This is a genomic window from Catenuloplanes sp. NPDC051500 (assembly GCF_044454585.1).
Taxonomy (GTDB): Bacteria; Actinomycetota; Actinomycetes; order Mycobacteriales; family Micromonosporaceae; genus Catenuloplanes.
Genome location: NZ_JBITDX010000004.1, coordinates 171,542 through 529,150 on the forward strand (window position 1 = coordinate 171,542; position 357,609 = coordinate 529,150).

The 357,609-nt window shown below is 70.6% G+C and carries 321 protein-coding genes, 5 tRNA genes, 4 pseudogenes and 1 riboswitch (1 of these 331 running past the window's edge); of the genes and pseudogenes, 181 read left to right on the top strand and 149 right to left on the bottom strand.

From position 1 onward, the window contains the following. On the top strand, positions 1-517 hold the final stretch of the coding sequence (locus ACIA8K_RS10055; RefSeq protein WP_396057009.1) for a LuxR C-terminal-related transcriptional regulator. Its footprint begins 2,003 nt before the window's first position; 517 of the gene's 2,520 nt are visible here — the last part of the coding sequence; its start codon lies off the left edge, out of view; its stop codon occupies positions 515-517. After that, entirely contained in the window at positions 514-1,626 is a 1,113-nt protein-coding gene (locus ACIA8K_RS10060) for a sensor histidine kinase (RefSeq protein WP_396057011.1), read from the top strand. Before ACIA8K_RS10055 ends, ACIA8K_RS10060 begins: the two co-directional genes overlap by 4 nt. 2 nt (positions 1,627-1,628) lie before the next feature. Here ACIA8K_RS10060 and ACIA8K_RS10065 read toward each other — a convergent pair whose 3' ends face one another. Beyond that, positions 1,629-2,087, bottom strand: coding sequence for a hypothetical protein (locus tag ACIA8K_RS10065; RefSeq protein WP_396057013.1), 459 nt, complete (start codon positions 2,085-2,087; stop codon positions 1,629-1,631). On the opposite strand from ACIA8K_RS10065, the gene ACIA8K_RS10070 reads away from it, so the two are divergent. After that, complete coding sequence (locus ACIA8K_RS10070; RefSeq protein WP_396057015.1) at positions 2,086-2,439, top strand: VOC family protein; 354 nt, start codon at positions 2,086-2,088, stop codon at positions 2,437-2,439. The genes ACIA8K_RS10065 and ACIA8K_RS10070 overlap by 2 nt on opposite strands. Positions 2,440-2,525: 86 nt before the next feature. On the opposite strand, the gene ACIA8K_RS10075 is transcribed toward ACIA8K_RS10070, so the two are convergent. Further along, positions 2,526-3,083 carry a GrpB family protein gene (locus tag ACIA8K_RS10075; RefSeq protein WP_396057017.1) on the bottom strand — a complete coding sequence of 186 codons (558 nt, stop codon included), beginning with the start codon at positions 3,081-3,083 and terminating at the stop codon, positions 2,526-2,528. A 68-nt stretch (positions 3,084-3,151) separates the two neighbouring features. Between ACIA8K_RS10075 and ACIA8K_RS10080 the strand changes: the two genes are divergently transcribed. Further along, the gene (locus ACIA8K_RS10080; protein ID WP_396057019.1) at positions 3,152-3,568 is read left to right on the top strand and encodes a hypothetical protein; all 417 of its coding nucleotides are present in this window, start codon (positions 3,152-3,154) and stop codon (positions 3,566-3,568) included. A gap of 128 nt (positions 3,569-3,696) precedes the next feature. Here the strand turns inward: ACIA8K_RS10080 and ACIA8K_RS10085 are convergent, their stop codons facing one another. From ACIA8K_RS10085 to ACIA8K_RS10095, 3 genes are read right to left on the bottom strand one after another with little or no spacing between them, the layout of a single operon-like run. Continuing rightward, positions 3,697-4,077, bottom strand: a complete 381-nt coding sequence (locus ACIA8K_RS10085) for a RidA family protein (protein WP_396057021.1) — start codon at positions 4,075-4,077, stop codon at positions 3,697-3,699. 32 nt (positions 4,078-4,109) lie between these two features. Then, positions 4,110-5,366: an amidohydrolase/deacetylase family metallohydrolase gene (locus ACIA8K_RS10090; RefSeq protein ID WP_396057023.1), complete on the bottom strand. Its 1,257-nt coding sequence runs from the start codon at positions 5,364-5,366 to the stop codon at positions 4,110-4,112. After that, positions 5,363-6,643, bottom strand: a complete 1,281-nt coding sequence (locus ACIA8K_RS10095; protein ID WP_396057628.1) for a transcriptional regulator — start codon at positions 6,641-6,643, stop codon at positions 5,363-5,365. Before ACIA8K_RS10095 ends, ACIA8K_RS10090 begins: the two co-directional genes overlap by 4 nt. 135 nt (positions 6,644-6,778) lie before the next feature. Here ACIA8K_RS10095 and ACIA8K_RS10100 point away from each other — a divergent pair, with 135 nt between their 5' ends. From ACIA8K_RS10100 to ACIA8K_RS10125, 6 genes are all read left to right on the top strand, one after another. After that, the gene (locus ACIA8K_RS10100) at positions 6,779-7,960 is read left to right on the top strand and encodes an alanine racemase (protein WP_396057025.1); all 1,182 of its coding nucleotides are present in this window, start codon (positions 6,779-6,781) and stop codon (positions 7,958-7,960) included. 108 nt (positions 7,961-8,068) lie between these two features. Further along, positions 8,069-9,325 carry an extracellular solute-binding protein gene (locus ACIA8K_RS10105; RefSeq protein ID WP_396057027.1) on the top strand — a complete coding sequence of 419 codons (1,257 nt, stop codon included), beginning with the start codon at positions 8,069-8,071 and terminating at the stop codon, positions 9,323-9,325. Further along, a complete protein-coding gene (locus ACIA8K_RS10110) occupies positions 9,322-9,864 on the top strand; it encodes a carbohydrate ABC transporter permease (protein ID WP_396057029.1) in 543 nt (180 codons plus the stop codon). The genes ACIA8K_RS10105 and ACIA8K_RS10110 overlap by 4 nt, the downstream gene beginning before the upstream one ends. Then, the gene (locus tag ACIA8K_RS10115) at positions 9,843-10,232 is read left to right on the top strand and encodes a carbohydrate ABC transporter permease (protein WP_396057031.1); all 390 of its coding nucleotides are present in this window, start codon (positions 9,843-9,845) and stop codon (positions 10,230-10,232) included. The genes ACIA8K_RS10110 and ACIA8K_RS10115 overlap by 22 nt, the downstream gene beginning before the upstream one ends. Continuing rightward, entirely contained in the window at positions 10,229-11,047 is an 819-nt protein-coding gene (locus tag ACIA8K_RS10120; RefSeq protein ID WP_396057033.1) for a carbohydrate ABC transporter permease, read from the top strand. The genes ACIA8K_RS10115 and ACIA8K_RS10120 overlap by 4 nt, the downstream gene beginning before the upstream one ends. Continuing rightward, complete coding sequence (locus ACIA8K_RS10125) at positions 11,047-12,654, top strand: beta-N-acetylhexosaminidase (RefSeq protein ID WP_396057035.1); 1,608 nt, start codon at positions 11,047-11,049, stop codon at positions 12,652-12,654. Before ACIA8K_RS10120 ends, ACIA8K_RS10125 begins: the two co-directional genes overlap by 1 nt. On the opposite strand, the gene ACIA8K_RS10130 is transcribed toward ACIA8K_RS10125, so the two are convergent. Next, on the bottom strand, positions 12,651-13,136 hold the full coding sequence (locus ACIA8K_RS10130; protein WP_396057037.1) for a MarR family winged helix-turn-helix transcriptional regulator: 486 nt from the start codon (positions 13,134-13,136) through the stop codon (positions 12,651-12,653). The genes ACIA8K_RS10125 and ACIA8K_RS10130 overlap by 4 nt on opposite strands. Positions 13,137-13,256: 120 nt before the next feature. On the opposite strand from ACIA8K_RS10130, the gene ACIA8K_RS10135 reads away from it, so the two are divergent. The 3 genes from ACIA8K_RS10135 to ACIA8K_RS10145 all read left to right on the top strand — a co-directional run bounded on the left by ACIA8K_RS10135 (position 13,257) and on the right by ACIA8K_RS10145 (position 16,732). Then, on the top strand, positions 13,257-14,201 hold the full coding sequence (locus tag ACIA8K_RS10135) for an NmrA/HSCARG family protein (RefSeq protein ID WP_396057039.1): 945 nt from the start codon (positions 13,257-13,259) through the stop codon (positions 14,199-14,201). A 1,360-nt stretch (positions 14,202-15,561) separates the two neighbouring features. Continuing rightward, positions 15,562-16,359 (top strand): discoidin domain-containing protein, encoded by a 798-nt coding sequence (locus ACIA8K_RS10140; RefSeq protein WP_396057041.1) that lies wholly within the window; start codon positions 15,562-15,564, stop codon positions 16,357-16,359. Positions 16,360-16,417: 58 nt separating this feature from the next. Continuing rightward, entirely contained in the window at positions 16,418-16,732 is a 315-nt protein-coding gene (locus ACIA8K_RS10145) for a hypothetical protein (RefSeq protein WP_396057043.1), read from the top strand. Positions 16,733-16,892: 160 nt separating this feature from the next. Here the strand turns inward: ACIA8K_RS10145 and ACIA8K_RS10150 are convergent, their stop codons facing one another. Then, the gene (locus ACIA8K_RS10150; RefSeq protein WP_396057045.1) at positions 16,893-17,465 is read right to left on the bottom strand and encodes a TetR/AcrR family transcriptional regulator; all 573 of its coding nucleotides are present in this window, start codon (positions 17,463-17,465) and stop codon (positions 16,893-16,895) included. Positions 17,466-17,559: 94 nt separating this feature from the next. Between ACIA8K_RS10150 and ACIA8K_RS10155 the strand changes: the two genes are divergently transcribed. Then, positions 17,560-18,417: an alpha/beta hydrolase family protein gene (locus ACIA8K_RS10155; protein WP_396057047.1), complete on the top strand. Its 858-nt coding sequence runs from the start codon at positions 17,560-17,562 to the stop codon at positions 18,415-18,417. Positions 18,418-18,424: 7 nt separating this feature from the next. Here ACIA8K_RS10155 and ACIA8K_RS10160 read toward each other — a convergent pair whose 3' ends face one another. Continuing rightward, a complete protein-coding gene (locus ACIA8K_RS10160; protein ID WP_396057049.1) occupies positions 18,425-19,300 on the bottom strand; it encodes an AraC family transcriptional regulator in 876 nt (291 codons plus the stop codon). A gap of 78 nt (positions 19,301-19,378) precedes the next feature. Here ACIA8K_RS10160 and ACIA8K_RS10165 point away from each other — a divergent pair, with 78 nt between their 5' ends. Next, on the top strand, positions 19,379-20,290 hold the full coding sequence (locus tag ACIA8K_RS10165; RefSeq protein ID WP_396057051.1) for an NAD(P)/FAD-dependent oxidoreductase: 912 nt from the start codon (positions 19,379-19,381) through the stop codon (positions 20,288-20,290). 62 nt (positions 20,291-20,352) lie between these two features. Here the strand turns inward: ACIA8K_RS10165 and ACIA8K_RS10170 are convergent, their stop codons facing one another. Next, positions 20,353-20,874, bottom strand: coding sequence for a CGNR zinc finger domain-containing protein (locus ACIA8K_RS10170; protein ID WP_396057053.1), 522 nt, complete (start codon positions 20,872-20,874; stop codon positions 20,353-20,355). A gap of 26 nt (positions 20,875-20,900) precedes the next feature. Between ACIA8K_RS10170 and ACIA8K_RS10175 the strand changes: the two genes are divergently transcribed. The 9 genes from ACIA8K_RS10175 to ACIA8K_RS10215 all read left to right on the top strand — a co-directional run bounded on the left by ACIA8K_RS10175 (position 20,901) and on the right by ACIA8K_RS10215 (position 31,010). Beyond that, complete coding sequence (locus ACIA8K_RS10175) at positions 20,901-21,152, top strand: hypothetical protein (protein ID WP_396057668.1); 252 nt, start codon at positions 20,901-20,903, stop codon at positions 21,150-21,152. A gap of 180 nt (positions 21,153-21,332) precedes the next feature. After that, a complete protein-coding gene (locus ACIA8K_RS10180; protein ID WP_396057055.1) occupies positions 21,333-21,965 on the top strand; it encodes a TetR/AcrR family transcriptional regulator in 633 nt (210 codons plus the stop codon). 244 nt (positions 21,966-22,209) lie between these two features. After that, a complete protein-coding gene (locus ACIA8K_RS10185; RefSeq protein WP_396057057.1) occupies positions 22,210-23,052 on the top strand; it encodes a glycosyltransferase family 2 protein in 843 nt (280 codons plus the stop codon). Continuing rightward, positions 23,049-24,041 (top strand): glycosyltransferase family 2 protein, encoded by a 993-nt coding sequence (locus ACIA8K_RS10190; protein ID WP_396057059.1) that lies wholly within the window; start codon positions 23,049-23,051, stop codon positions 24,039-24,041. Before ACIA8K_RS10185 ends, ACIA8K_RS10190 begins: the two co-directional genes overlap by 4 nt. Positions 24,042-24,063: 22 nt before the next feature. Continuing rightward, the gene (locus ACIA8K_RS10195) at positions 24,064-25,089 is read left to right on the top strand and encodes a polysaccharide pyruvyl transferase family protein (protein WP_396057061.1); all 1,026 of its coding nucleotides are present in this window, start codon (positions 24,064-24,066) and stop codon (positions 25,087-25,089) included. Continuing rightward, positions 25,086-26,351, top strand: a complete 1,266-nt coding sequence (locus ACIA8K_RS10200) for a glycosyltransferase family 2 protein (protein ID WP_396057063.1) — start codon at positions 25,086-25,088, stop codon at positions 26,349-26,351. Before ACIA8K_RS10195 ends, ACIA8K_RS10200 begins: the two co-directional genes overlap by 4 nt. Beyond that, a complete protein-coding gene (locus tag ACIA8K_RS10205; protein WP_396057065.1) occupies positions 26,348-28,357 on the top strand; it encodes a hypothetical protein in 2,010 nt (669 codons plus the stop codon). Before ACIA8K_RS10200 ends, ACIA8K_RS10205 begins: the two co-directional genes overlap by 4 nt. Then, entirely contained in the window at positions 28,354-30,063 is a 1,710-nt protein-coding gene (locus ACIA8K_RS10210; protein WP_396057067.1) for an oligosaccharide flippase family protein, read from the top strand. Before ACIA8K_RS10205 ends, ACIA8K_RS10210 begins: the two co-directional genes overlap by 4 nt. Continuing rightward, positions 30,060-31,010 carry a beta-1,6-N-acetylglucosaminyltransferase gene (locus tag ACIA8K_RS10215; RefSeq protein WP_396057069.1) on the top strand — a complete coding sequence of 317 codons (951 nt, stop codon included), beginning with the start codon at positions 30,060-30,062 and terminating at the stop codon, positions 31,008-31,010. Before ACIA8K_RS10210 ends, ACIA8K_RS10215 begins: the two co-directional genes overlap by 4 nt. 1,415 nt (positions 31,011-32,425) lie before the next feature. Here the strand turns inward: ACIA8K_RS10215 and ACIA8K_RS10220 are convergent. Next, complete coding sequence (locus tag ACIA8K_RS10220; protein WP_396057071.1) at positions 32,426-33,877, bottom strand: family 16 glycosylhydrolase; 1,452 nt, start codon at positions 33,875-33,877, stop codon at positions 32,426-32,428. Positions 33,878-34,206: 329 nt separating this feature from the next. Between ACIA8K_RS10220 and ACIA8K_RS10225 the strand changes: the two genes are divergently transcribed. The 3 genes from ACIA8K_RS10225 to ACIA8K_RS10235 are packed head-to-tail and all read left to right on the top strand — an operon-like array spanning position 34,207 to position 40,522. Beyond that, positions 34,207-37,197 (top strand): PAS domain-containing methyl-accepting chemotaxis protein, encoded by a 2,991-nt coding sequence (locus ACIA8K_RS10225; protein WP_396057073.1) that lies wholly within the window; start codon positions 34,207-34,209, stop codon positions 37,195-37,197. Beyond that, positions 37,194-38,765: a chemotaxis protein CheW gene (locus tag ACIA8K_RS10230; protein WP_396057075.1), complete on the top strand. Its 1,572-nt coding sequence runs from the start codon at positions 37,194-37,196 to the stop codon at positions 38,763-38,765. The genes ACIA8K_RS10225 and ACIA8K_RS10230 overlap by 4 nt, the downstream gene beginning before the upstream one ends. 23 nt (positions 38,766-38,788) lie before the next feature. Beyond that, on the top strand, positions 38,789-40,522 hold the full coding sequence (locus ACIA8K_RS10235) for an ATP-binding protein (protein WP_396057077.1): 1,734 nt from the start codon (positions 38,789-38,791) through the stop codon (positions 40,520-40,522). A 28-nt stretch (positions 40,523-40,550) separates the two neighbouring features. On the opposite strand, the gene ACIA8K_RS10240 is transcribed toward ACIA8K_RS10235, so the two are convergent. Continuing rightward, complete coding sequence (locus ACIA8K_RS10240) at positions 40,551-41,039, bottom strand: CAP domain-containing protein (RefSeq protein WP_396057079.1); 489 nt, start codon at positions 41,037-41,039, stop codon at positions 40,551-40,553. Positions 41,040-41,500: 461 nt separating this feature from the next. On the opposite strand from ACIA8K_RS10240, the gene ACIA8K_RS10245 reads away from it, so the two are divergent. Continuing rightward, positions 41,501-42,118: a DUF3455 domain-containing protein gene (locus tag ACIA8K_RS10245; RefSeq protein WP_396057081.1), complete on the top strand. Its 618-nt coding sequence runs from the start codon at positions 41,501-41,503 to the stop codon at positions 42,116-42,118. Between the two features lie 80 nt (positions 42,119-42,198). Here the strand turns inward: ACIA8K_RS10245 and ACIA8K_RS10250 are convergent, their stop codons facing one another. Together ACIA8K_RS10250 and ACIA8K_RS10255 are read right to left on the bottom strand one after the other, a co-directional pair. After that, a complete protein-coding gene (locus tag ACIA8K_RS10250; protein ID WP_396057083.1) occupies positions 42,199-42,660 on the bottom strand; it encodes an SLATT domain-containing protein in 462 nt (153 codons plus the stop codon). After that, positions 42,653-43,084: a DUF4231 domain-containing protein gene (locus tag ACIA8K_RS10255; RefSeq protein WP_396057085.1), complete on the bottom strand. Its 432-nt coding sequence runs from the start codon at positions 43,082-43,084 to the stop codon at positions 42,653-42,655. The genes ACIA8K_RS10250 and ACIA8K_RS10255 overlap by 8 nt, the downstream gene beginning before the upstream one ends. A 207-nt stretch (positions 43,085-43,291) precedes the next feature. On the opposite strand from ACIA8K_RS10255, the gene ACIA8K_RS10260 reads away from it, so the two are divergent. Further along, complete coding sequence (locus tag ACIA8K_RS10260; RefSeq protein WP_396057087.1) at positions 43,292-44,464, top strand: acyl-CoA dehydrogenase family protein; 1,173 nt, start codon at positions 43,292-43,294, stop codon at positions 44,462-44,464. Positions 44,465-44,556: 92 nt separating this feature from the next. Further along, positions 44,557-45,360: a hypothetical protein gene (locus ACIA8K_RS10265; protein ID WP_396057089.1), complete on the top strand. Its 804-nt coding sequence runs from the start codon at positions 44,557-44,559 to the stop codon at positions 45,358-45,360. Between the two features lie 117 nt (positions 45,361-45,477). Here the strand turns inward: ACIA8K_RS10265 and ACIA8K_RS10270 are convergent, their stop codons facing one another. After that, positions 45,478-47,610, bottom strand: a complete 2,133-nt coding sequence (locus tag ACIA8K_RS10270; protein WP_396057091.1) for a DEAD/DEAH box helicase — start codon at positions 47,608-47,610, stop codon at positions 45,478-45,480. Positions 47,611-47,656: 46 nt separating this feature from the next. Here ACIA8K_RS10270 and ACIA8K_RS10275 point away from each other — a divergent pair, with 46 nt between their 5' ends. Next, positions 47,657-48,556 (top strand): SMP-30/gluconolactonase/LRE family protein, encoded by a 900-nt coding sequence (locus ACIA8K_RS10275; RefSeq protein ID WP_396057093.1) that lies wholly within the window; start codon positions 47,657-47,659, stop codon positions 48,554-48,556. A 19-nt stretch (positions 48,557-48,575) separates the two neighbouring features. Here the strand turns inward: ACIA8K_RS10275 and ACIA8K_RS10280 are convergent, their stop codons facing one another. Next, a complete protein-coding gene (locus ACIA8K_RS10280) occupies positions 48,576-49,595 on the bottom strand; it encodes a GlxA family transcriptional regulator (RefSeq protein WP_396057095.1) in 1,020 nt (339 codons plus the stop codon). A 53-nt stretch (positions 49,596-49,648) separates the two neighbouring features. On the opposite strand from ACIA8K_RS10280, the gene ACIA8K_RS10285 reads away from it, so the two are divergent. Next, entirely contained in the window at positions 49,649-50,974 is a 1,326-nt protein-coding gene (locus ACIA8K_RS10285; protein WP_396057098.1) for an MFS transporter, read from the top strand. Positions 50,975-51,051: 77 nt separating this feature from the next. Then, a complete protein-coding gene (locus ACIA8K_RS10290; RefSeq protein ID WP_396057100.1) occupies positions 51,052-51,441 on the top strand; it encodes a cupin domain-containing protein in 390 nt (129 codons plus the stop codon). 16 nt (positions 51,442-51,457) lie between these two features. On the opposite strand, the gene ACIA8K_RS10295 is transcribed toward ACIA8K_RS10290, so the two are convergent. Continuing rightward, positions 51,458-51,997: a hypothetical protein gene (locus tag ACIA8K_RS10295; protein WP_396057102.1), complete on the bottom strand. Its 540-nt coding sequence runs from the start codon at positions 51,995-51,997 to the stop codon at positions 51,458-51,460. A gap of 190 nt (positions 51,998-52,187) precedes the next feature. Beyond that, a complete protein-coding gene (locus ACIA8K_RS10300; RefSeq protein WP_396057104.1) occupies positions 52,188-52,916 on the bottom strand; it encodes a hypothetical protein in 729 nt (242 codons plus the stop codon). A gap of 187 nt (positions 52,917-53,103) precedes the next feature. On the opposite strand from ACIA8K_RS10300, the gene ACIA8K_RS10305 reads away from it, so the two are divergent. From ACIA8K_RS10305 to ACIA8K_RS10315, 3 genes are all read left to right on the top strand, one after another. Further along, the gene (locus tag ACIA8K_RS10305; protein WP_396057106.1) at positions 53,104-53,370 is read left to right on the top strand and encodes a hypothetical protein; all 267 of its coding nucleotides are present in this window, start codon (positions 53,104-53,106) and stop codon (positions 53,368-53,370) included. A gap of 106 nt (positions 53,371-53,476) precedes the next feature. After that, positions 53,477-54,319: a helix-turn-helix transcriptional regulator gene (locus ACIA8K_RS10310; protein ID WP_396057108.1), complete on the top strand. Its 843-nt coding sequence runs from the start codon at positions 53,477-53,479 to the stop codon at positions 54,317-54,319. A gap of 68 nt (positions 54,320-54,387) precedes the next feature. After that, positions 54,388-55,134, top strand: coding sequence for an SDR family oxidoreductase (locus ACIA8K_RS10315; protein ID WP_396057110.1), 747 nt, complete (start codon positions 54,388-54,390; stop codon positions 55,132-55,134). A gap of 19 nt (positions 55,135-55,153) precedes the next feature. Here the strand turns inward: ACIA8K_RS10315 and ACIA8K_RS10320 are convergent, their stop codons facing one another. From ACIA8K_RS10320 to ACIA8K_RS10330, 3 genes are all read right to left on the bottom strand, one after another. Beyond that, the gene (locus ACIA8K_RS10320; protein ID WP_396057112.1) at positions 55,154-55,996 is read right to left on the bottom strand and encodes a glycosyltransferase family 2 protein; all 843 of its coding nucleotides are present in this window, start codon (positions 55,994-55,996) and stop codon (positions 55,154-55,156) included. Positions 55,997-56,168: 172 nt separating this feature from the next. Then, a complete protein-coding gene (locus ACIA8K_RS10325) occupies positions 56,169-57,323 on the bottom strand; it encodes a cellulose binding domain-containing protein (protein ID WP_396057114.1) in 1,155 nt (384 codons plus the stop codon). A gap of 247 nt (positions 57,324-57,570) precedes the next feature. After that, complete coding sequence (locus ACIA8K_RS10330; RefSeq protein ID WP_396057116.1) at positions 57,571-58,332, bottom strand: IclR family transcriptional regulator; 762 nt, start codon at positions 58,330-58,332, stop codon at positions 57,571-57,573. 78 nt (positions 58,333-58,410) lie between these two features. Between ACIA8K_RS10330 and eda the strand changes: the two genes are divergently transcribed. From eda to mptB, 6 genes are all read left to right on the top strand, one after another. Next, complete coding sequence (gene eda / locus ACIA8K_RS10335; RefSeq protein WP_396057118.1) at positions 58,411-59,049, top strand: bifunctional 4-hydroxy-2-oxoglutarate aldolase/2-dehydro-3-deoxy-phosphogluconate aldolase; 639 nt, start codon at positions 58,411-58,413, stop codon at positions 59,047-59,049. After that, positions 59,043-60,131: a sugar kinase gene (locus ACIA8K_RS10340; protein WP_396057120.1), complete on the top strand. Its 1,089-nt coding sequence runs from the start codon at positions 59,043-59,045 to the stop codon at positions 60,129-60,131. Before eda ends, ACIA8K_RS10340 begins: the two co-directional genes overlap by 7 nt. Before the next feature lie 168 nt (positions 60,132-60,299). Next, positions 60,300-61,421: an FAD-dependent monooxygenase gene (locus tag ACIA8K_RS10345; protein ID WP_396057122.1), complete on the top strand. Its 1,122-nt coding sequence runs from the start codon at positions 60,300-60,302 to the stop codon at positions 61,419-61,421. Between the two features lie 151 nt (positions 61,422-61,572). Continuing rightward, on the top strand, positions 61,573-63,327 hold the full coding sequence (gene ctaD, locus ACIA8K_RS10350) for a cytochrome c oxidase subunit I (protein ID WP_396057124.1): 1,755 nt from the start codon (positions 61,573-61,575) through the stop codon (positions 63,325-63,327). Positions 63,328-63,525: 198 nt separating this feature from the next. Continuing rightward, the gene (locus tag ACIA8K_RS10355; protein ID WP_396057126.1) at positions 63,526-64,815 is read left to right on the top strand and encodes an aspartate aminotransferase family protein; all 1,290 of its coding nucleotides are present in this window, start codon (positions 63,526-63,528) and stop codon (positions 64,813-64,815) included. 127 nt (positions 64,816-64,942) lie between these two features. Next, the gene (mptB, locus tag ACIA8K_RS10360; RefSeq protein WP_396057128.1) at positions 64,943-66,475 is read left to right on the top strand and encodes a polyprenol phosphomannose-dependent alpha 1,6 mannosyltransferase MptB; all 1,533 of its coding nucleotides are present in this window, start codon (positions 64,943-64,945) and stop codon (positions 66,473-66,475) included. An 8-nt stretch (positions 66,476-66,483) separates the two neighbouring features. Here mptB and ACIA8K_RS10365 read toward each other — a convergent pair whose 3' ends face one another. From ACIA8K_RS10365 to ACIA8K_RS10380, 4 genes are read right to left on the bottom strand one after another with little or no spacing between them, the layout of a single operon-like run. Beyond that, positions 66,484-67,719 carry an MFS transporter gene (locus tag ACIA8K_RS10365; protein WP_396057130.1) on the bottom strand — a complete coding sequence of 412 codons (1,236 nt, stop codon included), beginning with the start codon at positions 67,717-67,719 and terminating at the stop codon, positions 66,484-66,486. Between the two features lie 30 nt (positions 67,720-67,749). Then, positions 67,750-68,325, bottom strand: a complete 576-nt coding sequence (locus ACIA8K_RS10370; protein WP_396057132.1) for an isochorismatase family protein — start codon at positions 68,323-68,325, stop codon at positions 67,750-67,752. Between the two features lie 10 nt (positions 68,326-68,335). Continuing rightward, positions 68,336-69,619 (bottom strand): nicotinate phosphoribosyltransferase, encoded by a 1,284-nt coding sequence (locus tag ACIA8K_RS10375; RefSeq protein ID WP_396057134.1) that lies wholly within the window; start codon positions 69,617-69,619, stop codon positions 68,336-68,338. A 50-nt stretch (positions 69,620-69,669) separates the two neighbouring features. Then, positions 69,670-72,321 (bottom strand): LuxR C-terminal-related transcriptional regulator, encoded by a 2,652-nt coding sequence (locus ACIA8K_RS10380; RefSeq protein WP_396057136.1) that lies wholly within the window; start codon positions 72,319-72,321, stop codon positions 69,670-69,672. Between the two features lie 188 nt (positions 72,322-72,509). Between ACIA8K_RS10380 and ACIA8K_RS10385 the strand changes: the two genes are divergently transcribed. The 6 genes and pseudogenes from ACIA8K_RS10385 to ACIA8K_RS10410 all read left to right on the top strand — a co-directional run bounded on the left by ACIA8K_RS10385 (position 72,510) and on the right by ACIA8K_RS10410 (position 76,941). After that, positions 72,510-74,027, top strand: coding sequence for a hypothetical protein (locus ACIA8K_RS10385; RefSeq protein ID WP_396057138.1), 1,518 nt, complete (start codon positions 72,510-72,512; stop codon positions 74,025-74,027). 56 nt (positions 74,028-74,083) lie between these two features. Further along, positions 74,084-74,374, top strand: a complete 291-nt coding sequence (gene clpS, locus ACIA8K_RS10390) for an ATP-dependent Clp protease adapter ClpS (protein ID WP_396057140.1) — start codon at positions 74,084-74,086, stop codon at positions 74,372-74,374. A 109-nt stretch (positions 74,375-74,483) separates the two neighbouring features. Then, the gene (locus ACIA8K_RS10395; RefSeq protein WP_396057142.1) at positions 74,484-74,981 is read left to right on the top strand and encodes a DUF2017 domain-containing protein; all 498 of its coding nucleotides are present in this window, start codon (positions 74,484-74,486) and stop codon (positions 74,979-74,981) included. A gap of 52 nt (positions 74,982-75,033) precedes the next feature. Next, positions 75,034-75,550 (top strand): annotated as a pseudogene (locus ACIA8K_RS10400) (Mov34/MPN/PAD-1 family protein). Between the two features lie 75 nt (positions 75,551-75,625). Continuing rightward, positions 75,626-75,949, top strand: a complete 324-nt coding sequence (locus ACIA8K_RS10405) for a MoaD/ThiS family protein (RefSeq protein ID WP_396057144.1) — start codon at positions 75,626-75,628, stop codon at positions 75,947-75,949. Between the two features lie 26 nt (positions 75,950-75,975). Further along, positions 75,976-76,941 (top strand): PLP-dependent cysteine synthase family protein, encoded by a 966-nt coding sequence (locus ACIA8K_RS10410; protein ID WP_396057146.1) that lies wholly within the window; start codon positions 75,976-75,978, stop codon positions 76,939-76,941. A gap of 178 nt (positions 76,942-77,119) precedes the next feature. Here the strand turns inward: ACIA8K_RS10410 and ACIA8K_RS10415 are convergent, their stop codons facing one another. Further along, entirely contained in the window at positions 77,120-77,515 is a 396-nt protein-coding gene (locus ACIA8K_RS10415; protein WP_396057148.1) for a hypothetical protein, read from the bottom strand. Between the two features lie 283 nt (positions 77,516-77,798). Between ACIA8K_RS10415 and ACIA8K_RS10420 the strand changes: the two genes are divergently transcribed. From ACIA8K_RS10420 to sthA, 6 genes are all read left to right on the top strand, one after another. After that, complete coding sequence (locus ACIA8K_RS10420; protein ID WP_396057150.1) at positions 77,799-78,545, top strand: MBL fold metallo-hydrolase; 747 nt, start codon at positions 77,799-77,801, stop codon at positions 78,543-78,545. A 125-nt stretch (positions 78,546-78,670) separates the two neighbouring features. Beyond that, positions 78,671-79,816, top strand: a complete 1,146-nt coding sequence (locus ACIA8K_RS10425) for a glycosyltransferase family 4 protein (protein WP_396057152.1) — start codon at positions 78,671-78,673, stop codon at positions 79,814-79,816. Positions 79,817-79,919: 103 nt separating this feature from the next. Further along, entirely contained in the window at positions 79,920-81,056 is a 1,137-nt protein-coding gene (locus tag ACIA8K_RS10430) for a glycosyltransferase (protein ID WP_396057630.1), read from the top strand. Between the two features lie 10 nt (positions 81,057-81,066). Further along, positions 81,067-81,798: a ribonuclease PH gene (gene rph, locus ACIA8K_RS10435; protein ID WP_396057154.1), complete on the top strand. Its 732-nt coding sequence runs from the start codon at positions 81,067-81,069 to the stop codon at positions 81,796-81,798. Continuing rightward, positions 81,795-82,403: an RdgB/HAM1 family non-canonical purine NTP pyrophosphatase gene (gene rdgB / locus ACIA8K_RS10440; protein ID WP_396057156.1), complete on the top strand. Its 609-nt coding sequence runs from the start codon at positions 81,795-81,797 to the stop codon at positions 82,401-82,403. The genes rph and rdgB overlap by 4 nt, the downstream gene beginning before the upstream one ends. Positions 82,404-82,457: 54 nt before the next feature. After that, on the top strand, positions 82,458-83,870 hold the full coding sequence (sthA, locus tag ACIA8K_RS10445; RefSeq protein WP_396057157.1) for a Si-specific NAD(P)(+) transhydrogenase: 1,413 nt from the start codon (positions 82,458-82,460) through the stop codon (positions 83,868-83,870). Positions 83,871-84,689: 819 nt separating this feature from the next. Here sthA and ACIA8K_RS10450 read toward each other — a convergent pair. Beyond that, complete coding sequence (locus tag ACIA8K_RS10450) at positions 84,690-85,334, bottom strand: TetR/AcrR family transcriptional regulator (RefSeq protein WP_396057160.1); 645 nt, start codon at positions 85,332-85,334, stop codon at positions 84,690-84,692. A 128-nt stretch (positions 85,335-85,462) separates the two neighbouring features. Here ACIA8K_RS10450 and ACIA8K_RS10455 point away from each other — a divergent pair, with 128 nt between their 5' ends. Further along, positions 85,463-86,827, top strand: coding sequence for an MFS transporter (locus ACIA8K_RS10455; RefSeq protein ID WP_396057162.1), 1,365 nt, complete (start codon positions 85,463-85,465; stop codon positions 86,825-86,827). A gap of 144 nt (positions 86,828-86,971) precedes the next feature. After that, entirely contained in the window at positions 86,972-87,727 is a 756-nt protein-coding gene (locus ACIA8K_RS10460; RefSeq protein WP_396057164.1) for an NPCBM/NEW2 domain-containing protein, read from the top strand. Here the strand turns inward: ACIA8K_RS10460 and ACIA8K_RS10465 are convergent. Genes ACIA8K_RS10465 through ACIA8K_RS10495 form a run of 7 tightly spaced genes read right to left on the bottom strand, consistent with a single transcriptional unit; the run spans position 87,724 to position 96,073 of the window. After that, complete coding sequence (locus tag ACIA8K_RS10465) at positions 87,724-88,356, bottom strand: histone deacetylase (RefSeq protein WP_396057166.1); 633 nt, start codon at positions 88,354-88,356, stop codon at positions 87,724-87,726. The two genes, ACIA8K_RS10460 and ACIA8K_RS10465, sit on opposite strands and share 4 nt — an antisense overlap. A gap of 31 nt (positions 88,357-88,387) precedes the next feature. Beyond that, the gene (gene hutH / locus ACIA8K_RS10470; protein WP_396057168.1) at positions 88,388-89,923 is read right to left on the bottom strand and encodes a histidine ammonia-lyase; all 1,536 of its coding nucleotides are present in this window, start codon (positions 89,921-89,923) and stop codon (positions 88,388-88,390) included. Then, entirely contained in the window at positions 89,920-91,065 is a 1,146-nt protein-coding gene (gene hutI / locus ACIA8K_RS10475) for an imidazolonepropionase (protein WP_396057170.1), read from the bottom strand. The genes hutH and hutI overlap by 4 nt, the downstream gene beginning before the upstream one ends. Continuing rightward, entirely contained in the window at positions 91,053-92,369 is a 1,317-nt protein-coding gene (locus ACIA8K_RS10480) for a formimidoylglutamate deiminase (protein ID WP_396057173.1), read from the bottom strand. The genes hutI and ACIA8K_RS10480 overlap by 13 nt, the downstream gene beginning before the upstream one ends. Next, on the bottom strand, positions 92,360-93,559 hold the full coding sequence (locus ACIA8K_RS10485; RefSeq protein ID WP_396057175.1) for an allantoate amidohydrolase: 1,200 nt from the start codon (positions 93,557-93,559) through the stop codon (positions 92,360-92,362). Before ACIA8K_RS10485 ends, ACIA8K_RS10480 begins: the two co-directional genes overlap by 10 nt. Beyond that, a complete protein-coding gene (gene hutU, locus ACIA8K_RS10490; protein ID WP_396057177.1) occupies positions 93,556-95,178 on the bottom strand; it encodes a urocanate hydratase in 1,623 nt (540 codons plus the stop codon). Before hutU ends, ACIA8K_RS10485 begins: the two co-directional genes overlap by 4 nt. A 52-nt stretch (positions 95,179-95,230) precedes the next feature. Next, a complete protein-coding gene (locus tag ACIA8K_RS10495) occupies positions 95,231-96,073 on the bottom strand; it encodes a MurR/RpiR family transcriptional regulator (protein WP_396057179.1) in 843 nt (280 codons plus the stop codon). A gap of 136 nt (positions 96,074-96,209) precedes the next feature. On the opposite strand from ACIA8K_RS10495, the gene ACIA8K_RS10500 reads away from it, so the two are divergent. Further along, positions 96,210-97,193 (top strand): expansin EXLX1 family cellulose-binding protein, encoded by a 984-nt coding sequence (locus ACIA8K_RS10500; protein ID WP_396057181.1) that lies wholly within the window; start codon positions 96,210-96,212, stop codon positions 97,191-97,193. A gap of 43 nt (positions 97,194-97,236) precedes the next feature. On the opposite strand, the gene ACIA8K_RS10505 is transcribed toward ACIA8K_RS10500, so the two are convergent. Next, on the bottom strand, positions 97,237-97,755 hold the full coding sequence (locus tag ACIA8K_RS10505; RefSeq protein WP_396057183.1) for a GNAT family N-acetyltransferase: 519 nt from the start codon (positions 97,753-97,755) through the stop codon (positions 97,237-97,239). Positions 97,756-97,864: 109 nt separating this feature from the next. Between ACIA8K_RS10505 and ACIA8K_RS10510 the strand changes: the two genes are divergently transcribed. The 5 genes from ACIA8K_RS10510 (at position 97,865) to ACIA8K_RS10530 (ending at position 107,105) form a co-directional block, all read left to right on the top strand. Beyond that, positions 97,865-98,698 carry a hypothetical protein gene (locus ACIA8K_RS10510; RefSeq protein ID WP_396057185.1) on the top strand — a complete coding sequence of 278 codons (834 nt, stop codon included), beginning with the start codon at positions 97,865-97,867 and terminating at the stop codon, positions 98,696-98,698. 8 nt (positions 98,699-98,706) lie between these two features. Continuing rightward, positions 98,707-99,447 (top strand): hypothetical protein, encoded by a 741-nt coding sequence (locus ACIA8K_RS10515; RefSeq protein WP_396057187.1) that lies wholly within the window; start codon positions 98,707-98,709, stop codon positions 99,445-99,447. A gap of 78 nt (positions 99,448-99,525) precedes the next feature. Further along, positions 99,526-100,173 (top strand): hypothetical protein, encoded by a 648-nt coding sequence (locus ACIA8K_RS10520; protein ID WP_396057189.1) that lies wholly within the window; start codon positions 99,526-99,528, stop codon positions 100,171-100,173. 45 nt (positions 100,174-100,218) lie between these two features. Then, positions 100,219-102,231 (top strand): SPFH domain-containing protein, encoded by a 2,013-nt coding sequence (locus tag ACIA8K_RS10525; protein ID WP_396057191.1) that lies wholly within the window; start codon positions 100,219-100,221, stop codon positions 102,229-102,231. Then, on the top strand, positions 102,228-107,105 hold the full coding sequence (locus tag ACIA8K_RS10530; protein ID WP_396057193.1) for a DNA repair ATPase: 4,878 nt from the start codon (positions 102,228-102,230) through the stop codon (positions 107,103-107,105). Before ACIA8K_RS10525 ends, ACIA8K_RS10530 begins: the two co-directional genes overlap by 4 nt. 58 nt (positions 107,106-107,163) lie before the next feature. Here the strand turns inward: ACIA8K_RS10530 and ACIA8K_RS10535 are convergent, their stop codons facing one another. Next, positions 107,164-107,403: a hypothetical protein gene (locus ACIA8K_RS10535; protein WP_396057195.1), complete on the bottom strand. Its 240-nt coding sequence runs from the start codon at positions 107,401-107,403 to the stop codon at positions 107,164-107,166. A 210-nt stretch (positions 107,404-107,613) separates the two neighbouring features. Here ACIA8K_RS10535 and ACIA8K_RS10540 point away from each other — a divergent pair, with 210 nt between their 5' ends. Beyond that, on the top strand, positions 107,614-108,345 hold the full coding sequence (locus ACIA8K_RS10540) for a winged helix-turn-helix domain-containing protein (protein WP_396057197.1): 732 nt from the start codon (positions 107,614-107,616) through the stop codon (positions 108,343-108,345). 85 nt (positions 108,346-108,430) lie between these two features. Here ACIA8K_RS10540 and ACIA8K_RS10545 read toward each other — a convergent pair whose 3' ends face one another. Beyond that, positions 108,431-108,796, bottom strand: coding sequence for a DUF6069 family protein (locus ACIA8K_RS10545; protein ID WP_396057199.1), 366 nt, complete (start codon positions 108,794-108,796; stop codon positions 108,431-108,433). A gap of 109 nt (positions 108,797-108,905) precedes the next feature. Here ACIA8K_RS10545 and ACIA8K_RS10550 point away from each other — a divergent pair, with 109 nt between their 5' ends. Then, the gene (locus tag ACIA8K_RS10550; RefSeq protein ID WP_396057201.1) at positions 108,906-109,985 is read left to right on the top strand and encodes a sensor histidine kinase; all 1,080 of its coding nucleotides are present in this window, start codon (positions 108,906-108,908) and stop codon (positions 109,983-109,985) included. After that, entirely contained in the window at positions 109,982-110,632 is a 651-nt protein-coding gene (locus tag ACIA8K_RS10555) for a response regulator (protein ID WP_396057203.1), read from the top strand. The genes ACIA8K_RS10550 and ACIA8K_RS10555 overlap by 4 nt, the downstream gene beginning before the upstream one ends. 463 nt (positions 110,633-111,095) lie before the next feature. On the opposite strand, the gene ACIA8K_RS10560 is transcribed toward ACIA8K_RS10555, so the two are convergent. Together ACIA8K_RS10560 and ACIA8K_RS10565 are read right to left on the bottom strand one after the other, a co-directional pair. Next, positions 111,096-112,325: an RNA polymerase sigma factor gene (locus tag ACIA8K_RS10560; RefSeq protein ID WP_396057206.1), complete on the bottom strand. Its 1,230-nt coding sequence runs from the start codon at positions 112,323-112,325 to the stop codon at positions 111,096-111,098. Next, positions 112,322-112,678: a YciI family protein gene (locus ACIA8K_RS10565; protein ID WP_396057208.1), complete on the bottom strand. Its 357-nt coding sequence runs from the start codon at positions 112,676-112,678 to the stop codon at positions 112,322-112,324. Before ACIA8K_RS10565 ends, ACIA8K_RS10560 begins: the two co-directional genes overlap by 4 nt. A gap of 140 nt (positions 112,679-112,818) precedes the next feature. Between ACIA8K_RS10565 and ACIA8K_RS10570 the strand changes: the two genes are divergently transcribed. Together ACIA8K_RS10570 and ACIA8K_RS10575 are read left to right on the top strand one after the other, a co-directional pair. Then, positions 112,819-114,006 (top strand): sensor histidine kinase, encoded by a 1,188-nt coding sequence (locus tag ACIA8K_RS10570; RefSeq protein ID WP_396057210.1) that lies wholly within the window; start codon positions 112,819-112,821, stop codon positions 114,004-114,006. Then, positions 113,999-114,649, top strand: a complete 651-nt coding sequence (locus ACIA8K_RS10575) for a response regulator (protein ID WP_396057212.1) — start codon at positions 113,999-114,001, stop codon at positions 114,647-114,649. The genes ACIA8K_RS10570 and ACIA8K_RS10575 overlap by 8 nt, the downstream gene beginning before the upstream one ends. A gap of 22 nt (positions 114,650-114,671) precedes the next feature. Here the strand turns inward: ACIA8K_RS10575 and ACIA8K_RS10580 are convergent, their stop codons facing one another. The 6 genes from ACIA8K_RS10580 to ACIA8K_RS10605 all read right to left on the bottom strand — a co-directional run bounded on the left by ACIA8K_RS10580 (position 114,672) and on the right by ACIA8K_RS10605 (position 121,103). Then, positions 114,672-116,120, bottom strand: coding sequence for an alpha/beta hydrolase (locus ACIA8K_RS10580; RefSeq protein ID WP_396057214.1), 1,449 nt, complete (start codon positions 116,118-116,120; stop codon positions 114,672-114,674). 80 nt (positions 116,121-116,200) lie between these two features. Then, positions 116,201-117,499: a nucleotide disphospho-sugar-binding domain-containing protein gene (locus ACIA8K_RS10585; protein ID WP_396057216.1), complete on the bottom strand. Its 1,299-nt coding sequence runs from the start codon at positions 117,497-117,499 to the stop codon at positions 116,201-116,203. Further along, positions 117,496-119,583 carry a glycosyltransferase gene (locus ACIA8K_RS10590; protein WP_396057218.1) on the bottom strand — a complete coding sequence of 696 codons (2,088 nt, stop codon included), beginning with the start codon at positions 119,581-119,583 and terminating at the stop codon, positions 117,496-117,498. The genes ACIA8K_RS10585 and ACIA8K_RS10590 overlap by 4 nt, the downstream gene beginning before the upstream one ends. A gap of 303 nt (positions 119,584-119,886) precedes the next feature. Then, positions 119,887-120,453 (bottom strand): PIN domain-containing protein, encoded by a 567-nt coding sequence (locus ACIA8K_RS10595; protein ID WP_396057220.1) that lies wholly within the window; start codon positions 120,451-120,453, stop codon positions 119,887-119,889. Between the two features lie 9 nt (positions 120,454-120,462). Next, a complete protein-coding gene (locus tag ACIA8K_RS10600) occupies positions 120,463-120,933 on the bottom strand; it encodes a helix-turn-helix domain-containing protein (protein WP_229071596.1) in 471 nt (156 codons plus the stop codon). A 38-nt stretch (positions 120,934-120,971) separates the two neighbouring features. Continuing rightward, positions 120,972-121,103 (bottom strand): hypothetical protein, encoded by a 132-nt coding sequence (locus ACIA8K_RS10605; RefSeq protein WP_396057222.1) that lies wholly within the window; start codon positions 121,101-121,103, stop codon positions 120,972-120,974. A 246-nt stretch (positions 121,104-121,349) separates the two neighbouring features. Between ACIA8K_RS10605 and ACIA8K_RS10610 the strand changes: the two genes are divergently transcribed. Together ACIA8K_RS10610 and ACIA8K_RS10615 are read left to right on the top strand one after the other, a co-directional pair. Continuing rightward, positions 121,350-121,607, top strand: a complete 258-nt coding sequence (locus ACIA8K_RS10610; protein WP_130511265.1) for a type II toxin-antitoxin system Phd/YefM family antitoxin — start codon at positions 121,350-121,352, stop codon at positions 121,605-121,607. Further along, positions 121,604-121,864, top strand: coding sequence for a Txe/YoeB family addiction module toxin (locus ACIA8K_RS10615; protein ID WP_396057225.1), 261 nt, complete (start codon positions 121,604-121,606; stop codon positions 121,862-121,864). Before ACIA8K_RS10610 ends, ACIA8K_RS10615 begins: the two co-directional genes overlap by 4 nt. Positions 121,865-121,885: 21 nt before the next feature. On the opposite strand, the gene ACIA8K_RS10620 is transcribed toward ACIA8K_RS10615, so the two are convergent. Continuing rightward, on the bottom strand, positions 121,886-122,326 hold the full coding sequence (locus ACIA8K_RS10620; RefSeq protein ID WP_396057227.1) for a hypothetical protein: 441 nt from the start codon (positions 122,324-122,326) through the stop codon (positions 121,886-121,888). Between ACIA8K_RS10620 and ACIA8K_RS10625 the strand changes: the two genes are divergently transcribed. Further along, complete coding sequence (locus tag ACIA8K_RS10625; protein WP_396057230.1) at positions 122,319-123,038, top strand: hypothetical protein; 720 nt, start codon at positions 122,319-122,321, stop codon at positions 123,036-123,038. The genes ACIA8K_RS10620 and ACIA8K_RS10625 overlap by 8 nt on opposite strands. Before the next feature lie 42 nt (positions 123,039-123,080). Here ACIA8K_RS10625 and ACIA8K_RS10630 read toward each other — a convergent pair whose 3' ends face one another. The 3 genes from ACIA8K_RS10630 to bcp form a co-directional block, all read right to left on the bottom strand. After that, the gene (locus ACIA8K_RS10630) at positions 123,081-124,220 is read right to left on the bottom strand and encodes a hypothetical protein (RefSeq protein WP_396057232.1); all 1,140 of its coding nucleotides are present in this window, start codon (positions 124,218-124,220) and stop codon (positions 123,081-123,083) included. A gap of 190 nt (positions 124,221-124,410) precedes the next feature. Then, positions 124,411-124,485, bottom strand: a tRNA-Leu gene (locus ACIA8K_RS10635). 130 nt (positions 124,486-124,615) lie between these two features. Continuing rightward, entirely contained in the window at positions 124,616-125,092 is a 477-nt protein-coding gene (bcp, locus tag ACIA8K_RS10640) for a thioredoxin-dependent thiol peroxidase (RefSeq protein ID WP_396057234.1), read from the bottom strand. A gap of 105 nt (positions 125,093-125,197) precedes the next feature. On the opposite strand from bcp, the gene ACIA8K_RS10645 reads away from it, so the two are divergent. From ACIA8K_RS10645 to ACIA8K_RS10660, 4 genes and pseudogenes are all read left to right on the top strand, one after another. Continuing rightward, complete coding sequence (locus tag ACIA8K_RS10645; protein WP_396057236.1) at positions 125,198-125,890, top strand: energy-coupling factor ABC transporter permease; 693 nt, start codon at positions 125,198-125,200, stop codon at positions 125,888-125,890. After that, positions 125,887-126,204, top strand: a pseudogene (locus ACIA8K_RS10650) (PDGLE domain-containing protein); the annotation flags it as partial. The gene ACIA8K_RS10645 and the pseudogene ACIA8K_RS10650, both read left to right, overlap by 4 nt. 11 nt (positions 126,205-126,215) lie before the next feature. Beyond that, positions 126,216-126,956, top strand: a complete 741-nt coding sequence (cbiQ, locus tag ACIA8K_RS10655; RefSeq protein ID WP_396057238.1) for a cobalt ECF transporter T component CbiQ — start codon at positions 126,216-126,218, stop codon at positions 126,954-126,956. After that, positions 126,953-127,702 (top strand): energy-coupling factor ABC transporter ATP-binding protein, encoded by a 750-nt coding sequence (locus ACIA8K_RS10660; protein WP_396057240.1) that lies wholly within the window; start codon positions 126,953-126,955, stop codon positions 127,700-127,702. Before cbiQ ends, ACIA8K_RS10660 begins: the two co-directional genes overlap by 4 nt. A gap of 112 nt (positions 127,703-127,814) precedes the next feature. On the opposite strand, the gene ACIA8K_RS10665 is transcribed toward ACIA8K_RS10660, so the two are convergent. From ACIA8K_RS10665 to ACIA8K_RS10675, 3 genes are read right to left on the bottom strand one after another with little or no spacing between them, the layout of a single operon-like run. After that, a complete protein-coding gene (locus tag ACIA8K_RS10665) occupies positions 127,815-128,891 on the bottom strand; it encodes a hypothetical protein (protein WP_396057242.1) in 1,077 nt (358 codons plus the stop codon). A gap of 29 nt (positions 128,892-128,920) precedes the next feature. Then, positions 128,921-129,637, bottom strand: a complete 717-nt coding sequence (locus ACIA8K_RS10670) for a DsbA family protein (RefSeq protein ID WP_396057244.1) — start codon at positions 129,635-129,637, stop codon at positions 128,921-128,923. A gap of 13 nt (positions 129,638-129,650) precedes the next feature. After that, on the bottom strand, positions 129,651-130,124 hold the full coding sequence (locus ACIA8K_RS10675) for a MauE/DoxX family redox-associated membrane protein (RefSeq protein ID WP_396057246.1): 474 nt from the start codon (positions 130,122-130,124) through the stop codon (positions 129,651-129,653). A 256-nt stretch (positions 130,125-130,380) separates the two neighbouring features. Between ACIA8K_RS10675 and ACIA8K_RS10680 the strand changes: the two genes are divergently transcribed. The 5 genes from ACIA8K_RS10680 to ACIA8K_RS10700 all read left to right on the top strand — a co-directional run bounded on the left by ACIA8K_RS10680 (position 130,381) and on the right by ACIA8K_RS10700 (position 135,749). Then, positions 130,381-132,039 carry a copper resistance CopC/CopD family protein gene (locus tag ACIA8K_RS10680; RefSeq protein ID WP_396057248.1) on the top strand — a complete coding sequence of 553 codons (1,659 nt, stop codon included), beginning with the start codon at positions 130,381-130,383 and terminating at the stop codon, positions 132,037-132,039. A 15-nt stretch (positions 132,040-132,054) separates the two neighbouring features. Next, positions 132,055-132,798, top strand: coding sequence for a YcnI family protein (locus ACIA8K_RS10685; RefSeq protein WP_396057250.1), 744 nt, complete (start codon positions 132,055-132,057; stop codon positions 132,796-132,798). Between the two features lie 130 nt (positions 132,799-132,928). Further along, on the top strand, positions 132,929-134,767 hold the full coding sequence (locus ACIA8K_RS10690) for a hypothetical protein (RefSeq protein WP_396057252.1): 1,839 nt from the start codon (positions 132,929-132,931) through the stop codon (positions 134,765-134,767). A gap of 230 nt (positions 134,768-134,997) precedes the next feature. Then, positions 134,998-135,588 (top strand): oligoribonuclease, encoded by a 591-nt coding sequence (gene orn, locus ACIA8K_RS10695; protein WP_396057254.1) that lies wholly within the window; start codon positions 134,998-135,000, stop codon positions 135,586-135,588. A gap of 85 nt (positions 135,589-135,673) precedes the next feature. Then, positions 135,674-135,749 (top strand) — tRNA-His (locus tag ACIA8K_RS10700). 110 nt (positions 135,750-135,859) lie between these two features. Here the strand turns inward: ACIA8K_RS10700 and ACIA8K_RS10705 are convergent. Together ACIA8K_RS10705 and ACIA8K_RS10710 are read right to left on the bottom strand one after the other, a co-directional pair. Then, positions 135,860-137,110: an Ig-like domain-containing protein gene (locus ACIA8K_RS10705; RefSeq protein WP_396057256.1), complete on the bottom strand. Its 1,251-nt coding sequence runs from the start codon at positions 137,108-137,110 to the stop codon at positions 135,860-135,862. A 270-nt stretch (positions 137,111-137,380) separates the two neighbouring features. Continuing rightward, positions 137,381-138,646 carry an Ig-like domain-containing protein gene (locus tag ACIA8K_RS10710; RefSeq protein WP_396057258.1) on the bottom strand — a complete coding sequence of 422 codons (1,266 nt, stop codon included), beginning with the start codon at positions 138,644-138,646 and terminating at the stop codon, positions 137,381-137,383. Positions 138,647-138,862: 216 nt separating this feature from the next. Here ACIA8K_RS10710 and ACIA8K_RS10715 point away from each other — a divergent pair. Continuing rightward, a tRNA-Lys gene (locus ACIA8K_RS10715) sits at positions 138,863-138,935 on the top strand. Between the two features lie 149 nt (positions 138,936-139,084). Further along, positions 139,085-139,157 (top strand) — tRNA-Lys (locus ACIA8K_RS10720). A 154-nt stretch (positions 139,158-139,311) separates the two neighbouring features. On the opposite strand, the gene ACIA8K_RS10725 is transcribed toward ACIA8K_RS10720, so the two are convergent. From ACIA8K_RS10725 to ACIA8K_RS10740, 4 genes are all read right to left on the bottom strand, one after another. After that, positions 139,312-139,533: a hypothetical protein gene (locus ACIA8K_RS10725; RefSeq protein ID WP_396057260.1), complete on the bottom strand. Its 222-nt coding sequence runs from the start codon at positions 139,531-139,533 to the stop codon at positions 139,312-139,314. Positions 139,534-139,595: 62 nt separating this feature from the next. Then, a complete protein-coding gene (locus ACIA8K_RS10730; protein ID WP_396057262.1) occupies positions 139,596-140,843 on the bottom strand; it encodes a serine hydrolase domain-containing protein in 1,248 nt (415 codons plus the stop codon). Between the two features lie 16 nt (positions 140,844-140,859). Next, positions 140,860-142,710, bottom strand: coding sequence for a hypothetical protein (locus ACIA8K_RS10735; protein ID WP_396057264.1), 1,851 nt, complete (start codon positions 142,708-142,710; stop codon positions 140,860-140,862). Between the two features lie 145 nt (positions 142,711-142,855). Next, positions 142,856-143,932, bottom strand: a complete 1,077-nt coding sequence (locus tag ACIA8K_RS10740) for a M20/M25/M40 family metallo-hydrolase (RefSeq protein ID WP_396057266.1) — start codon at positions 143,930-143,932, stop codon at positions 142,856-142,858. A gap of 89 nt (positions 143,933-144,021) precedes the next feature. On the opposite strand from ACIA8K_RS10740, the gene ACIA8K_RS10745 reads away from it, so the two are divergent. Continuing rightward, complete coding sequence (locus tag ACIA8K_RS10745) at positions 144,022-144,783, top strand: GntR family transcriptional regulator (RefSeq protein WP_396057268.1); 762 nt, start codon at positions 144,022-144,024, stop codon at positions 144,781-144,783. A gap of 38 nt (positions 144,784-144,821) precedes the next feature. Here the strand turns inward: ACIA8K_RS10745 and ACIA8K_RS10750 are convergent, their stop codons facing one another. Next, positions 144,822-146,558: a protein kinase gene (locus tag ACIA8K_RS10750; RefSeq protein WP_396057270.1), complete on the bottom strand. Its 1,737-nt coding sequence runs from the start codon at positions 146,556-146,558 to the stop codon at positions 144,822-144,824. A 102-nt stretch (positions 146,559-146,660) separates the two neighbouring features. Further along, the gene (locus ACIA8K_RS10755) at positions 146,661-151,310 is read right to left on the bottom strand and encodes a diguanylate cyclase (RefSeq protein ID WP_396057272.1); all 4,650 of its coding nucleotides are present in this window, start codon (positions 151,308-151,310) and stop codon (positions 146,661-146,663) included. 183 nt (positions 151,311-151,493) lie between these two features. Between ACIA8K_RS10755 and ACIA8K_RS10760 the strand changes: the two genes are divergently transcribed. Then, the gene (locus tag ACIA8K_RS10760) at positions 151,494-151,745 is read left to right on the top strand and encodes a hypothetical protein (protein ID WP_033344409.1); all 252 of its coding nucleotides are present in this window, start codon (positions 151,494-151,496) and stop codon (positions 151,743-151,745) included. Between the two features lie 53 nt (positions 151,746-151,798). Continuing rightward, positions 151,799-152,617, top strand: coding sequence for a class I SAM-dependent methyltransferase (locus tag ACIA8K_RS10765; RefSeq protein ID WP_396057275.1), 819 nt, complete (start codon positions 151,799-151,801; stop codon positions 152,615-152,617). On the opposite strand, the gene ACIA8K_RS10770 is transcribed toward ACIA8K_RS10765, so the two are convergent. The 4 genes from ACIA8K_RS10770 to ACIA8K_RS10785 form a co-directional block, all read right to left on the bottom strand. Further along, the gene (locus tag ACIA8K_RS10770) at positions 152,577-153,050 is read right to left on the bottom strand and encodes a nucleoside deaminase (protein ID WP_396057277.1); all 474 of its coding nucleotides are present in this window, start codon (positions 153,048-153,050) and stop codon (positions 152,577-152,579) included. The two genes, ACIA8K_RS10765 and ACIA8K_RS10770, sit on opposite strands and share 41 nt — an antisense overlap. Continuing rightward, positions 153,047-155,848 (bottom strand): molybdopterin-dependent oxidoreductase, encoded by a 2,802-nt coding sequence (locus ACIA8K_RS10775; protein WP_396057279.1) that lies wholly within the window; start codon positions 155,846-155,848, stop codon positions 153,047-153,049. Before ACIA8K_RS10775 ends, ACIA8K_RS10770 begins: the two co-directional genes overlap by 4 nt. Further along, complete coding sequence (locus ACIA8K_RS10780; RefSeq protein WP_396057281.1) at positions 155,845-156,645, bottom strand: FAD binding domain-containing protein; 801 nt, start codon at positions 156,643-156,645, stop codon at positions 155,845-155,847. Before ACIA8K_RS10780 ends, ACIA8K_RS10775 begins: the two co-directional genes overlap by 4 nt. A gap of 162 nt (positions 156,646-156,807) precedes the next feature. Continuing rightward, positions 156,808-157,044 carry a hypothetical protein gene (locus ACIA8K_RS10785; protein ID WP_396057283.1) on the bottom strand — a complete coding sequence of 79 codons (237 nt, stop codon included), beginning with the start codon at positions 157,042-157,044 and terminating at the stop codon, positions 156,808-156,810. Between the two features lie 493 nt (positions 157,045-157,537). Here ACIA8K_RS10785 and ACIA8K_RS10790 point away from each other — a divergent pair, with 493 nt between their 5' ends. The 18 genes and pseudogenes from ACIA8K_RS10790 (at position 157,538) to ACIA8K_RS10875 (ending at position 176,319) form a co-directional block, all read left to right on the top strand. Further along, positions 157,538-159,319: a glycoside hydrolase family 6 protein gene (locus ACIA8K_RS10790; RefSeq protein ID WP_396057285.1), complete on the top strand. Its 1,782-nt coding sequence runs from the start codon at positions 157,538-157,540 to the stop codon at positions 159,317-159,319. A 250-nt stretch (positions 159,320-159,569) separates the two neighbouring features. After that, complete coding sequence (locus ACIA8K_RS10795; protein ID WP_396057632.1) at positions 159,570-160,577, top strand: LacI family DNA-binding transcriptional regulator; 1,008 nt, start codon at positions 159,570-159,572, stop codon at positions 160,575-160,577. Positions 160,578-160,595: 18 nt separating this feature from the next. Continuing rightward, positions 160,596-162,269, top strand: coding sequence for a ribulokinase (gene araB / locus ACIA8K_RS10800; protein WP_396057287.1), 1,674 nt, complete (start codon positions 160,596-160,598; stop codon positions 162,267-162,269). Beyond that, positions 162,266-162,952, top strand: a complete 687-nt coding sequence (locus ACIA8K_RS10805; RefSeq protein WP_396057289.1) for an L-ribulose-5-phosphate 4-epimerase — start codon at positions 162,266-162,268, stop codon at positions 162,950-162,952. The genes araB and ACIA8K_RS10805 overlap by 4 nt, the downstream gene beginning before the upstream one ends. Positions 162,953-163,127: 175 nt before the next feature. Further along, on the top strand, positions 163,128-164,705 hold the full coding sequence (locus ACIA8K_RS10810; RefSeq protein WP_396057291.1) for a methyl-accepting chemotaxis protein: 1,578 nt from the start codon (positions 163,128-163,130) through the stop codon (positions 164,703-164,705). Between the two features lie 76 nt (positions 164,706-164,781). Beyond that, positions 164,782-165,756 (top strand): DNA polymerase ligase N-terminal domain-containing protein, encoded by a 975-nt coding sequence (locus ACIA8K_RS10815; protein ID WP_396057293.1) that lies wholly within the window; start codon positions 164,782-164,784, stop codon positions 165,754-165,756. Between the two features lie 739 nt (positions 165,757-166,495). Beyond that, positions 166,496-167,068: a hypothetical protein gene (locus ACIA8K_RS10820; protein WP_396057295.1), complete on the top strand. Its 573-nt coding sequence runs from the start codon at positions 166,496-166,498 to the stop codon at positions 167,066-167,068. Further along, positions 167,062-167,973, top strand: a complete 912-nt coding sequence (locus ACIA8K_RS10825) for a hypothetical protein (RefSeq protein ID WP_396057297.1) — start codon at positions 167,062-167,064, stop codon at positions 167,971-167,973. Before ACIA8K_RS10820 ends, ACIA8K_RS10825 begins: the two co-directional genes overlap by 7 nt. Further along, positions 167,970-168,644 carry an SAF domain-containing protein gene (locus ACIA8K_RS10830; protein WP_396057299.1) on the top strand — a complete coding sequence of 225 codons (675 nt, stop codon included), beginning with the start codon at positions 167,970-167,972 and terminating at the stop codon, positions 168,642-168,644. The genes ACIA8K_RS10825 and ACIA8K_RS10830 overlap by 4 nt, the downstream gene beginning before the upstream one ends. A 2-nt stretch (positions 168,645-168,646) precedes the next feature. Then, positions 168,647-169,447, top strand: a pseudogene (locus ACIA8K_RS10835) (ParA family protein); the annotation flags it as partial. 529 nt (positions 169,448-169,976) lie between these two features. Next, positions 169,977-171,527 (top strand): CpaF family protein, encoded by a 1,551-nt coding sequence (locus tag ACIA8K_RS10840; protein WP_396057301.1) that lies wholly within the window; start codon positions 169,977-169,979, stop codon positions 171,525-171,527. A gap of 25 nt (positions 171,528-171,552) precedes the next feature. Then, the gene (locus ACIA8K_RS10845; protein ID WP_396057303.1) at positions 171,553-172,461 is read left to right on the top strand and encodes a type II secretion system F family protein; all 909 of its coding nucleotides are present in this window, start codon (positions 171,553-171,555) and stop codon (positions 172,459-172,461) included. 14 nt (positions 172,462-172,475) lie between these two features. After that, on the top strand, positions 172,476-173,348 hold the full coding sequence (locus ACIA8K_RS10850; protein WP_396057634.1) for a type II secretion system F family protein: 873 nt from the start codon (positions 172,476-172,478) through the stop codon (positions 173,346-173,348). A gap of 27 nt (positions 173,349-173,375) precedes the next feature. Next, positions 173,376-173,591, top strand: a complete 216-nt coding sequence (locus ACIA8K_RS10855) for a hypothetical protein (RefSeq protein WP_396057305.1) — start codon at positions 173,376-173,378, stop codon at positions 173,589-173,591. A gap of 9 nt (positions 173,592-173,600) precedes the next feature. After that, positions 173,601-174,044, top strand: coding sequence for a TadE family protein (locus ACIA8K_RS10860; RefSeq protein WP_396057307.1), 444 nt, complete (start codon positions 173,601-173,603; stop codon positions 174,042-174,044). After that, positions 174,041-174,484, top strand: coding sequence for a TadE/TadG family type IV pilus assembly protein (locus ACIA8K_RS10865; protein WP_396057309.1), 444 nt, complete (start codon positions 174,041-174,043; stop codon positions 174,482-174,484). The genes ACIA8K_RS10860 and ACIA8K_RS10865 overlap by 4 nt, the downstream gene beginning before the upstream one ends. After that, entirely contained in the window at positions 174,481-174,912 is a 432-nt protein-coding gene (locus tag ACIA8K_RS10870; RefSeq protein ID WP_396057311.1) for a pilus assembly protein TadG-related protein, read from the top strand. Before ACIA8K_RS10865 ends, ACIA8K_RS10870 begins: the two co-directional genes overlap by 4 nt. A gap of 30 nt (positions 174,913-174,942) precedes the next feature. Next, a complete protein-coding gene (locus ACIA8K_RS10875; protein WP_396057313.1) occupies positions 174,943-176,319 on the top strand; it encodes a LysM peptidoglycan-binding domain-containing protein in 1,377 nt (458 codons plus the stop codon). A gap of 343 nt (positions 176,320-176,662) precedes the next feature. Here the strand turns inward: ACIA8K_RS10875 and ACIA8K_RS10880 are convergent, their stop codons facing one another. Next, complete coding sequence (locus ACIA8K_RS10880) at positions 176,663-178,432, bottom strand: hypothetical protein (RefSeq protein ID WP_396057315.1); 1,770 nt, start codon at positions 178,430-178,432, stop codon at positions 176,663-176,665. Positions 178,433-178,444: 12 nt separating this feature from the next. After that, positions 178,445-179,041: a hypothetical protein gene (locus ACIA8K_RS10885; protein WP_396057316.1), complete on the bottom strand. Its 597-nt coding sequence runs from the start codon at positions 179,039-179,041 to the stop codon at positions 178,445-178,447. A gap of 293 nt (positions 179,042-179,334) precedes the next feature. On the opposite strand from ACIA8K_RS10885, the gene ACIA8K_RS10890 reads away from it, so the two are divergent. From ACIA8K_RS10890 to ACIA8K_RS10905, 4 genes are read left to right on the top strand one after another with little or no spacing between them, the layout of a single operon-like run. Beyond that, positions 179,335-181,938: a nitrate- and nitrite sensing domain-containing protein gene (locus ACIA8K_RS10890; RefSeq protein WP_396057318.1), complete on the top strand. Its 2,604-nt coding sequence runs from the start codon at positions 179,335-179,337 to the stop codon at positions 181,936-181,938. Between the two features lie 12 nt (positions 181,939-181,950). Further along, positions 181,951-182,361: a roadblock/LC7 domain-containing protein gene (locus tag ACIA8K_RS10895; protein WP_396057636.1), complete on the top strand. Its 411-nt coding sequence runs from the start codon at positions 181,951-181,953 to the stop codon at positions 182,359-182,361. Beyond that, positions 182,351-182,755 (top strand): DUF742 domain-containing protein, encoded by a 405-nt coding sequence (locus ACIA8K_RS10900; protein ID WP_396057320.1) that lies wholly within the window; start codon positions 182,351-182,353, stop codon positions 182,753-182,755. Before ACIA8K_RS10895 ends, ACIA8K_RS10900 begins: the two co-directional genes overlap by 11 nt. Then, a complete protein-coding gene (locus ACIA8K_RS10905) occupies positions 182,736-183,338 on the top strand; it encodes a GTP-binding protein (protein ID WP_396057322.1) in 603 nt (200 codons plus the stop codon). Before ACIA8K_RS10900 ends, ACIA8K_RS10905 begins: the two co-directional genes overlap by 20 nt. 89 nt (positions 183,339-183,427) lie before the next feature. Here ACIA8K_RS10905 and ACIA8K_RS10910 read toward each other — a convergent pair whose 3' ends face one another. The 4 genes from ACIA8K_RS10910 to ACIA8K_RS10925 are packed head-to-tail and all read right to left on the bottom strand — an operon-like array spanning position 183,428 to position 186,810. Beyond that, positions 183,428-184,042 carry a lactate utilization protein C gene (locus ACIA8K_RS10910; RefSeq protein WP_396057324.1) on the bottom strand — a complete coding sequence of 205 codons (615 nt, stop codon included), beginning with the start codon at positions 184,040-184,042 and terminating at the stop codon, positions 183,428-183,430. Next, positions 184,039-185,439 carry a LutB/LldF family L-lactate oxidation iron-sulfur protein gene (locus tag ACIA8K_RS10915; protein WP_396057326.1) on the bottom strand — a complete coding sequence of 467 codons (1,401 nt, stop codon included), beginning with the start codon at positions 185,437-185,439 and terminating at the stop codon, positions 184,039-184,041. Before ACIA8K_RS10915 ends, ACIA8K_RS10910 begins: the two co-directional genes overlap by 4 nt. Continuing rightward, entirely contained in the window at positions 185,436-186,170 is a 735-nt protein-coding gene (locus ACIA8K_RS10920; RefSeq protein WP_396057328.1) for a (Fe-S)-binding protein, read from the bottom strand. The genes ACIA8K_RS10915 and ACIA8K_RS10920 overlap by 4 nt, the downstream gene beginning before the upstream one ends. Before the next feature lie 4 nt (positions 186,171-186,174). After that, positions 186,175-186,810: a GntR family transcriptional regulator gene (locus ACIA8K_RS10925; RefSeq protein ID WP_396057330.1), complete on the bottom strand. Its 636-nt coding sequence runs from the start codon at positions 186,808-186,810 to the stop codon at positions 186,175-186,177. Positions 186,811-186,882: 72 nt separating this feature from the next. Here ACIA8K_RS10925 and ACIA8K_RS10930 point away from each other — a divergent pair, with 72 nt between their 5' ends. The 4 genes from ACIA8K_RS10930 (at position 186,883) to ACIA8K_RS10945 (ending at position 192,644) form a co-directional block, all read left to right on the top strand. Further along, positions 186,883-187,920, top strand: a complete 1,038-nt coding sequence (locus ACIA8K_RS10930; RefSeq protein WP_396057331.1) for an aldo/keto reductase — start codon at positions 186,883-186,885, stop codon at positions 187,918-187,920. Next, positions 187,917-188,975 (top strand): lactonase family protein, encoded by a 1,059-nt coding sequence (locus ACIA8K_RS10935; RefSeq protein ID WP_396057333.1) that lies wholly within the window; start codon positions 187,917-187,919, stop codon positions 188,973-188,975. Before ACIA8K_RS10930 ends, ACIA8K_RS10935 begins: the two co-directional genes overlap by 4 nt. Positions 188,976-189,269: 294 nt before the next feature. Further along, complete coding sequence (locus ACIA8K_RS10940) at positions 189,270-190,976, top strand: VWA domain-containing protein (RefSeq protein WP_396057335.1); 1,707 nt, start codon at positions 189,270-189,272, stop codon at positions 190,974-190,976. Between the two features lie 183 nt (positions 190,977-191,159). Next, positions 191,160-192,644, top strand: a complete 1,485-nt coding sequence (locus ACIA8K_RS10945) for a sugar transferase (RefSeq protein WP_396057337.1) — start codon at positions 191,160-191,162, stop codon at positions 192,642-192,644. Between the two features lie 1,544 nt (positions 192,645-194,188). Here ACIA8K_RS10945 and ACIA8K_RS10950 read toward each other — a convergent pair. Continuing rightward, entirely contained in the window at positions 194,189-194,701 is a 513-nt protein-coding gene (locus ACIA8K_RS10950; protein WP_396057339.1) for a MarR family winged helix-turn-helix transcriptional regulator, read from the bottom strand. A 38-nt stretch (positions 194,702-194,739) separates the two neighbouring features. Next, the gene (locus ACIA8K_RS10955; protein WP_396057341.1) at positions 194,740-195,951 is read right to left on the bottom strand and encodes an ROK family protein; all 1,212 of its coding nucleotides are present in this window, start codon (positions 195,949-195,951) and stop codon (positions 194,740-194,742) included. Positions 195,952-196,026: 75 nt separating this feature from the next. Here ACIA8K_RS10955 and xylA point away from each other — a divergent pair, with 75 nt between their 5' ends. After that, entirely contained in the window at positions 196,027-197,211 is a 1,185-nt protein-coding gene (xylA, locus tag ACIA8K_RS10960) for a xylose isomerase (protein WP_396057343.1), read from the top strand. 7 nt (positions 197,212-197,218) lie between these two features. Next, on the top strand, positions 197,219-198,610 hold the full coding sequence (gene xylB / locus ACIA8K_RS10965; protein ID WP_396057345.1) for a xylulokinase: 1,392 nt from the start codon (positions 197,219-197,221) through the stop codon (positions 198,608-198,610). 49 nt (positions 198,611-198,659) lie between these two features. Here xylB and ACIA8K_RS10970 read toward each other — a convergent pair whose 3' ends face one another. Together ACIA8K_RS10970 and ACIA8K_RS10975 are read right to left on the bottom strand one after the other, a co-directional pair. Then, positions 198,660-198,860, bottom strand: coding sequence for a DUF397 domain-containing protein (locus ACIA8K_RS10970; protein ID WP_396057347.1), 201 nt, complete (start codon positions 198,858-198,860; stop codon positions 198,660-198,662). Between the two features lie 89 nt (positions 198,861-198,949). After that, on the bottom strand, positions 198,950-199,807 hold the full coding sequence (locus ACIA8K_RS10975; protein WP_396057349.1) for a helix-turn-helix domain-containing protein: 858 nt from the start codon (positions 199,805-199,807) through the stop codon (positions 198,950-198,952). 192 nt (positions 199,808-199,999) lie between these two features. Here ACIA8K_RS10975 and ACIA8K_RS10980 point away from each other — a divergent pair, with 192 nt between their 5' ends. Then, entirely contained in the window at positions 200,000-200,563 is a 564-nt protein-coding gene (locus ACIA8K_RS10980) for a GNAT family N-acetyltransferase (protein WP_396057351.1), read from the top strand. A gap of 109 nt (positions 200,564-200,672) precedes the next feature. Further along, a complete protein-coding gene (locus tag ACIA8K_RS10985; protein WP_396057353.1) occupies positions 200,673-202,100 on the top strand; it encodes an MFS transporter in 1,428 nt (475 codons plus the stop codon). Positions 202,101-202,152: 52 nt separating this feature from the next. Here ACIA8K_RS10985 and ACIA8K_RS10990 read toward each other — a convergent pair whose 3' ends face one another. The 5 genes from ACIA8K_RS10990 to ACIA8K_RS11010 form a co-directional block, all read right to left on the bottom strand. Next, a complete protein-coding gene (locus ACIA8K_RS10990) occupies positions 202,153-203,802 on the bottom strand; it encodes a glycoside hydrolase family 13 protein (protein ID WP_396057638.1) in 1,650 nt (549 codons plus the stop codon). Beyond that, complete coding sequence (locus tag ACIA8K_RS10995; RefSeq protein ID WP_396057355.1) at positions 203,799-204,842, bottom strand: LacI family DNA-binding transcriptional regulator; 1,044 nt, start codon at positions 204,840-204,842, stop codon at positions 203,799-203,801. Before ACIA8K_RS10995 ends, ACIA8K_RS10990 begins: the two co-directional genes overlap by 4 nt. 81 nt (positions 204,843-204,923) lie before the next feature. Beyond that, the gene (locus ACIA8K_RS11000; protein ID WP_396057357.1) at positions 204,924-205,892 is read right to left on the bottom strand and encodes a carbohydrate ABC transporter permease; all 969 of its coding nucleotides are present in this window, start codon (positions 205,890-205,892) and stop codon (positions 204,924-204,926) included. A 1-nt stretch (position 205,893) separates the two neighbouring features. Continuing rightward, positions 205,894-206,955 (bottom strand): carbohydrate ABC transporter permease, encoded by a 1,062-nt coding sequence (locus ACIA8K_RS11005; protein ID WP_396057359.1) that lies wholly within the window; start codon positions 206,953-206,955, stop codon positions 205,894-205,896. 101 nt (positions 206,956-207,056) lie between these two features. Then, on the bottom strand, positions 207,057-208,397 hold the full coding sequence (locus tag ACIA8K_RS11010; protein WP_396057361.1) for an ABC transporter substrate-binding protein: 1,341 nt from the start codon (positions 208,395-208,397) through the stop codon (positions 207,057-207,059). A gap of 264 nt (positions 208,398-208,661) precedes the next feature. Here ACIA8K_RS11010 and ACIA8K_RS11015 point away from each other — a divergent pair, with 264 nt between their 5' ends. Beyond that, a complete protein-coding gene (locus ACIA8K_RS11015; protein WP_396057363.1) occupies positions 208,662-209,393 on the top strand; it encodes an HD domain-containing protein in 732 nt (243 codons plus the stop codon). Between the two features lie 28 nt (positions 209,394-209,421). Further along, positions 209,422-209,916 (top strand): TspO/MBR family protein, encoded by a 495-nt coding sequence (locus ACIA8K_RS11020; protein ID WP_396057365.1) that lies wholly within the window; start codon positions 209,422-209,424, stop codon positions 209,914-209,916. A gap of 1,036 nt (positions 209,917-210,952) precedes the next feature. Here the strand turns inward: ACIA8K_RS11020 and ACIA8K_RS11025 are convergent. The 6 genes from ACIA8K_RS11025 to ACIA8K_RS11050 all read right to left on the bottom strand — a co-directional run bounded on the left by ACIA8K_RS11025 (position 210,953) and on the right by ACIA8K_RS11050 (position 214,879). Further along, a complete protein-coding gene (locus ACIA8K_RS11025; protein WP_396057367.1) occupies positions 210,953-211,858 on the bottom strand; it encodes an MHYT domain-containing protein in 906 nt (301 codons plus the stop codon). Positions 211,859-212,128: 270 nt separating this feature from the next. Beyond that, on the bottom strand, positions 212,129-212,281 hold the full coding sequence (locus tag ACIA8K_RS11030; protein WP_396057370.1) for a GPGG-motif small membrane protein: 153 nt from the start codon (positions 212,279-212,281) through the stop codon (positions 212,129-212,131). Between the two features lie 93 nt (positions 212,282-212,374). After that, entirely contained in the window at positions 212,375-213,136 is a 762-nt protein-coding gene (locus ACIA8K_RS11035; protein ID WP_396057372.1) for a metallophosphoesterase, read from the bottom strand. Beyond that, positions 213,133-213,399, bottom strand: a complete 267-nt coding sequence (locus ACIA8K_RS11040; protein WP_396057374.1) for a hypothetical protein — start codon at positions 213,397-213,399, stop codon at positions 213,133-213,135. Before ACIA8K_RS11040 ends, ACIA8K_RS11035 begins: the two co-directional genes overlap by 4 nt. A 15-nt stretch (positions 213,400-213,414) precedes the next feature. Then, positions 213,415-214,029 carry a nucleotidyltransferase family protein gene (locus ACIA8K_RS11045; protein ID WP_396057376.1) on the bottom strand — a complete coding sequence of 205 codons (615 nt, stop codon included), beginning with the start codon at positions 214,027-214,029 and terminating at the stop codon, positions 213,415-213,417. An 88-nt stretch (positions 214,030-214,117) separates the two neighbouring features. Further along, complete coding sequence (locus tag ACIA8K_RS11050; protein WP_396057379.1) at positions 214,118-214,879, bottom strand: SigB/SigF/SigG family RNA polymerase sigma factor; 762 nt, start codon at positions 214,877-214,879, stop codon at positions 214,118-214,120. Between the two features lie 195 nt (positions 214,880-215,074). Between ACIA8K_RS11050 and ACIA8K_RS11055 the strand changes: the two genes are divergently transcribed. The 4 genes from ACIA8K_RS11055 (at position 215,075) to ACIA8K_RS11070 (ending at position 219,058) form a co-directional block, all read left to right on the top strand. Continuing rightward, on the top strand, positions 215,075-215,770 hold the full coding sequence (locus tag ACIA8K_RS11055) for a dTMP kinase (protein ID WP_396057381.1): 696 nt from the start codon (positions 215,075-215,077) through the stop codon (positions 215,768-215,770). Between the two features lie 144 nt (positions 215,771-215,914). After that, positions 215,915-216,814 carry a MurR/RpiR family transcriptional regulator gene (locus ACIA8K_RS11060; RefSeq protein ID WP_396057383.1) on the top strand — a complete coding sequence of 300 codons (900 nt, stop codon included), beginning with the start codon at positions 215,915-215,917 and terminating at the stop codon, positions 216,812-216,814. Between the two features lie 492 nt (positions 216,815-217,306). Next, the gene (locus ACIA8K_RS11065) at positions 217,307-218,248 is read left to right on the top strand and encodes an RNA polymerase sigma factor RpoD/SigA (protein ID WP_396057640.1); all 942 of its coding nucleotides are present in this window, start codon (positions 217,307-217,309) and stop codon (positions 218,246-218,248) included. 189 nt (positions 218,249-218,437) lie between these two features. Next, a complete protein-coding gene (locus ACIA8K_RS11070; RefSeq protein WP_396057385.1) occupies positions 218,438-219,058 on the top strand; it encodes a DUF6642 family protein in 621 nt (206 codons plus the stop codon). A 57-nt stretch (positions 219,059-219,115) separates the two neighbouring features. On the opposite strand, the gene ACIA8K_RS11075 is transcribed toward ACIA8K_RS11070, so the two are convergent. Further along, positions 219,116-220,150: an NlpC/P60 family protein gene (locus ACIA8K_RS11075; protein WP_396057387.1), complete on the bottom strand. Its 1,035-nt coding sequence runs from the start codon at positions 220,148-220,150 to the stop codon at positions 219,116-219,118. 9 nt (positions 220,151-220,159) lie between these two features. Further along, a riboswitch (cyclic di-AMP (ydaO/yuaA leader) is annotated at positions 220,160-220,299 on the bottom strand. A gap of 818 nt (positions 220,300-221,117) precedes the next feature. Between ACIA8K_RS11075 and ACIA8K_RS11080 the strand changes: the two genes are divergently transcribed. Next, positions 221,118-221,552 carry a DUF6232 family protein gene (locus ACIA8K_RS11080; RefSeq protein WP_396057389.1) on the top strand — a complete coding sequence of 145 codons (435 nt, stop codon included), beginning with the start codon at positions 221,118-221,120 and terminating at the stop codon, positions 221,550-221,552. A 134-nt stretch (positions 221,553-221,686) separates the two neighbouring features. Here ACIA8K_RS11080 and ACIA8K_RS11085 read toward each other — a convergent pair whose 3' ends face one another. Then, positions 221,687-222,511 carry a helix-turn-helix domain-containing protein gene (locus ACIA8K_RS11085; RefSeq protein WP_396057390.1) on the bottom strand — a complete coding sequence of 275 codons (825 nt, stop codon included), beginning with the start codon at positions 222,509-222,511 and terminating at the stop codon, positions 221,687-221,689. A gap of 107 nt (positions 222,512-222,618) precedes the next feature. Next, positions 222,619-223,485, bottom strand: coding sequence for a helix-turn-helix transcriptional regulator (locus ACIA8K_RS11090; RefSeq protein WP_396057392.1), 867 nt, complete (start codon positions 223,483-223,485; stop codon positions 222,619-222,621). Between the two features lie 643 nt (positions 223,486-224,128). Here ACIA8K_RS11090 and ACIA8K_RS11095 point away from each other — a divergent pair. Beyond that, complete coding sequence (locus ACIA8K_RS11095; protein WP_396057394.1) at positions 224,129-224,326, top strand: DUF397 domain-containing protein; 198 nt, start codon at positions 224,129-224,131, stop codon at positions 224,324-224,326. A 67-nt stretch (positions 224,327-224,393) separates the two neighbouring features. Here the strand turns inward: ACIA8K_RS11095 and ACIA8K_RS11100 are convergent, their stop codons facing one another. Continuing rightward, complete coding sequence (locus ACIA8K_RS11100; RefSeq protein WP_396057396.1) at positions 224,394-224,711, bottom strand: DUF3817 domain-containing protein; 318 nt, start codon at positions 224,709-224,711, stop codon at positions 224,394-224,396. Positions 224,712-224,750: 39 nt separating this feature from the next. Next, entirely contained in the window at positions 224,751-225,104 is a 354-nt protein-coding gene (locus ACIA8K_RS11105) for a hypothetical protein (RefSeq protein ID WP_396057398.1), read from the bottom strand. 97 nt (positions 225,105-225,201) lie between these two features. On the opposite strand from ACIA8K_RS11105, the gene ACIA8K_RS11110 reads away from it, so the two are divergent. The 4 genes from ACIA8K_RS11110 to ACIA8K_RS11125 all read left to right on the top strand — a co-directional run bounded on the left by ACIA8K_RS11110 (position 225,202) and on the right by ACIA8K_RS11125 (position 227,937). Next, positions 225,202-225,945: a MerR family transcriptional regulator gene (locus tag ACIA8K_RS11110; RefSeq protein WP_396057400.1), complete on the top strand. Its 744-nt coding sequence runs from the start codon at positions 225,202-225,204 to the stop codon at positions 225,943-225,945. A 154-nt stretch (positions 225,946-226,099) separates the two neighbouring features. After that, complete coding sequence (locus ACIA8K_RS11115; RefSeq protein ID WP_396057642.1) at positions 226,100-226,375, top strand: DUF6158 family protein; 276 nt, start codon at positions 226,100-226,102, stop codon at positions 226,373-226,375. Positions 226,376-226,729: 354 nt separating this feature from the next. Next, on the top strand, positions 226,730-227,023 hold the full coding sequence (locus ACIA8K_RS11120; protein WP_396057402.1) for an STAS domain-containing protein: 294 nt from the start codon (positions 226,730-226,732) through the stop codon (positions 227,021-227,023). Continuing rightward, positions 227,023-227,937, top strand: coding sequence for an anti-sigma factor RsbA family regulatory protein (locus ACIA8K_RS11125; RefSeq protein ID WP_396057404.1), 915 nt, complete (start codon positions 227,023-227,025; stop codon positions 227,935-227,937). Before ACIA8K_RS11120 ends, ACIA8K_RS11125 begins: the two co-directional genes overlap by 1 nt. A 66-nt stretch (positions 227,938-228,003) precedes the next feature. On the opposite strand, the gene ACIA8K_RS11130 is transcribed toward ACIA8K_RS11125, so the two are convergent. After that, positions 228,004-229,080 (bottom strand): 3-deoxy-7-phosphoheptulonate synthase, encoded by a 1,077-nt coding sequence (locus ACIA8K_RS11130; protein WP_396057406.1) that lies wholly within the window; start codon positions 229,078-229,080, stop codon positions 228,004-228,006. Positions 229,081-229,365: 285 nt separating this feature from the next. Here ACIA8K_RS11130 and ACIA8K_RS11135 point away from each other — a divergent pair, with 285 nt between their 5' ends. Beyond that, positions 229,366-229,563, top strand: a complete 198-nt coding sequence (locus ACIA8K_RS11135; protein ID WP_396057408.1) for a hypothetical protein — start codon at positions 229,366-229,368, stop codon at positions 229,561-229,563. Positions 229,564-230,054: 491 nt separating this feature from the next. On the opposite strand, the gene ACIA8K_RS11140 is transcribed toward ACIA8K_RS11135, so the two are convergent. Continuing rightward, the gene (locus ACIA8K_RS11140; RefSeq protein WP_396057410.1) at positions 230,055-230,684 is read right to left on the bottom strand and encodes an MBL fold metallo-hydrolase; all 630 of its coding nucleotides are present in this window, start codon (positions 230,682-230,684) and stop codon (positions 230,055-230,057) included. Then, complete coding sequence (locus tag ACIA8K_RS11145) at positions 230,684-231,772, bottom strand: S-(hydroxymethyl)mycothiol dehydrogenase (protein ID WP_396057412.1); 1,089 nt, start codon at positions 231,770-231,772, stop codon at positions 230,684-230,686. The genes ACIA8K_RS11140 and ACIA8K_RS11145 overlap by 1 nt, the downstream gene beginning before the upstream one ends. Before the next feature lie 157 nt (positions 231,773-231,929). On the opposite strand from ACIA8K_RS11145, the gene ACIA8K_RS11150 reads away from it, so the two are divergent. Continuing rightward, positions 231,930-232,667, top strand: coding sequence for a GAF and ANTAR domain-containing protein (locus ACIA8K_RS11150; protein ID WP_396057414.1), 738 nt, complete (start codon positions 231,930-231,932; stop codon positions 232,665-232,667). A 65-nt stretch (positions 232,668-232,732) separates the two neighbouring features. Here ACIA8K_RS11150 and ACIA8K_RS11155 read toward each other — a convergent pair whose 3' ends face one another. The 8 genes from ACIA8K_RS11155 to ACIA8K_RS11190 form a co-directional block, all read right to left on the bottom strand. Next, entirely contained in the window at positions 232,733-233,029 is a 297-nt protein-coding gene (locus tag ACIA8K_RS11155) for an antibiotic biosynthesis monooxygenase family protein (RefSeq protein WP_396057416.1), read from the bottom strand. Between the two features lie 313 nt (positions 233,030-233,342). Beyond that, complete coding sequence (locus ACIA8K_RS11160; RefSeq protein ID WP_396057418.1) at positions 233,343-235,004, bottom strand: MDR family MFS transporter; 1,662 nt, start codon at positions 235,002-235,004, stop codon at positions 233,343-233,345. A gap of 102 nt (positions 235,005-235,106) precedes the next feature. Continuing rightward, a complete protein-coding gene (locus ACIA8K_RS11165) occupies positions 235,107-235,973 on the bottom strand; it encodes a sigma-70 family RNA polymerase sigma factor (protein WP_396057420.1) in 867 nt (288 codons plus the stop codon). 936 nt (positions 235,974-236,909) lie between these two features. After that, positions 236,910-237,503 (bottom strand): class I SAM-dependent methyltransferase, encoded by a 594-nt coding sequence (locus ACIA8K_RS11170; protein ID WP_396057422.1) that lies wholly within the window; start codon positions 237,501-237,503, stop codon positions 236,910-236,912. A 65-nt stretch (positions 237,504-237,568) separates the two neighbouring features. Further along, positions 237,569-239,035: an MFS transporter gene (locus ACIA8K_RS11175; protein WP_396057424.1), complete on the bottom strand. Its 1,467-nt coding sequence runs from the start codon at positions 239,033-239,035 to the stop codon at positions 237,569-237,571. 11 nt (positions 239,036-239,046) lie between these two features. Beyond that, entirely contained in the window at positions 239,047-239,751 is a 705-nt protein-coding gene (locus ACIA8K_RS11180; protein WP_396057426.1) for a hypothetical protein, read from the bottom strand. Positions 239,752-239,888: 137 nt separating this feature from the next. Further along, on the bottom strand, positions 239,889-240,800 hold the full coding sequence (locus tag ACIA8K_RS11185) for an NAD-dependent epimerase/dehydratase family protein (protein ID WP_396057429.1): 912 nt from the start codon (positions 240,798-240,800) through the stop codon (positions 239,889-239,891). A 78-nt stretch (positions 240,801-240,878) separates the two neighbouring features. Then, entirely contained in the window at positions 240,879-241,730 is an 852-nt protein-coding gene (locus tag ACIA8K_RS11190; protein ID WP_396057431.1) for an alpha/beta hydrolase, read from the bottom strand. 73 nt (positions 241,731-241,803) lie between these two features. Here ACIA8K_RS11190 and ACIA8K_RS11195 point away from each other — a divergent pair, with 73 nt between their 5' ends. Continuing rightward, positions 241,804-242,124 (top strand): winged helix-turn-helix transcriptional regulator, encoded by a 321-nt coding sequence (locus ACIA8K_RS11195; RefSeq protein ID WP_396057433.1) that lies wholly within the window; start codon positions 241,804-241,806, stop codon positions 242,122-242,124. On the opposite strand, the gene ACIA8K_RS11200 is transcribed toward ACIA8K_RS11195, so the two are convergent. From ACIA8K_RS11200 to ACIA8K_RS11210, 3 genes are read right to left on the bottom strand one after another with little or no spacing between them, the layout of a single operon-like run. Then, positions 242,121-243,896, bottom strand: coding sequence for a DEAD/DEAH box helicase family protein (locus ACIA8K_RS11200; protein ID WP_396057435.1), 1,776 nt, complete (start codon positions 243,894-243,896; stop codon positions 242,121-242,123). The two genes, ACIA8K_RS11195 and ACIA8K_RS11200, sit on opposite strands and share 4 nt — an antisense overlap. After that, positions 243,897-245,777 (bottom strand): site-specific DNA-methyltransferase, encoded by a 1,881-nt coding sequence (locus ACIA8K_RS11205; protein WP_396057437.1) that lies wholly within the window; start codon positions 245,775-245,777, stop codon positions 243,897-243,899. It lies immediately after the preceding gene. A gap of 29 nt (positions 245,778-245,806) precedes the next feature. Further along, a complete protein-coding gene (locus tag ACIA8K_RS11210; RefSeq protein WP_396057439.1) occupies positions 245,807-246,973 on the bottom strand; it encodes a serine hydrolase domain-containing protein in 1,167 nt (388 codons plus the stop codon). A 191-nt stretch (positions 246,974-247,164) separates the two neighbouring features. On the opposite strand from ACIA8K_RS11210, the gene ACIA8K_RS11215 reads away from it, so the two are divergent. After that, the gene (locus tag ACIA8K_RS11215) at positions 247,165-247,443 is read left to right on the top strand and encodes an SCO0607 family lipoprotein (RefSeq protein WP_396057441.1); all 279 of its coding nucleotides are present in this window, start codon (positions 247,165-247,167) and stop codon (positions 247,441-247,443) included. Positions 247,444-247,580: 137 nt separating this feature from the next. Here the strand turns inward: ACIA8K_RS11215 and ACIA8K_RS11220 are convergent, their stop codons facing one another. Beyond that, positions 247,581-248,453, bottom strand: coding sequence for an AraC family transcriptional regulator (locus ACIA8K_RS11220; RefSeq protein ID WP_396057644.1), 873 nt, complete (start codon positions 248,451-248,453; stop codon positions 247,581-247,583). A 95-nt stretch (positions 248,454-248,548) separates the two neighbouring features. Between ACIA8K_RS11220 and ACIA8K_RS11225 the strand changes: the two genes are divergently transcribed. Next, positions 248,549-249,397: an alpha/beta fold hydrolase gene (locus ACIA8K_RS11225; protein WP_396057443.1), complete on the top strand. Its 849-nt coding sequence runs from the start codon at positions 248,549-248,551 to the stop codon at positions 249,395-249,397. A gap of 479 nt (positions 249,398-249,876) precedes the next feature. Here the strand turns inward: ACIA8K_RS11225 and ACIA8K_RS11230 are convergent, their stop codons facing one another. From ACIA8K_RS11230 to ssb, 3 genes are all read right to left on the bottom strand, one after another. Next, entirely contained in the window at positions 249,877-251,427 is a 1,551-nt protein-coding gene (locus tag ACIA8K_RS11230; protein ID WP_396057445.1) for a cobyric acid synthase, read from the bottom strand. 208 nt (positions 251,428-251,635) lie between these two features. Continuing rightward, positions 251,636-252,718, bottom strand: a complete 1,083-nt coding sequence (locus tag ACIA8K_RS11235; protein ID WP_396057646.1) for a cobalamin biosynthesis protein — start codon at positions 252,716-252,718, stop codon at positions 251,636-251,638. 275 nt (positions 252,719-252,993) lie between these two features. After that, positions 252,994-253,593, bottom strand: coding sequence for a single-stranded DNA-binding protein (gene ssb, locus ACIA8K_RS11240; protein WP_396057447.1), 600 nt, complete (start codon positions 253,591-253,593; stop codon positions 252,994-252,996). 138 nt (positions 253,594-253,731) lie between these two features. Between ssb and ACIA8K_RS11245 the strand changes: the two genes are divergently transcribed. Together ACIA8K_RS11245 and ACIA8K_RS11250 are read left to right on the top strand one after the other, a co-directional pair. After that, positions 253,732-254,790, top strand: coding sequence for an alpha/beta hydrolase (locus tag ACIA8K_RS11245; protein WP_396057449.1), 1,059 nt, complete (start codon positions 253,732-253,734; stop codon positions 254,788-254,790). Positions 254,791-255,347: 557 nt separating this feature from the next. Beyond that, positions 255,348-255,424: transfer RNA gene (locus ACIA8K_RS11250), tRNA-Arg, on the top strand. Between the two features lie 21 nt (positions 255,425-255,445). Here ACIA8K_RS11250 and ACIA8K_RS11255 read toward each other — a convergent pair. Further along, entirely contained in the window at positions 255,446-256,108 is a 663-nt protein-coding gene (locus ACIA8K_RS11255) for a hypothetical protein (protein WP_396057451.1), read from the bottom strand. 139 nt (positions 256,109-256,247) lie between these two features. On the opposite strand from ACIA8K_RS11255, the gene ACIA8K_RS11260 reads away from it, so the two are divergent. Further along, positions 256,248-257,468, top strand: coding sequence for an alpha/beta fold hydrolase (locus ACIA8K_RS11260; RefSeq protein WP_396057453.1), 1,221 nt, complete (start codon positions 256,248-256,250; stop codon positions 257,466-257,468). 92 nt (positions 257,469-257,560) lie between these two features. Here the strand turns inward: ACIA8K_RS11260 and ACIA8K_RS11265 are convergent, their stop codons facing one another. Continuing rightward, positions 257,561-258,478: a DMT family transporter gene (locus tag ACIA8K_RS11265; protein WP_396057455.1), complete on the bottom strand. Its 918-nt coding sequence runs from the start codon at positions 258,476-258,478 to the stop codon at positions 257,561-257,563. Positions 258,479-258,558: 80 nt separating this feature from the next. Between ACIA8K_RS11265 and ACIA8K_RS11270 the strand changes: the two genes are divergently transcribed. Further along, on the top strand, positions 258,559-259,500 hold the full coding sequence (locus ACIA8K_RS11270) for a LysR family transcriptional regulator (RefSeq protein WP_396057457.1): 942 nt from the start codon (positions 258,559-258,561) through the stop codon (positions 259,498-259,500). A 22-nt stretch (positions 259,501-259,522) separates the two neighbouring features. Here ACIA8K_RS11270 and ACIA8K_RS11275 read toward each other — a convergent pair whose 3' ends face one another. Beyond that, positions 259,523-261,109, bottom strand: a complete 1,587-nt coding sequence (locus ACIA8K_RS11275) for a methyl-accepting chemotaxis protein (protein WP_396057459.1) — start codon at positions 261,107-261,109, stop codon at positions 259,523-259,525. A 589-nt stretch (positions 261,110-261,698) separates the two neighbouring features. Between ACIA8K_RS11275 and ACIA8K_RS11280 the strand changes: the two genes are divergently transcribed. From ACIA8K_RS11280 to ACIA8K_RS11300, 5 genes are all read left to right on the top strand, one after another. Beyond that, positions 261,699-262,331 carry a YceI family protein gene (locus ACIA8K_RS11280; RefSeq protein ID WP_396057461.1) on the top strand — a complete coding sequence of 211 codons (633 nt, stop codon included), beginning with the start codon at positions 261,699-261,701 and terminating at the stop codon, positions 262,329-262,331. A gap of 110 nt (positions 262,332-262,441) precedes the next feature. Then, on the top strand, positions 262,442-263,554 hold the full coding sequence (locus ACIA8K_RS11285) for a M48 family metallopeptidase (protein ID WP_396057463.1): 1,113 nt from the start codon (positions 262,442-262,444) through the stop codon (positions 263,552-263,554). 126 nt (positions 263,555-263,680) lie between these two features. Then, positions 263,681-265,045, top strand: coding sequence for a dipeptidase (locus ACIA8K_RS11290; RefSeq protein ID WP_396057465.1), 1,365 nt, complete (start codon positions 263,681-263,683; stop codon positions 265,043-265,045). Between the two features lie 18 nt (positions 265,046-265,063). Beyond that, on the top strand, positions 265,064-265,273 hold the full coding sequence (locus tag ACIA8K_RS11295; protein ID WP_396057468.1) for a hypothetical protein: 210 nt from the start codon (positions 265,064-265,066) through the stop codon (positions 265,271-265,273). A gap of 29 nt (positions 265,274-265,302) precedes the next feature. Further along, positions 265,303-266,829, top strand: coding sequence for an ATP-dependent DNA ligase (locus ACIA8K_RS11300; protein WP_396057470.1), 1,527 nt, complete (start codon positions 265,303-265,305; stop codon positions 266,827-266,829). Positions 266,830-266,838: 9 nt separating this feature from the next. Here ACIA8K_RS11300 and ACIA8K_RS11305 read toward each other — a convergent pair whose 3' ends face one another. Then, complete coding sequence (locus ACIA8K_RS11305) at positions 266,839-267,660, bottom strand: SURF1 family protein (RefSeq protein WP_396057472.1); 822 nt, start codon at positions 267,658-267,660, stop codon at positions 266,839-266,841. Between the two features lie 153 nt (positions 267,661-267,813). Between ACIA8K_RS11305 and ACIA8K_RS11310 the strand changes: the two genes are divergently transcribed. Next, complete coding sequence (locus ACIA8K_RS11310) at positions 267,814-268,383, top strand: GNAT family N-acetyltransferase (protein ID WP_396057474.1); 570 nt, start codon at positions 267,814-267,816, stop codon at positions 268,381-268,383. A gap of 1,530 nt (positions 268,384-269,913) precedes the next feature. On the opposite strand, the gene ACIA8K_RS11315 is transcribed toward ACIA8K_RS11310, so the two are convergent. Further along, on the bottom strand, positions 269,914-272,115 hold the full coding sequence (locus ACIA8K_RS11315) for a transglycosylase domain-containing protein (RefSeq protein ID WP_396057476.1): 2,202 nt from the start codon (positions 272,113-272,115) through the stop codon (positions 269,914-269,916). Positions 272,116-272,259: 144 nt separating this feature from the next. Here ACIA8K_RS11315 and cobC point away from each other — a divergent pair, with 144 nt between their 5' ends. The 3 genes from cobC to cobA are packed head-to-tail and all read left to right on the top strand — an operon-like array spanning position 272,260 to position 275,744. Next, positions 272,260-273,303: an Rv2231c family pyridoxal phosphate-dependent protein CobC gene (gene cobC / locus ACIA8K_RS11320; RefSeq protein ID WP_396057478.1), complete on the top strand. Its 1,044-nt coding sequence runs from the start codon at positions 272,260-272,262 to the stop codon at positions 273,301-273,303. A 54-nt stretch (positions 273,304-273,357) separates the two neighbouring features. Continuing rightward, positions 273,358-274,488, top strand: a complete 1,131-nt coding sequence (locus tag ACIA8K_RS11325; RefSeq protein WP_396057648.1) for a nicotinate-nucleotide--dimethylbenzimidazole phosphoribosyltransferase — start codon at positions 273,358-273,360, stop codon at positions 274,486-274,488. Then, positions 274,485-275,744, top strand: a complete 1,260-nt coding sequence (gene cobA / locus ACIA8K_RS11330) for a uroporphyrinogen-III C-methyltransferase (protein ID WP_396057480.1) — start codon at positions 274,485-274,487, stop codon at positions 275,742-275,744. Before ACIA8K_RS11325 ends, cobA begins: the two co-directional genes overlap by 4 nt. Before the next feature lie 151 nt (positions 275,745-275,895). Here cobA and otsB read toward each other — a convergent pair whose 3' ends face one another. The 4 genes from otsB to ACIA8K_RS11350 all read right to left on the bottom strand — a co-directional run bounded on the left by otsB (position 275,896) and on the right by ACIA8K_RS11350 (position 280,727). Beyond that, the gene (otsB, locus tag ACIA8K_RS11335; protein ID WP_396057482.1) at positions 275,896-278,502 is read right to left on the bottom strand and encodes a trehalose-phosphatase; all 2,607 of its coding nucleotides are present in this window, start codon (positions 278,500-278,502) and stop codon (positions 275,896-275,898) included. Next, positions 278,499-279,893 (bottom strand): trehalose-6-phosphate synthase, encoded by a 1,395-nt coding sequence (locus ACIA8K_RS11340; protein WP_396057484.1) that lies wholly within the window; start codon positions 279,891-279,893, stop codon positions 278,499-278,501. Before ACIA8K_RS11340 ends, otsB begins: the two co-directional genes overlap by 4 nt. Before the next feature lie 160 nt (positions 279,894-280,053). After that, the gene (locus ACIA8K_RS11345) at positions 280,054-280,455 is read right to left on the bottom strand and encodes a hypothetical protein (RefSeq protein WP_396057486.1); all 402 of its coding nucleotides are present in this window, start codon (positions 280,453-280,455) and stop codon (positions 280,054-280,056) included. Then, positions 280,452-280,727: a hypothetical protein gene (locus tag ACIA8K_RS11350; RefSeq protein WP_396057489.1), complete on the bottom strand. Its 276-nt coding sequence runs from the start codon at positions 280,725-280,727 to the stop codon at positions 280,452-280,454. Before ACIA8K_RS11350 ends, ACIA8K_RS11345 begins: the two co-directional genes overlap by 4 nt. Positions 280,728-280,910: 183 nt before the next feature. On the opposite strand from ACIA8K_RS11350, the gene ettA reads away from it, so the two are divergent. The 4 genes from ettA to ACIA8K_RS11370 all read left to right on the top strand — a co-directional run bounded on the left by ettA (position 280,911) and on the right by ACIA8K_RS11370 (position 284,499). Then, positions 280,911-282,587: an energy-dependent translational throttle protein EttA gene (gene ettA, locus ACIA8K_RS11355; RefSeq protein WP_396057491.1), complete on the top strand. Its 1,677-nt coding sequence runs from the start codon at positions 280,911-280,913 to the stop codon at positions 282,585-282,587. Between the two features lie 102 nt (positions 282,588-282,689). Continuing rightward, positions 282,690-283,109, top strand: a complete 420-nt coding sequence (locus ACIA8K_RS11360; protein ID WP_396057650.1) for an acyl-CoA thioesterase — start codon at positions 282,690-282,692, stop codon at positions 283,107-283,109. Positions 283,110-283,117: 8 nt separating this feature from the next. Next, positions 283,118-283,789 carry a hypothetical protein gene (locus ACIA8K_RS11365; RefSeq protein WP_396057652.1) on the top strand — a complete coding sequence of 224 codons (672 nt, stop codon included), beginning with the start codon at positions 283,118-283,120 and terminating at the stop codon, positions 283,787-283,789. Positions 283,790-283,920: 131 nt separating this feature from the next. After that, complete coding sequence (locus tag ACIA8K_RS11370; RefSeq protein ID WP_396057493.1) at positions 283,921-284,499, top strand: YbjN domain-containing protein; 579 nt, start codon at positions 283,921-283,923, stop codon at positions 284,497-284,499. 412 nt (positions 284,500-284,911) lie between these two features. On the opposite strand, the gene ACIA8K_RS11375 is transcribed toward ACIA8K_RS11370, so the two are convergent. From ACIA8K_RS11375 to ACIA8K_RS11390, 4 genes are all read right to left on the bottom strand, one after another. Further along, positions 284,912-286,168, bottom strand: a complete 1,257-nt coding sequence (locus ACIA8K_RS11375) for a PKD domain containing protein (RefSeq protein WP_396057495.1) — start codon at positions 286,166-286,168, stop codon at positions 284,912-284,914. A 102-nt stretch (positions 286,169-286,270) separates the two neighbouring features. Then, positions 286,271-286,660 (bottom strand): globin, encoded by a 390-nt coding sequence (locus ACIA8K_RS11380; RefSeq protein WP_396057497.1) that lies wholly within the window; start codon positions 286,658-286,660, stop codon positions 286,271-286,273. 298 nt (positions 286,661-286,958) lie between these two features. Next, the gene (locus ACIA8K_RS11385; protein WP_396057499.1) at positions 286,959-288,233 is read right to left on the bottom strand and encodes an MFS transporter; all 1,275 of its coding nucleotides are present in this window, start codon (positions 288,231-288,233) and stop codon (positions 286,959-286,961) included. Positions 288,234-288,436: 203 nt separating this feature from the next. Then, positions 288,437-289,501 carry a mechanosensitive ion channel family protein gene (locus tag ACIA8K_RS11390; RefSeq protein ID WP_396057501.1) on the bottom strand — a complete coding sequence of 355 codons (1,065 nt, stop codon included), beginning with the start codon at positions 289,499-289,501 and terminating at the stop codon, positions 288,437-288,439. Between the two features lie 276 nt (positions 289,502-289,777). Here ACIA8K_RS11390 and ACIA8K_RS11395 point away from each other — a divergent pair, with 276 nt between their 5' ends. Then, positions 289,778-290,323 (top strand): HNH endonuclease, encoded by a 546-nt coding sequence (locus ACIA8K_RS11395; RefSeq protein ID WP_396057503.1) that lies wholly within the window; start codon positions 289,778-289,780, stop codon positions 290,321-290,323. Here ACIA8K_RS11395 and ACIA8K_RS11400 read toward each other — a convergent pair. Continuing rightward, entirely contained in the window at positions 290,320-291,072 is a 753-nt protein-coding gene (locus ACIA8K_RS11400) for a class F sortase (RefSeq protein ID WP_396057505.1), read from the bottom strand. The genes ACIA8K_RS11395 and ACIA8K_RS11400 overlap by 4 nt on opposite strands. A 3-nt stretch (positions 291,073-291,075) precedes the next feature. Beyond that, positions 291,076-291,564, bottom strand: coding sequence for a hypothetical protein (locus ACIA8K_RS11405; RefSeq protein ID WP_396057507.1), 489 nt, complete (start codon positions 291,562-291,564; stop codon positions 291,076-291,078). Positions 291,565-291,760: 196 nt separating this feature from the next. Here ACIA8K_RS11405 and ACIA8K_RS11410 point away from each other — a divergent pair, with 196 nt between their 5' ends. Next, positions 291,761-292,030 (top strand): hypothetical protein, encoded by a 270-nt coding sequence (locus ACIA8K_RS11410; protein WP_396057509.1) that lies wholly within the window; start codon positions 291,761-291,763, stop codon positions 292,028-292,030. Positions 292,031-292,037: 7 nt separating this feature from the next. Beyond that, positions 292,038-292,460, top strand: a complete 423-nt coding sequence (locus ACIA8K_RS11415; RefSeq protein ID WP_396057654.1) for a DUF5130 family protein — start codon at positions 292,038-292,040, stop codon at positions 292,458-292,460. A 989-nt stretch (positions 292,461-293,449) separates the two neighbouring features. Here the strand turns inward: ACIA8K_RS11415 and pepN are convergent. After that, entirely contained in the window at positions 293,450-295,975 is a 2,526-nt protein-coding gene (gene pepN, locus ACIA8K_RS11420) for an aminopeptidase N (protein WP_396057656.1), read from the bottom strand. Between the two features lie 364 nt (positions 295,976-296,339). Between pepN and ACIA8K_RS11425 the strand changes: the two genes are divergently transcribed. From ACIA8K_RS11425 to ACIA8K_RS11435, 3 genes are all read left to right on the top strand, one after another. Further along, the gene (locus ACIA8K_RS11425; protein WP_396057511.1) at positions 296,340-296,507 is read left to right on the top strand and encodes a hypothetical protein; all 168 of its coding nucleotides are present in this window, start codon (positions 296,340-296,342) and stop codon (positions 296,505-296,507) included. Positions 296,508-296,592: 85 nt separating this feature from the next. Continuing rightward, the gene (locus tag ACIA8K_RS11430; RefSeq protein ID WP_396057513.1) at positions 296,593-297,780 is read left to right on the top strand and encodes a DUF1015 family protein; all 1,188 of its coding nucleotides are present in this window, start codon (positions 296,593-296,595) and stop codon (positions 297,778-297,780) included. A gap of 77 nt (positions 297,781-297,857) precedes the next feature. After that, a complete protein-coding gene (locus tag ACIA8K_RS11435) occupies positions 297,858-298,325 on the top strand; it encodes a ribose-5-phosphate isomerase (RefSeq protein ID WP_396057515.1) in 468 nt (155 codons plus the stop codon). Here ACIA8K_RS11435 and ACIA8K_RS11440 read toward each other — a convergent pair. Further along, positions 298,322-298,681 (bottom strand): hypothetical protein, encoded by a 360-nt coding sequence (locus ACIA8K_RS11440; RefSeq protein ID WP_396057658.1) that lies wholly within the window; start codon positions 298,679-298,681, stop codon positions 298,322-298,324. The genes ACIA8K_RS11435 and ACIA8K_RS11440 overlap by 4 nt on opposite strands. Positions 298,682-299,149: 468 nt before the next feature. After that, a complete protein-coding gene (locus tag ACIA8K_RS11445) occupies positions 299,150-300,376 on the bottom strand; it encodes a GNAT family N-acetyltransferase (RefSeq protein WP_396057517.1) in 1,227 nt (408 codons plus the stop codon). Positions 300,377-300,467: 91 nt separating this feature from the next. Here ACIA8K_RS11445 and ACIA8K_RS11450 point away from each other — a divergent pair, with 91 nt between their 5' ends. Continuing rightward, positions 300,468-301,061: a hypothetical protein gene (locus ACIA8K_RS11450; protein ID WP_396057519.1), complete on the top strand. Its 594-nt coding sequence runs from the start codon at positions 300,468-300,470 to the stop codon at positions 301,059-301,061. A 57-nt stretch (positions 301,062-301,118) separates the two neighbouring features. Here the strand turns inward: ACIA8K_RS11450 and ACIA8K_RS11455 are convergent, their stop codons facing one another. Both ACIA8K_RS11455 and hppD read right to left on the bottom strand, forming a co-directional pair. Further along, the gene (locus tag ACIA8K_RS11455) at positions 301,119-305,600 is read right to left on the bottom strand and encodes a hypothetical protein (RefSeq protein WP_396057521.1); all 4,482 of its coding nucleotides are present in this window, start codon (positions 305,598-305,600) and stop codon (positions 301,119-301,121) included. A gap of 203 nt (positions 305,601-305,803) precedes the next feature. Then, complete coding sequence (gene hppD / locus ACIA8K_RS11460; RefSeq protein ID WP_396057523.1) at positions 305,804-307,006, bottom strand: 4-hydroxyphenylpyruvate dioxygenase; 1,203 nt, start codon at positions 307,004-307,006, stop codon at positions 305,804-305,806. Positions 307,007-307,122: 116 nt separating this feature from the next. Between hppD and ACIA8K_RS11465 the strand changes: the two genes are divergently transcribed. Then, a complete protein-coding gene (locus ACIA8K_RS11465) occupies positions 307,123-307,590 on the top strand; it encodes an Lrp/AsnC family transcriptional regulator (protein ID WP_396057525.1) in 468 nt (155 codons plus the stop codon). Here ACIA8K_RS11465 and ACIA8K_RS11470 read toward each other — a convergent pair. Both ACIA8K_RS11470 and gndA read right to left on the bottom strand, forming a co-directional pair. Further along, positions 307,568-308,755, bottom strand: a complete 1,188-nt coding sequence (locus ACIA8K_RS11470; RefSeq protein WP_396057660.1) for a zinc-dependent alcohol dehydrogenase — start codon at positions 308,753-308,755, stop codon at positions 307,568-307,570. The genes ACIA8K_RS11465 and ACIA8K_RS11470 overlap by 23 nt on opposite strands. Positions 308,756-308,814: 59 nt before the next feature. Further along, positions 308,815-310,263: an NADP-dependent phosphogluconate dehydrogenase gene (gndA, locus tag ACIA8K_RS11475; RefSeq protein ID WP_396057527.1), complete on the bottom strand. Its 1,449-nt coding sequence runs from the start codon at positions 310,261-310,263 to the stop codon at positions 308,815-308,817. 397 nt (positions 310,264-310,660) lie between these two features. Here gndA and nhaA point away from each other — a divergent pair, with 397 nt between their 5' ends. Further along, positions 310,661-312,259, top strand: coding sequence for a Na+/H+ antiporter NhaA (gene nhaA, locus ACIA8K_RS11480; protein ID WP_396057529.1), 1,599 nt, complete (start codon positions 310,661-310,663; stop codon positions 312,257-312,259). A gap of 274 nt (positions 312,260-312,533) precedes the next feature. On the opposite strand, the gene ACIA8K_RS11485 is transcribed toward nhaA, so the two are convergent. After that, the gene (locus ACIA8K_RS11485) at positions 312,534-313,001 is read right to left on the bottom strand and encodes an Lrp/AsnC family transcriptional regulator (RefSeq protein ID WP_396057531.1); all 468 of its coding nucleotides are present in this window, start codon (positions 312,999-313,001) and stop codon (positions 312,534-312,536) included. A gap of 80 nt (positions 313,002-313,081) precedes the next feature. Here ACIA8K_RS11485 and ACIA8K_RS11490 point away from each other — a divergent pair, with 80 nt between their 5' ends. Further along, the gene (locus ACIA8K_RS11490) at positions 313,082-314,536 is read left to right on the top strand and encodes an APC family permease (protein WP_396057533.1); all 1,455 of its coding nucleotides are present in this window, start codon (positions 313,082-313,084) and stop codon (positions 314,534-314,536) included. Between the two features lie 1,748 nt (positions 314,537-316,284). On the opposite strand, the gene ACIA8K_RS11495 is transcribed toward ACIA8K_RS11490, so the two are convergent. Genes ACIA8K_RS11495 through ACIA8K_RS11520 form a run of 6 tightly spaced genes read right to left on the bottom strand, consistent with a single transcriptional unit; the run spans position 316,285 to position 323,912 of the window. Continuing rightward, positions 316,285-316,788 carry a DinB family protein gene (locus tag ACIA8K_RS11495; RefSeq protein ID WP_396057535.1) on the bottom strand — a complete coding sequence of 168 codons (504 nt, stop codon included), beginning with the start codon at positions 316,786-316,788 and terminating at the stop codon, positions 316,285-316,287. Then, complete coding sequence (locus ACIA8K_RS11500; RefSeq protein ID WP_396057537.1) at positions 316,785-317,282, bottom strand: DsbA family protein; 498 nt, start codon at positions 317,280-317,282, stop codon at positions 316,785-316,787. The genes ACIA8K_RS11495 and ACIA8K_RS11500 overlap by 4 nt, the downstream gene beginning before the upstream one ends. 14 nt (positions 317,283-317,296) lie before the next feature. Then, entirely contained in the window at positions 317,297-317,635 is a 339-nt protein-coding gene (gene nirD, locus ACIA8K_RS11505) for a nitrite reductase small subunit NirD (RefSeq protein ID WP_396057539.1), read from the bottom strand. Next, positions 317,632-320,163, bottom strand: coding sequence for a nitrite reductase large subunit NirB (nirB, locus tag ACIA8K_RS11510; RefSeq protein WP_396057541.1), 2,532 nt, complete (start codon positions 320,161-320,163; stop codon positions 317,632-317,634). Before nirB ends, nirD begins: the two co-directional genes overlap by 4 nt. Then, positions 320,160-321,896 (bottom strand): FAD-dependent oxidoreductase, encoded by a 1,737-nt coding sequence (locus tag ACIA8K_RS11515; protein WP_396057543.1) that lies wholly within the window; start codon positions 321,894-321,896, stop codon positions 320,160-320,162. Before ACIA8K_RS11515 ends, nirB begins: the two co-directional genes overlap by 4 nt. 3 nt (positions 321,897-321,899) lie before the next feature. Beyond that, on the bottom strand, positions 321,900-323,912 hold the full coding sequence (locus ACIA8K_RS11520; protein WP_396057662.1) for a molybdopterin oxidoreductase family protein: 2,013 nt from the start codon (positions 323,910-323,912) through the stop codon (positions 321,900-321,902). A 282-nt stretch (positions 323,913-324,194) separates the two neighbouring features. On the opposite strand from ACIA8K_RS11520, the gene ACIA8K_RS11525 reads away from it, so the two are divergent. Beyond that, positions 324,195-325,565, top strand: a complete 1,371-nt coding sequence (locus ACIA8K_RS11525) for a nitrate/nitrite transporter (protein WP_396057545.1) — start codon at positions 324,195-324,197, stop codon at positions 325,563-325,565. Positions 325,566-325,832: 267 nt separating this feature from the next. On the opposite strand, the gene ACIA8K_RS11530 is transcribed toward ACIA8K_RS11525, so the two are convergent. Beyond that, positions 325,833-325,985: a hypothetical protein gene (locus ACIA8K_RS11530; protein WP_396057547.1), complete on the bottom strand. Its 153-nt coding sequence runs from the start codon at positions 325,983-325,985 to the stop codon at positions 325,833-325,835. Positions 325,986-326,044: 59 nt separating this feature from the next. On the opposite strand from ACIA8K_RS11530, the gene ACIA8K_RS11535 reads away from it, so the two are divergent. Next, positions 326,045-326,872 carry an alpha/beta fold hydrolase gene (locus ACIA8K_RS11535; protein WP_396057549.1) on the top strand — a complete coding sequence of 276 codons (828 nt, stop codon included), beginning with the start codon at positions 326,045-326,047 and terminating at the stop codon, positions 326,870-326,872. Between the two features lie 83 nt (positions 326,873-326,955). Here ACIA8K_RS11535 and ACIA8K_RS11540 read toward each other — a convergent pair whose 3' ends face one another. Continuing rightward, a complete protein-coding gene (locus ACIA8K_RS11540; RefSeq protein WP_396057551.1) occupies positions 326,956-327,780 on the bottom strand; it encodes a hypothetical protein in 825 nt (274 codons plus the stop codon). A gap of 125 nt (positions 327,781-327,905) precedes the next feature. Here ACIA8K_RS11540 and lon point away from each other — a divergent pair, with 125 nt between their 5' ends. From lon to ACIA8K_RS11560, 4 genes are all read left to right on the top strand, one after another. After that, a complete protein-coding gene (lon, locus tag ACIA8K_RS11545; protein WP_396057553.1) occupies positions 327,906-330,197 on the top strand; it encodes an endopeptidase La in 2,292 nt (763 codons plus the stop codon). Between the two features lie 111 nt (positions 330,198-330,308). After that, a complete protein-coding gene (locus tag ACIA8K_RS11550) occupies positions 330,309-331,118 on the top strand; it encodes a hypothetical protein (RefSeq protein ID WP_396057555.1) in 810 nt (269 codons plus the stop codon). A gap of 14 nt (positions 331,119-331,132) precedes the next feature. Beyond that, positions 331,133-331,996, top strand: a complete 864-nt coding sequence (locus ACIA8K_RS11555) for an NAD(+)/NADH kinase (protein WP_396057557.1) — start codon at positions 331,133-331,135, stop codon at positions 331,994-331,996. Positions 331,997-332,151: 155 nt separating this feature from the next. Next, the gene (locus ACIA8K_RS11560) at positions 332,152-333,318 is read left to right on the top strand and encodes a trans-sulfuration enzyme family protein (RefSeq protein WP_396057559.1); all 1,167 of its coding nucleotides are present in this window, start codon (positions 332,152-332,154) and stop codon (positions 333,316-333,318) included. An 11-nt stretch (positions 333,319-333,329) separates the two neighbouring features. Here ACIA8K_RS11560 and ACIA8K_RS11565 read toward each other — a convergent pair whose 3' ends face one another. Beyond that, complete coding sequence (locus tag ACIA8K_RS11565) at positions 333,330-334,868, bottom strand: chitinase (RefSeq protein WP_396057664.1); 1,539 nt, start codon at positions 334,866-334,868, stop codon at positions 333,330-333,332. 178 nt (positions 334,869-335,046) lie between these two features. On the opposite strand from ACIA8K_RS11565, the gene ACIA8K_RS11570 reads away from it, so the two are divergent. The 7 genes from ACIA8K_RS11570 (at position 335,047) to ACIA8K_RS11600 (ending at position 341,894) form a co-directional block, all read left to right on the top strand. Beyond that, the gene (locus ACIA8K_RS11570; protein ID WP_396057561.1) at positions 335,047-337,029 is read left to right on the top strand and encodes a diguanylate cyclase domain-containing protein; all 1,983 of its coding nucleotides are present in this window, start codon (positions 335,047-335,049) and stop codon (positions 337,027-337,029) included. An 81-nt stretch (positions 337,030-337,110) separates the two neighbouring features. After that, a complete protein-coding gene (locus tag ACIA8K_RS11575) occupies positions 337,111-339,240 on the top strand; it encodes a glycosyltransferase (RefSeq protein ID WP_396057563.1) in 2,130 nt (709 codons plus the stop codon). Positions 339,241-339,296: 56 nt separating this feature from the next. Further along, complete coding sequence (locus ACIA8K_RS11580; RefSeq protein ID WP_396057565.1) at positions 339,297-339,776, top strand: restriction endonuclease; 480 nt, start codon at positions 339,297-339,299, stop codon at positions 339,774-339,776. An 81-nt stretch (positions 339,777-339,857) separates the two neighbouring features. Further along, a complete protein-coding gene (locus tag ACIA8K_RS11585; RefSeq protein WP_396057567.1) occupies positions 339,858-340,373 on the top strand; it encodes a restriction endonuclease in 516 nt (171 codons plus the stop codon). A 106-nt stretch (positions 340,374-340,479) separates the two neighbouring features. Then, on the top strand, positions 340,480-340,965 hold the full coding sequence (locus ACIA8K_RS11590; protein WP_396057569.1) for a restriction endonuclease: 486 nt from the start codon (positions 340,480-340,482) through the stop codon (positions 340,963-340,965). 132 nt (positions 340,966-341,097) lie between these two features. Next, complete coding sequence (locus ACIA8K_RS11595; RefSeq protein ID WP_396057571.1) at positions 341,098-341,562, top strand: hypothetical protein; 465 nt, start codon at positions 341,098-341,100, stop codon at positions 341,560-341,562. After that, complete coding sequence (locus ACIA8K_RS11600; protein ID WP_396057573.1) at positions 341,559-341,894, top strand: hypothetical protein; 336 nt, start codon at positions 341,559-341,561, stop codon at positions 341,892-341,894. The genes ACIA8K_RS11595 and ACIA8K_RS11600 overlap by 4 nt, the downstream gene beginning before the upstream one ends. Positions 341,895-342,093: 199 nt before the next feature. Here the strand turns inward: ACIA8K_RS11600 and ACIA8K_RS11605 are convergent, their stop codons facing one another. Beyond that, a complete protein-coding gene (locus tag ACIA8K_RS11605) occupies positions 342,094-343,329 on the bottom strand; it encodes an MFS transporter (RefSeq protein WP_396057575.1) in 1,236 nt (411 codons plus the stop codon). Positions 343,330-343,431: 102 nt separating this feature from the next. Between ACIA8K_RS11605 and ACIA8K_RS11610 the strand changes: the two genes are divergently transcribed. Continuing rightward, positions 343,432-344,316 (top strand): LysR family transcriptional regulator, encoded by an 885-nt coding sequence (locus ACIA8K_RS11610; RefSeq protein WP_396057577.1) that lies wholly within the window; start codon positions 343,432-343,434, stop codon positions 344,314-344,316. On the opposite strand, the gene ACIA8K_RS11615 is transcribed toward ACIA8K_RS11610, so the two are convergent. Continuing rightward, on the bottom strand, positions 344,303-344,851 hold the full coding sequence (locus ACIA8K_RS11615) for a flavoprotein (protein ID WP_396057579.1): 549 nt from the start codon (positions 344,849-344,851) through the stop codon (positions 344,303-344,305). The two genes, ACIA8K_RS11610 and ACIA8K_RS11615, sit on opposite strands and share 14 nt — an antisense overlap. Positions 344,852-344,942: 91 nt before the next feature. Between ACIA8K_RS11615 and ACIA8K_RS11620 the strand changes: the two genes are divergently transcribed. Together ACIA8K_RS11620 and ACIA8K_RS11625 are read left to right on the top strand one after the other, a co-directional pair. Beyond that, positions 344,943-345,236, top strand: coding sequence for a hypothetical protein (locus tag ACIA8K_RS11620; protein ID WP_396057581.1), 294 nt, complete (start codon positions 344,943-344,945; stop codon positions 345,234-345,236). A gap of 63 nt (positions 345,237-345,299) precedes the next feature. Continuing rightward, positions 345,300-346,526 (top strand): hypothetical protein, encoded by a 1,227-nt coding sequence (locus tag ACIA8K_RS11625; RefSeq protein ID WP_396057583.1) that lies wholly within the window; start codon positions 345,300-345,302, stop codon positions 346,524-346,526. A gap of 214 nt (positions 346,527-346,740) precedes the next feature. Here ACIA8K_RS11625 and ACIA8K_RS11630 read toward each other — a convergent pair whose 3' ends face one another. Next, positions 346,741-347,283 (bottom strand): hypothetical protein, encoded by a 543-nt coding sequence (locus tag ACIA8K_RS11630; RefSeq protein ID WP_396057585.1) that lies wholly within the window; start codon positions 347,281-347,283, stop codon positions 346,741-346,743. Between the two features lie 154 nt (positions 347,284-347,437). On the opposite strand from ACIA8K_RS11630, the gene ACIA8K_RS11635 reads away from it, so the two are divergent. Continuing rightward, positions 347,438-347,695, top strand: coding sequence for a type II toxin-antitoxin system Phd/YefM family antitoxin (locus ACIA8K_RS11635; protein WP_396057587.1), 258 nt, complete (start codon positions 347,438-347,440; stop codon positions 347,693-347,695). After that, positions 347,680-348,078, top strand: a complete 399-nt coding sequence (locus tag ACIA8K_RS11640) for a type II toxin-antitoxin system VapC family toxin (protein ID WP_396057589.1) — start codon at positions 347,680-347,682, stop codon at positions 348,076-348,078. Before ACIA8K_RS11635 ends, ACIA8K_RS11640 begins: the two co-directional genes overlap by 16 nt. Positions 348,079-348,593: 515 nt before the next feature. On the opposite strand, the gene ACIA8K_RS11645 is transcribed toward ACIA8K_RS11640, so the two are convergent. Then, positions 348,594-349,298, bottom strand: coding sequence for a hypothetical protein (locus ACIA8K_RS11645; RefSeq protein ID WP_396057591.1), 705 nt, complete (start codon positions 349,296-349,298; stop codon positions 348,594-348,596). Positions 349,299-349,605: 307 nt separating this feature from the next. Between ACIA8K_RS11645 and ACIA8K_RS11650 the strand changes: the two genes are divergently transcribed. Beyond that, positions 349,606-350,748, top strand: a complete 1,143-nt coding sequence (locus ACIA8K_RS11650; protein ID WP_396057593.1) for a hypothetical protein — start codon at positions 349,606-349,608, stop codon at positions 350,746-350,748. 284 nt (positions 350,749-351,032) lie between these two features. Here the strand turns inward: ACIA8K_RS11650 and ACIA8K_RS11655 are convergent, their stop codons facing one another. Genes ACIA8K_RS11655 through ACIA8K_RS11670 form a run of 4 tightly spaced genes read right to left on the bottom strand, consistent with a single transcriptional unit; the run spans position 351,033 to position 353,445 of the window. Beyond that, positions 351,033-351,902 (bottom strand): hypothetical protein, encoded by an 870-nt coding sequence (locus tag ACIA8K_RS11655; RefSeq protein WP_396057595.1) that lies wholly within the window; start codon positions 351,900-351,902, stop codon positions 351,033-351,035. A 44-nt stretch (positions 351,903-351,946) separates the two neighbouring features. Then, positions 351,947-352,414 (bottom strand): NUDIX domain-containing protein, encoded by a 468-nt coding sequence (locus ACIA8K_RS11660; RefSeq protein ID WP_396057597.1) that lies wholly within the window; start codon positions 352,412-352,414, stop codon positions 351,947-351,949. A 24-nt stretch (positions 352,415-352,438) separates the two neighbouring features. Next, entirely contained in the window at positions 352,439-352,618 is a 180-nt protein-coding gene (locus tag ACIA8K_RS11665) for a DUF397 domain-containing protein (protein ID WP_396057599.1), read from the bottom strand. Further along, on the bottom strand, positions 352,606-353,445 hold the full coding sequence (locus ACIA8K_RS11670) for a Scr1 family TA system antitoxin-like transcriptional regulator (RefSeq protein WP_396057601.1): 840 nt from the start codon (positions 353,443-353,445) through the stop codon (positions 352,606-352,608). Before ACIA8K_RS11670 ends, ACIA8K_RS11665 begins: the two co-directional genes overlap by 13 nt. 286 nt (positions 353,446-353,731) lie before the next feature. On the opposite strand from ACIA8K_RS11670, the gene ACIA8K_RS11675 reads away from it, so the two are divergent. Further along, positions 353,732-353,980, top strand: coding sequence for a hypothetical protein (locus ACIA8K_RS11675; protein WP_396057603.1), 249 nt, complete (start codon positions 353,732-353,734; stop codon positions 353,978-353,980). Between the two features lie 73 nt (positions 353,981-354,053). On the opposite strand, the gene ACIA8K_RS11680 is transcribed toward ACIA8K_RS11675, so the two are convergent. Both ACIA8K_RS11680 and ACIA8K_RS11685 read right to left on the bottom strand, forming a co-directional pair. Beyond that, entirely contained in the window at positions 354,054-354,722 is a 669-nt protein-coding gene (locus ACIA8K_RS11680) for a YdcF family protein (RefSeq protein ID WP_396057605.1), read from the bottom strand. Positions 354,723-354,745: 23 nt separating this feature from the next. Further along, the gene (locus ACIA8K_RS11685) at positions 354,746-355,513 is read right to left on the bottom strand and encodes a GntR family transcriptional regulator (protein WP_396057607.1); all 768 of its coding nucleotides are present in this window, start codon (positions 355,511-355,513) and stop codon (positions 354,746-354,748) included. A 524-nt stretch (positions 355,514-356,037) separates the two neighbouring features. On the opposite strand from ACIA8K_RS11685, the gene ACIA8K_RS11690 reads away from it, so the two are divergent. From ACIA8K_RS11690 to ACIA8K_RS11700, 3 genes and pseudogenes are all read left to right on the top strand, one after another. Beyond that, on the top strand, positions 356,038-356,262 hold the full coding sequence (locus ACIA8K_RS11690) for a hypothetical protein (RefSeq protein ID WP_396057609.1): 225 nt from the start codon (positions 356,038-356,040) through the stop codon (positions 356,260-356,262). A 355-nt stretch (positions 356,263-356,617) separates the two neighbouring features. Beyond that, positions 356,618-357,346, top strand: a complete 729-nt coding sequence (locus ACIA8K_RS11695) for a GntR family transcriptional regulator (RefSeq protein ID WP_396057611.1) — start codon at positions 356,618-356,620, stop codon at positions 357,344-357,346. 72 nt (positions 357,347-357,418) lie between these two features. Continuing rightward, a pseudogene (locus ACIA8K_RS11700) lies at positions 357,419-357,609 on the top strand (hypothetical protein); the annotation flags it as partial.

Below are 357,609 nucleotides of genomic sequence, written 5' to 3' on the forward strand. Positions count from 1 at the left end.
CGCCGGGGCGACCGCGCACACCGCGATTCTGGCGGCCGCGGCCACCAGCTGGCGCCGCCTGCTCACCGGCGACATCGACCCGGACGAGGTCGTCCAGCACGCCCGCGACCTGCACCGCACCGGCCTCTCCTGGGACGCGGCGCGGCTCGCCGGGCAGGCCGCGGCCCGCACCGCAGACCGGCGCGCCATGGTCACGCTCCTCGACACCGCCCGGCTTCTACAGGGCCGCCAGCCCGGACCGCGCGCGGACAACACCGACAAACCGGCCGGTCCCACGCCCAGCGGGCAGCTCTCCGACCGGGAGCAGGAGGTCGCGGAGCTGATCCTGGCGGGACTCACCTACAAGGAGATCGGCGACCGGCTCTTCATCACGCCAAAGACAGTCGAACACCACGTGGCCCGCATGCGCGCCCGCCTCGGCGCACCGAACCGCGCGGAACTGCTCGCCCGGCTGCGCGCCACCAGCCCGCAGCCTCCCGCGCCGCGCGGCACCGTCTCCTGGAAGGCGCCGGAATGAAGAACTTCGCCCTGGTCATCCTGATCCCCGCCGGTGCCGGCATGATCGCCTACGCCGGCGGCAACGCGATAGCGCGCGCCGGCAGCGGTGAGATGCCGCTGACCGTCCCGATCGTGCTCGCCGCGGTGCTCGGGCTGCTCGTGCTCGCGGCAAGCGCGGTCGTCGTCTGGCTCGCCCGGCAGGTGCGCGCCGCCCACGCGTACGCGGAGGACCTCGCGGCCGTGCGCATCCCCGACCTGACCCGCCGCGTCCGCGCCGGTGAGCCCGTCGACCCCGCGACCGCGCTGCCACCACCCATGGGCGGGCCGTTCGCGCCGCTCGGCAACGCGGTGCGCGCGATCGCCTGCCACGCCGTCGACGCGGTCGCGGCCGAGACGATCAGCCGCGACGCCCAGCAGCTCGCACTGCGCGTCGGCCGGGACAACCAGACCCTCCTGCACCGCCAGCTGTCCATGCTGGACGAGGTGGAGAGCCGGGAGACCGACCCGGACGAGCTGGCCCGGCTGTTCACAATCGACCACCTCGCCGCCCGCATGCGCCGCAACGTCGAAAAGCACCTCACGCTCTCCGGCAGTACGCCGGCCCGCCGCTGGCGCAAGCCGGTGCCGATGCTCGACGTGCTGCGCGCCGCCGCCGCGGAGGCCGACGACTACCACCGGGTCGAGGTCGTCCCGGTCAGCGGCCCGATCCTGCTCGGCCGCGCGCTCATCGACGTCACCCACCTCCTCGCCGAACTTGTCGACAACGCGCTCGCGGCCGCGCCCGGCCGGCCGGTCCGGGTGGTCTGCACGCCGATGCGCGGCGAATGCCTGATCACCGTTCGCGACGTCGGCCGCGGCATCGACCCGGACACGCTCGACGCCGCGAACGAACTGTTGCGCGCGCCGGCCGCCGCCACCGCCGAACAGCGCGGGCACGGCCTGCACGTCGCCGCCCGCCTCGCCCAGCGCCGCGGCATCACGATCACGCTGCAGACCGGCCCGCAGGGCAGCACCGCCACCGTCCTGCTCCCGGCGGACCTGCTTGTCGAGGCCACCGGGCCGGCCGCCAACCGCGCGGCCACCTCCGGCCCGGCCCGGCCCCGCCGAGGCGCAGAAGCAATCCGATGACATTACGGGTATGGCGCCGACCGTACCCAGTAGAAGATCGTCATACTGTCGCCGTGGAGACGGCACGTTTCGATGCGGCGGCGGTTCGGCTCGCGGAGGACCGTGGCGACTTCGCCGCGGCGATCGCGTTGGTAAGCCCGTTCGCCGAGTGCTTCAGCGACGACCTGGACCGGCATGAGGCGCACCTGTTGCACGTCGAGCTGCTCGGCCGCGCCGGCCGCCTGGCCGAGCTTGAGGAGCTGAGCCGCACCGACGAGCACGCGCGCCGCCGCCTGAACCGGCTCCTCTACCGCAAAGGCCGCACCGCGGCACTGCGCCGCCGCGCGATGAACGGCGACCGGCTGGCGTTCTACCTGCTCGTAGGCCTGCACTACGCGCGCGGCCGGCACGCCGAGGCCCGCCGCACCATCATGGAGATCGACCCCACCGGCCGGTACGCGATCGAGGCAGATCGGCGTCATGAACCATCACACCATCGACTACATCGAGTTCACGGTGACCGACCTGGACGCGGCGAAGCGTTTCTACACCGCGGCCTTCGGCTGGCGGTTCACCGACTACGGGCCAGGCTACGCCGGCATCCGCGGTGCGACCGACGACGCACCCGAGGTCGGTGGCCTGCGCCTCGACGATCAGGTCAGCCCGGGCGGCCCGCTCGTCCTGCTCTACTCCGACGCCCTCGACAGCACGGCCGACGCGGTCCGCGCCGCTGGCGGCACCGTCGTCAACGGGCCCTACGACTTTCCCGGCGGCCGCCGCTTCCACTTCACCGACCCCAGCGGCAACGAACTCGGCGTCTGGTCGAAGAGCTGACGCCTGAATCGACGTGGCATGCCGAGCTGCGGCAGGCCGGAACCGGCCTGTGAGCGGGCCGTGCCACCTGTTCGGTGAGGGTCCGGTTACGGCGTCCAGCCCGTGGCTGCCGCCCACTCCTCGGCCGCCACGATGATCACGTCGATCACCGGGTCCTTGAGGTCGGTGTAGACGTAGATGTCGGCGACGGCGGTGCCGAGCTGCTGTTTGAAGCGGGCGTAGGCCGGGACCGCGGCCGGGTGGGCGCGGAACCAGTCGCGGAACAGCAGGGCCAGGCGCTCGTTCGGGGAGCCGGCGAGGCGGCAGTGCAGGTTGATCTGGTCCTCGCCGGGGACGCGCCGGTTCCAGTAGCGCTTGGCCCACTGCTCCTGCGGGTCGTCCCGGCCGGCCGGGACGTGGTCAAAGGTGTAGGCGCGCCGCTCGAAGCCGAATTCGGTCAAGGTCTCCCCGAAGGCGGCGGTCGCGATGTCCAGGTCGGACACGCTCACCTGCAGGTCGTAGATCGGCTTCGCGGCCATGCCCGGCACCGATGTGCTGCCGATGTGCGCGACGCGCAGCGCAAGGGGTCCCAGTGCCGCCTGAAGCGAGTCGGCGAGGGTGAGCCCGCGTTCCGCCCACACCGGGTCGTAGGGGGTGACGAACATGGAAGCCCACCCTTCCACCTGGCCGGTTCCGCGAGCATACCGCCGGACGTGGCGGCTATGGTGGCCCGATGCCGCTGACCGACGACGACCTCGCGTTTCTCGCCACGGTCACCGTCGCGGTCGCGCCCGGCCGCAGCCTGGATCTGGTCTTGCTGGTGCGCGCCTGGCGGGCACATCTGGCGAAGTTCGAGGCGGATCTGTTCGCGGCGCCGGACGACCTGTCGATCTGGGGTGCGCACGACTACATCGCGGCGCTCTGTTTCCGGGACTGGATCGCGCAGGCGACCGCGCTGCTCCCGCTCGACCTGCGCCGCGCTGTGGACAGCGTGGTCGCCGAGATCGACCGCCGCTTCCTCGCCTTCACTCAGCCCGACGTCGACAACCGTGTCGAACACGCGGCCGACGACCACGACCCCACCCACGACTGGTGGTGGCACCGCCTCCCCCGCTCCGGCCCGATCCACGACGAGCTGATGAAGGTGTGACACGGCCATATCGGCCTGCGCGACCGTCAGGCGGCCTGCTGCCAGTTTGCTGCCAGTTGTTGCCAAACTGGCAGCAAACTGGCAGGGGTGTGGCGCCGCCCCGGTGCTCAGGGACGGCACCGGGACCACTACTTGCCGGTGTAGAGGACTGCGTCGATTTCGATCTGGAAGCCTTCGAGGGCGACCGGGAGTGTGGTGCGGGCCGGGAGGTTCTCGGTGCCGAGGAACTCGACGTAGATCTCGTTCATGGCCGGGAAGTCGGCGAAGTCACGGAGGTAGACGCCGACCCGGACGGCCTGGGAGAGGGAGGCGCCGGCGGCCTCGGCGACCGCGGCGAGGTTGGCGAAGGACTGGCGGGCCGCGGCTTTGAAGTCGTCGCGGATCCAGGTGCCGTCGGGGAGGACGGGGCAGGCGCCGGCCAGGTAGACGAAGTCGCCGGCCACGACGGCCTGCGAGTACGGGCCGCCGGGCGGGGCGGCCTTGTCGGTGACGATGATGCGCTTGGGCACGGGAACGCCTTTCTGGACGGACAACCAGTCAACTAGACGGAGTAACGGGGGAACTGTTCGGACAGGCCGTCCGCGCCGACAAGCGGCTCGCGCAGCAGCGCCCGCAACGCGTTCGTGCGGTCGTGCAGCGCCTGGCGCTGGGCGGGGGTCAGCGGGATCCAGGCCGGAGGCGGCTCGGGCAGGCGCGGGGTGAGCAGCCGGCCGCCGACGTAGGTGGCGTCGTTGACCAGCCGATGCGGCGCGATCCGGCGTTGCTGGTGCGCGTCGACCACCTCGAACGGGCCGTCGCGAAGCGTGAACACGGCGAGGTCCGCGGGTGCGCCGACGGTGAGCGTGCCGGCCGGTAGACCGAGCACGCGCGCGGGGTGCACGGTGGCGCGTGCGATCACGTCCTCAAGGCTCAGGCCGAGCGCGAGCAGCTTCGTCAGTGTGGTCGGCAGGTCGAACACCGGGCCGTAGACGCTGCGCGCGTGCAGGTCGGAGCTGAGCGTGTGCGGGATCAGCCCGAGCGCGAGCTGCGCGTCAAGCACGTCGAAGGCGAAACCCCCGGAGCCATGACCGAGATCAAACAGAACGCCTCGGCGGTACGCGTCGACAAGCGCCGGATGCGCGGGCGAGGAGCCGGCCGCGATCGCGCTCGCACAGTGCGTCACCAGGTCGCCGGGGCGCAGCAGCGACACCACGTCCGTCAGCTCCGGGGGCGACGTTCCGATGTGGACCATAAGTGGCACGCCGCAGGCCTCTGCGACGGTGAGCCCCCGGCGCAGCGGCTCCAGGCCGTTGTCGCCGACGGTCTCCCGGTCCATCCGCACCTTCACGCCGCGGACCAGGTCCCGGTTCGCGACGATCGTCGAGACGGCCAGGTCCACGTCGCAGTGCGCCAGGTCGCGGGCCTCGCCGGTCCGCCCGGACAGGCCGACCGCGGAGATGTTGAGGAACGCGGCGATGCGTACCCGCCCGCGCGCCGCGGCTGCCCGGAACGCGCCGAGCGTGTAGGCGCCGGCCGATCCCGCGTCGACCCAGGTGGTGACGCCGGTGCACCAGGCGATCGGGTCCGGGTCGATGCCCCAGTAGCCGCCTCCCGCGTGCACGTGGGTGTGCAGATCGACCAGGCCGGGCGTGACGATGCGGCCGCGTACGTCGACGACCTCGCGGGCGGCGGAGACGTCAAGTGCGGGCGCGACCGCGGCGATCTTTCCGTGCCGTACGCCGACGTCGAATGCCCCGACGTGGCCACCGCCGACGTCGACGACGTGCCCGCCGGTCAGCACCAGGTCCAGTGGGGTCACGGGGCCGGCACCGCGGATGTGATCGCCAGCCGGTACAGCCGGGTCGGGCGTCCCTTGCGGCTCACCTGCGCGCTGCCCTCGTCCACCACCAGGCCGCGTTCGCTCAGCTTGCGGATCAGCCGACGTCCGCTCGGGTCGGTGATCCCAAGCGACGCGGCCAGCTCGCCCGGCGACACGGCCCGGCCGGCCAGCCCGCGTTCGATCGCGGCCAGCCGGGACAGTGTGCCCGCGCTCAGCCCGACCTCCGCGGCCAGGCCCTCAAGGCCCTCGTCGTGTGAGCGGTAGGTGAACGTCAGCGCGGTGCCGCCCGCGCCCATCGGGCCGATGACCAGCCCGGAGTCCTCGATCAGGTACGCACCCGGCACCGGTTCCTGCTCGGCGCGGGCGGCGGCGCGCTCGGCCAGCGCGACGCAGGTGCGGGCGGAGGAGCCGATGCCGAAGCCGGCGACCACCCGTACCCCAAGTGTCTCCTGTGCTCTGGCCAGCACGTTCAGGTCGACCCAGCGGTGCGTGACGGCCTCGAACAGTGCGCGGTGCGCGAAGACGACGACGCCGCGCCGGTCGCGGTTCTCGATCCAGCAGTCGGCGAACTCGGGCGTGTTGAGCAGCAGGTTCATCAGGCCGATCCGGGCGCGGTCCGGGTCGGGGGAGTTCGGCGCGACAAGGAACACGCCGGCCGCGAACCGCAGCTCGTCGGCCTGCTTGGATTTGACCCGCAGCGCGAGCTGGTGCAGTTCCGCGCGGATGGTGGCGATCTCCGGCTGCGCGCTGACCACTGTCGCGCCCTCGACGCCTGCTGCGATCACGCCGGTGCGCACGCTGATCACCAGCGGCGCGGCAGCCCGGCGGTGGAACGCGACGATGTCATCCACTGTCTGCGCCTCGTCGAACGGCCACGCGTCGATGAGCGCCCGGTCCAGGCCGAGCGCGTCCGCGACCTCGTCCACCGTGTCCTGGCCGAACGTGTCGATGCTTACCGGTACGGCCGGGCCGCCGTCCGCGAGCGCGCGGCCCCAGGCGAGCGCCAGGTCGAGCGGGGCCGGGCGGGTGACTGTGACAGGCAGGTCGGCCGGGATGACCTCGCGGGCCCGGGCGTAGGGGACCGGGCCGAGCAGCAGGCCGTCGACGCGCTTGCGCCGCAGCAGGTCACCGACGAGCGGGCGGATCTCCGGCTCGTGTTCGTAGGTGACCCACTCCAGCGAGGCGCCGGTCAGCGTGCGCGACGCCGCGTCGAACCGCGGCCGGTGGCTCGCGTGGACCACCAGCCCGATGACCATCGCCACGACAGGCCGCTCCTCACCTAGGATCGGAACCGATATTCGAGCAGGTTCGAAAATAGTGCGCTAAAGCTCGACTAAGAGTGGGGCTTCGGCCCGCGCGGGTCAAGCCCGCCCCGCGAGAAGGGTGTCACAGTGACAGCGATCGACTGGCGTACCAAGGGGTTCTTCAACCCTGGGCCGCCCATCCCGGACGAGGACTTCATCGCCGCAGGCCACGGCCTGTTCGACGGTGCTTTCACCTATCCGCTGATGATCGCCCGGCAGGCCGCGCTCGACGCGAACGTGGCCACCATGGCCGCGTTCTGCGCACGCCACGGCCTCACGTTCGCGCCGCACATCAAGACCCACATGAGCCCTTCGCTGGTACGGGCGCAGCTCGCCGCCGGAGCCTGGGGCGTCACTGTCGCGACCGCGAACCAGGCGCTTGCCGCACACGCGATGGGCGCGACCCGAATCCTGATCGCCAACCAGGTCCTCGACCCGACGGCGTTGCGCTGGGCCGCCGCCCACCAGGTGATGATCACTGTCGACTCGGTAGCCGGCGCGGAGGCGGCCGGGCGGGCGGGGCCGACCGTCCCGGTGCTTGTCGAGCTCGGCCACGCGAACGGCCGGACGGGCACCCGTACCCTCGATGAACTGCTTGTGGTGGCCGCCGCGGTCCATGATCACGCGACGTTGCGGCTGGCCGGCGTGACAGGTTACGAGGGCGGCCTGCCGGACGCGGGGGCGGTCGCGGCCTTCCTCGACCGGCTGCGTGAGGCGGCCGGCGCAGTGGCCCATCTGATCGACGGCGACCTGATCGTCTCCGCGGGTGGGAGCGCCTGGTTCGACGTGGTCGCGGACCGGCTGCCCGGCGCGCTGCCGGACGGCCGCCCGGTCACCGCGCTGCTCCGTTCCGGCGCCTACGTCTCGCACGATGACGGCTTCTACCGCGAGCGCACGCCGTTCAACCGGCTCGCGGACCAGGGAGTTCTGCAGGCCGCGCTCGGTGTGTGGGCGCAGGTGCTCTCCACGCCCGAGCCGGGCCTGGCGCTGATCGGCATGGGCAAACGCGACGCCCCCTACGACGAGGGACTGCCCGAGCCGCAGCGGGTACGGCGGTCCGGCGGCGCTCTTGAGGACGCCATCGGCATGCGTGTGACCAGGATGAACGACCACCACACCTATCTGTCGACAGGGGGCATGCGGCTCGTACCCGGGGATCTCGTGCTGTTCGGGATCTCGCACCCGTGCACCGCGTTCGACAAGTGGCGGGCCATTCCGGTCGTTGATCATGACGGGCGGGTTTCCGGCGTGCTGCGGCCGCATTTGTGACCGCCGGGGTCTTGACGTGCTGACCGGGGCGAGCCCACTCTAGGTGCCACTGAGATCAACGAACTATTTACGAACCATGCACGAAATAATTCCTTGACCGGAGGCCCGATGAAGAAGCGGATTGCGGGGATCGCCGTCGCCGCCGCGTTGCTGACCGGCTGTGCCCCCTCCACAAGCGCGCCGGCCACGTCCGGCACCGACGAGACGACAGGCACGCTGCGCGTCTGGCTCTTCGACGAGCCGAACCGCGCCCCGAAGGAAGCGGTGATCAAGGCCGCCGTCGACGAGTTCCAGGCCGCGCACCAGGGCGTGACCGTCGACGTGCAGTACATCGCGGTCGAGACGCGCGCCGAGCGGTTCAAGGGCGCGTTCAACGACCCGGCCAGCGCGCCCGACGTGGTGGAGTTCGGCAACACCGACCTCGCCGAGTACGTCAACGCGGGCGGCCTCGCCGACATCACCGCGGACCTGGACGGCTGGTCCGAGGGTGCGGACCTCGCGGCCGACCTGCGCTCCAGCGCCACAGTCGACGGCAAGGCGTACGGCCTGCCCTGGTGGGTCGGTGTCCGCGCGCTGCACTACCGCACTGACGTCTTCACCGAGCTCGGCCTCACGCCACCGGCCACGCTTGCGGAGCTGACCGCCACCGCGAAGACCATCCGGCAGCGCAAGCCGGAGCTGTTCGGCGTCGCGGTCGGCGGCAAGTACACGTTCGGCGCGCTGCCCTTCGTCTGGGCCAACGGCGGCGACATCACGGCGCTGAACTCGGCGCAGTCCCGGGCCGGCGTCACCGCCTACACGGACCTGCTCAAGGACGACAACTGCCCGCCGCAGCAGTGCGCGGACCTGACCGGCGGCAAGACCGTCGAGCTGTTCGCGAGCGGCAAGGCCGGCATGGCGATCCTCGGCAACTTCAACCGCACCGCGGTCGAGGCCGGCGCGGTCAAGGGTAAGTACGCGGTCGTGCCGCTGCCGGGCGTCACGGCCGGGAGCATCGCGCCCGCGTTCGCCGGTGGCAACAATCTGGGCGTCATGAAGAACACGCCGCGTCGCACGCTCGCCGCGGACTTCCTGGAGTTGCTCGGCAGCAAGAGCTACCAGCTGAAGATGTTCGACGCGATGGGCAACCTGCCAACGCTCACCTCGGCCCGTACCGAGATCGCGGCCAAGGATCCCACGCTCAAGCCGTTCCTGGACACGATCGCGGCCGGCACCACGTTCGTCCCGGTCGATCCGGGCTGGGGCACGATCGACAGTCAGGCCGTCATTCCGACAATGCTTCAGAACATCGTGACCGGCCGATCGACTGTGGACGCCGCGACCGACGAGGCCGCCGCCGCGGTCAGCGCGGCCCTGAACAAGTGACAACTGTGAACGCGGGCCCGGCCGTGAAGGGCCGGGCCCGCGATCTCACGCCGCTGTGGCTGCTGATCCCGGCCGCTGCGGTGCTGCTCCCGCTCTTCGCCTACCCGATCTACCAGCTCGGCCTGCTCTCCGTGCTCGACTTCCGGCAGGCCCAGGTCAGCGGCGGCCAGCCGACCCGGTTCGTCGGGCTGGGCAACTACATCGACCTGATGTCCGCACCGAAGTTCTGGTCGGTGCTCTGGGCGACGGTGCTGTTCGCGGCCGCGCTCGTGCTTGTCACGCTCGCGGTCGGGGCCGCGCTCGCGGTGCTGCTCACCAAGGTCAGCCGGTGGGCCGCCTATGCGCTGTCGCTCGCCGCGATGGCCGCCTGGGCCGCACCCGCGATGACCGGATCCACAGTCTGGATGTTCCTCTTCGACACCAACCTGGGGCTTGTCAACCGGCTGCTCGGCTGGGAGGGGCACAACTGGACCTACCAGCGCTTCTCCGCTTTCGCCCTGGTCGGTGCCGTGGTCGTGTGGCACTCGTCCCGTTCGTGATGGTCACGCTCTACGCCGGGATCAAGGCGCTGCCCGAACAGGTGCTTGAGGCCGCCCAACTGGACGGCGCGAACCCGTGGCAGTCCTTCTGGCGGGTCACCGTGCCGATGCTGCGCCCGATCATCGCGATCGTGGTCATCCAGTCGATCATCTGGGACTTCAAGATCTTCACCCAGATCTACGTGATGACCAACGGCGGCGGCATCGCCGGCCAGAACCTCACCCTCAACGTGTACGCGTACCAGCAGGCGTTCGCCTCGTCCGAGTACGGCCTCGGCTCCGCGATCGGCGTGGTCATGATGCTGATCCTGCTCGCCGTCACGCTTGTCTACCTGCGCCTGCTGCGCCGCTCCGGGGAGCCGCTGTGACCCGCCGCCTGATTCCGAACACCGTCGCGCTCCTGGTGGCGCTGGTCGTCGCCTTCCCGATCTACTGGATGGTGCTGTCCGCGCTGAAACCGGCCGGGGAGATCCAGTCCGCCTCGCCGGTGCCGTGGACGCTCGCGCCGTCGCTCGACAGCTTTCAGCGCGTGCTCCAGGTCAACGGCTTCGGCAGGTACTTCCTGAACAGCCTGATCGTGGCGCTCGCGGTGGTCGTGCTGTCCGGGCTTGTCGCGTTCCTGGCCGCGGTCGCGCTGACCCGCTTCCGCTTCCGGTTCCGGAGCACGCTGCTGGTGCTGTTCCTGATCGCGCAGATGGTGCCGATCGAGGCGTTGACAATCCCGCTGTTCTTCCTGGTGCGGGATCTGGGGGCGCTCAACACGCTGTTCTCGCTGATCCTTGTGCACTTCGCGTTCACGCTGCCGCTCGCGGTCTGGATGCTGCGCGGTTTCGTCGCCGCGATCCCGGACGAGATCGAGGAGGCCGCGCAGCTCGACGGCGCGTCCCGCTGGCAGATCCTGTGGCGCATCCTCTTCCCGCTTGTCGCGCCCGGCCTGGCCGCCACAAGCGTGTTCTCCTTCATCACGGCGTGGAACGACTTCCTGTTCGCCCGCACGTTCATCATCAGTGCGACGGAGAATCAGACGCTGCCGATGGCGCTGCTCGTCTTCTTCAAGCCGGACGAGAACGACTGGGGCGGGATCATGGCGGCTTCGGTGCTGATGACCGTACCCGTGCTGATCTTCTTCCTGCTCGTTCAGCGGCGCCTGGTGTCCGGCCTGGCCGGGGCGGTGAAGGACTGATGATCCCGCGCCCCGCGTCGGTTCTCCTCGCCGAGGGTACGTTCGTGCTGCGACCGGACACGGTGCTTGACGCGCCCGGCTCGCTCGCCACCGAGGCGCACCTGCTGCGCGCCACGCTCGGCCCGCCGACCGGCTGTTTCCTGCCGCCCACCGCGGCAGGTCCTGCCGGTCTCTCCGCAGATGAGCGGGCTCCCGGTGGGGCGATCGTGCTCCGTCTCGACGAGGCTATGCCGCCGGAGGCCTACCGCGTCAGCGTCACTGCCGAATCGGTCACGGTGACCGGCGGCGGCCGGGCGGGCGTCCACTACGGACTTCAGACGCTGCGGCAGTCGCTGCCACCGGCCGCGCTCCGCCGCGCCGCGACCGGCGCCGGGCCGTGGACGGTGCCGGTGGGCGAGATCGCCGACGCACCCCGGTTCCGCTGGCGGGGCTGCCTGCTCGACGTGGCCCGGCACTTCATGCCGGTCGCGGGCGTGTTGCGGCTGATCGACCTGCTCGCGCTGCACAAGCTCAACGTGCTCCACCTGCACCTGACGGACGACCAGGGCTGGCGGCTGGAGATCCCGGGTTATCCGCGCCTGACGGAGGTGGGGGCGTGGCGGCCGCGCAGCATGCGGGGGTCACGGGTGCACGGCGAGTTCGACGAGCGGCCGCACGGCGGGTTCTACACGGCGGACGACGTCCGGGAGATCGTCGCCTACGCGGCGGCCCGGCACGTCACTGTGGTTCCGGAGATCGACCTGCCCGGCCATGTGCAGGCGGTGCTCGCGGCGTACCCCCGGCTGGGCAATGGCTCTGGTGAGCCCTCGGTGATGGAGGCGTGGGGCGTCTCCACGCACACGCTCTCGGTGTCGGACGAGGCGCTTGAGTTCTGCCGGACCGTGCTGCACACCGTCTGTGACCTGTTTCCGTCGCCGGTGGTCGGTATCGGCGGCGACGAATGCGACCGCACGGAGTGGCGTACCAGTCCCGCGGCGATCGCGCTTGGCGTCGACGACGTGCAAGCCTGGTACGTGGCCCGGCTGGCGGGCTTCCTCGCCGAGCGCGGGCGGCGACCCTTCGGGTGGGACGAGATCCTGGAGGGCGGCGCTCCGGCGGATGTGCTGATCGCCGCGTGGCGCGGCCCGGAGTCCGCGGTGCGCGCGGCGAACGCGGGCCACGACGTGGTCTCCTGCCCGGACATGCACGTCTACCTGGACTATCGCCAGTCCGATGACCCCGGCGAGCCGGTTCCGGTCGGGAGTCGGCTGACGGTCTCCGACGTGTACGCGTTCGACCCCGTGCCCGCGGGCGTGGCCGACCCCGCACGCATCATCGGCGCCCAGGCCAACATCTGGACCGAGCACATGCCGGACGCGCGGGCCGTGGACTACATGGCGTTTCCGCGGTTGTGCGCGTTCGCCGAGGTGGTCTGGTCCTCCGGCGCGCGTGATCCCGTCGACTTCGAACACCGTCTGAACAGCCACTACGCCCGGCTGGACGCGCTCGGCGTCGAGTACCGGCGCCCGTCCGGCCCCCGGCCCTGGCAGTCACGGCCGGCGGCGCGCGGCAATCCGCTCACCCATGGGCAGCGCCGCGCCCTCATCGCCGAGATGCTGGCCCGCTAGACCGCCTGACGCTCCTCCGTGCAGAGCGGCGTCGCCTCGTCCAGCCGGGCGGTGACCTTGTCGCACAACTCCGCGAACGTGGTCAGCTCCGCCGGCGTCAGCGCGTCCACGAACCAGGTCCGGACGTGCGCCACGTGCATCGGCGCGGCCCCCTCGATCGCGGCCCGCCCGTCCGGCGTGATCACCACGTCCGAGTAGCGCAGATCGTCCGCCCGCAGTTCGCGCGTGATCAGGCCGCGCTTCTCCATCCGGGTCAGGTGGTGGGAGAGGCGGCTCTTCTCCCAGCAGGTGCGCTCGATCAGGTCGGTCGAGCGCATCCGCCCGGCCGGCGCCTCGGACAGGTGCACAAGCACCTCGTAGTCCGGCACCGACAGCTTGCCCTCGGCCTGCATGTGGGCCGCGATCTGGGCCATCAGCCGGCCCTGCATCTCGACGAAGCGGCGCCAATCGCGTTGCTCGTCATCCGTCAGCCAGTCAGTCACCTTCCCGATGGTACGCGTCACAGGTTGATGCGTCATCGATCGGGAATCTTCGATGGAGTCGTCAGGTTGATGCGTCATTAGAAGGGCCGGAAAGGCCCGGACGAGGATGCGGAGAGTGTCATGAACAAGATCATCGCGGTCGTCGGCGCCACCGGAGCCCAGGGCAACGGCCTGGTCCGCGCGATCCTCGACGACCCCGACGGCGGCTTCACGGTGCGCGCGCTCACCCGCGACGCCACCTCCGAGAAGGCGCAGGAACTCGTCAAGCTCGGGGCGGAGGTGATCCAAGCCGACAACTACGACGAGGAGAGCCTGGTCAAGGCGTTCACCGGGGCCTACGGCGCGTACCTGGTCACCAACTTCTGGGCCCACATGTCCGCCACCCGCGAGCAGGAGGAGGCGGCCAACCTCGCCCGCGCGGCCAAGACCGCAGGCGTCGCGCACGTCGTCTGGTCCACGCTCGAGGACACCCGCGACCACATCCCCGCCTCCGACCCCCGGCTGCCCACGCTTCAGGACGCCTACACGGTCCCGCACTTCGACGCGAAGGCCGAGGCGGACAGCCTCTTCACCTCGCTCGGCGTGCCCACCACATTCCTGCGCACCACCGCCTACTTCGACAACTTCATCGGCTTCGGCTGGGAGCCGGTCCGGGACGCGGACGGCACGCTCGTCCTGAACCTGCCGATGGGAGAGGCCAGACTGGCCGGCATCGCGGCCGAGGACATCGGGCGGACCGCCTACGGCGTCTTCAAGGGCGGGCCGGGGTACGCCGGGCAGACCGTGCACATCGCCGGTGAGCACCTGACCGGTGAGGAGATGGCGGCGCAGCTGAGCCGCACGCTCGGCGAGACCGTGGTCTACCGGCCGCTCAGCCACGACGCGTACCGCGCGCTCGGCTTCCCGGGCGCCGACGAGATCGGCAACATGTTCCAGTACTACACCGAGCACGCCGACTACTTCACCGGCGTCCGCGACCTCGACCAGGTCCGCCGCCTCAACCCTGGGCTGCAGACCTTCGCCGAGTGGCTCTCCCGCAACGGCGACTCGATCCCGCGCCACTGAACCAGGTTTCGAGTCTTGAGCTGATCGCATCACCCCGGGACGGCCTTCGCGGATCTCCGTGAAGGCCGTTCCGCACGTCCGGCCTCCGGGATGCCGGGGCGACTCGGACCCATCGACGGCCTCCGGTTAACCTCCTCCGGCGTAGGCGTTGCACTTGTAGGGAGCCGACATGGAGAAGCCCGAGCGGCAGCCGGATGCGGATCCGGCCGGCGGCCATGGCGGCCCGGAGGCGTCCGGTCCGGCCGAGAAGGCTGGTGGGGCGGCTTCCTCGGAGCAACCCGGCCCGGCCCTGTCCGTGCCGCGGCCGGCAGGGCCTGTCGTGACGCCGGTGTCACCGACGCGTGAGTCCACATCGGATAGCGTGCCCGCCGAGTCGGCCCCGGCCGCTTTTGTTCCGGCGGATTCGTCTTCGGCGGCGGATGTGCCCTCGGTTGCCGCGGATGCGCCTTCGGCGGCTGCGGAAACGCCGCAGAAGCTCGGGGCCCCCACAGTTGTGACGCCGCCTGTTTCGGACGGGTCGGCTTCGGGCGTGGCTACCGGGACGGATCCGCAACCCCCGGCCGCGGTCATGCCGTCATTGCCGCAGGTGGCGAAGTCTGAGCCCGCATCGGTCTCGGCTGCGTCACCCCGCCTGAGTCCTGAGCCGGCTTCTGCCGACGCTCCGCCGTCGTCGCAGACGCCCACGACGACACCCGAGCCGAAGCCCGCTTCCGCTGGTCCTGCTTCTGCTGGTCCTGCTTCCGCCGGGCAGGCGGAGGCAGGTGGTGAGGTATCGGGTGGATCGCCGCCGGCCCCGGGTGCGCTGTCGAGTGCGCGGGAGCGGTCGAAGTCGCCGATCCCGCAGCGAGCGATTGCCCTGCGGGGCCTGCCGATGACCGGCCGACCGGCGGTGTCTGCCAGCCCTGCTGCAGGCGGCGACACCCACGCCGGGGTACGTCACCCCGGCGAGGCGGGTGTGGCGAGCGCGGGTGAGCCGACCGCTCCACATGTGGGCCAGGCCGCGGCGGCGGTTCCGGATGGGGCAATGACGCAGGCCGCGCAGCCTGCCCCGGCCGCCACGTCTTCCGCGTTCGGTCCGGTATCCCCGCAGCGCACATCTTCCGCTGAGTCCAGCTCGCCCACCGCCACGGCGCCGTCAACCTTCGCCTCCCTGCCCACGACGCAGACTTTCGCCGCCCAGCCCACAACTCCCGCCGATGCTGGGCCGGGCGGTTCTGGGTTAGGCGGTGCTGCGTCGAGCGATTCTGCGTCTGCCGGTTCTGCGTCTGCCGGTTCTGCGTCGGGCACCGCTGGGCTGGGCGGTGCTGCGTCCGGCGCTGGGGCTCACACCACACCGCCTTCCGGCTCCGGGAGCCGCAGCGTGACGCCCCCGACGGGCGACGCTCCCGCCGGCTCCGACCTGGTCCTGGCCACCACCATCGCACCGCCGGCCGACCCGCCCACCGTCCCCTCCCGGCGCGTCCGCCCATGGCTGGTCGGGGTCGCGGTCGTCGCCGTGGTCGGTCTTGTCGCGGTGCTCGTGCCACTGCTTCAGGGATCCGACGAGAAGCCGGACCTCGCGGTCGCCTCAAGCGCTCCCGCCGAGCTTCCCTGGAACATCGGCTATCCGTCCGGCCCGTCGACTGTGGATGCGGCCGGTGTGACGCCGTCGCCGTCCAGTACGGCTGCCGCGTCCGTCTCGCCGACGCCCGGCCGGACCTCAGCGGCCTCGGCCAAGCCCTCGCCGAGCAAGACACCCTCGCCGAAGGCGACCGGGCCGAGGGCCAACCCGTCCGGCGCCAACATCGCGCTCGGCAAGCCGGTGTTCGCGTCGACGGAGTCGGCCGAGGTGAGCGCGGCCAAGGCGGTCGACGGCGACATGTCGACGCGGTGGAGCAGCGCCTACTCCGCACCCGAGTGGATCATGGTTGACCTGGGCGAGACCTGGAAGATCAGCAGCGTCACGCTGTTCTGGGAGACCGCCTACGGCCGTAGCTACCGGGTCGAGGTCTCGGCCGACGGCAAGACCTGGAAGTCGATTTACAGCACCACGTCCGGCGAGGGCGGCACCGTGAAGGCCGCCGCCCGCAGTGGCACCACCGGCCGATACGTCCGCCTCTACGGCACCGAGGTCGCCACCATCTGGGGCTTCAGCATCTTCGAAATGGAAGTCCGCTAGCCGATCTTGACAGCGCGTGCGACAACGGACCTGTCCGCCTCGTAGTGACAGGAGCCGCATGCGCAGTTCGACCGACTCGATCGTGATCCCGCTGGACGTGGAGACGGCCAGGCGTGCCGTTCATGCCGCCCTTACCGGCCTGCCGCGGGTGACGAGTGTCTACGTCGGGGTGAGCGTGGTCGAGGCGCGGACCCGCATGAACCTGTGGTCCTGGGGCGAGGCGATCCACTGCCGGCTGTGGCCCGAGAACGGCGGCACCCGGGTCGACGTCGAGAGCCGTTCCATCGTGCCGATGACGATCGTGGACTACGGCACGAATCGCGACAACGTCCGCCTGCTGATGACCGTGCTCGGCGGCGCCCTGATCCGCTAGCTCCGCACGCCGGCCCGGAAGCAGGGTTCGACGGTCCGGGACCGGCGTCGGGGTTTCCCGGCCACGGCGGGGCCGGTGCCCGCGGGAGCGTGCGGGCCGGACCACCCACAGAGTGGGAAAAGGGAATGTCCGGGCTTGATCTTTCGTCGCCGTGTCGTGGTCAGTTTGTTCGCAGGCCCTTGATGACCAGTTCGACCATGTGGCGGGCGTCGTAGCGCGAATCGTTCTCGGCGCCGATGCAGAGGTTGCCGACGCCGCGGAGAAGGGTGAGCGGTTCCGTGCCGGGGGCGATCTCGCCGGAGCGGGTGGCGGCGTCGAGGAGGTGGGCGCAGACCGGGAGCAGGCGGTCGAGGAAGTAGGCGTGGAGGGTGTGGAAGGCGGCGTCGTCGGACTGCAGCGCGCCGGCCAGGCCGTGCTTGGTGACCAGGAAGTCGACGAACATCCTGATCCAGCTGCCGAGGGCGGCGTGCGGGGACGGGGCGGTGGCGAGCAGCGCGGGGCCGGCCTCGGCGCACGCCTCGACCTGGTGGCGGTAGACGGCGACGATCAGGTCGGCGCGGGTGGGGAAGTGCCGGTAGATCGTGCCGACGCCGACGCCCGCGCGGGTGGCGATGTCCCGGACCGCGACCTCGACGCCGGATGCGACGAACGCAGCGGCGGCCGCGTCAAGCAGGGCCAGCTTGTTGCGCTCGGCGTCGGCCCGCTTGCGCGGTGCGGGGGTGTCAGAGGCCACTACATCACTCCGCTTGGCAAACGGAACCAGGTTCCGTATCGTTGGGTGCGGAACAAGGTTCCGCTTTGTTGAGTCTGCCAGAACAGAGGACCCCATGACACCAATCGTCTCGATGCACCCGGTGATCCTGCCCGCTCCGGAGCGCGGCGACGACCTGCGGGTACGCATCTCCGCACCCGCCACGACCGACACCCTGCCGGTCGTCATCCTCTCGCACGGCTTCGGCGAGTCCGCAAGCGGCTACGCGCCGCTTGTCGATGCGTGGACCGCGGCCGGGTTCGCGGTCCTCCAGCCCACCCACCTCGACTCGCGGACGCTTGCGCTGCCCCAGGACGACCCGCGTCAGCCGGAGATCTGGCGGATCCGGATTGACGACGTGCGCCGCGTCCTCGACAACCTCGACGTGCTTGAGGCGCTCATCCCGGGACGGCTGGACCGGGAGCGCGTCGCGGTGGCGGGGCACTCCTGGGGCGCGCAGACCGTGAGCACGCTGCTCGGCGCACGGGTGATCGGCTTCGACGGCGTGCCCGAGCGTGACCCACGGGTCTCGGCCGGCGTGCTGCTCGCGCTGACCGGCACCGGCGGTGCGGATCTGAGCCCGTTCGCGGCCGAGCACTTCCCGTTCATGAGCCCGGACTTCTCGGAGATGACCACGCCGGCGCTGCTGGTGGCCGGCGACAAGGACCAGTCGATGCTCAGCACGCGCGGGCCGGAGTGGTTCACCGACGGGTTCTACCTCAGCCCGTCGCCGAAGGAGCTGCTCACGCTGCCCGGCGGCGAGCACTCGCTCGGTGGCATCACCGGGTACGGCGTCACCGAGACCACTGACGAGGACCCGGCGCGGGTGGCAGTGGTGCAGCGCGCGACCACGGCGTACCTCCGGAGCGCTCTGGGCATCGACGACGCCGGGTGGGCCGCGGTCAGGGCGGAGGCCGGGATCGCGTCGAAATGACGTCAGGTCACGCCGTCTCGCTGACGCCGGTCCGGGCCGCCTGCCGGAAGCGGCCCGGCGCGACGCCGTACTCACGCCGGAACGCGCCGGCGAACGAGAACTCCGTCGCGTAACCGACCTGCCGGGCGATCGAGGCCAGCGGCGCCTCGGTCTCGCGCAGCAACCGCGCACCCTGATCGAGGCGGGCGGCGATCAGATATGCCATCGGCGACCGCCCGGCCGCGGCCGTGAACCGCCTGGTGAACGCGGCCCGGGACAGGCCCGCGGCCCGGCTCAGCTCCGGCACCGTCCACCGGGTCTGCGGGCTGTCGTGGATCCTGCTCAACAGCGACGTGATCGCCGGATCCGGCGTCGGTGGCCGGTCCGCCGAGGCCAGCCAGTGGGTCAGCGCATGCGTGAGCATCAGGTCCAGCAGCGCGGGCCGGACCGTGTCCGCGCCCGGCCCGGCGGGCTGCGACTCGTGCGCGTCAAGCAGCGCGACGAGTGGCGGCGCCGCGGGCACCACGATCAGGCCGGGCAGCGCGGCCAGGTACGGGTGCACGCGCCCGTGGTCCAGCCGGTAGGCGCCGCACAGGAACTCGAAGTCGGCCGGCCCCGGATCCGTACCGGCCGTGCCCAGCGCCACCGGCGGCAGCCCGCGCAGCGGCCGCGGATCCGAGCCGAGCCCGTGGTCCGCACCGGCCGTGATCAGCACGACGTCGCCCGCGCGCAGCTCTACAGGCGCGTCCGTGGACAGCAGCCAGCCGCGGCCGTGAAGCACCACGTGGAAGCCGCTGCCGGGCAGGCCGGAGAAGCGCAGTCCCCACGCGCCGGACTGCCGGAACCGCCGGACCGTCCCCCGCCCGACCCGCAACGCCGACATCGCCTGGCTGATCGGATCCACCCGCCGGATGCTATCCGCGTATGCGCGTGAGCCGCACGCGCATGTCCGCCCGGTCGCGCCACTGGTGGAGTGGGACGCATGAACGACAGCATCGTCATCGGCGCGGGCGCCGCAGGTCTCAGCGCCGGGCTCACGCTCGCCCGGGCCCGCCGCGACACCCTGATCATCGACGCCGGCGCGCAGAGCAACCTGGCCGCGACCGGGATCGGCGGGCTGCTCGGGCACGACCGCCGCCCGCCCGCGGAGTACTACGCGGCGGGCCGGGCGGAGCTCGCGGCGTACCCGTCGATCGAGATCCGCCACGGCGAAGCCGTAAGCGTCACCCGCGGCGAGGACGACGTCTTCACTGTCGCGCTCGCGGACGGCCGCCACGAGCGCGCACGGACGCTGATCCTTGCGACAGGCATGGAATACCGCCACCCACGCCTGCCCGGCCTCGGCGAACGCTGGGGCACGTCCGTGTTCCACTGCCCGTTCTGTCACGGCTGGGAGATGCGCGACCGGCCGATGGGCGTGCTGGCAACCAGCGCGGTGGGCGTGCACGGCGCACTCAACCTGCGCGCCTGGACGCGCACGATCACACTCCTGACAAACGGCGCGGAGCTGACCGGCGCCCAGCGAGATCTGCTGTCCGCCGGGGGAGTGGCGTGGGATCCGCGCCCGATCGCCGCGCTCGACGGCCCCGGCACATCCCTGGAGACCGTCACGTTCCACGACGGCGATCCGCTCCCGGTCACGGCGCTGCTGGTCAAGGCCGTGCTGTACCAGCGGTCACCACTCGCCACCGGTCTCGGCGTCACGCTCACCCCGCCGGACGAGATGCTCAGCGTCGAGGCGATCACGGTCGACCCGATGTGCCGTACCGCGATCCCCGGACTCTTCGCCGCCGGCGACGCCGCCACCTCGGTGCCGCCGTCGATGGCCGCAGCCGTCGCCTCCGGCTATCTGGCGGGCGCGAGCGCGGCCGTCCGGATCGCGGCCGGGTACTGACCGACCCTGGTCCGCCCATTGATACAGAGTGTTGCAACAGACTGTATCAACGTGCCCAACTGTCAGGCGGCGGCGCGGGCGCGGTGGCGGCGGACGGCGTCGCGGTTGGCGCAGGTGGTGGAGCAGTAGCGCTGGCGGCCGGTGCGGGACATGTCGGCGAAGGGGGCGGCGCAGCCGGGTTCGGCGCAGCGGCCGAGGCGGTGCATGCCGCGGCCGGCCAGGTGCAGGGCGGTGCCGACGCTGATCAAGGTGCGGAGCAGCCAGGCGAGGGGCAGGTTTGCGCCGCGGTAGTGGATGTGCCAGCCGTCGTCGGCGTGGTTGGAGAGGCGGGGGTGGGCGGAGGAGCCGGCCAGCAGGCGGTTGAGGCGCTCGGCGCGGGTGTCGAAGTCGGTGGCGTCGACGACCTCCAGCCATGACTCCAGGAACTCGCGGGTGGCGTGCAGGTCGCCGTCGGTGACCGGCTGCTCGATCATCAGCTCGACGGCGCGGCAGCGGGCCTCCAGCTCGGCGGCGGTGGCCGGTGGGTGGCGCAACAGTTCTATGGCGAACAGGACCGCGTCCTCGCCGTAAGGGTTGATGTGCACAAGGGCATTACATCACCGTTGTGGGCATGACGGAACAGCACACCTGGCGGACCGTTTCCAGCCACCACACCAGCACCGGCCCGATCCGCTACGAGCGCTGCCACTGCGGCGCCTGGCGCCTGGCGTCGCTGGTACCCGGCGGATCGGCCGTGAACGGCGCATCGGCTGTGGACGGCGCACCGGCTGTGAACGGCGCATCGGCCGGGATCAGCGCGGCGGGCGGCGGCCGGACGTGGATCACGTCCAGCCTGGAGACGGCCCGAGTGAGCACCACATAGAGCCGGTTCAGGCCGCGCCGCGCCGGTCTCGACGCGGTAGGCCGCGGTGTCACGCATGCGGGCCAGCGCCGCATGCACCTCATCCAGGAACGCGAGCTCGTCGCCGGGCACAGACATGCAAAAAGCTTAACCGAGTAAAGAAAATAACCAAGTAAAATATTTGCCTGGTACGCTTCCCGCGTGACGGAGATCGGTGTCGGCCTGCGCGAGCGCAAAAAGCAGCGCACCCGGGACGCGATCTCAGCCGCCGCGATCGGGTTGTTCCTAGAGCGCGGCTACGACCGCGTCTCGGTCGCCGAGGTCGCCGCCGCCGCCGAGGTCTCCAAGCCGACGCTGTTCAAGTACTTCGCCTCGAAGGAAGACCTGGCACTGCACCGCATCGCCGACCATGCCGGCGAGTTGGCCCGGGTGGTCCTGGGGCGGTCGTCGGGCACGTCCCCGCTGGCCGCGCTGCACGCCCACTTCAAGCACGGGCTGGCCGGGCGCGACCCGGTGACCGGGCTCAACGATCATCCGCAGGTGCTGGCGTACCACCGTCTGATCTTCGAGACTCCCGCGCTGGCCGGCCGGGTGGCCGCGCACGCCGCCGCGGATGAGGACTCGCTGGCCGCCGCGCTGAGTGATGACATTCCCGCCCCTGCCGACTTCGTGGCGGCCGGCCAGATCGTGGCGGTCCGCCGCATCCTGGCCCGGGAGAACTGGCGACACCTGGCCGCCGGGGTCAGTGCGGATGCCCGTCACCCCGCCGCGCTCGCCGCGGCCGACGACGCATTCGCCCTGCTGGGCGGCGGTCTGGCCGCCCGCTACAGCTGACCGGAAATATCGGCCGCCGCAGGTGTGATTTGCCCTACCAAGGGTAATTGAGCCGGTTTATCGCTTGGGTCCACTTCGCCGGGACCGCGATACCTTGCGGGCATTACCTGTGATTCGTGTGCTCTCCACCGAGGCGCCCCGCCTACTCTGTAACGGTCACGGCACACAGCGTGACGGCATGCACCTACAACACCGGTGGTTTGGAGATGTCATGCAATATCACCATCACGCGCCGCCTCCTACGGTGAGCGTGATCGTTCCGGCGCTGAACGAGGCCCGGAACCTGCCGCACGTGCTCGGCGCGATGCCCGACGTGGATGAGGTCATCCTCGTCGACGGCGGCTCGGAGGACGACACGGTCGAGACCGCGCGGCGTCTGATGCCCGGCATTCGGGTCGTCCAGCAGAACCGCAAGGGGAAAGGAAACGCTCTGGCCTGCGGATTCGCGGCCGCGACGGGCGACATCATCGTCATGATCGACGCTGACGGTTCCACCGATCCCGGTGAGATCCCGCGCTTCGTCGAGGCGTTGCAGCGCGGCGCCGACTTCGCCAAGGGAACCCGGTTCGTAGCCAGCGGGGGCAGCGCGGACATCACGGGAATCCGGCGACTCGGCAACAAGGCGCTAAGCGTCTTCGTCAACATGCTGTTCCGGACGAGCTACAGCGATCTCTGCTACGGCTACAACGCGTTCTGGGCCGCCCACCTGCCGATCTTCGGGCTCGACCACACCACGCCGCGGCCCGCGTCCGGCGAGTGGCTGTGGGGCGACGGCTTCGAGATCGAGACGCTGCTCAACCTGCGCGTCGCCCGCGCCGGCCTGCGCATCGAGGAGGTCGCCAGCTACGAACACGCCCGCATCCACGGCGTCAGCAACCTCAACGCGGTCACCGACGGGTTCCGCGTGCTGCGCACGATCATGCGCGAATGGCCCCGCAGGCCGATTCCGCACCTGGCGGTCGAGCTGACCGCGGCGGCCGCGACGGTGGCCGGCCGCCGGCACCGGGTGTCCGCGCCGATGCGCACCCGCGCCACCGCCACGTCCGGCCGCAAACACGCCCGCGCGGGCGCGAGAGGGGTCTCGTGACCCTGCTGGCTCCGGAAGAACAAGCACAGACCGGCGAGGGTACGGGCACGCCCGCGATCAGCGTCGTCATCTGCACCTACCACGAGCGGCGGTTCGGCGAGCTCGTCGCCGCCTGCGCCTCGGTTCTCGCGCAGCTCGCACCGTACGACGAGCTGATCGTGGTCGTCGACCACAACCCCGAGCTGCTGTCCCGGGTGGACCGGGAGATCGCCGGCGTCCATCCGGTCGCCAGCGCCGGGCCCCGCGGACTCTCCGGCGCCCGCAACACAGGCGTCCGGCTCAGCCACTGCCCGATCGTCGCGTTCCTCGACGATGACGCCACCGCCGCGGACGGCTGGCTGGACCGGGTTCGCGCCGGGTTCGGCGACCCGGCCGTCCAGGTCGTCGGCACCGCGGTCGCGCCGCGCTGGGCGGGAGGATCCGCACCGCGCTGGTTCCCGCCCGAGTTCGGCTGGGTGGTCGGCTGCGGATACCGCGGCCTGCCCACCGAGCCGGCGCCGGTCCGCAACCCGATCGGCGCCTCGATGGCGATTCGCAGGGCCTGCTTCTCCGAGGTCGGCGGCTTCTCCGAGGTGGTCGGCCGGGTCGGCACGCTGCCGGTCGGCTGCGAGGAGACGGAGTTCTGCATCCGCCTGGCGCGGCGGCACACGCACGCGGCGGTGGTCTTCGACCCGCGGGCCAGGGTGGACCACCTGGTGCCCGCGGAACGGCAGCGCTTCGGCTACTTCCTGCGCCGCTGCTACCACGAGGGCCGCTCGAAGCGGGCTGTGGCGGAGTTGACCGGCCCGGGCGACGCGCTCGCGGCCGAGCGGCGGTACGTCCGCCTGGTCCTGCCGCTCGGCGTGGCCCACGGTCTGGCCGGCGCGCTCCGCAGGCCGAGCGGTCTGCTCCGGTCCGGCGCGATCCTCGCCGGGCTGACCGTGACTGTGCTCGGATATCTGGCCGCCACGCCGCCCGCCCGCTCCGGTGACCGGAGAGCCGTTCGATGAGACGCGTTTGGAGAGTCACACAGTGACCGACGCCCGGCTTGACGATCCCGTCCGCGCCCTGACCGCGCGGACGGGAGCGATCCTGCAGGACCTGCTGCCCGGCGGCCCGCACGTGGCGCTGCTCGACTTCCCCGCTCACGACAATGCCGGCGACTCGCTGATCCATCTTGGACAGATGGCCCATCTGCGGCGGCTCGGCCTCGTGGTGCGGTATCTCGCCGATGACCGGACCTACAGTCCCACCGTACTGCGCAGACGACACCCCGATGGGCCGATCCTCATTCAGGGCGGGGGAAATCTGGGCGACCTCTGGCCGCTGCGCCAGGACTTCCGGGAGCGCCTGCTGCGTGACCTGCCGGACCGGCCGATCGTCCAGCTGCCACAGTCCATGGACTTTCGGGACCGGGGGCGGCAGACCCGGGCGTGCGCCGCGTTCCACGCCCACCCGGACCTGACGCTGCTGCTCCGCGACGAGATCAGCCTGGGCCGGGCCCGCGACGCGTTTCCGGGCGTCCGCGCCGAGTTCTGCCCCGACCTGGCGCCGGGGGCGGGGCCGCAGCAGCGCATCGGACCGGTCACCCACGACGTGGTGCAGCTGATGCGCACGGACGGTGAGCAGACCGGCGAGCACCGGATCGCGGTGCCGCGCGGCGCCACCATGCTGCGCACCGACTGGGGGTTCCGGGGCGCGGACCGGCTGCGCTGGGACCTGCTGCGTGTGCCGTCCGCGGTCGCCCGGCACGCGCCGGCGCTGCGCGGGCCGTTGCAGGCCACTGTGGAGCGCACGTTCACCGCGATCGCGGCGCACAACGTGGACCGGGCCCGGGCGGTGCTGTCCCGCGGGCGCGTCGTCGTCACCGACCGGCTGCACGCGGCGGTGCTTGCCGCGCTGATGAGCATCCCGGTCGTCGCGCTTGACAACTGCTCCGGGAAGATCTCCGCGGCGTACGACGCGTACCTGCACGCACTGCCCGGACTCACCTTCGCCCGCACCGCGGACGAGGCCGCCGCCCAGTTGGACACGCTGCTCGCCGGGGCCGCGCGATGACGCTCACGGTGTCCGCGCGCGGCACCGGCGTCTGGTGCTGCGAGCTGGAACTCTCCGGATCGGGCGGACCCGCCGCGGTGGTGCCGCCCCGTGACGAGCCGGCCATGCGTGTGCTTGTCCGGCTGCACGGCGAGCCGCTCGGCTACCTCACCCGCCCGGCCGGTACGCCGGTGGACGGACTTGTCGAGGGCGCGTGGCGGACGTTCGGGCCGAAGGCGCTCGAGCATCTCGCGGCCGAGGGTGCGCCGCCGGCCGTGGGGGAGCGGCCCGGTCCGGCCACCGCGTCCTGCCCGAACCGGGTGGCCGAGGACGCACACGTGTCGGTGGTCGTCTGCACCCGGGACCGCGCCGAGCAGCTCGGCGCCTGTCTCGATCGTCTGGCGCGCGTCGCGTACCCCCGGCTGGAGTTCGTGATCGTCGACAATGCGCCGTCCGACGACTCGACGAAACGGCTCGTCACGGCGCTGGCTGAGCGGGACGAGCGGTTCCGGTACGTGTGCGAGCCGCGCCCCGGGCTGTCACCGGCGCGGAACAAGGGGCTGGAGGTGGCGCGCGGGACCTACGTCGCCTACACCGACGACGACGTCTCGGTGGACCCCGGCTGGGTGCACGGGCTGGTCCGTGGCTTCGCGACCCGCGCGGACGTGGCCTGTGTGACAGGCCTGGTCTGCACGGCCTCGATCGGCAACGAGGCGGAGGCGTATTTCGACGCGCGCAACTCCGGCTGGTCGGGCCGGATCGCCGCGAAGCTCTTCGACCTGCGCACCGACGGCGGGCCGCTCTACCCCTACTCGGCAGGGATCTTCGGTACCGGTGCGAACGTGGCGTTCCACCGCGACCGGACTGTGGCGCTCGGCGGGTTCGACGAGGCGCTCGGCGCGGGCTCGCCGACCCGGGGCGGCGAGGACCTGGACGCGTTCGTGCGGGTGCTCCGCGCCGGGCACGCGATCGCCTACCAGCCGGCCGCGGTCGTCTGGCACCACCACCGCGCCGACCATGACTCACTGCTGCGCCAGATGTACGGGTACGGCACCGGCCTCACCGCCTACCTCACCAAGCTGGCGCTCACCCGGGACACCCGCCGTGACCTGCTGCGACGCATTCCGTCCGGGTTGGTGCGGCTGGCCCGGATCCGCACGGACACGCACCGGAGGCTGGACGGCGTGGCCGCGCCCCGGGCCGCGCTGCGCCGCGAGTTCGCAGGCTACCTGGCCGGTCCGTTCCTCTACCTGCGTGCCCGCCGCGCCGGGGGCACGCCGTGACCGCACTGAGGACCACCCGCACCGCCGATCCGGACGTCACCACGCGGCTCGCGCTCTCGGCGGGCAGCCTGATTCTGCTCCCGCTGGCCGGGTTGCTTCAGCTCTGCGGCGCGCCCGGCCCGCGCAGCGCCGCGTTGCTCGGGTTCGCGCTGTGCGGGCTCGGATCGGCGCCGTGGGCACTCGTCACAGGTCTGGCCTGTGGCACCCGGCTGGCGCTCACCGCGCTGACCGGGCTCGTCCTGCCGATCGCGGCCGGCGCCGGGTTGCTGTTCACCGGCCGGTGGCATCCGGTAGTGCTGTTCGTGCTGCTCAGCGTGGCCGCGACGGTGGTGCACGGGCTCGCGCTGTACCGGGAGAAACCGGTGCTGCCGGCCGTGGACGGGCTGGTCGCGGTGCTCGGCGGCGCGCTCTGCCTGGTCGCGGCGCTCACCCACCGGCACCTCGACCCGGGGCTGTGGGGCTTTCTGACCCAGATCGGGCCGGTCTGGTACGCCGGGCTCGCGCTCATCCTGATCGGCCTGGTCACCGCGCGCGGCGGAGGGCAGGGCGGGCTCGCGATCGCGGTGCTTGTGCTGGCGCTCGCGCTGACGGTGACGCCCGCGCTTGTGTACGACGGGCCGCGCTCGCAGTCCGCGAACAAGCACGTCGAGCTGGTGCAGCAGATCCGGGCGACGGGTGTTCTTGAGTCGTCGGTCAGCGCGTACAACGCGTGGCCCGGGTTCTTCGCGGCGGTCGCCTGGCTCTGTGACGCGGCCGGGCTGCGCGATCCGATGTGCCTGGCGATCGCCTGGCCGCCGCTGCTCGCGGTGTTCCGGGTGATCGCGTTGCGGCATCTCGCGGGGCGGGTGCTGAGCTCGCCGTATCAGGCGTGGGTGGCGGTGGCGCTGGCGGTGCTGGCGGACCCGATCGGGGCTGACTACTTCTCGCCACAGTCGCTCGGGTTCGTGCTTGGGCTGCTGGCTTTCGGCATTGCTTTGTCCGATTTAAAGCGAAAAATCATTCTACTAACCATGATTGGCGGCGCGCTCGCGGTCACCCACCAACTCAGTCCGTACCTCACCGGCGGCATCCTCATCGTGCTCGTCGCATTCCGCCAGATCCGCCCGTGGTGGACGCCCGCCACCGTGCTGCTGCCCGCGGTCGTCTGGACGCTCGCCCACTTCTCCGCGGTTGCCGCCTTCGTCAGCCTCGGCGGCGTCGGCAACGCCACGAACTTCAGGCCGCCGCGCACCACCGCGGCCGACGACCTGGAACGACTTCCGATCGTCACGGTAAGCGTGGTCGCGCTTTGCGCCGGGATCGTGCTGCTCGGCCTGGTCGCGGCCGGCGTGCTGCTCACCCGGCTGCGGGACGAGCGCGCCTGGGCGATGGCGGTCTGCCCGGCCGTCGGCCTGATCATCATCGCCGGGAACGCGTACGGCAACGAAGGCATCTTCCGCGCCGCGCTCTTCGGCATCCCGTGGCTGGCGATGCTTGCCGCGGGCGCGTTCACCGAGCGGCGGCGGCCGTACCTGCTGGCGTTGACCGCGACGCTGACCGCCACCTTCGTCACGGCCGCGTTCAGCATGGACGCCACAAACGTCAGCAGGCCCACGGACCGGGCGGCATTCCAGTACTTCCTGTCCCAGCCACGCGGCAGCTGGATGCTCATCCTCGGCGCCGGCGACCTGCCGAGCGTGCCACCCACCCGGGAGCGCACGCACGTCTCCGTCTACCGGCCGAACCTCGATCCGGTCGCGGACCGGCCGGCCGGCGAGACCCCCGCACAGGCCGTCCCACGACTCACCACACTGCTGCAGGGGTACGCCAACCAGCAGGCCAACTGGGAGCACGACCACTTCTACGCGCTCTGGTCGCCTGTCACCTCCTACTACGGCTGGGAGTACGGACTGCACACCAGGGACGACTTCGCCGCGCTCCGGGACGCGTTCGCGACCACGCCCGGCTGGACGGTCGCGTTCCGCTCCGGCGAGACCGTGGTCTTCGCGTACCGGCAGAGCGCATGAGCGTCGACGCCCACGTCTCCCGGCTGTTCGGGCGGGACTCGCTGTACATGGTGCTGTGGGCGGTGCAACTCGGCTGTGCCGCGCTGCTCACCCCGGTGCTCACCCGGTTCCTCGGCACCGGCGAGTTCGGCACGGTCGCGGCCGCGAACACGGTCATGCAGGTGCTGTTCGTGGTCGGCGGCTTCGGCCTGCAGACCGCGATCCAGCGCGCCTACGCCCGCAACGGCCCCGCGGACGCCCGCCGGATCGTCGCGCTCGCGATCGTGCTCGCGTGCGCGGTCACCGCGCTCGCGCTTGTCACCGCGAGCGGCTGGGCCCGCCCGCTCGGGCTCACGGGCGAACTGCCCGCGCTACGACTCGCGATCGTCTGGGCCGGCCTCTCCGCCGTCACCAACGCGTCGCTCGGACTCCTCCGCAGCCAGGACCGGCTCGCCGCGTTCGCGCTTGTCAGCCTGGCCCAGTCGGCCGTGGCCGAGGCCGCCAGCCTCGGGCTCGTCGCGCTGGTACGGCCGACCGCGGAGAACTTCCTGCTCGGCCAGGCGCTGCTGCAGGTGGTGGCCGCGCTGATCGGGCTGGCGCTCGCGCCACCACACCGGCTGCGGCTCGCGGACGCGCCGATGCTCCGCGCCGCGCTCACCTACGCGTTGCCGCTGGTCCCGGCCGTGCTCGGGCTGCTCATCCTCTCCACCGCGGACCGGTTGATGATCCAGGCCGCGCTTGGGGCGGACGCGGTCGCGCGCTACCAGGTCGCGTACAACGTCGCGTCCGGGCCGATCCTGCTCCTGGGCGTGCTCAACACCGCGTGGATGCCGCGGTTCTTCGCGCTCGCGGAGGACGGCGAGCGGGCGGCAGTACTCGCGGCCAGCCGAGACCTGCTCTACCGGCTGCTGGTGCCGCTCGTGGCCGGCGTCGCGATCGGCGCGCCGTTCGTGCTGCGGGTGTGGGCGCCCCCGTCGTACCGGCCGGAGGATCTGTACTGGGTGTTCTCCCTGGTCGTGGTCGCAGCCGTGCCGTTCGCGGCGCAGCTGGCACTGCACCGGGCCCTGGTCGCGGCCGGGCACACAGGCGTCGTCGCGGTCGCGGTCTGCGCCGCCGCAGCCGCGAACCTGCTGCTGAACCGGTTACTACTGCCGCCGCTCGGGCTGGCCGGGGCCGCGCTGGCCACCACGCTCGCCTACGGCCTGCTCTACCTGGGGCTGCGCCGGGGAGCTGCGGCCACCGCACCGGTACCGCCGCCGCCCGGCCGGCTGCGGGTGTTGATTGCGGCCTCGGTGGTGGTGAGCCTCGCGGTCGCGGCGGTGCCGGACATCCCGGTGCTGTTGGGGGTGCGTGCCGCGCTGGTCCTCGGCACGATGATCTGGTTCTTCCGGGTGCTGGCCGGCCTGCGCCGCCTGAGCGTCCCCCGGACACCGCATGCCGCCCCGTCACCGTCCGGGAACAGTTCGCCTGGGGTCGGTGCTGGGGCCGGTGTGCCCGTGGCCGGTGCTTCTGTGAGCGACGCGCCACAGGCCCGCGTGCCCGGAGAGGCGCGGTGCGCCTGCGCCCACGCGGACACCTGTACCTCGCGGACCGCCTGCGCTTCGGTAGCCGCCTGTACCTCGGGGGACGCCTGCGCTTCGGCAGACGCCTGCACCTCGCCGGACGCCGGTGTCCCGTCCGGCGTCTGCGTTCCATCGGACGCCTGTGTCTGCCGGGCCGTCTCATGACCGAGCCGCTCGCCGTCGTGCTCCTCGCTCACGCCGACCCCGCCCAGGTCCGCCGCCTGATCGACACACTCGGCGACGTCCCGATCTTCCTGCACTGCGACGCCCGCACCCCGCCCACGGTCTACCGCGCGATGACCGCCGGCCTGCCGTCGCGGGTCACCGTCGTCGACCGGGTGCGGACGGCGCTGGCCAGCTGGTCGCTCGTGCAGGCGGAGCTGACCGGGCTGCGCGCGGCCGTGCGCGGTTCCCGGGCCCGCCACATCGCGGTACTCTCCGGCGCCTGCTACCCGCTGACCGGCGTCGACGAGCTGGTCCGGGAACTCGCGGTCTGGCAGGGCCGGTCGTGGATCACGAACCTGCCGCTTCCGCTGGACCGGTGGAGCACGCCCCGGCACCCGGACGGCGGCCTGTGGCGACTCAACCGCCGCTACCTGACCCGCCGCGACCGGGTGCTGCACCTCGGCGGCGTGCCGTTGCGCTGGCCGTGGCCGCGCGAGATCCCGGCCGACTTGTCGCTGCGGGCCGGCGGCCACTGGAAGATCTACTCGGACACGCACGCGCGCCTGCTGCTCGACCTGATCGACTCCCGGCCTGACCTGATGCGCTTCTGGCGTACCACCCTGATCCCGGAAGAGACGTTCGTCCCGACCATGCTGGCCAGCCCGGCGCTGGCCGGCGGAGACGCGCTGCCCGGCTGCGAGACCGGCGCCTGGTACATCGACTGGGCCGGCAGCCCGGACGGCCACCACCCGCCGTGGCTGACCGGAACGGCCTTCGACCGGCTCGCCGCGGCCCGCTGGGCGCCGCCGCTGAACCCGTCCTCGCCGCCCGCTTCACCCGACACCCGGCGCCTCTTCGCCCGCAAGTTCCGATCATCCGACCCGGCCGTCCTCGACCGCATCGACGCCGAACTCCACACCTCACGATCAAGTTCAAGATCTAATTGATTTTCCCGCTCTGCGGGTGGTCGCGACCCGCACGCTCCCGCGGGCTCACCTTCCGCGCGTGGCCGGGAAAAGACCCGCACGGGTGTCCACCCGCCCCCACAGCGGAACCGGCCCCTAGCGCCGTGCAGCAGACCGAGCCCCGGATCGCCGCACGTCGCTATGTGCGGATCGCCGCCCATAGCGACGTGCGTAGCGCGTGTGGAGTGGGCCCGCGCCGACGTGCGTAGCGCGCGAGGAGCGACGCCCGTAGCGACGTGCGTAGCCCGCGTGGAGCGACGACCGTAGCCGACCTGCGAGCCCTTGCGCGGAGCGAGGCCCGTAGCGACGTGCGTAACCCCGCGCGGAGCGAGGCCCGTAGCCGACCCGCGAGGCCCTGCGCGAAGCGAGACCCGTAGCGACGTGCGTAGCGCGTGTGGAGCGTGGCCCGGAGCGCGTAGCTATGTGCGGAGCGCCGGCCGTAGCTATAGCCATGGGCCGAGGGACGGGCGCTCCGCGCCCGAAATTTCAGCTTTTATTGGTCTGGGTGGTGTTGGTGGCGGTTCTTTTGCCTCCGGCGGCCCTCCGGGAGGAGCGCTCCGGCTCCGGGGCAACCGGAAGCGCAGGTCAGCTTCGCTGGTAGAGCTTTGTCGGTGGCTGGGTTTGGTGTGGCCTGTCTGCCCCGTCTGTCATCGACTCGGGCAGAGCCGAGCAGATCATCGGCAGGACCGCCAGCCTGAGTGGTGATGGCGCCGGTTCGGCGGTACCTCACGAGTCTGCTGGTCACGTTGGGTGCGCCGGGCTGCGGTTTCGTGGGTGGGCGCGTGCCGTTGGTCGCGTTGGGTGGTGTTGGTGCGGTTCGTTGGTGGCGGCCCTGCCGATGATCTGCTCCCCGTTGGGCGGGTCGATGGCAGACGGGGCAGCCAGGCGGTCACTTTTGTGTGCTCCGCACACCGCGGGGGCAGGTCAAGAGCGGGGGTGCACCGCGCGAGTGAGGAAGTAATCCGCTGCGTCCTCGGATGTGCGCTGGTTGTTGCGGTCGAGGTGCCCGGCGCGGTCTTGCTGATCGACGGATACGTGCGGGCTGATGAATGCGCTTCGGCCGCCTGCACGCAAATCTGGGTCATCGGTAGAGCAGCAAGTTCCGCCGCCAGTGAGATCTTGGAACCCACGTAGGCCTGCCGCGAGCAAAAATCGGTGAGTGGAACGAAAAATAGATCAACTTCGCTAGTTGACCTACGTTTCGTTCCACTCACCGATTGTTTGCGCGCGGAGGTTGGGTGGGGTGGGTGCTTGTGGTGTGCGTTATGGCGATATGTCGGACAGAAGGACTGGACTGACCGGAGCGGGACGAGCGGGCGGGCGGCGAAAGGGAAGCAGGAGGGCGGGGAGATGACGCCCCCGGCGCAGCGGGCTGCGCCGGGGGTGTGGTCGAGGGGTTAGAAGGGGGTGCCGCCCTCGTGGATGGTGATGTCGCCGACGGTCATGGTCTTGGGGAATGTCGCGGTCACCGGGTTGGCGCCGTTTGAGACGGCTACGTTGAGGACGAGGAACTGGTCGCCGCCGAAGGGCCAGGTGCGGCCGGCGGAGATGGCGTCGCCGGCCCATACGGTCAGCGTCGGCTTGCGGTCGATGTAGAAGCGGACCACGTTGCGGTCGAAGTAGACGCCGTAGCGGTGCGGGCGGGCGTCGAGTGACTCGCCGACGTTCGTGGTGGCGCCGGGCTCGCCCCAGCCGTAGGGCAGGTCCGTCTTGGGGGCGCCGGCCTTGGCCATGTGCATGGCGCTGTGTGCGACGGCGGGGGTGGCGCCCCAGCCTTCCATGATGTCCAGCTCGCCGGCGGCCGGCCAGCCCTGGGTGCGGGTGTTCACGCCGACCGTCCAGAACGCGGGCCAGACGCCGGCGCCGACCGGGGCGGTGATCTCCGCCTCGACGTAGGAGCCGGCCTCCACCGTCACCTTGCCCTCCGTGGTCAGGCGGGCGCTTGTGTAGTCGCGGGTGATGCCGTCCGCGCCGCGCAGGGTCTGGCGGCGGGCCGTGATCGCGAGCTTGCCGGCGCCGGTCAGCGACGCGTTGCCGGTGCCGGACGTGTAGGTCTGGAGTTCCTCGTTGCCCCAGCCGTTGCCGCCGGTCTCGAAGTTCCACTGCGCGGCGGCGGGTACGGTGCCGGCCTTGCCGGTGAACGAGACGACCTTCTCCGGGAGCGTGTCGGTCTTGGCGGGCAGCGCGGCGGCGTACTCCTTGACGCTCACGCCGGTGACCTCGAACGCGAATGCGCCGGTGGCGGGCAGGCTCAGGTAGACAGTGGTGTCCGACCAGCCGGCCGAGGTCGCCACGAACGTCCGGGTGATCATGTGCCAGCCGGCGTCGGTGTACTTGCCGTAGACCGCGGCCTCGCTGGGCCGGTGCCCGTAGTTGTTGTTGGCAAGCAGCATGCCGATCGACCCGCCGGACATCTTCGTGTCCCGGACCCAGGCCTCCATCCGGTAGACCTTGCCGGCCGCGAAGAACGTCTGCGGGTTGCGCAGCGGCACCTGGGCGAGTGCCCAGCCGCCGGAGCCGGAGCCGGCCGCGGTACGGGTCAGCCCCATCGCGGTCTTCGCGGTGAACGGGCCGGACACGCCGGTGACCCGGCGCAGCGTGACCGGTCCCGCGCTGGACGCGGCGGTCCAGCCCGGCGCCGAGGTGGTGCCGGAGCCGTCGACGACGCCCTCGGCGCTGGCCGCGTCCGGGGCGGCGGAGGTGACAGTGATGGCGCGGGCGCTGTACGGCTTCGGCGTGGGCTGCACGGTGGCTATCGCGCCGACGGCGGCGACGGAGAGGGTGACGGCGGCGAGCGCGACGACGGTGACCGTACGTCGAGTCCCGCGCCGGGTGATATGGGCGCGCATGGCTATGGAGACCTTTGATAGGGGGGGAATGCGAGGGGGATGGCGACGAGCCCTATCGGGGAGCGCGGGTGTGCCCTGAGCGCGGCACCGAACGGCAACCGGCGGACACCGCGATTACTCGCGGTGCACCGGACACCCCGGACTTTTCAGGATTCGCCCCGGTGTGCGACCGGCCCGACCTACCCTGCGGAGAGCCGGACGGCCGGACGGCCGGACAGCCGGGGAGTCAACATCTGAACGGTTGCGGCCCGGTTGTCTCAAGGTTGTCTTTCGGGTGCCGATGAGGCGTCTGGAAGCAGGGCGGAACCGCGCCGAAAGGGAGCAACACAGTGGCTGATTCCGGTTCGCTGATCAACGCCGAGAGCGGCGCGATGCTCGAGGGCGCGGCGTTGCGCCTGTTGCTGCAGGAACGCCTGGTACTGACGCTGCACGCCAAGTCCGGCTCGATCCTGGCGGTGAATCAGCGCGTGCTTGACGTCGCCGACATGCCGATCAACAAGGTGGTCGGGATCAAGCTTGAACACCTCTGGAAGATGCCCGGCCCGCTTGTCGACCGGATGCTTGAGACGGCCGCGCGCGGCGAGTTCATCGAGCAGGTCACGTCGATCTCCGACGGCAACAACCGGCAGCGCTGGCTGCGGCTCAACTGCGGGCCGGTGTCCGCCACCGCCACGCCCACGGTGGTGAAGGCCGCGCCCGCCAAGGCCGCCGGTACGACCGCCGCTTCGGCAGCGGCCGCCGCGCGGGAGGCGGCCGGTGCGACAAGCGCGTCCTCGGCCTCGGCGGCGCCGGTCGAGGTCCCGCAGGAGGCGAAGCTGTCCGACACGGTGCTGGTGACCGCGTACGACATCACCGAGGACCGGCGTCAGATCGGCGAGTTGAAGGGCAAGTACGCCGCGATCGACCGTGCCCAGGCCGTGATCGAGTTCGACCTGACCGGCACGATCCTGCACGCGAACGACAACTTCCTGAGCCTGGTCGGCTACTCGCTCGGCGAGGTGGTCGGCAAGCAGCACCGGATGCTCGTGGAGGAGAGCTACGCGAACAGCCCGGAGTACGAGAAGCTCTGGGATCGGCTGCGGGCCGGCGAGTTCGAGTCCGGTGAGTTCAAGCGGGTCGGCAAGGGCGGCAGGGAGCTGTGGATCCGGGCGTCGTACAACCCGATCTTCGATCTGGACGGGCGCCCATTCAAGATCGTCAAGTACGCGATGGACGTCACCGAGACGAAGCTGCACACGGCCGAGTTCGAGGGCAAGGTCAACGCGATCTCCCGTGCGCAGGCCGTGATCGAGTTTGACCTGTCCGGCGTGATCCTGGATGCGAACCAGAACTTCCTGAACACCACCGGGTACGAGCTGAACGAGGTCGTCGGCCAGCATCACAAGATGTTCGTCGAGGAGGAGGAGGCCCGCAGCGCCGCCTACCGCAACTTCTGGCAGGCGCTGGCCCGCGGCGAGTTCGAGTCCGGTGAGTACAAGCGGGTCGGCAAGGGCGGCAAGGAGATCTGGCTCCAGGCCACGTACAACCCGATCTTCGATCTGAACAACCGCCCGTTCAAGGTGGTCAAGTACGCGACGGACATCACGGACGTGAAGATCCGGAACGCGGAGTTCGAGGGCAAGGTCGCCGCGATCGACCGTTCCCAGGCCGTGATCGAGTTCGATCTCAAGGGCAACGTGCTGCGCGCCAACCAGCTCTTCCAGGAGACGATGGGCTACTCCGAGTCGGAGATCACCGGCAAGAACCACCGGATGTTCGTCGACGCCGGCACCTCCTCCAGCGGCGAGTACCGCGAGTTCTGGCAGCGTCTCGGCCGCGGCGAGTTCGAGTCCGGTGAGTACAAGCGGGTCGGCAAGGGCGGCAAGGAGGTGTGGCTGCAGGCCAGCTACAACCCGATCTTCGACATGGCCGGGCACCCGTTCAAGGTGGTCAAGTACGCGAGCGACGTCACCGACCAGAAGATCCGCAACGTCGAGTTCGAGGGCAAGGTCAACGCGATCTCCCGCGCGCAGGCCGTGATCGAGTTCGACCTGCAGGGCCGGGTGCTCGCCGCCAACCAGAACTTCCTCGACCTGCTCGGCTACTCGCTCGAGGAGGTGCGCGGCAAGCATCACCGGATGTTCGTCGACGAGGATGAGGCGAAGTCGTCCGAGTACGCCGCGTTCTGGGAGAAGTTGTCCCGGGGCGACTTCGACGCGGGCGAGTACCGGCGCCGTACCAAGGGTGGCCGGGACGTCTACATCCAGGCCACCTACAACCCGATCTTCGACCTGGACAACCGGCCGTACAAGATCGTCAAGTACGCGGTGGACATCACGGATGCGAAGATCCGCAACGCGGAGTTCGTCGGCAAGGACCGGGCGATCAACCGTGCGCAGGCCGTCATCGAGTTCGACCTGGAAGGCACGATCCTCGCGGCGAACGAGAACTTCCAGCGTGCGCTCGGCTACTCGCTGCGCGAACTGGTCGGCCAGCACCACAGCATGCTCTGCGACAGCGACTACATCACCTCGGCCGAGTATCGCGACTTCTGGCTGCGCCTGCGCAAGGGCGAGTACCTGTCCGGCCGCTTCCACCGGGTCGGCAAGTACGGCCGCAACGTGTGGATCCAGGCCAGCTACAACCCGATCTTCGACATGCGCGGCGTACCGATCAAGGTGGTCAAGTACGCGCACGACATCACCGAGCAGGTCGAACTGGAGCAGCGCCTGACCACCAAGACCAGGGACATGGCCGTCTCGATCAAGGCGCTGGCCGACTCGATCGACGAGATCGTGGCCAACGCGCAGCAGGCCAGCGGCCTCGCCGGGGAGACGCAGAGCAACGCGGAGCAGGGCTTCGAGGAGCTGCGCAAGTCCATCGAGGCGATCGATCTGATCGAGAAGTCCTCCGACCAGATCGCCGCGATCGTCAAGGTGATCAGCGAGATCGCCGGCCAGACAAACCTGCTCGCGTTCAACGCGTCGATCGAGGCGGCCCGCGCCGGCGAGCACGGCGTCGGCTTCTCAGTCGTCGCAGGTGAGGTCCGCAAGCTCGCCGAACGTTCCTCGGAGGCGGCCCGCGAGATCAGCAACCTGATCCACGAGTCCGCGGCCCGCGTGGGCCAGGGCTCCCAGGTCTCGCACCGTGCCCAGGCCGCGTTCGCCGACATCCTGAAGAGCGTCGCGTCCACCGGCGAGTCGATCCGGCGCATCGCCGACTCCACCCAGAAGCAGCAGTCCGCGTCGATCACGGTCAGCAACCTGATCAACGAGCTCACCGGGCCCGGCACCCAGCGCGAGATGGGGGAGCAGATGCTCCAGTCGAGCGGCCAGTCATGACCGCCACCATGTTCGACGCGCAGCTCGGCGAGGCCGTCCTGCACGCGAGCGCGGACACGCTCTTCGGCGTCTTCCGGATCTCCCGGATCCGGGTCGCGCTGCCGCTCACCGAGCTGCGCGAGGTCATTCCGTGCCCGCCCGCGTTCAGCCCGCTGCCGGCCCGCGCGCCGGGCCTGGTCGGCGCCGTCAACCTGCGGCACCTGGTCATCCCGGTTCTCGACCTGCGTCAGCTCACAGGCATCGAGGACACCGCGGACGACCAGGTCATCGTGATCGTCGCCCAGCAGGGCCGGGTCTTCGGCCTGATCGCGGACGAGATCGAGGGCGTCAGCCGGGTCTCCGGTGACGCGCTAATGCGGATGAGCGTCGGCGGCGAGCTGCCCTCGCTCTTCTCGCACAGCTTCGAGCGGCCGGACGACGGCGCCGTGGTCTCGCTTCTCGACGCGGAGGCGATCGCGGCACTGCCCGGCATGCCTGTGGTCCAGGACACCGGGCCGCGGGGCGTGCCGGTCGAGGCGGAGGGCGTGGTCGCGGACGCGTCCCGCCGAACCGTGATGCTCATAACCTGTGGCGAGATCGGCCTCGCGATGGAGGTCAACGACGTCCACTCGGTCATCCCGACGCTTACCGTCCGCTCGTCGCCGCTTGACGGGCCGGCCTGCCGCGGCGTCGTCCACCTGCACGGCCACGCGGTGCCCGCGGTCGACCCGCTCGGGCTGCTCGGCCTCGGCGCGATGAGCGAGGACGGCACGCTGCGCGGTGTGGTGCTCGCGCTGCCCCGTGGCCTGATCGTGCTCACAGTCAACGACGTCGCACACATCGCCTCGGTGCCGAACGCCGACGTGCTGCCGCTGCCCCCGCTCGGCATGCCGAAGTCCGAGTTCCTCTCCGGCGTCCTGCAGTACGACGGCGCCCAGCAGTACGTGATGGTCGACGGCGCCGCCATGCGCCGGGACGCGGAGCTGGACGCGCTCGCCGCGCTCGGCCTGCCGCTCGACCCGCGAAAGGCCGCGGCTGCCACCGCGCTGGCCAACGGCGTCACGCCCACGCCCGAGGTGGAGGAGAGGCCGCACCCGGTCGGTGAGCAGCGCGCCGGTGGAGGCCGGCACGTGGTGCAGAGCATCCGGAAGTTCCTCACCTACAACGTGGGTGTGGAGGCGGCGACGCTGCTGTCCCAGATCGGGGAGATCCTGCCGTACCCGCGGGAGATCATCCCGCTCGACTTCGGTGGCGCGATCAAGGGCGTCTTCACCCACAGGCGTACCTCCGTGCCGCTGCTCTGCCTGCCCACGCTTCTCGGCCGGTACGAGGAGATCCATCCGGAGACGTCCCGCGTGCTGCTGGTGGCCGTGGAGCGGGAGGACGGCTCCAGCAGCGCGGTCGGCTTCGTCGTCCCGGCGCTGCACGCCATCGAGGACTCTGTCTGGGAGGAGTCCGGCGGCGAGAACGAGTACAGCGGCCTGTCCCTCAGCAACAGCCCGCTCGTCAAGATCGGCACCGAGGATCAGGGCCGGATGATGCCGCACATCGACCTCCATCGCATCGCGGCGGCCGAGCTTTCCTATTAGCAGTCCGAGGGGGTACGGCGCGGGTGTTGAACCGATTCGTCAGGTCCGAGTGGCGTCATCTCGTACTGCCGCTTGCCGTGTGGTTCGTGCTCTGCGCGCTCGGCACCTGGGGCGTTATCTGGGTGGAGCAACGCGGCGAACGCGAGATGCGGGACCGCTTCGACGGCCGGGTGGCGCTCACCGCCGACGCGGTCGCGGAGCTGGCCACCAGCGGCGACGGGCCGACCAGCCCGCTCGGCGGGTACCTCAGGCACGCCATCTCGATAAGCAGGTCGCAAGTTTTTCTGCTCAACTCGGACGGCACGCTGGCCGGCAGCAGCGACGAGATGCCCGCCTGGTCGCTCCCCCTGGCCAGCCACGACCCGCTGCTCGCCGAGGCGATGAACGGCGCGACCACCGGCTTCTACGGCCCGGTGGAGGACGAGCGGTACTTCATCGTGCAACCTGTCGGACAGCGCTGGCGGCTGGTCGCGTCCGTCCCGGTCGACGGTCTCTACGGCCCGATCCTGGACGCGAACGCCGTGCTTCAGTCGACCGCCGGCGGGCTGGCCGTGCTGAGCCTGCTCGCGGTCTTCACCGCCGCCCGCTCCGCCCGGAACCGCGCCGCGCTGCGCGCAAGCGAGGCCGAGTTCCGCGGCCTGTTCGACAACTCCATGCTCGGCATGGTCGTCACCCGCCCGGACGGCGAGATCGAGCGGGTCAACCACGCGTTCGGCACGCTGCTCGGGCACCCGCCGGAGACGGCGCCGGAGGGCGGCTGGGCGGAGATACTGCATCCGGACGACGCGCCGGGCCTGTCCGCGCTGGCAGCCCGGGCGCTTGCCAACGAGATCCCCGGCTTCACCGCCACGGTCCGGCTGCGGCACACCGCCGGCCGCCTGGTGCCGGTCGAGGTGACAAGCACACTGATCCGGGACGAGCTCGGCGAACCGGTGCACTTCAGCACGCAGCTGCTTGACGTCTCCGAGCGGACGCGGCGGCAGGAGGAGCAGCGCGCGTACCGCGAGGAGCTGGCCGCGCGGGCCCGTGACCTGCAGTCCGCCAACGCCGGTCTGCAGGCGGCGAACCAGCGGGTGGCCGACATGGTCGCGATGCTCACCCACGACGTCCGGCAGCCGATCGCCACCATCGCCGGCTACTGCGAGCTGCTCACCGAGATGTGGGACGACACGGACGACCGGGCCAAACGGCGTGACGTGGACCGGATCGCCGCCACCGCCGCAAGCATGAGCGGGTACGTCGAGGAGATCCTCACGCTCACCCAGGTCGATGCGGACACGCTGTTCGCCCGTCCGGCGCCGCTCACCGTGTCGGACGTGATCACGGAGGCGCTGGCCCACCTGACCGCGGCGGAACGGGCCGGCGTGAGCGTCACGCTTGACGAGCAGCTGCGTGTCTTCGCCGACCCTCGCCAGCTGCACCAGATGCTTGTCAACCTGATCGGCAACGGCCTGAAGTACGGCGAGCCGCCGCTCGCGGTCCGCGCCCGAGCCGTCGGTGGCAGCGTGGAGATCGAGGTCAGCGACTCCGGCGAGGGCGTGCCCGAGGACTTCGTGCCGCACCTGTTCGACAGGTTCGCCAGGGCCAGCAGCGGCGTGGCGCCGACGAAGAAGGGGACCGGGCTCGGGCTCTACATCGTCCGGCAGTTGGCGCTCGCGAACGACGGCGTCGTCGAGTACCGGCCGCACCGGCCGTCCGGCGCCAGCTTCGTGCTCACACTGCCGACCGTCAAGGCCGAGCTGCACGCGGCGGTGTGAGGGGGCCCGCGCCCCCTCACACCCACCCCTACTTGCCGAACTCCTGCGTCCAGTAGAGGACGCCGTCCGAGTTGCGGACCGCGCCCACGCCGATCAGCGTCGACCGGCAGTTGAGCATGTTCCGGCGATGGCCGGGACTCCGCAGCCAGCCGCGCGTGACGCCCTCGGCGTTCTTGTAGCCCCAGGCGATGTTCTCGCCCATCGGCTGCGCGGTGAACCCGGCCCGCTTGGTGCGCTGGGTGAAGCGGCTGCCGTTGGCCCCGGTGTGGCTGAAGAAGTCCCGGCGGGCCATCTCCGCGCTGTGCGCCTCGGCCGCCTTGGCCAGCGACCGGCTGACCCGCAGCTTCTCGCAGCCGGCCCGGACTCGGGCGGCGTTGGTCTGCGACACGACCTGCGCCTCGAACACGGCGGTCCGGATCGAGACGTGCCCTGATGAGGATGATGCGGAGGCCGAGGACGCCCCGGCGAGGGTCAGGCCGGCAGCGGCGGCGGGGGCGAGAACGGCAAGGGCGCCCATGCGAACGATTGCGCGCAAGAGTGTGTCACCTCTCGGTCGGTGTCGCTTACACCTGTTCATTCGACGGTGCCGTACGGGCGCCGTCGAATCACCCGGATGCAGTGCCATGAGCCTTCGGTTCACGCCCGGATGTCGCGACAATTCAGTACAGACAGCAGACACTTTTTCCCGGCTGTCCGGACACTTTTTCGCCATTTTCCGGACAGGGCGACCTGCGTGTGCTGCGGCGGACACGCAGCGTTAAATGCGTCCGCCGATGTGTCGGCGTACCGATGAATGGTTGCCCGTAATGGCGTGGGCCAATTCCGGACTGAGACGTGAACATCATTCACTGCTCAAAAAACTTCTGATTTATCTCGCCCGCGGGTGAACCGCGGCGGGCCCTTCATCCGTGTTCGGTGGCGGTGGTGTTCTCCGGAGCTCCGCCGCAATTGACCCGGAACTTGTCCCCTGGAGGACACGTGAACAAGACCACGTCGCGCACGATCAAGATCGGTGCCGCTGTGGCGGTCGCCGCGGCGCTCGTCGGCGGCACACTCGCCTCCGCGAACGCGGCGGAGCAGGCCCCGGCCACCTCCGACCTCGCTGCCACAGGCGTCACCGCCGCTGACGTCTCCGCTGCCGACGCCGCCGCCCGGGGGCGTGGCCCGAAGATCCCGACGGAGATCGCGGTCCCGGCCGGCAACAAGCTGATCGGCGTCATGCAGGCCCGCGGCCAGCAGGTCTACACCTGCACCGCCGGCGCCTGGGTCTTCACCGAGCCGGTCGCCTCGCTGGCCGGCCTGGTCAACGGCCGCCCGGCCACCGCCATCCACTTCAAGGGCCCGAGCTGGGAGTCCGTCGAGGACGGCTCGCTCGTGACCGCGGTCGGCGACGGCACCTCGGCCGTGGCCGGCTCGATCGCGCAGCTGCGGCTCAAGGCCACGCCGGCCGCCGGGTCCACAGGCGTCTTCGGCAAGGTCACCTACATCCAGCGGCTCGCCACGAGCGGCGGCGCGGCCCCGGCCGGCGCCTGCACCGACGGCACCCGGCTGGGCGTCGCCTACCGCGCGGAGTACCGCTTCTACGCGGCCGGCTGACGCCGCCGAAGACCTGCCGCACGCGCCAAGGGGGAGAGGGGCGCCCGCGTACACCGCGGGCGCCCCTCCGCGCGTTAACCTCAGGCGCGGCGCAGGTCCGGCGGGTCCTCGATCAGCTCCTCCCACCGCACGTGCTCCTGGGCGAGCACGCTCTCCACCGCGGTCACGTACGCCTCGACCACGGCCGGATCGGCCTCGGACGGGTCCGGTTCCACCGCGCGCAACGCGTACAGGCGGTCCGCGGTGTTCTGGTACAGCCCGCCGATCGACTCGAAGCCGAGCAGCGCGTCATAGCCGGTGAGGAACGCGGCCGCGCCGGCGAACGCCACCGCGAGAACACCCCAGCCGGACCGGAACGCCCACACGTCCGCCGCGCCCAGCACGCCGCACGCGCCGGCGGCCAGCAGCAGCACGGTGCTCGCCACCACTGCCTGGCCGTGGGCGGACGCGTACTCGTCCGCGCGGCTCTCGTAGTAGGCGCACTGGTCCGCGTACCGATGCTGCAGGTAGGCCCGCAGCGCCTGCGCGTCCCGGTCACCCATGCGAGGCCGCCCGCGCCCGCGCGATCGCGGAGATCAAGGCGGCCCGGCCGGAGGCGCCCCCGGGCGGTGGGCCGGTCAGGAACCGGAAGTAGACGGTACGCAGCGCCTCCGCCTCCCGCCGGCACCGCTGGAACTCCGGAAGTGACCGGCGGCGGAACGCGTACCCGGTGAAGACCGTGGCGGCGGCCGCGGCCAGGCCGGTCACGACGCCGGGCCACAGTGACGACTCCCACGCGGCCTGCGCGGCGCCGCCCACCGCGGTCAGCATCGTCAGCGCCAGCATCGCCGCCTGCTGACGGCGGTGCCGCCGCTGATGGCGCTCGGCAGCCCGCTGTACACGCAGCAGCGCGGGCACCAGCTCGCCGCGCAGCAACGCCAGCTCCGCGGCGAGCGCCGGATAGCCCGACTCCTCCTCTGTGGACATCGGCGGGCACGGCGGATCCGCCCGGCCCCACGGCAGTCTGCGAAGCAGTGCCGGTCTCCGCCGGCTTCCGGAAACCCAGGTCACGCACGGCAGCGTAGCGGTTACCCGCATCCACGACCGGGGTCGTTCGATCGACCGATGGCATCTCAGCCCGAAAAACCACGCCGTGTCCCCCCGAAAGCGTTCGCAATCGTCTAATTTGGCGCGGTGAAGGCTGGACGCCCGCCGACCCCCGAACAACGGGAGGCCGAGCACCGGATCTGGGTGACCCGCGCGGAGCGGGTCGCCGAGTTGATCGACGGCCACACCCGGCGCACCGCCGACCGTGAGCCCGCCCCGCCGGTCGCCGAGGCGGAACTGTTGCGCCAGCATGGTCTGCTGACGCTGCTGACTCCGGCCGCGCACGGTGGCGCGGGACTGACCTGGCGCACCGCGCTCGCGGCGGTCCGCGTCCTGGCCCGCGCGGACGGCCGGATCGGCTACCTGCTCGGCGACCATTACGTCAGCAACGCCTCGATCTGGCTGGCCGGCGGCCCGCGCGTGCAGCAGCTGCTCGGCCGCCCTTCGGCCGAACGCCAATGGCTGTGGAGCGACGTCGTGGTGCCCGGCGCGACGCCGCTCGACCTCACCGCGGACGGCGACGGCTACCGGCTCTCCGGCACCCGGCTGGCCCCGATCGGCGTGGCCGTGGCGGACATGACAGTGGTCGCGGCCGCGGTGGCGGACAGTGCGGAACCATTGCTGGTCGGTGTGCCGCGGGACAGCAAGGGCGTGACGTTCACGTCCGGGCCGGAGAGCACCGTGCCCCGGCCGGACGGCATCACCGTCCGCTACGACCGGGTCTGGATCCCGTCCGAGCACGTCGTCTGCTCGCTCGACCCGGACCGCGCCACGCCCCGCGCGTCGCTGCTCGGCCTCGCGGTGCAGGCGGTCTCCGGCCACCTCTGCCTCGGCATCGCGGAGGGCGCGATGGGCTACTGCCGCACCGGCCGGCCCGCGGACTCGATGCCCGGTACCCGGGCCCTCGCCGGTTACGGCACCTGGGTCGCCGCGCTGGACGCGGCCGGCGGGCTGGCCGACCGGATCGCCGAGCGGCTGGGCGACGCCGCGCTGCGGCCCTCGCTCACCTGGCCGGAGCGGGCCGAACTCGCCGTACGCGTCTCCCGGCTGCCGATCCTCGCCGCGGACCTGGCCACCGAGGTCACCTTCGGCCTGTACGAGACGACAAGCGACTGGCCGACCGCGGCGCAGCAGGGCTTCGACCGATTCTGGCGGGACGCCCGGGCCTACACCGCCGGCATGGCGATCGACAAACGCCGCCGCGAGGTCGCGCAGCACTACCTGACCGGCGCCGAGCCGGCCCGGACCGATCTCGCCTGACACGATCCACCCCAGACCGAAGAACTCATCAATGGGTACGAAGAGGAGCTGATCGGGCACCGGCCGCGTCGCCGGCACTAGGGTCGGCAGCCATGAGACCCGCGATCGACGCAGCTCCGGGCGGTTCGTGGCGGTCCGGCGCCAAGGTGCGGCTCGGCCAGGCCGCGTTCCTGCTGCTCGATCCGGTAACCGTCGAGCCCGCGCCGGACCACTGCCACGAGGTGCGCCGCGCCCGTGCCCGCCAGCTCACCCCGGTCGCCCGGGACGTGTGGCTGATCCAGGCCCACTCGTTCCGGCCCACACCGGGGGCGGAGCGCGCGCTCGGCGACCTGACCGCGCAGGGCCTCCTGATGGAACGGCTGCGGATCCTGCCCGGCCTGCCGCGCCTGATCGACACCGTGCCCGCGCCCGGCAGCGTCACGCTGATCGTGGCGCTCCCGGCCGCCGGCACGCTGCCGGAGGTGCTGGGCGCCGTGCCGTACCCCCGGCAGGTCCTTGACCTGCTCTGGCACGGGATGCCAGCGCTCTGCGCAGCACTTGAGGCGCTGCACGCCCGCGGCTTCGCACACGGCGCGCTGGAGGCGGACGCGCTGCTGATCACGGTGGACGGCCGGATCCTGCCGCGCGACCTCGGCCGGGCCGCGTTCCAGGACCCGGCCGCATTTCCGGGGCCGGCCGCGGACGTGCGCGACCTGGCCGCACTGCTTTACGAGGCGGTCACCGGCGTGCTCCCGGGCACGCCGCCGATCCCGCCCGGCATGCTTCGCCCGGACGCCGCCGAGCTCGACGATGTGCTGCTCCCGGCGCTGGACCCGGATCCGCACGCCCGCCCGCCGCTGGCCCGGCTCTCCCGTCGCCTGCGCACGCTCGCGGTGCGCCGGGCGGCGGTCCTGTAGAACTGTGTGGTCTTCCCGGCCACCGCGGGACCGGTGCCCGCGGGAGCGTGCGGGCAGCACCACCCGCAGAGCGGGAAACGCTTCTAGATCTTGATCTTCAGGGCTTGGTGCGGCGCCCTAGACCGCCAGCCGGCGCTGTTCCTCCGCGATCACGGCCTTGGCCAGGTCGACGTCCACCGCGTCCGGGCTGGACCGCGCGACCTCGCTGTGCCTGGCGTACTCGTCGAAGATCTGCCGCTTCTGTTGCAGGATGTCGAGGATTCGCTGGTCCGGGCCGTCCTCGGTGAGCAGTCGGTGCACCTGTACGGATCGCACCTGGCCCATCCGGTGCGCGCGGGCCACGGCCTGGTCCTCGATCGTCGGCTTGATCTGCGGCTCACAGATGATCACCACGGAGGCGGCCTGGATGTTAAGTCCCACGCCGCCGGCCTGGATCTGGCTCATCAGCACGGAGTGGCCGGGGACCGCGCTGAACGCGTCCACGAGCTTCTGCCGTTCCTCGACCGGTGTGGAACCGGTCAGCGGCCCGAACGCGGACGGGCCCAGCAGCTCCGTCACCTGGGCCAGCACCGAGCGGAAGTTTGAGAAGATCACCACCTTGCGGCCGTTCTCCTTGGCCTCGGTGACCAGCTCCTTCAGCCGGTTCAGCTTGCCGCCCTTCGGGTCTGCGGTGAACGCGATCTGCCGCATCGCCATGAAGTTCCCGGCCGCGACCGCCTCCCGGTAGTCAAGCAGTTCCGCCCGGCTGAACCGTGACCATTCCTCGGCCTTGACCAGCTCGGGCAGCTCCTTGAGCACGTCCTCCTGGTTGCGCCGCAGGTAGACCGGGGCGACGGCGCGCCGGAAGGACACCGGGCCGGCCGCGGTCTCGGACAGGTCCAGCCCGTCCGACACCCGCGGTTGCAGGTACTCGATCAGGTTGCGGAACTCGTCAAGTTTGTTCTCCATCGGCGTGCCGGACAGGAAGATCACCCGTGGCACCCGGGCCGTCCACTCGCGGACCGCCTTCGACCGGCGGGTGTCCGGGTTCTTCACGTAGTGCGCCTCGTCGACGACCATCAGCGCCACCCGTGCGCGCTCCGGCACGTCAAGCGTGTGCAGCGAGTCCACTGTGGCCACGCCGACGCCGCCGTCCTCAAGCCAGGTCCGCAGGTTCGGGCCGCGCTGGCCGCCGTGCAGCAGGTAGGCGTTCAGCTTGCTTCGCTCGGCGACCTCACGCGTCCAGTTGACCATCACGCTGGCCGGGCAGACCACCAGGAAATGCGTCTCGCCCCGGGCCCGCAGGTGCGCCATCGCGGCTATCGACTGGACCGTCTTGCCGAGGCCCATCTCGTCCCCGATGATCACCCGGCCCTGGGCCAGCGCGAACCGGGCGCCGAAGGATTGGTAGCCGCGCAGCGTCACGGTCCGGAACGTGTCGTCGAGTTCCTGGCGGCGTACCCGCCCGGTGATGTCGGTCGGCAGGAAGCCCTGGGCCGAGTCCAGGTCCGGCTGCTCCGCGCCAAGCTCGCCGAAGGCCGTGTAGTACTCCGCGGACCGCTTCTCGAAGTCCTTCCACACCGTGCGCGGCGTGGCCGGGCGCTCGCGGATCGCCCGCTCCGCCTTGGCAAGTGCGGCAGGCAGCTTCTCCCGGTCCGCGTCCTGGACCATCCGCCGCAGCTGCTCGACCGCGGCGCCGGCCCGCTCCCGCCCGGCCCGGCCGGCGAACAGGCTCCGCAGCAGGCTGCCCGCGACCGTCGCGGACCGCAGCGCGGACTCCAACTCGTCCACGAGCCGCCGGGCCGGGCCACGCGCCGGCGCCACCGCGGGCTCGGCCCGCAGCACCCGGTGAGTAGCCGTGAGCAGCGCGGTCGCGGCCCGGTCCTTCTTGTCGACGTTGACGCGCACCGCAAGCGACCGCTCGGCCGCCTCGGCGACCTGTTCGGCGGTCTCCTTGAGTTGCCGCGCGCTCGCCGCGCTCAGCCCGGGGATCTGCGCCAGCTCAGCCTCGGACCGGCTCCGGACCGCGCCGACAGTGGTCAGCCCGGCCTTCTCAAGCGGCCCGGTCCGGACCTTCGCGCCGCCCGCGTCGCGGAGCGCCGAGATCGGCAGCGTCTCCAGCTGCGCGGCCAGCAACTGGTCGCGTTCCTGCAGGTAGGCGTCGCGTGCCTCGCCCCTGATGTGCCGATCGCCGTCCGCGACCCGCTCGGCGGCGTCCCGCAGCCGGCGTCCCGCGGCCAGCACCTGCCGCGCTTGCGCCCGCTCTACCACGCGGTACAGGTTACGTGCCCCGCGCATCTGCTCTTAATCTGCTGGGATGACGGAGTTGGTCAAGGCACGATTCGAGGTCCTGGACGACAGGTTCGCGCGCATCAACGGCGACGAGTGGATGCAGCGACTGCACACCGGCTGCCGTTGGACGGAGGGCCCGGCGTACTTCCCGGCCGGCCGTTACCTGATCTTCAGCGACATCCCCAACGAGCGGATCCTGCGGTACGACGAGACCACAGGCGTGGTCGGCGTGTTCCGGGAGCCGTCCGGCTACGCGAACGGCCACACCGTCGACCGTTCCGGCCGCCTGGTCAGCTGCGAGCACGGCAACCGGCGCGTCACCCGTACCGAGCATGACGGCAGCCTCACAGTGATCGCGGACCGCTGGGAGGGCAAGCGCCTGAACAGCCCGAACGACGTGGTCGTGCAGTCCGGCGGCGCGATCTGGTTCACCGACCCGAGCTACGGCATCGACAGCGACTACGAGGGTCACCGGTCGCCGAGCGAGATCGGCGCCTGCCACGTCTACCGCGCCGATCCGGACACCGGCGAGGTGCACCGGGTCGCGGACGACTTCGCGAAGCCGAACGGCCTGGCCTTCTCCCTCGACGAGACCCGGCTCTACATTGCGGACACCGCCCGCCGGCACCTTCGCCGCTTCGACGTCACCCCGGAGGGCACGCTGACCGGCGGCGACGTGTTCGCCACCTGCGACAGCGGCAGCTTCGACGGCCTGCGCCTGGACGCCGACGGCCGGGTCTGGGTCGCGGCCGGCGACGGCCTGCACTGCTTCGACCCGGACGGCACGCTTATCGGCAAGCTGCACGTCCCGGAGACCGTCTCCAACTTCACGTTCGGCGGCCTGAAACGCAACCAGCTCTACATCACGGCGACGTCATCGCTCTACGGCCTCCGCCTCACCATCAACGGCGCGAAGCCGCTCTGATTCGCGCGACCGGCATCGATCAGGCCACCTCGGTACGGCGGAAGGCGCGGCGGTAGGCGCTGGGGGCCACGCCGATCGCGGTGTGCAGGTGTTGGCGGAGGGAGGATGCGGTGCCGAGGCCGCAGCGGCGGGCGATCTGGTCGACGTTGAGCGTGGTGGTCTCCAGGAGTTGGCGGGCCAGGTCGAGACGGCGTTGGAGGAGCCAGCGGTTGGGGCTGACGCCGGTCTCCTCCCGGAAGCGGCGGGTGAACGTGCGCACGCTCATCCGGGCGTGGCCGGCCAGGTCCGGCAGGGTGAGCGGGTCGGCGAGATGTTCCAGCGCCCAGCGGCGGGTCGCGGCCGTGTCCGCGCCGGCCGGGGAGGTGGGGACCGGGCGCTCGATGTACTGGGCCTGGCCGCCCTCACGCCAGGACGGGACCACGCAGCGGCGGGCGGCCCGGTTGGCGACCTCGCTGCCGTGGTCGGTGCGGATGATGTGCAGGCAGAGGTCGATGCCGGCCGCGACGCCGGCCGAGGTGAGCACCTCGCCGTCGTCCACGAACAGCACCTCCGGGTCCAGCTTGACCTGCGGGTAGAGCCGCCGGAACGTGTCCACCCAGCCCCAGTGCGTGGTGGCGGGGCGGTCGTCGAGCAGCCCGGCGGCGGCAAGCACCATCGAGGCGGTGCATATCGACACGATGCGGGCGCCGCGCGCGTGTGCGGTGCGCAGCGCGAGGTGGACGGCCGGGTCCAGCGTGCCGTCCGTGACAGGTGGCCCGGAGTCCACGCCCGGCACCACGATCGTGTCGGCCACCGCCAGCAGGCTCAGGTCGGCGCCGTCCTCCGGGCCGATCAGGATGCCCGCGCCGGCCGTGATCGGGCGCCCGTCCGGCGTACACACGCGGGTCTTGTAGAGGCGCCGTTCGGTTGTGTCGCGGGCGGAGCGGAACAGCTGGACGGCCGTGCCGAGGTCGAACGGCACGACGCCGGGCAGCGCGAGCACGGCCACGATGTGCCGGGCGTCGCGCTCGCCGGTCGGGGGCCGGTGCTGAGAATGCATGGCCCAATTCTTGCGCACACTGGCCTGTGGGCCACTAGTAGTAACGGCCGGTCATGAAGAAACTCGTTACCGTGCGGAACTACCGAATCCATCCCGCCTGGTTCGTCGCCGTGGTCGCGTTTGTCGCGCTGATCGGCGCCGCCGGCTTCCGGGCCACGCCCGGTGTCATGCTGCACCCGCTGCACGCGGAGTTCGGCTGGCCGCTCGCCGTGATCTCCGCGGCCGTCAGCGTGAACCTGCTGCTCTACGGCTTGACCGCGCCGTTCGCGGCCGCGCTGATGGACAGGTTCGGCATCCGGCGGGTCGCGGCAGTGGCGCTGCTGCTCGTCGCGACCGGCAGCGGGCTGACCGTGTTCATGAACGCGAGCTGGCAGCTGCTGCTCTGCTGGGGCGTGCTGGTCGGGCTCGGCACCGGCTCGATGGCGCTGTCGTTCGTGGCGACAGTTACCGGGCGCTGGTTCGTGAAGCGCCGCGGCCTGGTCACCGGCGTGCTGACCGCGGGCGGCGCGGCCGGCCAACTGATCTTCCTGCCGGTCCTGGCCGTGCTTGTCCGCGACAACGGCTGGCGCACCGCGTCGCTCACCGTCACCGTGGCCGCGCTCCTCGTCGTACCGCTGATCTGGTTCTTCCTCCGCGACCACCCGCGCGATCTGGGCGTGACCGCTTACGGCGCCTCGGCCGAGGGGGAGCAGGTGCCACAACCCCAGGGCAACGCGGCGGTACGGGCGGTGCGCGCACTGCGCCCGGCCGCGCGGACGCGTGCGTTCTGGCTGCTCGCGGGCGGCTTCGCGATCTGCGGTGCTACCACGAACGGACTGGTCGGCACGCACTTCATCCCGGCCGCGCACGACCACGGGATGACCGAGGCCGCGGCCGCGAGCCTGCTGGCGCTGATCGGCGTGTTCGACATCGTCGGCACCATCGCGTCCGGCTGGCTGACCGACCGCTTCGACAGCCGGATCCTGCTCGGCGCGTACTACGGGCTGCGCGGCCTGTCGCTGATGGTGCTGCCGCTGCTGTTCGCGCGGGAGACCGGCCCGAGCATGCTGGTCTTCATCCTGTTCTACGGCCTGGACTGGGTGGCCACTGTCCCGCCGACCGTGGCGCTGTGCCGGCAGTACTTCGGCGCGGACGGCGCGGTCGTGTTCGGCTGGGTCTTCGCCTCGCACCAGGTGGGCGCCGCGATCGCGGCCACCGCGGCCGGCCTGGTCCGTGACCGGCTGGGCGAGTACACGCTGGCCTGGTACGTCGCGGGCGGTCTCGCACTCGGCGCGGCCGTGCTGTCACTGCTGCTGTTCCGCGTCCGCCGCCACGACCGGGTGACGCCGCCGGTGACGGGCCTCGCGGAGCCGGGCCGCTGGTCCCTCAAGACCACGTGACGTCCGGCGGGCGTGATGTCGGAGACGGGGCCGAAAGACCCGAATGGCGGGGCGGAGACCGGGGTAGAACAGAGGTCATGGAGCACTACACGATCGCCACCGTAGCAGAGCAGTACTCGGATTTCCGTCGCGTCCTCTGGACCGGCAAGCACACCCAGGTCGTGATCATGACGATCCCGACCGGCGGCGAGATCGGTGAGGAGGTCCACGAGGTGGACCAGATCCTCACGTTCGTCAGCGGTGTCGGCCAGGCCAAGGTCAGCGGCCAGACGCGCAAGGTCACCCAGGGCGACATGGTCATCGTCCCGGCCGGTGCCAAGCACAACTTCACCAACGAGGGCCCGAACCCGCTGGTGCTCTACACGGTCTACGGGCCGGCCGAGCACGCGGACGGCGCGGTGCACGCCACCAAGGAGGAGGCGGACGCGCTCGAGGAGGCCGGCAAGGACGAGCCGCCGACCTCCTGAGACGCGTAGCGCCTGATCAGCTGAGGATGTCGGTGTCGCCGGCGACCGCGCACTGCATGAGCGCGGCGCTGGCGGCCAGCTCGCGCGAGGCCGCGGACGCCAGATCGAGCTCCCGCTCGGCACCGCTGACGTGAAGTGCGCCGTACAGGGCGACGGCCACGTCCGCGGTGCCGCCCGTGCTCAGGTGGGTCAGCAGCAGGTCGCTGATGTACTGGTCGCTGATCTGGCCCGGGCCCGGGTGCCGGTAAGCGATGAGCCGCCGCCACAGGTTGCCGGTCTCGCCGACGAACGTGCGGTGCCCGCAGATCGGGTCGACCCAGGTGAAGCGGTAGAGACCGGGCCGGTCCGGCAGTACCGGGAAGGCGAGCCGTCCCAGGCTGTCCACAGTGATCTTCCCGGAGTGGCGCCAGCCCATCGTGATGCGCAGATCCACGGTGCCGCCCTTGGGCCTCGGTGCGTCGTACCCGCGGTAGCCGGCGCCGAGGTTCGGCCGATCCACGGTCGCCGTGCCGGCCGCGAGCAGCTCGGCCAGCGGATCAGTGTGGTTGCCGGGCATCGAACCCGCCCCCTTCGTCCTCCGGGAGCGGCCGGTCGGGCCGCGTCTCCGGACAGGTTGCCTGCCGTCGGTAGGTGGCGGCGACCGATCGTGCCGGGTGGCCGCGCAAGGCTAATTCTGCTCGCGTTCGCGCCCGTGCCGACTCCGCTGAGCGGTTCGCATGCCCACCGGCTCGGTGACCCGGCATCGGCTATGCGGCGGACGGTTCCGACCGTCGGTCGCCCCCGGTGTCGAACATTCGCCTTAACTCGATCCGGGCCCGTTCAATGGCCGCGCGCAGCCGCCCGGGGGAGGCGTCCACCGGGGCGTTCGCGGGAAGATCCAGGTCAACGCCGGTAAGATCGCGCCGGAGCCAGACCCGGACCGCCTCCCGATCACGGAGCGTGTCCCCATGATCGGCAACGTTCCAGGTATCGGTCAGATACGGCGTGTTGTCACGGCCGAGCGCGGCCAGCAGCCCGGCACGGCGGGTGAGGCAGGCCGGGCAGTGCCCGCAGTGTGCGGTCGTCGACCGGGCGTCCGTCAGCAGCAGCGGTGCCCGGGTGCAGCTGATCGTCCGGGTGAGCACCGGCGCGGGCAGGCCGGCCCGGCGACCCTGCCAGAACGTCTCTCCCTGGGTCATTAGCAGGTACGGGTTGAGCGCCCCGGCCGGCGCCGGCTCGACGCCCGGCGGCATCGCCATCGCCCGCAGCACGTGTGCGGGCACGATCCCCGGACGGTCGCCGGAACTGCGCAACGTGACCGGCCGGACCGCGATCGACTCGACTGCCGCGAACAGTTCCCGGATGCGTCGTGCCTGACCGTCAGCGACGTCGTCCGGGCCGATCAGAATCAGTGGATGCGACCCGGCGCGCGCCCGCTCGGCTGCGTATGCGGTCGAGTCGGGGTCGCCGGTGAATGGCACCGTCTCCTCCGCCACCAGCACCTCCCGCGCTCGCCGCCGACCATAGTAAATACCCGTAGTCATTGGCTAGTGTCACTCAGTTGCGAGAAGCTGTCTTGCATGGGAATTGCGTGGAAAGGTCTTCCATGGCGTCCGAAACGGGACACGTGCGAATCGGCATTTTATGTTGTCAATGCCGCTTCCCGCACTCGAAAATGCTTCCGTGACCAGTCAGCCGCCGACCGATCCACCCGCACGCCCCGCCCTCAACCAGATGTCACGCCGGTACCGCGGCGGCCAGGGGCGCAACGCGAAGCCGAGCCCGCGCCCCGCGCCGGAGGCCGTCCCGCCGCCACCGGACCCGTGCCCCGACCGGCGCCGTCACGACCGCCGGGTCCTGATCCAGCAGCGCCTGGGATATGCGGCCCTCACGCTGGCCCTCATGATCGCCACCGGCGCCACCGTTGCGCTGGCCTGCACCCACGGCTGACCGATTTATCCCCGATCCTCGACTCCCCGGATAAAGACGGCGCGGGAAACCACGACGGCAGAGGCCAGACTGGGATCACACCGCACCACGAGGGGAGGAGGACACCGTGACCGGACTCGACGAGCTGGGCCGGTTCCTGCGCAGCCGCCGGGAGGCGCTGCTGCCGGAGGACGTCGGCTTCCCCGGTGGCGGCCGGCGGCGTACCCCCGGCCTGCGGCGTGAGGAGATCGCGCTCCTGGCCGCCCTCTCCGCCGACTACTACTCACGGCTGGAACAGGGCAGGACCGGCAGCGTCTCCCCGGCCGCGCTCGCCTCGCTGGCCCGCGCCATGCGGCTGTCCGCGGACGAACGCGACTACCTGTTCCGGCTCGGCGGGCACCAGCCGCCACCCCGGAACTCCGCCCACGCGCACGTCGATCCGGCCATGCTGTTCCTGCTCGACGCGCTCGGCGACACTCCCGCCCAGGTCACCGACGACCTGTGCACAGTGATCGCGCAGAACCGGGCCGCCACCGCGCTGCTCGGCCGCTGGGCCGGGCTGCCGGACCACAAGTCGAACGTGATCTGGCGCTGGTTCACCGACCCGTCCTCCCGCGCGCTCAACGATCCCGCGGAACACCTGGCGATCGGCCGGGCGTACGTCGCCGACTTCCGGGCCGGGCTGGCCCGGCGGCCACCGGGGGACAGGTACGGCCAGGAGATCGTCGACGAACTCCTGGCCCGCAGCCCTGAGTTCGCCGAGCTGTGGGCGGCACACGAGGTCGCGCCGCTTGCCTCGGTCCGCAAGCGGCTGCTGCATCCGGAGGCCGGCGCGCTCGACCTGCAGTGCGACGTGGTCCTCAGCCCGGAGACCGGCCACCGGCTCCATCTCTTCCGGCCCGCGCCCGGCTCCGGCGCCGGCGAGCAGCTCGCCTTCCTCTCCGTCCTCGCCGGCCAGCTCTTCCACTAGATCCGTCCATCCGTCCCGACCCGGCCGTACTGGTTCGGGTGATCCACCATGCCCAGAACAGGAAGATCATGAAGCTCACCGGAAACACAGTCTTCATCCCCGGCGCCACGTCCGGCATCGGACTCGGGCTGGCGCTGCGGCTGCACGAGCGGGGCAACACCGTCATCATCGGCGGGCGGCGGACCGCGCTGCTGGAGCGGATCGCGGCCGAGCACCCCGGCATCGACACGGTGGAGATCGACACGACCGAGCCGGCGTCGATCGCGGCCGCGGCCGCCGCGCTCGCGGACCGTCACCCCACGCTTGACACGCTTGTCACGGTGGCCGGCATCATGCTCCCGGAGAACCTGCTCGACCCGGCGTCGCTGGCGACCGCGGAGGCCACGATCGTCACGAACCTGCTCGGGCCGGTCCGGCTCGTCGCCGCGTTCCTGCCGATCCTCCGGACGCAGCCGCAGGCCACGATCGTGACCGTCTCGTCCGGGCTGGCCTTCGTGCCGCTGCCCGCGACGCCGAGCTACGCCGCGAGCAAGGCCGCGATCCACTCGTACACCGAGAGCCTGCGGGTTCAGCTGCGGGACACGGCGGTCCAGGTCATCGAGTGGGTACCGCCGGCCACCCGGACCACGCTGATGAACCAGCAGGACAGTGAGATCGCGATGCCGCTCGACGAATTCCTCGACGAGTCGCTGAGCCTGCTTGAATCGCAGCCGGACGCCTCCGAGATCCTGGTCGAGCGGGTCAAGTGGCAGCGCAACGCGGTGGCCGAGGGCCGGTACGACGAGGTGCTCGGCGTGCTCAGCAGCCGCTTCTGATCCGCCCGCCGGCCGGCGCTCAGGCGTGCGCGCCGGCAAGCATGCGGACCGAGGCCTCGACGTGGTCCGGGAGCAGCCGCCGGTTGCGCAGCGCCCACGGCAGCAACCGGGCCGCGTCGCCCAGCCCGGCACGATCCGGGCCGCCCGCGCGCCAGGCCGCCCGAGCTGCGGCGGCGCCGATCGGGAGGGGGCGGCGCAGCCACGCGGTGAGCAGGTCGTTGCGGGCCTGCCGTCGTCGGCGTCCTTCGATGTCCCGGCCCGTGGGCAGTGGCAGGTGCCGGACGGTCAGCGCGGGTACGTAGGCCAGGCCCCAGCCGGCCGCGGCCAGGTCCATGGCGAGCAGCGCCTCCTCGCCGTACACGTGAAGCGTGGGGTTGAATCCGCCCACGGCCAGGAACGCGTCCCGGCGGACCACTGCCGCGCAGCCGAGAAAGCCGAGCACGGCCGGGCCGGGCAGATCCGGGGGTGAGCCCAGCGGGGCCGCCTTCATCGCCGCGGAGATCGGGTCGCCCCGGCCGTCCGCCCCCACAAGCACCTGTGCCGCGAGCAGCGCGACGTGCGGATGGACGTCGAGCAGCGTCGCCGCCTTGCCGAGCGAGCCCGCCTCCCAGTAGGAGTCGTCGTCAGCGAACGCCACGTAGGGCGTGGCCGCCAGCTCCGCTCCCGCGTTCCGCGCCGCCGCGCCCATGTTCGTGTGCGCCCGCACCACGTGCACGTGCGGCATCGCCTCGCTTACCGCGTCCGCGGTCCCGTCCTCGGACGCGTTGTCCACCAGGATCACCGGCACCTCATGCCGCGGCAGGTAACGCAACAGCTGATCACGGCGGTTCCGGCTGGCCACGACCACTGTCACATCGTCCACCGGTGCCGCTTACCCGCCTTTTCCGCCCCTATGCGAGCCGCAGTCGGTTTTCCGGGCGCACCCCGTACCCCCGGGGAGGCACTTGATCTTCAGTCTGGGCTGCGGCGAGCGGCGGGAATGGAAAGGAGGGGCCGGTGCGGGCCGGCCCCTCCTCTGTGGGAACTGCGCGGGGTTAGGCGACCGCGCAGGCTGTGCCGTTCAGCGTGAACGCGCCCGGCTTGGCGAACGCGCCCGCCGAACTCGCCTGGAACCCGAACGATGCTGAGGCCCCGGCGGCGATCACACCGTTCCACCCGATGTTCTTCGCAGAGACATTCTGCCCGTTCTGGGTAACGGTGGCATTCCAAGAATTTCCGACCTGCTGGCCCGCCGGGAGCGCGAATCCGAGGTCCCAGCCGTTGATCGGCGAGGTGCTCGTGTTCCGGACCGTGACGTTCGCGGTGAAGCCGCCGTTCCAGCTGTTCGCGTCATAGGTGACCGCGCAGCCACCGGCCGGCGCGGGTGGCGTCGTGGTGGCCGTCGGGGTCGGCGACGGGGACGACGTGGTCGGGACCGTGGTCGGGTTGGTGCCGGTCCCGTTGACCGAGGCGGAGAACGAGTTGACCGCCAGGCCCGCGCCGCCGATCCACGGCTCGAAGCCGGCCTGGATGCTGGTCAGGTACCACGAGTTGGTGATCGCACCCCGGTTGCGGGTGTCGTTGATGAAGTCGAGCACGCTGAAGTTCCAGGACGGGATCGCGGACGGCGCCACGTAGGAGATGACGTTGTTGGCGCCGTTGCTGCCCTGCCAGACCTCCCAGGTCCGGCCGCCGATCGTGGTGTTGCCGACCGGGGAGCCGATCGGCTGGATGTTCCCCTGCCTGTTGAACCAGATCATGATCTCCATCTGGTTCACGCCGTCCCGCTTGGGCGACGGATCCAGCCAGATGTCGTACGCGGCGTCGTAGGTGCCGGAGACATAGGTGAAGTCGATCGAGCTGGTGGCGTTGGTGATCGCGCTGACCTGGATCGGCAGGTTCGTGCCCGGCGAGCACTTCGTGTAATGACACCCCACGAAGATCGACGGGTACGAGACGGGCGCGCCGCTGGTGTTGCCGACGCCCTGCTGGCGGGTGATGGAGAAGCCGGTGCCTGTCACGTTGATGCACTGCTCGGCCGAGGTGCCCCAGCGGTTGTTCTGCACGACGTACCGGTTCTGGATCGTGGCCGTGCCGTACTGCTCGCAGATCTGCGTGTCGGCGTGGGCGACGCCGTTGGTCACGAACGCGGTGGCCGCACCCGCAATCAGCAGGGCGGCCGCCGCGATGGCGCGCATCGGTCGTTTCATGAGTACAGTCCTTAAGGGTGTCCGTGGAGCCGGATGGTGGGGTTCCGGGTAGCACCCCTGGCGCTGTAACGGCGCGCAGACTGCGCTGCGCCATTTCCAGCCCAGGCTGGGCTGCGCTTATTCGGCTCAGGTTGGCTGAGCTGATTCGGCCCAGGTTGGGCGACCTGCACCGGGAGCGCTCCCAAGGGCCCCCACAGATTTACACGCCTGAAAACCACAGGCAACCCAAAGCCGCCTTTTGTTCTTCTTAAGAAAGAAGAGCGCGCGCCGCCCGTACGCCGCCGAGGGCGCTCCGCAGCACGTCAAGCACCTTCTCCTGAGTGGACGCGGTCACCCGCGCGGCCGGGATCGAGATGCTGATCGCGTCCGTGGCAGGCGTCCGCAGCGGCACCGTCATCGCGAAGCACACGATGCCCTCCGTGTTCTCCTGCCGGTCGATCGACCAGCCCTGCCGCGCGATCGCGTCCAGCTCGGTGCGGAGCGCGGCCGGGTCGGTGATCGTGTGCGGGGTCAGCGCGGCCAGCGGGCGGGGGAGCAATGCGTCCACCGCGGCCGGGGACAGCCCGGCGAGCAGCGCCTTGCCGAGCGCGGTCGCGTGCGCGGGCAGGTGCCGGCCGATCGCGCTGTAGAGCCGCAGCGGGTGGATCGACTCGCGTTTCGCCATGTAGACCACGTTCGGCCCGTCGAGGCGGCCGAGGTGCACAGTTTCACCGAGCTCCGCGGCCAGCCGGTCCAGGACCGCGGACAGCATGCCGACCGCGTCGTCCGCCTCCAGGTAGGCGGCGCCGACCTGCAGCGCCCGCATGCCGAGGCCGAAGCGGGTGCCGGTCGGGTCCGTCTCCACCCAGCCGCGGCGGGCCATGGTCCGCAGGATGCCGTGCAGCGAGCTCTTCGGGATGTCCAGCTCGCGGGCCAGCTCGACAAGGGACCTGCCGGGGTGCGCGGCGAGGCGCTCCAGGATCTCCAGCGTCCGGTCGGCGGACTTCACGGGCTGCCAGTCATCGGTCACAGGGGGCTCCTCACGGCGTACCCCCTGATTGTCGTTTGTCTTGACAGGGTCGGAGGCACGAGGGCTATGGTCACATACGTGACTGACGTTCGCCATCTTGAACAGACGATTGAGGCCGGCCGGATTCTGCCGGTGGTCGTGCTCCACGACGCGGCCGCCGCAGACGGTCTGGCCGACGCGCTCCTCGCCGGCGGCCTGCGCAGCGTGGAGGTGACCTTCCGCACCGACGCCGCGGCCGACGCCATCCGGGCCATGGCCCGGCGGCCGGAGCTGCTTGTCGGCGCCGGCACCGTGACCCGCGTCGAGCAGGTCGACCAGGCGGTGGAGGCGGGCGCGACGTTCCTGGTCAGCCCCGGCTTCTCGCCGAAGGTCGTGGCGCGCGCGCAGAAGCTGCAGGTGCCGATCTTCCCGGGCATCGCCACCGGCACCGAGATCCAGATGGCGCTCGACGTCGGGCTGACCACTGTCAAGTTCTTCCCGGCCGAGCAGCTGGGCGGCGCGCCGATGGTCAAGGCGCTCTCCGCGCCGTTCGCAAACGTCCGGTTCATCCCGACCGGCGGCGTCACCACCGCGAACCTCGCCGGTTACCTCGGGCTGCCGTCAGTGCTCGCGGTCGGCGGCACCTGGATGGTCGCGCCCGACCTGCTCGCCGCCCAGGACTGGGCCGAGGTCACCGCCCGCACCGCCGCCGCGCTCAAGGAGGCAGCCGCATGCTGAACATCCGTACCGACGCGGCCTTCGATGCGGTTTCGCTCGGCGAGATCATGCTCCGGCTCGATCCGGGCGAGGGGCGGATCAAGACGGCCCGCTCGTTCCGCGCCTGGGAGGGCGGCGGGGAGTACAACGTGGCCCGGGGCCTGCGCCGCGCGTTCGGCAAGCGCACCGCAGTGGTCACCGCGTTCGCGGACAACGAGGTCGGCCGGCTGCTTGAGGATCTGATCCTGCAGGGCGGCGTGGACACGTCCTTCATCCACTGGGCGGCGTACGACGGCATCGGCCGCACGGTCCGCAACGGCCTCAACTTCACCGAGCGCGGCTTCGGCGTGCGCGGCGCGGTCGGCGTCTCGGACCGCGGCCTGACCGCCGCGGCCCAGCTCAAGCCGTCCGACGTGGACTGGGAGCACCTGTTCGGCACGCTCGGCGTCCGGTGGCTGCACACCGGCGGCATCTACGCCGCACTCTCCGAGACCACGCCGGACGTGATCGAGGCCGCGATGGACGCCGCGCACCGGCACGGCACGATCGTCTCCTACGACCTCAACTACCGGCCCAGCCTCTGGCAGGCGATCGGCGGCAAGGACCGCGCGCAGGAGGTCAACCGCCGCCTCGCCCGGTACGTCGACGTGATGATCGGCAACGAGGAGGACTTCACCGCCTCGCTCGGCTTCGAGGTCCAAGGCGTCTCGGAGAACCTGGACACCCTGGAGACCGCCGCGTTCCGCGCCATGATCGAGGCGGCCGTGAAGGACTATCCGAACTTCCAGGTCGTCGCGACCACGCTTCGCACAGTGAAGACCGCCACGGTCAACGACTGGGGCGCGATCGCCTGGCAGGACGGCACGTTCGCCGAGGCCACCCACCGGCCCGGACTGGAGATCATGGACCGGGTGGGCGGCGGTGACAGCTTCGCCTCCGGGCTGATCTACGGTCTGCTCGAAGGGTTCGGCATCGACCAGGCCGTCGAATATGGAGCCGCGCACGGCGCGCTGGCGATGACCACGCCCGGCGACACGTCCATGGCGTCGCTGCGTGAGGTGCGGGCGCTCGTCGGCGGCAAGGGCGCGCGCGTTCAGCGATAGAACTTCCACCGGTGTGGCCGTGAGCTGAACTGCGGAAACGCGCGAGTTCATGGTCACCCGGCGGCGGGACGGGCCGCAATGCGAGTCATACGCCTCTACCATGGTGCCGTTCGCGGCGAGTAATCTCTTGGCTTCAACGCGTGCCCACCCCTCGGAGGCGTCGCTCACATGGCCGGTACCACCCTGCGGATCCTGATCGTCGGCGCCGGCATCGCCGGTCTCGGTGTCGCCCGGGCTCTGCGTATGGCCGGTCTCCGGCCCGACGTCGTCGATCGGGAGCCACCCGCGGCCGGCCCGGCAGCCGCCATATTCCTGCCCGGAAACGCGACCCGCGCGCTCGCCGGCCTCGGACTCACCGGCCCGCTCCGCCCGCTCGGTGCGGTGATCAGCCGCCAGTCCATCCGCGACGCCGCCGGTGATCCCCTCTGCGAGCTGGACCTCGCCGCGCTCTGGGAGGGTGTCGGCGAGTCCCGCGCGCTGCCCCGCACCGACCTGCAGCGCGTGCTGCTCACCGCGGTCGGCGGAGTCGTACGTCACAACACCGCGGTCACCGGCCTCGAACTGGACGAGGACGGGCCGGTCAAGGTGGACTTCGCGGACGGCACCCGCACCGACTACGACCTGGTCATCGGCGCGGACGGCAGGCGCTCCACGGTCCGCGCGCTGGCCGGCCTGGGCGGCGCCGCACGCCGCACCGGGCAGTTCGTCTACCGCAGCGTCGTTCACGGCGGCCCCGCGGTCCCCGAGTGGACCGGCCTGCTCGGCGAGCACTCCAGCTTCGTGGTGATGCCGATGGGCGACAGGCGTCTCTACTGCTATGCGCACGAGAGCGTGCCGGAGGGCGCGGCGCTCCCGGCCGACGGGCTGGCCCGCGTCCGCGAGGTCTTCGGCGGCTACGGCGGACCCGTGCCCGCGGTGCTCGACGCGCTTGAGAAAGTGCAGCTCGCCGCGCCGGAGGAGGTCGAGGTGGCCGGCTGGTCCCGCGGCCGGGTGCTGCTTGTCGGTGACGCAGCGCACTCCACATCGCCCACGCTGTCGCAGGGCGCGGCGATGGCGCTCGAGGACGCGACGGTCCTCGCCGAGGTGCTGCGCGCCCATCCGAACGATCTGCCGGCCGCGCTTGATGCGTACGAGAAGCGCCGCCGCCCGCGCACCAGATGGGTGCTGGACCGCACCCGCGACCGCGACCGCACCGGCGACGTCGCGCCGGACACGCGTGACCCGCTGCTGCGTAAGCGGGGCGACCGTATCTTCCGGGAGTACTACGCGCCGCTGCGTGATCCAGCCTAGGTCTCCGAGGCGATGCACACGTCCTTAACGGCGCGTTTGGTCACCCCGTGCCTACAGGAGCATTCGGAAGGATTATTCTGCCCGAGAGGTACGTCTGCAGATCAACTGTGCGTCGTGCCCACGTGGTGAGCTAGAAGACCGGAGGCTGCTCGTGACCACCGTCGCACCGAAGCCGATTGTCACCCGGCCCTGGCCGGTGCATAAGCCCGTCAAGGGGTCGGCGTTCGCGCGAGTCCTGCGCACGACGGATGCGAAGCAGATCGGGATCATGTACCTGATCACGTCCTTCGTGTTCTTCCTGCTCGGCGGTCTCATGGCGCTGCTGATCCGTGCCGAGCTGGCCGCACCGGGCCTGCAGTTCCTCTCGCCCGAGCAGTACAACCAGATGTTCACGATGCACGGCACGATCATGCTGCTGTTCTTCGCGACGCCGATCGTGTTCGCGTTCGGCAACTACATCGTCCCGATCCAGATCGGCGCGCCGGACGTCTCGTTCCCGCGGCTCAACGCGTTCGCCTACTGGCTGTACCTGTTCGGCGGCACGATCACCATGGGCGGCTTCTTCACGCCCGGTGGCGCCGCCGACTTCGGCTGGTTCGCCTACACGCCGCTGTCGGACGGCATCCACAGCCCCGGCGTCGGCGCGAACATGTGGGTCGTCGGCCTGGCGCTCTCCGGCCTCGGCACCATCCTCGGCGCCGTTAACCTGATCACCACCATCCTGACGCTCCGCGCGCCCGGCATGACGATGTTCCGCATGCCGATCTTCACGTGGAACATGCTTGTCACGAGCCTGCTCGTGGTGATGGTCTTCCCGTTCCTCGCCGCCGCGCTCTTCGCGCTGGCCGCGGACCGCATCCTCGGCGCCCAGGTCTTCAACCCGGAGACCGGCGGGCCGATGCTCTGGCAGCACCTCTTCTGGTTCTTCGGGCACCCCGAGGTGTACATCATCGCGCTGCCGTTCTTCGGCATCATCTCGGAGATCATCCCGGTCTTCAGCCGCAAGCCGATCTTCGGCTACAAGGGCCTGGTGGCCGCGACGCTGCTGATCGCCGCGCTGTCGATGTCCGTGTGGGCGCACCACATGTTCGCCACCGGCCAGGTGCTGCTGCCGTTCTTCAGCTTCCTGAGCTTCCTCATCGCGGTCCCGACCGGTATGAAGTTCTTCAACTGGATCGGCACCATGTGGCGCGGCCAGATCAGCTTCGAGTCACCGATGCTGTTCGCGATCGGCTTCCTCACGACGTTCCTCTTCGGCGGCCTGTCCGGCGTGCTGCTCGCCAGCCCGCCCATCGACTTCCACGTCTCCGACACGTACTTCGTGATCGCCCACTTCCACTACGTCCTCTTCGGCACCATCGTGTTCGCCGTCTACGCCGGCGTGTACTTCTGGTTTCCGAAGATGTTCGGCCGGATGCTTGACGAGCGCCTCGGCAAGCTGCACTTCTGGCTGACGTTCATCGGCTTCCACACCACGTTCCTGGTGCAGCACTGGCTGGGTGCGGAGGGCATGCCCCGCCGGTACGCCGACTACCAGGTGGGCGACGGGTTCACCGAGCTGAACGTCATCTCCACAGTGGGTGCGTTCATCACCGGCCTCTCCACGCTGCCGTTCCTTTACAACTGCTGGAAGTCGTACAAGTCCGGCAAGCTGGTGACGGTGGACGACCCGTGGGGCCACGGCAACAGCCTCGAGTGGGCCACCTCCAGCCCGCCCCCGCTCCGCAACTTCGACCGCATGCCGCGCATCCGCTCCGAGCGGCCGGCCTTCGACGCGAAGTTCCCCGAGCTCGCCGCCGGACACCAGTCCGTCGCGGGCCCGCCGGAGGGCGGCGCCAAGCCGCTCAGCGCCGAGTCGGACGGCGGCGCCACGTACCAGGAGAACAAGGACCACACGCTCGACTAGCAGGACCAGGATTTTCCGGCCCTCACCCGCTTTCCGCGGGTGGGGGCCTTTTCATTCAGGTGCCCACTCCCGGCGTGGTGCAGCCCGCACGCTCCCGCGGGCCGCGGGCCCGTGGGTGGCACAGGCCGCGGCTCACGCGCTGCTCACGACATGATCAGCGCTTGTGGGCGGCCGGTGGAGTGACCGAGGATGCAGGGCATGACCTTCTGGGAGGACGCCGGGCGCCTGCTCATCAGGTACGGCGCGAGCTTCACACCGCGGATCATCGAGCGGGCGAGCGGCGCGTACGTCTACGACGAGCAGGGCCGCGCGATCCTCGACTTCACGTCTGGGCAGATGAGCGCGATCCTCGGTCACGCGCACCCGAACGTGGTGGCCACGGTCTCGTCAGCGGTCGCGTCGCTCGACCACCTCTACAGCGGCATGCTCAGCCGCCCGGTGGTCGACCTGGCCGCCCGGCTGACCGGCACGCTCCCGGTCGGGCTGGATCGGATGATGCTGCTCAGCACCGGCGCGGAGGCGAACGAGGCCGCGATCAAGATGGCCAAGCTCGCCACCGGCCGGTACGAGATCGTCTCCTTCGACAGGTCCTGGCACGGAATGACACACGGCGCCGCGTCCGCGACGTTCTCGGCCGGGCGGCGCGGGTACGGCCCGGCGGCCCCCGGCAACCTCGCCCTGCCCGCGCCGAACGGCTACCGGTCGCCGTTCCGGACCGCTGACGGCGACTACGACTGGGCGGCCGAGCTGGCCTACGGCTTCGCGCTCGTCGACCGGCAGTCGGCAGGCAGCCTGGCGGCGTGCCTTGTGGAGCCGATCCTGTCGTCCGGCGGCATTCTCGAACTGCCCCTCGGCTACCTGCGGCGGCTCCGCGAGCTGTGCGACGAGCGCGGCATGCTGCTCATCCTGGACGAGGCGCAGACCGGCCTCGGGCGCACCGGCACCATGTACGCGTTCGAACGCGACGGCGTCACCCCGGACCTCCTGACGCTCTCCAAGACGCTCGGCGCCGGGCTGCCGGTCGCGGCCGTGATCGCCTCGGCCCCGGTGGAGGAGACCTGCCACGAGCGCGGGTTCCTCTTCTACACCACGCACGTCTCCGACCCGCTTGCCGCGTCCGTCGCGCTTACCGTGCTCGACGTGGTGGAGCGGGACGGCCTGGTGGCCCGCGCGGCCGAGCTGGGCGAACGGCTCGGCGAACGGCTGCGGGCGCTGCGCGGCGCGTGCGAGGTCGTCGGCGACGTACGCGGCCGCGGCCTGCTGCAGGGCATCGAGCTGGTCCGCGACAAGAAGAGCAGGGAGCCGGCCGAGGCGCTCGGCGCGGCCGTCACGTCCGCCTGCCTTGACCGAGGCCTGCACCTGAACATCGTGCAGCTGCCAGGTATGGGCGGGATCTTCCGGATCGCACCGCCGTTGACGATCACCGACGCCGAGTTGAACACCGGCCTCGACATCCTTGAGGCGTCCATCCGTGCGTGCACTGAGTGACGATCTATAACTTTCGGCCGAGGTGGACGGCTCTGGTTCCCCTCCTCTGGACAGAGGCGCCTCGATGTCTCATCGGGCAGTCTTAGTGCCGGACTACACCGTGTGTATACATGGAGAGGGTAAACCGATGAGCAGCACTAACGCGACCCTGGCCGGATCGCCGGCAGGCGCGCCCCCGGGCGTCCGGCCGCTGGCAACCGGGCCGGTGGCGGCGGTCGGCGCGCTCGCCACCTCCGCCCTCGCCGCGGTCACGGCAAGTAGTCGTCTGCCGGAGATCGTCGCCATCACGGCAGGCCTGATCGCGATGGGCGCCGTGGCCGGTGCGTGGCTGATCATCGGGCGCCGGTCGGCCGGGCCCCGGCAGCTCTATGCGATCGCGGCGGCCTGGGGCGCGCCGCTGCTGCTCGCGCCACCGTTGTTCAGCGGGGACGTGTGGAGCTACCTGGCGCAGGGCGCGACCGCGGCGGCCGGACTGGACCCGTACCGGCTCGGCCCGGCCGCCGCACTCGGCGCCGACTCGGTCTTCACCCAGCAGGTCAGCCACTACTGGCTTGACACGCCGGCGCCGTACGGGCCCGCCTGGATGCTGCTCTCCCGCGGCGTGGCGTTGCTGACCGGCGAACATCTGACCGTGGGCGTGCTCGTCTACCGCCTGATAGCGGTGTCCGGCCTGGCGCTGATCGCGTGGGCGCTGCCCCGGCTCGCCGCCCGGGCCGGTGTCGCGCCGAGTACCGCGCTCTGGCTCGGCCTGCTCAACCCGCTTGTGCTCTGGCACCTGCTCGGCGGCGTGCACAACGACGCGCTGATGCTGGGCCTGATGCTGGCCGGCCTGGAGCTGGCGCTTGCCGGCGTCGGCCGGCTCGGCGTCGAGCGGTCGATCGGGGTGCTCGCGGCCGGCGTCACGCTGCTCACGCTCGCCGCCACAATCAAGTTTGTTGCCGGTGCCGCGTTCTGCGTCGTGGTGATCGCGCTGATGCACCGGCCCGGCCGCCCGGTCCGGCCACTTGTCGCGGTGGTGGCCGGGGCGATCGCCGGTACGGCCGCGCTCTCCGCCGCCGCCGGGTTCGGCTGGATGTCCAGCCCGCTTGGTGCGCTCTCCGTCTACAGCTGGATGTCCCCGACCACCGCCACCGGCATGCTGATCGGCGCGCTGGCCGGTGGCGACGCCACCCCCCTGGCCGTGCGGGTGGCCAACGCTGCCGGGCTGCTGGTCTGCGTACCAGTGGTGGCCGCCCTGCTCGTCGCCATGGCCCGCCACCGTGTCGCACCTATCCGCGGTCTGGGCCTGATCTTCACAGTGGCCCTGCTCTGCGGCGCGGTCGTCCAGCCCTGGTACGTGCTCTGGGCAGTCCTTCCGCTGGCGGCGTCCGCGGGGACCGCACGTGCCCGGCACCTGATCGCGGCGGTAAGCGTCGCGTTCGCCTTCGCCGTCCCGCCGCTGGTCGGCAACGCGCCCGCGATGATCGCCGGTTACGTGATCGCCACGGCAGTGCTCGGCGCCGCGGCGCTCGTGGTCCACCGCCGTGCGGTGCGGCGCGCCCCGGTCGCCGGGCAGGACGTGGTCATTCCGGTGCCGCGGCGGTCCGGGGTGGTCGTGTCGCGGCGGCCGTTCGGCGGGCTGAGCGTGCACACCGAGGCCGAGGCGTTCCCGCGCCGGTGAGGTGCTGTCTATCGCGCCGGAACCACGGAGGACGCATCCGGTGCCACCGAAGCGGGCTCCTCGTCCGGGCCGGGCCCGCGGGTGCGGCGGAGCACGAACGGGAACGCGGCCAGCGCGATGACCAGCCCGGCCAGCCCGGCTGCGGCGAACCCCCAGCCGCCGCCGAACCTGTCGATCACCCCGCCGGTGAGGGGTGCGCCGATCGCCATGCCCACTGTCAGCGACGATCCGTGCAGTCCCAGGGCCTCACCGCGGGCGGACGCCGGGGCGAGCGCGCTCACCTGCTCGGTGGTGGCGGTGAGCGTGGGTGCGCAGAGCGCGCCCGCCGGAACGAGCGCCAGGGCCAGCAACCACCAGGTGTCCCCGGCCAGGCCCACCGGGATGGTGAGCAGCGCGAGCGCGCCGAGCAGCCCGACCGCGCCGGCCGGGCGGGGCAGCGTGCCGTAGACGAAGCCGCCGATCAGCGACGCGCCGGCCCAGACGATCAGGACCAGGCCGCTCCAGCGCAGCTCGCCGCCGTCGCGGAGCACGGCCACGACCGCGACGTCGGTACCGCCGAGGACGATCGTGGAGGCGGCGGCGACCGCGTAGGCCATCAGCAGCGGCGGCCGCAGCCAGGTGCGGCGTGGGACGCGGATGGTGGAGGCGACAGGCTTCTCGTGGGCGGCGCGGGCCGGCGGATCGAGCAGCACAAGCAGCACCGCGGAGACGGCGAGGCCGAGGCCGATCGCGTACATGGCGGCGCTTGCCGAGAGCGTGGTGGCGAGTAGCACGGCGCCGGCCGGGCCGGCCATGTACGACAACTCGACAGTCATCGCGTCGAGCGAGAACGCCTGGCGGCGCTGTGCCTCCGGGACCATCGCGGTAAGCGCCTGCCGGACGATCGAGAACGCGGGCAGGGAGAGCAGACCGCCCGCGGCCGCGGCGATCAGCAGCGCGAGGTACGGCAGGCGCGGCGAGAGCAGCCAGAACGCGCTGCCGGCCACGCCGGTGAGCATGATGACCGGGCGCAGTCCGACGCGGTCGGCCCAGGTGCCGAGCAGCGGGCTGCCGAGCGCGCTGCTGACGGTCATCGCGGCGCCGACCAGGCCGGCCTCCAGGTAGCTGCGGCCCTGCTCGCCGGCGACGTGCAGGGTGAGCGCCATCGAGGTCGCGGTGATCGGGACGCGGGCCAGGAAGCCGATGAGCAGCAGCGCGAACACGCCACGCAGTCGCAGCACACTGCCGTACCCCCGGAGACCCATGCGGACATGGTGCCGCATGGGTCCGGCAGGTTACGAGCCAATTACCACTGGTGTGCCGGTCAGCGTGACGGACGCCTCGTCGAGCTGGACCAGGGCGGACGCCGTGGTGGCCGGTGCTACGCCCGCGGTCAGGTCAAGCAGCACGGTGGTGGTGAAACCGGCCGCGGCCGCGTCGAGCGCGGTGGCGCGCACGCAGTGGTCGGTGGCGATGCCGACCACGTCCACGTCCGTCACGTCGCGGCCGCGCAGCCACTCGGCCAGGCGCTCACCGGCGTCGGTGTGGCCCTCGAAGCCGGAGTACGCCGCCGCGTGCTCGCCCTTGTGGAAGACCGCCTCGACGCGCGAGGTGTCAAGCGCGGGGTGGAACTCGGAGCCGTCCGTGCCGACCACGCAGTGCGCGGGCCACGAGTCGACGAAGTCGGGCGTGGGGGAGAAGTGCGCGCCCGGGTCGACGTGGAAGTCCTTGGTGGCGACCACGTGGTCCCACCCGCCGCCGGCGAGCGCCTCGGAGATGGCCGCGGCCACCCCGGCGCCGCCGGTGACGGCAAGTGAGCCGCCCTCGCAGAAGTCGTTCTGGACGTCGACAATTATCAATGCGCGAGACATGGTTGACCCTTCAGGACGCGGAGACCATGACGACCGGGATCGCGGGATCGCCGGCCGAGAGCTTGAGACCCTCCCACGGGATGGAGATCAGGCACTGCCGCAGGTGCTCCCGCGCCTCGGCGAGCGTCGGCATGTCGAGGAATTCACCGTTTGCCACGTACGAGTGCTGGAGCAGCCGGTCGTTGGCCTGGTGGTCCGGCACGCCCTGGGAGACCACGATCTCCTCGGTCGCTGTACCGGTCGGCTTGTGGCGGCGCACCGCGGTCTTGCGCCCGCCGACCGTGCCCTTGTTCTCCGAGCGCTTCACGACGGGGCGGCCCTCGACCTCGACCAGCTTGTAGACCAGCCCGGCGGTGGGTGCGCCGGAGCCGGTGACGACCGAGGTGCCGGCGCCGTAGATGTCGACCGGCTCGGCGGCGAGCGCGGCGATCGCGTACTCGTCCAGGTCGCCGGAGACGACGATCTTGGTCTCGGTGGCGCCGAGCGAGTCGAGCAGCTCGCGGGACTGCACGGCGAGCACCGACAGGTCGCCGGAGTCGATCCGGATCGCGCGCAGCTCCGGCCCGGCGGCCTGGATCGCGTTACGGATGCCCTGGCTGATGTCGTAGGTGTCGACGAGCAGCGTGGTGCCGGTGCCGAGCGCCTTGACCTGCGAGGCGAATGCGGCCGGCTCGTCGTCGTGGAGCAGCGTGAACGCGTGCGCGGAGGTGCCCGCGGTCGGCACGCCGTAGCGCAGGCCGGCCGCAAGGTTCGACGTGGCGGTGAAGCCGGCCAGGTAGGACGCGCGGGACGCGGCGGTGGCCGCCTCCTCGTGGGTGCGCCGGGAGCCCATCTCGATCACGCTGCGGCCGCGGGCGGCGGTGACCATGCGGGTGGCGGCGGCCGCGATCGCGCAGTCGTGGTTGAGCACGGAGAGGATCAGCGTCTCCAGGATCACGCACTCGGCGAACGTGCCGGACACGGTCAGGATCGGCGACGTGGGGAAGAACAGCTCGCCCTCGGCGTACCCGTCGATGTCGCCCTTGAACTCGTAGTTCGCAAGCCACTCGGCGGTCAGGTCGTCGACGACCCCGGTGCGGCGCAGGAACGCGATGTCGTCTGCGGAGAACCGGAACGCTTTGATCAACTCGATCAGGCGGGTGGTGCCCGCGACGACGCCGTAGCGGCGGCCGGTGGGTAACCGCCTCGCGAAGACCTCGAAGACGCACCTGCGGTCGGCGGTGCCGTCGCGGAGCGCCGCGCTGATCATCGTCAGCTCGTAGTGGTCGGTCAGCAGCGAGGTGGTAGCAGTCACGGATGCAGCCTATGCGATGAAACGCTGGTTAGCGCTGTGAGGAGTCTAACTCAATCTGAGATTGATCGGAGCGCGTGCGGCAACTCCACCCGGCCGCTCACGCCGAGCTTCACGTAGACGCGCTGCAGATGGTTCTCCACCGTGCGGGCGGAGAGAAACAGCTGCTCAGCGATCTCCCGGCTCGGCGTGCCCATCGCGGCCAACTCCGCGACCTGGCGTTCCCGCTCGGTCAGCCGCACCCGGTCGACCCGCAGCGCCGGCGTGTCGATCAGCTGGCAGCGCGCCTTCAGTTCGGTCAGCTTCGTGTTGATCAACTGGGTCTGCGGCGAACGCTGATCGCGCAGCAGCCGGAGCGCGGTCGCGGTCGCCTCCGCCGCGTACAGCAGGAAGTCCTGCCTGGCGAACTGGTCGGCGACCCAGAGCAGCTCCGCGACCGACTCACCGGCCGCGGCCTTCGCGTGCCGGGAGATCAGCGACGGCATCGGGCCGTCGACCTGCCGGGCCAACTCCGCAAGCCGTTCCGCGACAGTGCTCAGCCCGCCGTCCGGCAGCGACAGCGGCAGCGCCGGGAAACCGAACCGCACCAGGTCGTGAAGCGCGTACACCTCGTGCCCGGCCATCCTGTCCCGGCGCAGCCGCTCCGCAAGCTCCCGCAGCGTGCCCACCGCGCCGGCCAGGTCGCCGCCGGCCGCGTGCGTCCAGGCCCGCGCCTGTTCCCGCCACGGATACAAGACGATCAAATTCGTGCCGTGGGTACGGTCGGAGTCCGCCATCGCCTCGGCCGCGAGCACGGCCTCGCCCCGCAGGGCCGCGGCCATCGCGCGTTCCGCATGGGCCAGACCGGCGAAGACCTTGCTTGCCGCGAGCATCGCGCACGCCTGCAGGCTGTGCCGGAGCGCGTCGCCGGTCCGCCCACGCAGCCGCGCCGCCTGGGCGCGCAGCACCGACACGTAGCCGGAGCCGAGCCGGAACTCGCCCGCGTCCGCCAGGTCGGCGAACTCGTCCGCGACGATCTCGTCGATGCTGCGCAGGTCGCCGCCGAGCACCAGGCGGGTGCCCCGGCCCAGCTCCATCGCGACCTTGATGTACGGCATCTCGGTCTGCCACGCGGCCAGGTCGGCAAGCACCCGGGACGCGGCCCGGTCGCTGTCGGCCAGCTCGCCGCGGGCGGCCCGCAGGTGGGTGAGCATGCTGTAGACAAGTGCGCGGCTGATCCCGTCCGTGGCCGGGCGGTCAAGAACGGCGCGGCCGATGTTAAGCGCGTCCTCGTGCTCCATCTGGTGGAAACGCATCATCGACTCGAACGCGCGCAGCCGGGACCTGTGGTTCGGGTTCTCCAGTCCGCCGACCGCCTCGGAGATCTCGGTGACGGTCTTCTCGTGGCTCAGGCCCCAGAAGCCGATCAGCGCGCGCGCCGAGTACCAGCGCGTCTTCCGCTCCTCGTTGTCCGCCTCGTGCTGCACGGACTCGATCACCTGCTGCGCGTCGTCCGGCTGGTCCGCGAACATCAGCAGCGTGGCAAGCAGCTCCGCGGCCGGGAAGCCGCCGCCCGCGTCCACCGAGGCCTTGGCCAGGCGCAGCGCGAGCGGCACGTCGAACCGGCTGTACGCCTGCATACCCGCGTTGAGCAGCAGCTGGGGATCCTTCGCGGTGCCGGAGTCGATCCGCCACACCGCGACCCGCAGCAGGTCGTCGCGGCGGCGGGCGCCGACACCCTCGACCGCGTCCGCGAGCTGCGCGGTGAGCCGGCGGCTGCGGCTGACCGGGCAGCGGCGCCGGACCACCTCCCCGTAGAGCGGATGGGCCAGCCGCACGTTGTGCCGCCGGTCGTCGGAGGTGACCCGGATCAGGCCGCGCTCCTCGGCGATCTCCACCTCGGCGGGCCGCACTATCTTCGTCAGCAGGTCCAGGCCGAGCGGCTCGCCGAGCGCGACAAGTTCCACGGCGGTACGCACGTCCGGGCTGAGCCGGCCGATCCGGGTGTCGATCAGGTCGGTCAGGTCCGGCGCCAGTTCCAGCCGGCCGGTCCACCGCCACACGCCGAAGTGCTGGATCATCTCGTCGCCGGACTGTGCCGCGATCACCAGCTCACGCAGGAACAACGCGTTGCCCAGGCACATCCGCCACAACCGCTCCGCGGACGCGGACTCGACCTCGCCGCCGAGCATCTCGCCGAGGATGTGCGTGGTGTCCGCTATGGTCAGCGGCGACAGCTCCGCGTGATCCACCAGATCGTCAGTCCATAGTGCCCGAATGGGCAGGGGGACCGGCTCCCCGCTACGCAGCGTGCCGAGCACTGTGGCGTGACCGGACCGGGCGATCAGGTAGACAAGCGCGGCCGAGGTGGGATCGAGCAGGTGCGCGTCATCGATCGCGAGCACGATCGGGCGACCGGCCGCGCGTTCCACCAGGGAATCCATCGCCCAGCGGAGCAGCCCGGCAGGCGAGAGGCCAACCGGCTGGCTGGGCGGCAGGACCTGCGCGAGACCGCCGAACGGGAGCCCGGCGGTGGCGATGTTCGCTGACGCATACCACGTGGCGTAACCGTCTCCGGGTAGCACGTCGACGCCCTCGCGAAGAAGGCGGCTCTTGCCAATACCGGCGCTACCGCTGAAAATGAGGCCGCGTTCGCTTCCGCTGGTGGCGGCCACGACGAGGCGCTGCAACTCCTGGGTCCGGCCGACGAAGCTCCACGGACGCACCCGACCAGCATATAGACCTGGCATCGCTCCGCACAGTTACCGTAATGGCGGAATTGAGTAATGATCCACGAGTCCATTGAGTACCGCAGCATCTGTGGCGTGAGCGCGCCTTCACGTAGCGTCTTTCATGCCGTGCGGCTCGCCCTGCCCCGGTTTGAATCTCCGCACATCCGTTGAGGAGCCGCACCATGCAGCAGAGCGGGCCCACTCAAGTGCCCCACACCGCGCCGGCCCACAGCGCGCCGGCCCACAGCGCGCCGGCCCACAGCTCGGCCCCGGCGCCGAAGCAGCGGAAGCCGGCACGCGCCCGGCCCGCCCACGCGGACCCGGTCCCGGACGAGGCGATCGCCCTCATGATCGTCGGCGCGAAGGGCAGCGGCCGGGACGGTGTGCTCGGCGCGCTCCTCGACGCACCCGGCCCGCTCCTCGACCGGCCCGGCGACAGCTACCTGGTCGTCACGTACGGGCACAGTCGCGACGTGTGCGCCTACGTGCCCGGCAACCGCCAGCCGCAGCCGTTCACCCCGGCGCCGCCCGGCGAGGAGTCCGGCGCCCGCCCGCCGCGCCGCATCGAGCTGACGCTGCCCAACCCGCTGCTGCGCCACTTCGCGCTCGTCGACACGCCGGACGCGGAGCGCCTCTCCGCCGCCGGCACCCGGATCCTGCTCGACGCCGCCACCCGCGGCGGCGCGGTCCTCTACGTCGTCTCCGCCGATCACCTGCTGGAGCCGGCCGAGGCCACGCTCCTCGCCGAGCTGCACAAGGCCGGCGTCCACCTGTTCTTCGCGCTCACCCCGGCCGTGGACGGCGCCTGGGGCGACGGCACCGTCGAGACCGCGATCAGCGACGCGCGCGATGCCGTGATCGCCGCGGTCCCGTCCGCCGTGGACGCGAGCTGGCACACGGTCGACCCGGCCATGGGCGACACCGCCTTCCTGCGCCGCGCGCTGAGCGAGTGGTCCGGGCTGGAGGCGCTGGAGCGGGCCAGCATCAACCCGCCGGTGCCGCCCGGCGCGGGACGCACCGTGCGGATCGCCTCGGACGCGCACCGTTCCGGCTGGGCGGAGCGCCTGGAGGAGATGACCCGTACCAGCGCGCAACTGATCCGGCAGCGGCTTGCCATCGAGGTCGCCAACATCCACCTGCGCTGCGTGCAGGAGATCGTGTTCGGCGACGGCTGCGCCGGGCTCCCCGGCGCGCTGGACCGGGAGATGCACGCGCTGTCGCTCGCCGCGGTCACGGAGTGCGACGCCGCGGCCGAGAAGATCATCGACGACCTGCTGGAGCTGGTGCTCGACGAGCCGGCCACCGAGGCGGCCCGCCGCCGGGTGATCGCGGCCGTCCGGGACGGGTTCGCCGACGACCGGGCCGCCCGTGATCTCGAACGGGTGCTGCTGGTGACGAACACCGGCGGCGTGGCGACAGTGGCAGGCGAGGGCGCGGTGACCGCTCTGACGGCGTACCACACGCCCGGAATTCCGCGCCCGCTTCCGGGGCTCGGCATCGGGCTGTCCGGCGCCTGCTACACGTACTGGCGGCATCCGGCGAACCGGGACAACAACCGGGCCCGCTCCTGGCTGCAGCTGGCCATCCGCGGCGTCGAGCTGGAGTTGCTGCGGGAGATCTCCCGCCGGTTCGAGGCTGTGCAGCGCTCGCTGGGCGGCGTGCTTACCGACGCGGTCGACCACGGCATTCTGCTGAGTTGAGCGCTCGTCGTTCGGTCGGTTCCTCACCACAGCGGACTCGGTGGCACGATGGGGACATGGCGGCGCCGCAGATCGCACCGGAGAAGACGCCAGACATCGAAGAACTCCCGGCCGAGGACCGTCCGTGGGTCACGATCGTCTGGGACGACCCGGTCAATCTCATGACGTATGTGACATGGGTTTTCCAGAAGCTGTTCGGATACAGCAGGGAGAAGGCCGAGGAGTTGATGCTGGCGGTCCACCACAAGGGCAGGGCCGTCGTGTCCACCGGCACGCGCGAGCGCATGGAGCACGACGCCTCCCAGCTGCATGCCTATGGTTTGTGGGCGACGGTGGACCGGCAGTGAGCAATTTTCAACCTGGCGAGCGGGCCGACGCCACGGAGGAGTCCACCGGGCGGGCGCGCACGAGTCGGGACCGCGTTGAAAAAGGCTCAGTGACGGGGGGAGACCGATAATGTTCCGGCGCCAGGGGCCGCATTGCGTGGCCAGCTTCGCCCAGGACGAGGTGCGCGTGCTGCGCAAGGTCGCGGGCGAGGTCGTGGGCCTGCTCACGGACGGCTTCGACCACGACGACCCGGTTGTCGACCGGCTCTTTCCGGCGATCTACCCGGACGAGCCGGCCGAGAGCGAGGAGGTCCGCCGCTACACCGAGGGCGACCTGAAGACCGCGAAGATCGACCAGGCCGGCGCGATCCTCGCCGGGCTGCCCTCCGAGGGCTCGGGCGACGTGGCGCTCGACGCGGAGGAGGCCGAGGCCTGGCTGCGCGCGATCAACGACGCGCGGCTGGCGATGGGCATCCGGCTGGAGATCACCGGCGACACCGACCTGGGCGAGGAGCTGGACGACGCGGTCCTGCACGACCCCACGTCCACCCGGGTCTTCCAGCTGTCGGTCTACGCCTATCTGGGCTACCTGCAGGAGTCGCTCCTGCACGCGCTCATCGACGGGTGACGGCCGCCACGGGCCCGTACCGGGGCGCTCACAGCGAGGTAAAGTGGCCGTCGTGCTGACCATTGACCGGGCGATCCTCGATGCGATCGTCGCGCACGCCCGCCGGGACCACCCGGACGAGGCGTGTGGCGTCGTCTCCGGCCCGGCCGGCAGCGACCGGCCCACCCGGCACATCCCGATGGACAACGCGGCCCGGTCGATGACGTTCTACGAGTTCGACTCGATGGAGCAGCTGCGTGTCTGGCGCGAGATGGACGACCGCGACGAGGAGCCGGTGGTCATCTACCACTCGCACACCGCCACTGAGGCGTTCCCGTCCCGCACCGACATCTCCTTCGCCGGCGAGCCCGGGGCACACTACCTGCTGGTCTCCACCCGAGAGCCGGAGTCGGAGGAGATCCGCTCGTTCCGCATCGTGGACGGTCAGGTCACCGAGGAGCCGGTCGAGGTGCGGGATGGCACCATTGAGCCCATGGAGCTGTTGCCCCATGGTGCCTGATCCCCACGCGGTCCAGTCGTACATGTTCGGCCAGAGTCCGACGACGGTCGATTACGAGTGTCGGCGCTGATCCCACGCGCCCGCACGTCGTAATCGGTCCCATTCAATCGTCGTTTGTCGATTCTTCCTTCAGGAGTACGTCACCATGGCCATCGAAGTTCGCATCCCCACCATCCTGCGCAGCTACACCGGCGGCGCGAAGGTCGTCGAGGGCTCCGGCGACACGCTCGCCGACCTGCTCACCGACCTCGACGCCCGGCACTCCGGCATCCGCGGCCGCCTGGTCACGCCGGAGGGCGCGCTGCACCGGTTCGTGAACATCTACGTCAACGACGAGGATGTCCGCTTCCTCGGCGGCCTCGAGGCCAAGATCTCCGACGGCGCCTCGGTGACCGTGCTGCCGGCCGTCGCCGGTGGCGCGTTCGGGTTCGCCGCCGCGGCCGCGCTGCTCGGCCACAGCGGCCGATAGACTTTTCGGCCCTGGAAGGAATAGCCATGGCGCGGTACGACAGCCTGCTGGACCTGGGCGGTGACACGCCGCTGATCGGACTGCCTCGCCTGTCGCCGGTGGTGCCCGAGGGGGCGCCACCGGTCCGCCTGTGGGCGAAGCTCGAGGATCGCAACCCGACCGGCAGCGTCAAGGACCGCGCCGCCGCGTTCATGATCCGGGCGGCCGAGGAGGCCGGCCGGATCCGCCCGGGCGACACAATCCTGGAGCCGACAAGCGGAAACACCGGCATCTCGCTGGCCATGGTGGCGAAGCTTCGCGGCTACCGCCTGGTCTGCGTGATGCCGGAGAACGTCTCCGCTGAGCGCACCCAGATCCTCCGCATGTACGGCGCCGAGATCATCTTCTCTCCGGCGGCCGGCGGCTCCAACCAGGCCGTCGCCACCGCGAAGCAGATCGCGGCCGAGCACCCCGACTGGGTGATGCTCTACCAGTACGGCAACGAGGCGAACGCCCGCGCCCACTACGAGACCACCGGCCCCGAGCTGCTGCGCGACCTCCCGTCGATCACGCACTTCGTGGCCGGCCTCGGCACCACCGGCACCCTCATGGGTACCGGCCGCTACCTGCGGGAAAAGGTCGAGGGCATCGAGATCGTGGCCGCCGAGCCGCGCTACGGCGAGCTGGTCTACGGCCTCCGCAACCTCGACGAGGGCTACGTCCCGGAACTCTACGACGCGACAGTCCTCACCCGCCGCTTCTCGGTCGGCACCCGCGACTCGGTACTCCGTACCCGCCAGCTCGTCGAGGTCGAGGGCCTCTTCGTCGGCTTCTCCACCGGCGCAGTGCTGCACGCGGCGCTCAACGTGGCCCACGAGGCGGCCAAGGCCGGCCGCCGCGCGGACGTGGCCTTCCTGGTCGCGGACGGCGGCTGGAAGTACCTCTCCACCGGGGCCTATGGCGGCACGCTCGCCGAGGCCGAGGAAGCGCTCGACGGCCAACTCTGGGCCTGACCTGCAACGACGTGAACCGCCGGGCGGCGGAGGTCCTCAGCCACCGCCCGGCGACGCGCACCACTTCATGTTCGAGGGCTTCGACGTGGCCCCGTGTACCAGGTGTTCGGAGCGCGCGGTCGGCCGTGTGAGCCCCGCTGTCGCGCTGGGCGATGCCTTTGTGGAGCGCGTCTGACGGTCAGATCGCCACCGCGGTCGCGGCCATCGCGGCCGACAGCGGGAACGTGGCCAGCGTGAGCATCAGCCACGGCAGGTGCCGCCTGTGGATCGAGGCGAACGCCCCGACCGTGAATGCGATCCCGGTCACACCGGTGCCCACGATGGCCGGCTCGTACCAGGAGGGTGCGGCACCGGCGAAGATGGCGGCCAGGCTGCGGATCGCTACCGCGAGGCCGAGCACGCCGAGCGTTCCGGCCCAGCAGGACATGGCGAGCAGGCGGCGGGACGACGGCTCGGGGTCGGTCTCGGCAGGCATGCGGAAGGCCCGCCCGGTGACCGGCTCGCGGCGCTGAGCAGGAAGATCGGCCGTTTCCGTGAACATCGGGAGCCAGCCGGTAGTGGGAGCGTCAGGCACGTGTCGTTCTCCGATCGCGGTAGGTGTGGTGGCCGTGCCGGGGGGAAACTCCTCACCCTGTGCAACGCCGCATGCGCACGGCGCGTAACGAGGGCGCGTGCGGGAGCGCGTTAAGCGGCTGTCGCAATCCGTTGTCACCTTCGTGACAAGTTCGATCAGACCTTTCTGTGCCGCACTGGTCACGGCGTAGGCTGCGCAGCGTGGTGGATTCTCGGCGGGCGATCTCCGGCGAGGTCGGGTTCGGGTACTCATCGACAGCGCAGCGTGACAACGGGGTAGCAGAATGCGATTGACCGTGCTTGGCTGTGCCGGCAGTTTCCCCGGTCCAGAATCGGCATGTTCCGCATATCTGCTCTCGGTCGACGGCTTCAATCTGCTGATCGACTTCGGCTCCGGCTCGATGAGCGCGCTGCAGCGCTACGCCGGCCTCCACTCGGTCAACGCCATCCTGATCAGCCACCTGCACTGCGACCACGTGCTTGACGCCTGCACCTACGTGGTGGCCCGGCGGTACGCGCCGGACGGCCCGCTGCCGCCGCTGCCGGTCTACGCGCCGGACGGCGCCCCGGACAGGATCGCGACCGCCTACAGCCTCGACGAGGGCCCGGTCGACGATGTCTACACGTTCTACAGCCTGCAGCCCGGCACGTTCCCGATCGGCCCGTTCTCGGTGACCGTCGACCGGGTCAACCACCCGATAGAGACCTATGGGGTACGCGTCGAGCACGAGGGCCGGGTGCTTGCGTACTCGTCGGACACCGCGCCGTGCGACGCGCTGCTGCGGCTGGCCCAGGGCGCCGACGTGTTCCTCTGCGAGGCCAGCTACCTCGACGGCGTCGACAACCCGCCGGACCTGCACCTCACCGGCCGCGAGGCGGGCGAGATCGCGGACAAGGCGGGCGTCGGCCGCCTACTGCTGACCCACCTGGTCAATGCGTGGGGCAGCGAGGCGCTCACCGAGGAGGCCGCGAAGTCCGCGTTCAGCGGCGAGGTCGAGATCGTCAGGCCCGGCGCGCGGTACGACGTCTAGCGCCTGGGGCAGTGAGCAGGGCGGCGACGCATCCATCGACCGCAATGGCGTTTCTTGCGTTACTGTTCGCCGTTTGGACAGCCGGTCGTAGTCTGCCGCACCTCCCATGACCTCACGGTGAGCCCATGCGTATCGCGATCATCACGGAGTCGTTCCTGCCGGACGTCAACGGCGTCGCGCACTCCGTCGTGCGCGTAGCGGAGCATCTCGTCAACCAGGGGCACGAGCCGCTCGTCATCGCGCCGACCCCCTCGATGAACAACCGCCGGATCATGCCCAGCACCGACTATCCGGTGGTCCGCATCCCGAGCTTCCCGATGCTCGGCTACAAGGAGGTCCGGCTCGGACTTCCGGTGCCGAGGATCGCCGAGGCGCTCGACGCGCACCAGCCCGACGTGGTCCACCTGGCCAGCCCGTTCATCCTCGGCGGGCGCGGCTCAGTGCTCGCCGCCCAGCGCGGGCTGCCCACCGTCGCGGTGTACCAGACGGACGTGGCCGCCTACGCCCGCCACTACAAGCTGGGCTGGGGCGAGGCCACGGCCTGGAAGTGGCTCAGGCAGATCCACAACACCGCGGACCGTACGCTGGCGCCCTCCACCGCGTCCGCCGAGGCGCTCATCGCGCACGGCGTCTCCCGGGTGTGGCTCTGGCGGCGCGGCGTCGACGTCGAGCGGTTCCGCCCGGACCACCGCTCCGAGATCGTCCGGAACACGCTGGCGCCGAACGGTGAGCTGATCGTCGGGTACGTCGGCCGCCTCGCCGTCGAGAAGCGGGTCGACCTGCTCGCGAGGACCAGCCGGCTGCCCGGCGTCAAAGTCGTCATCGTCGGTGACGGCCCGGCCCGCAAGGAGCTGGAGAAGGCGGTGCCGGAGGCGCTGTTCCTCGGCGCCCGGCACGGCGAGCAGCTCGCCCGGCTCTACGCCAGCATGGACGTGTTCGCGCACACCGGGCCGTACGAGACGTTCGGCCAGACCGTGCAGGAGGCCATGGCGTCCGGCCTGCCGGTAGTCGCGCCCGCGGTCGGCGGCCCGGTCGACCTGGTCAAGCCGGGGGTGACAGGCGTGCTTGTGCCCCCGTGCGACGAGTCCGCGCTTGCCGATGCGATAGCGGACCTGGTGGCCGACGACGAGCGGCGCGTCGAGTACGGTCGCGCCGCACGGGCCGCGGTGGCCCGCAGAAGCTGGGCGGCGATTGGCGACGAGCTCCTCGGGCATTACGCTGCCGTGGTCACCGGTCGCGGTGTGCCGGCGCCCGTGCGGCTGGCCGCCTGACCTCGTGTCCACACTGCACGTCCGCCCCGACCTGGAGGTTCACCCGGTGCCGATCCCCGGCCAGCGCGCGGCGTCGGAGCCGATGTCTCCGCCGCCGAGCGGCCTGCGCATCGTCCGGCTCGCGAACTTCGTGATGTCCCGCTCCGGGGGCCTGCGCACCGCGTTGCGCAATCTCGGCGAGGGTTACGCGGACGCTGGCCACGAGCCGATCCTGGTCGTGCCCGGCGCGAAGGCGGGGGAGGAGATGACCTCCTACGGGCGGGTCATCACCGTGCCCGGCACCATGGTGCCGCGGACCGGCGGCTACCGGCTCATGATCGGCCACCGGCGACTCAAGCGCGTGCTGGAGGAGCTGCGGCCGGACCGGCTTGAGGTGTCCGACCGCAGCACGCTGCGCTGGACCGGCGACTGGGCGAAGGCGCACGGCGTACCCTCGATCATGGTTTCGCATGAGAGCCTGGCCGGCCTGCTGACCGTCTGGGGTGTGCCGTCCCGGGTCGGCGGGCGCGCGGCCGACCTGCTCAACGCGAAGACCGCCCGGCAGTTCGACACGATCGTGTGCACGACCGGGTGGGCCGCCGCCGAGTTCAAGCGGATCGGTACACCTAACCTGCTCGAGGTCCCGCTCGGCGTGGACCTGGACGCCTTCACCCCCAAATACCACGATCCGGGGGTACGGGCGAGGTTCGCGCGCGACGACGAGGCGCTTCTCGTGCACTGCAGCCGCCTCTCCCCGGAGAAGCGGCCCGAGCTGGCAATCGACGCGCTCGCCAAGCTGCTTGCCTCAGGTGTGAAGGCGTCGCTTGTGGTGGTCGGCGACGGCCCGCGGCGCGCCGCGCTGGCCTACAAGGCGGCCCGCCTGCCGGTCCGGTTCGCCGGCTTCATCAACGACCGGGCCACCGTCGCCGGGCTGCTGGCCAGCGCGGATGTGGCGATAGCGCCCGGCCCGGTGGAGACGTTCGGCCTGGCCGCGCTTGAGGCGCTGGCCTGTGGCACGCCGGTCGTGGTCAACGCGGCAAGTGCGCTGCCCGAGGTGGTCGGCGACGCCGGCGTGGCGGTCGCGGGGACCGGTGAGGGCTTCGCTGACGGCGTCAAGGAGTTGCTGGACCGCCCGGAGGCCGCGCGCCGGCTGGCCGCGCGGGCCCGCGCGGAGCGATTCGGCTGGCCGGCCGCCATCGACGGCTTCCTTCGCGCCCACAATGCTGCCACCCGCGAGCAGACCGACAAGGCCAGCGCATAGGCTTTCGGCCATGGCGCGTCCCGATGACCGAACGACCGACCAGCTCCGACCGGTGACCCTCGCCCGTCACTGGAGTCCGAATCCGGAAGGGTCGGTGCTTGTCGAGTTCGGCGCCACCCGGGTGCTCTGCACCGCTAGCGTCACCGAGGGCGTGCCGCGCTGGCGGAAGGGCTCCGGGCTCGGCTGGGTGACCGCCGAGTACGCGATGCTTCCCCGCGCCACCAACTCCCGGTCCGACCGGGAGAGCGTGAAGGGGCGCATCGGCGGGCGTACCCACGAGATCTCCCGCCTGATCGGGCGCAGCCTGCGTGCCTGCATCGACCTGAAGGCGCTCGGCGAGAACTCGATCGTCCTCGACTGCGACGTGCTGAACGCGGACGGCGGCACCCGGACCGCCGCGATCACCGGCGCCTACGTGGCGCTGCACGACGCGGTCACCTGGATGTCCGGGAAGAAGATGCTCGGCGGCCGTACGGTCGAGAAGGTGGTGAACCGTTCGGTGTCCGCGATCAGCGTGGGCCTGATCGGCGGCGAGCCCCGCCTCGACCTCTGCTACACCGAGGACGTCGCGGCCGATGTGGACATGAACATCGTCTGTACCGGTGACGGCGACTTCGTCGAGGTCCAGGGCACCGGCGAGGCCACCGTCTTCGGACGGTCCCAGCTGGACGCGCTGCTCGACCTGGGCGTGGCCGGCTGTGCCACCCTGGCCGAGGCCCAGCGGAAGGCGCTGCTCGGATGACCAAGCTGCTGCTTGCCACGCGGAACGCGAAGAAGCTCACCGAGCTGCAGAACATCCTGGACGCCGCGCTCGGCGCCAGCCGGATCCAGCTGGTCGGGCTGGACGCGGTCCCGGAGTACCCCGAGGTGCCCGAGTCCGGTCTGACGTTCGGCGAGAACGCGTTGATCAAGGCGCGTGAGGGTGTGCGGCACACCGGCCTGCCCACGGTCGCGGACGACTCCGGCCTGGCCGTGGACGCGCTCTCCGGCATGCCCGGCGTGTTCAGCGCACGCTGGTCCGGCACGCACGGCGATGACCGGGCCAACCTCGACCTGGTGCTCGCCCAGACCTCGGACGTACCCGAGCAGCACCGGGGCGCCGCGTTCGTCTGCGCGGCCGCGCTGGTCCTGCCCGGCGGCAAGGAGCACCTGGTCGACGGCCGGATGACCGGCCGGCTGCTGCGCGCGCCGCGCGGCGAGGGCGGCTTCGGCTACGACCCGGTCTTCGTGGCCGAGGGGCAGCAGAAGACGAACGCGGAGCTGACCCCGGCGGAGAAGAACGCGATCAGCCACCGCGGCAAGGCGTTCCGCGCGCTGGCGAAGGTCATCGCGAAGGAACTCACCTGAGGTCTTGCCGCTGATTTCTCGCGCGAACCCCGTTGGTAACGCATTCAGTGCAGAATGAGTCTCGTGTACGACTTCGACGTGCTGGTGCTGGGTTCGGGCCCGAGCGGGCAGAAGGCCGCGATCGCTGCGGCGAAGCTGGATCGACGGGTCGCCATTGTCGAGCGACGCAACATGATCGGTGGCGTGTGCATCAACACGGGCACCATTCCGTCCAAAACGCTGCGTGAGGCCGTCGTCTACCTGACCGGCCTCAGTCAGCGGGAGGTCTACGGCCGCGACTACCGGGTCAAGGACGACATCACGGTGGCCGACCTGAGCGCGCGCACGTCGCACGTGATCGGCCGCGAGGTTGAGGTGATCCGCAGCCAGTTGCAGCGCAACCGCGTCCGGCTGCTCACCGGCACCGGCCGTTTCTTCGACGAGCACACCGTCTCCGTCGACGACGAGGGCGGCCGCGAGACCAAGGTGACGGCCGACAAGATCATCGTGGCGGTCGGCACCAAGCCGGCCCGCCCGCCGACAGTCGACTTCGACGACCGGTCGATCATCGACTCGGATGGCATCATCAACCTTGAGGCCGTGCCGAACTCGATGATCGTGGTCGGCGCCGGCGTGATCGGCATCGAGTACGCGTCGATGTTCGCCGCGCTCGGCACGAAGGTGACTGTGGTCGAGCGCCGCGACCGCATGCTTGAGTTCTGCGATCTCGAGATCATCGAGAGCCTGAAGTACCACCTGCGGGACCTGGCGGTCACGTTCCGGTTCGGTGAGACGGTCGCGTCCGTCGAGCGGCATCCGCGCGGCGCCATCGCCATGCTGGAGAGCGGCAAGCGGATCGGCGCGGACACCGTGGTGTTCTCGGCCGGCCGACAGGGTCTCGGCAGCGAGATCAACCTGGAGGCCGCGGGACTCGCCGCGGACCCGCGCGGCCGCATAGAGGTCAACGAGAACTACCAGACCTCCGTCGATCACATCTACGCGGTCGGCGACATCATCGGCTTCCCCGCGCTCGCCTCCACCTCGATGGAGCAGGGCCGGCTTGCCGCGCACCACGCCTGCGGTGAGCCCGCACGCGACATGCAGAAGCTGCAGCCGATCGGCATCTACACGATCCCGGAGATCAGCTTCGTCGGGCGCACCGAGGACGAGCTCACCGAGGCGCGCATCCCGTTCGAGGTGGGCATCGCGCGGTACCGTGAACTGGCCCGCGGCCAGATCATCGGCGACTCGTACGGCATGCTCAAGCTCCTTGTCGCACCGGACGACGGCAAGCTGCTCGGCGTGCACGTCTTCGGCACCGGCGCCACCGAGCTTGTGCACATCGGCCAGACCGTGATGGGCTGCAACGGCACTGTCGACTACCTGGTCGACGCCGTCTTCAACTATCCGACGCTTGCCGAGAGCTACAAGGTCGCCGCGCTCGACGCGATGAACAAGACGCGGCACATCCACCGCATCGCGACCTGACACAGGCCGTTGCGCGGCAAGCGGTGCAGGGCGGTCGACGGGTGTCGACCGCCCTTTCCGCATGCCAGGCGGTACCGCTGTTGCCCGGGTCCTGCCGGAGTGGGATCTGCGCGATGATGGCCCTGCGGGCGACAATGCCGCGCCGGCCCGGATCGACCGGCTCCGGTCCCGTGATCCGCGACAATGCGCACCTGATCCAGGCGGTCGGGTCGGGCTGACCACGGGGGTTCGGCCGGTGCGTACTGACGGCCTGGTCCCTCGCGCCCGTGCTGGATGCCGAGCCGGTGTCCGTCTTAGTGGTACGGACACGCGGCAGTCGTTCGGGTGGCAGGCTTCGATTGACGTCGCCGGTAGCGCACCGTGAATCCGGAAGCCAGCACGTCCGCGGGTGGGATCAGCAGCGGCATACTCCGTGCCCAAGGGCGAAGCCCACCCCGGCATCGGAAATGTCGTCTTTCAACCACCTCGCCGGCGGAGTGGCCGAGGATGGTCAAGATCCTTGTTGCGCTCACGGTTCTTTACCGGCTGCGCAAAGGACCGTGAGCAAAACAAGGATCTTGACTCCCGCATAGTGGAAGATCCACTTCCGGCCGGCGGGCCGGACGATCGCGGCGGACATGGACCCCGCGCCCGAAAGGCCGGTAACGCCCACCTGGATCTGCGCCCTACCTGCCGGACCGCGCAGGAGTGCATCCGGCTGGCAGAGGCCCACGGGCCGACCGCGTCCACTTCAAGATCAAAATAAGCTACGTGGCATCGGGCCGGTGCCCGCGGGAGCGAACGGGCCGGACCACCGCGGAAGCGGGAAGAGCTGGATCTTCAGCTTCTCTGGGGTTGGCTCGGCAGCCAGTGGCGGATCAGGACGGTGAGGTCGTCAGTGGTCATCGGCGGTCCGAGGTCGCCGGTGGCAGGGGAGGCGCGCAGGCCGTCGATGAGAAGCTGCAGGTAGCGGGCGTGTCGGCCGCCGTGGTGCGCGACCTCGCTGATCATGGTGAGCAGCAGCGGGATGTCCTCGGCGGTCACGTCCGGCCGCAGTGATCCCTCGGCGTGGGCGCGGGCGATCAGCCGCCGGACGACCGGGAAGATGCGGTCCCGGATCCGGTCGAAGTGGCGCGCGCCGAAGTCCACGCTGAGCGCGATGTCGCGCACGCCGCGGTCGGTGGCGTGGATCTCGGCCGCACGGGTCAGGAAGCGGACCAGCCCGTCCCACCCGGTCGGCGCGGACAGCGCGGACTCGATCAACGCGACGTGCTCCTCCAGTTGCTCGTCGAGCGCGACCGCTGCCAGCGCCTCCTTGGACGGGAACCGCCGGTAGACCGTGCCGACGCCCACCCCGGCGTGATGCGCCACGTCGTCGAGCGTGGCGGACAGCCCGCGCGCGGCGAAGACCTCGCGTGCGGCCTCGATGATGCGCTGCCGGTTGGCCTGCGCGTCCCGCCGCAGCGGCCGGTCGGGCTCGATCATGCTGTTCACCCTAACAAGCGGAGGCATCATCTCCGATTGTTGTGATGCGATCGACAAAATGGAGACAGCATCTCCGCTTAGCACCTACGGTCGCAGACGTTCAGTGACGTATTCGACCTGGGGTGATGATGAGAGACGGACGATGGTGGGCGCTCGCGGTGCTCGCCACAGGGCAGCTGATGGTGGCGCTCGACGCGACGGTCGTGAACATCGCGCTTCCGGCCATGCAGCGTGATCTCGGCTTCTCCGACGCCGGGCGGCAGTGGGTGGTGACCGGGTACGGTCTCGCGTTCGGCAGTCTGCTGCTGCTCGGCGGGCGGCTCTCCGACGCGCTCGGCCGGAAGCGGATGCTCCTGATCGGCTTCGCCGGATTCGCCGCCGCATCCGCGCTCGGCGGCGCCGCCACCGGCATCGAGGTGCTGATCGTGGCGCGGGTGCTGCAGGGCGTGTTCGCCGCGACGCTGGCGCCTGCCGCACTCTCGTTGCTGTCGGTCACCTTCACCGACCCGAAAGAGCGGGGTAAGGCGTTCGGGATCTTCGGTGCGGTCACCGGTTCCGGCACCGCGGTGGGGTTGCTGCTCGGCGGCGCGCTCACCGAGTACGCGTCCTGGCGCTGGTGCCTCTACGTCAACCTGATCTTCGCGGCCGTGGGGATCGCCGGGGCGTTGCTCAAGCTGCGCGACGAGCCGGTTCGCCGTGATCCCCGCGAGCGGACCGACTGGATCGGCGTCCTCGCCGCAGTGCTCGGCCTGGTCGCACTGGTCTACGGACTGGGCGAGAAATCCTACGGCTTCGTCGCCGCGGGCCTGCTTGTCCTCGCCGCCTTCGTGGTGATCGAGCGCCGTGCCGCGAACCCACTGCTGCCGCTGCGCGTGGTGCTCGACCGCAACCGCGGCGGCGCCTACCTCTCGGTCGGCATCGCCGGCGCCGGCATGTTCGGCATGTTCCTGTTCGTCACGTACTACCTGGTCGGCACGCTCGGCTTCTCGTCGATCCGCACAGGTGTCGCCTTCCTCCCGCTGATCGCCGGCATCATGGCCTCCGCCGTCATCAGCGGCCAGCGGCTGACACCCAGGTTCGGCCCGCGCCCGGTGGTCACGGCAGGCGCGCTGATCGCCGCCGCCGGTCTGATCTACCTGACTCGGCTCGGCCCGGACTCGACCTATGTCACAGGCGTGCTTCCCGGCATGGTGGTCTTCGGGCTCGGCATGGGCATGATCTTCTCGCCCACCCAGAACGCGGCCACCGCGGGCGTGGACGAGCGGGACGCGGGGGTCGCCTCCGCCATGATCAACACGGCGCAGCAGATCGGCGGTGCGGCCGGGACCGCGCTGCTCACCTCGGTCGCGGTCTCGGCGGTGGACGGCTACCGCACGGTCTTCCTGTGGTCGGCCGGCTTCTTCCTGATCAGTGCGGTCATCGCGGCGGTGACGTTCCGGAGCGGCCCGCTGAGGCTCCGGCCGGCGGGCGTACCTGTGGAGATCCCGGGCTGATCTGGCAATTCTCACAAGGTCGTCTCCGCCACCACGATTTTCGCATGAGGCTGTCCGCCGGGTCGATCATGGATGGTTGAGTCGGCGTCCAGTTGGTCTCTGCAGTGGAATGCCGTCTGGCACACTTGCTGCGGAGGTGTCGTGATGGCGTCGGACAATACGGCAGGTGGGCCCGACAAGGCGCCGAACTGGGTGGTGCGCGTAATGACCGGGGTGGGCGTCACCGCCGCGCTGGCCGTCCTGGGATTGGTTGCCGACCTCCTGGGAATCGTCACTTTCGCCACAGGTAAGTCGGGCCCACAGCTCGTCGCTCCGGCACCCTCGACCGCGGCGAGTGCGCCCGCCTCCGCAGACCCTCCGGCGCCTTCGCTCACCACCGGCACACCCACGGCGATCGGCGGCTCGGCTCTCGAAGGACCGGAACCGAATGTCGATACAGAGCCCGAGACCGCTTATCTGACTGATCTTGAGCTGCTCAACCGCGCGTCGGACGTCTCCGTCGATGAAGTGGATATCGGCGGAGATTCTTACGGCCATAGCGTCGTCTACCGGTGCTCTACTTTTTGCAATACCCCCAAGGGGGTTGTCGAGGTGAATCTCGGTCGCCGTTATACGCAATTCGAGGCGACCGTCGGTGTGTTGGACGACGCCGATGACTCCGATCAGGTCGGTTACTTCGAGATCTTCGTCGATGGGGCGTCAGTGAAAACGGTATCGGCAACGCTCGGAAAGCCGCAGTCGATCAAGCTTGAGTTGCCGTCGGATGCTGTTCGCCTGAAGCTGCTGGCGTACCGTACCGATACTGTGGAAAACCCTCTTCTGGCAGGTGCCAACGTTGCGGGAGGGCGCTCAAACGGCCTTCCGGAGCTGGCCTGGGGCAATCCTCGGCTGTCGAATTAGGGGTTGGCGACGCGCATGCCGCGCGCCGCGAGGGCGGTCAGCTCATCGGCGCGCTGGGTGACGCCGGGGCGGGTGGACAGGTACGCGGCGATCTGGGTGGGGCTCCAGGAATGGGCCTCATGCAGGCCGCTTGAGATCATCTCGAGGTAGCGGGCGGCGGGCGTGTTGAGGACGGCGTTGTGCGCTGACCACGGCGCGGTGAACGTGATCATCGGATGTCCGTCCCGGTCGCCGGCGTGTACAAGCGTCTCGTAGCGGCCGTCACCAAGTCTCAGGTGGCCGTGCTCGAGTAGCGGCGCCAGGTCGAGATCCGTGCCGGGTGGCCGGTACATCTCCTGGGTGGCGATGTCGGAGAACTGCGACGTGGTCACCAGGTAGGCGCGTGCGGCGGCCGTACCCGGCAGGTCGCGGTCGTAGAAGGCGGCGCCACCGGTCCAGGCGGGGGATTCACCTGCGAAGTAGATGCCGCCGGGGAGCAGGGCCGCCACGGTACGCCGGGGCGGCGAGCTGTCCCGGCAGCCCGGATAGGTGCGCCGCCCACCCGGTGGCCGGCCACCTTTGAGGTAGTAGCCGAGCCGGGTCGCGTGCATGTTCGAGCCGTACGCGGCGTACCAGACCAGCTTTTCCATTGTTTTCGACGCTACGCCGCCGTCGGCGCGATCAGGGAAGCTGTCCCACGGCGTCCTCGATCGCCGTGCGCAGCGCCGGGCCGGCGATCGCGGTGCGGGCCGCCTCCATCGCCGGGGCCAGGAAGATGTCCGGCCCCGGTGTGCCGGCGAACGCGGAGACCGCCGAGACCGCGAGCCGCCCGGCCGGTGAGGGCGTGAGCGGCGCCCGGAGCTGGATGCCGCGGACCGCGCTGAGCAGCTCGACGGCCAGGATGCTTGTCAGGTTGTCGAGCACTGTCCGCAGTTTCTTGGTGGCGGCCCAGCCCATCGAGACGTGGTCCTCCTGCATGCCGCTTGTCGGCAGCGAGTCGACGGACGCGGGCGCGGCCAGCCGCCGGTTCTCCGCGACGATGCCCGCGGCCGTGTACTGGGCGATCATCAGGCCGGAGTTGACGCCCGCGTCAGGGGAGAGGAACGGCGGCAGTTCCCGGGAGCGGGTCACGTCGAGCAGGCGGTCGACGCGGCGTTCCGCGATCGCGCCCACCTCGGCGGCGGCGATGGCCAGGAAGTCGGCGGCGAAACCGAGCGGCGCGCCGTGGAAGTTGCCCGTGGACTCGACGCGGCCGTCCGGAAGCACCACCGGGTTGTCGACCACGGAGACCAGCTCGCGGGCTGCGGTGGTGGTGACGAACGCGAGCGTGTCCCGGGCCGCGCCGGCCACCTGCGGCGCGCAGCGCATCGAGTAGGCGTCCTGGACCGCGTGCGCCACGTCGTCCCGGTGCGAGTCCATGATGGATGAGCCTTGGAGCAGCCGGTGGATGTTTGCGGCGGAGGTGGCCTGACCGGGGTGCGGGCGGATGGCGTGCAGCTCCGGCAGGAACGGCCGCTCCGAGCCGAGCATCGCCTCGACCGCGAGTGCCGCGGTCACGTCCGCCATGGTGAACAGGTGCCGGGCGTCCTCGATCGCGAGCAGCAGCATGCCGAGCATGCCGTCGGTGCCGTTGATCAGCGCGAGTCCTTCCTTGGAGGCGAGGCTGATCGGGGAGAGTCCGGCCTGGGCGAGGACGAAAGCGGCATCGAGGCGCGCGCCGTCCTTGCCGAGCACCCAGCCCTCGCCGAGAAGCACGATCGCGCAATGCGCAAGGGGGGCCAGGTCGCCTGATGCGCCGAGCGAGCCGTGCTCCGGCACCCACGGCGTGATGTCGTGGTTGAGCAGGTCGACGAGGGCCTGGGCGAGCAGCGGGCGTACGCCGGAGTGGCCGAGCGCCAGCGACCGCACACGCAGCAGCATCATGGCGCGGACGACCTCGCGCGGCATCGGCGCGCCGACCCCGGCCGCGTGCGAGCGGATCAGCGCGTGCTGGAGCTCCGCCCGGCGCGACGGGTCGATGTAGGTGTTCGCGAGCGCGCCGAATCCGGTCGACACGCCGTAGACCGGCCGCCCGCCTGCCTCGATGCGGTCGACGATGTCCCGGCTGCGGGTCATGTTCTGCACGGCCTCGGACGAGATGGACGCCCGGGCGGAGTCCCGGGCCACCGCGATCACGTCGCTTGCCGAGACTCCGAGGGGGGTGACGATGACTGTCATAGCGTTACTCCGTTGTGCACGACGTGGCTGATCAGTGGCACCCCGGGCCGGTAGGCGAGGTGCAGGTGGGAGGGGGCGTCGAGGATGATCAGGTCGGCACGCGCGCCGGGCCGGATCACGCCGATGTCCTCGCGGCGCAGCGCGCGGGCGCCGCCGGCGGTCGCGGCCCAGACCGCCTCCGCGGGCGTCATGCCCATCTCGCGGACCGCGAGCGCGATGCAGAACGGCATCGACGACGTGTAGGACGAGCCGGGATTGCAGTCCGTGGCCAGCGCGACAGTGGCGCCGGCGTCGAGCAGCCGCCGCGCGTCCGGGTACGGCGACCGGGTGGAGAACTCCGCGCCCGGCAGCAGCGTGGCGACTGTCGACCCCCCGGCGAGCGCCTCCACGTCCCGGTCGGTCAGGTAGGTGCAGTGGTCCGCGCTGGCCGCGTCAAGTTCGACAGCGAGCCGTACGCCGGGCCCGTGTCCGAGCTGGTTGGCGTGCACCCGCACCTGCAGCCCGGCGGCCCGGCCGACCGTGAGGATCGCCCGCGCGTGGTCCTCCTCGAACGCGCCGCGCTCGCAGAACACGTCGATCCAGCGCGCGTACGGTGTGGCCGCGCGCAGCATCGGCCCGCAGATCAGCGACACGTAGTCGTCGACGCGCCCGGCGTACTCCGACGGCACCACGTGCGCGCCGAGGAACGTGGTCTCCTCGGTCAGCTCGCGGGCGATCCGCAGCGAGCGGGCCTCGTCGGCCACTGACAGCCCGTACCCACTCTTGATCTCGATCGTGGTGGTGCCCTGGCGCAGTGCCTCGGTCCGCAGCCGCCCGGCCGCGTCGCGCAACTCGTCGTCACTCGCGGCCCGGGTCGCCGCGACAGTGGTGCGGATGCCGCCGCCGGTGTAGGGCCGGCCTGCCATCCGCGCCGCGAACTCGGGCGCCCTGTCCCCGGCGAACACCAGGTGGGAGTGGCTGTCGACGAAGCCGGGCAGCACCGCGCGGCCGCCCGCGTCGATGCGGTGGTCGGCCGCGGGCGCGTCCCTGGACCGGCCGACCCAGACGATCCTGTCCGCCTCGGTGACCACTGCCGCATCGTGCAACCGGGTGATCTCGGTGTTGGTCACCAGCTCACCGATGTGGTCGATCAGAAGAGCCACGTGATCGCCTCCCGCAGCTCGCCGGTCACGTCGACGCGCAGGTGGCGGCCGTTGTGGACGATTCGTTCGCCGTCCACGATCACGTCGGTGACGTCCGCGGCGGTGGCGGCGAAGACCACACCGGCCGGGTCGATGCCGGCCGTGCGCGCACTGTCGAGCGTGACCGTGACCAGGTCGGCGCGCGCACCCACGGTGATGGTCCCGGCGTCGTCCCAGCCGAGTGACGCGTGCCCGCCTGTGGTCGCGGCGCGCAGCAACTGCTCGGCGGGGAAGTGTCCACGATGCTCGGTGCGCAGGCGTTCGTGCAGCTCCACGGCGCGTGCCTCCTCCAGCAGGTCGATGACGGCGTGACTGTCGCTGCCCACGCACAACGGCGAGCCGGCGGCGGCCAGTGCCGCGGCGGGTCCGATCCCGTCGCCGAGGTCACGTTCGGTGGTGGGGCAGAGGCAGGTGTGGGTACGGGTGGCGCCGAGCGTCTCCACGTCCGAGCCGGTGAGGTGGGTGGCGTGCACGACGGTGCTGCGCGGGCCGAGCGCGCCCGCGCCGGCGAGGAGTTCGGTGGGGGTGCGGCCATGAACCACAGCGGTGGCCTCGTTCTCGGCGCGCTGCTCGGAGAGGTGCACGTGGAGGGGGGCTTCGCGGGCGGACGCCCAGGCGACGACCTCGGAGATCTGGTCCGCAGGCACCGCGCGGACGGAGTGGACGGCCGCGCCGATCCTGGCGTGCGCGGCTGGTGCGAGAAGAGCCGCCCGCGAGGCCCAGGCCGCCGCCGAACCGTCCCCGAACCGCAGCGCCGGCCCTTCCAGAGCGGCCCCCGCCACGGACGCGGTCAGGTAACACGTGTCCAGCAGCGTGATCCGGATACCGGCCTGCGCCGCCGCTTCGATGAGCGCCGTACCCATCTCGTTGGGGTCGTCGTAGCGCTGCCCGCCCGGTCCGTGGTGCAGGTAGTGGAACTCGCCCACGCACACCACCCCGGCCAGCGCCATCTCCGCGAACACGGCCCGCGCCAGCTTGAGGTAGAGCGACGGCGTCAGCCGCTCCGCGACCGCGTACATCTGCTCCCGCCACGTCCAGAACGTCCCCCGCCCCGTGTGCGTGCGCCCGCGCAGCGCCCGGTGGAACGCGTGTGAGTGCGCGTTCGCCAGCCCCGGAAGCGTCAGCCCTCGCAGTCGCTCCACACCCGGTGGTCGCGGCACGCCCGGCTCCACAGCCGTGAACCGCCCGCCGTCCACTGTGATCAGCACGTTCGCGGCGGGCGCGTCGCCGAGCCAGGCGAGGTCGGCGTGCCAGGTCACCGGCATGCCAGCTCCTCAAGCACCGCGGCCAGCGCCTCGACGCCGGCCTCGCAGTCCTCGTCGTCCGCGCGTTCGGCGGGTGCGTGCGAGACGCCGCCCGGGTTCCGCACGAACAGCATCACCGTCGGCACGACGCCGGAGAGCACGCCCGCGTCGTGTCCGGCGCCGGTCGGCAGCACCGGCGTGCCCTCGCCGAGCGTGGTGAGGCAGCGCCGGATGAGCGCGTCCGAGAAGCTGACGTCCCCGGTGGTGGACTCCGCGGTGATCGTGACAGTGGTGCCGTCCTTTCCGGCCCGGTGCGTGACCTTCGACCCCAGGCCGGACAGCAGCGCGTCAAGTGTCCCGGTGGAGGCGGCCCGTGCGTCAAGCCAGCCGGTCACCCGGGACGGGATCGCGTTCGTCGCGTTCGGATGCACCGCGACCCGGCCGACAGTGGCGTGCGCGCCGAGCACGCGCGCCTCCTTGTTCGCGGCAAGCACGGCGAACGCGTAGGTGAGCATCGGATCGTGCCGGTCGCCCATCGGCGTGGTCCCGGCGTGGTTGCCCTCGCCTGTGAAGTCCATCCGCCAGCGGCCGTGGGGCCAGATCGACGAGCCGATTCCCACGGGTACGGCGAGCGCCCGGCCCTGCTCGACGTGCAACTCGACGAACGCGTGCATGTCCCGCAGCCGGTCCGGGTCGGGGCCGAGCCGCGCCGGGTCGAAGTCGTACCCGGCCAGCGCCCTCGCCAGCGTGATGCCGTCCGCGTCGGTGAGCGTGCGGGCCTTCTCCGCGTCGAAGGCGCCGGTCATCAGCCGCGAGCCGAGGCAGGCGACGCCGAAGCGGGAGCCCTCCTCCTCGGGGAACGCGGCGATCCGGATCGGCCGGGCCGGTGACACACCCTTCGCGCGCAGCAGGTCGACGGCGAGGAAGGCGGAGACGATGCCGAGCGGACCGTCATAGGCGCCGCCGTGCGGGACGGAGTCGAGGTGGCTGCCGGTCACCACCGCGGGCCCGGTCGCGCCGCCCGGATTCCAGGTGGCCCACATCGTGGTGTTGCCGTCGACCTCGAACTCCAGGTCACGGCTCCTCGCCTGAGCGCGGAACCAGGTGCGGAGCTCCCACTCCACAGGCGTCCACGCGAACCGGACATATCCGGTTTGCGCCCCGCCGCCGACATCCGAAATTTCGTGCCAAAGGTCGGTAAAGGCGCTCACGAGGCGGCCATCGGGATCTTCACGCCGCGCTCGTCGGCCACCGCGTTCGCCTCCGGGTAGCCCGCGTCCACGTGCCGGATCACGCCCATCCCCGGATCGTTCGTCAGCACCCGCCGGATCTTCTCGCCGGCCAGCGCGGACCCGTCCGCAACGCACACCTGCCCCGCGTGAAGCGACCGCCCGATCCCCACACCGCCGCCGTGGTGCAACGACACCCAGGACGCACCGCTCGCGGTGTTGAGCAGCGCGTTGAGCATCGGCCAGTCCGCGATCGCGTCCGAACCGTCGCGCATCGCCTCGGTCTCCCGGTACGGCGACGCCACCGACCCGCAGTCCAGGTGGTCACGGCCGATCACCAGCGGCGCGCTCACCTCGCCGGACGCCACCATGTCGTTGAACCGCACGCCGGCCTGATCGCGCTCGCCGTACCCCAGCCAGCAGATCCTGGCCGGCAACCCCTGGAACGCCACGCGCTCCCCGGCCAGCTTGATCCACCGGGCCAGCGACTCGTTCTCCGGGAACAGGTCAAGCACCGCCCGGTCCGTGGCCGCGATGTCCGCCGGGTCGCCGGAGAGCGCGGCCCACCGGAACGGGCCCTTACCCTCGCAGAACAGCGGCCGGATGTAGGCAGGCACGAACCCGGGGAAGTCAAACGCGCGCGGATAGCCGCCGAGCTGCGCCTCGCCGCGGATCGAGTTGCCGTAGTCGAACACCTCCGCACCCGCGTCCAGGAACCCGACCATCGCCTCCACGTGCGCGGCCATCGACGCGCGGGCCCGCTCGGTGTGCTCCTCGTCGGTCTTCGGCGGCTCGTCCCCGAGCGGCACGTAGGAGAGCGGGTCGTGCGCGGACGTCTGATCCGTCACGATGTCGATCTCGACGCCGCGGCGCAGCAGCTCAGGGAAGACGTACGCCGCGTTCCCGGCCACGCCGATCGAGACGGCCTTCCGTTCCCGCTTGGCCGCCAGCGCCAGCGCCACGGCTTCGTCCAGGTCCGAGGCGACCTGATCGAGATAACGCGTCTGGACCCGCCGGTGCAGCCGCGCCGGGTCCACGTCCACGATCAGGCACACGCCGCCGTTCATGGTCACCGCGAGCGGCTGTGCCCCGCCCATGCCGCCGCACCCGGCCGTCAGCGTCAGCGTGCCGGCAAGCGTGCCGCCGAACCGCTTCGCCGCCACGGCCGAGAACGTCTCGTAGGTGCCCTGCAGGATTCCCTGCGTGCCGATGTAGATCCACGAGCCGGCCGTCATCTGCCCGTACATGGTCAGCCCGAGCTTCTCCAGCCGCCGGAACTCCGGCCAGGTCGCCCAGTCGCCGACCAGGTTCGAGTTCGCAAGCAGCACGCGCGGCGCCCACTCGTGCGTCCGGAACACGCCCACCGGACGCCCGGACTGCACAAGCAGCGTCTCGTCGTCCGCCAGCTCACCCAGCTCGCGCACGATCGCGTGATAGGACGGCCAGTCCCGCGCCGCCTTCCCGGTCCCGCCGTAGACGACAAGATCCTCCGGCCGCTCCGCCACGTCCGGATCGAGGTTGTTCATCAGCATCCGCATCGCGGCCTCCTGCGGCCAGCCCTTCGCGGTGCGGGTGGTGCCCCGTGGCGCCCTGATCGACATGCGAAGTCAACCTCCAGATCAAGATCTTGCTTTGGTACGGGGGGAGCTTCTACTAGGGGGCGAAGATCTGCCTGCGCGCCGCGGAGGCCTCGAACTCCTCCAGCCGGCGTTGGGTCTCGTCCGGCGCCGCGTCGCAGATCGCCTGCAGCAGCACCATGGCCAGCGTCATCGGCGCGGTATGCAGGTCGAAGACCAGCCCGGCCCCGACGCGCGCGGTGAGCACGACGTCTGCCGTCTCGGCCGCCGGGCTGACCGGCGAATCCGTGATCACCACGGTCCGCAGGCCAAGTGCGCGCGCTTCGGCCAGCGCATCAAGCGTCTCGCGGGGATATCGGGGCAGCACAATCGCCAGCATGGCGCTCGCACCGGCGGCCCGTGCCTGTTCCAGCCGATCGGTCAGCAGCGTGCCGCCGGTGTCCAGCACCCGCACGTCCGGCAGCACCTTCGCCGCGAAGAACCCGAAGTACGCGGCGAGCGGCGCCGCGGCCCGCAGGCCCACCACCGGCAGCGGCCGGGAGGCGGCAAGCAGTGTGCCCGCCCCGGTGAGCGCGTCCCCGTCGGCGAGGTCCCCGGCCAGCCGTTCCAGATTCGCCATCTCCTGACGTACCGCATGCTGCACTTCGTTGGTGTCGTCCCGCCCCGCCCCGGCGGGGGAGTCGACCGAGGCCTCGCGCAGCAGCTGCCGTAACGCCGGGTAACCGTCATGGCCGAGCGCCATCGCGAACCGGGTCACCGACGGCTGGCTGACACCGGCCAGATCCGCCACCTCGGCCGCGGACAGCCAGGCGGCCGCGCCCGCGTGCAGCACAAGCGTGTGGGCGATCCGGCGCTGCGTCGGCGTCAGCCGGACATCGGCGAAGAGCGCGAGCACCCGCTCTGCACTCTTTGTATTCATGTGCTGATCGTATGCATGAATCCATTCAGAGTCCACCGGCGCCCCGATGATCGGATGACGGCGTTCGGGGGACTTTGCCTTAGGTCTCCCTTAGAAACCTGGTGTCGTCACGCACCGTGCGGAAGCATCCGATCTCGTGCATGACGAGACGACTCTGCTGTCCACCCTCCCCGGCAAACGCCGCCGCCCGAAGTCACCGGTCGCCTGGCTCGCCGCCGCCGGTGTCGCCGCGCTCGGCGGTGTGGTCGGGCTGGCGCTGATGCTGCAGTCCGGCTCGTCCGCCGCGTGCGCCGCCGCGCTCACCGGCAAGGCCACGTTCTACGACATCGCCGGTGGCGGCGGCAACTGCTCCTACGACGGCCCGCCCGCCGACCTGCTCCACGTGGCGATGGGCCCCGGCGAGTACGGCGATGCGGCCGCGTGCGGCGGCTACCTGGACGTGACCGGCCCGAAGGGCAAGGTCAGGGTCAAGGTCGTGGACAAGTGCCCGGAGTGCGCGCAGGGCCACATCGACCTCAGCAAAGAGGCGTTCGCGAAGATCGGCAACCCGGTCGACGGCATCATCCAGGTCAGCTACGCCTCGGTGGTCAACCCGCCGCTCCCCGGCCCGCTCACCTTCCGGATCAAGGAAGGCGCCTCCCAGTACTGGTTCTCGGTCCGGATCGACAACACCGGTAACGCGCTCAAGTCCGTCCAGGCGAAGACCGCAGGCGGCAGCTTCGTGACGCTCCAGAAGTACGACTACAACTTCTGGCAGGCGGACAGCGGGCTCGGCCCCGGCCCGTACACGATCAAGGCCACCGACGTGCAGGGCAACACCGCGACAGTCGACGGCGTCAAGCTGGCCCCCGGCAGCACCCAGTCCAGTGGCGTGAAGATGTACGGCTCCGGCGCCAACACCGGCTCCGCGTCCGGCGGCGGGGCGGCAGCCGCGGCCGCACCCGCCCCGGCCAAGGCGACCTCCGCCGCACCGTCGCCGTCGCCGTCGGCCTCCGCGTCGCCGTCCGCCTCGGCCTCCGCGTCCGCCTCGCCCGTGGCCACCGCCTCGGCGGCTGACGCGCTTGAGGTGCAGCCGCTGGCCGCCACCACGCTCAAGGCCCAGGAGACCGCCTGCGGCTAGGCGGACAGGCGGCCCGCGGCTAGCTGCTGTCCTGGTCGAGTGCTCAGCGGAGTGGGAGCCACATGTGGATCTCGTCGCGGTCGTCGCCGGGGGCCACCCGGATGGCGCCCGGCAGGCGGCCGACCTCCTTGTAGCCGGCGCGCTGGTAGAAGCGCTCGGTGCCGTTACCGGCCCGGACGGTCAGGTGCAGCGCCTCCCAGCCGGAAGCCCGGGCCACCCGCTCCGCCTCGGCGAGCAGCGCGCGACCGTACCCCCGGCCCTGGGTCGCGGGGTGGATCATCACGCGCTTGAGCGTGCGCCAGTGCATCCGCAGGTGGAACCGGTTACTCGCGAAGAACAGCAGTCCGACCAGGCGCCCGTCGTCGTGCCCGACAAGCAGCCGGTCCTCGCCGTCCTCGAGCCCCACGAACGTCGCGCGCGCAAGCGCCGCCACCGCATCCCGCTCCACCGGCGGCACGAACCCCACGGCCCCGCCCGCCTCCGATGCGGCATGCCACAGGTCGACGATCTCCTCCCGAAGCCGTTCATCCAGCTCCGGATCCACCCGCCACACCACGCTCATCAGGCTATTTTCATCGCCGCACGCCATTGTTCACCCCTGTGGGCACCAAACTGCGACACGCGTCTCTGTTCTGCGCGTTTCAGTTGCGCATTCCTTCTAGGCTGTCCGCGTGACCGACGCATTCAGAAACGACGATGCGGATGTTGAGGAGCGGAAGCTCCGGTTGCGGGCCGCCCTGGACGATCTGCGGGCCGGCCGCCTCCAACCCGGCGTCGACGTAGCGGCCCCGGGCGAGACGCCCGCGGAGACGTTCGGTGAGGCCGCGGACGGTCAGGTGCGTGCGGCCGCGAGCGCGGGCCGTCTCGGCCTGCTGGAGATCGACGCCGTCCTGATGCGCCGTGACCTCGACGAACTCGGCACGCTCTGCGCCTCCGCGATCACCGGCGCGCTGCGCGGGCAGCGTGACGCCGACCCGCTCGCGGGCTCGACGCCGGACCTGGGCGCGCTCGGCGACATGCTGCAGGGCGTGCAGGCCGAGGGCATGCGCACGATGGCCCGCATCGAGCAGGCGCTCGGCGCGGTCATCGCGGATGTCGGCCCGCGCACCGGCATGGCCGGCGACCCGCGCGCCGCCGGCCTGGACGATGTGCTCAGCGCGACCGTGGCGGGCCTGCGTGCGGCCGGAGCGGTCACACCTGCGGAAACCGAGCGTCGCGGCCTCGGCGGCGACGGCGCGGTGGCGGCAGTTATCGGATCCGGCGGCGTGATCGGGCTGGAGTTAAGCCCGCAACTCTCCCGTGCGCAGTCGCACGAACTCGCGGCGGCCATCGTGCAGGCCGTGAACGCGGCGCTCACCGAGCCACCGCCGGACACCGCCGCACCTGCCGCCGACCTGACCGGCCTCTCGCGCCGCATGGAAGAGCTGCGCGACGCGAGCCTGACGCAGATGACCGCCTACTCGACCGCACTCCGATCGATCATGAACCGAATCGGTGAGCCGTAGGAGGACTCATGCAGACGTTCCAGGTGGACCCGGACGGCATGCGCGGTTCCGGCGAAGGCATCCAGACAGCTGTCGGAAACCTCGACGACGCGCTGACCTCATTCGAGAACGAACTGGCCGGGTACGGCGAACCGTGGGGCGCCGACGACCTCGGCAGCATGCCTGGCCATCGAGATCGCGCAGGCCATCGCGACCGCGGTGGCGACGTTCGGCGCGTCGCTGCTGGAGATCCCCATCTTCCGCATGCTGACCAAGCTGGTGCTGGACCAGATCTCCGGTTTCGTCGATCCAGGTTCGGACCGCTGGAAAACGGCGTTTCCGCTCATTACGTGATTGGTGTCGAGATGCGCGATTCAATGTCCTTCTACCGCACGTCGGACGGCTTCTTGACGTTTCGGTCGGACACCGGGTTCTTCAAAGATCTCGGCTCCTGGATGACCAGCGACATCCAGAGCTATGCGCCGGAGTGCCTGGAGTTCCTGGCGATCCTGGAGGATGTCCGCGCCGGGCGGCGGGACACCGAGTCGATCGAGGGAAATGCGTATCAGGCGATCGTGACCGGCGACGCCGTGCGTGTGCAGAACATGTTCGTCGAGTCGGGGGAGGACTACACCTTTCAGGAGGCCCACTCGGTGATCATCGACTACTGGAAGTGGCTGACGCCCGAAGCGGAGGATCGCTCCGCGCAGATCGCGGCGTGGACGGCGGAGTTTGGGCGGGAGCATCCGTGTCTCGGGCATCTCGGATGAGTCGATCTACGGCTTGACGCGTTGTGCCATCATCGTGACTGTTGAAAGCGCAGGTCACATGGGGAGGCTGCTGCCGCGATGGGCGGATTCATCGATGCCGCGCTGGGTTTTCCGGCGGTGTTGTTCAGCTTCCTGCTCGTAGTGGTGGTCGGGTACTGGCTGTTGGTCATCGTCGGCGGCGCTGATGTCGACGGGCTGGACGGCGACGGCGGTGAGGCCGGTGAGGTCGGCGGGATTTCCGGCGCGCTGGCCTGGCTTGGCCTCGGCGGCGTACCCGTGACGGTCATCCTGTCGCTTCTGGTGGCCTTCGCCTGGTTCGTGAGTCTGGCGGGCACTGTGGCACTCGGCACCACCGGCCTGAACGGCGGCCTCATGATCGCGTTGTCCGTGGGGGTGCTGGTCGTGGCGCTTGTGGTCGCGTTCGGGCTCACCCGGGTGCTGGCCGGCGTGCTGTCGCGGATCATGCCGATCGGGCCGCAGCCGTCGCGCGGGGACTTCATGGGCGCCACCTGCGTGATCCGGACGGGGTCGGTGACGGCCACGTTCGGCCAGGCCGAGGTGCATGCGGCGGACGGCTCGTCCTCGATCATCCAGGTGCGGCAGCCTGGTGCCGAGGTTTTCCGGGCCGGGTCGAAAGCCATCATCTACGACTTCGACACCGTCGGCGAATTCTTCTGGGTCATGCCGGTCGACGCGGTTCCCGGCATTACCGAACACACCGCGTAAAGCTTTTATCACCCCCACCTTTCTCGTACCGAAAAGGGATTCTCTATGGATGTGATCACCACGGGACTCGGTGTGCTGCTCGCCGTTGTCCTGCTCGTCCTCATCGGCATGGTCTTTCTGGTCAGCCGGCTCTTCCGGAAGGTAGAGCAGGGTAAGGCGCTGATCGTCTCGAAGGTGCGGAAGGTGGATGTCACGTTCACCGGCGCCGTGGTGATGCCGGTGCTGCACAAGGCCGAGATCATGGACATCTCGGTGAAGACGATCGAGATCGACCGGGCCGGGCACGAGGGCCTGATCTGCCGGGACAACATCCGCGCGGACATCCGGATCACGTTCTTCGTCCGGGTGAACAAGACCACCGAGGACGTCATCAAGGTCGCCCAGGCCATCGGTACGGCCCGCGCCTCCGATCAGAACACGCTGCAGGAGTTGTTCAGCGCGAAGTTCTCCGAGGCGCTGAAGACGGTCGGCAAGCAGCTGGACTTCGTCGACCTGTACACGAAGCGCGACGAGTTCCGTGACCAGATCATCGCGGTGATCGGCACCGACCTCAACGGGTACAGCCTCGAGGACGCGGCGATCGACTTCCTGGAGCAGACGCCTGTCTCCCGCCTCGACCCGAAGAACATTCTCGACGCGCAGGGCATCCGGAAGATCACCGAGCTGACCGCGGTCGAGGCCGTGAAGACGAACGAGTTCCAGCGCACCGAGGAGAAGGAGATCACCCGGCAGAACGTGGACGCCCGGGAGACCATCCTCGAGCTGCAGCGCCGCCAGGCCGAGGCGGAGATCCGCCAGAAGCGCGAGATCGAGACGATGCGCGCCCGCGAGGAGGCCGAGACCGCCAAGGTGTACGCGGAGGAGCGGCTGCGCTCCCGGACCGCGGATCTGCGCACCGAGGAGCAGCTGGGCATCCAGTCGGAGAACCAGGCCCGGGAGATCGCGGTCGCGGCGAAGAACCGCGAGCGGGTCATCGCGATCGAGACCGAGCGGATCGAGAAGGACCGCATGCTTGAGGTCATCTCCCGGCAGCGCGAGACCGAGCTCTCCACGATCTCCAAGGACAAGGAGGTCGAGGGCGAGCGGCGGGCCATCGCCGAGGTTGTCAGGGAGCGGATCGCGGTCGAGAAGACCGTGGCCGAGCAGGAGGAGAACATCAAGCGGCTGCGCGTGGTCGAGGAGGCCGAGCGCACCCGCCAGGCGGTGATCATCAACGCCGAGGCCGAGGCGCAGGAGGTCCTGGTCAAGAACATCAAGGCGGCGGAGGCGTCCGAGGCGGCCGCGAAGTTCAAGGCCCGCGAGGAGCTGGTGCTGGCCGAGGCCCGGCAGCAGGCCGCCGAGCTGGACACCCGCGCCCGGATCCGGCTCGCCGAGGCGGCCCAGGCCACCGCGGCCGCCGAGGGTCTGGCCGAGGTCCAGGTCCGCGAGCGCAACGCGGAGGCGATCGAGAAGGTCGGCCGCGCCGAGGCGATCGTCGACCGGGAGAAGGCCCTGGCCGGCGCGGACGCGCTGCGCGAGAAGCTGAAGGGCGAGGCCGAGGGTCTCACCGAGAAGGCCGCCGCGATGGCCGCGCTGACCGACGCGTCCCGCGACCACGAGGAGTACCGGCTGCGTCTTGAGGCGGAGAAGGAGATCCGGCTGGCCGGCATCGACGTGCACCGGCAGGTGGCGGAGGCACAGGCGATGGTGGTCGCGGCAGGTCTGGAGAAGGCAAACATCGACATCGTCGGCGGGGACAGCGTCTTCTTCGACAAGCTGCTCGGCTCGATCACGCTCGGCAAGAGCATCGACGGGTTCATGGCGAATTCCGAGGTGGCTCAGTCGCTCGTCGCGCCGTACGCGAACGGCAACGGCAACCTCCCCGCGGACCTGGGCAAACTGCTCGGCTCGATGTCCACGGCCGACGTGTCGAACCTGACGCTGTCCGCGTTCCTGATCCAGCAGATGAAGTCCGCGAGCAGCGCTGACGAGGCGAAACTGCGTGAGTTGCTGGAGAGCGCGCGCCGCCTCGGCGTGGCGGACAAGTCCGTCGCCGAGCTGACCCCGGCCGCGAAGTGACCGAGAACCTCGACGCCGGCACCTATGAGGTGCTCCGCGGCCGGCTCGCCGAGCAGGCCGCGGAGTTGGCCCGCCGCGCCGAACGTCTCAACGTCAAGCGCGCGGAGACGTTCGGCGGCGCGGAACTGCGCCTGCTCGGCACCGAGCGGATCCGGACCGAGAACAACTGCGTGCCGCGCGACATCGTGTCCGTCGGCGGGCTGATGCTCTTCGGCTACAACGTCTTCATCGGCCTGAAGTCGGAGACGTCGATCGACGACGTCTTCGCGTTGCACGGCTTCGTCCGTACCCCCGATGCCTTCAGGTTTGATGAGCCGGGCCCGGTGCCGGGGTTGCTCGACGACGAGCGGTTCCAGCGGGACTTCGCGGAGCTGTACAAGTACTACCGGCAGACGAAGCTGATGCAGCTGCGCCGGATGGAGGGGCGGCTGCTGGCCGTCTTCCAGACCGGCGCCCGGGCGGACGATCTGCGCGTGCTGCGCTGGCAGACCGCGCCGGACGGCACCGTCTCCTATCTGGACAACCGGGGCGAGCGCGAGCACGTGTTCCCGCCCGCGCACGACTTCGAGTGGACCGAGACCGGGCGTGACCAGCACGTTCTCGGCCGGCACCCGCACATCTCGATCGAGGACCAGGTCTTCGTCGAGACGGTCGGCGGCACGCTGACCATCAAGGTGGAGAACAACACCGAGGACGGCGAGGGGATCTACGGCGAGCCGGTCGACGAGCCGCTGCAGAGCCTCGCGGACGCGGAGATCGCCTACGCCCGGGTCGGCACGCTGATCCTGCTCAAGATCCTGCCGTACAAGGAGACGGTCCACAGGTACCTGGTCTTCAACATCCGGACCCGGACCGTGGTCCGGCTGGACGGCATCGGGCAGGCCTGCCAGCGCCTGCCCGAGGACCAGGGCCTGATCTTCCCGGGCGGTTACTACCTGGACACCGGCATCGTGAAGACGTTCGACACGGACGTGGCGGGGCTGGAGTTCGAGAAGGTCATCCGGTCCCCGAACGGCGAGGACGTGCTCTACGTCTTCCACGCCCGGGACGAGGGCCGTTACCTGCTGCTGCCGTACAACCTGATCCGCAAGGAGGTCGCGAACCCGTTCACCTGCCACGGGTACTCGCTCTTCGACGACGGCACGCTCATCGTCTTCCGCGCGGTGTCCGACGAGCCGACCCGGGTGCACCCGGTGCAGGTGTGGCAGACGCCGTTCCTGTCCGACACGTTCGCGGCCGCCCAGCCGGCCGGCGAGGGCACGCTGGCCCGGATCGGCAACGCGGAGCTGGTCCGCGGCATCTCCGAGGCGGTCTCGGTCGCCCGGATGGTCGGCGAGATGAGCCCGTCGCAGGCCGTCTACGAGGGACTTATCGCGGCCTGCACACGCGCGTTCGACAACTACCACTGGCTGGGCGAGGCCGAGCTCGGCGACCTGCGCACGCCGCTGTCCGAGGTGCGGGCCACCGCAGCGCAGGTGCTCGACGAATTCGAGAAGGTCCAGGCGCTCACCGCGCAGGCCGCGACCGCGCTCGGCACCGCGTCGTCCGAGGTCAACGCCATGATCCGGCGATCCCGGGGTGAGACGCCGACCTCCACGTCGGAGTGGGTCACACGACTGGCCGCGCTGCGTGCGGCACAGGGACGGCTCGGCTCGCTCCGTGAGGTGCGCTATGTGGATCTCGCGGCGCTGGAGACGGTGTTGAACGATCTCCAGGCGGAGACCGGATCGTTCGCCAAACGGGCCGTCACCTTCCTGAGCGACGCCGACGCGTTCACGTCGTACCACGTCACTGTCGCCGAACTTGAGGCCGACGCGGGCACCATCGAGACGGTGGCGTCCTCGGCCGCGGTCCAGGAGCGGATCGACACGCAGGCCACCGGCCTGCAGACGGTCACCGAGGTGGTCGGCTCGCTGGACATCGCGGACGCGACCGTCCGGGTCGGAATCCTGGAGCGGGTCGGCGAGGTCCTCGGCGGCCTCAACCGGGCCCGTGCGGTCCTTGACGGCCGCCGCCGCGCGCTGCTCGACCGGGAGGGGCGGGCCGAGTTCGCCGCCGAGTTCGCGCTGCTCGGGGCGGCAATCACCGGCGCGCTCGCGGTCGCGGACACGCCTGAGACGTGCGACGAGCAGCTCGGCCGGCTGATGCTTCAGCTGGAGAACCTGGAGTCCCGGTTCTCCGACTTCGACGACTTCCTGGCCCAGCTGTCGACCAAGCGCACCGACGTGTACGAGGCGTTCTCGTCCCGCAAGCAGGCGCTGCTCGACGACCGCTCACGCCGCGCGGACCGGCTCGTCGACTCCGCCGAGCGGATCCTCGGCAGCGTCGGCCGCCGGGTCGCCACGCTGAGCACGCTCGACGAGGTCAACACGTACTTCGCCACCGACCCGATGGTCGCCAAGCTGCACTCCGTCGCGGACGAGCTGCGCACCCTCGGCGACAGCGTGCGCGCGGAGGAACTGGCCGGCCGGGTCAAGGCCGCGCGCCAGGAGGCCGGCCGGTCGCTTCGTGACCGCCTCGACCTGTTCGCGGACGGTGGCGGCACGATCCGGCTCGGCAAGCACCGGTTCGCTGTCAACACCCAGGCCGTGGACCTGACCATGGTTCCGCACGACGGCGAGATGACGTTCGCGGTCACTGCCACCGACTTCAGGTCCCCGGTCCGCGACGCCGCGTTCGCGGCCACCCGGCCGTTCTGGGAGCAGCTGCTCGCCTCCGAGTCCGCGGACGTCTACCGGGCCGAACACCTGGCCGCCACGGTGCTCGCGGCGCGGCCGGCCGACGCCACCGCGGACCTCAAGGAGATCGTCCGCCGGGAAGCCGAGACCAGATACGACGAGGGGTACGAGCGGGGCGTCCACGACGTCGACGCCGCGCTGATCCTCGACGCGCTGCTGCGCCTCCAGGCCGGCGCCGGGCTGCTGCGCTTTCCCGCGGGCGTACGCGCGGCGGCTCAGCTCTTCTGGGCCTTCGGGGTCTCCGAGCCGGACCGGGTGGTCTGGACGCGGCGGGCCTCGTCGCTGATCCGCGCCCGCGCCGTGTTCGGTACCGCCGGCCCGGCGCTGCGTGACCTGGCGTCCACGCTCGGCGCCGCGGCAACTGTCTTCCTCGGCGAGGCCGGGCTGCCGGTCGACGAGCCGGAGCAGGTGGGGGAGTACCTGGTCGAGGAGCTGGCGGGTCAGCCGTTCGGGTTCGCGACAAGCGCGGATGCTCGTACCCTGCTCGATCGTTTCCGCCGTGCGCTAGGTGGCGCCGCGGCGCCCTCCGGACGCGACTTCGACGAGGATCTGCGTGCCCTCGACGACCTCGCGGCGCGACACCAGCTGGCATCCGCGTGGCTCGGCGCCTACCTGGCCTCCACCGGGGCCGAGGCGCCGCCTGAGCTGCCCGAGGCCGTCGCGTTGCTGCTGACCCCGGACCTGCCCAGGCATGACTCGTCCGCGGCGCTCTCGCTCGATGTGAGCGGGCTTCTCGGCGCACACTCGCGGATCAAGGACCGGACGCTCACCGTGCGGCTGGACGAGTTCCTGCCGCGCACCCGCCGGTTCCGCGAGGAGCGGATGCCCGCCTACCGCGCGTACCAGCGGCAGCGCAACGCGCTCGCCACGGCCGAGCGGGCCCGGCTGCGCCTGGACGAGTTCACGCCGCGGGTGATGAGCGCGTTCGTCCGCAACCGGCTGCTCGACGAGGTCTACCTGCCGCTCATCGGCGACAACCTGGCCCGCCAGCTCGGCGCGGCCGGCGATGCGAAGCGCACCGACCAGATGGGCCTGCTGCTGCTCATCTCGCCGCCCGGCTACGGCAAAACCACTCTGATGGAGTACGTGGCGAGCCGGCTCGGCCTGGTCTTCGTCAAGGTCAACGGCCCGGCGCTGGGACACGGCGTGACCTCGCTCGACCCGGCCGAAGCGCCGAACGCGACAGCGCGCCAGGAGGTGGAGAAGATCTCGTTCGCCCTGGAGATGGGCAACAACGTGCTGCTCTACCTGGACGACATCCAGCACACCAACCCGGAGCTGCTGCAGAAGTTCATCTCGCTGTGCGACGCGCAACGGCGGATGGAGGGCGTCTGGGACGGTGCCACCCGCACCTACGACCTGCGCGGTAAGCGGTTCGCGGTGTGCATGGCCGGCAACCCGTACACCGAGACCGGCACCCGTTTCCGCATCCCGGACATGCTCGCCAACCGGGCCGACGTGTGGAACCTCGGCGACGTGCTGTCCGGCCGTGATGATCTGTTTGCTCTCAGTTACATCGAGAACGCGCTGACGTCGAACGCGGTGCTGGCGCCGCTCTCCACCCGTGAGCGCGGCGACATCGAGCTGCTGGTCAGGCTGGCCCGGGGCGACGAGACCGCGCAGGCGGACAAGCTCACCCACCCGTACTCCGCGGTCGAACTTGACGGCATCCTCGCGGTGCTCCGCAAGCTGCTCCGGGTCCAGGAGGTCGTGCTCACTGTCAACCGCGCCTACATCGCGTCCGCCGCGCAGGCGGAGGAGTCGCGCACCGAGCCGCCGTTCAAGCTGCAGGGCTCGTACCGCAACATGAACAAACTCGCGGAACGCGTGGTGCCGGTGATGAACGACGCCGAACTCGAACTGGCGATCGACGACCACTACCTCGGCGAGGCGCAGACGCTCACCGGCGGCGCGGAGGCCAACCTGCTGAAGCTCGCCGCGCTGCGCGGGCGTCTCACCGAGGCGCAGGCCGCACGCTGGGAAGAGGTCAAGGCCGGGTTCCTCCGGCAGGCCGCGCTGGGCGGCGCCGGGGACGACCCGATGAGCCGTGCGGTCGGCGCGGTCGGGCTGCTCGCGGACCGGGTGTCGGAAGCCATCGACCGCGCCGCGGCGGCGACGCGGTCGACGACATCCTGAGTTACCGAGGGGGTTTCTACCTGCTCATTGCGGGCGTCGCTGCCACGACGCCGGTGTCTCAGCTGTGCGTGGGGACGCGCGGCTGAGGCACCTCCAACCAGCTCGGGTTGGAACCCCGCCAGGCGTTGGCGAGGATCACGGCCGAGGCCTGGCTGGGGCACTCCTGGACCTTGGACTTGCCGGAAGCGCCGCCGATCTGCGCCTCGACCTCCCAGCGCGCCCCATCCGTCCGGATGAAGACGTCGCGACGACCCTTTGGGGTGCGGTTCCCGTTCCACCAGTGGCATTCGACTCTCACTACCGGACCGTACCCCAGGTCGGGCCTAACCCGAATATTTTGATCTTGATCGGTTCGGTTACGACTTACCGCACGTCAGAAGTGATCTCCCTGGGGAAACGTGGTGTTCGACACCCATAATCCGGTGATCACCGAACGGAAACAAAGCTGCTGGACGCTTGCCTTTCCGATCGCACCTTTCGGGGGTAGGGCACCGTGGAAATTCTTCTGATGACCGCCATCGCCGGCGAGCGCGCCCGACGCGTCCTTCCCGGGCTCGACCTCCTGCCGCACACGCTCCGGGTCGCCCCGCGAGACGTGTCCGCGCTGATCAGCGGTCCGAACCCGGACATCGTGCTTGTCGACGGCGCGCACGGACTCGGCACCCGCTCCGGCCTCGCCGAGGCCCGCGACACCTGCCGCCTGCTGCGCGCCACAGGCCTCTCCAGCCCGCTCCTCGCGGTCGTCGACGAAGCCGGCCTCGCCGCCGTCTCCGCCGAGTGGGCGCTCGACGATGTGGTGCTCGCCACGGCCGGCCCCGCCGAGATCGAGGCCCGGCTCCGGCTCGTCACCGCCCGCCGCACCGCCCAGGCGGCCGGCGCGAACGGCCTCATCACCGCCGGTGAGCTGGTCATCGACCCCGCCACCTACGCCGCGAAGCTCAAGGCCGCGCCGCTCGACCTCACCTACAAGGAGTTCGAGCTGCTGAAATTCCTCGCGCAGCACCCCGGGCGTGTCTTCACGCGCGACCAGCTGCTCCGCGAGGTCTGGGGCTACGACTACTTCGGCGGCCACCGCACCGTCGACGTCCACGTCCGCCGCCTCCGCGCGAAGCTCGGCTCCGAGTACGAGTCGATGATCGGCACCGTGCGCCAGGTCGGCTACAAGCTGGTCCTCCCGCCCCGCCCGGAGTCGGCTCAGGCCTTCGCCACGGCTGCGGAACTGGAGACCATGTTCGCCTGACCGGCGGATGCACACCCGGCGGGCCCGAGCTGGTCTCGCCGGGTGACAGTTCGACAGACCGGTGATCGTGAAGCACTGCTCCGGGTCAGGAGCGCCCGGCAACCCGCCCGCGCATCCCCGCGATGATCGTGACGCCGACCGTCAGGTGCAGTGCGACCAGGCACAACGCCGACGTACGCCCGTCCGCGCCCGCCGCCCCGGCCAGCGACACCGCAAGCACCACGACGGCGATCACCGTCCACACCCGCAGCGCCCGGCCGGTGACGCGCGCCAGCAGCGCCAGCAACCCCCACCCGGCCAGCCCGGCCAGCAGCGCCGTGATCAGGACCGCGACGAGCGTCACCTCGCGTCCGCCGGCGGAGAGCCGCACACCGCCGAGCCAGTGCATCAGCGCGTACGCCACGCCGCCCGTCACCATCGCCGCCACCGGGACAATCAGCTTCTTCGTCATGTCGGAAGCGTGCCGCCCGCGTGCCGCCCACCGCATCCGACCGAGCGCCCGGTCACCTCCTACTTTGGTAGGTGGTGGCCCCGGCCGGCCCGGCGATACGGTCACCACCGTGAACCCCCGCCCACTCACCGTCGCCACCGCGATCACGGTGCCCGCGGTCGGCGCGATCACGGCGGTCAGTCTGTGGACCGCGGTCGTGGAAGCGTCGCCCGCCCGGATCGCGCTTGACGTGGCCACCGCCGTGCTGTCGCTAGCGGTGAGCGCCTGGGTCCTGCGCGCGCCCGCCGCCGGTGGCGTGGCGGCAGGGCTGCTCACCGCGCTGTCACCGGTCATGACGCCGGTGGCCGGCTTCGCCGTCCTGCACACCGCGCGGGTACGGCCGGTCCGTCAGGCCCTCGCGGTCACGCTGGCCGGAGTCGCCGGACAGGCCGTGCAAGGGCTCTGGCGACCGGTGGCCGGGCTGGCGTACCCATGGTGGCTGGTGTTGATGGCTCTTGCCTATGCGGCGGTCCTCGGCTGGGGCGTGTGGGCACAGGCCCGGCGCAACCTGCTCGACGCGTGGCGGGAGCGGGCCCGGCGCGCCGAGGAGGAGCAGTTGCAGCGGGTCGAGGAGGCCCGGCGGGCCGAGCGCACCCGGATCGCCCGGGAGATGCACGACGTGCTCGCCCACCGGCTGTCGCTGCTCGCGACGTACGCGGGCGCGTTCGAGTACCGGCCGGACGCGCCGCCGGAGCGGATGACAGCGGCGGCCGGCGTGATCCGGGACAGCGCGCACCGGGCGCTCGACGAACTCCGCCAGGTGATCACGCTGCTGCACCGCGACGACCCGGCCGGCGACGCGGACGCGCCCACCGCAGCACACGACGCCTCCGACATCCACCGGCTGATCGAGGAGGCCCGCGCGGCAGGGCAGTCGGTGTCGGTGGACGGCGCGCCGCCGGACGAGGATCTCGCCTACCGGATCGTCCGGGAGGCGCTTACCAACGCCCGCAAGCACGCGTCCGGCGAACCGGTGCGCCTCACGTTCGCCGGCACCACGATCACCGTGCGCAACCGGTCCGGCCCGGGCGGCACCCGCGGCGCCGGAACCGGCCTGATCGGCCTGGCCGAACGCGTGACACTTGCCGGCGGCGCGCTCACCCACGACACCGCGGACGGCGAGTTCCGCCTGACCGCCGAGCTGCCGTGAACCCCGTTCGCGTGCTCATCGTCGACGACGACCCGCTGGTCCGCGGCGCGCTCACCATGATGCTCGACGGCGCCGGCGAGATCGTCGTGGTCGGCGAGGCCGCGGACGGCGCCGCCGCGATCACCGCTGTCGACCGGCACGCCCCCGACGTGGTCCTGATGGACATCCGCATGCCCGGACTGAGCGGCATCGCGGCCACCAGGCGCCTGCGCGCCCGCCCCCGGCCACCCGAGATCATCGTGCTCACCACGTTCGACACGGACGACCACATCGTCCGCGCGCTCCGGGCCGGCGCCGGCGGTTTCCTGCTCAAGGACACCCCGCCGGACCGGATCGCCGCCGCCGTCCGCGCCGCCGCGGCCGGCGAACCAAGCCTCTCCCCGTCCGTCGCCCGCCGCCTGATGCACCAGGTCGCCACCGGCGCCGCCGACTACGAACGCGCCCGCGCCACCCTCGCCGCCCTCACCCCACGCGAACGCGACGTCGCCCTGGCCATCGCCCACGGCAGCGCCAATGCGGACATCGCCGCCGCCCTCGACATGAGCCTCACCACGGTCAAGGCCCACGTCTCCCACATCCTCACCAAACTCGCCCTCACCAACCGCACCCAGATCGCCCTCCTCGCCCACGACGCCGGCCTCATCTAGGCCGTCATCCCGCAGGAGCCGTCATCTCGCAGGATCACAAGCCTTCACGATCAAAAGCTTTCTTCCCGCTCACGCCGTGGTGCGGCCCGCACGCTCCCGCGGGCAACGGTCGGCCGCAGGCGGCCTCCCTTCCGGTTCCGCGGTTGGCCACCCCACGAGCCCTCACGCGCCGCGCACGTCCTCCCTGCGGTGGTGGCGTGGCCCGGCTGACTCGTCGCCAGCAGCCCCGCGGCGGCTCCTCGACAACTGTGTGCGGTGACGGATTGAGCCGCGCCTGTGGGGTTTCGGCCACGACGGGACCGGCTCGGAGCGACGTGCGGAGCGCCAGCGGAGCCCGGCGCGACGTTTGCCCGCGGGAGCATGCGGGCCGCACCACCGCGGAAGCGGGAAGATCAAGATTTTGATCGTCGCCTCGGGGAGGGATGTGCCGCCGACCGGCACGGGGGCTCGTGTGCCGCTGCCGTCAGCCGGCCGAGGTGAGACGGGCGGCGCGTCCGCGTAGGTAATGGCGTTCCGGGAGGCTCGTGGTCAGGGCGGCGGCGAGCAGGTAGTCCTGTTGTGCGCCGGTGGGGTCACCTGCGAGTTCCCGCAGATGGGCGCGGGTCGACGCGAGCCGGTGGTGGCCGGTCAGGCGGGCGTCCTGTGCGAGGCCGGCCAGCATCGCCAGACCGGCGTCCGGGCCGTCCGTCATCGCGACCGCGATCGCTTGGTTGAGCGACGCCATCGGGGATGGTGCGATGCGGCAGAGCACGCGGTAGAGGAGACGGATCTGCGGCCAGTCCGTGGCGGCGACGTCGGGGGCGGTCACGTGCAGTGACGCGATCGCGGCCTGCAGCTGGTACGGGCCGAGCGGCGCGTGACTCATCGCGTCCGTCACAAGCGTCGTACCCTCGCGGATCAGATCGTGATCCCACCGGGACCGGTCCTGCTCGGGCAGCGGGATCAGGCCACCATCCGCGTCCGCGCGGGCCGCCCGGCGCGCGTCCGTGAGCAGCATCAGCGCGAGCAGTCCGGCCACCTCGCCGTCGTCCGGCAGCGTGCGGTGGAGCGTCCGGGCCAGCCGGATCGCCTCGGACGCGAGGTCGGGGCGCTGGAGGAGCGGGCCGGAGCTTGCGGTGTAGCCCTCGTTGAAGATCAGGTAGAGCACGTGACGTACCGCGTCCAGCCGGTCGGCGAACGGCAGGTCCGCGACCACGCCCGCCGCCCTGATCCGCTGCTTCGCCCGGCTGATCCGCACGCCCATGGTCGCCTCCGGCACCAGGAACGCGCCAGCCACCTCCGCAGTGGTCAGCCCGCCCACAGCCCGCAGCGTCAACGCGACCTGCGACACCGGCGTCAGCGCGGGATGACAACACAGGAACAGCAGCTCCAGCGTGTCGTCCCGGTCGCCGAGCCGTTCCTCACCGGGGCCCGGAACGGCCGCGGGCCGCAGTGCCTCCGCCGCGTCCGCCGCCTCCCGGTCCCGGCGGGCCCGTTCGCTGCGGATCAGATCCACCACCCGCCGCGACGCGACAGTCACCAGCCAGCCCCGTGGACTCGCCGGCATGCCCTCGGCAGGCCACTGCAGCGCTGCCGCGAGCAATGCCTCCTGCAACGCGTCCTCGCAGGCCGGGAGATCGCGATATCTCCTGACCAGGGCGGCGAGGACCTGGGGCGAGAGGTCGCGCAGCAGGCCCTCGACGCCGTCCGTCACCCGGCGAACACCACCGGCCGTACCTCGACCCCGAGCCCGTCGATCGCCGCGTCCGGGATCATCGCCGCCAGCTCGTAGGCACGATCCCGGTTCGGCACCTCCACCAGGTAGTACCCGCCCAGGAACTCCTTGGACTCCAAGTACGGCCCGTCACTCACTGTCGGTGCCCCGTCCCGTAACCGGACGACCGCGCTCACCTCCGGCCCCGCCAGCGCGACAGTTCCGACCAGTTCGCCGGACTCCCGGATCGCGTCCAGGAACGGCCCGTGCCCGCTCATCACCGCGGACTGCTCCTCCTCGGTGAGCGCATCCCAGATGCGCGGATTCATATGCATGATCAGTAAGAACTTCACGTCGACTCCTCATCGCGGGCCGCGCCGTGCCGGCGCATCAGGTGGTCGGAGTCGCCCGGCCGACTTTGACATGTTCCCGCCACGAACTCCTCGACACCTCGTCCGACCGGGCCGGCGCTGGTACGCAAGGATGCATGACCGTGGGCGAACTCCCTGAGCCGCCGCGCCTGCCCAGACCGGTGGGTGCGGTACGCGCGTTCTGGGCGCGCCACCCCCGCCTGGTGGATGCGCTCGTGGCCGGGTTCTGCTGGCTGTGGGTCTTCGACGACGGCGCGGGCGGGTTGCAGATTCCGCAACCTGTCGACGGGCCGTGGTGGGCCGTCAACACAGTCATGGCGGCGTCCATGCTGGTCCGCCGCTCCCATCCGTGGTGGACGGTGCTTGTGGTGACCGCCGGTGGTGTCCTGATGAGCGACCATTTCGCAGGCATCGCGCTCGCCTGTGCGCTCTACGCCCTCGCCGCCCACCGCTCGACAGTCGCCGCGGTGCTCGGCGCGGTGCTTGCCGTGGGCGCCTCGGTCGCCGTGGCCGCTCTCCGGCCGGACCCGCAGGCGTGGCGGGACACGGCCGTCGCCGGCACGCTGATCGTTGTGGTGTCGGTGCTGCCCGGCGCGAACGCCCGGATCCGGCGCCGGTACCTTGAGGCGCTCCTGTACCGCACGGAGCAGCTCGCCCGGGAGAAGGAGCAGGAGGGCCGGCTGGCCGCGGCCCGGGAACGGACGAGGATCGCCCATGACCTGCACGACATCGTGGCGCACAGCCTGACCGTGATGGTACGGCTGGCCGACGGCGCGGCCGCGGTGACCGGAACGGATCCGCGCCGTGCGGAGTCGGCGTCCGAGCGGATCGCCGACGTCGGCCGGACCGCGATGGTGGACATGCGCCGGCTGCTCGGGGTGCTCCGCGACGGCCCGCCCGGCGAGGAGGGCCGGCCGATCCAGAATCTGGACACGCTCGTGGCGACGTTCCGGGCCGCCGGATCGCCTGTCGTGGTCCGCAGGCAGGGCCGGGAGCCGAGATCTCCGAGCCTGCGCAACGCGATCCTCCGTACCGTTCAGGAGTCCCTGACCAATGCGCTGCGCTACGCCGACCGCGCGGAACTGGTGCTCGTCGATCTGGACTACCGGGCCGACCCGATCCTCATCGAGGTCACCGACGACGGCCGCGGCACCGGTCCGGCGACGTCGGTGGGCGCGCGGCAGGGCCTGAGCGCGCTGCGCGAGCGGCTCTCGCTGTACGGCGGCACGGTCCAGGCCGGACCCCGCCCGGGGTACGGATGGACAGTGCACGTGACCCTGCCCCAGCCTGACGAGGAAGCCGATGGATGAGACGACGGTACTGCTCGTGGACGACCAGGCGCTCGTGCGCGAGGGCATGGCGATGGTCCTCGGCCGGACACCAGGCCTGCGGATCGTGGGGGAGGCCGGCGACGGCCGCGCGGGCGTCCAGCTCGCCCGCCTGCACCGGCCGGACGTGGTCCTGATGGACGTGCGGATGCCGGTGCTCGACGGCATCGGGGCGACCCGCGAGATCGTGGCGCGGTGCCCGGAGACCCGGGTGCTCATCCTGACCACCTTCGACCTGGACGAGTACGCCTTCGACGGCCTGCGCGCCGGGGCGAGCGGTTTCCTGCTCAAGGACGCGACCTCTGCCGACCTGGTGCGAGCGGTGCGTACGGTGGCGGCCGGCGAGGCGGTGGTCTCCCCCCGGATCACCCGTACGCTTCTGGACCACTACCAGGAGAGCCCCGCGAACCCGCCGGAGAGCGCTCGCCTGCTGGAGAGGCTGACCGGCCGGGAACGCGAGGTCCTCGTCGCCATCGCCGGCGGCCTGTCGAACGCCGAGATCGCCGGCCGGCTCTTCCTCTCCGAGTCGACTGTGAAGACCCACGTGGGGCGGGTCCTCGCCAAGATCCAGGCTCGCGACCGGGTGCACGCCGTCATCTGGGCGCATCGGCACGGGCTCGCCTGATCAAGGCGAGCCCGTGCCGGGCCTATTCGGCGCAGACGGCGCCTTCCCGGGCCGGCGGGACGCCGTCGAGCAGGTAGCGGTCCACTTCCGGACGGCAGGCGCCGTAGACGTACGAACCGTGCCCGTTGCCCTCGCGGGTCAGCAGCCGGCCGTTCTCCAGGGTTGCCGCGGCGGACTGTCCCCACTCGTAGAGCGCCGCCGGGTCACCGGTGCCGGCGATCAGCACGATCGGCACCGAGCCCTTGGCGGTGACCGGATGCGGGCGGGACACGCCACCGTTCGGCCACTGCGGACACGGCGTGCCCGACATGACCTCCGGCCCGAACACCTGTCGTTCCCGGATCAGGGCGGCCCGGTCCGCCATGATCCGCGCCGCGCTGCGCCGGTCCGGCAGGTCCAGGCATTGGATCGCGTTGAACGCGATGCCGGTGTCGGGGTCCGGTGTGATGACGCTGTGGTCGCCGGCGCGCACGGCCGTGAACAGGCTGTCCAGCTCCGGGGCACCGGCCGGGTTGGACAGGTGCTCCTCCGTCAGGTTGACGAGCTGCAGCTGCTCGCCCGGATGCCGGTCGGCCGCCCGGAACAGCTCCGCCACCGCAGTCCGGCCCTGTGCCACGGTCGATCCGTGGAATGGGCAGCCGGCCCGGTCGTCGCAGGTGTCCAGGTAGGCGTCCAGACCCCGCTCCTCGCCCTTGGCCACGTCGGTGAGGAAGGCCTTGTTGTCCTGGGCCGGGTCGACGACCGCGTCAAGCACCATGCGCCCGACCCGGGTGGGGAACAGGTCCGCGTACCGCAGGCCGAGGCGGGTGCCGTAGGAGCCGCCGTAGTAGGAGAGCTTGTCGTCGCCGAGGACGGCGCGCAACACGTCGAGGTCCCGGGCGGCACTTACCGTGTCGACGTGATCGAAGATCGGCCCGGACTCGGCCCGGCACGCCCGCACCCAGCTCCTGACCGCCGCCTCCCGGGCGATCCGCTCGGCGAGGTCGTCCGGGGAGGCGTCCGAACTCCGGAACGCCGCGTCGGCCTCCGCCGGGCAGCTCAGCGGCGCGGACCCGCCCACCCCCCGAGGGTCGAAGCTGACCAGGTCGAACCCGTCGATCACCGGCCTGCTGAAGAAGCGCGCCGCGAACTCAAGGAACGGTTTCCCCGGTCCGCCCGGTCCGCCCGGATTGAGCAGCAGTGACCCCCGGCTGGTGCCGGTGGCCCGGTGCCGATGCACCTTTATCGTGATCGTCTGTCCCGCCGGGCGCGACCAGTCCACCGGGACTGTGACGTCTGTGCAGTCAAGCACCAGTCCGTGCTCGTCGTCGCAGGACGCCCAGGTGAGCGTCTGCCGGTAGAACCTGTCCGGGGTCTCCGCGGCGTTTGCAGCCGGCACACCCAGGCCCATCGTCAGGCCACCCACAAGCAGTGCTGCGGCGGTGTGTCGCCAGCCGGGACCGCGCGTCCGTCCATCAGATGTTCTCGTCATGACGTCGACGCTAGGGAGGCGGCAGGTCCCGGCCATCCACCCGCGGTGCCCTCCCGTGGTGGTACCGAGGTACCACGCGGTCAGGAACTCCCGGACAGGTGGGCGTGGGCGAGTGTGAAAGCATGTTCGCTTCCCGGCGTACGCCGTAGTTGCTCGCCGAGCGTCTGTGCCGCCGGCGCGCAATCGAGCACGCGCTGCACAGCGGCGGCGATGTCGTCCGCCGACGCCGCGTTCGGGTCCAGGGCCACGCCGGTCCCGGTGGTCTCGATCGCCGCCGCACCTGCGAACTGGTCTGTGGAAAACGGCAGCGCCAGCATCGGTACGCCCGCGGTGAGGGCCTCGGTGACGCTGTTGTTACCGGCGTGCGTGACGGCCATCGCCGCCTGCTCAAGCAGCACGGTCTGCGGAAGGTAGGGGCGCACGAGCCAGGTGTCCGGCATCGGCGGCAGGTCCTGGGCCGATCCGGTCGCCAGCGCGACCCGCAGGCCGGAACGCCGCAGTGCCGCGGTGACCGTGCTCAGCACATCCGCCCGGGTGGACAGGAAGCTGCCGAAGCTGACGTAGGCGAACGGCTGGTCGCCTGCGTCCAGCCACGCTCGCACGTCTGCCGGGACGGTCTCGGTGCGGACCGCCGAGCCGAGGAACGCGTGCGGAGCCGGCAGAGCGGTACGGGCCGGGTCGTGCAACGCGGCGGGATAGTTGTAGAGCACCAGGTCGCCGTGTTCGGTGAACGCGTCCGTCGCGGGTGTGGCGGTGGGGGCGAGGGTGTGCAGCGCGGCGTTCCACTCGGCGGTGAACTCGTCCCGCACGGTGCCGCACAGCCGGTGCAGCTCGGCGAGTTCGCTGTCGGCCGGACGGAACGCCGCCGGCCAGGCTGTCGGGTAGCCGTAGACCTCGTCGCCGACGGGCAGGGCCGACGGGTGGCCGAGCACGACGTCCACGTGCGGGACAGCACCCGCGGTCAGGGCCAGCCGGGCGCTGAAGGCCAGATGGTCGACGATGATCTGGTCGGGCTTGACCTGCTCGACCACCGCGAGGACCGCCCGTGCCCGGTCGACCGGTTCCCAGAGCAGGTCGTTGCGGCGGGCCTCAGCCTGGAAACGAAGCGTCTCGACCATCCCGCGGTACGTCGCGGCGAAGAACCCGCGCAGCGCGTCGTCCTCGCCGGCCGGCTGCTGCTCGGCCCGGATCACGCCCGGGTTGGAGCCCCGGCCGAGCGGAAGGTCGCAGTGCGCGAAGCCGAACCCCGCGACCAGTGCTGCGGTCGCGGGGCCGGTCGCCACCACGACCCGTTCGCCGGCCTTCTGCCACGCGGTGGCGAGGGTGGCCAGCGGCAGCAGGTGGGAGGCGTAATCCGGGCTGATCACCAGGAGGGTCATGACCGGTGCTCCTCGACTGTCACGGACGCGTAGATGCCGGCCAGGCTACCGGCCATCGCATCCACGGTCAGGCCGTCGCTGATCCTGGCGCGGGCCCGCTCGACCCGCGACGGCGTGGGCAGGCACGCGAGATCGAGGGCGCCCAGGAACGCGTCGGCCAGAGCGGCCGGGTCGCCGGCCCGGGCGAGCATCCCGGTGACGCCATGCTCGATGTAGGTGGCCGGACCGCCGGCGTCCGGCCCGACCACGACCAGGCCGGCGGCCAGCGCCTCGAGCAGGGCGAGGCCGAACTCCTCCTTGAGGCTGGCGCACACGTAGACGCCGCCGGCGGCGATCAGGGACGTACGGCCGGCATGTGCTGCCGCGAGCCAGCGGGCCACCACGTCGTTGGGCCGGTGGCCCGGCATGATCAGCCCGGCCGAGGCCTCCGGGTACTCGCGCAGCACCTCGGCGACGAGTTCCAGTTGCTCCCGCTCGTCCAGGGACGGATCCGCCAGGTCGCCGCCGACGATCAGCAGGTTGCACCGTTCGCGCAAGTCCGGGTCTCGGGCCCACGCCTGCACCAGGGTCGCCATGCCTTTGACCCGGTGCAGCCGCCCGACACTCATCGCCAGTGGCAGGCCGTGGCGCCGCGGCGGCAGAGCTTCGACGAGCGCCTCCAGTTCGTTCATCGCCGAGGAGTCAAGCGGCTCGGCAGCAGCGGCCCGGCTGACGTCCAGGTCGATGCCTTCCGCGACAACGCTGTAGCGGCCGGTCCCGTCGGCGATGTCGATGCCGATGAGGGTCTCCAGGTCGCGGGCCAGGTGCGGGCGGGGGAAGAGGACGACATGGCCGGCCTCGGCAGCCAGCCGTTGCACAAGCCGCGCCCGGAACCAGTAGTGCTCCCGTTCATCCACCTGGCCGAAGTTGTCGCGACGCAGACCACCCGTGCGTTCCAGGGCGTCGATTGTCGCGTGCGGGTCCGGGGCCAGGGTGAACACGATCGGGATGCCCAGCTCCGCCGCCACCTCGGCCGTGGCCAGGCTGCCGACCTCCGCCATCCGCAGGTGGACGGCGTCGATGTGATGGGCGCGCAGCAGGCGCCGGACACCACGCCGTACGGCGACCCGGGCCGGCCACGCGTCGGCCGCGTTGGTCGCCGGGCCCGGCATCGGCACGCCCGCAAGCACGTGGCGCTCGTCAGCGGAGAGCGCGGCCAGCGCATGCTCCGGGGTGCCGCGCGAGATGGTGAGCACCCGCTCGACGCCGGGCTGGGCGGCGAGCTTGTCGCCGAGCCGGACGAGCAGGGTGGCGATGCCGCCGTTGTCGCCGGCACCGGCCCGGCTCAGCTCCCGATCGAGGTCCGCGTGCAGGAACAGTTGGGCGATCCGCAGGCCCGGCGTGTCCCCGGCGGAGCCTCGGCCGGCGACCGGTGCGAGGTCGGCGGCGGCCAGCCGGGCCACGGCGCCGAGCTCTCCGTCCGCGGTGCGCAGGGACTCGAGCGCCCGTACCGTTTCCGGGTCGCCCGGCCAGTCCCCAAGAGCGGCGACAGCCCGGGTACGGGCGGCCGGGCTCTCGTCCGGGTCCAGGGCGATCCGGCGCACGGCCTGCACGGCCGACTCGGCGGGCACCAGGCCGAGGGTCTCGACGAGCCGCGCACGGGTCTGCGGGTCCCGCGTCCCGGCCAGGGCCCGGAGCAGCTCGGTGGCGATGTGGTCCCCCGCCGGGCCGCCCCAGCTCTCCAGAGTCCGCTGCGCGAGCATGCCGGAGAACCCACCCCCGGCGACAGTGCGGACGAGCCGGTCGATCGCGTCCAGCCGGGGCAGGCGCGACTGCAGCATCCAAGCCGCATGCTCCCGCAGAAACCGGCGCGGATGCGACAGAAGCCGCGACAGTACGGCGTCGGCCTCATCGTCGATCACGGCGCCGATACCGTGTACGGCGGCCACCGCCGCCAACTCGTCGTCCCCGTCCACCGCCTCGGCCAGCGACCTCATCACCGATCGTGCGGGACTCCGTGCGGCCTCGAACGCGAGCCCGTGATCGTCGCGGAGAACGTCGAGCATGGAAGCACTGCGGCGGACCTCGTGCAATACGGAGTTCACGGATGACGGCATACCCATGCTTCGGAGCCGCGACCGCTCCCGGATGCAAAAGATCGGCACAAAAAGAGTGCGCTACCGCACACCGTTTTTAGACCCGCCAGAGCCGCGCCTGGGCGACCACCGCGACGCGGGGTCTGGGGGTCGCTTCCAGGAAACTACCGTGGGCCGGACGTTGCACCATGCGAACCACCCGATCATCGTCACCGGCGACCCCACTGCCGGGACGTTTGGCCAGTTCAAGGGGTACTCGACCAGCCCGATAGCCTGATTCAGACCCACCCTCAGCCGCCTCGGAGTGCTGCGCTACCAGGCCGGGGGACCAAGATGGCGTCGTACTTCAGCCGCGAATCTAGGTACGCCGGTGCGTTGCAGAAGGACGAGGACCTCCGGCACGGTGTTCGGCGCACGTCGGTAGGACGCGGCTTGGTGACGGAGCACGTCCATGGTCAAGCCGGGGTAGAGATCGAGTTGGTCGAGGAGGAAATCGTCGGGGTGGATGGCTGCGATGTCGTAGGGCTTGAGGGCCGGCTCGGGGAAGTCGCTGAGGTTGAAGGTGACGATGACTTCGGCGTTGGCGCGTACGGCGGCAGCCAGAACGTGTCGGTCCTTCGGATGGTTCGTCATACCGTCGACAAGTGACTCATAGCCAGTGACCAGGGCGTCGGGGAATGACCGGCTCATCTGGCCAAGCCGCCGATCAACCCGATCCGGTGGTAGCCCGCGCTTGGTGAGGTTGCGACGTAGTTCGGTGAAGACGTCGGCCGACCAGAGCGGCCGGTATGCGGAGGCTTCGGCGAGGCGAAGCAGGGTGTCGCACAGGTATGCCGGGTAGAGCACGCAGGTGTCAAGGAACGCGGGAAACGCCACCATGACCGGCTGTCACCTCGACGGCGGTGAGTCGAGGGTGATCTCGTACAGGTCGTCGTCCTCGGCGTCGGCTGCCATCTGGTCCAGGGCGCGGCGGCGTTCGGTGCGGGTGCGTTCGGAGTAGTCGAGGATGTCCCGCAGCAGGACTCGTCGGTGCCGGCCGCGCAGGCTGTGCGGGATCTCGCCGTCGGTCAGCAGGCGGACCAGCGTAGGTCGTGAGATGTTGAGCAGGTCAGCGGCCTCTTGGGTGGTCAGCATCGTGTTGTGCGGGGCGATCGAGATGGCCATGCCCTGGGACAGGGCACCGACGACGTCGCGCAGCAGTTCGTAGAGTTCGGCCGGGATGTCGAGCTGCGAACCGTCCGGGCCCACCAGCTTCGCTCGGGCGGGGGCCTCGGCGGCGGCCATACCCCGCGCGAAGCGCACCAGGTCGGCGGGGTTTTCAGGTGGCAGAACGGTCCGTTCACGCAGGGTGCTCGACATGAAGCCAGCATACCGCTATTCGAAAAATCCGAAAGCCGCTACGGCTTGGTGAAGCCCAGCGTGCGATAGCCGGGCATTCGGCGCTGCAGCGAGACAGCCAGGATCGGCGTCGCCGGGTCGTGCCGGCCACGATGGCAGATCGCCACGATCCCCGACGAACGCAGATCCACCTTCCGGAGCTCCACCAGCAGCCGACAACAGCGAATCGCCGGGCCGCGGTTCGCATGCAAGATCAAAGTGGGCCGGACGTTGCACCATGCGAACCACGCCACCATCGTCCCGGGCCGCCCACTATCGGGACGTTTGACCAGCTCAAGCGTTAGACGCTAGCGCTCGGGGCCGTTGACCCCAACAACAGCGGGCTCACCCTCCATGCCGATAGTGGTACCGTATTCAGTACCACTTCGGGAGGCATCATGACGTCTGCGATCAGTGCCAGCGAGGCGCGCAAGTCCCTATTTCCACTCATCGAGCGTGTCAACGAGGACCACACCCCGATCGAGATCGTTTCCAAGCGGGGTAACGCCGTCCTGGTGAGCAAGGAGGACTGGGACTCGATCATGGAGACCAACTACCTGCTCCGATCGCCCGCCAACGCCAAGCGCCTCGTCGAGAGCGTCGAGCAGTGGCGAGCCGGCCGAGCCACCGAACGCGAGTTCGGCCCCGAGGAGTGAAACTCAGCTGGACCGACCACGCCTGGGACGACTACCTGTACTGGCAGACCCAGGACCGCAAAACCCTCAAACGCATCAACGCGCTGATCGCCGACATCAAACGCGACCCCGACGGCCAGGGCATCGGCAAGCCGGAGATCCTCCGAAACAACCTCGCCGGACTCCGGTCCCGTCGCATCGATGACGAGCACCGCATGGTGTACGCCGTCGAGCCCAGCGAGATCTCCATCATCTCCTGCCGATACCACTACGAGTAGGTCAGGCCTTATCGTTGCTGCTCAGCGGCGTTTGGCGAACTCTGCCAAGCGCTCGCTGAGCGGGCTCACCCGTGGGCGCGGTGGCCGATCGAAGTAGCCCGGCTTGATCTCGCGCATCAGCGTCTCACCGTCCCGGTTCCAGTCGAACCGTGGCCTCTTCAACAGCCGCCGGAACACGACACTCGCCTTCTCGGGATCTCGAGCAGCCAGCCGGCGCAGGACCATCGGCTCCACACTGTCGTCCTCGATGTAGGACAGCGTCTGCTCGCGCCACCGGCGGCGCCGCAACAGGTCGGGGTTCGCGAACGCTTCCTCCAGGAGGCCGAACTCCGCGTAGAAGCCGAGTCCGTCCGTCTCGTCGTAGATCAGCGCAACCGTTTCCGCATCGGTCACCTCCGGCGGCAACGACATCGACACCGCCGGAGGGACGTCCTTCGGGTCCGGCCCGAGAACCGTGTTCACGGCAGTAGGTGTAGTAGCCGTCGAGCCGCTCCTGTGCCTGTTCCCCCGGGACCACCAGAAGGTCGGTGCCGAAGAACTCGACGAACCGTGCCCGGTCAGCACGCTGATGCTTCCACGCCATTGCCATCTTGTCCGGGTTCCGGAACACCGCTTCCGGCGTACGCAAAGACATGTCCAGCGCGAGTCGATAGGCGATGTCCCGTTCGCTCCCGCGGAGAATCTGTACCGGCCCGCTCAGCATCCACTCGTCACCGACAGCGACCAGCCGGGCGATGATGAACGAGTGGCGCGGCATCTGCTTGAACACGGCCGGGCCCATGTTCGATCTAACCCGATAGGTCAAGTCGTCGACGAGGCTCTCCACCAGGAGCGCGGGCCCGTCCTTGCGCTGCACCTCGAACGGGCCCTGCACCACGTCGCGCCAGCCGAGCACCATCTCCCGTTCGGCCTCCGGCAGGTCCGGCCGGGCCTCGACGAACTGCTCCACCACCGTCCGGCCGTTCGCCAACCGGTGCTCCAGCACGAAACAGTCCCAGAGCAGCATCCACCGCTGCTCATCGGCGTCTTCGCGGCCGTTGCCGTACTGGGCCAGAAAACTCGACGCAGCCCGGTTGTAGCGGGGCTGCTGAGAAAACGCCACCAGCTCGCCCTTGAGGTCACCCGCCCGTCGGAGCAGCGCGGCATCAGACATCGACATACCACCAACCTATGAGCTGCCGGAGTCAGACCGGCACGGGGTGCCTCGTTCGGGTGGTCAGTCGGTCAGATATCGAGCGAGGCGTTCGGCGTTGAGTCCCCGCATCGCGTCCTCCACGGCTTCCGAGTCGGAGAGATCGATACCACGGGCCGTCAGCTCCGCGGCGATCTGCTTGGCCGGACCCCACGCCGCCGTGTCGTCGAACGCCTCCTCGAACGCGGGAAGGAACGTGTCGACAGCCTCGATCACCGGACTGATCCATACCGGGTCGACCGCACGGTGTTCCAGGGCGTACCGGATCCAGCGTCGCAACACGTCCGGCAGCGCGGCACGCTGCTCAGCGTCCAGCGCCGCCTTGCGCGGCAACCAGTCGGCCAGGAACAAGCCGACCTGTCCTGGGCTCCAGCACAGCGGACCGCTGGTCATGTAGCCGGCACCGTAATCCAGGAACAGGTCGGCCAGCGACCTGGCGACCGTGTCGTCGGCCGGCGCGAATCCGTCCAGCAGTCGTTGCCGTTCCTCATCGTCCATCGGCTGCCAGTCACGGAAGTCCGGCAGGTACGGAAGGCATCGTGACCAGGCCATCGCCCGCAAGTCGAGGAAGTCCTCGTCATCGTGGCGGGGCCAGGTCATGTCCGTGGTCCGCAGCGCGTCCGCCAGCTCCGCCAGCGCCACCTCGACCGGGCACTCGACGGCCGGCATCGGCACCTCGTCGGGCTCACGCAGCCGATCCCAGGTCTCCGCAGCCCCGGGCTGCAGTAACGCCAGCTTGTCGACCAGCACACCGCCGGCGAGGGAGATCTGCGCCATCAACGTGTGCGGAGTCTGCCCGGCGAACTCGACGAACAGCACATGCTCGCTGTCCCAGACATCCACCGCTCGCCACGCCCGAACCGGCTCAAAGACAGGCGCCTCGAACCACGATGGCACAGGCTGACTCTCCGACAAGATCTCCAGGGTGCCATCCAGCATCGACCACTCACCAGGAGCGCCGACACGGCGCAGCGCCGCCACCGCGGCCAGCCCGTGCGGCAACGGCCGGGTCGACGCCCGGCCCACCACCTCCAGGTGGAACATCTTCTCCGGGTCACGCTCGCCGAGCCCCGCGGCCGACCATGCCGCGCCGAGCCACTCACTGGCCCACCGCTCCACCTCGAGCACACTGTCCTCGGACACGATCGTCACCGCGTCACGCATCAACCGGTCCGACAGCCGCAACTCCCGCACCGGGCGCTGCGGACGCCTCGGCTTACCTCGTCCCGCGGGACGACCACGACTCTTAGGCATGTACCCATTTACCGCATTCAGCCCGGCACAACGCCCGAGCGACCCGCGGTTCGTGCAATGCCACATTCAACCAGCACGAACACGCAGGCCATGCGCAGAGTGGGGCCGGCGGGACTCGAACCCGCACTGGAACGGACCTAAACCGTTTGCCTCCTGCCAATTGGGCTACGGCCCCCAAAGCGAAGAACCGGTCACAACCGTCCTGACCGACACTCCTGTTGCTGCTCGGGATCATAGTTGACCGGAGCTTTTGCGATGTGGCGTAGGTGGCCGATCCGGCTGCGGCAGGCAGGGCGGCGCCGAGGTCAGTCGAGGCCGAGGTCCTTGCGCAGCTTTGCCACGTGGCCGGTGGCCTTCACGTTGTAGAAGGCGTGCTCGATCCGGCCCTCCTCGTCGATCACGAATGTGGAGCGGATGACGCCGACGACTGTCTTGCCGTAGAGCTTCTTCTCGCCGAAGGCGCCGTAGGCGGTGAGCGTCTCCTTCTCCGGGTCGGAGACCAGCGGGAAGGTGAGCGCGTCGTGTTCGCGGAACTTTGCGAGCTTGGCGGGGGTGTCCGGGGAGATGCCGACGACCTCGTAGCCGGAGCCCTTGAGTGACGCGAGCGAGTCGCGGAAGTCGCAGGCCTGCTTGGTGCAGCCGGGGGTCATGGCGCTTGGGTAGACGTAGAGGATGACCTTGCGTCCGCGCAGGTCCGATAGGGAAAACCGGTCTCCGGTGTCGGTCGGCAGGGTGAACGAAGGTGCGGTGTCGCCGGCGGCGAGACGGATGGCGTCGGTCATGTGCGTCAGGTTACCGGGGCCACACGGAAGGCCAATTGCAAGTCCTTGGCAACAAGGGGCGCAAGCCAATAGTCTGAGCGCGACCTGAGGAAGGAAGCGGCGCTCATGAATCCTGAGGCACTGCACATCTCGAACGGTGTCCTCAACGGGCCCGTCTCCATCGCCTACGCCGTGCTCGCCGCCGTCGCGATCGGCGTGTGCGTGGTCAACAGCCGCCGTGACCTGGAGGACCGCCTGGTCCCGATGGCGGGGCTGGTGGCCGCGTTCATTTTCGCGGTGCAGATGCTCAACTTCCAGGTGCTGCCGGGGGTGAGTGGGCACCTGCTGGGCGGCGCGCTCGCGGCGATCCTGGTCGGGCCGTGGGTGGGCGCACTGTGCATGACGATCGTGATCACGGCGCAGGCGCTGTTCTTCGCGGACGGCGGCATCACGGCGCTGGGGCCGAACATCACGAACATGGGGCTGCTGTCGACAGCTGTCGGGTTCGGGGTGACGGCGCTGCTGTTGCGCGTGCTTCCGCGTACCCCCAACGGCCTGTCGATCTCGGTTTTCGTTGCGGCAGTGGTGAGCGTGGTGGTGGCGTCGCAGAGCTTCGTGCTGCAGTACGCGATCGGCGGCTCGACGCCGCTTGACGAGCGGAGCCTGGCGGGCATCGCGGCGGTGATGGGCGGCACGCACCTGCTGATCGGCATCGGTGAGGGGCTGATCAGCGCGGCGACAGTGGCGACTGTCGCCCGGGTCCGCCCGGATCTGGTCTACGCGCTGCGTGGCCTGAAGAAGAGGGAAGTGGCGGTATGAGGAAGTTCATCCTGGCCGGCCTCCTGACGGCGCTGCTGCTCGCGGGCGTGGTCAGCAGCTTCGCGTCAAGCTCGCCGGACGGGCTCGACTCGGCCTCGACCAAGGGCTGCACGACGGACGCGGACGGCGAGATCACCGGCGGCACCTGCATCGCGCAGGGGGCGAAGGACCATGAGCTGGCGGACAGCCCGCTCGCGGATTACAGCATCCGGGGTGTGGAGAACTCGTACCTGTCGACCGGCCTGTCCGGCATCGCCGGCGTGCTCCTGGTCTTCGGGGTCGCGGGCGGCGCGTTCTGGCTGCTCCGAAGCCGCAAGCGTTCCTGATGCTCTACCGTGAGGGCGCCACGCCGCTGCACCGGCTCGCCCCCGAGGTGAAGATCGCCGCGACAGTGGCGATCACTGTCGCGATGGTGGCGACGCCGCGGCACGCGTTCTGGGCGTTCGGCGCCTACGCGCTGATCGTGGTCGCGCTCGCGGTCACCGCGCGGATTCCGGCGGGCTGGCTGGCCAAGCGCAGCCTGGTCGAGACGCCGTTCGTGCTGCTCGCGCTGATCATGCCGTTCCTCGGCGCGGGCGAGCGGGTCGGCTGGCTCGGCCTGCAACTGTCCGTCGAAGGGCTCTACGGCGGGTTCAACCTGCTGGTCAAGGGCCTGCTCGGCGTGCTGATCTCGCTCATTCTGGCCGCGACCACGACCACCCGGGACATCATCGTCGGCCTGGACCGGCTGCGCTGCCCGAAGGAACTCACCCAGATCGCCACGTTCATGCTGCGCTACCTGGACGTGCTGACCGGCGAGGCCCGACGCATGCACGTGGCCCGGCTGGCCCGCGGCGACGACCCGCGGTTCCTGTGGCAGCTGCGCGGCTTCGCGACCGGCGTCGGCGCGCTTTTCCTGCGCGCGTTCGAGCGGGGTGAGCGCGTCTACCTGGCGATGCTGTCCCGCGGATACACCGGCACGCTGTTCCCGCAGAGCCCGGGCGCCGGCGTGGCACAGTGGGCGACGGCCGCGACAGTACCCCTGGTGACGGCCGCGATCGCGGTGACCGCCACGATCCTCACATGACCGACGCACCGAGCCTCGACGTCCGCGACGTCGGCTTCGCCTATCCGGACGGCCACCGCGCGCTGGACGGCGTCACCCTGACCGTCGGGCGCGGCGAGCGCGTCGCGCTGCTCGGGCCGAACGGCGCCGGCAAGACCACGCTGGTCCTGCACCTGAACGGCATCCTCACCGGCGGCACCGGCTCGGTGACGGTCGCCGGGCTCACGGTCGCCAAGGACCGCGGCACGCTCACCGAGATCCGCCGCCGGGTCGGCATCGTCTTCCAGGACCCGGACGACCAGCTGTTCCTGCCGACCGTGGCCGAGGACGTGGCGTTCGGCCCGGCGAACCTGGGGCTGCGCGGCGCGGAGCTGGCCGCGCGGGTCGACGAGGCGCTCGACGCGGTGGGCATGCGCGAGCACCGGGAGCGGATCCCGTCGCACCTGAGTTTCGGCCAGCGGCGCCGGGTGGCGGTGGCGACAGTGCTGGCGATGCGGCCGGAGATCCTGGTGCTCGACGAGCCCAGCTCCAACCTCGATCCGGCGTCCCGGCGCGAGCTGGCGGACATCCTGCGCGGCCTGCCGGTGACGGTGCTGATGGTCACCCACGATCTGCCCTACGCGCTCGAACTCTGTGACCGCTCGGTCATCCTCGACGACGGCCGCATCGTGGCGGACGGCCCGACCCGCACGCTTCTCGCCGACCCGGGTCTGCTCGCGAAACACCGCCTCGAACTGCCCTACGGCTTCTCCGTCCCCACCCCATAGAGCCAGTTCATCTTCCCGCTCACGCGGTGGTCCGGCCCGCACGCTCCCGCGGGCACCGGTCGTCGCCCAGGGGCTCCTCCCTTCCGGTTCCGCGGTGGTCCAGGGGGACGGTTCAGCCGTCGGCGGGCTCGTCGAGCGCGGCCTTGAGGGTGAGCGGTGAGCGGGGAGCACGCGCGGCCGCGGACGTCCCGCCTGTCGTGACCGCCGCCGCGCGCATGCGCAGGACCGCGGCGGCCGTCAGCCCGAAGCCCAGCGCGAGCGCCAGCAGGTCGAGCACCCGGGCCACCACGGGCGGCCACGGCGCGGGCACGACGGAGTTGACAAGCGCGCCCGCGTTCGCCAGGCCGACGAAGACGCCGATGCAGATGCCGGCCAGCGCGAGCGCGAAGTCGGCGGACGGGCGCCGGGCCAGCGTGAACGCGGCGGCGGCCAGCCCGCCGAGACCGGTGAGCGCGGGCCAGAGCTGCGTGGAGGCCAGGGCGGGAAGCGCGGTGCCGAGCGTGTCGTTGCCCGCGTCGAGCTCCCGGCCGACCGTGTAGGCGAGCGCGGACAGGCCACCGGCGGCGGACGCCAGCGCCAGCAGCCAGGGCGTCAGCCGTGCGCGGAGCAGGCCGAGCAGCGCGACAAGCGCGCCGGTCAGCACCACGGCGGCCCACCAGGTGCCGGCGTAGGGCGGTGGCTGCCAGTCGAGCGTGCCGGTGACGGTGATCAGGGAGACGCCGTCGCGGAGGATGACGGTCCAATCCCGTACCCGCTGAGGTTGGCCTGGGTCTGCGGTCACGGCCGGGGGTGGCGTGTCGCTCATCCAGTAGGTGCGGTGATCGTGCCAGCGGACCGTGGGCGAGTCGGAGATCTGGCGCCAGGCCGGCGGCACGGTCGGGCCCGCGGTGGCCGGGATTGCCGTGGACGTGCTGATGCTCGCGTTCAGGTAGGTGGCGGCCGAGTTGACGTTCTCCCACACGCCGGCCGGGGAGATACGCAGGTAGGGCTCGTTCTCGTAGCCCAGCACCTCGATCTCGCGGGCCGAGGTGCTGGTCAGCTCCAGCCGGGAGCCGGCCTCGATCACCCGGACCCGGACGCCGGGCGTGGCGGGCGAGACGCCGGTGATCTCGGCGCGGTAGTTGGTCCCGGCCGGGGCCTCACCGCCGTGGGCGAGCGCGGGCGCGGCCGGGACCGGCGTGACGAGCACGCCGATCGCGACCGCGGCCGCGAGACGGGTTACTTGACTGCGGATTCGACGGCCGTGGTCAGGCCGGTGGCCGAGCGGTCCTGAAGCACGGTCCCGGCGACGAGGACTGTCGGCGTGCCGGTCACCCCGCGCTCGCTCGCCTTGTCCGTGATCTGTGCGCTCCACGTCTTGTATCTTCCGTCCTTCACGCATTGTGTGAAGGAGTCCCCCAGACCCAACCCGGTGCCGAGCGAGATCAGCTTGTCGTCGTCGAGGCCGGGCGTGTTCTCCTCCGGGCGGTTCTGGAAGAGCACCGAGTGGTATTCGGCGAACGTGCCTCCGTCCGCGGCACAAGCGGCGGCGCCGGACGCACGGGTGGAGTAGTCGGTGCCCTGCGAGAAGCGGTCCAGGATCGCGATCGGGTGGTAGACCACCGTGACCTTGGCGTCCTTGACCAGCTGGTCGATGGTGGCGGCGGCGCCGCTCTCGAACTGGCCGCAGGCCGGGCACATGAAGTCCTCGTAGACGTCGACCGTGACCGGGCCGGTGCCGACCGCGAAGCCGCTGCCGTCAGCGGTGGCGGCCGTGGGCGTGAAGACCTCGCCGGTGCGCTGCGAGGCGAAGACGCCGTACCCGATCACACCTGCCACGAGCAGCGCGGCGACCGCGGCCACCGAGATCCACACCGTGGCCCGGCGGCGCTGCTCCTTGGCGAGCTGCTCGCGTACCATCCGGTTCGCCTGTTTTTGATCTTTGCGAGAACTCATGCCTTCTACCTCGTCAGACTTGGGCCGGCTGAACTGCGCGGTCGGCGGAGAAACGGGAGTCGGGACGGATGAGCAGGTAGCCGGCCAGGATCAGGAATCCGAGGTCCCGGGCGATCTCCCAGCCGTAGGTCGGGTTCTCCCCGGCCGCGAGCTGCCCGCCACTGCCGAAGCAGCCGCAGTCGATCTGCAGGCCGCGTGCCCAGGCGCTGGCGATGCCGGCGATGAACACGGTCAGCAGCAGCACGGAGAACGCGGCCGAGACCCGGGTCGCGAGGCCGGCGAGCAGCAGCAACCCGACGACGATCTCGACGAACGGGAGCATCGCGCCGATCACCTGGGCCACCTCGAACGGCATGATCCGGTACGCGTTGACCGCGCGCCCGGACGCGGCGAGGTCGCCCACCTTGGTGCCGCCGGCATAGAGCCAGACGCCGGCGAGGCCGAGCCGCGCGACGAGCCCGGCCCACGGTCCGGCTCGATCCCACACAGTGAAGTCCACCCCCATTGGTCGCGCCGGGCTGTCGCCCGGTTCCGTGCTTACGGTGACGGGAAGCGGACGCGGCGGGTACGGGCGAAGGTCCTGTGATCGCCGGGAACTTTCCGGCAGTTCCGCCCGACTACCACGGCATGGTGTGCCGCCCCCTGCCCAATGTCGCATTTGACCCAATATGCGGGGTCGGGCTGATAGGTGTAGGACACGCCACGCCGACCACGGGCGATCATCGCCACATCCGTGGGAGAGCATGGCGGGCATGACTGCCGACCAGAGACGCCGATGGGCCGTACTCGCCGCCCTCCTCCTGGGCGCGCTCGCGGCGCTCCTCGGCCCGGCGAGCCCGGCCAGCGCGCACGCCGTCCTGCAGCGGACCACGCCCGCCGCCCAGTCCGTGATCCAGGCCGCGCCGACCGAGGTCACGCTCACGTTCAGCGAGGGTGTGCGGCCGGTCACCGACCGGGTCCTGATCATCGGGCCGGACGGCTCGCGGGTCGGCGGCGAGCCCACCGGGGACGGCTCCTCGATCTTCATCCCGCTCAACGGGGACCAGCGCGGCACGTACCTGGTCAGCTACCGGGTCATCTCCGCGGACAGCCACCCGGTCAGCGGCGCGTTCACCTTCTCGGTCGGCGCCGCGTCCGCTGTGCCGTCACTCACCGACGCCGGCGACAAGTCCGACCCGGTGGTCACGAACGCCATCCCGGTCGCGAAGTTCATCGGGTACGCCGGACTCGTGCTCGTCATCGGCCCGGTCCTGGTGCTGCTGTTCCTCTGGCCGGCCCGGCTCTCCCGCCGCGTCCCGGCGATCGTGGTCCGCACCGGCCTCGGCCTGATCGCGTTCAGCACGCTCGCGGCGCTCTACCTCCAGGTGCCGTACACCGGCGGCGGTGGGATCTTCAGCGGCTTCTCCGGGCTCGGCGACGTGGTGGCCAGCTCGTTCGGCATCGCGCTGCTGGTCCGGCTCGGCCTGCTCGTCGCGATCGCGATCATGCTCCGGCCGGTCCTGGCGGGCCGCGGTGGCGACGGCCCGGTCGACCTCATCGTGCTCGGCACGCTCGCGGCCGCCGCAGTGATCACCTGGCCGCTCACCGGCCACCCCTCCGCCTCGCCGGTCGCGGCCGTCTCAGTGGTCGTCGACGCGATCCACCTGATCAGCATGGCGGTCTGGATCGGCGGCCTGGTCATGCTGCTCGGCTTCCTGCTCCGGCAGGCGAGCGCGCGTGAGCTCGGCGCGATCCTGCCGATCTGGTCCCGGTGGGCCGCGCTCGCGGTAAGCGCGCTGCTGCTGGCCGGCGTGGTCAACGCGCTCATCGAGATCGGCACGCTCGACGCGCTCACCGGCACCACCTACGGCCGGTTCATCATGGCCAAGACCGCGCTGTTCGCGGCAGTGATCGGCGTCGCGGCATACTCCCGGTCGCTTGTCCGCAAGCACGTGGTGGCCGAGCAGCCGGGCCGGATGCGGATCGCGCTCTGGGCCGAGATCGCCATCACTGTGGTCGTGCTCGGCGTCAGCTCCGTGCTCGTCCAGCAGACCCCCGCCCGCACCGAGGCGGAGAACTCCGACGTCGAGGACAGCGGCTACTACTCGGTGCTTGTCGACAGCCCGCTCTACACGCTTCAGGTCGAGCTGGACCCGGCCGCGACCGGCAACAACTCGATGCACCTGTACGCGTACCAGCCCGGCACCACGAACCCGCTCGCGGTCGAGGAGTGGACCACCACCACCGCGCTCCCGGCCGCCGGCGTCGAGCCGATCGACCTGCCCATGCTCCGCTTCTCGCCCAACCACGCGATCAGCGACTTCCAGCTGCCCGCGACCGGGAGCTGGGAATTCACGTTCACGCTCCGCACGTCCGAGATCGATCAAGCCACCGTCACCGTCACGGTGGACGTCTCCTCCTGAAAGGGTCCCCTCCCGATGATGTCCCGTACCGCTCGCGCGGCCCTGCTCAGCCTCGGCGCCACCGTCGCCGGCGTGCTCGTCTTCGCCGGACCGGCCTCCGCGCACGTCACGGTCAACCCCAGAGAGGCGGTCAAGGGCGGGTACGCCAAGGTCGACTTCCGGGTGCCGAACGAGAGCGACTCCGCCTCCACCACGAAGATCGAGGTTTTCCTACCGGAGAACGCGCCGATCGGCTCCGTCTCCACCCAGCCCGTACCCGGGTGGGAGGTGGCGGTCGAGAAGGGCGCGCCGTCCACGCCGATCACCGCGCACGGCTCGCCTGTCACCGAGGTGGTCAAGAAGGTCACCTGGACCGCCGCGGCCGGGTCGGAGATCAAGCCGGGCACGTTCCAGGAGTTCGGCGTGTCCCTCGGCCCGCTGCCGGAGACGGACCAGCTGGTGTTCAAGACGCTCCAGACCTACTCGGACGGCGAGATCGTGCGCTGGATCGACGAGCCGGTCGCGGGCGGTGACGAGCCGGAGAGCCCGGCGCCGGTGCTCGCGCTGGCAGCGGCCGCGGACGAGTCGGCGGCCTCGGCGGCTTCGGCGGGGGACGAGGCTGCTGAGGCCTCCTCGACGACGGACTCCGGGCCGGCGCTGGGGATCGCGATCGCGGGGCTGATCGCGGGACTGCTCGGGCTGGTGCTCGGCGGGCTGGCATTCACCCGCAGCGGGGCGCGTCCCGCTGCGGCTCCTGCTGCTCCGGCCTCGGATAAGTGATTTCCGGCGATGGCCCGGTCCCCAGTATGGGATCGGGCCATCGGGCTTTTCGGGGTCCGCAAGCCGTGTCGATCTACCCGATTCGGACGTTTCGCTATGTAGGGGGCGATAACGGGCCGAGGGGAAGTCGATGCGCATCATTCGCATGATCGTCGGAATGCTGTTGCTGGCCGCCGGGCTGCCGATCCTGCTCGCCGCGGGCGGGCTGTGGACTGTCGCACAGCACCGGGACCCGGGCGGCGCCTTCCGGGCCGACCTGGAGCAACTCGACGTACCCGGCCAGGCCCTGATCATCGAGGACCTCGACGGGCTGCTCCGGCGCGACGCCGCATTCGCCCGCACCGGCCGCACCGAACTCCGGATCACCGCCACCGCCGGCGACGGCCCCGCCTTCGTCGGGCTGGCGCCCGCCACCGCGGCCACCGGTTACCTCCAGTCCGCGCGGCACAGCCGGTTCGAGCATCTCGCGCTCACCAACGGACCTCTGCCGGTACGGGTGAGCGCGGTCTCCGGCGGGCTCACCGGAGACCCCGGGCGGCAGGAGTTCTGGACCAGGTCCGGCGAGGGCAGCCTGGCCTGGACCGCGGACGAGATCCGTGACCGTGACCTGGCACTCGTCATCATGAGCGCGGACGGGCGACCGGCCGGGCCGGTGACCGTGACCGCCGAACTCCGGCCGGACTGGCTGACGGCGGCGACCTGGGGCGGGCTCGGCGCCGGCCTCCTTCTGATCATCGTCGGGATGGCGGTGCTGGCCTGGCCGTCCCGCCCGCGCGAACTCGTGTATCTCGTCGACCCCGCACAGTTCCCTGAGGTCGAGGCCCGTCTCGGTCGTCGTACGTCGGTGATCCGCCTCGGCGACGACGGCATGGTCATCACCACTGCCGGCGGCCGGCCGATCCGCGGCGGCCGGACGGCGACGCTGCTCGCCGACCACGGCACGGCGAACCGTGCGGCGGCGGGCCAGGCTAGGGCCGATCCGGCAGCGGCCGATCGGGACGCGGCGGACCGCGGTGCTGACGCGCCGGACCGTGGTGCTGTTGAGAGCGGTGTGGCTGCCGATCGCGGTGTGAATGATCAAGCGGCGGCGGCCGACCGTGCGGCGGCCGAGCCCGGTAGAGACCTGGTATCCGGTGCCGGCTTGGCGACTGGCGGCATCACGGTGGCCGGCGCCGGCCTGCCTGCCGGTCGTAGCCCAGCCGCCGGCGGTAGCCCGGCAGTTGGCGATAGCCCGACAGCCGGCGGTAGTCGAGCCGCCGGCGGTAGCCCAGCAGACAGCGATGGGACCCGTCCGGAGGGCTGGACCCGCCCGCGCCCGCCGGTGACTCCGCGGCTGAACTGGCCGCCCCTCACCCGCGACCCGGCCCAGGACACCCAGCCGCCGATCCCCGCTGATCCCAACGGCGCACCCGGCACGGAAGCCGTCCCCACCGCGCCGGAGGGTGCCACCGTCGCCGCGCCGAAAAGCATGCCGACCGCATCCGCAACAGCCGCTGCAGCGCTTGATGCGCACACGCCCACCGTTGCGGAGTTGCGAGAGGCGGACGGGCGTATCGCTGCGGAAGCGCAACCGCACGCCGTTTCGGTGCCGGAAGCGCGCCCGGCGCCGGGCATTGACGTGGCGGGCCCGGACGGTGGGGGAGCCGTGGAACCGGCCGCTCCGCGTCGGAAGCGGGCGGCGCCCACTACCCGTACCCCGGCCAAACGCTCTTCTGCGGCGCGAAGCGACGTGAACGATTCGATCGTCGCGCCGGCGCTGGGCGTCGAGGCCGACGCGGACGGCACGCGGTCGAACTCGCCGTCTGCCGGTGGAGGCCGGGTGACCGACGCCCCGGTTAAGCGTCAGCCTCGCCGCGCGGCTTCGCCCAAGTCCGAGAGCCCCGCGGAAGCCGGCCACGACGTGAGCGCGCCGGCGCCGCGGATCGGCCGGCGGCGGAAGGCAGAGCCGGCGGAACCGGCCACGGAGTGAGAGCGGCACGTCGAGCGGCCCTCCACGGGGGTGGAGGGCCGCTTCACCGGGGGAGTGGTGGGCCTTAAGGGAATCTCGCCGCCTTATCGCCCAGTTTAGGGATTTAGCAGTGATTCGACCAGATCTGTCCATTTCGGTGGTGATCTGCTATAACGCGGTCGCCGGGCGGGGAGCCGGAATCTCTCCCTCACGCAGCGCCGGTAGCTGAGAGCAGCGCGTAGGCTGTCGACGTGGCTGATCTTCTGGTGTGGGTGGACTGCGAGATGACCGGGCTTGATCTGGGCAAGGATGCCCTGATCGAAGTGGCTGCCCTGGTGACCGACCCCAACCTTCAGGTGCTGGGCGAGGGCGTCGACGTGGTGATCCACGCCGACGACGACGCGCTTGCGAACATGCCGGACGTGGTGCGCGACATGCACGCGAAGTCCGGCCTCACCGAGGAGGTGCGGGCCTCGAAGGTCACGCTCGCCGAGGCGGAAGACCTGGTCATGGACTACATCACGCAGTTCGTGCCGGACCCGCGCTCCGCGCCGCTGTGCGGCAACTCGATCGCGACCGACCGAGGCTTCCTCGCCCGCGACATGCACCGTCTCGACTCGCACCTGCACTACCGCATGATCGACGTCTCCTCGATCAAGGAGCTGTCCCGGCGCTGGTTCCCGCGCACCTACTTCGGCCAGCCGGCCAAGGGCCTCTCGCACCGCGCGCTCTCCGACATCAAGGAGAGCATCCGCGAGCTGGAGTACTACCGCCGCACCATCTTCGTCCCGCCGCCCGGCCCGGACGTCGAGACCGCCAAGGCCATCGCCGCACAGCTTTGAGGTAACCCGCTCGACGCGCGCCCGTGGGGTGTGGCTATCATTGGTCAGCACCCCACACGGGCCTATGGTTCGAGTGGAAAGCATGGTGGTCGTAGCTCAGCTGGTAGAGCACCGGGTTGTGGTCCCGGGGGTCGCGGGTTCAAGTCCCGTCGATCACCCCATACGGTGAGGCCGGTCCATTCGGACCGGCCTTTTCCTTTGCCCGCCGACGCGAAGGCTTGAAAGGGAAATACCCCGCCCGAATGTCGGGCGGGGTATTTCTCGATGAGAATCAGAGTGCGCTGAGGCCCTTGAAGTCGTCCCAGCTCATGTTCCAGGCGGTCCAGCCGTCGCCGTTGGTGAGGGGGACGCCGGTGCCCTTGACGACGACCGGGTCGCCGAGCTTGGTCTGCTCGAAGAGCCACTTGCCGGCGTCCTGGGAGACGTTGACGCAGCCGTGCGAGACGTTCTCCCGGCCCTGCGAGGCGTCGGACCAGGGGGCGGCGTGGATGAACTGGCCGCCCCAGGTGAGGCGCTGCGCGTATTCGACGTCGACGCGGTAGGCGTCGTCGTCGCTGAACTGGCCGTACGTGTCGAAGACCGTCTTGCGGAGCTTCTCCATGACGAGCATGGTGCCGCTGACCGAGGGGTACTTCGGCTGGCCCAGGCTGACCTTGAAGTCCTTGACCTTCTGGCCGTCCTTGATGACGGTCATGTGCTTGGTCTTGTTGTCAACCTCCATGATCAGCTGCGAGCCGATCGTGATGTTGACGTCGTAGTCGGTCTTGCCCCACCAGCCGTTGCCCATTTTGATGCCGGAGTGGTCGACACGGTAATTGATCTTCGTGCCGGCCTTCCAGTACTCCTTCGGGCGGTACTGGATCTCGTCGGCGGAGACCCAGCCCCAGGAGCCCTCCTGTGGCGGGTCTGCCGTGACGGACAGGTGCCGCTCGACCTCGGCGCGGTAGTTCTCCGGGATGGCCTGGCTGAAGGAGATCATGATGGGCATTCCGACGCCCACGGTCGCGTTCTCGCCCATGAAGCTGACGGTGCGTACCTGATTCTTCGGCGTCTTCATCGTGGTGAAGGTGCCGGTCGTCGTGCCGGTCTTGCCTGCCGCATCGGTGCCGGTGAACACGGCGGTGTAGGCGGTGTCGTACGCGAGTTTCTTGTTCGGTAGCCACGTCTTGCCGTCCTTGGACAGCTCGCCGGGTATGTCCTCGCCCTTGGCGTTCGTCACCTTGACCGTTGCGGAGACCGCGTTGACCAGGTCGAACGAGAGGTCCTGGGTGATCGGGACGTCGTTGGCGCCCTCGGCCGGGCTCTTGAGCACGGCGCCGATCGGTATCGGGCTCTCCGAGACCGGCGGCGCGCTCGGCGCCCCGGACTCGCCGTTGGCCTGCCAGGTGGGCGACGAGTCGCCACCGCTGCAGGCACTGCCGAAGCCTATGACCCCGACGAGGACGAGCGCGCCGAACGCGCGTCGCCGTATGTGTGAGCCGGGCACATCCAGATGTGCCGGGCTGGTGCGGGTAGCGTGCATGGTCCCCTAACCCCAGGTCTCGATCCCGAAGCCACACGTTTCACAGCGGGTTCCGGTTGCATCTCGACGCAAGAGGAGACGTGGAGAGCGACCGGGCCCTTCGGGCGGCGAGAGATGCAGGGTTGCACCGCGCGCCAGGCCCGTAACGGTACCCGGAGCGGCTGTGATCACACACGGCCAAAAGGACTAACCAATCGTTGTAACGCCTTCTTAACCGTGGGATGACCAGTTACTCATGGTGATCATTACTGGTCATCCCACGGAAGAGGGTCAGGGGGTGTTCGACGGCGACGGTGCGACGGTCTTGAGATTGTCCGGAATCGGCAGAGCGGAACCCTTGGCGAACTCGTCCCAGCTGACGTTCCAGGCGGTCCAGCCGTCGCCGGTGACCAGTTTGTCCTCGGTGCCGGTCACCGTCACCGGGTCACCGACAAGCGTCTTCCCGAACAGCCACTGACCGCCCTCCTGGGAGACGTTGACGCAGCCGTGCGAGACGTTCTCCCTGCCCTGCTGGGCGTTTGACCAGGGTGCCGCGTGGATGAACTGGCCGCTCCAGGTGAGCCGCTGCGCGAACTCCACGTCCACCCGGTAACCCTCGACCGGGCCGAACTGCTCGCGGGTGTCGAAGACCGTCTGTTCCTTCTTCTCCATCACAACCATCACGCCGCTTGCGGACGGCATCTTCTTCCGGCCGAGGCTCACCGGGAACGTCCGGATCAGCTTGCCGTCCTCGAACACCTTCATCTGCTTGTCCGAGTTGTCGACCTTCATCTCCAGCTTCCGGCCGATCTCCGCGACCGCGGTCCGGTCCTGGTTGCCGTAGCTGCCCGGCGCGGTCTCCATGCCGCCGATCCCTATCCGCACTGTCACCTTCGTGCCCGGCTGCCAGAACTCCGGCGCCCGGTAGTAGGCCTGGCTGCCGCCCTTCACCCAGGACCACACGCCCGGCTGCGGCGGGTCCGTCTGCACGAACAGCCGCTTCTCCACCGCCGCCCGGTAGTTCTCCGGCACGCCCGGGATGAACTCGACCACGACCGGCATCGCCACGCCGTACGTGTGGTCGTCGAACATGTACAGGCCGGTGCCGGTCTCCTTACCGGGCCGGCCCATTGTCTGGAAGCTCGTCGTCCGCGTGATCGCCTCGCCCGCGGCGCTCTTCGCGGTCACTGTCGCGGTGTAGGACGCGTTGAACGCGAGCGTCTTCGCCGGGACCCACGAGGTGCCGTCCGCGCGCATCGCGCCCGCGACGTCCTTGCCCGCCCCGTCCACGACCTTCACGGTCTCGACCGTGCCGCCGGCCACCATCGTGCCGATCTCCACGCTCGCCGGCTGGTTCTTCGCCTTGTCCGCCGGCGTGATCGCCAGATCCAGCGGCACCGCGGGCGTGGCCGACGTCGCCACCGGCGGCGTCACCCCTGTTGACGGCGACGCGACCTCGACCTGCTCGTCGCCGTCGTTTCCGCAGGCCGCGAGCCCCAACGGCATCATGATCGCCAGCGCCGCCACCACAGCGGTACGCCTAGAGATCCACCCCATCCGACCCAGCCCTCTATTCATGTATGCCCGCCGTGACGTGTCTCGGCACGGTTATTCCGCTGACCAGCCGAGATACGGCATCATCCTGCCTGACGAGCGCAAGCCCCGCACGCCTGCGGAGCGTGCTTACGTTGCGCAGGACACACCTGCCCGCGGCCCCGGTAACCGATTGGAGCCGTGGCGGACGAGCGTGCTAATGTTTCCCCGTTGCCACGAGCGCCGCTAGCTCAACTGGCAGAGCAGCGGACTCTTAATCCGCGGGTTGTAGGTTCAAGTCCTACGCGGCGCACTCTTCACTTACCGGGTCGGCCTGATGGTCGGCTCGGTTATTTGTGTTTCGGGTCTCGATAACCACGTCGTGGAACGGCGCGGCATCGACGCTAATTGATTCGGAAAGCCGCGGAGCTGCGTGCTAGTGTCCTCTCCGTTGCCGATCGAGCGCCGCTAGCTCAACTGGCAGAGCAGCGGACTCTTAATCCGCGGGTTGTAGGTTCAAGTCCTACGCGGCGCACGTGGAAAAGGCCCTGATCTCACGATCAGGGCCTTTTGTCATCAGTGCTCACACCGTTCTCCGTCGACGTCACGGTGTCTGACCCCGACCACCGGATGTATGACGCGAAAAGGGCGCGGACCGAGATTCGGTCCGCGCCCTGCTCCGAGCGGAGCTAGATCCGCTGGGTCTCGGTGGTCGCCGGGTGCAGCTCGGTCGTCGTCTCGCGGACGAAACGGCCGGTGCTCGCGCTGCGGTTGACCTCGCGCTCGTCGCCGCTGGTCTCACCGCCGACGTGCTCGGTGACTGTGGTGTCGGGGGAGCGCTCCGCGGTGCTTTCCTTGACGAAACGACCACTGCGGGTGCTGCGGTTGACGTCGTGCTCGCTGCCTGCCATCGATACCAGCCTCCTCGTGTCTCCTCATAGGGCTACCCGGGACGCACGATTCAAAACAGCATTCACGTGACGAGGGCGGCCACGGCGTCGTGCACGTCCACCCGGTAGGGGTCCGGATCGGCCCAGTTCCAGTTCGGATGCGCGCGGTTCGTCAGCAGCACCACCACCGCGCGCCGTACCGGGTCCACAAGCAGCGACGTCCCGGTGAATCCAGTGTGGCCGAACGTGCCGGGCGAGGTCAGCCCGCCCATGAACCACGGCTGGTCAAGCACCACCCCCAGCCCATACGCGGCGGTACGTCCCGGGTGCTCGCCGGCCGCGACCGGCATCCCCTCGTTCGCGTCGGTGCGCATCCGCGCCACGATCTCCGTGGAGAGGATCCGCGTGCCCCGGTAGGTGCCGCCGTCCAGCAGCAGCTGCCCGATCACCGCGACGTCCGCGGCGGTGGCGAAGATCCCGGCATGCCCGGCCACGCCGCCGAGCGCGTCGCAGATGTCGTCGTGCACCTCGCCGCGCAGCAGCCCGCGGGACGTCCGGGCGTCGGTGGCGGCGATCCGCTCCCGGTCGTCCACCCAGCTCAGTGGCGTGTAGCCGGTGTCGGACAGGCCGAGCGGGCCGGTGACGTGCTCACGGAGCGCCCGGTCAAGCGACAGCCCGGTCTGCTTCTCGATCAGCCGGCCGAGCACCATCGGGCCGACGCCCGAGTAGCGGAACACCGTGCCTGGTGCGGCCACCGGCGGCGTGCTCAGGAACCCCGCGGGCGTCGCGGGCGAGACCGGCAGGCCACTGGTGTGGGTGAGCAGCATGGCGGCGGTGACGCCGGGCGCGGTGAACTGCGGAAGAAACCGCGACAGGGGTACGTCGAGGTCGAGCGTCCCCCGGTCGACGAGGCGCAGCGTGAGGATTGCGGTGTAGACCTTGGTGATCGACGCCAGGTCGAAGATCGAGTCGGGGCGCATGGCCACCCGCTCGGCGGCCGGCAGCTCCACCGGCCCGGCGCGGTACCGCAACGCGTCCCCGACCGTGGCTGAGGCCAGCGGCAGCCCGTCCCGCCACGCGATCGCCACCGCCCCGGCGTACCCCGGATGCTGTGGATTCTGTGGTGTGGGGGTGAGTTGCCTGGTCAGAACGGCCTCGATGGCTGCGGCATCAACAGAAGGCGCGGCCGAGGGCACGGGCAGGGGCGGCGCGGAGGAGGACGACGGCGTGCCCCACATCGCCGGGGTCGCGTCCGGCTCGGCGCAGCCGCTCAGGGTGAGAGCGGCCGCGCCGAGTCCGGAGCGCAGGACGGTACGTCGGGTGACGGGCACGCCGACGATGATGGCCCTACTTGCCGGTGAACGTCCAGCTGTCGATCCAGTCGCGGGTGTCGGTCAGGTTCGTGTTGCCGGTGCCCGCGGCGAAGCCGGCGTAGACCTTCGCCCCGCCGAACTTCGCCGCCAGGTCGATCGTGTGGGTGATCATCGGCGAACCCGGCTTCGTGCTGCTCCGGCTCGCGTAGACGGTCAGTTTCTTCGCGCCCGCGTCGTAGTCGATCCACACGTTCGTGGGCGTCCCGACCCGCATGTCGAACGTGACGTCCGCCCAGGCCAGGTGGTTGCTGAGGTTGCCGTCGGGCAGGATCGCGATGTGCTGCTCCGACTTCGGGTCGTTGTCGGCGCGCCAGGTGTCGAACTCGACCGCGATGCTCGGGCTGATTCCGGAGTAGCCCATGCCGCCGCCGGTGCCGCCGATCGCGCCCGGGCCGGAGCTCTGCAGCAGGAACGCGTACCCGTCGGTCGGCTGGCTGATGATGCCGGCGAACGAGGTGCTGAACGACCTCGTCACGTCGATCGTGGTGCTTGAGTAGGCGCTGCCGGCCTGGTTCAGCCCGGTGGTCAGGTTGAGCCGGCCGTCCGCGACCTTCGCGGAGCCGTTCAGTTTCAGCCCGCTCGCGCTTGTGAAGCTCGGGTACTTGAGGCCGACCCGGTCCGCGGGCTTCGGCGCGGGCGCTGACCCGGACGCGGCGGCCGATCCGGAGGGTGCGCCCGCGGACGGGCGGTTGGAGGCCGGGGCCGGGGCGGGCACGGAGGCGCCGGGGGACGACGACGCGGACGGTGACGTGGCGGGCGCGCCGCCGATCCGGGTGTCGAGCCGGTAGTAGTCGGCGTAGTCGGCCGAGTTCTTCAGGAACGCGCGGGTCATCGCGTCCGGGATGCCACCGGCGCGACGGACCGTGTCCGGGCCGGAGTGGAACGCGGCCAGCGCGAGCAGGTACGGGTCGCCCTCCAAGCCGGCGAACTCCCTGGTCAGCCGGCAGAGCACGTCACCGACCGCGCGGATGGCGACGTCGGCGTCCTGGGCGGACGCGCCGGCCGGCCCGTAGTTCCGCCAGACGTCCGTGCGGAACTGGGCGATGCCCTCGCGCCCGGCGATGCTGAGCCGGCTCGGGTTGAACCCGGAGGCGGCCATCACCTCGCCTGCCACGGCCGCGGGCGTGACCTCGGGGCAGATCTTCCCGGCGGCGGCGACGGACGCCACGTACTCCGCGGGCAGCGGCAGGGCCTCGGCGGCGGGCGCGGTCGCGACCTTGTCGACGGCGTCCACCGCGCCGGCCGCGCCGAACTGGGGGAGCGCCTGGTAGTAGTCCGCATACCCGGTCGCGTCGTCCACGTAGGTCTTGGCATCGTCGGGTACGCCGGCCGCCTGCACGACCGCCTCCCGGCCGGACCGGAACGCGGCAAGCGACAGCCGCCACGGGTCGCCGCTGACGCCTGCCATCCGCAGCTCGCCGCTGAGGCCGCACATCTTGTGGGCCAGCGCGAGCACGACCGCGTTGGTGTCGGTGCGGGGCGCCGCCGACCAGGGCGCCCAGATCTTCCAGTCCTCGTCGTCCAGCCCGGCCAGCCCGGTGCCGCCGGACGCGGTCTTGGTGGCGGCCACGTCGAGCCCGGACTCGGCCATCAGCTGGCCGGCGAGCCGGGACGCGGAGAGCATCGGGCAGGAGTGACCGGCGCTGAGCACCGCGGCGAGCTGACGGTCGTCGACCGTACGCCCGGTGAGGTCGTCGTTCGCCGCGAGCGCGACGCCCCAGCTGATCGTGGCCGCGGTCATCGAGACCACCGCCAGTCCGGTCAGAACGATGCCTGTGGCGCCACGGCCCACACCGGCAAGTTCTCGGAGGCTTATCTGAGGCACAGCGTCGCACCCTCTCTGAGGCCGAAATCCGCCCAGAAAACGAGACGGAGGGCCGCCGGGTTCAATGGACGGCCGGAAATTCGTGTGCCGCCACCGTGGGTGACGGTGGCGGCACTGTGGAGAGTGGCAGTGGTGGACGCGACAGTCAGGAGGAGGCGCCGAAGGTTTCGGAGATCAATGCGGCGAGCAGCGCGGCCCGGCCCGGCATCGCGGCCAGGTCCACCCACTCGCCCTCCGCATGCGCGTTGCCCCCGATCGCACCCAGACCATCAAGCGTGGGTACGCCCTGGGCGGCAGTGAGGTTGCCGTCCGACGCGCCACCGACCGCCACTCCGGGCGGCGCGGGCTGGCCGAGCCGGGCCGCGGCGCGATGTGCGAGCCGGTGCAGGCCGGCGGAGGTGCCCGGCGGCATCGGCGGGCGGGAGACGCCACCGGTGACAGTGATCGCCGCGCCGGGCAGCACCGGGCGCAGGCCGTGCAGCGCGCGCTCCACCCGGTCGAACTCGGCCGGGTCGAAGCCGCGCATGTCGATCGTCATCGCCGCCCCGGCCGGCACCGTGTTGTCGCTGGTGCCGGCCGTGGTGAGGGTGGGTGTGACAGTGGTGTCGCCGAGCCCGAGCGCGGCGGCCGCAAGCGTCTGGTGGGCCAGCTCGACCGCGGCGTTCACACCGAGGTGCGGCTCCAGCCCGGCGTGCGCGGCGCGGCCGGTGACCTCCACCCGGTACCTGCCGATGCCCTTCCGTGCGGTCTTCAGTGCGCCGCCGGTGGAGCTGGGCTCGCAGACCAGCGCCGCGCGGGCGCCGGCCGCCGCGTCGTGGATGAGCCCGCGCGAGGTGGTCGAGCCGATCTCCTCGTCCGCGTTGACGATCACTGTGATGCCGTCGAGCGACGGGCGGGTGCCGAGTGCGTGGAAGAGCTGGACCAGCCCGGCCTTCATGTCGAAGCACCCCGGCCCGGTGGCACGGTCGCCGTCGACTGTGAACGGCCAGCGGTCGATCGTGCCGACCGGCCAGACCGTGTCGTGGTGGCCGAGCAGCAGCACCTGGGTCGGGCCGTGTCGCCAGATCAGATGGTGTCCGTGCCGTCCGGGCGCGGAGCCGAGCAGGCGGGTGCCGAGCGCGGCGACGACCTGGGCGCTTGCGGCGAGCGCGCGGTCGTCTGTGGACGGTGACTCGACCGCGACGAGCGTGGCCAGGTCGTCGGTCATCGAACGGATGTCCATGGCGCCTCCTGTTAAATTGACTAGACAATATGATGGTCGCGGTGTTGGAGGCGCGTCAAGTACATTGACTAGACGATCTGAGGAGGAGCATGGAGCCCGCCTACCGGCGCATCGCCGCCGCGTACCGAGACAAGATCTCGTCGGGGGAGTTGGCCCCGGGCGAGCGGCTGCCCACCGAGCACGAGATCGGCGAGCAGTTCGGCGTCGTCCGGCAGACCGTGCGTACCGGCCTGGGCGTGCTTGTCACCGAAGGGCTGATCGTGGCGCGGCGGCCGCACGGCTACTTCGTCCGCGAGTGGGAGCGGCTGCTCTACCGCCCGCAGGAGAAGTCCCGGCCGATGCCGGCCCAGTCGACCATGGACCGGTTCTCGCAGCAGATCAGCGACGAGGGCCGGGTGCCGAGCATGAACATCGAGGTGGCGCTGGTGCAGGCCACGCCGGACCTGGCGGAGCGGCTCCGGGTCGAGCCGGGCGCGACAGTGGTGATCCGCCGCCGGGTGCGGTTCATCAACGGCGAGCCGGTCAACATCAACGACTCACACTTCCCGCTCGACCTGGTCAAGGACTCCGAGATCGTGTCGCCTGCCTACATTCCGCGCGGCACCGACCGGGTGCTCGCGGACCTCGGCCACAAGCAGGAGCGGGCGGTCGACGAGATCTTCGTCCGTATGCCCACGCCGGACGAGATCCGCCGGCTCGGGCTCGGGCCGGGCACGCCGGTCGCGGTGCACTACGACACCGGATACACCGCTGACGACCGGCCGGTCGCCTGCACTGTCAACGTGCTGCCGGGCGACCGCCACCGCATCGTCTTCGAGCGGCGGTGGCGGGAGGACGAGCCACTGAGCTGATGGCAGCGCGGTGTAGACGTCTTCGAGCGGCGGGCCGCTCAGCTGACCGCCCACTGCTGCGCACCTGTGGCGTTGCACTCGTACACCTGGACCGGGGTGCCGTTGTCGGTTTTCGCGCCGGTCACGTCCAGGCACTTGTTGGTCTGCAGGCTGATCAGCTGGTTCTGCGGCGTGAGCGCGAACGCCTGTGCCAGGCTGCCGTTGCACGCGGCCACGTGCAACTGGCTGCCCAGGTTCGGGCTGTCGACCTGGACGCACTGGCCGAGCACCTGGAGCACGCCGGTGCCGGGGAGCGTGAAGATCGTGCCGGGCGTACCGTCGCAGTCCCAGATGTGGATCGGCGCGGTGCTGGCCGGGTCGCTGCCCGGCACCGCCAGGCACCTGCTGCTGACCGGGTTGACCACGCGCCCGGCGGCTACCACAGGCGTCAGGTTGGACGGGATGACCACCGGGGCGCGGGACGGGGTGGGCGACGCCTTCGTCTTGGACGGCGTCGGGGACGCGGCGGTGGGTGACGGCGACGGCGTGGGTGAGCCGGTCGCGGCCGGTGGGGCGCCGAGCGTCGGCGCGTCGGTGATGATGGAGACGCCGGCCGGTGAGTTGAACACCCGCTCGCCAAGCACGACCGCCAGGATCAGCACCAGGACCAGCGCGCCGACCAGCAGGTAGAGCGAGCCGTACTCACCCCGGGTGCGCGGCGGGGGATAGCCGTGGCCGTGGCGTGGCGGGAGTGCGGTGCCCGGCGGGATCTCCACGGTCGGGCCGGCCGGCTGGCGCATCGCGGTCGGCAGCATTGTGGTCGGCCCGGCGTGCCGCGGACGGGCCTGGGACAGCGCGCTGACCGGCACCGACTGGTGGTGCGGGGCGGACTGCGCCGCGTTCCCGCCGCTGCCCGCGCCGCCTTCCGCGTTGGCCCAGGTGCCCGAGCTCATTCCGGCGCCGGCGTGCGCGGGCGCGCCGGAGAGCGCGTGCCGCAGCAGTCGTTCCGCCTCGAACGCGTCGACCCGGAGCGCGGGGTCCCGCCGCAGCAGGCCCTCAAGCACCGGCAGCAGCGGCCCGGCCTTCTGCGGCATCGGCGGCAGCTCGGTGGCGAGCGCCGCAAGCGTGGCTATGGAGGACGGCCGGGTGTACGGCGCGCGCCCCTCCACTGCCGCGTAGAGCGAGGCGCCAAGCGACCACAGGTCCGCGGACGCGCCGATCGGGCCGCCGATCGCGCGTTCCGGCGCGAGGTAGGCCGGCGAGCCCATCACCACGCCGGTCCGCGTCATGCCCGGATCGTCAGACGCCGTGGCCAGGCCGAAGTCGGTGAGCACGATCCGGCCGTCCTCGCCGAGCAGCACGTTCGCCGGCTTGACGTCGCGGTGCAGCACGCCGACCGCGTGGGCGGCCCGCAGCGCGCCAAGCACCCGCAGGCCGATCTCCGCGGCCCGCAGCGGCGTGACCGGGCCGGTCGTCGCGATCACCTTCTGCAACGAGTCGGACGCGATGTACTCCATCACGATCCAGGGTTCCTCGCCGGTGCGGAGCACGTCGAAGATGCGGACCACGTTGCTCTGGCTGACCTTCGCGATGGCCCGTGCCTCGCGGAGCGCGCGCTCGCGGAGCTCCTGCACCTCGTCGCCGGTCAGCCCGGCTGGGGGCACGATCTCCTTGAGTGCGACGTCGCGTTGCAGCATCTCGTCGCGTGCCAGCCAGACACGGCCCATGGCGCCCTGGCCGAGGGGGCGGAGGAGTCGATAGCGGCCGGCGATCTCGCGCTGCGGGGTGTCGGACACGAAGTGGACCGTACCCGGACGAAACCAGTGCGTTGCCACCTGGTTCGTCATCGTTCGTCTCACAGGGCCGCTACCGGCCCATACACCACTATCGGATCTCTGTCATTCGGTGGAGACACGATTGCGGCCGGCGCGCTTCGCGTCGTAGAGCGACTCGTCGGCGAGCTTCAGCAACGTGTCCACCGGCCCGTTCGGGACAGGCATGCCGGAGGCGACACCGATGCTGACGGTGACGACGCCGTGCGGTGACAGCGTATGCGGTTCGCGGAGCGCCTCGACCGCGGCCCGTACCCGTTCGGCCACGATGAGGGCGTCCGCGAGCGGTGTCTCGGGGAGGATGATGCAGAATTCCTCGCCGCCGTACCGGGCTACGTAGTCGGTGGAGCGCACGGCAGCGGCCACGGTCTTCGCGACCGCGGTCAGGCATCGATCGCCACCCTGATGCCCGTAGTGGTCGTTATATCCCTTGAAGTAGTCAATGTCGATCATGGCGATCGAGAGCGGGTGCTTCGGGCGGGCGGCCCGCCGCCACTCCGAGTCCAGCAGCGTGTCCATCCGGCGGCGGTTCGTCAGGCCGGTCAGCGGGTCGGTGATCGAAAGCTGCTCGAGCCGCGCGTTCGCCTCCTCCAGCTCCCGCGTCCGGTCCGCGATCTTGGCCTCCAGCGACGCGTAGAGCTGCGCGTTCTCGAGCGACACCGCGAGCTGGCCGGTGACCAGGCGCACCGCGTCGAGCCGGTCCGCGGTGAACGCGTCCCGGCTGCTGCGGTTCTCCAGGATCAGCACCGCGATGTGCTCGCCGCGCGCCACCACCGGCACCGCAAGCAGCGCGCACCGGGCCACGCCCGCGAAGTACGGGTCGCGGGCGAACCTGTCGTCGCGCACCGCGTCGCCGCTCAGCACGGCCGCGCGGGTGCGCTGCACGTACCGGACCACGGACCGCGGGCCGGAGTCGGTGTCCGCCGCGACCACAAGCGTCACGTCCGTCGCGCCGGTGAGCGACCGCAGCACCTCGTCGACCCGCTCACGAAGCGCGCCCACCCGCGTCTCCGAGCTGAGCGTGCGGGCCGCGTCAAGCACGCCCACCAGGTCGATGTCCAGGTTGTTCAGGCCGCCGGCGGAGGAGGCGCTGGTGCTGTGCAGCCGGTCGAGGTCGGTGCGCCGGCCACGCAGCCACGGGTGCGTGTCGTCAAGCGCCCGGACCTTCGCGGTCGCGCCCCACTCCTCGTAGGCGTCCCGCGCCAGGCCCAGCAGCCCGTTGCCGGCGTACTCGTTCCCCTCGGCCAGCTGGAACGCGGCCGCCCGCTCCGCGATCACCGCGTAGTGCCAGGGCCGTCGCCGCCGGCTCACCTCGCGGAGCGCGGTGTCGTAGTGCGCGGTGGCCGCCCACCGGTCGCCGTCCCGCCTGGCCCGCTCCGCGGCGGCCAGCGCGGCCAGGTGCGCGAAGTTGCCGGGCGCGTCCGCGGCCCGCGCGTCCAGCCAGGCGGCGGCCCCGTCCAGGTCCACGCCGGTCACCACGCAGAGCACCCGGGTCGTGGTGACCAGGTAGAAGCCCGGGTTCCGGGGCGCCAGTTCCGCGGCTGCCCGGGCCGAGGCCAGCGCCGTCTCGTCGTCGCCGGCGATCAGCGCGGCGAGCCCGCGCAGCGCGTGTGCGGTGTGCGCGGCCGGCGGGTTCCCGGCGACCCTGGTCAGGTGGGCCGCCTCGTCGAACTCGTCGTCGGTGTCGCCGCGGACCGTGTGCACGAAATGCCGGAACGCGTTCTGGACCAGCCCGGCCTGGGCGTGCCCGGTCTTCCGGGCGTACCGGAGCGCGTCCGTGACCTGCTCCTCAAGTGCGCCGAGCGAGCCGCAGTCGAGCATGTACGCGGCCAGCCCGCTGCACGCCAGCCCGGCCTGGGTGGTCGCGCCGGTGCGTACCAGCCCGGTGAACGCGGCCCGAGCGACCGGGAGCACGTCCTCCAGCCGTTCGTGCCAGTGACCGGCCCACGTCAGGAAGATGAACTGCAGCTCCGCGGCGGCCTGGTCCCAGCCGCGCCGTTCGCAGTCGGCAAGCAGGAACCGGACGATCCGGTACCCGCTGTGGTAGTCGTCACGGGCGCGGATCAGCCCGAATCCGCAGGCGGCCACCGGCGCGGTCAGCTGTGCCGCCGGGCCGTCCGCCACCCACAGCCGGTGTGCGGTCGTCTGCAGCCACGACATCATCGCAGGGCTGGCCACCACCGCGTTCGGCATCAACGCGTTGATCAGCTTCGCGCGGGCCTGATGGGCGCGGTCCCCGTTCTCCGGGCGCGGATCACCGTTCTCCGGCAGGTGCTCCGCCCACCGGGACAGCCGCTCCATGCCCGCGTCGGACTCCCGGCGCATCTCGTCCGGGTCCGGGACGACCGGCAGCCCGATCCGGCCGAGCAGGTCGCTGCCGAGCTCGAGCGCGTCAGTGAACCGGACCCGCCGATTCAGCGAGCTGATCTGCACGCACGCGCTCGGCACCCGGCCGATCGGGTCCGGGCAGTTGATCTCGATGTACCGGTAGACCTCGTCGCCCTCGTCAAGCCGCCCCAGCCGGCAGAGCGCGGCGTGCCTGTGGACGTGGAGCATCAGCAGCGTGAACGCGTCCCCGCGGTCCGCCGCCGCGACGGCCGCGCTCAGGTACCGCTCGCACTGTCCCGGGTCGAGGAGCCGGGTCGTCTCCGCCGCCTCCGCGAACAGCGGGCCGGCCACCGCGCGGTCAGCCGGATCGGCAGGTGTGCCGGCGGCGAGGAACAGATCCGCCGCCACCTCACGATGCGCGGGCAGCGCCGCCAGCCGCCGCGCGATCCCGGTCCGGGCCGCGTCCACGTCCGTCCCCAGCGCCGCCCGGACCCGTTCGTGGCCCGTCCGTACCGTCTCCCCGGCGAAGACGGCCAGCCCGTCGTCAAGCACCGGCGCGAGCGCATCGAGGGCCAGGCCGGCCGACAGTCCGCAGGCGGCGCCGAGCAGTTCCGGCGTGGCCTCCCCGCCGAGGCAGGCCAGCACGATCAGCATGTCGCGCGCGGGCTGCGGCAACGCGGCGATCCGGGCGGCCAGCCGCTCGCCCGCGTCGCCCGCGCCGAGATGCCGGCGCAGCGCGTCCGCGTCCCACGTCCAGCCGGCCGTGCGGACCCGGAGCGTTCCGGTGGCACGCAGCTCGTTGAGCAGCGCCAGCGCGTCCGCGGGGTGGCCGCCGGTCCGCGCGTGCACCGCCTCGGCGAGCCCGGCAGCGTCGGCGACCGGCGCGCGCAGCACGTCCGTGATCAGGTCGGTGACCGCCGCCACGGTGAGCCCGCCGAGCCGCAGCCGCAACACGTCACCGGCCGCCTCGGGCAGCGCCACCGTGTTCTCCCGGTGCGTGATGATCAGCGTCAGGCCCGGGATCGGCCCGTCGGCCGCGATCGCCGCGGTCGCCCGGGCCGGGGTCTGCGGCGCCAGGTGAAAATCATCAAGCGCCAGCACCAGGGGGTACGCCCGGGAGCACATCACCCGCAGCAGGGTGACCGCGGCCTCGATGAGCCGGCTCTCCAGCTGCTCCGGGTCCATCGGCTCCGGCGCTTCTCCGGTCGGAAGGTCGAGCACCGCCCCGAAGTCAGGCGTCGCGCGCCCGACAAGCGCCGCGTTCTTCACGCCCAGCTCCCGCCGCAGCCGCCCCCTGACCTCGTGCAGTGTCGCCTCCGACTCGGACAGCAGCAGCCGTCCCAGCGCCCCGAACGCGACAGACAGCCCGTCCTCGCCCGGTCCCAGCCGCCGCGGGTCGAACCGCCCGCTGACGAACCGCGCACCGGACTCCTCGGCCATCGACCGCACCTCGGCCAGCAGGCTGGACCGGCCGATGCCAGGCGGCCCGCCGATCGTCACAAGTGAGGTGCCGCCGGCCAGTGCGGTACGCAACGCCGTGAGTTCGGCGGCCCGGCCCACAGGTCGCGGTGGCGCGATCAGCCGTGCCGGAAAGTCGCGCTCGCCGAGCACGAATCCGGGCGTGGAGGCGTGCGACAGGTCGTACGCCAGCCCTTCCGCGCTCTGATACCTGCGGTCCGGCTCCTTCTCGAGCAGTCGCATCACGATCGCGGAGAGCACGGCCGGCACGTGCGCGTTCAGCACGTCCGGCTCCTCCGGCACCACCACCAGGATGTCGTGCACCAGCCGGAGCGGATCCTCGTCCCGGAACGGCGGGCCGCCGGTCAGCGCCGCGTAGACGGTCGCGCCCAGCCCGTAGAGGTCCGCGCGCTGGTCCACGCCGCGCCCGGTGCGCCCGGTCTGCTCCGGCGCCACGTAGGTGAGCGTGCCGATCAGCCGGCCCGCGTCCGGGCCCTCCACCTGCGCGGTGGCCAGCCCGAAGTCGATGAGTGTCGGGGTGCCGGCCGGGTCGAGCAGCACGTTCGCGGGCGTGATGTCACGGTGCAGGATGCCGCGCCGGTGCAGGCCGGCCAGCGCGGCGGTCAGCCCGGTGGCGAGCCGGAGCGCGGCCGTGACCGGCAACGGGCCGTCCGCGAGCGTGGCGGCGAGCGTGCGCCCGTCGCCGCCGGTCAACGCGACCAGGTCACCACCGCCGTCGTCGGCCGCGGTCAGCGCGGGCACCCCGGGTACGCCCGCGGCGCGCTCGAGCATCGCGCGCTCGTGCCGGGCCCGGTCCTCCGCATGCGGCCCGCGCAGCCGCTTGAGTACCACCGGGTCCGTGCCCGGGGACCAGCGCCGCGTCACGAGGGTGCGATCGCTCTCGTAGAGCACCTCGTCGACCGGGACCATCGCGTCCGTGCCTCCACCACCGCAACTCGCGGGTGCGGGAAACCACCCGTCACGCTCCCATTCGGCACCTAAGCGCGCGTCTTCAGTTTTTTGCCCGGCGGAGCCACGGGCGGGGGATCGTGACGCCGGGGTCGAGACCTCGCGAACCCACCGATCGGGTGATTCGCTCGGCATAATGCTCACATGGTCAAGTGGGAGTACGCCTTGCTCATCCGCCGCCGCGTTCCGGACGGGGGGCAGTGGCGCATCACGTTCGCCTGGTACGCCCCGGACGGCACCGTCCAGGACGTGACCGTCTACGGCACCGCAGTGATCTCGCAGCTGAATCAGGCCGGCGCCGCGGGCTGGGAGATGATCACCGCGGTCGAGGACGTGAACAACCTGCAGGGCACCACCGAGGTGCACCGATACCACTTCAAGCGCCCGATCGACTGACGTTCCGGCGCGCCGGGCCCCTCCTCGTACCGCCAAATCTGAATAATGCATTTATGTCGGATGAATCGGACAAGAGGGCTCGGGTCGAGTGGGGTGCCGATCCTGTCTTCGGCACCCCGGACGAGGTGACGGCAGCGTTGCAGCGGATGGTCACCGCCCTGCTCCGCCCGCCCGCCGGGGCGCCGCTTCGCGCGCTTGAGGCCGGCGCCGGCAAGCGCATCCGGCTCGACGTCCCGGACGACGCCTACATCGTCGGCGTGGACACCGACGACACCGCCATGAGCCTCAATCCACGCCTGCACGAGCGGGTGATCGGCGACCTGCACGACTACACCGCGCCGGCCGACTCGTTCGACCTGATCACCTGCTGGTACGTCCTCGAGCACGTCGAGCGGCCGGAGGCGCTGATCGCCCGCTTCGCGCAGATGGTCGCGCCCGGCGGCCTTGTCGTGCTCGCGGTCCCGCACCTCTACAGCCCGAAGTCGGTGTTCACCAAGCTCACGCCGCACGCGTTCCACGTCTGGTTCCGCCGCCGCGTGCTCGGCTTCCCGAACGCGGGCAAGCCCGGCTACGGCCCCTACCCGACCACGCTGCGCCGCGGCATCGCCCCGGCCGCGATCGCCACGCTTGTGGCCCGGCACGGCCTCGCCCCGGTCTTCGAGGGCTACTTCGAGGACGACAAGCAGACCCGGTTCCGGCGGAAGATCGGCGTCACCGGATGGCGCTGGTCGCTGGCCCGGGGCCTGGTCCGCGCGCTGAGCCTCGGCCTGCTCGACGCGGCCCGCAGCGAGTACGTGGTGGTGCTGCGCCGCGACCCGGCCACCCCGCGGGTCAGTACTCCACGCGATCGGGTCGCGCCGTCCACGCGGTGAACGGCGCCACCCGGTCCGTGGCCTCCGCCTGAGTCACCGGCACCGGCCACTCCTCGCGCGGCTTCGCGAACAGGTCGTAGAACGCCCGGTCGTCGAAGCCCGCGTCCGCCGCATCGTGCCGGTCCGCCGCGTAGACCACCCGGTCCACCCGGGCCCACAGCGCGGCGGCCAGGCACAACGGGCACGGCTCGCACGAGCTGACCAGCACGCAACCGTCAAGCTTGAACGTGCCGAGCGTGCGGCAGGCGGCCCGGATCGCCACCACCTCCGCGTGCGCGGTCGGGTCGAGCGTGCTGGTGACCTGGTTGACACCGGTCGCGACCACCTCGCCGTCGCGCATCACGAGCGCGCCGAACGGGCCGCCGCCCTCCGTCACGTTCGCCACCGCGGCCGCCACCGCGAGATCCAGGAACGCCCTGTCGCCGGTCGTCATCGCCGCTCCACCGCCGTCTCCTCGGGCAGGCCGGGCACCGCGTGCGGCGCCGGCCCGCCGGCTGGGTCCTCCGCCGTGACGCCCGCGTGCGCGAGCGCCTCCCACACCCGGTCCCGCCCGAGCGGCAGCGAGGTAAGCCGCACGCCTGTCGCGTCCCGTACCGCGTTCGCAAGCGCGGGCGCGACCGGGTTGAACGGACTCTCGCTCATCGACTTCGCACCCATCGGGCCCAGCGTGTCCGCGGTCTTCGCCACGAGCACCTCCGTGTGCGGCACGTCCGCGAACTGCGGCAGGTGATAGTCGCGCAGCGCCGGATTGACCACCCGGCCGTCCGCGCTGATTCTCATCTCCTCGTAGACCGCCGCGCCGATCGCCTGCGCCACGCCACCCTCGATCTGGCCGACCAGCTGCATCGGGTTGAGCACGACGCCGGCGTCCGCCGCGTGCACGCTTTTCAGGATCAAGATTTCGCCGGTACGCGGCCGCACCGCGACCCGGAAACCGTGCACGTTGAACGCGACCGAGCGCGGCGAGCCGTCCGTCCTGGCGTGCGCCTGTACCGGCAGCCCGGCCTCGGTCGCGCGGCGGTGCAGCTCCGGCAGGCCCAGCATGGTCCCGGAGCCGCAGACCACGCCCTCCTCGGTCAGCTCGCACTCCTCCGGCGGCAGCGCTGTCAGCACCGCGGCCGCCTCCCGTAGCCGCTGTCGCAGCGCCTGCGCGGCCAGCAGCGTCGCCTTGCCGGCCACCACCACGCCGGTCGAGCCGTACGCACCGGTGTCGTGCCCGACGAGCGCGGTGTCCGACTGCGCGATCGCCACCCGGTCCGGCGTGGTGCCGAGCGCGGTCGCGGCCAGCTGGGTGTGCACGGTCGAGGTGCCGTTGCCGAACTCGGTGGTGCCGACCATCAGCTGGTAGGTGCCGTCCGCCAGCAGCCGCACGTCAGTCTCCGCGTAGTGCCCGCGCGGCGGGATCGTGTTGATCAGCGACAGCGCCACGCCGTCGCCGAGCAGCCAGCCGGGCCCGGGCGCGGGCACGGAGTTCCGGGAATCGGCAAGCGCGTCCCGGACCAGCGTCAGGCACTGGTCGAGGCCGTAGCTGCCGTACTCCACATCGTCCAGCTCGTTGCTCACCGAGACCATCGGGTCGCCGGGGCGGATCACGTTGCGCTCGCGGAACGAGACCGGGTCGATGTGCAGCAGGCGGGCCAGCTCGTCCATCGTCGACTCGATCGCGAAGATGGTCTGGCTCAGGCCGTAGCCGCGGAACGCACCTGCCGGGACCGTGTTCGTGTACACCGCGTACGCGTCCACCTTCTTGTTCGGGCACCTGTAGACCGCTACCGACTCCCCGCAGCCGTGGTGCAGCACGCCCGCCGCGTGGTTGCCGTACGCGCCGGTGTCCGACACCACCCGCAGCTGGAGCGCGGTGAGCGTGCCGTCCTCGCGCGCTCCGGCCCGTACCCAGATGGCCATGGGGTGCCGGCTGGTCGTGCCGGTGAACTGTTCCTCGCGGGTCAGCTCCAGCTGCACCGGCCGCCCGAGTCGCAGCGCGGCGAGCGAGGCCACGTCCTCGACAAGCATCTCCTGCTTCCCGCCGAACCCGCCGCCGACGCGCACGGTGAGCACCCGCACGTGCTCCGGCGGCAGGTTGAACACCGCGCACAGCGCCGACCGGGTCAGGAACGGCACCTGCGTGCTGGTCCGGACCGTGAGCGCGCCCCGCTCGTCCACCCAGGCGACGCAGCCGTGCGTCTCCATCGCCGCGTGCTGCACGCGCTGCGTGTGGTAGATCTGCTCGTAGATCGCGTCGGCCTCGTCGAACCCGGCCGCGACGTCGCCCAGGTTGCCGTGGATCTCCGCGATCGTGTTCCGCTCCGGGAACGCGATCCGCGACTCCGCCGCGGGCTTGGGGTGGATCACCGGCGCGCCCGGCCGCATCGCCAGCTCCGGGTCGAAGACGGCGGGCAGCACCTCGTACTCCACGACGAGCGCGCGCACGCCCTCCTCCGCCGCGGCCACGGTCTCGGCCACCACGGCCGCGACCCGCTGGCCGATGTGCCGCATCACGTCGTCGAGTACGCGCGTGTCGTCCGGGTCGTCGGTCAGGTGCTCGTGCCTGCCGCTTGAGTAGAGCACCGGCGGCGCGTCCTCGTGGGTGAAGACCGCTCGCACGCCGGGGACGGCCAGCGCCGCGCTGGTGTCGACAGCGATCACCCGGGCGTGCGCGTGCGGCGAGCGCAGCAGCTTCATGTGCAGCAGCCCGTCCGGCGGCAGGTCAAGCGTGAACAGCGCCTTCCCGGTGACGATCTCGCGTGCCCCGGGTGCCGCCGCGTTGTGCCCGGCCGAGGCGCCGGCCCTGGTGGCCTCCACATGCGGGACGCCGTTGATCGCGTCCTCGATCGCGCGGTACCCGGTGCACCGGCACAGGTTGCCCTTGAGCGCGTGCGGCAGGTCGGCGCGCTGCTCCGGGGTGAGCTTCGCGGCCGTCATGATCATGCCGCTGGTGCAGAACCCGCACTGAAAGCCCTGCGCCTCAGCGAAGTCGCGCTGCACCGGGTGAAGGTCAGCGCCGTCGGCCAGCCCTTCCACGGTGGTGACGTCCCGCCCCCGGGCCCGGAACGCGGGCGTCACGCAGCTGTGCACCGGCGTCCCGTCCAGCCACACCGTGCAGGCGCCGCAGTCGCCCGCGTCGCAGCCCTTCCGCACGCCGAACGTCCCCTGCTCCCGCAGGAAGGTGCGAAGACACTGACCCGGCCGGGGTACGGCGCCGGTCTCACTGCCGTTGATCGAGTACGTCACGCCAACTCCGCCCGGATCTCCTCGGCCAGCTCGAACGTCATGTGGCGGCGCCAGGCCGGGGAACCGTGCACGTCGTCGTGGTAGGTCTCGGGCGGGATCGCCGCGACCGCGTCCCGCAGCGTGGCAGCGGTCGGCGGCGTCTCGAACGACAGCCGCAGCGGCCGGGTCACCGACGCGGTCACGGTCAGCTCCAGCCCGGCGGTGCGGCGCCCGATCAGCAACGCGGCGGACCGGCCGGCCGGGCTCAGCGAGATCTGCCGGAACGCGGCCGGCGTGGACAGCGCCGCGGCCGGCAGGTGCACGGACCGCAGCAGCTCACCGGGTTCGAGCGCGGACCGCTGCGGCCCGGTGACGAAGTCGGTGACTGCCAATTCGCGCGGCCCGGACGGCCCGAGGATCGTGCAGACGCCGTCCAGCGCGGCGGTCAGCGAGATCATCGGGGCGGCCGGAAGCGCGAGGCAGAGGTTGCCGCCGACAGTGGCCGCGTTCCAGATCTTGAAGCTGCCCAGCAGCGCGCGGCAGGCCGGCGGGAAGAGCCGGGCGGCGGCCCACCCCTCCGGCGCGGCGAACGCGTGCAGCTCCGCGATCGTGCAGGTCGCGGCGATCTCCAGCCCGTCGTCCGTGACGGTGAGCGCGGGCCAGCCAAGACTCGGCAGGTCGACAAGCCGGCGCAGGTGCGGTTGCGGCTCGGAGAAGAGCCAGGTGCCGCCGCCGAGCCAGCCGTCGCCGGGCCGCCAGGCGGCGGGGTCCAGCGCGTCCGGCCCTGCGATGATCTCGGAGATCGTGTGCAGATCCACGCCCGCAGTGCTCCCGTCAGCCCACGCGTTATGAGCGGTCAAGGCTGTCGTGGGCAGGTGTCGTCCGGATGTACCGGTTGTCGCCGCCGTGTTACTGACCCGGCGGTTCCACCCTAGATTATTTGTGCGGCCCGGCAAGCCACTCCGCCAAGCCCGGTCAGGTCAGCTCAGGGCCAGCCCGCGCCGGAGCGCCTCCATCGCGGCCCAGACCTGGACGCGGCCCATCGGGGTGCCGTCCTCGGCGAGTTGCTGGCCCTCGACCAGCTGCCAGCGCTCGTCGCGCAGCCCGAGGCGCTCGATCCGGATCCAGATCGACCAGACGCCGGCGCGCTGGTCGTCCTTTGCCAGCCGCAGCACGGTCCCCGGTGGTATGACGACCGCGTCCTGCCCTGCCCTCATGCCGCCCCCGCTTCTCCGGTCCGTATCGACGCTAGTGCACCGTTTCACCACGTCACAAGGTGCGCAGGAGTGGTTGGCACGCCACCCTCCACAGTGTTCCAAGCCGATCGGGCAGGCAATCACCGATCGGCCGTTGTGATCATACGGTGCCCGCCGAGCTGTCGAAATGGACAATTCTCGATTTCAACACTTTGACGTGCAACGATGCGGTAATCGTTTCGTCATCTCTTGTGCATGGGAGCCCTCCCATGCAAAACTCACCGCAGTCGCATCCGGAGTCGATGCGAGCGGCCGCCAAGGGCACGCGAGCGGTGTCCCACCACTCGCGAGGCGGGCCGAGGATCTCAACGTGTTGCTCGCCGACCGGGTTGGGCGGGCTGCTCACCGGAGTGTCACCTCGTGGGACCAGTGCGTCCGCGAGCTGGCGCACCCACACCTCGCCGAGCGGAAAAGTGCGCCCTCGGCGATCTGCGACAACCTAGGAGATACAAGCATGAGACTCGTCTCGGGTCCTTCGAGGCGGTGGCGCCGCGGTCTCACCGCGGTCACCGCGCTCGCGCTCGCCACCACCGGCATCGTCGTGGCCGCCTCGCAGGCCAGCGCGGCCGCCGGCTGCAAGGTCACCTATGCCGTGAATCAGTGGAGCACCGGCTTCACCGGCAACCTGACGGTCACCAACCTCGGTGACCCGATCACCAGCGGGTGGAACCTCACCTGGAGCTGGTCCGGCAACCAGCAGGTCACCCAGGGGTGGAACGGTGAGTTCACCCAGTCCGGCACCGCTGTCACCGTGCGGAACCCGTCCTGGGCCGCGTCGCTCGGAACCAACGCGTCCGTGACGCCCGGCTTCCAGGGCACCTACTCCGGCACCAACACGGCGCCGACCACGTTCTCGCTCAACGGCACGGTCTGCACCGGCGCGGTGGGCGGCACCAGCTCCCCGACGGTGAGCCCGACCACGCCGACGCCGCGCCCGACCACGCCGACGCCGAGTCCGACCACGCCCGGCCCGGGCACCGGCGCCAAGGTCGACAACCCGTACGTGGGCGCCACCGGCTACGTCAACCCGGAGTGGAAGGCGAAGGCGGAGGCGGTCTCCGGTGGCAGCCGGATCTCCAGCAACCCGACCGCGGTCTGGATCGACCGGATCGCCGCGATCGAGGGCACCGACGGCAGCAGCTCGAACGGCGCGATGGGCGTGCGTGACCACCTGGACGCGGCTCTGGCGCAGGGCGCCGGCTACATCCAGTTCGTCATCTACAACCTGCCCGGCCGGGACTGTGCCGCGCTCGCCTCCAACGGTGAGCTCGGCCCGACAGACCTGCCGCGATACAAGACCGAGTACATCGACCCGATCGCGGCGATCCAGGCCGACGCGAAGTACAAGAACCTGCGCATCGTCAACATCATCGAGATCGACTCGCTGCCGAACCTGGTGACGAACGTCGAGGGCGCGGCCGGCACCGAGATGTGCCGCACGATGAAGGCGAACAACGGGTACGTCGAGGGCGTCGGCTACGCGCTGGCCAAGCTCGGCCCGATCGGCAACGTCTACAACTACATCGACGCCGCGCACCACGGCTGGATCGGCTGGGACACCAACTTCGGCCCGTCCGCGGCGCTGTTCTACCAGGCGGCCACCGCCTCCGGCAGCACTGTGAACAACGTGGCCGGCTTCATCACCAACACGGCGAACTACTCCGCTCTCAAGGAGCCGTTCTTCAACGCCAACACGAGTGTGGGCGGCCAGACGGTCCGGCAGTCGAAGTGGGTCGACTGGAACTTCTACGTCGACGAGCTGTCGTTCGCGCAGGCGTTCCGCACCGAGCTGATCTCCCGGGGCTTCCGCTCGGACATCGGCATGCTGATCGACACCAGCCGCAACGGCTGGGGCGGCCCGAACCGGCCGACCGCGGCGAGCACCTCCACCGACGTGAACACGTTCGTCAACCAGTCCCGCGTCGACCGCCGCATCCACGCCGGTAACTGGTGCAACCAGGACGGCGCGGGCCTCGGCGAGCGGCCGAAGGCGGCACCGGAGTCCGGCATCGACGCCTACGTCTGGGTCAAGCCCCCGGGCGAGTCGGACGGCTCCAGTACCGAGATCCCGAACAACGAGGGCAAGGGCTTCGACCGGATGTGCGACCCGACCTACACCGGTAACGCCCGCAACGGCAACAGCATGAGCGGCGCGCTCGCGGGCGCTCCGATCTCCGGCGCGTTCTTCCCGGCGCAGCTGACCCAGCTGATGCAGAACGCCTACCCGGCGCTGTAACAGACCTTCCGCTGGGGTGCCCCCGGTTCGGCCGTGAGCCGGGCCGGGGGCCTTTGCGCGTACCCACGACGGTTTGATGATCGTGAATTTGATCCGTTGTCGCAGGGTGGGTGTCGTCCGCAAAACCAGCCCTTGACGACCTCGGATGTTAACGCTAACAATGTTCCCCACATCACGGCGTTGTGAACAGCGGATTTCGGGAGGCGGTGAGCCGCGCATGCCGCGCAGACGGACGGCGGGCCCACCCATCATGGCCGACGTGGCACGCCTGGCCGGTGTCTCCCACCAGACGGTCTCCCGCGTGCTCAACGAGCATCCGAACGTGCGGCCCGAGACCCGCGACCGGGTGCTCGCCGCGATCGAGGAGCTGGCCTACCGGCGGAACTTCTCCGCGCGGGCGCTTGTCACAAGCCGCACCCAGACACTCGGCGTGGTCGCGTTCGACACCACGCTGTTCGGCCCGGCCAGCACGCTCTACGGCATCGAGCAGGCCGCGCGCGAGGCCGGCTACTTCGTCTCGATCGTGAGTCTCAAGACCATCACCCGCGAGACGGTACGCGAAGCGCTCGACTACCTGTCCGCCCAGTCCGTGGACGGCTACATCGTGCTGGCGCCGCAGCACGCCGCGATCGAGGCGATCCTCGACCTGCCGGCCGGGCTGCCGGTCGTCGCGGTCGAGGGGCCCAACGCGGGCGACGTCCCGATCGTGGCGGTCGACCAGGCCGGCGGCGGCGCACTCGCCACCCAGTACCTGCTCGACCTCGGTCACCGCACGGTCTGGCACATCGGCGGCCCGGCCGACTGGCTTGAGGCGGACGCGCGCGTGCGTGGCTGGGAGTCCGCGCTCACCGCGGCCGGTGCGCCGGTGCCGCCGCCGATCCGCGGCGACTGGAGCCCGCGCTCCGGCTATCAGGCCGGCGCGGAGCTGGTCGCGCGGGCACGCGCCGAGCCGGGCCTGATCACCGCGATCTTCGTCGGCAATGACCAGATGGCGCTCGGCGCGCTCCGGGCGCTGCGCGAGGCCGGCATCCGCGTTCCGGACGACGTGAGCGTGGTTGGTTTCGATGACATACCGGAAGCGGAGTTCTTCCCCCCGCCGCTGACCACCGTGACCCAGGATTTCACCGAGGTCGGCCGGCGGAGCATGCGCATGCTCCTGACGCAGCTGGAGCGCGCGCCGCTCCCGCCGGACACGCTGCGTGACATCGTGCCGGCGCGTCTGGCCATTCGCTCCAGTACCGCCCCTTTTTCCCACTAGTAAAGGATTATTTGTCCCATGACCGATGGTGTGAGCGCTAACAGCGACGCCGTGGTGATCGGTGTCGACTACGGCACGCTCTCCGGGCGCGCCGTCGTGGTCCGCGTCGCCGACGGCACCGAGCTGGCCAGCGCCGTGTACGAATACCCGCACGCCGTCCTCGAGCGCACGCTGCCCGGCTCGTCCGTGCGCCTCGCGCCGGACACCGCGCTGCAGGTTCCCGAGGACTACCGCGAGGTGCTGCGCCGGACCGTGCCGGCCGCGCTGGCCTCGGCCGGTGTGCCCGAGTCCGCAGTGATCGGCATCGCCACCGACTTCACCGCCTGCACCGTGCTGCCCACGCTTGCCGACGGCACGCCGCTGAACGAGGTCGAGGGCTTCGCGGACCGGCCGCACGCCTACGTCAAGCTGTGGAAGCACCACGCCGCCCAGCCGCAGGCGGACCGGATCAACGCGCTCGCGCACGAGCGCAAGGAGCCGTGGATCAACCGCTACGGCGGCAAGATCTCCTCGGAGTGGGAGTTCGCGAAAGGGCTGCAGGTCCTGGAGGAGGACCCGGAGATCTACGCCCGTGCGGACCGGTGGATCGAGGCGGCGGACTGGATCGTCTGGCAGCTGACAGGCGTCGAGTCACGCAACGTCTGCACCGCCGGCTACAAGGGCATCTACCAGGACGGCGACTGGCCGTCCGAGTCGTTCCTCGCGGCGCTCAATCCCGGTTTCGCCGATTTTGTCGACAAGCTGCGCTTCGACCTGGCGCCGCTCGGCGGGCTCGCCGGAACGCTGTCCGCCGAGGCGGCGGGCTGGACCGGCCTGCCCGAGGGCATCGCGGTCGCGGTCGGCAACGTCGACGCGCACGTCACCGCGCCCGCGGCCGCCGCTGTCGAACCCGGCCAGATGCTCGCGGTCATGGGCACCAGCACCTGCCACATCATGAGTTCGGACTCGCTCGCCGAGGTGCCCGGCATGTGCGGCGTGGTCCAGGACGGGATCATTCCTGGCCTCTGGGGGTACGAGGCCGGCCAGAGCGGCGTCGGCGACATCTTCGGCTGGTTCGTCGAGAACTTCGTGCCGGCCGCCTATTCCGAGGCCGCGGCCGCCCAGGGCGTCTCCCTGCACGCCTATCTGACCTCGCTTGCCGCCGCGCAGGCGGTCGGACAGCACGGGCTGGTCGCGCTCGACTGGCACAACGGCAACCGGTCCGTGCTCGTCGACGCCAACCTGTCCGGCGTCATCATCGGCGAGACGCTTGCCACCCGGCCGGAGGACGTCTACCGCGCGCTCATCGAGGCCACCGCGTTCGGCACCCGCACGATCGTGGACGCGTTCGACAGGTCCGGCGTGCCGGTGGTCGACTTCGTCGTCGCCGGCGGCCTGCTGAAGAACGAGTTCCTCATGCAGATCTACTCCGACGTGCTGCGCAGGCCGCTGCACCTGATCGACTCCGACCAGGGCCCCGCGCTCGGCTCCGCGATCCACGCCGCGGTCGCCGCCGGCGCCTACCCGGACATCCGCGCCGCAGCCGCCGCCATGGGCAAGGTGCGCCGCGACGTCTACACGCCCGACCCGGCCCGGGCGGACGCCTACGACGCGCTCTACGAGATCTACAGCGAGCTGCACGAGCAGTTCGGCCGGACCAGCACGTCCCTCCACCGGCTTCGCGCCATCCGTAACCAGGCGGTGTCCGCATGACAATTCCTGCCGAGCTTCTCGACACCGTGGCCAAGCTGCGGGCCGAGGTGTGCCTGCTGCACTCCGAACTCACCCGCTGGGGCCTCGTCACCTGGACCAGCGGCAACGTGTCCGCCCGGGTGCCCGGCGCCGACCTCATGGTGATCAAGCCGAGCGGCCTCTCCTACGAGGATCTGACGCCGGAGTCGATGGTCGTGTGCGACCTGGACGGGAACGTGATCGACGGTGAGCACGCGCCGTCAAGCGACACGGACTCGCACGCCTACGTCTACCGCGCCATGCCCGAGGTCGGCGGCGTCGTGCACACGCACAGCCCGTACGCGACTGCCTGGGCTGCCCGCGGCGAAGAGATCCCGTGCGTCATCACCGCGATGGCCGACGAGTTCGGCGGCCCGATCCCGATCGGCCCGTTCGCGCTGATCGGCAGCGACGACATCGGCAAGGGCATCGTCGAGACGCTCGCCGGGCACCGCTCGCCGGCCGTGCTGATGCGCAGCCACGGCCCGTTCACCATCGGCAGGAACGCCAAGTCCGCGGTGAAGGCGGCCGTGATGTGTGAGGACGTGGCCCGTACCGTGCACTTCGCCACGCTGCGCGGCCCGGTCCAGCCCCTCCCGCAGCACCACATCGACTCCCTCTACGAGCGCTACCAGAACGTCTACGGCCAGCGCCCCACCGCCTGACCTGCGGCCATGTCGCGTGATCCCGGGCCCGCGCCACCGCGGGCCCGGGATGCGTTCCGCCGGCATCTCACGCTCCGCCGGGGCCCGGGGCCCGGGGCGGATCGCCGGATCCGTCTTGCGCGGTTGATTTCCTGATTTTTCGGGATAAAGGCCGAGCAGCGCTCACGATGGGCCTATGGGTATCAGAGACCGGTCGGTCGGGGTCAAGATCGGGTCGATCGTCGCGTTCGCGCTGCTGGCCCTCGTGGTGACGGCCGGCATGGCGATGGCCGCGCTTGCGGACGTGGCCGCGCGCGCCGGCGACCTCGAGCGCGCCTCCGTCTCGACCCGCCATGCGCTTGAGGCGGACATGGCCCACGACGCCATCCGCGGCGACGTGCAGCGCGCGCTCCTCGCCGCCACCGACGCCGAGCGGCAGGAGGCGGCCGCCGACCTCGCCGAGCACACCCAGATCATCACCGAGAAGATCAAAGACTTCGCCGAGGGTACGGACGTGAGCGCGACAGTCCGCACGGCCGCCCGGGACGTGCAGCCCGAGATCGAGACGTACACCGCACTGGCCGCGCGGACGATGGGCGCGATCACGGCGACCGGGCAGGCCCCGCCACCCTCCTACGCCGAGTTCGTGGCGAGCTTCGGCGCGGTGGAGGAGAGCCTGCCGACGGTCAGCGACGCGCTGGCCGCGGACGCGTCGGCCGCGTCCGCCGCGGTCATCAGCCACCAGAGCCGGGCGCAGTGGCAGGTGGGCCTCACCCAGGCGACCTGCGCCGTACTCCTCGGCGTGCTGGCCTGGTTCGTGCTGCGCGCGATCCGGCGGCCGCTGCTCGAGGTCTGTGAGGTGCTTGCCGCGCTCGCCCGGGGCGATCTGACCCGGCGGGCCACCGTCTCCTCCCGGGACGAGCTGGGCCGGATGGCGGGCGCGGTGAACACCGCGATCGACAGCGTCCGTACCACGGTGGTGGCCTTCCTGGAGTCGGCTCATGAGATCAACAGGTCCTCGCGCCGGGTGTCCGAGGCGGCCGGCCGGATCACGGCCGCGGCCGAGGGCGCGAGCGTGCGGGCCGGTGGCGCCACCGAGGCCTCGGCCCAGATGTCCGCGAACATCGGCACGATCGCGCAGGGCAGCACGGAGATGAGCGCGTCGATCCGGGAGATCTCGCAGAGCGCGAACGAGGCGGTCCGGGTGGCGACTGACGCGGCCTCGGCGGCGGCCGCCACGAACGAGACCATGACGAAGCTCGGCGCGTCCAGCGCGGAGATCGATCACGTGGTCCGCAGCATCACCGCAATCGCCGCGCAGACGAACCTGCTGGCGCTCAACGCCACGATCGAGGCCGCGCGCGCCGGCGAGATGGGCAAGGGCTTCGCGGTGGTGGCCGGCGAGGTGAAGGATCTGGCGCAGGAGACGTCCCGGGCGACCGAGGGCATCGTCGGGCAGGTGCAGGCGATTCAGGCGGACACGCAGGCGGCGCAGGAGGCGATCGCGCAGATCACCGCGATCATCGAGCGGATCAACGAGTTCCAGACCACGATCGCGGGCGCGGTGGACGAGCAGTCCGCGACGACCGGCGAGATGAACCGGAACATGTCCGAGGCGACCGGCCGCGGCGAGGAGATCGCCGGCACCATGGGCGAGGTGTCGCGGGCCGTGCGGGTGACGCTCGAGGAGTCCGCGACGTCGCGCGAGGAGGCGGACCGGCTTACCGGAATGGCCGATGAGCTGGTCGGGCTGCTCGGCCACTACCGGCACTGACCGGCGCAGGTGACAACACCGTTTCATTCACGTCCATCACAGGGCGATCTGCGCTATTCGGCCGCACAATGTGGCTATGGGTGACCGACTGGAAGCTTATCGTGGCTCACGCGAGGCTGGCCGGACCCGGCAGGCCGCGTACTCGTTCGTGATCCACCAGCATCACGCCCGCCGCCTGCATTGGGATCTGCACCTGGAGCGGAACACCTGGGCCGTGCCGCGCGGCCTGCCCCGTGACCCGTGCCGGCACCACCTGGCCGTGCGCACCGGCGACCATGAGGCGGACCGCGGCGAGTTCGGCGGCGGGGCCATGACCATCTTCGACCGGGGCCGGTACGAGGTAGAGGCGTGGAGCGACGACGAGGTGGTCGTGGTGCTGCGCGGCGACCGTGTCTCCGGCCGCTATGCGCTGCACCGCACGCGCGACTGCGACTGGCTGATCCGCCGGATGGACCCGCCGGAGCCGGGCTGGACGCCGATGCCGGACCAGATCCTGCCGGTCCGCCCGATCCCGGCCGCGCGGCTGCCCGGTGGTGACGGCGACTGGGCCTACGAGATGGAGTGGGACGGCGCCCGCGCGATCGCCGCGGTCGAGGGCGGCCGGCTGCGCCTGCTTGACGCGGACGGCCACGACCTGACCAGCGCGTTCGGCGAGCTGCGCGGTCTGGCCGAGTCGCTGGCGCCGACCGAGTGCGTGCTTGACGGCGTGGTGGTCGCGTTCGACCGGGAGGGGCGCGTGAGCCGGTCGGCGCTGCGGTCCCGGATCGAGGGCGGCTCACGGCGGCGGACCGGGCGGATCCCCGTGCAACTGCTGGTCTTCGACCTGTTGTGGCTTGAGGGACGGTCCACCGAGGAGCTCGGCTACGCGGACCGGCGTTCACTGCTTGCGGACCTGGACGTGTCCGGCGAGGCGTGGCAGACCCCGCCGTACTTCTCCGGCGGTGGCGGCTTCGCGGTGGACGCCGCGCGGGCGCACGAGCTGCCCGCGGTCATCGCCAAGCGGCTCGACGCCCCTTACCGGCCCGGCTCCTGGCTGCGGGTTTCCGTGTGAGCGGCTTTGCGGAGCGGAGCCGGTGGCAGCCGGCCCCGCTCGACGCATGAAACGAAGTCGGCCAATGATGCCGATCTTGTGTCGTCCGTGAAAGACGGTCGCCACCGTCTTAAGGGAAACTTGAGGTAGCAAAACCCCATAACCCGCTAAAGCCACATTTGGGGTACGAGGTGGGCTCGCTGTTCTAACTACACAGAGTATTCTTCATGTTGCGCAAGTGATCTAAGTGGCGCCTGGGTCGTTCGTTTCGCCCCGTCGGCGCCGCCCCGGCGGAGATCGACAATCGCCACCGCGCCCGGACCTGCACGATCACCCGCGGCGCCGCACCCCCTGCGTTTTCGCGCTCCGGCCGGGAATCCCGGTGGTCGCGCCGCGGCCGGGCACCGATGACCACCGCCCGGGCACGAGATGTCCGGCACATTGACGGCACTGAGAGCGGAAGATCGAGGCCGTGAGCTGGAGATCGTTACTCTTCGTACCGGCTCGGATTGCCTCTGTTCTATTGGCGGCGCCGGGCCTATGCTCCCCCATTGTCGGCGTTACTCGGCCGGCGAGCCGCCTCGGTGACGAGGTGCGAAGCAGGACGGCCCATGGGGAGGGCCGCGCGGGAAGTGGGGCGCGGAGCGGTTCAATCGTAAATCGGGATCATGTAACAATCGCGACGCCTCTCGCATATGGGGCGTCGTGGAGCATGTCCGTCCATCGGCGCCTGTGATGAACGGGAGGAGGGCCTTCATCGATGCACCGGGTGCAGCAGCACACCACGAGAAGGGTCCTCGCGATCCTTGCGGTCCTAGGCCTGGCAGGCGTTGTGAGCGCCTGCGGTGGCCAGGAGGGTCCCGCGCCGGCCTCATTGGACGGCCCGCCGTCCGCGGCCTCCACCGAGACCACCGAGCGGTCCGCGGCGGCTGAGGCTGCGATGGCCGCGTACACCGGTTATATGGACGCGGCGCAAAAGGCATCGGCGATCCCGGATCCGCGCTATCCCGATTTGCGGAAATACCTGGCTGATCCATTATTGGGACGGGTGCAGGCCGGAATCAGTCTTCTCCAGCGGGAGGGCGCGATCCGGCAAGGGCGCCTGGTCACCAATCCGACGGTCACGGTTGTTGATCTCGAAAGCACGCCCAGGACGGTTCAGATACAGGACTGCGTCGACGGGACGGATTACAAAATGGTCTACAAGACAACGCGATCCGCGGTCCCCGGCAAGCAGAACGTCCGCTATGTCGCCACCGCCACCGCCACGTTCTACCCGGAGCTGGGCTGGCTGGTCAGCCAGGGCCTGTCGCACGAGGACCAGCCGTGCTGACCCGCCGGACGCGCCTGCGCCTCGCGTTCGCCACGCTGCTGACCGGCGTGCTCGCGACCACCGGCGTCATGCTGATCCGTGGCCCGGACGCCTTCGCCGCACCGCCGAACTGTGAGAACACGCCCGACTCCGTCGAGTGCGGCATCGGCGGCGGCATCGGCGGCACGAATCCCGGCAACGGCGGCGGAAACCCCGGCGGTGGCGGAGGCGGCGGTGGGACCTGCACGTGGAAGGGCGCGGAGGTCGCCTGCTACATCGAGGGCGCGGGCTCGTTCAACGCCAACGACGGCTGTTACTACCGGGTGCAGACGCCGCAGCCGGTCGGCGTGCCCGAGGGCATGACGCAGTACGTCCGCGCCTGCATCGACACCGGCGGCCTTCAGGAGTCACTTCCGCTGGCGAACCCGCCGGACCTGTTCGTGCCCGACCCGGCGGAGATCGCCGCGCAGATCCTCGCCACGATTTCGTTCCCTCGGCCGCAGATCGAGCTCGCGCCGGCCAATTCCGGTGTACTCGGCCTGCCGGTCTGGATGCGGATCTCGAACGCCGCCGGTTGGCAGGAGGTCACCAAGACGGCGACCATCACCGGTCTGACCGTGAGCGTCACGGCGACGCCGTCCCGGGCCGAGTGGGTCATGGGCGACGGCAACACGGTCGTCTGCCGCGCGCGGGGCAACCAGTGGACCAGCGGGTCCGGCAGCTCCCCGTCGCCGACCTGCGGGTACCCCATGACGGGCAACAACCTCGCCGGGTACCGGGCGGCCGGCACGTATGCGATCTCCGTGTCGACGTTCTGGGAGGTCGCCTGGGTGGCCGGCGCGGAGAACGGCGTGCTGCCCGGCGTGCAGAGCCCGGTCAACCAGGCGAACTACATCGTCAACGAGCTTCAGGTGGTGAACCGATGACCGTGGCGCCCTCGCGTCCCGCCCCCGGAATGGCAGATGCCCCGGTCGCCCCGCCGAAGGTGGTGCGCCAGCGGCGTACCCGGCCGGGGCTGTTGGGTCTTGCTCTTCTGCTTATCGCGCTGGGTGGGCTCGGTGCCGCGTTCGCGGTGAACTCGGTGCGGGCCACCGGCGAGTACATCGGGGTGGCGCGCCCGGTCTCGGTCGGCACCGTGCTCGCCGAGCAGGACGTGATGTCGGTGCAGCTCGGCGGCGGGCAGGGCCTCACGCCGATCGCGTTCGCGGACCGGGACAAGGTGATCGGCAAGCGCGCCGCAGTGGCGCTCTCGCCGGGCAGCCTGCTCACCCCGGACCAGATCACCGACAAGCAGCTGCTCGGCCCTGGCCAGCAGCAGGTCGCGCTCGGGCTCGCGCCGCAGGAGATCCCGGCCCGCGCGCTCCGCCCCGGCGACAAGGTGCTGCTGGTCGGCGCGCCCGCCAAGCAGGACGCCTCGCCGAGCGAGGCCACCCGGTTCCAGGGTGTCGTCGTCGACACGGTCGCGCCCGCCGACAACGGCCTGGTGGCCAGCGACATGACAGTCGTGTACGTCTCCCTCGCCGAGAAGGATGCCGCCGCGGTCGTCCTGCTGCACGCGCAGCAGCGGATCTCGGTAGTGCTGCAGAGCGGATCCTGATCGTGGCGATCATCGCGTTCGTCTCGCCCAAGGGCTCGCCCGGCGTGACCACCACGGCCCTGGCCTGCACGCTCTCCTGGCACAGCCGCGTGGTGCTGGCCGAGTGCGACCCGGCCGGCGGCTCGCTGATGGCCGGGTACCTGGGCGGCGCGCTCGAAGGCCCGCGCGGCATCGGCGAGCTGGCCGTCTCCGAGCTGCGGGACGGCCGCCTGGAGCAGGAGTTCTGGGGTCAGCTCGTCGACCTGGACGCGCCGAAGCGGCAGCGCCTGCTGCTGCCCGGCCTGGCCAACCCGGGGCAGGCGGGCAGCCTGACGCCGCTCTGGGGCCGGTTCGCGGACTTCTTCAGCCGCCTGGAGCACGAGAACCCCGGCTTTGACGTGCTTGCCGACTGCGGGCGCCTGCACGTGGCGAACCCGCCGTGGCCGATCCTGCGCGCCGCCTCCGCGGTCATGGTGGTCACCTCCGCGCGGCTGCCGGACCTGTCCAACGCGGCCGCCACCATCGAGGCGATCAGCCGCGACCTGCGGGACAACGGCGTGCCGCCCGGCACGGTACGGCTCGTGGTGGTCGGCGGCGGGCACGGCAAGGGCGAGATCAGCCGCGCGCTCGGCGTGCCGGTCGCGGCGCACCTGCCGATCGACAGGCAGACCGCGCAGGTGCTCAGCTATGGCGGGACGGTGCGCGGGCGGCGGCCGCTGATGCGTGCGGCCGCGGCGCTGGAGATGCCGGTGCGGTCAATGGTGGACCGTCGGCGGGCGCGGGCGACCTGGAACACGATGGCGCCGCCGATGCCGCCCGTGCCGCAGCACATGCCACCCCCGCCGCCGATACCTCAGCACATGCCGCCGGTGGCTCAGCACATGACGGCAGTACCGCAGCAGACCGCGCAGATGCCGGCCCCGCCGCAGCAGTCGCAGCACGTGCCGCCGGCACCGCCGATATCGCAGCAGCCCGCGCCTCAACAGTCGCTGCACATGCCGCTCGCGCCCTCCGCGGCGCACCAGGGGCAGCACCTGCCGCCGCTGGTGCCGCAACAACCACAGCGCCCGGTGTCGGCACCACCGCAGGCGACGCACCAGACCCAGCACCTCCCGCAACAGCAGCAGCGTCCGGTGTCTGTCCCGCCGCGCGCGACGCAGCAGGCTCAGAACCTGCCCGAGCAGGCGCAGCGCCCGGTGTCGGCCCCACCGCAGGCGACGCACCAGGCTCAGGACCTGCCCCAGACGGCGCAGCGGCCCGTGTCAGCCCCGCCGCACGTGCCGCATCAGGCCCAGCACCTGCCACCGCCGGCTCCGCCCGCCTCGAACGGGCCGATCACGGAGGAGTTGCCGCGTGCGGTTTGAGCCACTGTCCCAGGACCCGCGCCAGCAGCCGCCACCGGCGAACGGGCACCCGCCGGCCAACGGCGCGCCCCCGGCGTTCCCGGCGCAGGCCTTCAACATCGCGCCGCAGCCGGCCGGAAGCACGATGGCGCCGCCGGTCGCGCCGGAGCCACCGCGCCGTGACTACACGGTGGTCAAGGACCTGCGCCGGCGGCTCAGCGAACGGATCACCACGCTTGAACGCGGGCAGAGCCACACGCCCGAGGAGGAGCGGCGTGAGCGGGACCGGCTGGCGGTCTCGGTCGTCGCGGAGTACGCGGACGGGCAGCGCCGCACCGGCACGCCGATCTCCGCCGCCGACGAGCGCGTGCTGCTCGACCTGGTCACCGCGGAGATGGTCGGACTCGGCCGGCTCCAGCGGCTGCTCACCGACCCGACCATCGAGGAGGTGCACGTGCTCGGCTGTGACCGGGTGCGAATCACCCGGCGCAACGGTGGCGTGGACTGGGGCGAGGCGATCGCGGACAGCGACGAGGAAATGATCGAGACCATTCAGGCCGCGGCCCGCCGGGCCGGTGCCACCGAGCGGTCGCTCTCCACGTCGAAGCCCACGCTCGACCTGCAGTTGCCGGACGGCAGCCGGCTCGCCGCGGTGTACCTGGTCAGCCGCCGGCCGTACGCGGTGATCCGCCGGCACAACACGCTTGATGTGACGCTCGACGACATCGCCGGCACCCGCGCGGACCTGGACGAGATGGTCGACCCGCTGCTTCGCGACTTCCTCCGCGCCTCGATGCGCGCCGGCCTGAACATCATGGTCGCCGGGCTGGCCGGCGCCGGGAAGACCACTGTCATCCGCGCGCTGATGCGGGAGATCGCGCCGGACGAGCCGTTCGTGCTGCTTGAGGAGAGCCGCGAGCTGCTTCCCGCGAAGGACGAGAACGGCTACCACCGGGCCGTGATGAGCTTCGAGGCCCGGGAGGGGCACGGCGAGCGCGGCTCGGACGGGCGCCCGGCCGGCGAGGTGACGATCGCGGACCTGATCCCGCTGTCGCTGCGGATGGGCGTGCTGCGCATCATCGTCGGCGAGGTGCGGTCCCGGGAGATCGTTCCGATGCTGCAGGCGATGACCACGAGCCGCGGCTCGATGTGCACGATCCACGCGCGTACCTCAAGTGGTGTGCTGGAGCGGATCATCGAGCTGGCGCTCTCGCACGGCCGTGAGATGACGGTCGAGATGGCCCGCCGGATGGCCGGCAACGCGCTCGACCTGATCGTTTACGTGACGATCGAGGACGAGACCGCGATCGGCGGCCGCAAGCACCGCTTCGTCTCGCACGTCGAAGAGGTCATCGGCATGGGTGAGGGCGGCCGGCTCTCCACCACCACTGTCTTCGGGCCGGGGCGGGACGGCCGTGCGATTCCGATGCACCTGCCCGAGCGGGTCCGTGACCAGCTGATGCGCGTCGGGTACGACCCGCGGATGCTCAGCCGGTACATCGACGCGAAGACCGGCGCCTGGCGCCGTCCCCGGCTGAGTCTGCTGAGGCCCGCGGCATGAGCGACAGGTGCGGGGAGGGATCGGCGTGAATCAGAACGCGAGCCTCTCGCTGATCGCGGCGCTGGCCGGCGCCGCGATCGTCGGCGGCCTGATCCTGGCCGGGGTGGCGCTGTTCGGCCGTCCCGGGCCGTCCACCCCCGACACCCGGCTCACCGTGCAGCTGCGGACGATCTGGAACGGCAGCGACCCGAGCGCGTCCGGCCGCCGGCGGCATCGCGCGCTGATCGTGGCCGCGTTCGCCTGCGGCGCGTTCGCCTGGCTGCTCACCGGCCTGCCGGTGATCGGCGTGCTGGTCGGCATCGCGATCCCGGGTGCGCCGTGGCTGTTCACGGTCGGCCGGGCCGAGCAGCGCGGCATCGCCAGGGTCGAGGCGCTCGGCGAGTGGACCCGCCGCCTCAAGGACGTCTCCAACATCGGCCAGGGCCTCCAGCAGGCCATCGTCAGCACCGCCGCGACCGCGCCCGACACGATCAACAATGAGGTGCGCACGCTCGCGGCCCGGCTGCGCGCCGGCGAGAACGCGCGCGACTCGCTGCTGCTCTTCGCGGACGAGATGGGCGACCCGGTCGCGGACCAGGTGGTGGCCGCGCTGATCCTGCACCTCACGGACCGTGGCGAGCGGCTCAGCGACGTGCTTACCGCGATCGCGGCGGGCGCGGCCGCGGACGTCGCCACCCGGCGCGAGGTGGAGGCGAAACGTACCCAGCCGAGGTTCGCGGTGCGGTTCCTCACCGGTGTCACGCTGTTCGTGCTGGTCCTCGGGCTGTTCAACCCGCAGTACATGCGGCCGTACGACTCCGCGCTCGGCCAGATCGTGATGGCGTCGCTCGGCGCCGTGTTCGTCTCGCTGCTCGCCTGGGTCCGCGGGATGAGCATGCCGCCGCCGGTGCCGCGCTTCCTCAACCCGCCGCGCACCGGGGAGGGGATCCGGTGAACGCCCCCTTCGGCCTGCTCCTCAACACCGACCTGGCGATCGCTGTCGGCGGCGGCGCGGCAGTCGGTGCCGGCGTGTTCCTCTTCGTCCGCGAGCTGATGCCGGCCACTCCCGCGCTCGGCCCGGCGCTGCGCCGACTGCATCAGCAGCGGCAGGCGACAGGTGACGAGCGCAGGCGCCGCCGCCGGCTCGACTGGCTCGGCGGTCTGGCCCGCTGGCTGCGCCCGCCGCAGCAGGAGCTGGACCTGCTCGGCCGTACCCCGGAGCAGTACGCGCTCTCCATCCTGCTCTCCGCACTGTGTGGACTGGTCACGCCGATCGTGGTGGTCACGTTGATGGCCGCGGCCGGCGTACGCCCACCGTTCGTGGTGCCGGTCTTCGCCGGTCTGCTGCTCGCGGTGGCCGCGGCCTGGATCGCGCATCAGGACGTGCTGACCAAGGCCGAGCGCGCGCGACGCGAGTTCAGCCGGGCCGTCTGCACCTACCTGGACCTGGTTGCGCTGCAGATCTCCGCTGCGCACGGCCCGGTCCAGTCCCTCGAACAGGCCGCCGAGATCTGCGACGGCTGGGTGTTCGACCGCATCCGGGACGCGCTGCACATCGCACAACTGCAGATGCGTTCCCCCTGGGAGGAGCTGCGTGAACTCTCCGAGCGCATCGGCGTGCCCGAGCTGGGCGACGTCGGCGCGATCATGCAGTCCTCCGGCACCGAGGGCGCGCAGGTGCACGACACCCTGCGCAGCCGGGCCGACGCCCTGCGCGACCAGATCCGGACCGAGTCGCTGGCCCGGGCCGAGGGCGTCACCAGCCGGCTCGACATCCCCGGTGCCCTGCTCGTCTTCGTCCTGCTCGGCTTTGTTCTCTTCCCGTTCATGGCCCGGGTCTGACCACCACGTCCGAAGGGAGGCCCCACAATGGCCTTACTGCTGAATGCGTATGTCGCCGTCTCCACCCGTCTGGCGAGCCTCAACCGCCCTGAGAACCGGGACCGCGGCGACGGCCCTGTGCCGACAGTGATCATCATCGCCGGGCTGGCCGCGCTGGCCGTGGGCGTTTTGGCCTGGGCGTACGCCAAGGCGAACACGTTCATGGACCACACCACCGGCACCATCCCGGCCGTGCCCAACTAGTCGACGGTGATGACGGGACCCGCCATCCCAGGCCGCGCACGGTCCACCCGAGACCGTGCGCGGCCGCCGCGTGCCCGGCGCCCGGACCGCGGCGCCTCCCCGGTCGAGCTGGCCATCCTGATGCCGGTCGTGCTCTTCATGCTCTTCGGTGCGATCCAGGTAGCGGCCGTCTACATGGCGCGGGCCACCGCGCTTGCGGCCGCACAGGAAGCGGTCACCGCGGAGCGGATGTTCGCGGCGAAGGACGGCTCCGGCAAGACGCGGGCCGAGAAGTTCATCCTGACCGCGGGGGACTGGCTCACCAAGGCGCAGATCTCCGTGACCGAGACGCCGGACCAGGTCACCTGCGTGGTGAGCGGCACCGCGCTTTCGGTCATCCCCGGCTGGAACATCACTGTCACCCAGTCCGCGAACGGGCCGGTCGAGCGCTTCACACCGGGTGGTGGCGGATGATCCGCCGCGCCGACCGAGGGTCGGTCTCCGTCGAGGTCGCGATCCTCACGCCCGCGTTCCTCGCGCTGATCGTGACCGCGTTCGTGGTCGGCCGGACCGGCACCGCGGCAAACGCTGTCGACCTGGCGGCCCACGACGCTGCCCGGGCCGCCTCCATCTCCCGCAATGCGTCCGCGGCCGACAACGCCGCCCGGAGCGCGGCCCGGACCGCGCTCACCAACGAGGACGTGACCTGCCACAACAGCGACTTCATCAGCTACGGCACGCCGAACTCGCTGACCACCGCGTTCAACCGGAACGTGGGCGAGCCCGCGTCAGTGGTGGTGACCGTGACCTGCGTGATCTCGTTCGCGGACCTCGGTTTCCCGGGTGTGCCGGGCGACCGGGTGATCCGGGCGCGCTACGAGTCGGTGCTCGACACATACCGGAGCAGATCATGATCCGGGCGGGCCGGGACCGCGGGCGGGTCAGCATCTTCCTGGCGATCGCGCTGTTCGCCGTGCTCGTGGTGATCGGCCTGTCCTTCGACGCGGCCGGGCGGCTGCGCACCACGCAGCGCGCGAACAACCTGGCGGCGGAGGCGGCCAGGGCCGGCGGCCAGCAGATCGACCTGGAACGGGCGATGCTCGACGGCGTCCAGGTCGTCGACAGGAACGCCGCCGCCACCGCCGCGGTCGACTACCTGCAACGGGCCGGTGTGGCGGGCGAGGCGAACTGGGTCACCCAGGGCGAGGGCTGTGCCGACACGGCCCGTTGCCTGCGGGTCAACGTGCAGATGACGTACGACATGGTGATGTTGCCGATCTTCGGGTTCCCCGAGCAGGTCACGGTCAACGGCAGCGCCACCGCGGAGCTCAGGACTGATTAGGACCGCACCCACGAGAGAAGGCGACGGGGCATGACGAGCACATACGTCTCCGTACCGCGGAGAATCGGAAGGATCGCGACCGGGCTGGCCGGCCTCGTGCTGCTCGTCGGCCTGCTCGGCGGCGCACCGATCGCGTTGTACCTGATCGCCGGGAACCCGCTCCCGGACCACGTACCCACGTTCGGCGAGGCGGTCACAACACTTACCAGCCCGGACGACGGGCAACTCTTCCTGCGCGCGCTCGCGCTGGTCGGCTGGCTCGGCTGGCTGACGTTCGCGCTCTCCGTGCTGATCGAGTTGTGCGCGCTGGTGCTGCGGGTGCCCGCGCCGCACCTGCCCGGCATGCGCACCCAGCAGCGGATGGCGACCGCGCTCATCGCGTCGGTCACGCTTATCGTCTCCACCGGCGCCGCGGCGTCCGCGTCCGCGCTCGGCTTCGGGCAGACCACCACCGGGTACGCGATGACACCGGCCGGCGCGCCGAGCATCGGCATTCCCGGCGACACGCCGCTGCACGTCGGCTACCAGAGCCAGACGCCGGCCCACACCGCAGGTTTCGGCGCCGCCCCGGTCCGTCAGGCGACCCCGGACCTGATTCCCGCCGCCCAGAACAACACCTGGGATCAAGGACCCTGGAGTGGTACGCCCGGGAGCGGCCCGCTGCACACGGCGACCGGCGGCGACGGTGGCGGTGCGCAGGCCGCGGCGCCGGGCCCGGTCACGGAGGCGCAGGCCGGCGAGCCGGTCTACCGCGTCGAGCAGGACGACTTCCTGGGCGCCATCGCGGACCGCTATCTCGGCGACTTCGAGCGCTACCCGGAGCTGGCCGAGCTCAACAAGATCGGCGACCCGGACCTGATCAAGGCGGGCGACTTCCTGCACCTGCCGGAGAACGCCCAGGACCACGGGGTACGCCAGCACGCGACCGGCCTGGTCGATGCGCCACCCCCGGCCGACGCGACGCCGCCGGCCACTCCCGGCGAGGCGGATCCGGCCCCGGTGCCCGGCAACTCGTCAGCTCCCGCGCCGACCACACCCGCACCCGCGCCGACCACGGCAGCCCCGAGCACGCCCGCACCCAGCGCCTCTGCGCCCGGTGCGTCCGCGCCCGGTGCGTCCGCGCCCGGTGCGTCCGCGCCCGGTGCGTCCGCGCCAGGCTCGGCAGCGCCCGGCACCGCGACTCCCGGACCGGCCGCCGCGGGTGGTCAGGGGACGCAGACGCCCGCGCCGCATCACGGCGAGGACCCGCTCGGCGGACTCAACGGCGCCAAGGGACTGGACGGCAACGACCGCGGGCCGCTACCGCTCGCCGTCTCTGCGGTGCTGGCCGCTGCTGCGGTGGTGGGTGCACAGGTCGGCGCGTTGTTCGGCCTCCGCGACCGCCGTCGCCGGCCGAGCCGCCACTGACGCTGTTGCCCGGGTCGTGCGGTGGCATCGCTGGCGGGCGGCTTCTGAGGTTGTCGGCTGGGTTGTGTGGGTGATGCCTGCCGGCCGGGCGGCTACTGATGGTGTCGGCAGGGGCGCGCGGGTGAGCCTGCCGGCCGGACGGCTTCTGACGCCTGCTGCAGGGTCGGGACCGTCGTCGGCAGCGGAGTGTGGTCACTGGCACCGCCGGCCGAACCGAGGCTGCCGTCGTACCGTGGCGGCGGTTGATCTGTGAATTGTGGGCGGGCCGACGTGCGCCGAGCCGCAGTGGTCTGGAAACGCGAACGCGGCCGTCCCGGTGGGACGGCCGCGAATCGTGTCGGGGTCAGAGTCCGAGGATGCGGTCCAGGAAGTCGCGCTGGCGGCGGACCAGCACGCGCAGCTGCTCGGTGTCGCCCTGGCCGGAGTTGCCGCCGCCCAGCGCCTCCCGCTGCTCGGTGATCGCCGCGTTGAGCGCGGTGACCACCTCGTCGATAAGCGTGCCGGCGTCCGACGCGGCCTGGGCCGGGTCGTCCACGAAGCGCAGCTGCACCTCGCGCCAGCGGTCGCGGAAGTCGCCCGCCTTGTCCTGGCTGAAGAACGCGGCCAGCGCCGGCTGCTCCGGCACGTCGCCGGGGAGCAGTTCGACCGGCTCGTCCGTGGCGGTGGGCGTCTCGATCGCGTCGGCCGGGGCCGGGACCGGCTCGATCGGCACGGCGGCCGAGGCGTCGGACACGAGCGGCTCGCCGTCCGGGGCCACCCGCTGGCTGTCCGGGAAGCCGTCGCGGTCCCGGTCCTTCGTGGCGACGCCTGCTACTGCGGCGCCGGCGGCCGCACCGGCGGCGACGCCGAGCGCGGTGGTGTCGGCAGTGTCCGTCTTCACAGGCTCTCCCTCGACATGCTCGTCGTCATCGACGCCGGCGGCGTCATCAATGTCGTGTGCGCTGGCGGCGTCGTCGGTGTCGTGTGCGCCGGCGGGGTCGTCGGTGTCGTGTGCGCCGGCGGGGTCGTCGGCGTCGTGCGTGCCAGCGGGGTCGTCGGTGTCGCGCGCACTGGCGGCGTCATCGGTGTCGTGTGCGGCGTCGGTGTCGTGTGCGCCGGCGGCGTCGCTGGTGTCATCCACGACGGTGTACTCGGGGCCATCCACGTCGGTGGCGTCACGGGTGTCGTCGATGCCTGTGACATCCGGGGTCTCGTCGATGCCGGTGGCGTGCGAGGTGTCGGCGGCGGCGTCGTCGTTCGCGTCGATGTCCCGAGCGTCGTGGTGGCCGTCGTCGACTACGACGGCGTCCCGGGTGTCGTCGACCACGACTGCGTCCGGAGTGTCGTCGTGGGCGTCCTCGACCACGACCGCGTCCGGGGTGTGCTCAGCGGCGTCGCCGTCCTGGGTGTCCTCAGCGCGGAGCGGCTTGTCGTCCGCCGTGCCGAAGCCTTCGGAGTCGTCGGCCGTCCCGAAGCCCTGCGTGTCGCCGGCCGTCCCGAAGCCCTCGACTGCCTCGGCGCGGATCGGCTTGCCGGTTTCGTCGTCGTCCTCGGCCAGGTGGGCGGGGGTGGCGTCGTCCACCTGGTCCCCGGTCCGGTGCGGCTCGTCCACGGCGGAACCGAAGCCCTCGACCACCTCGGCGTGGTCGGCGTCGTGCGCCGCACCGAAGCCCTCGGAGTCCGGCACGGAGGCAGTGCCCACGGCAGGGGAGTCTTCCTCACGGCGGGCCGCCTGCTCCGAGGCCGCCACCGCACCGCCCACCGTGGCCGCGCCGAAAGCGGTGTCCTGCGGCGCAGGCTCGACGAACACCGGCTCGTCCGAGACCACGTCCGCGTCGACCGGCTCGCCGTCGTGGGCCGAGCTGTCGTCCTCGACAGTCAGGGGTGCCTCGTCGTCGACGTGGCCGTTCCGATCCGTGCCGGTGTCCGTGTCCGCGAACCCGCCGGAGATGTGCGGGCTGTCGTCGGCGTCGCGCCCGGTGGAGATGTGCGGGCTGTCCGCGGCGTCCGGCCCGCGGTCGGTGTCGTTCTCGTCGGAGGCGCGCTGGGCCGGCACCGGCTCCGTGCGTACCGTGTCGTCGGTGGTGTCGGTGTCGTCAGGCTTCGAGTGCGACTCGCTCTGGAAGAAACGCATCGGAAGGTCTCCTCACCGGTGGCTGGTGTGGGTGTTCTCGGTGGAACTGGCGGGAGATGCCGGCGGCACGGGATCGGTGCCGAGGAGCTCACCGAAGAGTGCGCGGTAGTGCACGAGCGCCTTGCGGAGCTGCTCGGTGCTGGCCTCACCACGGGCGCTGGCGACGCTGATTTCGTGCGCGTCCCGGTAGTGGCCGAGCGTGTTCGCGTGCTCGACCGAGAGGTGGCGGAGCTGCTCTTCGTAGTTCTCAGTAGGGTATCCGCGTTCCGCCACCAGCTGGGTAACGAGTTCATCAGCTTCGGCGACCGCGTCGACGGGGGAGTCGATGAACGTGGCCTGGATCCGCTCCCACTCGGTGGTGTAGCGGGTGCGGGACTCGTCGCTGATGGGCGTGATGGTGAGCTCGGCGTGGCGGCGCTCGCGTTCGAGCAGCTCCTTCTCGGCGGCCTCCTTGCTGCCCGCCTCGGCCACGGTGCGGTCGTATTCGGGTCCGAAGCGTTCCTGGAGCCGCTTGCCACCGCGGCGGCTGCCGTAGAGGACGGCTGCGGCGGCGACCGCGAGCACGATGACGGCGATGATGACGAGGACGACGATCTGCGTACCGGACATGGGTTCCTCCTTCTCCGCAGCTAATGCCCGGTGGAAGGTGATCGCCAATCCCGGTTCGCGGGGTTTCTTCACGAAGTGCGCGAACCATGATCATTTTAGGGTCACCGGCGGTGAGCGGACGGTGTCGCATTCCTGGTCCGTCTACTCAGGTCCTGGGTGAGGTAGTGCACACGCCGTCGATTACGTATCCTGCCCAGCGGGGAAGACGCGGTGTCGGCCCTGCCGATCGGCTCAGCGGACGAGGTCTGATGAATATCCGGAACTGGTCAATCCGATCGAAGATCATCGCGCTGGTGTCGGTACCGCTCGCCGCGCTGATGGCGCTCTGGGCCTTCGCCACCGCGTTGACCGTCGGCCCCGCCATGGTGCTGCTGTCTTCCCAGGACGTGCTCGACCAGGTCGGCCGTCCCGGCGAGGAGCTGGTGGCCAATCTGCAGCAGGAGCGCCGGCTGTCGCTGATCTACCTGGCGGGCAACGCGAGCACGCCGACCGCGCGGCAGGACAACGTGGCGCTTACCGAGCAGCGCACGCGGACGGACGCGGCGATGACGGCGTTCCGGCAGCGCTCGGTGAATCACTCGGACATCGGCGATGAGCTCGACCGCCGTCTGGAGACCGCCTACACGTCGCTTGACGCACTCCCGCAGCAGCGCGAGTTCATCGACTCGCGGGATGTGGACAAGCCCGGCGCGCTGCGCTTCTACAGCGACGTGATCGGCAAGATGTTCATGGTCTTCGACCTGCTCAGCCGGTACGACGACCCGGTGCTGAACCGCCGGGCCGGCGCGATGGCCCAGCTCGGCCAGGCCCGCGAGGTGCTCGGCCAGGTCGACGCGCTGGTGGCCGGCGCCTCGACCGCGGGCAAGTTCCAGATCAGTGAACACGGTCAATTGGTGCAGATCATCGGTACGTACAGGTACCTCTACATCACCGCCGTGGCGGATCTCGACGCGGAGACGCGGGCACGCTACAACCTATTGATCCAGTCGCCGGTCTTCGAGCGCCTGGAAAGCATGGAGAACACGCTCATCACGTCCGGGGCGGACAACAAGACCGTGCCGATCGGCCTGCTCCAGTGGACGCGGACCCACGTGCAGGTCTCGCTGCAGCTGCGCAACTTCGAGCAGTTCACCTCGGACCGGGTCGCCGAGGCCGCGGTGCCGCTCGCGGTCCGTACCCTCGGCATGCTCGCCGCGGCAGGTCTCCTCGGCCTCGCCGCGATGGTGTTGTCGCTTGTCATCTCCGTCCGGGTCGGCCGCTCGCTGATCCGGCGGCTCTACGACCTGCGCGGCGCCGCCTCCGACCTGGCCGAGAAGCGGTTGCCCGACGTCGTCGGCCGGCTGCGGCGCGGCGAGGTGGTCGACGTTTCCGCGGAGGCGCCACGCCTTGAGTTCGGCACCGACGAGATCGGCCAGCTCGGCGACGCGTTCACCGAGGTGCAGCGCACCGCCGTGCAGGCAGCGGTCGACGAGGCGGACCTGCGCCGCGGCCTGAACGACGTCTTCCTCAACATCGCGCGGCGCAGCCAGACGCTGCTGCACCGCCAGCTCGCGCTGCTTGACCGGATGGAGCGCCGGGTCACAGACCCGGACGAGCTGGGTGACCTGTTCAAGGTCGACCACATGGCCACGCGCATGCGGCGCCACGCGGAGGACCTGGTGATCCTCGCGGGCGCGGTCCCCGGCCGCGGCTGGCGCAACCCGGTCCCGATGATCGACGTGGTCCGCGGCGCAGTCTCCGAGGTCGAGGACTACGCGCGCGTCGACATCGACGTGGCGGACGACATCGCTGTGGTCGGCCGCGCGGTCGGCGACGTGATCCACCTGCTCGCCGAGCTGATCGAGAACGGCACGTCGTTCTCGCCGCCGCACACCCGGGTCCGGGTCGGCGGCCAGATCGTGCCGAACGGGTACGCGATAGAGGTCGAGGACCGCGGCCTCGGCATGACGCCGGAGGAGCTGGAGGACGCGAACCGCAGGCTCGCCGAGCCGCCGGACTTCGACCCGGCCAACAGCGCCCGTCTCGGCCTGTTCGTGGTCGCCCAGCTGGGCGCGCGGCATCAGATACAGGTCAGCCTGCGCGTGTCGCCGTACGGCGGCGTGACCGCGGTCCTGCTGATCCCGGGCGAGCTGGTCTCCCGGGTCGAGCCCGCGCTGCCCAGGTTCGCGGTGGCCCAGCCGTCCTCGCCGAACGGCCGCGCCGGAAACACGGTCGTGGCCCACCCGGCCATGCCGCGGGAGATCGAGGCGGCGCCCTCGGATCCCGCGCGCACGGGCAGGCCGGCGGGTGAGACGATCGGCACGGTCGTGGTCGATGGAATGGAGCTGCCCGGCCGCCGTTCGACGAGGCGGCGGAAGCAGGCAACCCCGGTTCCGTCGGCCACATCGGACACGGAGAATAGAGCGACAGAGGACGGCGAGGACGCGCCGACGCTCGCCATACCGCAGCGCCCGCAATCCGGGGTCCGGGCGCCGGGGCAGGCGACGGCCGACGCGGAGCCGGGGGACGACCCGGAGGGGACCACCACCATGGACGGCCTGCCCAAACGCGTTCGCCAGGCGAATCTGGCACCGAAACTCCGTCCCGGGCTGCAGTCGGCCGTGCCGGCCGTGCCCGAGGCGGCGCCGCGATCACCGGACCAGGCGCGCAACCTGATGTCCGCGTTGCAGGCGGGCACCAACCGGGGCCGTAAGGCAGCCGAGGCGATGATGACCGGCCAGCCGGTGCCGGAGCAGCGGGGCGAGGCCGTGCGCGGCACCGCGACGCCGCCGCCCGGGGCCGTACTGATGCCGGCGCCGGACGCCCGGATCCCGTCGGTCGGATCGCCGACCACCGTTCAATCCGCTGCGGCCGCTGATACCGCCACGGAGCACCGAGAAGCAGACAGGGACGCATAAGTGGCACAGCAGATGACCTCCAACGCCAACCTCAGCTGGCTGCTCGACGACCTGATCGACCGGGTCCCGACGGCAGACCAGGCTGTGGTGCTCTCCTCCGACGGCCTGCTCATGGGCGCGTCGAGGAACCTGAGCAGGGAGGACGCGGAGCACCTGTCCGCGATGGCGGCCGGCTTCCAGAGCCTTGCCAAGGGCGCCAGCCGCCACTTCGGCGCGGGGCCGGTCCGGCAGACCATCATCGAGATGGAGTCCGCGTACCTCTTCGTGACCGCGGCCGGCGCGGGCGCCTGTCTCGCCGTGCTCGCCGCGTCTGACTCCGATATCGGGCTGATCGCCTATGAGATGGCCATGCTCGTCACCCGGGTGGGGCAGAACATGAGCGCCACCCAGCGAACCCTGGGGGTACGCACAGATGCGGGATAGACCACCGGACGTGCCCGGCCGGCCGGACCAGCCGGAGATGCACTGGATGGACGACGACGCCGGCCCGGTCGTCCGGGCGTACGCGGTGACCGGCGGCCGGGTGCGCCCGGTGGCCGGGGGCTTCGACCTGGTGGCGTTCGTCGTCTCCCGGGTGACGGACGCCGCGCTGCCGATTCACCTGAGTCCGGAGCAGCGCGCCATCCTCGCGGCCTCGGCGGAGCCGCTCTCCGTGGCCGAGGTGGCGGCGAAGTTGAACCTCGCGCTCGGCGTGATCCGGGTCCTCCTCGGCGACCTGCTGGCCGCCAACCTCATCTCCATGTACGAGCCGCCCGCGGCGCGCCGGCATGACGAAGACATCCTCAAGGCGGTTGTTAATGGACTCCGTGCTCTTTGACGAGCGGGCGGCGCAGGTGCCGACCGCTCTCAAGATCTTGATCGCGGGCGGCTTCGGTGCCGGGAAGACGACGCTTGTCGGCTCCGTGAGCGAGGTCCGCCCGTTGCAGACCGAGGAGGTGCTCACCGGCATGGGCCTGGACGTGGACGACACGTTCGGTGTCGAGCAGAAGGGCACCACCACTGTCGCGATGGACTTCGGCCGCATCACGATCAGCGAGGACCTGCAGATCTACCTGTTCGGCACGCCCGGCCAGGACCGGTTCTGGTTCCTCTGGGACGAGCTGGCGTTCGGCGCGCTCGGCGCGGTCGTGCTCGCGGACACCCGCCGCCTCGCGGACTGCTTCCCCTCGGTGGACTACTTCGAGCAGCGTGGCACGCCGTTCGTGGTCGCGGTCAACATGTTCGAGGGCCACAGCGAGATCACCGAGACCGCGCTGCGGACCGCGCTCGACCTGGACCCCGAGGTGCCGATCGTGCTCTGCGACGCCCGCGACCGCCGCTCCGGCAAGAGCGTCCTGATCGCGCTTGTCGAGTACGTCGCCGAGCGCCGCGGGCTCAGCCTCGCGGGGGCGCCGTCATAGGGAGCACGGCGCCGAAGATGAGCAGCTGCCGCAGGGCGTAGGCGCGGTCCGGCTGAGGTCTTCTACGAGCTGTTCGGGCCGAAGGCCTGTCAACCCCGCGTCGCGATGATCACGTCGAGGCGGCGTGGGCCGTGTACGCCCTCGACCCGGTTCAGCTCGATGTCGCTTGTCGCGGACGGCCCGGAGATGAGCGTGAGCGGCCGTGCCGGGTCCGCCAGCCGGGCCAGCGCGGCCGGCACACCACCGGTGATCTGGTCGGTCCACACCACGCAGACGTGGTGGTCCGGGACCAGGCTGAGCACCCGGCGCCCCTGGTCCGGCGCGGCGTCCAGGATCAGCGTGCCGGTGGCCGCGATCGCGACCGCGCAGCCGGTGACCACTGTGACGCCGGGCGCGTCAAGCGCCTCGACGGAGAGCGGCGCGCCGGCGGCGTCCCGGACGACCGGCCCGGCCAGCCACTCCGGCGGCAGGCCGGGCGGGACGACCACCGTGGCGGACGCGGCAACGAGCCCGCCGAGCACCTCCGGAAGCGTCGCCGCGACCGCCCGGTGCACGCCGGCCTTGTAGTCGACGAGCCGGTCCACAAGCACCTCGACCACGTCGATGCCGGTCAGGTCGGGCAGGTAGTCCCGGGGCACTGTCACCGGGGTGGTCGGCCGGTGCGTCCGTACCCGGGCCAGGATCTCCTCGCGTGCGCTTGTCATCGTGTGGTCCACCATTCGCGGAAGGTCTGCTTCGGCGGCAGCGGGAGGTCGCGGCTGGCCGTCCACGCGGACGCCGGCCACGGCAGCCTCCTGATCGACCGGCCACGCAGCGGCGCGCTGCCCCGGCGGGCGGCGCGCAGGGCCGCGACGTACCGCCGCCGGTCTCTCATGATCCACGACAGCGTGGCGAACGCGGCCTGCTCCGCGCGCGGCTTCGGGCCCTTCTGCCGCAGGTGGACCAGCACCTCGGGGATGTTGATCCGCACCGGGCAGGCGTCGAAGCAGGCGCCGCAGAGCGAGGACGCGTACGGCAGCGTCTTGTTGGCGCCGCCGCCGGTCATCTGCGGGGACAGGATCGCGCCGATCGGGCCGGGGTAGACCGAGCCGTACGCGTGCCCGCCCACCCGCTCGTAGACCGGGCACACGTTCAGGCAGGCCGAGCAGCGGATGCAGCGCAGCGCCTGGCGTCCCACCTCGTCCTCCAGAACTGCGGTCCGCCCGTTGTCGATCAGCACGATGTGCGTGGTCTGCGGCCCGTCGCCGGGCGTGACGCCGGTCCACATCGACGTGTACGGGTTCATCCGCTCGCCTGTCGACGAGCGCGGCAGCAGCTGAAGGAACACTTCGAGCGACGAGAAGTCCGGCAGGATCTTCTCGATGCCGACCACCGAGATCAGCGTCTGTGGCAGCGTCAGGCACATCCGCCCGTTGCCCTCGGACTCGACCACCACGAGCGTGCCGGTGTCCGCAATCGCGAAGTTCGCCCCGGAGATGCCGACAGTGGCGCTGAGGAACTTGGCCCGCAGGTGCCTGCGCGCGGCCTCGGCGAGCGCGGGCGGGTCGTCGGTCAGCCCTTGAGCGACCCCGGGCATCTTGGACAGGAAGATGTCCCGGATCTGGCTGCGGTTGTAGTGGATGGCCGGGACCAGGATGTGTGACGGCGTGTCCTCGGCGAGCTGCACGATCAGCTCGGCCAGGTCGGTCTCGGTGGCCGCGATCCCGGCCGCCTCAAGCGCCTCGTTGAGCCCGATCTCCTGGGTCGCCATCGACTTGACCTTGACGACCTCGCGCGCCGCGGTCTCCTTCACGAGCGCGGTGACGATCTCGCACGCCTCGCCCGCGTCGCGCGCCCAGTGCACCACCGCGCCGGCCCTGGTAGCCGACTCCTCGAAGCGTTCCAGCAGCTCGGGCAGGCGGGCGAGCACGTCGTCCTTGATCGCGGCGCCGGCCAGCCGCAGCTGCTCCCAGTCGTCGACCTCGCCGACCACGCGCAGCCGCTTGTCCCGGATCGTGTGCGTGGCGCGCCGCAGGTTGGCCCGCAGCTGCGCGTCGTCGAGCTCCAGCCGCGCCGCGTCCGGGAACGGCTTCAGCGCGACGATGTTCCCGGTGCCGTTCATGCTGCGCTCCCGGTGCTGGCGAGGATCTCGGCGTAGTGGAGCGGCTTGGCCGTGGAGGACGCGCGCCGGGACAGCCCGCCGCCGATGTGCATCAGGCAGGAGTTGTCCGCGGCCACCACGTACTCGGCGCCGGTCGAGTCCACCGCGCCGCACTTGTCGGCAAGCATCGCGGACGACACGCCGGAGTTCTTCACCGCGAACGTACCGCCGAACCCGCAGCACTCCTCGGCGCCGTCGAGTTCCCGGAGCTCCAGCCCCGAGACCGCGCGCAGCAGCGACATCGGCTTGTCGCCAAGGCGCAGCATCCGCAGCCCGTGACAGGTCGGGTGATACGTGACGGTGTGCGGGAAGACGGCGCCCACATCTGTCACGCCGAGCACGTCGACAAGCAGCTCCGCGAGCTCATAGGTGCGCGGCGCGACCTCGGCCACACCCGCTTCAAGATCAGGATCACCCAGGGCCAGCCGGGGGTACGAGTCGCGCACCATCGCCACGCACGAGCCGGACGGGGCCACCACCGCGTCGTACCCCCGGAAGGTGGTGATGAACCCGCGGACCATCGGCATCGCCTCCGCGCGGTATCCGGAGTTCGCATGCATCTGCCCGCAGCAGGTCTGTGCCTCGGGGAAGTCGACAGTGTGGCCGAGCCGCTCCAGCACGGTCACCACGGCCTTGCCGGTGTCCGGGAACATCAGGTCGTTCACGCAGGTGATGAAGAGCGCTATCCGCACGGCGTCAGCTCCGGAGGTAGGTCAGGTGCCGCGCGCGGGCGGCGGTGATGTGGTCACGCATGGCAGTGGCGGCCGCCGGCCCGTCGCCGGCCGCGATCGCGTCGACGATCCGGTGGTGCTCGGCCGCGCTGGTCCCGTAGTGGGTCTGCGGGAAGTTGAGCCGGAACAGGTGCAGGTGCGAGCGCAGCCGGACGATCGCGTCGTGAAGCATCGCGTTCCCGGACAGCTCCGCGACCCGATGGTGGAACCTGGCGTCCTGCGCGGTGAACGCGGCGATCCCGGCGAACCCGGGTGCATCAGGCGAGGCGGGCAGGTCGGCCTCGGCACGGAGATCCTCGGCGTAGGCCGCCTTCGCCGCCGCGGCCGGCTCCAGCAGCAGCCGCATCTCGACCAGCTCCTCGAACTCGGCCCGGCTGAGCAGCGGCGACGCGGTGTATCCGGCGAGTGGCCGCTTGCGCACCAGCCCGTCGGACTCCAGCCGGGCCAGCGCTTCGCGGACCGGCGTGGGCGAGACGTCCAGCTGCCGGGCCAGCCCGTCGATGCTGATCTTCTCGCCCGGCGCCACCGCGTGATCCATGATCAGCGTCTGCACCGACGTGTAGACGTCATCGGTGAGCGTGAGTCTCCGAACGGGACGCATCAGCACCTAACCTGAGTGAGCAGTGACACAGAAGGCAGATCCTATAGGATCTACGGTGCGAGGGAGAAGGGCATGAACCCCGCGGCGCGCATCCGGCTCGGCGGCAGCGACGTCCTGGTCACCCGCCTCGGCCTCGGTCTCGCCCCGATCGGCGGCCTCTACGCCCCGGTCGGCGACGCGACCGCCACGGCCGTCATCGACCGCGCCTGGGAGCGCGGCATCCGCCTGTTCGACACCGCGCCGCTCTACGGGCACGGCGTCTCCGAACGGCGCGCCGGCGCTGCCCTGCGCGGCAGGCCGCGGGCACAGTTCGTGCTCTCCACGAAGGTCGGCCGCCTGCTCGTACCCGGCGAGGTCCCCGACCGGCCCGTACCGCTGAAACCCGGCCCTGACCGCACCATGTGGGCGGAGCTGCCGACCGGCGTCACCACCCGCTTCGACTTCTCCGCCGCCGCGATCCGCCGGTCCGTCGCGGAGAGCCTGCACCGCCTCGGCCTGGACCGCATCGACCTGCTCCACCTGCACGACCCGGACGACCACTACCTGCCCGCGCTGCACGAGGCGCTCCCGGCCATGGTGGAACTGCGCACGTCCGGCGTGGTCGGCGCGATCAGCATCGGGATGAACCAGGCGCCGATGCCGGCCGGCCTGATCCGCGCGATGGGCGAGCCCGGCCCGGACGCGGTGCTTGTCGCCGGCCGGTACACGCTGCTCGACCAGTCCGCGCTCGACGACCTGCTCCCCCTGGCGCTCCAGCGCGGCATCTCCGTGCTGGCCGCGGCGCCCTACAACTCCGGCCTGCTCGCCGACCCCACGCCTGGCGCCCGCTTCGACTACGCGCCCGCCGGCCGCGACCTCCTCGACCGCGCACGTCAGATCAAGAGCATCTGCCGGGGGTACGACGTCCCGCTGCGCGCCGCGGCCGTGCAGTTCGCGTTCGGCCACCCGGCCGTCGCGGCCGTGGTCTGCGGCGCCCGCACCCCGGCCGAGGTCGACGACAACGCGGACATGGCGGCCTTCCCGATCCCGGACGAGCTGTGGGTGACGTTGAAGCGGGAGGGCCTCCTCGCCGCGCACGTCCCGGCGCCCTCTGGTTACATCGGTTCATGACCGACGGCGAACTCGTATTCATCGGCAGCTACACCGCGGAGGCCGACGGCCGGGGCGAGGGCATCTACGTGTCCCGCCGCGACCCGCGCACCGGCGAGCTCTCCGCACCGCGCCTGGCCGCCGCCACGCCGTCCCCCTCGTTCCTGGCGCGGCATCCCCGGCTCCCGGTGCTCTACGCGGCCGGCGAGCTGGCCGACGGCCAGGTCACCGCCTGGGCGATCGCTGCGGACGGCGACCTGACGCTGCTCGGCGAGCAGCCCACCGGCGGCGACCACCCGTGCCACCTGGCCGTCACCGCGGACGGCGGGCACCTGGTCACGGCGAACTACGGCAGCGGCAGCGTCTCCGTGCACCCGCTGGACCTGCTCGGCGTGCCGGGGGAGCGGACCGACCTTCGGCAGCACACCGGTTCGGGCCCGGTCGCGGACCGGCAGGAGGGGCCGCACGCGCACATGGCCACGCCGGACCCGGACGGCGACCGCGTCTGGGTGATCGACCTGGGGCTGGACTCGCTCTTCGGGTACCGGCTGGACCCCGCGACCGGCCGGCTGGAAGCGCCCGCCGAGCCGTTTCGCACCCGTCCCGGCACGGGCCCCCGGCACCTGGCGCGCGCGGACGGCCGCCTCTACGTCACCGGCGAGCTGGACGGCTCGATCACCGGGTACGCGGCCGACGCCGACGGCACGCTCACCGAACTCGGCCGGTCGAAGATCACCGATTCGGGCGGCCCGGTGCATGCGTCCGAGATCGGCGTCGGCGCCTCGGGACATTTCGCGTACGTTGCCAACCGCGGGCCCGACACCATTGCCGTATTCGCGCTGAACAGCGACACCGGCGCGCCCGAGTTCACCGGCGAGGTGTCCTCCGGCGGCGAGTGGCCGCGCCATTTCGCACTGATGCCGAGCGTCGATCCGGAGGGCCCGGAGTTCCTCTACGTAGCGAATGAGAGATCGGACTCCGTGATCACCTTCCGTCTCGACCCGGAGACCGGAATCCCGGCTCCCGGGGGCCCGGTGCTGGAGGTAGGCACGCCGACATGCATTCTTCGCGCTTGATCCCGCTTTTTCGGACAATGCCGGGTGTCCGATTTGGCCAATGATCACCGTCATAGGTCTGGACGGGAACCTTAAAGCTTTCCTAAACTACTGTGCCGGTCTAACCGATTCTGCCAACGCGCGGGAACTGATCAATTACGAAGAGTGATTGTGCTGCCATAGAACGGTTTCGTCTCCGTAACTTTCGACCGAACGTCTGTGGCGGTTGGCGTCGAACGTGCGGAGTATTGGCGTGTGCCAGGCCGCCATAGAATGTCCAGCAGCTTCCGCGGAGCGGGGGCCATCGCCGCGGCGATGGCCGTCGTCGCCGTCATTTCCGGCTCCTACCTGGGTTACCGACAGTTGTCGCAACCCAGCTGTACGGGGTCGGTGCCGCTGGTCATCGCGGCCGCACCCGAGATCGTCGCCCCGATCAAGGCGGCCGCCGACGCGACTGTGGCGACCGGCGCGGACATCGACGGCAAGTGCCTCGACGTCACGGTGAACGCGGCCGAGCCGGTCGAGATCGCCGCCGCCATCGCCACCAAGCACGCCACCCAGCTGACCGGCGTCGGCCAGGGCAGCGGCGCGACAGTGCTCCCCGACGTCTGGGTGCCGGACTCGTCCACCTGGCTGCAGCGCCTCAAGCAGGCCGCGCCCGGGTTCACGCCGCTCAACGCGCAGTCCGTCGCGACCAGCCCGGTCGTCGTCGCGATGCCGGAGCCGATCGCGAAGTCTGCGGTCGGCTGGCCGGACAAGAAGCTTCAGTGGACCGACCTGCTCGCGGCGATGACAAGCAGCGACTCCGCGCTCAAGCCCGGCATCGTGGACCCGGCGCTGGACGCCTCCGGCCTGTCCGGGCTGCTCGCGCTCGGCCAGGCCTCGGCCGCCGGCAACGGCAACGACGCAGCCCGGGTGGGCGTGCTGCGCACCCTCGCGTTGAACCGGTCCAACCTGCGCGCCGACCTGGTCGCCAAGTTCCCGAAGTCGGACGATCCGGCCGCCCTGGCGAACGGGGTCGGCCTGGCCGCGCTCTCCGAGGAGGACGTGATCGCGTACAACGCGACCAAGCCTCCGGTGTCGCTGGCCGCGCTCTACGTCGAGCCCGCCGCGGTCGCGCTGGACTACCCGTTCGCCGTGATGCCGGAGACGGACGCGGCCCGGGGCAACGCCGCCGACCTGCTCTTCGGCGAACTGACACAGAGCCCGGCATACCGCGACGCGCTCGCCGGGGCCGGACTGCGCGGTGCCGACGGCGCCGCGGGCGGGGGCTTCGCCGCACCCACCGGCGCACCCAGCCCGGAGGCGATCGCCGCGTCCGCACCGGCCAGCAGCGGCGGCGGCGCGGCGAACGGCCTGGACGCCACCGCGATCGGCCGTGCGCTCGCCAGTTGGACCGCGATCACCTCGCCCGGCCGCATGCTTGTGGTCTTCGACGTCTCCGGCTCGATGCTCGGCACCGTGCCCACCGCCGGCGGCAAGACCCGCAACCAGGTGATGGTCGAGGCGGCCGGGCGTGGCCTGGGCCTGCTCGACAACGAGTGGTGGCTCGGCGTCTGGGTCTTCTCCACCGAGCTGGCCGGCCAGCGCGACTACCGCGAGCTGGTTCCGATCGGCCAGCTCACCAAGCAGAAGGATGAGCTGCAGGCCTCGCTCGGTGACGTCAGGCCTGTCGAGGGCGGCGCCACCGGCCTCTACGACACAGTGCTGGCCTCCTACCTGGAGGTCCAGAAGGGCTACCAGGCCGACAAGGTCAACTCGGTGGTGCTCTTCACCGACGGCCAGAACGAGGACCCGAACAGCATCAGCCGGGAAAACCTGATTCAGCAGCTCAAGGACAAGGCCGACGCCAAGCGGCCGGTCCGGGTGATCCTGATCGGCATCGGCAACGAGGTCAACAAGGAAGAGCTGGAGAGCGTCGCGGAGGCGGGCGGCGGCGGCGCGTACGTCGCCCAGGACCCCGCCAAGATCGACGAGATCTTCCTCCAGGCGATCGCCTCGCGCGCCGCGACAGTCGGCTGACCGCGCCGCGATCGTCTTCTGACCCACTCCGCGATCGCCGGCTGACCGGTCATCGCCTCCGAGTAAGCCGTCCGGCCAGCACAAATTCCGCCGGACGGCGGAACTCGCGGTAATCGGCCGCGGATATTCTGCGACCGGCCCTAGTAGCGATCATGGGGCCGGCGACAACGGTGGGGAGGGTCGATGACGTCTGCAACGCTCACGCCGGCGCCCGAACGGCGACCGGACACCCCACCGGACGCCTCCGTCTCGGACCTCCGGCTCCGGCAGCGGCACTACGTCCGTACCCTCGTGGTCGTCGACGCGGTGGTGGTCGCGGTGGCCGTGCTGGCCGGCTTCGTCGGGCGTTTCTACGACACCCCGGTCGTCGGCGTCGAGGTCCCCTACTTCGTCATCCTGCCGGTCCTGGCCGTGATCTGGCTGCTGTCGCTCAAGGGAGCGCGCTGCTACGACGACCGCGTGCTCGGCTACGGGGCCGACGAGTACCGCCGGATCTTCTCCGCCAGCGCGCGCGTCGCGGGCGGCGTGGCCATCGCCGGGTACGCCATCGACATCGGCGTAGCCCGCGGCTTCCTCGCCATCTCGTTCGCGCTCGGCACGGCGCTGCTGATCCTCGCCCGGTGGCTGGCCCGCAAACGCCTCCACCGGCTGCGCGGCAAGGGCCGTGGCTGGTCCCGGCGCGTGCTTGTGGTCGGCGACGCCCCGCACGTGCTCGAGCTCGTGCACACGCTGCGCCGCGAGCCCTACGCGGGCTACCACGTCGTCGGCGCCTGCATCCCCGACGCGCTGCTCGCGCCGGTGCCGCAGCGGCTCGGGGACGTGCCGGTGGTCGGCTCCTTCCGGAGCATCCTGGAGGCGGTGGCGGCCACCGGGGTCGACACGGTCGCGGTCACAGCGTCGGGTGAACTCACCGCGGGCCGCCTCCGCCGGCTCGGATGGCAACTGGAAGGCACGGACGTCGACCTGGTGCTGGCGCCGGCGCTGACCGACGTGGCAGGCCCCCGCATCCACACCCGGCCGGTCGCCGGGCTTCCGCTCATCCACGTGGAGGCGCCGGAGTTCCGGGGCGGCCGGAAGCTGATCAAGGCCTTCGTGGACCGCAGCATCGCGCTGCTTGTCACCCTCTGCGCGCTGCCGGTGATGATCGCCATCGCACTGGCCATCAAGATCGATAGCCGGGGCCCCGTCATCTTCCGCCAGACGCGCGTAGGGCTGGACAGCAAGGAGTTCGGCGTCTTCAAATTCCGCACCATGGTGACGAACGCCGACGCGCTCCTCGCCGAACTCCAGGCCAAGAACGAGACCGACGGCCTGATGTTCAAGATGCGCAACGATCCGCGGGTGACCCGGGTCGGCGGTTTCCTGCGCAAATGGTCGCTCGACGAGGTGCCGCAGCTGTTCAACGTGCTACTCGGCCACATGAGCCTGGTCGGCCCCCGCCCGCCCCTGCCCTCAGAGGTGGCACGCTACGACGGCGACCTCGCACGCCGTCTGCTGGTCAAACCGGGGATGACAGGACTCTGGCAGGTGAGCGGACGCTCGGACCTATCCTGGGAGGACGGCGTCCGCCTCGACCTCTTCTACGTCGAGAACTGGTCTCTCGCCGCCGACCTGACAATCCTGTGGAAGACGCTGGGCGCCGTGGTGCGGTCGCGAGGGGCGTACTAAAGCCACGTCATCTCCCCCTCTCGCGTAACTGCGACCCGCCTGCTCCCGACCCTGCTCCCCATGCCCGGCGGCTCAGCCATCGCTTGATCGCCCCCAACGCCCTGCCGGAAATATCAAGATAATTCCCCCGCCGCCGGTACGTTGGCGCTGTCTTCAATCGACAAAAGCCGATAGATCAAGCGCCAGGTGAGGCATGAGCACCCCATTCCCGACGAATAGCGTGCTCACGCCTCACCTGACGCCCTCCCCCTCGCCACTTCCTCACATTCCACCCATATCCCCGCTGCCCTGCGCTGCCCCGGCCTGCTGCCCCGCCCCGCCCTGTCTGCCGCGCCGCCCCGTGCCGCGCCGGTTCGGCTTGGCCTGCCGCGCCGGTTCGGCTTGGCCTGCCGCCCCGCCCTGGCCTGCCGCCCCGCCCCGCCCTGGCCTGCCGCCCGCCCTGGCCTGCCGCCCGCCCTGGCCTGCCGCCCGCCCTGGCCTGCCGCGCGCCGCCGCGCCGCCCCGTGCCGCGCTGGCTTGGCCGGGCCTGCCCTGCCGCCCCTTGCCGGCCCGGCCTACCCCGCCGTCTCGCCCCGTGCCGCGCCGCCCTGCCCCCGCCTGGCCTGCCACATAGCCCTGCCTCGCCCCGCCCCGCCTTTGATCTTGTGTCGTGTGCGCAGCACACAAAGGTGACCGCCTGGCTGCCCCGTCTGCCATCGACCCGCCCTTCGGGGAGCAGATCATCGGCAGGGCCGCCACCAACGGGCAGATACCAACACCCCGCAGCGCGACCAGAAACACGCGCCCACCCACGAGACTGCAGCCCGGCGCGCCCAGCGTGACCAGCAGACTCGTAAGACCCGATCAAGACGGCGCCAACACCACCCAGCCTGGCGGCCCTGCCGATGATCTGCTCGGCTCTGCCCGGGTCGATGACAGACGGGGCAGACAGGCCACACGAAACCCGACCACCGACAAAGCTCTACCAGCGAAGCTGACCTGCGCTTCCGGTTGCCCCGGAGCCGGAGCGCTCCCCCCGGAGGGCCGCCGGAGGCAAAGAACCGCAGCCACCCCACCTGCGCCACCAACGGACAGAAATGTCCGATAGGCCACCGTCAACGGGCCGTTTCATCATGTCGAAGGACCACGCACCGCCCCCGGCCGACACATAGCAAGACTTCAGGCCGCACACCCCTATGTCACACAGCGCCACCGCCAGACCATGACCACCGAAGGCCAGCACTGACCTTCCGCGATCAAGTTGAGCATGCATCAAAGACATCTATATACCGAAATTTCGGTCACAGTTGCCCTCCCACACCCCGACCGCGCAACCCCAATATGTGCACGTCGGCCAGGTCCTCGTCCACCTACTCACACGCCCATTACCCTCGCCCGACATTTCACCTCATCGACGCCCACCCCCTCCACGGCGACGCCGCAGGCCCAGCCGAAAGAAATCGCAGCCGGAAAGGCCCCTTGCCGCGACGCGACGTTGCAGGAAGGGCACTCGAGGCGAAATCGCGAAAAGCGAACCCCCACCCAAGCCAGGACCGGGAGCGTTTTCAGGCGGTACGAATGGCCGGCGTGGTCTCTTCCGCGGGAAGCGCGGCAGTAGAGAAAGCCTGGAGACCGTTGAGGAGGGCGACCCGGGAGTTCGGGGACATCAGGGCGAGGACGCGGCTGAGTTGGTCCCGGCGTTCGGCGCGGACCTCGTCCAGGAGGGCGCGGCCGGCGGAGGTGAGGATGAGGGCGATCTCGCGGCGGTCGGCGCGGCCGGGTTCCCGTTCCAGCATGCCGGCGGCGACGAGGCGGTCACAGAGGCGGCTGGCGGAGGAGAGGATCATCCCGAGGTTGCCGGCCAGGCCGCCCAGATTTATGCCTTCGTCCTGTTCCACGACGAGAAGGGCCCGCAGTTGCGAGCCCGAGAGGCGGTTGGTGGCCTTTTCCCGAGCGGTGTCCCACACGCCTAACAGCGCTTCGGCCGCCTCATCGATCGCGGCGGCGTCGGCGGTGACGGTGGCGGTCGCGGGGGCGACGGTGGGATCCGGCCGGTTTGGCCCGTGCTTTACGGCCATCGTCCGCCGAGACTACCCCCGCCAGGTATGCCCTGTCTCTATGGCTTACCGGAGTCTCTATGTCTTAAGGGACCAATGGGAAGGAGCCAGGCGGCGGGCTCCTCGTGGACGGCGCGGATGACGGCACCGGCGGCGCCGATGACGGCGGCGTCGCTGCCGAGCGCGGCGGGGTGGATCCTGACCGGTGACCAGGCGGCGGTCAGTACCCGGTTGGCGATTTCGGCCTCGATGCCGGGGCGGAGCCATGGGGTGAGGGGCGCGTAGATGCCGCCGAGGATGACGGTGTCCACATCCAGCAGGTTGATCACGCCGGCGATGGTGACGCCGAGCGCGGAGGCGGCGGTGGACAGGCGGCCCAGGTCCGGCTCGGATCCGGAGTCCGCCGCTGCGGCGAGGTCGGAGACGGAGGTGCCCGGTGGGAGCAGTGCCTCCTGTCCGGCGTACTGCTCCAGGCAGCCGTGGGCGCCGCAGCGGCAGGCGGGGCCGCCGGGGTTGACTGCGACGTGGCCCAACTCGCCGCTCCAGCCGCGGGCACCGCGGAACAGGTTGCCCTGGAGCACGATGCCGGCGCCGATGCCGATCTCGCCGGAGACGTAGAGAAAGCTTGTTGAGCCGCCGGGGGAGCCGTGGTGCAGCTCGCCGAGCGCGGCCAGGTTGGCCTCGTTCTCCACGGTGAGCGGGCCCGGGGTGAAGCCTGAGGCGTCGACGTCGCGCCAGCCCAGGTTGGGTGCGAGGCGGATGACGCGGTCGGGGGAGACGAGGCCGGGCACGGCGACTGCCGTACCCGCGATGGTCAGTCCTTGATCTTCTGCGGCGAGCATGGCGCGGGAGGCGAGCGCGGCGGCGGAGGACAGCACCTGGGCGGGATCCACGCCGCGGCGGTCGCCGGGCTGGATCTCCCGGTGGCGGACGGTGCCGGCCAGGTCGAGCACGCAGGCGGCCAGGTAGTCGACGTTGATCTCCAGTCCGAGGCCGGCGGGGCCGTCGGCGTCGTTGAGGACCAGGCCGACGCCGGGACGGCCGGCGCCGCTGCGGGGTGTGGGGGAGACCTCGCGTAACAGGCTGCCGGAGACGAGATCGTCGACGAGAGTGGAGACCGTGGCGCGGGTGAGTCCGGTGGCGGCGGCGATGTCGGCGCGGGACTGCGGGCTCAACGAGGCGACCTGGGCCAGCACGAGCCGCAGGTTGTGCTGGCGCAGGCTGGCCTGTCGCACCGGCGCGTCCGCGGCAACGGAGATCCCGAAAATCACGGGGTTGACAATGCCACACGCCGCTCAAATAATTCAACCGTTAAACAAATCGCGGATGTTACGTGGAGGTATCTCATGGTGAAGCCCACTCCCGCGGACAGGTTCACGTTCGGCCTCTGGACCATCGGCTGGACGGCCCGTGACCCCTTCGGTGACGCCACCCGCGCGCCGCTTGACGCGGTCGAGGCGGTGCACAAGCTCGCTGAGCTGGGCGCCTACGGCATGACCTTCCACGACGACGACCTGATCCCGTTCGGCGCGGACACGACCGCCCGGGACGAGCAGATCAGCCGGTTCAAGAAGGCGCTTGACGAGACCGGTCTCAAGGTCCCGATGGTGACGACAAACCTGTTCACCCACCCGGTGTTCAAGGACGGCGGCTTCACGAGCAACGACCGCTCGGTCCGGCGTTACGCGCTGCGCAAGGTGCTCCGCAACATCGACCTCGCGGCCGAGCTGGGCGCGAACACGTTCGTGCTGTGGGGCGGGCGCGAGGGCTCGGAGTACGACCTGGCCAAGGACATCCGTGCCGCGCTCGAGCGTTACAAGGAGGGCATGAACCTCCTCACCCAGTACGTCACGGACAAGGGCTACGACATCAGGTTCGCAATCGAGCCGAAGCCGAACGAGCCCCGTGGCGACATCCTGCTCCCGACCGTCGGCCACGCGCTCGCGTTCATCAACGAGCTGGACAAGCCGGAGCTGGTCGGCCTCAACCCCGAGGTGGGCCACGAGCAGATGGCCGGGCTGAACTTCGCGCACGGCATCGCGCAGGCGCTGTGGCACGGCAAGCTGTTCCACATCGACCTCAACGGCCAGCGCGGCATCAAGTACGACCAGGACCTGGTCTTCGGCCACGGCGACCTGATCAACGCGTTCGCCCTGGTCGACCTGCTGGAGAACGGCGCACCCGGTGGCGGCGAGGCGTACAGCGGCCCGCGTCACTTCGACTACAAGCCGAGCCGCACCGAGGACTACGACGGCGTGTGGGCCTCCGCGGCCGCGAACATGCGCACCTACCTGCTGCTCAAGGAGCGCGCGGCCGCCTTCCGTGCGGACCCGGAGGTGCAGGAGGCGCTGGCCGCCAGCGGTGTCGCGGAGCTGAACCAGTCGACGCTCAACGACGGCGAGACCGTTGCGGACCTGCTGGCCGACAAGAGCAGCTTCGAGGAGTACGACGTGGACGCCGCCGCCCAGCGCGGCTTCGGCTTCGTCCGCCTCAACCAGCTTGCCGTCGAGCACGTCCTCGGCGCCCGGTAAGCGGACCATGACTCTCGTTGCCGGGGTCGACTCGTCGACCCAGTCGTGCAAGGTCGTGATCCGCGACGCGGAGACCGGCGCGCTCGTCCGGGAGGGCCGTGCGGCCCACCCGGACGGCACCGAGGTCCACCCGGACGCGTGGTGGAGTGCCCTCACCGAGGCGTCGGAGCAGGCCGGTGGCCTGGACGACGTCGCGGCGATCTCCGTCGGCGGCCAGCAGCACGGCATGGTCACGCTTGACGGGAACGGCGAGATCGTCCGCCCGGCACTGCTCTGGAACGACACCCGTTCCGCCGGGGCCGCCGAGGACCTGATCGAGGAGCTGAACGGCCCGCAGGCCTGGACCGACGCGGTCGGCCTGGTCCCGGTCGCCTCGTTCACTGTCACCAAGCTGCGCTGGCTGGCCGGCAATGAGCCGGAGAACGCCGCCCGTACCGCCGCGGTGTGTCTTCCTCATGACTGGCTGACCTGGAAGCTGGCCGGTGCGGGAAGCATGGACGCCCTGCGCACCGACCGCAGCGACGCCAGCGGCACCGGTTACTGGTCGGCGGCCACCGGCGAGTACCGGATGGATCTGCTGGAGCGGGCGCTCGGCATGCGGCCGATCGTGCCCACAGTGCTCGGCCCGGCCGAGTCGGCGGGCACCACCTCGAACGGTGCGAAGCTCGGTCCCGGCGCCGGGGACAACGCGGCCGCCGCGTTCGGCGCCGGCGCCCAGCCCGGCGACGTGCTGGTGAGCATCGGCACGTCCGGCACCGTCTTCTCGGTGGCGGACACGCCGGCGAACGACCCCAGCGGCATCGTCGCCGGGTTCGCGGATGTGACAGGCCGTTTCCTGCCGCTGGTCTGCACGCTCAACGCGGCCCGCGTGCTCACCACGGCCGCGGCCATGCTCGGCGTGACCGTGGAGAAGCTCTCCGACCTGGCGCTCGATGCCCCGGCCGGCGCGGGCGGCTTGGTGCTGGTGCCCTACCTGGAGGGCGAGCGGACGCCGAACAAGCCGCACGCGTCCGGCGCGGTGCACGGCCTGACGCTGCGCACCGGTACGCCCGCGCACCTGGCCCGCGCCGCGGTGGAGGGGATGCTCTGCGCGCTCGCGGACGGCCTGGACGCGTTACGCGCGCAGGGCGCCACGGTCAACCGGGTGATCCTGGTCGGTGGCGGCGCCCGTTCGGAGGCGGTCCGCCGGATCGCGCCGGAGGTCTTCGGGCTCCCGGTCGTGGTCCCGCCGCCGGGGGAGTACGTGGCGGACGGGGCCGCCCGGCAGGCCGCCTGGGTCGCGCTCGGCGAGGCTCCGGCCTGGACGCTCAAGGACACCCGGGAGTACGACGGCACACCGGCCCCCGTGATCCGCGACCAGTACGCCGCGGCCCGCGACCTGACCGTGGACCGGCACTAGAAGAGAGGCGCCCGCCGTTTCCACAGGAGACGGCGGGCGTACTCGCAAGTCAGTTGTTCCTGATCAGATCGCTGGCCAGGAAGGTCTGCCAGCTCTCCGGAGCGAACGTCAGCATCGGACCCTGCGTGTCCTTCGAGTCGCGTACCCCGACGACCTGGTCGCCGAGCTGGGCGAACTCCACGCATTGTCCCTGGCCGTTGCTGCGGCTGCTCTTACGCCACGTGGCCTCGGACGGATACGGCGCAGCCATTGTGCGCCCTCCTACTCTGTTGATCTCGCCGACGTTGTGCTGTGAAGCCGGACAGAGATCAACAGAGGCCGCCCGCCGCCAGGCAGTTTTCACCTGGGGGCGAACGCGTCCGCCTTCACGCTTAGTAGTTTAACGCTGTCCACCGGGGAGAGCGCAATCGCTCTCATATGGTCATATGCCGTCGCATGCGTCGCCACGTGCTCGGGACTGTCCAAAAGCAACGCTCCGGAGAGATTCTCCAGGTAGACCACGGTGGGATCACCGGGGTCAGCGAATTCCATAATGGTGAAACCCACCCCCATCCCGGCATACGGTCCCTGGCCGAACGGTAGGACCTGAATGGTCACATTGGGTAACTGGCTCGTGTCCACCAGATGCCGAAGTTGTGCCGCCATCACCTCTGGCCCGCCGATGACGCGCTCCGTGACGGACTCGTCCAGGATCAGCCACAGCTTGGGCGGGGATTCCCGCCGCAGGATCGCCTGACGCGCCATCCGGAGTTCCAGGCGCTCGTCGATCCGCTCGGCGGAGTCCTCAGGGAATTCCGCGGCTATCACGGCGCGGGCGTACTCCGGCGTCTGCAGCAAGCCGGTCACGAGTTGGATGTCGACGATCAGGAAGCCGTCCGCCTCGTCCTCGAACGCGACGTAGCCGGCGAACCACTGTGGCATCGAGCCGGAGTAGTCGACCCACCAGCCGTGCTCGCGCGCATCACGGGCGAGTTGCACGAGCGCGCCGCGCACCTCGTGGTTCACGCCGTAGACGCGCAGCAGGGTGCCGACCGTGCGCGGCTGCACCCGGATCTGTGCCGTCTCGATCCGGGAGAGCGTGGACTTGCTGATCTTTGCCTCGGCGGCGGCCTGTTCGATGGTCAGGTCCGCAGCCTCCCGCAGTCGCCGCAGCTCGGATGCGAGCCGGCGTCTCCGCACCGTCGGATGGGTTCCCATAGGGCTGAGTGTCGCTGATGCAGGTCATGACCTGGAAGCCGACTCCCGGAAATTCGAGGAAGATCCACCTATGGAAGTTGCTCCATAGTGGGAGTTGCAGTCGGCGTTCAAGGATGCGAATCTACGAGCGGCCGATATCAGGGAGGCGAGCCAGTTTTGCGCCCGACGATTCTCAGGGCCGGACCGTCCGACGTGCCCTGGGCGACCGATCTCATCGTGCGGGCCTTCGAGGCTACCGCGCCGGTGGTCTGGCTGATCCCGACGCGCTCCCGCCGCAGGGACATTCTGACCGGCGCTATTTCCGTCTCGCTGCACGCCGCGCTCGAACGCGGCGAGGCCCTGTGCACACCGGACCGGGACGCGATCGCGGTCTGGCTTCATCACACCGGCGACGCCTGGCCCGCGCTTCCCGGCCGGCCCGACAGCAGCACCCGGGAGATCACCGCGGAGTTCGCCGACCGGTTCCGCGAGCTGGCCACGCTGCTCGCCACGCATCACCCGGCCGAGCCCCACCACCACCTGCTGTTCATGGCCGTGGAGCCGAACCGGCGCGGCGAGGGCCTGGGCAGCGCGCTGCTGCGGGCGCACCACGCCCGGCTGGACGCGGACGGCATCCCGGCGTACCTCGTCTCGCCCCACCCCTCGGCCCGCGACCTCTACGCGCGGCACGGCTACGTGGCGGACCGGCCGCTCCTCCTCCCGGACGGCGCGCCGTTCTGGCCGATGTGGCGCAGCCCCAGCAGGAAAGAAAACTGAGCTACCCTCCCGGGTGAGCAATGTCAACCTGGTGAGCAGGTGACTGCCGGGCTCGGAGTCGACGGGACGCGCGCACACGGGTTGGAACCACTGTGGAAAAGGCTCGGTCATGAGGGGCGGCGGCGGGCGGGTGCACCGCCTGTACAGCGTGGTCGTCTTCGTCGTGCTCGCCTCGCTCGACAACGTGGTCATCGGGCTGACACCGCCGCTCTACGGCCGGATCGGCGAGGGGCTCGGCGTCGGCCGCGGCGCGATCGCCGGCGTCATCTCAATGACGTACCTGGTCAGCGCGCTCGCCTCGGTCGTCTGGGCCTACAGCGGGGACCGCACCGACCGTAAACGCCTGCTGATGTCCGGCACGCTGGTCTGGGCCGCCGGAACCGCAGGCACCGCGCTCTCCGCAGACTTTGTCACGTTCGTGATCGCCCAGTTCACCGCCGCGGCCGGGCTCGGCGCGGTCTCCTCGGTCGGCTTCTCCGTGGTCACCGACCTGATCACGCCGCGCCGCCGTGGCCTGGTGATGGCGTTCTTCGGCCTGGCGCAGGGCGTCGGCTCGCTGTCCGGCACGTTGCTCGGCGGCCTGCTCGGCAACGCGGACTGGCGGCGGCCGTTCGCGGTGCTTACCGTGGCCGGGCTGGTCGCGACCGTGGCGTACCTGTTCACCTACGACATCCGGCGCGGCGAGAGCGAGCCGGAGCTGGCCGACGCCGTGGACTACGACTACCGGATCTCCCGCCGCGACCTGCCCCGGATCGTCGGGAACCGCTCAAACGTCTGGCTTGTCGCGCAGGGCCTGACCGCGCAGATCGCGTTCGGCTCGCTGGTCTGGCTGCCGGTGCTGTTCACCGAGCGGGCCCGCGACCAGGGCTATGACGACAGCACCGCGGTCGTGGTCGGCACGATCTTCACCACGTTGTTCCAGCTCGGCGGCGCACTGTCGATCATCGGCGGCGTGATCGGCGACCGGCTCCAGCGGCGGAACCCGCGCGGCCGGGCGCTTGTCGCTGCCGTCGGCGTGCTCGGCGCGCTGCCGTTCTACGGGATCCTCTTCTACGTGCCGCTGAGGATCGACGTGCCGAACGGCGGGTCAAGCGGCGCCGTGGTCGCCGCGGTGCTGGCCAGCGTGGTCACCGAGCCCACAGTCGCGCTGAGCCTGGTCACCGCGTTCATCGCGCTCGCGTTCACGTCCGCCAACTCGCCGAACTGGTTCGCGCTGATCGGCGACGTCAACCTGCCTGAGCACCGCGGCACGGTCTACAGCATCGGCAACCTGGTCAACAGCCTCGGCCGGGCCGGCGGCAACGCGCTGATCGGCGTCGCGGCGAAGGCGCTGTCCGGCGCGTTCCCGCCACCGCTCAACTACGCGGCCGGCCTCGCGCTCTTCCAGCTCTTCTTCGTGCCGACCGGCGTCATGTACTGGCTGGCCTCGCGCACCGCGCCGGGCGACATCGCGGCCGTGCACGACACGCTGCTGGCAAGAGCAGGTCACAAACACGATCAAAAATCCGCCGAGGGTACGGCGAGAGCTCCGTCCTGACCGGCCGGGCTCACGCCGTACCCCCGCATGATCTTGATCTGTCAAAGCGCCGTCAGGCGCGCAGCCAGACCGTCACGTCCGACGGCACCACGCCCGGCGTCTCGAGCGGCTGGCTGGTCAGGATGACCTCGGCACCGTCCGGCAGCGACACGTCGTCCGGGCCGAAGTTGGTAAGCACCCGCACGCCGCCGTTGGTGAAGGACAGCACCGTCTCGCCTGTCGTCTCGTGCCAGGTCAGCTCGCCGCTGCCCAGGCCCAGCTCACGGCGGCGGCGCAGCGTCTCCCGGTACAGCTCGTAGGTGCTGCCCGCGACGCCGCGCTGACGGTCGAGCGCGTACTCCGCCCACAGCTCCGGCTGCGGCAGCCAGCTCGCGTCAGTCGGCCCGAAGCCGTAGGACGGCGCGTCGGCCTCCCACGGGATCGGCACCCGGCACCCGTCCCGGCCGCGCCGCGCGTGCGACGAGCGCTCCCAGGTCGGGTCCTGCCGCGCCTCGTCCGGCATCGTCATGTGCTCCGGCAGGCCCAGCTCCTCGCCCTGGTAGAGGTAGGCGCCGCCGGGCAGGCTGAGCATCAGCAGCGTGGCCGCGCGGCCCCGGCGCAGTCCCAGCACCGGGTCCGGCTGCGGGTCGCCGATGCCGATGCCGTCCGGGCGCGGCGTGCCGATCGGCAGGCCCAGCCGGGACGCGTGCCGCAGCACGTCGTGGTTGGAGAGCACCCAGGTGGTCGGCGCGCCCACCGAGCCGTTCGCGGCGAGCGAGCGGGTGATCACCGATTGCTGGTCGGCCGCGGTCCAGTGCGCCTCCAGGTACTCGAAGTTGAACGCCTGGTGCATCTCGTCCGGCCGCACGTAGGCCGCGAGCCGTTCGGCCGGCTGCACCCACGCCTCCGCGACCAGGATGCGCTCGCCCTCGTACTCGTCGAGGACCGCGCGCCACTGCCGGTAGACCTCGTGCACCTCGTCCTGGTCCCACATCGGCGCGCGGCGGCCCTCGACCCCGTCGCCGGTCGCGCCGTGGATCGGGTACTCCCAGTTCGCCAGGTCGCGCTGCTTGATCAGGCCGTGCGCGACGTCGACCCGGAAGCCGTCCACGCCCCGGTCCAGCCAGAACCGCAGCGTGGTGACGAAGTCCGCCCTGATCTCCGGGTTGTCCCAGTTCAGGTCCGGCTGCGCGGGGTCGAACAGGTGCAGGTACCACTGGCCGGGCGTACCGTCCGGCTCGGTGATCCGCTGCCAGGCCGACCCGCCGAACACCGCGGACCAGTCGTTCGGCGGCTCCTCGCCGTTCGCGCCCTTGCCGTCCCGGAAGACGTAGCGGTTCCGCGCCGGGCTGCCCTTGCCCGCTTTGAGGGCTTCCTGGAACCACACGTGCGCGCTTGAGGTGTGGTTCGGGACCAGGTCCACGATCAGCTTCAGGCCGCGGCTGTGCGCCTCGCCGATCAGCTTGTCCGCGTCCTCCAGCTGCCCGAAGATCGGGTCGACGTTGCGGTAGTCGGCCACGTCGTACCCGGCGTCCGCCTGCGGCGACGGGTAGAACGGGGACAGCCAGAGCGCGTCCACGCCCAGCTCCACCAGGTGGTCAAGCCGGCCGGTGATGCCCGGCAGGTCACCGAGGCCGTCACCGTCGCTGTCCGCCCAGGACCGGGGGTAGACCTGGTAGATGACGGCGTGCCGCCACCACTCGCTGCCTTTGTGCGTGTTCAGGGTCTCTCTCCATCCCTAGAGGTGGTATCCGGTTCAAGTGTGCTGGGCGGCGCGGCCGTCGACTCCCGAATTGTCAGGTGTGTCGGCAGCAGCACATCGCTCTCCGGCGCGGTCGGCGCCAGCAGCGTCTCCACCGCGCGGCGACCCTGCTCCGCCGCCGGCTGCGCCACGGTGGTCAGCCCGATCGCGGGAGCCAGGTCGTGGTCGTCGATGCCGACCAGGCTCACGTCCTCAGGTACCCGCAGCCCGTGCCGCCGCAACGTGGTCAGTGCGCCCATCGCGGCCTCGTCGCAGATCGCGTAGATCGCGGTGAACGGGACGCCGCGGCTCAGCAGCTCCTCGGTCGCGGCCGCGCCCCCGGCCAGGTCCAGGCTGCCCTCCACCTCGAGCGCCGGGTCCGGCGTGAGTCCGGCCTGCCGCAGCGCCTCGGAATAGCCCCGCTGCCGGTCCACATGCGTGGTGAACGCCAGCTCGTCGGTGGACTTGCCGCAGATCCGGGCGATCCGGGTGTGGCCCAGCCCGATCAGGTGCTCCACCGCGTCCCGCGCCGCGGCCACGTCGTCTATCCGCACGCTCGGCCAGCCCGGCACCGGCGTACCCGAGCTGACGGTCACGCCCGGCAGCTCAAGCCGGCTGACCGCCACGAAGTCCTCGGCAAGCAGCGGCATCGAGATCATGATGACCGCGTCCACCCGCTGCCGCAGCGCGCCGGTGTGCAGCAGCTTCAGCCGCGCCTGCTCGCTGCCGCCGAGGTTGAACAGCAGCACGTCGTACCCGGCCTCGTGCAGGCTTCGTTCGGCGGCCTCCACCACAGTGGAGAAGAACCAGCGGGTGATCCTCGGAACCACCACCCCCACGCAGCCGGTACGGCCACCGGCCAGCCGGGACGCGCTGGGCGAGGCGATGTACCCCAGCCGGGTCGCGGCCTCGAGCACCCGCTGCCGGGTGCTCTCGGACACCACCGGCAGTCCACGCAGCGCCCGGGAGACGGTGGCGGTGGAGACACCTGCCGCCCGGGCCACGTCGTCGATCCTGATCACGTCGCCACCTTCGCGTTCTCACCACGACGGCCGGCCGCTTCTGCCCGCGGCCGGCCGTCATGTTCGCTCTGGTTGTGCTTTCTAGCCCTTGACGCTGCCGGCCAGTAGACCCCGGACGAAGTACCGCTGCAGGGACAGGAACACGATCAGGGGAACCACCATCGAGACGAACGCGCCCGAGGTGAGGCGTTGCCACTCGTTGCCGCGGGTACCGGCCAGCTCGGCCAGGCGCACGGTCATCGGCTGGGTGTCCCGGCCGCCGCCGCTGGCGAAGATCAGCGCGACCAGCAGGTCGTTCCAGACCCAGAGGAACTGGAAGATGCCGTACGACGCGAGCGCCGGCGTGATCAACGGCAGCACGATGCTCCGGAAGATCTTCGGGTGGTTGGCGCCGTCGACCCGGGCCGCCTCCATGATGTCCCGCGGCAGCTCCGAGATGAAGTTGTGCAGCAGGTACACGCCGAACGGCAGCGCGAAGCAGGTGTGCGCGAACCACACCTGGATGAACAGCCCTTCGTCGCTCAGCCCCCAGGCCGGCGTCAGCTGGATGCCGAAGATCTCGGTGCCCTGCGAGAAGAAGCGCAGCAGCGGGACCAGCGCCATCTGCAGCGGCACGATCTGCAGCGCGAAGATCATGATGTAGACCCAGTCGCGGCCCTTGAAGTCGATCCAGGCCAGCGCGTACGCGGCCAGCGAGCAGATCGCCATCGGGAACAACACGGCCGGGATCGTGATCACCAGCGAGTTGATGAAGTAGCCGGCCAGCTGCCCGGAGCTTGCGCTGCCGCCGAACAGCACCTCGTTGTAGTTGTCGAGCGTCAGCTGCGGGTCGGAGAAGAACGTCCACCAGCCGGTGGTCTTGATGTCGTTCGCCGGCCGGAACGAGCTGATCAGCAGGCCGAACGTGGGGATCGTCCAGAACAGCGCGATCAGGATCGCGATGACCGTGGCGACCCGGCTGGAGAGCTTCTGCCGGACGCGGCCGGCGGCGGTGCTCGGCCTGATGGTCTTGACCGGAACCACTGCGGCGGGCGGGTTGGTTGTCGTCATGTCAGGCCTCCGACCGCTGCTTGCGGATGTTCCGGATCTGGAAGATCACGATCGGGATCACCAGGACGAAGAGGAAGACGGCCAGCGCGGAGCCGTGGCCGGTCTCGCCGTACCGGAAGGACTGGTTGTACATCTCGTTCGCGATGACGCTCGTCTCGTAGTTGCCGTTCGTCATGGTGCGCACGATGTCGAACACCTTCAGCGTGCCGATCGTGATCGTGATGACCACGACGATCACCGCGGGCCGGATCGCCGGCAACGTGACCCGCCAGAACATCTGCCACGCGTTCGTACCGTCGATGCGCGCCGCCTCCACGATCTCGCCCGGGATCGCCTTGATCGCGGCCGACAGGATCACCATCGCGAAGCCGGCCTGGATCCAGATCAGGATCACGATCAGCAGCAGCGTGTTCAGCTTGTAGCCCTGCTCCAGCAGCCACTGCTGCGGCTCGCCGCCGAGCCACACCACGATCTGGTTCAGCAGGCCGATCTGGTCCTGCTCGCCGGACCGGTAGGCGTAGACGAACTTCCAGATGATGCTGGCGCCGACGAACGAGATCGCCATCGGCAGGAAGATCATCGCCTTGGCCAGCGCCTCACCGCGCGCCTTGTCCACCATGATCGCGTAGATCAGGCCGATCGCGGTGGCAAGTGTCGGCACCACGAGCACCCAGATCAGCGTGTTGAAGAGGACCTGCCGGATGTCCGGCTGCGCGAACATCCAGCCGTAGTTGTCGAAGCCGACCCAGGCGCTGCCGTTGCCGTTCTTGAACGACAGGATGGCCGTGCGGATCGCCGGGAAAATGAGGCCGATCGCCAGCAACAGCACGGCCGGCAGCAGGAAGCCGAGGGCCAGCCAGCCCTCCCGGCTGCGCCCGGCGCCCGGCGTGATCGTCTCTCCGGCCGCGGCGGCCGCAGCCAGCCGGGCCGTCTTGCGTTCGGTCAGCATGGTCGGGATCAGATCCAGGACCAGCAGTAGACCGCCGACCAGCACCACGAAGGCGATAAGGCCGATTCCCAGCATCCCGAACTTGTCGGTGTGATCGGCGAGATCGAAGTTCATCACCGCTCCAGAGCTCTCCCGGCCGTGTTTACCGGCGGGGTTTCTTTACCGAGATATGCGTCCGGCCCGGGCGAATGATCGCCCGGGCCGGAACAGGTGCCCTACTTGGGCCAGGAACCCTCGATGTACGAGAGCGTGCTGGCGGTGTCCTTGCCGTTCACCCAGTCGACCATGCCCTTCCAGAACGTGCCCGCGCCGACCGCAGCCGGCATCAGGTCCGAGCCGTCGAAGCGGAACACGGTCGTGGTGTCCTGGAGGATGCCCACGGAGAGCTTGTCGATCGGGTTCTGGACGTTGTTGATGTCCAGCTTCTTGTTCGCCGAGACCCAGTTGCCGAGCTTGCCACGCGAGTTGGCGTGCTCGCCGCTGGCCAGGTACGTCTGCACGGCCTGGACCTCGGGGCGGTCCGCGAACGCCACGGTGAACTCACCGGCGCCCAGGATCGGCTTGCCACCGGCCGCGTCGATCGACGGGAAGTAGAACGCGTAGACGTCGCCGTCCTCGGCCACCTTCGTGCCCTCGGGCCACTGGTTGGCGTAGAACGAGGCCTGGCGGTGCAGCGCGCACTTGCCCTCGAGGATCGGCAGGCCACCCTCCTGGAACGCGGTCGTCGAGATCGACTTCGAGTCACCGAAGCCACCGTTGACGTACTTGTCGTTCTTCAGGATGCTGCCGGCCTTATCGACCGCGGACGCGACCTTCGGGTCGTTGAACGGGATCTCGTGGTTGACCCACTGGTCGTACACCTCGGGCGTGTTCGCCCGGAGCATGACGTCCTCGATCCAGTCGGTGGCCGGCCAGCCGGTCGCGTCACCGGACTCGATGCCCGCGCACCACGGCTTCTCGCCGGTCGCCGCGATCTGGTCGCTGAGCGCGATCAGCTCGTCCCACGTGGTCGGGACCTTGTAGCCCTTCTCGGTGAAGGTCTTCGGCGAGTACCACACGAAGGACTTCACGTTCGACCCGAACGGGGCGCCGTAGAGCTGGCCGCCGACTGTCGCGTACTTCAGCCAGTCCGCCGAGTAGTTCGCCTCGGCCATGGTCTTGGTGTCCGCGCCGACCGCCTTGAGCTTGCCGGCCTCGGCGAAGCGCGCGATCAGGCCCGGCTGCGGGATGAAGGCGATGTCGGGGGCGTTGCCGCCGTCCACGCGCACCTGCAGCTGCGCCTCGAACTCACCGCTGCCCTCGTACTTGATCGTGATGCCGGTGCACTCCGTGAACTCGGCCCACGACTGCTCCAGCAGGTCGGCCTCGGTGTCACGGATCGAGGCGTAGATCGACACCTCGGTGCCGTCGTGCTTGTACTTCTCATAGATCGAACAGTCGCCGGTAGCGGCGGCGTTGTCGTCGTCTCCGCCACCACCACACGCGGCGGCGGTGAGCACCAGCCCGAGAGCACTGGCGACCGCGAGGGCCTGGCGAGGTCCGGAAATGACCGCCATGCCGTCCTCCTTCCTAGCCGGCGGTTAAGGCCTCGAGCCCTTCGCCGGATCCCGTTTCTGTGGGCGTCCTCACATGTAAGCGCTTGCAGGATCTTTAGTCCAGCGGTCCAGTGACCTTGATCGGTAACAATTCAGAAACCTGCCCAGGGCCGTTGACCGCTCTGATGGCACAGGTTCATTCTCGTGGCAAACGAGCGTTTTCGTGGTGATTCGCACCGATAGAGCAGCTATCCTGAGCAGGCAAAGTCGGGTATATGTGGCGCCATGCCCACGGAGATCCTGAAGGCCGAAATCCTGCGCACCATGCCCCTGCACGCCATCACCGAGGTGTACGGAGAGCGCGGTCTGCGCCAGCGCTTCCTCTTCGAACTCCGCCGATTTCCGGACCCGCACCGGCACACGCTCACCGCCGCCCTCGACCTCGCCGCCGACCTGCACCGCGACGACCGCCGGGTCCGCGAGCCCTACCTCAACCACCTGCTCCGGGTGGCGCTGCGGATCATGTGCTACTACCGCGTCGAGGACGTGGACGTGCTCGTCGCCGCGCTGCTCCACGACGCGGTCGAGGACCACCCGTGCGAGCTGGCCGGCCTCCCCGAACCACAGCCGCACGACGTCGCCACCGCGGCCGCGCTCGCGGAGGTGGCCCGCCGCTTCGGGAAACGCGTCGCCGACCTGGTCGAAGCCGTCACCAACCCGCAGTACGACCCGGACCGGGATCGCTACGAGCAGTACCGCGAGCACGTCGCGGAGAGCCTGGAACGCGACCCGTGGGCCCGCATCATCAAGGTCAGCGACTTCACCGACAACGGCGTCGGCATCATCCACACCACAGGCCCGAAGATGGCCTCCAGCGCGCGCAAGTACCGGCCGCTCGTACCGACATTCCGTGCCCTGATCGCCCGCGACGACACGCCGCTCTCCGCCGAGTCGAAGTCGCACATCATGGACCAGCTGGACCTCGCCGAGGAACGATTCGCCGCCATCCTGGATTGACCCCGGAACTCACGGGAACCCTGTGAACATGTCCTCACTAAGCGTTCGCCACTCCACCCACCACGGCCCCGGCCAGTGGCTCGCCCTCGCCGGCTTCGCGCTCGCCGCGTTCGTCACCGCGGCGATCGGCGGCCTCGGCGTCCAAGGCACCGCCGCCGAGTACAGCTCACTGGCCCAGCCCTCCTGGGCGCCCCCGACCTGGCTCTTCGGCCCGGTCTGGTCCCTCCTCTACGCGATGATCGCGCTCGCCGGCTGGCTCGCCTGGCGCCGCGCCGGCTGGACCACCGCGCTCACCGTCTACGCCGTCCAGCTGGTCCTGAACGCGATCTGGACCCCACTCTTCTTCGGCGCCGGCCAGTACGGCCTCGCCCTGGTCGACATCGTGCTGCTCTGGCTCTCGATCGCCGCGGTCATCGCCCTCTTCCGCCCCATCTCCCGCCCGGCCACCCTCCTCCTGGTCCCCTACCTCCTCTGGGTCACCTACGCCACCGCCCTCAACGCCGCCATCTGGTCCATGAACTGACCCAACCCCACGAACCCCTTCTTCCCACTCCCGCCGGCGTCCGGCCCGCATGCTCCCGCGGGCAAACCTCGGGCCGGGCTCCGCTGGCGCTCCGCACGTCCCTCGGAGCCATCCCCGCGCCACCCAAACACCCCCACCCACTTCCAACCCGCCACCGGCTATCACGCCCCGTCTCGCGTCTCGCGTCTCGCGCCATGGGTCTCGCGCCATGGGTCTCGCGCCATGGGTCTCGCGCCATGGGTCTCGCGTCTCGCGCCATGGGTCTCGCGTCTCGCGCCACGGGTCTCGCGTCTCGCGTCTCGCGCCATGGGTCTCGCGCCATGGGTCTCGCGCCATGGGTCTCGCGCCATGGGTCTCGCGCCATGGGTCTCGCGCCATGGGTCTCGCGTCTCGCGCCACGGGTCTCGCGTCTCGCGCCACGGGTCTCGCGTCTCGCGCCACGCGCCACGCGCCACGCGCCACGCGCCACGCGCCACGGGTCTTGCGCCACGGGCCTGGCGCCACGCGCCTAGCGCCACGCGCCACGGGTCTCGCGCCACGCGCCGCTCGTAACGCCCACGCGCCACGCGCCACGCGCACGCCCATGCCCATGCGCCATGGGTCACGGGCTACGCGTCAGGCGTCACGCATCACGGGCCACGCGCTACTCGTAAACGCCACGCGCCACGGTCGTCCGCTATCGCGTCCGCCAGGCTGACCGCGTCCGCGCTTCTCCGCCCGGGATTTCACGCAACGCGTCCCCGCTCACCGTGATCCTGCGCCTAAGTGATCAATCAGTGGAGCGAAAGATAGATCCACAGCGCTAGTTGACCTAAATTCCGCTCCGCTGATTGATCACTTAGGCGTGAGGTCTTCAACGCCTGGATGCTTTATGCGGAAATTTCCGGCACCGAGGGCCGGGCCCGCAGGCGGCACCGAGGGTCGGGCCCGCAGGCTGGCTCCGAGCGACGAGCGGAGCGCCAGCGGAGCCCGACGCGAGGTTTGCCCGCGGGAGCATGCGGGCGGGACCCCGACGAGGGCGGGAATGTCTGGATTTTCAGGTTCGGGCTCTGTTGGCTCCGGCGGTGGCGGCTGCGGCGGCCGAGGACGTGGCCAGGCGGTCGACGGCGGGGGCGGGGGGAATGACGGGGTCGGTTTCGCGCATCGACCAGGTGGCTTCGGCGTGGGTGCCGTGCGGGGTCGGGGGGAGGGTGAGCGCGCCGGCGGAGAATTCCTCCTGGGTCATCGCCTGGAGGCCGCTGAAGGCCATGCCGATCAGCGCGGCGGCGGCCATGAGCGTGATCGGGATGAGCAGCGTGTAGGGGCTGAGGCCCTCGACGTGGGCGCGGCCGTCGTTCCAGAGTTCGACGCTCATGGCGGCCATGCCGGTGTAGTGCATGCCGGTGACCGCGATGCCCATGATGGTGGCGGCGGCGATGATCGGCCCCCAGCCCTTGATCGAGACGGTGAACCAGAGGGCGACGGTGGCGGCGACCACGGCGATCAGGCAGGACGCCGTGACAAGTGCGGGGTCGTAGTGGATGACGCCGGCGACGCGCATGCCGCGCATGCCTGTGTAGTGCATCGCGACCACGCCGGCGCCGGTGAACACGCCGCCGGTGAGGGTCCGCCGGACGGTACGGGGGCCGAAGCCGACCACGAACAGTCCGAAGCCGACGGTGCCGACCGCCATGGCGGCGCTGGCCAGCGTGAGGCCGATGTCGTAGCGGACCGGGCTGGCGGGGACGTCGAAGCCGAGCATCGCCATGAAGTGCATGAGCCAGATGCCGGTGCCGCCGATGGCGAACGCGGCGATGACAAGCCACCGGGCGCGCCGGCCGCGGGTCCGTGACTCCCTCGCCCTGACCGTGCAGGCGAGGCCCAGCAGCGAGCCGAGGAACGCCATCAGGAAGGACACGATCGGGTTGAACGCCCCGTGGGTGAAATGGTGGACTTCGGCCATCGCTCGGCACCTCGACATATAAGACCCGATCGGACATCCGGGTCACTCGGCCGAGATTCAGTCATATCCGTGCGAATGCCTGTCGCACTGCGCGTCCGTTACCCCCGATGGGGATCGTGCGCCGCATCGATGCCGGTCATGGACGCGAAACCGGGGTCGTCGCGATGGGACCGGCCAGTCGGGGGAGGACTCCGGTCCCGGTGTGCGACGACCCCGGGGGTACAGGTTGGAGGGGGGTTGGAGGGAAGGGTACGAGCGATGAGAGCCGGCTTACGTGAAGAGGCTGACGCCACCCGGGCCGACGAGCAGGCCGACCACGATGAGGACGATTCCCCAGAGAATCTGCCGCCGGACGAGAGAGACGACACCGGCGACGACGAGCACCACGGCCAGGATCCACAGAAGCGTGTCGAAAGCAGTCATGACAGCTGTGTACCCGACCGCCGAAAATCCAAAACGTCGTTTTGAGCAGCGAAAAGGCGGCCCGTAGGCCGCCCTCCCGGATAGATCGTTTTCTCAGTGCCCGGCATGGGCCAATGTGGACCCTGCGCTCTCCGTGTCCTCGTCCGCGAGCAGGTGGTAGACGCTGTACGCCTGCTTGATCACGGGGTGGGCCACGTTCCGGACCCGGACGCCACCGGGGGTGGTGCCCCGCTCGGTGCCGTGGTGCGCGTGCCCGTGCAGCGCCAGCGCGACGCCGGCCGAGTCGATCGCCTGCCCGAGCTGGTAGCAGCCGAGGAACGGATAGATCTCCAGCGGCTCGCCGACGAGTGTGTCCGGCACCGGTGCGTAGTGCGTCAGCGCGACCTTGACGTCGCAGTCGAGCGCGTGCAGCGCCTCGGCCAGCGACGCGGCGATCTTCTCGGTGGTGCCGACGAACGCCTTCATCTCCGGCTCGCCGAAGTTGCTCGCGCACTTACCGGCGAACCCGCCGCCGAAGCCCTTCACACCGGCCACGCCGAGTAGCACGCCGCCGATGTCAAGCACGGTCCCGGTGCCCTCCAGCACTGTGATGCCGGCGTCGACGAGCACGCGGGTGACCGCATCCGGCTGATCGGACTGGTGGTCGTGGTTTCCGAGCACCGCGATCACCGGTACGCCAAGCCCGCCGAACTCGGTGGCGACGTGGCGGGCCTCCTCCTCGGTGCCGTGCCGGGTCAGATCGCCGGCCAGCAGCAGCACGTCCGCCTTGTTCGGCAGTTCGTCAAGCGCGGGCCGGTACCGCCCGACGACGTCCTTGTCGATGTGCACGTCGCCGACGGCGGCGATCCGGATCACGACAGCTCCTCCGCCTCTGCCGGGGCGCCCGCGCGGGTCAGCCCGATGTCCACCGAGAGGTCGATGCCCGGGAACTGCTCCCGGACCAGCCGGACGATGTCGTCACGGCGCTGGACGCTCTCCACCTCGCCGCAGAGCACAAGCATGTGCTCGCGGCGGGAGACGGTCAGGCCCTGTTCGGCGATCCGGCCGTCCTCGGTCAGCATGCGCTGCACCTCGGCCTCGACGTACTCGTCAAGCGGCCGGTTGGTGTCGACGTTCATGTTTTCACCTGCCCTTTACTGAGTTGCGGCGAGCCGGAGCGTGCCTCGCTGTCCGGGCGTCTCCGGTCCGGTCTGTTCCGTGGCGACCACGTCGAGCCGGTCCAGCAGGACCAGGAACGCCTCCGCGTACGGCGAGTCCGCGGTCTCCTCGCGTACCCGTGCCCAGTCGATCTGCTCCCGGAGCGACCGGGCGACCGGCAGGCCGCGCGCGAAGTCGCAGTAGTGCTGGGAGAAGCTGAGCAGCTTGTGGATCATCAGCTGGGTCGCGGAGATGCACGGCATCTGGATCGCGTCCACCGGCCGGACCACGGAGTCGGCAAGCGTCTCGTCCGTCACCGGCGCCTCCACCGGGCGGAAGATGAGGTCCACCATCCGGCCGTCGTCGTAGACCTTGACCAGCCAGTCCTCCGGCGGGCGCTCGCTTGTGAAGCCCGCGGCGGTCAGCTCCTCGAGCGCCCGGTCCACGTCCTGCTCGCGAATCATGAAGTCGACGTCGTGGTCGCTGGAATATCCCCCGTGCGCGTAGACCGCGAAGCTCCCGCCCAGCGCGAACGGCACGTCCGCCTGCTTGAAGATGGCGGCGACGCGCTTGAGGGTGTTGACCAGCCCGGCGTCCACCCGGTACGGCATGGCGATCTCCCGTCGGTGAGTGTCGGTGTGACCTGCACCTACCCGTGACGATGCCGCCTCACACCCGGGAACGGGGCGAAACGGGCACTCAGAGTGCGTCGCCGAGCTGTCCCCGCAGTGTGGTGAGCGCTCGGGCCAGCAGCCGGGAGACGTGCATCTGGGAGATGCCGACCCGGTCCGCGATCTGTGACTGGGTCAGGTTGCCGTAGAAGCGCAGCGTGAGGATGCGCTGCTCACGCGGGTCCAGATCGGCCAGCGCCGGGCCGAGCGCCACCCGCAGTTCGGCCGCGGCAAGCTCCTCGTCTTCGGTGCCGAGCAGGTCGCCGAGCTCGGCGCCGCCCTCACCGGCCGGGGCGGAGAGCGAGACCGCGTGGTACGCCTGCGACGCCTCCAGCGCTTCGAGGATCTCCTCCTCGCCGCGGTCCAGGTGCGCGGCCAGCTCCGCCACGGTGGGGGAGCGGCCCAGCCGGTGGGTGAGCGTGGCGCTCGCATCCGACGTGGCGGCGCGCAGCTCCTGCAGTCGGCGGGGCACGCGGACGTCCCAGCAGCGGTCGCGGAAGTGGCGCTTGATCTCGCCGGCGATGGTCGGGATCGCGAACGCCGAGAACGGGACGCCGCGGCCGGGGTCGTACCGGTTGACCGCCTTGATCAGCCCGACGGTCGCGACCTGGTCCAGATCCTCGCGCGTCTCGCCCCGGCCGGCGAACCGGTTCGCCAGGTGGTGGGCGAGCGGGAGCCAGGCCTCGATCACCTCGGCCCGCACCCGCGCGCGGTCGGGATGCCGTTGTGGCAGGTCGGACAGGGTGGCGAGCAACTCGGCGGCGCGATGACGGCGTTCCGGGGGTGTCACGATCGCCTCCCCCTCACGGGGCTGGAGAATCGTTTCGCTTATGGCAAGCAACTTTAGTCCGAAAGAACAGTGGAAATCTAGCCGAAAGGATGATAGAAATCCCGCCCAATTTGTGACTATTAAAACATGATATGGGGATATAACGTATTCTCGTTCATGGCGAAAAGATGCGTGGACTCGCTACCGTTCACCGGTATGGCGCCGATCATTGATTCCAGACGCGACGACGACCCGGGACGACCCCCACGATTCATCGCACTGATCGGCGTCGACGGCTCGGGAAAGACCACGCAGGCACACCGCCTCGCGGACGCGCTCACCGACGCCGGTCTCCCCGCCTCCTACCTGCAGAACGCGGGCGGCCGGGCCTGGTTCGGCAAGCTCGCGCACCGGCTCGGCGGCAGCGACGCGCAGGGCCTCTTCGGGCGGCACGGCTGGCCGGTTGTCGAGTCCGTGCTCCGCTGGCTCGCGATCGCCCGCGCGCTGGTCCGCATGCGCCGCCGGGACCGGATCGGCGTGATGGACCGCTACAGCTACTGCCAGTACGCGAGCATCCGCACCCAGCTCGGCCACGGTCGTTTCTCCGAGCGGGTGGCGCGCTTCGCCTACGGCCTGTTCCCCGCGCCGGACCTGACGCTGCTGCTTGTGGTCAGCCCCGGCTCGGCGTACCGCCGGATCGAGGCACGTGGCACCGACCACGAGACCATCGAGTACCTGACCAGGGCATCCGCCGCCTACGCCTCGCTTCCGGAACACGAATCGTTCGTGCTGATCGACGGCGACGGCACCGAGGACGAGGTGGCCGCCGCGATCCTTGCCCAGCTGCGGCCCTGGCTGCCGGCACCGGTGCTGCCCCTGCCGAGCCCGGAGGCCGAGACCGCGGCGGTGTGAGAAGCGGTGACCTCCGCCACCCGGTCGGCCGCCGCTGACCGGGTGCTCACCCGAGGTCGCCCGTTCCGCCGAAGGTTTCCCCGCAACAGGCACGGTGCGGCAGGTTTCGTTGACGGGCACGAAACGCCCGAAGAGACTCGGACGGTGGTGAACTCGCCGGGGCTGATCGTGCACATCAACGCGCTTCTGCCCTCGCTGTCACCGGCGGAGCAGCGCGTCGCGCGGATGGTCGTGGCGGACCCGGCGGACGCGGCCGGGCACACCATCACGCACCTGGCCACCGCTGCGGAGACCTCAGAGGCCACGGTGATCAGGTTCTGCCGGTCGGTCGGCATAGCCGGGTACCCGCAGCTGCGCATCCGGCTCGCTGCGGAGGCCGCGGAGGCGGCCACCCGCGGGCGCTTCACCGACGATCGGGTGGCGTGCGGCGAGATCCCGCCGGACGCGGACCTGGCCCGGATCGTGGCCACCATCGCGTTCAACGAGGCGCGGGCCGTCGAGGAGACCGCGGCCCAGCTCGACCTGACCGCCTGCGAGCGGGTGGTGGACGCGGTGGACGCGGCCGGCCGGATCGAGGTCTACGGCATCGGGTCGAGCGGCTGCGCGGCGCTTGACCTGCAGCAGAAGCTGCACCGGATCGGCCGCAGCGTCGCCTACCAACCCGACCCGGAGGCCGCGCTTGTCGCCACCGCGCTGCTCGCCCCCGGCGACGTGGCGATCGGCATCTCGCACAGCGGTGCCAGCGCGGGCGTGCTCGACGTGCTCACGCAGGCGCGCCAGCGGGGCGCGGTCACTGTCGCCCTGACGAACTTCCCCCGGTCGCCGATCGCGGACGTCGCCGATCTCGTGCTGACCACCGCGACGCGGGAGACGACCTACCGCGCGGGCGCGCTCGCCGGCCGGCTCGCACAGTTGATGGTCGTCGATTGCCTCTTCGTCGGCGTGGCTGTCCGTAACCGGAAAAGGGCTGGACAGGCGCTGGTGGCGGCCGATGAGGCGACCGCCACTCTGCGCGCGCCTGGAGCGCGCGGAAAGACCCGCTGAGCTGCGCTGATCTTGCGCTCGTGGGGGTGGCGGCGCACTTCCGGTCCGCCGGAAACGGCGTTGCGGACGGGAAGGTTCCCTGGTGAGCTGAACCCTCGGATCACGTTTCCCGTATGTCTGGGTGACAGGGATCGCAGAGGGCCAGTGAGCTGGGTCGCTGCGACTCAACTGTCCCGGATGGTGTGATTTGACGGGGCAAGGGTATGCACCCGTCGAGCGCATCGACCGGCCGGTTTCACGAAGCATTCCCCAGGACCAGCCGACCTGATTTCAGGAACTACGCATCGCGCTCACAGCCAGGATTCAGGCACTCGTGACAGTTTCGATCGTACGACGACGAGATTCCAACCGAGTGCCGGAATCAGCCGCGGGTGTCCGCTGTTGTGCAGGTGGCACCGCTGGGGTACTGCGGAGATTACCGGGAAGGGCCCGATGAATACAGGGACGGCCCGCAAGAAGGCAAATGGGGTCAACGAGGGGACCGTGGGCGACATGGAAAAAAGCATGGTGTTGCGAACGGATGAGGTTGCCGAGGAGCGCGACCTCGTCGGAGTCTACCTGCACGAGATCTCCCGGACACCTCTGCTCGACGCAGCGCGTGAGGTCGACCTCTCCAAGGCGATCGAGGCGGGCCTTTACGCCGAGCACCTGCTCGACACCGATGAGCTTCCGAAGGGCGTTGCCCGCGAAGACCTCGAGCGCGTGGTCACCGACGGCGGCCGTGCGAAGGACGAGTTCATCCGCGCGAACCTCCGGCTCGTGGTCTCGATCGCGCGGCGATACGTGCGGTCCGGCATGCCGATGCTCGACCTGATCCAGGAGGGCAACACCGGCCTGGTGCGCGCGGTCGAGAAGTTCGACTACGAGCGCGGCTACAAGTTCTCGACGTACGCCACGTGGTGGATCCGCCAGGCGATCAGCCGGGCCATCGCGCAGCAGGAGCGCACCGTGCGTCTCCCCGTCCACCTGGTCGAGGACGTCAACCGCATGCGCAACGTCACCCGCCAGCTCACCCGTGAGCTCGGCGCCGACCCGGAGCCGGCGCAGATCGCGGCCTCGCTCGGCGTGACCGTGGAGCGCGTCGGTGAGCTGATCCGCTGGTCGCAGGACACGGTGTCGCTTGACACCCCGGTCGGCGACGACGGCGACACCAACCTCGGCGACCTGGTCGCCGACTCGGACGCGCCCTCGCCGGAGGAGATCGTTCTCACCGGCCTGGAGCGCCAGCGCATCGAGGGCCTGCTCAACCACCTGGACGACCGCTCCGCGGGCATCATGCGGGCGCGGTACGGCCTCGAGGACGGGCGCGAGCACTCGCTGACCGAGGTGGCCTCGCGGTTCTCGCTCTCCCGCGAGCGGATCCGCCAGCTGGAGATCCAGGCGCTCGGCCGGCTCCGCGAGCTGGCCCGCGCGGAGGGCCTCCAGGCCGCCTAGCGACAATCCCACCCCGACACCCCTCGGTGGTACGACACGAACCGGCCGGTCCCGATCACGGGGCCGGCCGTTGCGTTCGTCACTGTGCACGCTGGGCGGCACGCCGCTCACCGCGCGCGCGATGGGCACGGCGGCGCGGGGTGGGTATGGTCGCCTGCGGGTACGAATCCACAGCTCGGGGGAGGCCATGTGGCGCGCGGCGGCATCTTCTGTGTCGAAGGGCAGTGGCACCGGGACCTGTACGAACGAGGCTCGGTCATTCCCACCCTGGAGCTGTTGGAGCGCCTGCGCCGGATCCGGTTCATCTACCGGGACGTGGCCACGCCGGAGGAGCTGAGCTACTTCCTGGACCGGTGGCTGCTGAAGCAGTACAGCGACTACCGGGTGGGCTTCTTCGCGATGCACGGCGAGCCGGGCCGGCTCTGCCTCACCGACAAGTCCACGGTCGAACTGGACGACGTCGCGGAGCAGCTGGCCGGGCGGTGCCAGGACAAGCGCCTCTACTTCGGGTCCTGCTCGGTGCTGAAGGCCTCGGACGCGGTGCTGCAGGACTTCCTGGACGTCTCCGGGGCCGCGATGGTGTGCGGCTACACCCGGGAGGTCGACTGGGTGGACTCGGCCGCGTTCGAGACCGTGCTGCTTGACGTGCTCGCGAACGGCGCGCTTGTGAACGCGGCGGAGAAGCGGATGGGGTCCGGCCCCTGGCGGGAGCTGGCGGCGTACCTGGGCTTCCGGATCGTCTACGCCAACGGGCGCACCTGGCGGCCCGGCACGCGGCCCCGGGTGCCCGCACAGGCGACCGTGGCCTGACTGACGTGAAACAGGGCGGGGAGCTCGCGCTCCCCGCCCTGTCGTCGTCCTGTGGTGCTATCTGACCCGGCCGTACCCGTACGGCGGCATCATGTTCACCGGCGCGACCGAGACCACGTCGCCCGGCGTGGGAGCGTGGATCACCTTGCCGTTGCCGATGTAGAGGCCGACGTGCGCCAGGCTCCGGTAGAAGACCGCGTCGCCGGGCTGCAGCTGGGAGGCGGAGATGTGCGCCATCGCGTTCCACTGCATCGCGGCGTTGTGCGGAAGCGACTTGCCGGCCTTCGCCCAGGCAGACTTCACCAGCCCGGAGCAGTCGAAACCACCCGGGCCCGCGGAGCCGTAGATGTACGGCTTGCCGAGCTGGGCGTAGGCGAACTGCACCACGGCGCTCGAGCCGGCGGGTGCGCTCGGCGCCGTGCCGCCGCCCCCGCTGTTGTTGTTACCGCCGCCCCCGCTGTTGTTACCGCCGCCGCCGGTGTTGTCGGGGGCGGGCGGCGGCGGGGTGGCCTCGGCCTGCTCGCGGCCGTACGCGGCCTTGCGCATCGAGTAGAGGTTCTTCAGGTCGCCCTCGATGGCGCCGGCCCGCTTGTTGATCTCGTCGCGCTGCGCCTGCTGCTTCTTCTCGGCGGCGTCGAGCTTCGCCTTCTCCTCGGCGTACTGCGCTGAGGTGGCGGTGTACGTGGCGACCTGGGTGTTGCGGGTCTCGGCGACCTGCTCCAGCACGCTGAGGCCGGTGACCAGGTCCTTGCTGTCGGACAGCTCCAGCAGCGTGCCGGCGTCACCGAACCGGCCGGACTTGTACGCCCGGCTGGCCAGCTGACCGACGACCACCTTGCCGTCCTTGAGCTGGGCCTCCAGCGCGACGGTCTTCTCGCCGAGCTGCTTTGCCGCCGCCTGGGTGGCCTTCAGCTCTTCGTTGATCTTGTTGTAGGACTCGATCACGACCTCCAGCTCAGTGGCGGCCTTGTCGATCCGGGTCGTGAGTTCGGCGCTGGACGGGTCGGCGTGGGCGGCGGAGGTCGGGGCCAGGATGCCGACCGCCATGACCGCCAGCGCGACGGTGCGCAGAATCGCACGCGAAGCTGACAACGGGGTGAGCCCTTCTTCCGTGCCGCCTACCGGGTTAGCTGACGGATTCGGGCCAGAAGGTCGCCCTACCGCGCGAGCGCGGATTCACCCCGGTGGGACCTGTGGGTCCCCGGTTCGCCACGACGCCGTTCGCGAGGCCGGGCCAGATGGGCCTGGCATGGCCTGCGTCAAGCGGGTTCGGGAGGAGCGGCGCGGGGAGCGCCACCGTCCGGTATCCGGGCGATTCGGCGGCGCCGGGCTGGCGTCAATCCGGGGGGAGTGACTGTAGACCAGGTCCGGCGGAACCCACGGTAACGACCAATGGGGAGGATCGAAAGGGTGACCGTAGTCATTCGCGTGCTTTCGCCGGTTATTAGGCAAATATCGTGATAGCGGAGCGTAGCTGCGCGATATCCCCGCGTCATTGCCACGGAAGATCGTGGCCGTCTGGGTCCCAAAAGTGCGATTGGCGAGTATTTACGGGAGCGAGCCGGCCCGCTTTGCGGACAAAAGCGGCTGAAAGTGCCCGGATTGCGCGGCTCAACCCCGCTCTGACGGGTGGAAAACAGCCACCTGGCAGATTGCCCTCTTCCCATTTGTGGCGGGCGGTTGGGAGTATGGCGAGTGGGGAGGTCTCAGGGTTTTCCCGCAAGGGCAGCGGTTCTTCTTGCAGGAATGACCCGGCGATTTTCTCCGGCGCGCGCTGAGCTCAAAAGCGGTTTTCGGAGTCGCACCCACGAGTTCGGAAACCGGCCTCTGTTTCAGATCACTGTCTCGGGGGCGGGGGAGTTTCCACGACGACGCGGTGTGGTGGACCGGCGGCAACCGGATTTCACCACCCGCGATCGCCGTAAACAACAGACCAACTCCAGAGAGCCGCAGGAGGACTCGGATGGAGAATAGCGCTCGTTACTCGCCGCGTTCAACCCGTCGCTACGCATCTCCCGGCAATGCGCCACACAGCAGGGTCTCGTTCGACGCGGCCTCCGTGATCGTCACCGACCAGTACTTCGAGGTCGGCGGCCGACGGTGGCCGACAAGCGAGCTGGCCGGGCTGCGGACCGTGCGCGGTCCGTTCGACCCGCTCACCGTGCGTGCGGTCGCCGCTTCCGGAGTGAGCCTGCTGGCCGTTTTCGCGGCGCTCAGCTTCGGGAACGGCCTGCACGCGCTCGGCCCGGCGGCCTACGTCGTCATGGGGGCGGCCGCGTTCGTGCCGATGCTGCTCGGCGTGGTCGGCAACCGCGCCAGGCCGCGCGTCTTTGAGCTCTGGGGGGATTACCGGGGCATGAGCGTGCGGCTCTTCGTCAGCGACAGCGAACGACAGTACGGCCAGGTGTCGCGTGCACTGGTGCGCGCACAGGAGGTGGCGAGGCTCGGTGGCGTCAGTGCGCCGGTGTCGTCGATCAATCCGTACGCCATGTAAGTCAACGCAGGATGTCCGTGCCCTTGTGACAATGACCGACCGGGGTGTGGCGGCACGACACCACCCTTTCAGATAACCGTCCGAGGAGATCGGGGGCGCGCCTACCAAGGCGTGTCCCCGATCATCTGTGCCGGTTACCCGGGATCGTCCACGATCTGCTTTATCCAGGCCAGCGACTCGTCCGGATCAAGCGACTTCGCCCGCAGCTCGCGGAACATGTCGAGATAGGGGCGGACTTCCTCGGGGCGGTCGATCACCTCGTCGGAGACCGCGTTCTCGACGTACATCACGTCCTCGTCCGCCGGGTCCGGGAACTGGAGGATCGTGAACGGCGCCACCACCGGCGGCGGGCCCGCACTGAACGGCAGCACCTGGATCGTGATGTGCGGCGCCGTGCTCAGCGAGACCAGGTGGCTGAGCTGCTCCGGCGCCTGTTTGTGCGCCTGGGCGATCCGGTGCAGCACCGCCTCGTCGATGATCGCGATGATCTTCGGCGGGCGGGTCTTGTTCAGAATCTCCTCCTGCCGCTTCAGCCGCACGTCGATCCGGGTGTTCCGGTCGCCGGTCGGCAGCGGCGGCGTGCTGCGGGCCGCGTAGTCCCGGGTCTGCAGCAGCGTGGGAAGCGTGGTCGGCGCGAAGTAGAGCACCTCGACGCTCTCGTCCTCCAGGCCGATGTAGGCGTAGTAGGACGGGTTCACCCGGTCGCGCAGCGTCGACCACCAGGTGCGCAGCCGGGAGTTGCGGGCCAGCGAGAGAAGCTCCTCCACCCGGTCCGGCGCGGTGATGCCGTAGAGCGCGGCGAGCGCGCGGGCGTCGATCGTGGAGATGCCGACCGTGCCGGCCTCGATCCGGATCACCTTCGACAGCGACCAGTCCATCGCGGCCGCCACGTCGCCGCGGGTCTGTCCCGCGGCCTCACGCGCCGCCTTCAGCGCGTGGCTGAGTCGTCGCCGGCCCATCGAGGGCCCCTGCCGGGCGGCCGTCCGCCGCGCCGGCCGTGATCCGTGGCCCGGGTCTTCGCTCTGGTCGTGTGTCATCGCGTAACCGCATCCGCCTATATGTGCCCTCAGGCCATCTCGGTGACCATTTTGTTGATCATGGCGAGCGACTCGCTGGGGTCTAGTGCGAGCTTCTGCAGTCGGGCGAAGGTCTGCCGGTAGGTCTCGACCTCCGCGGGGTGGTCGACGAGCGCGACGGTCGGGGTGGTCTCGATGTAGACGACGTCCGGCGTGCCGGCCTCGAAGGAAAGCAGGTTGAACTGCCCGGTCGCGCCGTAGCTTTCCGCGGTGAACGGCAGGATCTGCAGCGTGACGTGGTCTTTCGCGCCGTCCGTGAGCAGCCGCTCCAGCTGCTCGCGGAGCACTCCGCTGCCGCCGATGTGCCGGTGCAGGTTCGCCTCGTCGAGGATCACCTGAAGCGTGGGCGGGACCGGCCGGGAGAACAGCTCCTCCTGGCGGCGCAGGCGCAGCCCGACGCGGGCTGCCACATCGTCCGCGTCGACCTGGGAGGGGACGGCGGCGCTGATGTAGGCCCGCGCGTACGACTCGGTCTGCAGCAGGCCCGGCATGCCGATCGGCTGGAAGACGCGCAGCGCGCCGGCCTCCGCCTCCAGCCCGACGTAGTCGTAGTAGGCGCGCTCGCGGTCGAAGATCTCGCGGTACTGCACCCACCAGCCGCGCTGACGGGCCAGCCGGGCGAGGCCGAGCAGCTCCGCCACCGTGTCCGGCTCGACGATCCGGTAGTGCTGGAGCAGCGCCTTCAGATCATTCGTCGAGATGGAGACCGTGCCGGCCTCGATGCGGATCAGCTTGGAGAGGGACCAGTCCATTGCCTCGGCGGCCTGCTCCTGGGTCAGACCGGCTGCGTCGCGAGCCGCACGCAGCCGCGCCCGTAGTTGCCGCCGGCCGCCCGAAGGGCCGTGGGCGGTGGACATGGCGCCTCCTTGCGCTCACGGGCACTCGCCCGCTGTGACGGCCGCTACTTTACGGCCGCCCGGGCCGTGCCATGTAAGGCACCGGCCGATCAGTGTCGCCCGGTAGACCTGATATTGCGGTGCGCGTGCTGTTTGTTGAACGCATCTGCCACCCGGCAGGTCTTTCACGTCCATCTGCCACCTGGCAGGTCTTTCCGTCCATCTGTCACCTGGCAGGTCTTTCACGTACCTCTGCCACCTGGCAGTCGTCGCCTGGCAGTTGCCACCTGGCAGATGGCTCCCTGTCAATGAGCCAATGACACAGAGGTTACTCGCGCGTGGATACATATTCCAGGCCGGAAGGGTCGGGAACCCCGGTCACGCGATCGAGTCTGAACCGGATTGCGTGAGCTGGGCGTATTCGACGGTAACCGAGTGACGGCCGCACCGTTTGTCACGGAGAGTGCGGGTAAGGGCGCGGGACTGGTCTTGGTCAGGGACTCGGCGAGACGTTAGGCTCGCGCGGGCATCTGTCCGATCGCGTGTTCAACGCGCGGTTGGTCCCTTTTGCTCGAATCCAGCATTCATGCAGCAATTGTTCATTTAGTGCGATATTTTTCGATCGTGCGCGGCCAACGTTGCCCGCGCCGGACTGGAGTGACAAATGATCACGTCGACCGCGGATGCGATGGCGTGGCGGAAGAGCAGCCGCTGCGAGTCGCACACCTGCCTCGAGGTGGCTGAGGCGCCCGGCGGCCGCATGGCGGTTCGCAACTCGACCCGCCCGGAGCTGAACATCAGCTTTGAGGGGCCGGCGTGGCAGGCCTTCGTCAGCACGGTGCGTAACGGAGACCTCGGCTAGTCCCAGGCATTCATAGACGAAGCCGCCCGGCGAGCTGATGCTCGGCCGGGCGGTCGTGTCTTCACCGTCAGCGCGACGCCGGCGTGACAGCGGCCGGAAGCCAGCGCGTCGTCACGACCCGCTCCGCGTAGAAGGACAGGAACGGGACCGTGCCGGCCAGCATCACCAGCACCATGCGTTTCGGCTGCCAGCCCGCCCGGCGGCCCAGGTCGAACGCGGCCACCAGGTAGATCATGTAGAGGAAGCCGTGCGCCGGGCCGATGGTCTGCACCACGACCGGCTGGTCCCACAGGTACTTCAGCGGCATGCCGATCACCACGAGCAGGATCAGCACGACACCGACGATGTACGCGATCGTCCGATAGCGGATCAGCGCTCCGCGCACCGCTGCCTTCCCTTCATCCGGCACGTCGGCCGGGGTTCGTCACTGATCTTCAGGGGGCCTGGCCGGGCCGTAGGCGGAGCGGCCGGTGGCGCGCTGCACCGCGGCCGTGCGCACCGGTCGCCGTACCCTCAGCTGGTGTGGATCTTCTGGCTCCTGGGCGGGCTTCGCGGCCGGCGGGAGGTCGCGGCGCAGCACGGCGCGGGCCTCACGCGCCCAGAGGAAGATCACGAAGGCGGCGAAGACCGGCCACTCAAGCATGTAGCCCCAGCTCGACGGGTTGCCGCCGGCCTCGGCGCGGGACAACTGCCACCAGCCCAGCGCGAGGAACGCGATCACGAGCAGCACCGTGCCGAGGTGGACCGCGATCCACCGCGGGGTCAGGAGCCGCTTCATGACAGCGAGCGTACCGAAGTCCCTCAGCATCTCCGACGCAGCGTCGTAGACAGTCGAGCTTGCGCTTGACGCTACGTCAACTCGTAGCGTCATTCCGGTGAGCTGGTCGACCGCACAGGTGGCACGCATCGCCGGGGTCTCCTCCCGGACGCTGCGGCATTACGACGACATCGGCCTGCTGCGGCCGGCCCGGGTGAGCTCGGGCGGGCTGCGGCACTACGAGACGGAACAGCTGCTCAGGCTGCAGCAGATCATGCTGCTGCGCGAGCTCGGCCTGAGCCTGGAGACGATCGGCGCCATCGTCTCCGGCGAGGCCGACCGGATCGGCCGGCTCCGCCGTCACCATCGGTGGCTGATCGAGGAACGCGACCGGTTCGACCGGCTCGCGGACACGGTCAGGGCCACCATCAGCCAACTGGAAGGTGGGGAAGAGATGAGCACGGAACAGCTCTTCGAGGGCTTCGACGCGGACCGGCAGGCCCGCTACGAGGCGGAGCTGGTCGAGCGGTACGGCGAGGGCGCCGCCACGGCCATCGCGGAGTCCAAGCAGCGCACCGCCGGCGGCCGGGCCGGACTGCAGCGGGAGTGGACCGACCTGGAGGACCGCCTGGTGGCGCTGCTCGGCTCCGCGCCCGAGTCCGCCGAGGTCCAGGCCGTGATCGCGGATCATCACCGATGGATCGCCAGGCAGTGGACGCCGGACCGGGAGTCGTACACCGGGCTGGGGCGGCTCTATGTCGAGAGCCCGGACTTCAAGGCTCGGTTCGATGCGCGGGACCCCCGGCTGGCACCGCTGCTCCGCGACGCAATCGCGGTATATGCGCAGGTCAACATGGAATAGGGTTTGGCGGAGCGGTGATCGGGCAACCCCCAGGACACGAGGAGAGGGGCTTACGATGACCGACTCAGTGCGCCATGGCGACGGTTCGCCGTCGGGGTCCGGCACCGCGTTCCACCCGAACCCGGACCGGCCGCCGGCGCCGGAGCAGACGCCGCTGCCGGACCCGGCGAGTCCCGAGCAGCGGGTGGACGAGTGGGGCGGCGACCAGACCCCCGACGACCAGACGCCCGGCGTGGACCCGGCCGACCTGTCCGACGAGGACCTGATCCGCGAGGTGGCAAGCCTGCACCGGACCCGGCTGGACACGCTCCGGCACGCGTCCGACGCGGCGCTCGCCACCCACCTGCGCCGGACCGCCGACCTGGAGACCGAGTACCTCACCCGGCACCCGGGCCGGGAGGTCGACCCGCATCGGCTGCGGAACGGCTGATCTGTGATTCGTGATACATCGGGCTCAGGAACACCACCCGGTGGTCGAAGGTTAGGTCAGGTGTCGGTGTGCTCAGTGTCCCCGGGCCTCACCTATTAGCCTTCGCGGAATACCGTTCGGCTGGAACCGCGTCGCGCCATTCGCCGCGAGGCGACCGGCACACCGACACCCTTCTTCACCACACGCCCCGCCGGGCTTACCTGGCGGGGCGTGTTCGTTGTGTGCTCCTCGTCGCTGTATCCGCGGCCGGGTCCGCACCTCTTCGTTCTGAGTACAACGGACCGGTTGGGTGATATCGGGCAGGACGTCCCGGCTTAGAGTCGCAGACGTCGGACGGGAAGAGGTGGCACGGCAGTGGGGCTACGGATCGAGTCGTCCGACGGGGGACTGCGGCTGGTCGGGGTAGCGGACCTCGGCACGCGCGCGGTGCTCGACCAGGCGCTCACCGGTGTGCCGCCCCACGCCGACCTGCACCTCGAACTCGCCCAGCTCGCCTTCATCGACGTCCGGGCCGTGGCCGCGCTGGTGGCCGCCGCCGGGCGTCTCGATGCGGGCCGGCGGCTCGTGCTGCACGACCCGCCACCCGAACTGCTGCGCATCATCGACGTGATGTGGGGCCGGCCCAGAACGATCGAGGTGCACACCTGATGACGCTCGCCCACCACGGGTTCCTCTACCGCGACGTGGCGGAGTACCTCGCGGGCACGCTGCCGTTCATCACCGGCGGACTTGACCGGGACCTGCCGGTGCTGGTCGCGGTGCCGCGGCCGCGTCTGGACCTGCTGCGCGACACGCTCGGCGACGACGCCGCGCGGGTCCGGCTGGTGGATCTGGACGAGTCGGGGCGCAACCCGCACCGGATCATCCCGTGGGTGCTGCGGGCGTTCACCGAGGAGCACGCGGGGCAGCCGGTACGCATCGTCGGCGAGCCGATCTGGCCGGGCCGGGCGCCCGAGGAGATCCCCGGCTGTGTGCAGCACGAAGCGCTGATCAACGTGGCGATGGCGGACTCGGACGCGGAGGCGCTCTGCGCGTACGACGCGGACGGCCTGCACCCGGGCGTGCTGATGTACGTGCGCCGGACCCACCCGACCATGCTCGAGGACGGCGAGGCGCGGGTGATCGGCGGCTACGCGGACCCGCTCGCCACTGTCGCGCTGCTCAACCAGCCGCTGCCGGAGCCGGCCGGGCCGGTCGACGAGGTCGGGTTCGGCGTGGACACGCTCGGCGCGGCGCGGGCGCTGGCCGGCGCGCAGGCACGGGCCGCGGGGCTGACCCCGGAACGCGTCGTCGACCTGCAGTTGTCCGTCAACGAGATCGCCACGAACACGGTGGAGCACGGCGGCGACGGCGGCACGGTGCGCGCCTGGCAGGACGGCGGGCGGGTGATCTGCGAGGTGCGCGGGCCCGGCGAGATCACCGACTGGATGACGGGCCGGATCCGGCCCCCGGACGCGAGCCCGCGCGGGCGGGGACTACTGCTTGCGAACCGGCTCTGCGACCTGGTGCAGACCTACACCAGTCCGTCCTCGACCGTGACACGGCTGCACATAAGGGCGTGAGCCGGGGCCGGTGGGCCCCGGGCAGCGCAACTGTCGGCCTTCGTGTGGCCTGGGTAGAGTGAACTGTCAGCCGACGGCAACCGCCGCACGGCGGGCCGCGGCCGCGGTGGCAAGCGAGTCCAGCACCGTCTCGGTCTGCTCCCAGCCCATGCAGGCGTCGGTGACCGACTGGCCGTAGGTAAGCTCCCGCGTCGGGTCCAGCTCCTGCCGGCCCGGCTCCAGGAACGACTCCAGCATCACACCGGAGATGCCGCGGTTACCGGCCGCGAGCTGCTCCGCGATGTCCGCGGCCACGAGCGGCTGACGGCGGTGGTCCTTGCCGCTGTTCGCGTGGCTGGCATCGATCACCAGGCGCTCCGGCAGGCCGGCCTTGCGCAGCAGCGCCAGCGCGCCGCCGACCGAGTCCGCGTCGTAGTTCGGCCCGTCGTTGCCGCCGCGCAGCACCAGGTGGCAGTCCGCGTTGCCGCGGGTGTGCAGGATCGCCGGCGTGCCGGACATCGCGATGCCGGGGAACACGTGCGGCACACTTGCCGCATTGATCGCGTCGATCGCGGTGCTGATCGCGCCGTCCGGGCGGTTCTTCATGCCGATCGGCATCGACAGGCCGGACGACAGCTGGCGGTGCACCTGGCTCTCCACAGTGCGCGCCCCGATCGCGCCCCAGGCCACGGTGTCCGCGATGAACTGCGGGGTGATCGGGTCGAGGAACTCGCAGCCGACCGGCAGGCCCAGCTCCAGCACCTGCAGCAGCAGCTGACGGGCGATCCGCAGGCCGGTGTTGACGTCGCCGGAGCCGTCAAGCGCCGGGTCGTTGATCAGGCCCTTCCAGCCCACGGTGGAGCGCGGCTTCTCGAAGTAGACGCGCATCACCACAAGCAGGTCGCCGGAGAGCCGCTCCGCGACCGGGCGCAGCCGGCGGGCGTAGTCGAGCGCGGCGGCCGGATCGTGCACCGAGCACGGGCCGACCACGACCAGCAGACGATCGTCCTCGCCGTCCAGGATGCGGGCGACCGCGCGACGCCCCTCGACGACCCGGTCGGCCAGCTCGTCGCTCAGCGGCAGGTGATGGTGAAGCAGGTCCGGGGTCATCAGCGGAACGACCTTGTCGATCCGCTGGTCGGTGACCCGTCGTGAGGACGTCATTGCAGTTTTCCTCTCACCGGCCCGATCCAGGGCCGGTGACCTGGAGAGCCGGGCAGCATCTATGGCATGCGAAAAGGGCAGGGAAGAAGCTCCCTGCCCCGGCCGGCTCTCTGAAGGCTTGTTGGTGACGTCAGACCATGGCTGAGTCACCGGCGCTCAGGGCCGGCCACCCAAACCAATAAAAGGACTTCGTCACGCCGGAGAGCCTACCGCGTCCCGCGGCGCCCGTCTCCCATCAGGGTCGCGATGGTGACTGAAAACGCTTCGGCTGGGTACGCAGCGGAGATGAGTGATCGGGTGGAGAGCCGGGCGGCAGCACTGCTGCCCGAAGAACGAAGCGTCGGCAGCGACAACGTCGAGGCGCAGGCCGGGGAGATCCTCCTCGAGTCCGACGAGCGCACGGCCGAGGCATCCGCGGCTCCCGGCGGTTCGGTCGAGCACCGCACGTCCGTCGAGGCCGCCTCCGAGGAGCCGCCGGACTGAGAACCAGATCAGATTCCGAATTTTCCCACTCTGTGGATGGTCCGGCCCGCACGCTCCCGCGGGCCGGCGGCCCCGCGCCCGGTCCCGCCCAGAGCAGGACCCTCGCAGGTGCCGCTCGGTGGCGATGGCCGCGCGCCCCGCGGGGGTTCTCCCGGACGGTAATGCCCGCGGCGGAAGGCCGGAGATCGACTGACCGTATATGCGACAACAACGTTATGGCGCGCTCAAAACGTTGTTGCCGCATACACGGTCGGTGCTCTGGCGTGCGGCGGGGTGACTTATGGGGAAAAGTCGGACAGCCGGTGAGCGCAGGGTGTGGTGAGGGGTGTCGGGGTGGCGGCCGCGGTGGGGGTTTCGGGACCACGGCGGGAGTGGCGGCCCGCGGGAGCGTGCGGGCTGGACCGTCCACAGAGTGGGTAAATGTGCTTCTGGCTCTGGGTTTTGGCTGGCCGCGCGGGTCGTGAAGGGCCCGCGCGGCCGGTGTCGTGCGGTCAGTTGCCTCGGGTGATCCACTCGGTGAGGTGGGGGGCCTCGGCGGCGATGGTGGTGCTGTCGCCGTGACCGGTGTGGACGGTCGTGGCGGGCGGCAGCGTCAGGAGCTTGGTACGGATCGAGTCGATGATCGTGTCGAAGCTGCTGAAGCTGCGGCCGGTCGCGCCGGGGCCGCCCTGGAAGAGCGTGTCGCCGGTGAAGACGACGTCGAGGGCGGGTACGTGGAAGCAGCAGGCGCCGGGCGCGTGGCCGGGCGTGTGCAGCACGTGAAGCGTGACGCCGCCGACCTCGATGGCCTGACCGTCCGCGAGTCGCCCGTCGATCGCCGTGTCCGGGTGGGTGAGCTGCCAGACCACCAGGTCGTCGGGGTGCAGCCAGATCGGGGCGCCGGTCGCCTTCGCAAGCGCGGGAGCCTGACGGACGTGGTCGTCGTGGGCGTGCGTGGCGAGGATGGCCTTGACCGTGCGGCCGCCGACGGCCTTGAGGATCGCGTCGACGTCGTGCGGGGCGTCGATCACCACGCACTCGGTGTCGTCGCCGAGTACCCAGACGTTGTTGTCGACGTCGAACGTCTGGCCGTCCAGGCTGAACGTGCCGGAGGTGACGGTGTGATCGATGCGGGCCGGCATCAGAAGATCACCACCGAGCGGAGGACGTCGCCGCGGTGCATCTTGGTGAACGCCTCCTCGACCTGCTCCAGGCCGATCTCCTCGGAGACGAACGCGTCCAGGTCCAGGCGGCCCTGGCGGTAGAGCTCGGTGAGCATCGGGAAGTCGCGGGTGGGCAGGCAGTCGCCGTACCAGCTGGACTTGAGCGCGCCGCCGCGGCCGAACACGTCGAGCAGCGGGATCTCCGGGATGGTCATCTCCGGCGTGGGCACGCCGACCAGGACCACGGTGCCGGCCAGATCACGGGCGTAGAACGCCTGCTTCCAGGTCTCCGGGCGGCCGACCGCGTCGATCACCACGTCCGCCCCGAAGCCGCCGGTCAGCGCCTTGATCGCCTCGACCACGTCGCCCTCGCGCGCGTTGACCGTGTGGGTGGCGCCGAAGCCCTTCGCCCACTCAAGCTTCCGGTCGTCGGTGTCCACCGCGATGATCGTGGTCGCGCCGGCAAGTGCCGCGCCGGCCACCGCGCCGTCGCCGACGCCGCCGCAGCCGATCACCGCGACCGAGTCGCCCCGCTGCACGTTGCCGGTGTTGATCGCGGAACCGATGCCGGCCATCACGCCGCAGCCGAGCAGCCCGACCGCGGCCGGGCGGGCCGCCGGGTCGACCTTTGTGCACTGGCCGGCCGCGACGAGCGTCTTCTCGATGAACGCGCCGATGCCGAGCGCGGGGGAGAGCTTCGTGCCGTCCTCAAGCGTCATAGGCTGGGTGGCGTTGTGGGTGGCGAAGCAGTACTGCGGCTTGCCCTTGCGACAGGCTCGGCAGTCGCCGCAGACCGCGCGCCAGTTGAGCACCACGAAGTCGCCCGGCTTGACCTCGGTCACGCCGGCACCGACCGACTCGACAGTGCCCGCGGCCTCGTGGCCGAGCAGGAACGGGAAGTCGTCGTTGATGCCGCCCTGCTTGTAGTGCAGGTCCGTGTGACAGACCCCGCAGGTCTGAATCTTCACCACCGCTTCGCCGGGACCCGGGTCCGGGACGATGATCGGGACGAGCTCCACCGGGGCGTTCTTGGCCCGGGCGATGACGCCGCGCACTGTCTGGTTCACGCTGCCTACCTCCGTCGTCGTTTTTCGCGGTCAATCCGTAACACAGCGATCTTGGAAATCGGGGTCTCTTCGGGGGAAATAATCGCGTCGTCCCCGGCTGCGGAATCGGCCACTGATCGGCCCTGCGCGGAGCCCGGACCGCTGGTAGCGTGGCCGGGTGAATTTCGCCGTCGAGGATGGGGCTGATGCGCCCGGACCGCATAGCGTCGAGCTTGTCGGACTCCTGCACGAGCTCACCGCCATGCTGCTGCGGGCCCGCGAGATCGAGTCCGCGCTCGCCGACCTGGCCCGCTTCACGGCGTTCGCCGTACCCGGCGTCGCCCGCTGCTCAGTCCTGCTGATCACCGAGGGCCGGCCCGCCGTCTCCGCCGCCTCGGAGAGCAGCCGCCGCAAGATCGACGACGCTCAGCAGGACGAGGGCGCCGGTCCCTCGCTTGACGCGCTGCGCACCCGCGAGCCGGTGATCAGCGACGACCTCACGCTCGACCCGCGCTGGCCCGTCCTGCAGCCCGCGGCGGTCGGCGCCGCCCTGCACACCGCGATAGCGCTCCCGCTCGACGTCAGCCGCGACGCGGTCGGCGCGCTCACCGTCTACTTCACCGACCCGGACGCCTCCGCCCCCGGCCGGATGGTCGCCGCCATGGCGATCGCGGGTCAGGCGGCGCTCCTGCTCGGCGAGATCCTGCGCCGTGCCGGTGAGCAGCCCGCCGCCGCCCCCGAGCCGTCCGACGCCACAGTCAACCACGCGGTCGGCCTGATCATGGCCCAGCGCGGCTGCGGTCCCGCCGAGGCTTACGAGGTCATCGACGAGACCGCCACCCGTCTGGCCGTCAGCCCGCGCGTGGTCGCGGAACGCCTGCTCGAGACGGCCCAGCGCCGCTCGGCCGCCACCTAGGACGGCGCGCCATACGGCCGTAGGAAAGCGCCGAACACGCCCGGGAGCCGGCCTGGCGGCAGCGCCTAGGCCGACTGCACGACCTCGAACTCGAGCAGGCTGGCGCCGGCGGCCACCGGACGGGCGCGCTCACCCGCGTGCGCGGCGCGGCCCGACCCCTGGGCCCACTCCTGGTAGTCCTCTTCGCTCTCCCACTTCGTGTAGACGAAGTAGCGCGTCTCCCCGCTCACCGGGCGCAGCAGCTCGAAGCCGAGGAAACCCTTCGAGCCCTCCACCGCACCCTGCCGCGCCGCGAACCGCTTCTCCAGCTCCGGCCCGGCGCCCTCGGGAACGTCGATTGCGTTGATCTTCACAACAGCCATGCCCTCAGCCTAGGCGCTGTATCGGTGTGGGGGTCGGAGCGAGGCGCGGTCCAGGGGTCGCCTGGGCCTCGCCGCAGCCCGGCATCCCACGTCGATACAGCGCCTAGGACCCCGGCGGCCGCACCCGGAGCGCCACCGGGGGTGAAAGACCGCAGCCGGCCCGGGGAACGGGCCGGCTGCGGTTTTCGGTGACCATCGGCGGAACCGGCTCCGAGCGGCGGGGAAAGCGGAGCGCCAGCGGAGTCTTTGCCCGCCGCGAGGTTTGCCCGCGGGAGCATGCGGGCCGTACCACCGCGGGAGCGGGAAAATGAATTTACAGCGCTCCTGCCGCCGCTTCCCGGTCCTCGGCAGCGCGTGCGGCCGCGGCCGACCGGTTCTGCAGCGGCAGTTCCGGGAGGAAGAGCACCACGATCAGACCGACCACCATGATGATGGCGGCGAGCATGAACACCAGGGTCATCGACTCGGAGAAGCCGACCTTGAACGGGTGGGCGATCACGTCGGACAGCGTGTTGATGAACGACGTGTCGTTGAGGCCCTCGGTCGACTGCCCGGCCTTGAGCGCCTCGGCCTGGGCCGGGTTGTCGCGCAGCGCCTGGGTGAACGCCGGATCGGACTGCGCGTCCGCGAACGCGTCCTGGATCTTGCCCGGGACGGCGGCGAACAGGACGGACAGGAAGACCGCGGTGCCGAGCGTGCCGCCCATCTGCCGGAAGAACGTGACAGCGGACGTGGCGGTGCCGATCTCGCGGGGCGAGACCGCGTTCTGCACGGCGGTGACCATGGGCTGCATGTTGCCGCCGAGCCCCAGGCCCATGATCAGCATGATGGCCATCACCGCGGGCAGCGGCGTGTCCGCGGTGATCAGCGAGAACAGGCCCAGTGCCAGCAGCATCAGCGTCGAGCCGATGATCGGGATGACGCGGTAGCGGCCGGTCCGGAAGATGATCTGGCCGAAGACGATGGAGCCGGTCATGATGCCGAAGACGAACGGGATCATCTGCAGGCCGGCGACCATCGGGGTCGAGCCCTTCACGATCTGCAGGTAGAGCGGGACCATCATCAGGCCGCCGAACATGGCCATGCCGACGACGAAGCTGCTTGCGGCGCCGACGCCGAAGGTACGGATCCGGAACAGGCGGAGCGGGAGCAGCGCCTCGTCCTTGTAGGCGCGTTCCGCGAGGATGAACGCGACGATGCCCACTAGGCCGACCGCGTAGCAGCCGAGCGCGCGCGGGGAGTCCCAGCCCCAGGCGCGGCCCTGTTCGGCGACGGTGAGCAGCGGGACCAGGCCGACGATCAGTGCGAGCGCGCCGGGCCAGTCGATGCGGTGGTCGGTGCGGTGGTGCGGCAGGTGCAGCACGCGGGCGACGACGACCATGGCGAGCAGGCCGAGCGGGACGTTGATGTAGAAGATGTAGCGCCAGCCGGCGATGCCGAAGATGTCGTCGGCCTCGGCGAACAGGCCGCCGAGGACCGGGCCGAGCACGCTTGCGCTGCCGAAGACGGCCAGGAAGTAGCCCTGGTACTTGGCGCGTTCGCGGGGCGGCACGATGTCGCCGATGATCGCCAGCGCAAGCGACATCAGGCCGCCGGCGCCGATGCCCTGGACCGCGCGGTACGCGGCCAGCTGGTACATGTTGTCGGCCAGGCCGCAGAGCATCGACCCGACCACGAAGATGCCGATCGCGGCCAGGAAGAACCGGCGGCGGCCGTAGATGTCGGAGAGTTTGCCGTACAGCGGCGTCGAGATCGTGGACGTGATCAGGAAGGCCGTTGTGGCCCACGCCTGCACGGAGAACCCGTGCAGGTCGTCGGCGATGGTCCGGATCGCGGTGGCGACGATGGTCTGGTCAAGTGCGGCCAGGAACATGCCCATCATCAGGCCCGCGAGGATCGTCATGATCTGACGGTGGGTGAAGTCGCCTTCGCCCGCTGGGATGGTTGGGGCCGGGGAGGCGGCAGAGGCGCTCACGCGTTACTCCTGGGAGATCGAGTTGCTTGCACCATACACACGGTTCGCGGTGTAGCTCTCTTCGATTACCCCACGGGGTGAGCTGCGATGTTGCCGGAACGGTCAGGCAGCTACCGGCAGCCCCTGAGGACTCGTGCGGGCCAGGCGCGAGGTAAGCGTGCCCTTGGTACCGATCTGGGCGAAATAGGTGGCGCGGCGTCGGGCGACACAGCCGTCCGGGCGAGAGGCGCCGGTCACCTGGTCCGGATCGAGGTGGGTGTTCAGCCCGTCCTTGAGCAGCATCAGCGCCTCCGCGCGCAGCTGGGAGATGCGCGATTCGGTGACGTCCAGCTCGGCCGCGATGACTGACATCGGCTCGTCGTTCAGGAAGTACCTGGTGATCACGGTGCGCAGCCGTTCGGGAAGCGCGTCGATCGCGTTGTGCAGGTAGCCGATCCGCTCGCGGTGGACGAGCAGGTCCTCCGGGCCCATGGTCGGCTCGGTCACCATGTCGTCCGCGCTGCCGGTGGTGAAGCCGTGCAGCGAGAGCACGACCGCGCGCTGTACGTCGTCCTCGACCGAGCTGATCTCCGCGACCGGGAGACCGAGGTGGGCGGCGAGTTCGGCGAGCGTGGGCGTGCGACCGAGCGTGGCGGTCAGGTGCTGCCGGGCCACGTCAGTCTGCCGCGCGCGGGACCGCACCGAGCGGGAAGCCCAGTCGAGTCCGCGCAACTCGTCGAGGAGCGCGCCACGGATCCGGGCCGCCGCGAACCTGTGGAACGGGATGCCCCGCTCGACGTCGAACGCGCGGGCCGCCGTGACCAGCGCGGCCAGGCCGGCCGAGGTCAGATCGTCGCGGTTCACGTGCGCCGGGACGCGGCCGAGCATCTCGCGGACCAGATGGCCGACAAGCGGCATGTTCGCCCGGATCATGTCCTCGCGGTCCCGGTCGCTCATCGTCGCCGGCGTGGTCGTCGTCGTGCTGCTCATCAGTGTTTCCCCCTGCTGGCGTACCTCTCTGGCCAGGGGAAACTCTGATTTTCTTCGGGTGCGGAACGGTTTGCGGACGGTTGCCGTTCGGTTGTTCCCGCGGCCGAACGCTCAGGGGCGGCTTTCTGAGGAGAACGGCAGCCGCGATTTCGGCCCATTCCGCCCCGAACTGCCTCAGATCAACAGCCCGAAAACCTCAAAGTCGATCTTCCCGCTCTGCGGGTGGTGCTGCCCGCATGCTCCCGCGGGCCGCGGTCCCGCCGTGGCCGCGTTTCCCACACCGCGCTCGTTGGGCCCTTCGGGTGCGCTCCACCGTAAGGTGACATTTCGGTCGAGTGTTGTTCTCGGCCGCCCGTGGTGCCCGTGGTGGTCGTGGCGGTCGTGGCCGTGTCCGATATATCGCCATAAGGTGCTCACCCGGCGCTGCCGCCGAGGCTGTCCATCGCGAGCGCTTGCCGAGCGCCGCAAAAACTGCCGAGTGCCGCAGAAGCCTGCCGAGCGCCGCAAAAGTCTGCTGAGTGCCGCAGAAGTCTGCTGAGTGCCGCGAAAGAGAGGTCAACTTCGCGCTACTTGACCTCTCTTTTGCGGCACTCACTGCTTGGCCGCCGATTGTGGGGGCGGTCAGGCGTCAAGGTCACGTGGGCGGGAAGGGCTGCCGGAGGCAAGAAACGGCGCCGACACCACCTAGCCCTCATAACACGAAATGTCGGGCGTGTAACGCCCGAAGGGGTTGGTCCCGGCCACGCGCGGGAGGTGAGCCCGCGGGAGCGTGCGGGTCGCAACCACCCCCAGAGTGGGAAAATGTGGATCTGTGGTCTTGGGGTTGGGGATGAATGCGCGGGCCGCTGCGGCTTCGGGGTGGATGGAAGCCGCGGCGGCGGCCCGCGTAGTGCGGAGCGGTGGCCTGAGGCCGGGTGCGGGAAGGGCGGTCGGCGGTCAGGCGTGGGTGCGGGAGCGGCGGGCGTAGTAGACGAATGCGGGCGGCAGGTTCGCGGTGACGGTACGGCCGAGGACGACCTCTTCGAACGAGCGCTCCAGCATGGCGCGGAAGCGGCGTGCGGCGGGCGTCCGGGCGGCCATCGTGTACGCGAACGTGGTGAACGCGCCGTTCGGGGCCATCGCGGCGTGCACGGCCTCCAGGATCGACTGCTGCGCGCTGAGCGGGAACGATGCCCACGGCAGTCCGCTGATCACCACGTCGACCTTGTCGATGCCGCGCTCCGCGAGCAGTTGCGGCAGGTCGGCGGCGTTGCCGTTGATCACGTCGACGCCGGGGTGGCGCTCCGCGATCATGGTGGCGAGCGCCGGGTTCAGCTCGATGGCGAGGTGCCGGCCGCGACCGGCCAGCTTCTCCTGGATGACGGTGGTGAACGCGCCGGTGCCCGGGCCCAGCTCGACCACGATCGGGTCGCCGCTCTCCGGGATCGGCGCGACGACGGCCTCGCCGAGCCGGCGCGAGCTGGGTGCGATCGCCCCGGTCCGGGCGGGCGAGCGCAGGAACTCGCGCAGGAAGATGGAGGCGTTGCCCATCGATTGATCTCCCGAGGTCAGCACGTGCAGGTTCGGATGGATCTTTCGCGCTGACCGGCGGCCTGTCAAAGCCGCTCGTCCGCCGGGTGCAGTGGAGTGTCGGCAAGCGCGCAGTGCGTCTTCACCGGCGAGTCGACCGGCCGGGACCGGCTCGGCACGCCGAGGAACGCGATCACCGCGCCGGCCGCCATCAGGCCTGCACAGATCCACATGGAGTAACGGTACGTGGGGTGCAGCGCCACCGGATCGGTCAGGCTCCCGGTCCCGATCCCGGCCGCGAGCGGCAGCACGGCCACGGCCAGCAGCCCGGCCGCGCGGGCCACCGCGTTGTTCACCCCGCTTGCCACGCCCGCGTACCGGCGCTCCACCGAGCCGAGCGCGGTCGCGGTAAGCGGCGCCACTGTCGCGGACAGGCCGAGGCCGAGCACCAGCACGGCGGGCAGCACGTCGCGCAGGTAGCTCGCGTCCGGGCCGATGCGCGCGAACAGCAGCAGCGCGGCCCCGCAGATCAGCGGCCCGGCCGTCATCGGCAGACGCGGGCCGATGCGCTCCGCGAGCGCGCCGGCCCGTGCGGACAGCACGAGCATCATCGCGGTCAGCGGGAGCATCGCCGTGCCGGCCGCGAGCGGGCTGAAACCGGCCACGACCTGCAGGTTCAGCACGGTGAGCAGGAAGACGCCGCCGTTGGCCGCGTAGACCGCGAAGGTGGTGAGGTTGGTGGCGGTGAACGCGCGCGAGTAGAACACTGTCAGCGGCAGCATCGGGTGCGGGGAGCGGCGCTCGACAAGCACGAATGCGGCCAGCCCGGCGACACCGAGCACGAGCGTGCCGAGCACGGCCGGGTGGCCGCCGCCGAGCGCGGGCCAGGCGGTGAAGCCGTAGGTGAGACCGCCCAGCCCGATCGCGCCGACGAGCGCGCCGGACAGGTCCAGGCCGCGCGGGGCGCCGTCGTCCCTGGTCTCCGGCACGTGGCGGAGCGCGACCAGCACCACGAGCACCGCGAGCGGCACGTTGATCAGGAAGACCCAGCGCCAGCTCGCGACCTCGACCAGCCAGCCGCCGAGGAACGGGCCGACCGCACCTGCCACACCGCCGAGGCCGGACCAGGCGCCGATCGCCTTCGCCCGGTCCTCGCGCGCGAAGACCGCCTCCAGGATCGCCAGCGAGCCGGGGGTGAGCAGCGCACCGCCCACGCCCTGCAGCACGCGCGCGGCGATCAGCGTCTCCACGTTCGGCGCGAGGCCGCAGAGCAGGGAGGCGAGCGCGAACCAGGCGACGCCGAGCACGAAGACGGTGCGGCGGCCGTACCGGTCGCCGAGCGAGCCGCCGAGCAGGATCAGCGACGCGAGGCTGAGGGTGTAACCGTTCACGGTCCACTGCAGCGCGGCGGCGCCGGCGTCGAGTTCCGCGCCGAGCCGGGGGAGCGCGATGTTGACAACTGTCGCGTCGATGGAGGCCAGCCCGGAACCGAGGACTGTGGCGAAGAGGACCCAGCGGCCCGCGGGGCGGTGGAGTCGGAGATCCGCGTTCATCGAGAATCAAGCTACCGCGCGGTGTGCCGCCAGTGCTGCCGGTCCTTCTCGTCCCTGAGCGAGATGCCGAGCCGGGCCAGCTCCAGGCGCAGCGCGTCGGCGTCTTCGCGGTCGTCCCGGCGCAGTGCGCGCTGCCGGGCGGCGAGCAACGCGTTCGCCCCCGGCGGGAGGTGGCCGTCGTCCTCGGGAAGACCTTCGACCCAGCGGCGGTACGCGTCGGAGTGCGGATCCCCGCCGGCCCGCCACGGGAGCCCGTGCGCGGTGAGCAGCGCCTCGATGCCGGGGCGGGGCGGCAGGTCGCCGCGGACCCGCCACAGCTCGACGCCGTCGCGGCCGAGCACCACTAGCTCTTTGCTGGTCAGGCCGCCTGACTCCTCCACCCAGACCGTGCCGATCTCGGCGTGCCGGGCCCGCCTGGTCTTGTCGCCGCGCCGGACCACAAGCTCGTCGTGGTCCACGCCGATCACGACGTAGCCCCAGAACGCGGACGCGGTAAGTGCCAGCCCGGCCAGCAGGCCCGCGCCGACCATGCCGGTCAGTGCCCAGGGCTCGGGCCAGCTCGCGATCCACCGGACCAGGCCGTGCAGGGGGACCCAGGCGCGATCGTTCAGCCAGCCCCAGAAGTGGTGGACCAGCCAGCCGAGGCCTGCGCCGATCAGCGGGAAACCGGCGCAGACGAGCGCGAGGTCGGCGAGGGAGCGGGGGGCTTTCTGCACGGGTCCAGCCTGCCGGGTGCGGGGCGGGGGCGCGTCGGGCTTTGGTCGATGGAGGCGTAGACCAAAGTCGACGGGGTTCTGTGGTGCCGGCTTCGGCAGTCGGCGGGGGATCCGTACCCTCGAAGGATTGTGATCTTCTAGAGGATCGTGCGGAACCAGTCGACTGTGGTGTGCAGCGCCTCGCGCAGCGGCGTCGGGCGGGTGCCGAACGCGGCCTCGAACGCGGACGAGTCCATGATCTGCGGTTCCAGGTACTGATAGAAGAGCTCCTCGTACTCGGCCATGAACGCCTCGTCGAACGGGCCCCACGGCCGCGGCGAGTCGAGCACCTCGACCTGCGGCGCGGCGCCGGCGATCTCGCCGATCAGCGTGTGGATCTCGCGCGTGGTAAGCGCCGGCACGGTCGGCAGGTGCCACACCCGTCCTGCCGTCTCCGGGCGTGCGCCGAGCAGCGCCAGGCCGCGGGCGACGTCGTGGATGTAGCTGTAGCTGTGCGGCAGGTCGATGTCGCCGAGCGCCATCACGGTGCCGCCGGTCAGCGCGGGCGGGAAGACTGTCGCGCCGAGGCTTGAGTTGAACACGCGCGGGCCGAAGAAGTCGGCGGCGCGGCCGAGCGAGACGGTCAGGCGGCCCTCGTCGTGGGCGCGAAGGTAGTTCGCGTCGAGGTCGGCGCGCATGCGGCCCTTGCGGGAGGTGGCGTTCCACGGGGTGCGCTCGGTCATCGGTGCGCCGCCGGTCGGGCCGTAGGGGTAGAGCGTGTCAAGCACGACGAGGCGGGCGCCGGCCTGCGCGGTCGCGTCCACGACGGTCTGCTGGATGCGCGGCATGATCTCGATCTGCTGCTCGTAGGGGACGTTGACCGCGTGGTAGACGACTGTGGCGCCGTCGACCGCCTTGGCGGCGTCGGCGGGATCGAGCAGGTCGGCGGCCATCTCGCCGGCGTTCGAGGCGGTCCGGGCGACGGTGCGGACCTGGTGGCCGTTGCCGCGCAGCTCGTCGGCGAGCGTGGTGCCGGCGGGGCCGCGACCGAGGACGACGTGTAGCTCCATGGCGAGTCACTCCCTGTTTCTTTGGTTAGATGCCGTAACTAAACAGAGAGTGACTCACCAAGGGGTGGATGTCAAGTCCTACAGGTGCTTGTGCAGGAACGCGGCGGTCGCGTCGGAGGCGGCGGCCACGTGCGGCTCGCTGTCGTAGAGGTCGATGTGCAGATCCGCCTCCAGCCAGCGGATCTCCGACTCGCCCGGCGTCTCCGCCTGCATCCGCCGGGCCAACTCCGGTGAGCAGTAGTCGTCGTTCGTGCCGTGCACGACCAGCAGCGGCGTCTCGGCAAGCAGCGGGGCCGCGCCGAGCGCGTCCAACGTCATCAGCGCGTGAAGCGAGCCGCGCGTCATCTCGTTGCGCCAGTTCGGCGCGGCGCTGCGCGCGGTGCCGTAGTAGGCGAACGGCTCGTCGCCGCCCATCGCGGCCTCGCCGTTGTCCGGGGCGACGGCCGGGATCATCTCGTCCATGGTCTCGATGAAGGAGGTGAGCGCGTTGCGGTAGTTCGCCAGGCCGGACTGTGCGGCGAACCAGGCCGGGCTGTTGTAGGCGCCCGCGATCCCGGCGACCGCGCGCACCCGGGGGTCGGAGGCGGCGGCGCGCACGGCGTAGCCGCCACCGAGGCAGATGCCGACCAGGCCGATCCGGTCCGCGTGTTCCTGAAGCGTGGTGACCGCGGCGCGCAGGTCGGCGAGCTTGCCGGCGCTGTCCTCGTGCTGCCGGCGGCCCCCGCTCTCCCCGAAGCCGCGGTGGTCGAAGGCGAGCGTGATGATGCCCTGCCGGGCCAGCCGGTCCGCGTAGGTCCCGGTCACCTGCTCCTTCACGCCGGTGAACGGGCCGGTCAGCGCGACCGCCCGCCCGTCCGCGTCGTCCGGGACGCGCAGCACGCCGGTCAGCTGCACGCCGTCCGCATCGAAAGTGATCGTCTCGTTTCTCATGCCGGTGACGGTAGGCTGACGCTCCGGTGTGGACCAGAAGGCACTTTTCGGTGCCCATCACGGGGGTGATGTCATGGCGTTGGTGATTCCGGACGTGCTCGAAGAGGGTTGCGCCACCCGGCAGGCGCTGGAGCGGTTCGCGTCCAAGTGGCGGGTACTGGTGATCTACGCGCTGCTTGCCGGCCCGCAGCGGCACGCGGAGCTGCGCCGCAGGCTGGCCGGGATCACCCAGAAGGTGCTCACCGAGACGCTGCGCGGCATGGAACAGGACGGCCTTGTCGAACGGCGCGTGCTGCGCGAGACGGCGCCGCAGCACGTGGAGTACGCGCTGACGGAGATGGGCAAGTCGCTCGAGGCGCCGCTGACCGCGATCTGCGACTGGGCGGCCCGTTAGCCCGCGGGGCGCTCCACCCGCTGACGCTCAGCGGTGATGACGCGGGCGGCGGCGGTGAGGAACGCGCGCGGGTCGTGGGCGAAACCGGCGAAGACGGCCGGGCTGATCGCGGTGAGGATCGCGGCGAGCGTGCGGCGGGTCAGCCCGGTCGTCGCGGCCAGGTCGCCGAGCAGGTCGTGCGCGGTGGGGCCGGCCGTGACCGCACGGGTGACGGACCCGGCGGCCGTGCTTATCGTGTACCGGGGCGGCGCGGCCGGGAGACGGGCGTCGAGCGCGGCCACGCAGGCGGTGATCAAGGCGTGCGAGTCGAGGGTGATCAGGCGGTGTGCCGTCCGGTCCGGCGCCGGTCGTGATCGGGGCAGGCGGGCGTCGCGGACCTCGGGCGGGCGGGGGAACTCGCGCTGCAGCCCGGCCACGAAGTCGCGGTAGGACTCCGGGGTGATCACGGTCAGCTCGTTGAGCACCGGGTCGGTGAGCCGCTCGCCGTCCGCGCCGACCGCCAGGCGCAGGCCGCGGCCGACCTCCTGACGGCGGGAGATGGTGCTGTCGCCGCGCTTGAGCATGCAGATGACGAACACGTTCGGGTTGTCCCAGCCCTCGCGCAGCGCGGAGTGCGAGAACAGGAACCGGACCGGCTCGTCCGGGGAGAGTAGGCGTTCCCGGTCGCGCAGGATCAGGTCGAACGCGTCCTCGTCGTCCGGCGCCTCCGGGTCGGCCAGCCGCCCGGTCCGCCGGTCGACGGAGAAGTAGCCGCGGTGCACGTCCGCGGCGTTACCGCTGCCGGTGGCCCGCAGATACTCCTCCTCGAAGATGCGCGCGTAGTCGCCCTTGCCGTCCGCGCGCGCATAGTCGCGATAGCGCACCACCGCGTCGATGAAGAACAGCGACAACACCTTCACCTGGTACGGCCGCAGCCGCTCCTCCTGCTCCAGGTGCGCGCGCACGGCCTCCCTGATCTGCACCCGCCGCAGCAGTTCCGCACTGCTCTCCGCAGCTGTCACACCGTGCACCGCGATGCGTTTGACCAGGCCGCGCGCGTGGGCGTCGTGCGCGTCCAGGCGGTGCACCAGGTTGCGGGCGATCCGGTGGGTGGCGGAGTAGCGCAGGATCGCGGTCGGGCGGAACGAGGCAAGCGCGCCGAGCGTACGGCCGCCCTCCATCCGCTGCGGCTCGTCCAGGATCAGCACCGGGCGCGCGCCGGCAAGCACGTCGATCGGGCGCCGGGACTGGAAGTCGTCGCGTTCGGTGTGGATGCGGCGGCGGTCCGCCCCGGTGAACGACTGCATGTTGATGATCATCACGTTGATGCCGGGGCCGGACGCGAAGCTCTCCAGCCGGTGCAGGTGCCGGGAGCGGTAGGTGAAGAAACGCGCCTTCCGGCCGTACGCGGCCATGAAGTGCTCGGCGGTCTGCCGGAAAGCGCGCTCCACCCCCTCCCGGATTGCGATGCCGGGCACGACCACGACGAACTTGCCCCACCCGTACCGCTGATGCAGCTCGAAGATGGTCTTGATGTAGGCGTAGGTCTTTCCGGTGCCGGTCTCCATCTCCACGTCCAGGTTCACCGGGCAGCCGGCGCTCGGCAGCAGCGTTGCGGACACGGGCAGGCCGTGCGCGGACTGGACCGCGCGCACGTTCGCGAGCAGCCGGTCCGCGCCGATCCGCAGCGGCGCGTTGGCCGGGCCGGCGACGTGCGGCTGGCCGGCGAACGCGTCCACCACGGCGGCGACCGCCTCGGTCTGGTGCGGCTGGACCGCGTACCGCAGCCGCATTCAGAGCACCCGCAGGTCGATGCCGGGACCGAGCAGCCGTTCCGCGTTGATCCGCAGCTCGTCGCCGGTGAAGCCCGCGTCGCGCAGCACCATCCGGGCCGGGCGCCGCTTCGCCGCCTCCGCGAACAGCTCGGGGGTGTAGGGCGGGCGGCTGTCCAGGCAGGCCAGCAGGTCACCGGCGGCGAAGACGTCGTGGCCGGCGATCTGATCGCGCGTGATCGGCTCGGCCGGGTCGACCCCGAAACGGATCAACACATCAAAGAGCAGATCCTCGTGGGTACGGCCGGGGAGCGCGCGGTCGGCGTGATCCTCAAGCTCTTCCTGCCGGATCTCCTCCGGCCTGCGTGAGGCGTCGGTGATGCTCGGCGCGTCTATCCGCAGCGTGCGGAAGCCGGTGTCGCCCGACCAGCCCTTCTGTGCGCGCACCTCCTCGCCGGAGCGGCGGATGCGCTCACGGGCCAGGTCCGCGATGGTGTCGAAGCCGGGGCCGGAGAACGGCTCGGGGTACTGGACAAGCACGAACCTGCGGTGACCACCGTCGGCCGCGTTCGCCCGGAAGACCGCATGCGCGGTGGTGGCGGAGCCGGCGAAGAAGTCCAGGACAAGCGCGTCGTCGTCCGCTGTGGTGAACGTGCGGATCAGGAACTCGATCAGGAAGACCGGCTTGGGGTAGGAGAACTCGATGCCCCAGCTCGCAAGCATGGCGCTGTTCTGTTTGGTGGTGCCCATGTTGCGCAGGACGGAGACGACGTGGCCGGCGTCCGCGGGGCGGTGCTTGGCGTAGTAGATCGCGCCGCGGTCGGTGAGGGCGAACGTGGTGGTGCGGCCCTTGGCGTCGTGGATCGGGGTGCAGCCGTTGGCGATGAAAAGTTCGAGCAGGTTGCGGCTGCTCCAGCCGGATCGCAGCCGGGCCGGTCGTTCGAGCGTGCCGTCGCGTACCGTGATGGGGTCGATGATCTTGGGGTATCTATCGTCCCTCGGCGCGATATCTCCGTTGTCGAACCAGGCGGGGAAGCCCTTCGGCAGCGTGATCGTCGACTCCGGATTCGCCGGGCCGTTCTTGGTGATCGAGTTCTCGATGCGCTCGTTGAAGAGCTTGCTCTCCTCCTCGATGTTCGGATCGATGATCGCCGGGCGGCCGAGTTTCGTGAGGTCACGTGCGTAGGCGAGGACGTACTCGTGGACTCCCTTGATCGCGCTCTGCTGGTCCACGTTGCCCTCGTTGAGCCAGACGAACTGGGTCAGGAAGTTCGCCTCGCCGAAGACCTCGTCGCAGATCCGCCGCAGGTTCGCCTGCTCCACGTCGTTGATCGAGATGAGCAGCACGCCGTCCTCGCGCAGCAGCGTCCGGGCCAGCGTCAGCCGCTGGTACATCATCGACAGCCAGTTCGAGTGGAAGCGCCCGTCCGTGGCCAGGTTGCCCACCAGCCCGGCCCGCGCCCGGTAGTCGTCCGCCCGCTCCCGGAACCGGTCCGGGTAGACGAACCTGTCGCTGCCGGTGTTGTACGGCGGATCGATGTAGATGACCTTGACCTTGGCCAGGTAGGTCTCCTGCAACAGGCGCAACGCGTCCAGGTTGTCGCCCTCAATGAACAGGTTCCGCGTCACGTCGAAGTCCTGGCTGGACGCCCGGTCCGGGCGCAGCGCCCTGCTCACCGGCTGGTTCGCGGCGAGCAGGGCGTCCCGTTTGCCGGGCCAGTCCAGGTGGAAGCGTTCCCGTGGGCCCTCGATCAGGTGCTCGCCCAGCTCCGTACGTAAGAGGTCCAGGTCGATCGCGGTGCGCGGCGTGCCGTCCGGGTCCCGCCGTTCGGTCACGCAGGCCGGAAAGAGCTCCGCGAGCAGCGCCACGTTCCGGGCGGTGCGATCTGGGGGCCGGGTCACGCCTGCCGAGCGTAGTCGGTGTGGCGCGTTTAACAGAGCGCCTCGGTGAGGAGTCGGGCGGCGCGCTCGCCCGCCTTCCGCGGCGCCTCCGGGTCGGTCACGAAGTCCGGCGGCGAACTGATCGAGAGGATCAACGTCCGGGTGCCGTCCGCCGTCACACCGTCCACCGTCGTCATGCCCGGCACGCTGCCGTCATGACCCCAGAAACCGCCGCACTCCGACGGGGTGAAGAAGATGCCGAGACCGTACTGCCGGCCCGCCGGATCGTCCCCGGTCGGTACGGTCCGGTGCATCTCACGGAACTCGGCCGGGCGCAGCAGCCGGCCCTGCTGGAGCGCCTGCCAGAAGCGGCTCAGATCGGTCGGCGTGGTGACCAGGCCACCGGCCGCGCCCGCGACAGTGGTGTTCCACCGCGTGGTGTCCTGCAGCGCGGTGTCCGGGCCGAAGATCTCGTACGCCTGCACGTGCGGGTTCGGCAGATCCGGATTGTCGCCAGGGTAGGACGTCTGCGTCATCCCGGCCGGCGCGAAGATCCGCTGCCGGAGGTGGGCGTACCACGGCCGGTGCGTGACCCGCTCGATGATCATTCCGGCGACGATGTAGTTCGTGTTCGAGTAGCCCCAGTCCGTACCCGGCGCGAACTCGGGTGCCTTCGCGACCGCCCGCGCGACCAGATCCGCGTCCTCCCAGTGGTCGTAACGGTGCCGCTCGAACGCCTCCGCCGACTCGAACGCCGGCAGGCCGTCGGTGTACTCGGCCAGCCCCGACTGGTGACGCAGCACCTGGCGGATGGTGATCTTCGTACCGTCGTTGCCGTTACCGGAGACCACCCCGGGCAGCCAGCGGTCGACTGTGTCGTCAAGCCGCAGCCGCCCCTCGCCGGCCAGCTGCAGCAGAATCACGGAGACGAACGTCTTGGTGTTGCTGCCCATCCGGAAATAGCCGTTCTCCGGGACCGGACGGCCGGTCGTGACGTCCGCGACGCCGGCCCGCGCCTCGGTGGTCCGGCGGCCGTCGCGGATCAGCGCCTGGACGCCGCTGATGCCGAAGCCGGCGAGGTCGTTCGCGGCCTGCTGGAGTAGGTGCCGGTAACCGGCGGCCTGGTCGGCCCGGTTCGCGGTGGCGGCGGCCGGGTTGGCGGCGAGTGCGGCGGCGAGGACGGTAATGGTCGCCGCTCGCCCGATACGTCGGTACATGTCGTGGACTCCCTTCGTCGGAATGAGCCTAGGAAGACCGGCCCCGGTCCACATCGGCATTCGACCCTGGTCTATGCCTTCGGATGAATCCGGGGCTTACCCCGAGACGTCTTCGGGGTTCTTGCGGAAACGGAGGCGCGCCGTGCCGGGCCGGGCGGATCCGGTGCACGTCGGCGGTAGCGTCTGACGGCATGCGAACCTTCTCGCGTCTGCTGTCCGTCCTGGCGCTGTCCACGGTCGTGCTGAGTGGCTGCTCCGGCCAGGAGAAGATCTGCCGCGACGGCGAATACCCGGTCAAGGCCGTCGACAGTACGACCGGCCGCGCCTGCGCCCCGAACGGCGAGGAACCGCCGGCCGGCTACGTCCGCTACCCGGACGGCAAGGTCCCCAAGCACATCGGCGACGAGTGGGACACCTACTGGAGCACCCGCTCCATCGACAAGAACGGCACCGTCACCGAAGCCGGCTGACCGGGGTGGCCGCGATGGCCCGTCACTCGGGACCGGTCTGTCACAGTGCTGTCGGTCGCGGTCGCGGTCGCGGTCGCGGTCGCGGTCGCGGTCGCGGTAGTGGTTGCGGATCCGGTCCGGGAGTGGCGGCTGACTGATCAGGTGGCTTCGGTGGTGTGCCGTTCGCGGTTGCGGAAACGGCCCGGCGCGATGCCGAACGCGCGCCGGAATGCGGCCGAGAAGCTGAACTCGGTGGCATATCCGAGCTGCGCCGCGATCAAGGCGAGTGGCAGATCGGTGTGGCGCAGCAGGTGCGCGGCCCGGTCCAGGCGGCGGCGCAGCAGGTAGGCGCCCGGCCCCTCACCCGTCGCGGAGGTGAACCGGCGGGTGAGCGCGGCACGGGACAACCCCGCCACGTCGCTGAGCTGCTGGACCGTCCAGAGCCGGTGCGGATCCTCGCGTACGGACCGCAGCACCCGGACGATCCCGGCGTCCGCGACCCCCAGCTCGCCCTGCTGGTCCTGCCAGCGGCGCAGCAGATGGATCAGGATCAGGTCGACGACCGCGGGCAGCGCCAGGTCACTGCCCGGCCGGGAGTCCACCGCGTGCGCGCCGAGCAGGTCCGCGAGCATCCCCAGCGTCTCGTCAATCGGCAGCGTGATCACGTCCGGCAGCCCGCTCAACGCGTCGTGCACCCGGCCCCGGTCCAGGTGGTAACAGCACGAGACGAACTCGACGTCGAAGCAGCCGCGATCGGCCGGAGGCGGCTGCCGGACCTCAGGCAGGCTCCGGAACGGCACCGGAGAGCTGCCGAACCCGTGCGGGCGGCCGTGCGGCACGAAGACGATCTCGCCGGGGTGAAGCGCGACCGGATCGCCCTCCTCCGGCACGAGCCACGGGGCGCCAAGGCGGACGATGTGCAACCCGGAGCCGTTGATCTCGGGAAAGCGCGTGGACCAGACACCCGCATAGCGGTTGCGGACCGCCACCGCCCGGCCCCCGCGCGCGGTGGCGACCACATCGCTGATCATGTCCACCCGGGAGATGCTAACGCGCGCCAAAGTCGTATCCGCCCCGCGCGGGATGAGCATGGCCACGTGGGCCCTGACGCGCTTGGCTGGTCGGCATGGCACACGAGTTCTTCCTCGACGGGGTACGGCAGGTCTACCGGGTGGCCGGGCAGGGACCGCTCTGCGTCGCCCACGCCGGCGGGCCCGGCCTGGACGCGGCCTACCTGCGCGCGCCCGCGCTGGAGCAGCGGTTCACAGTCGTCTACCCGGACCCGGTCGGTACCGGGGACTCCGGCGTGCCCGAGGGCGGATACACGATTGCCACCTACGTGCGCTTCCTGGCCGCGCTCGTCGCACACCTGGGCGACGGGCCGGTCCACCTGCTTGGCCATTCGCACGGCGGTTTCGTCGCGCAGACGTACGCGCTGGCCCATCCGGAACGGGTGGCCGGGCTGATCCTGTACTCCACCTCGCCCGAGGCCGGGCCGGAATTCTGGGCCGAGGCGTCGGCGGGCCTGGCCGCATACCCGGCACGTCACCCCGGCGTGCCCGAGGCGGCGGGCGTGCCGGAGGCATTCCAGCGCGCACTGGCCGCGACCGACGACGACACGCTGAGCGCGTCGTTCGCCGCAGCGCTGCCCGTCTACTTCGCCGACTTCTGGACGCGACGTGCCGAGTTCGCATCGTGGCAGGCAGCGGTCCGGATGGCAGCGGGCCCGGCCACCAGCCAGGACCCGGTCCCGTTCGACGTGCGACACCGCCTCGGCGAGATCACCGCGCCGACCGTGGTCATCACCGGCCGGCACGACTTCATGTGCGGCCCGGCCTACGCCGCCCGACTGGCGGGCGGCATTCCCGGCGCGCGCCTGCACATCCTGGAGGAGAGCGGCCACTTCGGACACCTCGAGCAGCCGTCCGCGTTCGCCGCGGCCGCGGCGGAGGTGCTGGAGCCGGCGTCGCGCTGATGCAGGATCTGCGGCCGGCTCCATGTGGAGAGCCGGGGCGGCGGTGATGCCGCATCCGGCAGGATGGCCGCAGGACCGCGGCCGGACGGCCACGGGACCGCGTGCGCAGTGCGGGCCGCATGCGCAGGGTGGGCTGCCTGCGCAGGGTGGACCGCGTGCGCAGGGTGGGCCGCGTGTCCATGTTGGGCCGCCTGTCCCGGGCGGGCCGCGTGTCCAGGGCAGGCCGAGGCTGCGGCGGACCGGGTGGGTGTAGCCGTCCGGACTGACGGCGGGCGGTGTGCCGGGTCGGGCGCAGCCGGGGGTGGGCCGCGTGGGGGCGCGGGCCCGGATGCGGTGAGCGTTGCGTTCATGACGTCGAACTCGCGAGCCGTCTCCGCCGCCGCGCTGCTGGGCCGGACTGGGCTGGACGGGATTGGGCTAAACGGGATTGGGCTGGACTCGGCTGGGCGTCGCCGCTGGTGGTGTGGCCGGGGTGGGCGTCAGGTGGGGGTGCCCGGGGGGATGAAGGGCAGGCCGGTCGGTGGCCCGGACTCGATGAGGCGCCAGAGGGCGTCGGTGTCCAGGTGCTCCTCGACGAGGTCGGCGAGGCGGTCGAGGCTGCGGTCGCGGGCGGCGGCGAACGAGGTGTGAGGCGAGACGCTGAAGCCGTGGCGGCCGGAGAGACGGGCCGCCTCGGTGAGGAAACGGCGGCGGAAGCCGTCGGACTCGAAGGCGCCGTGCCAGTGGGTGCCGAAAACCGGGCCGGCGATCGCGCCCTCGGGGCGGCCGTCGGCGTAGTGCAGAAACGGCACGATGCCCGGGTCGGTGCTTGACACCTGGCCGTGGTGGATCTCGTAGCCGGAGACGGCCTCGACGCCGAAGGCACTACCGCGCGGCAGGCCGAGCGTCTTGCGCGGGGCGAATGTGATCTCGGTGGGCAGCAGGCCCAGCCCGGGAACAGTGCCGTCCTTGCTTTCCACGTCGTCGTGGATGGTGCGGGAGAGCATCTGGAAGCCGCCGCAGATGCCGAGCACTGTCTTGCCGGCAGCCGCGTGCGCGGTGACCGCGTCTGCGAGGCCGGTTTCGCGGAGCCAGCGCAGGTCAGCGACCGTGGACTTCGAGCCGGGCAGCACCACCAGATCCGCATCCAGCAGGTCCGCGGGTGTGCCGGTCAGTCGCACCCGCACGCCGGGCTCGGCGGCGAACGCCTCCGCGTCGGTGGCGTTGGAGATGCGAGGCAGCCGGATCACCGCGACCCGCAGCCAGTCGCGGCCGAGCGGCGGGGTGGGGCGGCCGAGCGTGCTGCCGTAGGACAGCGAGTCCTCGCCGTCGAGCCACAGGTCGTGGTCGTAGGGGAGTACGCCGTGCACGGGCCGGCCGGTCGCGTTGGTGATCATGTCCAGGCCGGGGCGGAGCAGGCCCAGATCGCCACGAAACTTGTTGATGACGAAGCCGCTGAGCAGCGCCTGATCCTCCGGGGATAGCAGCGCCAGCGTGCCGAACAGCGCCGCGAACACGCCGCCCCGATCGATGTCGCCGACCACGATCGCGGGCAGGTGGGCGCCGCGCGCCAACCCCATGTTCACGAAGTCGCCGGCCCGCAGGTTGATCTCGGCCGGGCTGCCCGCACCCTCACAGATCACCGCGTCGTACTCCGCACGCAACTCGGCAAGCGTCTCGAACACAGTCCCGGCCAGCCGCGGGCGCAGCGCGCGGTAGCTGCCGGCGCTCACCGTGTCCACCGCCTCGCCGAGCAGCACCACCTGGCTGTGCAGGTCACTGCCGGGCTTGAGCAGCACCGGGTTGAACCGGATGTCCGGCGCGAGCCCGGCCGCCGCCGCCTGCATGGCCTGCGCCCGCCCGATCTCCCCGCCCCGCCCGTCCGGCCCGACCACCACGGCCGAATTGTTCGACATGTTCTGCGCCTTGAACGGCGCCACCCGCACCCCGCGCCGCGCCAGCCACCGGCAGATCCCGGCGGTGAGCACGCTCTTCCCCGCATCCGACGTGGTACCGGCAACCAGCAGCCCACCGGCCTGCCGGGCGCTCACCGCGCACCTTCCACACGCACTGCCGCCGAATCCGGGCTGCGCTGGAGGCCGACCGCGCCACGCGCCGTCTGATCCGGGCCGGTGATTGTGCGGGCCGGGTCGAAGGATGAGTTCCGGCGCCCGAGGTGCATTGCACCGCTCACCGCAGGCGCCGGGTCGGCGGCTGTGCGAATCGTGCCGAGCTGTGGGTTCCGGTCGAATGAGGAAGTCATCGCATGCCGCCCTGTCGGGTCGAGGCGGGACGGGTGGGTGTGCGGACCCCGGATGGGTCGGCGGCCGGTGAGCGGCCGGCGCGGTGGGCGTGGCCGGCGGCGGCCAGGCGATTGGCCGTGGCCAGGCGATTGGCGGTGGCCAGGCGATAGGCGGCGGCTAGGCGGTAGGCGGTGGCCAGGCCGGCGGCGGCGAGGCCGACCGCGCCGGATAGGCGAGCCGCGCGGGCGATGTCGGGGGCCAGCGGGGGAGCGCCGTCGCCGAGGTGGGGGCGGGTTTCGGCGCGGCCGAAGTAGACGTTGCGGCCGCCGAGGCGGACACCGAGCGCGCCCGCCATGGAGGACTCGCACTGGCCGGCGTTGGGGCTGGGATGCCGGTGGCCGTCGTGCAGCCAGACGTGCAGCGCACGACCGGGGGAACCGCCGGCCAGCGGGGAGAGGGCGACCGTGAGCGCGGCGGTCAGCCGGGACGGGGCCAGGTTGAGCGCGTCGTCGAGCCGGGCCGCGGGCGTGCCGAAGCGGGCGTAGCGGGCCGAGCGGTGGCCGACCATGGCGTCAAGTGTGTTCGCGGCGCGGTAGCCGAGCAGACCGGGCAGGCCCGCGACCGCACCCCAGAAGAGCGGGGCGACGATCGCGTCCGACGTGTTCTCCGCGACCGACTCGACGGTGGCGCGGGACAGTTCCGGCTCGTCGAGCGCGGACGGGTCCCGGCCACACAGGTGGCCGAGTCGGCCACGTGCGGCGTCGAGATCGCCGCGGTCCAGCGCGCCGGCCATCGTGTGCGCCTCGGCGCGCAGTGTGCGGGCGCCGAGCACGGTCCAGGTGGCGGCCGCCACCGCCACGGCCCGCAGGACCGGCTGCCGGCGGGTGAGTCCGGCGACCACGGCGCCGGCCAGCACGGGCGCGCCCACCGCGATCGCGGCGAAGCGGGCGCCGGCCGCCCGGTCCGGCGCGTAGACCCGCTTCTCAAGCGCGGACGCGGCCGTGCCGAAGCCGGCCACCGGGTGCCAGCGCCGCGGATCGCCGAAGAGCGCGTCCAGCCCGTAACCGGCGAGCATGCCGGCCGCCTCCGCAGCCCGCAGCCGAGCTGCCGACACCGGAATCTGCTGCCGGGGAGCCGTCGGCGCCAAGCGCCGGTTGCGTGAGCGGGAGTCTGCTGTCGTGGGCACCGGATCACCTCCGCCGGGCAGCCTAACCACCCGTGGCCGGGGCCTCGGGGAGAGGCCGATCATGAGAGACGTGCATGGGAAGCCACCCATCGGCCGGCTGGCCGGGCCTGCGGGGTAGGCGCCGGCGAGGCCGGCCGATGGGTGGCGGGGCCACCGCCGCGCCTGCCGGGGTCGCGGCGATGGAGGCCTCAGGAGGTGCCGGTCAGGATCTTGTCGTCGATCTGGTCAAGCGTGGTGTCGAGATCCTCGCCGGTCAGCATGTCCTCCGGTCGGCCGAGCGGCGCTGAGGGCGGCTCGTAGTCGAAGTCGCCGTCCGTGTGCTGCTGCTCGTCGAACTCGCCCGGTGCGATCGGCTGCGTCGCCTCGCCGCGGACGTGGTCGTCGGTGCGGCCGTCCTCGACCTCGCCGGTGGCAGGGCCGCCCGGCTTCACACGTTTGAAGGTGCCCTGTCCACGGTTCAGGTCGTGGCCGACGGAGACGGCCTCCAACTCGTACTGCACGCGGTGGGTGCCGTCCGGGTCGACCCAGTCGCGGGTGTAGAGCCGGCCGAGGACGACGACCGGGTCGCCGGTCATCACGCACGCTGTCACGTTCTCCGCCAGGCGGCGCCAGCAGGTGACCCGGACGCGGAGGTGGTTGCCGTCGATCCACTGGCCGGTCTCGCGGTCCAGCCGGCGGGCGGTGGACGCGACCTTGAAGTGGACGACGAGCGCTTTCGTGCTCTCGGTGCGGCGCCACTCGGGTGCGGTCAGCACGTTGCCGACCACGGTGACGTAGGTGTCGAACATGGGACCCCCTTGCTTGTTGTGAGGGGTCCAGACTTGCCGGACTGACAGGACTGCGAACCGCGCCTGTGGACAGAGATTCCGCCTGTGGACAACGGTTCAGGCCGCCGGATGATCTGTTACGGGGGTAGGGTCGCTGAGGTGGAGACGGACGTCCTGGGTGAGCCCTACGAGCGCCGCACGATCGACCTCGGGAACGACGACGAGGGGCCGGTCGTCGCCACGCTGGTCCGCCGGCGCAGCGACAACCCGGACGGCCGGGCCGTGCTCTACGTGCACGGATTCGTCGACTACTTCTTCCAGACCCATCTGGCCGAGTTCTTCACCGATCGGGGCTGGGACTTCTACGCGCTCGACCTGCGCAAATACGGGCGGAGCCTGCTGCCGCACCAGACGCCGAACTTCTGCCGCAGCATCGACGACTACTTCCCGGAGCTGGACGAGGCCACCCGGATCATCCGGGAGGAGGACGGGCACGACCGCATGCTTGTCGCGGCCCACTCCACGGGCGGGCTGGTGGCCTCGCTCTGGGCAGACGCACGCCGTACCCGCGGATGGGTTGATGCTCTGTTCTTGAACAGCCCGTTCTTCGATCTGAACATGCCGTGGGTGATGCGCCGGCCGCTGCTGACCGCGCTCTGCCGGGCCACGCTGAACCGTCCCTACGGGGTGCTGCCGCAAGGGCTCAGCCAGGTGTACGGCGAGAGCATCCACGCCGATCATCGGGGCGAGTGGAACTACAACCTGGAGTGGAAGCCGCTCGCGGGATTCCCGGTGCGGTTCGGCTGGCTGAACGCGATCCGGGACGCACAGGCTCGGCTGCGCAAGGGTCTCAACGTGGACGCGCCGATCCTGCTGGCCTGCTCCGCGCGCAGCTACCGGAGTGCGACGTGGGCTGAGGACGCCCGGCTCGCCGACGCGGTGCTCAATGTGGAGCACATGGCGAGATGGGCGTCCCACCTGGGCGGCCACATCACGGTCGTGCGGTTCGACGGCGGCCTGCACGACCTCACGCTGTCCGACCCGGAGGTGCGCGGCCGGGTCTTCACTGAGGTTGATCGATGGGCTCAGGTGTACGTGTCGGCGCCGCCTCAGGCTCCGGAAGATCGAGTTCCGGGAGGAGGATCTCCTGCGCGAGGTCTTCCTCCCGCGGAATCGGTGTCCAGCTCCCGTCCCGCCACACCAGCAGATCCTGCATGAGCAGCTGAGTCCCGCCGGCGAAGAACATCCGCTCCACCGCGCGCCGGGTCTTCGCGAGGCCCGGCTGCGAACCCGAACCGGTGACGATCACCACATCGCGGGCCGGTACGCCGATGACCAGCTCACCCGGCACCTGCTCGGCCAGATCGTTCCAAAACTCCTCGACGAGCAGCACCGTCGACTCCAGGCCCTCGAAGGAGAGCATCAGCGACGGCGGCTGCCCATGGATGCGCACCTGGGACATCGCCTGGTAGAGCGTCTCCTCGGCCTGGCGCTTGACAGTGCGCCGGCTCAGCCGCAGCTTCTCCAGATCGGGCCAGGTCACCATCTGCTCGCCGAACGGCGGTCCGAAGCTGTACCCGACCGCGAGGCCGGGGATGAACCGGTCGAGCACCCAATCCGGGTGAAACTCCGCTTCCCGGGCAGAGATCAGGATCGGGAAATAGGTAGAACTCGTCACCTGCACGCCCGAAAATCTAGTATGTGCTCGCACGGTGATCCCTGCCCCCTCCCGAGAGGGCCTGGCCACCGGCGGTAATCTGCACGTGCCGACACGCGCGCTCATAGCTCAGATGGATAGAGCAGTGGACTTCTAATCCACCGGTCGCAGGTTCGAGTCCTGCTGGGCGCACCACAACTTCCATCAGTCCCATGGTCAGCCCTGATCCAGCCGGTACCACCACGTCTCGACGTCGTCGTCCATCGTGTCGAGGTCGTCGTCCGTCGGCCGGTAGCCGTCCGGCAGGGGCACGTCGGAGGCGCCGGTGCGGCGGACGAGGTCGCGCAGCCGCCGTACCGCCGGGTCCTCGGCCAGGTCCTCGACCGGTAGCACCGTCGTCATCAGCGAGTCCGGGCCCAGCGCCCACCAGAGCGCGATCAGGTCGGCGTCGCCGTTCTCGGCCGCGGCCTCGCACACCGACACGACCACGTCGAGCAGCCGGGCGTGGCGTGGGGCGACCGCGTCCGGGCCGTGCAGCCGCCCGGCCTCGACCATCCGCTTCCATAGTGCGGTGCCCGCCTCGCAGTAGAGCCAGGGCGGGTCGACGTAGCCGTCGTCAAGCGTGTCGTCGTCGCCGAGTTCGGTGAAGTCGGTGATCATGGCGAGGTCGGGGTACTCGGAGAGCGGGAACCGGTAGGTGTGCCCGCGGCCCAGCAGCACGTCCTGGACCCGGCCCATCGTGTGGGCGCAGTCGTGCTGCCGCTGGAACCGGAACAGTGCCACCAGCGCGTCCCGGACCTCGCCGGCGCCGGCGGGCGCGTGCCGGTCCAGTGCCAGCACGGAGTGCTCCACCAGGTCCTCGATGTAGTGCTCTGACATGTTCTCGACGCTACTGTTCCCGTCTCCGCCCGCTGCGGTGGACGGGGGATGTGCCGGAGGGCTTGGTACAGCCTGCTGTACCAAGATCCGGTAGCTGACGGGATCGATGCGGGCGGAACCGGCGAATAGCGTTCTTGTCATGACTACAGCGAAGAAGCACCGCAAACTGCTCATCGCGCTCAGTGCCACGGCCGTGCTCGCGGGCGGCGTGGGTGTGGCAGACGCCGATGTCATGCAGACCGCCCCGGCGTTCGCGGCCACCGCCGAGCAGTCGGGCTGGAACGGCATCGTCCGTAAGCAGGTCGAGATCGACTTCGGGAAGGGCTGGGTCACCAAGGCCGAGCTGACGTTCCCGCGCCACGCGAAGGGCAACGTGCCGCTTGTGGTGATGCTGCACGGCAGCGGGCACAACGACATGAACCAGACGCTTCCGGACGGCGGTGGCGCGACGTTCGTGCCGCTGGCGCAGGCGGCGAGCCGGGAGGGCTACGCGACGCTGCGGTTCAACAAGCGTGGCGTGACAGATGTGGGCCCGGTGGAGAGCACCGACCCGGCGCAGCTGGACCCGCCGAACCCGTACGAGCAGATCCAGCTTGACGCGGCGGCGGCGATCCGGTTCGCGGCCACGCAGCCCGGCGTCGACGCGAAGAAGATCTTCCTGCTCGGCCACTCCGAGGGTACGAACGTGGCCGCGAACCTGTCCGCGGACCCGGCCAAGTACAACATCCCGACGCCGGCCGGTGTGATCGCGATGGGTGTGGTCGGCAAGGACATCAGGACGCTGATGACGCTGCAGCTCTACGGCCGGCTGCTGCTGCAGATGCACGAGGAGTTCGACGTCGACGCCGACGGCCGGCTGACCGCGCAGGAGGCCAAGGACGGCCTGATCGGGCTGCCCGAGGAGGCGGCGAACCAGTTCCGCACCGTCCTGCTGGACGGCGACAAGGTGTTGGCCAGCACGGACACCGACAAGGACGGCCAGATCGCGATCGACGCGGAGGCCGGTGCGGTGCTTCGCGAGGTGACCCAGATCGACAACTACCCGGACGTACCGGGCCTGGACGGACTGAAGCCCTACGTCGCTGACATCGCGCGGTTCCCGACCGTGACCGAGGCGCTGCCGAGGTTCGCCGGGCCGACGCTGCTGCTCAACGGCGCGGATGACATCCAGACCCCGGCTCGGGCAGCGCTGGCCGCGGACGCCGCGGTGGCCGCGTCCGGTAACAAGGACCACACGATCATCATCTACCCGGGCATGGCGCACACGATGAACATCACGCCGAAGTTCGCCCCGCAGTTCCGGGACCCGGACGCCAAGGTCGTCAACGACGTCCGTACCTGGCTGCGGTCGCACCGCTGACCCTGTCTCCCCCGCTGCCCGGCCGGACGATCCGGCCGGGCAGCGGCGCGACGGGATACCGGGATGCGGCGGCTGAAGCGCCCGGACGGCGTCTACTCCCCGGTGGAGGCCGCGATCCGGGCGGGCCCGCGCGATTGAGTCGGGGTGGCACGGTGCACGCGTTCGATGTGCTGACCCCAGTACGTCCCGATGACCATCAGTGCCGCCCCGAGGCCCGCGAAGACGGTCAGCCGCTCGCCGCCGAGGCCGAGGCCGATCACCACCGCCCAGACCGGTTCGGTGCCCAGCAGCAGGCTGGCCCGGCTCGCCGAGCTGCGCTGCACCGCCCAGGTCTGGGCGAGGAAGGCGAACACGCTGCAGAACAGCGCGAGGTAGACGAGCGACCCCCAGATCGAGGCGTCGGCCCGGAGGAGGGCCGGCAGGCCGCTCGCGGCGGGCCCGGCGAACAGCACCGTGCCGACCACCATCTGCACGGCCGTGAGCTGCAGAGGTCGCAGAGGGCGGCCTTTAGTCAGCCGCCCGACGAGCACGACGTGCACCGCGCGTATCACCGCCGCGGCGAGTATCAGCAGGTCGCCGGCCTGGGGGCGGTGGAAGCCGCCGCCGGCCATGAGCAGCGTGACGGCGAGCAGGCACACGCCGGCGGCGGCGAAGAAGCGCGGGGGCAGCCGGCCGGCGTCAAGCAGCGGGGTGAGCACGATGGTGAGGCTGATGATCAGGCCGGCGTTGGCGGCGCTCGTGTGCGCGACGCCGTAGGTCTCCAGCAGCAGCACGGCCGCCTGGGTGCCTCCGAGCAGCGTCCCGATCCGCATCTCGTCGCGGGTGACCCGGCCGTGCCGGCGGTAGGCCCCGACGAGGGCGAGGCAGGCGAGCGCGGAGATCGCGTACCTGGCGAACAGCACCGTGGAGACGGGCAGCGCGTGGGTGGCGGCCTTGGCGACCAGATAGCTGGAACCCCAGACGATCGCAACGAGGAGCAGCACTGCGTCGGTACGGCGGCCGTGGATCATGCGCTCAGCCTGCGGCGGGCCGACGTTGAAGCCAAGAACGTCCTTCTTCAGGAACGCTGAAGGATCACTAAACTGACGGCGTGAACGAGCGGCAGTTGCAGATCCTGCGGGAGCTCGGTGAGGTGGGCAGCGTCACCGCGACGGCCGAGGCGCTGTCGATGACGCCGTCGGCGGTCTCCCAGCAGTTGCGGCTGCTGCAGCGCCCGATCCCGGTGCCGCTCACCGCGCGCGACGGGCGGCGGCTGGTGCTCACCGACGCCGGACGTGCCCTGGCCGGTGCCGCGATCGAGGTGGAGACCGCGCTGGCCCGGGCGCGAAGCGTCATCGAGGAGTTCGTCGAGCGGCCGGACGCGGGCGTGTCGGTGGCCGCCTTCCACGGTGCGGCCGCCGCGTTCTTCCCGCCGCTGCTGCGCCGTGCCGGGCCCGGGCGCCCGCGGCTCGCGCTCGCCGACGAGGACGTCGCCCGGGATCAGTTCCCGCGGCTCACCCGAGATCACGATCTCGTGCTCGCCCACCATCTCGGCCCGGCGTCACCGTGGCCGGACACAGTCGTCGCGATTCCGCTGCTGCGTGAGCCGCTCGACGTCGCGCTGCCCTCCGACCATCCGCTGGCCGCCAAACGGCGCCTCACACCGCACGATGTCGTGGATCTGCAGTGGATCACAGTTCACGACGGCTTCCCGCTGATGGCCACCATCGACGCCATCGCGACCGCCGCGAACCGGCCGCTCGTCATCGCCCATCGCATCAACGATCTCGCGGTGGCCGCCGAGGTGGTGGCCGCCGGGGGCGGCCTGGCCCTGATGCCCCGCTGGACGACCCGCCCCCACCCGGGCATGGTCCTCCGGCCCTTGAGCGGCGTGCACACCCGGCGACACATCGACGTCCTGCACCGGCCGGAACGGGCGGCGCGGCGGGCGGTCCGGGCGGTGCTCGCGGATCTGCGCAGTGCGGCAGCGACGATCCGGCGTGCTGACCACCCGAGCGACGCCGACGCTGATGCCGACGCCGGATCGTCGTAACGGTCGCGTACCCCCGTGATCCTCAGTAGCGGAAGAGGGCGAGGTTCCGCTGCAGTGCGCCCGCGATCTCGGCGAGCTCGGCGGACGTACGCGCGGTGTCGGCTGCCGCCCCGGTGGTCTCGGCGGCCGCCTCCGCGACGCCCATGACGTTGGCGCTGATCTCCGATGAGCCGGTGGCGACCTCGTTGACGTTGCGGCTCATCTCGGCGGTGGTAGCGGTCTGTTCCTCCACGGCGGCGGCGATCGCGGTCTGGGTGGCGTTGATCTGCTCGATGACGCCGCTGATGTCCGCGATCGCGGCGACCGCGGCCTCGGCGTCGTTCTGGATGGCGGCGACCCGGGTGGAGATGTCGCCAGTGGCGCGCGCGGTCTCCTGGGCGAGCTCCTTGACCTCGTTCGCGACGACCGCGAAGCCCTTTCCGGCGTCGCCGGCCCGCGCGGCCTCGATGGTGGCGTTGAGCGCGAGCAGGTTGGTCTGCTCGGCGATCGAGGTGATGAGCTTGACGACGTTGCCGATCTCGGCGGACGAGGCGCCGAGCTGGTCGAGGATCTGCCCGGCCCGTGCGGAGGTGGCCACCGCGCCGGCCGCGACGTCGGCCGCGTTTGAGGTGGACCGGGCGATCTCGGAGATCGAGGCGCCGATCTCGTCGCTACCGGCCGCGATTGTGGAGATGTTGACGCTGATCTCCTCCGCCGCGGACGATGCGGCCTGTGCCTGGCCGGAGGAGCGTGTGGCGGCCGCGTTGACGGCCTGCGCGACCGCGGACAGCTCCTCGCTTGACGAGGCGAGCGTGCCGACGTTCGTGCCGATCTCCCGCATCGCGCCGGCGATCCGGTCCAGCGCGGCGTTCAGTGAGGCGGCCATCCGGCCCACCTCGTCCCGGCCGGTCGCCGTCAGCCGCTGATCAAGGCGGCCTTCGGCAAGATCATTGAGAATCGCGACGGTACGCCCGAGAGGTCCCGCGATCATGCGGCTGACCACGACGACCACTGTCACGCTGAGCAGCACTGCGCCCGCGATCAGCAGCCAGATCAGCAGCGTGGCGGAGTCGGCGGCGGTGGTGGCGTCGTGCAGCGCGGTCTTCGCCGCCTCGTCCTCGATCGTCTGCAGGTCGTCGAGGGCAGTGCTCATCGCGGTCTCCAGCGTCCTGCCCTGCTCGTCGTAGGCGGTGAGGAACGCATTGAAGTCGCTGGCGCGGGCGGCCGGAAACAGCACGTCGGTGCGCACCCGCCGGTACTCCGCGAGCGCCGCGTCGAACCGGTCGCGGGCCTCTTCCCGCCCGGTCATGTCCGTGGCGGTGTAGAGCGTCCAGTTGTCGTCAAGCGCCTTGTCGGTTGCGCCGATCTCGTCCGCGACCCGGGTCATTCCGGTCTCGGTGGGCGCGAGCGCGTAGTTGAGCAGCTCCCGGCCGGCTTCCTGGTTGGCGGTGTCGACAAGTCCGAGCCAGTAGATGGCCTGCAGGCTGTCGCGGTACATCCCCTGCAGCCGGTCCTGCGCCTGCCGCAGCTGCAGGACGCCGACCAACCCGATGACCAGCGACAGCAGCAGCACCACGGCGAAACTGACCGCCAACTTCGCGGCGACGCGCAGATTGCGGAAGGCGGTCATGGGTTCCCCCCAACGTGGTCGCTTTACGGTAAATATCTCATTTGTGTGAATTGAGGGGAGTGGTTCGCCGGTTTGTCAGGCGGCGCCGCCTCCGGATGGTTACGATGCGCAATCGCCGCCCTGCCTGCCTCCCGTGGCCTCGCTGGTGTCCAGGGCCGTCGCGCCGAGGAACGGTCCGCCGCCCACCAGGGCATCGGCCGGGCGAAGCCATGTCGTGCTTCCTCTCCCGCATGGGACACGACGCGGACCGGCGAAAGAGTGCGGCGCGAAGGCCGTCCGATCGGCCGATTCCCTATCGCGCCGCCGGTCCGGGCCGAAATGGTCCGCTAGGTGATTGGTGGGCGACGCTCTGTCGGCAATTGTCGGCTTTCTCTCAATGAATTCATCGCTGTACGTCACGCCTGCTAATTCGGCGTCCCGTCCATAAAGCGGACATTTAATCGCCCTCAAGACCCGATAACTGGGCAAGCCGGGCGCCGGTATGCCGTGGTCTAATCGGGCGAAAGGTCACGGAGGGTCGTGACGGGCAAAGGCAATTCAGGGGGTACGCGCAGCGATGGCCGATCGCCCGACCCGGGAGTGGAATGGCATGGTCATTCCGTCGCCCGGCATCTACGACCTGGACGAGGCGCACAAACGCATCGGTTTCACCGCGCAGCACATGATGGTGAGTGTGGTTCGCGGGGAGTTCACCAAAGGGCAGGCCAGGATTGTCGTGAATGATGATCCGCTGCAATCCACGGTGACCGCCGTCATCAACACCGGGAGTATCGACACCACCAATCCGGAGCGTGACGCGCATCTCTCAAGCGCGGATTTCCTCGATGTGCAGCGGCATCCGACGCTCGAATTCCGGAGCACCGGGGTGAAGTGGCGGGAGAACGACGACGAGATCTTCTCCTGGGCCAAGCTGCGTGCGGCCAACAAGATCACCCGGCGCCCGGTGAATGTGCCGGAGGTGTCGGCCAGGCGGGCCGGAAAGTTCGTCCTCTCCGGCGATCTGCGGATCCGGGACGTGACACAGCCGGTGGAGCTGACCGTGGAGTTCGGCGGGGCGCGGCGGGATCCGTACGGACGGGACATCGTGGGGTTCAGCGCGCACACCGAGATCAACCGAGAGGACTTCGGGCTGGTCTGGAACGTGGCGCTGGACAGCGGCGGCGTGCTTGTCGGCAACAAGGTCCGCATCGAGATCGCGGGCGAGGCCATCCGGCAAGCATGATCGGACCCTAAGGGGAAACTCAGGGTGACCGATTGCGCAGCGAGCATGGACGCGGTTTGACGCGCTGAGGCACGATCGCAGGGAAGTCAAGCGATTCTGGGGAGCGTGAGATGACGTCCGACGACACCGCAGGCGGCACACCGGCGCGACGGAGGGTGACGCTCACCGGCATCAGCTCACGTGCCTGGGAGCATCCGGCCGATCGGGGCGCGCTGACCGCCCTCCGCGAGCTGCGCGGCTTCGACGACGTGGTGAAGGCGTTCTTCGGCATGTGGAACGAGCGCGGTTTCCGCTTGTCGTACCTGGCCGGCGGCATTCGCGTCGACCACCGGCAGTACCCGTCGGTCTACGCGCGCTACGCCGAGGCCGGTGCCGCGCTTGACATCGCCGAGCTGCCGGAGCTGTTCGTCGAGCAGAACCCGGTGATCGGCGGCAAAGCCATCGGGCTGGACAAGCCGTTCATCGTGATCACCACGGGCGCGGTGCAGCAGCTCGACGAGGAGGAGCTTCGCACGCTGCTCGGTCACGAGCTGGGGCACGTGCGCAGCGGCCATGCGGTCTACAAGACGATCATGATGGTGCTGACCCGCTGGGCGACGAACGTGGCCTGGCTGCCGATCGGCGCGATCGCGCTGCGGGCGATCATCGCGGCGATGTACGAGTGGTGGCGCAAGGCGGAGCTGTCCGCCGACCGGGCCGGCCTGCTCGCCGGGCAGGATCCGGCCGCGGCGCTGCGCCTGCTGATGAAGATCGCGGGCGGCGGTGACCTCAGCCAGATCGACACCACCGCGTTCCTTGAGCAGGCCGCGGAGTACCAGGGCGGCGGCGACCTGCGCGACAGCCTGCACAAGCTGCGGATGACCGCGTGGAGCAGCCACCCGGTTCCGGTCGCCCGCGCGGCCGACCTGCGGCAGTGGGTCGACTCGGGGGCCTATGCGCGGATTCTCGGCGGCGACTACCCGCACCGGGACTCCGACGGCGACGCGAAGATCACCGAGGCGGCGAAGGCCGCGGCGGACTCGTACCGCGAGACGTTCGCGAATTCGTCGGACCCGCTGGTCACGCTGGCACGGCGGCTCAGCGGCGGCGCGGCGGACATCGGCGAGTGGGCTGGCAGCCAGGCAGGCAAGGCGCGCGACTGGGCCAGCACGGCGGCCGACTCGGCGGCCCGTGCCGCCCGCCGCCGTCCGGGCACGAACGGCGGCGACCGCCCGGCCGAGTGAGCACGGCCCGCATCACCGGCGACGGAGCCTGATGTCCGCAGGTGATGCGGTCCCGCCGTGCACCTGCGGCCGGGCCTGCGACGCGGGGTCACCACGTACCGCGCTGTCACGCCTAGGATTGTCTCCATGACGGATTTGATCATGGATGAGGCGGCCCTCCGCGCGGCGATCCTGCGGGAGATGCCGGGCGTGCGTGCCGACCTGGAGCGGCTCGTCCGGATCCCCGGGATCGCCTTCGAGGGGTTCGACTTCTCGCACGTGGAGCGCTCGGCCGACGCGGTCGCCGAGCTGCTCCGCGCCGAGGGCCTGGAGACCCGGATCGTGCGCGCGGGCGGTCAGCCCGCCGTGATCGGGACCCGGCCGGCCCCGCCCGGCGCGCCGACAGTGCTGCTCTACGCGCACCACGACGTGCAGCCGATCGGCGACCGGAGCATGTGGGAGAGCGACCCGTTCGAGCCGGTGGAGCGCGACGGACGGCTCTACGGCCGGGGCGCCGCGGACGACAAGGCCGGCGTGATGGCGCACATCGCGGCGCTGCGGGCCTACGGTGACGCGCTGCCGGTCGGCGTGGTGCTCTTCATCGAGGGCGAGGAGGAGTACGGCTCCGAGTCGCTCGACGCGCTGCTTGAGGCGCATCGCGACGAGCTGGCCGCGGACGTCATCGTGATCGCCGACTCGGCGAACTGGGACGTCGGCGTGCCCGCGCTGACCACCTCGCTGCGCGGCATCGTCAACGTGTTCGTGGAGGTGCGCACGCTTGAGAGCGCCGTGCACAGCGGCATGTTCGGCGGCGTCGCGCCGGACGCGCTGACCGCGCTTGTCAAGCTGCTCGCGACGCTGCACACCGAGGCCGGCGACGTGGCCGTGGACGGGCTGGTCGGCCGCGCGGTCTCCACGCTCGACTACCCGGAGGACCGGCTGCGCGCCGAGGCCGGGCTGGTCGACGGCGTGCAGTTCATCGGCTCGGACCGGCTCACCGACCGGATGTGGACCAAGCCGGCGCTGGCCGTGCTCGGCATCGACGCGCCCGCCACCGCGGAGGCGCCGAACGCGCTGGTCCCGTCCGCGAAGGCGAAGCTCAACCTGCGGCTGGCGCCAGGTGACGACCCGAAGTCCGCGTACGCGGCGCTGAAGTCGCACCTGGAGAAGCACGCGCCGTGGGGCGCGCAGGTCACTGTCACGCTTGAGCAGGACGGCTTCCCATCGGTGATCGACGCGACCGGGCCGGCGTTCGACGCGGCGCGCGACGCGTTCCGCACCGCGTGGGACGGCGCCGAGCCGGTCGACGTGGGTATCGGCGGGTCGATCCCGTTCATCGCCACGTTCCAGGACCTGTTCCCGCAGGCGGCCATCCTGGTCACCGGTGTGGAGGACCCGCACTCCAAGGCGCACGGCCCGAACGAGAGCCTGCACCTGGGCGAGTTCCAGCGCGCGTGCCTCGCGGAAGCGCTGCTGCTGTCGACTGTGGCGAAAGCGCTCAAGAAGGGCTGAATGCGCTAGCATTCGTACATGAGTACGAATGATGTGATCGCGCGGCTGGACGCCGCCGTGAACGCGCTTGGGGACGTGGACGTCTCCCTGTGGGACGACACAGTTCTCGCCGAGCACCTGAACGACCTGTCCGCCGCACTTGTCGCGGTGGACGGTCAGCTCGCCCGCCTCGCCGAGGCGATCCGGGCCCGCGGTCTGCGTGTCGTCGAGCCCGCCATTGCGGCGTAATTGTCAGAGGTGGCTGCCAGGATGGACCTGTGAGGTTCATTGATCTGGCAGCCACCTCTTCTGCTGTCGCGGCCACGTCAGGACGCAAGTCGAAGATCGAGCTGCTCGCCGACGCGCTACGCCGGTTGGACGCTGGCGAGGTGACGGCCGGCGCCGCCTACCTCGCGGGTGAGCTGCGCCAACGCCAGACCGGTGTCGGCTACGCGGGCCTGCGCGAGCTGCCGCCGCCCGCTGCCGAGCCCACGCTGACCGTCGGCGCGGTCGACGCGGCCATCGCGGAGCTGTCAGCGGTCGCCGGCGCCGGCTCCCAGACCCGCCGCCGCGCTCTCGTCGGCGCGCTCTTCGCCGCCGCCACCGCCGACGAGCAGCACCTGCTGCGCGGTCTGTTCAGCGGCGAGCTCCGTCAGGGCGCCCAGGCCGGCCTGCTTGCGGACGCGATCGCCAGGGCTGCGGACGTCCCCGCCCCGGCCGTGCGCCGCGCGCTGCTGCTCAGCGGCGACCTGAAGACCGTGGCCGAGGCCGCGCTGCACGGTGGTGCGGCCGCGCTCGCCGAGTTCTCGCTGCAGGTCGGGCGGCCGCTCGCGCCGATGCTGGCGCAGAGCGCGCCCACAGTGGAGGCGGCGCTGGAGAGCACCGGCGCGCCCGCGATGGTCGACGTGAAGCTGGACGGCATCCGCATCCAGGTGCACCGTTCCGGCGCGAACGTGGCCGTCTTCACCCGCAGCCTGGACGACATCACCGCCCGCATGCCGGAGATCGTCGACGCCGTGCGCATGCTGCCGCCGGGCGATCTGGTGCTTGACGGCGAGGCGATCGCGCTTGATGCGGCCGGGCGGCCGCGGCCGTTCCAGGAGACGTCCAGCCGCGCGGCGACCCGGGCCGGCGGCACGGTCTCCGCGACCGGCACCGTGCTCACGCCGTACTTCTTCGATCTGCTGCACCACGACGGCGCCGACCTGCTTGATGCGCCCGGCACCACGCGCTGGGCCGCGCTCGCGGACGCGCTACCGCCGGAGCTGATCGTCGGGCGTGCCCTCGCCGACACGCCGGAGCGCGGCGCGGAGCTGTTCGCGACCGCGGTCCGGGCCGGTCAGGAGGGCGTGGTGGTGAAGTCGCCGGACGCGCCCTACGACTCCGGCCGGCGTGGCGGTGCCTGGGTCAAGGTCAAGCCCCGGCACACGCTGGACCTGGTCGTGCTCGCGGTCGAGTGGGGCAGCGGCCGGCGCAAGGGCTGGCTGTCCAACCTGCACCTGGGCGCCCGTGACGAGGTCAACGGCGGCTTCGTCATGCTCGGCAAGACCTTCAAGGGCCTCACCGACGAACTGCTGCGCTGGCAGACCGAGCGGTTCCTGTCCCTTGCCGTGGACCGTGGCGAGTGGGTGGTCACGGTCCGGCCCGAGCAGGTCGTGGAGATCGCGTTCGACGGCGTGCAGACCAGCCCGCGCTATCCGGGCGGCGTCGCGCTGCGGTTCGCACGGGTGCTGCGCTACCGGGACGACAAGACCGCGGCCGAGGCCGACACCATCGACTCGGTCCGCACGATCCACCAGGGCTAGCGCCGCAGGCTATCCCCGCTCCGCGACCATCCGGGCGTAGTGCGCGGCCTCCTCGGCCAGCTGGTCGCCGTCCGGGCTCAGCGGGCCGCGCGCCTCACGCCGGGCCAGCCAGGCGAAACCGGCCAGCGCAAGCGCGGCGAACAGCCACCACTGCACCGCGTAGCCGCCGTTCTGCCAGGAGTTCTCATGCCGGGCCTCGATCTGGGAGAACGCGGCGTCGTTGGCCGGCCGCTGCTCGGTGAGCAGCAGGAACGCGCCGTAGACCGGGTAGGGCAGTTCGGGCGCGAGCGCCGGCAGCCCGATGCGGCGCGTCTCGATCCGCCCGTCGCGGCGTTCGATCGCGCCGGCCTTGCTCTCCGAAAGGTGGATCTTGGCGATCACGGTGACGGAGCCGGACGGCGCGGCCGGGATCTGCGGGCGGGCCAGCGCGCCCCCGTCCGCGGGCGGGATCCAGCCGCGGTCGACAAGCACGGCCGTGCCGTCGCTCAGAATCAACGGCGTGACCACCTCGAAACCGACCTGACCGCCCTCGGTACGGCCGCGCGCCAGGATCTCGTTCGCGGTGTCGTACCGGCCGGTCACGGTCACCCGGGTCCACTCCACGTCCTTACCTGGCGCGGCGCCGGGCGTGCCGGTCTCGGTCGGGGCGGCCATCGCGGAAGCGAGCGGAACCGGTGCGACGCTGTCAGCACTGTCGATCCGGTTGTTGATCGCGGTGCGTTCCTGATAGCGGCTCAGCTGCCAGTTGCCCAGCAGCACCATGACCGCGGCCGCCGCGAGCGCGAACGCGAGATAGCCCAGCCAGCGAGGGGTCAACAGGAACCGGTACACATCTCGCAGGCTACTCGCGGGTGACAGAGCCGTTCCTGGCGGTGGTGATCTGTCGTTTTTCGGCCTTTTAGGCGACCCAAAGCCGACTATTTACGGTGAAAGGTCTCCGATAACCCGGGAAAAGCGTCGTACCCGGCCGGTATGGTCTCCCGCGTGAGTGTCCTTGTGGCGGTGCGCACCTTCCCGGCGTTGACCGTCTCCACCCCGCGACTCCTGGTGCGTGCGCTGACCGGCGACGATGCCAAGGAGGTCGCACCCGTCTTCAGCGACCGGACGACCCGGCGCTGGCTCCCGTTCGGCGCCGAGTTCGCCCCGATAGACGGCCTCGACTGGTGCACCGACGACGCGCAGGAGCGACGCGACAGCGGCGCCGGCGACCACCTCGGCATCGTCCGCCGCGAGGACGACCGCCTGATCGGCAGCCTGTGGACCAAGCGCACCGACTGGGCCGGCCGGGTCACCGAGCTGTGCGTCGCGCTCGCCCCTGAGGCCCGTGGCTTCGGCCTGGCCGCGGAGGCGGTCATCGCGGTCTCGTTCGCCCTGATCGTGGAGCACGGCTTCCAGCGCCTCGAGTTCCGCGTCGCCCCCGGCAACGCGGCCGCCCGCCGCGTCGCGGAGAAGGCCGGCTTCAGCTACGAGGGCGTCCTCCGCAACGCCGGCGACGTCCAGGGCGCCCGCGCCGACCTGGAGATCTGGTCGCTGGTCGCCGCCGACCTCCGCTGACGGCGATTCCCACCCAACAGCAAGATCAACAGCAACGACTCTTCCCACTCTCGCCGTGGTCCGGCCCGCACGCTCCCGCGGGCTCCAAGCCCGCGGGCGGGCACGCCCAGATCTGCACGCGTGTGTCGTGGGCCGCGTCAACTGACGCGCCCTACAACGCGTCCTCGCGTGGTTGTCTCCCGGCCACAGCGGAACCGGCTCCTCCGGTGGCCGGAAGCGGAGCGCCAGCGGAGTCTTCCGACCACCGGAGGTTTGCCGCGGAGCGATTCTCTGCCCATTCGCGTGCGGCGGGTCTGGGGCCTGACGATCGAAGGCTGGCATCGAGGCCGGGAGTGTGGCGGTTTGTTCCGGCTGGTCGGCGGTCTCGCGGCACGCGAGGGCAGCACGACCATCGTCTAAGCGTCGGCCGGTCAGGGCGGCTGCGGTCCGGGCAGTCACGGTCCGGGCAGTCACGGTCAGGGCGGTCGCGGTCAGGGAGGCTGCGGTCAGGGAGGCTGCGGTCAGGATGGCTGCGGTCCGGGCGGCTGCGGTCAGGACGGTCGCGGTCAGGACGGTCGCGGTCAGGACGGCTGCGGTCTGGGTGGCTGTGGTCTGGGTGGTCGCAAGGGCCTGCACCGAGGGAGCGATGTGGCCCGGGAGGGCCGGTTGATCTTGGCCTGGGTGGTTGCAAGGACTGGCACCGAAGCCGAGAGCTTGCCGAAGCGCCAGTCGATCTTGGCTCTCGCGTGTTGCGGTGCCAGGGTCACGGCAGTTCGGGCGCTCCGCGCCGAGATGGGTTCGTTGTTCGGGATGTCGCGTCCATCTGGCGGGATGCAAGATCCTTGCGGCTCTGGTGGCCGTTATCGCGCTCGAATAAGGGCCACCAGAGCCGCAAGGATCTTGACGTAGGCCTTCCTTGACCCTTCGACGTCAGGATGAACGCACAGGCAGGGACTCATATAACGAAATATCGGGCGGGCAGCGCTCGGACCTGGGCACTGACCGGGGCCTCCACCTGACGCGGGTCGTGAGCGCCTGCTATGTCCTGACATATGCGGATCCGCTGTGGGTTTGCGTTCATGCCCGACCCTGAGATCTGCCGCAGTGCCACGACTGACCCCCACGCCTGCGGAACCCGCGGCCTCGGTGCCGGCTCTTGTTCCCGCCCAAGCCGCGGCTGCCTCGGTTCGCGGCTGCCTCGGTTCGCGGCTGCCTCGGTTCGCGGCTGCCTCGGTTCGCGGCTGCCTCGGTTCGCGGCTGCCTCGGTTAGCAGCTGCCTCGGTTCGCAGCCGCCTCGACCCACAGCCGCCTCGGACCGCAGCCGTCGAGACGACGGCCGTGCTGCTCGCCCTCGGCAACCGCGACGACCGACCGAAACCACTCACCACGCCCCAGCCCATTCGACCGTCGCTCCCCAGACGACCGGACGTGAAGGGGCAACAGCGTCGGGAGCATGCGGGCCGGGCCACGACGAGAGCGGGAGAATCTGCTCATGCGGTTCTGATGTCGGCTTTCAGGTCTGGATCAGGGCGTTTCCGGTCGGCTCGGGGCTCAGTAGGTTCTGCGGTAGGCCCGGTAGTCGCGGTAATCGCGGTATTCGCCTCTGGTCAGGCTTTTCGGCGGGGCGGCGAACTTTTCGATCGGCAGGTCGCGGACGGCGTCGCGAAGCGTTTCGGCGACCGCGACCCGTGGCTTGTAGCCGTTGTGGTCGCCGACGCGGTGTTGCGGGTTGTCGGGGTCGGAGAGGAACGAGGCCACGGCGAGCTGCGGTACGTATCCGACGAACCAGGACGCCTGGTAGTTGTCGGTGGTGCCGGTCTTGCCGGCTACCTGGCGCTTGACGGTGCGCTTGACGTCGGGCGCGGTCGACCACTCGCCGCAGCGGCCGCTCTCCGAGGAGCGGGTGGTGCACATGGCGGCCTCGGTCGCGGCGCGGGCCACGTCGGGCGGGATGGCCTGGTGGCAGCGGGGGGCGGCCACGTCGGTCCGGATGCCGCCGACGGTGTGGGTGGCGGCGGTGCCGTCCGGGTTGGTGACGGCGGTGACCGGGAGCGGCTCGCAGTATTTTCCGTCCGCGGCGACTGTGGCGAACGCGTTCGCCATCTCCAGCGGCGTGGTGTCAGCGACGCCGAGCGTGAACGATCCCCAGCCGCGGGCCCGTTCCGGGGATGCCTGGACGCGGTCGATCTCGGTGCGCCAGCGCAGGCCGAGGCGTTCGGCCATCCGGACTGCCTTCTGCGCGCCGACCTTCTGCTCCAGCTGCACGAAGTAGGTGTTGACGGACTGGCCGAAACCGGTCCACATGTTCTTCCGGCCGGTCTGGGTGGGGCTGGCGTTGCTCACGCACCACTTGGTGCCGCATTCGCGGGCGTCCCAGTCCGCGGCGTATTTCGTGCGGAGCTTCTGCGGGGAGTAGTAGCTGGTGCTCAGCGGCAGGCCATCCTCGAGCGCGGCCAGCATGGTGAACATCTTGAACGTGGAGCCCGCCTGGTATCCGGGCATGTCACCGCCGCCGAGCAGCGGATTCACCGTGTTCGGGTAGTTGCCGAGGATGCCCGAGCGGCGCATCCGCGAGTCGCTGTGCCGGCCGTTGTGCTTCTGGTCCAGCGAGTAGATCCGGTTGACGGCCATCGCGCGGACGTGGCCGGTGCCGGGTTCGACAGCGACCGTGCCGAGCGCGAACCGGCTGTCCGTCCTCTCCTTGTCCAGCACGTGCTGGAGTGTGCTCGCCTGGACCGCCGGGTCGAGCGTCGTGACCACGCGGTAGCCGCCGCGCCGCAGCCGGTCCAGCCGCTCGGCCGGGTCCGCGCCGAAAGCGTCCTGCTGCATCCACCAGTTCTTGAAGTAGTCGCAGTAGTAGCCCCAGTCGTTGGTCTCCGGCGCGACCGAGATGCAGTCGTTCGGCGGGTTGGTCAGCCGGAGCGCGATCGGCTCGGCCTTGACCGTCGCGGCGTCGCGTGCGGTGATCGAGCCCGCCTCGGCCATCCGGTCGATGACGTAGTTGCGGCGCTCGGTGGCGGCGTGCTGGTCGCTGCCGGCCGGGTCGTACGCGGACGGCGCCTTGACCAGCCCGGCGAGCGTGGCCGCCTCCGCCACGGTCAGGTCCTTCGGGCTCTTGGAGAAGAAGACCTCGGATGCGGCCGCGATCCCGTACGCGCGATGCCCGAAATAGGCCGAGTTGAGGTAGCCCTCCAGGATCTGCTCCTTGGACATCCGCTTCTCGATCTCCATCGCCAGGCTCATCTCGCGCAGCTTGCGCGCGGTGGTCTGCTCGGTCGCGGCGAGCGCCTGGGTGGGGGACTCGGCGCCGTCGCGCAGCGCCATCCGGACGTACTGCATGGTCAGCGTGGAGGCGCCCTGGGAGACGCCGCCGGCGCGCTGGTTCGCGACGAACGCCCGCGCCGCGCCCTTCATGTCGACGCCGTTGTGCTCGTAGAAGCGCGAGTCCTCGGCGGCGATGATCGCGTGCTTGACCGTGTCGGCGACGTCCGCGATCGCGACCGGCTTGCGGTGCTCCTCGTAGAACATGGTGAGCAGCGTTGTGCCGTCGTTCGCGTAGACGTAGCTGGTCTGGGCGCTGGGCGGGACTGTCAGTTCGCGGGGGAGCGCACGCACCTTCTGGATGCCGACCTTGGCGCCCAGCCCGGCGAGCGCGGCCAGCGGGTACGCCATCCCCGCCACGATCACCCCGACGATGATCCCGGTCCGAAGAAGTGCCGCGAGCCGGCTGAACGCCGAGGTGTCACGCTCCATACCTCAAAAGTAGGACATATTCGCTTATGTCCGGGTGGAAAGGACTGAACCGCTTCTCACATCTCGACTGGCGGTCTGTGAGGGCGCGGGAGGGGTCCCGCATGCTGTGGTGGACGCCTGCACATGGTCTAGGGAGTGTGGAGTTTGCTTGAGGAGCTCGGTCACCACGGTGACGCGGAGGTGGCGCCCGGACTGGTCGACCTGGCGGTGAACGTCCGCCGCGACCCGATGCCCGACTGGCTGTCCGGCCCGATCACGGCCTCGCTGACCGGCCTCGCCGCCTACCCCGACCCGGGCAGGGCCACCGCGGCGATCGCGGCCCGGCACGCCCGCCCGCCGGAAGAGGTGCTGCTCACCGCCGGCGCGGCCCAAGGCTTCGTGCTGCTCGCCCAGGCGCTGCGTGACGCCCGTTGCCCGGTCGTGGTGCATCCGCAGTTCACCGAGCCGGAGGCCGCGCTGCGCAGCGCCGGCCACGACGTACGGCGGGCGATCCTGACCGGCGACTTCACACTCGACTCGCTCACCCTGCCGGACGACGCGGACCTGGTCTTCATCGGCAACCCGACGAACCCGACCTCGGTGCTGCACCCGGCCGCACGCATCGCGGAGCTGGCCGCCCCCGGACGCGTGCTCGTCGTCGACGAGGCGTTCGCGGACAGCGCCCACCGGCCCGGCCTCGACCGGGAGCCGGAGTCGCTGGCGTCGCGGCGGGACCTGCCCGGACTTGTCGTGGTCCGCAGCCTCACCAAGACCTGGGGGCTGGCCGGACTGCGCATCGGGTACCTGCTCGGGCCGGCCGAGCTGATCGCCCGCTGCCGGGCCGTACAGCCGCTCTGGCCGGTCTCCACGCCCGCGCTCGCCGCCGCCGAGGCCTGCGCGTCACAGGTGGCCGTCGCCACCGAACGGGAGATCGCCGCCCGCCTTGCCGAGGACCGGGGATACCTTGTCCGCCGGCTGCGCGCACTGCCCGGCCTGACCGTGGCCGGCGAGCCGGAGAGCGCGTTCGTGCTGGTCCGGATCGCCGGCGCGGACAAGCTGCGGCTCGCGCTGCGAGAGGCAGGCTTCGCGGTACGGCGTGGCGACACATTTCCGGGGCTGGGCCCGGACCACCTACGCGTCGCGGTACGGGACACTGCGACCACTGACCGTTTCGCCGAGGCCCTCGGCGGACTGCTGGAAAGAGGCTGACCCATGCGGGACACGCTCGCCGCGCTGGACATCCCGGCGCTGGATGAGGAGGCCATGGCGGCCGCCCGGTCGCTGCACGGACGCCTGACCAAGCCCGCCGGCTCGCTCGGCACGCTTGAAGACCTGTCCGTCCGGCTCGCCGGGCTCGCCCGCACCTGCCCGCCGCCGCTGCCCACTCCGGCCGCGGTCGCGATCTTCGCCGGTGACCACGGCGTCCACGCCCAGGGCGTCACGCCGTGGCCGCAGGAGGTCACCGTGCAGATGGTGGCGAACTTCCTGGCCGGCGGCGCCGTGATCAACGCATTCGCGCGGGAGACCGGCGCCGGCGTGCACGTGGTCGACGTCGGCATCGCCACCACCCTCGATCCCGCGCCCGGCCTGATCTCCGCCAAGATCCGGCCCGGCACCGCGGACCTCGCGACCGGACCGGCGATGACCGAGGCCGAGGCGCGAGCTGCGATCGAGACCGGCCTCCGGACCGCGACGCAGCTGATCGACGGCGGCGCGAAGATCCTGGTTGCCGGCGACATGGGCATCGCGAACACCACGCCGGCCGCCGCGCTGATCGCGGCGCTGACCGGACGGGACCCGGCCTCGGTCACCGGCCGTGGCACAGGCATCGACGACCAGACCTTCGAGCGCAAGATCGCGGTGGTACGGGCCGCACTGCGCCGCCTGTCGGCAAGCACGGAGGCGGGCGTGCTTCGCACGGAGGCGAACGCGCCGCACGCGGGCGCGGATGTGCGGCCCGCCGTGGCAGACGGGCAGCCCGCTGTAGCGGATGTGCGGCCCGCCGTGTCAGATGTGCGGCCCACTGTGGCGGATGTGCTGCGCGTGGTTGCGGAGGTCGGCGGCCTGGAGCATGCGGCGATCGCCGGGTTCATTCTCGGGGCGGCAGCGCACCGCGTACCCCTGGTGGTCGATGGTGTGAACGCCGCCGCCGGCGCGTTGATCGCGGCGGCCCTGCACCCCCGCGTGACCGGCGCGCTGATCGCCGGACACCGGTCGGTCGAGCCCGGCGCCACCGCGGCGCTCGCCCACCTCGGCCTCGAACCCCTCATCGACCTCGGGATGCGACTCGGCGAAGGCACCGGCGCGGTGCTCGCGCTGCCGATCGTCTCCGGCGCCGTCCGCGTGCTGCACGAGGTCGCCACCTTCGACTCCGCCGGAGTGTCCGAGAAGTGACCGAACTCTATCCCCTCGCGCTGCGCCTGACCGACCGCAAGGTCCTCGTCGTCGGTGGCGGCGCGGTCGCCACCCGCCGGGTCCCTGCGCTGTTGTCCGTGGGCGCCCGGGTGCTGCTCGTCTCCCCGGAACTCACGCCCGCACTTCAATCGCTTGTCGACGCGGGCCGGCTCACTTGGGTCGCCCGCCGTTTCCAGCCGGTGGACGTCGATGAGGCCTGGCTTGTGCAGGTCGCGATCGACGACGACGACGCCGCGGCCGAGGTCAGCGCGGCCGCGCTGGAACGCCGCGTCTTCTGCGTCCGCGCCGACGACCGGGACGCGGCCACCGCCTGGACGCCTGCCGTCACCCGGCACGGCCCGCTCACCGTGGCCGTCACCGCCGGCGGCGACCCGCATCGCGCGCAGGTGGTCCGCGACGCGATCCGGGACGGGCTCTCCGATGGCACGCTGCCCGGCTGCCACGTGCCGGACGCGCCGGCCGGCTTCAGTGGCGCCGCACCCCAGGTGCCGGCCGCGCCGGGCCGGGTGGTGCTGGTCGGGGCCGGTCCCGGCGACCCCGAGCTGATCACGGTCAAGGGCCGGCGGCTGCTCGCGGCCGCGGACGTGGTGGTCGCGGATCGCCTGGTGCCCGGCCTGCTCCTCGACGAGCTGCGCCCCGAGGTGGAACTCGTCGACGCCTCCAAGATCCCCTATGGCCCGTCGAAGGCGCAGGAGGAGATCAACCGGATCATCGTGGACCGGGCCCGCGCGGGCGCGTTCGTGGTACGGCTCAAGGGCGGCGACCCGTACGTCTTCGGGCGCGGCGGCGAAGAGGCGATCGCCTGCGCCGAAGCCGGCATCCCGGTCACCGTCGTCCCGGGCGTGACCAGCTCGATCGCCGCAGCCGCCGTGGCCGGCATCCCGGTGACCCACCGCGGCGTCGCGCACGAGTTCACAGTGGTTTCCGGCCACGTCGCTCCGGACGACCCGAGTTCGCTTGTCGACTGGCCGTCGCTTGCCGGCATGCGCGGCACCGTGGTGATCCTGATGGGCCTGAAGAACCTGCCGAAGATCGCGGCCACCCTGCTTGCCAACGGCCGGCCCGCGGAGACGCCCGCGGCCGTCGTCCAGGAGGGCACCACCGGCGAACAGCGGGTGGTACGCGCCACCCTCGGCGACGTCGTCGAGAAGACCGCGGCGGCCGGCCTCCGCCCACCCGCGATCGTGGTCGTCGGCGACGTGGTCAACGCACTCAGCGCGGTGCCGATCCCTTAAGCACGTGCCCTTCCGCGCATGATCCGTCGGCCGGCATGGCCTCCGTGCCGGCTGACGCGTATCTCGGCGGAATGATGCCGGCGGATGAAAAACCGGTCGCCGCGGGAGAACCGCGGCGACCGGTGACACGCGTGAAACGGTTAAACGGCGCTCAGGCCGGGGTGAGGACGTTGTTGAGGAGGAGGGCGCAGCGGACCAGGCCGAGGTGGCTGTAGGCCTGCGGGTGGTTGCCGAGGCCGCGTTCGGCCATCGGGTCGTACTGTTCGGGCAGCAGGCCGGTCGGGCCCGCGGTGTCAAGCATCTGCGTGAAGAGTTCCTCGGCGTCGGCGCGTCGGCCGGTGCGGAGGTAGGCCTCGATGAGCCAGGCCGTGCAGATGTGGAAGCCGCCCTCGCGGCCGGGGAGGCCGTCGTCCCAGCGGTAGCGGTAGACGACCGGTCCGGACCGCAGATCGGCCTCGATCTTCAGCACGGTGGCCAGGAAGCGTGGGTCGTCGTCGGGAAGCAGGCCGGAGAGGCCGATCCAGAGCGACGACGCGTCCATGTCCTCGTCGCCGTACGCGACCGAATAGGCCCCGACGCCCTCGTGCCAGCCGTGTTCGAGCACGTCGGCGCCGATCTTGTCGCGCAGCTCCGCCCAGTCCGTGAAGGACCGGCCGTTGCCGTGCCGCTCGACCATTTTTACCGCGCGGTCGACGGTCATCCAGCACATGACCTTGGAGAACACGTGGTGGCGCGGCGCGAGCCGGGCCTCCCAGATGCCGTGGTCGGGCTCGTGCCAGCGGCGTTCGACGGCCTGGACCATTGACTCCAGCAGGCCCCACTCCTCGTCGCGGACGGAACCGCGCGCGTCGGCGACGGCCGCGATCAGGTCCGCGACCGGGCCGAAGATGTCCAGCTGGAGCTGGTGGTTGGCGAGGTTGCCGACGCGCACCGGGCGGGAACCGGCGTACCCGGGAAGGGTGTCGATCACCGCTTCGGCGCCCAGCTCGTACCCCTCGATTGTGTAAAGGGGGTGAAGCCTTTCGGGGTGGCCGCCGCTGCGCTCGACGCACCCGTCGACCCAGCGCAGGTACGCCTCGGCCTCGGTGAGCGAGCCCAGGTCGACCAGGGCGCGGGCGGTCATCGCGGCGTCGCGAAGCCAGCAGTAGCGGTAGTCCCAGTTGCGGACGCCGCCGACCTCCTCGGGCAGGGAGGTGGTCGCCGCGGCCAGGATCGCGCCGGTGGCCTCGTGGGTGAGGCCGCGCATGGTGAGCGCGCTGCGCAGCACCAGGTCCCGCGCGACGGTGGGCAGCTTCAGGCCGGCTGCCCACTCACGCCACGGGCGTTCCGCGTTCTCCTGGCGGGTCTTCGCGCCGATTCCGCTGTGGCCGAGGTCGTGCGAACCGAACCGCAGTTCAAGCGACACCTCGCCGCCGGCCGCGGTCAGGTCGACAAGCGCGCGTGCGGTGTCCCGGTCGCCGTCGGACTCGACCTCCCAGGTGACGCCGGGGGAGTAGAGCGCGACAGGCTCGTTGGAGCCGAGCACCAGCAGGCCGTCACCGGTCGGCTGGAGCTGCACCGCGACCTGGCCGAACTCGGGGCGCGGCGCGAACTCGAGCCGCACCCGGCCGTGGCCGGAGAGCACCCGGATGAGCGTCGAGTCGGCGGTTGCGACAGTCAACTCGCTGGTCTCGTCCTCGTGCACGCTGGTGTCCAGCCAGTCCGTGACGGTCAGCCCGGACCAGCGGGTCTCGACGGTCATGGTGCCGGGCCGGTAGCGCTGGCCGAGCGGGATGCCGCCGCGTTCCGGCGCGACCGAGAAGAAGCCGGCCGGGTTGCCGCCGAGCAGATCCGCGAAGATCGCGGACGCGTCCGGCCGCGGGTGGCAGAGCCAGGTGAGCTTCGCCTCCGGCGTGATCAACGCGACGGTACGCCGGTTGGACAGCATGGAGTGCCGCTCGATCGGCACCGCATGCTCGCCGAAGAGCCAGTTGCGCCGCGTCTGCAGGACCAGCGCGAGCAGGCGCGCGGCCTCGATCGGCTCGCTGACCCGGAAGCCGGCCTTGGTGTCGCCGCCGCCGATCTTGATGCCGACGTCCGGCCCGTGCAGCGTGCCGAACGCGTCCTCGTCGGTGACGTCGTCGCCGATGTAGAGGACCGCGCTTGCGGAGAGCTGGCTGCGCAACTGGTCGATTGCGGTGCCCTTGTGCGTCGTGACGACGGAGAGCTCCAGCACCTCCTTGCCGCGCTTGACGTAGACGCCGGGCCAGCTGGCCGGTCCGGCCTCGATCGCGTCGACGACCTGGCGGGCCACGATCGGCTCGGCGCCGCGGTAGTGCACCGCGATGCTTGCCGGCTTGGCCTCCAGGCGCACGCCGGCGCGTCCGCCGACGATGCCGCGGATCTCCATCTGCAGGCGCGTGCGCACCTCGATCAGCTCGGGGTCGAGCCGCTCCAGGAAGCCGACGTCGAACTCGGAGCCGTGGCTTCCGACGAGGTGGACCTCGCTTGGCAGCCGGGAGAGCGTCGCCAGGTCGCGCAGCGCGCGGCCGGACACGACCGCCACTGTGGTCTGCGGCAGCGCGGCGAGCGCGCGGATCGCTGCGACCGACTCCGGCAGCGGCACGGCCCGGGAGTGGTCCTCCACGATCGGGGCGAGCGTGCCGTCGTAGTCGCAGGCGACGAGTAGATTCGGGACCCGGGCGATGCGGCCGATGGCGGCGCGCAGCTCCGGGTCGATGTGTGCGCCCCGAAGGTCGAGGTCGAGCGGAGATGTCACGCCGCCTCCGGAACGCCGAGCTCGTTCAGGAACGAGCGAGCCCAGTGCTCGACATCATGGGTACGCAGGTGGCGCTGCATGACGCGCATCCGGCGACGGGCCTCGGCAGGCTCGATGTGGGTGGCGCGCAGCAGTACCTCCTTGACGCCCTCGGGGTCGTGTGGGTTGCACAGAAACGCTTGACGCAGCTCGGTCGCGGCACCCGCGAACTCGCTGAGCACCAACGCGCCACCGGTGTCGGCGCGCGATGCGACGTACTCCTTGGCCACCAGATTCATTCCGTCTCGCAGTGGGGTCACCATCATGACGTCGGCCGCGGCGTAGAGCGCGGCCAACTCGGTGCGACTGTACGACTGGTGCAGATAGTGCACGGCGGGGACGCCCACCCGCCCGAACTCGCCGTTGATCCGCCCGACCTCGCGTTCAACCTTGACCCGCAACGCCTGGTAGTGCTCCACTCGCTCACGGCTGGGCGTGGCGACCTGCACCATGACCGCTTCCGGAACTGTCAGCTTTCCGTCAGCGAGCAGTTCGCGGAAGGCCTTGAGCCGCAGCTCGATGCCCTTGGTGTAGTCCAGCCGGTCCACGCCCAGGATGATCGTCTTGGGGTTTCCCAGCTCGCCGCGGATCTCCTTGGCACGGGCCTGGATCGCCGGGTCGGCGGCCAGCCGCTCCATCTCGGCCGTGTCGATCGAGATCGGGAACGCGCCGGCCTTCACCTGGCGGCCGTCGACCTGGATCATCTGGCCCTCGTAGCGCAGGCCGAGCAGGTGCCGGGCGAGGCGGACGAAGTTCTGTGCGGCGAGCCGCTGCTGGAAGCCGATCAGGTCCGCGCCGAGCAGACCCCGCAGGATCTCGGTGCGGAACGGCATCTGCATGAACAGCTCGATCGGCGGGAACGGGATGTGCAGGAAGAAGCCGATCTTCAGGTCCGGGCGCAGCTCGCGCAGCATGGCCGGGACCAGCTGCAGCTGATAGTCCTGCACCCAGACGACCGCGCCCTCCGCCGCCACCTCGGCCGCGGCCTCGGCGAACCGCTGGTTGACGGTCCGGTAGGTCTCGCGCCAGCTCCGCTTGTAGGCCGGCGTCTCGACCGCGTCGTGATAGAGCGGCCAGATGGTCGCGTTCGACTGGCCCTCGTAGTAGCGCTCCAGCTCCTGCGCGCTCAGCGGCACGGGGTGGATGTTTATGCCCTCGAGTTCGAAGGGATCGGGTGCATCGCCGGTGCCACCGGCCCAGCCGATCCAGGTGCCGCGCTCGCGGACGAGCACAGGGTGAAGCGCGGTGACCAGTCCGCCGGGGCTTGGCCGCCACTGGCGCCCCTCCGGGGTGGTCACCTCGTCCACGGGCAAGCGGTTGGCGACGACGACGAAGGAACTACGCTCGGCCACGTTCCGTACACCTCCGGTGTATTGCGGGTCCCGGCGCAGAGCCTACTGTTCGGTCGTTTACAGCTGGTGTCGCCGGTCAAACCGTGGAATGCCACACAGTGAGGTAGTCGAAACGCTCAGGTGACAAGACCAACATCAACACCCTTTCACGCGGTACGGCTCAGAGCTCGATGATCGGCCACTCCTTCGGCAGGATCCGGGTGGCGATGTCCCGATGGGCCGTGACCAGCGGCGCATGCCGGGACGCGGCCTCCAGTAGTGCGTGTGCCAGGTCGGGCTCCTCCACCACCCGGCTCCAGCCGCCAAGCACCGGAGCATCGTCCGGCACGACGGGGGTGACAAGCGCCGCAGGCAGGTTCATCAGGATGTCGAGGCGGAGCGCCTGCTCGGGCGTCGCGTCGCGGTAGGCGGCGGCCAGGCAGAGCGCCGGCACGACCGCCCACTGGGAGCGCAGCGCGGCCCCGGCGAGCAGGCTGCCCACCTCGATCGACTCGCCCCCCATGTAGGCGGTGACCGCGCTGGTGTCCAGGACCGCGGCCACCACGGGGGAGGAGTGGGTCACGGCAGCTCGCCGCGGCGCGCACCGGCCAGCAGGTCGTCGGCCTGGCGGCGGAGATCGACAGTCATCTGCCGCTGCGCGTCGTGCAGCCTGCCGAAGCCGGCCTCGGCGTGGCCGACGGTCAGCTCGTAGCCGGCCTGGCCGAGCAGCTCGATCGTGCGCTCACGGTCCATCTGGCGGCGGATCGCCATCGCAACGAAGGCTGACACGTTCGTCTCCCGGGCCAGCCGGTCGGCGATGTCATCGGGCATGCTTACGGTCAGTTTCTTGGTCATACCGGTGAGGGTAGGTGGTCATACCGGGGTTTGGCAACAGGGATGCAGGGGGGTGCGCACGCCTGGTGGCCGACCTGTCAGGATTGACTGTGTTGTTCGCTGCCCTCTGGCAGATGCCGGCCCGGCCCCGCCGGATGACTGACCCGCCGGATATTCACCACAGACTCGGAGGTAGGGCGCACCGTGGCCCAGTACATCTACGTCCTGGAAAAGGCGCGTAAGGCGCACGGCGACAAGGTCGTGCTCGACAACGTGACGCTGAGCTTCCTGCCCGGTGCCAAGATCGGTGTGGTCGGCCCCAACGGCGCCGGTAAGTCCAGCCTGCTGAAGATCATGGCCGGGCTCGACCGGCCCAGCAACGGCGAGGCCCGCCTGATGCCCGGCTTCACTGTCGGCATGCTGGCGCAGGAGCCGCCGCTGAACGACTCCAAGACCGTCCTCGGCAACATCGAGGAGGCGGTCGCGGGGACCAAGGAGAAGCTCGCCCGGTTCAACGCGATCGCCGAGGAGATGGCGACGAACTACACCGACGAGCTGATGGAGGAGATGGGCAAGCTCCAGGAGGAGCTGGACCACGCGGACGCGTGGGACATCGACGCCCAGCTCCAGCTCGCGATGGACGCGCTGCGCTGCCCGCCGCCGGACGCGGACGTCACCCAGCTCTCCGGTGGTGAGCGCCGCCGCGTCGCGCTGTGCAAGCTGCTGCTCGAGGCGCCCGACCTGCTGCTGCTCGACGAGCCCACCAACCACCTGGACGCGGAGAGCGTGCAGTGGCTGGAGCAGCACCTGGCGAAGTACGCCGGCACCGTCCTGGCCATCACCCACGACCGGTACTTCCTGGACAACGTGGCCGGCTGGATCCTGGAGCTGGACCGCGGCCGCGCGATCGGCTACGAGGGCAACTACTCCACCTACCTGGAGAAGAAGGCCGCGCGTCTGTCGATCGAGGGCCGCAAGGACGCGAAGATGCGCAAGCGTCTGTCCGAGGAGCTGGAGTGGGTCCGCTCCAACGCGAAGGCCCGCCAGACCAAGTCGCGCTCCCGCCTGGACCGTTACGAGGAGATGGCCGCCGAGGCGGAGAAGACCCGCAAGCTCGACTTCGAGGAGATCCAGATCCCGCCGGGCCCGCGCCTGGGCAACACGGTGATCGAGGTCAACGGCCTGAAGAAGGGCTTCGACGGTCGTACGCTGATCGACAACCTGTCGTTCTCGCTGCCGCGCAACGGCATCGTCGGCATCATCGGCCCGAACGGCGTCGGCAAGACCACGCTGTTCAAGACGATCGTCGGGCTGGAGCAGCCGGACGACGGCGCCGTGAAGATCGGCGAGACGGTCAAGCTCTCCTACGTCGACCAGAACAGGTCCGGCCTGGACGGCGACAAGACGCTCTGGGAGGTCGTCTCCGACGGCCTGGACCACATGATGGTCGGCAAGGTCGAGATGCCGTCCCGCGCCTACGTGGCCGCCTTCGGCTTCAAGGGCCCGGACCAGCAGAAGGCCACCAAGATCCTTTCCGGCGGTGAGCGCAACCGGCTGAACCTCGCGCTGACGCTGAAGATCGGCGGCAACGTGATCCTGCTGGACGAGCCGACGAACGACCTGGACGTCGAGACGCTCTCCAGCCTGGAGAACGCGCTTCTGGAGTTCCCCGGCTGCGCCGTGGTCATCTCCCACGACCGGATGTTCCTGGACCGCGTCGCCACCCACATCCTCGCCTGGGAGGGCGACGACGAGGACTCGGCGAAGTGGTTCTGGTTCGAGGGGAACTTCGACGCCTACGAGAAGAACAAGGTCGACCGGCTCGGCGCCGACGCCGCCCGTCCGCACGCGGTGACCTACCGCAAGCTGACCCGCGACTGAGACCGCCCGTCGAGGGCGCCCGGCGGTTGCCGGGCGCCCTCTTCCATAGAACGGGGGCACCGCGTGCGCTTCGTCCATCACTGCGCGCTCCGCTGGTCGGACATGGACTCGTACGGCCACGTCAACAACACGCGCTTCCTGACGCTCTACGAGGAGGCCCGGGTCGCGCTGATCTACGCCCTGGCCAAGGAGCGCGGCGGCCCGTCCCTTGTCGACGAGGGCGTGGTCATCTCCCGCCACGAGATCGACTACCTGCGTCCGGTGGTCTACCGCACGGACGCGTCCACCGAGCCGCCCCCGCCGCCGCACGTGCGGATCGAGCTGTGGATCGAGAACATCCGCGGCGCGCAGTTCACAGTGGTCTACGAGCTGTTCGACGGTGACCGGCTGGCCAGCCGCGCGCGTACCGTGTGCGTGCTGTTCGACCTGGCCGCGCAGCGCCCGCGCCGGATGCGGCCGGACGAGCGCGACTTCCTCGGCCGGTACCTGCCGGTGCCTGCGGTGAACGGCGCCGGGTCGTGACCGCGCCGGTGGCGAGCCACGGTGTGACAGGCGCGCAGGATGCCGGAGCGTTCCTGGTACGGCTGACCCGGCTGGACCCGGCCGCGGTGGTGCGCCTGCGCTCGCACGGCGGCCGCACCGACCTTTGGGCGATGCTCCCGTGGAACGTGCTGGTGACCCGCTCGGTCGACGGCGAGGGCCCGGGCGATGCCACGGTCTCCGCGGCGGACCTGCTCACCCAGCTGGCCCGCGGCGGTCGCTCGCTGCCAGTGCGCCGGGACTCGGACTGGCGCTGGGGCCTGCCGCCGGACGGCGCCCGCTCGGTGGAGAAGCTGCCGGTGGAGGAGCTGCGCCGGGTGGCCGCGGCCGCGGCCGGGACGCTTCGCGACGCGACAGTCAACGGCGTCGGCGGGCAGCCGGTGGGGGAGCGGGCGCTTCGCGACGCGCTGCTCGATCATGTGGCGATCGTGGTCATAACGGACAGCACGGAGCGTATCGAAATATCTCAACGTCTTGTCCAGGGTGTTACGCGCATGGGCTTCCTTGGTGGACGGCCGTCATCCGAAGTGTCCGATCCGTCCGATGTGCACGTTTGGCAGGCCGGGCGCTGGGTCGGATTGGCCGCACCATACGGCGCGGCCTGGCAACCGGCCGTGAGTCAGCTCGGCCTGCGACCGGCCACTCCTCATCCGTTCGGCTGATGTCGGATGGTCCGTTTGGTTTTGTGCGGGCGTTGGGGGGATGACCTCAGGCGACGATCCGGGTAGCGTCGGGCCTCGGGTCCCACGCAACGTAGGCGGCCGGATCCGCTGGGGAGTGAGGTGCGCAAGCGATGCCGTGGTGGACATGGCGCCCCGGTCACGCCGGTGACGGCGAGCCGGAGTCCCGAGGTGGAACGTCGACGGACCGCGCTGTACGGCCGGCCGGGGTGGTAACCCCGCCGGCCCAGCGAGAGCCGGAAAGAACCATCCCAACAGTCGAGCTGCCACCCGCGGTCGCGCCCGTCACATTGCGCCGCGTCGGTGACGCCCTCGACATCCTGGACATCCGCTATCTCGCCGACGGCGACGGCAGCCTGCTCGCCATGTGGGAGCGGCACGCGGTGCTGTTCACGCTTGAGGGCCCCGAGGACGAGATCCTCGTCATGCGCGCCCGCCCGCACTCCACCGTTCCGCCGGACTGGGCCGACCGCGCCTACCGCGTGGTCAACGAATGGAACCACACCCGGCGCTTCTGCAAGGCCTACGTCGGCGACCCCACCGAGCGCGGCCAGCTCCCGATCTACGCGGAGCTGCAGGTCCCGCTCGGCTCCGGCGCCCACGACGCACTCCTGGTCGAGATGCTCGACTGCGGCGCCGCTGTCGCCACCTCCTTCGTCGACTGGCTCCACGACGAAGGGGCGCTGCTGTAACTATGGTCGTCGCTTCGCTCCTCCGGGCTCGGCGCCACGGCCTGCGGACGGCGGTGTCAGGCAGACGAAGAGCGTGTCTGACTGACACCGACGTTCCTCGGTCGTCCGCGCCTCACGACGTGGTCACGCAAGCGACGGGTCCGGAGAAACTGCAGACGAAGAGCGAGTGGGTCCGGTAAGCGGCGTATCTGAGAGAACCGACTTCTCGGGCGTCTGTGCCTCGCGACGTGGCCGGCGAAACGGTCCGCCATGTCACGGCCGTCGTAGCTAGGAGACTGGGATTAGGGTCTTGGAGTCCTGGGGTTCCTGGCCACGGCGGGGCTTGGGCCCGCGGGAGCGTGCGGGCCGGACCGACCACTGAGTGGGCACCTGTTCTTTCGCTTTGGGGTTTTCTCGAAGAGGGCGGCGGGGGTCAGGGGCGGGGGAGGAGGGCGATGCGGCCGTGGAACTCGCCGCCGATGCGGGTGGTGTCGGAGCCGACGAGTAGGCCTGCGGGGGTGGAGACGAAGGAGCGGACGCCGACGCCGCGGTCACGGCCGGGGTTGAAGGGCAGGGCGCGGCCGGTGCGGGTGTCGAGGGCGGCGATGCCCTCGCGCTTGACGGCGCCGGGGCCGGCCGACTCGTGGCCGTCCGGGTTGTTCATCCAGCGCTGGTGGCCGCCGACGTAGACCGCGCTGCCGGTCACCGCGACCGCGTAGAGCGAGTCGCCGCCGGTGTGGTTGCGCCAGCTGGGCAGGTGCCGGCCGGTCCCACCGGTCTCCCAGCGGCTGGCGGTGTCGCAGAGCTTCTGGCGGGAGTTCTCCCGGCCGGTGGTCACGACCACGAAGTAGCTGCCGTCCGGCGAGAATTTCACCTGGCGCATGTAGGTCTGGAAGCCGTCGCGGCACGCCGGCTTGAACGAGTCCGTGTACCAGTCGCTGACCACAGCGGACGCGCCCGCCACGTCGAGCATGACCAGCTGCGTGCGGTCCTTCACGCCGGCCTTTCCGATCACACCGACCGCGACCATCTTCCGGCCGTCCGGCGAGATGTCGAAATGCTCCACCCGGGTCCGGTCCTTGCCCGGTGCGGAAAGCTTGGCGTCGAAGCCCTGGTCGACCGCGCCGGTGGCCGGGCTCATCCGGGCCAGCGCCGTCCGCGGCACGCCGTTGATCGCGGAGAATGTGCCGCCCGCGTAGAGCCGCCCGCCGGCCAGGCCGAGCGTCCGCACGTCACCCCAGTTGATCGAAGCCTTGAAACCGGCCACGGTACGTCCGGTGGCGAGCGAGACCTTGCCCAGTCCGCGGGTCGCCGCGCCGTTGACGGTCTTGAACGCGCCGCCGAGGTAGACGCTGCCGTCCGCGCCGGCCGTGACCGCGTAGACCGGGCCGTCGACCTCCGGCGCGAAGTCCCGGACCGCGCCGTCACGCAGGCCGAACGCGAAGATGTGCCGCCGCGGGTACGCCCGGCGCCCCGACGCGTCCGTCACCGAGGTGAAATTGCCGCTCACCACAGCGGTGTCACCCACCACCACCGCGGACCAGACCGTGCCGTCCTTGATGTGCGGGGTGTAGTCGACCGGGTTCGCGGAGACCACGGCGGGCTGGGCCTGGTCCGCGCTGGCTGGCATCATGCCGGCGGCCACGGTGAACGCGCCCAGGGCGATCGCGGCGAGCAGACGGCGTCGCATGTGGGGTACCTCTCGAAGGGCGGGTGGAGACACCCGATCAACGAGGCGGTATCAGCCCGGAAGTGCGTTTTGGCAGCAAACCAGCCGATCGGCCGACCGCACCTAGTCCATCGAGTTGACCATGAAGTAGGCGGCCCGCTCCAGGTACTGCCAGAGCTGCTCCTTCCGCTCCGGTTCCAAGCCGATCGAGTCGACAGCCGCACGCATGTGCGTCAGCCACGCGTCCCGCGCCGCCGCGTCCACCACGAACGGGGCGTGCCGCATGCGCAGCCGAGGGTGGCCGCGCTCGTCCGAGTACGTCGTCGGACCGCCCCAGTACTGCATGAGGAACAGGCGCATGCGGTCCGAAGCCGGACCGAGATCACCCTCCGGGTACATCGGCCGGAGCAGCGGGTCGGTCGCCACACCCTCATAGAACTTGTCCACCAGCTTCCGGAAGGTCGGCTCTCCGCCGACCGCCTCAAAGAAGCTCGTCTCTTCATCGCTAGCCACCGGTCAATCCTGCCACTCTGCTTATGGTCGTCGCTTCGCTCCTCCGGGCTCGGCGCCACGGCCTGCGGACGGCGGTGTCAGGCAGACGAAGAGCGTGTCTGACTGACACCGACGTTCCTCGGTCGTCCGCGCCTCACGACGTGGTCACGCAAGCGACGGGTCCGGAGAAACTGCAGACTAGGAGCGAGTGGGTCCGGTAGGCGGCGGCGTATCTGAAAGAACCGATGGTCCTCGACCATGCGCGCCTCACGGGGCGGTCCGGAATCGCGGGTCGGGGGAACTTCCAGGGGGCCTGGGGCTAGACGTGGCCGGGCTCGGGGGACTTCTCGGGGGTGGCGGCGGCGATGGCGGCCTCGAAGCGGTCGGGGGTGGGCCAGCCGAGGCTGACGATGACCATCACCAGGGCGCCGGTGAGGCTCCAGGAGCTGATGACGCCGGGGAGGGGGAAGCGCTCGGCCAGCAGGCCGGTCAGGCCGACGCCGCAGGCCTGCATGAGCGTCACGCCGGTCTGCATCACGCCGTACGCGCGGGCGCGGAGACCGTCCGGCACGACGACCGCGAACAGGCCCTGCGCCACCGGGAGTACGCCGCCGACCGCGAAACCGCAGGCCGCCACCATGACCAGGATCACCGGCACCGACGGCTCCAGCACGGCGGGGACGAGCGTCAGCGGCGCCGCGATCGCGAACGGGCGGATCAGTGCGCGCCGCCGGGAGGGCCGGATCAAGCGGCCCACGATCAGGCTGCCGGCGATGAAACCGACGGGCGGCGCCGCCATGATGACGCCCTGGATCAGCCCGCGCTCGTCGCCTGTGGACAGGTCGTCGGCCCAGGCCGCGGCGAGGCCCTCGGGCATCGCCACGAAGAACATCGCGCAGAACACCAGGATCGCGATCGACCGCAGCTCCACCCGCCCGAAGACCAGCGCGAAGCCCTGGCTCATGCCACGCGGCCCGCGACGCTGCGCCGCGCCGGTGCCGGACCAGCCGCGCAGCCCGATCAGCACGATCGCGGCGGCGCCGGTGTAGAGCCCGGCGGTGAGCAGCAGCACGAGCTGCACGTTGATCGCGGCCAGGCCGGCGCCGGCCACGTACCCCACGACCTGGGTGATCTGGTTCAGCCCACCGACCAGGGAGAGGCCGACGACGAGCCGGTCGCGCGGCAGGATGCGGGGCAGCAGCGCGGACCGGGCGGCCTGCTCCGGCGCGGCCGCGAGCGTGCTCAGGAACAGCACCGCGGCGAGCACCGCGCCAGGCCAGTGGAAGAGCGCGGCGACCAGGAACAGCGACGCCCGGAATGCGAGGGTGACGCCCATGACCGTCCGGTACGGATAGCGGTCCGCGAACTGGCTGAGCAGCGGGCCGCCGATCAGCCAGGGCAGGAAACTGACCGCGAACGCCAGCGCGGAGAGCGCCACCGACCCGGTCCGCTCGAACACCACGAGCGTGATGACGGCCTTGGCGATCGGGTCGGCGAGATTGGAGAGCGCGACCGCACCGTAGACCACGCGGAACTCCGCGTGCGAGAAGACCTCACGGTATGTGGCGGGTCGATCCTGGTCAGCCGCGATCACCGGACGACCCCCAAGACCGGTCCCTCACGGACGCTGCTCCCCACGACGCTTCTCGGGGCGCTGAGCCGTAGATGATCCGGGCCGTAGATGGTCCGGGCGACGCCGCTCCCGAGAATTCAGATGAATGAATTCTGCCCGATCGTCTGAGTTGTGGCTAGGGTGATCGGCGGATGTCTTTATGCCGTCCATCAATGGAGCTCGGGTCAGGTCGCGCCGCCCCGGCTCGCCTCCGGGCCCCCGCCCGGCGCCCCTGGCCTGGGGAAATGCCGGCCCGCCGCGATCCGATCCGCGATCCCGGAGTTCTCCAGCGCCTCGGTCAGCCGGCGCCGCAGCTCCCGCGAGACGGTGAGCTGCGCGTCCGAGGTGGTCTTCGCGACGGTGCGGATGACCGCGCCGTCCACGGTGACCTGCTCCACGCCGATCACGTCCGGCGCCTCAAGCAGGCCGGTGGCCAGCTCCGGGTCCGCCGCCACGGCCGCGGCCGCCTCGCGCAGCACGGCCGTGGCCTCTTCGCTGTTCACGAAGCCGATCGGCATGTCGATCACGACCATCGCCCAGCCCTGGGACTTGTTGCCGACCCGGATGACCTCGCCGTTGCGGATGTACCAGAGCACGCCGCGGCCGTCGCGCACGGTGGTGACGCGCAGCCCGACGGACTCGACCACGCCGATCGCCTCGCCCAGGTCGACCGTGTCGCCCACGCCGTACTGGTCCTCGATCAGCATGAACAGGCCGGCCAGCACGTCCTTAACCAGGCTCTGCGCGCCGAAGCCGAGCGCCACGCCGACGATGCCGGCGCTTGCCAGCAGCGGCGCGAGGTTGAAGCCCAGCTCGGCCAGGACCATCAGCGTGGCGATGCCCATCACGATCGCGGTGACGAAACTGCGCAGCACCGAGCCGATCGCCTCGGCCCGCTGCCGCCGCCGCTCCGGGAAGACCGCTGTCGCGTCCAGCAGCGCGGTCGGCACCTTCTCGTGCAGCGGCTTCAGGATCGACGGCATGGCCGTGTTGGACGTGGTGCTGACCAGCTTGGTGATCGTGCGGACGATCAGGTAGCGGATCAGCGCGGCGATCGCGATGATCGCCAGGATCCGCAGCGGCTTGATGATCACCCAGTAGCCGCCCTCGGCCAGCCAGCCGTTCACGCCGAGGTCGATCAGTTGCTTACAGAGCCGGTCGGTCTCGCAGCTGGCCTCGATGGACGGCACGAGGTCGGACGGGGACGGACTGGGTGTCGGTGCTGCTATCACGGTGGGACCGGGCTCCACATGCTCGAAGACGGGTGTCAGAACGTTGGTATCGCATCGCCCTGTGTGTTCCGTTGGCGGGGTCACGGGCTGCGGTATCGAACCGGGCATCTTCGCACGGGACACCAAAGCTTCACGGCGCGGGCCCGATTAGTACGTGCAATTCCGCCACCTATCAGGGACTATTGGCGCACGGACGTTGGTGATCCGCCAGCGTGGGGCCGGATGGTGACGTGCGGCCCGACCCAGGTGGAACACGACGAGGAGTGCCGAGAACCGACCAGAAGGGTGACCACGATGCCTGACATACGACCCACGGTGGGCTCCGGAGCGTTGGTGCTCAACGTGACCTACGAGCCGCTGTGCGTCGTCTCAGTGCGTCGAGCCGCGATCCTGGTGCTCACGGACAAGGCCGCCCTGGTCACCGACGGGGACGGCATGCTCCACTCGGCCCGCAACGAGATCCCGGTACCGTCCGTGATTCGTCTCACACGCTACGTGCGTGTGCCGTACCGCACTCACATCGGCCTCTCCCGGCGCGCCATCTTCGCGCGGGACGGCTGGCGCTGTGCCTACTGCCGTGGGCCCGCACAGACCATCGACCACGTGTTCCCGCGCAGCCGCGGCGGCATGCACGCGTGGGAGAACGTGGTCGCCGCGTGCGCCAAGTGCAACCACACCAAGAGCGACAAGACGCCGGCCGAGCTGGGCTGGCGGCTGCACGGCGGCGCGCCCACCGCGCCCAAGGGTCAGGCCTGGCGCGTGCTCGGCCACCGCCTGCCGGACCCGCGCTGGGCCGACTGGCTGGACATCCCGATGCCGGACGCGGAGGCGGCCGCCTAGCGCTTCGCGCCGGTAAGCGTCGCGAAAACCACCACGTTGTCCCGGTAGCCGTCACCCGCCCACTGCCCGCCGCACGTGATGAGGCGCAGGTAGGGGCGGGTGAAGTCGGCGTAGACGCGGTCGGCCGGAAGGCGCGCCCGGTCGAACAGCTCCACCGAGTCCACCTCGAACACGGCGGTCTCCCGGTCCTCCCGCGTGACCTCTATCGTGTCGCCCTCGCGCAGATCCCGCAGCCGGTAGAAGACGGACGGCCCGGAGTAGTCGTCCACATGCCCCACGATCACCGCGGAGCCGAACTCGCCGGGCGTCGGGCCGTCCTCGTACCAGCCGGTCACGTCGTGCTCGGTGGGCGGCGGCACGTCGATCGAGCCGTCCGCGGCCAGACCCACCTGGCGGACCGGCGCCTCCACCCGGATCGCCGGAATCGCCACCCGGGTCGGCCGGCTCGGCTCCAGGACCGCGAACGCGCGTGGCGGCGCCGCACCAGGCCTGTCGAACAGGCGTGGCAGCCGTACATCGGTCAGCTGCCCCAGCCCGGCGCTCGCCGCGAACAGGCCCACCACAAGCAGCGCCACCGCAAGCAGACCGACCGCGCCGCCAGGACCACGAACATCGCGGGGGTACGGCGTACCCCCGGCGGATTGTGGCGGTTGTGGGATTTCCGGCGCGCGGTGACGGCCGGCCGGACCGGACGGGGGGAAGCGCACGCCCGCATGCCGGGCCAGCGGCGAATAGCGGTGCCCGGCCACTGTCTAACCCAGCCGCCGGCGGCGTAGCCACAGCACGGCCAGCGCCCCGCCCGCGAGCAGCGCCGTCACGCCGCCGCCGAGCAGCGCCAGCGCGCCCGCATCCGGATCCCTGCCGGCAGTGCCGCCGAGCCCGGTCGCCGGGCCCTGCGAGGGCCGGGAGTCCGCCACCACCCTGAGCGTGCCCAGCGCGCGGCCACCACCCGTGCAGGTCAGCTCGACCCGGTAGTCGTCCGCGCGGACATCGGCGCCCACGTCGGCGGACCCGGTCAGGAAGCCGTACTCCGGCTTCACCCGCACCTCGCCGAACGCGTCCGAGCGCACGACGGCCTCGGCGACGTTCCCCGCACAGCTGGCCCGGATGCTGACCGTGCCGCCGGCCGCAATCGTGCTCGGGTTGACCTCGACGAACATGTCGGCCCTGGCCGACGCGGCGCCGGGGGTGATCACCAGCGCGGCCGCTGTCAGCGCGAGCACCGCGACGAATCTGCGCATGGTCCTCCCATCGGATGGGGGAATGCCTGTCGTTGATTTTCGCACGCCACGGCGGAAATTTCGCGAGACGGACTCATTGCGCCGGAGTACGCCCCGATGATCTGCGGGGACCCTGGTTCCGCTACCGTGAAAGAAGCATCAGCACCTATCAGACCGCCCAGACACCGAGTGTCTTGCCACGTTGGGGGCGTTCACCGTGGATCCACTAGAAGTCGCGCTCGTCTTCGTCGTTGTGCCGCTCGCGGTCATCGGAGTCCTGGCAGCACTGACGCTGCCCGGAAACCGCCGCAAGGAGAAGCGGTACCGGCCCGGCCGGCCGTTCGAGTTCACCCCGGTCTGGTTCCTCTCGTCGCCCGGTCAGCTGGCCGGACGCCTCGCGATCTCCGCCTCTGACATCGCCGGCTCCGCGGGCGACCCGCCCGCGAACCCGCACGGACCCACGGGAGGCGCAAGTGACCGCTGGTGACGAGCCCCTGACCCACCTCGACCACCCCGGTGGCGAGGTCTCCGCGGCGAACGAGCCTCAGGGCGACGTGCTCGACGGCCCGTTCTCCACCCGCCAGCTGCTCCACATCGACGAGGCGCTGCGCATCGCCGACCGCGAGACCGGCCTGACGTTCAGCGTCTACGCCGGCGACCTGGCCGAGCCCCAGCGCGCCGCCGCCGAGAAGCTGCACGGCCAGCTCGCCGACCCGGACCGTTCCGTCCTGATCGCGTTCTCGCCGAACCAGCGCGTCCTCGAGGTCGTCACCGGCGCCGACGTCCGCCGCCGCATCCCGGACCGCGACGTCAAGCTCGCCTGTCTCTCGATGGCCGCCGCCTTCGCCGGCGGCGACCTGGCCGGCGGCGTGATCCACGGCCTCGACCAGCTGGCGACCCACGCCGGCCGCGCCTGACTCCCTGTTCGTCGCTCTGCGTGAAGGCCGGTCCCGAGGTGGGGCCGGCCTTTCGCGTTACTTGCGGCTTTCGCCGCTAAGGCCTCTCTTTCCGCCGGTCGCGATTTCCGCAGCTCTGAAACCAAGGGCATAACGCCGTCTTCCCACTCTGTGGGTGGTCGCGGCCCGCACGCTCCCGCGGGCTTCAGCCTCGCCGAGCACCGGCCACACCCCGCGCCTCACTCCGGCCGCGACGTCTGACCTGACTCGCATCGTTGGCCGGCGCGGTCTGCGCGGCTGGCGGTGATGGTGCTGACGAGCGTGGCCGAGCCCTTTTGCTGTACTCAGTAGTCGCGCGATTGCGCTTGATGCCGCCGGTGATTCCGTTTTGGCCCGGAGGGGCACGGGTCTGTCAGGTCGGGGACCTCACTCGGATTTTCTATGCCGATGTTTCGGAGATCGCGCTAGGCCGTGTGTGGGGATCGTGGCGAGCGGAGGCGCGGCCCAGGTGATGTCCAGGTGCCGCCGAGACCCGCCGGACACGACGGAGTCCTCGCCGTGAATCAGCCCTGCCCAGCCCACCACCGGCCAGCCCTGCCGACGGCGCTGAGCCGGCCTGCCGGCAGTAGGAATGCGTCAGCCGCTTCGGTTCCGAGGCGGGCACCCGGAAGTGCAGCGCCGGTCAACTCGTCCACGACTACCGGTCAAGGCTGCTCGACCCGATGGCAGACGCGCCGGGGCCAGTGACAAGACTTCTGGCCAGGTGCTTCTAGCAGGCGAGGCGAGTTTTGCTCACCGGAACCGGGTGAAAAGTACAACGTCGATTTTGTGCTGGACCGGACAAATTGGTCTAGTACCAACGCCGTTTCAACCCACTACAAAAGCGGCACAAAACAGGTACAAAACGACTTTGTACCGCCGATGTGCGACTTATGTACTGGCACAGGAGCGGGCATGAAAAAGCGCCCCACCGACTGCGAGAGCCGGTGGGGCGCTTGCGGACGGAAAGGCTAGCCGCGGTCCTTCGTGCGGGCGGCGATGGCGCGGACGACGCCGTCGCGGCCCTCGGCGACCAGGCGGCGGAGGCCTGCGGGCTGGCCACCGGCGGCCAGCCACGACTCGGTGGCGGCGACGGTGGCCTCGGTGACCTGATAGGAGGGGTAGGCGAAGAGCGCGAAGTCCTGGGCGGACTCGCTGTCCCGGCCGGCCCACACGGTGGCGGCCTCGGCGAAGAAGCGCTCCGCGTAGGGCGCGGTCAGCGCGGCCTGAGCGGGGTGCTGGAAGCCTTGGAGCAGCGCGCGATTGCGCCAGTTCGGCAGGGCCTCGGGGGCGGTGAGCTCGGACCAGACGCGGGCCTTGGACTCGGTCGTCGGCATCAGCGCGCGGGCCAGGGCGGCCTCGCGCTCGCCGCCGGCGGTCCGGTCGCCGGCCAGCTCCGTGTCGATCTCCTCGGCGGTGGCGGCGCCCTTGGCGACGAGCGTCTGGAGCAGGCTCCAGCGCAGCTCGGTGTCGACGGTGAGGCCGGCCGGTACGTTCTGGCCGGTGAGCCAGCCGCGCAGCACGGCCAGGTCAGCGTCGGACCGGGACGCGGAGGCGTAGGCGCGGGCCCAGGCGAGCTGGAAGCCGCTGCCGGGCTCGGCGACCGCGAGCGCGTCGGCCGCGGTCTTGGAGAGCAGCGCCCAGCCGGCCGGCGCCCAGGCCGGGTCCGCGTACGACGCGATCGCGGTGGCAGCCTGCCGGAGCGTGGCCGTGATCAGGTTGATGTCCTGCTCGTTCGGCAGGCCGGAGGCGACGAGCGCGATGTAGTCACGGGTGGCCAGCTCGGCGTCGCGGACCATGTCCCAGGCGGCGGCCCAGACCAGTGCGCGGGCCAGCGACGAGTCCAGGCCGCTGATGTGGTCGACGACGGTTGCCATCGAGCGCTCGTCCAGGCGCAACTTGGCGTAGCTGTGGTCGTCGTCGTTGAGCAGCAGCACGTCCGCGGCGGGCAGGCCGGTGAGCGCGGCCAGCTCGGTGCGCTCGCCCGCGATGTCGACCTCGACGATCTGCCGGCGGCTGAGCTTGCCGTCGCGGATGTCGTAGAGGCCGACGCCGATGTGGTGGGTGCGCAGCGTCGGGTAGTCGGCCGGCGCCTCCTGCAGCACCGAGACGGAGGCGTAGGTGCCGTCCTCGGCGAGCGTCACCTCCGGGCGGAGCGTGTTGACCTGTGCGGTCTCCAGCCACTGGGCGGCGAACTTGCGCAGCTCCCGGCCGGACGACGCCTCCAGCTCGGAGAGCAGGTCGTCGAAGGTGGCGTTGCCCCACGCGTGCGCCTGGAAGTAGGAGCGCAGGCCGGCCAGGAACGGGTCCAGGCCGACGTACGCCACGAGCTGCTTGATGACGCTGGCACCCTTGGCGTACGTGATGCCGTCGAAGTTGACCTCGACGGCCTCCAGGTCCGGCATCTCGCAGTAGACCGGGTGGGTGGAGGAGAGCTGGTCCTGGCGGTAGCCCCAGTTCTTGCGGACGGACAGGAACGTGGTCCACGCGTCGCTGAACCGGGTGGCCTCCGCGTTGCACCAGTGGCTGGCCCACTCGGCGAACGACTCGTTCAGCCAGAGGTCGTTCCACCAGCGCATGGTGACCAGGTCGCCGAACCACATGTGGGCCAGCTCGTGCAGGATCGTGTTGGCACGCTGCTCGTACTCGAAGTCGGTGACCTGCGAGCGGAAGATGTAGTGGTCCTCGGCGTGCACGACACAGCCGAAGTTCTCCATCGCGCCGGCGTTGAACTCGGGCACCCACACCTGGTCGTACTTGGGCAGCGGGTAGCGGATGCCGAACTGCTCGTGGAAGAAGTCGAAGCCCTGCACGGTGACCTTGTGCAGGTCGTCGACGTCGAAGTACGGCGCCATGCTGGCCCGGCAGAAGTAGCCCATGCCGATGCCGTCGTGGGTGAACTGCACCTCGTGGAACGGTCCCGCGCAGAGCGCCGTGATGTACGTGCTCATCCGCGCCGACTGCTGGAAGTGGATCGTCTTCACGCCGTCGCCGGCCGGCTCGTCGCGGTCGACGGGCATGTTCGACACCACGCGCCAGTGGGCCGGCACCGTGGCGTGCCAGGTGTAGACGCTCTTCAGGTCGGGCTGGTCGAAGCAGGCGTAGACCCGCTGCGCGTCAGCGGTCTCGAACTGGCTGTAGAGGTACGCCTCCTTGTCCACCGGGTCGACGCTGCGGTGCAGGCCCTGGCCGCTGTGCGAGAACGGGAACTCGGCCTCGACCACAAGCGTGTTCGTCTCGGCCAGACCGGCCAGCGTGAGCCCGCGCTCGGCGGACCACGTGGACGTGTCGACCGGTGCGCCGTTCAGCGTGACCGCGTGCAGGCGCTCGGCCGCCACCTCGATGAACGTGGTGGCGCCGGGCTCGCGAGAGGTGAACTCGACTGTGGTGGTCGACCGGAACGAGGTGTCGCCCGTCAGGTCGAGACCGATGTCGTACGAGGTCACATCGAGCACGCGGGCACGCTCGGCCGCCTCGACCTGGGTGAGATTGCGCACTCCGGCCACGATCACTCTCCATCCGGTGCCCTGCCCGCACGGCCGGGCGCCGGTGGGGCGGAAAAGTCCGCAGTAAGTGTTTCACGTCGACGGTGATCGCGGGTGGGCTGGTCCGGCGCGCCCGGGGGTTACGTCCGGGTTGTGGCGCGCGTCCGAATTTCGGCGGGTGACGCGTACCCACGGTGAGGTTTTATTTTGCGAACGTCAGCAACCCGTTAACTCTTCTGTCGGCAACCGTTAGGCAACCGGGAATGGCCCATCATTGGGGCATCGGCGTGACCGGTCACCGACGGTGTCGTTGCGAAAAGCGGCGTCTCTGCGTTATGCCTGGTAAGAGCGTCCGATCCCCGTCAAAGGAGTGACTATGGATCAGCAGACCATGACCCTCAGTAACGACGATGTGGACGAGAGCGGTTACTGGGCCGTCAGCGAGGACAGCTGGGCGAGCGTGTGCCCGGGTCTCTCCGAGGAGGACGCCGCGATGCTGGCGCCGGTCGTGGTCGTCGGCGCGGTTCCGATCACCGCGAACTGATCTCGGGAGATTACCCGTACCACCGCCTGGAACCGTTCTGGGGTGCGCAGCTGATGTGTGGAATACGTCGGTACCGTGGGTGCACATGACGATCGTGCACCCGATCAACCGGGCCTGGATCACGACCGGCGGTACCGGCGCGCAGAACTATGACGAGTTCGCGGACGACGCCGAGATCACCGCAATCATCGCCGGCAACCCGCGCAGCGCTCTCGCCGTCGAGATGCCGCACCTCGCGCCCGAAACGCTTGGCCGCTCCTTCGCCGACTCCCTGACCGTCGCCGCCGAGCGGCTTGCGGAGGCGAAGTCGGCCGGCAGTTACACCCCCGCCGAGCAGGTGATCGTTCTCTACCGGATCGCGGACCCGGACGGTGGCAACGCCGCCTACGGGATGTACTGCATGGTCGACACGGATCAGATCTCGACCAGCCCGGAGGAGCCCGGCCTGGTCATCCGCAACGAGGACGTCTTTATCGAGAAGGTCCGCGAGCGGGTGGCGCTGGCCACCACGATCGGCAACCTGCTCTCCCCGGTGCTGCTGCTGCAGACCGGCACCGGCGAGGCGCTGCACGAGGCGCTTGAGCGCGCGGTCGAGGCCGCGGGCGAGCCGCACGCCACGGACGTGGACGGCGCCGGGCGTACCCACGCGATCTGGGCCGTGCCGGGTGGCGACGAGCTGTGCGCGCTGGCCGGCGGCGGTGAGCTGGTCGTCGCGGACGGCAATCACCGCAGCCTCGCCGCGCAGACCGCCGGTTACCCGCGCTTCCTCGCCGTGATCACCACGCCGCGGTCGCTTGTCATCGCGCCGTACAACCGGCTGATCAAGCTGTCGATCGGCGCCACCGAGCTGGGCGACCGGCTGCGCGCGGCAGGCATGCAGCCCGAGCCGGTCTCCGGCGGCCCGTCCGTTCCGCCGGCCGGTGGCACCATCCAGCTCTACCTGGCCGGTGAGACCTACAGCGTCAAGCTTCCGGTGGAGAACTCCGCGAACCTGGTCGACGCGATGGACCACGCGCTCGTCGAGCGGGCGCTTGTCGGCGACGTGCTCGGCCTGGACGCCGGCGACAAGCGCATCGTCTACGTCGGCGGCGACTACCCGGCCGAGTGGCTCCGCGACCAGGTCGACGCGGGCCACGCGGACCTGGCCGTGCTGATCGCGCCGGTCACCGTGGACGAGTTCGTCGCGGTCAACCTGGCCCGCCAGAAGATGCCCCGCAAGAGCACCTGGTTCACGCCCAAGGCGCGCGGCGGCCTCGTCGTCGCGGAGATCTAGCAGCTGAGACCGTGGCGGCGCGCTCAACTTGGCGGCCGCCGCCACGGCCGCACCGGCGGGCTGACAGACTGCGCGTTATGCGCGTTTATCTGGGAGCCGACCACGCCGGCTACGAGCTGAAGGTGCACCTCGTCAACTACCTGTCGAAGCAGGGGTACGAGGTGACGGACGTTGGCCCGCACGTCTTCGATCCGGAGGACGACTACCCGGCGTACTGCCTGCACACGGCCGCCAAGGTGGTCGCTGATCCGGGCAGCCTGGGCATCGTCATCGGCGGGTCCGGCAACGGCGAGCAGATCGCCGCGAACAAGGTCCGGGGCACCCGCGTGGGCCTGGCCTGGAACACCGAGACCGCCCGCCTGACCCGCGAGCACAACGACGCCAACCTGGTCGGCATCGGCGCCCGGCAGCACACGCTCGACGAGGCCACCGCGATCGTCGAGGCGTTCCTGACCACGCCGTTCTCCGGCAACGAGCGGCACGCGCGGCGGATCGCGCAGGTCGCGGCGTACGAGGAGTCCGGCGTCCTGCCGGACCTGCCCTAACGGGCCGGCCCACCGCGGGCCGGAAGCTCTTCGCGGGGGACCCAGTTGCGGCGCACGATCAACAGTCGCTCCTGGGCCTCCGCCATGTCCTCATCAGTCGGACGGGACGCGTCCCGGGCCCGCATCGCGGCCCGCACACTCACCTGCGACGAGCCGGAGCCGACCAGGCCACGCAGGCCGCGCTCGGTCTCCCGCTCCTCCACCGAGACCCTTTCGCGGGTACGGGGCGCGGCAGCCTCGGGCGCGGTCTCCTCGGGGTCGTGCACGGGTGCGGTCTCGGCGATCGGCGGCTGCGGTTTCGGTGCGGGCCTCGGGGCCGGCGCTACAGGTGACGGGCCCGGCGCCGGCCTGGGCACGTCCGTGGGCCTGGCGGCCGGTCGAGGACCCGTCCCGGGCGGGCCGGGGCGGGGGACAGGCGTGGCCGTGGGAACAGGCGTGGCCGTGGGAACAGACGCGGCCGTGGGAACAGACGCGGGCGTGGGAACACGGCGGGCCGAGGGCGGCGGTCCGGGAACCGGCCTGACCGCCGGAGTCTCCGGGGCCGCCTCGGACGACCCGGCCGTGCGAGACTCGATCTCGCCGGCCCCGACCGGCTCAGAAGCCTCCGCCGTCCCGGTCACCGGCTCCTCCGCCGTCCCGGTCACCTGGTTCTCCGCCGTTCCGATCACCGGAGCCTCCGTCGTCCCGGTCACCGGGTCCGGCGCCGTCGGTTCGACCGCCGTGGACTCCACAGGCGTCTGCTCGTCGGCGCGATGGCGGCGAAGTCGGCGGCGGCGACGCTCGGGCTGTCCCATCCGCCGACCGTACCCCGGCCGGAGGACCGCTCAGAAGACCTCCAATGCGCTCGGCGCGCGGTGCCAGCCGAACGCCGTGCTCGCCGCCGCAAGCGTGCCTGGCGCCAGCTCCCGCACCAGCCCGGCACCGGCCAGCGCGGCCAGCGCCGTGCCGCCCAGGTAGACCGCGCCCAGGTCCCGCACGTCAAGCGCGAGCCCGGCCGCGTCCTGGGTGCGTACGCAGGACGCGCCGTCCGGCCCGCCGTGCAGCCGCCAGCGGCCCGCGTTCGCCGGGAGCAGCGCGTCCGTCACCTCAAGCACCACGTCGATCGCGGTCGCGTAGCGGCGGGCGGACAGTGCGGCCGGCAGGTCGAGCAGCCGGACCCAGAGCGCGTGCTCCCAGCCGATGCCGAGCCAGCCCGGGTCGTCGGCCAGGTGGATCAGCGGCTCGTCGGCCGGGGTGAAGTCATAGCGGACCCGGCTGGTCAGGTCGATGCCGAAGAGGAACCGCCACAGTGCGAGGCGGGCGGCCGGCGACTCGGCCACCAGCTCGGACACCACCACGGTGGCGGAGATGGGGTCGTTGTCCGGATTGGCGCCCTGGTGGACGCGCCAGGTCGCGTACCCGTCCGGCCCGTCGTCGCCCTCGTGGATCACGGCACGCCGCGAGGTGGCGCCGTGGCGCGAGGACTCCAGGTCGGCCAGCACGTAGTCCCACCACACCTCCGGGCGGCTCGACCAGCCGGGCCGGGCCGGGAGCGCGGCCTCGTACACCGTGGTGATCTCCTTGCGCAGGTCAGCCGGCGTGCCCAGCCGCAGCCGGCCCGCGTCCCCGGCCGGGAGCCGGACCTCGCGGGTCGTCGCGTTGAGCGTGAGCCTCGGTACGGCGAGGCCGTACCCGTACCGTGGATAGATCCGCCCTTCGCTTGCCCACAGCACTGCGACCGGCTCCGGCGCGTCCGTGAAGTGCTGCCGCATCATCCCGGTCAGTGCGCCGCGCCGCCGGTGCGTCGGCGCGACCGCCACCTGGGTGACGTGCGCGGCCGGGACGGCACCGCCCGGTACGGTCAGATCGCGGGCGAACGAACCCAGATGGCCGACGAGCAGCTCGCCGTCGGTCACCACCACGGACCGTTCCGGCTCGCAGACGGCACGCTCAAGCGCCACCCGTGCGTCGTCCGGCTCATTGTGGAACGCCGCGAACGTCAGCGGCAGGATCGCGTCCAGGTCGGCCTCGGTGCCGGGCCGGACGGTCAGATCGGGAAGGATGGGCGACATGTCTTGTGTGTAACGGACATGCCTCGATGGGGGCCAGCTATTTGCGGGCTCGCTACATTCGATGGTGCAAGGCCCGACAGGGGGAGGAGCTATGGCAGATCAGACGCAGTCATGGGCGGAGCGGACCGTCCCGGTCCCGCCGGAGACGTACCCGCCGGCTTCCGACCCGTTCGTGGACGCGCCGGATCACAACGACGACCCCACGCAGCTGAACTTCCAGCGTGGGCGCGCGTCCGTGGGAGCCCGGCCGTCCCGGCAACAGCACCACGACCACGACCACGAGATCGCGCCGCACGAGCCGACCGGCACCGGCTGGCCCGACGCGCCGCCCGCGCCGCCCGCGGTGCCGTTCGGCGTGCAGATCCGGCGCGGCCGCGAGTGGGGCGTGCTCGGCCTGATCTTCTCGTTCGTGTGCTGGGGCATCTGGGCGATCTGGGACGGCGGCACGTTCGTCAGCTCGATCCTCATCTACCTGGTCACGCTTATCGTGGCGGTCGGCCTCTTCGCGCTGGCCCGGCTTGTCGGCCGGCTGGTGTGGGAGCGTCAGCTGGGTCGCGTCCGCCGCAGCGCCCGCGGGGCGTACCTGGTGGTGGGCGTGTTCCTGATCGGTGTGGGCTTCTCGTTCCTGCGCCAGACCGGGTGGGTCATGGACGTCTGGGGCTGGATCAAGCACATGTTCTACTGAGCCGGCAGACGACGAAGGGGGCGCCGCCCGGCGCCCCCTTCTCGCTGTCTCCGCCCGTTACTCCAGGGTGAACGTGCCGACGCCCGCCGCGATGTCGATGTCGTAACGGCTCTCCGCGGCCTCCCACGCCTTCGGCGTGAACCGCGAGTTCGGCGCCGCCCTGCCCCGCCCGTCGCCGCGAAGCGTGACGCTGTCCGCGCCCGCGCCGAACCGCAGCCGGGACGGAGTCTTCGCCGGGGTGCGAAGCACGAACTGGCTCAGCCCCGAGCTCACCTTCAGCTTCACCGACGCGTCCGGCTCCGGAAGCGTCAACTCCAGCCGGGTCGCGCCGCCGAGCATGTCGAAGCCGGACACCCTGCCCCTGCTGAAGTCGATCACGTGCTCGGTGGCGCCGCCGGTCAGCCGCAGGTCCCAGGCCACCTCGGAACTGAGCCGGATCTCCACCAGGTTCGGCCCGCTCTGCCCGGTCTCGAACATCTGCAGCTGCACCCGCTCGCCCTGGTCGACCGCCTGCGGCCGGATGCTCGAATCCTCCGGCGTCGCGATCCGGTAGAGGTCACCCTGCAGATCGTCGCTGATCACCGTCACCGACGTGACACCGGAGACCAGGTCGAACGCCAGCGCGTTCCGCCCGTCCAGCGGCGCGGAGATCGCGTGCGGCCCACCGCCCGCGGCCGCCAGGTTCAGGCCTGTCACGTTCCGCAGCGCGGTAAGCATCCCACCCACGACCGCCACCGCGACCACCACGATCCCCAGCGTCACCAGCACCTTCGCCCGGCGACTCCGAGGCTTCGCACCTCCAAGATCAATAACATCCTGGGGGTACGACTCGGAGCTCCGATCGCCGTGCCGAGGATTCTCCTCCCGCCGTCGGTGATCGGCGGCCCGGCGGCCGGGCGGCGCCGGACGATCCGGTCCGGGTGAGGGCTGCGTCGCCAGATGCGGCGGCGGCGCCGGGACGGCAGTCCAGGCCTCCTCGGGCCCGGGCTGGAACCGGCCGGCGTGGGACCGGTCCGAGTGGGCCGGCTCTGCTGGGTACCGGTCGTGACCCGGGACCTGGTCACGACCGGTGGTCGGGGTGCCCTCCGCGCGCTGATCCTGGCCGGTGGCGCGGTCCTGACCGGTGAAGCGGTCGTGGCCGGTGGCGCGGTCGTCGAGACCGGCGGTCCAGCCGTTGGCCGGGCGCGGGACGTCCGTGCCGTCCTCGCCGACCCGCTCCGCACGGCCGTCCCAGTCGGGCGTGCGGCCGGGCGGTGTTTCCCGGGTGCCGCGGCCGGCCGTGGTCTGACCGGTGCCGCCGGCCCAAGACGGGCCGGAGTTCCAGGAGTCGGTGGCGGGCTGGTCGCTCCACGACGGGAGGGGAATCTCCTGCCAGCCCTTGTCGCCGTCGTCCCCCTTCACGCCGCCGTCCGTGGCCGCGTGCCGGCTGCCCGCGGCGTCGTCATCGATGGCACCGGGGCGGCGGTACATGGCGTAGGGATCGTCGGCGTCCCGGGCGGCGGGCTCGTCCCAGCCCGGAGCGGCAGCCCGTTCGTCCTGGCGGAAGACACCCGCCCGGCTCTGACGGGACACATCCGGCTCATCCCGGCGGGACGTTGCCGGCCGGTCCTGGCGGGACGCCTCCGGGCCGTCGCGGCGGAGGGTCGCTGACGATGGGTCCGGCGTGTCCTGGCGGTGCGTGGTGGACTCGTCCCAGCGAGGTGTGGTGCTGTGGTCGCTTCCGCGCGGATCGCCGGTGGCCGGCTCGTCCCGGCGCGGAACACCGGCGGCGTGTGTAGCCGAGGACGCGGCAGCGGCGCCGTGCTGCGGGGCCTTCACCACGGGAGTCTCGCCCGTGGCGGACTTCGACGGGGCGTGTGACGGGGACTTCGCCGCCGCCGACTTCGACCTCGGGGCCTTCGACGTCGGTACCTTCGGCGCCGGGGAGTCGGGCGCCGGGGCATCCGGAACTGCGGTATCCGAGGTCACGGGCTTCGTGGTGGTCCAGGACTTGCCGTCCGGGTCGGCCCAGAGGTCGACCACCGGAGGCCGTTCCGCCCAGCCGTTCTGGCTTTCCGCCTCCGTCCACGGCTTCGCCGCCGCCGGCGCGGCACCGGATGTCCAGATCGGGCCGTTCCGGGTGGGTTCGTTCCAGGCGGCGGGTCGGTCCGCCTGCCCTGGAACCGGCGCGGCGGCCTCGGTCGGAACGGAGTATGCGCCCGGAAGCGACTGTCCAGCCGAAGCGGACTGCTCCGCCGGGAACGGCTGCAGGGCCGGGCCGGGCTGTCCGGCCGGGAACGGCTGCGGGGCCGGGTCTGGCTGCCCCGCCGGGAACGACTGTGGTGCGGGGCCGGACTGTCCAGCCGCGAATGGTTGCGCACCCGAGAGGGACTGCGCACCCGGGAAGGATTGCGCACCCGGGACCGACGGCGTGGCCGGAGCCGGCTGGGCAGCCGGCGCGGCCGGCGCCGAGAGCGTGAGTTCCGTCCAATTCTGCGAGGTCTCGCCCGTGTTCTTGGGCGTCTCGACCCAGGCCGGGCCGGAGGGCGCGGACGGATCCGACAGCCGCGGCTCGACATGCGTGAACCATTCGGAGCCCGAGCCGGAGGCCTTACCCGCGCCCGTTGTCCCGGCGCCGGAGTCCAGCGCGGCGGTGCCCCACATCGGGGCACCCGCGCCCTGCGCTGCCGGGCTTCCCGCGCCGGTGGTCCGCGCGTCCCCACCGAACGACGACGCGCCCGCGCTGGTGATCTGTGCTTCGGCGCCGAACGATGCGGCACCCGCGCCATCGGCCTGCGCGCCCGCGCCAGCGGCCTGCGCTTTCGCGCCGAACGACGCGTCCGTGCTGGTCCCCTGCGCCTTCCCGCCGAACGACGCGCCCGCGTCGAAGGGCGGCGGTTCCGGTGCGAAGACCGGCTGGGCCGGGACGGAGGTGGGCTGCGGGGGAGCGGCGGAGACGGGTGCTTCCGGGGTGCGTGCGTCGGGCCAGGAGACCGGGGCCTGGGCGGGCATTCCGGTCGAGGGCGTCGGAGTCGCCGGCCAGGAGGCCGGGCTGCCCCAGCTGCGGGTGCCGCTGCTGTTCTCCGGATTGTCGGGATTCGCCGCGCTGTCCGCGGCAGCGGCCGAGCCACCGCTGTCAGCCGGGAACGCCGCTACGCCGGGAAGGTCTGAGACCGGGTGGGCGGAGCCGGCAGCCGGCCCGCCGAAGGCGGAGAACGTCGAGCTGCCATCAGCGCCGGGCGATGCGGCCGGTCCGCCGAAAGCCGGGTGACCGCCGGATGCGGCAGGTCCGCCCGCCGGGTAACCGAAGCCGTCAGAGGCGCCGCCAGGCCCGTCGGAGGTCGGGACACCCGTGCTGCCGGATGAGTCGGCCGGTCCGCCGAAGGCCGCGAAGCCGGGCCCGTTGGGTGTGGGGAAACCGGCGCTGTCCGAGGCTCCGGCTGGTCCGCTGAAGGTCGCGGAGCCGGACCCGTCGGATGCTCCGACCGGTCCGCCGAAGGCCGCAAAGCCGCCACCACCGGCCGGACCCCCGACTTCCGTAGGGCCGGTGTCGGCCGGCGTAATGCCGCTACCAGGTGAGACGCCCGTCCGGTCGGTCGTGCCGCCGAAGGTCGCAGGTGCAGAGCCGCCGGAGGGCCCGGAGAATGCATCGGGCAGCCGTGCCGCATCATCCGGCGTCTGTGCGGACCACGCTGATGCGGTGCCGCCCGTGCCCGGCGCTTGCACGCCTCCGAACGGCCCGTTCTGCGGCACCGGCGCCGGCCACGCCTGCTTGCCGCGCGAACCGGCAACGCCTGGGCTGTGAGAGTCGGTGCTGTCGACACGAGGACCGCCGGCATCCGGACCGCCCGCACCAGCGGTTCCAGCACGTGCGGCGCCCTCACTCACGCCGCCGAAGCCCGGCTGGCCGCCGTCACGAGAGCCACCCGCGCCTGGCCGGCCGCCGTCAGGAGAACCATCCACGCCCGTGCGGCCGCCGTCGTGCGTGCCGCCGTCACTCGGGCCACGCGTCTCCGGACTGTTCAACCCGTCGGACCCGGCCCACGGGTTCTCGTCCGCCGCTGCCTGCCGCCCCTTCTTGGACCGCTTCGGTGGCTTGGGGGCGCCGGCGCCCTTCGCACGCCCGGTCAGTCCGGCCAGCAGGGCCCGCAGGCCTCGTGGCTCGGCGCTCACGCCGGACGGCGTACCCAAATCGATCATGACTGGTTCTTCGCGGTGCGGCGGGGGAGCACTGGAATTCGCGCGCTTGGCAAGCGTCGATGCGCTGCCGGGCGTCTCGATGCCGCGCCAGGCGTCGCGATTGGTCTGCGGCGCCTGCGGGAACCGGTCCTCCAGGTCCGCCTCCGGGTCGAAGGCCGATTCAGGCGCGGGCGTAGGCGCCGATGCCTGGGGAGAGGCCGGCGAGGGTGCTGCCGCGGGAGAGACCTGTGGCGCGGCCGGACCGCCGAAGATCGCGGCCCGCTGCTCGCCGGGCCGGTCCGGGACCTCCCACATCGGCGCCGACGCGTCTGCCGCGAAAGCCTGGCCCGCCTCGAATTCGGTGGCCGTGGCCCGTTCCATGCCGCCCTCCGTCCGTTGCCGATCCGAGCCCGGCATCGAAGGGGGTGCGCCGGGGCCTGGTACGGCCTCAACCCGCAGTACGCAGCAGACGGCGTCGCGGATCGACGGGACGGTGGTGATTTGGAAATGGCCTGCGGAACTTAATGAACGCCTAAGAAACGACCCTCGGACCGTCACGCGGTGTGACGGTCCGAGGGGAGGTTCTACAGGTTGCCGCGGCGCTCCTGCTCGCGCTCGATGGCCTGGAACAGCGCCTTGAAGTTGCCCTTGCCGAAGCCGAGCGATCCGTGCCGCTCGATCAGCTCGAAGAACACGGTCGGCCGGTCGCCGATCGGCGCGGTGAAGATCTGCAGCAGGTAGCCGTCCTCGTCCCGGTCGACAAGGATGCCGCGCGACTGCAGCTCCTCGACCGGCACGCGGACCTCGCCGATCCGGGCCCGCAGCGCCGGGTCCTCGTAGTAGGAGTCCGGCGTCGCCAGGAACTCCACGCCCTCGGCGCGCATCGCGTCAACGGTGCGCAGGATGTCGTTCGTGGCCAGCGCCAGGTGCTGCGCGCCCGGGCCGCCGTAGAACTCCAGGAACTCGTCGATCTGCGACTTCTTCCGGGCCGCGGCCGGCTCGTTCAGCGGGAACTTGACGCGGTGGTTGCCGTTCGCCACCACCTTGCTCATCAGCGCGGAGTAGTCGGTGGCGATGTCGTCGCCGATGAACTCCGCCATGTTCACGAAGCCCATGACCGAGCGGTAGAAGTTCACCCAGTCGTCCATCCGGCCCAGTTCGACGTTACCGACCACGTGGTCGAGCGCTTGGAAGAGCCGCTTCGGCGCGCCGTCGCGCTTGGTGTAAGCAGAGCTGCGTGCGACGTATCCGGGCAGGTAGGGGCCGCTGTAGCCGGAGCGGTCGACAAGTGTGTGCCGGGTGTCGCCGTAGGCCGCGATGGCAGCGATCCGGACCGTGCCGAACGAGTCCGTGACGTCGTGCGGGTCCTCGAGCACGGTCGCACCTGCCGAGCGGGCCTGGAGCACGCAGCGGTCCACGTCCGGCACCTCGAGCGCGATGTCCGAGACGCCGTCGCCGTGCGCGCGGTGGTGGTCGAGCAGCGGGCTGGCCGGGTCCACGCCGCCCTTGATCACGAACCGGCAGGAGCCGCTCTTCAGCACGTACGCCTTGTGGTCCCGGTTCCCGGTCTCCGGCCCGGAGTAGGCGACCAGCTCCATGCCGAACGCGGACTGGTAGAAGTGCGCGGTCTGGGTGGCGTTGCCGACGACGAAGACGACCGCGTCCCACCCGGTGACCGGGAACGGGTCGCGGCTGGCGTCGTATTCCACGAGGCCGACGAGTTGCCGGAGCGTGTCGGCGTCGAGCTGTGCCTGACGTTCCTGATCGGTGAGTGGCGCGCTGGTCACGGCGGGGCTCCAATCGACGGATGCCCCTATCGCACCGCTGAACCGCAAACGAAGCAATAGATGCGCGAACAGCTGAGCAGACGTCGGCCGTGACGGGGAACTGCTATACAAACTGCGTGATCGACGAGCTGGATGCCCGAATTTTGGAGATCTTCGCGGAGGACCCACGGATCGGCGTGCTTGAGGCGTCCCGGCGGCTCGGCGTGGCGCGCGGCACGGTGCAGGCCCGGCTCGACCGTCTGGAGCGGCGCAGGGTGATCACCTCGTTCGCGCCGTCCGTCTCGCCGGCCGCGCTCGGGTTCGAGGTGACCGCGTTCGTGACGCTTGAGATCCGGCAGGACGCCGGCCATGACGCGGTCGCCGGGCATCTGGCCGGCATCCCGGAGGTGCTTGAGGCGCACACTGTCACCGGCACCGCGGACCTGTTCCTGCGGGTGGTCGCGCGCAGCAACGCGGACCTGCAGCGGGTCATCGACCGGATCGTGGCGGTGCCGGCCATCGAGCGGTCGGCGAGCGTGATCGCGCTGGCTACCCAGATTCCGTACCGTGTGATGCCGTTGATCAGGGTTTCAGCAGCACCTTGATGGTGCCGCCGGTCTTCTTCTGGAACGCCTCGTAGGCGGCCGGCGCCTGGTCCAGCGGCATGTGGTGGGTGGCGAAGTCGTCCACGCCGAGTACGTCCTCGGAGCCGGTAAGCAGCGGCATGATCTCCGGCACCCAGCGCTTCACGTTCGCCTGGCCCATGCGCAGCTGAATCTGCTTGTCGAACATGGTGAGCATCGGCATCGGGTCGGCCATCCCGCCGTAGACGCCGACAAGCGAGATCGTGCCGCCCCGCCGGACCACGTCGATCGCGGTGTGCAGCGCGACCAGGCGGTCCACGCCCGCCTTCTCCATCACCTTCGCGGCGATCGCGTCCGGCAGCAGACCTGCGGCGCGTTGTGCGAACTTGCCGAGCGGCGCGCCGTGCGCCTCCATGCCGACCGCGTCGATCACCGAGTCCGGCCCGCGGCCGTCGGTCATGTCCCGGATCACGTCGCCGAGCTTGCCCTCGTGGTCGTCGAAGTCGAGCACCTCGGCGCCGTGCGCGGACGCCCGCGCGAGCCGCTCCGGGACCAGGTCGACCGCGATGATCCGGCCCGCGCCGAGGTGACGGGCCACCCGGACGCACATGTCGCCGATCGGGCCCAACCCGAGGATCGCCACGGTGCCGCCGGGCGGGACGGCCGCGTACCGCACCGCCTGCCACGCGGTCGGCAGCACGTCCGACAGGTAGACGAACCGGTCGTCAGGGGCGTCGGTGGGCACCACGATCGGGCCGTAGTGAGCGTGCGGCACGCGCAGGAACTCGGCCTGACCGCCCGGGATCTCGCCGTAGAGCTTCGTGTAGCCGAACAGCGCCGCGCCCATGCCGTGCGTACGCACCTGGGTGATCTCGCACTGTGTCTGCAGGCCCTGCTTGCACATGAAGCAGTCACCGCAGGAGATCTGGAACGGGATGACCACGCGGTCGCCGGGTTTCAGGCCGGAGACCTCCCGGCCGACCTCCTCGACGATGCCCATCGGCTCGTGCCCGAGGATGTCGCCGTCGCCCATGAACGGTCCCATCACCTCATAGAGGTGCAGGTCGGAGCCGCAGATCCCGGATGAGGTGACCCGGATGATCGCGTCCGTCGGGTAGTAGATCTCCGGATCCGGGACCGTCTCCACGCGAACGTCCCGCCGGCCGTGCCAGGTGACCGCCTTCATGTCCACAGGCTCACCCGCGGACATGAAGGCGGTGTCACTTATGCGAGATCACGCATAGGTCAGGCCGGGGACTCCGACTTGTCGCCCGCCCACTGCGTGTGGAACGAGCCGTCCTTGTCGGTCCGGCGGTAGGTGTGCGCGCCGAAGTTGTCGCGCAGGCCCTGGATCAGCGCGGCCGGCAGGCGGTCCCGGCGCAGGCTGTCGTAGTACGACAGCGACGACGAGAACGCTGGCGTCGGGATTCCCACTCGGGCCGAATCCGCGACGACGCGCCGCCACGAGTCCACCCCGCCGGAAACCGCCTCCGCGAAGTACGGCGCGACGAGCAGCGACGGCAGCTTCGGGTCCGCGTCGTACGCCTCACGGATGCGGTTCAGGAAGCGCGCCCGGATGATGCAGCCACCGCGCCAGATGGTGGCCATCGCGCCCGGGTCGATGCCCCAGGAGTACTCCTCCGAGCCGGCCTGGATCTGGTCGAAGCCCTGCGCGTACGCGACGACCTTCGACGCGTACAGCGCACGCCGGACGTCCTCGATGAACTGGTCCCGGTCGGTGACGTCAAGCGGCTCGACCGAGCTGCCGAACGCCCGCGCCGCGGCCGCCCGCTGGTCCGCGTGGCCGGAGATCGACCTGGCGAACGTGGCCTCCGCGATGCCGGTGATCGGCACGCCCAGGTCGAGCGCGGACTGCACGGTCCAGCGACCGGTGCCCTTCTGCTCCGCCTGGTCCTGCACGATGTCGACGAAGCCCTTGCCGGTCTCCGCGTCCACGTGCTTGAGGACCTGCGCGGTGATCTCGATCAGGAACGACTCCAGGTCACCCTGGTTCCACGTCTCGAAGATCTCCCCGATCTCGGCAGGCGTCGCGTTCAGGCCCTCGCGGAGCAGGTCGTACGCCTCCGCGATCAGCTGCATGTCCGCGTACTCGATGCCGTTGTGGACCATCTTCACGAAGTGGCCGGCGCCGTCCGGGCCGACGTGCACGCAGCACGCCACGCCGTCCACCTTGGCCGAAATCGCCTCGAACATCGGGCCGAGCTTCTGGTACGACTCCGGCGAGCCACCGGGCATGATGCTCGGGCCGAGCAGCGCGCCCTCCTCGCCGCCGGACACGCCCGTACCCACGAAGTGCAAGCCCTGGGCGCGCAGCGCCTCCTCACGGCGACGCGTGTCCGCGAAGTGTGCGTTGCCGCAGTCGATGACGATGTCGCCCTCTTCAAGCAGCGGCACCAGCTCGTCGATGACCGCGTCCGTCGGGCCGCCGGCCTTGACCATGATGATCACGGCACGCGGGCGCTCAAGCGACGCGACGAACTCCTCAAGCGACTCGCCGGGAATGAACGTGCCCTCGTCGCCGTGGTCGGCGATCAGGGTGCGGGTGCGCTCGGGCGAGCGGTTGTGCACGGCGACCGTGAAGCCGTTACGGGCGAGGTTACGGGCCAGATTGCGCCCCATGACTGCAAGGCCTGTGACACCGATCTGCGCCTTGCCGGTCTTCTCTTCGCTCATCGGTTCTCGCTTTTCTCGTGTGTGTGCCCCGGTCTTCGGGTCCGACTTTGCCACGAATGCAGCCCGCCGTCCGTGTGTCACATCGCATGTGGGACGGCTATGGGGCGATACGGGGTGAACCGGTCCTCCGGTTCAGTTCGATCCCGAGGGCGGTTCGGATGACGGTAAGGTGGCGAGATCGTGTCATGCGCGGAAACGGCTCAGGTCGGTGCCGCTGCCGCCGATGTCGCGGCATCGTTGGAGAGGAGCGCCACATGGCTAAGAAGTCGAAGAAGGACAAGAAGAAGGACAAGAAGAACAAGAAGAAGAAGTAACTCTCCGCTGGCCGGCCGGGCGCGCCCCGGCCGGCCGCGCAGTTTCTGGCTGGCGCGTCCGCCTTCTGGCTAGGGTGTCCCGCGTGACTGCACCACCACGCCCCGGACCCGCGCTCCGCTTCGCCGGCCCCCAGCTGAACCCCGCCGTGCGCTCGTTCCTGAGCAACGAGGCCGGCAGCGGCGCCGCGCTCCTGATCGGCACCGTGCTCGCCATCGCCTGGGCGAACTCCCCCTGGTGGGAGTCGTACTTCGCGCTCTGGCACACCGAGGTCTCGCTTCACGTCGGCGGCTGGGCCCTGGAGATGGACCTCCACCACGTCATCAACGACGCGTTGATGGCCGTGTTCTTCCTGGTCCTCGGCCTGGAAATCAGCCGGGAGGCGGTCTCCGGCGAGCTGCGCGACCGCCGCACCATGCTCGTACCCACGCTCGGCGCCGTCGGCGGCATGCTCGTGCCGATCGCCATCTTCCTGGCCGTCAACCCGTCCGGCGACGCCGCCCGCGGGTGGGGCGTGGTGATGTCCACGGACACCGCGTTCGTGCTCGGCGTGCTGGCACTCTTCGGCCCGCGCTGCCCCGACCAGCTCCGTGTCTTCCTGCTCACACTCGCGGTCGTCGACGACATCGGCGCGATCGGCGTGCTCGCGGTCTTCTACACCGACACCGTCAACGTCGGCCCGCTGCTCGTCGCCGCGGTGCTGCTCGGCATGGTGCTGCTGCTGCGCTGGCTGGGCGTGTGGCGGCTCGCGCCGTACGTGGTCCTCACCATCGCCATGTGGATAGCGGTCTACGAGTCAGGCGTCCACCCCACGCTTGCCGGCGTGCTGATCGGCCTGTCCATCTCCGCCAAGCCCGCGTCCCCGGAGCAGATCCGCCGGGTCGCACTCTTCGGCCGCGCGCTCGTGGAGTCGCAGAGCGCCGAACGCGCACAGCTGGCCATCCTCCAGGCATCCGCGACGGTAAGCGCCAGCGAACGCATGGAACGCCGCCTCCACCCCTGGTCCGCGTACCTGGTCATCCCCGCATTCGGCCTGGCCAACGCGGGCGTGCGCCTCACCGGCGACGTGGTCCGGGACGCGCTGGCCTCACCACTCACCATCGGCGTGATCGTCGCGCTCGTGGTCGGCAACACCATCGGCATCTTCGGCGCGTCCTGGCTCGCGCTGCGTACCGGCCTGGGCGTGCTGCCCGGCCGCGTCCGCTACAGCCACCTGCTCGGCGGCGCGATCCTGGCCGGCATGGGCTTCACCATCTCGCTGTTCATCACCGACCTGGCCTTCGACGACCAGCAGCTCCGCGACCAGGCGAAGATCGGCATCCTGGCCGGCTCGTTCATCGCGGCCGCGATCGGCGCCTGGGTGATCCGCTGGATGGGCGAGCGCTCCCCCCTCTGCTCCCCGTCCAGCGACTCACCACCAGCACTCCCGCCGCTGCCATGGATCGCCCCGGTCCCACCCGGCGCGTCAGCTGCTCCGGCCGCTGTTCCGGCGGCGGCTCCGGCCGCTGTTCCGGTCTCGATCGGCGCTGCTGCACCTTCGTCGTCCTCACCCTCGGCGTCCCCATCCCCGGCCTCCTCATCCTCGGCGTCCTCGGAGGCTGGCGGGCCGTCCGAGATGGACCTGTCCGACGCGCCGCAGAGATGCGAGCCGACTACACCGTCTCCAGAGACGAAAGAGCCTTAAGAGCTTTATCTACCCATGCCCGCGGGGCTTGCGACCCGCATGCTCCCGCGGGCACCGGTCGTCGCCCAGGGCTCCTCCCTGCGCGATCCGTGGTCGCAAGTGCAAGACCCGGCCGGCCTCAATCTGCCTGGCTGGCCTCGGTCTGCCTGGCTGGCCTCGGTCTGCCCGGCTGATCAACGGCTGCCCGGCTGGCCTCGGTCAGCCCGAGAAACGTTTAACTCCTCGGCGGGCCTTGATCTGCCCGGCGGGCCTTGATCTGCCAGGCAGGCGTTGATCAGCTCGGCTGGTGGAGCAGGGGTGCCGGGGCCTGGTTCTGCATCTGCTGGAAGATCATCGAGGTGCGGAAGCCGGTGATCTCGCGGCGCTTGCTCAGATGATCGAGCAGGAACGCGTGCAGGTGGTCCAGGTCCGGCACCGCCACGTGCAGCAGAAAATCGTCGCCACCGGCCAGCACGAACACGCTGAGCACCTCCGCCATCTCGCTCGCCGCGGCCTTGAACGCGTTGATCACGTCCCGATTCAGCGGCCGCACCTGGACCGACACCATGGCCTGCACGCCGCGCCCGATAGCGCCCGGATCGATGTCCGCGTGGTAGCCGCGGATCACGCCCCGCCGGGTGAGCGCGCGAACCCGCTCCAGACACGTCGACGGCGCGATGCCGAGCTGCCGGGCCAGCTCCCGGTTGGAGAGCCGCGCATCCGACTGAAGGAGGCGGATCAGCGCCGAATCTAGTTCGTCCATGACCCGACTATGGCAGCCGATTCCGATCAAACGTTCGGTCAGGGCGCGTATCACCGTGCGCACTGCCTAACTTCAGCCGCATGAAACGGCTCAATATTCGGCACGGCACCGCGCTCCTGCTCGGCGGCGTGCTCAGCCCCGGCGTGCTCGTGCTGCCCCAGCTCGGCGCCGCCGTCGCCGGCCCCGCGTCCGTCCTAGCCTGGGCCGCACTGCTGCTGCTCAGCGCGCCGGTCGCGGTCACCTTCGCGACGCTCGGCATGCGGTACCCGGACGGCGGCGGCGTGGCCGCGTTCACCCGCCGCGCGTTCGGTGACCGTACCGCCGCGGTCGTGGGAATCTGGTTCTACGGCGTGATCCCGATCGGCACGTTCGCCGGCGCGCTGGTCGGCGCGGAGCAGGCCGCCGCCGCGCTGGGCCTGGGCCGCGCCGCCGCGCTTACCGGCGCGGTGCTGCTGATGGCCGCCGCGTTCGCCGCAAACGCCGCCGGCCTGCACACCTCCGGCCGCGTCCAGATGTGGCTGCTCACGCTCCTGGTCATGCTGCTCACCACCGCCGTGATCACCGCGGGGACCCATGCCACCTCCGCGAACCTCACGCCCTTCGCCCCGCACGGCCTCGGTGGCATCGCCGTCGCCATCGGCGTCCTCCTCTTCGCCTTCGTCGGCTGGGAAGCCGCCAGCCACCTCTCCGCCGAGTTCAGCGCCGACGGTGCCCCCGGCGCCGGCGGTACAGGCAGCGCGCACAGTGTCGGCGGTGCCAGTGCCGCCGTTCGGCTCCCGTCCGGTGCCAGCGGTGCCGACAGCACCGACGGCGTCAGTGGTGCCAGTGGTGCCAGTGGCATCAGCGGTGTCGGCGGTGCCGCCGGTGCCGGGGGTGGAGGCCATGCGGGTGGGCGGCGGGTGCTGTTGCGGTCCACGCAAGCGGCGCTGGCGATCGTCGGCGCGTTGTATCTGGCGCTGGCGGTGGCGACCGTGGGCGTGCTGGGGCCGAGGGCGGCCGAGCCGGGCGCGCTGGGCGCACTGCTGGAAACCGGGATCGGCCCGGCGTCGCGGCCGATCCTGGCGGTCGCTGCCGTGCTGCTCAGCTTCGGCGGGATCAACACCTACCTGGCGGGCGCGTCCCGGTTGGGTGCGGCGCTGGCCCGGGATGGCGTGCTGCCGCGCTGGTTCGCCCGTGGCGGGGAGCCCGGCGCGGTCCCGGCCCGGAGCCTCGGACTTCTCGGCGCGATGACCGCGCTGTTCGCCGTACCCATCGTGGTGCTCGATCTGGACCTTGACTTCCTGCTGCGGGTGACGGCGGCGTGCCTGGCCGCGGTCACCGTGGTCGGCGCCGCTTCCGCGGTCCGGCTCCTCCCGCCCGGCCGCGAGCGCCGCACCGCGATCACCGCCACCCTGTTGTCAGCGGCCGCGCTGGCCTGCTGCGGCGCCTACCTGATCGTCCCGATCCTGCTGGGGGTCGGCACACTGCTCACGGTCCGCCGCCGGAAGCCGGCGTTCGTGCCTGTCGCGGCCGTGCGGACGGTGCAGATGAGATAAGCGGACTGTCTGTCGTTTCGTCGATCGTCCTTCGTCAGCGCGACGGCGCGGCCGGTTCCGGGGCGACGCGCGGAGCCTTCCCACACGGCGAGGGTTGCCTGCGGAGCGATTCTGTTGCCCATTCGCGTTCCGCCGTCTGGGGTCCCGCGGTCGAAAGGGCTGGGTTGCGGTGAGCCGTTTCGGCTGGTCGTTGTGCTTGCGGTGCGGGAGAGCAGCACGGCTGTCGTCTCAGCGGCGGCGGGTCGAGGCGGCTGCGGCCTGGTGGGTGCAAGGACCGGCACCGAGGCCGCGGGTCGCGCAGGTGTGCGGGCTGGTCGCGGCGCTTCCGCAGGTCTCAGGGCCGGGCAGCAAGGCCGAGCCCCACCGGATCCGACGATGTCACGACACAGCTCACGCTCACGACCCGCCTCATGGAGGTTCTCGGTCAGTTTCCAGGTTCGGGCGCTGCGCGCCCGACATTTCGTCATACAGGTACCGCCTGGGCGTTCATCCTGACGCGCCGAAAGATCAGTAAGGCCCGCATCAAGATCCTTGCGGTTCTGGTGGCCCTTATCGCGCTCGGATAAGGGCCACCAGAACCGCAAGGATCTTGCATCCCATCAGATGGACGCGAGATCCCGACCAACGAACCAATCTCGGTGCGGAGCACCCAACTTGCCGTGGCGACACACCAGAGCCAAGATCGACCGGCCCTTCGGGCAAGCTCCCGGCTTCGGTGCTGGTTCTTGCGGCCGCCCAGGCGGAGGCCAACCGCCGTCTCGGCTTCGGCGCTGGCCCTTGCGGCCGCCCAGGCGGAGGTCATCCGCCCTCCCGGCTTCGGTGCTGGTTCTTGCGGCCGCCTGGGCGGGGGTCAATCGCCGTCTCGGCTTCGGTGCCGGTTCTTGCCGCCGCCCGGGCGGAGGTCAACTGCCGTCTCGGCTTCGCGCTGGCCCTTGCGGCTACCCGGGGCGGAGGTCAACCAGCCTCCCGCTACACCCGCTGCCGAAGTGCCGGCCCGTGTGACCGCCCGGACCGCAGCCGCCCTGACCAGCCGCCGCTCAGACGGCGGCCGTGCTGCCCCCTGCGTGCCGCGAGACCGCCGACCGCCGGGACCGATCCGACACACTCCTGGCCGCGATGTCAGCTCGATCGTCAGGCCCCGGACCACCGCACGCGAATGGGCAGCAGCGTCGGGAGCGACTCCGCTGCCATGTCGAGGTGGCTCAGTTATCGCTTGATCAACCCAGTACTCGCCGGAAATATCGGGAAAGTCCCCTACTGCCGGCTCGTCGCCGCTGTCCTCAATCAGCAACGGCAGATAGATCGACGGTCAGGTGAGGCGTGTGCACGCTATTCGCGACGAATGGCGTGCACACGCCTCACCTGACGCCAGCCACCCTTGCCACTTCTCCACATTCCACCCATATCGCCGCTACGCCACCCGCCTCTGAGCTGGTGTCGCGTGCGCGGCACACAAAGGTTGCTGCCCAGCCGTGCCATCGACCCGCCCCCTTTCGAGAGTCGACTGGTAGCCGGGCCGCTGCCAACGAGCCGGAACCCATACCGCCCAGCGCGACCAACAGCACGCGCCCACCACGCAAGCCGGAACCCGGCGAACCCAGCGAGACCAGCAGACTCGCAAGGAACCGCGGCAGGGCTGTGGGGTAAGGCTCGCACCGGCCGATGGCTCGCACCGGCCGATGGCTCGCACCGGCCGATGGCTCGCACCGGCCGATGGCCCGTACCGCAGCCAGCACCTGAAAGCAGGTCTACACGCCTGTTGTTCCGTCGACGGCCTCGCGGATGAGGTCGGCGTGGCCGTTGTGGCGGGCGTACTCGTGGATTATGTGGAGGAGGACCCAGCGGAGGGAGACCTGCTGGCCGCTGCGCGAGTGCCAGCCGGTGACGTCGAGTGTCGGGGCGGCGGCCTCGATCTCGCGGGCGCGGGCCACCTCCGCCTCCCAGGCCGCGAACGCCTCGGCGCCGGTGGCGTCACGGGCGTCGTAGGCGACCTGGAAGTCGCCGGAGTCGGACCAGACAAGTGGTACGTCCTCGGCGGTGAGTACGCGGCGGAACCAGGTGCGCTCGACCTCGGCCATGTGACGGACCAGGCCGAGCAGCGAGAGCGTGGACGGCGGTGACGCGGCCTCGCGCAGCTGTGCGTCGGTCAGCCCGGCGCACTTGTACGCGAGCGTCGCCCGGTGGAAGTCGAGCATGGCGCGAACCATCGTGCGTTCGTCGCCCTGTACGGGGGCGGAGGGCCGGTCGGTCATGCGCGGCGCGCCGTTAGGCTTGTCGCGCGGCGGAGGTCGGCGAGCTCGATCCGGCCCTCGAAGGGCACGTCGTTGATCAGCAGGCTGGGCGTGCCGGCGATGCCGCACTCGACGCCGGCCAGGTAGTCCTCCTGGACCTTCGGCGCGAACTGCTGTGCGGCCTCGCCGGTGGCCAGCGACGGGTCCGCGCCGACCGCCTCCGCGTAGTGCCTGAGGAACGTGTCCTCCAGACGATCCTGCTTCTTGAACAGCACGCGGTGCATGTCCCAGAAGACGCCGGCGCCGACTGTTGACTCGGCTGCGAGCGCGGCGGTCAGCGCGAACGGGTGGATCTCGAACAGCGGGAAGTTGCGGAAGATCAGGCGGACCTGCCCGTCCGACTCCTCGACCAGCCGGTGCAGGATCGGCGCGGCGGCGGCGCAGTACGGGCACTGGTAGTCGCCGTACTCCGTCACGGTCACGGGGGCGTCGACGTTGCCGAACACATGGTCCATGCCCCCCATCTTCGTCAGTCGACCGCCACCTCGACAACCGAGTCCTCGCTCACCCGGGCCGGGTAGACCGGCAGCGAGACGCCCGGCACGTCCAGGCACTCGCCGGTGCGCAGGTCGTAGACCTGTTTGTGCAGCGGGGACGCCACTGTCGGCGCGGCGCCGCGGCTGCCGACGATGCCACGGGACATCACGTACGCGTGCGAGATCGGGTCCTGGTTGCCGACCGCGAACAGCTCACCGTCGGAGGTGCGGAACAGCGCCACCTGGACGCTGCCGACCAGCGCGGCCACGCCCCGGTCGGGTTCGAGGCGGTGCAGCGGGCAGACGGGCTGGAAGGTCACGTCGATGATCATGCAGGGCTCCCGATGGACGTGGCCGGCATGCCGAGCAGCACCGGCTGGCGTGTGCCTGAGTCGGTCGGCACCGGCACCGGCTGGCCGCGCTCGACAGTGAAGCTGATCGACGGGTCGGGGGCGTCCGGCGCGTTGACGAACGAGACGAAGCGGGACAAGCGCTCTGGATCATCAAGCGTCGCGGCCCACTCATCCGCATAATTCGTGACATGCCCGGCCATGGCGGCGTCCAGTTCCGCGCACAGGCCGAGCGAGTCGTGCACGATCACGTCCCGCAGGTGCTCGATCCCGCCGTCAAGCGACTCGATCCAGGCGGCGGTGCGCTGCAGGCGGTCCGCGCTGCGGATATAGAAGATCAGGAAGCGGTCGATGGTACGGACCAGCTCCTCGGTCGTCAGGTCCGTGGCGAACAGGTCCGCGTGCCGGGGGCGGAAACCGCCGTTGCCGCCGACATACAGGTTCCAGCCGTTGTCAGTGGCGATGATGCCGAAGTCCTTGCTGCGCGCCTCCGCACACTCGCGCGCACAGCCGGAGACCGCGGACTTCAGCTTGTGCGGCGAACGCAGCCCGCGGTAGCGCAGCTCAAGTGCCACGGCCAGCCCGACCGAGTCCTGCACGCCGTACCGGCACCAGGTGGACCCGACGCACGACTTGATTGTCCGCAGCGACTTGCCGTACGCGTGCCCGCTCTCGAACCCGGCGTCGACAAGCCGCTTCCAGATCAGCGGCAGCTGTTCCACCCGCGCGCCGAACATGTCGATCCGCTGCCCGCCGGTGATCTTCGTGTACAGGTTGAAGTCGCGCGCCACCTCGCCGATCACGATCAGCTTCTCCGGCGTGATCTCCCCGCCCGGGATCCGCGGCACGACCGAGTACGTACCGTTGCGCTGGATGTTCGCAAGGAAGTGGTCGTTGGTGTCCTGAAGCGAGGCCTGCTCGCCCTCCAGCACGTACCCGGTGTTCAGCGACGCCAGGATCGAGGCGACGGCAGGCTTGCAGATGTCGCAGCCCTTCCCGCGGCCGAGTTCGCCGATCAGCGCGGAGAACGACCGGATGCCGCGCACCCGGACAATGTCGAACAGCTCCTGGCGCGAGTGGTCGAAGTGCTCGCACAGCGCCTTCGACTGGGCCACACCCTCCAAGGTCAAAAGCTGTTTCAGCATGGGTACGCAGGAGCCGCAGCTGGTCCCGGCGCGTGTGCAGGCCTTGAGCGCCGGCACGTCCGCGCAGCCCTGTGCATGGATCGCGTCCACGATCGCGTCCTTGGTGACCGCGTTGCACGAACACACCTGCGCCGATCCGGGCAGCGCGGCGAGTCCGGCGCCCGGGTCCACCTCCGCCCCGGCCGGTGCCAGGAGGGCCAGCGGGGGAGCGGACAGCGCCAGCCCCACTCCGGCCCGCAGCGTCGGATAGGCGCTCGCGTCGCCGATCAGCACGCCGCCGAGCAGCGTGGACGCGTCGTCGGAGAGCACCAGCTTGGCGTAGACGCGGGTGGCCGGGTCGGTGAACGTCACGTCCAGGCAGCCCTCGGTGGTGCCGTGCGCGTCGCCGAACGAGGCCACGTCCACGCCGAGCAACTTCAGCTTGGTGGACATGTCCGCGCCCGGGAAGGTGGCCGCGCCGCCCATCAGCCGGTCCGCGACCACCTCGGCCTGCGCGTATCCGGGCGCGACCAGGCCGTAACAGACGCCGTCCACTGCCGCGCACTCGCCGACCGCGTAGACGTCGGCTTCAGAGGTCTCGCACCGGGAGTCGACCAGGATGCCGCCCCGGGCACCGGTGGCCAGCCCGGCCGCACGGGCCACGTCGTCGCGGGGGCGGATGCCGGCCGCCACGATCACCATGTCGGCCTTGACAAGCGCGCCGTTGGAGAGGCTCAGGCTCGCGACCGTGCCGTCCTCGCCGGCGTTGAGCGCTGTGGTGCCGGTCCCGGTGTGGACGGTCACGCCGAGGTCCTCGACGTAGCGGCGGAGCATCGCGCCACCGGCCTCGTCGACCTGCACCGGCATCAGCCGCGGCGCGAACTCGACCACGTGCGTGGCCAGGCCGAGCAGCCGCATCGCGTTCGCGGCCTCCAGGCCGAGCAGCCCGCCGCCGATCACCGCGCCGATGGTCCGGCCCTGGGCGTACTCGCGGATGGCGACGAGGTCGTCAAGCGTGCGGTAGACGAACACGCCGGGCAGGTCCTTCCCCTCGACCGGCGGGACGAACGGGTACGAACCGGTCGCGAAGACCAGCGCGTCGTAGGGGTAAGCAGAGCTGTCGGTGAGCACGGTCCGGCTTTGGAGATCCACTTTCCGGGCCGGTTCGCCCAGCCGCAGATCCACGCCCGCGTCCGGGGTGTGCAGGTTCAGGTCCTCGGCCGACGAGCCGTCGAAGAACGCGGAAAGCTTCACCCGGTCGTACGCGGCCCGCCCCTCCTCCGCAAGCACCGTGACCGACCAGGCGTGGTCGGTGTCCCGTGCGCGCACCGCCTCGATCAGCCGCTGCCCGACCATCCCGTTACCGATGATCACAAGCCGCTTCATGCCACAACCTCCGAAGCCGGGGCGTCCACAGCGGACAGCCAATCGACGATGCCGCGGACCGCATCCGTGCAGGTCCCGCAGCCGGTGGTGGCCCGCGTCGCGGCGACCACGTCACCGGTCGAACGGGCCCCCGCGCGCCAGCAGCGCACCAGCGCGCCCTTGCTGACGTTGTTGCACTGGCAGACGGTGGCGGCATCCGGCATCAGCGCCGGCGACTCGGCCACCGTGACCGGCGCCGCGCCGAGCGCCCGGCCGAGCAGCAGCGCCCGGCGGTCGCCCGGCACCGGCGTGCCACGGTCGAAGAGCTGGATGACGGTGCCGATCGCCGGGTTGTCGCCAAGCATGATCGCGCCGGCCAGCCGGTCCCCGTCGATGACCAGCCGCGCATAGGTACCGCGCGCCGGATCGGAGAACGTCAGCTCCTCGATCCGGCCGGTGCCCGCGGCGCCTCCCGTGCCCACCCCGGTTCCCGTGCCTGCGGCGGCTTCCGTGCCCGCGCCGGCTCCCGTGCCCGCCCCGGTTCCCGTGCCTGCGGCGGTTTCCGTGCCTGCGGCGGTTTCCGTGCCTGCGGCGGTTTCCGTGCCTGCGGCGCCTCCCGTGCCCGCGCCGCCTCCCGTGCCTGCGGTGACTCCCGTGCCCGCGGCGAGCGCGGCGCCCGCGGGCATCCCGAGGCCGGGAAGCAGGCCCATCGCCGCCAGGTCGATGCCGGCGGCCTTCAGCCGGGTCACCACCGCGGGCGGGCGGTAGACCGCGTCGGGATCATCGCCGGTCAGCCGCGCTGCCACTACGCGTGCCTGCTCCCAGGCAGGTGCGACCAGCCCGCCGGTGACGCCGTCGTGCTCCGCGCAGTCGCCGATCGCCGAGACGTGCGGGTCCGAGGTGCGCATCGCGTCGTCGACAAGCACGCCGCGGCCCACGTCAAGTCCCGCCCCGCGCGCCAGCCCGGTCTCGGCCCGCACACCGCACGCCAGCACCAGCAGGTCGGTGATCAGCGCCCGGCCGTCGCCCAGCCGCACGGTGACCTGGTCCGGCCCGCTCTCGACCGCAACGGTCGACGCGTCGAGCACACATTCAATGCCAAGATCCGCGAGGGTACGGGTGAGCACGCCGCTCGCCCCGGCGTCGATCTGCCGGTTCATCAGCCGGTCAACGGCGTGCACCACGCGCACCGAGAGTCCCCGCGCGGTCAGCCCGCGCGCCGCCTCCAGCCCGAGCAGCCCGCCACCGAGCACGATCGCGGTCCGCGCCCGCTCCGCCACCGCCAGGATCCGCCGGCAGTCATCAAGCGTGCGAAACACCGCCACCCGCTCCGGCAACCCACCCGAATCCGCACCCGGCCGGCCCGTGTCCGTCGGGTCCGGGTGACCTGCGCCCATGGAACCGGAGCCCGCCAGCCCGGGGATCGGCGGGATGATTGCCGTGCCGCCGGTGGCCAGGACCAGGTGGTCGTAGGGGAGGACCTCGCCGCACGCGGTGGTCACGGTGCGCGCCGCGCGGTCGATTGCCACCACGGCCGCGCCGGGTCGCACGTCCACGCCGTGCCCGGCCGCCTCGGTGATCTCCACGTCTGCCTCGCCGATCTTGCCGGCTAGCAGGTTGGACAGCATGATCCGGTTGTAGGCGCGGTGCGGTTCCGCGCCAAGCACTGTGACTTTCACGTCCGCCTCGCGCGCCCGCAGTTCGGCCGCGAGTCGGGAGCCGGCCATGCCGTACCCGATGATGATGACCTTCAAGGTTTAAGCCCTTTCCAGCCGGACGGCGCAGACCTTGAACTCCGGCATGCGGGAGACCGGGTCGAGCGCGTCGTTGGTGAGCGAGTTGGCCCGGCCGCGACCCGCCCAGTGGAACGGCATGAACACCGTGTCCTCCCGGATCGCGTCGCTGACCCGGGCCGGCGCCGTCACCTCGCCGCGTCGCGAGGTGACTGTCAGCTCCTCCCCGTCCGCGACGCCGAGGCGCGTGGCCAGGTCCGGGTGCAGCTCGACGAACGCGGCCGGCGCGGCCTTCTGGAGCGCCGCCACCCGCCGGGTCTGGGTGCCGGACTGGTACTGCGCGAGTACCCGCCCGGTGGTCAGGTAGTACGGGTAGTCCGCGCACGGTTCCTCGGCCGCGGGCCGGTGCTCGACCGGAAGCATCCGGGCCAGCCCGTCCGGCGTGCCGAAGCGCGTGCTGAACAGGCGCGGGGTGTCCGGCCCGTCCTCGTCCGGGCACGGCCAGAACACGCCGTCGTTCGCGTCGATCCGCTCCCAGGTCACGCCGTGGTAGTCCGCGATGCCGCCCGCGCTGGCCCGGCGCAGCTCCGCGAAGACCTCGGCGGGATCGTCAGGGAAGCCCCGCTCGACGCCGAGCCTGGTGGCAAGCGCGTGCAGGATCGACAGATCGGTGCGGGCCTCGCCGGGCGGGCGGCGGATCGCGTGCCGGCGCAGCACCCTGCCCTCCAGGTTGGTCATGGTGCCGTCCTCCTCGGCCCACTGCGCGCTCGGCAGCACCACGTCCGCGAGCGCGGCGGTCTCGGAGAGCAGGAAGTCGGCCACCACAAGGAACTCAAGGCTCTTGAGCCGTTCGGTGACCCGTCCGGCGCGTGGCGCGGAGACCACCGGGTTCGACCCGAACAGCAGCATCGCCTTCGGCCCGGTCTCGGTGCCGAGCGCGTCCAGCAGCTCGTAGGCGGAGACGCCCGGGCCCGGCAGCGAATCGGGGTCCACGCCCCACACGCCCGCCACGTGCTCACGCGCGACCGGATCATCGATCTTGCGGTAGCCGGGGAGCTGATCCGCCTTCTGCCCGTGCTCGCGGCCGCCCTGCCCGTTGCCCTGGCCGGTCAGACAGCCGTATCCGGACCCGGGCCGCCCGGGCAGGCCGAGCGCGAGTGCCAGGTTGATGAACGCGGTGACCGTGTCCACGCCCTTCGCATGCTGCTCGGCGCCGCGCGCGGTCAGGATGATCGCGTTCTCCGCACCGGCCAGCGCCCGGGCCGCCGCTTCCAGATCCGCCACGGGTACGCCGGTCAGCCGCTCCACCCGGGCCGGCCAGTAGTTCGCGACCGTCCGGCGCACGTCGTCGAAGCCGGTGACGCGCTCGGCGAGATAGTCCTTGTCCAGCAGGCCCTCGGTCAGCGCGATGTGCAGCAGCGCGTTCGCGATCGCCAGGTCGGTGCCGGGCGTCGGCTGCAGGTGCAGCGTGGCCTGCTTCGCGGTCGGCGTGGCCCGCGGGTCGATCACGATCAGTGTGCCGCCGCGCGCCTTCTGGTCGGCCAGCCAGCGGCCGAACGGTGGCATCGTCTCGGCCACGTTCGCGCCGACGAGCAGCAGCGTGTCCGCGCTGCCCACGTCGCTGAGCGGGAACGGCAGGCCGCGGTCGACGCCGAACGCGCGGATCCCGGCCGCGGCCGCGGAGGACATGCAGAATCGGCCGTTGTAGTCGATGTTGCGGGTACGCAGCGCGACGCGGGCGAACTTGCCGAGCGCGTACGACTTCTCGTTCGTCAGCCCGCCACCGCCGAACACGGCTACGGCGTTCTCGTCGTACCGCCGCTGGATGTCCTTGATCGTCGTGGTGATGAGCGTGAGCGCGTCGTCCCAGGAGGCAGGCGTCAGCACGCCGTCACGTCTGACAAGCGGGGTCTTCAGCCGTTCCGGGTGGTCCAGGAGGTCGGCCGCGGTCCACCCCTTCTGGCACAGGCCGCCGCGGTTTGTGGGAAAGTCGCGCGGCTCGACCGAGATGGTGTCCGCCGAGGCGCGCAGTGTCATCCCGCACTGCAACGCGCAGTACGGGCAGTGCGTGTCAACGCGGTCGCCATCGGTCATGACCAGAGCGTTGCCAGCCGGGATTTCCCGTCCGCGTCCCCTCCGTGTCGGCCGTGTCAACTGGCTCTCACCTCGGCCCGACGACCATGGTGAACTCACAACCGCAGGTCAGAGGCGGTTAACTACCCGTCGCAGGCCTGACTCACGACTCGAACTCCGAAGAAATCCGCCCTCTTTACGTTTCGGTGTGTTGCTGATCCCTCACCGCCGAAACCGGAGTCGATCATGAGCACCGCGACGCTTGCCCCCACCGACACGATTGCCGCAGCGGCGCGGCGGCACGGACACTGGATCGACGACTGGCGCCCCGAGGACCCGGACTTCTGGGCCAACGGCGGCGCGAGGATCGCCCGCCGGAACCTGATCTTCTCGGTCTTCTCGGAGCACATCGGCTTCTCGATCTGGACGCTCTGGTCAGTGATGGTCCTCTTCCTCGGACCCGCCTACGGCATCGATCCCGCGCAGAAGTTCCTGCTCACCGCCGCCCCGGCCGCGCTCGGCGCGATCGTGCGGCTGCCCTACACGTTCGCGGTGGCCACGTTCGGCGGCCGGAATTGGACGATCATCAGCGCGCTGCTCCTGCTCATCCCGGCCGGCCTGGCCGCGTTCCTGATCCAGCCCGGCGTCTCCTACTCGACGCTGCTGATCATCGCGTGCGTGGCCGGCGTCGGCGGCGGCAACTTCGCCTCCTCGATGGCCAACATCAACGCGTTCTACCCGCAGCGGCTGAAGGGGTGGGCGCTCGGCCTGAACGCGGGCGGCGGCAACCTCGGCGTCGCAGTGGTGCAGCTGGTCGGCCTCGCGGTGCTGGCCACGGTCGGCGCGGGCCGGCCCGGCCTGATCGCCGGCATCTACATCCCGCTGATCGTGGTGGCCGCGATCGCGTCCGCGCTCTACATGGACAACCTGACGCAGGCCTCGAACGAGAAGGGCGCGCTCCGCGAGGTCAGCCGTGACCCGCACACCTGGATCATGTCGCTGCTCTACATCGGCACGTTCGGCTCGTTCATCGGCTTCGGGTTCGCCTTCGGCCAGGTGCTTCAGGTCCAGTTCAAGGAATCGTTCGCCACCCCCGTCGACGCGGCCTACCTGACGTTCCTCGGCCCGCTGCTCGGCTCGCTGATCCGCCCGATCGGCGGCGCGCTCGCGGACCGGCTCGGCGGGGCACGGGTCACGATGGTCAACTTCGCGTTGATGGGCGCCGGCGCGTCTGTCGTTCTCTACGCGTCCGCAGCCCGCTCACTGCCGCTCTACCTGGTCGGATTCGTGCTGCTCTTCGTCTTCTCCGGCGTGGGCAACGGCTCCACGTACAAGATGATCCCCGCGATCTTCAAGGCGAAGAGCGCGCTGAGCGACCTGCCCGGCGAGGTGGCGGAGGCGCGGGCACGGCGGCTGTCCGGCGCACTGATCGGCATCGCCGGCGCGATCGGGGCCTTCGGCGGCGTCCTGGTGAACGTGGCCTTCCGCCAGTCGTTCCTGACGACCGGCTCGGCCGAGGCCGCCTACGTCGCGTTCATCGCGTACTACGCGCTCTGCCTGATCCTCACCTGGTTCGTCTACCTGCGTCCCTCCGCAGCGCGTCTGACCGGCGTCTGACCAGCTCTTTCAAAGATCACATTCCAGGTCATCGTCCCGCTTCCGCGGTGGTTCGGCCCGTTTGCTCCCGCGGGCAAACCTCGCGCCGCGCGAAGACTCCGCTAGCGCTCCGCTTCGCACGCCGCATCGGAGCCTGCCTCGTCGTTGGTCACCGAAAACCTCAGCCGGTCCGTTTCCGCGGGCCGGCTGCGGGTGTCTGTCCTCCGGCGGCCCGGTCCATCGCAGCCGTCGGGGCGCCGGGTCCACCGCAGCCGTCGGGGCGCCGGGTCAGGAAGCGCCGCCCGCGGTGGTCCCGGGGGTGTGGAGGATCTCGCGGGCCTGGTCGGCGGCGCGCGCCATGTTCTCCGAGACGAAGCCGACGAAGCGCGCGATGTTCTCCAGGCGGGCGGCGGCCGGGGTGCCGGCGCCGAGGATGTCCACGCCCTGCCGGGCGATCTCGCCGAGCTTGGCCGTGGAACGGGCGATCGAAGGAGTTCGCGATGCGAAAGCCCACCACCCCCGCCCCCGCCGAGTTCGACATCCCCACGCCGGAGTGGTCCGGCATGGTGACGGTCGACGACACGGCCCTGGCCGTCACCGACACCGGGGGCGCAGGCATCCCCGTGGTCTACCTCAACGGGCAGTTCGCCACCCAGGGGTATTGGCGGCGGGTCATCGCCGAGCTGGGCACCGGGTGGCGGCACATCACCTACGACGAGCGGGCCCGCGGCAGATCGCGCCGTTCGGCGGACTACTCCTTCGAGGCCGCCGTGCGGGACGTCGACGCCGTCCTGGCCGCCCGCGGGGTGGACCGGGCGCTGCTTGTGGGCTGGTCCTACGGAGCGGTGGTCGCCGCGCACTGGGCGCACCGGAACCCGGAGCGCACGATCGGCGCGGTCATGGTCGACGGCGCCTTCCCGCACGACTGGCTCGACGACGCCATGGAGGTGCGGATCCGGAAGATGTTCCGGCGCATGGGCTGGTTCCTGCCGCTGTTGCGCCCGACGGGTCTGACCCCCAGGATGACCGCTGACCAGCAGGCCGACAGCAACATCGAGCTGGGCAGGCTCTCCCGCGAACGCGAGCTGGGCCCCGTGCTCAACGCCCTTACCGTGCCCACCCGCTACGTCGTCGCCTCCGGAACGTCCCTCGGCAGCCGCGATGACGAGCAGGAACGCATCCGTGCCGGCCTCGACACGGTCACCGCCAAGAACCCGAACATCCGGATCCACGCCAAGGTGCCAAGCAACCACGGCGCCCTCCTCAAGAAGGACTTCCCGGTCATCGCCGGCGCCATACGCGAGGTCGCCGCCCTCGACCGCCCCTGAGCTCTGCACGCGACCACCCACGGATCCCGTGGCCCGCGGGAGCACGCGGCAAGGAACCACGGCGGAAGCGGGAAGAGGAGCTTTCAGAGCGAAGCGAAGAATGGGGTGTTGAGCCCCGGATGCCGCACCTGAAGCCGATCGTAGGCACGGACAAGATCATCACGGCTCAGCCACACCGGCGCCGCGATCTCCAGCCGCTTCAGCCGCTCCCCGATCGCCAACGCCGCCAGATCCTCGGCGATCCGTCCCGCGTCCACCCCGCACTCGAAGCCGTAACTGCTCACCCGCACGCGTTCCAGCAGGTGCCGGCCTTCCGGCAGCTCAACCCACGCCCAGCCCTCGGCGATGGCGCCGGGCCCGCTCACGTGCAGGCCGCGGATGATCGGGTCGACGAGGTCGCGGGAGATGTAGGCGTCGACGGCGGCAGCCCGGGCGAGGATGCTGAGATCGTTGACGAAGCCGTCGCGGCCGTCGGGGAGGCGGCCGATGATGTCGCGGAATCCGGTGCCGTCGAACGTGGTGGCGTCGTGGAACGCGCGTGCGTCGATCAGGTACTCGACAATGCGCCGGGCCTGGGCGGTGGCGCCGAGGATCGGGGACGCGATGCGCAGCCATTCCAGGCCGACGGCGGCGCAGACCACGGCGACCATCCGGTCCGGCCGTTCGGAGGTGGAGGCCTCGGCGGGGTCGGCGAACTCGACGGCGAAGTCGGGCAGCCGGCTGCCGGCGTCGAGGACGACGAAGTCGGCGCGGGCGCGCAGCGCGGTGTTCCACTGATGCGGGCTGACCCCCTCCGGGCGGCGCTGGACCAGCTGGCTGATCCGCCGGTCAGGCTGGACCACCCGGCGGCCACGCTCGAAGGATTGGTCGTCGGTGAGCACGACCGGACGCAACGACGAGTTCGGCACCTGACCACTCTAGGGACCGTGACCGGGTGGAGAGGGCCCGTCGCGGTTCGTGTCGCGCGTCACGCCCGGGAAGACGGACACGGTGGGCGAGGTTGAGTCGGGCAGGCTCAAGAATGGGGTGTCCGATGGCTACGCTTCCCGTACTGCCGTTGACCGACGACGTGCTGCTTCCCCGCATGGTTACTCCGGTGGAGCTCGACTCCGCCACTCAGGCCGCCGTGGACGCGGCCCGGACCAGCGGTGACAAGCGGTTGCTGGCCGTCCCCCGGATCGACGGCGTCTACGGCCCGGTCGGCACCGTGGCCGTGATCGAACAGGTCGGCCGGCTGCCCAGCGGCGAGCCGGTGGCCGTGATCCGCGGCCTGCACCGCGCCCGCATCGGTTCCGGTGTGGCCGGACCCGGCGCGGCGCTCTGGGTGGAGTCGACCGAGATCGAGGAATCGCCGGTGACCGGGAAGACCCGGGAGCTGGCCCGTGACTACAAGGCGCTTGTCCGCGCACAGCTGCAGAAGCGCGGTGCGTGGCAGGTGATCGACGCGGTCGAGCGGATGACCGACCCGTCGGAGATCGCCGACTCCTCCGGCTACTCCCCGTGGATGTCGCTCGAGCAGAAGCGCGGCCTGCTCGACGAGACCGACCTGACCGCCCGGCTGGAGCTCCTGGTCACCTGGATCAAGGAGCACCAGGCCGAGGAGGAGGTCAGCGAGAAGATCAACTCTGAGGTGCGCGAGGGTCTGGAGAAGACCCAGCGCGACTTCCTGCTCCGTCAGCAGCTCGCCGCGATCCGCAAGGAGCTTGGCGAGGACGAGCCGGAGGGCGCTGGCGACTACCGGACCCGGGTCCAGGAGGCTGACCTGCCGGACAACGTCCGCGAGGCAGCGATGCGCGAGGTGGGCCGCCTGGAGCGGGCCAGCGACGCGTCCCCGGAGTCCGGCTGGATTCGCACCTGGCTGGACACGGTGCTGGAGATGCCGTGGACGACCCGCACGGACGACAACACCGACCTGGACGCCGCCCGCGCCGTGCTCGACGCGGACCACGCGGGCCTGGACGACGTCAAAGACCGCATTCTCGAATATCTGGCGGTACGCAACCGGCGCGCGGCCCGTGGCCTGCACGTGGTCGGCGGCCGTGGCTCCGGCGCGGTGCTCGCGCTGGCCGGCCCGCCCGGGGTGGGCAAGACCTCGCTCGGTGAGTCGGTCGCACGCGCGCTCGGCCGGAAGTTCGTCCGGGTCTCGCTCGGCGGCATCCGGGACGAGGCAGAGATCCGCGGTCACCGGCGCACCTACGTCGGCGCGCTGCCCGGCCGGATCGTGCGGGCGATCCGCGAGGCCGGCTCGATGAACCCGGTGGTGCTGCTCGACGAGGTCGACAAGATCTCCGCCGGGTACGCCGGCGACCCGGCCGCCGCGCTGCTCGAGGTGCTCGACCCGGCGCAGAACCACACGTTCCGGGACCACTACCTGGAGGTCGACCTGGACCTCTCCGACGTGCTGTTCCTCGCCACCGCGAACGTGGTGGAGACGATCCCCGGCCCGCTGCTGGACCGGATGGAACTCGTCGCGCTGGACGGCTACACCGAGCGGGAGAAGGTGTCGATCGCCCGGGATCACCTGTGGCCCCGGCAGCTTGACCGGGCCGGGCTCACGGCCGACGACGTGACGATCACCGACGAGGCGCTGTCACTGATCGCCGTCGAGTACACGCGTGAGGCGGGCGTCCGGCAGTTGGAGCGGGCGCTGGCCAAGGTGCTACGCAAGGTAGCCGTGAAGTCTGAAACGATAAATGTCGACAAGTCCAACCTGTCCGACTTCCTCGGGCGGCCGCGGTTCTTCTTCGAGTCCGCGGAACGCACCGCGGTCCCGGGCGTGGCCACCGGACTCGCGGTCACCGGCGCCGGCGGCGACGTCCTCTTCATCGAGGCCACCGCGATGCCCGCGGACAGTGCCGGGCTGACGCTCACCGGCCAGCTCGGCGACGTGATGAAGGAGTCCGCGCAGATCGCGCTCTCCTACCTGAGGTCGCACGGTCAGGCCACACCGCTCGACGGCAAGCGCCTGCACCTGCACGTCCCCGCGGGCGCGGTCCCGAAGGACGGCCCGAGCGCGGGCATCACCATGGTCACCGCGCTGGCGTCGCTGGCGTCCGGCCGGCCGGTACGCCCGGAGGTCGGCATGACCGGCGAGGTCACGCTCGCCGGCCGGGTGCTGCCGATCGGCGGCGTCAAGCAGAAGCTGCTTGCCGCACACCGGGCCGGACTCACCGAGGTGATCATCCCGGCCCGCAACGAGCCGGACCTCGACGACCTGCCGGCCGAGATCCGGGAGCAGCTGACCATCCACGCGCTCGCCGACGTGGCGGACGTGCTGAAGATCGCGCTGCGGCCGGAGGAGACGGCGGTCGTCGCGGCCGCCTGACAGAGCGAATGCCGGTCCGGAACCTTTCCGGGCCGGCATTTCTCATCTCCGCGGGTCTGCGCGCCGATAGCTCCGGCGCCAAGCAACCCGTTGAGAACCAGGGATGACCGTATGCAGAACCCCCGCCGCCGGATGATCGCTCCCCTCCTGGCCGCCACCGTCCTCGCGCCCGCGCTCGCGTTCGCGGCCCCCGCACAGGCCGCAGCGGCACCTGCCCCCGCACGGGCCGCGGCATTTGCGGCAACGCCCGACTGGCAGCCGGCGAGTGTCCGCCTCACCTCCTGGAAGCTCTCCAAGACCGCGTACACGGTGAGGTCCTCGGACCCCTGCGCGGTCCGCGCGCACGTCTCCGCAGTGCTCAGCGGCCCGATGCCGACCGAGAACGTGTTCGTGTCCGCGGTCGGCGCCGACTTCTACCTCGGCGGCGAGATCGGCGGCTACACAGTCCTTGAGAACAGCGGCGGCAACACCTGGGACGGCGACGTGACAGTCTGCGGCGCGGACCCGGCCGGCACGTACCGGATGGAGCTTTACGGGGCATATGCCACCGGAACCGGCCTCGACGATCCGGACTTCGCGGTCTACCGCACCAACGTGGTGACGACCACGTTCACGGTGAAGCGCCCGGCGACCGTCACGCTCAACGCCACGCCCGAGCCGGTGAAGAAGGGCGCGAAGCTGACCGCGAAGGGCACGCTCACCTCGGACGGCAGGAAGCTTGCGAACACGAAGGTGCAGGTCTGGTTCAAGGCGGACGGCGCGAACGCCTGGACGCTCGCCGGTTCCGCGAAGACCAACGCGTCCGGCGCGTACACGGCGACGTTCACGGCGAAGGCGTCCGGCACATGGAAGGCCGTCGTTCCCGCGACCGGCACGCGAAATGAGACGGTGGCCTACGACGCCGTGAAGGTCAAGAAGTAAATACCATCATCCTCATGGGCATGGTTCACACCGTCGGGCTGGTGCTTCACCCGAAACGGGACTCGAAAATCGCGATAGACACGATCGTCGAGTGGGCACGCACGCGCGGCGTGACCGTGCTCGGCCTGCCGGACGAGATCGCGCGCATCGACTGCAGCGCGGTCCCGGCCGGTGAGGACGAGCTGCTCGACCGCTCCGACCTGCTGGTGAGCCTGGGCGGCGACGGCACGATGCTCCGCACCATGCGCCTGCTCTCCGGCCGGACCACGCCGGTGCTCGGCGTCAACGTCGGCCGCCTCGGCTTCCTGGCCGAGATCGACGTGGAGGAGCTGCCGGCCACGCTGTCGCTGATCGACGGCCACACGTTCACCGTCGAGCCGCGGATGGCAGTCGTCACAGTGCTTCCCGACGGCACCGAGGTCACCGCGTTCAACGACATCGCGCTCGCCCGCATCCCCGGCGACCGGATGGCAGGTGTGGCGATCTCCGTCCAGGGCAACCCGTTCGTCCGCTACGCCGCCGACGCCGTCATCGTGGCCACCTCGACCGGCTCCACCGCGTACAGCTTCGCCGCCGGCGGCCCGATCGTCTCCCCCACGGTCGAGGGCTTCCTGGTCGTCCCCTCCTCCGCTCACTCCAGCTTCAACCGCGCCCTGGTCCTCTCCGCCGACGAGGAGGTCGTCCTCGACCTGCTCCCCACAAGCGGCGAACTCGCGCTCGAGGTCGACGGCATCATCGCCGGCCGCCTCCACCCGGGCGACCAGATCCGCGTCCGCGCCCGCCGCGCCGCCGCCAACGTCGTCCGCCTCGGCCACACCTCCTTCTACGAGCGCGCCCGCCGCAAACTCCGCGTCAACGGCTCCGCCGAAGCCGACTGACCCAGATCAACTGCCGGATTGCCCACTCTGTGGCCACTCGCGCCCCGCACGCTCCCGCGGGCACCAGCCTCGTCGTTGGTCACCACGACCCGGTGCGGGCCGGAAGATGGGAATTGGCCCTCTGCCGGGGCGTGCGGTGGGCAGAGGATGCAGGGATGCGACCTGAGACCAGAGCCGTGCATGTCCGCCAGCCCGAGCAGGCCGACAGCCGGCCGATCGCGCTGCCGCTGTATCAAGCCTCCACCTGGGCGTTCGACGATCCGGACGTGCTCGCGGACGCCTTCCACACGCCGAACGGGCCGTTCCTCTACTCGCGGATGGCGAACCCGACCGTGCGGGCCCTCGAGAACACGGTCGCGGATCTGGAGGGCGGCACGGCGGCGATCGCGACCGCGTCCGGCATGGGGGCGATCAACCTGGTGCTGCAGGCCTCGCTGCGGACCGGGGAGCACGTGGTGGCCCAGCGGCGGCTCTACGGCGGCGCGTCGTCCGCGCTTCGCGATCTGACCGAGCGGTTCGGCATCGAGGTCGACTACCTGGACGACGCGACGCCGGACGCGCTCGCCGCGGCGCTGCGGCCGGGCACCAGGCTGGTCTACCTGGAGACCATCTCCAACCCGACCGGGTACGTCGCCGACCTGCCAGCGCTCACCGCCGTCGCCCGGGAGGCCGGTGCGCTGACGGTCGTGGACAACACGTTCGCCACGCCGCTGCTCTGCCGCCCGATCGCGCACGGCGCGGACATCGTGGTGCACTCCGTGACGAAGTATCTCGGCGGTCACCACGATGTGGTCGGCGGGATCGCGGTCTTCGGCACGCCGGAACTACACGAGAAGGTCTGGCACTACAACGTCGAGTTCGGTGTGGCCGCCGACCCGTTCGCGGCCTGGCTGACCGCGCGCTCGCTGCAGACGCTTCCGCTGCGGATGGAGCGGCACTGTGCGAACGCGGCAGTGATCGCGCGGCGGCTGTGCGATCACGCCGCGGTGGACGCGGTCTGGTACCCCGGCCTGCCCCAGCACCCGACGCACGAGGTCGCCGCACGGGTGTTGTCAGGTGGTTTCGGTGCCACGTTCGCCTTCGACCTGGCCGGCGGGCGCGCGGCCGGAACGGACCTGAGCAAGCGCGTGCGTCTCCTCCAGCTCGCGCCGTCGCTCGGCGGGACCACCACCACGCTTATGCATCCGGCCAGCACGTCCCACCGCCAGCTGGACGAGGCCCAGCTGGCGGCGGTCGGCATCGGCGAGGGCACGATCAGGATCTCGGTCGGGATCGAGCACGTCGAGGACGTCTGGGACGACCTCGCACAGGCCTTGGGTTAGAGGGCTGTGGGCTAGGGGAGCGCCTTAAGGAACGGCGAGTGCGCGTTCCGGAACTCCCACGAGTAGTAGCGGTCCCAGTTGATCGACCAGGTCATCAGGCCGCGGAAGTTCGGGTTGGTGCCGCTGCGGGGCGTGTAGGAGCCGCAGGAGACGCCCTTGACCAGGCAGTTGACCGCTTCCTGGACGGCGGCCGGCGCCACGTACCCGTTGCCGGCGCTGACCGAGGACGGCGCGCCGAACGCCACCTGGTCCTCCCGGAGCGCGGGGAACACGTTCGCGGTGTTCCCCGCGACCGGGAAGCCTGCGAGCAGCATGTCAGTCATCGCGATGTGGAAGTCCGCGCCGCCCATCGTGTGGTACGCGCCGTCCAGCCCGGTGATCGGCCCGGAGTTGTAGTCCTGCACGTGCAGGACCGTGAGGTCGTTGCGTAGCGCGTAGATCACCGGGAGATACGCGCCGGAGCGCGGGTCCTGCCCGCCCCACGGCCCCGACCCGTAGTACTGGTAGCCCAGCTGCACGAAGAACGTCTCCGGCGCCATCGTCAGCACGAAGTTCGCGCCGTAGCGGGCCTTGAGCGTCCGTACCGCGGAGATCAGGTTGACGATCCCGGGCGTGGTCGGGTTCTTGAAGTCGGTGTCCCCGGTGTTGAGCGACAGCGAGTGGCCCTCGAAGTCGATGTCCAGGCCGTCCAGTCCGTACCTGTCGATGATCGCGGCGACCGAGCTGACGAACGCGTCCCGTGCCGTGGTCGTGGTCAGCTGCACCTGGCCGTTCTGGCCGCCGATCGAGATCAGCACCTTCTTGCCCTGCGCGCGCTTGGCCTGGATCGCGGCCTTGAACTCGGCCTCCGACTCCACCCCCGGGCACTCCGCGGCCGGGCAGAGGCTGAACCTGATGTCACCGGAGGTCGCGGTGGTGGGCTCGCCGAACGCCAGGTTGATGACGTCCCACTCGGCCGGCACGTCCGCCATCCGCAGGTACCCGGACCCGTTCGCGAAGCTCGAGTGCAGGTAGCCGATGAGCGCGTGCTTCGGCAGCACGCCCGGGTTGGCGGGGTTGCTCGGCGTCGGCGTCGGCGTGGTCGGCCCGGGTGTGGTCGGCCCGGGTGTGGTGGGCCGGGGCGTCGGGCTGACTGTGGGCGATCCGGTCGTCGGGCCGGTCGTCGGCGTCGTGCCGCCGCAGGACGCGCCGTTAAGCGTGCAGTTGACTGGCGTGCCGGACCCGGTGGCCAGGAACCCGAAGGAGACGGACGCGCCCGGCGCCACAGTGCCGTTCCAGGACCGGTTGGTGAACGTGTGCCGCTGCCCGGACGAGGTGAGCAGCGCGTCCCAGTAGCTGCCCATCGTGGTGCCGGACGGCAGGTCGAACGCGACGGTCCAGGACGGGATCGCCGCGCCGGTACCGTTGGTGATCGTGTATTTGCCCTCCCACCCGGAGCCCCAGTCCGAGGTCTTGACGAACGTGGCGGTGACCGACGCGGCCGAGGCGGGAAGCGCGAACAGGACCGCCGACGCGGCCGCGGTGAGCAGGGAGGACAGTGTCAGAGCGATAGACCGAGACCGTTTCACGGCAGCCTCCAGGGATCGGCGGCGGTGCACGTCACCGCGGCCGTTGGAGAATTATTAAGACTCTTAACTGTTGATGTCCATGGCTGCGGACGATATTTAGGACAGCGTTGACGTTTCGGAACGAGCGGTCCGTACCCTGCGGATTTGAGACCCTGTTCGGGTGAGTCAGCTGACGGTCGGGGTGCTGTCGCCGTTTGTGGGCGGCGACTATTACGGCGCGCTGATCGCGGGCGTGGCCTCGGCCACCGCCGCGCTCGGTGGCCGGGTGGTGGCCGTGCAGACGCTCACGCCCGGCGCGCGCCGCGCCGACGACGAGGGGATTCCCGACTTCCGCACGCCGGTGGGCTGGGCACACGTGGACGGCTTCATCGTGATCATCGGTGCGGTCGACGAGGACCACCTGGCCCGGCTGTACGCCACAGGCAAGCCGGTCGTGCTGATCAGCCACGGGTCCGCGCGCCTGCCGCTGACCTCGGTGCTTCCGGACAACCGCTCGGGCGTCCGGGACGCGGTCACCCATCTGATCGGGCACGGGCACACCCGGATCGCGTTCGCCGGCACGCTCGGGGTGCCGGACATCCGCGAGCGCCATGCCGGCTACCGGGAGGCGCTCGCCGCCCACGACCTGCCGGAGCTGCTCTTCGAGGCGCCGGACAACCACGAGCACGGTGGCCGTCGCGCCGCCGAGGATCTGCTCGCGGCCGGGCTGCCGTCCACCGCGCTCGTCTGCGGCACGGACCGCAACGCGCTCGGCGCGCTGGAGACGCTTACCGAGGCGGGCCGCCGGGTGCCGGACGACCAGGCGCTGGTCGGCTTCGACGACAATCCCGTCGCGCTCTACACGGAACCCACGCTGGCAAGCGTCGCGCAGCCGCTGGGCCGGATCGGCGCGGCCGCGGTCGAAGCCCTGCTCAACGCGGCCGGCGCCGACATCGTGCAGGTCCCGACCGTGTTCAGGCCGCGGGAGAGCTGCGGCTGTGACCGGCCCGTGCCGCCGCCGCTCGACACCGCTATCGCCGCGCGGATCGCCGACCCGTCGGTCCCGGACGCGGAACTCGCGGACGAGCTGCGCGAACACACGCTCGGTGAGCTGGACCAGATGCTGGCGTCCGCGCCGGAGCGCCGGGCCCGGCGGATCCTGCTGCGCGTGGCGCACATCCAGGCCCGCGACCAGTTCAGCGACATCCGCTACCTGCAGGACACGCTCAACGCGCAGTACCAGCTGGGCGCGGAGCTGCTGCGCACGGACGAGCAGGACCCGCGCGCGCTCGGCTGGATGCGCCGGCTGCACGTGTCCGCCGGATGCCTGGGCCTCTGGCGGCCGGGCTTCCCCGACTTCCTTGACCTGTCCGGATCGTTCCGGTGCGAGACCGGGACGGCCACGCTTCCGGTCGAGGAGTTCCCGCCGAGGTCGATCCTGCAGGCGTCGCACCCGGAGAGCGGCGAGATCGTCTTCGTCATCTCGGTGCGCAGCAGCACGCACGACTGGGGGCTGCTCGCCACTGTCGCGCAGATCCAGGCGAAGACGCCGCCCGGACGCGAGCCGATGAACCAGTCCGGCGCGCTGCTTGCGGTCGCGCTGGACGGCGAGTTCATGCTCAGATCCCTGCGCGACCAGGAGGAACGACTGCGCCGCAGTGCGCTCTACGACCTGCTCACCGGCCTGCCCAACCGCGGGCTGTTCCTGGACCGGCTGCGGCGCGCGGTGGAGCGCGCCCAGCGCGAGCCCAGCTACGCGTTCGCGGTGCTCTTCCTCGACCTGGACGGCTTCAAGTCGGTGAACGACACGCTCGGGCATGCGGCCGGCGACCAGCTGCTCGTGGAGACCGCGGCCCGGATCACCGCGCTGCTGCGGGACACGGACACGCCAGCGCGCTTCGGCGGCGACGAGTTCCTTGTGCTGCTCGACGACATCGACGGCCCGGAGAGCGCGGCAGCGGTGGCGGAACGCGCACGCGTCGCGCTGGCCCGGCCGTTCGCGCTTGACGAGGGGACTGCCCGGGTCTCGGCCAGCGTCGGCACCGCGCTCTCGACGGACGCCCACACCTCGGCGGAAGCGCTGCTCCGGGTGGCCGACGCCGCGATGTACCACGCCAAGTCGGTGCGCCGCGGCGCGGCCGGCCGGCACTCGGCCCGAGCGTAGAAGCTCCCTCCGTACCCCCGAAAAGCTCTTGAATTTCGGTGTTGATCTCAAGCTGGGCGCGCAGCGGCCGACGTGGCAGGCATGAGCCATCGCGCCCTCGACGTCGTGGTCACCGCCGGTGGGACCGCCGCGGAACTGAAGGCCACGCTTGAGGCGCTGAAACCCGCGCTCGGCGTGCGGGACGAGGTGGTGTGCGCGATCCCGCCCGGCCGCGCCGACCTGTCGCCTGTCGTCGCCGCGCTGCCCTGGGCCCGCGCGATCCCCGGCGGGCGTGCCGAGGCGGTCGCAGCCACCGCGCGCGATCTGCTGCTCTTCGTCGACGGCGACATGATCCTGCCCCGGCACTGGCTGGACGCGGTCCGCGAGGTCTTCGACGACGACGCCGTGGTGGCGGCCGGACCGCGCTGCATCGGCTCGATCGGCCCGCAGCGCACCGAATTCGAAGGGCCGATGGGGGTACGGGAGGTGCGCGACCACGCCCGGCAGTGGCGCGACAGCCACCGCGGCGAACGGTACGACGTGGACCGGCTCGGCCCGGTCTGCGTGGCCGTCCGGCGCGCCGCGCTGGAGACGGCCGGCGGCCCGACCCCGGACCTGCCCTACGAGCGGCTGCGCGACCTGGGCCAGATCGTGCTCGTCGACGACGTGCTGGTGGCCCACGTCGGCTCGCCCACCTGCGCGCTGCGCGTCACCACCGACTCCGCGCTGCTGGTCTCCGCAAGCATGATCGTCCGCGACGAGGCGGCCTCGATCGGCGCGAGCATCGACGCGGTCACGCCCTTCGTCGACGAGGTGGTCGTCTACGACACCGGCTCGCTCGACGACACGGTCGCTGTGGCGCGCGCGCACGGCGCCACGGTGATCGAGGGCTTCTGGGACGAGCACTTCGGCGACGCGCGCAACCGGGCGATCGCGCACTGCCGGGGCCGTTGGGTGCTGTGGGCCGACGCGGACGAGACCGCGGTCGGCGACCCGGCCGCGCTGCGTGCCCGGCTGACCGGCCCGGGCCCGGACGCCTACCGGATCCGGCAGGTCAACGAGTACACGAACGGCGTGCAGGTGGTGGTGTTCCCGCGGCTGTTCCGGCGGGACGTGGCCCGGCTGGCCGGCCGGCTGCACGAGCAGGTCGTGGACCGGATCACCGGCGGCCCGGTCGGCGGCCCGGAGATCGGCGACGTGGAGCTGCGGCACGCGGGCTACCAGTTCGCCACGTTCGTCACCAAGGACAAGGCGGAACGGAACCGGCGGCTCGCGTTGCGCGCGGTCGAGGACCGGGTGCTCACCGCGGACGCGCTCGTCAACCTGGCCCGCGCCGAGTACTCGGCAGGCAACGTCGACTCCGCGATCGCCGCCTGCCGCCGGGGTCTGGACGCCGGTGGCCGCCGCCCGGTCCGGATCAAGCTGCTCACCACGATGATCCGCGCGTGCGCCACCGCCGGCCGGGCCGAGGACGCGGCCCGGGCGCTCGATGAGCTGCGGACGATCGCCACCAAGCAGGTCACCGTCGACCACATGGAGGTGCTCGTCCGGTACGCCGAGGGCGACGACGCGCGCGTCGTGTCGCTGGTCCGCGCGCTGCCGGAACTGGCCGAGGACGACGGCGCCGTGCTGATCGGCCGCGACCAGCTGGTTTCCTACGAGATCCACAGCCTGATGCGGCTGGCCCGGCCCGGCGAGGCCGCGGACCGCCTGCGCGCGGAGCTGCGCGCCGGCCGGCTGCCGATGCCTGTGGTGGGCATGGCGGACACGCTGCGCCAGGCCGGCGCCGAGGCCGCGGAGATCGCCGCGCACATCTCGCCGGACGCGCTTCGGCAGCTCATCCACGAGATGGGCCAGGCGCCGGTGTCGGTGGCGGAACCGCTTGCCGACGCGCTGTGGCGGCGTTTCCCTGACGAGCGGGCCGTGATCGCCTACGCGGCCTGGCTGGGCCCACGTATGCAGGTGCTGCGCGCGCTCGAGTGGTCGTCGCGGTTGCGGCGGGCCGGCCACGAGACGCAGTGCCCGCTGCTCGCGCTGGCCCGCAACCCGGAACGCAGCGCGCGGGACCGGTCGCTTGCCGCGGCCGTGGCGCACGAGACGTTCCACGATCCGGTGGCCATGGGCCTGTTGTCCGACGCGCTGGACGAGGTGCCGCCCGCGGACGAGTCCGCAGTGCTTGAGGAGTTGCGGCTGCTCGCACCCGGCATCGCGGCCGCGGTCACCGCTTCTTGACCGCCGTCGCACAATCTGACCGACATCAACCGAGTGCCCGCACATAACTTCGCTGGGTGACCGTCTTCGACCTCTTCCCGTGCGTCTCGCCGCTGCAGCGGTACGAGTTGTCGATCACCCGCATGCTGTCCAGCTTCGACGGCGGCACCGAGGTCACGCTGAGCGGCAAGATCCCCGGGATGTTGAGCGGCACGCCCCGCCAGGTGGACCTGCTCGCCCGCGGCCGCGTCTTCGGCACCGGGGTGACCGCCGTGGTGGAGTGCTGCCAGCGCCGGCGCGCCGCCGACATCGGGGTCGTGGACCGCTTCATCGGCAAGCTGCTCGACGTGGACGCGGACCGCGGCGTGCTCTACTCCCGCTCCGGGTTCACGACGTGCGCCCGGGCCCGGGCCGCCGCCGCGCGGTACCCCGCGGTGATGGCGGTGTCGCTTGCCCCGCGCATCCCGCGGCAGCGCACCGGTTCCGGCCCGCTGCCGCCGCATCGCGCCGAGGAGATCACCGAGGCCGACTTCGCGCTCTTCCTCTGGCCCGGCTGAATGTCCGTTCTTTGGGATTTAACGGTCAAGACGCACATTTTGGGTGATATTTCCAGGCGGATCGCCGTTACGCTCAACGTTGTGTACCCAGCGGACCCGGACCAGCCGCCGGACCCCGACGAAGACACCCTCCGCCGGTTGACCCTCTTCGACGCGTCGATCAGCTGCCTCCTGGGCGGCTTCGAGCCCCCCGTCGAGGTCGGCTACAACCGCCGCGTCGAGGGCCGCCTCAGCCGATCCCTCCGCCGGGTGGACGTGCTGGTCCAAGGCGCCGTGCTGGGCATCCAGGTGACCGCCGCGATCGAGTGTCACCAGCGGCGGCGGCGCCCGGTGGACGTCGGCGCCGTGGACCGCTTCGTGGGAAAGCTGCTCGACATCGGCGCGGACCGGGGCGTGCTCTACTCGTGCACCGGATTCACCGACCGGGCCCGTGCGCGCGCCGCCCACGCCCAGAGCCCGCCGGTCATGGCGATCACGCTCGGGGACGGCAGACTGGTCCGCGACAGCCTCCCGCCGCATGACTCCGCTGACGTGGGGCAGGCCGACTTCGCCCTGTTCCTCCGCCTCGGCGGGACCGCCGACCTGTGGAGCCCATGACGTCCTTCAGCCTCAGTAAAGTGTCTTAAGCGTCAAGTCGCCCCGATCGGGCATGACGGACAACGGGGGCGACACCCTGCGGGCGCATGCTCGTTAACGTCGGCGGATGTCCCCCTCCGGCACCCTCCTCAAGCGCTACGAACGGTCGCTGACCCGCCTGCTCGCCGCCTTCGACTTCGCGCAGGTGATCTACAACCGCCGCCACGAGGGCCGGCTCAGCGGGGCGCCCCGCCACATCCAGGTCATGATCTACGGTGCCGTCGCGAACCTCCCGATCACCGTCGCCGTCGAATGCCGCCAGCAACACCGCCCCGTCGGCATCTCCTGCATCGACTACTTCGTGGCGAAACTCGCCGACGTCGGCGCGGACCGCGGCATCCTCTACTCCTGCGCCGGCTTCACCGCCCCCGCCACCCGCCGCGCGGCCCACTCCCACGACCCGGCCGTCCTCGCCATCTCCTTCGACGACGAGAGGCCGGCCTTCATCCCACGTCAACGCCGCCCGCACGCCGAATCGAGCATGGCCGACCACATCACCGAACTCGACTACGCGAACTTCCTCCGCTACCCGGGGTCGTACGACCGCCTCTAGCAGCCGGCCCCTGATGTCCGGCACCCGTCATGAGCACGCCGAACAGGCAAGATCTTCCGAACCGAATGCTCTGAGCCCGGGTTTCACACTGTCGCACCGTCATATCTGAACTAGTTCAGATATGCTTCAAGTATGACGGTGCAGAGCTTCTCCTACAGCTCGTTTCTACGAGGTCCCTCTCAGGTCCTGCCGTCCCTCACCGACGCCGATGTCATTCTCGAGCGCCGGGACGAGGAGAACCTCGTCCTCACTCGGGTCGAGCGGTTCGAAGCCGCCGCTACCGGGCTCCGCATCGCGGCACGGTCACTTGCCATTCTCGCCCGCCGACACCGTGAGCTGGCCGAAGAGGCCCTCGCCGAGGAACTGCCCTGGCTTACCTGGCTGCCGGCCGAGGAACGCCTGACGTGCGTTCGCGAGCTGCTCGCCGACCTCATGGCCGGCGCCGACACAGGGCTTCTTATCCCCTTCGCTCGGAATCTCGCTTCTTGGCGCTCGACCGCCGAAGTGTGGTCGGACCCGCAGCTCGCCCGTGAGTTGCAGGGCCCGTTCGGCGGTGATGGTCCCGCCATCTCCCGCCCGGCTGAGAACCGCGCATGAGTGGACGGGGCGCAGAGCTTCCCCGGCCCAAGCCGTGGATAGTGCGAGCGGCGGATCGTCAGGCGTATCAGGGGTGGCAGCGCCTTCTGGCAGCAGTACCGGAAAACCTCGACCGCGCGTGGACGGCGCTGACCAGCGATCCACGTCACGTCGATCAGCGCCAGCACCCGCTGAAGGGGCAACTCGGCGTCGTGAAGGTCGGCGGAGCGGCGCTCGAGCAATGGCAGTACGAGGTGACCGGCGCGGGACGGATTTGGTACGCCGTCGATGACGATGCGCGCACGTTGTGGATCACACGAGCCGGCGCGGGACATCCGAAGCAGACGGACTGACTGACTCCGCTTGACGGAACGCCAATGTCGCCCGCGATGCGCCCGGCCAGCGTTGCGTAGTCAAGCGCGTGTCTTACGACCTGGATGACCCGTGCATCCGCCGACGCTGCAGCGCATGTCGGCACGACCTTGTCGACGGGACGCCGCACCTGGCGGGGCGCTCTCCTACGAAGAAGTGGAAGAGCGCCCTGCGAACCGATCAGGCGGCCGCTGCCCTCGCGTTCCGCACCGCGACGACCGCGGCCAGCGCGACCACTCCCGCCGCGAACCCGACCAGCGCCACCTGCGTCGACACCACAGCGGTCGCGAGGCCGAAGCCGAGGATCGGGATGGACAGGCCCAGGTAGCCGGCCAGGAACAGCCCGGCCAGCGCCTCACCGCGCGTCGCCGGCTCGGAAATCGCGAACACGGTCCCGACCGAGCCCTTGAACAGCATTCCGGCGCCCGCGCCCGATGCCGCGCCACCGATCAGGAACAGCGGCAGGTGGGGCAGCCACACGGCGACGGTCGCGGCGATCAGGCCGAGGCTGAGCAGGGACAGGCCGGCCATGATCTGCCGGCCCGCGCTGATCCGGCCGACGACGAGCTGGGACACCACCGAGCTGCCGAACACCAGGAACGCGACAAGCCCGGCCAGCGCCCGCGACGGGTGTCCCATCGTGCTGCCGACGAAGCCGGGCGCGACGGACGCGAACAGTCCGAGCACCGCGAAGGCCGCGAACGCGCCGATCGCCACGGTCGCGAAACGGCCACGGGCGGACGGCGGGACGGCGACGCTCTGCGGGCGGTAGGGCTCCCGCACGGCGGGCGGCGTCACGGTCTCCGGGATGAAGAGCAGGGCGACGGCGACGGCCACCAGCAGGACCAGATACACCACATAGGGGGTACGCAGCGGCGCCCCGACCCACTCGGCAAGCAGGCCGGAGGTGAGCGAGCCGACGGCGAAGCCGCCCATGTTCGCTGCGGTCGCGATCAGCTGGGCGAAGGACCGGCCGGCGGCGGGGCGGGCGACGGCGTGCAGCTCGGACAGCGCGGCGGTCGCGGTGGCAGTGATCATGCCGACGGCGACGCCGCTCAGCGCGCGGCCGATCAGCACGGCGGGGAACGCGGTGGACGCGAGCAGGAGCACGCCGGACACGATCTCGATCAGGACCGCAGGGAGGAGGACGCGGCGGCGGCCGAGTCGGTCGGAGAGGTGGCCGGCGAGGAAGAGGCTGACTGTCACGCCGACCGCGTAGGCGGCGTAGGCGACGGTGACCATCAGCGTCGAGTAGCCGGCTTCGCGCTGGTAGAGCGGCCAGAGCGGGGTGGGTACGACGGTGAAGGCCATGGCGACCAGGAACGCGGCCGCGACAACCCAGAATCCGGCGCCGTGACCGACACCGCGCCGGGACGCCACCGTGGGGGTGGGCGCCGGCAGGGTCTGAGCGGACATCGTGGGCTCCTCAGGAAGAACGGGTGGTACGCCTCCACAGCTTCCGCTCACGAGCCCATCTCCGCCAACGATCGTTCCTGCTGACCTCTATCATCAACGGTGATGGAGTTGCGACACCTTGAATACTTCGTGGCCGTCGCGGAGGAGCTGAGCTTCACCCGGGCGGCCGCGCGTCTGCACGTCGTCCAGTCGGGCGTGTCCGCGACGATCCGCGCGCTCGAGCAGCACCTCAAGGCCGACCTGTTCGAGCGCGGGCCGCAACGGATCGCGCTTACGGACGCGGGCCTCGCGCTGCTGCCGGAGGCGCGTGCGACGCTCGACGCGGCGCAGGGCGCCCGGGACGCGGTCGGGCAGGTGCGCGGCGGGCTGCGCGGGACCGTCACCGTGGGGGCGATGACGTCGGTCACGATCCTTGACCTCCCCGGGCTGCTGGGACGGTTCGCGGCGGACCACCCGGACGTGACAGTGCGCATGCGGGCCGCACCGAGCGGGTCGGCGGGCCTGGCCCAGTCACTGCTTGACGGCGAATTCGACCTGGCGTTCCTCTCCGACATCGACCGGCCGCACACCGGTCTCTCCGTCAACACCTTGGCACGGGTACGGATGGTCGCCATCGTTCCGGCCGGATATCCCGGACAATCGGTCACGCTCGAGCGGCTTGCGGAGCACCCGTTCATCGACTCGCCCGCAGGCTTCGGCAACCGCGTGGTGGTCGACCGGGCCTATGCCGCGGCCGGCCTGCAACGACGGGTCGCGCTCGAGGTGGTCGAGATCGGCACCGCACCCGAGTACGTGCGGCACGGGCTCGGCGTCTCGATCATGCCGGTCTTCTCCGTACCCCTGGATGATCGTGGGGTTAAAAGCCTGCCGATCGACGGGCCGGAGCTGTGGTGGACGCTTGCGCTGGCGACCGCCACCCGCCGCCGGCCGAACGCGGCGACGCGCCGGTTCCTGCAGCTCGCGAGCGACTACGTCACGACCGGCTGAACGACCGCAGCGCCTTCGTCACCCACGACGGCTCGAAGATCGCGCCCGGGTCGCCGCCCAGCTCCGCCGCGATCGGGCGGGCACCGGGGCGGCCGGTGTGCGCGTCAAGCAGCACGGTTCCGGCGGACTCGAGCAGCGCCAGGTTCCGCCGCCACGCGGGATGGCCCCACAGCTTCTCGTTCACGGTCGGCACCGCCACCACCGGCACGCCCTCGCCGAGCGCCTCACAGAGCCGGGCCAGCGCATACGTGTCCGCGGCACCGGACGCCGCCTTGTTGAGCGTGTTGAACGTGGCCGGGCAGACCACCACCGCGTCCGGCGGGCCACCCTGCTTCGGCTCACCCGGCGCCCGGAAGTCGAACTGCGGCGGCGCACCGAGCACGGTCCGCACCGCGTCCGGGTCCAGCCAGGCGCGCGCGGCCGGCGTGCCGATCACGATCGACGTCCAGCCCTCAACGGCGAGAGCCCTCAACAGATCGGGGGTACGCGTGGCGAGCGGCGCCCCGCAGACGATCACAGTCACGTTCCCGGTCATGGCCGCACCGTACCTCTCTACCCTCCGATAGAGACCGGGCCCCGCCTCACGGGCGATTCATCGCGGACGATCCAGCCATAGATTCGATCGCATGACGACGAACGAGGTGACGGCGGTGGCGACGGTGACCGGACGCAGGACGCTGATCGCGGGCGCGGTGGTGACCGGCGTGGTCGCGGTGGGACTCATCTGGGCCGGCTGGCTGATCGCCGGCGCCGACCCGGGCTGGGACCGGTTCCTCAGCGGCGAGTACTGGTTCGGAAGCCTGCTGCGCGGCACCGGCGTCCTGCTGATCGGCAAGACCGGCCTCAAGCTCGGCCTGATCGTGGTGGCCGCGGCCGCCGGTGGCGTCATGTGGCTGCGTGGCCGCCGGAAGGGCGATTGACCACCCGTCTACCATGCAGTTCCTGCCGAACTGAACGGGAACCGCACGAGGATGCCGACTTACATGGGGGCGGCCTGGGTCGACCTCAGGCCGGGCGCGGACGTCGACGCCGTGCTGGACGTGCTCCGCGCGGACGGCCCCGGCGTCCTCTACGCCCGCGTCGTACCGCTGGACGGCGGCTGGCAGCGGATCGAGCTGTCCACGGGTGACGCCGGCCCCGCGCTCGGCCACCTGATCGTCACGCTGCTGCAGAGTTCGGAGCACGCGGTACGGGCGTTCCTCGCCCACGACTACGACGAGGACGGCGCGGAGCAGATCGTGCTCGACGGCCGCACCACACCCGTCACGCGGGTGCAACACGTGCGGATCCATCCGTTCGGCGCCGGCTCCGCCACACCACCGCTGCTGCTCGACGTGCCCGCGGCCGTCGCGCCCGGCCGGTCGTGGGGCCGTGGGCGCGTGCTGACCGGGCCCGAATCCGTGGCCGCGCTCGCCGACCTCTACGGCGTACCCCCGGATGATCTGAAACGTGCGCAGCGGCGCACCCGGATGCCGGCCCGCCTGCTCGGCGAGACCGGCGGCCCGTTCGAGCCCTGGCTGGACGCGCTCGCGATCGCCTGGACCGCGACCACCGGCGGCCGCCCGATCAAGCTCCGGCCCGGCCCGGTCTGGCGCGAGGCCGTGGTCAGATACGCGCTGCCGTCGCTGCCCGGCCGCTGGCACGTCTTCGACGAGGAGTTGGTCGCCGACCCGGTCGGCCTGATAGTCCGCGCGATCGTCCAGGGCCAGGCCGTGCTGCACCCGCTCTACCTGCCGTCCGGCCACCCCGGCTGGCGCGTCCACGACGCGCTCGACCTGCGGCTGCCCCGCACCGGCCTCGCCACCCGCGAGCAGGCCGAGCCCGCCATGCACCACCTGGCCGAGGCGATCCGCGCACGGGCGCTCCCACACTTCGCCGCGCACGGGACGCTGTCCGGATACGTCGAGTACTGCCGAGCCGGATCCTCGGATCCCTACCGCCTGCACGCCCAGGCGCTGACCGAGATCGTGCTGGAACGCTTCGACGACGCGCTCGAGTCGCTCGACGCGATCACGGGCATGGTGGTGCCACGGCTGTACGACCAGACACGGCCGGCAGGCCTGGGCCCGGCGCGGCTGAGCGGGCTCGCCGCGGAGGCCGACCACTGGCGGCGGCGATTGGCCGAGGATCCGATGGGCGCACAGGCTGACCTGCTGGCGAACGTGCCGGGACAGCGGCGACGGCTCGGCCTGCCGGCACCGACGGCGTGACCGGCGTCAGTCCACCGGCGGTCGCGGGCTGGGAATAGGCTCGCCCGGCTGGTCATATCGCCACGCATTGAGTCGCATCCACCGACGCTACGACCGATTCCACCCCCCGATGCCACCCTCTTTGTCCGTCACGTCCGGATCCGTGGGCCTCTCAGTGAGGTTCGCGGGTCGCTCAGTGAGGTTCGCGGGTCTCTCAGTGAGACCCGCGGGCCTTTCAGGGAGATTCGCCGGGTCGCAGCCAGAGGAAGAGCAGGAAATCCATCTCGGTGACCTCCTCCGCATCATGCGGCGGCAGGAACTCCTGCTCCGGCCGGCGCTGACCGGGGATGACCGGATCCCCAGTGCGGCCCGGCCGGTTCAGTGCGATCACCATGACCGGCGGCCGCCGCATCCCCGCAGCGCGAAGCCGGGCGCTCATCGTGAACCCGGACACCGCGTAGAGGATCCCGCAGTCAGCCGCGATGTCCACAAGCTTCTCCGCAAAGCGCTCCACCGCACCGGCGCCGACGGCCTCCCGCCCCTGCTCACACTCGATCGCCACGGCGATGTCCCGATCCATCAACGGCCCCCACATCACCGTCTCGACCGGCTGCGGCCTACCGGAAAGCCGCCCGATCAGACTCCGGTTGTGCAACACAGCGGGCCGCTCATCGAACGCGACGGACAGCCGGCCGATCGATCGGTGATACCGCTCCAGCGCCAGCATCTCGTCCGCATCAAGCCCGGGAACGGCATACGCATCATCGGGAGAAACCATGCGAAGACGCTAGAAGCACTCAGCTCCGACAAGTCACCCTCGATGTGCGACATCAGCATCTGGTGCCGCGCTGTGGGGGCGCCTTCCTGTGAGGCGCCCGCCCGATAGTGGCGAGACCCTTATTCTGAATCTGATAATCAGATATGGTCGTGACATGCGAACTATCTCCGCTACCGAGGCGTCGCGACGGTTCTCCGATCTGCTCGACGCGATCGAGCGCGGTGAGACCGTTACCGTGACGCGCGGAAGCCGCCCCATCGCCGAAATTCGGCCGGCGCCCCGGCGAACCGGCCGCGACCTCCGTGCCGCGCTGTCCGAGGTCTCACCGCCCGATGACGAGTTCGAGCGTGACGTCGCCGAGGCCTTGACCTACGTCAGCAGTGATAGGACAGACCCGTGGGCCGACGCCTGATCCTCGACACCAACGTCCTCATCGCCTACGAGCGCGGGAAGATCGACCGTGCCGCCTTCGATGACGACGAACTCGCGGTCGCCGCGGTCACCATCGCCGAATATCGCGTTGGAATCGAGCTTGCCGACACCGCTGCACGAGCAGCCGACCGGGCGCGGGCGTTAGCGGCGATCGTCTCGTCCGTCGACGTGCTCGAATACACGGAGGCGACAGCCGCCCATCATGCCCGTCTCATCGCACACGTACGACGCAGCGGTACGCCACGTGGTGCGCACGACTTGATTATCGCCGCTCACGCATCGGAGACCGGACGTACCGTCATCACCTCCGACGCCCAAGCCCGGTTCGGAGACCTGCCCAGCGTTCTGGCCGCTCAGCCGTAGGACGGCACAGTGGGCGCTGGCCCACGGCTGGCCCGCAAGATCAACCAGGCCGGAAAGTGAGTGAGCAACACCGTGGGGGTCTGGGGGCTCGGCCCCCAGGAATTATGCGCGGAACGCCCAGGTCAGCGCTCTCCGCTGACAGGCTGACCCCAAGTGGAGCGGACGACGGGAATCGAACCCGCGTAATCAGTTTGGAAGATCTCGCCGCCCCGCCATGATCGTCCCATTTTGCCTGGTGAGCGAGCCTGGCGTACCGCCCGATCATGACCGTCCGAAGCCGCCTGCGGCCTGAGTTAGTGGCACGCCCGTTTGATCTCCGCCGTGCGGCGCTCCGGCGCCGCGAGGCGGCTTCTCGCCCCGGACCGTACGCGGTCCGGGGCGGCTTGCCGTGGCGCCGGCCTCCCGCACGGCCGGCGACCCAAGGAGACCGGTGGCAAGCCGCGTAGCGGCGCGGCAGCCGATCGCCGGACGCCACGACGAATCCCAGCCACCCACAGCGATCGTCGGGACCGTGTCTACCCGGTGGCTTTGCCCATCTTGATCCGGCCTACTTGAGTGCTGGTCCATGCTCTGGTGGTCCTCAGAACGACGGAGTACGGGTTGTGCCAGTTAGCCGGGTAGCCGGCCCGCCTCCGACTGAACCAGCGGATACGCCTGGTTGATCGTCCGGGCCGTACCTCCCACCGCCGACCTGCGTTATCCGAGATCAACATCCAGCGCACCTCGTAGCTGAGGCCAATCAAGGGATCGAGTTGGCCCGCATGAGCTGGCGCGAGATGAGCAACGTTGATGGGCTGGGCTCCCAATTCATACGTTTCCTCGGGTGGCACGCGAACTAGACCTTGGAAGTAGCGCAGGAGGTCCGTACCTTCCTTGATCTCCCAGACCGGAAAGTCGTCGGACCACTGTTCAAGATCTCGTACGCACCACTGGGTGCGCACGTCGAAAGCGACCTGGTGTACGTCAACGGGGAGTTGACTTCCGTTGCGAACGAATCGCTCGATCTCGCACGTCTCAACCATGGCATCCATGGGGCTGCGGCGATCCCACGATGGCACGGCCCAGAAGCCGACTAGATCGACCTGAGCCCGGTCACTGCTTATCCGATCTCGATGGAAGATCCGGTATGCGAGCAGCAAGGACAACGCACCGAGCCAAGCGGGCACTGTGCCGTAGTCGAGCTGTCCCAACCAGTCCACCACGTTGGTCGTCACTGACATGCTGCAAGTCTCCTGGGATCAGGCTGACGACGAGCCACGACGCGCCGCCACGGCCGATGCCGGCCGCAGGCCGCCAGCAGGCCGTGGCGGCGCTGCGCCGCGCGAGCGCGGCGCCTTGATCCAGAAGAGAACAACTCGGCAGAGGGTTTGAAGGGGTCATGTAACTCGCGGGTACGTCGGATCTCGTGTCGTAGCGGTCCAGTCCGTGAAAATCTCGTATGGTCGATCCCTTGTAACCAGATGCTCTGGGCAGGACGGAAGGCGTTGGGCCGAGATTCCGGCGACCGGGAAATATGTGGAGAGATCGGTGGTGGTCGAGTTGCTCGCGGAATATGGGCCAGTCATGGTTGCTCGGAAAGGCGGAAGAGGGCGAATCGGTGGACTAGGGCAAGGAATTGGTGGAGGCTATTATTTAGTGCCGAGCTTCGCGGTTTCTAGCAAGTCGCCAGATGGTGACAATGCGATGGAAGTGCCACTCATTGATGGAGATGGCGAAACGATACTATCCCGAGTTATCTGGCGGGATAAGCAGAATGGGGAAGGCCCCGCCCTTTTGCGAGCAGATGTTAATCTGCCTCTCCCGAACGATCCGGTGGAGTGGGGTCGGATTCGTGGGATTGGGCTTCATAAGTGTAAAATTCTCGGATTTCCTCATCCTGTCATGGGGGAGAATAGCCCATATATCGATACTGTATACGGCACAATCTCCCTGCCTACCGAGAATTATGCGGGAGGGCTAATTTTTAAGGTATCCGACCCGGATATCCCATCTTCCGATGCCTCGGTTCCCTCTTGGACGCAGTCGGGCGGATCTCCTGTTTTTAGTCAAGGGCTATTCTTGGGATACTTGGTTGGGCGACAGACACCGCGCCGTCTATCCATCTTCCCTGCATCTAGAATTGCAGAGAGTCGAGAGTTCGTTAGAGCGCTTGCCTCGACGGGGCATCCTGGAATCTTGATCCAAGACGTAGGGGTTGTCGAGGATTTCGAAGGAACCGGCGCTGCGATCGATGAGGTCGCTCGGACTGATCCAAAAAATATCCAAGAAGTTGCGGCGGCGCAGTTCTCTCTGAGTAACGCATACTATGAGAATGTGTTGCTTCAAGCGAAGAGAAGTTTTGGTGCCGCAGTTATTGCGGCATCTCTCGGTACGTTCTTCTTTTTTGCTGCAGTTGCTATCGTCGTGGCGCAAGCGCAGTTTCAGGCGGCGGTCGTCAGCGTTATCAGCGGAAGTGTGGTGCAAGTTATCGCCGGGCTGAACTTTTGGCTTTATTCGCGAACTTCGAGCCAGTTAAATGCTTTCCATGCTCGGCTTGAGCGTATGCAGAAATACCTACTGGCGAACAGTGTATGTGCGAACTTGTCGGATGAAGCGAGGGATAGTGCCATGAGTGACCTAGTGAAGACAATTGCCGCTGACGTCGAGAACTCGTCCGAGAAGGCGGCATGATTGCCTTGCTTCGACCATGGACCGACTCGGCTCATGCATGGGACGTGCGGAAAGCTCACTCCATGCCTCTGTTCGAAGTGATGGGTTCGGAAATTTGAAATTCGGGCAGGGGGTGATAGGGCCACCATTGGATGCCGTGGTCAACTAAATTTGGCTGATCGATGTGAGCTGTTGGTGAATTGTGTAGCGATGCGGCTTATTGGCGAGAATTTCGATGCCGGGCGACGCCTACGATCATGACCTAAGGTTATTGCCGCCCGGCCGATCGGATGTTGAAGCAATGGTTATTGGGTGACGTGTTGCCTTTCGGAGAAGTTGACACCGTTTTCGTTCCAGGACATGACAGCCTCGAAGGTTTGGGCTGTGCCCATGTGCGTGAGCAGTAACCAAGAGAAGTCCGAATGAGGAATGATGTTGGGTGTCCCGCTAGTATGGATAGCTGGAACCTCTTCGCCTTCGTTGAGCGGGCGTAGCGCGACCGAAACGCCTTCAGCAACGGCGCCGCCGGTATTAGTGATTAATAGCCGCTCGTTGGTGGTGCGGTACTTAATTTTTCCCTTCGAGTCCGTATATTGTTCTCGATCGCTTGTGTACTTGGCTCGAAGTAATGCATGCTCTTGACCTCGTGTTCTTTTTGTAACGGCCCCTAGATTGAGAAAGTCGAGATCGCTCTCAATTGCCAGCCTTGCTTGGAATCCGAGATCTTCCGGACTTGCGTATGTGCCCAAAAGACCAAGGCTGGAAAGCTTGTCTTTAAACTCTCGTAACGCTGCTACCTGAGTTAGGTCTGCGTCCCGAGGGATGGGCTCATCGGAGAAGTAGACGTGGACTGGTTTGCCGGCGGCGTGTGCCCGCTCAATTTCTTCGGCGGTGCCTGACACTGCAGCTGACGTTGCCATGCCGATTCTAGAGTCAAATAGGGCGATAACGATGTCAGCTTTGTCGACTAACTGTTCGTTGATGACACCCTGGGCGCTTCCCCCGAGACGCGGGACCGCATCCGACTCCCACTTCTTTGGGAGTAGAACGATTTCTTCGCGCTCTGCTCTCGCCGAGTTCCAACCGTGGAGTGCGTCAGTGACTGCCTTTCGCTCGGCCTTCGTGTCGCCGGGCGATGCAATCAAGATCTTTAAGACATGGGCATCAAAGGGCATGGTAGGACGATACCTGACTGGTTCGACCTCTATTCCTGCGGTGTTTAGCCGATGTGGGGCCTCCTGCTTGAGAGTCCGTGTCGGATCCGGAGCAGCATTGACGGATGCACGACGAGAGCATCGATCATGTCTGGTCGAATCCACCTAACGGATGTGGTCTCATCGCTCGTGCGGATCGTGCCCCCAACTGGCTCGGCGTGGAAGCATATGGAAAATTCCTGTCGGACCTCGCCATTGTCGTACGCGATGACGTGTCCAGGATCGGAGTAGATGCCAGAAACTCCGGACACCTCGACTATGATGCCAGTTTCCTCCTCAACCTCGCGGACGACTGCCTGAGTTACCGACTCGCCATGGTCCTGGGCGCCGCCCGGTAGCGCCCAGAATCCATTGTCTGCGCGTTGCACCAGCAGCAACTGATGCTTGTCGTTCCGGACAACAGCACCAACGGCAATGACGAGTGAATTCGGTTTAGGGGCATTGGGGTCATTTAAGAAGTCGGTTTTGCTCATGTATGCCCCGATTTTGCCCACAAGCTATCTGCAGAATTTCTGTATGAATGTACGCCATGACGCAGCGCTAAGTCTGAGGACTGGCCCGGCGTTGGATTTGCTGTCTCTCACTAGAATTTGATCGGCTGACTTCGAGGCGATCTCGATGCAGTGGCCGCCGTTGGGGCTGCTGCGGGTGGATTTTTTCCAGATCAGGTTGTCCATGAGTGGGTGGCCTCCTGGATCAGCTTGAGGGACTGACGCTTGGGCAGGGCTTCTCCTAGAAGACCCTCCCAGATGTGCCGGATGGCATCAACGTCTGTCGCGGTCTCGATGACCAGGCCGCGGAGCTGGGGGTCGATGAAGGCGGCGTCGGGGTGGCCGGGAATTGTGGCGAGGGCGAAGGCGCCGGCCAAGCCGCGGTGCGCGCCTACCTCGGTGCGGAGGATGTGGATCTCGGCGGTGCCGGCGCGGCTGGTTGTAGCCAGATGATCGAGCTGAGTGCGCATCAGCGCTGGGGCGTCGCCGATCGGGCGGTGGAGGATCGACTCTTCGAGGATTGTGATGAGCCGCGGTGGGTTGGGGCGGCTGAGGATCTGTTGGCGGTGGATCCGGGCGTCCACTGCACGCTGGAGAGCGTCTTCGCTGGCCGTCGGGTCGCCCGCCTGGAACATCGCGCGGGCGTAGGCGGGTGTCTGGAGCAGGCCGTCGAGGACCAGCGGTTGGTAGGAGCGGAGTGCGGTGGCGGTTTGCTCGATCTCTGCCCAGGGGCGGAACCACTCGGGCAGGGCCTCGCGACTGGCGGTTGCCTGCGCGGTCTCCAAGAGGCGGCTGAGGAGCCCTCCGGTGCCGAGCGTTGCGTCGGCGCGGTGAACCAGGGCAGGGCTCGGCGGACGGCGGCCGGTCTCCACGGCGGAGATCTGGCTGTCCGAGAAATGAATCTCCCTGCCGAGGTCTTGCTGAGTCCAGCCGTGAGATTCGCGCGCAAGTCGTAGCTCGCGACCCAGCGATACAAGCGTCGGATGCGGAGCGCCCGCTCGGTTGCCGGTCACTTCGCACCGCACTCATTCCGCAGATAACTGATCGAGTTCCCCTGCTCGGTAGACGTTTCTGACGGCTCGCGTGGAGATGTCATAGGGGTTCCGTTCGGGCCTATCGCAAGGAACAGTTGACGCGGATCTGATTGGTTTGGGAGTGGGTGCTCCTGCTCCTGCATCTCTAAGGAGTCGCATGTCTGCGGATGCTGCTGAGGAACAAAATCCCACCGTCTTTCACCCGTCTTGGTGTGATCCGGAGGAATGTTGGGTCGGCGGGGATAGGCCGTGGCATCGGTCGCGTATGCAGTTCATGCAGTTGAAAGACGCCTTAGACACCCGTCTCGGCGTTTGCTTGCTCAAGTGCACGCTCGCGCCGGAAGTTACATTCGTCGAGTTCGAGGCGTATATCGATGACGCGGAGGAGCCGGTGATGGAGTTCATGCTGATGAGCCACGACCTGTGGAAGTTGTCCGGGCTCCTCGACTCCGTCTCGCGGGCGTTGGCGACGGATGAAGCGCCCCCGGCGCCTCTGGGGATCTCACAGTCGTAGATCCAACGTGAATAGCCCCAGTGCGAAAGGTTGACGAGAGCCAGCTCGGCGCAGTCGAGTCGTTCGGCAGGCTCTAGGACACGAGCCGGCTCGTGAAGCCGGCCGAGACCAAGCGTTCGTATGCGGCACGGATCTCGTCGGGCATCGGCTGGGGGATCGCCCAGCCGGCCTCGGCCCACGTGTCGATGCGCTGGGTGTCGCCCACCATCGTGTCGATGATCTTCTTTGGGTTGCCGATGAAGGTGAAGTAGTCGTCGATGGGGAGGGGGTTCGAGGCGCAAATGACATCGACCTCGGGCCAGAGCTTCTTGCAGATGGCATAGCCGCGTCGCTGTTGGTAGGGGCGGGACATCAAGGTGATCGTCTCGATGTCCTTGTAACCCCGCTCCTCCAGCAGCTCGCGGGAGAGCACGATGTTCTCGGCGGTGTGCTTGGCCTTCGTCTCGATCAGGATCGCCTCGTCAGGCACGCCGTGCTCCAAGGCGTACTCGCGATAGTGCACGGCTTCGCCGCGCGGAAAGACCTCGACGGTCGGCGGGGCGTTCGCGCCGGTGAAGAGCAGGATCGGGTACATGCCGCGGTGGTAGAGGTCGGTGCCGACGATCGCTACGCCCAGGTCGTGGCTGCCGAGGCCGATACCGACATCCGTGGGGCGGAGTTCGTGGCCCATCTGGTGGTAGTTCCATAAGGTCTCGACATCCTCGCGGTGCTCGGCGGGGATGACGGCAGGGCTGTGCGTCATGGCGTGGCCTCCGCGGCGAAAGGTCAGTCGGGGATCTGGAAGTGGTAGGTCCAGGCGAACCGGGACGCGGCATGGACGCCGCGAGCGAACTCGATCGAGCGACCCTCGGCGGTGTACGTGATGCGGTGCAGGATCATCACCGGCTCGCCGCCGGGTAGCTGGAGCTGGTCGATCTCGTCGGGCGCCGGCATCCGGGCACGGATCGTCTCCGTCATGTTGTCCGGCTCCAAGCCCTGACTCGTCAGAACCGCGAAACCGCCACCGCGGCCGGCGGGGCCGGCCTTCGCGTCGACCAGCGGCGTGCCCTCGACATCCTCGGGCCGGTAGTAGCTGGTCAGCGTGTGCGTTGGCACGTTCGCTTCCTTGACCAGACGCGCTCGCTCGTAGACGGGATCACCGATCTCCAAGCCGAGCGCGTCCGAGATGTCGGCGTCCGCGGTCGTGAGTCGTACCGTCTGCGTCTGGTCTCCGGGTTTCCATGGGCGGCCGGTGGCCTCGCGGTCGGCGGCGAACGCGACCAGGCCGGTGCCCTTCCACTTGCTCTTCGCGTAGCGGTCGGCGCCGAGCCGCTTCATCGCCAGGCGTGGGCGAACCACGGTGCCGCGACGGCGGACCGGCGTGACGAGACCTTCGGCTTCGAGGATGCGTACCGCTTGGCGGACGGTCTTGATGTTGACGCCGTGCTGCGTCGCGATCTCGTCCTGTTTGGGCAGCGTGGTGCCTTCGGCGTAGTCGCCGTTCAGAATCGCGGTCCGCAGGATGGCCGCCAGTTCGCGGTAGCCGGTGCTCATGGTTCCTCCTCGGTTGAGCGCTCTGAAGTTAGCACCTCACAGGTCAACTTTGGGGTTTAGGGGTAGCTCTATTGACACCTCTGGGCTTGACTGTCTCTAATAGAGCTAGCTCTAATGGTGGCGGCGGGGAGGCCGGATGTCGGCGAACAAGATCGAGACGGGTATCACCGAGCGGTGCCCGGATCGGAACGGGGATGCCGGCGATCCGCTCTCTGCCGTGACCGATGAGCGTCCAGCCTGCGTCTCGTGCCGGGGCAACGGCTGGAAGTACGTGGTCAGACGGTCGGCCATGCGCGTCATGGCTTACACCTGCGGGCGGACTGACGCCTCGTTTCGTCAGTCCTGCCTTGACTGCGGTGGCTCTGGGAGGACTGCCGCGTCCTGACCAGGCGCCGAGGCGGCTTCGGCATGGCTTGTGACACCTGGCTGGCACCTGTGTAACAAGAAATATTGCCGCTTCGGCGCCCTCGCCGTTCTGACTTCGGTGGAGGAGCGATGGATCCCGGGCAGGTGATGTCCTGTTCGTGGACCGCAGGGCATCGGTGCAGTTCAACGGTCCCAACGCGCTGGTCCTGCGGGTGATCTCGGTGTCGGCCAGGGCGACCTACGACGGGTGGGCCTGGATCACCGGCTACGCCCTCGACCCGGAGACCGGCAAAGCGACCGTCCGGCGCGAGATCTTCGTGCTCCGTAGCGGCTTGCAGATCATGAGGTTCAAGCCGCAATCTCCGAGAAAGGCCGCTCGATGACGGTTTATCTGACTGCCGAGGCTCGAACGGCGCTACGGGCGGCGCAGCGACAGTTGGACCGGCACACCGACCTCGCCAACGATGGCCGGTGCCCGGTCTGCGACTTGGAGGGGCCGTGCCCGCTGAAGCGGGCGGCGCTCCTGGTCTTCCGTCGATACGAGCAGTTGCCGGGGCGTCGGCCCGGCGCGACGCGTCCGCAGTTGGTCGGTCTGCGTCGCAACGGGGGTGCCGCGGACTGGTTCGGTGCGCGTGCGAGCGCGGAGAGCCCTCACGCGTGACCGGCCTTGCCTGGTCATGCTTATCTCATCTAATGTCTTGTGTTGACAAGTAGTGGCGTCGAGTCTGGGTGGTGTGCGTGGCCGGGTATGAGGTGCCGACGCCGAAGTACATGCGGGTGCTGAACACGGTCCGTGAGCGCATCGAGAGCGGCGCCTATCCGCCGGGGACCTCGCTGCCGTCCGAGAACACGCTGTCCAAGGAGTTCGCGGTCGCTCGCCCGACCGTCTTGAAGGCGCTCGGCATCCTGCGCCAGGACGGCTGGATCGAGTCGCAGCAGGGCAAGGGGCACTTCGTGCGTGGCCGGCCGTCCGCGACCGGCATCTCGCCGCAGTACGCCCGCGAGACGCTGTACCTGGATGAGACCGTCGCCACGGAGGTCCTGCACGTCGGACCGGTGCTGGCGTCACCGCGGGTGGCGGCCTCGCTGAACATCCCCGAGGGCACGCCGGTCTACGAGCGCCGGCGCCGCACCGTTTCCGAGTCCGGGCCGATCGACCTGGTCTCGACGTTCGTGCCGGTGGACATCGCGGTGGGGACCAGCATTACCAAGCCGGCTCCGATCACCGGCAGCCTGCTCGACCACATCGCGAAAGCGAAGAGTGTCCGTGGGGACTACGTGGCCGAACGGCTGACGGCGCGCCGGGTCAGCGCAGTCGAGGCTGAAGCATTGGACGTCCCTGCTGACGAGTCTGTGATCAGTACAGTGATCACTGTGTATCAATCATCTGGCGACGCATTGTTGTCGTCAATTTTGGTCATGCCTGGATCTCGGCACGAGATCGAGGATGTATACCCGCTCCCTTAGCCTCGGCCCTTCGTTAAGGCGCCTGTCCACGGACTGGGCCGGGAACGCAGAAGTGCCCTCTGATCTGGAAAAATAGGACTTGCTGAGGGTCCAAGATTTCCGAACACAGAAGGCACTTGCTGGGTGAAGACTACCGCAACACGTCCGAAGATCACGGTCACCGGCGAAGGTCGGGGCGTGGTCGGTCACGCCGGTGCCCGGCTTCTCGCCGACCTGGCCGATAAGACCGGTCTGGCCAGCGCGTTCAGCCGGGCGCTGGCGGG

Coding starts and splice junctions, on each gene's coding strand:
- ACIA8K_RS10060 (WP_396057011.1), top strand. CDS start 514: ATGAAGAACTTCGCCCTGGTCATCCTGATCCCCGCCGGTGCCGGCATG.
- ACIA8K_RS10070 (WP_396057015.1), top strand. CDS start 2,086: ATGAACCATCACACCATCGACTACATCGAGTTCACGGTGACCGACCTG.
- ACIA8K_RS10065 (WP_396057013.1), bottom strand. CDS start 2,087: ATGACGCCGATCTGCCTCGATCGCGTACCGGCCGGTGGGGTCGATCTC.
- ACIA8K_RS10075 (WP_396057017.1), bottom strand. CDS start 3,083: ATGTTCGTCACCCCCTACGACCCGGTGTGGGCGGAACGCGGGCTCACC.
- ACIA8K_RS10080 (WP_396057019.1), top strand. CDS start 3,152: ATGCCGCTGACCGACGACGACCTCGCGTTTCTCGCCACGGTCACCGTC.
- ACIA8K_RS10095 (WP_396057628.1), bottom strand. CDS start 6,643: ATGGTCATCGGGCTGGTGGTCCACGCGAGCCACCGGCCGCGGTTCGAC.
- ACIA8K_RS10105 (WP_396057027.1), top strand. CDS start 8,069: ATGAAGAAGCGGATTGCGGGGATCGCCGTCGCCGCCGCGTTGCTGACC.
- ACIA8K_RS10125 (WP_396057035.1), top strand. CDS start 11,047: ATGATCCCGCGCCCCGCGTCGGTTCTCCTCGCCGAGGGTACGTTCGTG.
- ACIA8K_RS10135 (WP_396057039.1), top strand. CDS start 13,257: ATGAACAAGATCATCGCGGTCGTCGGCGCCACCGGAGCCCAGGGCAAC.
- ACIA8K_RS10145 (WP_396057043.1), top strand. CDS start 16,418: ATGCGCAGTTCGACCGACTCGATCGTGATCCCGCTGGACGTGGAGACG.
- ACIA8K_RS10155 (WP_396057047.1), top strand. CDS start 17,560: ATGACACCAATCGTCTCGATGCACCCGGTGATCCTGCCCGCTCCGGAG.
- ACIA8K_RS10165 (WP_396057051.1), top strand. CDS start 19,379: ATGAACGACAGCATCGTCATCGGCGCGGGCGCCGCAGGTCTCAGCGCC.
- ACIA8K_RS10175 (WP_396057668.1), top strand. CDS start 20,901: ATGACGGAACAGCACACCTGGCGGACCGTTTCCAGCCACCACACCAGC.
- ACIA8K_RS10200 (WP_396057063.1), top strand. CDS start 25,086: ATGACGCTCACGGTGTCCGCGCGCGGCACCGGCGTCTGGTGCTGCGAG.
- ACIA8K_RS10210 (WP_396057067.1), top strand. CDS start 28,354: ATGAGCGTCGACGCCCACGTCTCCCGGCTGTTCGGGCGGGACTCGCTG.
- ACIA8K_RS10215 (WP_396057069.1), top strand. CDS start 30,060: ATGACCGAGCCGCTCGCCGTCGTGCTCCTCGCTCACGCCGACCCCGCC.
- ACIA8K_RS10220 (WP_396057071.1), bottom strand. CDS start 33,877: ATGCGCGCCCATATCACCCGGCGCGGGACTCGACGTACGGTCACCGTC.
- ACIA8K_RS10230 (WP_396057075.1), top strand. CDS start 37,194: ATGACCGCCACCATGTTCGACGCGCAGCTCGGCGAGGCCGTCCTGCAC.
- ACIA8K_RS10240 (WP_396057079.1), bottom strand. CDS start 41,039: ATGGGCGCCCTTGCCGTTCTCGCCCCCGCCGCCGCTGCCGGCCTGACC.
- ACIA8K_RS10250 (WP_396057083.1), bottom strand. CDS start 42,660: ATGGGTGACCGGGACGCGCAGGCGCTGCGGGCCTACCTGCAGCATCGG.
- ACIA8K_RS10255 (WP_396057085.1), bottom strand. CDS start 43,084: ATGTCCACAGAGGAGGAGTCGGGCTATCCGGCGCTCGCCGCGGAGCTG.
- ACIA8K_RS10265 (WP_396057089.1), top strand. CDS start 44,557: ATGAGACCCGCGATCGACGCAGCTCCGGGCGGTTCGTGGCGGTCCGGC.
- ACIA8K_RS10275 (WP_396057093.1), top strand. CDS start 47,657: ATGACGGAGTTGGTCAAGGCACGATTCGAGGTCCTGGACGACAGGTTC.
- ACIA8K_RS10280 (WP_396057095.1), bottom strand. CDS start 49,595: ATGCATTCTCAGCACCGGCCCCCGACCGGCGAGCGCGACGCCCGGCAC.
- ACIA8K_RS10285 (WP_396057098.1), top strand. CDS start 49,649: ATGAAGAAACTCGTTACCGTGCGGAACTACCGAATCCATCCCGCCTGG.
- ACIA8K_RS10290 (WP_396057100.1), top strand. CDS start 51,052: ATGGAGCACTACACGATCGCCACCGTAGCAGAGCAGTACTCGGATTTC.
- ACIA8K_RS10295 (WP_396057102.1), bottom strand. CDS start 51,997: ATGCCCGGCAACCACACTGATCCGCTGGCCGAGCTGCTCGCGGCCGGC.
- ACIA8K_RS10315 (WP_396057110.1), top strand. CDS start 54,388: ATGAAGCTCACCGGAAACACAGTCTTCATCCCCGGCGCCACGTCCGGC.
- ACIA8K_RS10325 (WP_396057114.1), bottom strand. CDS start 57,323: ATGAAACGACCGATGCGCGCCATCGCGGCGGCCGCCCTGCTGATTGCG.
- ACIA8K_RS10340 (WP_396057120.1), top strand. CDS start 59,043: ATGCTGAACATCCGTACCGACGCGGCCTTCGATGCGGTTTCGCTCGGC.
- ACIA8K_RS10345 (WP_396057122.1), top strand. CDS start 60,300: ATGGCCGGTACCACCCTGCGGATCCTGATCGTCGGCGCCGGCATCGCC.
- ACIA8K_RS10355 (WP_396057126.1), top strand. CDS start 63,526: ATGACCTTCTGGGAGGACGCCGGGCGCCTGCTCATCAGGTACGGCGCG.
- mptB (WP_396057128.1), top strand. CDS start 64,943: ATGAGCAGCACTAACGCGACCCTGGCCGGATCGCCGGCAGGCGCGCCC.
- ACIA8K_RS10365 (WP_396057130.1), bottom strand. CDS start 67,719: ATGGGTCTCCGGGGGTACGGCAGTGTGCTGCGACTGCGTGGCGTGTTC.
- ACIA8K_RS10370 (WP_396057132.1), bottom strand. CDS start 68,325: ATGTCTCGCGCATTGATAATTGTCGACGTCCAGAACGACTTCTGCGAG.
- ACIA8K_RS10385 (WP_396057138.1), top strand. CDS start 72,510: ATGCAGCAGAGCGGGCCCACTCAAGTGCCCCACACCGCGCCGGCCCAC.
- clpS (WP_396057140.1), top strand. CDS start 74,084: ATGGCGGCGCCGCAGATCGCACCGGAGAAGACGCCAGACATCGAAGAA.
- ACIA8K_RS10395 (WP_396057142.1), top strand. CDS start 74,484: ATGTTCCGGCGCCAGGGGCCGCATTGCGTGGCCAGCTTCGCCCAGGAC.
- ACIA8K_RS10405 (WP_396057144.1), top strand. CDS start 75,626: ATGGCCATCGAAGTTCGCATCCCCACCATCCTGCGCAGCTACACCGGC.
- ACIA8K_RS10410 (WP_396057146.1), top strand. CDS start 75,976: ATGGCGCGGTACGACAGCCTGCTGGACCTGGGCGGTGACACGCCGCTG.
- ACIA8K_RS10420 (WP_396057150.1), top strand. CDS start 77,799: ATGCGATTGACCGTGCTTGGCTGTGCCGGCAGTTTCCCCGGTCCAGAA.
- ACIA8K_RS10425 (WP_396057152.1), top strand. CDS start 78,671: ATGCGTATCGCGATCATCACGGAGTCGTTCCTGCCGGACGTCAACGGC.
- rph (WP_396057154.1), top strand. CDS start 81,067: ATGGCGCGTCCCGATGACCGAACGACCGACCAGCTCCGACCGGTGACC.
- rdgB (WP_396057156.1), top strand. CDS start 81,795: ATGACCAAGCTGCTGCTTGCCACGCGGAACGCGAAGAAGCTCACCGAG.
- sthA (WP_396057157.1), top strand. CDS start 82,458: ATGAGTCTCGTGTACGACTTCGACGTGCTGGTGCTGGGTTCGGGCCCG.
- ACIA8K_RS10450 (WP_396057160.1), bottom strand. CDS start 85,334: ATGATCGAGCCCGACCGGCCGCTGCGGCGGGACGCGCAGGCCAACCGG.
- ACIA8K_RS10455 (WP_396057162.1), top strand. CDS start 85,463: ATGAGAGACGGACGATGGTGGGCGCTCGCGGTGCTCGCCACAGGGCAG.
- ACIA8K_RS10460 (WP_396057164.1), top strand. CDS start 86,972: ATGGCGTCGGACAATACGGCAGGTGGGCCCGACAAGGCGCCGAACTGG.
- ACIA8K_RS10465 (WP_396057166.1), bottom strand. CDS start 88,356: ATGGAAAAGCTGGTCTGGTACGCCGCGTACGGCTCGAACATGCACGCG.
- hutH (WP_396057168.1), bottom strand. CDS start 89,923: ATGACAGTCATCGTCACCCCCCTCGGAGTCTCGGCAAGCGACGTGATC.
- ACIA8K_RS10480 (WP_396057173.1), bottom strand. CDS start 92,369: ATGCCGGTGACCTGGCACGCCGACCTCGCCTGGCTCGGCGACGCGCCC.
- hutU (WP_396057177.1), bottom strand. CDS start 95,178: ATGTCGATCAGGGCGCCACGGGGCACCACCCGCACCGCGAAGGGCTGG.
- ACIA8K_RS10495 (WP_396057179.1), bottom strand. CDS start 96,073: ATGAATACAAAGAGTGCAGAGCGGGTGCTCGCGCTCTTCGCCGATGTC.
- ACIA8K_RS10505 (WP_396057183.1), bottom strand. CDS start 97,755: ATGAGCGTGGTGTGGCGGGTGGATCCGGAGCTGGATGAACGGCTTCGG.
- ACIA8K_RS10515 (WP_396057187.1), top strand. CDS start 98,707: ATGCAGACGTTCCAGGTGGACCCGGACGGCATGCGCGGTTCCGGCGAA.
- ACIA8K_RS10520 (WP_396057189.1), top strand. CDS start 99,526: ATGGGCGGATTCATCGATGCCGCGCTGGGTTTTCCGGCGGTGTTGTTC.
- ACIA8K_RS10525 (WP_396057191.1), top strand. CDS start 100,219: ATGGATGTGATCACCACGGGACTCGGTGTGCTGCTCGCCGTTGTCCTG.
- ACIA8K_RS10540 (WP_396057197.1), top strand. CDS start 107,614: ATGACCGCCATCGCCGGCGAGCGCGCCCGACGCGTCCTTCCCGGGCTC.
- ACIA8K_RS10545 (WP_396057199.1), bottom strand. CDS start 108,796: ATGACGAAGAAGCTGATTGTCCCGGTGGCGGCGATGGTGACGGGCGGC.
- ACIA8K_RS10575 (WP_396057212.1), top strand. CDS start 113,999: ATGGATGAGACGACGGTACTGCTCGTGGACGACCAGGCGCTCGTGCGC.
- ACIA8K_RS10580 (WP_396057214.1), bottom strand. CDS start 116,120: ATGACGAGAACATCTGATGGACGGACGCGCGGTCCCGGCTGGCGACAC.
- ACIA8K_RS10585 (WP_396057216.1), bottom strand. CDS start 117,499: ATGACCCTCCTGGTGATCAGCCCGGATTACGCCTCCCACCTGCTGCCG.
- ACIA8K_RS10595 (WP_396057220.1), bottom strand. CDS start 120,453: ATGGTGGCGTTTCCCGCGTTCCTTGACACCTGCGTGCTCTACCCGGCA.
- ACIA8K_RS10600 (WP_229071596.1), bottom strand. CDS start 120,933: ATGTCGAGCACCCTGCGTGAACGGACCGTTCTGCCACCTGAAAACCCC.
- ACIA8K_RS10610 (WP_130511265.1), top strand. CDS start 121,350: ATGACGTCTGCGATCAGTGCCAGCGAGGCGCGCAAGTCCCTATTTCCA.
- ACIA8K_RS10630 (WP_396057232.1), bottom strand. CDS start 124,220: ATGCGTGACGCGGTGACGATCGTGTCCGAGGACAGTGTGCTCGAGGTG.
- bcp (WP_396057234.1), bottom strand. CDS start 125,092: ATGACCGACGCCATCCGTCTCGCCGCCGGCGACACCGCACCTTCGTTC.
- ACIA8K_RS10645 (WP_396057236.1), top strand. CDS start 125,198: ATGAATCCTGAGGCACTGCACATCTCGAACGGTGTCCTCAACGGGCCC.
- cbiQ (WP_396057238.1), top strand. CDS start 126,216: ATGCTCTACCGTGAGGGCGCCACGCCGCTGCACCGGCTCGCCCCCGAG.
- ACIA8K_RS10660 (WP_396057240.1), top strand. CDS start 126,953: ATGACCGACGCACCGAGCCTCGACGTCCGCGACGTCGGCTTCGCCTAT.
- ACIA8K_RS10670 (WP_396057244.1), bottom strand. CDS start 129,637: ATGAGTTCTCGCAAAGATCAAAAACAGGCGAACCGGATGGTACGCGAG.
- ACIA8K_RS10680 (WP_396057248.1), top strand. CDS start 130,381: ATGGCGGGCATGACTGCCGACCAGAGACGCCGATGGGCCGTACTCGCC.
- ACIA8K_RS10685 (WP_396057250.1), top strand. CDS start 132,055: ATGATGTCCCGTACCGCTCGCGCGGCCCTGCTCAGCCTCGGCGCCACC.
- ACIA8K_RS10690 (WP_396057252.1), top strand. CDS start 132,929: ATGCGCATCATTCGCATGATCGTCGGAATGCTGTTGCTGGCCGCCGGG.
- ACIA8K_RS10705 (WP_396057256.1), bottom strand. CDS start 137,110: ATGCACGCTACCCGCACCAGCCCGGCACATCTGGATGTGCCCGGCTCA.
- ACIA8K_RS10710 (WP_396057258.1), bottom strand. CDS start 138,646: ATGGGGTGGATCTCTAGGCGTACCGCTGTGGTGGCGGCGCTGGCGATC.
- ACIA8K_RS10725 (WP_396057260.1), bottom strand. CDS start 139,533: ATGGCAGGCAGCGAGCACGACGTCAACCGCAGCACCCGCAGTGGTCGT.
- ACIA8K_RS10740 (WP_396057266.1), bottom strand. CDS start 143,932: ATGGACATCCGTTCGATGACCGACGACCTGGCCACGCTCGTCGCGGTC.
- ACIA8K_RS10745 (WP_396057268.1), top strand. CDS start 144,022: ATGGAGCCCGCCTACCGGCGCATCGCCGCCGCGTACCGAGACAAGATC.
- ACIA8K_RS10755 (WP_396057272.1), bottom strand. CDS start 151,310: ATGGTCCCGGTCGACGAGGTGCTCTACGAGAGCGATCGCACCCTCGTG.
- ACIA8K_RS10760 (WP_033344409.1), top strand. CDS start 151,494: ATGGTCAAGTGGGAGTACGCCTTGCTCATCCGCCGCCGCGTTCCGGAC.
- ACIA8K_RS10765 (WP_396057275.1), top strand. CDS start 151,799: ATGTCGGATGAATCGGACAAGAGGGCTCGGGTCGAGTGGGGTGCCGAT.
- ACIA8K_RS10770 (WP_396057277.1), bottom strand. CDS start 153,050: ATGACGACCGGCGACAGGGCGTTCCTGGATCTCGCGGTGGCGGCCGCG.
- ACIA8K_RS10785 (WP_396057283.1), bottom strand. CDS start 157,044: ATGAGGGCAGGGCAGGACGCGGTCGTCATACCACCGGGGACCGTGCTG.
- ACIA8K_RS10790 (WP_396057285.1), top strand. CDS start 157,538: ATGAGACTCGTCTCGGGTCCTTCGAGGCGGTGGCGCCGCGGTCTCACC.
- ACIA8K_RS10795 (WP_396057632.1), top strand. CDS start 159,570: ATGGCCGACGTGGCACGCCTGGCCGGTGTCTCCCACCAGACGGTCTCC.
- araB (WP_396057287.1), top strand. CDS start 160,596: ATGACCGATGGTGTGAGCGCTAACAGCGACGCCGTGGTGATCGGTGTC.
- ACIA8K_RS10805 (WP_396057289.1), top strand. CDS start 162,266: ATGACAATTCCTGCCGAGCTTCTCGACACCGTGGCCAAGCTGCGGGCC.
- ACIA8K_RS10810 (WP_396057291.1), top strand. CDS start 163,128: ATGGGTATCAGAGACCGGTCGGTCGGGGTCAAGATCGGGTCGATCGTC.
- ACIA8K_RS10815 (WP_396057293.1), top strand. CDS start 164,782: ATGGGTGACCGACTGGAAGCTTATCGTGGCTCACGCGAGGCTGGCCGG.
- ACIA8K_RS10820 (WP_396057295.1), top strand. CDS start 166,496: ATGCACCGGGTGCAGCAGCACACCACGAGAAGGGTCCTCGCGATCCTT.
- ACIA8K_RS10830 (WP_396057299.1), top strand. CDS start 167,970: ATGACCGTGGCGCCCTCGCGTCCCGCCCCCGGAATGGCAGATGCCCCG.
- ACIA8K_RS10855 (WP_396057305.1), top strand. CDS start 173,376: ATGGCCTTACTGCTGAATGCGTATGTCGCCGTCTCCACCCGTCTGGCG.
- ACIA8K_RS10860 (WP_396057307.1), top strand. CDS start 173,601: ATGACGGGACCCGCCATCCCAGGCCGCGCACGGTCCACCCGAGACCGT.
- ACIA8K_RS10865 (WP_396057309.1), top strand. CDS start 174,041: ATGATCCGCCGCGCCGACCGAGGGTCGGTCTCCGTCGAGGTCGCGATC.
- ACIA8K_RS10870 (WP_396057311.1), top strand. CDS start 174,481: ATGATCCGGGCGGGCCGGGACCGCGGGCGGGTCAGCATCTTCCTGGCG.
- ACIA8K_RS10875 (WP_396057313.1), top strand. CDS start 174,943: ATGACGAGCACATACGTCTCCGTACCGCGGAGAATCGGAAGGATCGCG.
- ACIA8K_RS10880 (WP_396057315.1), bottom strand. CDS start 178,432: ATGCGTTTCTTCCAGAGCGAGTCGCACTCGAAGCCTGACGACACCGAC.
- ACIA8K_RS10885 (WP_396057316.1), bottom strand. CDS start 179,041: ATGTCCGGTACGCAGATCGTCGTCCTCGTCATCATCGCCGTCATCGTG.
- ACIA8K_RS10895 (WP_396057636.1), top strand. CDS start 181,951: ATGACCTCCAACGCCAACCTCAGCTGGCTGCTCGACGACCTGATCGAC.
- ACIA8K_RS10900 (WP_396057320.1), top strand. CDS start 182,351: ATGCGGGATAGACCACCGGACGTGCCCGGCCGGCCGGACCAGCCGGAG.
- ACIA8K_RS10905 (WP_396057322.1), top strand. CDS start 182,736: ATGGACTCCGTGCTCTTTGACGAGCGGGCGGCGCAGGTGCCGACCGCT.
- ACIA8K_RS10910 (WP_396057324.1), bottom strand. CDS start 184,042: ATGACAAGCGCACGCGAGGAGATCCTGGCCCGGGTACGGACGCACCGG.
- ACIA8K_RS10915 (WP_396057326.1), bottom strand. CDS start 185,439: ATGAACGGCACCGGGAACATCGTCGCGCTGAAGCCGTTCCCGGACGCG.
- ACIA8K_RS10925 (WP_396057330.1), bottom strand. CDS start 186,810: ATGCGTCCCGTTCGGAGACTCACGCTCACCGATGACGTCTACACGTCG.
- ACIA8K_RS10930 (WP_396057331.1), top strand. CDS start 186,883: ATGAACCCCGCGGCGCGCATCCGGCTCGGCGGCAGCGACGTCCTGGTC.
- ACIA8K_RS10935 (WP_396057333.1), top strand. CDS start 187,917: ATGACCGACGGCGAACTCGTATTCATCGGCAGCTACACCGCGGAGGCC.
- ACIA8K_RS10940 (WP_396057335.1), top strand. CDS start 189,270: ATGGCCGTCGTCGCCGTCATTTCCGGCTCCTACCTGGGTTACCGACAG.
- ACIA8K_RS10945 (WP_396057337.1), top strand. CDS start 191,160: ATGACGTCTGCAACGCTCACGCCGGCGCCCGAACGGCGACCGGACACC.
- ACIA8K_RS10950 (WP_396057339.1), bottom strand. CDS start 194,701: ATGGCCGTAAAGCACGGGCCAAACCGGCCGGATCCCACCGTCGCCCCC.
- xylA (WP_396057343.1), top strand. CDS start 196,027: ATGGTGAAGCCCACTCCCGCGGACAGGTTCACGTTCGGCCTCTGGACC.
- xylB (WP_396057345.1), top strand. CDS start 197,219: ATGACTCTCGTTGCCGGGGTCGACTCGTCGACCCAGTCGTGCAAGGTC.
- ACIA8K_RS10970 (WP_396057347.1), bottom strand. CDS start 198,860: ATGGCTGCGCCGTATCCGTCCGAGGCCACGTGGCGTAAGAGCAGCCGC.
- ACIA8K_RS10975 (WP_396057349.1), bottom strand. CDS start 199,807: ATGGGAACCCATCCGACGGTGCGGAGACGCCGGCTCGCATCCGAGCTG.
- ACIA8K_RS10985 (WP_396057353.1), top strand. CDS start 200,673: ATGAGGGGCGGCGGCGGGCGGGTGCACCGCCTGTACAGCGTGGTCGTC.
- ACIA8K_RS11000 (WP_396057357.1), bottom strand. CDS start 205,892: ATGACGACAACCAACCCGCCCGCCGCAGTGGTTCCGGTCAAGACCATC.
- ACIA8K_RS11005 (WP_396057359.1), bottom strand. CDS start 206,955: ATGAACTTCGATCTCGCCGATCACACCGACAAGTTCGGGATGCTGGGA.
- ACIA8K_RS11010 (WP_396057361.1), bottom strand. CDS start 208,397: ATGGCGGTCATTTCCGGACCTCGCCAGGCCCTCGCGGTCGCCAGTGCT.
- ACIA8K_RS11015 (WP_396057363.1), top strand. CDS start 208,662: ATGCCCACGGAGATCCTGAAGGCCGAAATCCTGCGCACCATGCCCCTG.
- ACIA8K_RS11020 (WP_396057365.1), top strand. CDS start 209,422: ATGTCCTCACTAAGCGTTCGCCACTCCACCCACCACGGCCCCGGCCAG.
- ACIA8K_RS11025 (WP_396057367.1), bottom strand. CDS start 211,858: ATGGCCGAAGTCCACCATTTCACCCACGGGGCGTTCAACCCGATCGTG.
- ACIA8K_RS11030 (WP_396057370.1), bottom strand. CDS start 212,281: ATGACTGCTTTCGACACGCTTCTGTGGATCCTGGCCGTGGTGCTCGTC.
- ACIA8K_RS11040 (WP_396057374.1), bottom strand. CDS start 213,399: ATGAACGTCGACACCAACCGGCCGCTTGACGAGTACGTCGAGGCCGAG.
- ACIA8K_RS11045 (WP_396057376.1), bottom strand. CDS start 214,029: ATGCCGTACCGGGTGGACGCCGGGCTGGTCAACACCCTCAAGCGCGTC.
- ACIA8K_RS11055 (WP_396057381.1), top strand. CDS start 215,075: ATGGCGCCGATCATTGATTCCAGACGCGACGACGACCCGGGACGACCC.
- ACIA8K_RS11065 (WP_396057640.1), top strand. CDS start 217,307: ATGGAAAAAAGCATGGTGTTGCGAACGGATGAGGTTGCCGAGGAGCGC.
- ACIA8K_RS11085 (WP_396057390.1), bottom strand. CDS start 222,511: ATGGGCCGGCGACGACTCAGCCACGCGCTGAAGGCGGCGCGTGAGGCC.
- ACIA8K_RS11090 (WP_396057392.1), bottom strand. CDS start 223,485: ATGTCCACCGCCCACGGCCCTTCGGGCGGCCGGCGGCAACTACGGGCG.
- ACIA8K_RS11095 (WP_396057394.1), top strand. CDS start 224,129: ATGATCACGTCGACCGCGGATGCGATGGCGTGGCGGAAGAGCAGCCGC.
- ACIA8K_RS11105 (WP_396057398.1), bottom strand. CDS start 225,104: ATGAAGCGGCTCCTGACCCCGCGGTGGATCGCGGTCCACCTCGGCACG.
- ACIA8K_RS11125 (WP_396057404.1), top strand. CDS start 227,023: ATGACGCTCGCCCACCACGGGTTCCTCTACCGCGACGTGGCGGAGTAC.
- ACIA8K_RS11130 (WP_396057406.1), bottom strand. CDS start 229,080: ATGACGTCCTCACGACGGGTCACCGACCAGCGGATCGACAAGGTCGTT.
- ACIA8K_RS11135 (WP_396057408.1), top strand. CDS start 229,366: ATGAGTGATCGGGTGGAGAGCCGGGCGGCAGCACTGCTGCCCGAAGAA.
- ACIA8K_RS11140 (WP_396057410.1), bottom strand. CDS start 230,684: ATGCCGGCCCGCATCGATCACACCGTCACCTCCGGCACGTTCAGCCTG.
- ACIA8K_RS11155 (WP_396057416.1), bottom strand. CDS start 233,029: ATGGCTGTTGTGAAGATCAACGCAATCGACGTTCCCGAGGGCGCCGGG.
- ACIA8K_RS11165 (WP_396057420.1), bottom strand. CDS start 235,973: ATGAGCAGCACGACGACGACCACGCCGGCGACGATGAGCGACCGGGAC.
- ACIA8K_RS11170 (WP_396057422.1), bottom strand. CDS start 237,503: ATGGGCAACGCCTCCATCTTCCTGCGCGAGTTCCTGCGCTCGCCCGCC.
- ACIA8K_RS11175 (WP_396057424.1), bottom strand. CDS start 239,035: ATGAACGCGGATCTCCGACTCCACCGCCCCGCGGGCCGCTGGGTCCTC.
- ACIA8K_RS11185 (WP_396057429.1), bottom strand. CDS start 240,800: ATGGAGCTACACGTCGTCCTCGGTCGCGGCCCCGCCGGCACCACGCTC.
- ACIA8K_RS11190 (WP_396057431.1), bottom strand. CDS start 241,730: ATGAGAAACGAGACGATCACTTTCGATGCGGACGGCGTGCAGCTGACC.
- ACIA8K_RS11195 (WP_396057433.1), top strand. CDS start 241,804: ATGGCGTTGGTGATTCCGGACGTGCTCGAAGAGGGTTGCGCCACCCGG.
- ACIA8K_RS11200 (WP_396057435.1), bottom strand. CDS start 243,896: ATGCGGCTGCGGTACGCGGTCCAGCCGCACCAGACCGAGGCGGTCGCC.
- ACIA8K_RS11210 (WP_396057439.1), bottom strand. CDS start 246,973: ATGTACCGACGTATCGGGCGAGCGGCGACCATTACCGTCCTCGCCGCC.
- ACIA8K_RS11215 (WP_396057441.1), top strand. CDS start 247,165: ATGCGAACCTTCTCGCGTCTGCTGTCCGTCCTGGCGCTGTCCACGGTC.
- ACIA8K_RS11220 (WP_396057644.1), bottom strand. CDS start 248,453: ATGATCAGCGATGTGGTCGCCACCGCGCGCGGGGGCCGGGCGGTGGCG.
- ACIA8K_RS11225 (WP_396057443.1), top strand. CDS start 248,549: ATGGCACACGAGTTCTTCCTCGACGGGGTACGGCAGGTCTACCGGGTG.
- ssb (WP_396057447.1), bottom strand. CDS start 253,593: ATGTTCGACACCTACGTCACCGTGGTCGGCAACGTGCTGACCGCACCC.
- ACIA8K_RS11255 (WP_396057451.1), bottom strand. CDS start 256,108: ATGTCAGAGCACTACATCGAGGACCTGGTGGAGCACTCCGTGCTGGCA.
- ACIA8K_RS11260 (WP_396057453.1), top strand. CDS start 256,248: ATGACTACAGCGAAGAAGCACCGCAAACTGCTCATCGCGCTCAGTGCC.
- ACIA8K_RS11265 (WP_396057455.1), bottom strand. CDS start 258,478: ATGATCCACGGCCGCCGTACCGACGCAGTGCTGCTCCTCGTTGCGATC.
- ACIA8K_RS11275 (WP_396057459.1), bottom strand. CDS start 261,109: ATGACCGCCTTCCGCAATCTGCGCGTCGCCGCGAAGTTGGCGGTCAGT.
- ACIA8K_RS11280 (WP_396057461.1), top strand. CDS start 261,699: ATGGTCATTCCGTCGCCCGGCATCTACGACCTGGACGAGGCGCACAAA.
- ACIA8K_RS11285 (WP_396057463.1), top strand. CDS start 262,442: ATGACGTCCGACGACACCGCAGGCGGCACACCGGCGCGACGGAGGGTG.
- ACIA8K_RS11290 (WP_396057465.1), top strand. CDS start 263,681: ATGACGGATTTGATCATGGATGAGGCGGCCCTCCGCGCGGCGATCCTG.
- ACIA8K_RS11295 (WP_396057468.1), top strand. CDS start 265,064: ATGAGTACGAATGATGTGATCGCGCGGCTGGACGCCGCCGTGAACGCG.
- ACIA8K_RS11315 (WP_396057476.1), bottom strand. CDS start 272,115: ATGGAGCGTGACACCTCGGCGTTCAGCCGGCTCGCGGCACTTCTTCGG.
- ACIA8K_RS11325 (WP_396057648.1), top strand. CDS start 273,358: ATGGCGGCCGCCCGGTCGCTGCACGGACGCCTGACCAAGCCCGCCGGC.
- ACIA8K_RS11350 (WP_396057489.1), bottom strand. CDS start 280,727: ATGACCAAGAAACTGACCGTAAGCATGCCCGATGACATCGCCGACCGG.
- ACIA8K_RS11360 (WP_396057650.1), top strand. CDS start 282,690: ATGGACTCGTACGGCCACGTCAACAACACGCGCTTCCTGACGCTCTAC.
- ACIA8K_RS11370 (WP_396057493.1), top strand. CDS start 283,921: ATGCCGTGGTGGACATGGCGCCCCGGTCACGCCGGTGACGGCGAGCCG.
- ACIA8K_RS11375 (WP_396057495.1), bottom strand. CDS start 286,168: ATGCGACGCCGTCTGCTCGCCGCGATCGCCCTGGGCGCGTTCACCGTG.
- ACIA8K_RS11395 (WP_396057503.1), top strand. CDS start 289,778: ATGCCTGACATACGACCCACGGTGGGCTCCGGAGCGTTGGTGCTCAAC.
- ACIA8K_RS11405 (WP_396057507.1), bottom strand. CDS start 291,564: ATGCGCAGATTCGTCGCGGTGCTCGCGCTGACAGCGGCCGCGCTGGTG.
- ACIA8K_RS11425 (WP_396057511.1), top strand. CDS start 296,340: ATGGATCAGCAGACCATGACCCTCAGTAACGACGATGTGGACGAGAGC.
- ACIA8K_RS11430 (WP_396057513.1), top strand. CDS start 296,593: ATGACGATCGTGCACCCGATCAACCGGGCCTGGATCACGACCGGCGGT.
- ACIA8K_RS11435 (WP_396057515.1), top strand. CDS start 297,858: ATGCGCGTTTATCTGGGAGCCGACCACGCCGGCTACGAGCTGAAGGTG.
- ACIA8K_RS11445 (WP_396057517.1), bottom strand. CDS start 300,376: ATGTCGCCCATCCTTCCCGATCTGACCGTCCGGCCCGGCACCGAGGCC.
- ACIA8K_RS11450 (WP_396057519.1), top strand. CDS start 300,468: ATGGCAGATCAGACGCAGTCATGGGCGGAGCGGACCGTCCCGGTCCCG.
- ACIA8K_RS11455 (WP_396057521.1), bottom strand. CDS start 305,600: ATGGAACGGGCCACGGCCACCGAATTCGAGGCGGGCCAGGCTTTCGCG.
- ACIA8K_RS11470 (WP_396057660.1), bottom strand. CDS start 308,755: ATGAAGGCGGTCACCTGGCACGGCCGGCGGGACGTTCGCGTGGAGACG.
- gndA (WP_396057527.1), bottom strand. CDS start 310,263: ATGAGCGAAGAGAAGACCGGCAAGGCGCAGATCGGTGTCACAGGCCTT.
- ACIA8K_RS11485 (WP_396057531.1), bottom strand. CDS start 313,001: ATGGACGAACTAGATTCGGCGCTGATCCGCCTCCTTCAGTCGGATGCG.
- ACIA8K_RS11490 (WP_396057533.1), top strand. CDS start 313,082: ATGAAACGGCTCAATATTCGGCACGGCACCGCGCTCCTGCTCGGCGGC.
- ACIA8K_RS11495 (WP_396057535.1), bottom strand. CDS start 316,788: ATGACCGACCGGCCCTCCGCCCCCGTACAGGGCGACGAACGCACGATG.
- ACIA8K_RS11500 (WP_396057537.1), bottom strand. CDS start 317,282: ATGGACCATGTGTTCGGCAACGTCGACGCCCCCGTGACCGTGACGGAG.
- nirD (WP_396057539.1), bottom strand. CDS start 317,635: ATGATCATCGACGTGACCTTCCAGCCCGTCTGCCCGCTGCACCGCCTC.
- nirB (WP_396057541.1), bottom strand. CDS start 320,163: ATGAAGCGGCTTGTGATCATCGGTAACGGGATGGTCGGGCAGCGGCTG.
- ACIA8K_RS11520 (WP_396057662.1), bottom strand. CDS start 323,912: ATGACACTGCGCGCCTCGGCGGACACCATCTCGGTCGAGCCGCGCGAC.
- ACIA8K_RS11525 (WP_396057545.1), top strand. CDS start 324,195: ATGAGCACCGCGACGCTTGCCCCCACCGACACGATTGCCGCAGCGGCG.
- ACIA8K_RS11535 (WP_396057549.1), top strand. CDS start 326,045: ATGCGAAAGCCCACCACCCCCGCCCCCGCCGAGTTCGACATCCCCACG.
- lon (WP_396057553.1), top strand. CDS start 327,906: ATGGCTACGCTTCCCGTACTGCCGTTGACCGACGACGTGCTGCTTCCC.
- ACIA8K_RS11550 (WP_396057555.1), top strand. CDS start 330,309: ATGCAGAACCCCCGCCGCCGGATGATCGCTCCCCTCCTGGCCGCCACC.
- ACIA8K_RS11555 (WP_396057557.1), top strand. CDS start 331,133: ATGGGCATGGTTCACACCGTCGGGCTGGTGCTTCACCCGAAACGGGAC.
- ACIA8K_RS11560 (WP_396057559.1), top strand. CDS start 332,152: ATGCGACCTGAGACCAGAGCCGTGCATGTCCGCCAGCCCGAGCAGGCC.
- ACIA8K_RS11575 (WP_396057563.1), top strand. CDS start 337,111: ATGAGCCATCGCGCCCTCGACGTCGTGGTCACCGCCGGTGGGACCGCC.
- ACIA8K_RS11590 (WP_396057569.1), top strand. CDS start 340,480: ATGTCCCCCTCCGGCACCCTCCTCAAGCGCTACGAACGGTCGCTGACC.
- ACIA8K_RS11595 (WP_396057571.1), top strand. CDS start 341,098: ATGACGGTGCAGAGCTTCTCCTACAGCTCGTTTCTACGAGGTCCCTCT.
- ACIA8K_RS11600 (WP_396057573.1), top strand. CDS start 341,559: ATGAGTGGACGGGGCGCAGAGCTTCCCCGGCCCAAGCCGTGGATAGTG.
- ACIA8K_RS11605 (WP_396057575.1), bottom strand. CDS start 343,329: ATGTCCGCTCAGACCCTGCCGGCGCCCACCCCCACGGTGGCGTCCCGG.
- ACIA8K_RS11610 (WP_396057577.1), top strand. CDS start 343,432: ATGGAGTTGCGACACCTTGAATACTTCGTGGCCGTCGCGGAGGAGCTG.
- ACIA8K_RS11615 (WP_396057579.1), bottom strand. CDS start 344,851: ATGACCGGGAACGTGACTGTGATCGTCTGCGGGGCGCCGCTCGCCACG.
- ACIA8K_RS11620 (WP_396057581.1), top strand. CDS start 344,943: ATGACGACGAACGAGGTGACGGCGGTGGCGACGGTGACCGGACGCAGG.
- ACIA8K_RS11625 (WP_396057583.1), top strand. CDS start 345,300: ATGGGGGCGGCCTGGGTCGACCTCAGGCCGGGCGCGGACGTCGACGCC.
- ACIA8K_RS11630 (WP_396057585.1), bottom strand. CDS start 347,283: ATGGTTTCTCCCGATGATGCGTATGCCGTTCCCGGGCTTGATGCGGAC.
- ACIA8K_RS11635 (WP_396057587.1), top strand. CDS start 347,438: ATGCGAACTATCTCCGCTACCGAGGCGTCGCGACGGTTCTCCGATCTG.
- ACIA8K_RS11645 (WP_396057591.1), bottom strand. CDS start 349,298: ATGTCAGTGACGACCAACGTGGTGGACTGGTTGGGACAGCTCGACTAC.
- ACIA8K_RS11655 (WP_396057595.1), bottom strand. CDS start 351,902: ATGCCCTTTGATGCCCATGTCTTAAAGATCTTGATTGCATCGCCCGGC.
- ACIA8K_RS11660 (WP_396057597.1), bottom strand. CDS start 352,414: ATGAGCAAAACCGACTTCTTAAATGACCCCAATGCCCCTAAACCGAAT.
- ACIA8K_RS11665 (WP_396057599.1), bottom strand. CDS start 352,618: ATGGACAACCTGATCTGGAAAAAATCCACCCGCAGCAGCCCCAACGGC.
- ACIA8K_RS11675 (WP_396057603.1), top strand. CDS start 353,732: ATGCAGTTCATGCAGTTGAAAGACGCCTTAGACACCCGTCTCGGCGTT.
- ACIA8K_RS11680 (WP_396057605.1), bottom strand. CDS start 354,722: ATGACGCACAGCCCTGCCGTCATCCCCGCCGAGCACCGCGAGGATGTC.
- ACIA8K_RS11685 (WP_396057607.1), bottom strand. CDS start 355,513: ATGAGCACCGGCTACCGCGAACTGGCGGCCATCCTGCGGACCGCGATT.